The following is a 461,373-nucleotide window of genomic DNA, read 5'->3' on the forward strand; positions in this document are numbered from 1 at the left end:
CTCTGTGGATACTCGGCACGGCACTCGGCCTGGTCACCTACGTCGTGATGATGATTCGTCTCGTTCGAGATGCTGGGATGGCGACGGCAATGCCGTTCTGGCTGATGCCCGTCGTACCACCGATGGTCTCGGCCACCACCGGCGCAGCGGTCAGCACCCACATGCCCGAAGGCGCTCCGCGCATCGCGGTACTGATCTTCTGCTACATCCTGTTCGCTCTGGCACTGACCGCCGCTATCGGCATTCTGATAGCCGTCGCGAGGCAGTTCGCACGCAACCGCTCGGCCGGCGTCGACGTGATCCCGTTCAATGCCATTCCCTCGCTGTGGATTCCGTTGGGCGTGATCGGACAGTCGATCGCAGCATCCAACCTGTTGGCCGCCGCCTCACGGCATGCACTCAGTACCGAGCACGCCGACACCCTGCACGAATTCGGAATCGCATACGGAACCGTCGTCGGAATCATCGGCGTCATCGCATTTGTCACCGTCACCACCGTGACCATCCACGCACTGCGCCGCGGCTTGGACTTCTCGCTCGGTTGGTGGAGCTTCACCTTCCCCATCGGAGCATGTGCAGTCGGAGCGAATGCCTTCGGAGTCGCCACCGGTTCGACACTGATTCTGGGAATCGCACTTGCCCTGCTGACCGTGCTGATCCCCATCTGGGCAACCGTCGCGGTGCGTACCGTCCGATCGATCCGCAGTGGAGCTCTCCCGGCGGCTGCATGAATTCGCACCGATGAGTTTTGCCTCGCCGTACGGTCTGTACTCACGTAGACCATTGTCGAGAGCGGGAGTACACGGTGAGTCAGTTATTACGAGTACAGAATTTCAGCGTTTCCAGTGACGGAATAGCCTGCGGTCCGGACCAAAGCTTCGAGAGCCCGTTCGGCCTGGACCACGGTGAAATGTTTGCGTGGGCGGGAGCTACAGCGAGCTGGCCCAATCGCACCGATCCCGGCGGCAGCCGAGGCATCGACGACTATTTCACGCGGGACTTCTCCAACAACATCGGTGCCGAAATCATGGGCCGCAACAAATTCGCACCCTACCGCGGCCCTTGGGAGAATCTCGAGTGGCAGGGGTGGTGGGGCGACGAGCCACCGTTCCACACCCCGGTTTTTGTCTTGACCCACCACGTGCGGCCGTCGTTCACGCTATCGGACACGACATTCCACTTCGTCGACGCTGACCCGGCGACGGCCCTCGAGCAGGCACGTGAGGCCGCGCAGGGCAAGGACGTTCGACTCGGCGGCGGGGTCAGCACTATCCGTGAATTCCTCAACGCCGATCTGGTCGACACGATGCACATCGCTGTCTGCCCGATCGAATTCGGATCCGGTCTACGCCTGTGGGAGACACCTGATGAGTTGCGCGACCGCTTCAACCTCGAAATCGTGCCGAGCCCGAGCGGCGTGACGCATCACCTGTTCTGGCGAAAGTGACCGGTGGGGGCGGCTCCCGAAACGGGAACTGCCCCCATCAGTTGTGTCTTAGGCTCCGGTCTCGACCTGGCGCCCCGACTGGTACCACGCCATTGTTCCACCGGCCACCGAAACGGCATTGATGCCACGGGCCTGCAGATACTCCGCGGCCTGCAGGCTACGGCCACCGACGGCGCAGATGATGTACACCGTTTCCGCGTCCGGAATTTCACCGACGCGAGAGACGAATTCGCTGAGCGGAATGAGCGCCGCACCGGGAACTCGGACCTGAGCGAACTCGTCGGGCTCACGGACGTCGATCAGCGGCTCACCTGCCGCCAATGCCGTGTCCAGTGCATTCAAGTCGACTTCCAACATGTCTTCTGCGTCCTGCCTTCGTGTTCGCTGCTGTCCGAATAGACGGTACCGCGTGATTTCGTGTGGTTGCCTTTACGATCTGACAATGACCAATACTGTTCCCGAAAAGTCGGGTTTTTGGAGTCGACCCACTTTGTGGAAGTTGCTCCTTCTCATCGTTGCCTATTTGGTCTTCTACCTTGCCGCCGGGCAGGTGATCTCGCGTGTTTTCGCCGACCAGATCGACACGGACAACGTGGTCTCGAGTGCCTCGAGCATCATCTTCGGCGTCATGTTGCCCATCGCGATCGGTGCAGTTGCGTTGCTGATCTTCACGGTCAAGGTCGGCTGGCTCAGCAGTATCTTCGGTCCTCAACCGGTACGCGGACGCGGCTGGATGTGGATCGGGCCGATTATCGTCGTTGCCGCCATCGCTGCCCACCTGGCCGGAACCGACTGGAGCGCGTGGTCGGCCGGCGAAATCGTCTCGTTGATCGCCCTCGGTGTATGTGTCGGTCTCGCAGAGGAATTGGTCACCCGAGGTATTGCAGTGAAGATGCTTCGTGATGCCGGCCACCGAGAACGCTTCGTCGCTGTTGTGTCGTCCCTACTGTTCGCACTCATGCACACGGTGAACTTCATCGCGGGAATGGAACTGGCAACAGTCCTTGCCACCGTCGTCTACACCTTCGGATTCGGAATGTGCATGTACTTGACCATGCGCGTGACGGGCACGATCTGGGCCGCAATCGTGTTGCACGGCCTCACCGACCCCACCACCATTCTCTCGACCGGCGGGCTCGACACCTCGGTGACGACGGGTGCCAGCGGAGCCACCACGATCGCCACACTGCTCACTGTCGTGCTGGTCGCCTTCGGCGTAGTTGCCATCTTCTTCATCCGCGGCCGGGTCGGCGAAGAGCAGCCCGCGCGCGTCTCGGCCTGACTGATCGCATGGGTACAAGACATACTTGTACCCATGCCTTCTCGGACCACACATTCGATCGCCGTCGTGACCGCATCTTTTGTTCTGGCACTATCGGGTGCCGTCACACACGCCAGTGCGGGGGTTCCGGCCGCTCCCGAAGCCGCGACTACCGAATCCATCGCATCGGAGTCGATCAGCGATCTGTACGCAGCCCAGGGTGCGCACGAGGTGGCTGCCGATTCGGTTCCCGGATACCAATTGTTCTACCCAGCCGACTTGTCCGCTGATGGCAAGCGGCATCCCGTCATCACGTTCGGCAACGGCAGCTACGCGACGTTCGAAGAGTACGAGGCCCTCCTCCGACACTTTGCGTCGTGGGGTTTTGTTGTTGTGGTGGCCGACAGCAGTGTGACCGGCGACGGTACTGAAATCTTGGGTGCCGCTCAGTACCTCGTCGATCAGAACACCAACGCTGAGAGCATTTTTCACCAGAGGATCGATACCGACAACATCGCCTCGGTCGGGCACTCCCAGGGGGCAGGCGGCGCGATCAACGCTGCAACTCAGTCGGCGAATCTGATCACCGCCACTGCGGTGCTCGACCTGCCGGACCCGTGGTGGGCTTCGCGACCTGTCGATGTCGTCGACGTGGCGAAGTTGACCGGGCCGACGTTCTTCATGACCGGCGCCGACGATCCGGTCTCCACCGCCGATCCACAAGCTGAGTACTTCGACAAAACCGCAGCACCGGCGGTCCGGGGCAGACTACTTGGCGTCGGCCACAATTGGGCCGCCGACGGCGAAGGATTCCGGGGTTACCTGACCGCGTGGCTGAGGTTCGCCCTCAGCGGCGACCAGACTGCCGGACGTGCGTTTGTCGGCGACTCGGCGGAAATCCTCACCGATCCCCATTGGGACCGGCAAGCGATCAAGGGTTTGTGATGACGATCTTGCCGTAGGCCTGCCCGGATTTCTGCTGCTCGAACGCTTCGGCAAGATCGTCCAGACGGTACGACGAATCGATGACGGGACGAAGCGCGAGGCTCTCCAGCCCTGCAACCATCTCCTCCTGATGTGCACGACTGCCCACCAGAACACCTTCGATGGTGACCTGTTTGGTCAGTAGCGAAGTCAGGTCGATCGACGACGACGGGCCGTTCATGATGCCCAGCGCGCAGATCCGGCCACCTGGTCGGACTGCCGACAGAGATTGACCGAGGGTGGACGGCCCGCCCACGTCGAGCACAAGGTCGATCCCGCCGCTGAGCCGCATCGCTTCCGATCCCCAGTCCGGGCGCTCACGGTAGTTGACCACGTGATCGGCACCGAGCTCGGTCAATCGAGCCATCTTGTCGGGAGCCGACGAGGTTGCGATCACCTGAGCTCCAGCAGCTTTGGCAAGCTGGACGGCAAACAGCGCTACCGTGCTGGTCCCGGGAATCAACACCGACGAACCTGGGATGATCGGGACGCCGGCAAACAATGCACGCCACGCGGACAAGCCCGCAGTGGGCAAGGTAGCGGCTTCTTCGTACGTGTAGTTTCGCGGCATCGACGTCACTGCCGATACCGGCACGGTGACGGTGTCACGGGCGAACCCGTCGACGCCGTCACCGGGTGAATTTCCGAATCCGTCGAAATCCGGTGCACCGCTGCGCCAATGCGGCAGATAGGTGCTCATCACACGGTCCCCGACCCCGAACTGTGTGACGCCGTCGCCGACGGCAACTACCTCGCCCGCTGCGTCGGACAAGAGAATGCGAGGGCCGTCGGTCGGTATCTCGCCGGTCGCCACGAGGTAGTCGTGGTGGTTGAGCGAATTCGCGCGGATCGCGATCGTCACCTCACCCGCACCTGGCGCTGGCGTCTCGATCGTCCTCAAGTCGAGGTTGTTCAATCCTCCAGGCGGAAGTACGTATACAGCGCGGTTGGTCATGGTGTGGATCCTCGCACGATTGACGATTTCGGGTGACGTTCGGAAAGGTTCTGCTGCTCAAAGGAGAGAAGCCGTGAACCCTCCGTCGAGAACCAGGCTGCTGCCGTTGCACCACGACGACTGGTCGCTCGCAAAGAACACTGCGGCGGCGGCGACTTCCTCGGTCCGGCCGTAGCGGGTTTGCTTCGTGACCATCAGGTCGTCGAAGCCGCCGGACTCGAGGCCGAGTGCGTTCTCGAAATCCTGTTGGTGACTCTTGACCAGGTCTGTGTCGATGAATCCGGGTAGCAGGGCATTGGCTCGGATTCCGTGGAAGCGAAGTTCGGCTGACAGGGTTTCGGTGAGATTGCGAACTGCTGCTTTGGCGGCGGCATAGCTACCGATCAACGGCGACCCGGTGGTCGACGAGATCGACGAGATGTTCACGATCGAACCGCCTCCGGATGCGACGAGCGCGGGTAGCGAATGACGGACGGTCAAGAACACTCCATCGAGGTTGACCGACATGACTTTCCGCCAGTCCTCGAACGAGGTCTCGATCAGCGGAGTCGTGGTGGCGATGCCGGCGTTGGGTACTACGACGTTCAGTCCGCCGAACTCGTCGACCGCCCTGGCGACGAGATCCTTGACCTGCTGTTCGTCGGTGACATCAGTGGTGACAGCGATAGCTCCGTCGATCGAGTCCGCCACTGCCTGTGCTGCGTCACCGTTGATGTCGGAGACTACGACGCTCGCGCCCTCCGCCCCGAATGCCCGGGCAATGGCGGCGCCGATTCCGGCACCTGCGCCGGTGACAATTGCAACTTTGTTCGCGAGAAGATCGGACATGTCAGCGTTCCCCTTCAGTTCTCGGTCGGGACGTAGAAAAGCAATTCGGGTCCGGTGTCGCCGGTAGTCGCGATGGCCTCGGACATGTCGAGAGTCCCGTCGCCCAAAGCACTTCCCAACGCCTGCGCCGTGCCCGCGAGATCTTCCGTGTCGAGTTGATAGATGCTCAGGTAGCGGCGCGCGGGCAATGCATCCTCGGGCAGCAACTGCACATCCGCCAGGAAGAATCGGGAGGCGGAGACAACTCCAGGCACTCGTTCGACGACCTGCGGAATATGCACGTCGTCGTACCAGCGGTTGAACGCGTCCTCCGAAGACGGATCGGCAGGGTGTACGTGTGCGACGAGAATCGCTGTGCTCATGGAGTTCCTCTTCAACTCGAAGTGCTTTGGATTCAGCATGTTTGGAAGGCGACAATATTCACCAGCGAGGCCACTGGTCGTGGCCGTGCCAGGCGATTCGATGGCCGCTCAAGCGACAACCCTAGGCAGGGATTGTGACCCGCGCCATATGCTCGGAGGTCAGAGTTGAGCTCCACATTTGTCCTCTCGGCACAAAACTCCGAGCAGAATCGGGCATTAGCGAAAGTCTCGCGACTTGGCTGTGACTCGCAGATCCATCAGCTGCATCCGGTCTGCCACGACAGTGACAGCGCCTTCCGCATTTTGCACCTTTCCTCGAATAAGCAACGCCGGCGCCGTATTTGCCAGTTTTCGGTACTTTGCCCACAACCCCACCGAACACACGACATTGACCATGCCGGTTTCGTCTTCGAGGTTGATGAACGTGACGCCCGCAGCTGTGGCCGGACGCTGCCGGTGTGTGACCGCTCCCCCTACCAGCACACGGTCGCCGTCCGGGATGTCGAGCAGCCTCGAAGCCGGCACCACGCCGAGCGCGTCGAGCTGTGGGCGAAGAAACTGTGTCGGATACGTGTCGGGAGATACTCCTGTCGCCCAGACATCCGCTGCCGCCAATTCGACGTCGCTCATGCCGGGAAGGGTGGGAGCTGTGACCGACGCACCGATACCGGGCAAGCGGTCCGGACGCTCCCCTGCCGCAGCGCCCGCAGCCCACAGCGCTTCTCTACGCGAGATGCCGAAGCTGGCAAGCGCGCCGGCAGTCGCCAACGATTCAGCTTGCGCGGTAGTCAGTTCCACCCGACCGGTCAGATCGAGAAACGACGTGAACGGTCCACCGAGGTCGCGCTGTTCGACAATTTTCTCGGCGAGCGCATCGCCGATGTTGCGCACTTCCCCCAGTCCCAGCCGAACCTCGAATCCACCTGCCTCGACGGTGGCATGCGCGAGGCTGACATTGATGTCTGCACCGTGTACCTGCACTCCGTGCCGGCGCGCATCGGCGACCAGGGACTGTGGTGAGTAGAAACCCATCGGCTGCGCTCGCAGAAGCCCGGCACAGAACGCGGCGGGGTGATGAAGCTTGAACCACGAGGAGTAGAAGACCAGTGCGGCAAAACTCTGTGAATGACTTTCCGGAAACCCGAAATTAGCGAATGCGTACAGCTTTTCGTAGATTCGGTCGGCAACCTCGTCGCCGATGCCATGTAGGTCTCGCATGCCCTGGTACAGCCTCGCTCGCAGTTGCTCCATCTTCTCGGTGGAACGTTTCGATCCCATTGCCCGACGCAATTGATCGGCCTCGGACGGCGTGAAACCCGCAACGTCGACGGCCATCTGCATCAACTGTTCCTGAAACAACGGAACCCCCAATGTGCGTTCGAGTGCCTTCTCGAGCGACGGATGGTCATAGGACACAGGTTCGAGTTTGTTGCGCCGGCGGATGTACGGATGGACTGATCCGCCTTGAATCGGCCCGGGACGGATGAGCGCGACTTCGACCACCAGGTCGTAGAAATTTCGAGGCTTCAGACGCGGCAGTGTCGCCATCTGCGCACGTGATTCCACTTGGAACACCCCTACCGAATCTGCCCGCTGCAACATCTCGTACACCGCTGTTTCCGACAGATCGAGATGCGCCAAATCGACTGTGATGCCTTTGTGTTCGGCCACCAGATCCATCATGTAATGCAAAGCCGAGAGCATGCCGAGCCCGAGTAGATCGAACTTGACCAACCCAGCGGCAGCACAATCGTCCTTGTCCCACTGCAGGACACTGCGATTGGCCATCCGCGCCCACTCCACCGGGCAAACGTCGGCGATGGGACGATCACAGATGACCATTCCGCCGGAGTGGATACCGAGGTGCCGTGGATAGCCTTCGATCTGCGCCGCCAGTTCGAGTACCGGACGCGGAATATCGGTATCCGCATTCTTGTCGATACCACCCCACCGGCCGACCTGCTTACTCCACGCATCTTGCTGGCCCTGCGAAAAGCCAAGCGCGCGGGCCATGTCCCGCACCGACGACTTTCCTCGATAGGTGATGACATTGGCTACCTGCGCGGCATACGTACGCCCGTATTTCGCGTACACGTGCTGGATCGCCTCTTCCCGGCGATCCGACTCGATGTCCACGTCGATATCCGGTGGGCCGTCGCGCTCGGGCGCAAGAAACCGCTCGAACAGCAATTTGTTGCGAACCGGATCGACGTTGGTGATGCCGATCGCGTAACACACCGCAGAGTTCGCAGCGGAACCCCTTCCCTGACAGAGGATGTCGTTGTTCTTGCAGAACGACACGATGTCATGCACGACCAGGAAGTATCCGGGAAAGTTCAATCCCTCGATGATGGCAAGTTCATGTTCGAGCTGTTTGTATGCCTTCGGTGCACCTTCCGGGGGTCCGTAGCGTTCCAGCGCCCCGACCATGGTCAGCTCACGCAACCACGACGCCTCGGTATGCCCGGCAGGAACGTCGAACGGTGGCAATTTGGGCGCGATGAGCTTGAGATCGAAAGCGCACTCACGACCAAGATCGGCGGCACCACTGACAGCCTCGGGATAGAGCGAGAACAGCGTCGCCATCTCCGCGCCGGACCGCAGGTGTGCTCCGCCGGTCGGAGCCAACCATCCAGCTGCCTCATCCAAGCTTTGACGCGCCCGCACAGCTGCCATTGCCATGGCGAGGCGTCGACGCGGAGGAGCGGCGAAGTGTGCGGCGGTGGTCGCCACCGTACGTAGTCCACGTTCTCTCGCCAGTTCTGCAAGAACGGCATTGCGCTCGTCGTCCTCCGCCAACCCATGATGAGTGAGCTCCACCGACACTCGCTCCGCCCCGAAACGCTCGACCAGATCCTGCAAGGCCTCCGCCGCGGCTTCGCGACCACCCGACGTCAAGGCTTGCCGCACATGACCTTTGCGGCACCCGGTCAGGATCTGCCAGTGCCCACCGGCGGCTTCGGTCAGCGCGTCGTAGTTGTACTGCAGTTTGCCCTTCTCACCGCCCGCCAGATGTGCGGCGGCTATCTCCCGCGAAAGACGGCGATATCCTTCCTGCCCACGGGCAAGTACCAGAAGATGCGTTCCACCGGGATCTGCCGTCCCAGTTCTGGGTACCGAATCGAGCGACAACTCGGCCCCGAACACGGTCCGCATTCCCCATTCACGCGCAGCCTCCGCAAACCTCACCACGCCGTAGAACCCGTCGTGATCGGTGACGGCAATCGCCTCGAGCCCGAGACGCACAGCTTCCTCGACCAGCTCTTCCGGCGGTGATGCGCCGTCGAGGAAGCTGAAGGCCGAGTGAGCGTGCAGTTCTGCATAAGGAACCACGCCGGTGCCACGAGTGAGTTCGCCTGCGTGATACTCGCCGCGCTTTCGTGACCAGGCGGGACTGTCACTTCCGTCGCCCGGGAACAAATCCTCGTGTTCCACGCGGCCTGGCCGTCCGGACAGCACCCGTTCCATCTCGGACCACGTCGGCGGCCCATTTCCCCAACCCACACTGACCTCGCACCTGATCGAGCCGGCCGTCACGGGACGACCGACTGCTCGAGGATGCCGAAAGGGAAGACGCACCACATGCATCGAACTGATGTTCGATGCAGATTCAGTCTGACAGGTCACTCACCCGCAGTCAACAGAGCGAATCTCAACCCTCACCGTCTCGTCACATTCAGATGTACGCATGTCTGCACTCCGTTCACTTTGGCCCCAGATCATTAGCGGCGTTCATAATCTCCATCCATACTGTTTCCAGGAGTACTACTCGTATGTCGTTCTCGCGCAACACACGTAGGTTGACGGCCGTCGCCGGCGCCGTCGCCGTTCTGGCCGCCGCCGGCTGCAGCAGCAGTGCCGACGAGGCAACAGGCTCCAACGGCACGACCGTCGATCGCGCCGCGACCGGCGAACTGTCCTCGAACGGTGGTGCTCGCCGCATCGACGGTGATCAGTCGGCCGCAGTGCGTGACGCCGTCAACGCTTCCGGCGCGAAGAACGTCATCCTCCTGATCGGGGACGGCATGGGCGACTCGGAGATCACCGCCGCGCGCAACTACGCCGAGGGTGCTGCTGGCAGCTTCGCCGGCCTCGACGCCCTGCCGATCACCGGCCAGTACACGCACTACGCACTGACCAAGGACGGCAAGCCCGACTACGTCACCGACTCCGCTGCCAGTGGATCGGCATGGTCCACCGGCACCAAGACCTACAACGGCGCGATTTCCGTCGACATCAAGGGGCAGGCCCAGTCGACCGTCCTCGAGATCGCCAAGGCGAACGGCAAGGCCACCGGCAACGTCTCCACCGCCGAGGTGCAGGATGCCACCCCCGCAGTGCAGGTCGCGCACGTCAGCGGCCGCAAGTGCTACGGACCCGAGGCGACGTCCAAGTCCTGCCCGGAGAACGCCATCGAGAACGGCGGCAAGGGGTCGATCAGCGAACAGCTCCTCGACACCCGCGCCGACGTCACCTTTGCCGGCGGCGCCAAGTCCTTCGCTGAAACCGCGAAAGCCGGTGACTGGCAGGGCAAGACCCTCAACGAGCAAGCTGCCGCTCGTGGCTACCAGCTGGTGAAGAATGCCGCCGAGATGAACGAGGTCGGCAAGGCCGATCAGGACGCACCCGTGCTCGGGCTGTTCGCCGACGGCAACATGCCCGTCCGCTGGGAAGGCTCTGTCGCCACCCGCGACGGTTACCTGCAGCCCGCCGAAACCTGCGTCGACAACCCCAAGCGAACCTCCGACGTACCGAAGCTCGCGGACATGACGCAGAAGGCGATCGATCTACTGAAGGTCAACGACAACGGATTCTTCCTCCAGGTCGAAGGTGCCTCGATCGACAAGCAAGATCACGCAGCCAACGCGTGCGGTCAGATCGGTGAAACCGTCGACCTCGACGAAGCTGTGCAGAAGGCACTCGAATTTGCGAAGACCGACGGAGAAACCCTGGTCATCGTCACAGCCGACCACGCTCACACCAGCCAGATCGTCACCAACGTCAGCGCAGACGACATCGCCACCATCGCCAAGGACCAGAACATCCCGGTCGAGCGCGCCCAGGAAATCGTCTACCCCGGTCTGACCCGCAAGCTGACCACGAAGGACGGCTCGGAGATGACGATCAGCTACGGAACGTCCGAAGATCCGGCCGTCGAATCCGAAGGGCATACCGGAACTCAGTTGCGCGTAGCAGCTTTCGGCCCGCACGCGGCCAATGTCAGCGGCCTCACGGACCAGACCGACCTGTTCTTCACGATGACCGACGCGCTGGGACTCGACCGTTCCAAGGTCGCAGCTCACTGACCTGACAACACCCGACCCGGTAAAAGCCTGGGTCCAGTCACACCAGAGCAGCCAAGGCGCGCACCCGATCTTCGGGTGCGCGCTTCGGGCAACTGGTGCACTTACCTTCACCGGGCACCTCGTAAATCAGGCAGCACGACGCGCGCTGCGTGAATCTGCGTCGCCCGGATGCCACCGGTGTCAACGGATTAGAAACGCGCACAACACTTTCATTGCGGTCGACATCGACGAAACGCGGAACCGGAATGCCCGGGTTCTCACCGCGGAGAACATCGATCAGGCCGGCAGCAAATGCACTTCCGCGCTCCCTCGCGCTACCGGCGGCGTCGAGGCTGCGATTGGCGATGGAGTCCGTCGCGATCGCCCACAGCGCCTGCTGCCGAACGCCGGACACCTCGGCGAGTACCTCGATCACGGGACTGAGTGAGCGGAACATCGCGTGGCCCAACTCCGCCACACTCCGCGAGATCGGTATGACCGACCCGGCAGCAAACCCGCCCAGATAGCCGTTGTCACGCAAGAAGATCCGCCCACCGTCCAACGATGGATCGGCCGCGAACCCGGTCACCATTCCGGTTCCGATCGGAATGCCAGTCAGCGTGGAACTGGCCGAGTACCACCACAACGTGCCGTTCACTCGGCTGTCCGCACTCCCCCATCGCTCGGCCGTATCGGCGACACGTGCTGCCAACCAATGGGGGTCGGTCATCAACACCGCGGGCACCGTATCCGGATACGCGCTCAGGTTGTCGAAGAACGGCACCGCTAATGCCATACGGGCGTAGATCCCGGCTACCGATTCCGTCATGCCAGCCCCAATATCTCCATCCGCGGACGTACTCCGCGTTCGACTCGCGCCTTGATGCCGAAAACCTCGGCCAACAACGGCTCGTCCAACACCTCGACCGTAGACCCACACGCGCGGAGTTCACCTTCGGTGAGCACGGCAAGGTTGTCGCAATACTCGACTGCCAACCGTAGATCGTGCATCGTGACCACAACCGCGAGCCCCGCCGACGCAAGTTCGGCGAGCAATTCCATCACGATCAACTGGTGACGAAGATCGAGATGATTGGTCGGCTCGTCCAACAACAGAACCTTGGGCTCCTGAGCCAATGCGCGCGCTATCGAGACACGTTGCCGCTCACCACCCGACAGGGTGGACACGTCGCGTCCGGCAAGCTCGACCAAACCAACATGCTCGATGCACCGGTCCACGATGGCGGTATCTCGCTCAGTGCTTCGGTCCAACCAGCTACGGTGCGGAGTTCGTCCGAGCGCGATCGATTCACGAACTGAAAGTCCTGCCGAGACAGTAGGTTCCTGGACGCTCGCCGAGATGGTTTTGGCGATGTCCTTACGCGAGAGCGTCGTCGAGTCGACTTGATCGATCAGAACTGCGCCACCTGTCGGAGTCAAAGCGTTGTAGCAGCAGCGCAGCGCCGTCGTCTTGCCACTGCCGTTCGGTCCGACCAAGCCCAATATTTCACCGGACGTCACTGCGAAAGTGATGCCGCGCAAGACTTCGCGGTTGCCGAGCCTCGCCCGGGTCTCGACGAGTTCGAGCAGAGGCGCAGCTTCGCCGTCCTTCGGGCGTGTCACTGTTCTGGTCTGCGTCACTGTTCTGGTCTGCGTCACTGTTCGAGCCTCCGATACTGCCGGTAGAGCATCCAGACGAAGATCGGTGCACCCACGAGGGCGGTGATCACTCCGACCGGAACTTCGGTGGATTGTGCCACCGAGCGCGCAGCGGTATCCGCGGCAACCATCGCGACGGCGCCCAGAAGGGCTGCAGCAGGGAGCAGTCGAATTGCTCTGGTGCCGACGACGAAACCGGCCAGATGTGGGATCAGGAGGCCGATGAATCCGATTCCACCGGCAACGCTGACTGCCGCGCCCGCCAGTACGGAGACCGCAAGCAAGGACAACACTCGGAACCGTCGGACGTTCATACCGAGGGCAGCAGCCCCGTCGTCACCGGTCTGCAAGACGTCCATCCACCGCGAACTGAACAGAAGGGCCGTGCCGACGACGACCAGTGCGATCGTCGGGAAGATCAGCGTCGACCATCGCGCATCACCGAATCCGCCGGCAATCCAGTGCATCACCGACGTCACGTGCCGATCATCGGCCAACACCAGGATGCAAAAGGTGATGAGCGCCGAGAATATCTGGGCGAGCGCTACACCCACCAAAATGATCGCGGTCGGCTGCGGATACCGGCCGCCGATCAGCAGTGCGAGAAACAACGGGATCATCGCCCCGACGAATGCTGCGACCGGAATCGTGAAAACCCCGAGGAGGCCGGCGCCGAAACCCAGCACCGACACGAGCACCACCATGAATCCCGCACCCGACGAAACTCCGAGCAGATACGGGTCGGCAAGAGGATTCCGTGTGACAGCCTGAGCAACAGCACCCGACATCGCCAAGGAAGCACCCACGACCGCAGCCGTGAGTGCACGTGGCAGGCGGGAGTCGATCACGATCGACTCCCGCGCCGCGGTCCACCACGTTTCGAAAGTCCCTGGCGCCAAACGGGCTCCGACTATCGCCCAGACGTCACCGACGGGAATGCGAACCGATCCCAAGGAGACGGCCAACCCCAGGACGATCGCCAAGGCGACCGCCAAGCCGACAAGTAGGGCGCCGTACCCGTAACGCGTGCGGGTCACTTCGCCGCGTCAGCGCCCGGATGGAAGGCCGTCGCGATGGTCTGTGCCGAACGCACCAACCGTGAACTCTCGAACAGGTCCGCGAGAGGAACCACGACGAACCGGTTCTGCTGCACAGCAGGGGTGGTCGCCATCAACGGCTGGGCACGGAGGAAGTCGATCTTCTGCTCGGCCGTCTTGTCGCCGTAGTCGATGACCACGATCGCCTGGGGTGCACGCTCGGCAACAGCTTCCCACGATGCGTCGATGTAGGGCTTTGTCCCTTCGGCGAAGATGTTCGAGACACCGGAGTATTCCGCGACCAATTGACCGACGCCGACTCCGCCGATAGTCGTCGGAACCTGGTCACCACTGTCGTAGAAGAAGGTCGGTACCGGCGCCGCGTCCCCGACCGAAGCGCGGACGGTATCGAGACCATCGCTGATCTCCTCTGCGACCTCGCGGGCGGAATCTTCAACGCCCAGGACTCGACCGAGTTGCGTGTAGTCGTTCTCGAGCAATCCGATGTCGGGGAAACCGGTGCCACAGTATTCCGAGAAGAGGAAGGTGTTGATTCCGCGCTCGCCGAAAGCGTCTCGGGAACGGCCCTGCTTCTCGTTGAAGGCACTGGTCATTCCTCCGACCACGAAGTCCGGATCGACGTCGAGAACCTGCTCCATGCTGGGGAACGTATCGGAGAGGCTGGGAATCTTGTTGAATACATCGGCGGTCTCCGCAGTTGGCGGATTGTCGCTGTACGCCCGACCGACGATCCGGTCACCCGCACCGATTTCGATGAGCGCCTCGGTGACATGCCCGTTCAAAGACACGATGCGCTGCGGCGGCGAGTCGAAGGTCATCTCTCGATCGCAGTTGGTCACGGACACAGGCTGTGCGAAGGATTCCGCAGCAGACGCGGACTCTGATTCCTGGCCTTTGGAACAACCTGCCGAAACCAAGGCGACCGCGATGAGAACAGCGGCGGCGCGGGACGGGGAGAACTGAAGTGACACGGGGACCTCGTAAGGGCTCTGAGCCACGAATGAGAATCCGACAGACAACTCCGCCCGCACACTGATACTCGGCCAGAGCTCCTGCTGGACTTCCTTTTCGTAGACCACGACGAATGGATGTCGCACACCGCGCGGTGGGTAATCGGGCTTGCCGACGCTCGGTGACTACCGAGATTCGACCTACCGTTGCGGGTCAGCGCCGGATTCGGACCGGCTTCCCCCACACGCGTGGCTTGCAAGTGCTTCGAGCAGTATGCATGACGTTTCCGATTCAAGACCAAACGCCCACTACAGTCGATCTGGCCAGACGCCCCCACACACCGGAGTTGATACATGACACGCTGGGCCCAAACCGTCGTCGCCCGGAAATGGTGGGTACTGAGCCTCGCGGTTCTGATAGTTCTCATCAGTGGGGTGTGGGGACTCGGAGTGTTCGGCAAGCTCAGCCAGGGCGGCTTCATCGATCCGGGCAGCGACTCCGCGAAGGTTGCGGACATCATCGAAGACAATCTCGGGCCGCAGACCCCGGACATCATCGCGATCTACTCACCCACAGACGGTAAGACCCTCGACGACATCGGGCCGGCAGTAACGGCCGCCGTCGACCAGTTCAAAACGGAAGTGCCGACCGCGTCGGTGAAGTCGTATTGGGGAACGGATGCCGCGGCCAAGGCCAGCCTGCTCTCGAACGACGGATCCATGGCGGCCGTTGCGATCACGTTGGCACCGGACTCGGGCGTCACACCGGCAACTTTCGCCGATCTCTTGCCGAAGCTCGAAGTTGAAGGTGCCGAGGCACAATTCGCGGGCAATACCGTCGTCGGCGTTGCCTTCAACACCAAGCTCGAGAAGGACCTGGTGGTCGCCGAAGCCATCGCCATTCCGATCACTCTGGTGCTGTTGGTCTTCATCTTCGGCGGCATCGTCGCTGCGGCGGTTCCGGTATTCGTGGGTGTACTCAGTGTCTTGAGCGCCTTGGCGGTTCTGCGAATCCTCACGTTGATCACCGATGTGTCCTCGTTCTCGATCAACGTCGCTTCTCTTCTCGGGTTGGGACTTGCAATCGACTACGGACTGTTCGTGGTCGGTCGGTTCCGTGAAGAACTGAATTCGGGCTCGGACCCGGGAGCGGCTGCGCAGCGGACAGTTCTGACCGCGGGTCGCACCGTCATGTTCTCGGGTCTGCTGCTGATCTGCGCGTTCAGCGGCATGCTCGTTTTCCCGCAGGCCGTCATCCGGTCTTTGGGTTTCGGTGCGATCGCAGCAGTACTGAGCGCGGCAGTTCTGTCGCTGACCGCTGTGCCTGCGCTGCTTGCCATTCTGGGGCATCGCATCAACGCCCTGACGTGGCGCAAGGATGCGGCGCAACGCGGCGAGGAACGCTCGCGCAAGTTCTGGGGCCGCGTCGTCACGTGGGTGATGAAGCGTCCGGTCGCGGTCTCGGTGACGATCGTGGCCGTGCTGCTCGTGATGGCCTCGCCGCTGCTCGGTGCCCGTTTGGGAGAACTCTCGTACACCGCACTCCCGGACAACGACCCCGCTCGCGTCGCAATGGACACGTTGGTCAACGACTTCCCGCAGACCGGCAACGGCGCGACGATGATCCTTCAGGCCGAGGACGGGAACACTCTCACCCCGGCCGAAGGTGCAGCGATCGCCGAGTCCGCCGGTCAGGTCGAGGGCATCGGTCAGGCGACCGTCGTCGCGAGCACCAATCAACTCATCGCGGTTCAGGCTCTCTACAGCGAGGGCTCTACGCCCCAATCACAGAGCACCGCAGTGACAGATCTGCGTGCGATCTCCGCTCCTGACGGAACAGTGCTGCTTGTCGGTGGCGGTCAAGCCATGGTCGACGACGGCAACAACGCCGTCCTGCACTGGTTGCCGGTGATGATCCTCATCATGGTCGGATCGACCTTGATCCTGTTGTTCCTCGCGTTCGGTTCGGTGGTCCTGCCCATCAAGGCGGTACTGATGGCCGCGCTGAGCCTCGCGACCACCTTCGGTGTCCTCACCTTCGTCTTCCAGGACGGTCACGGCGCCGAACTCCTCGGGGTCAGTCAAACTCCGCTGGAGGCGACGTTCGTCGTGCTCATCCTGGCGGTGGTGTTCGGATTGTCCACGGACTACGAGGTTTTCCTGATGTCCCGGATGGTCGAGGCCAAGAACGCGGGAGCGACGACGGAGGAAGCAGTCAAGTTCGGAACCGAACGCACCGGCCGAATCGTGACGGCCGCCGCCCTACTCCTGATCGTGGTGACGGGGGCATTCGCGATGTCCGGGTTGTCGGTGATGAAGTTCCTGGGCGTCGGCATGATCGTCGCGCTGATCGTCGACGCGACCATCATCCGCATGTTGCTCGTGCCCTCGCTGGTGAAGTTGATGGGCGAAGCGAACTGGTGGGCTCCGGCCTGGATGAAAAAAGTTCACGCGAAGGTCGGCATCGGCCACTGATTTCGGGCCACTGATCACGCACTAGTGGATTTCCCTGATCGGGCAGTCGTCCTCGAGGATGACTGCCCGATCAGGGAAATCGCTCCGCAGGGCGATGTTCTCCGAAGCTGATTTCGTCAGACTTGGAGCATGACAATTTTCGAATGGATCCTTGCAATCCCCGCTCTTGCACTTGCCGTCGCGTTCCTGTTTTCCGGAATCATCGCTGCGGGCATCGACTTCGACACCGAGGATGGCGTCATGACGCACTGATGTCCGGTTCCCTCTAGCCGTCGATCTTACTTTGGAGTAAGTTACCGACCATGGCCACATACATCGTCACTGGCGGTACCGGGTTCCTCGGACGAGCTGTACTACCGCTCCTGCTCGAGCATGATGAAACTGCTCAGATCCACGTGCTGGTCAGAGCGGGTTCTGTCGCAAAACTCGAAGCACAGGTGTCGGCAATTCCCGGCGGCGATCGAGTGCATCCGCTCGTTGGCGATCTGACCGAGCCCGAGCTGGGCATCGACTCTCCCCCGCCGGCCGACCATGTCCTTCACCTCGGCGCGATCTACGACATCACGGCCGGAGACGAGCAGGCTTCGACGAATGTCGAGGGCACACGCTCCGTGGTCGAACTTGCTGCGAAACTGGGAGCCACCCTTCATCACGTGTCATCGGTCGCAGTCGCAGGCGACTATCCGGGCACGTTCAGCGAGACCGATTTCGATTGCGGCCAAGGCTTTCCGACGCCGTACCACCGAACCAAGTTCGAAGCCGAGAAGCTCGTCCGAGAACGAGAAGGCCTCACCTGGCGTGTTTATCGGCCGTCTGCCGTGGTCGGCAACTCCGTCACCGGAGAGATGGACAAGATCGACGGACCGTATTACTTGTTCCCAGGTCTGGCGCTACTCGCGAAACTACCTGCAGCACTACCTGTCCCGATCCCCAACCTCGGGGCAACCAACGTGGTGCCGGTCGATTATGTGGCCGCTGCCCTCGTCGAGTTGATGCATGTGCCCGGCCGTGACGGCGAAGCATTCCATCTCGTCAATCCGAAACCTCAACCGGTACGCGAAATCTATGCCGGCCTCGCCAAGGCCGCCGGAGCACCGCGGCCCGCGCTCAGCCTGCCGGGCGTGATCGCCAAACCCTTTGTCTCGCCATTGCCGATGGACTCGGCAGAATCGGCACGGAAAGTCTTCCTCGATCGCATCGGCATGCCTGCAGCGTTGCTCGACAACATGACGATGGCGCCGACCTTCACCTCCGAGAGAACCGTTGCCGCCCTCGCCGGATCAGGCCTGACGGTCCCCGAGTTCGGCTCCTACTCGACGGTCTTGTGGAAGTACTGGCGCGCAAACCTCGATCCCAATCGCGCACGTCGCAACCATCCCGAAGGACCACTTGTCGGGCGGATAGTCCTGATCACCGGTGGCTCGTCCGGAATCGGCAAGGCCTCTGCCATCGCCGCCGCCCAGAAAGGCGCCACAGTTCTCCTGATCGCACGCCGCACCGACGAACTCGATGCCGCGGTACAGGAGATTCGATCAAGCGGAGGCAAAGCGTTCGGTTATCCCTGCGACATCACCGACGACGAGTCGGTCCAGCACACGATCAAAAGCATTCTGACAGAACATGATCACGTGGACATGTTGGTCAACAACGCCGGCCGATCCATTCGGCGCGGCATTTACCATTCCACGGATCGTTTCCACGACTACGAACGAACAATGGCCGTGAACTACTTCGGCGCTGTGCGATTGGTGCTCGCATTGTTGCCCACCATGCGTTCTCGCCGCTTCGGTCACATCGTGAACATCAGCAGCGCGGGAGTCCAGGCGGCAACCCCTAGATTCTCGGCCTACGTGGCGAGCAAGGCCGCCCTCGACGGCTTCTCCGACGTAGCTGCCTCCGAAACCCTGGCGGACGGAATCACTTTCACGACCATCCACATGCCGCTGGTCGAAACGCCGATGATCGCTCCGACCGGCGAATACAACAACGGCCCGATCACCAGCCCGGAAAAGGCTGCGGCAATGGTGATCCGCGCGCTGATCGAACGCCCCAAGCGCATCGACGTGCCACTGGGCACTCTGGGTGATCTGGGAACCTTGTTCGCACCGCACACCAAGGACCGGATTCTCAACCAGATGTACCAGGCCTTCCCAGACTCCCCGGCGGCAAAGGGGCAGGTAGACAAAGAAACTCCGTCAGACGTTTCGGCAACACCGTCGCGTCAGCGCCATTCACGCTCGCGCATCCGCAAACTCGGCCGACGCGCCGCCCGACTCGTGCCCGGAACGCACTGGTGACCGGTGGTGTGACTTCGCCTCGGAGCGTGTTGGCCACCGCAAGGGATCTGCAGTGCTAGTCATCAGAATCTATCCTGACCATGGTCATCCCAGTTCGCTATGGCCTTCGAGTGAACTGGTAATCATTCGGGCGCATCAGCCCTTTGTTCTCCCGAGCCAAATGGGGATCGACGACGAACTTGGAGAGAAAATACTGGCGTGGACTGATCGCTTCCAAAAGTTCTTTGTGACCGAGATCGACGGCTTCGCGATGCGACCGAGGTGGCGTCCAGGGATCAACGTTTTCGACTGGTACGACGAGGGCTATCAGATCGTGGGCGAACTTCGGGCACAGTTTCCGGACGTGCACGTCAAGCCTGAATTTGCCCAGTACGTCTTTTCGGTCAACGAGCGTCGGGAAAGCATGGGGCTTGTGCCGGTCAGCCTTCCGAACGAACCCAAGGCCGGGCACATAAGCATCACTGAACTCCTGCACCCCAAGTGAGTTTCAGAGCCATGGCGATGAATGCGATCGATACTGCGGCAGTGATCGAGTTTTCCCATCCGAGGGCGAAGTAAACTGCGGAAGAATCGAAATCCACTGCCTTGCAAGAGGCTACGGGAAACGGGATCCAGGCCCATCGTGTTTCTTCGAGTAATCCGATTCCATACGAACTTGATCTACAAAGCTCCGATGCGGACGCTGGGAACCCCCAACGTGAGGTCACTCCGAAACTCACGATCAATCCAAGAACACCGACGACCAGCATGAGTGCGCAAATATTGAGAGTACGTGACTTGTCTCGGGGTGAAGTCATTGGCACACAGTACTTCGGCTTTCCGTCAGTTCGCTGACACTGCACATTGTTCCGAATACGAGATCAATTAGCTGACGACCCTGCGGATCTCGCTCTCGGAGGCATTGGCGCCCGTGCAGACAACAGCAACGCGCTTGTCCGCGAAGGTGTTCGGATGTGCGTAGACCGCAGCAAGTGCGGCCGCACCGGCGCCCTCACTCAAAGTGTGTGCGTCGAAAAGGAGAGCCCGCTGCGCGAGGGTGATGTCATCGTCCGTGACGAGCAAGAAACCACCTAGCCGTTCTCGCATGACACGTTGTGTCAATGAGAATCCGGCCCCGGTCGCGAGCCCTTCGACACGAGTGGCGTTCGGGCGCTCGACACAAGTGCCGGAAGTCCACGAGTCGTGCGCCGCTCGTGCGGCCTCCGACTGCACCGCGAACACCTCCAGGTGCGGTGCAAGCGCACTGGCGACGAGGCAAGCGGCCGCCGCACCACTGCCACCACCGACGGGGACCACCACGGCGTCCAGATCTGACTGCTGCTCGACGAGTTCGACGTACGCCGTGGCAACACCGGCGAGGATTGCCGGCTCATTGGCGGCGCTGACGAGACGCAGGCCGTCACGTTCGCTGATGAACTCTGCGTGAGCGCGTGCCTCGTCGAAGTTTGCGCCATGCTCGATGAGGTCGGCCCCAAGCATGCGGACAGCGTGAGCCTTGACCGGATTCGCCCCAGCCGGCATCACAATTACGCACCGCACGCCCGTATCCGCTGCGGCATACGCCAGGGACTGAGCATGATTTCCCGTCGAGTAGCCGATGATGCCTCGGGCCCGCGTCGGCTCATCGAGTCCAGCCACCAGGTTCAGTCCACCACGAACCTTGAACGCACCTGTGGGTTGCACGTTCTCATGTTTGACAAACAACTGGCTGCACGAGCCCGCTCCCAAGGTCGGGTGCGATATCAGGGGCGTGACCGGTAGATGGCGTCGGACAACCTGACTTGCACGCTGAATGTCCGCCCATGTGGGTGGTTGTAGCCCGGTTGTTGCCGCAAGATCAGGTGCCTGTGCCATGTAGATCACCCTGTCAAACACCGATTCATAGGTCCAATACATGTTTTCGTCGAAAGCATCGAAATCCTCTATGATTTTAACATGCTCGATCTAATTAGGCTGAGGGTCTTGGTCGCTGTCGCGCAGGAAGGATCGGTGACAGCCGCCGCCGATTCTCTCGGTTACGCGCAGCCCTCCATCAGCCACCACCTTCGACAGCTCGAATCGGAAGTCGGAGTTCCGCTGTTCCAGCGAGCCGGTCGTGGGCTACGTCTGACGGATGCCGGTGCGGTACTGGTTCGGCGCGCCACGGAAATTCTCGGTCACGTCGACGCTGCCGTAGCCGAAGTCGAAACGTACGCGGGACTGAGGGCGGGGCGGGTACGACTTGCCGCATTCCCGTCAGCCCTGGCGAGTTTGATTCCGCAGGCGATGGCAGCGTTCACGTCCCAGTACCCCGACGTGTCCATCAGCCTCGTTGATGCAGAACCACCCAAAGCACTTGCAATGCTTCGTAACAACGACGTCGACGTAGCTGTCGTTTTCGCACACGCGGATACCCCGGATGTGGGGCTGAAGCACGTCACCCTAACGACGTTGCTGGACGATCCGTTGTACCTGATCACCTCTGCGCGGAATGCAGATGCCGCCAACGAGATCACGGACTACGCCGGTGAGACCTGGATTGCAGGCTGTCCGAGCTGCCGCGCCCACCTTCTCACCGCCTGCAATCGAGCTGGGTTCGTTCCACGGATCGAGTTCGAGACCGACGACTACGTCGCGGTCCAAGCGCTGGTCGCCTCCGGAAGCGGAGTCAGCACCCTTCCCGCCCTCGCTCTCCATGCACATCAGAACCCGGGTATCCGCGCACACCGCATTCGCGGCGAGCGACGCACTGTCTCCGTCGCAACCTTCGGGAAACCTCCGCTCGCTCCTGCCATTGACGCGTTCGTCAGCACCCTCGCAGCGATATCCGACTCCGTGCGTGAGCGGTTCGAACTGGATGGGCACCTGTAGGCGATGAGATCACGGCTGCACCGCACTACCCAGTCAGCGATGGCCTGCCGACAACCGCGACGATCAGCGCGGCAAGTTCACCTTTGGCGTCCTCGGGCGAGAGCACTCCGACTACCGCCGCGTGCGAGAGGGCCTCTGCAGCACCGAATATCGCAGTCATCGATGATTGTCCAAGCCCGTCGGCGCTGAAAGGAGCCAGCACCTCGCGACAACGCTCTGAATAGGCGCGTTCCGACTCGCGCTTGACCTGCTCCAGCTCGGGCGAGCCCTCCAGCGCTGCAAGCACTCCCGTCAGTTCACGCCCCTGTGCCAGTGAACACCCGACATAGGAGTCGGCGATGGCATTCGCCCGCCCGTTCACAGACTCCTCCGCAGCTTCGAGGTATTCCCCGAGCATCACCGTCTGACGATCGTCGAATTCCTTGAAGAGGGCCGCCAACAGCGCAGCGCGGGAGGCGAAATGGCTGTAGACGACCGGCTTTGCAACGCCGGCACGTTCAGCCAACCGGCCGAGGGTCAGCGCATCCGCGCCCTCCTCTCGCACCAGTGCCCACGACACCTCCACGAGTTGTTCGTACCTGTCGGCTCGCGACAGTCTCGTTCGTGCCATCGGACACCTCCTTGCGCTATATACCAATAGTAACCTACTCTTAGTACATAAGCGCACCATCTACCGAAGGAACGCTCATGACCACACTCGTCGTAGTCTCCCACTCCGATCCACAGTCACTTACCCAGCATGTCGCCCGTTCTACCGCCGACGCGATCCGCGACCTGGGTGGCGATGTCGACATCGCGGACCTACATGCCGAGAATTTCGATCCCCGATTCTCCAAAGCCGATGTGAACCTGTTCCGCGGCAAGGGGACTCCCCCGGCCGACGTTGTAGCCGAGCAGGACCGAATCGATCGAGCAGACGATCTGATTCTCGTGTTTCCGATGTACTGGTGGTCGATGCCCGCACTACTCAAAGGTTGGATCGATCGAGTCTTCGTCAGCGGATGGGCGTACGAGATCACCCCGGGAAGCGAATTCGTGAAGAAACTGGACCGACTCACGGTCCACCTGATCCCGGTCGCGGGTGACGACGCGGAGAGTTTCGAACGCCACGGTGTGTACGAGGCCTTCCAGACACAGATCGAGCGCGGCATCATCGAATACTGCGGTGCCACACTGGGATCGACAACATTCGTTCACGAGTCGGACACGAAGCGCCGCGATACCCTCGCCGCAGAAATCCAAGACCTCAGCGAAAGCATCGCTGCCCGTGTCGCCTACCCTGCGACCGTGGCTTCCCGTTGACGGTCGGACATCGGTCAACTGACGCTTGACCGGCCCGTGACTGCCCAGTAGCGAAGCGTATCCCCCGTGTGACCGAGGTTGCGCGACAACTGATCAGCTGGGCGCACGCTGTCGAGTAGACCACCACACCCTTCGATTGCCTTACGTGAACCCGCGTTCGTTTCGTCGCAGGTAATCAGGACGCGACTGAGCCCCACCGGGTCGCCTGCATACGTGAGCACCTCCCGCAGAGCAGCCGACGCTAAACCTTTCCGGCGTTCCGACGGCCTGACCCCATAGCCGATGTGACCACCGACATCGGCCAAGAACTCATTCAAGCTGTGCCGCAACTGGATAGCGCCGAGATACCTGCCGTCTCGAACGATCCACCAGTTGGTTGCCGGGACAATGTCGGGCCCCGGCACTGCCTCTGGCTGCGCCAACAACTCCTGCACCCACTGCCCGAATCCATCCCGGGAGGCAAGATCGAGATCTAGACGTTGCGCAACTCCCAATGCCGAACCGGGCTGGTCCACCTGCGGTCCGCCCCACTCGTCACGCGACTCCAACCAGGACGCCCACAAGGCCTCGTCAGGTGCAACCAGATCGACAGTCATAGCTGCGATGCTACTTCGCACCTGCAACGGTGCCGCTATTCCCCCGAACCGCCGCTGCCTAAGTCCCGAATCCGCTTGTCACGCCAGCAGACTGTGGATCTGATGGAGTCCGTATCCTCTGCGCCACCTGCCGGCCCATGTGATCGCATTCATCGAGACTGATCGTATGGAACCGACGAGGGAATCACAGTTCTCGAATCGACGTGACGACAACTGGCCTGACCGGTTTGGGCGCCGCGCCGCAACTCGGTGGACGCGGCGCGAGTTCGGAGACCGCCGTCTCGACCATCCACCGCCGTCCGTCCACCTGTGCGACGACGCATGTCCCGTCACTGGCCTGCTCGATGACAGCCAAATCGTCGATTCCGCAGCTGATTTGTTGTCGTACGGCAATTTCCGAAGCCTGCCCCGCAGGAGACCAGCAACTCCGTCCACGCAGGCCTGGCAAATGGACCTGATCTCGGGAAGCCACCTCCACGGCCGTGACACTCTCACCAGCGGACAGACGGCCGTACGTATTGCCGCTCGGCAGCAGGATCATCGACGGCGCAAATCGGTGCCCGCCAGTATGCGAACACTCCCACACCTGGGGTCCGAAGGACGACATCAGCGCTGCGGCAATCGGCCTGCCGAACACAGCGCAGCATTGGTCACGCTTACCGTGCGCACAAACCAAGACGACTGGCTCGTCCACCGAGTCGCCCAATCCTGGTGGAGGGCCGTCGAGTAGCGCGAAATCGATGTCGAGCAGATCAGCCGGTGAATCGATGCGCAACCGTTCGCACCACGAGTCGCTCGGATCGGAGCGCGCGAGCAAGACCGTGTGCCCATCAGTCAGCGGATCGGTGCGGCCTGGTCGCCGAATGAACATGATTCGTACGTCGGCAGCATCAGCTCGCCGACTCAGCTCGGCGGCAAGCTCCTCCCCCAAGGCCGTACCGTCCAGCACGTCACGGCCCCAAGCGGCATTGAATTCGAGGCATACCCAACCCCGCACGACGGCAGCGCTGCCTGCCAACGGTTCGTCAACAGCAGACAGCGCGGAACAGGTCTCGGCTTCGATCACGAGCCCTATTGTGTCAGCCACGTTGAAAGTCGATCAGCCATCCCAGTCAGCTCAGTAGAACTTCTTGCCCTCCGCGAGTTGGTTCACGAACTTCTCGATCCGCCTGGCGCGTGTCTCCGGACGCTTTGCCTCCTGCAGTCGGTACGCGATGGTGAATCGATTCGTGGAATTGAGCGTCGCGTAGAACTCGCGAGCCTTCGGGTTTTCCGCAAGCGCATCGAGAAAGTCCTTCGGGACCTCGGCCTTGGCTGCTCCCTCGTACGCGCGATCCCAGCGACCGTCGGCCTTGGCCTTCTCTATCTCAGCGATGCCGGATGGCTCGAGAAGTCCCGCAGCGTCAAGGCGGGCGACTATCTCGACGTTGCGTTTGGACCACGGACTCCGCGCAGTGCGACGCGAAAACTTCTGCACGAAAAAATCGTCGTCGATTCGCCGGGAGAGGCTGTCGATCCAGCCGAAGCACAGGGCAACGTCCAACGCTTGGTCGTAGTCGATCGAACTGTGTGACGAGGTCTTCTTGGCCATTTTCAGCCAAAGCCCGGGGACCGCCTCGTGGTTCTCGCACAGCCATCGACGGAACTCTTCTCCGTCAGCGAAGTATTCGGTACCGAGTTCGACTGCCATCAGTGCTCCTCATTTTCGCGATACCCATACTCTGACAAAACCCTGCGACAAATATCCGAAAGTTCCGAGTGCGAGTACCCATTTGGCAATACTGACCGTCGAGGCGGCGCGAACCCTCGAGTCGGTGATGCTGTCGCGATGATCGAGGAAATGGAGGCCGATCACGTTCTCGACATAATCGCCCGCCGCCGACAGCACCGGCGCTACGGCAAGCGCGCGCCGAGTTGCGACCGAAAGGGGAACCCGCTCTCCGAGCCGCTTGCCTGCGGACCGCAAAGCCATCGCGTAGATCGCGGGATGTACGAAGTCCGGGTAGTAGTGACTACGAAATCGCGCCCTGGCCTCCGCTTCCATGGAGTCCAAGATCTCGAGGTACCGACGAGCGGAAAACGCCGTCTGCACTTCCAATACTTTAGGAGCCACCGGCCCGAGTAAACGCGCAATGTTTGCTTGTGAGACAACAAAAGCGGTGGTCCACAGTGCCATCGTGTTCGCAGAGCCGGTTAGTGCCATGCCACGATCGTGCCATCTTCGAACAACAGAACGGGATGACCCGACGGAAAAGCTCAACAAAATATGCGTGAGGTTGTAAAAAGCGGGCATCCCGTATCGATCATCGGTCCGATAGCGGGGAGCGCGCATGTCGCCCAAGTCCAACCCGACTGTTCTGTTCATCCACGGACTCTGGATGCACCCGACCACGTGGGATCCCTGGGCGCAGGTTTTCAACGCGCAGGGGTACGCCACGATGGCACCCGGATGGCCAGGGGATGCGTCCACGGTGGGTGAGACGCGCGAACACCCGGAGGACATCGCGGGACACGGCATCGACGACGTGACGGACCACTACGCCAAGGTGATCGCTGATCTCGACGAACCACCGATCGTGGTCGGGCATTCGTTCGGAGGTTTGATCGCGCAGAAACTGCTGGGCCAGAAGTTGGCGACCGCGGCAATTGCCATCGACCCCGCTCAGCCCAAAGGTGTGTTGAAACTTCCTCTCGTTCAGCTTGGAAGCGTGTTCCCTGTCCTGTCCAACCCCGGCAACTACCGGAAGGCCTACTCACACAACAGAAAATCGTTCCACAAGTCCTTCGCCAGCGCCGTGTCCCAGGACGAGTCCGACGCCCTGTTCGAGCAGTATGCAATTCCCGCCCCCGGACGGCCGTTGTTCGAGGCAGCACTCGCCAACTTCGCGCCCCACAGCCCCGCTGCAGTGGATTTCAACGCCCGCCGCGGCCCCCTCCTGATGATCGGCGGCGGTAAGGATCGCACAGTACCGAAGGCCAGTTCGGACAGCTCGTTCAAGAAGTACGCCAAGGCCCCGACGATCAACGAATACAAGGTATTCGGCGACCGAGGTCACTCGCTGACCATCGACCACGGTTGGCGTGAGATCGCCGATTACAGCCTTGCCTGGCTCGACAAGCAGGGCATGAGCCCGCCACAAGGCAAGCACGAAAGTCAGTCCTAGCCGAACGCTTGAAACCGACGACGGTACACCTGGGGCGAGATTCCGAGATGAGTCGAAAATGCTCGTCGTAGGGATTCCGAACTGCCGAATCCCGCCAACTGCGCGGCTTCGGTCACCGAGTGGCCGGCATCGAGGAGCGCCTTCGCAGAGTCGAAACGGATCAACTCGACGTATTTGGCCGGCGTCGTCCCTAATTCTTCGCGAAAGAGCCTCGTCAGATGACGCGGGCTCAGGTGCGCCAGGGCAGCCAGTTGCTCGACCGAATACTCCCCCGCCGGATCGGCCGCGACGGCGTCGACCACTTCTCGGAGCGCAGGGACCCGAGGCCGCGGCCCACTGAGCGAGGGCGAAAACTGTGACTGTCCGCCTGGACGCTGGAGAAATACCACCAGAAGTTGTGCGACGCGTCGAGCCATTTCTGCACCATGATCACGCTCGAGCAATGCGAGCGCGAGGTCGATGCCGGCGGTCACACCCGCAGACGAGAACACCGCGCCATCCTGAATGAAGATGGCGTCAGGAACCACCGTGATCTGTGGATAGGCGCGCGCCAGCGTTGCCGTGTGTTGCCAATGTGTCGTAGCGCGGCGTCCGTCGAGCAATCCACTCGCCGCAAGAATGAATGTCCCGGTACAGATCGAGGCAACCCGGCCCGAACGCCCCGCCAGATCGCTCGCTGCCTCGCGCAGTTCCGGACTCACCGGCGTCGACGGGAACACGTCTCCACCCATGACCAGCAATGTGTCGAAAGAACCGGAATCTACAACGTCACGGTCGACCGGAATACGCATCCCGGTCGACGAGTCGACATCGTGTCCACCTACCGAGCAGATCACCAACTCGTAGTTCGCCCCGCCGCGATTGGCTTCCGCGAACACCTCACTCGGACCTGCGACGTCGAGCAGTTTGACGCCGTCGAACACCAGGACGGCAACTCGATGCACTGCGGTCACGATGCGCTCTCCTTCGTCCTGATCTGTGGACAGTATGGCCGAGATCAGGGTGCGCCCGCGGGCGTGCTCGACCGACACTGGGATAGACCGAGAAATTCGCAGCAACGACGAGCAGAGCAGGTACCGATGACCACGATCATTGCCGGTGTGAAAATCCCCGATTCGAAGATGGCTGCCGACGCCACCGAGCTGGTACGAGATACGGCGTCCGAGTTACTGTTTCACCACTCGCGACGTGTCTTCCTCTTCGGATCGCTTCAAGGAGCGCGTCTGGGTCTGCAGGCCGACCCCGAATTGCTCTACGTCGGCGCCATGTTCCACGACCTGGGGCTCACCGCGAAATTCCGGGACAGTACGTCACGTTTCGAATTGGACAGCGCCGACGAAGCGCGGCGATTCCTCACCGGCTACGGAGTCGACGAAACCGACATCCGCACAGTGTGGGAAGGCATCGCTCTGCACACGACGCCCGAGATCCCCTCCCGATTGGAACCCGAAATCGCCTTGGTGACAGCGGGTGTGGAGACCGATGTACTCGGAATCGGATACAGCGAACTCGACCAGGCCGACATTGACGCCGTCACCGCCGCTCACCCGCGCCCGGATTTCAAGAATCAGATCTTGAAGGCTTTCACCGAAGGCTTCAAGCACCGTCCCGAAAGTACATTCGGGACGGTCAACGCTGACGTACTCGAACATTTTGTGCCGGGATTTCGGCACATCGATTTTGTCGAGGTCATCCAGAACTCGGCTTGGCCCCAATAGAATTCGCTGTCATTTGGCCGCCTCACTCATCGCAGCGGCATCTTCCGCCCCGAACTTTTCCTCGAGGGTCTCCGGCGAATAGTCGAGGTCGATCTCGGCGACGTCGCGCCCGCGCGCGGACTCGATCGCCGAAAGTCGGCGCTGCGCACGGTCTGCGGCGTACTCGAGGAACTCCTGATTGTCCAAACCGAACGGCTGCACCTCGAATTGATCGTTGACCCAGTTGATCATTCCGAGTGCCATGGGCATGAGTTCACCCATCCGCTGCTGGACGACGTCCCAGTTGTGATCGTCGGCAGCTACGTGCCTTCGGCAGGTGAACGTCCCCCAAGCCATGTGCCGTCGCTCGTCGTCACCGATCTTTCGCACCAATTGCTGCATGCCAGGCAGGATTCCGCGCGTCGCACAGACTTTCTGCCAGGCGTAGTAGCCCGTCAACGCCAAACTGCCCTCGATGACGTGGTTGTACGTGACGCTGGCACGCACCTGGTTGACCGGACTCGGATCCGTCTCGAGAATGCGTAGCGACGAAGGCAACTCCTCGTAGAACAGTTGCCGGTAGTACGGATTGTCAGCGACGTAGGAATGCAGATCGCTGGTCAATCCCACTTCGTCCATCCACAGCCGAAAGACCTGGGTGTGCTTGGCTTCCTCGAAACAGAACTGCGTCAAGTACATCTCGTCGCCGAATCGCCCCTCGGTCGACATCGCTTTCATGAACGGTTGAATGTCTTCGGTGACGGCTTCTTCACCGGCAATGAACTGCGCGCACAGGAAGGTGGCGCTGCGCTGCTGCTCGCTGGTCAGCTCCTGCCAGTCACGAGCGTCCTGGGAAAAATCGAGGTCGGTTGGGTTCCAGAATTTGGCATTTCCCTTGGTGAACAATCGGAGTGGGAACGAATCCCAGTTCAACCCTCCCGACCGAAGAGTACTGAAACCTTCTCGCCCCGGCGAGGTGACAGTCATGACATTCCTTCTTCCCGAACCGAAGACAGATGCCCCATCAGCATGCCCGCAGAACTGAAACGTGAATCAGTTTTGGCGAAATTCGATCTATTCCTTCAGAGAAACGCCCTTGGTCTCCATCACTGCGAAGAGCTTGGCGTTCATCTGAGCCGCCAGATCCGGCCGATACGAGCCGATATTGAGCGGATTGGCTAGATTGTTCAGTTCCAAGGGGTCGGCTTGTAAGTCGTAGAGTTCGTATTGCGGCGCAGCAACTCCCGCAGGATCGAAGTACATCGTGTACTTCCACCGGCTCTCCCGGATGCAGCGGATGTGATTGGGCTGCGTGACGATGTTCTGACCGTCGGGCGTCGCACAATTCTGATCGTCGTAGGTGAACAGAATCGTGTCCTGAACCTGCGCGCTGGGACCGTGGGGGTAGGCGGCAGCGTCGATGATGACCGGTGTCAGATCGGTACCCGAGAAGTTCCACGATTCACGCGCTGGCGCTTGGGCGAGAGTGGCGAGAGTGGGCATCACGTCGATCAACGACGCCAAGGCGTCTGTGCGAACGGGTTCGGGAAACAGCAGGGGGTTGCTGATGACCAGTGGAACGCGCAGCGTTTCCTCGTAGGCGTTGAACACCTTCTGCCGCAAACCTCCGTGGCTCATCCCCATCTCTCCGTGATCGGACATCCGTACGATCACGGTGTCGTCGAGCATCTGCGGGGTGGCTTCGATCGCGTCGAGCACGCTGCCGATGTGTTCGTCGACCACCTTGTGCATGTAGGCGTAGAAGTTGATGTAGTTGCGTGCCTGATCAGGCCCGAGCAGCGGCCCGAGCCCGGCTGCGAGTAGCAATTCCGACTGAACCTGCGCTGTCGGTTTGTGATTGAGTGCCAGGATCTCGTCGAAAGTGGGCGGCAAGTCGATCCCCTGCTCGAAGGCGCCTGGCGCGTCCGATCCATAGTTGTCGCACGTTCCGTTCATCGCATTCCAGGTCTGGGGGTACGCGAGGACGTCGTGTGGGTTCACGAACGAGACGATGAGCGCCCAAGGCTGCCCGGATGCGACCGCAGATCCGGAGAGGAAATCGACTGCCTCCTCGGCAACACGGCGATCATGGTCGGCGCACCCGCCACCGAAGTGGTCCGGATTGGTGTCCTGACCCGCGTCGGGGGGAATCCACCCTTCGAAGCCGAATCCCGCTACATCGTCACTTGTCGGATCACCACCCTCGACGCCTTTGCTCAGATGCCACTTCCCCCGGTACTGAACGTTGTAGCCGGCCGACGCCAGCAGCTTTGCCATGTTCTGCTCGGAGACTTGTAACTGTGGCTCGGTGGGTGAGACAGTGCCGCCTTCGGTGAGGGTTCTGGTGACCCCGTGCTGCGCGGGAAAGAGGCCGGTGAAGAACGTACTACGACTGGGCGAGCACATCGCGGTATTGCACACTGCCTGGTCGAACGTCAGCCCGTGATCGGCAATCCTCTTGCGGTTGGGCAGATTCTGATCAGCCCAGCCCTGCGGCCAATACATCGGCCGGCGCTCCTGATCGGTGATGATGACAACGATGTTGGGTTTCTGCGGAAACCGATCGGCGGGCGATGCTTTCGCCGGCGCCGCGCTCGCCGCGCCGGTTGCCACGTCTGCCACTCCGGCGAGGACAAGAGCACCGACGCCACCGAGGAACGTCCGGCGCGGCAATGAATGACAGTGCGATGCAGGAACGTTCTCTGGGTTCACGGGCGTCGTCCTCTCGGAGGCGTTGTGGCCCCAGAGTTGACCGAATCAGTGTTCGCTACACATGCGCGAGCAAACTGCCTCGGCGCTGATCAGTTCGATGACTCGATCCGCGCAGCGCAGCGGATCCGGTGTCCGGCCGATACCGAGAGGGTCGACAATCGAAATCGTCCTTCGCACGTCAGCCTCCTCGACACCCCACGACCAACCGAAGTCGTGATTCCAGAGCAGAACCGCATTCTTCCCCGGATGGTTTCGGGCATGAACTGGCAGAACGATCACCGCATCCATACTCGGTCCCTGCGGCCATCGGACGGTCTCACCGTGAACGGATCGTGCTACCGCGTCGACGTATTCGTGTGCGGACCAGTCGTTGCCGTTGGTATGCATGGAAGTACATTCGGTGCCGCACGCGTAGCGGATGGGTTCTTGCCGGAACTGATCGAGTATTGCGCTTTCAGGAAATGAACGGCAACACAACGGATTCGAATTGGCGATGGCCGTCGCGATGGACACTGTGGCCGGTACGGAACGAGACCAATTCGCAGCGCGCGACGGTGGCTGCAACAGCGTCGAGGCGATCGGGATCCACCATCCCGCCCAGACCTCCACGCAGGAACAACATGTCAGCTTCGATGAGCGGCAACCGATCCCACCACTGCGGATCCGGTCGGCGGAACTGCTCGAGCGCGGACCGCGTCATCGAGCGATCGAACGTGAGCGCAGCTCGCGGGTGCCGCACCAGACTTGTTGTTGCATGCCACAGTTCTGGCACACTCGGCAATTTCCTCGCGAATACCTGTTCTGCGTCACCTGTGCGTAGCGGCAACGGCGCTTCCTCGATGACCAACTTCCGCACCACGGTGGGTCGTTTCTGCGCGATCAACGACGCCGCGTGCCCGCCGAGCGAATGGCCGACGAGATCCACCTGATCGAGTTCGAGATGATCACACACGTCCATGACGTCGTCGGCGAACTCGTCGAACAGATACGACGACGCCCGAGCGCTCCGGCCGTGGCCGCGAAGATCGACCGAGACAACTCGCCGGTTGCGTGATCGCAAGGTCCGCGCGAACTTGTCCCAGGTACCGCTGTCGCCACCCATTCCGTGCACGAGGACTACCGGAGGCAGATCGGCAACACTGGGATGCGAGCCGGAATCGCGGTAGCTGATCTGGACCCCGCCGGCACTTCGTACGTTAGCGACACTCACGAGTTCCCAGGATAGACCTGTCCTCGTGGATTGCTGAAGCTGTCAGCCGAGGCGGCAACTGCCCTGGCCGCGTGACCTCGTCGTAGCGACCGAGCCCGATCCTCGCGATGTTGCGCAGCGACTCGCTTGCATCGGCGAAGTATCCACAATGCCCTCGAATGGCACCGGTGTCGAAAACAACAGCTCCGTGCTGCGCCCGAACTGGAGACGGGCCGTGCCCGAGGCGACCGATCTTCACGCGTGGGAAATACCGAATCCAGTCCGACGGCCCCAGCGCGGCCCAGAGATTTCCGGCAAAGCACAGGTCCTCGCGAGAACTGGTCCCCATCCCCGGGCTACCGAGCACCACACAATCGTCTACTCGCGCCGACGGGAGGGCGAGTCCGCACACCACGGCCCCGTAGCTGTGTCCGACGAGCGTCACATGCGCCGAATGCGGCAGGATGCGTGTCAATCGCGCCAGATCGATCGCACCGCGTTCTGCGAGTGTCCGCGAGAACGACTCGAGAAATCCCCACGGCGTCCGATAGCCGACCCACACGATCACCGCGACGTGGTCGTTCCGTCCGAGCGTTCGGAGCATTCTTCCCAGTGTCCATCCGCTCGCTCGTGGTCCTGTCGGACGGTTCTCGTCGAAGTAGTTTCCCAATCCGTTGTCGTTGCCCGGCACGAAGATGACGATGTGCTCGGCTGTGGCGACATCGCCGAACACCTCCACGATCCGGCCTTCGCCAGACTCGTCGTACGCCAGAAGTTGTGCGTCGTGCAGCTCCGTCTGCTCGTAGTGAAGTCGATCGGTTCCGGAAACTTCAGGTCGACCCGCCGTTGCCATGACACTCCTCGTAAAGAGTTGCAACGGTGAGAATCATTGCAACGGTTACTTTTTGAATGTCATCAACGCTAGGAGCCGAGCGACGGCATGACGATGGTGCCAACGCCCCTACTGTTCGTACAGTCGACTCGACCAGGCGGGTACAGCTGGCTATACCTGCGAGCTCATTCGTACACACCCTCCACCGACCATCCACCGCCTTCACAGATCATCAGCAGCGCACGCGATTCCTCCAACAGAACCTGAGCCCGCGCCGCCGTGCGTGCCGAGGCAGCGTCCCACCATCGCTCGTCAACCGGCCAGGGCCCGGCCCACCCCTGCACTGCCCATTCCTTGCTCCCCCACTTCAGCCTTCCCGGCTGCGAACTGAAGACACCGCGCTCAGTGACGTACACGGCGTTGCCGGCCACATCCCCCAGCCACACCTTGGGATTGTCGACGAAGATCGACCCCGGAGACGGCTGTGGCAGACGGCCCGGCCACGGGGCTGTCGGATCATGGGTAGCTACCCGCTCGTCACCCAAGGGCAACAAGGTAATTCGCTCCAAGGGCCCTCGACCTCCGCTCAGGACACCGACCTGAACCGATTCGCCACCCAGAAGACCCTGCACGCGCACCAATGCTCGCCTGGCTCGCTCCTCCTCGTCGCCGACACCGCCCCACAGCCCCAACTGCAAAGCGCCGGCACTGACCACCTCCACCGGTTCCAGACGCAACACGGCTATGCCTGCGGTTGGCCGGGTCTCACTGCGCCCGGTGAGCCAGCCATCCAGTTGCCATCGCACTCGATCGGCCGTCCCCTCCGGCGTCAGAGGTTCGGCGCAACGCCAAGTCCGAGAAAGATTTTCACCGTTACCCGTGCTGGCCGAAATCGACAGACGGGTGCACGCCACCGCGGCAGCAGACAACTTGTCGTGCAGGAGACTCGCCAAGGCGCGCCCGGCAAACGCTGCGGCATCCACCCGCTCGATCGACGGATCGTAATGCTGCTCCACCTCCAGGTCCGGCGGAAGTGTCCGCGCCGACGGTGGCCGTTCGGGTTCACCGCGCGCCGCACGATGCGCGAGCACCGCATCGGCACCGAAACGCGAAGCGACGTCCACTGCCGGCAGATCCGCAAAAGCACCGATGGTTCTGATCCCGAGCCTGCGCAGCAGATCCACCAACTCCCCGCGATGCGGTGCAGACAGGCTGGGCTCGGCAGCCAACTCCGGCATGGGTAGCGGCGCCAGAAACCGTGCTCCCTCCCCCGGCGGCACCAGCGCTGCCCGGCGCGCGGCAATGACCGCCGTGGACAGCTGATCTGCCACCCCCACCTGACTCTCGACACCCGCAGCAGATGCCTGATCCACCAATCGTTCCGCCGCAGCTTCCTCAGAACCGAAGTACCGACTGACACCACGCGCGCTGAGCACCAACAAACCAGGACGGAGTACCTCGACGCCCGGTGCCACCGCGTCGATGGCCGCGGCCACCGGCTCGAACAATCTTGCATCGCGTTCCGGATCTGCCATCGCCACATACAGTTCCGGGCAGCGAGCCTGCGACTCGCGTCGGCGCAGGCCTCGTCGCACTCCCTCCGCACGAGCCGTCGCCGAACATGCGATCACCCGATTACCCGAGGTGACCGCGACGGGATGTGTGGCCGGAAGATCGGCAAGCGCTGCCGCTGCCACCGCCGGCCAGTCCGGGCACCACAACGCCAGAACTCTGCTCACAGTGACACCACCTGCGACGACACCACCTGCTCCGGCATCACCTGCTCCGACACCACCTGCGACGACACATCCTCAACCGGCCGAGAAGGTACCCACTCGACCCGCCCGGCTGCACTGCAGATGTCCAGACGCGTGGTCCGGGGCTGGAACGAGCGCCCCCGAGCACGAACCGCGAGGCTCAGGGAACTGAGCCGTCCACGCCCCAACTCCCGACCCTGACCGAACCCACCATAGCCATGAACCCGAGCGTCCAACCGAACCTCGGCTCCGTCCCAGTGACCTTCGGTGACAACAAGAGTCGAGCCCTTGCTCCGAGCACGTGCGACCACCGCCCGAGCACGCGACGGGGATACCGACGCACCCGCCAATCCCAGAATCACCAGATCCATACCGTCGAGCAGCACGGCGGCGATCTCGACCGGATCCGGCCCAGGCGCCGGAATGAGTGCCAGACGTTCCAGTTGCGCACCCATCTCGTACGCCGCCAGCAATCCCAGTCGAGGCTGCCCGATGACTGCAACATGCCCTCCGGACGCCGTCACCGACGCGACCAATCCCAAAAGCAAGGACGCTGCACCCTCGACGGACACCACGGTTCCCCGCACCAAACCGCCCTGCGGTAACAATGCGGCGATACCCTCCGGCACCGGGAGGACACCGGCTTTGTGCGCACGGTCCACGACCGGCCTGTCCCGGTCGGCAACACTCTCGGAGGCCGCTGCACTTGTCCCGGAAACACCAGCCACAGGAACACCGGCCACAGAAACACCGGGCCCGGAAACACTCGGTCCCGAAAACGACGTATCGCCTCGCGAGGGAATGGACGCGATCTGTCGGCGGAGCTGTGCCAGCCGATCCTGACGGGACAACCCCGCCGCATCTGCCGACAGCTCTACCAACTCGGTCACCTCGGTCATCCCCATCCTCCGGAACACCGGAAAAACTCACTCGGCAGCAATCCATAACCAGCCGGCAAACCGCGGGGAAGTCGGGTCTGACATGCATCCAACGAACAGCAATTTCGAACATATTTTCGAACTGTTTTCAGTAAACCGTGTCACCCCCGACACGTCAAGCAGAGCCAAAAACCCAGTTCACAGGAGCCTCGAGCGTCACAGTGGCATCAATCCATTAACCTTGAGATGTGACAGCTCAAGAGCAGACCGGGAGGGGCATCGGGCCCGAATACCTGCTGGCGGGGCGGTACCGACTCCGCTCCAAGATCGGCGACGGAGGGATGGGCGCCGTCTGGCTGGCCCGCGACACCCTCCTCAGCCGCGATGTCGCGGTGAAACAGGTCACAAGTACGGAAGGCCTCGACACCGAAACGGCCGAAGAGGTCCGCGAACGTACATTGCGCGAGGGCAGGAACGCCGCAAAGCTCACCCATCCCCACTCCATCGCCATGTACGACGTCGCGATCGAGTCCGGCGAACCCTGGCTGGTCATGGAGTACTTCCCGGCCCGCAGCCTCGCCCAGGCCATGAACCTGGCGGACACGTTGCCACCACTCGAAGTCGCGCAGATCGGCGCACAGATCGCTGCGGCACTCACCGAAGCGCACGCCGCCGGCATCGTCCACCGCGACATCAAACCCGGCAACATCCTGATCGCCGACCGAGGCAAGTCCCTCGGCACCGTCAAGATCAGCGACTTCGGCATCGCCCGCGCAAAGAGCGACGTGTCCGACACCCAGGACGAGGTCATCACCGGCACTCCCGCGTACTTCGCACCCGAAGTTGCCCGCGGCGACGACCCCACCGAGGCCAGCGACGTCTTCTCACTCGGGTCGACGCTCTACACGGTGATCGAGGGCCAACCGCCCTTCGGCATCGACTCGGACGCCATCGCCCTACTGCATCGTGTCGCCAAGGCCGAGATCTACCGACCCACCAAGTCTGGACCGCTCACCGATGTTCTCCTTCAGCTCCTCGAGCCGGACCCGACCCGTCGGCCGACGATGGCTCAGGCACGCGACGCGCTCGCCGCAGCCGCGACCGGCGGCGGCACGATCGATCAGTTGATCGACGCTCCCGTCTACTCGTCCGAAGGCGCCGTGCCGGCGTGGGCTCACCGCACCACACAACTCGCCGACCCACACCGCCGCAATCGCCTGACCGGCTCCACGGTCACCGGACTTCCTGCAGTGCAACAGAACACGCCACTGCGAAACGTTCCCAGTCCGATGGACATGTTCTCCTGGCCGCCGCGGATGCCGACCGGACCCGCCGATGCCAGCACCCGCGACAAGGTAGTCGCGTGGGCTCCCCTCGCCATGACCGGCATGGTCGCCGTCATCGTCTTGGCCGCACTGATCGTCGTCATCCTGGTGTTCACCGCCTGACTGGTGTTCACGGTCTGAGCACAAGCTTCACGCAGGCAGAATGTTTGCATTGAGGTGAAACACGTTGTCCGGGTCGTACTTCGCCTTGACTGCGGACAACCGCGCGTACTTCCCCGCGCCGTAGGAAGCTCGCACTCGGTCCTCGTCGACGTCGGTCATGAAGTTGACGTACCCGCCTTGGTTGGACGAGAACGGACGCAAGGCTTCCCAGGTCTCACGCACCCACGATCGATCCAATTCCAGCGTCCCGGCATCGGTGGCCGTCGCCGTCATATTGCACACGTAATGCGGTGTGCGAGAACCACCGAACGCTGTGTCGTCCTCGCCGACGGAAGTGAAAGCTCCCTGCAGCGGAAAGATCGGCATGAAGGACATCGGCGACGATTTCTTGCCCGCTTGTTCGGTCAGAACATCGATCACGTCGTCGGAGAAATCCACCAGGTCCAAAGCCTTCTCATAGGCGTACGCACCCCACGGTTCCGATTCGTCGAGCATCGACTGCAAGCCGACGTACGGGATCGGAGTGACGAACTCGAAAAGCGTCGGCAAGCCCTCTCGAATCGGCGCAATCGCGTTCGAGTGTTCTACTTCCGATCCGAAACCGGCTACCAGCAACGCGTATCCGGGCAGTAGGTGAAATTGATCCGGGACAAACGGCGCCGGCGGCGCGGACAAACTGACGGCAACCATCGCACCCGCATTTCTCGGCAGGGCAGGCACTACCTCGCGGCACAGACGAAGCGCTGCGGGTCCGTCCTCCATCCCCCAGAAGAACAGTCCCAGATGCACTTCCGGACCGATCTCGCTCAGACGGTACTCGAACTCGGTGACCACTCCGAAATTTCCGCCGCCACCGCGCAGTGCCCAGAACAAGTCGCTGTGATCGTTCTCGGAGGCTCGAACGATCGAACCGTCGGCGAGCACCACCTCTGCCGACACCAGATTGTCGATCGCCAGGCCGAGCGTGCGGGTCAACCACCCCATGCCACCACCGAGTGTCAGGCCACCGACGCCGGTATCACTGATCACTCCGCCGGTCACCGCCAACCCGTGTTCCTGCGTCGCCTTGTCGAGGTCGGCGATCGTCGCACCACCACCGACCCTGGCTCGCTTCGCTGACGGGGCGACGCTGACTACGTTGATCGCACTGAGATCGATCATCACTCCGCCTTCACACACCGATGTGCCTCGGTAGGAATGCCCGCCACCTCTGACCGAAACCTCCAACGAATGGGCTCTGGCAAATGCAAGTGCCACAGCCACATCCGACGCCGACCGGCACCTGGCGATCACCGCCGGACGATGATCGATCTGCCCGTTCCAGATCGATCTGGCGTCGTCGTACTCCGGATCTCGGGGGCCGAACACAGAACCTGTGATCGCCGATTTCAGTGGCGCGAACTCGACCGTCGTCATCACGCACCTCCCCTATCGGGTGTCACGGTGACCAGCAGGTACTCCCACTCCATCGTGAACGGTTCGCTTCCGCTGCCGTACCTTTCCGCCAACTCGAGCAGAGCGCGGTCCAGCGCCTGCGTTCGGTCGGGATCTCCGGCGATGTTCCGGTACACCGCGATGGTCGGCCCGTAATTCTTCTTGAAGAAATCACGGAACTCTTCCGGCCCGCTGAATGTGTCCACACGAAGTACGTCTTTCCTCGTGGCAACATCGCCGAGCAGATCACGAACATGGTTCTCATCGCCCCACAAAGGCGCCGGCTGCGAACCAGGAGGCGGCGGCGGTGCGTACGGCTTCATCGTTTTGAACATCTCGCCGATGAATCCCGTCGGAGTCCAACTCAGCACTCCGATCATTCCGCCGGGTCGGCATACTCGCACAAGTTCGTCCGCGGCGCGCTGATGATGCGGTGCGAACATCACACCGACGCACGAGAGCACCACGTCGAACTCGTTGTCGCCGAAAGGAAGAGCCTCGGCATCGGCCTCCTGCCAGTCCAATTCGACTCCGGCGAGGGAAGCGGCCTCCTTACCCGCTACGAACAATTCGGGAGCCAGGTCAGTGGCAATCACCTGCGCACCCAGCGCGGCCGCCGGAATGGCGGCATTGCCGGACCCCGCCGCGACGTCCAGCACGCGGTCACCCTTCTGCACACCGCACTCGCCGACCAGTACCGGCCCGAGTTCCGCAATGACCTGCGTGGCCACCGCCGGATAGTTACCGAGACCCCACATGGCCCGATGCTTGGCCTTCAGCTCACGATCCAGCCCGAGCGTTTCCGTCGATTCACTCATTACCGTTCTCCTTCAATATTTTTGGTACTCGGAGCCCAACAACCTCGGAGCCCGACAACATTCATGCCGTTACTTCGACGCTACGACGACGGTTCACTCCGCTCCAGTACGAAATCTGTACCGGAGCACTCCAGAGGCCTACGATCGAATGATGGGGTCCTCGTACCACCAGTTCTGCCCCGTCGCCAAGGCGATGGAGCTACTCGACGAGCGGTGGACGCTGCTTCTCCTCCGCGAACTGATGATGGGAAGCGACCATTTCAACGATCTCCGACGCGGACTTCCGCGAATGTCACCGACTCTGCTCTCCACGCGGCTGCACCAACTCGCGATCGCAGGCATAGTGGAGCGAGAAGAAACCGACTGCGTCGTCAGTTACCGATTGACCGACGCGGGCCGAGAACTGCGCCCTGTGGTCGAAGCTCTCGGAATCTGGGGTACCAGGTGGATCGGCGAGCTGGGCGATGAAGACCTGGATCCGAAACTGCTGCTGTGGGACATGCATCGACGCGTGGATCACTCCGTGGTTCCCGACGGAAAGACCGTGGTGCACTTCGTTTTCTCCGGAGTGCGTGAACATTCGCGAAACTGGTGGCTCGTCATCAATTCCGGGGAGGTGGACATGTGCGATATCGATCCGGGTTTCGACGTTGCGGTGTCGGTCTCTGCGGGCTTGCGACCGATGACCGAGATCTGGCGCGGTAACCTGACCTGGTCGGACGCCATACGGTCAGGTGACGTCACCATTTCGGGGCCTACGGCGTTGCGTCGTAGCTTGCCTTCGTGGTTCGAACTGTCGACTTTCGCATCGATCCCGCGCCCCGCGTAAAGCGCGCTCACCAGCCCCGTTCCGTCCTGTTACAGAGCTGTTTCAGACCGTGACACCGTCGACGAACGGCGACCACCTGACGGTGACACTGACCGAGCAGTCTCTGTTGTATGCCCAGCCACCGCGGAATAATCCGCCTCGCCGCACTCGGTGCAGTCGTACTCGGTGCGCTCACGCTCAGCGCATGCTCGTACACAGAAGAAGCAAAGCCCAAGAGTGGTAATTACCTTGCCACTCAGCCTGATACAGGACCTGCAGGCGGCGAGATCGAGGACGGCATCAGCGTGCAGGATACCCATGTACCTGCACTCGCCCGTCTCGATTCCGCACTGCTCGCGGCGCTGCAGTCGGCAGCGGCCGACGCACAGGCCTCCGGAGTGAACATGCACGTCACCTCGGGTTGGCGGTCCGCCGCATACCAACAGCGACTGTTCGACGAAGCCGTCGTCAAGTACGGCAGCATGAACGAAGCGTCCAAATGGGTGCACTCCCCGAGTCTGTCGAAGCATGTCAGCGGACAAGCCGTCGACATCGGACCGACCGATGCCGACGACTGGCTCATCCAGCACGGCAATGATTACGGCCTCTGTCAGACCTATGCCAACGAGATGTGGCATTTCGAATTGGCAACCACTCCCGGCGGGGAATGCCCGCCCCAACTGAGCAACCCTTCGGACGAGAGAGCGGAAGGCTGATCATGACTCGAGTCAAACCCGCGAGACTGATTGCCGCACTGGCACTCCTGATCCTCGGAGTCGTCGAATTCGAACTGGCAGTCAACACGACTGGTGGTCAGATCGTCGACCAACAACTCATGGTGGGCGCGGCCACCTCCGAAGGACTCAGTGTGTTCTCCACCGAGTTCATCGGCCTCGTCACTCCGATACTGATAGTGGGAGGAGTGCTCGTGGCACTCATGATCACATTGCGCAACAACCCGATTGCGCTGGCCCTACGCGTCGTCGTCGTGACCCTCGGTCCCATCACGACGGCCTGGGTTCTCAAACAATCGTTGGATCGACCGGACCTGAACGGCCTGGTGATGCACAATTCCTTCCCCAGCGGCACGCTGACGGCCATCGCTGCTCTGGTCTGCGCGATCGTGCTCGTCACACCCTCGAGGTGGCGGGCAGTCGTTGCAGTCAACGGCGCGCTGATCACCATCGGGACCGCGATCTCGGTAGTCGTGTTGCAATGGCACCGGCCGAGTGACGTGATCGGTGCGCTACTGCTCGTCGGCTGCTACACCCTCGCCGTGTCGGCATTTCCGTTGAACACCAGCGTCGCACGGCACGCAGTACTGGCGGACTCAGGCAACGAACGGCTCTCGAAAGTGTGACCCCTGTACCCTTGGCTGACCGAGATTCCTCCGACCGCAGAAGGCCCCTGATCATGGCGAGTCCAAGGTGAGCTCATGGTGAGCATTCTTTTCATAGAAGACGATCCAGCGGTGGCCGAGGCAATCACGTTGGGACTGAACCGACTCGGGCACAACGTCAGCCATCGCCCCAACGGTAACGGCGATTTCGACGACGTCCTCGGCTCCACCGACCTCGTCCTCCTCGACCTCGGACTGCCAGGAGCCGACGGTTACGAGATCTGTCGACGCATCCGTACGCGCAGTTCGATCCCGATCATCATCTTGACCGCCAGATCCGACGACATCGACACTGTTGCCGGCCTCGAGGCCGGTGCCGACGACTACGTCGTCAAACCGGCCAGTCCGCGTGTCCTCGATGCTCGGATCAAAGCCGTCGTGCGGCGCTCGGCCCCCGCAACATCGCGTTCAGATGTGGCGCCGGGCGCAGAGAAGTTCGGCGACCTGGAATTGGATCGGTCGTCATTGCAGGTACGCAAGGCCGGGACGCTGCTGACCCTGACTCCGACCGAACTCCGACTGATACTGGCGCTGACCGAAAACCCCGGACAGGTTCTCAGCCGCAGGCAGTTGTTGTCCGCAGCCTGGGACCAGGAATACCTGGGCGACTCACGAATCGTCGATGCAGCAGTGCAGCGGCTGCGCGGAAAGATCGAGGACGACCCAGCCACACCGACCGTGATCGAAACGGTGCGCGGGTTCGGGTATCGCTTCAACACCAGCCCGGCCCGATGAGACCGACCTGGCTTCGGGTCGACGGTCTTCGGACCAGGCTCGTGCTCGTGTTCATCGCAATCGTCGTGATCATCGCCGGAGCAACCGCAGGTGTCGTCTCGTTCATGGCGCGGTCGTGGATCTATTCCAACGCTCAGGACGTGGCAACGGCACAATTTCGCGACGAACTGCAGTACAGCAACGGACCGCCGGTAGACGGGTTGACACCTGACACCCTCGACCAGATCTTCCAGTCCGACATGACTCTGATCGTCGACGGCGAAGTCATCCGTCAAGGATCAGTGGATGCGGCAACAATCCCACCCAGCTTCGAAGAGGGTTTGGACAGTCCCAAACTGATCCGCTTCGAGAGACTCGACTCCCAGCGCATCATGTTGGGAATGTCGGTCAATGTCGTGGACATGACTGCAGACGACGGCTACGACAACGAGACACTGGTCAAAGCCGTCACCATCCGGCCGCTGGTAGGGGTGCAGGACAAGTTCGACGACCTGCTTCGAGCTGTCGGTCTCACCCTCGCGGCGGGTGTGCTGGTGAGCGGTCTGCTCGGACTCTGGATCGCGTCGACGCTGGTCCGTCCGCTCAAACGCCTGGACGAGGCCGCCGCCCGCGCCGCCGACGGCGACCTGAGCGTCCGGCTCCCCGAGGATGGAGTAGCCGAACTTGCCCAGGTCACAACAACATTCAACAACATGGTCGCTCGCAACGAAGCGGTCATCCGAGGTCTGGAAGAATCGGAAGAGCAGTCGAGAAGATTTGTCGCCGACGTCTCCCACGAGCTTCGAACGCCGCTGGCGGCATTGGTTCCGGTCAGCGAAATCCTCCGCGAAGAGATCCCCAATCTTCCGCCAGACGCCGCCGCTGCAGCGCGCATCGTGAGCAGTGAGATCGGCAAGCTCACTCGACTTGTCGAAGATCTGATCGAAATGTCGCGCCACGACTCACAACAGGCGCGTCTCGTCCTCGACGACGTCGACCTCGTCGAATTGACCGAGCGCACACTCGAGAGCCGAGGTTGGACAGAAACCGTCGAACTCCGTGCACCCGAAAACGTCAGCACCAGAGTGGATTCGCGTCGAATCGACATAGTCGTCGCCAACCTCGTCGGCAACGCACTGCGCCACGGAGCGCCTCCGGTTCGCGTCGAGTTGAGCGCAGAACCCGGTTTCTCCGTCATCACCGTCGTCGACCACGGCCCCGGCATCTCACCCGAAGACCGGCAGGCGATTTTTCGGCGGTTCTACAAGGTCGACACCGCGCGCGGACGCAGCGAAGGCAGCGGACTCGGGCTCTCCCTCGCCGTCGAAAACGTGCACTTGCACGGCGGCACCATCGGCGTCGACCAGGTGGACGGGCGCACGATCTTCACGGTTCGCCTGCCCCATCGCTGACCCCTTCCCGAGCGAACGTACCTTTCGGCGCACCCAAGGCGATCGTCGTACCGTTCGCTCGAAAAGGGGTGGGCACTTCTCACCCTAGGCCCCCCACGTTTGACCAAATAATGGGATTCTGGTTTCAACATGTGAAACTACGCGAGTAGCGTCGGCATCGTCGAACAGCGTAGAAATCGGAGGGCACCATGACGCAGGCGTCGCGGTTGGAAAAGACGGCCGTCTCCCCGAAGGCGTGGACGATGCTCGGAATCGGCGTCGCAGCCCAGGCCGCAGGCACCGTCTTCGTCAGCACCCCCGCCTTTTTGATCCCGCTGCTGCATTCCGAGCACGGTCTCTCGTTGACTCAAGCCGGAACCCTGGCCGCTGCACCCACTTTCGGCATGGTTCTCACCTTGGTGGCGTGGGGAGCGATGGCCGACAGATTCGGTGAGAAATGGGTCATCTCCATCGGGCTCGCGCTGACGGCGATCGCCGCGCTCGCCGCGACCACCACCGACAACTACGCCCTCCTCGGGATCGCATTTCTACTGGGCGGAATGGCTGCGGCGAGCACCAACGCCGCCAGTGGGCGTGTTGTGGTCGGCTGGTTTCCCAAGGATCGGCGCGGCCTTGCGATGGGCATCAGGCAGATGTCACAGCCACTGGGCGTGACCATTGCGTCGTTGACCATCCCGACTCTCGCCGCGAACGTAGGAATCGGCTCGGCCGTCGGACTGTCGGTGGCGCTCAACGGCGTCCTCGCCCTGATCTGTGCCGTCGCATTGGTCAATCCCCCGCGCCCGGCGGCACGGCCCACAGATATCCCGGTCGAGACGATCAACCCTTATCGCTCGAACTGGTTCCTCTGGCGCATTCACGTCGTCTCGGCACTGCTGGTGTTTCCGCAGTTCACCCTCTCGACGTTCGGTCTGGTCTGGCTGATCAGCGAGCAAGGCTGGGACGCGGCGCCCGCTGGACTCCTGATCGGGATCTCCCAGTTCGTGGGTGCGCTCGGCCGCATCGTCGTCGGCATCTGGAGTGATCGCGCCGGAAGCAGAGTAGGCCCGCTGAGGTTGGTTGCCGTCTCCGCATCCGCGATCATGTTGGCAATGGCAGCAGCCGACGCAGCGCCTTGGGGCGTTCCGGCCCTGATCCTGCTGCTGGCAACAACCGTCAGCGTCGCCGACAACGGTTTGGCGTTCACATCCGTCGCCGAAGCTGCCGGGCCGAAATGGCAAGGAAAGGCGTTGGGCGCACAGAACACCGGCCAGTTCATTGCCGCGTCAGCAGTGGGCCCGGTGGTCGGTGCGCTGATCGGCGCGGTCGGCTACCCGCTCGCTTTCGCGATAGTCGCGGCATTTCCAGCCGCGGCAATCCCCTTGGTGCCCAGCCGAGATCGCGACATCAGCGTCTAGTCCCTCATCGGATTCGGTTGCACTGCAGGTCCCGTCAGATCACAATGCGGCTTGCACGCAACCGAATCCGCTTCCTGAACAGGCTCAACTGCCGGAGTACGAATCAGCGTCGCGGCGATCGCCGCACCGATCAACAGCAGCGCCACACAGATGTACATCGCGTACCGGAAACCGTCGGAGAAACTCGACGGATCGACCAGGCTCTCGGCATCGATACCCACGAGAGCGGGCAAGGCCGCAACCGCAAGAAGCTGGCTCGTGCGAGCAACGGCATTGTTCACACCCGACGCGATTCCGGACTGCTCCACCGGCACCGAGCCGAGCACCGCGGCGGTCAACGGCGCCACCATCACCGCCAGGCCGAGGCCGAAGACCAGAACTCCCGGCAGCACGACGGTCAGGTACGACGCATCCGGGCCGATCCGCGTCATCAACACCAACCCCACCGCGGCCACCGCGGGTCCGACCGTCATCGGCAATCGCGGTCCGTGCGTCTGCGCGTAACTGCCCGCGCGCGAAGACAACAGCAACAATGCCAAGGTGATCGGTACCGTTGCGACGCCGGCAGCCACCGGCGAGTACCCCGCGACCAACTGCAATTGCAGTACGAGCAGGAAGAACACACCGCCAAGCGCCGCATAGACCGCGAGAGTCACCAGATTGGCCGCGACGAACATCCGCGAACGAAACAGGGACGGCGGCACCAACGAACTCGGCGATCGACGTTCCACCACAACGAACAGGCACAGCGCGAGCACCCCGACCAGCCCGACTATCGGGTTGACTTCGATCAGCCCGTACGTCAGCGCCCCGAGACCGACTACTGCGCAGGCAGATCCGACCACGTCCAGGTGCTCGGGCGGATGCGGATCGCGGCTCTCGGGCACGTGGCGCACCGCTGCCCACACCACGACGATCGCCAACGGAATGTTGAGCAGGAACACCGATCGCCATCCCGCCACTTCCACCAGCCAACCACCGAACAGCGGACCGATAGCGCCGGCGACACCACCCAAGCCCGACCACAAGCCGATCGCCGCACCGCGGTCCTCCTCGCGAAGTGACGCGGAAATGATGGCAAGGCTGCCAGGCGTCAAGAGCGCAGCTCCCACTCCCTGCAGGATCCGCGCAATCACCAGAAACGTGATGTCAGGTGCAATTCCGCACAGCAACGACGCGACCGCGAACCAGACCGTCCCCCACACGAATACCCGCCGCCGACCCCAACGATCGCCGAGGGCTCCCCCGAGCAGTATCAGCGACGCCAATGCCAAGGTGTATCCACTCAGAGTCCACTGCAGCCCGGCGACACCGGAATTCAAGTCCTCGCCGATTTGCGGCAGAGCAATGTTGACGACGGTGCCGTCGAGGAGAGCCATGCTCGAGCCGAGAACGGTGGCGGCGACAACCCAACGCCCACGTCTCGACGCGAGCGCCAGTGGTTCCGTCATCGGTCCATGGTGCGCCTTCACTCGCAATCGCGAAAGGGTGCGCGGAAATTCAGTCGATCTGTCGGCGATGTGCCCAACGTGTCAGCGCATTGCGATTGGACTGCTGAGTCTTTCGCAGAACGTTCGATGCGTGAGTCTCGACGGTCTTCACGGAAATCACCAGGTCCTCGGCAATTTCACGGTAGGTGTACCCACGTGCCAGCAATCTGAGCACTTCGAGTTCTCGCGGAGTGAGCGAGTCGAGTTCCGGATCGAGTTGTGGCTCGGGTGCATTGGAGCGTCCGGTGAAGGAGTCCAACACGAAACCTGCCAGGCGCGGCCCGAACACCGCGTCACCACCGGCAACGCGTCGTACGCCCTCGGCAAGTTCGGATCCCGAGATCGTCTTGGTCACATACCCGCGCGCACCGCCGCGGATCACCGCGATCACGTCTTCGGCGGCATCGGAAACGCTGAGCGCCAGGCACACCGGGCCCGAATCGATTCCACGCAGAACTGCCACTCCACCACCGTCGGGCATGTGGACATCGAGCAGAACGACATGCGGCTTCGTCGAGTTGATACCGGCGATTGCCTCCGCGACGCCGCCGGCCTCACCGACGACATCCATATCCGTCTCGCGCGAGAGCTCGGCCCTCACCCCGGAGCGGAACACTGCATGATCGTCGACAAGAAATACGCGGTACGGGGGCGGCGCAAGCGAAGTCACTGGGGCTGTTCCTCGGGGTTGTCGACACGGTCAGCAGTCTGGTCCCACTTTAGAGCAGAGTCACCGAGCGGCATGTGCACGCGGATCTCGGTGCCCTTTCCGATGTCGGATCGAACCACGACGCGGCCACCGCGCCGCTCGATTCGACCACGAATCGACTTGGCCAGCCCCTGGCGATCCTCCGGCACCGCGTCGACGTCGAATCCGACGCCGCGATCACGAACGAACACACTGACCTGATCACCCTCGACCTCGGCGAACAGATTGATTTCCTTCTCCCCCGAGTGCTTTGCCGAGTTCACGAGAGCTTCACGCGTCGCACCGAGGAGCGCGGTGAACGCTTCCTTGGGCAGGCCGTTCTCGACGCCTTCGCCTTCGAGTTGTACGTCGCCGACAGTGACGGGACGGACCGTGACACCGTGCTGGTCTTCCACTTCACCGGCGATGATCTTCAGGCCTTCCGTCAGGCTCGTGTGGTCGATGTCGCCGCCGCTGAACAACCACTTGCGCAGCTCGCGTTCCTGACCGCGGGCCAGGCGCGCCACCTCTTGTGGGTTGTCGGACTGCTTCTGAATCAGAGCCAACGTCTGAAGGACGGAGTCGTGTAGATGCGACGCAATCTCTTCACGTTCGTCGTTGCGAATTCGGGCCGCACGCTCGGCGCCGAGAGCACGCCACATCCGCAGCCACAGCGGCACCGTCAACAAACCGACACCGATCAGCGTCACGACCACCGCCAAGAGAGACGAGCGCAGTGCTTCGAGGTCGACCTGAGCAAGGACGACAACGCCAAGACCCAAGATGATCAAGGTGGCTCCCCCGACCACCCGCGCCCACGTCAGAACGGTAGGCCGCTGCGGCAAGCCGATGACAGTACGGGGACCGTCGGAGTCGAACTCGCGCCACACCAAGGCTGCACCGATCGCGACGACGAAGAACGGCGCGAGCACCGAACCCGCCGTGCCGCTGAACAACCAGGACAACGCGGCTGCGCCGCCCAATCCGAGTGCGATCAAGCCGTACGCCCGCTGCCGCTCGGCCGCGGACGGCTTCTGCGTGTCCGTGCCGGCGGAGGTGAAGATCCACAGGGCGCCGTAAATGACGATGCCGGATCCGGCCATCGCCGCAAGAATCGTGAAGGCGACGCGCACTTTCAGGACGTCGATACCGAGATGATCGGCGATACCGCCCGCAACTCCGGCGACGATGCGACCGCCGGAGCGCCGCTCCAGCTTTCGCAGTGGCACGGCACCCGGAATGGGCACGCCCTTCTTCATGGGTACGGGATGCACCGGTACCCCGTTGACGGGCGGGCCTCCCGCAAACCCGGGAGCGGGACCGCTCACGAACGGCGGATCTGACAGATATTGCACATAGTCGATACTGGCACGAACCACGCGGACACACATCAGGGTCCAACCCTGAATCAGTCCGCCACCCTCACCCGCGATCACCACAAAGATCAGGGTTGGCCCTGATGCGCGGAGGCTGCCTCGGAAGCCAGGATTGATTCATGAACAATCCGACTTTCCAAGAACAGATCCAGGATCTGTGGCGGACCCGCCCCGTGCGTCTGCCGGCACAAGGTCACGTGGCTGGGGTATGCGCCGGAATCGGATACCGGTACGGCATCGACCCCGTTCTCGTACGCGTGGCGTTTGTCGCGTCCACCATTTTCGGTGGCTCAGGCATCCTTCTCTACCTCGCCGGCTGGTTGGTACTTGCTCGTGCCGGTGACGGATCGTCCCCCGCGCAGTCGTTGATGGGCCGCGGACACAGTTCCGATTCCAGTACCAAGACCATCGTCTTGCTGGTGGCCCTCGCCATCGCGGCTACGACTGTCGGCCCCGTCGGCGTCGGTCTGGGTGGTTCCGGACTGATCGGGCTGATCCTGATGGTCGGTGGCCTGTGGCTGCTCTACCAACGAGCGCCCATCCCGCCAGCACCGCCGCAGAACACGTCGCCTTATGTCGGCGCAGGTACCGCGTATCCAGGCACCGGATTCACGCCTGGGCCGTTCACCCCCGGATACTTCGCGCCCAATCAGCCTCCCGTGTACACGCCGTACACCAAACTCCCCGACAGCTATGTGCCCGAGGAACGACCGGCCGACCAGCCGCAGCAGTCACCACAATCTCAGGCCGCTCATCCGACGATCAACCTGTCGAAGGACCCGAGCGCTTCGGTCAGCACCAATCCGACCGAGGTGATCGGTGAGGCCGCCATCACGCCGCCGTCCTGGGATCCGCTCGGTGTCGCTCCGTTCGCCTGGGATCTTCCGGATCCGGCAGCCAAGGCCACACCGCTGCTCCCGTTGCCGCCACGTAAGCGTCGCTCGCGTTGGACGCTGACGGTCCTCGGACTCGCAATCATCGTCGCCGCCGTCACCGGGGCAGCGGGCGCCGCAACCGGCAACGAGTGGTTCACTCCCGGCCGAGTCGGTGCAGTCGGACTCGCCGTCATCGCACTCGGCCTGATCCTCGGGGCATTCTTCCGCAAGGGGTACGGCCTGCTGGTCGTCACCGGACCACTCGTGGGTTTCGTGCTTCTCGCCTCGCTGGTCTACCCGATCGAGTTCGACGCCTCGGGTGAGCAAAGATGGACTCCGGCAACAGCTTCCGAGCTGGAGCCGTCGTATTCAGGAGCCTTCGGAAGCTTCACTCTCGACCTCAACGGGGTCAAGTTCACCGAGGACAAGACCATCGACGTCGCGGCGTCGTTCGGCGAGTTCACCGTCATGGTGCCACCAACCGTCAACGTCAAGAACAGCTGCACCGTCGTCATGGGTGACGGATCAGGTTGCCTCGACGGCGGAATACACCCGGGCCGTGATGTGACACCGGACTCTCCCACCCTGACCATCAACGCCAAAGCCACGTTCGGCAGCCTGAAGGTGACGCAATCATGAGCGAGTACGACGAGACTACAGACCAGGACGAGACCCGAGAATCCAAGCGCCCCTCGGCACTTCTGCTGATCGCAGGACTGGCCGCACTACTGGTCAGCGTGTGGGCGTTGGTCGGGCCGTTCTCTCTGGCGCCGGCAGCGAACATTCAATTCCGTTGGCTGTTCGTCGGTGCCGCCGTCGTGGCAGGACTACTGCTGGTGATTCTGCCGAATCGGCGCAACCGCAAGTAAAACTGCTGTGCGCCTTTATTAACCGCGGGGGGTTAATAATGGCGCACAGTTGTTTTTACTCCCACTCAATAGTTCCCGGCGGCTTGCTCGTCACGTCGAGGACTACGCGGTTCACGTCCGCAACCTCGTTGGTGATTCGAGTCGAGATGCGCTCGAGGGTCTCGTACGGCAGACGCGTCCAGTCTGCGGTCATCGCGTCTTCACTCGAGACCGGACGCAGCACGATCGGATGACCGTACGTCCGGCCGTCACCCTGCACGCCCACGCTGCGGACGTCGGCGAGGAGAACCACCGGGCACTGCCAAATCGTTCCGTCCAAGCCTGCAGACGTAAGCTCTTCGCGCGCAATGGAATCTGCATGACGCAGGATCTCGAGGCGATCGCGGGTGACCTCACCGATGATGCGGATACCGAGTCCGGGACCGGGGAACGGCTGGCGTCCGACGATCTCTTCCGGCAGACCGAGTTCGCGGCCCACTGCACGGACCTCGTCCTTGAACAGCAGACGCAGCGGTTCGACCAACTTGAACTGCAGATCTTCCGGCAGCCCGCCGACATTGTGATGGCTCTTGATGTTTGCAGTTCCCGTGCCGCCGCCGGACTCCACGACATCCGGGTACAGGGTGCCCTGCACGAGGAAGTCGACGGTTGCACCGTGAGATGCGTTCTCGCCCAGAACATCACTGACTGCGCCTTCGAAGCTGCGGATGAACTCACGGCCGATGATCTTGCGCTTGGTCTCGGGATCGGTGACCCCAGCCAGCTCACCGATGAAGGTGTCCGCAGCATCCACGGTGATCAGACGCGCACCGGTTGCCGCGACGAAGTCCTGCTCGACCTGCGTGCGCTCACCGGCTCGCATCAAACCGTGATCGACGAAGACACACGTCAACCGGTCGCCGATTGCCCGCTGAACCAAAGCCGCAGCGACAGCCGAGTCGACACCACCGGAAAGACCGCAGATGGCGTGTCCGTCGCCGACCTGCTCGCGAACCTGCTCGATCAGCGCATCGGCGATGTTGGACGCCGTCCACGCTGCCGGAATACCGGCGATCTCGTGCAGGAAGCGGCTCAGGACCTGCTGACCGTGTGGGGAATGCAGAACCTCGGGGTGGTACTGCACGCCGGCGAGCTTGCGAGCGCGGTCCTCGAACGCTGCGACGGGAGCGCCATCGCTGGTCGCGGTCACCTCGAAGCCGGAAGGCGCTTCGGTGACGGCGTCACCGTGGCTCATCCACACCGGCTGCGTCGCGGGAAGTCCGTCGTGCAGCAACCCACCGGATACCGCGATGTCGGTACGACCGTATTCGCGGGTGCCGGTCTCGGCAACGGTGCCGCCGAGGGCGCCTGCCATTGCCTGGAATCCGTAGCAGATTCCGAAAACCGGGATGTCGTGATCAAAAAGTGCGGGATCGAGCTTGGGAGCACCGTCTGCGTAGACACTCGAGGGCCCACCCGAGAGCACAACAGCCAAGGGGTTCTTGGCCACGATCTCCTCGACGGTCGTGGTGTGCGGAATCACCTCCGAGTAGACCTTGGCTTCGCGAACTCGCCGTGCGATCAACTGCGCGTACTGCGCTCCGAAGTCGACGACAAGAACTGGTCTCTGCTGCTCGATATCTGCCACAGGTGCAGTCTAATCGCCGCAGCCAGCGCTTCTGCGCATGCATGGACTCAGCCCGCTCCTCGGCCGAGTGAGCGCGAGGTACGTCACTACAAAGGCCGACCCTCCGGACTGCGCGGCGACCTCGGGGCGACCTAGACCACCGTCCAGGTCAACGATGCCCCAATCACCCGCACCTTAGCTTCGGCAATCAAATTAGCGACATCATCGCAGGCCAGAGCCCGAAATGGACGGAGGGTGAATTTTCTGGACGTTTGACCGATTCGCCTGAACCAAACGTCCAGTAAAGGTAATCTCGCCCGTCAAGTGATCAGGATCACGATCGCAAACGGCCGGCGCCGCCGAACGGCGCTCACCTCGAGGAGGACCTGTGCGTCGATTCATACGACGACTCGCCATACCTGTCGCGGCTGTGACGGCTGCCGCCGGACTTCTAGTCCTCGGCACGCCGGCCACTGCTGACGAAGCCCCGCCGACCACCTTCACCGGCACGACCGACAATCTGATCTTCACGAAGAGTGTCATCGGGAACGCGGCAGTTCACCCAGGCGACACCGTCACGTACAAGACCGAGATCAAGCACAACGAAAGCGGCATCGAACGGTCGATCGCAAAGATCCGTGACATCCCGCCCGCAGGATTCGTCCTCGTGCCGGGCAGCGCCAAGGCCACCTACCTGGGTGTGACCAACCGGGCGACGATCAGCAACGAATCAGATGGCGGAGTCTCAGCGAAGTGCTCGAGCGGCTGCACCTTCCTCGTCGGTGGATTCGTCGTCAAGAAGAACCAACCCGTCACGCTCGAAGCGACCTACACGGTCCCTGTCGGCACAGCGTTCGGGACGTACGACAGCGGCATGCTCTTCGACGTCAACGCCTTCAGCACGCAGCAGGGCCTCAACCCGATCAACGTCAACGTCCAGGTCGTCGACCCGTCTGTCGCCACCGGTACCACTCTGGTTGCACCGGCAACGGCGAAGGTCGGCACGCCGGTCGACCTGACCGCGACGGTTGCGCCGTCCGACGCGAGCGGCACCGTCCAGTTCAAGGACGGCGGCAACGACATCGGCGCACCCGTCCCGGTCTCGGGCGGTAGCGCCACCCTCTCCCACACCTTCGACAGCGTCGGCGCCCACGACATCACCGCCGCGTACAACGCCGGTCCGGGATTCCACAGCTCGACCTCCGGAGTCCAGACCGTCGACGTCTCCGCGGACACCACCACCACGATCTCGGCTCCGAACGCAGCATTGGTCGGTGACAGCATCACCGTGAGCGCCGTCGTCACTCCGGCCAACGCCGTGGGCACGGTGCAGTTCAAGGACGGCGACACCAACCTCGGCGCACCGGTGGCCGTGGTCGACGGAACGGCTTCCCTGACCCGCAGCTACGACGCCTCCGGCACGCACAGCTTCACCGCAGTGTTCACCGGCGAGGCCGGCTACGGCGATTCAGTGTCCACCGCAACCCAACTCGACGTCAGCGATCCCGACTGGGGAACCACCACCACCGTTGTCGAACCGCTCACAGCAGTCGTCGGTGAACCGACCAACCTCTCGGCCACCGTCTCCCCCATCCCGAGCAGCGGAACCGTGACGTTCAAGGTCGACGGCGCCGAGGTCGGTACCGCACCCGTCGGCACGGGTGACGGCGTCGCGATCCTCCCGCACACCTTCGCATCAGCCGGTGCCGCAGCCGTAGTTGCCGAGTTCTCCGGCGGAACCGGATTCATCGGCTCCACGTCCACATCGTTCACGGTGAACGTGACCGATCCCGAGCCCGCCCGCGCGGACACCACGACAGTTCTGACTGTCAGCGGCTCCGCTCAGGTCGGAAAGGCATTGCAACTCAAGGCCACCGTTGCACCCGGAACAGCAAACGGAATGGTCCAGTTCAAGTCCGGCACGACGCCCATCGGCGCACCCGTTGCCGTCGTCAACGGCGTCGCGACGCTCACGCACACCTTCGACGACGAGGGAACGTTCGGCCTCACTGGCAACTTCGTCGGCGACGCCGGCTGGAAGAACTCCGTCTCCGGCCCGACGGTCGTGCAGGTCGGCACCGTACCGACAGACGGCGGCGGCACCGGAAGCGTGGACACCGGTTCACTCAGCGGCCTCATCCCGCTCTTCGGAAGCTAGTCCCCCACATCAGCTTTGGACACCACTCCCGTACCCAGCTCAGGAGAATCCATGTTCGTGTACTCCAGACGTCGCATCGCGGCGCCGATCGCCGCCACGGCACTCGCCAGTGGCGTCATCCTCGCGGGAATCCCCGCATCAGCGGCCCCGGTGACAACAACTTTCGGAACGAGTTGCCTCGCAACCCCGTCCGCCGTCGCCGGTCCGACCACGCAGTCCCAGTCCGGTTCGGTCATCGTCGACGCACCGGAGAGCGTCGGAGCGGGTGAGACCTTCGAGGTCACCATCCAACCCGGTCCCATCGCCTTCCCCGGATCGGCTTCGGGGGCGACCGTCCAGAACGTCTCCCGCATCAAGGTCGACGTCGACGTTCCCGCGAACGCCACCCTGGTGGAAGCCACCATCGTTCCCGGAACTTCGGCAGGGCTCAGCGGTGTCGCGCCGAACATCCTGCGCGTCAACGAGAACGGCAACGTCGATCCCAACGGAACGATTCTGCGCCTCTCCGGAAACAACCAGGTCATCGGAAACAGCCCCAGCTCGAGCATCAACTCCGAGGGCGGCATCGTCGTCAAGGCGACCGGCAAGAACGTCGACGGTTCCAACAATGCCGACGGCTACACCCAGTTCCAACTCCCCCAGGTCAAGGCAGTTCTCAAGGCCGGCGATTCAGGGGACGTCGCGATGAAGGTACGCACCGGCGGCAGCGCGGGAGCGTGGAACAACGATCGCAACTTCCTCACGTTCCTCCCCAAGGCCACCCTGGTCATCACCGCCTGGGCACCCACACGATGCACCCCGCGTGACGCCGAGAACGGTCCGCTCAACAGCGGCGCAGGCCCCCTCGCCACGACACGGATCATCGAGGCGGACAAGGCAACCACCACCACTGTCGTCGGACCGGCCAACGCCAAGAACGGAACTCCTGTCACTCTGTCGGCCAACGTGAGCGGCGGCGCAAACGGTGGAACCGTCCAGTTCTTCGACGGCGACAACCCCCTCGGCGACGCGGTGCCGGTCACCGGAGGGTCGGCAAGCATCTCCCCGACCTTCACCGAGGACGGACCGCACTCCATCACCGCGAGCTACAGCGGTGCACCCGGATTCCTGGCGTCGACGTCGGCGTCGGCCAAGATCGTGACCGTCACGACCGATGCGCCGCCTGACTCCGTGACCACTACCGCAACGGTTTCGCCGTCTACCGCGAAGGTCGGTCAGGACGTCAACCTCACCGCCAAGGTCGATCCGCAGGGCACCGGCGGCACCGTCGACTTCATCGTCGACGGCACCGAAACGCTGACTGCCACGGTCGGAACAGACGGAGTTGCCATCGCTCCGTACACCTTCACCTCGACAGGAACGCACAAGGTTGTCGCGAAGTTCACGGGTTCACCAGGATTCGCGCCGTCCGCTGCCCCGGCATTCCCGGTCAGTGTCACGACTCCGGCTCCCGCTGACGTCGAGACGTCCACGGTTCTCGACGCGGTCGGAACTGTCCAGAAGAACACCCCGGTGACACTCAAGGCAACGGTCGATCCGGCCGGGGCCACGGGCAAGGTCCAGTTCAAGGTCGGTGACACCCTCATCGGTGGACCGGTCGACGTGGTCAACGGTGTCGCAACGGTACCGGCCACCTTCTACAACTCCGGGACCTACAGTGTCACCGCCGAATTCGTGGGTGGTTCGGGCTACACGTCCTCGGCCTCCGCGCCGCAGACCCTGACCGTCCCCGGTGATACCGACGGCGGACCCGGTGGCGGAACCGGCAGCCTCGACCTCGGCACCCTCTTCGGGTCGCTGGGCGGCTGACAAGGTGGGCTGACGATCTGAAACTGCAAAAGGGGCGTGCCGTCGAATCCTCGACGACACGCCCCTTTTCGGTTCGCGGTGAACTATCCGGCAGCAGGCTCCGCCGGAACAGCCGTAGCCGTCTTGCCGCCGGTGATCTTCACGATCGGCAGAACCAGCGCTGCCGGAGCCGACGCCGGCACCACGGGCGACTTGGGTGCAATCGGAGCCAAACGCTCGTAGCCGCTGCCCTGGGCGGGACGCAGGTCCGTCTCCCCCTTGTTCGGCCACAGCGAGGCCGAGCGCTCGGCCTGAGCGGCGATGGTCAGCGACGGATTCACGCCGAGATTGGCCGAGACCGCTGCACCGTCGACGACGCTGAGCGTCGGGTAGCCGTACACGCGGTGGTACGGATCGATAACGCCGTGATCGGAATCCGACGCGATAGCGCAACCGCCCAGGAAGTGCGCGGTCAAAGGAACGTTGAAGATCTCGCCCCACGTGCCGCCTGCGACGCCGTCGATCTTCGCGGCAACTCGACGCGTCGCCTCGTTGCCCTCGGGAATCCACGTCGGGTTCGGCTGACCGTGGCCCTGCTTGCTGGTGACCTTGCGTCGACCGAACAGGCCCTTCTTCGTGTACGTGGTGATCGAGTTGTCGAGGTTCTGCATGACCAACGCAATGATCGTGCGCTCGCTCCAGTCCTTGACGGTCAGCATCCTCAGCATCTGGTACGGGTTCTTCGCGACCACACCGAGGAACTTGATCCACCGCGGTGTCGAGCCACCGCCGTCCGTCATCAAGGTCTGCAGCAGTCCCATCGCGTTGGAACCCTTGCCGTAGCGGACCGGCTCGATGTGGGTGTCACTACTCGGGTGGAACGACGACGTGATCGCCACTCCGCGGGTCAGGTCGAGTGCAGGATCGACCTTGTACTTGCCTGCGCCGACGATGGATTCGGAGTTCGTTCGAGTCAGCTCGCCGAGCTTGTCGGAGAGCTTGGGCAGAGCGCCGGTGTCCTTCATGTCGAAGAGCAGATGCTGAGTGCCCCACGTTCCGGCCGCGAGAATCACGTTCGCAGCCGTGTAGGTGCGGCGGTTCTTTCGCCCGAATGCACCGGTTCGCTCGGTGAACACATCCCACGAACCGTCGCGAGCCTCACGAAGTCCGGACACAGTGGTCATCGGAATGATCTCGGCGCCGGCTGTCTCGGCAAGGCCCAGGTAGTTCTTGAGGAGAGTGTTCTTCGCTCCGTGACGGCAACCCGTCATGCACTCGCCACACTCGATGCAACCGGTGCGCTCGGGTCCGACGCCGCCGAAGTACGGGTCCTTCGCCTTCTTGCCCGGCTCACCGAAGTAGACGCCGACAGGGGTCTGGATGAACGTGTCGCCGACGCCCATGTCGTCGGCGACCGACTTCATGATCTCGTCAGCGGGCGTCATGTGCGGATTCTGCACGACACCGAGCATCTTCTGAGCCTGCTCGTAGTACGGGGTGAGCTCACTTCGCCAGTCGGTGATGTGCGCCCACTGCTTGTCCTGGAAGAACGGCTCCGGTGGCTGGTACAGCGTGTTGGCGTAGTTCAACGACCCGCCGCCGACGCCTGCGCCCGCGAGGATGAGGCAGTCGCGCAGCAGATGCACGCGCTGAATGCCGAAGCAACCCAGCTTCGGAGCCCAGAGGAACTTCTTGAGATCCCAGCTGGTCTTCGCGAAATCTTCGTCGGCATACCGTCGGCCGGCTTCGATGACGCCGACCTTGTAGCCCTTCTCCACGAGACGAAGCGCGCTCACGCTTCCGCCGAACCCGGATCCGACGATCAGTACGTCGTAGTCCGTTGCCCGTTGCTTGCCCATCAGGACACCTCCACCGTGAACCGTAGTTACCCGCCAGTATGCACCTATCCCTTGTGACTACCACCACAAGGGGCCCCATAAGCGTAACCGCAAGTATCAGGAACGGAAGAAAGTCCTGCACAACGAACTGTGGCCCCGGTTCACGAAGAACCGGGGCCACAGAAAGGTACAAACTACGCGCGGACCGTCAGTCCGACCTTCTGGAACTCCTTGAGGTCGGAGTACCCGGCCTTGGCCATCGACCGACGAAGACCGCCGACGAAGTTCAGAGAACCGTACGGATCATCCGAAGGACCGCTCAGGACCTGATCCAGGCTCGGACGCTCGCCGTAGGAAACCGGAAGAAGCGCTCCACGAGGAACCGAAGGATGAGCCGCAGCGGACGGCCAGTACCAGCCGCCACCCGGCGCCTCGGCGGACACGGCCAGCGGCGCGCCCAGAACGGCAGCGTCGGCACCGCAGGCGATGGCCTTCGCCAGATCACCCGAAGTTGCGATGTCACCGTCGGCGATGACGTGGACGTAGCGTCCACCCGTCTCGTCGAGGTAGTCGCGCCTGGCTGCTGCAGCGTCGGCAATGGCCGTGGCCATCGGAACGCCGATACCCAGGACCTCACCGGTGGTGGTTGCACCCTCGGTGGAGCCGTACCCGACGATGACACCGGCAGCGCCGGTACGCATCAGGTGCAGCGCGGTGCGGTGGTCACTGACCCCACCAGCGACAACCGGAACGTCGAGTTCCGAGATGAACGTCTTGAGGTTCAGCGGTTCCTGCTCGGTGTGCACGACGTGCTCGGCCGAGATGATGGTGCCGTGGACGACCAGCAGGTCGATTCCGGCCTTGATCAGCTCGGGCGTCAGTGCGCGCGCATTCTGCGGACTGACCCGAACGGCAGTGGTGACCCCCGAATCACGGACCTGCGCCACCGCAGCAGCCAGAAGACCCGCCTGCAGCGGTGCCGCGTGCAGCTCCTGCAAGTAGCGGATGGCTGCGTCGACGCCACCGTCCTTCTCGGCGATCTCGACGAGACGCCGGAGCTTCTCCTCGACATCGGGGTGACGGCCCCACAGGCCTTCACCGTTGATGACACCGAGGCCGCCGCGCTTACCCAGCTCGATCGCGAAGGTCGGCGAGACCAACGCGTCGGTGGGATGTGCGAGGACTGGGATGTCGAACCTGTAAGCGTCGAGCTGCCAAGCAGTCGACACCTCCTTCGACGAACGGGTTCGCCGGGAGGGAACGATGTTCACATCGTCCAACTCGTAGGTACGTCGGGCCGTTCGACCCATGCCGATCTCAACGAGGTCGCGCACGCGCGCCCCTTTCTCGTGTACTGGTTGCTAACGAGCGGTGTAGTTGGGTGCTTCGACAGTCATCGTGATGTCGTGCGGATGGCTTTCCTTCAAACCGGCCGCCGTGATCTGGACGAACTGAGCGTTCTGCAGGTGCTCGATCGTCGCCGACCCCGTGTAACCCATGGCAGCGCGCAGACCACCGGTGAGCTGGTGCGTCACCTGGGAAAGCGGGCCACGGAACGGAACACGTCCTTCGATGCCTTCCGGAACCAACTTGTCCTCGGAAAGTACGTCGTCCTGGAAGTACCGGTCCTTGGAGTACGACTTGGCCTCGCCACGCGATTGCATCGCGCCGAGCGAACCCATTCCGCGGTAGCTCTTGAACTGCTTGCCGCCGACCAGGATCAGTTCGCCGGGCGATTCAGCGGTACCGGCCAGGAGCGAACCCAGCATGGCCGTCGACGCACCCGCGGCGAGAGCCTTCGCGATGTCACCGGAGAACTGGAGTCCACCGTCAGCGATGACGGGCACACCGAGAGGCTTGCACGCGGCAACCGCTTCCAGGATGGCCGTGACCTGAGGGGCACCGACGCCGGCGATGACGCGGGTGGTGCAGATGGAACCAGGGCCGACTCCGACCTTGACGGCATCGACACCGGCTTCGACCAGTGCCAGAGCACCCGCGCGCGTAGCGACGTTGCCACCGATGATCTGAACCCGCTCACCCAGTTCACGCTTGAGCTTGGCGATCATGTCGAGAACGTTGGACGAATGACCGTGCGCACTGTCAACCACAAGTACGTCCACACCGGCATCGGTGAGCGCCATCGCACGCTGGAAGGCGTCGTCGCCTGCACCGACTGCAGCGCCGACGAGCAGTCGACCGTCACGGTCCTTGGTGGCGTCCGGATGCTGCTCGGTCTTGACGAAGTCCTTGACCGTGATCAGGCCGGTGAGCTTGCCGTTGCCGTCGACGATCGGCAGCTTCTCGATCTTGTGCCGACGAAGAAGGCCCAGTGCCACGTCTGCGGTGACGCCTTCCTGAGCGGTGATCAGCGGCATCTTGGTCATGATCTCGACGACCGGACGATTCTGGTCGACCTCGAAACGCATGTCACGGTTCGTGACGATGCCGACCAACTGGCCGGCGTCGTCGGTGACCGGCAGACCCGAGATGCGGAAGCGAGCGCACTTCGCGTCGACCTCACCCATGGTGTCGGTCGGCTTACACGTGACGGGATCGGTCACCATGCCGGCCTCGGAGCGCTTGACGGTCTCGACCTGTCCTGCCTGAACCTCGACGGACGAGTTGCGGTGCAGAACACCCATGCCGCCGGCGCGTGCCATCGCAATTGCCATGCGCGACTCGGTGACGGTGTCCATCGCAGAACTGACCAACGGAATCCGCAGACGGATGTCGCGGGTCAGTTGACTGGACGTGTCGACCTGGCTCGGGATGACGTCGGACGCAGCAGGCAACAGCAGCACGTCGTCGTAAGTCAGTCCCAGCATCGCGACCTTGTTGGGGTCGTCTCCTCCGGTGTGTACATGTCCTGCAGAACTACTCATGCGGTCAGGACCCTCCATGGACCTAGATTCGCCCAGGGCGACCGCTGTAGCAGCCGCCTCGAAACGGATTACGAAAGCTGGATATCGGATAGAAGGCGCCTGCACGGAAAGAAATTCCTGGCACCTTTTCCCGGCGTTGCACACCATGGTATCGGCTCACTCAAAGGTCCGAACCATCCCACCCACGCTGCGGGTACGCGTAACAAGTGGCGCTGACCCCCCTGACCTGCGTACCGTGGTGCTGTGCGTGATCAACTGCCCCCCGGTCTGCCGCCAGATCCCTTCGCCGGCGACCCAGCTGACCCCTCCGCGGCTCTCGATGCCATCGAGCCGGGCCAACCACTCGACCCCCACGAACGCCAAGCGGTCGAGGAGGATCTCGCTGACCTCGCCGTCTACGAGGCGCTCCTCGCCCACCGCGGCATCCGCGGTCTCGTAGTGTGCTGCGAGGACTGCCAACAAGATCACTACCACGACTGGGACATGCTGCGCGCAAACCTGCTACAGCTCCTCGTGGACGGAACCGTCCGCCCCCACGAGCCTGCCTACGACCCGATGCCTGAGGCATATGTCACGTGGGACTACTGCCGTGGATACGCCGACGCGTCGATGAACGAGGCGATGCACGGCGACGGTTTCGACAGCTGAGCGAAACCCCACCAGGTTCATACGAAAGTGGCCGACAAGCAATTGCTTGTCGGCCACTTTCGTATGAACCTGGACCGCAACGATGCGATCAGAGCGGGAACCTCAGGGTGGGGGTGAAGAAGAATCACCCGACGGCGACGAGGCCGGGGCCAGTGACGTCGTTGTCGTGGTGGTCGTCGTGGTCGTGGTAGTCGTCGTGGGCGACGATGACGGTGTAGACGACGCCGCGCTTGGACCAGGCGCTTGCATGATTCCAGGGTCGGGCGTTGTCGTTGTGGTCACGCCGCCAGACAACTGAGGGTTGGCCGGATTGACTGAAGTCCCCGGAATCGCCGTGGGAGAGGTGGCAAGCGAGGATTGCTGATCGGACGTCAACGGCGGTACTGCGGGTGACGTGGTCTCCTGGACCTGCGTCATCAACTTGCCCCAACGCTCGACGAGATCCGTCTTGTCCTGCGAGTCCTTGACCGCATCGGCACGGTGAGCTGCGTTGTCCAGCACCATCTTTGCCGCGGGAATGTCCCCGGCGGCCAACAGACGCTCGGCCTTTTCCAGCTCGGATGTCGTGTCGATCTTCGCGACCGTCGAGTTGGCCTCGTCGGCGAAGACGACCTGCTTGACGCCCCAGAGGGCATCGCCGGGCTGGGCGTCGTACGCCATCGCTGTGGCGCCACCGAAGACCACTGCTGCAACAGCTGCTGCGGCGGCGATCGGGCGGACCACACGCAATCGGGAACGGGAACGTGAACGCTGACGATCGGAGAAGCCGGACGGCGTCGCTGTGATTGCAGCGATGACATCGTCCAACAACGGACCCTCGGGCATCGGAGTCGCAACGACATCGTCACGCCATTGCGAGAGAATCAACGCAAGTTCGTACTGTTCGGTGCTATCGGTTGCTACCGGCCCGCCACTCGAAATGGACTCGATCAGCGCATCGTCACGCCGAACCGCAGCCAAGTCCACTGGCGTACCGTCGTCGGCGAGATCACCGAGATTCGAAGCGTCACGCCCCTCGTCTCTAGCCAAAGCTCTCACCTGCTTTCGTTACTTCTTTTTTCAGTTTCGCGATCGCCCTGTGCTGAGCGACTCGTACAGCTCCGGCGGTACTACCGACGGCGACGGCCGTTTCCTCGGCCGACATCCCGACCACCAGGCGAAGTATCAAGATTTCTCGATGCTTCTCCGGAAGTGTGCCGAGAAGTTCATGCATCTGTCTGCTGGACTCCGAATCGAGCGCTCGCTGTTCGGGACCATCATCCAGTGCTATTACATCCGGTACTTCGGAAACGGGCTCCGACTTGTTACGGGCGGAACTTCTATGTGCGTCCGCAACCTTGTGCGCGGCAATTCCGTACACAAAGGCCATGAACGGGCGTCCCTGGTCTTGATAACGCGGCAGCGCGGTCATCACGGCCAGACACACTTCCTGCGCGACGTCGTCAGCGGACAGGTGTCCCCGCTCGGCCGCACCCACTCGACCGCGGCAGTAGCGCACCACCATCGGTCGGATGTTCTCCAGAACCAAAGCTAGAGCTGTACGGTCGCCCTGCGCAGCAGCGGCGACCGCGGTGTCCAACTCATCGCTCGTATTTGTCATCGTCAGCGAAAATCCTGGCGTTACAGTGGCACCTCCCGAGCGGGTGTGCTCCCGCTCTCAGCGGAACCCTCTAAGAGTAACCATCCGGACCGGCTGGTCTCCGCATGCCCGCCCAGCAGTCGCGATATCGAAACAGCCCTGTGGGAATCGTTCGCGAGAGACTTCGGGTGGATCGATTACGACAAAGGTAGGAGTGATCCACCGCGCATCGCAATCAGATCGCCGATCTCACGGGCACTCGGCGAGGTCCTCCCGCCGCTCACGCCCTCGATCAGCAGCGACGACGCCCAGGCCAGGGGCAGCAGGCCGTATTGCTGACACCGCGCCAGCACTTCCGCTGCCGACTCCACCGCCGAGCTCGGGTCTGTTCCGGTCAGCGCGGCGCTGCGCAGTAGATCCGACTTCACGCGGTGCCGGACGGACTCCGATTTCCCCGACAATTCGACGGCGCGTTCTGCGTGTCTGCGGGCGCGCGCGAAGTCACCTCCTGCCAGAGCCAGTTCCGCCGAGACCCATTCGATCCGAATTTCCTGCCGCCACAGCCCGCCCTCGCCGCCCAGACGGGTCCGACATTCCGCCAGCAGGCGCCAGCCGAGCGGAAGCCGGCCACAGCCGAGGGCGTCCGCGGCCAGACCGGTCAGAGCGTCACAGGCAGCCTCTGGATCGACTGGCAGACCGCCGACGATCGCCAGTGCGCGCCCGTCCCACGTCGACGCGAGTGCATGACGTCCACTCTGGCGAAGAAACGACGCCCTCGTACTGGCAGACAGGGAGGCAAGAACTCGATCCGCGTGCGTCGAGGACCCCGTCGTGAGCCGATCGAGGACATCCAATGCTGCCCGCGCCCTGGCGTAGTGCCCCTGACCACCCAGAATTACTGCCGTTGTCCACCAATCCCGGGTAGAGCACGGCGCCGGGAGACGGTCAAGGTCCGGATCCGCACCGAATGCAGCGGATTCGAGAGTCCCGGGAAGGCCAGGTGACTCAGTGAACGAAGGCGATTCAGGGGGCTCAGGTGTCGACACAGGTAGATCATCGCAGCAGCGCCAACAGACAAGCGCCTGACCGATGCCGTTTGCCGCACGGGAAGACGAAAAGGCAAGTTTGTCGGAGTTAATCAGATATTCAACTGAGATTTGCCGAATGTACTCGTAATGATATTTAACGGGCATATATCCGTGACGTTAACTGCGCATTACTTATTGGACAAATGTCCTAGTTGAAACTTGGGCACTAAGTCCCGAAATGGAGTACGACCCTGCCCGCGCAATATCGGACAAATGACGCAAACCGAGCCGAACGACTGAGTGTTTTCGCCGGGCGATCAGCACCAAACATATCCCTGATCTGTGGGTTTCGCATCTCGAGCAGCCAGGCTTGCCTGCCACCACCTCGATCGACCCGATTTCAACATCGGCGCAGCACAACGCATGAGAGACCCGAAATGTAAATATATACTTCGTTAACTCTCGCATTTCGATATATGCCGATCGCCACTGAACGAGCCTATTGACGCGATTTACTCAGCACCCTTACGGTTAGCAAGCGTGAACGATTCAGAAGGCCCGGATAACCTCCGGGCAACTTGGTCCGCTCGTTGATCAACGCGAGCTTGCAGTAAGGAGTCAACATGCCTGCACCGAATCACCTTCCAGGCCCCAACGCAGACATCTGGGACTGGCAGATGCACGGTCTGTGCCGCGGAGTCGACTCCTCCATGTTCTTCCATCCCGATGGCGAACGCGGTAGAGCACGTGCCCAGCGCGAAACCCGCGCAAAAGAGATGTGCCGTCAGTGCCCGGTACTGATGCAGTGCCGCAGCCACGCGCTGACCGTCGCCGAGCCGTACGGCATCTGGGGAGGAATGTCGGAAACCGAACGTGAACTACATGCGCGCCACCGTCGCACCACCCGCATAGCTTCCTGATACACGTAGGTCGAGTGCACAAGGCCCCCGAGAGTTTTCGGGGGCTTTTGCTTGTTTACATCAGCTCCTGAAAAGAATTTCCGACTCCGACCCATCCTGTCGACAACCGACTCCGAATGCCTTCTGACAGTGCACCTCAGCACATCCCTTCAGGAAGGCAGACCCATGAACACCTCTACTCGAGTTCTGGCAGTCACCGCAGCAGCCTCTTTCGCCGTCTTCGGCGTCGTCGGTTGCTCCTCCGACGACAACGATTCGTCGACCGACACGTCCAGCGCCGCCATGACGTCTTCTGCCATGGGATCGAGCATGTCTCCCAGCAGCGCGATGGCGGAGCCTGCTTCTGATCTGGTCGGTGCCGGTTGTGCCGACTATGCAGCCGCAGTGCCGAGCGGCGCCGGATCGGTCAGCGGAATGGCCCAGGATCCGGTTGCCACAGCGGCATCCAACAATCCGTTGCTCACCACCTTGACCGCGGCAGTCTCCGGACAGCTCAACCCGGACGTCAACCTGGTCGACACTCTCAACGGCGGCGAGTTCACCGTCTTCGCGCCGATCGACTCGGCATTCGCCAAGATCGACCCCGCGACGATCGACAGCCTCAAGACGGACAGCGCCACGCTCACCAAGATCCTCACCTACCACGTGGTTCCCGGCCAGATCGCTCCTGACGCGATCGACGGAACGCACCCCACCGCCGAGGGCGGAACGGTCACCGTCACCGGATCCGGTGACAACATCAAGGTCAACGACGCAACTGTCGTCTGCGGTGGAGTCAAGACCGCAAACGCCACCGTCTACCTCATCGATTCGGTGCTGATGCCGCAGTAGTCCCCACCTGCTGTGCGCCTTTATTAACCCCCCGCGGTTAATAAAGGCGCACAGCGGCCAACGGCGGGCCGAGAGAAAAGAACCGGACATGCACGCTACGGTTGTACGCGATGAAGCGAGACAACTCTTCGTGAGCGAGCCAGACCATGCGTCGGATGCGGCCGACGCATGCCCGACGGACAATTCTGCGGCCCGCACCGCGCGAATCGTGGAATCACGCGAGCTGGCAGTGATCCTCGCGAACGTGGCCGGTGGCGACCAGAGCGCCTTTGCCGAGTTCTACGACCGAACCAGCTCCCGTGTCTACGGCATGGTTCTCCGTGTACTCCGTGATCCAGGCTTCTCCGAGGAAGCGGTCCAAGAGGTCTACCTCCAAGCCTGGAAATCGGCCGACAGCTTCGATCCTGCCAAGGGGTCCGCACTCTCCTGGCTTCTGACATTTGCCCACCGCCGCGCGGTGGATCGCGTGCGCTCCGAACAGTCGAGTTCGGATCGACAGGCTCTCTACGACACCACCAATGCCACTCCCGAGTTCGACGTCGTCAGCGACGAAGTGACACGAAGAGACGAGCATCGTGCTGTCACCGACTGTCTCGAAACGCTGACGGACACTCAGCGCCAATCGGTGACTCTCGCCTATTACGGCGGCCGAACGTACCGCGAGGTGGCCGAAGATCTCGGCGTGGCGATTCCCACGATCAAGTCGCGAATTCGCGACGGACTACTGCGCCTACGTGGATGTTTGGGGGTGATGTGAGATGGACGAAGAGCTGATCGACTACGCGTACGCCTACGCGATCGATGCGTTGGACCTCGACGAGCGCCGTGAGGTCGACAGACGACTTGCCGCTTCGGACTCCGCGACCCGCGCCGAATTCGACGCCCAGGTCCGACTCACCTCCGAAACCATGGCCGCGATGACCGTCGTCGACGCCGTCGAGCCCCCGCCGTCACTGCGCAGCAGCGTCCTCGCCTCGATCGCAGAACAGACCGCGGCTCCCAACGCCCCGGTTTCGCTGGCCGAGCGTCGTAACCGTCGACGCCCGTGGACCATGGCTCTTGCGGCGGCCGCCGCAGTCGCAATCCTGGTCGGCGGCATCGGAATCGGACGCACGCTGTCCGACAACACGCCGCCGCAGAACCCCGCATCCGAAATCATGGCAGCACCCGACGTTCATGCCACGACGCGTGACATCCCGGGCGGCGGTAGTGCCACGACGCTGTTCTCGCCCTCCGAAGACGCCGCAGTCCTCGTGATGAACGATGTGACTCCCCCGAGTCCGGATACCGTCTACCAGATGTGGCTGGTGCCGGGCGACACCGACGACACCACGATGATCCCGATGGGGACGATGGCTCCGAGCGACGTCAAACCCACTACCCAGGTGGTGCTCGACGGCATCGGCCCGAACACGAAGTTGGCGTTCACGGTCGAACCGCCCGGCGGATCGCAGCAGCCCACCAGCGAGCCGTTCGCAACGATCCCGCTCATCTGATCGCCAGACGAAAGAAGAGATCCCCCACCGGAATCCGGTGGGGGATCTCTTCTTTGTCGAAACTACGAGCAGCGAGCTAGTGGCTGTGACCGTGTCCGGTGTCGGCAACTGCCTCGGTCGGCTTCTCGACGACAGCGCTCTCGGTCGTGAGGATCATGCGCGCGACGGAAGCGGCGTTGACCACTGCCGAGCGAGTGACCTTGACCGGGTCGACGACGCCGTCGGCAAGCAGGTTGCCGTAGGTGAGGGTGGCAGCGTTGAAGCCTTCGCCCTTGGTCATCTCGGCGACCTTGCTGACAACGACGGATCCGTCGATGCCTGCGTTGCTGGAGATCCAGAACAACGGAGCGTTGAGGGCTTCACGGACCACGGCAACGCCGGTGGCCTCGTCACCCGACAGGCCGAGGTTCCCGATCAGAGCCGTACCGGCCTGAACAAGAGCCGATCCGCCACCGGGGACGATGCCCTCGGCAACTGCTGCCTTGGCTGCGTTGACCGCATCCTCGACGCGGAACTTGCGTTCCTTGAGATCGGTTTCGGTGGCTGCGCCGACCTTGATGACGGCCACGCCGCCGGACAGCTTCGCCAGACGCTCTTCGAGCTTCTCGCGGTCCCAATCCGAATCGGTGTTCTCGATCTCGCGACGCAACTGCGCGACGCGGGTCGCGATGTCGTCAGCGGTGCCGGCACCGTCGACGATGACCGTCTCGTCCTTGGTGACGACAACGCGGCGAGCGCTGCCGAGCAGGTCGAGGCCGGCTTCCTTCAGGGAGAGGCCGACGTCGGTGTTGATGACGGTGCCTGCCGTGACGACTGCGAGGTCGTCGAGGAATGCCTTGCGACGATCACCGAAGAACGGCGCCTTGACGGCGACGGCCTTGATGGTCTTGCGAATGGAGTTGACCACCAGGGTGGAGAGAACTTCACCCTCGACGTCCTCGGCGATGATCAAGAGCGGCTTGCCGGATTCGGCAACCTTCTCGAGCAGCGGCAAGAAGTCGGGAAGTGAGCTGATCTTCTCGCGGAAGAGCAGGATCAACGCGTCTTCGTAGACGGCCTTCTGCGCATCGATGTCGGTGACGAAGTAGGGCGAGAGGTAGCCCTTGTCGAACTGAACGCCTTCGGTGACAACGAGTTCGGTTGCAACGGTGGAGGATTCCTCGACCGTCACGACGCCGTCGGTTCCGACACGGGTGAGTGCCTCGCCGACGAGCTTGCCGATCTCTTCGTCACGCGAGGAGACGGTGGCGACCTGGGCGATCGACTTCTCGCCCTCGACCGGGGTGGCCGCGGCGAGCAGTTCCTCGACGACCTTGTCGGCTGCGGCGTTGATGCCGACGCCGAGCGCCATCGGGTTCGCGCCCGCTGCGATGTTCTTGAGTCCGCCGCGGACGATGGCCTGGGCCAGAACGGTCGCGGTCGTGGTGCCGTCGCCGGCAACATCGTTGGTCTTGGTGGCGACGCTCTTGACGAGCTGCGCGCCGAGGTTCTCGAAGGGATCTTCGAGCTCGATCTCACGGGCGATGCTCACACCGTCGTTGGTGACGGTGGGGCCGCCGAATGCCTTGGCGAGCACGACGTGGCGTCCACGCGGGCCCAAGGTCACCTTGACGGCGTCGGCAAGCTTGTCGACTCCGGCTTCGAGAGCGCGGCGTGCGGTCTCGTTGAACGCAATTTGCTTGGACATCTGTTCTGTCAGCTCCTGAATCTTCGGGGCGCGAACGCATTCCGCCCCGGGATCCTGTGTGGACTCCGGGGCGGATCACGTGTGTCTTACTTGGAGACGACAGCCAGCACGTCGCGTGCCGACAGGATCAGGTATTCCTGGCCGGCGTACTTGATCTCGGTTCCGCCGTACTTGGAGTAGATGACCGTGTCACCCTCCTTGACGTCGACCGGGATGCGGTTGCCCTGCTCGTTGACGCGGCCTTCGCCGACTGCAACGACGGTGCCCTCCTGGGGCTTTTCCTTGGCTGTGTCAGGAATGACCAGGCCGGAAGCCGTCGTCGTTTCAGCCTCGTTGGCCTGGACGAGGATCTTGTCCTCGAGCGGCTTGATGTTGACGCTCGCCACGATGAGCCCTCCACTTTGGGGTATGTGCGTCCGAGGCGATCCTCGGACAGCTGTTTGGGTATGCCGTTTACGGCGCGTCACTGCAGTCCCGTCGTCGCGGGTGCCGGAACTCGATCAGCGCCAATTGGCACTCTATACGTGAGAGTGCCAACCCTCAAGGACTGGGCGCATTTTTTCTCTTCGTCCAGAGCGAAACAGGACAGCCGTCCACCACGTTCACCTATTGTTCACTTCGTGACGAACATCAATCGCCGTAGTTTTCTGACCTTCGCCGGACTCGGCGCCGTCGGCGCGGTCAGCCTTGGCAAGCCGTGGGGCCTGCAATACGCAGGCGCGTCGACCATTCCGACGTCAGGTCCCGGCACCACTCTCGAGTCCGTGTCCACGCCCGTCAGCAGCAGCGGCTACACCAGGCTCACTGCCGGTCCCGGTTGGGCGAACATCGTGCGCAGCGAGTTGGCCGAGCCGAAGTCAGGACGCGAGGACCGACGCACCGCGCTCGCCTCACTCGTGCAGTTGACCGACGTCCACATCGTCGACGCCCAGTCCCCCATGCGCTTCGAATACGTCCATCAGATCACCGGCTCGGCGTTCCGCCCCCAGGAGACCTTGACGGCGCACGGGTTGATTTCGCTTGTCCGACGCGTCAATTCGATCGGGAGCGGCCCGCACACCTCGCGCCCCTTCGATGCCGTGGTCACCACCGGCGACAACACGGACAACAAGGAATTCGCCGAACTCGACTGGTTCCTCACCTCACTCAACGGCGGAACCGTCGTCGCCAACACCGGCGCCAAGGACCGCTACGAGGGTGTGCAGAACTCGGGCGCCGATCTCTACTGGAACCCTGAATCGCCGATGCTCGACATGTACAAGAAGGCCGGCTTCCCGGAGATCCCGGACTTCTTCGGGGCCGCTTTCACTCCCGTGTCGAGCCCCGGCCTGAACACCCCTTGGTACTGCGTGTTCGGCAACCACGACGATTCGGTGTCCGGCACGGTGCCAAGCGGCATCCCACCGCTCGAAGCGATGTACACGGGATCTCTCAAATTCGAGGTGCCCGGTTCACCGGAGCAGGCCAAGCAGATCGACATCGCCACCAAGTTCGATCCCAGCGCGATTCCCGGAATCCTGTCCGCCTTCACGACGCCGCCGCGCCAGGTCACCCCCGACCCGTCGCGCGCACCGTTCACACCCCGGCAGTTCATCGCCGCACACCTTGATCCCGCGCACACCGGCCCCGGCCCTGTCGGGCACGGTTTCGCCCCCGACGCCGGCGAAACCGGTATCGGCTACTACTCGTTCCAGATCGCACCGGGCGTCGTCGGCATCAGCATGGACTCCACCAACCGCGCAGGCCTTGTCGACGGTTCGCTGGGCGCCGCTCAGTTCCAGTGGATCGAGAACACCCTGCGCGCCGGCAGCAGCACCTACTACGACGCCGCGGGCTCTCGCGTCACCGAGTCGCGCAGTGACACCTATTTCGTGCTGTTCAGTCACCACACGAGCGACACGATGGACAATCTCATTCCCGACCCCGAGAACGTCCTCGAGCCGCGCCTGCGCGGTTCACAGCTTCTGGACTTGCTGCATCGATTCCCGAACGTACTTGCCTGGGTCAACGGACACACCCACGAGAACAAGATCACCCCGTGGCCCGGCGCGACCCCCGAGCAGGGCTTCTGGGAGATCAACACCGCCTCTCACATCGACTACCCACAGCTCGGGCGCATCATCGAGATCGCGGACAATCACGACGGAACGGTGTCGTTGCTTGCGACGCTCTTCGAAGCGGAAAGTCCCAATTCAGTCGAGTACAGCGACAAGTCGGCAGCCGGGCTCGCCTCGCTGTACCGCGAACTGTCGTTCAACGACATCCACCGCGACCCGAAGTTGACGGGTACCGGCGTCGACCAGAACGTCGAATTGTTGGTCCACACCGGACGATGACTCCGATTGCCGCAGTGTCCTAGGTGATTTCAGGTCCGCTCGAAGGCGAGCGGTGCGCTTTCGCCCACGACACTGCGGCAACCACAAATCGAACGCCGAATCCGATCAACACCAGATTGCAGACGATCTGAAGGCTCACGAGTCCCCTGGCAAGGTCCGTCTGTGCAGCGATGTCGCCGAAGCCGACGGTCGAGAACACCGACAGCGAAAAGTACAGGGCCGCCATACGCGACAGCGGTTCGGTGAAACTGCCGGCACTCGCATGCTCGACCGAAAAATAGGTGATGGACACCAACAGCAAGTAGGTCGGCATCACGACCGCCACTGCTTCGACCGCTTGCAGAGAAGGCACATCGGAACGCAGAATTCGACGCACCTGCCAGGTCGTCACGGCAAGCACCGCTGCCCCTCCACCGATCAAGAGGAAAATCGCACCCACTGTGTGGACATCGATCCACGGCAGGAAGAAGTACGCACATCCGAAGGCGATCATCGTCAGCGTGGGTCGAAGCACCGCACCCCGGATCAGCGCGCGTCGTCGATCCCGGTCGATGTGGCGAGAATCGCCTTTTTTCCGCATGAATCAATGATCGACAATTTCGCAGGTAAAACCACCCTTTCGGTCCGAAAAGGGTGTCATGGAGACAAAAAGCACTGAGCAATCCTCACGAACCTTCTGTAACGTTCATATAACGGCGGTCGATTGAACATTGACCGGTATTGACTGTGAGGAGGTGCGCGATGAGTTGTTCACTGGGAATTTCCACTGGATCTTCCGGTGTCTATTCAGCACTCGTCGACACCGATACCAGCACAAACGCGCCAGGAGCGGTACCTGCCGAGACTCGCTTCGTCTCGGCGGATCAGGCCAATTCCAACGTCGGTGACCTCGTCCGGGCGTCCATCAAGCTGATGACGACGCAGGTAACGGACGGATCTGAAGCGCCGCGCTCGATCGGTGTCAGCTATCGCACGGACGACCAGCTCGCGAGCATCAGGTCATCTCTCTCGCGCTCGCCGAAGCAGGTCCGTGCCATCCCCGAACCTGCCGCAGTACACGCGTATCTCGCCGAGACCGGGAAAACCGAGCGGTACGACACGACAGCTCAGGTGGACGTCGGCGATCAGGGTCTGACGGTGTCCGTCGTCGATCACACCGGTGAAGTTCTGCATTCCGACCGTATCGACGCCCTCGCGGGGGCCGGAATCGACCGGGCATTGGTCGACTTCGTGACGGAGAAGGCGCCAGGGCACCTGCGCCGGTACACCGACGCGGAGCTTCTTGCTGCCCGGTGCCACGTCGCGAAAGAGCAACTGTCCACTGCCGCCAAGGTGACCATCGACCTTCCCGTCGACGCAATGGCGATCACGCGCGACGAGTTCGAAGCCATCATCGCCCCGGATATCGAGCGCGCCGTCACCTTCATCCGTGAAGTCGTGAACGGCTCACCGCGGCCGGTCGGTGCCGTTGTGCTCATCGGCGGTGGCGCACACATTCCGGCCGTGCGGTCCGCCGTCGCCGCTGCCGTCGACCTCCCCTTGGTCGAGATCGTCGAGCCCGAGACTGCGGCAACCAAAGGTGCTGCACTCCTGGCAGATTCGATCACCGCAATTCGTTTCCCCTTGCTGGGCTCCGGAAGTGACCAGCGCTCGGGATCCACCGCCAAGGTCTCGGGAGCTTTGATCGGTGCGCTCGTGGTCGGCGGACTGGTACTCGGCTACGGCGCAAAGGAATTGGTGCCGACCGACGACACCGCGGTCTCGCCTGTCGGAACCGGTTCGACCACGACGACGGTGAGCCCCGAAGCGACGCCGAGCACCGGATCGACGATCATCCCCTCGCACGATCCTCTGCCTTCGGTAGTGGGCAGCACCTTCCCGCAGTACGGCTATCCCACAACGCCGTTCGACTCACAGCCGTTCGACACGCACTCGTACACAACGCATCAGTACACGCTTCCGCCGGCGCCGATACCGGACACGTCGACGACAACCACACCGCCGACGACGACAACGACCACTCCGAACTGGCCGACCATCCCCGGAATCACGCTGCCCGATCCACCGGCGTGGTGGCCGACGCTGCCGGACACCGAGGCGACTCCCCCGGTCGATCCGACCGAGGCAAACCCCGGCGGCGGTCTCGGCCCGGGTGAGAGCGGCGGCGAAAACCCGACGACGCCGGAAAATCCTGGATCCGGTTCCACCGAAACCGAACTCACCACCCCCGGTGGTGATCCGACAACAAGACCCGGTGAACCGAATACCTCGACGCCCGAACCCGGCCCCGCGACCACACCGGATCGGGAACCGGTCCCAGTCGGTTGATTCTCAGTCGGTTTGTTCTCAGCGCATCAACTGGCTGACCGAGACCGACAGCCCCGGGTCCGTGGCAACACTCAATTCCGAAGGGCCTGCACCATTTCCGATCAGGTGGGCAGCCAACGAAGCGATCATCACGCCGTTGTCCGTGCACAGTCGAGGTTTCGGAATGCGCAACGTGATGCCGGCTTCGGCGCAGCGCTGCTCGGCGAGTGAACGGATACGTGAATTGGCCGTGGCGCCGCCGCCGAGAACCAACGTGTCGACCCCGACGTCCTTGGCTGCACGCACTGCCTTCATCGTCAGGACGTCGGCAACCGCTTCCTGGAACGAGGCAGCGATGTCCGGGATCGAAAAGGCCTCGCCGGCGCGCTCTTTCGATTCGACATAGCGGGCGACGGACGTCTTGAGTCCCGAGAACGAGAAGTCGTGCCGCGAATCGCGCGGGCCGGTCATCCCGCGGGGGAAGGCTATTGCGTTCCGATCTCCCTCTTGCGCAGCAGCATCGAGTGCCGGTCCGCCGGGAAAGCCGAGCCCGAGCAGTCTGGCCACCTTGTCGAAGGCCTCACCGGCGGCATCGTCGACAGTCGTGCCCAGTTCGACAATGGGCTTGCCCAGATCTTCGACGTGAAGCAGGTGCGTGTGACCACCGGAGACCAGCAGTGCAACGCACGAGGGCAACGGACCGTGCTCGAGAGTGTCAACCGAGACGTGACCGCCGAGATGATTGACCGCATAGAACGGGATGTTCCACGCTGCGGCATAGGCTTTCGCGGCGGCGACACCGACCAGCAGCGCGCCGGCCAGGCCGGGTCCGATGGTGACGGCAAGTGCGTCGGGCTTCTCGATACCGGCGGCAGCAAGGGCACGGCGCATCGTCGGCACTATCGCCTCGAGGTGAGCCCGCGAGGCTACTTCGGGAACCACTCCCCCGTACCTGGCGTGCTGATCCACGCTCGATGCCACCTCGTCGGCCAACAGGTCGCAGGTTCCGTCACCGTTCCAGCGAACGATACCGACACCTGTTTCGTCGCAAGAGCTTTCGACACCCATGACGATCATGCTTGCTGCTCCTCAATTTCGCGGACACCGAGCACGGCGGGCCGTCTCATCGTGTACGCATCTGCCCCACTGGGCTGGTAGTACTTCTTTCGTGTTCCGACGATCTCGAATCCTTCGCGCCGGTACAGCGCGATGGCAGGGTCGTTGTCGGTGCGCACTTCCAGGAACACCGGACACTGCCGTGAATCCGCCAGGGTCAGAAGCGCATCGAGCAACGCGCCGCCGATTCCCAGTCGCTGAGCCGAGGGATCGGTACCGATGGTGTGAACCTCGGCCTCCATGTTCGGCGACGCGCCCAACAACGCGACTCCGGCGTAGCCGAGGACGTGACCGTCGGGTTCCCTGGCAACGAAGTAATGATTATGCGCGCCCGCAAGTTCCGAGACGAACGCTTGCGCGCTCCAGGGTCCGTCGCCCGCGAACAACACGCGCTCCAACTCCCCGCACCGTTCGGCGTCATCGACGTTCATCGGCTCGATGCTGTACTTCATCTGCTCGGTCTCACTTGCCACGTTCTGCGAGGGTCTTCGCATCCGGGCGTCGGAGGTACAGCGGCTCGAGCGGGGCCGGAACCGATCCGGCCAGAATCTCGCGAGCAGCGACTGTGACCAAGCCGGCCGGTGAGGGTGTCTCCGCCGGGTCGACGGGCAGATCGAAGAAGTCCACGTGCGAAGCAGATCCGGCAATCAGCGTCGAAGGCGAAGGATCAACGTCGCCGGCGGAATTCACAGCCGGTCCTTCGACGCGCACTCCGCCGGCATAGCGCGCCCAGTAGATCTCGCGACGCCTCGCATCAGTCACGACGAGCAGGCTCTGTGTGGTCGGTACCGCAGCCGCGATGGCGTCGAGGCTGCACACGCCGTACACGGGAACACCGAGTGCGTCACCGAAGGCAGCGCCTGTCGCCATGCCGACACGCAGTCCGGTGTACGGCCCCGGCCCGACACCCACGACGACGGCGTTCAACTCTGCCGGCGTGAGCCCGGCCTCGGCGAGGCATTCGAGGACGTGAGGGGTCAAGACCTCGGCGTGCGCACGAGGATTGACCGTGACACGCACGGCAAGCGTCTCCACTGTGCCCGGCGACTCGGTGCCCGGTGACTCTGCGTCCGGTGACGGAGCAGACAGGGAGACGACTCCGGCAGTGACTGCCGGAGTGGAGGTGTCAATTGCGAGAACAAGCACGATTTCTCAGGGTACCCGCACGTGAAGAACTACTTCCGGCCCGGGAGGGTCACGACGTCCATAACACCAAACGCCGTTTCACGACGTCTGCGACACAAAACGCCGTTTCACGACGTCTGCGACACAAAACGCCGTTTCACGACGTCCAGGACCAACTCGCAGTCCGCACATCCGATTCAGGTTCCCGATGAAGCTGCACTCGCAAGTGTCGTTCGACGAGCCTTTCCACGACGTCACCACCCCATTCGACCACCACCACAGCATCGGTGAGGTCGGTGTCGAGGTCGAGGGCATCGAGTTCGTCGAGCGCATGCGGTCCGCTGTCTCCCAGCCGGTATGCGTCGACGTGGATCATGCCGACGGGAACTCCGCCGCCGGGGCGGGTGCCCGGACGATGCTCACGAGCGATGACAAACGTCGGGGACGTCACCCGGCCCTGCACTCCGAGCCCGGCGCCGATTCCGCGCGTCAACGCGGTCTTGCCCGCCCCGAGTGGCCCGTCCAGCACCACCAGGTCGCCGGCAACAAGTCCCGCCGCCAAGCGTCGGCCGAAAGCCTCGGTGTCCTCGGCCGTTTCCAACGTGATCTGGCCGGATTCGGGGATTCCGGTGGCGTTCTCAGCCGACATCGGACCGCTCTTCTACCTGTGCACGCTGCACCAGCTTGTCGATTGCGTCCGTCACGATCGCCGGGAACTCGAGCTGCACCAGATGGCCGGCCCCGTGAACTCTCACGAGTTCCGACTCGGGGAGATCGGCAGCGAGACGCTTGGAGCTGATGAACGGAATCATCATGTCTTGATCGCCGCAGATCACGACTGCCGGTGTGTGCGCGAGCACCTCGAGGGACGCGGACTCGTCGTGCAGTTCCAACGTCCGCAAGAAATTGACGATGGTCACGACCGAGGTCCGGTCGAGCATGCCGTCCGACAGCTCATGCAGTCGTGGGCTGACATCGGTGCCGTACGACGCTGCACGCAGGATCGGCGTGATCAGTACTCGCGCAGCGCCCCGGGCGTGCTGAACCACTCCTGGCGAGGTGCGCACTGCCAACCGGAACCCGTCGATGATCGGATTCTGCAGATTGCGGGTCAGACCGGTCTCGGCCAGCCCTGCCGCCGTCGTCGCGACCAGCCCGACGCCGATGACTCGGCCCTCGAACCATTCGGGTCGCTGACCGGCAAGCGCGAGCACCGTCATGCCGCCCATCGAGTGGCCGACGAGAACTATCGGTCCCTTGGGCACTTTGGCCTCGACGACAGTCGCGAGGTCGCGGCCCAGCTGCGAGACCGTGCAACTCTTCGAACGCGGCATACCTGAATCTCCGTGTCCGCGCTGGTCGTAGAACACCATGCGAACCTTGTTGCCCCATCGCTCTTCGAGCTGGCGGCGCTGGAAATGCCAGGACAGCGCACTCAGGCAGTACCCGTGCACGAAAACGACTGTCAGCGGAGCGTCATCCGGTCCCACTTCGCGAACTGCCAGCTCGACGCCGTCCTCGGTGCGCACCGTGCTCTTGCGGTCGCGCGTCATGAGGTCGAAGTCCTCGTCCGCGTAGATTTCCCGGCCCGGACGCGTCGCGGTCTTGAATGCATTCACGCCGGCCATCGAGCCGAGCGCCACAGCACTGAGCAGGCCACCGAGAATGCTCATCTTTCCTGCAGTCTTCATGACGTCTCTCCCCCGATGTACGTACGCACAGTGCGTCCACGTATTCCGGTCACGACCTCGTAGTGAATGGTGTCGAGTACGTCGGCCCAGGCCTGCGCGTTGGGTTCGCCGTGATCGCCGTTGCCGAAGAAGATCGCGGTGTCGCCTTCGCGAACTCCGTCGCCGTCCGGCCCCAGGTCCACCAACACCTGGTCCATGCAGATCCGCCCGACGGCCTGGCGACGCTTGCCGCCCAACTGCACTTCGAACTTGCCGCTCAGTGAACGAGTCAGACCGTCGGCGTAGCCGACGGGAAGCAGCGCAAGAGTGGTGTCGTGCGGTGCGACCCACTGATGCCCGTAGGAGACGCCCTCTCCGGCGGCCACCTTCTTCACCAGAATCACCTTCGCTCGCAGCGTCATCGCCGGTCGTAAACCGAAATCTCCGAGTTCGGGCACCGGAGACAATCCATATATCGCGATTCCGGGTCGAACCATGTCAAATTGCAGGTCAGGACGGGTGACTGTAGCGGCGGAGTTGGAAAGATGAACGACTTCGGGGTCGAATCCGCGAGCGCGGACGTCGGCAACCGCTTCGATCAAACGCTGCTTCTGCATGTCGATGACGTCGTGATGCGGTTCGTCCGAGTGCGCAAGATGGGAAAACACTCCGCGCAGCCTGATCGTGCCCTCGTCCCGGGCAGTAGCGAGGTCGTCGAGCATCTGCGGCCACTCGGTTCTCGAGACGCCGTTGCGATTGAGACCGGTGTCCACCTTGAGCGTCACGGTCGCCTGTTGTCCCAGAACCCGTGCCGCGTCGACGACAGCAGCCAGGTGCCGCGGCGAGGACACGCCGATCTCGACGTCGGACCGGATCGCCGAGGAGAAATCGGCGTCGAGGCCGTGCAGCCAGGCCAGAACGGGAGCGGTGATGCCTGCCTCGCGAAGGACCAGTGCCTCCGCGATGGTGGTGACGCCGAGTTCCCGGGCTCCGGCCGACAGTGCCGTCCGCGCAACCGCAACTGCGCCGTGGTTGTATCCGTCCGCCTTGATGACCGCCATCAACGCTGCATCACCGGCAAATTCACGCAGGACACGCACGTTGTGCGCGATCGCGTCCAGATCGACGACTGCCTCCGTCTGCGGCCCTACTGCGTCGTCGAGTCGGCTCGCCTTCCCCTCCGCAGGCTCCTTCGGTGCTCTTCCCTGGGCAAGCGTCATGGCGACAATCCTGCCACCCGCGCAGAATCGGACACGTGTTCGGGTTTGAACACCCTCAATCAAGGGCAAAAGAGCGAAGCACACGCACCGACTCGCGCAGACCTCCCAGCAGCGGCGAAGCCGAAATCGGTGCTCCGGCGACATCGCTCTGACCGCCGGCAGCGGCGATGTTCGCAGCCAACGCGTGAGCCCGCGCCCCGACGGCCCCGGCTTCGAGAGGGCTCAGACCCGCCGCCAGCAACGCGCCGATCACACCGGAGAGGATGTCACCCGAGCCTGCGGTCGACGCCCAGGAGCCGCCGGCGTCGTTGGCCAGGACCTCACCGCCGGGATCCGAGATCACCGTCGTATGGCCTTTCAGCAGAATCGTGACTCCGAGGCGTTCGGCGAGAGCACGCGTGGCCGCGATTCTGTCGTCGCCGAGTGGTGTGAATCGTGCGAACTCGCCGGCGTGGGGCGTCAGAAGAGTCGGCGCGGTCCGGGCTGCGACAAGTTCGGGACGTTGAGCGAGGAGGGTAAGTCCGTCCGCATCGACGACAACGGGTACATCGGTAGCCAGTACCGACGCCAGAAGCCGCGCGGCGTCGTCGTCGGTACCCATACCGGGTCCGACCACCCAGGCCTGAACCCGCCCGGCGGCTTGGAACGTCTCACTCGCAATCACCTCCGGGAACCGGGCGAGCACCTCGGCGGCGCCGTGCCCGGCGTAGCGAACCAGTCCGGAGGTCGCGGTCACCGCGGCGCCGGTGCAGAGCACTCCCGCGCCGGGATACTGCTCACTTCCCGCAACGATGCCCACCACACCCTGCGAGTACTTGTCGTCCTCCGCGCCTGGCACCGGCCACAGCGCACCGACCTCGGCCGGATCGAGCGAACCGAACGCCGGTTCGCCGACGCTCAATCCGATATCCACGAGTTCGACACGACCACACAGCGGAGCCGCGAGTACGTGCACCGGCTTGAGCGCACCGAATGTGACCGTCACATCAGCGGTCACCGACGGGCCGTCCACTGCGCCGGTGTTCGCGTCGACGCCGCTCGGAAGATCGACCGCCACGATCGGTGCCTCCACCTGGCCGACGAGCTCGGCTGCGTCAGGCCTCAGACCGCCGTGCCCGGAAATCCCGACGATGCCGTCGATCACCAGATCCGGCGACCCGACTTCGGCAGCGACTCGGCCACCGGCCTTCAGGAGAGCGTCGAGGCCCGACCGATGAGCGCGCGCCGGATCGAGCAACACGGCCCGAACACTCACACCTCGTTTGCGGAGCAACGCACCCGCCCACAGGGCATCACCGCCGTTGTCGCCGGTACCGACCAGAAGCGTCACCGACCGATGCGCGACCGATCCTGTACGGGAACGTAATTCGTCCGCGACGACTCGCGCGAGACCGTACGCCGCTCGACGCATCAGCACTCCGTCGGGCAGCTTGTCGAGCAGCGGCGCCTCCGCTGCTCGCACCTGATCGGCTGTGTAGTACCCACGCATGTCGGAACCCTTCAGTTGCCGTCGCTACCCTCGAAACCATGAAATCACGTCTTCGCCCGGCAATCGCGGGACTCGTCCTCGCTCTCGGCCTGGTCGGGTGCAGTTCCGGCACCGACTCCACACCATCTGCGGCCGAAACGACGGCGAGCGGACCCGTGGTGACCATCTCCGGGATGGCGTACTCCCCCGCTTCCATCACCGTGAACGTCGGCGACACCGTCACGTGGGTATTCGACGACAACGGAATGGCCCACGACGTCAACGGCCTCGGAGACGCCAAGGGCAAACTCCGCAGCCCACTCAAGAAATCGGGAACTTACACCTACACGTTCACCGAACCCGGAACCTACGACTACACCTGTACACCGCATCCCGAGATGCGCGGAACCGTCGTCGTCGAGACGCCGTAACGCACTCGGGCCCCACAGTCTTTCGACTGCGGGGCCCGAAATTCCCTACGAAAACTATTCGACCGTAACCGATTTCGCCAGGTTACGCGGCTTGTCGACGTCGTATCCGCGTGCCGCGGCAACCTCGGCCGCAAAGATCTGCAACGGAACCGTGGACAGCAACGGCTGCAGCAGAGTCGGTGACGCGGGAATCTCGATCAGGTGATCCGCGTGCGCCGCGGCGACGGTATCGCCTTCCTCCGCGATGACGATAGTCGTTGCCCCGCGCGCCTTGATCTCCTGAATGTTGGACACCAACTTCGAGTGCAGGACAGCGCGACCCTGCGGCGACGGCATGACGATGATGACCGGAAGGTCCTCCTCGATCAGCGCGATCGGGCCGTGCTTGAGCTCACCGGCGGCAAAGCCCTCGGCGTGCATGTACGCAAGCTCCTTGAGCTTGAGCGCACCCTCGAGCGCCACCGGGTAGCCGACGTGGCGCCCCAGGAACAGCACGGTCGACGCGTGCGCGAACTGGCGTGCCAACGCGCGCACCGGTTCTGCCGTCTCGAGCACCTTGCTGACCAATGCGGGCATAGCTTCGAGGTCGGCGTACTCGCGCGCAACCTCGTCCGGATACTTGGTGCCGCGAGCCTGCGCCAAAGCCAAACCGACGAGGTAGTTCGCGGTCACCTGCGCCAGGAAGGCCTTGGTCGACGCAACCGCGATTTCCGGTCCTGCCCGCGTGTAGAGAACGGCGTCGGCTTCGCGCGGGATCTGTGCACCGTTGGTGTTGCAGATCGCCAGGACGCGTGCCTTCTGGTCCTTGGCGTGCTTGACCGCTTCGAGTGTGTCCGCCGTCTCCCCCGACTGGGAGATCGCGACAACAAGCGTCGAGCGATCCAGAACCGGGTCGCGGTAACGGAATTCGCTGGCGAGTTCGACCTCGACAGGTAGACGCGTCCAATGCTCGATCGCGTACTTCGCCAACAGTCCGGAGTGGTAGGCACTACCGCAGGCGACGACAAACACCTTGTCGACGTCGCGCAGTTCCTGATCGGACAACCGCTGCTCGTCGAGGACGATCTTCCCGTTCTCGAAGTGGCCGAGGAGCGTGTCGGCGACAGCGGTCGGCTGCTCTTCGATCTCCTTGAGCATGAAGTAGTCGTGACCACCCTTTTCGGCGGCCGCGAGATCCCAGTCGATGCGGAACGGGCGCCCCTCTGCCTCGTTGCCCGCGAAGTCTGAGATCCGATAGCTGTCGGCAGTGATCACCACTGCCTGATCCTGTCCGAGTTCAACCGCATCGCGTGTGTGCTCGATGAACGCAGCGACGTCGGAGCCGAGGAACATCTCGCCCTCACCGACACCGACGACGAGCGGCGTCGAGCGGCGGGCGGCGACAATCGTGTCCGCGTGGTCGGCGTGCGTGAAGACGAGCGTGAACGCACCTTCCAACCGACGAACCACCGACAGCGCACTCTCGATGAAATCACCTGCCGTCGGTCCGTGGGAGTACGCCCGGGCTACCAGGTGAACTGCCACCTCGGAATCCGTGTCGCTCTGAAGCTCGACGCCTGCAGCCTCGAGCTCCGCACGCAGCGGGGCGAAATTCTCGATGATTCCGTTGTGAACGACAGCCAGCTTGCCCGACGCATCACGATGCGGATGCGCATTACGGTCGGTCGGTCGCCCATGCGTCGCCCACCGGGTATGACCCATACCCGACGTACCGACAAAGTGATCCGCGCCGTACTCGCCGAGCTCCGCCTCGAGGTTGGCCAACTTACCGGCCTTACGCTCGATCTCGACCCCACCGGTTCCGTCGAGAATCGCGATTCCCGACGAGTCGTACCCGCGATACTCCATTCGCCGTAAAGCCTCCACCACAACGCCCAAAGCTGGGCGGTGGCCGACGTATCCCACGATTCCGCACATGGTGACTCAGGGTACTTGGACATCGGCGGTGGGCGCATTTTGCGGTTCCCCAGACATCCCCCAGCCGGTTGCAGCGTCGGCTCCGCATACACGAGGCGCTCATCGGATAACGTCTTCAACCGTGGCACCGAAACTGAAGACACTGACCCGTGAGCTGTCCAAGCGCGGCCCGCACCGAGTTCTCCGCGGCAACCTCGCCCTGGCCGGACAGCCGGGTGTCGTGTACACGCCGGAAACCGGTTTCAATCTCCCCGCCGTTGCCTTCGCGCACGGGTGGATGGTCGGGTCCCACAAGTACGAGCAGACACTCCAGCACCTCGCTTCCTGGGGAATTGTCGCAGCGGCGCCCGACAGCGAACGCGGTCCGGTCCCGTCCCATCTCGGCTTGGCTGCAGATCTTCGAGCGACGCTCGACATCTGCGTCGGCGTACGACTCGGCCCCGGCCAGATCAGCGTCCACCCCGATCGAGTCGCCTTTGCCGGTCACGGCATGGGCGCGGGCGCGGCGGTACTGGCCGCAGCGCAGCGCGGGGATGTCGGTGCGGTAGCCGCGCTGTTCCCGGCCCCGACAGCACCCAAGGCGGAGAACTACGCGTCGAAGATCACAGCGCCCGGATTGATCCTTGCCGGCCAAGACGACGTCGATTCCTTGACCAGCAATGCGCGCCCGCTGAGCGTGGAGTGGGGCGGTCCCGTCGTCGCACGCACCGTGAACGACGGCCAAGACGCCGGACTGATCGAAGGCCGCCGACTCCTCGGAGCCCTGGGCCTCGGTGGATCCGAGCGCAAGACACAGTCCGCCACACGGTGCCTGCTCACGGGCTTCCTGTTGTTCCATCTGACCGGCGACAAGAAGTACCAGGACTTTGCTGATCCTGATGTCGAGATTCCACACACGGCGCCGTTGCTCCCGGTTGAACCTCACTCCGACGCGCGGGCCAGCCAGCTGTTGCGTAAGTAGGAGTCCGTGCCCGCCCCCGACTCCGGCGGCGAGCACGGCTTCGTCGGCGTCGTCGTCGGCTCTGACGCGGATCGCAGATACGGGCCGGATCTGACCGACCCTTCCGTGTCGTTATCGGCAGACGTCGTTTCGGACGGCGGCTCCTGGCGCGATTCCTCGCTCGCCACTGCCGCTCTGCGCTCACGGAAGTCGTCGAGTTGAGAATCGAGAGTTCGACGGATCTCTTCGAAGGGCGCGTGAACGGACTTCACAGCGGACCAGCTCCGGCCAGCTCAGCGCCCGTCTCTCCGTCGGGGCCGGCGATCGACTCGTCCGGGACTGTGACAGGCGGCTCCGGGTCCGGCGCGGGCGAGACTTCGGCGGTGGTTTCAACCGGTATCTCGGGCTGGGGAATATCGGGCTGGGGAATTTCGGGTTGGGGAATTTCGGGTTGAAGTGTCGCGGGCTGGGACGCTTCTTGCGGGTATGTCTCCTGCATGACCGCCTCCTGACCGGCATCAAAAACTATTCTCGGGCAACCGTTTTCGTCCAACTCCACGGCGACCGACACAGAGTTCCCGTCAGCACCGGCGACATCGAGACTCACCCCACGACCGTCGGGCGCAATCGAGAAGCCCCATGTGTTGCCGCCGATCGAGAAAGAGATCGGCGCAGCCGCGGCACCGGATTCGATCGTCTCGGCGACCGGCAAGGTCGACGGGAAGGCGTCTGTCACCCACTGAGTCGCGGCATCAAAAGCATCGCCTACCGCGCTCGCACACTGCGCGCACGCCCTGTCGAATTCGTCGCGGGCATCCAGATACGCCGAGCGAAAAACGGTGTCCAGCCATGGCGCCGCGCCACGACCGCTGGAAGCGACGTGAGCCAGCTGATCGATCTCCCCCGCACCCAGACCGCCGATGGTCGCCCGGTCGAGGCTGGCCACCTTGAAAGCTTTGTCTGCCAAAGCCGTTCGAACAGTCCGCGCAAGTTCGTCGGCTAGCGTGATCAACAGTGGCGCCGAATCCGCATCGGACCGAGCTTCGCGCCGCGCGGCGAAGACCTGATCGACGACCGCATCCACGCCGGAAACATTCCACACTGCGGGAAGATTCTCGGCCAGGACCGTCAGCATCGCGATCTCCGCGACCGAACCGTCCACCGCCGCAGCCATGTCCGACATGTCTCGCGTCAGTGCCGCGATATCGATGCCCGCCTCTGCGCGATATGCATCCTCATAGGAGGTAAGCATCCGTTCTTCGAAACCCAACCGAGTGGCCAGGTCGTGAAATCGGCCGAAGAACTGCAGTCCGCTAGCGCCCGCTTCCAGAATTTCGTCGGGATGAGCATGTGAATCACGCAGTGCAAGAATATCTTCGAAAGAACACGGGCCGTTCGGTACTGCCTGGGCTGTAAGGCTGTTCGGTATCACGAGGCCGACCCGCCGGAGTCCCGCACCCGCCGCGCACCCTCGCGATCCGCCTCAGTGATTGCCTCAGCCGAAGAGGAAAGCCGGCGCGCCAACGTATCGAGAAGATCCGCACGGCCAGTCAAGCGAGAATTCAGGACCGCCAATGCCGACGCCAACGCGGCTCCGTGCTCGGCGTAGTCACGGCCCGAAGCGGCACCGCCCCATCGCAAACGCTTGATCGGCTCGGCAGAATCGCGCAGACCCTGGGCCACCGACACCGCATGACGTGCCAATTCATCTGTTCCAGCGCGGTCGACATCCACGAGCGCCCCCAAGTTTCAACGGAACCACTCGCACGTCGAGCGGCCTTTGACTCCTTGGACGCAGCGGGGCGCAATTGCGTTCCCTCTAAACGCGAACGCGTAATGAGGGGGCTACACCGAACCGACGATCTCGGCCAACTCGTCAGCCAGCTTCTGCGCGAGCGGAAGTTCAGTGGCCTCGACCATGACGCGGACCAGTTGCTCTGTCCCGGACGGGCGCAGGAGCACTCGACCACCGTCACCGAGAACGCGCTCGGCGTCCGCGACTGCTGCAAGTACCGACGGCGACGCTGCGACTGCCGCCTTGTCCCCGACCTTCACGTTGATCAGCACTTGCGGGAGGGTGGTCATCGTTGCAGCCAATGCCGATGCCGACTTACGCGTACGAGCCATGCGTCCGAGCAGCCGGAGACCGGTGAGAATTCCGTCGCCCGTGGTGCCGAACGCCGGCAACACAACATGACCTGACTGCTCGCCACCGAGGCTGTACCCGCCCGCGCGCAGTTCTTCCAAGACGTAGCGGTCGCCTACGGCAGCAGTCACGATGTTGATGCCTGCCTCGCGCATCGCGATGTGCAAACCGAGATTGCTCATGACAGTCGCGACGAGAGTGTTCTCGACCAACTCCCCGGCCTCGTTCATCGCGATCGCCAGAACAGCCATGATCGCGTCACCGTCGACCACCGCGCCGGTCTCGTCGACGGCCAAGCAACGGTCGGCGTCGCCGTCGTGCGCGAGGCCTAGGTCCGCCCCGTGATCGACTACGGCTTTCTGAAGATTCTCCAGGTGCGTCGATCCGCAGCCGTCGTTGATGTTGAGGCCGTCGGGATCTGCGCTGATCGCGATGACGCGAGCGCCCGCTGCTGCGTAGGCAACCGGTGCGAGCGCGGACGCAGCGCCGTTGGCGCAGTCGACGACAACGGTAAGCCCAGCGAGCGGCTCGCTCGCCGCGCTCGCCAGATGTCCAAGGTACAGCTGCGCGGCGTCGTCGACCGCACGGACTCGGCCTATCCCGGCACCTGTCGGAAGGACCGGCGGCGCAGTGCCGTCGAGTGCGTCCTCGATCGCCACCTCGACAGCGTCATCCAACTTGTGCCCACCGGCCGCGAAAATCTTGATTCCGTTGTCCGGCATGGGATTATGCGATGCAGAAATCATGACACCGAGACTGGCTTCGAGCTTTGCCGTCAAGTATGCAACTGCCGGAGTCGGAAGGATACCCACGTCGAGCACGTCGACGCCTGCGGAACTCAACCCGGCCGTCACCGCGGCTTGAAGCATCTCACCGCTGGCGCGAGGATCGCGGCCGATCACGGCGGTCGGACGGGCATCCGAAGTGCCGGCTGTCAGTACGCTCGCCGCGGCAACTGCCAATCTCAATGCAAGATCTGCAGTCAGATCCGAATTGGCAAGTCCACGAACACCGTCAGTACCGAACAACCGACCCATAGAACGACTCCTGAATCCTGTGAACCTCGAGAATGAAACTCGAGAATGGAATTTCTCCGAGAAACACAAGAGCGAGCGTCCGGTAACGATGGACGCCCGCTCTTGTGGTGAACAGGTGCCGAAGCAGACCCGTCGGGTCAACCTCGGCAAAGCATCAGCGCTTGGAGTACTGCGATGCCTTACGTGCCTTCTTCAGGCCGTACTTCTTACGCTCGACCGCGCGGGCGTCACGCGTCAGGAAGCCTGCACGCTTGAGGGCCGGACGATCATCAGGGGTTACCTCGATGAGTGCGCGCGCGATAGCCAGACGCAGTGCGCCTGCCTGACCGGACGGGCCGCCACCGTGCAGCAGTGCAATGATGTCGAAAGACTCGGGACGCTCGACGAGCACCAGCGGAGCCTTGATCAGCTGCTGGTGAACCTTGTTGGGGAAGTAATCCTCCAACGTACGGCCGTTGAGCTTGAACTGACCGGTACCGGGAGTCATCCGAACGCGAACGACAGCCTCCTTGCGGCGACCGACGGTCTGGACCGGGCGATCGAGGACGATCGGTGCGAGCGTAGCTGCAGCAACCTCTTCGACGACCTCGACTGCGTCAGCGGCGACAAGCTCTTCCACTGCTTCGATGTTCTCTTCGGACACGTTCTGCTCTTCCGGCGATGTCACTGTGCGACCTGCTTGATCTCGAACGGCACCGGCTGCTGCGCGGTGTGGGGGTGATTCGGGCCCGCGTAGACCTTGAGCTTGCTGCTCATTGCGCGGCCGAGCTTCGTCTTGGGGAGCATGCCGACAATGGCCTTCTCGACGAGACGATCGGGAGTCCTGTCGAGGACCTCACCGACAGTGCGGGACTTCAGGCCACCCGGGAATCCGGAGTGGTGGTAAACGTTCTTGCCCTGCAGTTTGTTGCCGCTGATGGCAACCTTCTCAGCGTTGATGATGACAACGAAGTCACCACCGTCGATGTGCGGCGCGTAGGTGGGCTTGTGCTTGCCACGCAGCAAGTTCGCTGCCTGAACGGCAAGACGGCCGAGCACCACGTCAGTGGCGTCGATGACGTGCCACGAGTGGGTCACATCTCCGGCCTTCGGGGTGTACGTAGACACAGATCTTCCTCGTCTTAATTCATTCCACTGCTGACCATGTGCGTATCGCGTAAACGATCCTCGGCGGCCAGTTGAGACCCGAGAACCGCCGGTCTCCACGCATTTCTGCCGGAGCCCTACGGCACGCCACCGATAGACGATACCGGTCTACCCGCTGCCAGGTCAAAGCGCAGCCATCTCCGCCGACAATGCCCTCGTCCGGAACCAGCAGGTAAGCGATCGACATGCGACTGCCCCGGCAACCTGACGGTACCGGGGCAGTCGGGGTGTCGTCACGACATGAATGTTGTCAGCGACCGAACCCGTTTGCGGCGATCCGGTCAGCTTCCTGCATCTTCTCCGAGCCGCTCGCCGTCGCTCCGGCGATCTGCGCGAGAACCATGTTCAGTTCTTCGGACGCCTGGGCCCAGCGGCGCTGTGCGTCGTTCCAGGCTTCGGAACCTGCCCCTTCCCAGCCTGCTTGCAGCTTGTCTACGACAACCTTGATGTCGCCCTGCTTGTCGTTGATCGCTTTGGCCTGCTGTTTCATCTGATCGGACAGCATTGCGAGGCCGCCGAAGTCGTACTTGATCCTGTCGGACATAACTGCTCCCGGTTCGGTGTGACTGGAGAGAACTTTGTGAGAACTACTGGCTGAGGACTGCTTGATCGAACGGCGAAGAGCTGACGGTCAGGACATGTTCACCGTCGCGCCGCGAAGCGAGCTGACGTTGTCGTCTTCGGTCGAGTCGAAGGTTCCCGCAGCCTGTTTGATCTGCTCGCAGATGTCGGTCAGAGCAGTGTCCAGCTTCAGGGCCGCGCTGTTGTATCGCTCCATGATTCCTGCGTATTCGACCTGCGCCGCACCGTTCCACGAATTGTGCGAAGCGTCGGCCTCCGACCGAACAGCGTTGACCAGTCCCCTGATGTCACCGAGATGTCCGTCGATGGTCCCCGCCGAATCGATCAATTCAGCGGTAGTTGCGGTAAAGCCCATGTCGTCCCCCTGGATTCGGTGAGTACCGTTCGGTATCGGCGACCACCCACGACGGCTTGTCCGTCAGATGTGCACCGGGGTCGAGCGGAACTCCCTGATGTGCGCTACACATACTTTGACGCGACCTCCGTGCCAACGGTTCCGGCCCGATCGAAGAATGTTTGCAGAACCGACCGATCCGGTCAGGGCGTGAATTCGAGTGACTGCCACATCCGCAGGCAGTCCGCTTCGAGACTGTCCCACTCACCGACCAGATACTGGCAGCCGATACTCACTTGCCGACCGTTGTCGACGTACACGCGCCAACGCACCTCGGAGAAATCGTCCGGAAACTCGACGTACACCACTGCCTGTTTTCCTGCGGCATCGTCGATCACAGAAAACTCTCCGAACCGCAATGGGTCCTCGAACGCCGAAAACTGCTGACGCAAAGCGGCTTCGACGGAATCGAATCCAGCACCTTCCGCAAGACGTTTCTCGATGACCACGATCTTGCGATCAGCGCCGGAACTGGGTATCAAATCGGTGCGCCCGCTCGAGGTCCCTCGTGACAGAAGCTTCCAATCGGAAGGCAGCTCTGCTGCAACGCTCCCCACCTCCACACGCGTGAGTTCCGGCGTGACACCGGACTCGATCGACGGAATCGAAGTCTTCGGCGCAGGCTTTTCCTGCTCTTTCGACGCCTCCACGATCTCGACTTTGTCTTCCGCCGCAGCTGCGACCGAGTCCGCCAACCTAGAATCGCCTCGGTCGCGAGTCGACACCACGACCGTTGCCGCGACAGCAGCGACGACGGCGAGCACCGCAAGCGCCGCCGCGAACCGTCGACGGCCTCCGTGCCACCCGCCGACTCGACGGGGCGAGGTGGCAGTCGAGTCCACGGAAGGAATCGACATCGCGCCATCCGGATCGCCTACCCACCCGGCGCCAAAAGCTGAATTGTCGACGATTCGACCGGAACTGTCCCGCGCAGTTGTCTGGCGAACGAGCGTCCGAGGATCCACCAGAGACGACGCCACCCGACTCTCGTCCAGAATTCGAATGCTCGCATGGCCGTGGACATTCGTCGACCCACGTTCGAGCGAAGCCGCAACGGCATGGGAGCGCGGCCCGACCAACACCACAGCGTCCCGAACCGACAAGTCCCCGATTCCGGAAAACAACCCCGCAACGTCTGCGATCGCCGAGCTTTGTGCCCCGTCGATTCGGAGTTCACCGTCGACCTCAACGACAACAGAAGCGACCACCATTCCGCCACGCAGTTCGAGGACGACACACCGTGATCGCCAGGCTGTACGAGCCGACCTCGCCGCCGCGACCGACGTCGGAACGAGGACGACGTCGTGCGCCACTCGCCGTGCGGCATCGAGCAATCGCCGCCTGCGTGGGGCACCCCAGTCCGAGGGATGACTGAGATAGAGGATGTCTGCATCGACGATTCCGCACCCGTCCATCGCACTGGAGATCAGCCTGGCCAGCTCCAGGACGGTGGGGACAATCCGACCATCTACGTCGACATAATCGTCGTCGACGTAATCGATCGCATTTTCTCCGGTCGTACCGGGACCCGACGCCGGTTCGCGTCTGAGGTCTGCACTGCAACAGAATTCGCGTTGACCCGAGACGACCCAGATATTGGATGCACCCCAATGTAGCGAGACCGACACCAAGGACGGAACGGTCACAGCGGTGGCATCCACGGAACTTGGACAAGTTGGGTTTGCGACCGAGAAACGTAGACCCCACGACCTTCCGGCAATGCCGACGCGCGGACGGTGCCGACGAGATTTCCCTCGTCGCGACTTCCGCTCATGATCAATCCGGCCGGTGCCATGTCGCGAATTCTCGCAATGACCGGCTCGTAGAGTGCTCTGGCCGCGCCACCGGAACGGCGGGCAATCACCAGGTGCAAACCGATGTCCTTGGAATGCGGAATGTACTCGAGCAACGGCGCCACCGGATTACCACTCGGTGTGGCCACAAGGTCGTAGTCGTCGATCAGTACATAAATCTCCGGCCCACTCCACCACGACCTTTCCCGCAATTGCTGCTGTGTTGTTTCGGCGTTCGGCATTCTGGCGGCGACGATCCGAGCCAAGTCGACCATCAACTCACCGAAGGTCGTCGACGACGCCGAGTAACCGCCGAGGTGATTCCCTTCGACCACTCCCAGCAGGGAATGCCGATAGTCACCGATAATCAGCTTGGCCTGCGCCGGTGTGTTCGACGCGATGATCCCTTCCGCTATTCCGCGCAAAAGAGATGTCTTGCCACACGCGGTGTCGCCGAATATCAAGAAGTGTGGGTGTTCCCGGAAGTCCATGTACACCGGGGCGAGGTCGGTCTCACCGAGCCCGATCGGCACGGTGAGGCACCGACCGTCGGCCGCACTCGGTGAGGGCCACCGGGTTCCGACAGCTTCGAGAAGTTCTGCCCGCGAGTACGAATCCGGAAGCATCCGCACGGTGGGCGCCGGGCGCGAATTCGACATGGCTGCAATATGTTCGACCGTCGACGCCACAGACCCACCGGAATTCTCACTACCGGGCGAACCGCCGATTCGAGGTAGTCCGGTGAGAAGGTGAAGCCCGTCGCGCGTGATGCCACGACCCGGTCGACCTTCCGGCACCAGGCTGGCTTTCTGGCGACCCGCATCCGAATCTCCCGGATCACCCAATCGAAGTTCGATGCGAGTACCCAGTTGATCCTTGAGTGCCGGCCGGATCTCGGCCCACCTCGACGTCGTGACGATCACGTGCACACCGAAGGACAAACCTTGACCGGCGAGCATGTTGATCTGAGGCTCGAGTGATTCGAAATCCGAACGAACGCTGGGCCAACCATCGACGACGAGGAAGACGTCACCGTACGGGTCATCTCGGAGTCCCGCCGCCACACCTTCCCCGGCAGGATCAGCTGTTCGCAATCCTCGGAAATCAGCCATGGAGTCGATGCCGAGGTCACGAAACAGTCGCTCTCGTTTCGCGACCACACCGAGTACCTCGGCAACCGTGCGGCGGACGCGGTCGGAATCCAAGCGGTTTGCCACCGATCCGACGTGCGGCAGATCTTTCAATCCGAGGAGCGTTCCACCGCCGAAGTCGAGGCAGTAGAACTGAATCTGTTCCGGCGTGTGCGTCATGCTCAGAGACAAGATCAACGTGCGCAAGGCCGTCGACTTTCCCGACTGCGGGCCGCCGACGATCGCGAGGTTGCCCGTTGATCCGTTCAGATCGGCGACGAGAAGATCGCGGCGCTGATCGAACGGCCTGTCGACTACGCCGAAGGGTGCGCTCAGATTTCCGCGAGGTTGATCACCGGCCGCCCACCGCGGCAACAACTGGTCAAGCGTCGGGGATGCCTCGAGCGGCGGTAGCCACACCTCGTGCGCGCGTGGGCCGTGAGAGCGCATTCGGTCGACGAGGACTCCCATGAGAGTACGTGCATCGTCACCGATTTCACCCATGTCGATGACATCGGGCTCGACGGGAACGACAACAGCCTCTGGCCCGACCACGGGCGTCGCGGTAAACGGCAGCGGCGCGAGTTCGACGGGGGAATCTACCGAGAATCGAGTGGGCACTATCCGCTCACCCTCGTACGGGCCTGACACGTATGCACCTTGGAAGCGAACGATCTCAGCAGAATCGGACTTCAGGTATCCCGCACCGGGTGTGCCCGGCAGGTGATAAGCATCGGGAACGCCGAGAACGGAACGAGACTCGTTCGCCGAGAACGTTTTCAAACCGACACGATACGAAAGATGGCTGTCGAGACCCCGAAGCTTTCCTTCGTCGAGCCGCTGACTGGCCAGCAGCAGGTGAATATGAAGTGACCTGCCCAATCGCCCGATGGCCACGAACAATTCGGCAAATTCCGGCTGTTGACTGAGCAGTTCGGAAAACTCGTCGACAACCACGAAGAGTGCAGGCAACGGATCGAGTGCAGCGCCGGCCAGCCTCGCCTTCTCGTAGTCAGACACGTTTGCGAAGTTTCCTGCCGCACGCAGCAGTTCCTGTCGACGATTCATTTCGCCGGCGAGTGCGTCCTTCATACGATCGACCATCGCCAATTCCTCGGCAAGGTTGGTGATGATCGCAGCAACGTGCGGCGCCTCCTCCAGGCCGAGAAAGGTTGCACCACCTTTGAAGTCGATCAGGACGAGGTTCAGTGCGTTGGGTGAGTGCGTCGCGATCAGGCCGAGTACCAAGGTTCGCAGGAACTCCGACTTACCAGAACCGGTGGCTCCGATACACAGCCCGTGCGGACCCATACCGTTCTCGGCCGACTCCTTCAGATCCAGTTCGACAGGGTTTCCATCTTGTCCGACACCGATCGGCACGCGGAGTCGGTCGCGCCCCTGACGTGGCAGCCAGCCATGCTCAGGATTGAACCTCGCAACATTTCCTATCCCCAACATCTGGCTCCAGGTCCGAAGGGATCGGTCGTCGTCAGTTGCGTCCACGCCGTTCTGCGATGCCGCACGGAACGGTGCGATGCGACGTCCGAACGACTGCGCCAGGCTCGTCGTCGCGGCGTCAGGCGTCGCAAAGTTCTCGACTCCTGCGCTGCTCACCGCGCCGATCTGATCGCTACCGACGACCAGTCGCAAACCACGCGCCGCCGCCAGCCGCGGGCAGAACCCGCACAGGTCGAGGACGGTCACCGAGTCGAGCCCGGATTCGGACAACAGGCCGGTGTCACCTTCGAGCAAGCCACCGTCCACGACCAACACGAGATGCGGAACGCCCGCACTCGCTGGAGTGTTGCGAGCAAATCGAGCACGCATCGAAAGCGTTTCCCCGAGGGAACTTTCGAACTCGAGATACGAACCGAACACCATGCGTGAAGTGCCGGCGCCGTCCTGAGACTCCGGGTGTTGTACGTGTGGGAGCCACTTGACCCACTCCCACTCGGCTTCGGTATCGGGACCGCACACCACTGCAACTTGGACGATGTCCGGACCGTGAAAAGTGCACAGCTGCATCAACATCGAGCGGACGAGCGCTCGAGCGGAATCCCTCTGCCCCTCAATGGACATCGCAGCAAATCCGCGAAGCGAGACGGCGGTCGGCAGGTCTTTTACAACCGAATGCGCACGGACGAATCGCCGAAGTGAGACAGCAGCGACGGGTTCGAGATCCTCGACCGGCCCCGTCTCCGGAGATACAAGCCTGGTGGCCAATCGCTGTGTACCCAGACCGACCCGAACGTGGCAGTAGTCCGAGTCGGTGATCTGACGTTCCCACATCCGCACAGTCCCGGCCAGTGTCCAAAGCTGCGACGGCTCGGGATTGCTCCACTCGAGAGCAGCACGCTGCGCACCAGACGTTGCAGCAACATCGCTGCGCATCTGATCGAGGTACCGCAGGTAGTCCTTGCGGTCCTCGTTCGCTTCGGACGCTCGTGCCCCACCGCTACGACCGCCCCCGGCGAGCATCCCGAGCATCGACACCATCATCATGACCGGAAACAGCAGAGACATCGGATTGCGCGCCATGCCGGAAGAGAACATCAGCGCCACCATGCCGATCATGGCAACCACCATGATCACCGGAAGTAGTTTGGTCAGTAGGTTTCCCGGCGTGACGCGAGGAATCTCCGGTGGGGCCTGAAGCGTCACCTCGCCGCCCGGTGTACGCGGCGATTCACGGCGCGCTCGACGCGCAAATCTGACAGTGCTCAATTCACCCACCCCCATCGGTGCTGCAGCTGTTGCCGCCACGCGCCTCGTCCGACTACCGCCGGCCCGCCCCCCAAGGCGTAGTCACGCAATTGCAAGAGAGTAGATCACAACACCGACACTCGGGTCGGTGCCACCTGTTGTCTGCGCTGTCGCCGACACAGGCGCACAGTTCATGTCGTATTGTTCGGGTGAACTGGGGTGACGTGACAGGGGAATCGCGTCATGGGAGGGGACAGATCTTGACCAGCACCACTGAAACCAGCGCTGCGCACACCGCAAACGGACGACGCGCGACCCATTCTGCCGAACTGTGCAGGTTGACGGTACTTTCAGCCCATTCGCAGGTGGATCTTGCGGTGCCGCTTCGTGTTCCACTCGCGGTGGTCATTCCGGGCATTGTGGACACAATTGTCAACCACAGCAATTTCAACGAGTTCGACCACAGCGCCGAACAATTCGAGCCCGTCGACTGGACTCTGTCGAAAGTCGGCAGGGCACCGCTGGCACCGACGCTGTCGCTGCACGAGCATGGAATCCGCGATGGGGAATTGCTCGTACTCGCGGCCGCGGACACCGCTGCCCCGCCCCCACTCTTCGACGACATCATGTACACCGTCGCGGCGACGGATGCAGACATCTACCGACGCTGGACTCCGATCACCGCGCGCATTGTCGGCTCGTCCGCTGCCCTCGTCGCTGCGCTCGTCGCGGCCCTCGCCCTGGTCCTCGGCGATACAGGTCTGATCGGCGCTGTCTGCGGTGGAGTGACGTCTTTGGTGCTCACCGTCGCCGCCGTCGTGGCAGCGCGGGTGTACGGAGACACTGCAAGCTCCATCACGCTCGGATGCACAGCGGTGCCACTGGCGTTCGTCTCCGGCGCCCTCTGCGTACCCGGCACTGTTCTTTCTGCTCATCTCCTTCTCGGTTCGGCAGTCGCAGCCGCGGTGACTCTGATCTGCCTCCGCTTGTGCGGTGCCGGATTAGCCGTCTTCACCGCACTTCTCGTCGTCCTCCTTGCTGCGGTGGGCACCTTCGCCGTCGCGACGACGCTTCCCGAGGCGCGCACCGCAACCGTCAGCAGCGCGGTGATTGCCGCAGCATTGATCGTTCTCACGTTCACCGCTCGACTGTCGATGCTGTTCGCGCGATTACCGCTTCCCCCGGTTCCGACGCCGAGTAATCCCCTCGACGACGATCGCGACGGACTGCCCGAGCCCGAACTGCCCGGGCTGACCGAGTTGACTGAAAGGGCAGGGCGGGCTCGTAGCTACCTGACCGGACTGATCGTGGCCACGTCAGTGGTCGCGCTCACTGCCGCAGTCGCGCTCGCGTGGTCCTGGCCCCGTCAGGGAATCGTCTGGCCGAACCTTGCTCTCGCATTCGCGACGGCCGTCGTGCTGATGTTTCGCGGGCGCACCTACGCGGGCGCACATCAGGCGGTCCCACTCATCTCGGCAGGCATCTCGGTGGTTCTCGCTCTCCTGGGCGGCATGGCATGGACCCATCGCGACCATGCATTGGTCGTCTTCGCCATCACGATGACTGTTCTCCTCCTGTCACTGATTCTGGGAATCCTCGCCCCCCAGAACACATTCAGCCCCGTGATGCGACGCGCGGCCGAACTGTTGGACCTCGCTGCGATTGCAGCAATCGTTCCGCTGATCTGCTGGGTCAGTGGGCTCTTCGCGCTCATGCGCGGTCTCTGAGCGATCGGATCTCGATGGTGATTCGACGCGCGACGAACATCTGTGCCGCACTCGTGATCGTTGTCTTAACAGTCCTCGCCGGGGCGGGTGGCGCATCGAGTGCGGTTCCTTCCCCCATCGATCCTGCAATGCTGCCGGAGGACGGTCCACCCGCGCCTCCCCAACCCACCGAACAACGAACCCTGTGCGTCCCCGCCGTAGCGGGTGGTGACGGCGCGGATATTCCACGTTCTCAACAGGATCTCGGATTCGATTCGGTGTGGTCGATCACCCGAGGGGCGGGGCAGCGAATTGCTGTCATCGACACCGGCGTCAGCAGACATCCGCGGCTACCGGCCCTCGAAGGCGGCGGTGACTATGTCGGGACCTCCGACGGCACCGACGATTGTGACTCACACGGAACAGTCGTCGCCGGTCTCATCGCCGCCGAGCAGGTCGACGGTTCCGGATTTTCCGGAGCTGCGCCGGACGCACAGATCATCTCGATCAGGCAGTCCAGTGCCGCTTTCTCGGTGGCCGGCCAACGCGAAGACCCTGCCGTAGCCGAGAATTCGTCTGGCTACGGAAACGTCGACACCATGGCACTGGCCGTACGTCACGCTGCTGACTTGGGTGCAAGCGTTATCAACATCTCCGAGGTCGCTTGCAAGCCTGCCGGGGACGGGATCAACGACCAACGACTGGGCGCTGCAATCGAATACGCCACGATCGCGAAGAACGCCGTAGTCGTCGCTGCTGCAGGGAACGTCGGATCCGGAGGTTGCAAGAACCAGAATCCACCGCCGGATCCCCTCGATCCACAAGCCGATCCATGGAACTCGGTTACGACGATTGCCAGTCCTGCCTGGTACGACGACTATGTCCTCACCGTCGGGTCGGTCGACCCCAATGGCACCGCCAGCTCCTTCAGCCTCGGCGGTCCATGGGTCGACGTTGCGGCGCCCGGCACCGGAATCATCTCACTTCACCCGACGTCGCCTGGTCTGACCAACGGAGTCTACGGCTCCGACGGCGCCGTACAGTCGTTCAACGGGACCAGTTTCGCTGCGCCCTATGTCGCGGCAACCGCCGCGCTGGTCCGGTCGGTTCACCCGGAACTGACTGCACTTCAGGTCATGCAACGTATCGAAGCCACCGCCCACGCTCCGGCGCAGGGTTGGAATCCCTACGTCGGTCACGGCGTCATCGATCCACTCGCCGCGGTAACGGGCGAATTGGCACCGGGGGAACGCGTCAAGGTCAATCATCAGTCGGTAACGATCGATCCCCTACCCACGCCGCCCCCCGACAACCGATCTCGCGACGCGGCACTCGTCGGAGCCGGAACGGTCGGCACCCTAGCCCTACTGACGCTGTTGGCGTCGATGCCCATTCGTCGAGTAATTCGTCGGAGACTTCCCGAACGACGGGACGTCGATCTCTGAACCGTCAACGGTGTTCAGTTCACTGGAGCGGCCGGCGTTGAATCGGGGGCGACTCCGTCGTGAGCTATCAGTGCATTGCTCTTCTCGAGCGCCGGACCTGATGCAAGTAGATCGAGTATCTGCCAAGGCGCGCGATCGGGCGTTCGCGTCAATCCGAGCGCGCGAGCGGAGGTTTCGTCCGGTACTCCGTATTTCACACCGGTATCCGCTACGTAGAACACTCCGTCGTGCCTGGTGCTGTTCGTCTCGATTCCGGTCGCTTGAACAAACCCACCGAAGCCCTGTTCGACGTGGACGCTGTCGAGATTGTCGCCCGATCCGTCCGCCTGCGCCAAGGACACCAACTTGCCACCCTCCGGGATCGGAACCTGCAATCCAGCGACGAGTTTCAATGTTGCAGAACTACTTTCGCCGCCGTCGACTGCAGGTGAGGGAGCCCATTCCAGACAGCCGACAGGTGCGCCATGATCATCGACGATCTCCGGAACCACCTGCGGCAACGAGTCGACGGCCAGTTCCCTCACCGAGGGAATACGACTGATGGCATCAGGGGTGACGCTCGCGATCCCGGTGGCGCCCTGCGAATCCGAGAAGTAGATCAGTTGGGCGAGCGCCGCACCGACCTTCTGGATACCGTTCTCGAGCACCACGTAGTACTGCAGGTCCGCGCCCACCGAAACCTGAACGACGGAGCCGACAGTCTTGTTCTGTAGCGGGAACCGGGGCGCTGATCCCAGTTCGCGGATTCGCGGAGCCTCGATGCGCGGAACTTCGGGGATCGAATTGAGAAATCCGGCACTGATCGGTCGCGCCTGTGCTCCTTCCAGCCCCAAAGCCCGCATGATCGCCGGATTGTCCACATCGATTTCCGCTCGCTTCCCGTCGTATACGAGAAAGTGATCGGAACCCGACTTCACCAGGAATGCACGGTCCCTCGTCAGATATGTCGTGTTTTCACCGACATTGGACGAGCCGACCAGGACCGAAGTCGTCAACGATTTTCTCCCGTCGGATCCGACGGAATCGCATACCGTCCACAAGGCGTTGCTCGGGTCGGCTGATTCCGGCAGCGCGGACGGTGCGCCGGGAATGCCGACGAGCGCGCCCCTCGGTTTCGCCTCGACCTCAGACGCCTTGACTATTGCCGGTTTTACTGGCGAACCCAGAATCAGTCGGGCGGAGGCCAAGTTCAGCACAGGGCGAAAAGTACCCTCCATGGCGACGAACATTGCGCCAGATTCCTTTGCAACAACGATTTCTGCATCGCCGATCTTGTCCTGTGGCCGAAACAGAGCAAGTACCGCGCAACCCGCCAATCCCAGTGCAGCGAGGACTATTCCGACGGTGAAGGCGCGGGACTGTGACCGCATCGGATCGTGAAGCATCCGCACGTCTCGTCTGACCAGCGCATGTTCCATCCGCCTGACCAAGAATCGGTACCCATTGACCTGCCAGCGCGTGGTAGGTGTTGCAGCCATCGTTCCCCCCCGTGCCTTACATCCCCTTGCGAAGACACAGTACAGTTTGGCTGGGGCGGAAATTTTCGGGTAGTTCGCAGGTCAGGTATCGGGGAGGAACCGTGGACCGATCGCGGTTGAAGCATTGGCCGTCGTCACACAGGATTTCGACGCACGAATTCGTGTCGGCACAGATTCTCGGAATCAGTGCAGGCGGAATCGCGATGGCCAGTGGGCTGGATTGGCTCTGGGCGCTGGCAATCGGTTGTGTGGTTGCCGGATCAATGCTCCTCCATGTGGGCGGTTGGTCGGTAATGTCCTGGATTGTCAAGTACTTTCGCTATTTGCGCCGCAAGGACGCCGACGGCAGCACGATCGTCAGTTTTCACACTCCCTCCGAACAGTCGATCGGGCTCCGAGTGGACGGATCTTCACTCGTCGCTGTCGTCGAGATCGCTCCCCCACGCGACTACCTGACCAGGATCGGGCGCCATTCATTCGACGCTTCCCACCTTCTGCCCACGGCAGCCCTGGTCAATTGTCTGTATCAGCACGACATCTCACTCACCGGCATCGACATTGTCAGTCATGGATACCGCGCCGCATCAGGAACGCCGGCCACCGAAGTCTACGAACGTCTCATCGGGCCACTACCAGCCACCGCCACCAGAAGTGTTTGGCTTGCACTACGTTTCGACGCTTTGGAGGGTCGTGCAGCAGTCGAACGCCGAGGCGGGGGCGAACAGGGCGCGGGCCGCGCGATCGCTGTTGCCGCCAATCGTGTCATCCGGGTGCTCGATTCAGCGGGATGCAAGGCGCGGATCCTGACCGCACCGGAGATCGCGTCGTCCACTGCCCAGGTCGCAAGAGGAGTCGCCAGCCACGAGGTCACCGAAACGTGGCGAAGTACCCCCTTGCCTGGTGTGTTCAACGTCGGATACGGAATCGAACCCCGTTTCATCACCACCTCGACCCTGACCCGAGTATGGGCAGTGGCAACGGTCGGGACGTCCGTGACAATTCGGTTGCGCCCCACGGGCGAACGCGGAGAGGCGAAGGTCAGTGCGACATGTCGCTTCACCACGCGCAATCCACCCGAGAACGCACCGCTGGCCGGTTTGGTCTCGCTTCGTGGGCGCCAGCGCGACGGATTGCTGACCAACCTGCCAACCGCATTGGCCGCGCTGGACCGCATCACGCCGCACATTCGCATGGACGGGGGCACACTCGACTCACTCGCTCTACCTCTTGCCGGGTGCGGCCAGCTCATCGGCTCGGACCGAAACGGGCACGGTGTCGCGGCCAGAATTTCGGGGCCGGGCGTCAACACCGTTTTTGTCGCCGGCGAACTCTATCTGGCTCAGCAATTGATCTTTCGAGCCATCGCGACCGGCGCACTGGTACTCATCCACACCGATCGACCGGAAGCATGGACCGCGCTCACCGACTCCATGGGAGTGCCTGACCGACTCCGCGTGTCCGGGCAGGGTGGTGGGCTCGAGGGCGCTTTCAACACTGTCGTGTTCGACGGAGTCGAGGGGTTACCGCCGCGTGCCGGCGTGACCGCGATCTACGTGTACGGACATCCACGCCAATGGCCTCGGATCGACCCTGAAATCTCGATAGTCCAGCCATTCGCACTCGGTGACAAGATCACAGTCGAAACCGGCCGCACGCGCGTCGAACTGACTCTGGTAACCATTGCTTCCGAGACCTCGTTCATCGGCCGTCCTCGAGCCGGCGACGCTCACCAGATGGCGTGATCGCGTATGTCCAAGATCAGCCAGGATAGGGATCACTCGCACGCTGCATCCGCAATCCACTCCCCCACCAATGCAATTCACGAATCATCTTCTCGCTGGCATCGATCGCGATCGAATCGACGCCGTACGGCTCGTGTCCGAATTGCTTGCGTACCCGGTGAATGGTCACGCTTTGACGCACCGAGACCATGTGCAGCTCCGCCACTACCTGCCTCAGTTGTTCGACGGCCCGAACACCACCTGAAATCCCGCCGTAGGACACGAATCCGATCGGCTTGGCACGCCACTCGTGTTTCACGGAATCGAATGCGGTCTTGAGGGCAGCCGGGTACCCGTGGTTGTATTCGGAGGTCACAGCAACAACAGCGTCGGCTCGTCCGATTCGCTGGCGGAAAACCTCCGTGGCAGGTGAATCCGAGAAATCCTGGGGCAACGACAGCTCTCTGAGGTCAATCACCGATACGTTCCACGACGGGTTCGCGGTTGCGCGCTCGACAAACCAATCCGCCACTGCTCGTCCTATTCGCCCCTCGCGGACCGAACCTACGATGACTTCGACCTTCAAAGGTGCCATGAACGTCGATGCTAGCGACTCGTCACGCAGTGATCCCGTCCGTGATGAGTGCGGCCAGTTCCCGATACGCGCTGGCATCGTCCAACCCGGTAGCCCGATAGACCGCACGTTGCTGGATCCGAACCATTGTCGCTGCGGCCGCATCAGCGACAAATGACGCGTGTACCCGCCGGAATGCGCCCGAATCCACTCCCTCGACGATGAGCGCTCGCACACGATCCGCGGCGATCGACGTGTTCTTCTCGTAAACCTGACTCGCCGACACCGATTCAGCCAGGTCTTCCATGAATTGACGGGACGCCGCGGTCAGTTGATCACCGACTGCTTCGAGATACACCGCGACTCGACGAGTCGGTGCCGCTTCGGCAGCGACGGCACTCTCCACCGCATCGGTCGCCGCACGGAAGAAGTGCACCGTCACAGCCCGCACCAGATCCTCTTTGCCGGCCGCCACGGTGTACAAGGTGCTCTTGGAGCAGTGCAGACGAGCTGAGATCTCGTCGAGCGTGAGGTGGGCGAAACCCTCGCTCAAGAACAGTTCGACCAATTGATCGAACAACTCTGCCCTGCGCGCAGTCGTCTTGTGAACCAGCCTTGCCATACGCAAGACAGTACTGCAGTATCGTTCTCAGTACTACTACCTAGCTAGGAGCCGACCGTGCCCGTCGAACGCCTGATGCCCAGCCAAGAAGCTCGCGATCTCATCGAACTGACGCGTGATGTCGCGGACAAGGTACTCGCGCCCAAGGTCAACGAATACGAGAAGGCCGAGAAGTATCCCGAAGGCGTGTTCCCCGCACTCGGACAGGCAGGCCTGCTGAGCCTTCCGTATCCCGAGGAATTCGGTGGCGGCGATCAGCCGTACGAGGTGTACCTCCAAGTCCTCGAAGAGATCGCCTCGCGCTGGGCAGCGGTTGCAGTGGCGGTGAGCGTGCACAGCCTCTCTTGCTTCCCACTGTTCACCTTCGGCACCGACGAACAGAAGGCCCGCTGGCTGCCGGACATGCTGGGCGGCAACACCATCGGCGCATACAGCCTTTCCGAAGCGCAGGCCGGATCCGACGCCGCCGCATTGTCGTGCAAGGCGACGGCCACCGACGGTGGCTACCGCATCAACGGCTCGAAGGCCTGGATCACCAACGGCGGCAAGGCAGACTTCTACAACCTCTTCGCCCGCACCAGTGACGACGGCTCTCGCGGCATCTCCTGCCTCCTGGTGGACAAGGACACCGAAGGCCTCAGCTTCGGCAAGCCCGAGGAGAAGATGGGACTGCGCGCGGTCCCCACTGCATCCGCGAATTACGACGACGCCTTCGTCCCTGACGAGCGGTTGATCGGTCAGCGCGGCCAGGGATTGCCGATCGCCTTCAGCGCGCTCGACTCCGGCCGACTCGGAATCGCTGCTGTTGCCGTCGGAATCGCTCAGGGCGCACTCGACGACGCGGTCGCTTACGCGAAGGAGCGCAAGGCATTCGGCAAGCGGATCATCGATCACCAGGGACTCGGATTCGTGCTCGCGGACATGGCGGCCGCAGTTGACTCCGCTCGAGCCACTTACCTCGATGCAGCCCGCCGCCGCGACGCCGGAGTTCCGTATTCGCGCAACGCCAGCGTCGCCAAGCTCGTTGCCACCGACGCAGCAATGAAGGTCACCACCGACGCCGTTCAAGTATTCGGTGGGTATGGCTACACCCAGGACTTCCCCGTCGAGCGCTACATGCGCGAGGCCAAGATCACGCAGATCTTCGAGGGCACCAATCAGATTCAGCGTCTGGTCATCGCGCGCCAATTGGCGGGATAGTCGTCGACATGAAATGCCCTCCCACGCAGAGTGGGAGGGCATTTTCTATCAAGGCGGTCAGTCGCCGCAGCACCCGCCCGAAGACGGAATCTCGCGGGTTTCACGGGTAATCGCGTTGCGGGCAGCCAGTTCCGAGTAGTCGGGGTAGTCCACGCGAACCAACGAAAGTCCGTGCGCCGGCGCAACGAGGATCGAACTCGACCGCGACGTTTCGTCGAGCAAACCTGCCACCCAGTCGGCGGTGCGGCGTCCCTCACCGACCGAGAGGACTGCCCCGACAAGACTCCGGACCATCGACCAGCAGAACGCATCGGCATTCACGTACGCCGTGAACACCGTGCCCTCCTGCGCCCAGTCGAAGCGTTGCAGCTCCCGCACCGTCGTAGCGCCTTCTCGACGCTTGCAGAATGCCGCGAAGTTGTGCAGGCCCAGAAGCCGATTCGACGCTTCTTGCATCGCTGTGAGATCGAGTGGTTTGGGGTACGACACCGTATCGCGCGCGCGTAGGGGTTCCACTCCGAATGCCGCGTTGGTCACCCGGTACTCGTAGTAGCGTCGCATCGCCGAGAAGCGCGCATCGAAGTCACCCGGAACCACCGAGATCTGTTTGACCCGAACGTCCTTGGGCAGGAAGCGTGCAAGTCTGCGCACGAGTCGCGACGGATCGTCGGGGAGCAACTCGCTCGGGACGTCGACGTGCGCTACCTGCCCCGTGGCGTGAACGCCGGCGTCCGTGCGACCGGCAACAGTCAGCTGAACCGGTTGCCGTAGTACCGTTCCCAACTTGTCTTCGATCTCACCGCACACGGTGCGCAGATCGGTTTGACGGGCCCAGCCCGAGAAGTCGGTGCCGTCGTAGGAGATGTCCAGCCGCAATCGAACGAGCCCGCCGTCCCCGATGGGGGCGGCGGGCTCGTTCGATTCAGCGTGTGCCGAAACCAAGGGAGACTAGTCCTTCTTGGCCTCTTCGGCCTCGGGAGCGTCGGCCGCAGTTGCGGTCTCGTCCTCGATGGCCTCGACGACTGCGTCAGCGTTCTCGACCTCAGCCTCGGTCGCGTCGGCCTCTACGGCCTCGACGACGTTCTCTGCGGCGGGAGCTTCCTGCGAGGACTTGACGCGACGAGCGCGGTCAGCCTCGGAGGTGACGGTCTTTTCCTTGACGAGCTCGATGATTGCCATCGGAGCGTTGTCGCCCTTGCGGGGGATCGTCTTGATGATGCGGGTGTATCCACCGTTACGGTCCGCGTAGAACGGGCCGATCTCGGCGAACAGGGTGTGAACGACATCCTTGTTGCGGATGACCTTCAGCACCTCACGACGGTGAGCCAGCGTGCCGGCCTTTGCGTGCGTGACGAGCTTCTCGGCGTAGGGGCGCAGTGCCTTGGCCTTGGACTCGGTGGTGGTGATGCGACCGTGCTCGAAGAGCGCGGTAGCCAGATTGGCGAAAATCGCCTTCTGGTGGGAAGCCGACCCGCCGAAGCGGGCACCCTTCTTGGGCTTGGGCATGATGATCTCCTAGTAAAGGACCTGAGCTGCTACAGCTGTTCGGTCTCGGCGTAGTCCTCGGTACCTTCGGCATCGCCGAAGGAACCGGCATCAGTGTCACTCCACGTTCCGGTGGCGGCGTCGTAGCCGGCAACGGTGGTGGGATCGAAGGATGCGGGGCTGTCCTTGAGGGACAGGCCGAGCGAATGCAGCTTGACCTTGACCTCGTCGATGGACTTCTGTCCGAAGTTGCGGATGTCGAGCAGATCGGACTCGGTACGGCCGACAAGCTCACCGACGGTGTGAACACCTTCGCGCTTGAGGCAGTTGTAGGAGCGGACCGTGAGGTCCAGATCCTCGATGGGGAGTCCGAAGGAAGCGATGTGATCGGCCTCGGCGGGCGAGGGTCCGATCTCGATTCCTTCTGCTTCGACGTTCAGCTCACGGGCCAGGCCGAAGAGCTCAACCAGGGTCTTGCCCGCCGAAGCGAGCGCGTCCCGTGCGGTGATGGAGTTCTTCGTTTCCACGTCGAGAACGAGCCGATCGAAGTCGGTGCGCTGTTCGACGCGAGTGGCCTCCACCTTGTAGGTGACCTTGAGCACCGGCGAGTAGATCGAGTCGACCGGGATACGGCCGATCTCTGCGCCGGACGCCTTGTTCTGGACGGCGGGGACGTAGCCACGACCGCGCTCGACAACGAGCTCGATCTCCAGCTTTCCCTTGTCGTTCAGAGTGGCGATGTGCAGGTCAGGGTTGTTCACGGTGACGCCTGCCGGGGGCACGATGTCGCCTGCAGTAACAGCGCCGGGGCCCTGCTTGCGGACGTACATGGTGACCGGCTCGTCCTCTTCGGAGTTCACGACGAGGCCCTTGAGGTTCAGGATGATGTCGGTGACATCTTCCTTCACTCCCGGGACGGTGGTGAACTCGTGGAGAACGCCGTCGATACGGATGCTGGTGACAGCAGCGCCGGGGATCGACGAGAGCAGCGTGCGGCGCAGCGAATTGCCGAGCGTGTACCCGAAACCTGGCTCCAGGGGCTCGATGACGAACTTCGAGCGGTTATCAGCGATGACCTCTTCGGTCAGCGTGGGTCGCTGAGAAATGAGCATTGGTATTTCCTCCTGTACGGACGTCCACTATTTGACGCCCACGATGGGAAAGGGCCTGCGGCCCTGTGAGTGGTTGAGGAGTCCGGAGACTCCTCAACCACTCACGGGGTGCGAAGCGCCTTACTTCGAGTAGTACTCGACGATGAGCTGTTCCTGCAGAGCGATGTCGATCTGCGCGCGCTCGGGAAGCTGGTGAACCAGGATCCGCAGACGCGAGCCGACAACCTGCAGCCACCCGGGAACCGGGCGATCGCCGACGGTCTCACGCGCAACCTGGAACGGAAGCGTGGAGAGCGACTTCTCCTTGACATCGATGATGTCGTACTGCGAGACGCGGTAGCTCGGGATGTCGACCTTCTTGTTGTTCACGAGAAGGTGACCGTGCGTGACCAGCTGACGCGCCTGACGGCGCGTGCGAGCGAGGCCTGCGCGGTACACGACGTTGTCGAGACGCGACTCGAGGATGCGAAGCAGGTTCTCGCCGGTCTTGCCGGGGCGGTTGTTCGCCTCCTTGTAGTACAGGCGGAACTGCTTCTCCATGACGCCGTAGGTGAAGCGAGCCTTCTGCTTCTCCTGCAGCTGGAGCAGGTACTCGCTCTCCTTGATACGCGCGCGGCCGTGCTGTCCGGGCGGGTACGGGCGACGCTCGAATGCCTGGTCGCCTCCAACGAGGTCGACGCGCAGACGACGCGACTTGCGGGTGATGGGTCCGGTATAACGTGCCATTTTCTTCTACCTATCCTTCCCGCTATACCCGACGCCGCTTGGGCGGACGGCAGCCGTTGTGCGGCTGGGGGGTTACATCGGAAATGGTGCCGACCTCGAGGCCAGCAGCCTGGAGGGAACGGATTGCGGTCTCGCGACCGGATCCCGGTCCCTTGACGAAGACGTCAACCTTCTTGACACCGTGCTCCTGCGCCTTACGGGCAGCGCTCTCAGCAGCAAGCTGAGCGGCGAAGGGAGTCGACTTACGCGAACCCTTGAAGCCGACGTGTCCCGAAGACGCCCAGGAAATGACATTTCCGGCGGGGTCCGTGATGGACACGATGGTGTTGTTGAAGGTGCTCTTGATGTGAGCGGCGCCGTGCGGGATGTTCTTCTTATCCCTGCGACGCGTCTTCTGGGTCTTCTTCGGACCGGTGCTACGTGACTTCGGGGGCATTACTTCGCCTTCTTCTTGCCGGCAATGGTGCGCTTCGGACCCTTACGGGTACGGGCGTTGGTCTTGGTGCGCTGACCACGCACGGGCAGACCACGACGGTGGCGCAGGCCCTGGTAGCAGCCGATCTCGATCTTGCGACGGATGTCGGCCTGAACCTCGCGGCGAAGGTCACCCTCGACCTTGAGCGACTCCTCGATGTACTCGCGGAGCTTTGCCAGGTCCTCGTCCGAGAGGTCCTTGCTCCGGAGATCCGGGCTGACGCCGGTGGCGTCAAGGATCTCCTTGGAGCGGGTACGGCCGATGCCGTAGATGTATGTCAGTGCGATCTCCATACGCTTTTCGCGAGGAAGATCAACACCAGAGAGACGTGCCATGGTGGCATTTCCTTATCGGTGTGCGGAGGTCTGCTCCCAGCCCTTCCCCTGTGCCTCTTGCCGAGTACCGACGCCCGAAGGCGCAGATGATCTCATCAACTAACTCAGTGGGGCCCCGGCCTCCGTGCCGGGGGTGAACCATTGTCCGACCTTGGCGATCGGTGAACGATCGCGTGGGGTCTCGTCAACAATGGCTGGTACTGGGAGGTCTTCTTTGCTTGTTGCCAAGCAGATCTTCGAAAAGCTAGATCTAGCCCTGACGCTGCTTGTGACGCAGGTTCTCGCAGATCACCATGACTCGACCGTTACGGCGAATCACTTTGCACTTCTCGCAGATCTTCTTGACGCTCGGCTGAACCTTCACGTCTTCTGATCTCCTGTTTTGTCGCAGCCCGCCGCGATGAACCGCGGCAGACATACTTCTCCCTGACCCAGGTCAGGTCCGGGAAGTTCGTTACTTGTAGCGGTAAACGATGCGTCCGCGCGACAAATCGTAGGGCGAGAGCTCCACGACAACGCGATCTTCCGGGAGGATGCGAATGTAGTGCTGACGCATCTTTCCGCTGATGTGGGCGAGGACCTTGTGGCCATTCTCGAGCTCAATGCGGAACATCGCATTGGGCAGCGGCTCGACTACTCGTCCTTCGACCTCGATGGCCCCGTCTTTCTTAGCCATATCCTCCGCGATCCGTTTGGTTTGGCATGCTTCGTGCATCGGCTTCCGTTACATTGGCACGCAATGGAAAGATCGTCGGCACTTCGGGGGCCCGATCCCGGAGCGATCCGGGCGTAGGCACACGAACTATCGACGCGCATAGCGCACCGCCTAGCCATGTTACGCGATGTAAACGACCAGGCCAAATGCGCCTCCGGTCAGGGTCACGACGCACACCGCTCCCCCATCGAAAAAGTCCCAGCCTCGACATGAGGCTGGGACTTCTCGAACGTGAATCATGCTCGCTGCCAACACTTGTCAGCGACGGCGTCAACTACTCCGGCCGGAGTGTCAGAATCCGCGGACCGTCCTCGGTCACAGCGACAGTGTGTTCCCAGTGCGCCGCCCGGGACCCGTCGGTCGTCACAACGGTCCAGTCATCGTCGAGAATCACCGTGTCGGTGGTGCCGAGCGTGAGCATCGGCTCGATCGCGAGGCACGATCCGACAACCAGTTCAGGACCCTTACCCGGGGCACCTTCATTGGCGAGGAACGGATCCATGTGCATTTCCCGACCGATTCCGTGTCCACCGTATCCGTCGACGATGCCGTAGGAACGACCGTGCAACTTCTCGGCGGCATGAGTACCGACCTCGATCGCGTGCGAAACATCCGTCAGACGGTTACCGGCGATCATCGCCGCGATCCCGGCTTCCATCGAAAGCCGAGTGGCTTCGCTGAGTTCCTGATCGGCGACGCTGATCTCACCGACTCCGAACGTCCAGGCAGAGTCACCGTGCCAACCGTCGAGGATCGCGCCACAGTCGATGGAAACGAGGTCGCCTTCAGCCAGGATGTCCTGAGCTGAAGGGATCCCGTGAACGACGCGATCGTTGACCGAAGAGCAGATCGAACCGGTGAAGCCGTGGTACCCGAGGAACGAGGGCACGGCGCCGGCGTCACGAATGACCGATTCTGCGACCGCGTTCAATTCCAAAGTGCTGACACCGGGCTTTGCCGCAGCGCGCACCGCCACCAGGGCCGAACCCACGATCGCGCCGGCAGCAGCCATCGCGTCGAGTTCGCCCGCGGAGCGGAACGGAACAACCTTGCGTTTACGCCCGAAGACCATTACTTACCCAACGCTGCCAGTGCGCGTGCGTTGACCTCTTCGACCTCGCCGATCGCGTCGACGGAGACGATGCTGTCCTTGTAGTAATCGAACAGCGGTGACGTCTCGTCGCGGTAGACCCGGAGTCGGTTGCGAATGACGTCCTCGGTGTCGTCTGCACGACCGCGGGCGAGCATGCGCTCGACCACGATGTCCTCGTCGACAACAAAAGAGAGAACACCGTCGAGCTTGGTGTCGAGATCCTTCAAGATTCCCTCGAGTGCCTGAGCCTGTTCGACCGAGCGCGGAAATCCGTCGAGAAGGAAACCGTTTGCTGCGTCCGGTTCTGCGACGCGAGCCTTCACCATGTCGTTGGTGATCGAACTCGGTACGAGTTCGCCGGCGTCGATGTACTTCTTTGCTTCCACACCGAGAGCGGTGGCCTGACCGATGTTCGCGCGGAAGAGATCACCCGTGGAGATATGGGGAACGCCAAACTTCTCGGACAAGATAGCGGCCTGGGTGCCCTTGCCGGCACCGGGAGGACCAAGGAGGACAAGTCTCACTTGAGGAACCCTTCATAGTTACGCTGCATTAGCTGACTCTCGATCTGCTTCACGGTGTCCAGGCCGACGCTGACCATGATCAGCACCGCGGTGCCACCGAACGGCAGGTTCTGCGCGCCGCCGCCATTCCCGATGTCGAGGAACAGGTTGGGCAGAACAGCAATGGTGCCGAGGTAAATCGCACCCGGAAGGGTGATGCGACTCAGCACGTAGTTGAGGTAGTCCGCGGTCGGCTGACCTGGTCGGATACCGGGGATGAAGCCGCCGAACTTCTTCATCTCGTCGGCGCGCTCTTCGGGATTGAAGGTGATGGCGACGTAGAAGTACGTGAAGAAGACGATCAGGCCGAAGTAGATCGCGATGTACACCGGGTTGGCCGGGTTCACCAGGTAGGTGTTGATGAGGCGCTGCCACCAACTGGGGTCGACCGCTGTACTGGCCGAAGTCAGCTGTGCGATCAAGTTCGGGAGGTACAGCAGTGAAGACGCGAAGATCACCGGGATGACGCCGGCCTGGTTCACCTTCAGAGGCAGGTACGTCGAGGATCCGCCGTACATCTTGCGTCCGACCATCCGCTTTGCGTACTGAACCGGGATCCGGCGCTGACCCTGCTCGACGAAGACGACACCGGCGATGATCAACAGCGCTGCGAGGCAGACGAAGGCGAAGACCAGCGGACCGCGACTGTCGAGAATCGACTTGCCCTCGCTCGGGATACGCGATGCGATACCGGCGAAGATGAGGAGCGACATACCGTTGCCGACGCCGCGTTCGGTGATGACCTCGCCGAACCACATCACCATGGCAGCACCGGCAGTCATGACCAGCACGATGATGGCAAGACCGAAGATCGACTTGTCGGCGATGATGTCGTCACAGCCCTGGAGCAACTGTCCGCGTGCCGCAAGAGCGACGATGCCGGTCGACTGCAGGATTGCCAGAGCGATGGACAGGTAACGCGTGTACTGCGTCATCTTGGCCTGACCGGACTGGCCTTCTTTTCGAAGTTCCTCGAACTTCGGGATCACCACGGTCAGCAGCTGCACGATGATGCTTGCCGTGATGTACGGCATGATGCCGATCGCAAAGATCGACATCTGCAGCAGAGCGCCACCGGAGAACAGGTTGATCAGCGAGTAGATACCTGCTGAGTCACCGGAGTTGGCGATATCGATGCACTGACGCACGCGGCCGTAGTCGACACCTGGGGACGGAATGAGAGCGCCGACCCGATACAGAGCCACCAAGCCGAGGGTGAAGAGGATCTTCCGCCTCAGGTCTGGGGTCCTGAGGGCCGAGACGAAGGCGGAAAGCAAAGATCCTCCTGGCACGACGGTAGGGAGACAGATCGTTTGACCTGTCGAACTTTTGAACTCTAACAGTGAGCATTTGGGAACTAAGCGGGCAGACCACGAAAACCGGGTAAGCCGAAGATACATTTGCCACTCGGTGACCAGAATACTGGCCCATCCGAGGCATGCACGACCAATCTGTGACAAGACCTGGTAGACGCCGATGGCCGCAGCGCAGCAAACGCTGCGCTGCGGCCATCGGACTAGCTACGCGTGATTACTCACAGCTCGGTGGCGGAACCACCGGCAGCAGCAATCTTTTCCTTGGCGGAACCGGTGAACTTGTCGACGGTCACCTGAACGGCAACTGTCAGTTCGCCGTCGCCCAGAACCTTGACGAGCTGGTTCTTGCGGACTGCGCCCTTGGCAACGAGATCCTCGACCGTGATTGCTCCACCTTCGGGGAACAGACGGGCGATGTCGCCGACATTGACGACCTGGTACTCGGTGCGGAACGGGTTCGTGAAGCCCTTGAGCTTGGGCAGACGCATGTGAAGCGGCATCTGTCCACCCTCGAAGCCCACGCGCACGGTGTTACGTGCCTTGGTGCCCTTGGTACCGCGACCTGCGGTCTTACCACGCTTGCCGCCCTCACCGCGTCCAACACGAATCTTGTTGGACTTGGATCCCGGAGCGGGGCGCAGGTGGTGCAGTTTGATGGTCATGGTTAGACCTCCTCAACTGTTACGAGGTGGCGCACCACGTTGATCAGACCGCGGTTCTGTGCGTTGTCCTCACGAACAACGGTCTGACGGATGCCCTTGAGACCGAGCGTGCGCAGAGAATCCTTCTGGTTCTGCTTGGTCCCGATGATGCTCTTGATCTGAGTGACCTTGAGATCTGCCATTACTTCACACTCCCAGCAGCCTGTGCGCGAGCGCGAAGCATGCCGGCGGGTGCAACCTCTTCGAGGGTGAGGCCGCGGCGAGCCGCAACTTCCTCGGGACGCTGCAGACCCTTGAGCGCAGCAACGGTCGCATGCACGACGTTGATGGCGTTGTCGCTACCGAGCGACTTCGACAGGATGTCCGCGATACCAGCGCACTCCAGCACGGCGCGCACAGCGCCACCGGCGATAACACCGGTACCGGGGCTTGCCGGGCGAAGCATGACGATGCCGGCAGCAGCCTCACCCTGAACGGGGTGAGTGATGGTGTTGGCGATCATCGGGACGCGGAAGAAGCTCTTGCGAGCCTCCTCGACACCCTTCTGGATGGCCGCGGGAACTTCCTTGGCCTTTCCGTAGCCGACGCCGACCAGTCCGTTGCCGTCTCCGACGATCACCAGAGCGGTGAAGCTGAAGCGACGACCACCCTTGACGACCTTGGAAACGCGGTTGATCGTGACAACGCGCTCGATGAACTGTGACTTCTCCGCAGCGTTTCCGCCACGGCCACCGTCGCGACGGTCACGGCCGCCACCACGGTTGTCCCCACGAGCGTTGCTGTTGTCACCGCTGTTGGGGCCATTCTGTCCGGCGGGTCCGCTTCCGCCGTCACGCCTTTGACGTCCCGGCATCAGGCTGTCCTTCCGTTGAAAATGTTGGTCATCAGAACTTCAACCCGCCTTCGCGAGCCGCGTCTGCCAGGGCCGCGATGCGACCGTGGTAGCCGTGTCCGCCGTGGTCGAAGACAACTGCTTCCACGCCGGCAGCCTTGGCGCGCTCGGCGATCAGCTGACCGACCTTCGCGCTCGCAGCCTTCTTGTCGCCTTCTGCCACGCGCACGTCTGCTTCGATGGTCGACGCGGAGGCCAGGGTGTGGCCGGCCAGGTCGTCCACGAGCTGGACGTGGATGTGGCGCGAGGACCGGTTGACGACCAAGCGGGGACGCTCGGGCGTGCCGGAGACCTTCTTGCGGAGACGGAAGTGACGACGCGTCTTCGAGAGACGACGCTTGGTGGACGCATCCTTGCCCAGCGGAATCCGCTTGGCTTTCTGGTTTGCAGTCTGGCTCATATCACTTACCCGTCTTTCCGACCTTGCGGCGGATCTGCTCACCCTCGTAACGCACGCCCTTACCCTTGTACGGGTCCGGACGACGGAGACGACGGATGTTGGCCGAGATCTGCCCGACCTTCTGCTTGTCGATGCCGGACACCGAGAACCGGGTGGGCGACTCGACGACGAAGGTGATGCCTTCAGGAGCCTCGATCGGCACCGGGTGGCTGAAGCCGAGCGCGAACTCGAGGTCCTTGCCCTTCAGTGCCACACGGTAACCAACACCGTGGATCTCCATCTTCTTCGTGTAACCCTCGGTGACACCGGTGATGATGTTCGCAACCAGGGTCCGCGACAGACCGTGCAGCGCGCGGCTACGACGCTCGTCGTCGGGGCGCGTGACGCTCAGCGAGCCGTCCTCTGCCTTTTCGATTGCGATGGGCTCGGAGATGGTCAGCGCGAGGGTGCCCTTGGGACCCTTGACGGTGACATCCTGGCCGCTGATCGTGACGTCAACGCCCGCGGGGACGGTGACCGGAATCTTTCCAATACGCGACATTGTGGTGGCCTCCCTTACCAGACGTAGGCGAGGACTTCCCCGCCTACTCCTTGATTGGCCGCCTGGCGATCGGTGAGCAGACCGGACGACGTGGAGATGATGGCCACGCCGAGGCCTCCGAGGACCTTGGGCAGGTTGGTGGACTTCGCGTAAACCCGGAGACCGGGCTTGGAAACGCGACGCACGCCGGCGAGGCTACGCTCGCGGCTGGGACCGTACTTCAGATCGACGATGAGGGTCTTGCCGACCTCTGCGTCTTCGGTACGGAAATCGGAGATGTAGCCCTCGCGCTTGAGGATCTCGGCGATGTTCGCCTTGATCTTCGAGTGGGGAAGCTGCACCTCATCGTGGTACGCCGTGTTGGCGTTGCGCAGACGCGTCAAGAAGTCTGCGATGGGGTCAGTCATGGTCATAGGTCGACCTCGACACCTTTCTCGCTGTGGTTCCCATGCAACACCGGACGAATCCGATCGTGGGCCTCCAGCAATTCGGCTGGGCCGTCCGACTTGTGTCAGACGGCGTAAGTTACCGCACCGAGCTGAACGCATGCGTCAGCCACGGCAACCGCTCTAGTGTAGGGAACTTTGGCGCAAGTGTCCACCGGGATGCCACGTCGGCTCCCCCACCGCCACCCGAAGGTCGCTGATCGGGAAGGTATCGACGCACCCCGAAATCTGAACTGCTCGTTCGGCACCGAAGAACGACATCGACGAACGATGATCGCTTTCAACCAGAGTCGCAGCGGGACAGTTCTTTTCAGGATCGGCGCGATACACAACTCGATGGAAACCACGAATGGACGTGGGTTCCAAAGGAACCCACGTCCATTCACATGCGTGGTGTGACGAAGCCCGAGGGCCTCAGATCACCAAGAGCTCTTGCGAACTCCGGGAAGCTCGCCGGCGTGAGCCATCTCGCGAACGCAGATACGGCACAAGCCGAACTTGCGGAACACCGAGTGCGGGCGACCGCACCGCTGGCAGCGGGTGTAGGCGCGAACCGCGAACTTGGGCTTCTTGTTGGCCTTGTTGACCAATGCCTTCTTAGCCATGCGCTCAGTTCTCCTTGAACGGGAAGCCGAGGTGCTTGAGCAGTGCACGGCCTTCTTCGTTGTTGGTTGCGGTGGTCACGACGGTGATGTCCATACCGCGGGGGCGATCGATCTTGTCCACGTCGATCTCGTGGAACATCGACTGCTCGTTGAGGCCGAACGTGTAGTTGCCGTTGCCGTCGAACTGGTTGCCCGAGAGACCGCGGAAGTCGCGGATACGGGGCAGAGCGACAGACACGAGGCGGTCCAGGAACTCCCACATGCGGTCGCCACGGAGGGTGACGCGTGCGCCGATGGGCATACCTTCGCGGAGCTTGAACTGCGCGATGGACTTACGTGCCTTGCGGATCTCGGGCTTCTGGCCCGTGATCAGCGACAGGTCATGGACAGCGCCGTTGATCAGCTTGGCGTCACGGGCAGCGTCGCCGACGCCCATGTTGACGACAACCTTGACCACGCCGGGGATCTGCATGACGTTCGAGTAGTCGAACTCGCTGTTGAGCGCGTCCTTGATCTCAGCGCGGTAGCGTGCCTTGAGGCGCGGCTGGACCTTGTTTTCGGTGGAGGTCATGTCAGATGTCCTTCCCGTTCTTCCGGGAAATCCGAACGCGCTTGCCGGACTCTTCGTCGGTGCGGTAGCCCACGCGGGTGGGGTTTCCGTCCGAGTCGACGACTGCAACGTTGGAAACGTGGATCGGGGCTTCCTGCGTGACGATGCCGCCGGAGGATGCTCCGCGCTCGTTCGCGGAAACCGCGGTGTGCTTCTTGATTCGGTTCACGCCTTCGACGAGGACCTTGTCGGTCGCGGGGTAGGCCTGAATGACCTTGCCCTTCGCGCCCTTGTCCTTGCCGGCGATGACCAGAACGGTGTCACCCTTGTGCACCTTCATCACAGCACCTCCGGGGCAAGCGAAACGATCTTCATGAACTTCTTCTCGCGCAGCTCACGGCCGACGGGTCCGAAGATGCGGGTTCCACGGGGATCACTGTCAGCCTTGATGAGCACTGCAGCGTTCTCGTCGAACTTGATGTAGGAACCGTCCGGACGACGGCGCTCCTTGGTCGTGCGAACGATGACGGCCTTGACGACCTCACCCTTCTTGATGTTTCCACCGGGGATTGCGTCCTTGACGGTGGCGACGATGACGTCACCGATCCCGGCGTAGCGACGTGACGAACCGCCGAGAACGCGGATGCAAAGGATTTCCTTGGCACCCGTGTTATCAGCGACGCGAACTCGCGACTCCTGCTGAATCACTTGATCTCCCTAGACCTGGAATTTCGTGCGCAACGGATTACCGACCCGGTGCGCGCGGTCATTGTTGCCACCTGCGTCGTGTCTGAGCTGCAGTCCCACCGACTGACGTCGGGAGACGATCACTGCAAGCACCGTTCGAGCTGCGCACGTGAAGACACACCTCTGCCACAGGCAACCGTTCTATTGTAGGGAAGGGTTCACCGAATACCAAATCAGCCGTACTCGACGCAACTCGAACCCTTCGCCCGGAAAGCCCCGAAAGCCCCCGGAAAGCCCCCGGAAAGCCGAATGGCCCACTCCCCCAAGGGGAAGCGGGCCATTCGGTGATACTCGATCAGCTCGAGGATTCGATCAGGCTTACTTGGCCTTTTCGAGGACCTCGACCAGACGCCAGTGCTTCGTCGCGGACAGCGGACGGGTTTCCATCAGCTGAACGCGGTCGCCGACGCCGGCAACGCCGTTCTCGTCGTGCGCCTTCACCTTGGTCGTACGGCGGATGATCTTGCCGTAGAGCTTGTGCTTGACGCGGTCTTCGAGCTCGACCACGATCGTCTTTTCCATCTTGTCGGACACGACGTATCCGACACGGACCTTACGGCTCGCGCGCTCTTCTGTGCTCACTGCTTTTTCCTCACTCATGCCGCGTCACCTGCATCCGGACCCACAGCGAGTCCGAGCTCACGCTCACGCAGGACGGTGTAGATGCGCGCGATCTCGTGACGAACGGTGCGCAGTCGTCGGTTGTTGTCCATCTGGCCGGTAGCCATCTGGAAACGAAGGTTGAAAAGCTCTTCCTTCGACTCACGGAGCCGGGTGACCAGCTCGTCTTCACTGAGCTCGCGGAGCTCTGCTGCTGGGGTTCCAGTAGCCATCAGAACTGCTCCTCTCTGGTCACGATCCGGCACTTGCACGGGAGCTTGTGCATCGCGCGGCGCAGGGCCTCACGAGCAATCTCCTCGTTGGGGTATGTCATCTCGAACAGAACGCGTCCGGGCTTGACGTTGGCAATCCACCACTCGGGCGAACCCTTACCGGAACCCATTCGGGTTTCGGCCGGCTTCTTCGTGAGGGGGCGATCCGGGAAGATGTTGATCCAGATCTTGCCGCCACGCTTGATGTGCCGAGTCATGGCGATACGAGCGGACTCGATCTGCCGGTTGGTGATGTAGGCAGGCTCGAGAGCCTGGATGCCGTAGTCACCGAAGGTCACCTGGGTACCGCCCTTGGCGGCACCCGAACGGCTCGGGTGGTGCTGCTTGCGGTGCTTGACCCGCCGTGGGATCAACATGCGTCAGCCCTCCTGATTCTGTTCAGTTGCGGGAGCATCGGCGGTTGCGGTCGCTGCGCGGCCGGCCTCGGTGCTGGTCGCAGTGGTACCGGTGGCACCGGAACGACGCGGACGGCTCGGACGCTCACGACGCGGGCGATCCCCGGCCGGTGCGGCCGTGTTGGCGGCGAGCTCACGCTTGCCACCGACGATGTCGCCCTTGTAGATCCAGACCTTGACGCCGATGCGACCGAAGGTGGTCTTGGCCTCGTAGAGGCCGTAGTCGATGTCCGCACGAAGCGTGTGCAGCGGCACACGGCCTTCGCGGTAGAACTCCGACCGGGACATCTCGGCGCCGCCGAGACGACCGGAGCACTGAACGCGGATTCCCTTGACGTTGGGCTGACGCATGGCCGACTGGATGGCCTTGCGCATTGCACGACGGAAGGCAACGCGGTTCGAGAGCTGCTCGGCCACACCCTGTGCGACGAGCTGTGCTTCAGCTTCTGCGTTCTTGACCTCGAGGATGTTCAGCTGAACCTGCTTGCCGGTCAGCTTCTCGAGCTCGGAGCGGATGCGATCGGCTTCGGCGCCGCGGCGGCCGATGACGATGCCCGGACGTGCAGTGTGGATGTCCACGCGAACACGGTCACGGGTGCGCTCGATTTCGACCTTCGCGATTCCTGCGCGCTCCATGCCGGTGGCGAGGAGCTTACGGATCGCGACGTCTTCCTTGACGTACTCCGCGTACTGCTTGTCTGCGTACCAGCGAGACTTCCAGTCGGTGGTGATGCCGAGACGGAAGCCGTGCGGGTTGATTTTCTGGCCCACTACTGAGCACTTCCCTTCCGGCGATTACGGGTCGATGTTCCGGTCTTCGGCAGGCTCTCCACGATCACGGTGATGTGACTGGTGCGCTTGCGAATACGGAACGCACGTCCCTGTGCACGCGGCTGGAACCGCTTGAGGGTCGCGCCCTCGTCCACGAACGCCGTAGCAACGACAAGCGTGCTGGGGTCGAGGTCGAGGTTGTTCTCGGCGTTGGCTGCTGCGGAGGCGATCACCTTGGCGACCGGCTCGCTCGCTGCCTGCGGCGCGAACTTCAGGATGTTCAGGGCGTCTTCAACCGAGCGCCCGCGGACCAGGTCCACAACTCGACGTGCCTTCATCGGCGTAACGCGAACGTGCTTCGCTACAGCCTTGGCAGTCGGGTTGGCGGTTTCGGTGTTGCTCATCGCCTCTTCGCCTTCCGATCATCCTTGATGTGACCCTTGAACGTGCGGGTCGGTGCAAACTCTCCGAGCTTGTGTCCGACCATGGAGTCGGAAACGAACACGGGGACGTGCTTGCGGCCGTCGTGAACTGCAAACGTGTGGCCGATGAAGTCCGGGATGATTGTCGAACGACGGGACCAGGTCTTGATGACCTGCTTGGTTCCCTTTTCGTTCTGTACATCCACCTTCGCGAGGAGGTGGTCATCGACGAACGGGCCCTTCTTAAGGCTGCGTGGCATCCTTCACTCCCTCCTAGCGCTTGTTCTTGCCGGTGCGGCGGCGACGGACGATCATCTTGTCGCTTGCCTTGTTCTTGCGGGTACGGCCTTCAGGCTTACCCCACGGGCTGACCGGGTGGCGTCCACCTGAGGTCTTGCCCTCGCCGCCACCGTGCGGGTGGTCGACCGGGTTCATCACGACACCACGAACGGTCGGGCGCTTGCCCTTCCAACGCATACGGCCGGCCTTGCCCCAGTTGATGTTCGACTGCTCGGCGTTGCCGACCTCGCCGACGGATGCGCGGCAGCGCACGTCGACGCGACGGATTTCACCGGAAGGCATACGCAGCGTGGCGTAGCTGCCTTCCTTACCGAGGAGCTGGATGCTGGCGCCTGCGGAACGAGCCATCTTGGCTCCGCCGCCGGGACGCAGTTCCACACCGTGGATGGTGGTACCAGTCGGGATGTTGCGCAGCGGCAGGTTGTTGCCCGGCTTGATGTCGGCGCCTGCACCGGACTCGACCGGTGAACCCTGCACCAGGCCCTTGGGGGCGATGATGTAGCGCTTCTCACCGTCTGCGTAATGCAGGAGTGCGATGTTTGCTGTGCGGTTGGGGTCGTACTCGATGTGAGCGACCTTTGCCGGGATGCCGTCCTTGTCGTTGCGACGGAAATCGATCAGTCGGTATGCACGCTTGTGTCCGCCACCCTTGTGACGGGTGGTGATACGACCGTGTGCGTTACGTCCACCGCGACCGTGCAGCGGGCGAACCAGCGACTTCTCGGGGGTTGACCGAGTGATCTCGGCGAAGTCCGAGACGCTCGAGCCACGACGGCCCGGTGTTGTCGGCTTGTACTTACGGATTGCCATGAGTCTTCTCGTCCTCTATGTCTCGTCAAGTCCCGGCGCTTACGCGACCGGTCCTCCGAAGATCTCGATGGGCTTGCTGTCAGCGGACAGGGTCACGAGCGCGCGCTTGGTGTCCTTGCGCTTGCCGTAACCGAATCGGGTCCGCTTACGCTTGCCCTGACGGTTGGCGGTGTTGACGCTGGTCACCTTGACGCCGAAGACCTTCTCGACGGCAATCTTGATCTGCGTCTTGTTCGAGTCCGGGTGCACCAGGAAGGTGTAGGTGCCTTCCTCGATCAGTCCGTAGGACTTCTCGGAGATGACCGGAGCGAGCAGGATGTCGCGGGGGTCAGCGATGGTGCTCACTTGGCGTCCTCCTTGTTCTGAGCGCTCTCTGCGGGCCCGTGGATGAACGCGTTGAGTGCCTCGACGCTGAACACGACATCGTCTGCATTGAGCACGTCGTAGGTGTTGAGCTGGTCGGGTGCAATGGGATGCACGCCTTCCAGGTTCTGCACGCTCTTCCAAGCGGCTACATCCTGGCGACCCACGACGAGCAGCAGCTTCTTGCGATCCGAAATCTCGCCGAGGAACGCGATTGCACCCTTGGTCGAAGGCGTCTGCCCTGCAACCAGTTCGGTGATGACGTGGATGCGCTCGTTGCGTGCGCGGTCAGAGAGGGCTCCGCGAAGAGCGGCTGCCTTCATCTTCTTGGGGGTGCGCTGGCTGTAGTCACGCGGCTGCGGGCCGTGAACGGTTCCGCCGCCGACGAACTGCGGTGCGCGAGTCGAGCCCTGGCGTGCGCGGCCGGTGCCCTTCTGGCGGTACGGCTTCTTGCCACCGCCGCGGACGTCGCCGCGGGTCTTGGTGGAGTGGGTTCCCTGACGAGCAGCTGCGAGCTGCGCGACGACAACCTGATGGAGAAGCGCGATGTTGGCCGGAGCGTCGAAGATCTCAGCGGGGAGATCGACGGTGCCGTTGGTCTTGCCGCCGGCGACCTTGACGTCCAGGGTCAACTTGGTCTCGGTGCTGGTCATGCCCGTGCACCACCCTTCACTGCACTCTTGACGATCACGAGGCCGCCCTTGCGGCCGGGGATCGCACCCTTGATCAGCAGCAGGCCGTTCTCGGCATCCACCTTGTGGACCGAGAGGTTCTGCGTCGTGATGCGGTCGCTACCCATGCGTCCGGACATGCGCATGCCCTTGAACACGCGGCCGGGAGTTGCACAGCCACCGATGGAGCCCGGGCGGCGGTGAACAGCCTGGGTACCGTGCGACGCGCCCTGTCCCTTGAAGCCGTGACGCTTCATGGTTCCGGCGAAGCCCTTGCCCTTGCTGGTTCCGGTGACGTCGACGTATGCGCCGTCCTCGAAGACCTCGGCGGTGAGCTCCTGGCCGACCTCGTAGTCGGAGGTGTCCGCAACGCGGAGCTCCACTACGTGGCGACGCGGGGTCACACCAGCCTTGGTGAACTGGCCGGAAGTCGGCTTGTTCACCTTGCGCGGGTCGATGGCGCCGAACGCGAGCTGAACGGCGCTGTAGCCGTCACGCTCTTCGGTACGGATCTGGGTTACGACGTTCGGCCCAGCCTTCACGACGGTGACCGGGACAACCCGGTTGTTCTCGTCGAAGACCTGGGTCATGCCGAGCTTGGTGCCCAGGATTCCCTTGATCTTGGTATCAGTCATTGTTTTTGTCTCCGCCGTCACTGAATGTTCACGTCGACACTGGCCGGAAGGTCGATGCGCATGAGCGCGTCAACCGTCTTCGGCGTCGGGTCGAGAATGTCGATCAGCCGCTTGTGAGTACGCATCTCGAAGTGCTCGCGCGAGTCCTTGTACTTGTGCGGCGAGCGGATGACGCAATATACGTTCTTCTCGGTCGGCAACGGCACAGGTCCAACGACGCGGGCACCCGTACGGGTTACCGTCTCGACGATCTTGCGCGCTGACGCGTCGATCGCCTCGTGGTCGTAGGCCTTGAGCCTGATGCGGATCTTTTGTCCCGCCACGCTTAGTGTCCTTTTCTTGCCGCGTTTCGTAGCCCGCCTGGTCAGGCTCGAGCTACCTCGTCTGCACAGTCCTTGCCTGGACGATGACACGACGAACACTGAAGCGATCGGGACCAAGTCCGAAAGTTCGGAAGACCGTGTTAGCGGTAAACCGAGCATCGGATCAGATCAGGATCTGCTGCCGCTGTTCGTTTGTCATTGTTCTCCGGTACACGCGGTCGGGCGTGTCGCCTTCTCACTCATCCTGCGCCGGACAATCTTTCGATCATCTGGCGCGTGATGCGTACCGGACGTGTTCGATGTCGAACACAAAGTAGGTACTGCTTCCGTCCTGCATTACTTCTCGTCTTGCATGTCTTGCATGGTCACAGTCGTTGACCCGATTACCCTGACGGGATCTGCGATCGATCGTCTGTGACGTCTCACCCTTACCCGATCACGGCCGCAAACGACCGCGTCCCGGACAAGGCAACCCGACCAGTATGCCGTACCTGGCCCGATTCCTCAACTCCCCCGAACCAGCCTTTCCGAGTGAGCTGCGCGACAACAACCTTACTCAGAAGTAAGATAGTCCGATGACTACTTCCAGCCCCACCTATCGCGGATGGCAGAAATTGCCGGACAACGCCCTCGGACATGCAGTTTTCTCGGCGGCGATGTCCATTCGCGTGCCCTACTTCGCCTCCGTTCTCCCCCGGGTGACCAAGTTGGAACCGGGCCTGTGCGAGGTCCGCTCCCCCAAATGGTGGGGCGTCCACAACCATCTCGGCACTTTTCACGCGATCGCAGCATGCAATCTCGCGGAGGTCGCAATGGGCATGCTGAGCGAAGCGACGGTTCCGAACTCGCACCGCTGGATCCCCAAGTCCATGAAGGTCGACTACCTCGCCAAGGCCGAGACCGGCCTGCGGGCGGTCGCCCGACTCGAGACTTTGCCGGACTTCGCGGCGATCGAGAGTGGCACGGAACTTCTCGTTCCCATCTCGATCTTCGACCGGGGCGGCAAGGAAGTAGTCCACGCCGAAATCACCACCTGGGTCTCCCCCAAGTAGGCACTCACGAACCCGCCTGCATCGCAACCTGATTCGCCCGCCAAACAGGTTTCGCAGAATTAGCCACCACCGCAGGTTTCGGCGAATGACGATCGTGGAACACCTCCCCGAACGGCGATGGTCGGTCGGGGTGCCGGTGTCCGGAGGTGGGTTGCGTTCCGGGCACCACATTGTCGACCTCGCGTCACGCCGAGCACCGGGAGGCCTCGTGGAAGAGTTCTTGACCACAACGAGTTCCGAAGCAGGCACGCAGACCTCGTCGCATCCGGACGAGGCCGAGGGATTGGACAGCTTCCGGCGCGACCTCGACGCCATCGACGCTCTACTTCTCGAGACGGTGCGGCAGCGGCTGGAACTCTGCCTACGCATCGGCGAGTGGAAGCGCTCCCGCGAGGTTCCGATGATGCAACCCGGCCGCGTCCGCCTCGTGCAGGAGCGGGCGCGTGAATTCGCCCGTAGACACGACCTCTCCCCCGACTTCTTCAACGCCCTGTACGAGCTGATGATTGCCGAGACCTGTCGACTCGAAGACCTGGTGATCAACGCACCTGTTGAGGAGGAGGACACTGTTCGGGAATCCGTCGGACCGAGATCAGGATCATCGACATGAGTTCCCGCACCCTTCTGGTGGACAATTACGACTCGTTCACCTACAACCTGTTCACCCTGTTGACCGAGGTCAACGGGGTTGTGCCGACCGTGGTCCGCAACGACGCGGATTGGGATTCCATCGATCTCGCGTCATACGACAACGTGGTCATCTCCCCAGGTCCCGGCCGGCCGGATCGCGACCGTGATTTCGGAATCAGCCGCCGTTTCATCGAAGAAGCGCCTCTCCCACTTCTCGGTGTCTGTCTCGGCCACCAGGGCCTGTGCGAGTTGTTCGGCGCGGACGTGGTGGTTGCGCCCGTACCGATGCACGGCCGAATTTCGCTGATCGATCACGACGGCTCGGGCATCTTTGCCGGACTTCCGTCGCCGTTCCGAGCTGTTCGCTACCACTCGTTGACCGTCGAGAATCTGCCGAACGCCTTCGTTCGTACCGCGTGGACGTCCGACGGACTGCTCATGGGTGTCCGGCACCGGACCAAGCCGATGTGGGGCGTTCAGTTCCATCCGGAGTCCATCAGTACCGAGTTCGGCATAGATTTGCTCGCGAACTTCCGCGATCTGTCCGTCGGACGCACTCTGGACTCGGTGATCCGACCCGAACCGACTTCGCAAACACCCGACCTGCGGCCGGCGATCAACTACGACGTCGACGACGTGACTCTCGATTTTGCAGTGGACCCGTCGGCTGCCTATGCAGCACTGTTCGCCGACGGTCCGAACGCGTTCTGGCTGGACCGCGCGGCAACCGCAGAGCCGAGTGCGCGCTTTTCGATTCTCGGCGATTCGTCGGGGCCGCTGGCCGAGTTCATCACGTACGACGTGCAAGCCGAGGTACTGACTGTCAGCCGAAAAGGCTTGTCCGACGAGCACATTCGAGTCCCGTTCTTCGATTACTTGGACGCACAGCTCGCGACGCGCTTCGTGCCCTCACATCCGGAACTCGACTTCAACCTCGGCTACGTGGGCTACCTCGGCTACGAACTGAAAGCACAGACCGGAGGAAGGGCAGTCCATCCGGCACCCACTCCTGATGCCGCTCTGGTGTTTGCCGACCGCGCCGTCGTCATCGATCACACCGCGGGCCGCACTCACGTTTTGAGGTTGCGCGAGAAAGTCCGGGACGCCGGCTATGACGATTGGCTCGAATCGACCGTCGACACCTTGGCGCGGATCGGCGCGGACCTTCCGGAACGCACCCCGGTTCCGCTGATCAGTGACACCGTCTGGACGCAGGCTCGCCTGCGGCATGATCGCGATCAGTACCTGTCGTTGATCGGAACGGCCCTCTCGGAGATCCGGGCAGGTGAGTCCTACGAGGTGTGTCTGACCAACATGGCGAGCGTCGACGAGACGATCGATGCACAGCAGGCGTTCGAGTATCTGCGCTCGATCAATCCGACGCCGTACAGCGCACTTCTCGACTTCACCGGCATCTCGGTCGTCTCGGCCTCGCCTGAGCGGTTCCTTCGTGTCGACTCGGACGGCAACGTCGAGTCCAAGCCGATCAAAGGGACCCGTCCGCGCGGCGTCACCCGAGCGCGTGATGCTGCGCTACGGCAGGACCTGCTCGACAGCGAGAAGGACCGCGCCGAGAACCTGATGATCGTGGACCTCACTCGCAACGACCTCGCCAAGGTCTGCGTTCCGGGAAGTGTCCACGTTCCGAGGCTGTTCGCGATCGAGTCGTACTCGTCCGTTCACCAAATGGTGTCGACGGTGCGTGGACAACTGAGCCCGGGGTCGTCGGCGGTGGACTGTGTCCGCGCCGCGTTCCCCGGCGGATCGATGACCGGCGCCCCGAAGGTACGGACGATGGAGATCATCGACCGTCTCGAATCCGGCCCTCGTGGGGTCTACTCGGGATCGATCGGGTACTTCGCGCTCGGTGGCGCCGCGGACCTCTCGATCGTGATCCGGTCGCTGGTCTGTACCGAGAGCGGCGTGACCTTCGGAATCGGCGGTGCCATCACAGCGTTGTCCGACCCGGAAGAAGAATTCGACGAGACCACGGTCAAGGCGTCCACGCTGCTCCGTGCGCTCGATGCGGTTTCCTCGCGGGTCCTCGAGTACGGCGGGTAGATCCAGCCATGACGGCGGCATCAGGCACCGCGACGGTTGTCGGCGGCCTGGGTGCCGTCGGATCCATGTTCGTCGAACTGCTTCGCGCCGGGGGGTCGACGGTCACCGTCGTCGACCCAGCAGGCAGCGATCCTGACGGAGATGTAGTCGTCGGAGACATCACGAAACCCAGTGACCGGGTCCTCGCACACGTGGAGTCCTCGAGCGTCATCGTGCTCGCGGTTCCCGAACAGGTCGCTCTAGCCGCACTACCGAGCCTTCGAACATCCGGCGCTCTCGTTGTGGACACGCTGTCGGTCAAATCGCGGATGGACGCAGCAATCGCCGACGCCGGCCGAGAAGGGGAGTTCCTCGGACTCAACCCGATGTTCCGTCCGTCGCTCGGACCGCGCGGTCGGGCCGTCATCGCAGTGCCGTACGTCGGCGGTCCGCAGTCCGACAGATTCCTCGACATCGTGCGCTCGTGGGGAGCGTCGGTCGCGGTGATGGACGCCGATCGTCACGACCGGTTGGCTGCGGCCACCCAGGTTCTGACACACGCGTCGGTGCTGGCTTTCGGCGTTGCCCTGGCCGAACTCGGAGTTTCCGCGGACGATCTCCTCGCGGTAGCCCCTCCCCCACATCGGACCTTGCTCGCGCTCCTGGCGCGGATAGCCGGCGGCGAACCGGAGGTGTACTGGGACGTACAAGCGGGCAATCCGCATGCAGGTGCGACACGAAAAGCACTGTTTGATGCCACCTCACAGGTGGACACGGCGGCCGAGACGCTCGGCGACTTCACGACGCTGATGAAAACCGCCGAGGCAGCGCTCGACGATCACTCCGGCGAATTGAACGCGGAGTGCCAGAGCTTGTTCGATCGCATTGCCGAAGGGCACAGAGAGTAGGGAACGATGAGACCTGGAGTGAGTCCGCCCAGCCTCCCGGAGTACGACGCCTCGGATCCGGTCGAGAGTGCAATCGTCAGTCGGCTTGCGAGCAATTGGGCGCGCCGGGCAACCGTGAAGAAGGCGGAGCCGGAACTGGACGATCTCTTCGATTCGTCGTTGTCCGACTACCCCGAAGCACTTCTCCCGTTCGCGGAGCATCCGGCCTACCTGGCATTGAGTCCCGAGCAGAAGCAACGCCTGCAAGCCTGGGCATGGATCGCGTTCAACAAGAACGTCATGGACATCGAGAAGTACGTCGTCAATCCCGGCTTCGACGTTCTCGCCGAAGACCGACTCGGCGTCGGACTCGGAGATTGGGCTGCAGTGGCCGTCAATCAGGCGATGGTCGACGAGCAATATCACACGCTCATGCACTTCAATGCCAGTTCAGCGACCCGTCGAGGCAGGGGCTGGGCGCTTCCGTCGAAGGCACTGCCAGACGTCCTGACGGTCCGCACGCGGGCGCAAGCCCTCGACGCAGCCGAGGGGCCTCGCAAGATCGCCCTGACACAGTTGGCGTTCATGACCGTCGCCGAGGTGTCGATCACCGCATACCTCGACCTGATCTCGGATGACCCGGGCGTGCAGTCGATCAACCGCGCGACGATCCGGTTGCACGCTCGCGACGAGTACTGCCATGCCTCGATTGCCGGGGAACTAGCCGTGTTGGTCTGGGATTCCCTGGATCGTGGAGATCGCAGCTATTTATTGGAAGGTTTCGAGGACGCGATGCGTGCGTTCAGCGGGACCGACTTCGGCGCGTGGCGAGCAATCATGGAAATTGAAGCCATACCTGGAGGACGGAAGATGCTCGATGATGTCGCATTGGAACCGCGCAACGAACTGTTCGTGCAGGACTACAGTGGAATAACGTCCCTGGTCCAAAAGCTACAAGTTGCACCGGAAGTAACAATCGCAGCGGAAAAATATTCCGCCAGTTAATCCCGTGCAATAAAAGAAATAGTTCGCAACGAACCCGAACCAGTAATTGTCCGCAATTATCGGGCACTCCCGATTATTCAGCTAAACACGAGCATTCTCGAATAAATACCGGACGGATTTATCAAGAAAAGACGGGAAGATCCCGCGCCCGCTGCCTCCGACCCAAGACCCGAGAAGAGAGTTGTCCGGAATTCTTGTCATACATTCGATAAAGAGGCCACAAGATTGCATGCAGAATACTGTCCGCTGCGATCAAGAATGTTAACTTCCAATTCGATACACCATGATGCTCGAGGGTTTTCTTCGATGCTCGATTATATCGTGCATACACGCGCGGCGAACTAACTCCACGCCTACCCGAAACCTTTGCGGCCATGCTCGAGATCTGCCCCACTGCGCAACGAACATGCGCCATGCAGAGGGATAGATCGATATCCTCGTGAATGTCGGTTCGATCGCTGACCGCATCCCTAACGGCCAACCAAGCCGACCGACGCATCGCCATGTTACTGCCTGGAACTGCAACAACGGGCCGAACCGCCCCCTGGGCCCCGCGACCGAGTCGCCAATTCGTCCATCGGCGCTGAAGGCCGGCGATCGGAGATTCATAAAGGTAAGTCAGGCCAGTTACGCCCGAGAAATCGTCGCGACGCTCGAAGAATTCGTGAACCGCAACGGCCCAGTTTTCCCCCACGATCGTATCCGCGTCGATACGTCCGATAATTTCTCCACTAGCCGCGTCAAACCCTTTGTTTCTCGCATGCACCACCCCGGGTCGGGATTCTTTGAGAAGCCGAACCTTGGGACAACTACTTTGATACTTCTTGATCAACTCGGAAGTGTTGTCCGAGGAATTATTGTCAACGACGATGATTTCGTCGACATATTCACCTTGAGCAATGAGCGCTTCGATGCACGTTTCGATGTATTCAGATTCATTAAAAGCCGGAACAACCACCGACAACGTCGCGTTCGCCATTTCCCAACGGTATCGCGAATCTCCCCACAAGACATTGAGCAGCGGGCCCAGAGGACCAACCGGAAGGAATCGGGGGACTTTCGTCACCGGTCAAATCAAAGACCTCCGGTCCGCGCAACCGAATACCCACCTGCGCAGATGCGTTGAAAATCCATTTGGTCATTCGTTCAATTAGAGGAGATCTTTACGTTACAAAGAATATTTGTGATTCTTGCCACAAGGTGAAATCGAAGGTGAGAGTTGCTGGCAGGAGCCAAATACCCCCTCTCACGCGTCCGATTGCCCGAGTGTCGGTTTGACCCTCCGGTAACATCTGAGCGGAGATCACGGATAGAAGACAGAAGGCATCTGTGCGCCCGTCGGGAGCGCGTGCCCGTTCCGACAATGCAGACAGCGGAGTGTTGATGCCCTTTTCCACGGACGCAGCGGTACTAGTGGAGGACGTACACAAGTCCTTCAAGAACGTGCACGCGCTGCGAGGGATCAACTTCACCGCCCCACGTGGGACAGTGCTCGGCATCTTAGGTCCCAACGGCGCAGGCAAGACAACGACGGTGAAGGTCCTCTCCACGCTCATTCGTCCCACCAGTGGACGCGCGATGGTGGCCGGCTATGACGTCGTGCGCAACGCTCCAGAGGTTCGACGCTCCATCATGATGACCGGGCAGTTCGCCGCCCTGGACGATTCTCTCACCGGCCGCGAGAACATCGAACTGTTCGGCCGCTTGATGGGACTCGACAGGATGTCGGCCAAGGTACGCGCCGCCGATTTACTCTCGCAGTTCGACCTCGTCGAGGCAGGATCTCGCGTTGTCCGGAACTATTCGGGAGGTATGCGTCGACGGATCGACATCGCCTGTGGGCTCGTCGTTCGCCCCGAGGTGGTTTTCCTCGATGAACCGACGACCGGCCTCGATCCGCGAAGCCGTCAGAGTGTCTGGTCACTGGTTCAATCTTTGAAGGAGCAGGGCATCACGGTGCTCCTGACCACCCAGTATCTCGAGGAAGCGGATCTCCTGAGCGACAACATCATCGTCATCGACAAAGGCGCGGTTATCGCTGAGGGGACTGCTGATCAACTGAAGGCTCGGACTGGCGCGAGCTTTTGCGAGATCGTGCCTTCAGACCTCAAGCAGTTGGCCCACGCGGTCCACGCTCTAGGAAATCTGGTGCCCCGAGACTTCCGCTTCGACCTGGCACAAGAGAGCGGCCGAATCGCTATCCCCGCGCCCGTCGGCGCCGGAACGCTCTCTGAAGCACTGCGCCGTCTCGATCATGCTCGGATACCGCTTGCCGACATCGCACTTCGCCGCCCGTCACTCGATGATGTCTTCCTCGCACTCACTGGCGAGCAGCATGTAAGTGGGACAAAGTGACGACAACAACCAAATTCGGGGTCGATCAGGTGGCTGTCCGTGGAGACACGCGCAGCAAGATTGCAGTCCCTGACGCCTTGAGCGTTGGCAAGCACCGCCGACCACATCCGTCAGCGATCAATCAGTGGTGGGTGTTGACGGCACGCACCGTCAAATCGATGGTGAAGCGCTATGAACTGCTCGTTGCAGTCATCGCACCGCTGATTTTCACGATCGGGTTCTACCTTCCTCTGAAGTTCGTCATGCAACTTCAAGGGATCAACTACGCGCAGTTCTTGATGCCGATCATCGTGCTGCAAGCCATGGCATTCACATCGATCTCGGCTGCTCAGATGTCGTCAACCGAATCAATCACCGGATTCAGCAACCGGATGAAAACCATGCCCGTCGTCGGCCCGATTCCGCTGCTGTCCCGTCAATCCAGTGGGTTCGTCAGATCAACAGTCTCGCTTGCTGCCGCATTGGCGTTCGGCCACTTGATCGGTTTTCGATTCTCAGCAGGAATCGGACAGGCCATCCTGTTTTGCGCGGTCGCCTTGGCGTTCAGCACCTGCTTGTCCTTCGCCGGTGATGCGATCGGCTCACTGTCGAAGAGCCCGCAGGCCACCAGTCAAGCGCTGACATTGCCACAGTTGATTCTGGGGATGTTGTCCTGCGGTTTTGCGCCCGAGACTGGCTTTCCCGAATGGATTCGGCCGTTTGTACGCAATCAACCGGTATCGCAGTTTTCATTCGCCATGCGTGATCTTGCGCAAGGCGGGGTCACCTGGAGCGTCCTCTTTCCCGTCGTTGCCTGGACTATCGGATTGATCGTCGTGTTCGCGCCACTCGCGTTCTGGGCAAGTATGAGGCGGTCATGAGCGAGCCGACAGATCGATTCATGGCTGTAGTCCGCCCGGTCGAGGGGTTCAACTTCCCTTACCCAGACAATGCGCTCCCCGAGAACTCGTTCAAGGCGCTGGTCGTTCACAGTGGAATTCAGGCCAAACGCCTGTTGCTCACCTGGCTGCGCGATCCATCGACCGCTATTCAGGCCCTCATTTACCCAGCATTCATGCTGCTGATGTTCCGGGTCGTATTGGGCAATTCGATTACGGCAGCAACCGGCCAGTCGAGTATTTTCGGGACCGTTCCACTGATCATCCTCGTCGGCGCAATGTTCGGGTCGATTGCAAGTGCGGTCGGTCTCAAAGGTGAACGCGCGTCCGGACTACTGAGTCGATTCTGGACGTTGCCTGCGCACCGCGCCTCTGGCCTCGTCGGACGCATGATCGCAGAAGCAGTCCGAGTTCTCCTCACGTCAATCGTGATTCTCGGCGTCGGCTACCTGTTGGGGTTCCGATTCAATCAGGGCCCGCTCGCGGCCTTTGCGATCTTGGCATTGCCCGTCATTTTCGGCGTCGGTTTTGCCATGATGGTGACGGCCCTGGCCACGGTTTCCGACAACTTGCCGCTCGTCGAAATCGTATCCATCTCGTGCACACTGTTGATGTTCTTCAATTCCGGCTTCGTCCCTGTGATGGCCTACCCGAAGTGGCTTCAACCGGTGGTGGCAGAGCAACCGATGTCCGTCGCGATCGACACGATGAGAGGGCTGTCGCTAGGGGGTCCTGTGGCGGAACCCCTCGTCAAGACGCTGCTCTGGTCCTTCGGCATGATTCTCGTCTTCGTCTACCCAGCGATTCGGGGATACCGACGCGCCGCGGCGATGTCGTAACGAATACAGACCGCAAACCGACTTCACAATTCGAGAAACAAGTGGCACCAGGGATGAGCATCGATGTACCCGTGCCACGCAACGAGAGGTATCTAACTTGACGCGTACAAGGCAGTCCATGTGGAGGCGCGCTACCGGTGTCGCCGCGGTGACGATGGTGTGCGCTCTGGTTCCGGCCGGTATCGCAACTGCGTCACCTGTCGCTCACCAGGGCGGCGGAGATTCGATGGAGTCCGTCACGAGTGGTTCTTACGTCGTCTCAGTCGAGCAAGTGAACGATCGCCAAAAGATCGTGAATGTATACGCGGCGTCGATGGACCGCGTTGTTCCAATTCAGGTCATCACTCCTGCCGATGACTCCGCACCCCGTCCCATCCTGTACCTGCTCAACGGCGCCGGTGGTGGACAAGATTCGGCTACTTGGGAGTACCAGACCGACGTCGTCGACTTCTTCCAGGACAAGAACGTCAACGTCGCGACGCCAGTTGGTGGCCGCCTGTCGTACTACACCGACTGGGAGAAGGAAGACCCGAAACTTGGTAAGAACATGTGGAGCACTTTTCTGGGTAAGGAACTCCCTCCGTTGCTGAACAAGCAACTTGGCAGCAATGGCGAACAGTCCATTGCCGCAATCTCGATGTCGGGCACTTCTGTGCTCAACCTGGCGATCGAGTACCCAGGCTTTTACAACTCCGTTGCCGCATTCAGCGGATGTGCCCAGACCAGCGATCCGCTTGGCCAGCAGTTCGTCAAGACCACCACGGAGTGGATCGGCGGCGTTGACGACGTACAGAACATGTGGGGTCCGTTCGACGGCCCCGGTTGGCGGGAACACGACCCGCTTGTGAACGCTGAGAAGCTGCGTGGCACACAGATTTACATGAGCACCGGCAGCGGGCTCCCCGGTTTCCCCAATGACACCCCTGCAAATCCGCGCATCCAGGACGGTCGCGCTGCGATGTTCGACCAGATCGTTGTCGGCAGCCCGATCGAGCTTGCAACCAATCTGTGTACCTCCAACATGGCGAAGCGGCTCTTCGAACTGAATATTCCGGCAGTAGTGGATTTCCGTCCAACAGGTACCCATTCATGGGGCTACTGGCAGGACGATCTACACAAGTCCTGGCCATTCATCGCACAGTCTCTGGGCGTCTGATTCAAGTGCCTCGTGCTGGCTTCAACTCCAGCGCGAGGCACCGTTTAGCATCATGGGAGGAATGTAGCGGTGCGGTTCATTCGGATCATGCTGGTCGTACTGGGAACTTGCTTCCTGCTGTCAGGCACCTCCGTCAGCGCCCTAGCGGATGATCATGAGCCCAGCCCCGGTTTCGCCACTATGGGTCCATCGCCGGCCGGTTCGAACAACTGGAATTGCGTTCCGAGCGCCGAGCATCCTCGTCCGGTAGTTCTCATCCACGGAACAACCGCGAACATGGTTGATACATGGGCTGAACTTTCCCCGCAACTTGCTGATCTCGGCTATTGCGTATTTGCACTCAATTATGGAGGCGCACGGGAAATCTTCAATCCCAATGCTCTCCAATGGGGTATCAGGGACATTGCGACTTCAGCGAAAGAGCTTGCAACCTTCGTTGATTCAGTTCGCCGTTCTACGGGTGCAAGCCAGGTGGATCTCGTAGGCCACTCCCAAGGGGGAGTCGTCGCTCGCCAGTACCTGAAGTTCGACGGTGGTTCGACTCCGGAAGATCCGTCGAAAAACGCCGTCCATTCTCTGGTCACCCTCGGCGCTACCAACCACGGCACGACCTTCGGCGGCTTGCAAGCGAACGCTAAACAACTGTCAGATATGGGACTTCCCGGAGACCTCTTGGTTCAGGCGATCTGGGGACCAGCCGGTGTTCAACAACTTCAAGGGACACCACTGTTGGCTGAGCTCAATGCGGGCTCGGAAACCCAACCGGGAGTTACGTATACCGTGATCGCGACCGCTCACGACCAGATTTCAACCCCTCCGGAAGCTTCGTTCCTTACCGCAGGCCCCAATTCTGTTGTCAACAACATCTGGGTCCAGGATGGCTGCCCAGGCAACACTGCCTCGCATGCGGGTCTGGTCCGTGATGCGCATTCGTTGGACCTCGTAAAATCCGCGCTCGATCCGGAATTCACGCCGATCCCCTGCGCATAGCTGACTCAGACGTCGCGAAGGTCGCCGCAGAAGTTGAAATCGCACACTCGACAACCTCCGATCGACAAGCGTGTGCTGTCACGGGCGAACATGACCTCCTACACGGCCAGTCGGGAAGAGCGAAACATACGAGCCTGGCCATCGCCCGACCAGGCTCGTATGCGCCGGCTGATCAATCAGCGGCGCCACCGCGCAACACACGCTCAATAATCAGCCCGATAGCGCGAACGCCTTCAGGAGACATCATTTCCAGGTGGTGAACGTCGACCAATTCATCCGTCAGTCCTCCGTGCGCGTACGGACCCCAAACCTTGTCGGCTTGCTTTGCGCCCGAACGATCCAACGAACTCACGAAAGTGATCGGCCCCCCGAACGACTGCGGCCGATGGGCGTTGATCAGCTTCGCCGAAATCGCAATGCTTGTGAGCAACCGTTTGATCGCAGACGCATCGAGTCCGATTCTCTCTCCGTCGACAGCCGCCAAGATCTCTGCTGACCTCTCGACCGACAATTCATCGAGACTTTCGTTCTCGCCGAAGACAATCCCTATTGCAGCCAACTCAGCGCGCACCTGGACAGCATGCTCTGATTCGTCGCGTGTCTCCGGCGAACCGTCCAGCAAGATCAACGCCTCAACGATCTCGCCTCGCTCCTCCATCTTCGCCGCAACCGCTTGAGCGATGATCGCGCCGAGCGACCAACCGAGAATTCGGTACGGGCCTGACTGCTGAACCCGGGTGATCTCGTCCACGTAGCGATCTGCGTAATCGTCAAGGGATCGTCCCTGGAATGCCTCATCAGTCAGAACTGGGCTCTGCAACCCATAGAGCGGAATCGAACGGTCCACAACTGCCGCCAACGGTGCAAAAGGCCACGCCAGTCCAACGAGTGGATGAACACAGAACAACGGCACATCGCTCCCTGTCGTTCTCAGCGGCAGAAGCGTTCGTAGTGCATCATCGGTTTTCGCATCGAAGCCCACCCGAATTCCGAGCGCAATCCGTTCTGCAAGTTCGCTGACCGTCGAAGTCGCGAAGATGAGTCGCAGTGGGACCTCCACGGAAACTGCTGCGCTCAGCCGAGCTGCAACCCTCGCTGCGACCAATGAGTTGCCACCCAACTCGAAGAAGCTATCGTCCGCCCCGATTTCCTCGACACCGAGAATCTCCGAAAAGACGCTTGCGACAAGTAGTTCAGCTTCGGTAGAGGGAGCTCGGAACACCGCAACCTCGAACACCGGCTCCGGCAACAACTTCCGATCCAACTTCCCCGAAGCATTCAACGGCAACGCATCCAACACCACAAACTGCGACGGCACCATATACGACGCCAACCGCTCCCCCACACCCACCTTCACCACATCAACATCAACCGAAGACCCCACCGCAGCAGTGACATACGCAACCAACTGATCACGCCACACCACCACCACCACAGAACCCACACCCACCTGATCCCGAACCGCAGACTCGATCTCCCCCAACTCGATCCGCTGACCACGCAACTTCACCTGAAAATCACTACGACCGACATACTCGAGCTCACCCGACACACCGATCCACCGCACCACATCCCCCGTGCGATACATCCGCGAACCCGACACGCCGAACGGATTCGCCACAAACCGCTCCGCCGACAAATCCACCCGCCCGAAATACCCACGAGCGACCTGCACACCCGACAAATACAACTCACCCGCAACACCCACCGGCACCGGACGCAACCGCGAATCCAACACCAACACCGACGAATTCCACACCGGAGCACCCATCGGCACCACCACACCCACACCATCGAGCGGACCCGCCGCCGTCGCATGCACCGTGAACTCCGTCGGACCATACAAATTATGAACCTCAACCGACGGCAACACCGACAACACCCGACCCACCACCGACGCCGGCAACGCCTCACCCGCCGCGAAAATCACCCGCAACGAACCCAACCCACCACCACCGAGACGCGAAATCGTCGCCTCCGACGTGTCGACAACCTGATCGACGAACACCTCCAACATCGACGGCACAAACGACACCATCGACACCGACTCCGCCGCCACCACCGACGCCAAATACCCCGGATCCCGATGACCGTCATGAGTAGCCACCACCAACCGAGCACCCACCGCCAACGGAACAAACAACTCCCACACCGACACATCGAACGTCACCGGAGTCTTGAACAACACCACATCAGAACCCGACACCGCATAACGCTCCGCCAACCACGACACCTGATTGACCACACTGCGATGACTGACCGCCACCCCCTTCGGCCGACCCGTCGACCCCGACGTGAAAATCACATACGCCGTATTCCCCGACCGCAACGGCGCAACCCGATCCACATCAGAGACAGGCGCACCCGAAAAACCAGACACATCAACAACATCAACCTCGACCACCGGCACAACACCAGCATCGAAACCAACATCAGACGTACTGACCACACACACCGGCGACGCCGACTCCAACACATACCCATTACGCTCCGCAGGCTGATCCGGATCCACCGGAACATACCCACCACCAGCCCTGAGCACACCGTAAACCGCAACCAACAAATCAACCGACCGACGAACCGCAACACCCACCAACGACTCCGGCCCCACACCCACCGAAACCAAATACCTGGCAAAACGATTCACCCGAGCATCGAACTCCGCATACGACAGAGACTGCCCCTCGAACGAGACCGCTACCGCACCCGGTGTCGCCGCCACCTGCGCATCGAACCCATCCAACACCGACACACCCGCAACCTCACGAGCCGTGTCATTCCACCCCTCGAGCACCAACGAACGCTCAACAGAATCCAAAATATCAACGTCACCCAAAATGGTTGACCGATCAGCAACGACGGCAGCCAGGATGCGTTCGAATCGGGTTGCCATCGAGGCCACCGTCGACTCGTCGAACAGATCCGTCGCGTACGTGAACGTCGCCGCCATCCCGGCCGGGGCACCGGAGTCGTCGAACTGCTCGACCATGGTCAACTGCAGATCGAACTTCGCCGCCACCGCGCCGGTATCGATTCCCGCAACCGTCAGATCGCCCAACTGCAACGCGGTCTGGCGTGCGCTCTGGAACGACAGCATCACCTGGAACAACGGATTACGAGCCTGCGACCGCGCCGGATTAAGCACCTCCACCAACCGCTCGAACGGCACATCCGCATGCGCAAACGCACCCAGATCACCCTCACGAACCCGACCCAACAACCCCGAGAACGACTCCGAAGAATCCACCTCCGTCCGCAACACCAACGTATTGACGAACATCCCGATCAAATCATCGAGAACCTGCTCACCACGACCCGCCACCGGAGTACCGATCGCAATATCGGACGTCCCCGACAACCGCGACAACAACGCCGCCAACGCCGCATGCACCACCATGAACAACGACGAATTCGACTCACGCGCAGCGTCACTCAACGACACATGCACATCACGATCAATCACGAACGAATACGCAGCACCACGATTGGACGCCACCGCAGGCCGCGGACGATCAGCCGGCAAATCCAACTGATCCGGCAACCCCGCCAACGCCGACTCCCAGAACCCGATCTGACGCGAAATCAACGACCCCGCATCATCTTCCGAACCAAGAGTCTCCCGCTGCCACAACGCGTAATCCGCATACTGCACCGCCAACGGCGCCCACCCCGGAACCTCACCCCGAGAACGAGCCTCGTACGCCACCATCACATCACGCGTCAACGGCCCCATCGACACACCATCACCACTGATGTGATGAACCACCAACGCCAACACGAACTCCGACTCCGACACCGCGAACAACCGCGCCCGAACCGGAACCTCCACCGCCACATCGAAACCGGTCGACAAGAACTCCGTCACCGCACCAACGACATCGGACTCCGACACCGCCACCGGCGACAAATCCAACCGCACCCGATCCGCAGACAACACCTCCTGGAAGCCGACACCGTCGACCTCCGGATACACCGTCCGCAAAATCTCATGCCGCGCAACAACATCCGACACAGCAGCCTGCAGAGCCGCCACATCCAACAACCCCGACAACCGAATCGCCACCGGAATATTGTCAACATTGGATCCTGGGTCGAATCGGTTCAAGAACCACATCCGCTGCTGCGCCAACGACAACGGCACCCGCTCCGGACGCACCCGAGCAGTCAACGCCGCCCGCGCACCCGAACCAACCTCCGACTCCACCCGAGCAGCCAACAACTCCACCGACGACGCCTCGAACAACACCCGCACCGGAACCTGCGCATCCAACGCCTGCCCCAACCGCGCCGCCACCCGAGTAGCAATCAAAGAATTACCACCCAAAGCAAAGAAATCGTCATCCAACCCGACACGCTCGACCCCGAGAACATCCCCGAACACCGACGCGACGATCTCCTCCACCGCCGTCACCGGAGCCCTGAACACCGCGGCCTCGAACACCGGCTCCGGCAACAACTTCCGATCCAACTTCCCCGACGCATTCAGCGGCAACGCATCCAACACCATGATCAACGACGGAACCATGTACGACGGCAACACCGCACGCAGCGAATCCGTAAGCGCCACAACATCAACCACCGCACCCGACGCCGGCACCACATACCCAACCAAGCTGTCACCCGACTTGGCCGAAACAACAGTCACTGCAGATGCGGATACCGATGCATCAGCCACCAAAGCCGACTCGATCTCCCCCAACTCGATCCGCTGACCACGCAACTTCACCTGGAAATCGCTACGACCGATGTACTCCAACTCCCCCGACGCATCCCACCGCACCAAATCGCCCGTGCGATACATCCGACCGCCCCCACTGCCATCGGCAAACGGGTTCGCAACAAACCGATCCGACGACATTGCGGCCCGCCCGATATACCCGCGCGCCAACTGAATGCCCGATAGATAAAGCTCGCCGACAACACCCCTTGAAACCGGGTGCAGCCTGGAATCCAGGACTAACAGCCCTGTATTCCACACAGCAGAACCAATCGGGATCGACACGGTCTCGTCCGATGTGACTGCATGGAAGGTCACATCAATTGCAGCCTCGGCAGGACCGTACAAATTCTCCAAGCATGCTGATGGCATCACTCCGAAAACTTCCGCGGCAGTGCCAACTTTCAAGGCCTCGCCACCGGAAAACACCAGCCTCAAGGAAGGAATATTGCTGGCACATTCGGCTGAAATGAATAGGGCCATCATTGCAGGCACGAAGTGCGCGACCGTGACCGCATGCTCCCGGATCAACTTCGCTATGTACTGAGGGTCACGATGGCCATCCGGTTCGGCGATCACCATGCGCGCGCCTACTTGGCACGGCCAGAACAACTCCCAAAGTGAAACGTCAAATGTGGACGGAGTCTTGACCAGCACCACGTCCGACGGGTCCAAATTGTATCGATCCTGGCGCCAAAGCATCTGGTTTACTACGGCGATATGCGATACCAGGACGCCTTTCGGCGTCCCGGTAGAACCGGAAGTGAAAATCACGTACGCAGGGTGACCTCCCCGAAGAGCAGACAGTCGCTCTGAATCGGTGATCGGATCAGTCGAATACGTATGCAGGTCAAGACTGTCAACATCAACCCAGGAAGTCGGCAACTTCGCGTCGAGTCGACCATCAACCGTAAAGTCACGCGAGTACAAGACAACGGCCGGCGCCGCCGTTCGCAAAACATAAGAGACGCGTTCAGTCGGATGCGATGGGTCCAGGGGTACATATCCGCCACCTGCACGAATCACCGCATGGGCTGCGATCACCCAAGATATAGACCGCTCCATGAGCACGCCGACCAGAACCTCAGGTCCAACACCTTGCGAAATCAGATGTCGGGCCAATCGATTGACGCGCGAATCGAATTCGCCATAGGTCAAGCTTTCGTCACCGTAAATCAGCGCAACATCCATCGCGCGCTGAGCCGTACCGACGACATCCACCAATCGCGTCGCGGGCAGTTCCCGACGATTGGCGCGCGATCTGTTGTAGATCTCAATTCGTTCAACACCATCAAGAAGATCGACTTCTCCCACCAGCGCCGATGAATCGTCGAGAACTGTGCGCAGGATGCGTTCGAATCGGGTTGCCATCGAGGCCACCGTCGACTCGTCGAACAGATCCGTCGCGTACGTGAACGTCGCCGCCATCCCGGCCGGGGCACCGGACTCGTCGAACTGCTCGACCATGGTCAACTGCAGATCGAACTTCGCCGCCACCGCGCCGGTATCGATTCCCCCAACCGTCAGATCACCAAGTCGAAGCACCGACTGCTCCATGTTCTGGAACGACAGCATCACCTGGAACAACGGATTACGAGCCTGCGACCGCGCCGGATTAAGCACCTCCACCAACCGCTCGAACGGCACATCCGCATGCGCAAACGCACCCAGATCACCCTCACGAACCCGACCCAACAACCCCGAGAACGACTCCGAAGAATCCACCTCCGTCCGCAACACCAACGTATTGACGAACATCCCGATCAAATCATCGAGAACCTGCTCACCACGACCCGCCACCGGAGTACCGATCGCAATATCGGACGTCCCCGACAACCGCGACAACAACACCGCCAACGCCGCATGCACCACCATGAACAACGACGAATTCGACTCACGCGCAGCGTCACTCAACGACACATGCACATCACGATCAATCACGAACGAATACGCAGCACCACGATTGGACGCCACCGCAGGCCGCGGACGATCAGCCGGCAAATCCAACTGATCCGGCAACCCCGCCAACGCCGACTCCCAGAACCCGATCTGACGCGAAATCAACGACCCCGCATCATCTTCCGAACCAAGAGTCTCCCGCTGCCACAACGCGTAATCCGCATACTGCACCGCCAACGGCGCCCACCCCGGAACCTCACCCCGAGAACGAGCCTCGTACGCCACCATCACATCACGCGTCAACGGCCCCATCGACACACCATCACCACTGATGTGATGAACCACCAACGCCAACACGAACTCCGACTCCGACACCGCGAACAACCGCGCCCGAACCGGAACCTCCACCGCCACATCGAAACCGGTCGACAAGAACTCCGTCACCGCACCAACGACATCGGACTCCGACACCGCCACCGGCGACAAATCCAACCGCACCCGATCCGCAGACAACACCTCCTGGAAGCCGACACCGTCGACCTCCGGATACACCGTCCGCAAAATCTCATGCCGCGCAACAACATCCGACACAGCAGCCTGCAGAGCCGCCACATCCAACAACCCCGACAACCGAATCGCCACCGGAATATTGTTCGCCGACGACAACGTATCGAAACGGTTCAAGAACCACATCCGCTGCTGCGCCAACGACAACGGCACCCGCTCCGGACGCACCCGAGCAGTCAACGCCGCCCGCGCACCCGAACCGACCTCCGACTCCACCCGAGCAGCCAACAACTCCACCGACGACGCCTCGAACAACACCCGCACCGGAACCTGCGCATCCAACGCCTGCCCCAACCGCGCCGCCACCCGAGTAGCAATCAAAGAATTACCACCCAAAGCAAAGAAATCGTCATCCAACCCGACACGCTCGACCCCGAGAACATCCCCGAACACCGACGCGACGATCTCCTCCACCGCCGTCACCGGAGCCCTGAACACCGCGGCCTCGAACACCGGCTCCGGCAACAACTTCCGATCCAACTTCCCCGACGCATTGAGCGGAAACGCATCCAACACCATGATCAACGACGGAACCATGTACGACGGCAACACCGTACGCAGCGAATCCGTAAGCGCCACAACATCAACCACCGCACCCGACGCCGGCACCACATACCCAACCAAGCTGTCACCCGACTTGGAGTCAGAGTGCATCACGACGACGGCGTCGTTGACGTTCTCATGTGTGAGCAGGGCTGATTCGATCTCACCCAGTTCGATCCGCTGACCACGCAACTTCACCTGGAAATCGCTACGGCCGATGTACTCCAGCTCCCCCGATTTGGTCCGTCGAACCAAATCTCCGGTGCGGTACAACCTGGCGCCGGCTGATCCGAATGGATCGGCGACAAATCGCAGCGCCGTCATAGCAGGCTCACCGTGATATGCACGAGCCACCTGCGGTCCACCTAAATACAGTTCACCGGCCACACCCACCGGCACTGGCGCCAACCGGCCGTCAAGCACAACAGTGGACGTGTTAGCGACGGGCGAACCGATCGGGACGACCACCGCCTCAGGAGTCGCCTCCCAAGCTGTTACCACCTCGACCTCGGCAGGCCCGTACCAGTTGTGCAGGCTCGCCGACGCGTACCCGCTGAATCGGCGTACGGTGTCGGCGCTCAACGCCTCTCCTGCGACAAAGACGCGACGCACCGACTCCGGCAGCGGCGCGGGCACCGCGGACATGAATGCGTTCAACATCGACGGAACGAAATGCACCGTCGTGACCCGCTCTTGCGCAATGGTTTTCGCAAGATAATCTGCGTCCCGGTGTCCGTCGGGAACCGCGATGACCAGTTTCGCTCCAGTTTGGAGAGTCCAGAACAATTCCCAGACCGAAATGTCGAAGGTGATCGGCGTTTTGTGCAGTACCACATCCGAGCGATCAAGCCTGTAGGTCGCCTGAGCCCACACCAACTGGTTCACCGTTGCGCTGTGTGTAATCGCAACGCCCTTGGGGCGACCTGTCGAACCTGAAGTGAAGATCAGATACGCCGTGTTTTCCGATCGCAAAGGCGAATTGCGTTCAGAGTCGGCTATCCGGCGAGATGGGAACCCGTCCAAGTTCAGAGCCTCGACAGTCACCATCCGTCGACCCGTCGACGCGAACTGATCGCGAGCGGTAGTCAGAATCAGTACCGGATCCGCCGCCTCGACGACGTACTCGGTGCGTTCTGCTGGATGATCTGGATCGATAGGAACGTAGGCGCCCCCAGCCTTCAGAACGGCGTAGATCGCAACCACGAGTTCAATGCTCCGACGCATCGCCACACCGACCAACTGCTCAGGTCCGACTCCTTCGGAAATGAGGTGACGCGCGAGTTGATTGACCTTGGCATCGAACTCCGCATACGTAAGTTCAATTCCGTCCATGGCCAACGCGACAGAGTTAGGCGTCCGCGCAACCTGCTCGTCGAACAACGAGACCAGCGTTGCATTGTCCGAGCACAAAGAACCGGCCGAAACAGCTTGTGCCAGTACCTGTTCACTCTCGCTCTGTGAGAGTACGGGAATATCACCCACCAGTACGTCCGGAGTTGCGGACACTGTGTTCAGAATTCGCAACAGACGATCGACGAATTCCAACACCGTTGATTCGTCGAACAGGTCGGTTGCGTAGTTGAACGACCCGTGCATCCCCGAGGGTTCTCCCGACTCGCTGATGACCTCGGACAGAGTGATCTGAAGGTCGTATTTCGCCGTTCCCGAGTCCGCTTCGATCCCGGAAATCGTGAGTTCTGGCAACACGAACTGCGTTTGCGCAAAGTTCTGGAACACCAACAAAACCTGGAACAGCGGTGAATGCGCAGTAGAACGCACGGGGTCGATCTCATCCACCAACCACTCGAACGGCACATCCGCATTGGCAAACGCCGATAGATCGATTTCACGCACCTGCTCCAGGAACGAACCGAATCCTTCCGACGCTTCGACGTTCGTGCGTAAGACCAGCGTGTTGACGAACATACCAATCAGATCGTCGAGTTCGGCCTCGCCGCGTCCTGCGACAGGAGTACCAAGGACCACGTCCGGAGAACTGCTCAGTCTGGACATCAAAACAGCCACCGCCGCGTGAATGACCATGAAGACAGTCACGTTGTGGCCCTCTGCGAGCCTCGACAAGCCTGAATGAAGGCGTGCATCGACCGTGAAATCGACTGTCGCTCCGCGCAATGACTGAATCGCCGGCCTGGCACGATCCAAGGGGAGATTAAGGACGGGGGGAACGTCAGCCAACTGCGCTTGCCAGTACGCAATCTGCTTCGACGCGATCGAATCCGGGTCGCCGTCCGAGCCCAACATCTCGCGTTGCCACAACGCATAGTCCGCATACTGCACTCCGAGAGGCGCCCACCCCGGAACTACGCCCCGAGATCGGGCCTCATACGCGACCATGACATCGCGCCCGAGTGGACCGACCGAGGAACCGTCTCCGGCAACGTGGTGGATCACGACAACCAACACGTAGTTGTCAGAGCCAAGGCTGAACAGTTTCGCTCGAACGGGGACCTCAGCACCGACGTCGAATCCCTGTCCGACAACCTCTGATAGGCGCAGCATTACAGACTCGGCGTCGACCTCGACTGGACTCAAGTCCAGCACGACATCTTCGGGTGGAACAATTACCTGCATTGGTCCATCTGTATCGCTTGGGTACAACGTTCTGAGCGACTCGTGCCGTGCCAGGACATCGGAAACAGCAGCTTTCAGCCCCGCCACGTCCAGCTTCCCTGAAAGCCGGATCGCGAGAGGAACATTGTAGACCGGCGACTCTGGGTCGAGTTGGTTCAGAAACCACATCCGTTGCTGTGCAAGGGACAACGGCACCCGCTCCGGGCGCACCCGAGCAGTCAACGCCGCCCGAGCACCCGAACCGATCTTGGTCTGAACCCGGGCAGCCACGCCCTCGACCGAGGACACCTCGAACAGCACCCGTACCGGAACCTGCGTATCGAGCGCCTGCCCAAGGCGGGCAACCATCCGAGTTGCAATCAGCGAATTGCCACCCAAAGCAAAGAAATCATCATCAAGCCCGACCCGATCCACACCCAACACCTCGGCGAAAACCGAGGCAACCGACTCCTCCACCGGAGTCACCGGAGCCCGGAACGCCGCAGCCTCGAACACCGGCTTCGGCAACAGCTTCCGATCCAACTTCCCCGAAGCATTCAGCGGGAACGCATCCAACACCATGATCTGCGACGGCACCATATACGACGGCAACACCGACCCCAACGAATCCACAAGCGCCGCAACATCAACCACCGCTCCCGACGTCGGCACCACATACCCCACCAACTGATCACCGGTCTTGGTCGACACCACCGCCACCGACGACACCGACACCGACACATCGGCCACCAGGGCCGACTCGATCTCCCCCAACTCGATCCGCTGACCCCGGAACTTCACCTGGAAATCGGTGCGCCCGATGTACTCGAGCTCCCCCGACCAGCCCCACCGCACCAAGTCCCCCGTGCGGTACATCCGATCGCCGACACTGCCATGAGTGAACGGGTTCGCCACGAAGCGATCCGCCGACAAATCCGGACGAGAAACATACCCACGAGCCAACTGATCACCCGCAAGATACAACTCACCCGCAACACCCGCCGGCACCGGACGCAATCGCGAATCCAAGACGAAAACCTGCGAATTCCACTGCGGCACACCAATAGAAGCCACACCACCGTGGACAGCATCCGTCACATCCGCGAACGTGATCGACACCGCGGCCTCGGTCGGACCATACAAGTTGTGAACCCGCGCGCTTGAAACAACACCGAAATCGCGCACCGTCTGCGCCGGCAACGCCTCGCCGATGACGAACACATCACGCAGCGAATCCAACTGGCTGGCAGAGACTTCCCCCGCGAACACCGACAGCATCGTCGGCACGAAGTCCGTCACCGTCACACGCTGATCAGCGATCACCGACGCCAAATACCCCGGATCCCGATGACCGTCATGAGTGGCCACCACCAACCGAGCACCCACCGCCAACGGCAGGAAGAACCCCCACAAAGACACATCGAACGTCGTCGCAGTCTTCTGCAGATACACATCCGACCCGGTCAGAACATACTGCCCCTGCATCCACGCCATCTGATTGACGATCGCCGCATGCGAAACCGCCACACCCTTCGGCTTCCCCGTCGACCCCGACGTGAAAATCACATACGCAGCATTCGAAACACGCAACGGCGCAACACGATCCACATCAGAAACAGGCGCATCCGAGAATCCGGACACATCCAGCTCGTCGATCAAGACCACATCGAATTCACCCGGCAACACCACACCGTCACCAGCAGTGGACAACACACAGACCGGTGCCGCGGTCTCGATAATATGACCATTGCGCTCGACCGGATGATCCGGATCCAACGGCACATACGCCCCACCCGCAGCAACCACTGCATACATACCAACCACAAGGTCAACCGACCGGCGCATCGCCAACGCCACCAACGACTCCGGCCCCACACCCACCGAAATCAGATACCGTGCAAGACGGTTCACCCGAGACCCGAACTCCGCATACGACAGAGACTGTCCCTGGAACATCACCGCCACCGCACCCGGCGTCGCCGCCACCTGCGCAACAAACCCGTCGAGCAACAAAGCGTCGTCAGTCAACTCGTGAACAGTGTCATTGACCGTCACCAACACCTGCGAACGCTCGTCCTCACCGAGCAACTCCACATCCCCGACAACCGAATCAGGCTCCGCCACCATCGCTTCCAGAACACGCACCAACCGCTCCGCAAACGAAACAACTGTCGACGCGTCGAACAGATCCGTCGCATACGTCAACGACATCGGCATCCCCACACCGACGCCGTCCTCCTCCAACGGCGTCACCGTCAACTGCAGATCAAACTTCGCGATCTCGACACCGGCGTCGAAACCGGCAATCGACAGTCCCGGCAACTCCACGACATCCTGCGCCATGTTCTGAAAGAACAACGCAACCTGGAACAACGGATGATGGGCCTGCGACCGCGCCGGATCAAGCACTTCCACCAAACGCTCGAACGGCACGTCCTCGTTGCCGAACGCCCCGAGATCGACCTCACGAACCCGACCCAACAACGCCGAGAAAGACTCCGAAGAATCCACCTCGGTCCGCAACACCAACGTATTGACGAACATACCGATCAGATCGTCCAGCTCCGGCTCACCCCGCCCTGCGATCGGAGAGCCCACCACAACGTCGTCACTACCGCTCAGCCGCGCCAACAACACCGCCAACGCCGCATGCACCACCATGAACAACGACACATTACGATCAAGCGCCAACTGCTCGAGCGCTCGATGTAACCGCGCGTCTATCGAAAACTGGTAACTCGCCCCCTGATTGGATGCCACCAACGGCCGCGGGCGATCCGCCGGCAGCTCGATCCGCTCCGGCAACCCCGCCAACACCGACGTCCAATACCCCAACTGCTCGGACATCAACGACGACGGATCCCCCTCGGACCCCAACACCTCACGCTGCCACAACGCGAAGTCCGCGTACTGCACCGCCAGCGGCGCCCACTGCGGAACCTGACCACCCGCACGCGCCACGTACGCGACCGACACATCACGCACCAATGGCCCCAACGACACGCCATCAGCAGCAATATGGTGAATCACCAACGCCAATACAAACTCCGACGAGCCCGTCTGGAACAAACGAACCCGCAATGGCACCTCGACCGTGACATCGAACCCCTCTGCCACCACTGGCGTCAGCACACCGAGCAAGTCGGCCGCGTCGACAGTTTCGGGCAATACAGTTCCCACGAATTCGCCCACCGGAAGTACTTGTTGGAACCCGATGCCCTCGAATTCCGGGTAGACGGTCCGCAACACCTCGTGCCGCGCAACAACATCCGACAGCGCTGCGGACAGTGCCGAAACATCGACGGCACCGGACAACCGCAACACGATCGGAATGTTGTTCACACCAGACACAGAGTCGAATCTCGACAAGAACCACATCCGCGACTGTGCAAGGGAAAGAGGTATCCGCTCCGGACGAGAGCGAGGGGCCAAGGCAATTCGCACATGCCCCGCTGAATCTGACAGAACAGATGCAAGTCCGGAGACTGTCGAGTACTCGAACAGCGTTTTGACCTGAACCCGCACATCGAAAGCCGCACTGAGACGCCCGGCCAATTTCGCAGCAATCAACGAGTTGCCGCCGAGTTCGAAGAAGTCGTCGTCAGCGCCGACTCGGTCCACCCCCAAGAGTTCTTCGAATACGCGCGCGACCAGGACCTCACCAGCGGAGGATGGCGCTACAAACTCTCGAGCCTCGAATACGGGATCAGGAAGTGCTGCCGAATCCAGCTTTCCTACCGGCGTCAAGGGGATCTCGTCGATGACAACGACAGCCGCCGGAATCATGTGACGGGGAAGATCCGTCTTGACCACTGCCAGGACGTCATCCCCGGACAACACGGCTCCAACTGCAGGAAGCACATAAGAGATTAGAGCCGTTTCACCGCTGGGCAACACTCGCCCGAGAGTTGTCACAAACTCGACCCGTTCGTCGAGTGCGATGACCGCGTCAATTTCAGTCAACTCGATGCGGAAGCCACGGATCTTGACCTGGGAATCGGACCGTCCGACGTATTCGACGCTACGATCGCCGGCAGCACTTTCCGTCCACCGCACCACGTCCCCCGTGCGGTACATTCGTTCACCCTGGGCCCCAAAGGGATTCGCGATGAATCGATCGGCCGTCATTCCTGCCAAATTGTGGTATCCGCGCGCAACCTGCGGCCCTGCAAGATAGAGCTCACCCGTAGTCCCCGTCGGTACAGGCTGCAAGCGAGCATCCAATACCAAAGACGCTGCACCACGAATCGGACCACCGATCGTGACGGGATCACCCGCGCCGAGTTCCGTCATGTTCGTGACGATCGTCATCTCGGTCGGGCCGTACGCGTTGAAAAAGTGGCGTCCGGGCGCCCACTTCGCGACCAACTCTGGCGGACACGCCTCACCCGCGACCACGACGACAGCAACATCGTCGAGTCCAGATGGATCCACCGATGCGAGCACCGAAGGAGTAGCGCCGACATGCGTCACTCGCTCTGTCTTGATCAGCTCGGCTAGCTCGGGCCCACCGTAGATGCTCGATGGGGCAATCACCATGACGGCGCCTGCTCCGATCGTCTCGAGTAGTTCGAAGATCGATACGTCGAAGCTTGGAGTCGTGAAGTGCAAAACCCGTGAATTGCCGTCGAGCGACAGCATGCGAATTTGCTCTCGCTGCAGGACGGCTAGCCCCGAATGCGAAACAACAACACCCTTGGGTCGCCCTGTGGAGCCGGATGTGTAGATGACGTACGCGGCGTGCTGCTCACGCAGTGTTCTTACCCGCTCGTCATACGTCACTGGCGCGCCGGAGACAGCGGCCAACGACTCGACAGTGTCCGAAGCATCGATCGAGATCCACCCGACCGAGTCAGTTAACCCGGCGCGTGCACCCTCAGTGGTCAACCCGACCGAAACTCCAGAATCGCTGATCATGTAGGCCACGCGATCGGCAGGATAGTTCGGATCAACCGGGACGAAGGCGGCGCCGGACTTGGCGACTGCCCACAGTGCCAGAACGGACTCGATGGACCGCGGTATCGAAATTGCAACCCGATCCTCTGGCCCCATGCCGCCGGCGATCAACAATCTCGCCAAACGAGACGATTGCTCGTCCAACTCTGCGTATGACAGCGAACGTCCTTCGAACCGCAACGCCTCCCGCTCGGGCCCCAGCTCGACGGCCGCCGCCAGCAGTTGCGGAAGCAACGATGTGCTGGCACGACGGCCGCGTGCCGGACGCTCTCGACGTGCCTTGCGAGCTACCGACGTCCCTGGCGTCACACCATCGGAGCTCATGCGGTCACGACCTGCACTCGAACGGCATGCTGGAGGAACACGTGCTGCGTCAAGACAATTTCACCTTCGCTTTGGTACTGCAGTTCGATCAGTATTCGCAGGAATCCGATCACTTCCGAGGTTCTACCCTTGACCTGGGCAAATCGCGTTCGACGTCCCGGTAAAGCCCCAATAGTTGATCGGACACACCGAACCATTGTTACAGCTGTCGCGGAGTGGACATCATCGGACTGTTCGGGATATGGGAGTCCATCGACTTCCTGAACGGCGGCGTCAGCTCAGAGTCCACGTCGCGGGATCACAGGCCAGGCGTAGATCAGGCAGACCTCCTTCGACGACATCTGTGAAGACGTCTGTCGGACCAACCGCGTGCGAAACCCACTCCTCTTCAAGGAGCTCGTGTACCTCTGCGTCCTTCGCCTCTTCCGAGGAAAGAAGTACGACGCCACCGACCGCCCCACCAAGCAGAATCGTCAGAACCGATGTTTCATCGTCGTCGGGACCGAAGTACATCAAACGCGATTCGTAGTCGACGTCGTGCTTTTGCGACATAGCATCCAACTTCGCTGCGAGCTCTCCATGGGTGATCTGGTCAGAGTGTGATCCGGTAACCACGACCGCGACGTCGTCCCCACTCAGCGGACGAAGCCGATCCGTGTAGTTCACGGAACGACTCGAATACGACGCCACCAATTCGACAACCCCGGACTCGTTCAGGTCGAGGATCGTATCCAGCGCGACATCAGAATCTGCACTGCCCGAAGTCAGCGTCAAGGCCACACTCGGGTTTGTTCCTCTTCCAGGCGTACGCGCTGCTCCTGTTGTAGTTCCCACGAGTACTGCCGCGCCTGCTTTGGACAGCGCCCAGATCGCCACTACCAGTTCGATGCCACGCAGCCCTGTCATCGCAACTGCGTCACCCGGGCCGATCCCAAGACTGATGAGGTGGCGCGCAAGGCGAGATGATCGTGCATCGACCTCGTGGTATGTCACTTCCTCTTCGTCGCACACGACTGCTACGGCGTCAGGATCAGCCTCAACGGAGTTCGCCAATCGCTGTGGCACGAGTCGGCCCGTCGAAGCGCCAACGGCCGGGGGTGGCGTTGTGTCCACGGAGCCGAGGACTTCTGCTCGTTCGGAGTCGGTGAGCAGTTCGATGTCACCGATCGGACGTGAAGGATCCGAGGACACCCGATCGAGAACGCGTACGAATCGCTCGACATGTGCGTCGGCGGTCGCTTGGTCGAAAAGATCGGCGGCGAAAACCAAATGGCCAATCAGTCCTCCTGTGATCGGATCAGAACTGAGATTGAGTTGGAGGTCGAACTTCGCAGTCGCCTCCACACCCTCGACTGCCGAGATCTTCAGATCCGGCAGACTGAACTCGGCTCCTGCCATCGGTTCGACCGACAGTGCAACCTGGAAAAGCTCGTTCGCTGACGCCGACAACGCGCCGGTAACTTCCTCGAACGGTATGTCGCCGTTCGCAAATGCCTCGAGATCGACATTTCGAACCAGCGAGACCAATTCGCCGAATCCTGCTCCGAGGTCCGGAGCGGTCCTGAGTGCGAGCGTGTTGACGAACATTCCGACTATGTCGTCCAGTTGCTGCTCACCTCGCCCGGCTACAACTGTTCCGATCGCGAAATCTCGGCTTCCGCTCAACCGTGAGATGAGAACTGCAAGCGCGGCATGCACAACCATGAACAATGTGGCGTTGTGTTCGCGCGCAATCTCGTTGAGCCGCGTCGCCGTGTCCGCACTGACGGAGAACTCCGAGACACCGGCCTTTGCAGACATCTGCGCGGGTCGCTGACGGTCGGAAGGCAATCCGGGCGTCGACGACACACCGTTCAACGTCCGGCGCCAGAAGTCGAGTTGCTGTGCAGCCTGCGAGCCGATCTCGTCGACGCTACCGAGCACTTCGCGCTGCCAGATCGCGAAGTCCGCGTACTGAACAGTCAACGGCGTCCACGACGGCGCGGTACCGCGCATGCGGGCCTCATAGGCGACCATCATGTCTCGGGCCAGAGGTCCCATCGATTCACCGTCAGCGGCGATGTGATGAGCGACCAAGACGAATATGAAGTCTGCCGGCCCCAACTCGAGCAACCCAGTGCGTACAGGTACTTCCTGAGCGACGTCGAATCCGGTCGTCACCAACTCCACGACGCGATTGAACGCCGCGGCCTCGTCGTCCACCTGAATCGTTTCGAGAGGCGAAAGGAGTTCGTCGATCGCGACGATCTTCTGAACCGGCCCTTCGATGTCACTCGGGTAGCTGGTCCGGAGCGACTCATGTCGAACCAAAACGTCGTGAAGAGCCTGGCGCAAAGCCGCGACATCCAAGTTCCCTGTCAATCGCAGAGCCAACGGAATGTTGTATGCCGCAGAACCGGGATCCATCTGGTTTACCAACCACATTCGCTGCTGGGCCAAGGACAGAGGAAGACGTTCTGGACGTTCCCGCGCCTCCAACTCCATCCTCGCACCGGAACCTGCGGTCTTTTGCGCTACTGCAGCCAAACCTTCCACTGTCGAGTTCTCGAACAGCACGCGCACCGGGACCTGCGCATCGAGCGCCTGTCCCAATCTTGCTGCCAACCTGGTAGCGATCAACGAATTACCACCCAGCGCAAAGAAATCGTCATCCAGACCGACCCGCTCCGCGCCCAACACATCTCCGAACACCGACGCAACAATTTCCTGCACCGCTGTGACCGGCGCCCGAAACTCTGCTGCCTCGAATACCGGTGACGGGAGAGCCTTTCGATCCAATTTGCCCGAAGCATTGAGAGGAAGCTCGTCGAGGACAAGAACCTTCGAGGGCACCATGTACGTCGGAAGCACGGCCCGGGCAGACTCCAGAACTTCGGACGCATCTACTGCAGTTCCCACGACATACCCGACCAGGCTGTCGCCGAACGTCGCATCGCTGTGCAGGACGACCACCGCATCTGAAACCGCCTCGTGCGAGATCAGAGCAGATTCGATCTCGCCGAGTTCGATACGCTGCCCCCGCAGTTTGACCTGGAAATCCGATCGGCCGATGTACTCGAGCTCGCCCCGACCGTTCCACCTGACGAGGTCGCCGGTTCGATACAACCTGCTGCCGCCATCTGAGGCGCCCCTTTCCCCGCCCGCAAAGGGGTTGGCGACGAAACGCTCCGCCGTCAACGCTGCTCGGTTTCCGTATCCGCGACCGACACCGACACCACCGACATACAACTCGCCGATCACGCCCGGCGGCACCATACCCAACGACCGATCCAGAACGAACAGATCCATGTTCGGCACCGGTGCACCGATCGGAACGCTGACGGTGTCATGCGCAGTCACTGCGTGGAACGAGACCACGTCCGACGCTTCCGTCGGGCCGTAACTGTTCACCAGGCGTACGCCGCCTGACAACAAACTGCCAAGACGATTGAGCCGGATCGACTCGCCTCCAAGGAACACAACATCGAGAACGCTCAGAGCAGACTCCTCATCGGAATCCACCACGGCTTCGAATGCGCTCGGCGACATGTTCGCCACTGCGACGTCACCGTGCCCGACGCGAGCGACGATCGCATCCGGATCGAAACCGTCTGAGGCAAGCACTGCGGTCCGACCGCTGCTCAGCGCTGCCCAGACGTTCTTCTGCGTCAGGTCGAAACTGGGTGAAGACGCGATCAAAAGAGCACCAGTTTCGGGCAACTCGCTGCGATACCAGGCCACCGTATTCTCGATGCCCGCCATCGGCACCAACGTCGGCTTCGGACGACCAGTCGAACCGGATGTCGAAATGACATACCCCAAGCGGTCCCCCGCACCGAGCTCACGCCATCGATCCGTCGGCCCCTCCACAATCGGCGAATCGCGAATGATGCTGTCGAGGACGATGACGTCCACCGCCAGATCGAGAGTCGTCGTACTCACCGCACATCGGGCGCCAGTGTCGGCAATTATCGCTTCGATCCGATCCTGTGGGTACGACGGATCGATCGGCCCGTACGCAGCACCCGCCTTCCACGCCGCCAACATACCTACGACCCACTCGACCGACCTCGGCACGATCAACGCGACGACGTCATCCGGACCGACGCCGGCCGCCGTCAATCGCTCGGCCACCACGTTTGCGTAGGCGTCGAGTTGCCCGTAGGTCAGCGCCTCGCCATCGCACTCGACGGCAAGAGAATCAGGGGTCTGCCCAACCTGTTCGTCGAACATCGCAGTCAGGGAGGCCCCTGCCAACGCTGTGCGCCCACCAGTGGACCAGCTGAGAAGGTTGCTGCGCTCAGCAGCAGTAAGTACGTCGATATCACCCAACCGAACTGACGGATCGACGGTGATCGCAGCAAGGATGCGCCCGAACCTGTCGGCAAAGCCAGCCACAGTCGACTCGTCGAACAGATCCGTCGCATACGTGAATTGCGCCGCCATCCCCGCCGGCGCACCGGACTCGTCGAACTGCTCGACCATGGTCAACTGCAGATCGAACTTCGCCGCCACGGTGTTGGCGTCGACGCCCGCAACTGTCAGATCACCAAGTCGAAGCACCGACTGCTCCATGTTCTGGAACGACAGCATCACCTGGAACAACGGATTGCGCGCCTGCGACCGCGCCGGATTGAGCACCTCCACCAAACGCTCGAATGGGAGATCTACATGCGCAAACGCACCCAGATCACCCTCACGAACCCGGCCCAACAACTCCGAGAACGACTCCGAAGAATCCACCTCCGTTCGCAACACCAACGTATTGACGAACATCCCGATCAAATCATCGAGAACCTGCTCACCACGACCCGCCACCGGAGTACCGATCGCAATATCGGACGTACTCGACAACCGCGCCAACAACACCGCCAACGCCGCATGCACCACCATGAACAACGACGAATTCGACTCACGCGCTATCTTTTTCAGAGACGAATGCTCAATTTCTCCGATGACGAACGCATGCTTGGCCCCACGATTGGACGCCACCGCAGGCCGCGGACGATCAGCCGGCAAATCCAACTGATCCGGCAACCCCGCCAACGCCGACTCCCAGAACCCGATCTGACGCGAAATCAACGACCCCGCATCATCTTCCGAACCAAGAGTCTCCCGCTGCCACAACGCGTAATCCGCATACTGCACCGCCAACGGCGCCCACCCCGGAACCTCACCCCGAGAACGAGCCTCGTACGCCACCATCACATCACGCGTCAACGGCCCCATCGACACACCATCACCACTGATGTGATGAACCACCAACGCCAACACGAACTCCGACTCCGACACCGCGAACAACCGCGCCCGAACCGGAACCTCCACCGCCACATCGAAACCGGTCGACAAAAACTCCGTCACCGCACCAACGACATCGGACTCCGACACCACAACCGGCGACAAATCCAACCGCACCCGATCCGCCGACAACACCTCCTGGAAGCCGACACCGTCGACCTCCGGATACACCGTCCGCAAAATCTCATGCCGCGCAACAACATCCGACACAGCAGCATCCAACGCCGCCACATCCAACAACCCCGACAACCGAATCGCCACCGGAATATTGTTCGCCGACGACGTCGTATCGAAACGGTTCAAGAACCACATCCGCTGCTGCGCCAACGACAACGGCACCCGCTCCGGACGCACCCGAGCCGTCAACGCCGCCCGCGCACCCGAACCGATCTCCGACTCCATCCGTGCGGCCAACAACTCCACCGACGACGCCTCGAACAACACCCGCACCGGAACCTGCGCATCGAGCGCCTGCCCCAACCGAGCTGCCATTCGAGTAGCGATCAAAGAGTTTCCGCCGAGTGCGAAGAAGTCGTCATCGAGACCCACTCGCTCGACCCCGAGTACCGCCGAGAAAACAGAAGCGACAATTTGCTCTACCGGCGTGACCGGGGCCCGGAAGACCGCAGCCTCGAATACCGGCTCCGGCAACAACTTCCGATCCAACTTCCCAGAGGAGTTCAGAGGAAACTCGTCCAAGATCATGATCACGTTCGGAATCATGTAGACAGGTAGCGATTCAGGAAGCGCATTCCTCAGGGCTTCTACGTCGACCACAGAATCCGGGACAGCGATCACATACGCGACCAACTGATCGCCCATATCGGTGGATGCCACAGTGACCACACACTGAGCTACCGTCGAGTGCGCCAGAAGAGCTGACTCAATCTCACCCAGTTCGATCCTCTGACCACGGAACTTGACCTGAAAATCGGTACGCCCGACATACTCGAGCTCGCCTGCGGTGTTCCACCACACCAGGTCCCCGGTGCGATACATCCGACTGCCACCGGCATTTACTTCACCGTTCGTGTCGCTCGCCTCCACAAATGGGTTCGCGACAAAGCGATCACTGGTGAGATCGGGTCGCGCGACATAACCGCGCGCAAGTTGATCACCGGCCAGATACAGCTCACCTGCAACGCCTACCGGCACCGGATGCAACCGACTATCCAACACGTAGACCTGCGAGTTCCACTCTGGCACACCGATCGGAGTACCTGTCGACTCCGATCCGTCGACCTCGTAGTAGGTGATCGAGACCGCAGCCTCGGTAGGGCCGTACACATTGTGCAAACCTGCAGAGGACACCCGAGCGAATGCACGCACCGTCTCGAGCGGCAATGCCTCACCGATCACGAATACGTCCCTCAGCGACACCAATGCGTGTTCCGGAACCGACGTCGCGAAGACGGTCAACATCGACGGAACGAAGTCCGTCAACGTCACCCGATGATCTTCGATCAGACCAGCCAGATACGCGGGATCTCGATGTCCGTCGTGAGATGCCAGCACCACTCTCGTACCGGACAGAAGCGCGGTGAAGTATCCCCACAACGAGACGTCGAATGTCGTTGCAGTCTTTTGCAGATAGACATCTTCTGTGCCGATGGCGTACTGATCCTGCATCCACAGGACCTGGTTCACGATGGCGTGATGCGAGACCGCAACGCCCTTGGGCTTGCCCGTGGAACCCGAGGTGAAGATCACGTAGGCGGCATTCACATCACGCAGTCGACCACGACGATCAGCATCGGAAACGACGGAAGGCGAATAGCTCGAGAGGTCAGCAGCATCGATCAACAGCACGTCGGCGCCGTTCGGCGCTACGAAAGCGTCCCTCGTCGTCGACAGCACACAGACTGGATCGGCCGTCGTGAGGATGTGCCCGATCCGCTCGGCGGGGTGATCGGGATCCAATGGCACGTAGGCTCCGCCCGCGGCGATCACCGCGTACATACCCACTACGAGATCGAGCGACCGACGCATCGCCAAGGCCACCAACGACTCGGGCCCAACACCATCGTCGATCAGCTTGCGTGCCAATTTGTTCACACGATCGGACACCTCGCCATAGGTCAGCGACTGGCCGTCGAACACCACGGCAACAGCATCGGGCGCCAACGCAACGCGAGTGTCGAACAGCGAAGCCAATGTCTCACTGTTCCCGACGTCACGTGCGGTGGAGTTGCGCGCAGTCAACAGCGACTCGCGCTCGGTCTCCTCCAACAGATCGATGTCACCCACAGTGATCGACGGATCCACGACCACCTGCTCGAGGATCCTGGTGAACCGATCGGCGAATCCACGAATCGTCGACTCGTCGAACAGATCTGTGGCGTATGCGAACTCGGCGAACATGCCGTCTTCGAGCGCATCTTCGACACGGGGAGCGAGAGTAAGTTGAAGATCGAATTTCGCGATACCGGCATCGAACTCGAGGCCCGACACCTCCAACCCCGAAAGCTCCAACGCATCCTGGGACATGTTCTGAAAGAACAGCGCGACCTGGAACAGCGGGTGATGTGCCTGCGATCGGGTGGGGTCCAGTACCTCGACCAATCGCTCGAACGGAACATCGCCGTTGCCGAGCGCCTGAAGGTCCGTCCTCCGCGTTGCCGAGACGAGTGCACTGAACGGACTGGCGAGGTCGACAGGAGTCCGCAGGACCAGCGTATTCACGAACATACCGATCACATCGTCGAGCGCCTTTTCGCCTCGCCCGGCAACCGGAGTACCGATCACGATGTCACTGGTACCGGACAACCTTGCGAGAAGCACGGCGAGGGCCGAATGCATCACCATGAACAGCGACGCGTTCCGCTCGCGTGCGAGTGAGTCCAAGCTCGACCGAAGCTCTTCGCTGACGGAGAAGCGGTACGTAGCGCCACGATTCGAGGCGACGACCGGGCGGGGGCGGTCAGCTGGTAACGCAAGCACTTCCGGAGAATCACGGAGGACGGAGCGCCAGTGGTCCAGCTGAGCCGAGATCAACGAATTCGGGTCGTCCTCGTCGCCGAGGACCTCCCGCTGCCAGAGGGCATAATCGGCGTACTGCACCTCGAGCGGAGTCCAATTCGGAACGCCGTTCGAAACCCGAGCGGCGTAGGCAAACATGACATCCCGAGTCAGCGGACGCATCGAGAACCCGTCCGCTGCGATGTGATGCACAACGAAGGCCAGAACGTACGAATTCTCAGCAAGTTCGAACAACCCGACGCGAACCGGAACGGTTGACGTCACGTCGAAACCCTGGAGCGCGAAACTCAGAAGTTCGTTGTGAACGCGTGAGGCGTCGATGACCTTCGGTGTCAGTTCAACCGGCACCTCGGACGACGGGAGGACTACCTGCTGCCCTTGCCCACCTTGCTCCGGGTAGACGGTCCGGAGCGATTCGTGGCGTTCGATTACATCCGAAATCGCATGACTCAGCGCCGAAACATTCAGGGCGCCTTTGATATTCAAGGCGATCGGAATGTTATTGACGGCAGAATCAGGATCGAAGCGGCTGAGGAACCACATTCGCTGCTGAGCTAGTGAGAGTGGGATCAACGCCGGCCGTGGGCGGGCCACGAGCGCGGCCCTCCCTCCTGCCCCTGCGATCAACTCAACCTGCGCTGCCAAACCTTCGACGGTCGAAGCCTCGAACAACACTCTCACCGGAACCTGAGTGTCGAGCGCTTGACCTACGCGAGCCACCAACTGCGTTGCGACCAAAGAGTTTCCGCCGAGCTCGAAGAAGTCGTCATCCAGACCGACCTGTTCCAACCGGAGAACATCTCCGAAGACGCCGGCCACAGCGATTTCGGCGACACTCGACGGTGCCCGAAACTCGCGCGCCACGAACACCGGATCCGGAAGAAGTTTCCGATCCAACTTCCCCGACACACCCAACGGCAACTCATCCAGCACCATCACCACCGCCGGCACCATGTAACCCGGCAGCCGACCCGCAACAACTCTCTTCAACTCGTCAACGTCCACCACACCACCAGCGGCCGTAACGTACGCAACCAACACATCCTCACGCACAACCACAACTACCGACGACACCGACTCGTGCTCACGAATCACCGACTCGATCTCACCGAGCTCGATCCGCAAACCGTGCAACTTCACCTGAAAGTCACTACGACCGATGTACTCCAACTCGCCCGACGCAGTCCACCGCACCACATCACCCGAGCGATACATCCGCCCACCATCACCCGAGAACGGATTCGCCACAAATCGATCCGACGACAAATCCGGCCGACCCACATATCCACGAGCCAGCTGAACACCCGCCAGATACAGCTCACCCGCAACACCTACCGGCACCGGACTCAATCGAGAGTCCAGAACAAACACCTGCGTATTCCATACCGGAGCACCGATCGGCACCCCCAGAACATCCGCCGGCACCACCTCGTGGAACGTCACATCCACCGCAGCCTCGGTCGGACCATACAAATTGTGCACCCCGACACCCGGCAACACAGCCCACACGTCGGCAACAACACTCGCCGGCAACGCCTCACCTGACGCGAACACCCGAGTCAACGAAACACACCCAGCCACAGACGAATCCGTCACGAAAACCTCGAGCATCGACGGCACGAAATGCACCGTCGTCACACCCTCCCCCACAATGACCGACGTCAAATACCGCGGATCACGATGCCCATCCGGCACGGCCACCACCAACCGAGCACCAACCTGCAACGGCCAGAACAACTCCCACACCGACACATCGAACGTGAACGGCGTCTTCTGCAACACCACATCCGACGAATCCAACCCGTACTCGTCCTGCATCCACGCCAACCGATTCACAATCGCCGCATGCGAAACCGACACGCCCTTCGGACGCCCCGTCGACCCCGACGTGAAAATCACATACGCCGCATTCCCCGACAGCAAAGGCGAGACCCGATCAATATCCGAGACAGGGTTATCCGAAAAACCAGACACATCAACAACATCAACCTCGACCACCGGCACCACACCGGCATCGAATCCAACGTCAGAGGTACTGATCACGCATACCGGCGACGCCGACTCCAACACGTACGCATTGCGCTCCGCAGGCTGATCCGGATCTACCGGAACATACCCACCGCCAGCCTTGAGCACGCCGTAAACCGCAACCAACAAATCAACCGACCGACGTACCGCAACACCCACCAACGACTCCGGCCCCACACCCACCGAAACCAGGTACCGGGCAAGACGATTCACCCGCGAATCGAACTCCGCATATGACAGCGAAACACCCTCGAACGACACAGCTACCGCATCCGGCGACGCCTCCACCTGAGCATCGAACACGTCCACCAACGACACATCCGCAACCTCATGCGCAGTGCCATTCCACGACTCGAGCACCAAAGATCGCTCACCCGAATCGAACATATCCACATCGCCAACCCGCACCGAGGGATCGGCAACCATTGCTTCGAGAACTGAAATCAACCGCTTTCCGATTGATTTGGCAGACGACTCGTCGAACAGGTCGGTCGCATAGACCAGTGCGACGGTCAAACCACCGACCTTGTCCGCGGTGTCCGATTCCCACACAGTGAATTGGAGGTCGAACTTCGCGGCCGACGACTCTACGTCCAGTCCGGAAATGCGCAGTCCCGGAACCTCCAGACTTTGCTGCATGCTCTGTCCCAAGTTCTGCAGCGAGAGCATCACCTGGAACAACGGGTTCCGTGCCTGAGACCGGGCGGGGTTGAGTACCTCCACCAGTCGTTCGAATGGCACATCGGCGTGCCCGAAGCCGCTGAGGTCGGATTCGCGCGCCCGCGAAATCATGTCCCGTGCCGAAGCTTCGAGATCAACCTCCGTGCGGAGGACGAGTGTGTTGACGAACATTCCGATCAGGTCGTCGAGAGCTTGATCGCCTCGACCGGCGACCGGTGTGCCGATCACGATGTCCGAAGTCCCGGACAACCGCGCCAGCAGAATCGCCACGGCACTGTGCAACACCATGAACAGGGATGCGTTGTTGTCCAGCGCAATTCGATTGAGAGCCTGGTGAAGGTCAGGCTCGATCGTGAATGTGTGCCCGGCTCCCCGGTTCGACGCGACGCGCGGGCGCGGGCGGTCCGACGGAAGATCGAGCTGATCGGGGATACCGGCCAACGCGTGGCGCCAGTAGTCGACCTGGCGAGTGATCAGAGAATCCGGGTCGTCCTCACTGCCGAGAACTTCGCGCTGCCACAGTGCAAAGTCGGCGAACTGTACGGGCAGCGGAGCCAGATCATGCGCAATTCCCTGTGTCCGAGACACATAGGACGAAACGATGTCCTTGGTCAACGGTCCCATGGAGAACCCGTCACCGCTGATGTGATGGACGACGAACACGAGGACAAATTCGTCGGCGGTGGGTTGGAAGAGTGCCGCCCGAATCGGAACCTCGGTGGTCACGTCGAACCCCGGGGTAACGAAGTCGGTCACGCGCTCGACGATCGCCGACTCGTCTACCCGTATGGGAGTCAGGTTCGGTACCACGGCTGCAAGGTCGACCAAGCGCTGATATCCGACGCCGTCGACCTCCGGGTACACGGTTCGAAGGATCTCGTGCCGCTCGATCAAATCTTCGAGCGCGCCCTGCAAGGCATCGACATCGAGCGCTCCGCTGAGACGCAGCGCGACCGGAATGTGGTCGACTGCCGATTCTGGTTCGAATCGGTTGAGGAACCACATGCGCTGCTGCGCCAAAGACAGCGGAACCAACTCGGGGCGCTCGCGAGGGATCAGGGGAACGTGAGCCTTGCGGTCTTCTGAGATTTTCGCTTCGTCGATGAAGACGGCAAGTTCTGCGGCGGTGGGTGCGTCGAAGAAGTTGCGCATGTCGATGGAGATGCCGTGTTCGGCATTGATCCGCGCAACCACGCGAGTGGCGAGCAACGAGTTGCCGCCCAGCTCGAAGAAGCCGTCGTCTGCCCCTACCCGATCCTGCCCGAGTAGATCGGCAAAGATCGCGACCACGCCGGCTTCGGTGGGTGTCGCAGGCTCGCGGTACTCGACCGTCTTCGACACGAATTCGGGTGCGGGCAAGGCTTTTCGATCCAGCTTGCCGCTGGCATTGAGCGGAAACTCGTCCAGTTCGACGAACATGGCAGGGACCATGTAGTCGGGTAGCCGTTCACCCAGCGACGACGTCAGAATCTCTGAATCGATGCCCTCGCCGACGATGTACGCGACCAAGTTGTCACCGATCGTTTCGTCCGAATGGACGATCACCACGGCTTGGGAAACACCTTCACAATCGAGCAGTGCCGCCTCGATCTCACCGAGTTCGATGCGCAGACCGCGGAGCTTGACCTGAAAGTCAGTGCGACCGATGTATTCGAGCTGGCGGTTCGCTCCGACGCCGCGCCAACGCACCAGGTCTCCGGTTCGATACATCCGCGATCCGTCGGTAGTGCCCGGCCGAGCCACGAAACGGTCTGCCGTGAGATCGGGACGCGACACGTATCCCCTGGCCAGCTGAATCCCGGCAAGATAGAGCTCTCCTGCCACTCCTGAAGGCGACGGCCGGAGCGCGTCGTCGAGCACCAGGAGTTCGGTGTCTGCCACGGCCGCGCCGATCGGCACGGACACCTGATCTCGCTCACCGGTTTCGTAATAAGTCACGTCGACGGCAGCCTCGGTCGGGCCGTACAGATTGTGGAGTCCAGCACTGCTGACCTCGCGCAGACGTGCCGCGGTTCGAGCCGGCAACGCCTCACCGGAAGCGAACACGTAGCGAAGGGTTTTGACCTGCGCAACAAGGGGTTCGGCGACGAACACGGCGAGCATCGACGGCACGAAGTGCACCGCCGTCACTCCGCGCTCGATCATCGTGCGAGCCACGTACACCGGATCACGATGTCCGTCGGGTTCCGCGATCACCAGCGATGCACCGACCTGCAGCGGCCAGAAGAACTCCCACACGGACACATCGAAAGTGAAGGGCGTCTTCTGCAAGATCACGTCGTCCGCAGTGAATCCGTACTCGGTCTGACGCCATTGCAGGTTCGCGACGATGGCACGGTGAGAGACTGCAACGCCTTTGGGGCGTCCGGTCGATCCGGACGTGAAGATGACATACGCAGTGTTGTCCGCGCGCAGCGGCGCCAACCGGTCGGCGTCGGTGACAGTTGTCTCGGCACGACCCGACAAGTCGAGGGTGTCGACGTCGAGCGTGGGCGTACCGTGCGGCAGCACCACGGCATCGGACGTACGTGTGAGCACAGCCGTGGGCTTCGCGATCTCGAGTACGTAAGCGAGACGGTCGGCAGGATGATCCGGGTCGAGTGGAACGTACGCGCCGCCGGCCTTGACGATCGCGTACATCGAGACGAGGAGATCGATCGATCGACGCATCGCGAGACCGACGAGGCTGTCCGGTCCGACACCTGCCGCGACGAGTTCACGGGCCAGGCGGTTCGCTCGCGCGTCGAACTGCGCGTAAGTGAGCTGCGTTCCGGCGTAATCCAGCGCGAGCGCATCCGGCGTCCGCTCGACCTGCTCGTCGAAGAGTCCGGCTAGGGTCACGTGTGCGTCGGCCTCGGACGCGACCTCGACGATCGAAGTGCCGTCGGCGATGAGCCGGTCGACCACCGCGCCGAGACCGTCGGCCTCGCTGGCGATCAGCTCCGGCAGCACCGTGGAAACGACAACAGGAACCAGGGCATCCGCCCCCAATGCCCCACCCATCGCGGTGTCGAGAGTGACCAACTCGTCATTGAGTCGTCCGTAGCTGATTTCGGTTCCACCGTGGCTCAGGGCCACACGATCAGGATCTACCGCCGCAACTGCAGCTACCAACTTCGGCAGATCTTCGATCGTCAGCGACTGCGGTCCCGGAATACCGACGGACATCTACACTTCCTCCAACTGACTTTCGTGAAGTGCGCCCCGGCCGAGCACAGCGTTCTGCTCGGCCGGAGGCGTTCACTGGGCAAATACTGAATGTTACCCGGCCGTACCCCCACGGCCCGCTGACACCGACTGTGCGTCAGCTATCACCGAGCTCACAAGTGTGGCGAGACCGTCGACGCCAAGTGCCGGCAGGATGCCCGGAACAAGGCCGGCGAGCGACACCGAAACCAGTGCATCGGGAGCCAGAGCAGCGCCCATGGCGGTACGCATGGCAACGAGTTTGGTCGACAACTCACCGAAGGTGACCGCCTGATCACCGTGGGTGAACGCAATTGCCTCAGGATCGGCGGCCGCCGCCGCGGCTGCCAGTTCGGGCAGATCTGCCGCGGACTTCGGCTCGGCAGCGCTCGCTTCCTCGCGTTCCTGATCGGTCACGATGTCGATCGTACGAATCACGACCCCGGGATCGGTCACCAGTTCTTCGAGCACCCGCCCGAATCGCGCCGCGAAAAGAGCGATGGTCGATTCGTCGAACAGGTCGGTCGCATAGGTGAAACGCATCCTCAGCCCGGACAGCACCCCGGCATCGTCGAATTGCTCGATACCGGTGAGCTGCAGATCGAACATCGCCTGATCGAAACCGCTGTCGACCGCAGAGAGTTCCAGGCCTGGGAGTTGGAACGTACCAAGAGCCATGTTCTGGAATGTGAGCATGACCTGGAAGAGCGGCGAGTATGCGTGAGAGCGCTCTCGCCCCAATTCGTCGACCAACCGCTCGAACGGTACGTCGGCATTGGCGAATGCCGACAAGTCCTTGTCCTTCACGTGCCCCAGAAGGTCGACGAAAGTCGAAGCAGGAGCGATCTCCGTTCGCAGGACCAAGGTGTTGACGAACATCCCGACAAGATCGTCGAGAGCCCGCTCACCTCGACCCGCGATCGGCGTACCGATTGCGATGTCGTTCGATCCACTCATCTTCGCCAGCAGCACGGACAGGGCAGTGTGAACCACCATGAAGACTGTCGAGTTCTGCTCCCGTGCGATCGTCGCGAGCCGGTCCGTGGTCTCGGAATCGACGGCAAACTCGAATTCCGCACCGCGCATGCTCGCGCGAGCCGGCCGCGGCCGGTCGGTCGGCAGTTCCAGAAGCTCCGGAGTGCCCTTGAGCTCGTTCACCCAGTACGCGAGTTGACGGCCCAGCTGACTGTCCGCGTCCTCCGGCGATCCGAGGACATCACGCTGCCACAGCGTGTAGTCGGCGTACTGCACCTCGAGCGGAGCCCACTCCGGCGTCTCCCCGCCGGTACGTGCGGTGTACGCAACCATGGTGTCTCTGATCAACGGAGCCATCGAGAAGCCGTCACCGCTGATGTGGTGAATGACAACGACGAGGACCCGCTCGGATTCGTCGACCTCGAAGAGACGGATTCGCAACGGAACGGCTGTCGTGACATCGAAGCCCTCGCGAACTGTGTCAGCCACCTGCTCGGCGACCGACGCTTCGTCGGTTGCGATCACTTCCAGTCCCACCGTCGCTGCGGAGCGAGGCAGGATCATCTGAACCGGTCCGTTGCCCTGGTCCGGGTATACCGTCCGGAGCACTTCGTGACGCTCGATCAGATCCGACACCGCGGAGTGAAGTGCGTCGACATCGAGAGCGCCGGACAACCGGATCGCGACCGGGATGTTGTACGCACCCGAGGTCTTGTCGAACTGATTGAGCACCCACATACGTTGCTGCGCCAACGACAGCGGGATCTCGTGCGGACGCACCTGGGCCACCAACGGTGGGCGGCCACCCGATCCCGCGTGTTCGAGAACCCTCGACGCCAATGCCCCGACAGTCGAGGCCTCGAAGATCACACGGACCGGAATCTGCGCGTCCAACGCCTCACCCAGCCTCGACACGACCTGCGTCGCGACGAGAGAGTTTCCGCCGAGCTCGAAGAAGTCGTCGTCGAGGCCGACCCTCGCCACACCGAGTACGTCAGCGAACACACCCGCCACGATCTCTTCGACGGGGTTGGTCGGCGCACGGAATTCGGTCGCCTCGAATTCGGGGTCGGGCAGGGCTTTGCGATCGACCTTGCCGTTGATGTTGAGCGGTAGTTCGTCCAAGACCATCAATGCCGCCGGCACCATGTAACTCGGCAACTCAGCCACAAGAGTCCGCTTCAAGGTTTCGACATCGATGCTTTCCCCGCTTTGAGGAACGACGTAGCCGACAAGTCGATCACCGGTACGCGCATCCGACTTGGCCACCACCACAGCGGAGTCCACGCTGGCCTGCTTGCGAAGAAGCGCTTCGATCTCACCGAGTTCGATGCGGTAGCCACGGATCTTGACCTGGAAGTCGGCGCGCTCCACGTAGTCGAGTTCGCCGTTCTGCGTCCACCGGACGAGGTCGCCCGTGCGGTACAACCGCGAACCCGCGTCACCGAAGACATTGGCCACAAATCGTTCCGACGTCAGATCCGCGCGCCCGTGATAGCCGCGAGCAAGCTGGGCACCGGCGAGGTAAAGCTCCCCGGTGACTCCGACGGGGACCGGATGCAAACGCGTGTCGAGCACGAACACCTGCGTGTTCCATTCGGGGGCACCGATCGGCACCGACGTCGTATCGTCCGAACCGACGACGTGCGCTGTCACTGAGACCGCGGCCTCGGTCGGACCGTACAGATTCACCAACTGCGCGTCGCTGAGTTCTGCAAACTCGGTGGCCGTCGCGGCCGGCAACGCTTCACCGATCGCGAGCACCTGACGAAGCGATTCCGGAAGACCATTTTCCGACGCCGACTGCAACATCGCGAGCATCGACGGCACCACGTGGAGCGTCGTGACCTTCTCCCGCGTCATCAGGTCGAGCAGGTAGCTCGGGTCCTTGTGACCTTCAGGTTCGGCGATCACCAGTCGTGCACCGGAAGTCAGTGCCGACCAGAACTCCCAGACCGAGAGGTCGAAGGTTGCCGCCGTCTTGAGCACCATCGCATCGGATCGGTCCAGGCCGTACTGATCGCGCTTCCAGAGAATCTGGTTGACCACCGCCCGATGCGAGATCGCGACGCCCTTCGGCCGCCCCGTCGATCCCGACGTGAAGATCACATAGGCGGTGTTGTCCGCTCGCAGTGGAGCACTGCGATCCCCATCGGTAACCATCGCGTCCGCGTAGGACGCGAGATCGATCGTGTCCATCTCGATCACAGAATCACCGAACGCCGGATTCTTCGCAGTGGTCGAGGTAGTGAGGACGCAGACCGGATCTGCCATGGTCAACACGTACTCGATGCGATCGGCCGGGTGGTTCGGATCGATCGGTACGTATCCACCACCTGCCTTCACCACCGCGTACATGGCGACCAACAGTTCGACCGATCGCTCGATTGCCAACGCGACCAACGACTCAGGACCGACACCGGTTGCAATCAGATGGCGTGCGAGACGGTTGACACGTGCATCGAACTCGGCGTAGGTCAGCGACGTGTTCCCGGCGACCAATGCCACCGCACCTGGGTTCGAACCGACCTGCTCGTCGAACAGTTCGACCAGAGTGGCTCCCGGGACGGGGTGATCGGTGTCGTTCCAGCGGTTCAGGATCCGGTCGCTCTCGGACGAATCCATCAGCGCGAAGTCGCCGACGGTCAACGACGGATCGGACGCGATCTCCGCGAGCAATCGCACGAATCGATCGGCGAAGTCCTGCACGGTCGACTCGTCGAACAGATCATGCGCGTAGCTGAACATCGACGTGATGCCGGCTGCAGATCCGTTCGCGTCGTACCGATCACTGACGATCAACTGAAGATCGAACTGCGCGACCCCGTTGTCGATATCGACGCCCTTGACGGTGAGCCCCGGAAGCTCGAGCCCTCCGGTTTCCATGTTCTGGAAGAGGAAGCCGACCTGATAGAGCGGATGACGAGCGGTCGAACGTGGTGGGTTGAGCACCTCCACGAGTCGCTCGAAAGGAACGTCCGAATGTGCAAATGCTTGAAGGTCGGTCTCCCTGACACGTCCGAGCAGGTCGAGGAACGGCGCGCCGCTGTCGATCTGCGTACGGAACACCAAGGTGTTCACGAACATGCCGATGAGATCGTCGAGTGCCCGCTCACCACGTCCTGCAATGGGTGTACCCACCGCGATGTCCTCGGTTCCGGACAGTCGAGCCAACAACATCGCGAACGCAGTGTGCGTGAGCATGAACAGCGTCGAATTGTTTGCCCTGGCAAGACCGCTCAACCGAGCATGCAACTCTGCATCGATATCGAAGTGCAGGTAACCGCCGCGGAAGGACTGCGTCGCGGGGCGCGGCCGGTCGGCGGGAAGTGCAAGCTGATCAGGCAGCCCGGCAAGAGCATTGCTCCAGTACGCAATCTGCTGCGAAGCAATAGATCCCGCGTCTTCCTCACTGCCCAGCACCTCTCGCTGCCACAGGCTGTAGTCGGCGTACTGAACGTCGAGAGGAGCCCAGGACGGTGTGTACCCGGCAACCCGCGAGGCGTATGCGGTCACGACATCCCGAGCGAACGGTGCCATCGAGGAACCGTCGGCGGAAATATGATGAATCGCGACACCGAGTACGTATTCGTCGGAAGCCAACTGGAACAACCGGATACGAATCGGAATCTCGCGTGTGACGTCGAAGCGCGTCGACGCCAGCGCGACCAACTCACCTTCGAGTTCGTCCACGCCAGTCGGTTCTGCGACGATTTCGTCCGACCAACTCGACACGGGCTTGACGACCTGCACCGGACCGTCTCCGATTTCCGGGTAGACGGTTCGAAGTGATTCGTGCCGCCCGATCACATCAGAAATCGCCGCGCTCAGCGCCGAGACGTCAAGATCGCCCTGAAGGCGCAGCGCCATCGGGATGTTGTATGCCGCTGCACTCCCGTCGAATCGGTTGAGGAACCACATACGCTGCTGCGCCAACGAAAGCGGGATCCGCTCTGGCCGCTCGACCGCGGTCAGCGCGACTCGCCCACCCGACCCGGTCCGGCTTTCGGCGTGCGCTGCGAGATCCTGCACCGTGGACGCCTCGAACAGAACTCGAACCGAAAGTTCGGTGTCGAGAGCATCGGCGATTCGTTTGATCGTGCGAGTGGCATTGAGGGAGTTGCCGCCGAGCTCGAAGAAATCGTCATCGAGACCCACACGATCAACACCCAACACCTCGGCAAACACCGACGCGACGATCTCCTCCATCGCCGTCACCGGAGCCCTGAACACCGCAACCTCGAACACCGGCTCCGGCAACAACTTCCGATCCAACTTCCCCGAAGCATTGAGCGGAAACGCATCCAACACCACAAACTGCGACGGCACCATATACGACGCCAACCGCTCCCCCACACCCACCTTCACCACATCAACATCAACCGAAGACCCCACCGCAGCAGTGACATACGCAACCAACTGATCACGCCACACCACCACCACCACAGAACCCACACCCACCTGATCCCGAACCGCAGACTCGATCTCCCCCAACTCGATCCGCTGACCACGCAACTTCACCTGAAAATCACTACGACCGACATACTCGAGCTCACCCGACACACCGATCCACCGCACCACATCCCCCGTGCGATACATCCGCGAACCCACCCCACCGAACGGATTCGCCACAAACCGCTCCGCCGACAAATCCACCCGCCCGAAATACCCACGAGCGACCTGCACACCCGACAAATACAACTCACCCGCAACACCCACCGGCACCGGACGCAACCGCGAATCCAACACCAACACCGACGAATTCCACACCGGAGCACCCATCGGCACCACCACACCCACACCATCGAGCGGACCCGCCGCCGTCGCATGCACCGTGAACTCCGTCGGACCATACAAATTATGAACCTCAACCGACGGCAACACCGACAACACCCGACCCACCACCGACGCCGGCAACGCCTCACCCGCCGCGAAAATCACCCGCAACGAACCCAACCCAGCACCACCGAGACGCGAAATCGTCGCCTCCGACGTGTCGACAACCTGATCGACGAACACCTCCAACATCGACGGCACAAACGACACCATCGACACCGACTCCGCCGCCACCACCGACGCCAAATACCCCGGATCCCGATGACCGTCATGAGTAGCCACCACCAACCGAGCACCCACCGCCAACGGAACAAACAACTCCCACACCGACACATCGAACGTCACCGGAGTCTTGAACAACACCACATCAGAACCCGACACCGCATAACGCTCCGCCAACCACGACACCTGATTGACCACACTGCGATGACTGACCGCCACACCCTTCGGCCGACCCGTCGACCCCGACGTGAAAATCACATACGCCGTATTCCCCGACCGCAACGGCGCAACCCGATCCACATCAGAGACAGGCGCACCCGAAAAACCAGACACATCAACAACATCAACCTCGACCACCGGCACAACACCAGCATCGAAACCAACATCAGACGTACTGACCACACACACCGGCGACGCCGACTCCAACACATACCCATTACGCTCCGCAGGCTGATCCGGATCCACCGGAACATACCCACCACCAGCCCTGAGCACACCGTAAACCGCAACCAACAAATCAACCGACCGACGAACCGCAACACCCACCAACGACTCCGGCCCCACACCCACCGAAACCAAATACCGCGCAAAACGATTCACCCGAGCATCGAACTCCGCATACGACAGAGACTGCCCCTCGAACGAGAGCGCCACCGCACCCGGAGACGCCGCCACCTGCGCATCGAACCCATCCAACACCGACACACCCGACACAACCCGAGCCGTGTCATTCCACCCCTCGAGCACCAACGAACGCTCAACAGAATCCAAAATATCAACGTCACCAACACGCACCGAAGGATCGGTGGCTACGGAGGAGAGCAGTCGAAGAACTCTGTCCAGCAACGCAGTTGCGTAGTCGGCATCGAAGAAGTCCGGTAGGTACCGCAGCGTCAAGTGCAACTGCTCGTCGAGTGCGATCAGCAGGGTCAACGGGTAGTTCGTGGAATCGTCCGAGGCGATGTCGTCGATCATCATTCCGTCGAGAACATCCGCCTGTGCGGCGAGGCCCTCACGGTCGACCGGGTACGACTCGAATACAACCAACGTGTCGAACAGTGTTCCGACGTCCGCTGCTTTCTGGACATCGGTCAAACCGAGATAGTGATGATCAAGCATTCTCGCCTGCTCGATCTGGACCCTGGCAACCAATTCTTCGACGGACTCCGCGGCGTCGAGGCGCACCCGCACGGGGAGGGTGTTGATGAACAACCCGACCATCGATTCGACGCCGGTGAGCGCCGGTGGCCGGCCGGACACTGTTGCACCGAAGACAACGTCGTCGGTTCCGGTCAACGCACCGAGCAGGACCGCCCACGCGCTCTGCACGATCGTGTTGGCGGTGACCCCGAGTCGTGCGGCCAGAGCGGTGAGCGCCGCGGTTGTCTCCGACGACATCGACACGTTCAGCTTCTGTGACAGCGCGGTGAATTCCTGTCCGCCTGTGACCTGAGCAAGCAGCGTCGGCTCTTCGACGCCGGAAAGCGCATCCGCCCAGGCCGTGAGTGATCGATCACGATCCTGATCGACAAGCCACGCCAGGTAATTGCGATAGCTACGCACACGCGGAAGAATCGAGTCGTCACCACGCGTCGCGTACAGCGCCAACAGGTTCTGCAAGAGCAGTGGCACCGACCAACCGTCGAGAATAATGTGGTGATTCGCCACCACCAAGCGATAGTCCCCCTCCGCCATGGTGACGAAGGTGAACCGAATCAACGGCGGTGATGCCATGTCGAAGTGTGTCGCCTGGTCAGCTGTCAAAACTTCGTCCAGGGCTGCCTCACGGTCGACCGCCGCGATATCGCTGAGATCGATGTTCCGCCACGGGACGGCAACATCTTCGAGGACTATCTGGACCGGCGTTCCGTCGTCGTCGGCCGTGAATGCCGTTCGCAGGTTCGCATAACGGTCGATGATTCCCTGTGCTGCAGTGCGCAATCGGTCGGCATCCACCTTCCCGGACAGAGTGAGAATCATCTGCACCGAGTAGAGGTCGACGCTGGATTCCGCCAACATCGCGTGGAAGAGCAAACCGGACTGCAGCGGTGCCAGGGGCCAGATGTCGGTCACCGTACCGAATCGATTCTCGAACCCGTCGATATCTCGTTGGCTCACGGAGACAAGCGGCACGTCGGACGGTGTGAGTCCACCGGCTCCGACGGAGCGAGAATGCTCCGCCAGGGCAGTCAGTGCTTCGACCCAAATCTGTGCAAATGTCTCGACACTCTCGCCGTCGATGGCACCGACGGGGTATGCGAAAGAGGCCTCCAGAACAGCACCGTCTGCGCCGCCGTTGACGATCGCATTGATGTCGACGACCTTGTTTGCGGGCATGTCGACGTCTTCGGGTGCCGACACCTTGGCGAAATCGCCGGCCGGCAGCCACCCGAGTCCCTCGACGCCTGCCGGAAGATCCTCGGCGACAACTCGTCCCAGGTAGTTGAAGCTGACCTGTCCCCCGGCGAAGCGAGAAAGCACTGCGCGCGTGTCTTCGTTCAGGTAGCGCAGCAGTCCGTACCCGACGCCCTTGTCCGGGATCGCCAGCAGCTGTTCCTTCACTGCTTTGATCGCGCGTCCCGCCGAATCACCTCCGGCGAAAGCGTCACCCAGATCTACCTCGGAAAGATCGAGACTGATCGGGAAGGCAGCGGTGAACCAGCCAACGGTCCTTGACAGATCCGCGCCAGGAATCACGGCTTCTTCGCGACCGTGGCCCTCGAGTTGCAGCAAGGCAGACGTCGAGTCGATTCCGGCTCGGCGACGCCACTCGATCAGCGCGAGTGCCAGTCCAGCGAGCAGGCCGTCGTTGGCGCCGCCGTTGAAAACCTCCGGCAGCGTGGTCAACAGAGTCTCCGTCACCTGAGTGGGGACCGTCACGCTTATCCGCTGAACCGTTGCCGCAACGTCGACGGCAGAGTCGTACGCCCTCTTACCCAGCACCGGGTCCGGTGTCTGCAACACCTTCCGCCACGTATCCAGCTCGGCCACACGCGAATCCCGATGGGCCTCTTCGGACAAAGCATGAGCCCAGCGTCGCATCGACGTACCCGTAGGTTCGAGAGCCACATCCCCCGTCGCTCCGCTCGCCCCGGCCATCTGAGCCGCAGCCGACACCAGATCCGGAACAATGATTCGCCAGGAAACCCCGTCGACGATCAAGTGATGCGCAGCAATGATCAAGCGCCCGGTGCGAGTGGGACCGAAGTCGACCCACACGAACTGAACCATCACGCCGCCTGCCGGATTCAACCGGCCGAGAGCCTCGTCGAGGCCCTTGGAAGCCGTGAGAACAATTGTCGACTCGTCCGAGGACGCATCAACATCCACCCGGCTGAGTAGATCCTCGACGTCCACGGTTCCCGGCTCGGAGACCGACATTCCCCAGCCGCGACCGTCGGAGATCAACCGCGATCGGAACATGTCATGGTGGTCGACGACGGCGGCGAGGGTTCGCACGATGTCGGTTCGCTGCGCTCCGAGTGGAAGCTCGAGAGTCATCGTCTGTGTGAATCGGTTGTAGCTGCCACCGCGCTCGACCATGAATCGTTCGATCGGCGTCAACGGCATCCAGCCGACTCCACCGCCCAGCAACTCCTCGAGCACCACCGCGGCCTCGACGTCGGCGGCATACTTCGCCACTTCGGCCAATGCCGCGACAGTCTTGCTCTCGAAGACGTCACTGGGTGCGAATACGACCCCACGTGCCTTCGCCCGCGAGACGAGCTGGATCGACATGATCGAGTCGCCGCCCTGCGCGAAGAACGAGTCGTCCGTTCCGATTCGATCCAGACCGAGAACGTCCGCGAAGATCTCGCTCAGGACTTGTTCCATCTCGGTAACCGGAGCGCGGAATTCCTTGGTCTCGAAGACCGGCGCTGGGAGCGCTTTTCGGTCCAGCTTGCCGGCCGGGCTCAGTGGCATGTCCGAGGAGACCATTATCGAAGCCGGAACCATGTGAGCCGGAAGGGTTCTGGAGACGAATTCGATCAATTCCGCCGAAGTGACCGAAGCGTTCTTTCCGGTGAACACGTACGACACCAGTGCCGGAGCACCCGACGGCAGGGTCGTACCCATCGTCGCAGCGAACTCGACCTCGGGGTGTGCGGTCAATGACGCATCGATCTCACCGAGTTCGATACGGAAACCGCGAATCTTGACCTGGAAATCGTTGCGGCCCACGTATTCCACGGCGTAGGTGGAGGGTGCGGTTCCAGCGACCCAGCGCACCACGTCACCGGTTCGGTACATTCGCTCGCCCGGATTACCGTGCGGGTTTGCCACGAATCGATCGGCGCTCAAGCCCGGGCGACGATGATAGCCGCGGGTCACCTGAGGACCGGACAGATACAGCTCGCCCGAGACTCCGAGTGGAACTGGATTGAGTCGTGTGTCCAGAACGAAAGCGGCCATGTCACCGATCGTGGCGCCGATGTCCATTCGGTCACCCGGCAGAAGCGGAACGCTGACGTTCGTCACGATCGTCGTCTCGGTCGGGCCGTAGACATTCAAGAACGTCCTGGGAGCCGAAGCCGATGCGGTCGAGCCGTCACCTGTCGTCCACTTGCTGATCAGTTCCGGCGAATACGCTTCGCCACCCACGCCTACGACCGTCAGGTCGTCCAGGCCGCTCGGGTCCATCGACGCCAGAGCCGCCGGCGTGATGAACGCATGGGTGACTCGTTCGCTACGGAACACCTCAGCCAGCTCGTCGCCGCCGTACACGCCAGGTGGGACGATGACCATCGTCGCGCCGGTGGCCACCGCGAGGAACAACTCGAGCATCGACGCGTCGAAACTCGGTGACGCGAAGTGCAATGTCCGCGAGGTGGGCTTCACGAGGTAATGCGCGGCCTGCGTGACACTGAAGCTCGCCAGACCTGCGTTGGTGGCGACAACGCCCTTGGGTAGACCGGTCGTGCCGGAGGTGTAGATGACCCAGGCCGGATGAGCAGTCGTCAGTGGACGGACACGTTCCTCGGCATCGATTGGCGCTGCGGACACTCCGGCGGTCATCTGTTCGCCACGTGGTCCGTCCACGACCAACCACTCGACGTCGTCGGTGAGGTTCGGACGTTCGACGTCGAGGGTCAGGCCTACCTTTGCACCAGAGTCGCTGAGCATGTGCGCGATACGGTCTGCCGGATAGTGCGGATCGATCGGAACGACCGCTGCCCCGGTCTTCGACACTGCCCAGACCGCGAGTACCGATTCGACGGATCTCGGAATCGACACCGCCACAAGATCTTCAGCCCCGAGACCACGGTTGATCAAAACGCGGGCCAGCTTCGACGACCACTCGTCGACCTCGCGATACGTCATGGACCTACCGGCAGCGGCCTGCGCCGTGCCGGGGTAGCGCAATGCGACGTTGTCCGGGTAACGCGCAGCAGCGTCGGCAAGAATCTCGGCCAACGGCGCCTGCGCTACTCCTGACGAAGCCCTTTGACTCGTCAGAACCTCACGCTCGGACGAGTCGAGGATTTCGATGTCACCCACTGAAGTTGCGGGGTCCGTCGCAATTCCGTTCAGGATGCGCATCAATCGTGCGGCGAATCCGCGGACGGTCGATTCGTCGAACAGATCCGTCGCGTACGTGAACGTCGCCGACAGCCCTTCTGATACCTCACTGATCGTGAGCTGCAGGTCGAACTTGGCCACAGTCTCGTCGATTGCGAACTCGGCGGCCGTCAGACCCGGCAGAGCCAACGAATTCTGCCCCAGGTTCTGGAACGCCAATGCCACCTGGAACAGCGGGTGGTGTGCCCTCGACCGAACGGGATCCAGCACTTCCACGAGCCGCTCGAAGGGAAGGTCCGAGTGCGCGAACGCCTGAAGATCGGTCTCTCGAGCCGACGACAGAAGTGTGGTAAACGGGGCCGAAGGATCAACCTCGGTACGTAGCACCAATGTGTTGACGAACATTCCGATCAGATCGTCGAGTTCGGATTCACCTCGTCCTGCCATCGGCGCGCCGATGGTGATGTCCGTTGTTCCCGACAGACGTGCGAGAAGTGATGCCAGCGCCGAATGGACCACCATGAACATCGACGCATTGTGCTCACGACCGACACCGATCAGCCGCTCATGCAGTTCCTGACCGATCGAGAATTCGAATGTTGCTCCCTGACCGGAGAATACCGCCGGCCTGGCCCGATCCCCGGGAAGATTCAACTGTTCGGGCACGCCGTCCAATGCTTGCGCCCAGTAAGTGATCTGCTGCGCGATGATTGACCGCGGATCGTCCTCGGACCCGAGAACCTCACGCTGCCACAGTGCGTAGTCGGCATACTGCACCGGCAACGGCGTCCAGGTCGGAGCCTGGCCGTTGGTTCTGGCGTAGTAGGCGGTCATGATGTCGCGGGTCAGCGGGCCCATCGAGAAACCGTCGGTCGAGATGTGATGCACCACGAATACGAGAACGTGCTCGTCGGCCTTGGTCTGGAAAAGCCTGGCGCGCAACGGAACCTCGGTTGTCACGTCGAAACCCGTCGCCACGAAGTTCGTTACCTCGGAAACAATCTCTGAATCCGAGACCAAGGTTGCAGCGAGGTTCACGCCGACATCAGCCGGTGCAACGATCTTCTGGTAGCCGATTCCGTCGACCTCGGGGTAGACCGTGCGCAGAACCTCATGGCGGCCGACAACGTCCGAGACAGCCTGTTCCAGCCCCGACACGTCCAGTTTTCCGGTGAGCGTGATCGCAACCGGAACATTGTTCCCTGCCGAGTTCGTATCCAACTGGTTGAGGAACCACATGCGCTGCTGCGCCAACGACAACGGAACCTGCGCCGGACGCACCTGCGCAGTCAACGCCGCACGCGAACCACCACCAACATGAGAACCGAGTCGGGCAGCAAGCCCTTCAACGGTCGACGCCTCGAACAACTCCCGCACCGAAACCGAAGCATCCAACGCCTGACCCAACCGAGACGTCACCTGCGTCGCAATCAGCGAATTACCACCGAGCGCGAAGAAATCATCATCCAAACCAACACGCTCAACGCCCAGAACATCCGCAAACGTCTGCGCCACAACCTCTTCCACCACCGACGTCGGAGCACGGAACACCGCAACCTGCAACGACGGAACCGGCAACGCCCGACGATCCAACTTCCCGTTCACCGTCAACGGAATCGAATCCAACACCACAAACGCCGACGGCACCATGTACTCCGGCAACAACGAACCCACCGACACCCGAAGATCGTCGACCGAAACGCTCACACCCGCAGCCGAAACCACATACGCCACCAACCGCTGATCACCCGGAGAATCCTCACGAACAACCACCGCCGTCTGCGCCACCGACACATCCGCCAACACCGCAGACTCGATCTCACCGATCTCGATCCGGAAACCACGGATCTTCACCTGATCATCCGCGCGACCCAGATACTCCAAATCACCAGCACTGTTCCACGACGCCACGTCACCCGTGCGATACAACACCTCACCAGCAGTAAAAGGACTCGCCACAAACCGCGTCGACGTCAACCCCGCCTGACCCAGATAACCCCGAGCCAACTGCACACCCGAGACATACATCTCACCCGCGACACCAACAGGCACCGGAGCCAAACGCGTATCGAGCACGAACACCTGCAGACCCGAAATAGCCTGACCCACAACACTCGCCGACGCATCCGCCGCCAACGCAGCATCCAACACACGATGGCTCACATGCACCGTCGTCTCCGTGATGCCGTACATGTTCACCAACGTCGGCGCGAAGTCACCGCGGCGGCCGTACCAATCCGACAAGCGACGCAGCTCGAGCGCCTCGCCGCCGAAAACAACCCACCGCAACGACAACTCGGCGGCCTGACCGGATTCCGACGCCAACCGATCAGCCTCGGCCAACTGATAGAACGCCGACGGCGTCTGATTGAGCACCGTCACCCGCTCAGCAGCAAGCAACTCCAAGAACTGCTCCGGCGACCGCGACGTCACATAATCCACGACGACCAACGTGCCGCCGTACAACAGCGGACCCCACAACTCCCACACCGAGAAGTCGAACGCATAACTGTGGAACATCGTCCACACATCGGATTCGTCGAACCCGTACACACTCTCGGTATTCGCAAACAACTTCGCCACCGTGAAGTGCGGAACCTGCACACCCTTCGGGCGACCCGTCGACCCCGACGTGTAAATCACATACGCAACATTCGACGACCGCAACGGCGCAACACGATCCGCATCCGAAACCACCGAACCATCGAACTCCGACACATCCACCGCGTCGATATCAACCACCGGCAAACCAGCGGGCAACACCAACTCACGCCCGGACCACGAAATCGCAGCCACCGGAGCAGCATCAGCCAACATGAACTCGACACGATCAGCCGGATACGACGGATCCACCGGCAAATACCCCGCACCGGACTTCACCACCGCCAACAACGCCACCACAAGATCCGCCGACCGCGGCAACGCCACCGCCACCAACGACTCCGGACCACAACCCTGAGCAATCAACCTGCGCGCCAACCGATTCGCCCGAACCGACAACTCACCATAAGACAACGACTCGCCACCGAACCGCACCGCAACCCGATCACCAAACCGCGCAGCAGCATCATCGAACCACGCCGACAACGTCGAATCCACACCACGATCGACACCCGTGTCGCTCCATGACAGAACGCGATCCAACTCACCGGCGGTCAGAACATCCACGTCGCCAACGGCAGCAGTCGGATTCGCGACAACGCCACGGAGGACGGACACGAAGCGATCAGCGAACTCGGCCGCTGTCGACGCGTCGAACAGATCCGTCGCGTAGGTCAGAGTGCCGGACATACCGGCGTCAGCGGCGTCTTCAAGAGTGAATTGCAGATCGAACTTGGCCAGTGCTGCGTCGAATTCCACAGCAGCGGCGGTGAGTCCGGGCAGTTCGAGAGCACTCTGGCCAAGGTTCTGGAAGGTCAATGCCACCTGGAACAGCGGGTGGTGTGCCTGCGAACGCACCGGATCGAGCGCTTCGACGATCCGCTCGAACGGAACGTCAGCGTGGGCAAACGCCTGCAGATCCACTTCACGCGCAGAAGCCAACAGATCCGTGAACGACATCGACGGATCAACCTCGGTGCGCAGCACCAAAGTGTTGACGAACATGCCGATCAGATCGTCGAGCTGCGCTTCACCGCGACCGGCGACAGGAGCGCCGATTGCGATGTCGGTTGTCGCGGACAACCGTGCCAGCAGCACGGCCAGCGCAGAGTGGACGACCATGAACGGGGTTGCGCCCGTCGCCTGACCTGTTGCTTCCACGTCGGCCCACAGTTGCGCGTCGATGGTGAAGGTGTGGTTCGCTCCTTGTCCCGTTGCGATCTCGGGGCGGGTGCGATCACTGGGAAGGTCCAGCTGCTCGGGAAGGTCGGCCAGGGCATCGGACCAGTAGTTGATCTGCTGCGCGATGATTGACTGCGGATCGTCCTCGAACCCGAGAACCTCACGCTGCCACAGTGCGTAGTCGGCATACTGCACCGGCAACGGCGTCCACACCGGGGCTTGACCCTGTGAGCGGGCGAAGTACGCGGTCATCACGTCCCGGGTCAACGGGCTCATCGAGAAGCCGTCGGTCGAGATGTGATGCACCACGAACGACAACACGAAGTCATCATCGGCGACCTGGAACATCTTGGCGCGCATCGGAACCTCGACGGTGACATCGAAGCCCTGGGCGAAGAACGAATACAGCTCCGCCTGGATTCGGTCGTCGGTGACGCGTTCTGCACCGAGATCGATCGAGACATCTCCAGCCGAGAGGATCTTCTGGTAGCCGATTCCGTCGACCTCGGGGTAGACCGTGCGCAGAACCTCGTGGCGACCGATAACATCGTGAACTGCCGAATTCAGGGCGGCCAGATCGAGCGCACCCGTGAGCCGAACGGCAACAGGGACATTGTTGACAGCCGATGCCGTGTCGAATCGGTTGAGGAACCACATACGCTGCTGCGCCAACGACAACGGAACCTGCGCCGGACGCACCTGCGCAGTCAACGCCGCACGCGAACCACCACCAACACGAGAACCGAGTCGGGCAGCAAGCCCTTCAACGGTCGACGCCTCGAACAACTCCCGCACCGACACCGAAGCATCCAACGCCTGACCCAACCGAGACGTCACCTGCGTCGCAATCAGCGAATTACCACCGAGCGCGAAGAAATCATCATCCAAACCAACACGCTCGACGCCCAGAACATCCGCAAACGTCTGCGCCACAACCTCTTCCACCACCGACGTCGGAGCACGGAACACCGCAACCTGCAACGACGGAACCGGCAACGCCCGACGATCCAACTTCCCGTTCACCGTCAACGGAATCGAATCCAACACCACAAACGCCGACGGCACCATGTACTCCGGCAACAACGAACCCACCGACACCCGAAGATCGTCGACCGAAACGCTCACACCCGCAGCCGGAACCACATACGCCACCAACCGCTGATCACCCGGAGAATCCTCACGGACAACCACCGCCGTCTGCGCCACCGACACATCCGCCAACACCGCAGACTCGATCTCACCGATCTCGATCCGGAAACCACGGATCTTCACCTGATCATCCGCGCGACCCAGATACTCCAAATCACCAGCACTGTTCCACGACGCCACGTCACCCGTGCGATACAACACCTCGCCGGCATTGAACGGATTCGCCACAAACCGCGTCGACGTCAACCCCGCCTGACCCAGATAACCCCGAGCCAACTGAACACCAGAGACATACATCTCACCCGCGACACCAACCGGCACCGGAGCCAAACGTGTATCGAGCACGAACACCTGCAAACCCGAAATAGCCTGACCCACAACACTCGCCGACGCATCCGCCGCCATCGCAGCATCCAACACACGATGGCTCACATGCACCGTCGTCTCCGTGATGCCGTACATGTTCACCAACGTCGGCGCGAAGTCACCGCGGCGGCCGTACCAATCCGACAAGCGCCGAAGCTCGAGCGCCTCGCCACCGAAAACAACCCACCGCAACGACAACTCGGCGGCCTGACCGGATTCCGACGCCAACCGATCAGCCTCGGCCAACTGATAGAACGCCGACGGCGTCTGATTGAGCACCGTCACCCGCTCAGCAGCAAGCAACTCCAAGAACTGCTCCGGCGACCGCGACGTCACATAATCCACGACGACCAACGTGCCGCCGTACAACAGCGGACCCCACAACTCCCACACCGAGAAGTCGAACGCATAACTGTGGAACATCGTCCACACATCCGACTCGTCGAACCCGTACACACCCTCGGTATTCGCAAACAACTTCGCCACCGTGAAGTGCGGAACCTGCACACCCTTCGGGCGACCCGTCGAACCCGACGTGTAAATCACATACGCAACATTCGACGACCGCAACGGCGCAACACGATCCGCATCCGAAACCACCGAACCATCGAACTCCGACACATCCACCGCGTCGATATCAACCACAGGCAAACCAGCGGGCAACACCAACTCACGCCCGGACCACGAAATCGCAGCCACCGGAGCAGCATCAGCCAACATGAACTCGACACGATCAGCCGGATACGACGGATCCACCGGCAAATACCCCGCACCGGACTTCACCACCGCCAACAACGCCACCACAAGATCCGCCGACCGCGGCAACGCCACCGCCACCAACGACTCCGGACCACAACCCTGAGCAATCAACCTGCGCGCCAAACGATTAGCCCGCACCGACAACTCCGCATAAGACAACGACTCGCCACCGAACCGCACCGCAACCCGATCACCAAACCGCGCAGCAGCATCATCGAACCACGCCGACAACGTCGAATCCACACCACGATCGATCTGGCCGGCACTGAAGCGGGACAGCAGGTTTCGTTCTCCATCGACCAAGATGTCAACGTCACCCACCGCTACGGTGGGATCAGCAGTCACCGCACGGAAGGTCCTTACCAGCCGATCACCGAATTCCACAACGGTCGACTCGTCGAACAGATCCGTCGCATACGTCAAAGAGGCGGACATTCCGGCGGGTGCGCCGGCCTCGTCGGTTCGTTCGGTCAGGGTCAACTGGAGGTCGAATTTCGCCAGCGCAAGATCGGCACTTTCGATCGACACTTCGAGGTCGCCCAGTTCGAGCGTTGCCTGTTCGTGGTTCTGGAACGTCAATGCCACCTGGAACAACGGATGACGAGCCTGCGAACGAACCGGATCGAGAACCTCCACCACACGCTCGAACGGAACATCCGCATGCGCGAACGCCTGCAAATCCACCTCACGCGCCGACGCCAACAGATCCGTGAACGACATCGACGGATCAACCTCGGTACGCAACACCAAAGTGTTGACGAACATACCGATCAGATCGTCGAGCTGCGCCTCACCGCGACCCGCGATCGGTGTACCGATCGCGATGTCGGTCGTTGCGGACAAACGAGAAAGTACGACGGCGAGCGCTGCGTGAACAACCATGAATGGTGTCGAGTTACTGCTGTGCGCAATCGAATTGACAGCTTCGTGCAGGGTGGCGTCGATATCGAACTCGACCTCGGCTCCGCGCCCTGAAGCGACCTCGGGACGAGGACGATCGGCAGGCAGATCCAACTGCTCCGGAAGATCAGCCAACGCATCCGACCAGAACGCAATCTGCTTCGCGATCACGGACCGCGGATCGTCCTCGGACCCGAGAACCTCACGCTGCCACAACGAGTAATCGGCGTACTGCACCGGCAACGGCGTCCAAGCCGGCACCGACGCTCGTGTACGTGCTTCGTAGGCAACCATCACGTCACGGGTCAACGGACCCATCGAGAAACCGTCGGTCGAGATGTGATGCACGACGAACACCAGAACGTATTCGCTGTCGCCGACTTTGAAGAGCTTGGCGCGCAACGGGACTTCGGACGTCACGTCGAAGCCGACTGTCGCCAGCTCGGCGACGCCCGCAGCCAGGCGATCTTCCGTGATCGACACGGGGCTGAGGTCGACGACAACGTCTTGGACGTCGAGGACGTCCTGATATCCGACGCCGTCGACGTCTGGATACACAGTTCGCAGTGATTCGTGTCGGCCCACGACATCGATCACGGCGGCGTCAAGAGCTGCCACATCGAGGGCGCCCGAAATCCTGATCGCCGCCGGGACGTTGTTCACTGCCGACGCGGGTTCGAACCTGTTCAGGAACCACATGCGCTGCTGCGCCAACGAAAGTGGGATCCGAGCTGGCCGGGGCTGCTGCACCAGTGGGGCGGTGGCGCCCGAACCGGCGTGCAGCTCGAGCCGGACGGCGAGTGACTGCACGGTCGACGCTTCGAAGAGCGCACGAACCGGAACGCTTGTGTCGAGCGCCTCTCCCAGCCGAGCGGCGACACGGGTCGCGATCAACGAGTTGCCGCCGAGTTCGAAGAAATCGTCGTCGCGGCCAACCTGTGCGACTCCGAGAACTTCGGAGAACACCTGCGCGACAGTCTCTTCGACGGTCGTGATCGGCGCCTGGTACACCTTGGACTCGAACACGGGCGAGGGCAGAGCCTTGATGTCCGTCTTGCCCGCGGTGGTCAACGGAATCGAATCGAGTACCAGTACCGAGTCGGGGACCATGTAGCCGGTCAGGAACGTCGACACCGACTCGATGACCTGTGCGGGATCCACCTCGGCGCCGGCCTGCGGCACGACGTATGCAACGAGACGATCTCCGAAGTGATCGTCGGAACGAACGAGAGCAACAGCTTGCGCAACGCCCGCGCAACGGGTCAGCGCGGCCTCGATCTCGCCGAGTTCGATACGGAACCCACGGATCTTGACCTGGAAGTCACTGCGGCCCACGTACTCCACTGCGCCACCGTCGATCCACCGGACCACGTCACCCGTGCGGTACAACCGCTCTCCCGGCGCCCCGAACGGGTCTGCGACAAAACGACCCGCTGTCAATGCCGGCTGTCCCAGGTATCCACGAGCGACCTGAACACCCGACACGTACAACTCACCTGCGACACCAACCGGAACGGGCTGCAAGCGGCCGTCCAAGATCCGCGCGGCCATTCCCCGAATCGGGCCGCCGATGTTCATACGATCAAACGCGGTCAGCGTATCGCTGATGTTCGAGGCGACTGTCGACTCCGTCGGACCGTACGCATTGAAGAATCCACGCACACCGCCATCCGGAAGCGGCACCGCCCACTTGGCAACGAGAGACCGCGAACTGGCTTCGCCACCGACGACAACCACCCGCAACGCGTCGAGCCCGCTCGGATCCACTGATGCCAGCGCAGCGGGCGTCACGAACGCATGCGTCACGCCCTCCGAGCGCAAGATCTCGGCCAATTCCGCGCCGCCGTACACCGTCGTCGGCGCAATCACCATCGTCGATGCTGCTCCGAATGCCATCAGCAACTCGAGAACAGAAGCATCGAAACTCGGCGAGGCGAAATGCAGCGTCCGAGCATCCGCGGTCAGCGCATAGCGCTCGACCTGCTCGGCGCAGAAGTTCGCCACACCCGCATTGGTGACCACAACGCCCTTGGGCAGACCCGTGGTGCCCGAGGTGTAAATGACGTAAGCAGGCTGCCGCTCGTCGATCGCACTGCGTCGATCCGAATCACTTACCGGCGCGCAAGATTCTGCCGCGCACGCCGCCACTGTCCTCTCGTCGTCGAGAACAACCCACGTCAACGCCGACGGCAATCCTGCCTCGACGTCACTGAGCGCAAGACCCAGCACCGCACCGGAATCGGAGATCATGTGGGCGATACGGTCAACCGGATACGTCGGGTCGACGGGCACGAATGCAGCACCCGTTTTCACCACTGCCCACAGAGCGAGAACCGAATCGGCCGAACGCGGAATCGCGATCGCGACCCGATCCTCCGGCCCGACGCCCTTCGCAATCAGAACACGAGCGAGTCGCGACGACCGCTCGTCGAGTTCGCGGTAGCTGATCGACTGACCGTCGAAGCGAATCGCATCCGCCGACGGATCCAAAGCGGCCGCCGCTGTGAGGATCTCGACCAGGGTTCCCGAGACCGACTGACCTCCATGAACATCGGCCAGCACACCCCGCTCGGCCGCATCGAGAATATCGATGTCACCGACGACAATCGAAGGAACCGACACGACAGTCTCGAGGATACGAACCAGACGCCGAGCAAACCCCTCGACCGTCGAAACGTCGAACAGATCTGCAGCAAACGTGAATTCGGCCGAGAGCCCTTGCTGGATCCCGTCTTCGCCGATCGACTCTGTCACTGCGAGTTCGAGGTCGAACTTGGCAGTGGTCGTGTCGATTTCGGCGGCCTTGATCGCCAGTCCCGGCAGTTCCAATGCCGTTTGCGCGAGATTCTGCAAGGACAGCACGACCTGGAACAGCGGATGTCTGGCCTGCGACCGGGCGGGAGCCAAGACGTCCACCAACCGCTCGAAGGGCACGTCCGAGTGAGCGAACGCTCCGAGCGCAGAATCACTCGCCGCAGCCAGCAGATCCGTGAATGCCTGGGCCGGGTCGACCTCGGTCCGCAGAACAAGCGTGTTGACGAACATGCCGACGAGATCGTCGAGCGCCTCGTCGCCACGACCGGCAACGGGAGTGCCCACGGCGATGTCCGAGGTTCCGCTCAGTCGGGCCATCAGAACGGCAAGCGCCGAGTGCAACGCCATGAAGAGCGTCGCGTTGTTCTCCCGTGCCAGCGCGTCCAATCGACGGTGCACATCCCCGGAGATCTCGAACGCGAATCGCTCGCCGCGCATCGACGCCACATCAGGCCGAGACCGGTCCGACGGAAGCTCGATCACATCCGGTAGGTCTGCCAGAGTCTCGGTCCAGTACGAGATCTGCTGCGAGATCAGTGATTCCGAGTCGTCTTCCGACCCCAGAACCTCACGCTGCCACAACGAATAGTCGGCGTACTGCACAGTCAACGGCTGCCACGCCGGCGCGGTCCCATCCTTGCGTGCCGAGTAGGCAATCATGACATCGCGAGCCAGGGGCGCCATCGACCAACCGTCAGCGGCGATGTGATGAACCACGATCGCGAGGGTGTGCTCGGTGTCGCTGACCGTCAACAGGCGGACACGGATCGGCACGTCGACAGTGACGTCGATCGCTGAGGATCCGATTGCAGCGACTCGACTTTCGAGCTCGTCCGGATCCGAAACCGACTCCACGGTCAGTCCACCGAACGCCTCCGAAAGCGACAGAATCGACTGCTTCGGTCCGGAAGCCCCGTCCGGATATACCGTTCGGAGCACTTCATGCCGGGCCAGTACGTCCTCGAGCGCAGTTTCCATCGCGGCAGTATCGAGATGACCAGTCAGGTGCAGAGCAAAAGTGATGTTGTAAGCAGCCGAGTCGGTGTCGAAGCGGTTCAGGAACCACATGCGCTGCTGCGCCAGCGACAACGGAATTTCCGCGGGACGCACCTGTGCGACGAGCGCCTTCTGCCCGCCGCTACCTACGTGCGACTCGATGTGTGCGGCGAGCGCCTCGACGGTGGAAACGTCGAATAGCGTTCGCACCGGCACAGTAGTGTCGAGCGCCCGCCCCAATCGGGAGGTGACCTGAGTAGCCACCAGGGAGTTGCCACCGAGTTCAAAGAAGTCGTCGTCGAGGCCGACTCGTTCCACTCCGAGAACATCCGCAATCACCTGCGCGACAATCTCTTCCACCGGCGTAGTGGGTGCACGAAACTCGCGGACCTCGAAAACAGGCTCCGGCAAAGCCCGGCGATCCAATTTGCCCACCGGGGTCAACGGAACCTCAGCGAGTTCCATGATGACGGACGGAACCATGTAGCTCGGCAGAGATTCTGCCACGAACGAGGCGAGCACGTCCCGATCGAAACTCGACCCGTCAGCCAGTTCGACGTAGGAAACGAGGGTTGTGACACCCGCCGCGCCTTCGCTTCCGACCGTCACCGCGAAGCGCACAGACTCGTGCGAGGACAGAACTGCGTCGATCTCACCGAGTTCGATACGGAATCCGCGAACCTTGACCTGGAAGTCACTGCGGCCGACGTATTCGAGAACCCCCGCGTCACCGCGCGCGTCTCCGCCGGTCCAGCGCACGACATCGCCGGTCCGGTACATTCGCTCGCCGTCCGGCGAATACGGGTTTGCAACAAACCGTTCCGCAGAAAGACCTCGCCGCTCGTGGTAGCCGCGAGCCAATGCAGCGCCTGCAAAGTAGAGCTCTCCCCTGGTACCGACTGGAACAGGATGCAGACGCTCGTCGAGTACCAGTGCCGACATGCCCTCGACGGGACGCCCGATGTCGATCGATCGGCCGATCGCGAGGTCGCCGAACGACGAGATGATAGTGGTCTCGGTCGGACCGTACCCATTGAAGTAGGCGCGCCCTGGGGCCCATTTCGCCAGCAACTCGGGAGTGGTCACGTCACCGCCGACGGAGACGACTCGCAATTCAGGCAGCTCTGCCGGCTCCATGGTCCCGAGTACTGCGGGAGTGATGATCGCGTGTGTGACCTTCTCGGAATGAAGAAGATCCGACAACTCGTGTCCACCGATAATTGTCGACGGAACGATCACCAAAGTTGCACCCGCAGAGAAGGCGACCATCCATTCGAGTACCGACGGGTCGAAGCTCGGCGAACAGATATGGAGGAAGCGTGAGGACTGTTCTACCTCGTAGCGACGCTGTGCTGCGTCTCTGACCCCACGGAGACCACCGTGAGTGACGCTGACACCCTTCGGTTTTCCCGTGGAACCGGATGTGTAAATGACATATGCAACGTGAGAACTGTGAATCGGAGCGATTCGGTCCTCGTCCGTGACCGGCGCTGAAGATTGCGTCGACAGTTCTCCGTTCAGCGCCTGGCCGTCAAGGACCAACCATTCTGTGACCGCAGGAAGCTTATCTACGAACTGTCCCGACGTGAGTCCGATCGCGGCCGAAGAATCGGCCAGCATGTGCCGGACACGATCTTCCGGATAGCTCGGGTCGACTGGGACGTATGCCGCCCCTGACTTCGCCACCGCCCATACTGCACAGACCATCTCGTACGAGCGAGGAAAGGCGAGAGCAACAATGGTCTCGGGGCCGGCGCCACGTCCGATCAGAACCCGTGCGAGCTTCGACGACTGCTCATCGAGCTCGCGGTAGGTGATCGATCGACCCTCGAAGCGCACAGCAACCGAATCCGCCTCAGCCGTGCCGGACAGGAAGATGTCGACGAGACTCTGCCGGGGCATCGTGTAATCCGCGGCTACGACCGTCAGATCGGTGCGCTCGGAGCGTGAGAGCAGGTCGATATCGCCGACGATCGTTTCAGGTCGGGTAGCCACGGCATCGAGAATGCGCACGAACCGAGTAGCGAAAGTGTTCACCGTGGCCGGATCGAACAAGTCCGTGGCGTAGGTGAAGGTGGCACTCAAGACATCCGCGTCTTCGGTCCCTTCGGGATTCTCGGACACCATGAGTTCGAGATCGAATTTGGCGACCGGTACGTCCAATTCAGCTGCAACTGCTTTGACACCTGAGAATTCCAGTTCGCGTCGTCCACTGATCTCCGCAGTGAGCGCAACCTGGAACAGCGGGTGACGAGCCTGCGAACGCGCCGGGCTCAGAACTTCGACCAACCGCTCGAACGGCACATCGGCATGCCCGTAGGCAGACAAGCCCGATTCCCTTACCCGAGCGAGCAACTCTTCGAATCGTTCGTTCGGGTCGACCTCGGTGCGAAGCACCAGGGTGTTCACGAACATGCCGATCACGTCGTTGAGCGCTTGATCGCCTCGCCCGCCGATCGGGGCACCGATCGCGATGTCGGAGGTACCACTGAGCCGGCTCAACAGCGTTGCATATGCCGCCTGCAACACCATGAACAGCGAGACGCTCCTCGAGCGCGCCAACTCGTTCAACTTGCGCGTCGTGCGTTCGCTGATCTGAAAATGGTGCTTGGCACCGTGATTGGACGCGATGGCAGGACGAGGTCGGTCGGTCGGCAGATCCAACTGATCCGGCAAATCGGCAAGTGCCCGGCGCCAGAAGTTGATCTGGCGAGACGACTCCGAGCGCGGGTCTTCGTCGGATCCCAGTGCTTCGCGCTGCCACAGGGCGTAGTCGGCGTACTGAATCGGCAGCGGCGTCCACGCCGGCGCAGACTTCTCACTTCGCGCCGAGTATGCGACGAGAAGGTCACGTGCGAGCGGACGGAACGACAGTCCGTCTGCAGCGATGTGATGGAGAACCATCACCAGGACGTAGTCCGTCGGAGACACCTCGAAGAGGGCAACCCGTACCGGGATTTCGAGCGTCACGTCGAAGCCGCGAGACGCCACGTCGAACAGGGCCGCGTCGAGATGCGAATTCCGAATCTTGACCGGATTCAACTCCACTGCAGCCCGATCGACCGGCAGTACAAGCTGTTGCGCGGTTCCGTCGACATCAGGGTAGATCGTCCGCAACGACTCGTGTCGCTCGAGAAGATCCATCACCGCGGCATGCAGGGCGGACGGGTCCACCGAACCGGTGAGCCGGACCGTGAACGGAAGGTTGTACGCGGGCGTCGACGGATCGAGACGGTTGATGAACCACATGCGCTGCTGTGCAAGCGAGAGCGGGACAACCTGGGGACGAAGCTTGGCGATCAGCGGGGTGAGCTGCCTGGCGTTACCCGCCACAGACTCGGCGCGGGCCGCCAAGGTAGCGACCGTGGTGGACTCGAAAAGCTCTCGAACGCCGAGTTGCACTCCCAAGGCGGAACCCACGCGGGTCACCAACTGTGTTGCAACCAGCGAGTTTCCACCGAGTTCGAAGAAGTCGTCGTCGATACCGACGCGCTCGACACCGAGAACGTCGGCAAAGACGTCAGCGACAACCCGCTCGATTTCGGTGCGGGGCTCGCGGTACTGCTTCGCACTCGCGAACACCGGCTCGGGCAACCCGGCACGATCCAATTTGCCACTCGTGTTGAGCGGCAACGCATCGAGCACCATCAACGCGGCCGGAACCATGTACGAAGGGAGGCTTCGACCGGCGAACTCACTGAGCACCGCAGCATCGATGTTTCGGCCCGGGCCCGGCACGACGTAGCCGACCAATTGATCACCGGTCGGGGTGACGGTCACCAAGACAACAGCCTGGGAAACGTCGGGGTGTGCCAGAAGGACGGTCTCGATTTCGCCGAGCTCGATGCGCTGCCCACGGAACTTCACTTGGAAGTCGGTACGCCCGATGTAGTCGAGGTTTCCGTCCTCACTGCGACGGACGAGGTCGCCGGTCCGGTACATACGCTCACCGGCCGTGCCGTACGGATTGGCTACGAACCGATCCGAGCTCAGGTCCGGTCGACCAACGTATCCGCGCGCGAGTTGAACGCCGGCGAGATAGAGCTCACCCGGCTGCCCGATGGGGGTCGGGCGAAGTTGTCCGTCCAGTACGTGCGCCTGAGTGTTCCACTGCGGCATACCGATCGGCACGGAAGTAGTATCCGTGGCCACGGCCTCGTAGTACGTGACCGATACCGCGGCTTCGGTCGGACCGTACAGGTTGTGCAGTCCGGCTCCACAGAGTTCGCGGAAGGCGGAAGACGTCTCGGGCGGGAGCGCCTCGCCGATGACGAACACGTGGCGCAACGAATCACAAGATCCGGCAGGTGCATTCGCAGTGAACAGCGTGAGCATGGATGGCACGAAGTCGGTGATCGTGACGCCGAGCTCCGCGATCTTGTTCGCCACGTAGATCGGGTCTCGATGACCGTCCGGAGTCGCGACGACGAGCGTGGCGCCGACCTGCAACGGCATGAAGAATCCCCACAGGGACACGTCGAATGTCGTAGCGGTCTTCTGCAGGTAGATGTCCGACGCCGAAAGCCCGTACTCGGCGTTCATCCACTGAAGCTGATTGTTGATCGCTGCGTGAGTGACCGCGACACCCTTGGGTCGCCCGGTCGAGCCGGAGGTGTAGATCACGTACGCGGTGTTCGAGAAATGCAAGGGAGACAGGCGATCTGCGTTGGCGATCGGCCTGCTGTCGAGCTGCCCATAGTCCAGTGTGTCGATCTCGATGACCCGTGTGCCCGAGGGCAGATCCACGTCGTCCCGCGCAGTGGTCACAACACACGTGGGCTGCGCCGACTCGAGAATGTAGGCGGTGCGTTCCACTGGGTGGTCGGGATCCACCGGCACCCAGGCTCCGCCGGCCTTGGCAATCGCGTACAGACCGACCATCAAGTCCAAAGACCTGCGGATCGACAGTCCTACAAGCGATTCGGGCCCAACACCCATGGCGATGAGTTGACGAGCCAAACCATTTGCGCGAGAGTCGAATTCGGCGTATGTGAGGCTGGCGCCTTCGAAAACGACAGCGGTGGCATCGGGAGTTCTCTCGACCTGACGCTCGAATGCTTCGGTGATGGTCTGCGAGGCAACGTGGAAGCCGGTGCGGTTCCACAAGGCAACCTTGTTTCGCTCCTCGTCGGTTGCGACAGGAAGATCCCAGACCTTGCGGCTCGTTTCGGCCGAGACGAACTTCTCGAGAAACTCCACGAACCGCGAGTGATTTCGCTGGGCGTCCGCGGGCGCGTACAGATTGGGATTCGACTCGAAATCGATGTGCGTACGGGTGTCGCCGACGCTCTGGTACAGGTTGACACCGAGGTCTTCGATCAAACCCGTGGACAGGATGTGAAGCTCGCCGACGAGGGGCCCGAACGCCAACTCGGTGGAAAACATCATGATGTTGATCCACGGGCCGAAGAATCCGCCCCGGCCCGGCCCGTCACCGCCGCGAACCATGTCCTCGTGTCGGTATCGCTGGTGGCGCAGTGCGCCGGACATTTCGTTCCTGACGTCGTCCAGAAGCTCCTGGACGGTGGTGTCCGCAGTGACGGTCAGTCGCAGCGGCACGACGTTGGAGACCATGCCTCCGGATCGACGCAGCACGGCTGTCGTTCGACCGGAGACGGGCAGGCTCAACGACACGTCCTCTCGTCCGGTCATCTGAGCGAGGTATGCCGCAAACGCCGCGACTACGGTTCCGGCAACAGTGGTCTTCTCCACGCGCTCGAGGAAGCGCCCGAGCAGCGCCTCGACGTGGTTGGACAGCGCTGCACTGTCGATCCGACTGACTGGAGCAGGCGCGGCACTTCGACCCGCGAGGCTCGAGATCTCGTCGAGATTCTCGATCTTGTCTGCCCAGTACTTGCGATCGGTTTCGAAACGACTCGACTGGCGGTACTTGTTGTCCACCTCGTAGACGTTCCGGAGATCGGAGGCCTCACTCGGCTCCGGATCCCGGCCCTCCACGCGCGCCGAGTACAGCTCCGCCACACGAGTGACGAACGTCGACGCACCGAAGCCGTCGAGAATTGTGTGGTGGACCCGCGTGTACCAGTAGTAGCGGTTCTCGCCGAGGCGCAGGATCGTGGCAGAGATCAGTCGGTCCGTAAGCATGTCGATCGGCCGGCTGCGATCTGCTCGCATCCACCGCATGGCGGCGTCGTGCGAGTCGTCTTCACTACGAAGGTCGACGTAGCCGACTGAATCATCGAGTGTGGGGTCGATGATCTGGTACGGCTGGGCATCGATCTCGAAGATCCGCACGAAGGCCGACCCGATTTCGCGACCGGCGTCTGCACAGGCCTGGCGAAGGGCGTCAAGCTCCAGAGCACCACGGAGTTCGACGTACTGGGCGATGTTGACCGGTACTGCGGGATCAAGGTGCTGCGCGAACCACATACCGAGTTGGGCCGCCGAAAGTGGGAATGCGTCTGATCGCTGAACGTCTTCCGGCGAGCTGCCGACCTCCGGCTTGCCGCTCCCCAGTTCTCCGTTACCCAGCGAATTCACGCCCACAGCCTCTCTTCCACACCATTGCGCACCCGTGCGAGCCGAACGTCCGATTCGCAGCAGCTACCGACCTCATCCAACCTCGACGAGCCAGAACCACCCATTGTCTCCGATACATAGGTGACAAGAGAAATCCATACCCCGGTGTATCGACGGTTTTGCTGCAATTCGTTACAAATCGCCCAGCTCATCTACCCCCCGATCGCATTGCCGAAACGCACGGTTCAGACGCTGTGCGCGACATCTCCACCCCTGGAACAATCAATTTGCAGCCGACGATCTGCACCCCCATCCACTTCAGTCACCTCGGACAATTTACAGGCCCCTCAGCTACTTGGTGCCCGAGCTCGAACGAGATTCGACAGTCGCTGATCGAGACTATCGGTACACGCCGACAGACCGACGAAAGAACGCGCCGACCAGCGGTCGGCGCGTTCTTTCGATTGAAGGTACGAAGCTTCAGGAAAAACCCACACCAGTCACACTCTGCAGGTGTTCGCAACTGACACCCGGAGCCAACTCCACAAGCTCCAGACCCTCTGCGGTGACGTCCAGCACCGCGAGGTCGGTGATGATCCGGTTGACGACGCCCTGCCCGGTAAGCGGCAGGGTGCATGCCTCGACGATCTTGGGGTTTCCGTCGCGATCGGTGTGCTCCATCACGACGATGACGCGGCGGGCACCGTGGACCAGGTCCATCGCCCCGCCCATGCCCTTGACCATCTTGCCGGGGACCATCCAGTTGGCGAGGTCACCCGTCTTCGACACCTGCATCCCGCCGAGCACCGCGGTGTCGATGTGGCCGCCGCGGATCATCCCGAACGAGAGGGCCGAGTCGAAGAACGCGGCACCAGGATTGACGGTGACGGTTTCTTTACCTGCATTGATGAGGTCGGCATCGACCTGATCATCGGTCGGATACGGTCCGGTACCGAGGATGCCGTTCTCGCTGTGCAGGACTACCTTGACACCCTCGGGCAAGTAACTGGGGATCAGCGTCGGCAGGCCGATGCCGAGGTTGACGTACTCACCCGGCCGCATCTCGGCAGCAGCGCGAGCGGCCATCTCGTGGCGAGTCCAACCGATACGGGTTTCCTCTGCACTGGTCACTTGGTGCCTCCTGAGACGGTCCGCTTCTCGATCCGCTTCTCCTGTGGGCCTGTGTGTACGACGCGCGCGACGAACACTCCAGGTAGGTGCACGTGCGCGGGGTCGATGTCGCCCGGCTCGACGAGGTTCTCCACCTGCGCGATGGTGATCCGGCCGGCCATGGCAGCAAGCGGGTTGAAGTTCATCGCCGTCTTGTTGAAGACGAGGTTTCCTTCGGTGTCACCGTAGTCCGCATGCACGAGCGCGAAGTCAGCCGTGATCGCCTCTTCCAATACATACGTGCGGCCACCGAACACTGCCGTCGCCTTCGGTGGCGACGCCACGGCGATCGAACCGTCCGGGTTGTATCGCCACGGCAAGCCGCCCTCGGCGATCGGTGTGCCGACGCCGGCCGGAGTGTAGAACGCCGGAATGCCGGTACCGCCTGCACGCAGCCGCTCGGCCAGCGTCCCCTGCGGCGTCAACTCCACTTCGAGCTCACCGGCGAGATACTGGCGCGCGAACTCCTTGTTCTCCCCCACGTACGACGCCGTCACCCTGGCGATCCGGTGCGCGCCGAGCAGAATGCCGAGACCGTAGTCGTCGACACCGCAGTTGTTGGAGAACACCTCGAGATCGGTGGCGTCGCCGTCGGCGATCGCCGCGATCAGTGCGTCGGGAATACCGCACAGCCCGAAGCCGCCCACTGCGAGCCTGGATCCGCTCGCGATGTCGGCAACTGCCTCAGCTGCCGTATTCACGACTTTGCTCATCCGTTAGTTCTCCTTCTGCTGAAAGATTCCGGCTCGGTGAAGAAGCTTCTCGGCGTGACGAAGTACGGGAGCGTCGACCATCTTGCCCTCGAACGCGAACACACCACGTTCAGTAGACACCGCGGCAAGCACTCGTGTGGCCCAGTCGATCTCTTTTTCCGAAGGTGCGAAGGCACCACGGATGACCTCGACCTGACTCGGGTGGATCGCAACCTTCACGTCGAAGCCGACTGCGACAGCATCAGCGGACTCGACGCCCAGGCCTACGAGGTCCTTGATGTCGAGATAAACAGAATCGACAGCCAACCGGCCGTAGCTCTTCGCAGCCAGGAGAGACGTCGATCGGACGTGCTTGGCAACGTCGCGGTACGAACCGTTCGGGTGCCTGCTCGAATTACCGCCGAGACCGGCCACAAGATCCTCGGCTCCCCACATGACACCGATGGCGTTCGCAGCAAGCGCGATGTCGGCCACGGCGAGGGCTCCTCGCGGGGACTCGACGAGTGCAACCACGTCCGCCGGTGCGAGCGAGAGGACGTCCTCGGCCGATTCGCACTTGGACAGCATGAGACGCGAATAGTGTGTGCCGTCCAGCGCGATCAGATCGAGTTCGTGATCAGGTGTACCGACCGGATTGACGCGCACGACCGTCCGCTCCGGATCGAGAGGCGTGTCGATCAGGGCTGCACGTGCGGCTTCCTTGTCGGCCGGAGCCACACCGTCTTCGAGATCGAGGATCACGACGTCGGCAACAGCCGCGGCCTTCGCATAGCGCTCGGGACGATCCGCCGGGCAGAACAACCACGCCGGCCCCGGAGGTGTCCACGTCATGAGGACACCTCTGCCGGACGCAGTTGCACCAGTGTCTTGCGCGTGGCCAGTGCGACGACGTCACCGTGCTGGTTACGCCCGGTGTGCACGAGCGTCACGATGCCTTCACCTGGACGACTCTTCGACTCGCGCTTGTCCGCGATGAGCGTCTCGGCATACAGGGTGTCCCCGTGAAAGAGCGGCTTCGGGAAGCTGATCTCGGAGAAACCGAGGTTCGCGACGATGGTGCCCTGCGTCAACTGCGCGACCGAGAGGCCGACGATGGTCGACAGGGTGAACATCGAATTGACCAGCCGCACACCGAATTGAGTGCCTTCGCTGTACGCAGCATCAAGATGCAGCGCCTGCGTGTTCATCGTCAGAGTCGTGAACAGTACGTTGTCAGCCTCGGTCACCGTTCGGCCTGGGCGATGCTCGTAGATCGCGCCGACCTCGAACTCCTCGAACCAGAGTCCGCGCTGAGTGATCTTCTTGGGGTTCGTCACAACCCTGCCTCACGGGCGATGAGCATCAACTGCACCTCGGTGGTTCCCTCACCGATTTCGAGGATCTTGCTGTCACGGTAGTGTCGCGCGACGGCGTACTCGTTCATGAAGCCGTATCCGCCGTGGATCTGGGTGGCGTCGCGGGCGTTGTCCATGGCAGCTTCGGAGGAGATGAGCTTGGCGATGGACGCCTGCTTCTTGAACGGCTTGCCCGACAACATGAGTGCGGCCGCGTCGTAGTACGCGGTACGTGCGACGTGGGCACGAGCCTCCATACGCGCGATCTTGAACGCGATGGCCTGGTTGTGTCCGATGGGGCGACCGAACGCCTCGCGTTCCTTGGCGTACTTGATCGACTCGTCGACGCAGCCCTGGGCGGCACCGACGCTCAACGCGGAAATAGCGATGCGGCCTTCGTCGAGGATGCGCAGGAAGTTCGCGTAGCCGCGGCCGCGCTCACCGAGCAGATTCTCTTCGGGGACACGAACATCGGCGAACGTGAGCGGATGGGTGTCGGATGCGTTCCAACCGACTTTGTTGTACGCCGGTTCGGCCGTGAAGCCGGGCGTCGTGGTCGGCACGAGGATCGTCGAGATCTCCTTCTTGCCGCCGTCCTTGACACCCGTGACCGCGGTGACCGTCACGAGCTTGGTGATGTCGGTGCCCGAGTTGGTGATGAACTGCTTGTTGCCGTTGATGATCCACTCACCGCTGTCGAACTTCGCGGTGGTCTTGGTGCCGCCGGCGTCGCTACCCGCACCGGGTTCGGTCAGGCCGAAGGCAGCCAACGACTTGCCGCTGGTGAGCTGCGGAAGCCACTCCTGCTTCTGTGCCTCGTTACCGAAACGGTAGATCGGCATGGCACCAAGGGACACACCAGCTTCGAGAGTGATCGCGACGCTCTGGTCGACCTTGCCCAGCTCTTCGAGCGCCAGGCAGAGTGCGAAGTAGTCGCCGCCCATTCCGCCGTACTCCTCGGGAAACGGCAGGCCGAACAGTCCCATGTCGGCCATCCCGGCCACTACCTCGTACGGGAAGGTGTGGTTGGCGTCGTGCTCGGCAGCAACCGGTGCCACTACGGTCTTCGCGAAATCCGCAACCGTCTTGGCGAGCTGCTGGTATTCGTCCGGAAGCGCTCCGGTGGCAAGGTAATCGGACATCAGGCGTCTTCCTTCTGCGTCGTGTTCTCGGTCTTTACTTCTGCAGTCTCTTCGTCCGTGACAGGTACCACGCGGGCCAGAACCTGATCCACCATCACCTGATCGCCCTGACGGACAAGCACTTCCACGATCCCGTCGATCGGGGACGTCAAGGAGTGCTCCATCTTCATGGCCTCGACCACGACGAGTGGTTGTCCCGCGCTCACTGCCGCGCCGTTCTCGACGTTGACTGCGATGACGGCACCGGGCATGGGGCTGGCGATTTCGGCGTCACCGGCGTGCTTGTCCTCACCGCGAACGCTGACTTCGGCAACCTCGCGCACGTGCCAGGTTCCGCCGCCTGCCAGCCACAGACCACCATCGGTCTCGGCGACGACAAACGTGCGTCGACGTCCGTCGATCACCACCGCCAGTTCGGATCCCGTCAGGGTCGCGCTGAATGCGCGAGGCTGTGAACCTTCGACCTCGACCTTTGCATCCGCGGGAACGCCGACGATCGCAACGTGCGCCGTTCGGGTGCCGGCGGAGAGCCTGATGCTGGTCGGAGCGGGAGTTCCGACGCGCCACCCACTCGGGACATCCCAGGGATCAACGCATTCCGAGGTTGTCCACCGCGAGAGCCAGCGATACGCCGCGGCAGCAATGAGCACCTCGTCGGAGGCGTCGGCTGCGACAAAGTCTTCGACGCGACGATCGAGCAGACCGGTGTCGAGGTTGCCCGCGATCACATCCGGATCAGCGAGGAGGAACCGTGCGAATTCGATGTTGGTCACGACTCCGAGCACTGCGGTGTCACCGAGTGCGCGATCGAGCTTGCGCAGTGCGCCCGCGCGGTCGGGAGCGTGGGCGATGACCTTGCTGAGCATCGGGTCGTAGTCACTGCCGACGACGGTGCCCGCGAGCAGTCCGGAATCGACGCGCACGCCGGAACCTGACGGCTCGACCAGATCGACGACGCGGCCGCCCGTCGGCAGGAATCCACGGCCCGGATCCTCCGCGTACACACGAGCTTCGATGGCGTGCCCGGTCAGCGTGATGTCACTCTGGGAGAAGGCCAACTTCTCTCCCGCTGCCACACGGACCTGCCATTCGACCAGATCCAGTCCGGTCACCATTTCGGTGACGGGATGCTCGACCTGCAGTCGGGTATTCATCTCCATGAAGAAGAACTCGTCCGGCTTGTCGGCGGAGACGATGAACTCCACGGTGCCGGCGCCGGTGTAATCGACGCTTCGAGCGGTGTTGCAGGCTGCCGCGCCGATCCGGTCACGGGTCACCTGATCGAGCAGCGGCGACGGAGCCTCTTCGATGACCTTCTGGTGACGCCGCTGCAGGCTGCATTCGCGCTCACCGAGGTGGACGACGTTGCCGTGCTGGTCGGCGAGAACCTGGACCTCGATGTGCCGGGGCCGCAGGACGAATCGTTCGAGGAACAGGGTGTCGTCGCCGAACGACGACGCGGCCTCACGACGGGCACTGCGAAGAGCCTCGGCCAGGTTGGCCGGGTCCTCGACCAGACGCATTCCCTTGCCGCCTCCGCCGGCCGAAGGCTTGACCAACACCGGGTAGCCGATGTCCTCGGCCGCTGCGATCAGTTCTTCGTCGGTCAGATTCGGGCGAGCGATACCCGGGACCACCGGCACGTCGAACGCGGCAACCGCATTCTTCGCGGTGATCTTGTCACCCATCACCTCGATGGCGTGCTCGGAGGGGCCGAGGAAGGCGATTCCGGCAGCCGCACAGGCAGCCGAGAACGCCGAGTTCTCCGACAGGAAGCCGTAACCGGGGTGAATACCCTGAGCACCGGTGGACTTGGCAGCGTCGATGACCTTGTCGATGACGAGGTAGCTTTCACGCGCCGCGGCCGGTCCGATGTTGACGGCAGTGTCGGCCTCGCGGACGTGGCGAGCATTCGCGTCGGCGTCGCTGTAGACGGCGACGCTGCGAATTCCCAACTCACGCAGCGTGCGGATCACGCGGACCGCGATCTCACCGCGGTTGGCCACGAGAACAGTATCGATAGTGCGCAACTCAGTCATTTCGCTCACATCCGGAAGACGCCGTAGGAGACCGGCTCGATCGGCGCGTTTGCGCACACCGAAAGGGCCAGGCCGAGAACAGTTCTGGTATCTGCGGGATCGATGACACCGTCATCCCACAGCCGCGCAGTGGAGTAGTACGGATTACCCTGAGCCTCGTACTGCTCGCGGATCGGCGCCTTGAAGGATTCTTCGTCCTCGGCCGACCACGGATTACCCGCGCTGTCGAGCTGCTCGCTACGAACCGTCGAGAGCACCGAAGCTGCCTGCTCGCCGCCCATGACCGAGATGCGCGCGTTCGGCCACATCCACAGGAAGCGAGGTGAATACGCGCGTCCACACATGGAGTAGTTGCCGGCGCCGTACGAGCCGCCGATGACGACTGTCAGCTTGGGGACCCGTGCACACGCGACTGCCGTGACCATCTTGGCGCCGTGCTTGGCGATGCCGCCGGCCTCGTAGTCGCGTCCCACCATGAAGCCTGCGATGTTCTGCAGGAACAGCAGCGGCACACTGCGCTTGTCGCACAGTTCGATGAAATGTGCTCCCTTCATGGCGGATTCGCCGAAGAGCACGCCGTTGTTGGCGATGATGCCGACCGGGTGGCCCTCGATGTGGGCGAAACCGGTGACGAGCGTCTTGCCGTATTCAGCCTTGAACTCCTGGAACGCGCCACCGTCAACGAGCTTGGTGATGACCTCGTGCACGTCGTACGGAGTACGGGGATCAGTCGGAACGACGTCGTACAGCTCGCTCTGATCGGCGACGGGCGGAACCGTGGAGATGACGTCCCACGGGCGCTCGGAGCGGGGGCCGAGCGTGGCAATGATGTTGCGCACGATCCGAAGTGCGTCGCGGTCGTCCTCGGCCAGGTGGTCGGTGACGCCGGAAACCTTGGAGTGCAGGTCGCCGCCGCCGAGCTCTTCCGCCGTCACGATCTCACCGGTGGCAGCCTTCACGAGCGGCGGTCCGCCGAGGAAGATGGTGCCCTGGTTGCGGACGATCACTGCTTCGTCGCTCATCGCGGGCACGTAGGCGCCTCCCGCGGTGCACGAACCGAGAACTGCGGCGATCTGGGGAATCCCCTTGGCGCTCATGGTCGCCTGGTTGTAGAAGATCCGGCCGAAGTGCTCACGGTCCGGGAAGACCTCGTCCTGGCGCGGCAGGAAGGCGCCGCCGGAGTCGACGAGGTAGATGCAGGGAAGGTTGTTCTGCAGCGCAACTTCCTGCGCGCGCAGGTGCTTCTTCACCGTCATCGGGTAGTAGGTGCCGCCCTTGACCGTCGCGTCGTTGGCAACGATGACGCACTCGCGACCCGACACACGGCCGATACCGGTGATGACGCCGGCGCCCGGGCACTCGTCGTCGTACAGGCCATTGGCCGCCAGTGGGGACAGCTCGAGGAACGGGCTGCCCTGGTCGAGCAGCGAGTCGACGCGATCTCGCGGCAGCAACTTCCCTCTGCTCACGTGACGCTCGCGAGAGCGCTCGTTGCCACCCAGCGCTGCTTGCGCCAGTTTCTTCTTCAGTTCGTCCACCAGAACGGTGTGATCGGACCGGTAGCCCGTTCCTTGCGTGATTCCACTGGGAGTCATCCCGCCGCCTTCGCCATGAGTTAATGCTCGATAACTGAAACTAGATTAACTATGATTAACTGAGTTGTCCAGAACACAAGCGAAGAAAGATCGAGAGAATGACCTCTGAGCAGGTAGCAGCTCCGACGCGACGCGATCAGATGAAGGCCGACCGTCGACGTCAACTCTTGGACGCCGCCGCCCGGTTGATCGCCGAGCGCGGATTCGTGAGTGTGCGACTCGAAGACCTCGGCGCCGCCGTCGGCATCAGCGGCCCGGCCGTGTACCGGCATTTCCCCAACAAGGATGCCGTCCTCGTGGAACTTCTCGTCGGCATCAGCACGCGCCTGCACGAAGGCGGCTCTGCGGCAGCGGAGGCAGCGGACTCACCGAGCGCCGCACTCGACGCACTGGTGGAGTTCCACCTCGACTTCGCGCTCGGCGAGCCGGACCTGATCCGCATCCAGGACCGCGACCTCGAAAGCCTGCCGGCCGACGCGCGTCGACAGGTACGCCAGACGCAGCGCAAGTACGTCGAGGTGTGGGTCGGGGTGCTCGAGCAACTCGATCCCCAACTCGATCAGGCGGACGCACGAATCAAAGCGCATGCCACCTTCGGTCTGATCAACTCGACCCCTCACAGCGCCAACCCCGCTTCGCCGGCACGCGCGCGTCGCGTCCTGCGGGATATGACGCTCGCCGCACTGCGCACCCACTGAAACCGGACACGGCACAATCGGTGGCAGACTGGTTACACCAGCTAACAGATGAGGGTGCCGAACGTGGAAGACAGCAGTGGGGTCAGCAGAGCCGATTTCGCCGATCTGCGGACCGAGTTCTCCCGCTTCATGATGTTGTACCAATTCGGAATCTCCGAACTGATGACCAAGGTGAACATTCTCAAGGACGAGTTCACTCACATCAATCAGTACAGCCCCATCGAACACGTGACGTCACGGGTCAAGTCGCCGGACAGCATCCTGCGTAAGGCTCAACGCCTGAACATTCCGCTCACGATCGACGACATCTCGAAGAACATCTTCGACATCGCCGGCGTGCGCATCACCTGCAGCTTCATTTCCGACACGTACCGAATCGCCGAGATGCTCACCAGCCAGACGGACCTTCGGGTGATCGAGCGAGAGGACTACATCGCCGATCCGAAACCCAACGGCTACAAGAGCTTGCACCTGATCGTCGAGGTCCCGGTTTTCATGAGCGACCGAGTCCGGCACGTACCGATCGAACTCCAGATCCGCACCATCGCGATGGATTTCTGGGCGAGCCTCGAGCACAAGATCTATTACAAGTACAACCGCGAGGTTCCTGTCGAGCTCCTCGACGAACTCACCGAGGCTGCTGCCGCGGCACACCGCCTCGACGTCAAGATGGAACGCCTCAACGACGAGTTCGCGAAAATCAAAGCGCTACCGCATCCCGATGACGAAATCCTCGAGCAGGATCTGCCGGCGCAGTTCCTCGAGGCGCTGCATCTTCAGCGACGGGCGCTCTGAATTTACGGCGACCCTCCCCTGAGCGAACGCGCCTTTCGGCGCATCTGAGGCGACGAAAGTGCCGTTCGCTCACAACTGGGGTCGGACAACTAGGGCAAGCCAAAAGTGCGCCCTCCCGAACTTCGGGAGGGCGCACTTCGCGAATTGCGTTGGCTTGCTATTTCTTGCCAGTGACGGCGCTGTAGCCGATCGAGAGCACGGCCGCCGCGGCGATGCTGATGATCCAGCGGATCCAGTCGATTCCACCGGTGTCGCCCTTGTCCGAGATCGCTCCCCAGACCCAGTACCCGATAAGCGCTCCGGCGATACCCAGCACGACGGTCACGATCATGCCGTACTGCTGCTTACCTGGCAGCACGAGACGAGCCAGGATTCCGATGACTGCGCCGAAAATGATGGTTCCGATAATTTGCCCCATGACAGCCCCTCTCACACGTCGTGCATGCACGCGGACGGAAGATCACCGCTCAGGGAAACAATAACCACAGTCACACACAACTGTCGCTTGTTGACCGAATTATTGTCCGAGATGCAACCTCGACGCGTTACATCCACGACATTCGCGAGTTATTTTTTCGCAATCAAGCAGACCTACCGTTCTGATCCATGCCAACTTCCGTAAGACTGCCGAACAGCGAGCTCGCGCGACTCGCCAACAAGCCGCCCTGGTACCGATCACTGTTCGTGCAATTGATCGCCGCTATCGTCATCGGGGTTCTCATCGGCTGGTTGTGGCCGGAATTCGGCGCGAATCTCAAGCCCCTCGCCGACGGCTTCATCAAGCTGATCAAAATGCTGATCGCGCCGATCATCTTCTGCACCGTCGTGATCGGGATTGCTCACGTCGGGGACCTGAAGGCCGTGGGGCGTATCGGCGTCAAAGCACTCATCTACTTCGAGGTCGTGACCACCTTCGCCCTGTTGTTCGGGCTGCTCATCGGAAATCTGATGAAGCCGGGTGCGGGATTCAACATCGATCCGGAGACGCTGGCGAACGGTGCGGACGCCGTGGCCGCCAAGACCGGAAGTGGCGAACTTCCCCACACCGTGGAATTCCTGCTCAATATCATTCCGGTGTCGATAGTTTCGGCCTTCGCCGAGAACGCACTCCTCCAAGTCCTCTTCTTCGCCGTACTGTTCGGGCTCGCCTTGGCCAAGGCAGGTGAGAGTGGACCACCAATCGTGTTCGAACTCGTCGATCGTCTGAGCCATCTGTTCTTCACGATCATCGGCTGGATCATGAGACTGGCGCCGTTGGGCGCTTTGGGCGCGATGGCGTACATCGTCGGCCAGTACGGGATCGCTTCGCTCGGAAGTTACGGAAAGCTGATCGCCGCATGCTATCTTGCGGCCGTCCTGTTCATCCTCATCCTGGCGGCGATAGTCAGGTACTTCACGGGCGTGAATTTGTGGAAGTTCGTCAAGTACATCAAGGACGAACTCTTCCTCGCGTTGGGAACGGCGTCGACCGAAGTAGTTCTGCCCCGAATCATGGTCAAGCTCACCAACGCCGGATGCTCGCGCACTACAACAGGATTGGTGGTGCCTACCGGCTACTCGTTCAATCTCGACGGCGCCACGCTGTACCTGTCGATCTGCATGCTGTTTCTGGCTCAGGCGCTCGGCGTGGACCTGACACTCGGTGAACAGATCACTGCCGTCCTGGTACTGATGCTCACGTCCAAGGGAATGGCCGGCGTGCCGGGATCGTCATTCCTGGCACTGTCCGCCACCGTGGCCGCAATCGGTCACGGCGCAATTCCGGTTGCCGCAGTCGCCCTCCTACTGGGCGCCGATCGAATCATGGATTCGATGCGGGTGTCGGTGAACCTGCTCGGGAACTGTGTCGCAACCTTCGTGGTCGCCAATTGGGAGGGGCAGCTCGACAAGGAGCGCATGCGCCGAGTGCTCGACGGAGAAGACGTTCCACCGCTCGAGGAAGTCGATCCGATCACCGGGAAAACTGTTCCGGCACCGGAGGCCGAAGCACTCAAGACAGTTTCAACGCCGTGATGCGGTCTTCACTGGAACGCAACAGCACCTTGTCCCCCACCCACAGCTCCCGCGGCATCGCCCAGGGGGTGAACTTGTCGTCCCCGTCCTGATCCACCCGAACCTCCCAACTACGTTGGCCTGTACGGACATCCGTTCCGTAGACGTTTCCCTCGTCGATAACGACATCGCCGTGCCAGACAACCGCCCCGGCGCGCTCGGCGTTTGATCGCCACAAGACCTCACCGGTGAAGAGGTCCACGAACTGGACCTCGGGCTCGGAACCGGAACGGGTCACGGCAACCACGTTGCCGATCACCGCCAACGACTGTGCGGTGTCGAAGAGTTCACTGTTGGACCACAATTTCTCGCCGGAAGTCCGGTCGAAACCGCTGTGTCCCAGAATGATCGGAGTCGATCCTCCTGCGGGATTATCTCGGCTGTATCGCCCGCCGTAGTACGAGGACTCCGAGGGCAGTTCGTCCGTCCTGGCGAACTCGCGCCCGTTCTGATCGAGCGCGTACTCACTTGTCGGACGGCCATCGCCTTCGCAACCGCCATCCGACACCAATGTCACCCCATCGGACGATGTATGCGCGGTCGAACAGGTGGAGTAACCGTGTACCCACCGCTGTTCGCCCGTCTTCAGATCGAATCCCAGAGACTCGTCGAGAGCGATCACACCCAGATCGCCGTGCACCGACATCACCGGATCGACGTATCCGGCTTCCCACGATCCACCGACGTCGAACGCTTTGGACCAGTTCGCTTCCGGATCGTCGACGGTTCCGCTGTGCACGCGAACGTCGTTGCTCTCGATATCACCCTCGAGCGCGAGGACCGTGTCACCCGAGACAACCGCGATGATCGGTGCCCACGGCGTCTTGATGTCTCGACGCTCTCCTGTCTCGATATCGAAAAGTGAGTACGAACCACCGGATACGTACGGCCCGGAGAAACACAGCACCGAACTGCCGAGCAGAGTCTCGGAGCAACCACCGATGTCGACCGCCGACGTGCGCCAACGAACTGTGCCATCTTCGGCGTCCAATCCGACCAATTCTGCGTCGTCCAACGAATACGCCTGACGATCCGGCATACCGATCATCGTGACCACGAGTGATCCGGCGTCGATGAATCCGCCCATGTCCATGTTGAATTCGGTGCCAACAAGTGGGCTCCGAAATATCGCGAACTCGCGCCCGAGAATCTCGGAGGCCTCGACGCTCCATAGCGGCGACGAGATCGCTGTCGGTTCGGAACTCGTCGACGTGACCACCGTGGCGATGGCGGCAGTGACGGTGACTACGGCTGCGGCGGCCGCGATCCGAAGGCGCGATTTCGGGGAGAATCTGGTGGTCATCGAATCTCCAAGCCTTCGGTCGTCGCGAGAAACTCCAACTGCTCGAACGTCATCGGCACGTTCGGGATCGCAGCCGACGACGAAACCGAGACTTGGGTCCCATTCGGACGGGTGACGACCACCGACCTGCTCGTTTCCTGCGTCGATTCTGCTTTCGAGCCGTCATTTGTCATGGGTACGGTCGAGTAATCCCGTTCGTCTCGCTCGATCACGGATCCATCCGGTCGCGTCACGAACTCCAAGGGGTGCCCGTAGTAGGAGGGGTCGTATTTGTTGAGCTCCGCGGGGAGTGGTTGTCCGCCGGTAATTGTCATGTTGAGCGTCGACTCGTTCTCTCCCGTCCGAGTGAGAAATCTCTGACATGCGGTGGACCTGTCATTCTCCGCGACCGTCAGAGCGCCCGGTCCGGCATCAAGAATCGGAAAACCCGGAGGTACAGCACGCCATCTGATCTCGAGTACGGCGTTGAGACGTTCGATCGTCGCGCGATCGAGTTCGGCCACGTCGCTAGAGTCTCGAGGGATCCCGTGGCACCCGGGCGAAAGCGGTGCCGTACCCGGGGGAACTGGCGTGGTGATTCGCAGCTGTGGCATTTCGACAAGGGTTACAAGTTCGTCGAGCGTCAGTGGCACCACGCCGGAACTCTCGGCGTCCGGACCTCCGTCGTTGTTCGTGTCGTTGAGATACGCCTGAATACGGGTCCCGTCGGCGCCGTACAACATCGCCGACCGACTAAGGGTGCGTACACCATTGGTTTCGCTCCACGTATCCTGCAGATCCATCACAGACTGGTCGGCCAGCACCCGACGTTCGACGAGCGACCCCGCAACACACGATGGGATCGGATCAGAACTCGAGTGCAGCATCAGGCTGAGCGCGCCGATCTTCCCGTCCCGAATCAGCGTCCCGGACGCAGTGGTGGACGCCAACTCCTCGAGCGAGAATCCCTCGGGCAGCCCATCTGTGTTCGAAGGTGCAGAGATCGGCCCGAACTGCAGCGAATTACCCGGACTGGCGAACTTCAGCTCGACATCTTTCGGGAGCGCCTGTTTGACCGCGTCGGACATCGCGGCTGCCTTGGCGCTCGAGAACCACGGAAAACGCGGATCGTCGTACGTGTCAGAACCGTCCAGAATGTAGGAGAAGAACGTCTCCTCCTCTGGCGCTTCGACACTCGCACAACCCGGAATCATTGTCGGGTACACCGCGCTCGGCGTGACGTACGAGAATTCAGGCACGTCCTCCGCCGGAATCTCGTCCGGTGTAGACGTCATGGTGATCGAAGATGACGCAGCTACAGAGATGTCATCGGACGGCGAGCTGCTCCACCGATCCACCAGCCCGGCAACCACTGTCCCACCGGCGATCAGGGAGACGACCGTCAGCGCGAAGGTCCACTTCTCGGCCCGCTTCGAATCGGTTTGCTCCTTCGACACGTACCCTCGCAGTCACTGTCACGGCTCGCTCCCGATGCACGTCGCCTCTGGAAGTCCTGTCGCGATCACAGCGATTTCTGTTACCAACCGGATGGTTTCCTATCGCGCGGGCGCCGCATGAAGACAGAAGAACGGGGTGCCAGTTGCTGTGCAACCGGCACCCCGTCCTGACGACCTGAGTGCTTAAACCCTCACAGGCACCTGATTCGGGTCTGGATCGGAATCCGGATCCTGCTCGATCGGAATCCGCCGAATCGCTTCACCCTCGATGTCGACGTTCGGCAGGATCTTGTCGAGCCACGCGGGCAACTTCCACGCCGAATCACCGAGGATCGACATGACCGCAGGGATCACGATCATGCGGATGATGAAGGCGTCGAAGAAGACTGCCGCCGCGAGACCGAAGCCCATCATCTTGCTTGTCGTCTCCGAGGACAGCATGAATGCGCCGAACACGGAGATCATGATGATGGCCGCCGACGCGACCACGCGAGCACCATGGGTGTAGCCGGAGATGATGGCGTCCTTGGCCGACAATCCGTGCACGTATTCCTCGCGCATTCGCGTCACGAGGAACACTTGATAGTCCATCGCCAACCCGAAGACCACACCGATCATGAAGATCGGCAGGAACGAGATGATGGGTTGTGTGTGCTCGATCAGCCCGAAGTCGCCCAACTGGAAAATGGCCACCGTGGCGCCGAAGGTCGCACAGACGGAAAACAGGAATCCGAGAGTTGCGGTCAGCGGCACCAAGATCGAGCGGAAGACGACCATCATGATGATGAACGCCAGCCCCACAACCACGATGAGATACGGGATGAGCGCGGAACTGAGCTTCGACGACATGTCTGCAACGATCGCGGTTTGACCCGCTACACCGAGTTCTGCGCCTTCCGACTTCACCGTCGATCCGTAGTCCCGGATCTGATTCATCAGCTCGTGGGTTTCGGGGCCGCTCGGAGACATCTGCGGGGTGACCGCGATGAGCGCAGAGTTTGCGCCCGCCATCGGGTTTGCCGCGTCCGGTCCGTTTCCGACCCACATCAACTGATCCGGCGTTGCGACGTTGTCGAGGCCCTTGATGTGCGCGACAGTGCCTTCGGCAATCGCGGTGATGTCGGTGCCGTCGGGCGCGTCGAGCACGACGAACAATTCGCCGTTGACGCCTTCACCGAATCCTCGTTGCAGGAGGGCCAGTGCCGGTCGCTCTTCGTCTTGAGTGAACGAGAGTCCGAGTTCGAGCTTCGTCATCGGAATAGCCGCGATCACCAGGAGGACCAGAGCAGCACCCGCGATCGGCCACGGGTACTTGGTGACTATCTTGGCCCAGCGATGTCCGTTGGATTCCATCGTCTCGGGCTCGTCACCGTGGCGAAGCCCGGGAATACGAGGCGAGAACGCGAACCGACCGAAGATGCCCAGAACTGCCGGGATCAACGTGATTGCGCCGAGCACGGCGATGATGACGGCAACCGCCGCCGAGATTCCCATCTGCGTGATCATCGGGACCCCGACCACCGCCAGGGCTGCCAGCGCGACCACCACTGTCAGGCCCGCGAATACGACCGACGAACCTGCTGTACCTACTGCGCGTCCGGCAGCAGCTTCCCTGGTTCCGCCCAGATTGAGCTCACTGCGGTAGCGCGAGACGATGAACAACGCATAGTCGATCGAGACTGCGATGCCGATCATCGTGACGATTCCCGTGACACCTTCGTTGATGTCGAAGAAGCCCGAGCCGAGTGTGACCGTCAGAGTGGCCAGCGCAATTCCAAGAATTGCAGTGAACAACGGGATGAACGCCGCGATGAGTGCGCCGAACGCCACGATCATCACGATGAACGCCACCGCGAAGCCGAGCATCTCCGACAGACCGCCCGCGGCCTGCACCTGCATCATCGAACCGGTGCCTTCGACTTGCAGGCCACCGGTGCGGAATTTTGCCATCAAATCGAGGAACGCCGTCTTGTTCGCCTGCGTCTGATCCTCGATGCGAATCGACTGATTGAGCTGGATCAGCCCGACCTTGCCGTTGTCGCCGAGAACGGCGGACGCCACCGCCGGATTGGCCTCCGCGAGAGTGACCGGATTGACGATCTTCTCGGGATCGACGATGTCCGGCAACGTCTTCGCCTGTGCGATCAACTGGTCGATCTGATCGCTGTGCGCGGCAAGCCCGTCGTCTGCCGCGATGAGAATGCTGGTCGACGCCTGAGTTTGCTGCTCCGCTGCCGCTGCAAAGTTCTCGTTCATCAACTCGGTCGCACGCTGTGAATCGGTGCCCGGAAGATTGAATTCTTTGGAGAACGTCGGATTTGTGGCGCTGATAGCGCCCCCCACCACCGCGATCACGATAATCCACGCGGCCACCACAAGATACTTGTGGCGGAAAGCGAACTTCCCCAACCTGTAAAGATACGTAGCCAACGTAGGCCTCTCTCGCCGTGGACTGGTCTGTCCGAAGAACACGGAGTCTTTCGGTGCCAAGGTCATACGGTACGGACCGATCGGCCCATTGGCACCCGGTATATCTGCGAAAACGGCATATCCGGCGCGCTCTCCGTCTCCTTTTCAGACCGCTCGGTACCGTGGACACGACACGGGCAGGCGCCTCACCAGAGCAGACGTCGCGTAGTACGAAAGGCAATCCCATGAATCACGGCCAGGCCGTCGATCGCGATCTCCTCCTTGCCGGCCAACAGCGACTCGACGCGCTGGGGCCACGATTGACAGGATCACCTTCACACCACGCTGTGGTGGAAGAAGTCGCGAACGAACTGACCGAACTGGGCCTCGAAGTCCGGCGTGATTCACACACTTTCGAACGCTGGGATCTACCGGACACATCTGAGGGGCTTCGCATCGGATTGCCGACGGGACCGATCAATGTTTCGTCCGCATTCCCCTACTCGGGATTGACCGGGCCTCAGGGAATCTCCGCTCCCCTGGTCTACGTCAGCGCGCGACGCCCCAAGTGGTCCTTGGCCAAGGGCGCGATCGCGGTGATCGAGGTCCCGCACGTCGATCTTCCCCGCAAGCTACTGGTCAGCGAGTGGGGTCCGATCGCCACCGACGAGACTCTTCGAAATCCGGTTCTCTCCGCAACCCTTCTTGGCCCGAAACTCGACAAGGCCCGCAAGGCCGGAGTGCTCGGCGTGATCGCGGTGTGGCGTGACATCGCTCCGGACAACGCACTGGGACAATATCTTCCGTTCACGCAGCCGTACCACGACATCCCCGCCGTCTGGGTGGCCGGCGACGAGGGCAGGAAGGTTGTCGCTGCAGCTCGTTCCGGTCAGCGGGCGACTCTGGTTCTGGATGCAACTCTGCATCCGGACACCCGGACCGACACGGTGTGGGCGGTATCCCCGGGGACATCACCGGAAGAGACGATTCTGCTCATCACTCACAGCGACGGAACCAACGGCGTCGAGGAGAACGGGCATCTGGGAATGTTGGCCTTGGCGCGGCACGCCGTCGCGCAGCCGCATCGACGGTCGTACGTTTTTGTGCTGACGACTGGCCACCTGCGAATTCCAGCGGTGTCCAAGCACGGACAGGCAACCTCCACCTGGCTCGAAGCGCACCCCGAGATGTGGAAGGGCGAAGCCGGTCAGGCGCGCGCAGTAGCCGGGATCGCGATCGAACACCTCGGCGCGCTGGGTGATACCGAGGACACCTCGACCGGCAGCTATGCGTTGGTGACCACTCCGGAACCGGAACTGCTCTACGCGACGAGCCGAGAAGTACACGACATCGTTGCACCGCTGTGGCGCGACATCGGGGCAGGCGATCGCCGAATCGTGGCGCCAGGACCGGTCATTCATTTCGGCGAGGGTGAACCACTGTTCGAGCGGAAGATCCCGGCAGTCGCCTTGGTGACGGCGCCGCAGTACCTACTAGCTCTGCGTGATGCCGACGCCGCCACGCACGTCGATCTCGACGCGATGGTCAAACAGGTCGAAAGCTTCCGCGATCTGCTCGACGCGTTCGATGCAACCGACACCGCGGCTTTCGGTCCGGTGGTCTCGCGCTCGGTATTCGCGAAGTTCTCGGCACTACTTCAGTTGATGCAGATTTTGTCGAAAGCCAAGAAATAGTGCTGTGCGCCTTTATTAACCGCCCGCGGTTAATAAAGGCGCACAGCAGTTGTCCTACTTGTCGTGAATGATCACGCCACGGATATTCTTGCCATCACGCAGATCCTGGTAGCCCTGGTTGACGTCTTCGAGGCTGTAGGTTTTGGTGATCAGTTCGTCGAGCTTGAGCTGACCCGCATCGTAGAGACGAAGCAAACGCACGATGTCGTACTGCGGGTTCATTGATCCGAACAATGTGCCCTTGATCGTCTTCTGGTTCAGCGTCAGATCGGTTCCCGACACGTGCACGGTCAGCTTGGCCGGATCGGCGAGACCCGTGATCACCACGGTGCCGCCCTTGCCGATCACTGCTGTCGCTGCACTGACCACGTCCTCGTCGACGGTGCCGACAAGGATGAGCGCCGCGTCGGCGCCCTGTCCCCAGGTCAGCTCGTTGACCTTGGCAGCAGCGCTCTCGGCGTCTGCAAAGGCATGGGTTGCACCGAACTTCAGTGCGGTCTCACGCTTGAGAGCAACCGGGTCGACCACCACGACATACTTGCAGCCGGCCGAAACGGCGCCCTGGACGGCGTTGATGCCGAGGCCACCGATGCCGTAGATCACCGCGGTGTCGCCGGCGCGAAGGTTACCGGCATTTACTGCCGTTCCCCAACCCGAAGGTACGCCGCAGCCGACGACCACCGCTGTCTCCAAGGGAAGCCAATCGTCGATCTTGACCACCGAGTGCTGAGAAATGGTGGCGCGCTCGGAGAATGTTCCGAGCATGCACATTCCGCCGAAATCCATTCCGTTGCCGTGGAAACGGAAGGAACCGTCCGTCATCGAACCTTCGAGGATGGTGGCACCCATGTCACAAAGGTTCTGGCGACCGGTCGAGCAGTAGCGACAGGTGCCGCAGTTGGGGATGAAGCTACACACGACGTGGTCGCCCGGCTTGACCTTCGTGACGCCGGGTCCGACCTCTTCGATGATGCCCGAGCCTTCGTGTCCGCCGACAATCGGGTAACGCGGCGGGAGATCACCGTCGGTCAGGTGCAGATCCGAATGGCACAGTCCGGCAGCGGTGTACTTGATCAGTACCTCACCCACCCCCGGGCCGTCGAGGTCGAGTTCCATGATCTCGAAAGGCTTTCCGGGCTCGAGCAGTACGGCAGCTTTGGTCTTCACTGGTGATCTCCTTGATTGTCGGACGAGAGAATGAGCGATGGGGGTCGGTCAGAGGGCGATGTTGACGGCCTTGGTCTGGGTGTAGAGATCGATAGCCGAAGCGCCGAGCTCGCGGCCCCAACCGGACTGCTTGTATCCGCCGAAAGGCATTGCGGTGTCGAAGCCGTTGTACTGGTTGATCCACACCGAGCCAGCCTTGAGACGCTTGGCCGTGCGGTGGGCCTTGGAAATGTCACGGGTCCAGATGCCGGCGGCAAGTCCGTAGATGGAATCGTTTGCGGCAGTGATGGGTCCGTCGTCCGCGTTGAACGGCAGCGCTGCCACGACGGGTCCGAAGATCTCCTCCTGAACGATGGAGAATTCGGGCTTGACGTCGACGAAGACAGTCGGCTCGACGAAGTAGCCCTGATCGCCCCAGCGGTTACCGCCGGTGAGTGCACGTGCGCCGTCGGCGATTCCCTCACGGAGGTAACCGGTGACCTTGTCGAACTGCTCCTGCGAGACCAGCGGTCCGAGCTGGGTGGTGGGATCGAGGCCGGGTCCGATCTTGACCTGGCTCGCTGCGTGCGCGACGGCCTCGGTGAACTTCTCGAAGATGGTGTCCTCGACGTACAGACGGGTACCCGCAACGCAGCACTGACCGTGGTTGAACAGCCAGGCGTTGAGTGAACCCTCCACCGCGGAATCGAAATCCGCGTCGGCGAATACGATGTTGGGGCTCTTGCCACCGAGCTCGAGCGTAACCTTCTTCAGGTTGCCCTTGGCGGCGTCGACGATCTTCTTACCCACCTCGGTGGAACCGGTGAACGCGACCTTGTCCACGTCGTCGTGGCCGGACAGTGCAGCACCTGCATCGCCGAAGCCGGGAACGATGTTGACGACGCCGGGCGGGAAGCCTGCTTCTTCGAAGACCTCCGCGAGAAGCAGTGCGGTGAGCGGGGTCTGCTCAGCGGGCTTGAGGATCACCGTGTTGCCGGCGGCGAGCGCGGGGGCGAGCTTCCACGACGACATCAGCAGCGGGAAGTTCCACGGCACGATCAGTCCACAGACGCCGATTGCCTCACGCAGGGTGTAGGCGTGGAACTCGCCGCCCGGAGAGAAGGGCATCGACACGTTGACGGTGCTGCCTTCGATCTTGGTGGCCCAACCCGCGTAGTAGCGGAAAACGTCTGCGGCCCAAGCCACGTCGACGGCGGTGGCGATGGCAACGGACTTGCCGTTGTCGAGAGCTTCGAGCTGACCGAATTCCTCGGCACGAGCACTGAGAATGTCGCCGACGCGCCAGATCATCCGCTCGCGCTCGTTTGCCTTCATCCGAGACCAGGGGCCGTCCTCGAAAGCCGTTCGGGCGGCGCGTACCGCGCGGTCGATGTCTTCGGCCTGGCCGTGTGCCACGTCTGCGAGCTTCTGTCCGTCAGCCGGGTTGTACGTCGCGAAGGTCTGACCCGAAGCGGCGTCGACGAATTCGCCGCCGATGTAGAGCTTCTTCGGTCCGTTCAGGAAACCCTGTACCGCGGAACTGATGGTGTGTTCGGCTACTGCCGTCATCGGAAACTCCCCTGAAGTAGTGAGGTGCGAATGTGATGCACGCCATACTTCCGCGCTTCCGGGGGTGCTAACTGTCCGAACTTTGTACAACTCAATTCGGACAGCAACCTACACAGTGATGTCGAGCGCCCGCATCCGTGTGTAGAGAGTGCTTCGGCTGATTCCGAGTTGCGCCGACGCGTGAACCTTGTTGCCGCCGCAGTCTTTCAACGCTCCGATGATCGCCTGGCGCTCGGCCTTCTCCCGCCCTGCCAACCGCGACACCTTGGCCGTGGTGCGATAGTCCTCGGGCAGATCGACGACGTCGATGCGATTACTCGAGCGTTCACCTGAGGCCCGATTCAACACGACGCGCAATTCGGCCAGGTTGCCCGGCCAACTGGCCGCAGCGAGCGCTTCGGCAGCGCTGGCGGTCAACCTCAACTCGGGCGAGATCCCCTCCAACATCACCTGAGCCAACTCGGCGATCTCAGCCTGTCGCTCGCGCAGAGGGGTGATGACAACCCTGGAGGCGCATCGTGAAAGCAGCGCCGCGATGGTCGGCGGAAGATCAACTGCCGCCCCGCTGGTCAGTACGATCTTCGGCCCCTCGGCGCTGGCATCGATCAGGTCTGCGACCAGCGGCAACACCGAATCGGGAAGGAGCTGCACCTGTTCGATCACGACCACGCCCGAACGCTTACGGGCTGCTCGCACAAGATCGGTGATCCACTGCTCACGGCCGTCGAACGCGATCCGCGTGGCATCGTGCCAACTGGCGTCGACGCTCCCGACCACGTCCGATGCTGCCGAAGTTCGACCGGAACCCGCTTCACCAGAGATGGCAACTGCGGACGACGAGGCCCGCGCTCGCATGAGGTCTCGGCGCAGTCGTTCCCCCGGAGATGGTGCCCGCTCGTGGGTTCTGCGGATGGGCGCCCGTTCCCGTTGGAGTGGTTCGACCAGGAAGAGTGCACCGCCGTCGGCCCCGGAAATCCGGTCGGCTTGAACTCGCGCCAGCGCACCGGACGCCAATTCGACTGTCACGAGCCTCGATTGATCAGGATTGAGATCGGCGATCAAGGACCGGAGTGATACGTGGTCGGCGGTGTCGAGCAGATCCAAGGCCGTTCGGTTGCTCAGCAGGATGTCGTCGCCGATGGCCGCGACGGCAATGTGGCGCTGATGTGACACTCGCTGGAATGCGTCGACCAGCCGCTGCTCCGACGCCTTGGAGCCTTCGAGCAGTCGTTTCTCGATATCCGCTGCAGCACGCGCAAGGAAGGGCGCGAACAGCGGGTTGGCCTGCGAGACAACGCCGGTCATGTCGAGAATACCCTCCACGCGACGTGTGACGGGATGCAAGATCGGCTGGCCGTAGCAGCTCAATCCCTTGAGGCTGTCGAGGAAATGCTCGTCCCCGTGGATCACCACACTTCGACCTACCTCGAGCGGAGTACCGAGTGCATTGGTACCGGCGTGCTCTTCACCGAAGCGTGAACCGTTGACGACGCCCAACCGCTCGATTGTCCGCTCGACGCGGCTGTCGGAGTACACCGAAGCGACCACGCGGCATTCTCGATCAGCAAGCAGCACACAGAAACCGGTGCCCGCGATCTGTTGCGACACCTCGTCGAGCACGGGCGCGGCCGCCCGGAGCAGACGAGATTCGCCGTCCTGCTCCTCGGTGTCCACGGCGATTGCCGACGACGGATCGAGGCCACTCAGTCGAGAACGCTTCCAGGAGAGCGCGATCTCGGGGCGTACCGGCTCACGCTCCCCTGGGTTCGCAGACATATGCTCAGGCCTGACCGATCAATTCGATCGCCTGTTCTCGCATCGCGATCTTGCGGACCTTGCCCGTGACTGTCATCGGGAACTCGTCCACGACATGGACGTACCGCGGAATCTTGTAGTGCGCGAGCTTGCCGGTGCAGAAGGCACGGACCGAATCGGCGTCCAGATCGTCTGCACCTTCGCGCATCTGGACCCACACCATCAATTCCTCGCCGTACTTGGCGTCCGGTACACCGATGACCTGCGCGTCGAGAATGTCGGGATGGGTGTAAAGGAACTCCTCGATCTCACGCGGATATACGTTCTCACCACCGCGGATGACCATGTCCTTGATGCGTCCCGTGATAGCGACGTATCCGGCCTCGTCCATGACTCCGATGTCTCCGGTGTGCATCCACCGGGCAGCGTCGATCGCCTCGGCGGTCTTCTCCGGGTTCTCCCAGTAGCCGAGCATGACCGAGTAACCACGCGTGCACAGTTCGCCCGGCTCGCCGCGCGGCACCGTCAGTCCGGTTGCCGGATCGACGATCTTGATCTCGAGGTGCGGCCCCACCCGACCGACGGTTTCGGTGCGCTGTTCGATCGAATCGTCCGAGCGGGTCTGCAGCGACACCGGCGACGTCTCGGTCATGCCATAGCAGATGGACACCTCTGCCATACCCATGCGATCGATGACCTGCTTCATCACTTCGACCGGGCAGGGCGAACCCGCCATGATGCCGGTGCGAAGGGACGACAGATCGAAGCTGTCGAAGTCCGGCAGCGCCAATTCTGCAATGAACATCGTCGGAACGCCGTAGAGGGACGTGCACTTTTCGGCCTGGACGGCTTCGAGCGAAGCGCGCGGATCGAATGCGGGGCCCGGAATGATCATGGCAGCACCATGACTGGTGCACGCAAGGTTGCCCATCACCATGCCGAAGCAGTGATAGAACGGCACCGGGATGCACACCCGATCGACCTCGCTGTAGTGGCACAACTCGCCGACGAAGTAGCCGTTGTTGAGAATGTTGTGGTGGCTGAGCGTCGCGCCCTTCGGGAAACCGGTAGTGCCCGAGGTGTATTGGATGTTGATCGCGTCGTCGGCCGACAGCGCGGCTTGGGCAGCTGCGAGCGGAGCCGGATCGTTGGCCTGGGCCGCCAACCCGTCGGCAAGCACCGCGTCCCACTCGGGTGAACCGAGCAGGAGCACCGACGTCAGATCCGGGCACTGCGGCCGCACCGTCTCGATCATCGACGCGTAGTCCGAGGTCTTGAAGCTGGCCGCAGACACCAGCGTCGAGATCCCGGCCTGCTCGAGCACGTACTGCAACTCGTGCGAGCGGTACGCCGGATTGATGTTGACCAGGATCGCGCCGATCTTTGCCGTCGCGTATTGCGTGAACGTCCATTCCGGACAGTTGGGAGCCCAGATTCCCACTCGGTCGCCCTTCCCCACACCACGGGAAAGTAGTCCGGCAGCGAGCCCGTTCACCTGCTCGGCGAACTCCCGGTACGTCCATCGTCGACCGCTGGCGTGGTCGATCAACGCATCGCGGTCGCCGTGTGCGGCAACCGTGCGATCGAGGTTGTCTCCGATGGTGTCGCCCAGCATCGGACCGTCCCATACTCCGGACGTATAGCTGGGCAGCGGCGTACTCATGTGTTCTGTCCTCTCCGGTTACCTGTTCAGGCACCTATGAGAGGGGCCGCCGCAGCGGACCCTCTCATCTACGAATTTACTCGATTCGGTGTGATGCACGACATACTTCCCGGTGCGGGGTGCCCGTAACTGTTCGAAGTCCGGACACCCCACCCGCCTGCTGTGCGCCTTTATTAACCGCCGGCGGTTAATAAAGGCGCACAGTGTTTACAGGGCGTGGTCCTTGGTCTCGACGAGCGCCCAGGTGCAGACCAGACTCACCACACCGAGGATTGCCAACATGATTCCGATGGCCATACTCCCGTAGGCCGAGGCCAGCGGTGCGGCGATCAGCGGCGGCACTGCGCCGCCGAGCACTCCGGCGAGGTTGTAGCCGAGGCCGGCACCGGTGTAGCGGTAGCGGGTCTGGAACATTTCCGGAAGCAGCGCACCACAGGGGCCGTACGCGATTCCGAAGATCATCAGCGTGCCGAACATTCCGAGGATGAACGCGATCGGTGTTCCGGTGTCCAGAAGCGGGAACAGAATGAGCGCCCACACCACAGCCAGACCACAAGAGATCATGATGACCTTGCGACGCCCGATGCGGTCCGAGTACAAGGCGGAGACGATGATCGCCGCACCGAAGACGAAGGCGGAAGCGATACCGACCGACAGGACGAACGGGCGGGAGAAGCCGAGGGTCTTGGTTCCGTAGCTCGTGAGGAACGCCGTGCCCATGTAGAAGAACGCGAACAGGCAAGCGAGGGCGCCGGCCGAGAGCAGGATTTCCTTGGTCTGGAACCGCCAGGCATCCAGGAACGGAAGGGTGCGAGGTGCTTCGTTCTTCTGCTCTGCGACGCGCTCTGCCTGCTCCGCCTTGAAGACCGGGGTCTCCTCGATGGCGAGTCGCATGTAGAGGCCGATGCCGACCAACACGATGGAGAACAAGAACGGGATACGCCAGCCGTAGTCGAGGAAGGCTTGGTTGGTATCGCCGAGAACAGCGCCGGTGATGAGGAAGGTACTGCTCGAGAGCACGAAGGCGATTGCGGGGCCGAGCTGCGGGAACATCGCATACAGACCACGTTTGCCCGGTGGGGCGTATTCCGCGGTGAGCAGAGTTGCGCCTGCCCATTCACCACCGACCGCGAAGCCTTGGCCGAATCGCAAGAGCACCAGGATGATCGGAGCCGCAACACCGATGGTTGCCGCACCGGGTAGCAAGCCGATCAGGAGCGTCGAGATACCCATGAGCAGGAGCGTCGAGATCAGAGTCTTCTTGCGACCGATGCGATCACCGAAGTGTCCGAACAGCATTGCGCCGACGGGCCGGGCGATGAATGCGACTGCGAAGGTCGCAAACGACGCGACGGTTCCCGCGGTGGCACCGAGCGCGGGGAAGAATACCGTCGGAAAGACAAGTGCCGCAGCAGTTCCGTAGATGAAGAAGTCGTAGAACTCGATGGTCGTGCCGATGCAGCTCGCGATCGCGACGCGCCGCACACTGGTGGTCTGCGGGGGTTGTGTCGCGCCTGCGGCACTCGCACCCCCGGCGCCGGCGGCGCTGTTGCCGCCTGTGGGAGAGACTGTGGTCACTCGATTCCTCCGTGGTCCCGTGGTGTCGCCCTGTGGGCATCACCGTCGATAGGAGGAAAGGTAGTGATGTGGCTCACCCCCGCACTACCCCCGAAAGGGGGTAGGAGTGATCTCAGTCACGACTTGTATGCAATGGTAACGAGTTTCACGGCTCTTCACATGCCGTGGGCCGTCCGATTTGTTCACACGAATCGGACGGCCCACGCTGAACTGCGTCAGGTCCAGCGCTACGAATCAAGCCTTTCCGGCAGCCCCGAAAAGCTCCTGACGGATCTCTCCCCACACCGTGGCGTAGGAGTCGATGATCGGTTCTGAAATCCACTTGGACTCCCCCGCTTGAACTTTCGCGAGAGCATCCGAGAAGAGATCCTGGTAGCGGGACAACCGCGGAACGAATGCCGACAAATCGTCGAACAGGTTTGCAGCCCGGCGGTCCAGCTCGGCAAGGGAATTCGCGTCTGCGTCGTCGATAAATGCAACGAACTCCTCGTCCAGCGGAACGAAAGCCTCGTACACCTCGCCGATGGAGTCCTCGTCGATCGAGACCCGCTCAGCGTCCAACTGATCTTCGAGTTCCGCGAGGCCTTTCTCGGTCAGGCTGATGACACCTTCTGCTTCGGCCGCTTTACCCTGCGCGACAAGTGCGTCGTACGCAGCTTGACCGGACGCTGCGCTGACGCCCAAGTGCTCGGCCAGGACGACCGCTCCGACCCGCTCTTTGAGACGTACTGCTTGGAGCAGTGCCAACTCGTCCACATTGCCAGCGAAGGCCATCGATTTCTCCTACTCACGTGCCGCCTCTGCGGCTCCAGCATCACAGCGGACACCCGTGGGTTTCCGCAGCCCGACAAAGGGCTCGAAAGAATCAGATCACACGCCGATCGATCGTTGTGAAGTCACCGCACCAAGCCGACTGTCACGCGACGGAATCCACCTGATCGGGGATCACGCTGCCGTCCGCACGAGTCACGGCGCCTTTCTCCCCGGCCGCGTCGGTGTATGCATCGGTCGAGCAGTGATAGGGAGCATCCGCCTGTGCTTTCGGTTCGATGAACATGGGGTTGACCAGCCATTTTCCGTCACTGTTGTCGTAGGCATTGCACATCAGTTCGGGATTGTTGCGGTTGATCACCAGGCGCGCACCGGTCGCATCTCCGAGGAACGTCACGTCGGTGACAGAATCACCGGCAGCAAACACCTGACGCCGATCGGCAGGCAACTGCTCGAACGCCGTAGGCCCTTGGACCCCGTAGACAACCTCGTTGACCTGGCACCGCTTCCCGTCGATGTACGGAATGACCGAGTCGTCACCGTCCGCAACCCCACCACATCCCCGCAGGCGCCCCGTCAGAACGCCGCCCTCGACGATCGGCCGAACTCCCATCACGTGATCGGCATCCAATCCCAGCTGCTCCGACCAGACTCGAACGACCGGTTCGGCCGACGCGGAGATGATCCGCACGTCGAATCCATGAGCGCCGAGGGTTTTCACCAAATCTTCGACTTGCGCGTAGTAACGCACCGAGCCCTCGACTTCCGTGGTACCGACGGTCTGATCGGATCCTTCTGCAGCAGCGAGATTCTCAGCACGCGCTGCGCGGGCGTACTCGGTGATCTCGTCCTCGGTGTGCCCTGCCATCAACTGCACCGCCCACGCGTATGCGGCCTTGGTCCGGCGGTGATCGTAGCCGTCGAATGCAACCTGTCCGTCGCGAGTCTTCTCCTCGAGTACCGCAACGATCTCGTCAGCGCAGTCCAAGTCGGTACTGGTTACCAAGGGTTGACCCGGGGCGGTCTCCGAGCCACACGCGACGGAAAGTGCGGCAGCGCCGGCTGGAGTCATGAAGCGACTGGTGGTTGCCCAGTCCGCTCCGGCGGGCTGTAACACCTTGTTGTTCTTGATCATCCAGAATGCAGTGGCGCTTCCGATGTCGTTCTTGACAACTGTGTTGTCCCAGTCGAAGAGCGCCAACGGTGCGCCGTCATCGACATCACCTGCAGCTCCACACGTTCCGAACTCCGTCATCATGGCATCCAACCTCACACGGTTGTCGCCGTACCACGCCAGACTGGGATCCAACGCCGCGCAGGATGAACTACCCTGCGCCGCATCCTCTTTCGTGGTACTCTCGGCCGAACTACATGCAGTTGCACTCAACAGGACACTACCTACGGCCAACGCACACAGGGCGCGGGCATGCAGCGAACGGAACATCGATTCCCTCATTTTCGTCGTGATTCGGGTACGACGGCATACCCAAGTGTCGATCGACCCGGGTATGCCGTGCAGCTGTCAACTAGTCGAGCGTCAGCACTTCTCCCGACGCAACGGCGTCGGCGCGAGAGGTGTCCTTGAGGTCGACGCCGGAGCGGCCCAATTGGCGCGCTCCCGTCACCAACCCCAGGACGACACGAGCAGCCTGCTCGTATCCGAGGCCCTCGGGTGGGTGGACATTGGAAATGCAGTTTCGATCCGCGTCGGTACGACCGACGCGCGGAAGGTGAGTCAGATAGATCCCGACGCTGTCCGCAACGGAGAGCCCTGGACGTTCGCCGATCAGGACGATCGCCGTCTGCACTCCCATCGCGGCGGCGATGTGATCACCCAGTGCCACACGGGCATTCGTGGCGATCACCGGCGGCGCAATCGAGTACCGCTCCCCCAACACCGTGACCAACGCGGACAGTAGTTGCTCGCCGTGGTCCATCAGTGCTCGCGGGGAGAGTCCGTCGGCGAGGATGAACCCGATTTCCTTGTCGGAGCTCTTGATCGCGCTCAGGTCAGCAGGCTGGCGCCCCAGGTCGGGTCTCCGGAGATATTCGCTGCGAGTGGAGACGCTGCTCGCGACCACCACCGGTGCCCCGATACCCACCCCGTCGACCCGACTGGCGAGAGTCTCGGAATCGAGTGGCTCGTGCACTGCGTCGCGGGCTGCGGCGTGTGCTGCCTTGAATTCGAGAACCCGCTTGGTGGGCAACGAATCTCCGGCACGCCCCAGCCCGATACGCGATTGTGTGGTCTTGCGCAGTGGACCCCAGAAATCGAGGATCGGCGCCTGATCTTCGGTCATGAGTTCACCGTCAAAGCCCGCAGCGGCGACATTTCGGCGTCGATCGGAAGAACCCGACCGTTTGCGTCGGTCATCCCCAAATTGTGGAGCCAGGTCTCGAACTCCGGGGCGGGCTGCAAACCGAGGACCTTACGCACATACAGCGCGTCGTGGAACGCCAGACTTTGATAGCCGAGCATCACGTCGTCGGCGCCGGGCACCGCGATCACGAACGCCGCGCCGGCGACGCCCAGCAAGGTGAGGAGGTTGTCCATGTCGTCTTGATCGGCTTCGGCGTGGTTGGTGTAGCAGACGTCCACTCCCATCGGCAGCCCGAGGAGTTTTCCGCAGAAGTGATCCTCCAAGCCCGCGCGAATGATCTGCTTGCCGTCGTAGAGGTACTCGGGACCGATGAAACCGACCACCGTGTTGACCAGCAGCGGCTCGAGATCTCGGGCCACGGCGTATGCCCTGGTCTCGAGTGTCTGCTGATCGACCGGGACTCCACCGGTGCCGTAGTGGGCACCTGAACTGAGGGCGGACCCCTGCCCTGTCTCGAGGTACATGACGTTGTTGCCGACCGTTCCGCGGTTCAAGGAGCGTCCGGCCTCGTTACCCTCGCGCAGTAGCGGAATGTTCACTCCGAAACCGGAATTGGCGCCTTCGGTACCGGCAATCGATTGGAAGACAAGATCGACCGGCACCCCCGATTCGATCAGTCCGATCGTGGTGGTCACGTGAGAGAGCACGCACGACTGAGTCGGGATCTCGAATCGCTGACGGATGTCGTCGAGCAGGTGGAGCAGATCCGAGGTGGCCTGGGGTGAATCCGTCGCGGGGTTGATGCCGATGACGGCGTCGCCACATCCCATCAGGAGACCGTCCAATGTGGCCGCCGCAATGCCGCGTGGATCGTCCGTCGGATGGTTTGGCTGGAGTCGGGTGCTCAGCCGTCCAGGCAGTCCGATGGTGGTGCGAAACCCCGCGGTGACCGTGATGGCCTTGGCGACGGCGATCAGGTCCTGATTGCGCATGATCTTGCTGACCGCGGCAACCATCTCGGGGGTCAGACCGGGACTCACGGCAGACAAGCGTGCTGAAGCTTCCGGCGCCGACGCAGTCTCGAGCAGCCAGTCCCGTAATCCGCCAACAGTCAGGTGGGCCACTGGCGCAAATGCGAGGCGATCGTGGCTGTCGATGATGAGCCGGGTCACCTCGTCGTCCTCGTACGGAACCAACAGGTCTTCGAGGAACACCGTCAACGGAAGATCAGCCAGAACCCATTGGGCAGCAGCGCGTTCGGCATCGGAGCTTGCCGCGCAACCGGCGAGTTCGTCACCCGACCGCAGTGGTGTCGCTTTTGCCATCAGATCGACGAGACCGTCGAACGAGTAGTTGGTTCCGGATACCTGCTGGTGATACTTGGCCATCCCGCGACTCATCCCAATTCTTCTTCCGCCTGTGCAAGTACAGCAAACTCCTCGTCCGGCGAGTTGGCAACAAGGTGGTGGCGACTGTAGAGACCGAAGTACGCCATCAGAACGCCGAAGGCGACCAAGGTGAGCAGTGCCGCAACGGGATCGACCAGGAAGGTGGCCACCACCGACACTGCCGCGATCACGAGCGCAAACGAGGTGGTGGCGATACCGCCGGGCGTGCGGTACGGGCGCGGCATGTTCGGCTCACGCTTACGAAGAACGATGTGACTCACCATCATCAGGACGTAGCTGACTGCCGCGCCGAACACCGCCATGTTGAGCAACATGGCACCTTCACCGGTGAGTGAGAGCGCGAAGCCGATGATTCCAGGGACGACGAGCGCGAGAGTGGGGGCCTTGCGCTTGTTGGTCACCGACAGGTTCTTCGGCAGGTAGCCGGCGCGGGAGAGCGCAAACGTCTGGCGTGAGTACGCGTACATGATCGAGAAGAAGCTCGCGACCAGACCGGCAAGTCCGATGTAGTTGACGGCCTTTGCCGCTCCGCTGTCCCCCAGCGCCTCGACGAGCGGATTTCCGGAGGTGGACAGGGCGTCGGCGCCGAGCGCACCGGTGGCGAGGAAGAGAACCGTTGCGCCTGTGACGATCAGGATCAACATGCTGATGATGATGCCGCGGGGGACGTTCTTCTCCGGTTCACGTGCTTCCTCGGCGGCCAGCGGTACACCTTCGACGGCAAGGAAGAACCAGATCGCGAAGGGCACGGCGGCCCAGATTCCGAGCAGACCGAATGGCAGGAACGACGACGATCCGACTGCGCTGGTGTCGACGGCGATATCGGTGAGGTTGGACGAATCGAAAAGGCCGACAGCCGAAACCGCGAACACGACCAGGCCGACGAGTGCAATGGCGGTGATGATGAACATCGCCTTGAGTGCCTCACCGGCGCCGGTGAGGTGAATGCCGATGAAGATCGCGTACACCGCTAGGTACACCCACCAGCCGTCGGTGATCCCGAACAGGTTCAGGGACTCGACGTACGCACCGATGAAGGTCGCGATCGCTGCGGGTGCTATCGAGTACTCGATGAGAATTGCTGTGCCGGTGGCAAATCCGCCCCAGGGCCCCATGGCCCGTCTCGCAAACGTGTATCCACCACCAGCGGCAGGAAGTGCCGACGACATCTCGGCCATACCGAGCACCATCGCCAGGTACATACCCGCGATGACGACGGCCGCGATGAGAAGGCCACCGAAACCACCTTCGGCCAGACCGTTGTTCCAGCCGGCATAGTCACCGGAAATCACATAGCTGACACCCAACCCCGCAAGCAGCACCCACCCTGCTGTTCCCTTTCGGAGTGTTCGTTTCTCCAGATACGAATTGTCTTCCGCATGGAAGTCTGCGCCGTCGTGGTGTGCACCCGCGGCACCGGCGTTTTTGCCGGTTGCGTGGTCGGAAAGAGACATGTCCATCCTCTGAATCGGTCAAGAATGAGACGACGCACGGTGGATGCGTCGCGTGAAATGAACGGTATGTGGGCGATGTACGGAGAAGGTCGCCTGGAGATGACCGTGCTGTTAACTGGCTGTCATGTGAGCGGCCCCGAGTCTGTTCAGATCTTCTTCAGGCGGCCGTTCTCACGATCGGGCGGCCGCGCCCGGCACCGGGCAGGCATCGACGGCCTCGGCGACGACCTGGGGAACCGTCGGGGGCGAAGGACGCACGCCCGCTTCCCAATCAGCGCCTACGAGAATGCTCGAAGCGCCGAGTGCTTCGTTTTCGTCCGGTGTGAATGCCCTTGCTCGACTGAGGAATCTGAATCCTTCAGGAGACTCCAGGCTGAATCCGCTGCCGCGGCCGGGCACGACGTCCAGCACCAACTGGGTGTGCTTCCAGGCTTCGAACTGTGATCCGGAAATCCAGACCTGTACAGCGTCGGTTCCGGTGGGAAGGTCTTCGGGAATCTCTCCGACAGCAAGTCGGAGATCGACGATTCCGAGTAGTACGTCACGGTCCCCGATGATGAATTCGCCTGAGGGATAACACATCGGGGCCGAGCCGTCGCAGCATCCGCCGGATTGATGCATCATCAGTTCGCCGTGAGTCCCGCTGAGGCGGCGTAGCAGGTCAGCCGCCCCAGCGGTGGTCACCAACCGGGGTGGAACGGCGCCGGTATCGGGTGTGTCCGTGGCGCTCATTCCAACCTCCGTGTGTTTGTGCAGGTTTCGCGTGTGCAGTCTTGCGCACCGGCACCCGCAGCGAGGGGCTCACGGGTGCCGGTGGGTCGATCAGAAGAAGCCCTGAGCCTTCTGGGCGTAGCTGACCAGGAGGTTCTTGGTCTGCTGGTAGTGCGAGAGCATCATCAGGTGGTTCTCGCGGCCGATGCCGGACTGCTTGTATCCACCGAAAGCGGCGTGTGCCGGGTACTGGTGGTACGTGTTGGTCCAGACGCGACCGGCCTGGATGTCGCGGCCTGCGCGGTACGCGACTCCGCCGTCGCGGGACCAGACACCGGCGCCCAAACCGTAGAGCGTGTCGTTGGCGATTTCGATGGCCTCGTCGTAGTCCTTGAACGAGGTGACCGAGACGACGGGTCCGAAGATCTCTTCCTGGAAGATGCGCATCTTGTTGTTGCCGGTGAACACCGTCGGCTGGACGTAGTAGCCGCCGGACAGGTCTCCGCCGAGTTCGGCACGCTCACCACCGGTGATGACCTTGGCGCCTTCGGCCTTGCCGATCTCGATGTACGAGAGGATCTTCTCGAGCTGATCGTTGCTGGCCTGGGCACCGATCATGGTGTCGGTGTCGAGCGGATCCCCTTGGCGCACAGCCTTGGTGCGAATGGCGGCCATCGCGAGGAACTCGTCGAAGATGTCTTCCTGGATCAGCGAACGTGACGGGCAGGTGCAGACCTCGCCCTGGTTGAGGGCGAACATCGTGAAGCCCTCGAGTGCCTTGTCCTGGTAGTCGTCGTTGGAGGCGAGGACGTCGGAGAAGAAGATGTTGGGGCTCTTGCCACCGAGTTCGAGGGTCACGGGGATGAGGTTCTGCGACGCGTACTGCATGATCAGGCGACCTGTGGTGGTTTCACCGGTGAACGCGATCTTCTTGATACGCGGGCTCGACGCGAGCGGCTTTCCGGCCTCGACGCCGAAGCCGTTGACGATGTTGAGCACACCGGCAGGCAGCAGGTCACCGATGATGCCGATGAGGTGCAGGATCGAGACGGGTGTCTGCTCGGCAGGCTTGAGCACGATGGCATTGCCGGCAGCAAGGGCGGGAGCGAGCTTCCACACGGCCATGAGGATCGGGAAGTTCCACGGAATGATCTGGCCGACTACGCCGAGCGGCTCGTGGAAGTGGTACGCCACGGTGTCGGAGTTGATCTCCGAAAGCGAACCTTCCTGTGCGCGAATAGCTCCCGCGAAGTAGCGGAAGTGATCGATGGCGAGCGGAATGTCGGCGTTGAGGGTCTCGCGGATCGGCTTGCCGTTGTCCCACGACTCGGCGAGTGCGATGGATTCGAGGTTCTCCTCCATACGATCAGCGATCTTGTTCAAGATGATCGCGCGCTCGGCGACCGAGGTCTTGCCCCAGGCCGGAGCTGCTGCGTGCGCTGCGTCGAGAGCGAGCTCGATGTCTTCTGCGGTGGAACGAGCCACATCACAGAAATTCTGTCCGGTCACCGGTGTCGGGTTCTCGAAGTACTGACCCTTGACCGGAGCAACCCATTCGTTGCCGATCCAGTTGTCGTATCGAGACTGGAAGGACATGATCGCGTCGGCGGTACCTGGACGGGCGTACACGGTCATTGCAAGCTCCTATGTAAACGTGATCTTCCTGGGCGCACCCACCAAATCGGTGACTGCAATCCCACCCCCCGGTGGGGTGTGATTCACAACACTAGGAGTTGCAACGTTGCAAGTACGTTGCGTGCGAGAAACGCAGATGATTCTCAGATGCCCAATTGGCGGTCGAGGAGATCAATTCTTGCCTGGACCTGCGAATACAGCGGAGATTGAGGATCCAACGTGGACAGGTAGGCCTCCCACACGACGGAGTCTTCGCGCCCATGTACGGACGTGGTCCACCGGGCCAGAAGGTTGGCGTCACCTCCACGCAGCAGAGCCGCCTGAACCCTGGTGCGTAGTTCTTCCCGCACCTCTTCGATTCCCGGGGAGGCCGAGCCTGCCAGTACCGGGCCCGAATACAGTTTCATCGCCGTCGCCGCGTCTCCGCGATCCAACGCTGCCCGCACGTCGCCGACGTCTGTCGTGAACTCCGCGATGATCCGATAAGGACGCGAAGCCAGCCGGTCGGCGCCGAAAACCTTACGAAGCCGCGACATTTCCGCGCGGATGGTCACTGCGTCGAGCTCCCCCTCGTCGAGCAGGACCGCAAGGTGGTCGGAGCTCAGACCCTCCGGATGTTCGGAGAGCAGAAGGAGAATCTCGGCGTGACGCTGCGAAATCGGGATGCGGTCACCGCCGCGAACCAGCGTCGGCCGGCCGGCACCGAATGTTTCGAGGCGCGGAGCCGTGGCGCTGAGCGGGATAGGCGAGTTCAAGAGGTGGAATCGCAATTCCGATTCGGCGGCCGCAACAGTTGCACGGATCAGCGACAGCACTTCGGGAACCGCGACCCTGGGACCACCGGTGATGTCGATGGCACCAAGGATTTGCCCAGTGGTGGGATCGTGGACGGGTGCGGCCGAACAACTCCAGTCGTGCACGGTTCGGTTGAAATGCTCGGATCCGAAAATCTGTACGGAGTGATCGAGAGCAAGCGCCGTTCCCGGCGCATTGGTGCCGACACGATCTTCGCTCCAGTCGGCGCCTTCGACGAAGTTCATGGACAACGCTTTGTCCTTGGCCGAATTGTCACCCTCCACCCAGAGCAGTCGACCGTGTGCGTCGCTGATCGCGATCAGCAATCCGGTCTCGGCAGCATCTTCCACCAGGAGTTTCCGAATCACCGGACGGATCAGTGACATGGGATGCGCGGACCGATATTTTTCGAGTTCCAACCCCTCGAGCATCTCAGGATTGCCGACAACGTCAGGATTTACTCCCTTGTTGCGGCTCCGCATCCAGGACTCGAGCACGACCGAACGGACATGGGAGTCGTCGGTCAGCCCTTGGCCGGGCACGCCGCGGGCATCGATGAACGACTGATGGGCAGACGAAAGTCGCCGCGCGAGTAACGCGACGTCATCCCCTGGCCTGACCGCCACCCACGGGTTGCCGGACACAGCCTGTTCACGTGCCATATTTTGCGTTCCTCCGCTCCGTGGACCACTGTAACGCCGATCACAGCCCATAGGCGAGAACGACCATTCGGTATGACTGTCGACCTAGCCTGCTGCCCCTCGCGGCCACTCGTCACGGAGCAGGATGGCGCTTGCTCGTTCCGCGACCATCACCGCGGTCGCGTGTGGGCCGCGGGTCGGAATCGTCGGCAGGATTGACGTGTCAACAATACTGAGTCCTGCCGCGCCGATCACACGGCACCGATCATCGACGACTGCGAACAGGTCCGATTCGGCACCCATCACGCAGCTACCGGACATGTGCAAGGACGTACCGAGGCGAGATTCGATCCACTCGTCGGTGTACTCCACGACGGGGCGATCGATCAACCCGGTCTCGGCGATCGACTCGAGAAGGTTCTCGGCGATCTGCATTCCTTCCCGAATGGCTGCTCGATCGTGCGTCGACGCGACGTAGTTGTATCGAATACGCGGTGCCCCAGCGGGATCCCCCGATGCCAGTTCGATGCTCCCACGACTGCGCGGCGCCATGAGGACCACCCCGACGCCGCGATCCATGCGAGGCACACCGGGAACCAAGTCTGTGAAAGATGCGGTGTACGGGCGGATTTCAAGCTCGGCGAGATTGAGTGCAGTCTCCAGCACCGGTGTCTGCGAGCGAATCGCACGAGGCGTCGAAAAATGGTACGGCAGCAGCACTTCCGGATGGTCGACGAAGTTCTGGCCGACGCCAGGTCGATCGAGAATGACGGAAACTCCTTGCTCTGCAAGTTGTTCCGCCGGACCAACACCGGAATTCAAGAGAATGTGCGGCGTCGCCACCGCACCCGAACACACGATCACGTGGTCGGCATGAATGCGTCGGACGTTGCCGTCGTCGAGAACGTCGACGCCGACCGCACGGGTTCCCGAGAATACGATGCGAATGACGTTCACTCCGGATTCCACCCGCAAATTCGGGTGGTGCAACGCCGGCATCAGATACCCGATCGCAGTACTGATCCGACGATGATCCGCCACGTTCAGTGGCACTCGGCCGACGCCGAACGAGTCCGGCGCATTCTTGTCGACGTCGTCGGGAAAACCTGCTCCGAGCGCTGCCGCATGAAACTCACCGCTCAGTGGATGCAGTTGGTCCCACGCTCGACGCTCGACCGGGATCGGACCGGCGGTCCCGTGGAACTCGCTCTCGAAATCACGATCCGTCTCAGACTTCTTGAAGTACGGCAAGACGTCGTCGTATCGCCAAGCACTCGGCCAGTTCTCGAAATCTGCGCGGGTCGCGCGCATGAAGTATGCACCGTTGACGGCCCCGGACCCACCGAGTGTCCGCCCGCGCGCAATCGTGGACGCCCGACGCGGTGTCAGTTCGACCGGATACGTCCACGTGTATTCGCTCGCAGGTCCGACCGGCAGTCGGTACGGATCACCCAGGACGTCCGGAAGTTCGAGCGCCGAACGATATCCGCTTCCCGATTCGAGGAGCATCACCGTGGCGGATGGATCTTCACTGAGCCTGGCTGCGACGACGCAGCCACACGTGCCACCACCGACAACCAGGAAGTCTGCGTAGTCGGCTTCTGTCACTTGGTGATTCGAGGTTTCAGCGCCGCCCAGTCACGGGCGTCGAACGCGCCCCGCCAGAGTCCGGCCCCATACGCGATGTCGTCTGCTCGTTTGAAGAAGACGTACCGAACCGGACCCAGCCCGCCTGGCTCACGGTGGCGATACCAGTCCACCAAACCTTCGGTGACTGCCGCAGCGACGGCCAGTCGCCGAATTCGACGGGAGGCGATCACCGCCAGAAGAGTCACCGGCCAGTAGTGACGACACATCGCCGAGGCGAGTTGCCAGAATCCTCCGACAAACCCCTGCGCAGTGAGGATCGCTGCGATCCGGGTGGGCTGACTCAGCCCGTTGAACATCTTTCGCAGGCGATACACCGTGAAGAGCAGAGCGCCCAGCGCACTCGCAAGACCGGAACGGGTCAGTGTTGCGGCGGCGATGCACGCGAAGAGCGTCGAGAACGACATCGCCATCGGCGGAACCGAACCCTCGTGTCTTGCAGCCAACGGCGCCGCGCCCGTGCCGTAGAACGCTCTCCTGGCGAACCACTTGTCGAACTGAACTCGATGATCGTGGGCGACATGCGCAACCGGTTCGTACCTCAGTCGCCAACCCGCAGCCTGCAGTCGCCAGCAGAAATCGACGTCCTCAGCCACTTCGAGACTCTCGTCGAAACCGTTGCATTCGAGTGCCACGTCGCGCCGGACGATCACGGCCGCGCTGGGAACATAGGCGACCGGACTTCCCGACTTCACCGCAGCTTCTTTGCGTCCGAGGTCGAGAGACGATCGCATGTTCTCGTACCGCGCCAGCGCCGTCCCGTACGGATCGAGGGCGACGATGCGGGGCGCAACAAGGGCAACCCCTGGATCGCTGAAGTGGCCCAACATCAACTCGAGCCAACCGGCACGCGGTATGACGTCGGAGTCGAGGAAAGCTACGAAACGTGTTTGGGCCGAACGCAATCCCGAGTTTCTCGCTGCCGAGGGTCCGCGGGCGCTCTCGTGCCGCACCACTGTGATGGTTCCGGTGCCCGGGCAGGCGCGACGGGGCTCCACCGGCACTTCCGAACCGTCGTCGACAACGATGACGGTCAGATCCTTGAGGACGGGCAGTAGGCGTTCGACGCCGGCCTGGTTGTCCTTGACCGGAATCACGACGGTGACATCTGCCGCAGACGGTGTCGACATCGGACGAGGATTCGCGACGCCTGAATCGAGAAGGTGACGAGCAACCGCAGCGCTCTGCTGGTCGACCACCTCGAGGAAGCCGTCACCGATCATCGCCGCAGCCGTCGGAGCCAGCTTGAGCATCCGTGTCGGAGAGCCGCCGATGAGCACCCGGCCGCCCGAGTACGTGCGCACCTTGGGGTCCAACCGAATGCCGAAGCCGTCGGGGAGTCTTGCTGGTCGCATCAAATGATCGTAAGGGACGTAGCCCGTCGTGCTGCAACTCGTCGCAGCCTCGAAAGCCGTCGCAGGTGGACCGTCCGCCCCCACTCGGTCGTGGTCGTCACCGAAGCCTCCCATCTGGACCAGGCTCCCACCGGGCCAGTCCATCCGTCACGCGTCCTACCAACTCACCGAAGATGTATGCGCCGTCTTCGGCGGTAGCCCCGACTGGATTGCCGAGAACGCCGTTTTGCGACACAGCGACCATACCGCCCGAACGCATTCCTGGCATCAGGTCCGCGATAGGAGACAAATTTCCTGTCTCAGCAAGGCTCATGTGCACCAAATCGGGCGAAAGGTGCAGCAATAGGCTCGTTTCAGTGTGTCCCGCGTGCGCATCGGCACCCGCAACAGCGCACGGCACCCAAGCGGCGTCACGTCCCTCGTATCGAAGAAGTGCCACAGCTTTGGCCAGCGCGGGACCATTTCCGCCGTGGCCGTTGACGAACAGCACCCGCTTCGTCCATCTGAACGCCGACCTTCCGTATTCGACGACGAGGGTTTCCATAGCCTCGGCACCGATCGAAATCGTGCCGGCAAACCCTTCGTGTTCGCCGCTCGCCCCGTATTCGATGGCCGGGGCCACGACGACGTCGGGCAGGGCCTGTGCGACTGCTCTCGCGATCCGAGTGTCGGTATCGAGAGGCAGGTGCGGTCCGTGTTGTTCGAAAGAACCGACCGGGACCACGACGGTGAGCGCAGTGCCCTCGAGCGCCGGACTCGGGATGGCAGCAAGGTCACGCGGAGAACTCATCCCCCGATCGTATTGGTGCCGGCCCCTCCCACCGCAACACAGCATGCGGATACACCGGGGCATGGTTGTGCCCCGGTGTATGAGTTTTCAGTTGTCGCGGTTCACGCCGCTGTCGGTGGACTGTTCCCGCCGATCGGATGCTGATACGGATCGATCGACATCGGCGGATAGAACATCGTCTTCCGATCCGGGCCGATCTCCACTCGCCACTCGGTGTGGTGCATCGTCCAGTGGTGATGCCCGCACAACAAGATCAGATTGTCGAGATCCGTTGGGCCACCATCATTCCAGTGAACAATATGGTGAGCATCGCCCCCCCCCCCCCCCGACGGCGTCCCGCACCCCGGAAATGCGCACCCACCATCCCGAACCGCAAGAGCACTTCGCTGCGGAACTGTCGCCGTTCTTACTTCCTTGCCGCAATCGAGCGGAACACCATTCTCATCCAACAAAATTCGCGTCACGGTGCAGTCGCAGGCCAACATCCGGGCGGTATCGAGACTGATCGGCCCCACCCAATCCGTCCACGCGAACCCGAGTTCCTCCGTCGACGGCAGGAGGTCTTTCAACGCTTGCAGGTCCGTCATGTCTTTCGCCGATACTGTGACCGTGATGTGCGGTTTCACGCCGCCTTCGATCTGACCCAACCCCGCCCGCTCGTACCGGCGCAACAACTCGCAAAACCCGTCCGCACGCCGTAATGCCGGAGTACGCGTGTCTTTCACGCCGTCGTTCTCCGGTGTCGGAGCGGACAGGCTAGACAACAACGTGATCAGACGGGCCCCGTTCACAGCATCTAGGTCGCCCTTCACAGTTACTCTGCCGTACAGGCCTTTCGAGGCGTAGAACTCGTTGCGCTCAGAGTCTTCCCCGACCGGAACACCGTCCTCGCGCTTGCCAAATTGCTTCTCGATCCGGCGAATCGCTGCCCGCACCGCATCACAATCCGCGATGTTCTTCGACGCCAACCCCAACAGAATCCTGCGGGCCTTGTCCACATCCGCCGGGGTCATGTTCTTCGGTGGATGCTGGCAAAACGACGCCACCTGCCGGGCTTTCAACGCATCCACGTCACCCCGATGAAACGCATCCGCCACAACAGGTTCGAGCATCAACAACCGCGCCAACCCCACCAGCAGACTGCACTCACCGATCTCCAAATTCGTCGAACCATGCAACCACTGTGCGATCGCCCGGAAACCCTCCCGCCGAGAACCTCACGGGAAAACATCTCCACGATCAGCAACACCATCCGCGACTGCAACTCGTGCCGGGCGTGCACCAGATCGAGAACCTCACCCTTGAGGTCCTCACCATCCAGCTGCCACGCTTCCCGACTGTTCATACCGAAAGTTTAATCGAACATACTTTCGAGAACCAGAGACAAAACGGACGACTTAAATCGCCAACGCAGCCCGATGCCCCTCGATGACCGCTGCGTGCGAACGTCTCGGAGACAAGGCGTCACCGATGCGAAATATCTCGAAAGAACTTCCCTGCAAGGTGTTCCACAACTCGTCTACAGGTTCCTGCTGTGTCGCGAAGACCACCCAGTCGACCGCAACTTCCTCGACCACACCCGTCGGAAGGTGAACCAAGCTCACGAGCGGCGAGGCTCCAGTGCTCACCGAAGTCACCATCAGATCCGTCCGTTGCACGATCGACTTCTCGAACGCCCGGCGGTTCCACCCCTCGAAATCCAGGGTGACGCTCAGATCTTGGGCAACCACCATGCCGTTGGTCGCGATCGTGACAGCGCAACCTCGATCAGCCAGGAATTCAGCCACCGACGTACCTTGATGGAATCCCAACTCGTCGTATACGAGCACCGTTCCGCTCGGCAGAACCCTGCCGTCGAGAACGTCTCGAACACTTACGACACGCTCTGATCCACCCGCCCACGTTGGGCGCACGGGCCGCGCGCCGGTTGCGATCACTACCACGTCGGGCGCCCTTTCCTCCACAATCGCAAGGTCAGCTCCAACACCCAGCTCGATCGTCACACCGCTTCGGCGACACTCCGATTCGAGATTTCGCGCGAGGTCGGCGAGCTCACGGCGAACCGATACCACCGAGGCGGTAAGAATCTGTCCGCCAAGTCTTCGTTCACGCTCGAACAGCGTCACCGCATGACCTCGCTGGGCCGCGGTGGCCGCAGCTTGCAGGCCGGCCGGGCCGCCGCCAACTACCATCACCGTGCGGCCCCGTCGCCGCGGCATCGGCAGTGGGACCGATTCCCGACCGGCGCGCGGATTTTCGGTGCACCCCAACCAACGCCCCAGACCCATCCGCCCGACGCATTCCTGGTTGCAGGACAGGCAGGTTCGCACCTGTGACGATTGACCGGCACGCGCCTTGTTCACGAAATCCGGATCGGCGATCTGCCCGCGAACTACGCCCACCAGATCGCATACACCGTCCTCGAGTGCAGCTTCGGCTTGCTCCGGCGTCTTGAAACGGCCGACTCCGACGACTGGAAGATCGATGACCTCCCTGATCGCAGACGGGACGAAGTTGGCGTAGCCGGTGGGTACAGCCATCGATGCTTCGACCAGATGCAGTGTTTCCGTGGCCATTCCGACGGTGGTGTTGATGTAGTCGACGTGACCGTCAGCTTCGATCAGTTGGGCGGTGGTTACCGCGTCGGACAGTTCGATGCCACCCCGCGTTCCTTCGTATCCACTCAGGCGCACACCGAGCACACGATCCGGGCCGATGGCCTTACGCAGTACCCCGAGCACTTCGAGAAGGAAACGAGCACGATTTGCCACGCCCCCGCCGTAGCGATCGGTGCGCAGGTTGGTCGAGGGTGCCAGAAACGCGCGCACGACGGACGACTGCGACGCCTGCAATTCCACCCCGTCGAAGCCACCGGCAACGCAGTTGCGCGCAACAAGGGCGAACCCTGCGAGAATCTCGGCAATGTCCGCGTCGTCGACAGCCTTGGGCACCTCGCGGAACAACGGATCCGCAACGGCGCTCGGCGCCAACAGCGGCGATCGCGAATAGGTTCCAGCGCCCTGACCCCCGTTGTGGTTGATCTGCGCGAGAATCGACGAACCATGCGCATGAACGGCGTCGGTGATCCGCCGGTATCCCTCGATCGCTTCCGGCCGATAGCCCGCAATCATCTTCTCGTACGGTCGATCCGAAGGATGCGTCGAGTGTTCCTCGGTGATGATCAGACCCGCACCGCCGCGTGCCCGCGCCTCGTAGTAGCTCGCGTGCTGCTCCGTCGGCAACCCGTTCTCCGCGTAATTGGTCAGGTGTGCGGAGAACACGACCCGATTGCGGAGTGTCAGGTTGCCCAGGCGCAGTGGCGCGAAGAGGCGCGGGTACGGCGTCATCAGACCTTGGAGTTTCCTTGATCGAGAGCGATATGACTTGCCGTGACGGTGCGTGAACCGTCACCCGCGAGCCACAGAACGGTATCGGCGATCTCGTCGGGTTCGGCGAACGCGATGTCCGAGAGGATCGGAGTGAAGTTGGGAAGGTACTGCGGAAACTTTGCAAACACCTCGAGCGCACCCTGGTCGACCCCCATCGGCGTATTTACTCCGTAAGGGTGGATCGAGTTTACCCTGATCTTGTACTCCCCCAGTTCCTTTGCCGCGGCCTGCGTCAGACCGACGAGACCGAACTTGGCGCTCGCGTAGTGCGCCTGTCCGGGCAGCGCCTTGAGTCCGGCCACCGAACTGACCACGATGATCGATCCACCGCGCCCACCTTCGATGATCGCCGGCACCGATGCCTTGAGGGTTTTCCAGACTCCGGTCAGGTTGATGTCGATCAGGGTTTCCCACTGCTCGTCCGACATTTCCCAGAATCGATTCCAGTTACAGACCCCGGCATTGGCGACCACGATGTCGAGGCGTCCGAACTGCTCGACACCGTCCTTGACCACCGCGGTGAGCGCTGCGCCGTCACGGACATCTACCTCGCGGGCGAGGATCTTCCCACCCTCCGCTTCGACCAGACGTATCGTCTCGGCAAAGTCCTCGGAAGTTGCTGCGTCGTAAGAATTGTCCGACGCCACCGACGCGCACACGTCGACTGCGATGATCGCTGCTCCCTCGCGCGCCATCTTGACCGCGTGTGCACGTCCTTGACCGCGCGCTGCGCCGGTGATGAAAGCAACGCGACCTTCGAGCGAACGAACTGAACCCTGTGTCATGAGATAGCCCTCTCTGCAGAATTGAAACTCGTTCTAGTAGTAAACCCTGCAAAGCGCCCTTCGCGGATGGATTCGAGAACAGTTCTCGGGGCAACCGAGTCACCCACCTGGATGTCGGCCGCTTCCTTCAGCGTTTCGTTCGGCAGACGAGGCGAGCAGTCGATCACCACTTCACACTCGAGCTGTGACCGCTCGCCGGTATGAACGTGCTCGACGCAGACGGCCCCTGAGGCGATTTCGATGACACGGGACGCGAGCACCCTGGTGACCCCGGCCTGCTGGATGCGCGTGTTGGCGCCGACCAGATCCCCACTCGCACCGAGCCTCGAACCGACGATGCTGTCCGGGGTCACAATCGAGACGGAGACGCCCTGGACCGCGAGTGCTTCGGCGAGCGCCACCGCGATCGGTCCACCGAGCGGATCGATCAGCGCGACCGGACCCGGCCCCACGGTGGTCAACTTCCCGAAGGCTTCCGACGCATCCAACCACCGAACCGAATCGTCGACCGGATACGTCGGCGGCCGCGCAGCGCTACCGGTGGCAAAAACAATCAGCTCGCCCCGACTACGTGCCTCACTCAGGTCCTGCGCCTCGACCGCCGCCCCGGTCCGCATCGTCACGCCGCTACGACGGCATTCGTCCTCGAGCCACTGTGCGAGGAGTGTGAACCGGCTGCGGCCGTTACCTCGCGCAAAAGTTCGGATCATGCCGCCGAACTGCGATGAACTCTCGACGAGTGTGACCGAGTGCCCCGCCACCGCCGAGATCCGCGCGGCTTCCATCCCGGCGGGGCCACCCCCCACGACCAGCACGGCTCCCGGTGTCGAAATCTGCTCTCGCTCATCGGGGTCCACCGTCTCGAAACCCGCGCTCGGATTCCCCACGCACGTCACGACCGGGTTGCGAGGATCACGCACGAGGCACGTCTGATTGCAGAGCACACACGGCCGTGGACGATCACCGCGCGCGGCTTTCACGACCAGGTCCGGGTCCGCGATCTGGGCCCTGGTCATCTCGACGAACTCGGCTACTTCCAGCGCTGCATGAGCGTCGGCGATGTCCACGACGCTCCCCTGCACGACAACCGGAATTGAGACCGCGGCCTTGATCTCACGGCACAGATCGAGGTTGAAGTTCGGCGGGCAGTGAAAGTCGGGTCGGTACCCCTCCGACGAATAGAGTCCGCCACGAACGACGACAAGGAGATCGAGTAGTGGCGACAGATCGCGTGCAAAACCGGCGGCGAGATCGGGTGTCAGTCCCGCCCATGACGCTTCCTCGTCGCAGGACAACCGCAGGGAGACAACGTGATCCGATCCGACTACCTCGCACACTGCCGAGATGATCTCGCGAACAAGGGCAACGCGATCAGTGCCGTATCGGTCTTGCCGAGTGTTGGTCAGACCCGAAAGGAATTGTCGCAGAATGCTTCGAGGACCGGCATCGAGTTCCACTCCGTCCATTCCCGAAGCGATGGCCATTGCCGACGCTTCACGAAAGCCGGCTATCAGCTGGTCGATTTCCGGCTGCCCCATTGCCATCGGCAACTCACGCGTCACCGGGTCGGCCACTCTTGACGGTCCCCACAGCACCGATTGGGAGTAGGCGCTCGATCCCTGCATCCCGGTATGACCGAGCCCGGCAAGAACCAGCGTTCCGTACGGAGCACATGCAGCCGCGATCGATTGCCACCCCGGTCCGCACTCCGACGCCAGCGGTGCCCGCTCGTACGGCCAGTCGTTCTCCAATACCGAGGCCACTTCGGTGACGACGATCCCGGCTCCGCCCTCGGCGCGGCGCTGGTAGTACGCACGGTGCCGATCGGAAAGCGATCTCCCCACAGCAAGATTGGTCTCATGCGGACCGAAAACAACCCTGGACCGGACGAAGCGTCCGGCCAGGGTTGTGTGTTCGTCGAGTGTCAACTCACAGCTCTATCGGAACCGCAATCTCAGCTGGCGCCCAGTGAGCGCGTGAAGCCTTCCGGGACCACCAGGTCTGCCGGGCTCAGTTCGGTGATGGACGAGTGGCCAAGGCCCATCAGCCCCGAGTCGATGCCCATCCGCATCAGGTCGAGCACGTTCTCGACACCGGCCTGGCCGTTTGCCGAGAGACCCCACAGGTAGGCGCGCCCGAGCATGACGGCCTTGGCTCCGAGTGCGAGCGCCTTGACGACGTCGCCGCCGCGTCGAATGCCGCCGTCGAGAACAACTTCCACCTGATCGCCCACGGCCTCGGCAATGCCCGGGAGCACGCGGATCGGTGCCGGGGTGCCGTCGAGGTTGTTACCACCGTGGTTGGAGACCGAGATAGCGGAGACACCGGCGTCGACAGCTCGCTTGGCGTCGTCGATGCGCATGATGCCCTTGAGCATGAACGGTCCACCCCACTGCTCACGAAGCCAGGCGATGTCTTCCCAAGTCGGAAGCGGGGTCTGCATCCACTCGCCGTACGCGCCGAAGAACGTCGGTGCCGGCTGGCCGGGAGCCGCGAGGTTGGGTGTTGTCAGGTCGGGGATCTTGCCGGTCTTGGCGAACTCCAGCAACCACTTCGGGCGCATGATGCCCTCGGGAGCGAACTGGAACATCGCCTTGAGGTCCATCTTTTCGGGGATGGACGGGCTGCCCCAGTCGCGACCGTACGAGAAGGACCAGTCGGTGGTGATGATCAGGCCCTTGGCACCGGCAGCGCGAGCGCGCTCCATACGCTGCAGGAGCACGTCGCGGCTGCCGACCCAATACATCTGGAAGAAGACCTGCGGGTTGGCCGCGGCAACTTCTTCGATGGACTTGCTGGCGAAAGAACTCAGTCCGATGGCTGTTCCCCGTGCTGCAGCCGCACGAGCTACCGCTACCTCACCGTCGGGGTGCACTGCCTGCACACCGGTCGGTGAAATCATGACGGGCAACGAAATGTCCTGGCCCATAATGGTGGTGGACATCTCGCGCTTGTCCGACAGTCCCGCAGCATGAGGAGCGAAGCCCAGTTCGCTGAATGCCGCGACGTTGTCGTCGACCGTCAGCCCTTTCTCGGATCCCGCCACCAACGCCGCGTACACGGACTTGGGCAACCTCTTCTTCGCACGGCGCTGTGCTTCTGCCACCGTCTCGAAGAAAGCATTCTTAGCCATTGAACTGACCTCTCTGGGGTGCAGCTTTCGCCGCACTGTCGGTATCGCGCAGTAGTTACTGCATTCCCGCAAGCGGGTTTTCGTCACAAATCTTGGCGGGCGGACGCATCATCAGTGTCAGTGGCACCGATGCACGTGGGGTCTTACGTTGACCGGAACGGGAGTGGTCGACGCTGGACTTCGGGACCTCTCCCGCCGACGCCAATGCCATTTCACCGTTACCGATGACGCATTCGGGGTCAGGTCCGTCCATCGGCAGTCCGGTGAAGAACTTGGCTGCCATGCAGCCACCCCGGCAGGAGTCGTAGTGATTGCACTTGCTGCAGGCGCCACCGGTCTGCGGCGAGCGCAGCTCCTCGAACAGGTCCGAGTGCTGCCAGACTTCCTGGAATCCACCGTCTTTCACGATGTTTCCGGCGAGGAACTGCTCGTGAATCGCGAACGGGCATGCGTACACGTCACCGACCGGGTCGATCAGGCACACGACGCGGCCCGCGCCACAGAGATTGAGACCGGGCAGTGCATCGCCGAACGCGGAGAGGTGGAAGAACGAGTCGCCCGTCAGGACGCCTTCGCCGTTGGCCACCAACCAGTTGTAGAGCTCACGCTGCTGCTCGGGGCGTGGGTGCAGGTCGTCCCACACGTCGGCGCCGCGGCCCGAAGGGCGCAGTCGAGTGATGCGCAGGGTCGCGTCGTACTTGTCCGCGAGAGCCTTGAACTCGTCGAGCTGACTGACGTTGTGCCGCGTGACGACCACCGAAATCTTGGCGTCCTTGAAGCCGGCTTCCTTCAGGTTCGCGAGAGCCCGCTCGGCCATTGCGAACGAACCAGGCCCGCGCACAGCGTCATTGACCTCAGCGGTGGCACCGTCGATGGAAATCTGCACGTCGACGTAGTCACTGGCCGCAAGCCGTGCCGCGACCTTCTTGTCGATCTTCACGCCGTTGGTGGAGAACTTCACGCCAACCTGGTGGTCCGTTGCGTAATCGACGAGCTCCCAGAAGTCGGAGCGTACCGTCGGCTCGCCGCCACCGATGTTGACGTAGAAGACCTGCATACGTTGCAGCTCGTCGATGATGGACTTGCACTGTTCGGTGCTCAGCTCGTTGGGGTCACGGCGACCCGACGACGAAAGGCAGTGCACGCAGGACAGGTTGCAGGCGTAGGTGAGTTCCCACGTCAGGCAGATGGGGGCGTCGAGTCCGAGTTCGAACTGATCGACGAGGCGACCCACCTTGGCGGGCGGAGAGGGCTGTTCAAGAACTGAGGTCATGGCTGTGTCCTCGCGAAGAAATGAAGCGGGCGAACGTGCAGAAGGGCTGTTCCGCACGTGGGGGCGAGCGTCTGGCTCAGACAGGCACGATCATGTGCGAATCGGCGAGAGTGCTCAGCGCGCGGGCATATTGGGGAGCCGCGTCATCTTCGATGCCTTGCGCACGTAGTGCGGACCTGACATCAGGATGGTCTGGCAACGCCTTGACCACCGCAACGATGGTCGTGTTCTTCAGGAACGACAGCTTGCGCGTTCCGAAGTGGTAGAGCAACGCCCCGAAAGGTTCGGGGCGAAGCGCTACCTGCGGGTGGAGTTTCCACCCCGCATCGAGATCCAAAGCAGACACGGTCAGTACACGCCGCACATGCCGTCGATGGAAACTTCCTCAACGAGGGACTCCTCGACGAGGTCGTTCTCGAGCGCCTTGTTGTCACGATCTGACATGGATTCCTCCTGCGGTCGCACTCCGTCTGGAAGTCTGTAGATCAGACTTCCAACCTGGGAGTTGGTGGTCACTAGTGGGACTTCACTGTGACTCGGTTCACCACTGTAATGGCATCGAGTGCAGAATGACACACATGGAGCGAAAAAAGTATGCGTAGCCGCAAGAAACCGTCCGCTCGGATAGGTCGTCGCCCCTCCACAACGAGGGAGGGAATCAGCACGATCGGCATCGAACTGTTCTCCACCGTCGGCTTCAACGAGGTGAGCGTCGACCAGATAGCCGACGCCGCCGGCATCGCGCGTCGGACTTTCTTTCGCTACTTTCCGTCCAAGAACGCCGTCCCCTGGGGCGACTTCGACGGACATCTCGACGAGATGCGCGAGCACCTGGATTCACTGCCCGCTGACATACCGTTGGTCGACGCACTCGAATCCGCATTGTTGACGTTCAACACCTTCCCGCCGGAAGAGACTGCGGTACATCGCAAACGGATGGAATTGATCCTCGAAGTTCCGACGCTTCAGGCATACTCTGTGGTGATGTACGAAGGTTGGCGGCAGGTGGTCGCCGACTACGTCGCACGCCGAATGAATCTCGAGCCGACCGATCACGGCCCACGCACGGTCGGCTATCTTCTGCTCGGGGTCGCCATGTCGGCGTACGAACAGTGGCTCACCGACGATTCACTCGAGCTACCGGAACTCTTGAAAACAGGCACGCAGTCCTTGCGGACCGGCATCACCACCTGAGAAGCATCACCACCTGAGAAAGGCGATCATGTCCACCATCACGAACGAACCGGTCCTGGATTCACTGGCACCGTCGACGCCGGGCTTGTGGTCGTTCGGGCATGTCACCGTCGAGCGTGTCGATTCCGGTCCGATCTCGCTCGATCGTCGAGGCGGCCGACTCCACGTCAGGCACTCCCTCACTCCCGCCGATCTGAGCGAGCGACTCGTGGCCGGAGTCACCTCATCGATCCAGGACGCGGAGTTCGGTCAGGACGAATTCGAGTTGACGATGGTCGGACTGGTTAGGTCCACCGTGGACGGCGCTCTCGAATCCTGGACCACCTACTACCGGAACTCCCTTGCCGAACTACTGGACGGCACTGCAGATTTCGCGCCGATTCACGACAAAGCCGAAGAACTGGTTCGCGGTTCCGTACTCGATCTGGGTTCCTGCTTCGGTTTCCTGCCCCTGCGGCTCGCGCGCGCCGGAATGGACGTGACCGCCACGGACATCCTGCCCGGAACGATGATCCTGCTCGACGCGGTAGCCCCCGAACTCGGCATCACGATCGACACGGTGATCTGCGACGCGGGTGAAGTACCGGCACCGGACAACAGCGCCGACACCGTCACCGCAATTCATCTCCTCGAGCACGTCGACGACTCGGTCGGCGAAGCCGTGATCGCGCAGGCACTCCGAATCGCACGTCAACGGGTCGTCATAGCCGTCCCCTTCGAAGACGAAGCCACCGCGTGCCACGGCCACATCCGTACGTTCGATCTCGAGTCACTGTGTGCGGTCGGCCGGCAGACCGGTGTGCCGTTCGAGGTATTCGAGCATCACGGCGGCTGGTTGGTGCTGGACGCATCGGCCGCCTGAAAAGAACTAGCCTTCTTTCAGCGTATGGGCGACAAGTGCATTCGCGTGCCCATGCCCCATCCCGTGCTCCGACTTCAACCAATTCACCAATTCCATGTGCTTGGTGAGGTCTGAGCTTCTGATCAGCTCTTGCCACTCACCGATCGGCCGACCGTATTTCTTCTCGATCGACGGAAAATACGACGCCGGGCCTTTCACGGGTTCAGTCATGACCGGAATCTACCTCCACCGCCCGACAATATTCGCGCACCTGCGGTGCCCGCATGTCCGCACCTGCGGAATCGCTGGGTAGATACGCGACCATCGGATTATGGTCGAAGTACACCCACCCCAGAGCACAGGAGTTTCAGAGATGCGACTGTCCACACGAAATCAACTCACCGGCACCATCACCGAGGTCAACCTCGGCACCGTCATGGCAACGGTCAAGGTGAAGTTGGACGGCGGCAACCAGATCGTGACTTCGTCGATCACCCGCGATGCCGCACTGGATCTCGACCTCGAACCAGGCCAAGCTGCAACGGTATTCGTGAAGTCCACCGAGGTGACGATCGGCGTCGAATAACTGGTGATCGCTGCGATCAGGGCCGGGTGAGATGCGTGGTCATCGTGTAGTTCTTGCTCGGCCCCGTCACGGTCCAGACGACCGCCCAAGCCGATCCATCTACTGCAGTGACGTCGATTCGCCCGCGGTAGGTGTCCGCACCGCACAGGTGCTCGACTTCCTCCCCCGGCGCCCAGTCGTGGAACTCTCTGCCGTCTTCGAATGTCACGGCCCATTCGAGGCCGCGCTTTGCAATGAACAGAGTGCGGAACACTGGCAATTCCAGATCGCCGTCACGCAGAGTGCCACTCTCGTACCAGCGCATCCGACCGTCACCGGCGTCGGAGATAGTGGTCTCGCCGAAGACATGCTTGGTGGAACCGGAAAGGCGGTCGACGATGTCGCGCTCTAAGTGCCACGTTCCTGCCAGCGCCCTCGGCTCGATCTTCGCGTCGTCAACCATGTGACGATTCTAGTGACCCTGGACAAGGACTTGCGAAGGAGCCGAACGCACTGCGTGGAGTATGTTTCGAGTACACCCGGAACACGCAGGAGATTCACACAGACATGAATGATTCGGCCGCCCTTCACCAACGCACAGTGTTCGCCGAAGATCTCGAGATCGGCCAAGTGATCCCATTGGGCTCGTATTCGGTGACCGAAGAGGAGATCGTCGAGTTCGCAACCCAGTGGGATCCCCAGTGGTTTCACATCGACAAGGAAGCCGCCGGGTCCGGGGTCTTCGGCGGGTTGATCGCCAGCGGGCTGCACACCCTGTCGATCTGCCAGAAGTTGGTGGTCGACAGTCTCTACGACCAGTGGAACGTGATCGCCGGAAAGTCCATGCGCGACGTGAGCTTCCTACGTCCACTTCGCCCCGGTGACACCCTGAGCGGAAAGGTCACCGTCGACAACGTCGTGTTCGACAATCGCGCGCGGGGATTGGTCACCATCACAGCGAAATTGGTCGATGCAGACGGCAATCGCGTTCTCGACGTAGTCACTGACGCCTACCTGCACTGTCGCCCGACTCGCGGACAGTGAATTATCGGTAAATTCCGCACCGCATTGTCTGAATTGCCGTACTTTCAGTGACGTTGCGACGCAACAGCACCCATCCCCGCAAACAGGAGTTCCTCACACATGAGCAGCCTCGGCGAGATCAATCCTCTCGGCATTCTTCAGATCCTCATCTACATGCTCTTCGGTGGGTCGTCCAGCACTCCCGAGTGACCCTAGCTTGCCATAGCCATAGTCAGCACCTAGGGTGCTGACTATGGCAATTAATAGTCAGGCGTCCGCGACGGTAGCGCCGTCGACCGACGCAGCGTGTCATCACACCGAATTCGACTCCAGCTGGCGGAGTTTCGACGGCATTCAGGGCGGACTCGCCGTTGCACGGATGCTGCGAGTGGCTGCCGACGCGTCCGGAGCCGAACCTCTGGCAGTCACGGCGCACCTGGACCGCCCCGTCCCTCCGGGGCCGGCCGAGCTGACTGTCGACGATATGCGGGGCGGGCGGACCGTCAGTTGCCACGTCACGCTGACCGGTTCGGGATCCGCTCTCGTTCGGCTAGCCCGCGACACAGGAGGCACAACGATGTCCGCCCCTGTCGCCGAACCGACTCCGGCCGACCCGTCAACCCTGCCGCCGCTGGAGATCCCGGTGGATTTTGTGCCGTTCTCCCAGCACCTCGACATCCGGCCGATCAATTCCGCGAGGCCGTTCGCCGGTGGCGACTCCCCGGAATTCGACGTCTGGATCCGATTGCTCACAGACCTCGATTTCACGGCCCAAGAGCGCGCCGCGGTCCTTCTTGACGCGCTTCCGCCCGGATTGTTCGCGACACTGACGATGCCCGTGGCTATACCCACTATCGAGTTCACCGCGCATTTCACACCGGAGCACCTCACGGCAGATCCCCAATCACTGTCACCGTGGTATCGCCTACGCCACGGGACCGCCTGGGCGACAGACACTCTCTGTGTTGACGAATCCGAACTATTCGACTCGACCGGACGGCTCGCTGCTCGAGCTCGCCAGCTTCGTCGAATTCTGAGTTGAACTCCCAATTGAGTTCAGCCCTACTACACCTGGAGGTCGCGACGACGGAACGCAACAAGCGATGCTGTCGAAAGCACTACTGCCACAACGATCATTGCCAGCAGCGGTAGAACTGTCACTGGCTCGGCGGGGGCACCCGGCACGTGGGTGAACGGTGACAGATCCAGCACTACCTGCGGCAGCTTCAGCAATGTTCCGAGTTGCCCGAGCACGATGCACGCCGCCAAGATTCCCCAGGAGAGCGCCGACGTGTAGGTCGGAAACAGTCCGAAAGCCAACGACACCAACCCCACGACTACGAGCACCGCAGGCAGATAGGCCAAGGCAGCGCCGGTCATGCGAAGTGTGTTGCCGCCGATGTCGTCCGTGACGAGCCCGAAGGCAAATCCGGTGAAGGCACCCATCAAGACGTGCGCGAGGATCACACCGCCCACAACCACACCCAGGTGGGAAAGCATCCACCTCCACCGCGACAAAGAGGTTGCCAGCAACGGTTCGAGCCGTCCCGATGTTTCCTCGCCCCGCATCCGGAGAAGACTCTGGACCGAATATGCCGCGATCACTATCGAGGTGAGACCGAGAGCAGTGGCCAAGTACGAATCCACCAGATCCGTACCGCCGCCACCGAGTTTCTCGAACATCTCCGCGGTTTGCTGCGACGATCCCACCATCGCGTCGATCTCGTTGCCCACAGCGCCGTAGGCGAACCCGAGAATGACAACGGCAAAGATCCACCAGAACATCGTCATTCGCTGCATGCGCCACGCCAGGCCCCAAGCCGACGGCAACCACGATGCTGCGGTCGGTGGGCCGGGCCGGGGCTGCACGAGCCCCGCTCCCTGATCACGATGGCTGATGAGAACAAACGCCACCATCACGTGCACAACCGCAAATCCGACCAGTAACAACAGGATCCACCAGGCGTCGTCGTCGAAAGGTCTGATCTGTTGCGCCCATCCGATCGGCGAAAGCCACGACAACCAACCGCTCACCACGCGAGTTCCGTCGTCGACGACCGTACTGTTCACGTCGCCGATCGCGCGCAGCATGAAGGCCACACCGATCGCGGCACCCGCCAGACCGTTGGCCGTACGAGCACCGTCGGTGATCTGCGCAGTCACCGCCGCCACGCCGGCAAACGCGATTCCGGCCCCACCTATCGAGGCACCCAACGCGAGCGAACCAAACACCGGCAAACCGACGGCGATCGATCCCAGCGCAATTCCCAATGTCAGAACCAGGTTTGCACCGACCGTGACAATCAGTGCGGACGTCAGAAGCGCTCGCCGACCCACCACCGCAGCACCGATCATCTCGGCACGGCCGGTCTCCTCGTTCTGTCGTGTATGACGAACCACCGCAAGGGTGCTCATCAATGCCGCCACCAACGCGAACACGAGCACCGACTGACTGGCGACTATCGCGCCCTGCGAATCGCCGGACACGATTCCGTTGGTCGCCAGCGCCACCGGCGATACCGCGGAACTGACTGCGATGTTTCGTAACTCCTCGGGGGTCGAGTACAGCCCGGTCACACTGGCGACAACCAGCAGCATGAACAAGACGATCGAGATGACCCACACGGAAAGCTGAATTCGGTCCCGTCGCAAAGCCAACCGGACCAGTCGGCGCGTGCCGGTGAATTGACTTGCCGAGGCCGGTACCGGTGGAGCGGCCTCGACAACAACGGTCATGGCCGTACACCGGTCTCGGCTCGCAGGTGGACCGAAGTCTCCCTGGCGCGCTCGTCACCGTAATGACGCAAGAAGAGTTCTTCGAGTGTCGGCGGAGTGGAAGTGAGCGCCACGATTCCGAATCCGACCAAGTACGTCATGAGTGGTCCGAGTTGCGCGCTGTCGACTTCGCAGGTGACGTGGTTACCGTCGATCACCGCGTCGTGGACACCGCCGAGCCCGTCGAGTCCGCCGATCTGGCGCTGTGTCTCCGCCGAGATGGACGTGCGCGTGAGATGCCTGAGTTCGGACAGCGTTCCCTCTTCCACCGTCCGCCCGTCGCGGATGATGCTCACGCGATCGCACAGCGCTTCGACCTCGGCGAGGATATGGCTCGACAGCAGGACCGTCTTTCCGGCGTGAGCCACCTCCTCGACGCAGTCCTGAAACACCGCTTCCATCAACGGGTCGAGCCCCGATGTCGGTTCGTCGAGTACGTAAAGGTCGACGTCGGACGAAAACGCCGCCACGAGTGCAACCTTCTGCCGATTACCTTTCGAGTACGTCCGCGCCTTCTTGGTCGGGTCAAGTTCGAAGCGATCGAGCAACTCGCTGCGGCGTTTTCGGTCCAAGCCACCGCGCAGACCCGCCAACAGATCGATAGCCTCCCCGCCGGTGAGGTTGGGCCACAGATTCACGTCGCCAGGCACGTAAGCGAGACGTCGATGCAAGGTAACAGCGTCTCGCCACGGATCGCCGCCGAGAACAGTTGCGTCTCCGGAGTCCGAGCGGAGAAGCCCGAGGAGCACCCGAATAGTGGTCGACTTTCCAGAGCCGTTCGGTCCCAGGAATCCGTGCACTTCACCTGCTGAGACTTCGAGGTCGAGGCCGTCCAGCGCGCGGGTGGTACCGAAGGTCTTGACGAGGCTTTTCACTGAAATTGCCGCACCCATGAATTTGACCGTACGCCGATTTCACAAATGTGTGAAGATAGAAAAGAAGAAAAGATCGAAGGGTTCCGATGACCGACACCAGCCACACCGTTGCACCGGACGAGAGCCGACATTATGTCGAGCGACTCTCACTCGTTCTGAGCGACATGGGTTTTCCGCCGATGCCTGCACGCGTCTGGGCCGCGTTGATGACCAGCGAGACACCCTCGTCCACGCCAGGAGATCTCGGATCCCGATTGGGAGTGAGCCCCGCCGCCATTTCCGGAGCAGTCAGATACCTCCAGCAAGTCGGATTGATCGAGCGAGTGGCCGTCCCCGGATCGAGGCGTCAGCACTACTGCGTCAGCGTCGAGATGTGGGCCGACGCGTTTGTCACGAAACAATCGTCCCTCTACCAGGTCTCGGCAGTTGCGGACGAGGGCATTCGGGTCCTCGGTGAAGGCACTACGGCCGGCGATCGTATGGAAGATCTGCGCGACTTCTTCGACTTCATGGCCGCGGAAATGCCGCGCATGCTCGCGGACTGGCGCTCCCAGCGAAAAGACCGGACACCTGGAAGGTAACTTCAGGTTTACCCGCATTTTCGGTGGGGTACCTCAATTCTCGTTCCAGCATGATGAGGTGCGCTGTACCCGAGGAGTTATTGATGAAGCTGTCGATCAGGGGCGCGAAGACTTCACCGACGCCACCCTCCGCACGAACCGCTTCACCCGAAACCTGTGAACAATCGATTTCCTTGAACCGCAACGCCGCCGGGGCATTCGCCGGCGATCATCACGCACTGTCGAAACTCCTGGCCCGATTGCACCCTCGCGTCGTTCTCTACTATCGCGCCAGGCTTCTCGGGACGCCTGTCGCAACATTCGCCGACGATCTCGCCCATCAATGCACCCTGGACGTCGTCACACGAATGTCCGAAACGATCTCGGCCGACACACGCATCGAGAACTTCGCCTACGAGTTGGCCTCGCAACGGATTGCGTCAATTCCCCAGTCACGCAACATCGACGGACAATTCAAACGCCCACGTCGCCTCACCGACGACCAACGTGAGGTCCTGGTATTGCGAATCGCAGTGGGTCTGACTGCCGAGATGACCGCGTCGACTCTGCGCACAACTCGATCGAGCGTGCTCCTCGTACAGCATCAGGCGCTGCGCGCCTGGGCGGTCTCCGAGCGGAGCTAGATCAGACCTTGCTTACTCGCGGCGTAGACGGCCTCTGCTCGCCGACTCACCTCGAGTTTGCGCATGATGTTGCTGACGTGGAACTTGACCGTGGTCGGCGAGATGAACAGTCGCTCACCGATCTTGATGTTGGACAAGCCGTTTGCGAGCAGTCTCAGTACTTCGAGTTCACGATCGGTCAATCGTTCTTTGGATGACGACTGCCCGTTGAGCGATCGGACGACAGCCGATGCGCTGCGAGAATCGAACGCACTCTCACCCCGCGAGACAGCCCTGATCGCACGTACCAATTCGGTGGTGTCGACGTCTTTGACGACATAGCCGCGAGCGCCCGCGTGTACCGCTCGCACCACCAGTTGATCGTCGAGAAAGGTGGTGAGAACCAACAGTCCGAGCCCGGGATGCGCCGAAGACAACTGGCCACAAAGGGTCAGTCCCTCGTAGTCGGAACTGGCGGATAGTTTCAGATCCATCAAGACGATGTCCGGGCCCACCTTGTCGACCACGGCAAGCGCCTCGGCGAGAGACGAAGCCTCCCCCACGATCTCGAGGTCGCTTTCGCGCTCGAGAACCGAGCGGAGCCCTTGCCGCAAAATTGCATGGTCGTCGACCAGAACGATTCGAACCAATCCCTGAACCGGCGATGCTCCGCGGGTGATGACGGGACGCGCAGTGGTCATGATTCCTCGCTCTCGATTTCAGTGGTGGAGCAAAGATTGTCGACATCCGCCTGGAGCGGAAGTGCCTGTGGCAGTGGTAGTGGCAGTCGCACGAGAATCTGAATTCCACCGATCCGCGCGCGCCGTACTTCGAGCGCACCACCCAACTCGAGAGTTCGTGTCTGCATGTTCGCCAGTCCGCGATGACGGCCGTCGACGTCGTTGGTGGCTGCGAGTTTGAGGATCAGACGCATCCGCGCAGGGTCGCCGTCACCGTCGTCGGAAACCGACAGCAGCACCGTATCCGCTCGATAGGTCAACCGCAGGACCGCTCGACTCGCATGGGCATGCACCGCAACATTGAACAGCGCCTCCCCCGCGATCCGCAGAAGAGCGTGTTCGGCATCGCCTGGAAGCTCGGTCGGGGTGCCGCCGACGCGAACGCTGACCGCCAACTCGTCCGGCATGTGAACCACGCCGAGCTGCTCGAGCATCTCGGGCAGCGACGTCCGGTCCGCGTCCGAGGAATGATTGAGCGCGTAGATCGCCGAGCGAAGCTGCTCGACCGCCCGCCTGGTCAAATCCTTTGCCAAGTCCAGTCTTTCACTGCGTTCCGCCTCCGGGATGTCGCTCCGGCAGACCTCGATCTGCATGCCGGCCGACAACACAGCCTGTGTCACGCTGTCGTGAAGTTCGCGGGCGATCCGGTGCCGTTCGTCGTCGACCACCTGGTGCCGGTGAGCCACTCCGAGTTGACGCTGCGTGGACTCCAATTCGCTGTTGCGCACCGCGAGGTCGGCTGCAGTGCGATTGGCCTCCGCATATGCGTCTTCGGCTCGTTCGAGCAGTAGTTGTCCGCGCTGGTAGAGCGCCGAGTTCTGCAGGGCCACAGCAGTCTGGCTGGCCAGAATGCTGAGCACGGCTCCGTCCGTCGTATCGAGTGTCCGGTTAGCCGGCGTCCAGGCAGCAAAGGCGCCGACCACACCGCCGCCGAGTACGATCGGCACAAACGCATAGTGAGCGTCGATCACCGAGTTGGATTCGATTCTTCCGCACCGGATGTCGTCGAGGCATTCGACGACGTCCTCCGGAAGCGGTGGCCCCTCCACGTTGTCGACCAGAAAAGGGGTGGCGTCCGGGCCGAGAACCAATCGCCGTGGTCCGGCGTCGGGCAATGTTCCGTCGGCCAAGGCGAAGACTATCCAGTTGGCACTCAGATGAGCACGGGCAGCTTCCGCCACCGCACAGACGAGGGTTTCCGGCCCCTCGACGGTTCGCACCAAAGCCCGCGAGATCAATTCCAACGCATGTACGACGCGTTCGAGGCGCTCGGCAGCGCCGCGGTACTGCGGATAAAACGAACTCTTACCCGAACGTAAACCGGTGAGTCGCGACAGGTCCGCGGTCATCGTCTGCACCGCATCACCCTGCACCGCATCACACTGTCCCTCTTCACAAGGCACCTCGGAACAACGCCACCATCTGCTCCTGCGTCGCTTCCCTGGGATTGGTGGACATGCAGGCGTCGAGCAACGCGAAGCTGGCAAGTCGACTGAGGTCTTCCTCGCGAACACCCAACTCCCCCAGCCCCTTCGGGACCCCAACCTCCCGGGCGAGACGTTCGACCCGGTCGGCCACCGCCAGCGCTGCTTCCTCCGGGGTGCCGTGCTGTTCAGGAAGGCTCAGTGCCGCAGCGATGGCAACAAAGGGGGCAGCATCCGTCGTGGAATTGAATCGGATGACGTGGGGCAACAGAATTCCGTTGATGACGCCATGTGGCAGATCAAGCATGCCGCCCACCTGATGGCTCATGGCGTGCGCGGCTCCGAGTATCGCGTTGGTGAACGCCAACCCGGCCTCGAGACTCGCCTGCGCCATCACCGATCGAGCTTCCATCTCCATCGGGTCCTGGATCGTGTTCACCAGATTCTCCGTTACGAGGCCGACCGCGCGGAGCGCGTGATGATCGGTCAACGGATTGTGCGCCAGTGAGACGAAGGCTTCGATTCCGTGCGTCAGTGCGTCCAATCCCGTTGCTGCATTGAGCCACTCGGGCATCGTCGTGAGCAACCGCGGATCGATGACCGTCACATCTGGCACGAGGGCACGGCCGATGATGGTGATCTTGGTGCCGCGGGTCGTGTCCGTGACGATGCAGAACTGCGACACGTCAGCGCCGGTGCCGGACGTGGTGGGAACCATCACCAACGGCGGGATCGGTTTTGTCGCCTGATCGACACCCTCGTAGTCGAGTATGTTGCCGCCGTTGGCAGCGAGGACGGCTACACCTTTTGCCGCGTCGATGACGGAACCGCCACCGAGCGCGATGATGACGTCGCACTCGCCTTCCTGGTACACCTCGAATCCGGCCGCGATCTCGAAGTCCTTGGGGTTGGGCGTCAGCCCTGACCACACTGTCGCGGTCAAGCCCTGCTCCGTGAGATGGTCCTCGAGTTCGCTGACCCACCCCGCGTCGATCAAGCCGGGATCGGTGACCAGAAACGGGCGGAACCCGCCGAACCGCAGAGTCGCGTGTGCTGCCTCGACCAGGGAACCGATACCGAAGACGATCTCGGGGGCGTGAAATTTGACCAGTCGAGCAGCAGTGCCGCGGCGATGAACACCGTGGTTCACAGCATCCGGATATGCCACGGACACGACCCCACTCTCCTCTCGCGCGGCACCGAGATCACCGCTTCGCGAATTCCCAGCTCGCTCGCCCGAGCACCAACTGGTGTGATCCACCTTACAAGTGCTGGCCCCGAGCCTACGCGGACAGCAGTCGGGGCACACCCACCGAAGGAGAGGCGCTTACCTACCCGTTCGGGCAGGTAGACGTGGCCGGAAAATAGATGGCGCGGCAATCAGGTCCCGTTGTACTTTCGGTTCTGGCCAGAGCGGCCCGTAGTACCGATCCAGAAGGTGTTTATGACCCAGCCCGCGCCGAGCGCGCCTCTCGCCCCTGCACTGCCGGCAACTTCGAGGGTCACTTGCTGATCCCCGAAACGACGGACTGACAGCCGCGAGGCCACTCGGCCTGCTCCTACCTGCTTTGTTCACTCAGCTAGGAGTTCTCCAGTGCCTCAATCACACAATTCCATCTCGAAAACCGACACCTTCTCGTGCATTCAGTGCGGACTCACCGTCATGACGTACGGCCCCGATGGTGATCGCCGAAACCACTGCCCCAGTTGCCTGCATTCCCGACACCTGTTCGACCAGGTGGAAGGTGGACCGTCGGACTGCGGAATGCGGATGGCCCCCATTTCGATCGCGGTGCTGCGAAGCGGCGATTGGATGATCATCCACCGCTGCGCACAGTGCCTCGAACTCACCTCCAACCCCGTCAGCCGTGACGACAACCAGTTGTTGTTGATGAGGATGGCGGTGCGGCCGCTCGCACAACCACCCTTCCCGCTCGAAGCCTTCGGCGACTTGTGAGGGGTGAGAAAGCAGATGCCACGTAGGAATCCCAGCACCCGCGCGCGGCGGGCACCGCAACGGACCAAGCACGTATTGCACGGAATCGGCGGCGAACAAGGATCGAGCTTCCGTTGTCTCACATGCCGTTTGGACCTTTCCACTGCGGCCCCGGGTACCGCACATCGGAACCATTGCCCGAACTGTCTGGCCAGCCGCCACGTGGATGGTCGTGTTCCGGGTGACCGGGCACAACAGTGCAGAGGTGCCATGGCGGCGCTGTGCCTGTCGGTCCGGCAAGACGGTGAGTGGATGCTCGTTCACCAGTGCGTCGAGTGCAATACGTTGAAAGTCAACAGGATCGCCGGCGACGACAACGCCCTGGTCTTGCTGCGGTTGGCGCTACGCCCGTTGGCGGATCCTCGACTGGGCTCGCGCGCGTTGCTAGCGCTCTGATCGATCGTCCGGCGTAATCGCGCGGTCCTGCGCGCGATTGCGCCGGACGAACACCACGAACACGATCCCGGCAAGCAAGCCGACCGCCGTCGGTCCGAGGACCAGTCCCGAATACAGCCACGGGGCAGGTTCTGCCGGAAAGAGGTCCATGAATATGGGTCCGGTGTATGTCGGCTCGGCAAACGGCTCCCGATAGGATCCGCCGGTGAGAATGTGAGGTGATGCCAACGAGTTCCACCACCACTGAAACACGCCGAGCGCCACCAGCCCACACACGGCGCCGAGCACTGTCAGCGCCGCGATCGGTCGCCAGATCGATCCCCTGATTTCGGACATGAGATCAAACTAGTTCACGACGGATCGCGCAGTGACATCGGTGAAGTGCAGTGACATCAGCGAAGTGCGTGCCCCAGTTCAGCGGCCTTTGCCATCAGTTGCGCGGCATCTCGGGCAACAACAACCTCGTCGCAGATCTCCGAATACTCCGGCATCGCGCACGACGCCTGGTTCCAGTAGCGCTGAGGTTCAGGCGTGATCCAGGCCAGACGGTGAACCTTGCGTCGTAACTCTTCCAGCTTGTCCACCTGTGGGGGCAACCCGTTGCACCGACCGTCGCCCACGATGATGACGGACGTCCGTGAGTTCAAGGTGTTTCCGTGCTCGTCCAACAATTCTGTGAGCACTCGACCGTAATCGCTGCTGGCTTCCAGATCCAGACCCGGGTGCGCAAGTACCGCAGCCAGTGCGCCGTCACCGCTACTGGCGAGAAGGGTGTCGGTCACGTCGACCGGACGATCGACGAATGCGAGGACTTCACAACGATCTGCCCGGCGATGCATTGCCTGAGCCAACCGCAGAGTGAACGCGGTGATCGGGCGCACGGACAGCGACACGTCTGCGATGAGAAGTAGTCGAACACGATCGGGGCGAGGAGCTTTCACGACCAGGTGGAAGGGAATTCCGTCGGTGCGCAGACTCGAACGCACCGTGCGTCGCATGTCGAGATGTCCACGAGAGCGCTCCCGGGGCCGTGGTCTGGACGGTCCTCTCATCCGCCGAAGCACCTCGTGGCACGCGAGTTCGATGTCGTTGTGCGTTGCGCCCGCAGCAGATTCGCTGTCGGGCGCATCGGGAGCGCTTTCGGCGAGTGCAGCGGCCGAGAGTGCTTGCACGAACGCTTCGACCGCCTCGACGAGCCGGTTCAGTTGCGCCTGCGTCAGCGGCCCGTCGTCGGAGACGTCCGCATACGCTTTGCTCGGGTCGTATGCATCCAGCCAGGCGAGGATCGACGTCGGATCGTCCCAGGACAACGAACCGACGACTGCTGCAGCAACACTGGTGCTCAGGTCACCGACCACTGCCGACGCGGCACGATCCACGTCGACGGTGTAGCTGACTCCCCGTCGACCGGTCTCCGAACCGGTATCCACCGACAGTTCCGCATCGCTGGACGTCATCGACACATCGTCGTCGTCCTTGTGCGGGTTGAACCCCTTCTCCGCTTCCGGAGTCTCGAAGTAGTCGCCGATCTCGGCTGCACGCTCGTTGTACTCGGCATACCGGCCTACTTCTTGATCCTCGTCGATCCCCAGCGCGGTGGGCAGACCGTCCGCCACCTCGGCGCGCGAAGCCACCCGCTCGGCGTGCGCTTTGCCTGCGGCCGGCCGGAACAGCGCGTCGAATGCCCGATCGAAACCGGCCTGTTCGTGAGAATACTTGGCGCACACAGCCCGAAGACATGCTCGCAACGTCTCACGATCCGAAGCTCCGACCATCGCGAGTACACGCCGAACCTCGATGACCTCGGCCGGTGACGCGGAAACTCCGGCCGCCCTCAGCAATCGGCCGAAACTCGCGGACACCACGTCGAGAACAAACGACGGTTGCCACACGGCGAGGCCACCGAGCGTCGTCATCGCGTCGAACGGATTCCGCTGCCGCCGCGGATTCCCTGTTGATGAGGGTCACGTCCACCCGTGCCCCGGAACACGGCCGTCGTCGTGTTGGCGGGTTTGCTTGCCACCGTGGATCGCTCGATCGGCTCGCCACCGTCACGCGACGGTGATTCGAGACGCTTTCCGTCGAATCGTTCTTTGGCCAGCGTCACATCTGACGAGTACTTGAGCAACGCCGTGAGCAGGATGTCGCGCACCTTGGCGTCGGAAGCGGTGTCGAATCCGCTGGCGGCGAGCACTGTCGCCGCTCTGGCCGCGTCGATGACCTCCGAGATGGACGGGCTCTTGCGCAGCGGGAGATCACGCAAGATGCGAGCCAATTCGACAACTTCGGTGGCCGTAGCCTCATCCACCTCCGGCGCTCGGGCCGTGACGATCTCGCGTTCACGCTCGGACGTCGGATAGCCGAGATGGTAATGCAGACAACGACGCTTGAGCGCGGGTGAGAGCTCGCGGGTGTCGTTGGACGTCAGGATGACCCAGGGCTGCGAGCGGGCAACGAACGTACCGACCTCGGGAATGGTGATCTGCTGTTCGGCGAGAATCTCGAGGAGCAGTGCTTCCATCGATTCCTCGGTGCGGTCCACCTCGTCGACCAGAAGCACTACCGGATCGGGTGAGAGGATCGCTTCGAGCAGCGGCCGCACGGACAGGAAGTTCTCGGAGTACAACCCGAAATCCTGATCGGCCAGAAACTTGGATGCTTCGGCGACGCTGTCGAATTCGGAAACCTGATCACTGATCCGGTCGCGAAGCATCTGCACGTGCAGGAGTTGCTTCGCGTAGTCCCATTCGTACAGGGCCCGATTGTCGTCCAGCCCTTCGTAGCACTGCAATCGCACCAGTTTGCGGCCCCCGATCGCAGCCAGAGACTTCGCCAGTTCCGTCTTGCCGACACCAGCCGGCCCTTCGAGCAGGAGCGGACGCCCCAGCGCCGTCGCCAGATGAACGACTACCGCGAACTCGTCATCGGCAATGTAGTCCTGCTCTCGCAGAGCATCTTTCACTTCGATTCCGCTGGAGAAACTGCGACCGGACATGGAATACCTTTCGATAGGGGCACAGCCCCTGTGCGCGCTCGAGGAGTCTCTGGACTCCTTAAGCGCGCACGGGGCCGAAGGCCCTGCTAGAAGTACGACTTGTTGATCGCGTGATCGACAACCGGGATCATCGACTCCACAGTGACCTCACGAGGGTTACCCGGGGTGCACCAGTCGTCCTGAATGTGCTCGGAGATGGCGCGCACAGTCTTCTCGTCACCCTTGATGACATCACCACGACCCTCGTACTTCTTGGTGTTCATCTGGTTCTTCGCGTACGAGTCTGTGCGAACCTGACCGAAGTTGTCGGGGATACCGACGTCCTTGGCCAGACGGATGGCAGCCTCGACGGCAGCGTCCGCGGCCTGAACCGTGGTGAGGTTGCGAGTGTCGACACCGAGTGCGCCGGCCAACTGGGCGTAGCGCTCGTAGCGCGAAGGCAGGTTGTACTCCCACACACGCGGCAACGCGATGGCGTTGTTCAAACCGTGGTGGCTGTCGAAAAATGCACTGACCGCGTGCGAGATCGAGTGAACGATGCCGAGGCCACCGGAGTTGAAGGCCTGTCCGGCAATGTACTGCGCGTTCATCATTCCCTCGCGGGCCTTGAGGTTGCGCGGCTCGAAGACGGCCTCGCGCAGGTTCTTCGCGACCAACTCGACCGAGTAGATCGCGTTACCGAGCGAAGGCGCGAAATCGAGACGAGACACGAAAGGCTCACTGCCGTGCGCGAGTACGTCGAAGCCGCAATACGCGGTGAAATGCTGAGGGCAGGTGTAGTAGAGCAGCGGATCGTCGATCGCCAACGTGACGATGGTCGCCTCGTCGAAGCCCACCCACTTGTGCGGGTTGTTCATGTCCGAGGTGTCAGTGATGACGTATGCCCACGACGTCTCGGACCCCGTTCCAGCCGTGGTGGATACGGCGATGTGCGGCGGGTTCTCCTTGTTGGTGGACTTGGCGAAGCCCTCGAACTCGTTGATGTTGCGACCGTCGTGTGCGATCACGACGCGAGCACCCTTGGCGGCGTCGTGGCTCGAACCACCGCCGATCGAGATGATCGAGTCGCACTTCTCCTTCTGATAGAGAGCCGCGGCCTCCATGACGTTGTAGTCCTTGGGATTCGACTCGACCTTGTCGTAGAGCACGACCTCGACACCCTGGTACTCGATCTTGCCGACGAGTTCCTCGATGATGCCCGAACCGCGCAGACCGGTCGTCATCAGAAGGGTGCGCTTGAAGCCGAGATTCTTGGCCTCCACACCGATGATGTCGTGAGCGCCCACACCCATCAGGGCGCGCGGGAAGGGGTGGAACTCCTTGATCGGAAAGTCCCAGATCTGGTTGAGCTCGATAGCCATCGGTATCTCCTCATGGATGTGCACGAATGTGACTGCGGGAGGGATTCGAGCCGATTCTTTGTGACCGGCGTCTCACCTGGTTCCCACTGTGTACCGACAAACAGCCCGTGCACAGACTTCGGCAGCTCAACCGCCCGGACGCCGCCCGCGAACCGCCCGTTCGGGCAGGTCGTCGCCACCCCGGACCGCCAGGAAGGCCGGATCAGACTGCCGTGGTTCCCGCTGATCGGGAACGTGTTGCTCGGCGACTACGATCCCCAGTAGCTTTTCATCACTGCTAACATTGAACTAGAACACGTTCTAGATGTTGCACTTCACTGACCTGCGCTTTACCCAGCTTCACGAGAGGACTAGCTTCGCGATGACGACAGTCGAGGTACCGCACAGCTCGCGATCGGCGGTACTCACCGTGTCCGGAGTCATCGAAGAGACTTCCGACGCCCGGTCGCTGGTGTTCGAAATTCCCGCAGAACTGAAGGACAAGTTCGACTACAAGCCAGGTCAATTCCTGACCCTGCGCATCCCGAGTGATCAGACCGGCTCGGTCGCACGCTGCTACTCCCTGGCCAGTTCACCCTTCACCGACGACGCCCCCAAGGTGACCGTCAAGCGAACTGTCGACGGCTACGGCTCCAACTGGCTGTGCGACAAGCTCCAGGTCGGCGACACCATCGAAGTGCTGCCGCCGTCAGGTGTCTTCACGCCCAAGTCGCTCGATCACGACTTCCTGCTCTTCGGTGCAGGCAGCGGAATCACTCCGGTGATCTCGATCCTCAAGTCCGCCCTCACGCAGGGCAGCGGCAACGTCGTGCTGATCTACGCGAATCGCGACGAGAAGTCCGTCATCTTCGGCGCCGAACTTCGCGAGCTGGCAGCGCAACACCCCGGCCGCCTCACCGTGGTCCACTGGATCGAAACCGTGCAGGGACTCCCCGCCGTCTCACAGTTGGCGACACTGGCCAAGCCATTTGTCGCGTACGAGGCCTTCATGTGCGGTCCAGGCCCTTTCATGGACGCCGTCCACAAGGCACTGGCAGAAGCGGGCATGCACCGCACGCAAGTTCACGCCGAGGTCTTCAATTCACTCGCCGGCGACCCGTTCCGTGACGTCGAGGTAGCCGAGGTCTCCGACGAGGAAGCTGCCGACGCCGCAACCGTCGAGGTCGAACTGGACGGTGAAACCCACACCCTCGTCTGGCCGCGCAAGCAGACGCTCGTCGACATCATGCTCGCCAAGGGTCTCGACGTTCCGTACTCCTGCCAGGAAGGTGAATGCGGGTCGTGTGCCTGCACCGTCACCGAAGGCGAAGTCCAGATGGACAACTCCGAGATCCTCGACGCCGAGGACGTGGCGAACGGCTACATCCTCGGTTGCCAGGCGAAGCCGATCACCGATCGCCTGAAGATCGAGTTCTGAACCCTGCTTCGATGCATGACGGCCCCTGATTCCCTGCGGAATCGGGGGCTTTGTCATCTTCTGAGCCATCATCCGCGCCATCTTCCGAGTCCCGCCCCGTAACCCACTCCGGCGCCGTTGTGGGCAACCGCCACAACGCAAGAATCAGCACCAGGGTCACGATCAGGAAGCCCTCACGAAGGACCAACCCCAGCGGCAGCAGGAGCGGCGACGTCTCGATGAACTGCTGCCCCATGCTCGGCCCGCAATAGACGACGGCCAACCCCACAGCGGCCGCACCGAACTGCAGCGGCGATCGAAGCCGAAAGAGAACCGTGACGGCAGCAGGCACGAGATACACCCAGTGATGAATCCAGCTGATCGGCGAAAGGATCGGCGCACTCAAACCGATCACCAACGCCGCATCGACCCCACGACCGACGCGATGTACATCTCGGGCGACCCAGAGCGCTACCGCCGCGCACAGCACGGTCAACGGCATCGCCAGAGACGCCGTCCATGTGCCCAGTGCCGCAAGTCCGCCCTGCAGTGAACTGTTACCGGCACTCGCGATCGCCTGCCCGCTCAAGTCCACCCGGTCACTGAGGTTCCAGACGACGTCCGACCAGAAGGTCCAGCTGACGGCCGGGTCCACCATTGCCGCGACGGCGGTCGCCGCGGCAAATCCGATCGAACTCCAGATCGCGAGTCGCCACTGCTTCGTGACGACGAAGTAGACGATGAACAGCGCCGGCGTCAGCTTGATCGCGGCTGCGACGCCGATCAAAAGTCCTCGTGGAAACCACCGGCCGAATCTCGAATCGCCTCTGCGGGTCACGTCGAGCAGTACGAGCACCATCAGCACCAGGTTCACCTGGCCGAAGGAGATGTGCGCGCTGACGATGGGTGTCACCGACACGGCCAGGACCAATGCCGCCATGACGAGCGGCCGCTTGGGGACGCGAGCGGGAGTGAACTTGGCAACTGTCCACACCACCGCCGCGATGCACAACGCCGACCACAGCAGATAGGCCGTCCACCAGTCGAAGAGAACAGTCGGCCAGAGGAAGATCACCGCGAACGGGGTGTAGGTGAACGGCATGCCCTCGTCGACGATCGACGGGCCGACAAGGTTGCTCTCGTAGATGTTCGAGCCTGCGGCAAATGCCTGGGCAGCGTAGCGGTAGACGAGAAAATCAACGGGTTCGACGGCCCGAACGGAGTACACGAGATAACACAGAGCTGCGACGCCGGCAGCGATCAGTGAACCGATCGTCACAATTCGAGACGCCTCGACACGGGTGGCGGGCATACCGAGAATCGTCCCACAACCTACCGAGCGGTACTTCGCTAGCGGGCCGCCCGGAAGTGCGCTCGCTCGTCTGCGGTCAGGTGTTCGCACGCGTAGCTCAGCGCCGTGCGTCCCATGTCTGCTGCATTCTCAGTAAGGAAGCCGGTCAACAAATCCCGATCCACCCGCTTGCCCACCTCGCGGAGCATCCAGCCCATCGCTTTCTGGGTCAGGTCTCGTCGATCACCCAGCACCTGCGCGGCAAGCTCGAGCGTGGTCGACGCATCGCCGCGAGTGATGAATCCGTACGTCGTCAGCAGCGCCACCCGTCGTCGCCACAGGTCACCCGAATCGGAAAGCTCGAAGATCAGCCGGCGATCTCGGTCGTACAGCCAGCCGCCGAGGATCTGTCCGGCGGACGAATCCACCAGATCCCAATTGTTGACCCGCCCGTCCTCGACAGCGGTCAGATAGAAGCCTGCGATGCGAGCGCGGCCCTCGCCGTCGAAAAATTTTGGGCGACTGACTTTTTCGAATTGAGCGACCAGGATCAGCAGCCCGGCCAATCGGTGCTCGTGAACGTCACTGGCGAGAAGGAGACGTATCTGAGGCAACGCGAGTCCGACGTGCTTCTTCACCACCGATCGCGTCTTCGGTACTCGCACGCCGATGAATACGTCACCCTCGCCGTACTCCCCCGGCGCTGTCTTGAAGAACCGCTGCAAGTGGACGGCATCCGCGGGATCCGCGAGGTCGGCCAACTGCTCGATCACGTCCGGGGCACTCGATTGCGTCACCCCAGAACCTTCTCACGGGTCGTCTGTGCGGACTCTTCGATTCTCTCAGCGTCCTCACACCGTGTGCCCTGCTCGGCCACAGGTCGGCAGACGACACTCGAGGACAGTCAGTGAAAGGACCACCCATGATCACCGCCGCTATCGCATTCACCACCCTCACCCTCATGGCACTCTCGGGACATATCGCGGCAAGCGCGCCGCGCGGGCTCGTGGCCATCCGGACGAATGGTCACAAATCTTGATATTCGAGCCTCCGCATCGCCTCTAACTGCAACGCGAATGCAATTGGCGGAGAGTTGATCTCGATCTTCCGCGGGCGTGTACTACAGGTGGACACACTCTCGTCTTTGGAGGTCTCGTCATGAAGTCGTGGAATCGAATGCAAGATGCCGTCGCGGTGGTTCTCGGCGTCTTTGCGGCTCTCTCGCCGATGTGGCTCGACACCACCGATCGGGCAATGTGGTCACTCGTCGTCCTGGGTGTCCTGGTTGCACTGTCGGGTCTGGCGCACATGGCACGTCCGGACATGGCCATGGCGGATTACGCGATGGGTGTTTTCGGCGTCTTGATGTTCATTTCACCCTGGGTGATGAACTTCGACGCTCTGCGCGGTGCGTCGTGGACGGCCTGGGTGGTCGGGGTTCTGACCGTTGTGGTCGCGGTGAGTGCGATGCCGGTGATGAGTGCGCGGATGCATCACGGGGGTCACGGCGGCGTAGCTGCCCATTGATGAATGGCTGAATACAGGCTGGATCAGGCTTTGATCGCGCCCAACAACCGCCCGGCGTCGAAGGCTTCGGCGCTGGGCGGTAGTGCGCCCGGACGACCGCTCACGAACACCTCGACGGTTCCCGATCCTTCGCCCGCGGCACCGAGCCCGTCGATCCGCCGCAGAGTCTGTCGTGCAACGGCTTCGGCGCTGTCGAAGAGTGTGACGCCGGCGGGTAGCCGTGCTGCGATCTCGTCGGCGAGCAGTGGGTAGTGGGTGCACCCGAGGACAACGCCGCTGACGTCGTCCGGCGTCCGGGCAACCGCGGAATCGATGGCAGCAAGTGCGGCTGCGCGATCACCGAGATCTATCGAATCGGCCAGGCCGTGGCACGGCACTCCGACGACCTTGGCGCCGTTGCCGAACTGCTCGATCAGATCAGCTTGGTACCGGCTGGCCGTCGTCGCGGCTGTAGCCCAGATCGCCACTGAATCGCACGCGGCAGCGGCGGGTTTGATCGCGGGCACCGTTCCGATGACCGGTACTTCCGGCCCGACCAGTTCACGGACGTGTGGCAGCGCGGTGACGCTGGCGGTATTGCATGGAAGAACGATGACCTGAGCCCCACGATCGAGGCTCCGCCGCACGGCACCGAGTACCCGGTCGACGACCCACGGCTCAGGCTTGGGGCCCCAGGGGGCGCCGTCCGGATCCAGGGAGAGCACCAGATCGAGATCCGGGCGCAGGCGTCTGAGCCACGCAGAGGTAGGGAGCAGGCCCAGTCCCGAGTCGATGAGTGCAACGATCACCGCACAAATCTATCGCCTCGGAACCGGTCCTGCCTCATCCGTTCAGGCCGGTGTGGACTCCAACACGTCAGAGATGGGCGTGCCGGCTGCGATCTTGGCGCGCATCTTCATCACCGCTCCCGCGCTACCTCCGCCGACGACAGCTGCCAGCACACCGTCGCGCTCGTAGTAGGCGACGAACTTTCGGCCGTCGTCCTTGACGATGTGAACGGTGTCCGTGGGTGCGACGGTCCCCAACGCCTGGATCTTGACGTCGTACTGATCGCTCCAGAAGTAGGGAACCTGCGCCGGCGCATCGGGATCACCCGTTCCGGTGAGCGCTCCCGCCAGGATCTTGGCCTGGTCGCCCGCATTGGTCCAGTGTTCGACGCGCTTGCGTCGATCACCGATCTGCCAGGACGCGACGTCGCCGACGGCCCAGACGTGGTCGGTACTGGTGCGGCCGACGCCGTCGCAGAGCACTCCGTTGTCGAGTTCGATTCCCGAACCGTCGAGCCATCCCGTGACCGGCACCGAACCGACTCCGATCGCCACCACGTCGACGGGGATCTCCGAACCGTCGCTCAAGGTCGCAGTGGCAACCGCTCCGTCGCCGGACAACGAGGTCAAGCCGGTGCCGACGCGGACATCGACGCCCTCGTTCCGATGCAGACGTTCGACGAGGGCGCCAACGGTGGGGCCGAGCACCGACGCCAGCGGTGTCGGCTGGGGTTCGAGCAACACGACGTCGACGCCGTGAGACTTCATGCTGGCGGCCAGTTCGCAGCCGATGAAGCCGGCCCCGACGATCAGCGCACGCTTGCCGGGAGCCAGCTCGGCGCGAAGGGCCAACGCCTCCTCGATGGAGCGCAGAACGTGCACTCCGGACAGCTCCGGAAGGCCGGCAATGCGACGCGGAGTCAGTCCCGTCGCGATGACCAACTCGTCGTAGTCGAGGGTGGATCCGTCCGCGAACGCCACCGACTTTGCGGCAGTGTCCACCGAGGTCGCGGGCGAACCGAGCTTGAGATCCACCTTGTTCTCGACGTAGAACTCTGCCGGACGCAGCGTCGTCTCGTCCTTGTCGCCGCGGATCACTTCCTTCGACAGCGGCGGCCGGTCGTAGGGCAGATGTGTTTCCCCACCGGCGAGCGTCAATTCACCCTCGAAGCCTGCTCGTCGCAGTTCCTCGACGGTCCGCAGCCCCGACAACCCCGCACCCACGATCACTATCCGTGCCACCACTACCACCCTGTCCGACCCACGTCACTAGCAGCGCTCACTATGAACGCCGTCACTATTTGACCCCGACTCTGCCATACCAAATGCCGGAGTAGGTGTGGTGCATCCCGCATGGCCACCTACCAGTCACTACAGTTGGAGGTACTTCAGACGCACGCACTGACACATGAGCAGGGAGCCCCCATGACCAGCGATTCCAGTGAAAAGAACAGCGTCCGATTCGGCGCCGACGGTGGCGCGGAACTAGTCAGCACCCAGGGCAAGACGATCATCGCCGACGCCGTGGTCGCCAAGATCGCCGGTATCGCGACCCGCGAGATCAACGGCGTGTACGACGTCGGTGGGGGCACCGCGCGCGCGGTGGGGGCACTTCGCGACCGCATTCCGGGCGCCCGCGTCAACCATGCCCAGGGCGTGGCGGTGGAAGTGGGCGAGAAACAAGCCGCCATCGACATCGGCATTGTCGCCGAATACGGCGTCGCACTCCACGAATTGGCGGTAGGTATCCGCCGAAACGTCATTGCCGCAGTCGAAAGCATGACGGGTCTCGAGGTCACCGAGGTCAACATCACCGTCTTCGACGTCATGCTCTTCGAGGATGCAGAGAGCGGCGGCAGTACCGATCCGGAAGCCAAGCCGAGGGTTCAGTGAGTACCGCCGACGCCGGCCGCGAGATCGACGCGGCCGAGGTCGTCGCCGACGCAGTTCTTGCGATTCCGGAAGTGGCAGATCTGCACGGCGGGCAATTCGGCGAGGTGGGAACCTACCTCCCCGGACGCCGAGTCACCGGCGTCGTCGTCGACGAAACCTCTTGTGCGGTACACATTTCCGTTCACTATCCGGCCGATGTTCGCGGCGTCGCCGAACGCGTCCGAGCGGTGGTGGCACGGTTGGTCGACGTACCGGTGAACGTGACCGTCGGAGACTTGTCGACAGCGGGATATCCACCCGAAAATTCCGAAGATGCAGTCACCGAGCTTTCCACCGTCACCGAGATCGCACCGAACATTCGAGAAGGGAACTGACATGAACAGCACTACCGTCGGACTGCTGGTCGGTCTGCTCCTCGCGCTCGCCGGAATCATGGGCGGATTCAGCGGATTCGTCTTCGCCGTCCTGCTCGGCGCCGCCGGTATGGCGATCGGAGCACACCGCGACGGACATCTCGATCTCGGCGCGATCCTCCGAAGCCGTGGCCGTGGCTGAGCCGACCACTCCGAACGCGGCAGACGATCCCGGCCTACGAGGTTCACTGGTCATCAAGGACCGGGCGATGGCCAAGATAGCCACTGCCGCAGCGGTGAACGTCCCGGGGGTGGTCCGCCAGTCCGGTGGCTTGACCCGCCTGACCGGGCGCGACCTTCCGCGAGCCGACATCTCGATGGGCAGCGACGCCGTGGCCATCAATCTGTTCCTCGCTGTGTCCTGGCCATGTTCGGTCACCGAACTGACCGGTCGCGTGCGGGCAGAAGTCGGACGCAGCGTCGAGTCGCTGACCGGCCTGCCCCTCCACGACATGAACGTCATGATCGCGGCAACCGAGGGTTCTGACGAATCCTGTGTTTCCGGCGTCGAAATCGCGGAAGGCCCCGCACAGGAGGCACTCTCGGATCCGATTCCACCCCGAGTTCCCTCCGCGAACCCCGCCGCCGCGGTGTCAGCCGTCGTCATCGCGTGCGGTCTACTCGCACTCGCTTTCGTGGTCTCGCGCGAATGGTTCATCAACCGCGGAACCTTCGATTCGGCGCCCTGGATCCGAAACTCCGTGGAGTGGACGTCGCGTCTGCACTGGCAACCGTGGCTGCTGCCGGTCGCGATCGCTGCCGTCGTCGCGGGCGTTGTCCTGATCATGTCCGCCCTCAAACGCCGGGCGAAAACCCATGTGCCGTTGGGTAACCCGAGCGCATCGACGGTCTGGATGCGGCCGACGGACATTGCACGTCTGTGCAGTAGCCACGCAGCGGTCGTTCCCGGCGTCGACTCGGCCCACACCAGCGTCGACCGCAAACACATCAAGGTCCACATCGAATCCACCGGCGACGATCGAACCGAACTTGCCGCGGCCGTCGACGCGGCAGTTCGGCCTCATCTCGCGATACTCCAGCAGCCACTGCAGCTTTCGGTAGTCGTGAGAGAAACGCCAGTACGACGAAAGGACGCCTCGTGAACCGCTGGATCTCCGCGGTCGATCGGACCATCGTCCTCATCGTCGGAATCGCACTCCTCGCGGCGGGCGCATACGCCATCGCGTGGGACGCGGGTGCCTCACTGATCAGGACCTGGGTGTCACGACTCGATCGTGAGGTCCTCTTCGGTCTTCCGGAGGAGCCTTGGTGGCACTGGGTGCTGTCGGGCACCTTCATCCTCTGCGTCTTCGCCGGTTTCGGGCTGTTGTACCTGAACCTTCGTCGACGCCGAACGAGCGCAGTCACATTGCGGCACAACGAGTCCGGTACCGACGTCAGTGTGGATCTGGGACCGGTCGCCGACGGCGTAGCGGCAGAACTCGCCCAGCTGAGCGGCGTGCGCAGCACCAGAAGCAAAGCGACGATCGATCGCGGACTGCCAACGCTGTCGATTGTCGTCACCGCAGACCCGGCGATCGATGTCGTCGGCTTCACCACTTCGGCCGAACACATCGCCCGTGCAACCAGGCGAAGCCTCGACGGCTCACCTGTCGCGGTACAGGTTCTGTTGCATCTCGACCGGGTAGAAGCCTCCAAGTAGAAGCACCCCGAACAACCGATCGCAGACCACCTGGCCATAGACACAGAAAAGGCGCTCACTCCCCGAAGGGAATGAGCGCCTTTCCTAGTGCTGTGAATCAGCTAGCGAGACAAGAGTCTCACTTGATGATCTTGGCAACCTTGCCGGCGCCGACCGTACGGCCGCCTTCGCGAATTGCGAAGCGCAGGCCCTCGTCCATGGCGACAGGCTGGATGAGCTTGACGGACATCTCGGTGTTGTCACCGGGCATGACCATCTCGGTGCCCTCAGGCAGCGTCACGACGCCCGTAACGTCCGTGGTACGGAAGTAGAACTGCGGGCGGTAGTTGTTGAAGAACGGGGTGTGGCGGCCGCCCTCGTCCTTCGACAGGATGTATGCCTGGCCCTCGAACTCCGTGTGGGGAGTCGTGGTGCCCGGCTTGACGACAACCTGTCCACGCTCGACATCTTCGCGCTTGATGCCACGAACGAGCAGTCCGACGTTGTCGCCGGCCTGGCCCGAGTCGAGCAGCTTGCGGAACATCTCGATACCCGTGACGGTGGTCTTGGTGGAGGTCTCCTTGATGCCGACGATCTCCACCTCCTCGTTCACGTTGACCGAGCCACGCTCGATACGACCGGTGACAACCGTGCCACGGCCGGTGATCGTGAAGACATCCTCGACGGGCATGAGGAAGGGCTTGTCCGTCTCGCGGACCGGGTCCGGGATGGACTCGTCGACTGCAGCCATCAGGTCGAGGATGGACTGCGTCCACTTCGGGTCACCCTCGAGTGCCTTGAGTGCCGAGATCGGAATGACGGGGGCTTCCTCGTCGAATTCCTGAGCGGCCAGCAGTTCGCGGACCTCCATCTCGACGAGCTCGAGGATCTCGTCATCGTCAACCATGTCGGCCTTGTTCAGGGCGACGAGGATGTAAGGAACGCCAACCTGGCGAGCGAGCAGGACATGCTCGCGCGTCTGGGGCATCGGGCCGTCGGTAGCTGCGACGACGAGGATAGCGCCGTCCATCTGAGCTGCGCCGGTGATCATGTTCTTGATGTAGTCGGCGTGACCCGGTGCATCGACGTGCGCGTAGTGGCGCTTTTCCGTCTGGTACTCAACATGCGAGATGTTGATCGTGATGCCACGAGCCTTTTCCTCGGGAGCCTTGTCGATCTGATCGAAGGCCGAAGCCTCGTTCAGGTCGGGGAATGCATCCGCGAGAACCTTGGTGATGGCCGCCGTCGTCGTGGTCTTGCCGTGGTCGACGTGACCAATGGTGCCGATGTTCACGTGCGGCTTCGTCCGCTCGAACTTCGCCTTCGCCACTTTGTGTCCTCCTGGACTGTTGTTGCTTGCCGTATGCAGCAGTGCGGTTGGTTGTTACTTGGTCGTGCTTCGTGCCGGAAGCAACCGAGGTCACTTGCCGGCGCGGGCTGGGGAGCTCGCTGTGCTTACTCGCCCGTCGCCTTGGCGATGATTTCCTTCGAGACGTTCGCGGGAACCTCTGCGTAGGAATCGAACACCATGGAGAAGTTCGCACGGCCCTGGGTCTTCGACCGCAGGTCACCGATGTAACCGAACATCTCCGAGAGCGGAACCAGCGCCTTCACGACACGGGCACCACTGCGTTCCTCCATGGCCTGGATCTGGCCACGGCGGGAGTTGAGGTCGCCGATCACGTCGCCCATGTACTCCTCGGGCGTTGTGACCTCGACAGCCATGAGCGGCTCGAGAATGACGGGGCCGGCCTTGCGGGCGGCTTCCTTCAGTGCCTGCGAACCGGCAACCTTGAACGCCATTTCCGAGGAGTCGACGTCGTGGTAAGCACCATCGAGCAGCGACAGCTTCAGGTTCACGAGCGGGTAGCCGGCGAGAACACCGTACTGCATCGCGTCCTGCGCACCAGCATCCACGGAGGGGATGTACTCGCGCGGGATACGTCCGCCGGAGACCTTGTTCTCGAACTCGTAGGTAGCACCGTCTTCGCCCACGAAAGGCTCCAGAGCGATGATGACCTTTGCGAACTGGCCCGAGCCACCCGTCTGCTTCTTGTGGGTGTAGTCGTGCTTCTCGACCTTCTTGGTGATGGTCTCGCGGTACGCAACCTGCGGCTTACCGACGTTCGCCTCGACCTTGAACTCGCGACGCATGCGGTCGACGAGGATGTCGAGGTGGAGCTCGCCCATACCGCCGATGACGGTCTGACCGGTCTCTTCGTCGAGTTCGACCGAGAAGGTCGGATCCTCTTCGGCCAGCTTCTGGATCGCGACGCCCAGCTTTTCCTGGTCGGACTTGGTCTTGGGCTCGATGGAGACCTGGATGACCGGCGCGGGGAACGACATCGACTCGAGGACGATGGGGCTCGCCTGATCGCACAAGGTGTCACCGGTGGTGGTGTCCTTGAGGCCGATCATTGCGTAGATGTGGCCGGCTACGGCCTCGTCTACCGGGTTCTCCTTGTTGGCGTGCATCTGGAAGAGCTTTCCGATGCGCTCCTTCTTGCCCTTGGTTGCGTTGAGCACCTGAGCGCCCGGATCGATACGACCCGAGTACACGCGGACGAAGGTCAGCTTGCCGAAGAACGGGTGAGCAGCGATCTTGAAGGCGAGAGCCGAGAACGGCTCTTCCTTGCTCGGCTTGCGAGTGATCTCTACTTCTTCGTCACCGAGCTTGTGGCCGACGACCTCGCCGATGTCCAGCGGGTTCGGCAGGTAATCGATGACTGCGTCGAGCATGGGCTGAACGCCCTTGTTCTTGAACGCGGAGCCACAGATGACCGGGTACAGCTCGGAAGCGACCGTCATCTTGCGGATGGCGCCCTTGATTTCCTCGACCGTGAGCTCTTCGCCGCCGAAGTACTTCTCCATGAGAGCTTCGTCGGACTCGGCAACGGTTTCGAGCAGCTTCTCGCGGTACTCTGCAGCCTTCTCGACGAGGTCCGCGGGGATCTCTTCGATGGTCGGCAGTGCACCGGTCGGAACTACGCCGCGCCAGGTGATGGCACGCATCTCGACCAGGTCGACGACGCCGTCGAAGTCGTCCTCAGCGCCGATGGGCAGCTGGAGAACGAGCGGCTTCGCGCCGAGACGGTCGATGATGGTCTGGACTGTGAAGTAGAAGTCCGCGCCCATCTTGTCCATCTTGTTGACGAAGCAGATGCGCGGAACGTCGTACTTGGCAGCCTGACGCCAAACCTGCTCGGACTGCGGCTCGACACCTTCCTTACCGTCGAAGACAGCAACTGCGCCGTCGAGCACGCGCAGCGACCGCTCCACCTCGACCGTGAAGTCGACGTGGCCGGGGGTGTCGATGATGTTGATCTGGTTGTTGTTCCAGAAGCAAGTCACGGCGGCAGACGTGATCGTGATGCCGCGTTCCTTCTCCTGCTCCATCCAGTCCGTCGTCGACGCACCGTCGTGCGTCTCACCGATCTTGTAATTGACACCGGTGTAGAACAGGATGCGCTCGGTGGTGGTGGTCTTGCCGGCATCGATGTGCGCCATGATGCCGATGTTGCGGACCTTGTTCAGGTCAGTCAGCACTTCCTGTGCCACAGGTTTCTTCCCCGCTCGTTGCTTGGTTTTCGGGTGTCGGCCGTATCCGGTGTGTTCCACCGTCAAGGCCATGGTCTTTCAATTATGTCTCTGCCGAGGCGAACCTGGCCACCTGCGTCCGGAAACCGGCGAGATGATCAGGTCGCCAACGGCGACAAGCGTCGGAGCCCCACCCGATGGCAGTTGCTCCGACGCTTTACATCACCAGCGGTAGTGGGCGAATGCCTTGTTGGCTTCGGCCATCTTGTGAGTGTCTTCGCGACGCTTCACAGCTGCACCGAGGCCATTGCTGGCATCGAGGAGCTCGTTGGCGAGACGCTCGACCATGGTCTTCTCACGACGTGCACGCGAGAAGGTGACCAGCCAGCGCAGTGCCAGCGTGGTGGAACGACCGGGACGAACCTCGACCGGCACCTGGTAGGTAGCGCCACCGACGCGGCGGCTACGAACCTCGAGTGCAGGCTTGACGTTGTCCAGGGCGCGCTTGAGAGTGACGACCGGATCGGTGCCGGTCTTCTCGCGTGCCTGCTCGAGAGCCTGGTACACGATTCGCTCTGCGGTGGACTTCTTGCCGTCCAGCAGGATCTTGTTGACGAGCTGCGTCACCAACGGGGAACCGTAAACCGGGTCGTTGATGAGCGGGCGCTTCGGAGCGGGGCCCTTACGTGGCATTAGCTCTTCTCCTTCTTGGCGCCGTAGCGGCTGCGTGCCTGCTTGCGACCCTTGACACCCTGGGTGTCCAGGGAGCCGCGGATGATCTTGTAACGGACACCCGGGAGGTCCTTCACACGACCGCCACGGACGAGCACCATGGAGTGCTCCTGAAGGTTGTGACCTTCACCGGGGATGTACGCGGTGACCTCGACCGAAGTCGTGAGGCGAACACGTGCGACCTTACGGAGCGCGGAGTTCGGCTTCTTGGGGGTGGTGGTGTACACGCGAGTGCACACGCCACGACGCTGCGGGCTGCCCTTGAGGGCTGCCGTCTTGACCTTGGCGGTCTTGTCGCGGCGACCCTTGCGGACCAGCTGGTTGATGGTTGGCATTTACCGGCTTTCTTGTGACGAACAGACTGCTCGAGCGAACTCGGGCCGTTCGAAAACGTGGCTGTTCTGAAATTAGGGATCTAGCAGTTGGAGCAAGAGAGCTGCTGCTCCTCACCCACCTCAGAGTCTGTACTCAGCACTTTCATGCCGCGCACTGCCCCCGAGGTCGGGCGTGTCGCATACCCCCACACAGGCAGCCGGATGCTCGTTCATCAGCAGTTTCTGCTCGAACGCGCGCACGGCAATACCTAGCTAGGCACACAGATCGGCCCGGGCATGCCGGACACGACCCATAACGATACCTGTCGGCGCGCCACGAGGTCAAAGCGAGGCCACGGTGATAGTGACCTCACGCTCTGACCAGACACTCTGGCTGCAAACTCAGACCACGCAGCCGGACCGGTCACGATCAGATGCTGCGGTTCAACGTCAACGCGCCGAGCTTTGCCGCAGCCTCGCACGGATCCGCGCCGCCCTGCGGCTCGGTGACCCACCAACCGAACACTCCCCCGGCCGGTGCGCTCGCGCTCACGCCGCAGCTCTGCGGATCGGCCGGCTGGCGAACCTCGTAACCGCCACTGCCATTGATGTCGATTTTCGCCACCACGTAACCCAGATGTTCGAATGCAGCGCGCTCGTGATCGAGGGTGCCCGTCTCGAACCAGTTGAAGGTGATCTTGATCGGACCCGCGGCCCCGATGCCGTCCCAACGGCAGATGGCGCCGAAGAACCCACGCCCGACGGCGTCGGCACCCACCGCGCCGGCGATCTGCTCGTCGGTGACGGCCTCGCATTCTTGGAGGACGTTGGCGAATTCCTGGCTGTCACTACCGCCGTAGCTGCCCTCCGCACGGGGAGCCCCGGTAACCACCGAGCCGCAGCCTGTCAGCAGAACCAGCGATCCAGCCAGGGCGAGCCCGATCCGTACGCGCTTCACGGCGCCCTCGAACTTCACTGTGCCCTCGAAACTGTTTTTTCCATCAGATCCCGCGCCACCGTGCATGGATCCGCGGTCGGTGGCAGCAAACCGTAGGTGATCGACCAGTGCACGAAGTCTCCGCCGAACGCGATACCCAACTCGCACAACGAACCTGCCGTGGACGCGATGAAGCCTTGATGACCGCCGATCGTGATGTCGGCGGCGGGACGTCCGAGCAGGTCGGACCCGGCCCGTTCGCGGCCGATCGGGCTACCGCGGTACCAGGAGAAACTGACGCTCGGACCGCTCGAACCAGCGACCTCCCACTGGCAACCGACGCCGTTGCGCGTCGTCGTCGCAAAAGCGCCGAGGTTGAAGGCATTGACAACTTCTTCGTCGGTCACCGAGCCGCATTCGGCGAACATCGGACCGGGATCGGTGGGTGCGAGCGCCGGCGAACTGGCGTCGTCCCCCGGCCGATCGGCGGACCCGTCGTCGGAGCTGCAGCCGACCACCGCCGAAAGCACGGCAGCCGAGACCAATACCGAAGTCCCGATCGAAGTGAGGGTGCGTGCGGCCATGGAGCCGACTGTACTTCTCGGTGGCCCCCGACACACGCCACGTGCGCACCTCGCTCATCGGTCGCCGCCACGCCGCTACCGATTCAGGGAGTTGGGACCGGTACCCGAACCAGCGTGGAATCCAATTGCGCCGCCCATTGTTTGACCACCTCGGTGCGTCGACGCGAGTCGTCGGTCAAGACGTCTGCCAGCCCCAGCCCGCGGGCCAGGTCCAGGGTCGCCTGTACCAAACGGTGCGTCACCGGATCGGAGTCGTCGACACCGAGACTCTCGACGGCCATGCGGTGCGCGATGCGCCCGAACCGTTCCTCGAGGGGTAACACGCGGGCCCGCAGGTCGGGGTCGGAGGCAGCGGCCGTCCACACCTGCAGTGCTGCTTTGAACAGAGTCCCGGTGTAGTACTCGACCAACCGCGAAATGACCGCCTCGGTTCGTCCGGCACCCACCGGAAGGTCGGTCGATTCCTTTCGTGCCTGATCCATCCTGGCGTCGAACATCACCTCGAGCGCCGCGGTGATGAGGTCCTCGCGGGTCGGGAAGTGATGCTGCATCGCACCGCGGGACACCCCGGCACGCTGGGCGACGACGCTCATCGTCGTTGCGCTCCATCCGAGTTCGGCGAGACACTCCACAGTCACTTCGAGCAGGTGGGAGCGCGTGACTCGACTTCGGTCCTGCTTGGGTTCTCGAGTCATCGCGCCGCCATCCTTTCTACCGCTGTGTTCCAGTGCGCAGTTCTACTGCGCCCAAGCTGCTGGACGCTTCTGCAAGAAAGACATCATGCCCTCACGAGCCTCGTCAGAGGAAAACAGCCGGGCGGACTGCGCGATCATCTCCTCGCCGTCACGGTCGAATCCGGCCAGGACCGAACGCGTCGTGATCCACTTCGATTCGGCAAGTCCCTGCGGTGAACATTGGCGCAAGGTGCCGAGCAGTTCGGTGATCGACTCCCCCGTGTCCTGCGACGCGGCGGTGACGAGTCCGATGGATTCGGCCTCGTGCTGGCCGAACTTCTCTCCGGTGAGCAGGTATCGGCTCGCAGATCGCTGGTCGAGCCTCGGTAGGACCGCGAGCGAAATGATGGACGCTGCCAAACCCAACCGTGATTCCGTCACCGCGAAGGTGCTCGCCGGTCCGGCGACGACGATGTCGCACGCCCCGACAAGACCCATACCCCCGGCCCGGACGTGACCGTCGATGCGCCCGATCACCGGCTTGGGAAGCTCGAGAATGCTGCGCAAGAGCGTCAGCATTCCCCGCCCTCGTTCTTTGACGGCCTCTTCCGGTGACGCGGACGATCCGGAAGCCTCGCTGAGATCGGCTCCCGCACAGAATGTTCCACCGGTGTGGGTGAGCACCACCGCTCGAACTGCCGGATCGGCGGCCGCCGACGTCAACCCCGCCTGTAATTCCGTGACCAACCGCGTCGAAATCGCGTTGCGGTTGTGGGGTGAGTCGAGAGTGATCGTGGCAGCACCGCCCGACACTTCGCACCGTACGTATGGCTTGTCCTGATCCGTCATGAGTCTCCTCTTCAGTAGGACCGTTTAGTACGACCGCGGCAGACCGAGAGAGTGCTGCGAGACGAAGTTGAGGATCATCTCGCGGCTCACCGGCGCGACGCGGGCGATACGGGCCGCGCCGAGCATGGCGGCCAACCCGTATTCCTTCGTCAGGCCTGCGCCGCCGTGCGTCTGGATCGCCTGATCGAGCGCCTTGATGCTGGCTTCGGCGGCGGCGTACTTTGCCATGTTCGCGGCTTCGGCAGCACCGAAATCGTCGCCGCTGTCGTAGAGCACCGCGGCCTTCTGCATCATCAGCTTGGCGAGCTCGAGTTCGATCTTCACCTGCGCGAGTGGATGCGAAATACCTTGGTGCGCACCGATCGGCGTCTTCCACACCGTGCGCTCGTTGGCGAACTTCACCGCAGCGTTCAGGGCGTAACGGCCCATGCCGATGGCCATCGACGCACCCAGGATGCGCTCGGGGTTGAGGCCGGCGAACAACTGCATCAGGGCGGCATCGGCTTCGCCGACCAGAGCGTCGGCCGGCAGCCGTACATCGTCGAGGAACAAGATGAACTGGTGGTCCGGTTCGATGATGTCCATCTCCATCTGCGTCTTCACGAATCCGGGAGAATCCGTGGGGACGATGAACAGAGCGGGCTTGAGCTTGCCGGTCTTGGAGTCCTCGGTGCGCGCGACGATGAGGACCGCGTCAGCCTGATCGACACCCGAGATGTAGATCTTGTTGCCGCTCAGGATCCAGTCGTCGCCATCCCTGCGTGCCGTCGTGGTGATCTGATGAGAGTTGGAACCAGCGTCGGCCTCGGTGATTCCGAACGCCATGATCTTGGAACCGTCGGCGAGGCTGGGTAGCCACTGCTGCTTCTGCTCCGCCGTGCCGTACTTGCCGATGATGGTGCCGCAGATGGCCGGGGATACGACAACCAGGAGCAGACCGGCACCCTGTGCCGCCAATTCCTCCTGCACCAGCGCGAGTTCGTAGATACCGGCACCGCCGCCGCCGTATTCCTCCGGCAGGTTGACGCCCAGGAATCCGAGTTTGCCCGCCTCGTTCCACAATTCGGTGAGCGGCTCACCCTTGCGCGCCTTGGGCAGCACGTAGTCGACGTAGTTGAAGCGCTCACCCAGTTTGGAAACGGATGCCCGCAGTTCCTTCTGCTCTTCGGTTTCGATGAAACTCATCATGCTTCCTCTTCTGTAGCGGGTTCTTCCACACGTGCGAGTACCGATCCGACTTCGATCTGCTGGCCGACGGCGACCGGAAGTTCTACCAGAACACCGGCAGTCGGCGCGGTGACGGTGTGTTCCATCTTCATGGCCTCTAGCCACAGAATCGGCTGGCCGGCAGTGACGGTGTCACCGAGTGCGGCACCGAGGCGGATAACCGATCCCGGCATCGGAGCGAGCAACGAACCGGCGGCGACTTCCGCCGACGGATCCACGAAGCGCGGTGCTGCCGTCAACGCGACCGGCCCCAGCGAGGAGTCGACAAAAATCTCACTCCCGTATGCCGCCACGTCAAACGAACGCTGTACTCCGCTCTGCTCGAGCACTACCCGGGCAGCAGTTGCCGATACCAGGCTCACGTCGTCGAAGCCTTCTGCGTTCAACACGCCGCTTCGGCTCAGGGAGTAGCGGACGTCGTAGTCGCCCGACGCAGTGGAGTAGCTCTTGCTCTGCGGCTGCGACGGGAGGTTGCGCCACCCGCTGGGCAAGCGGCCGATGACGCGCGCCGACGCCCGGTTGTGCGCGGCATCGACAAGTGCCGCCGCTAGCGCCGAAAGCCTTTCGGCGTCGGTGTCGGCCAGAGGCGTTGACAACTTCTCGAGGTCATGGGTCTCGAAGAACGCCGTATCGGTGTCCCCGGCAATGAAGGCCGGGTGAGCCAGGACATTGACGAGCAGGTCACGGTTGGTGCGCAGGCCGTGAATCCTGGTGCGCGCCAGCGTCGACGCGAGCAGCCGAGCAGCTGCGGTCCGCGTCGGCGCGTACGAGATGATCTTGGCCAACATCGGGTCGTAGTGGACGCCGACAACACTGCCGTCGACGACGCCGGAGTCGAGGCGAACGCCCTGCTCACGCAGAACACTGAATTCTTGTGGGTCACCGGGCAACTCGATGTGGTGAACGGTTCCGCTCTGCGGTTGCCAGTTCTTGGCGGGGTCCTCGGCGTACAGGCGCACCTCGATGGAATGTCCGCGAATCTCCGGCTGCTCGTCCGGAAGCACTTCACCTGAAGCGACCTGCAATTGCAGTTCCACCAGATCGAGTCCGGTGGTGCACTCGGTGACGGGATGCTCCACCTGCAGGCGAGTGTTCATCTCCAGAAAAAAGAAGTCACCCTTTTCGTCTGCCAGGAATTCAACGGTTCCTGCTCCTTCGTAGCCGATGGCGTTGGCTGCGAGCCGCGAGGCGTCGAAGAGCTTGTCGCGCATGGCGGGGATGCGCTGCACGAGCGGCGACGGTGCCTCTTCGACCACCTTCTGATGCCGACGCTGGATCGAGCACTCGCGCTCCCCCACCGCCCACACCCCACCGTGGCGGTCGGCCATGACCTGGACCTCGATGTGCCGACCGGTCTCGAGGTAGCGCTCGCAGAAGACAGTCGGGTCGCCGAAGGCGGACTGCGCCTCACGCCGCGCCGCTTCCAGTTCGCCTTCCAGCGCCGACAATTCACGAACGACACGCATTCCGCGTCCGCCGCCGCCCGCCGACGCCTTGATCAGCACTGGCAAATGAGCGTCGGTCACCGCAGCGGGATCGAGTTCGGACAGCACCGGAACTCCGGCCGCGTCCATGATCTTCTTGGACTCGACCTTCGATCCCATGAGCTCGATGGATTCGACGGGCGGACCGATCCATGTCAGTCCGGCATCGATGACGCTGCGCGCGAACTCCGCGTTCTCGGAGAGGAATCCGTATCCGGGGTGAATCGCGTCGGCGCCCGAAGCCTTGGCGGCGGCGATGATGAGCTCACCCCGCAGGTAGGTCTCGGCAGGCGTGTTACCCGGCAGGCGAACCGAAGCATCGGCTTCGGCGACGTGAGGGCTGTCGGCATCCGCGTCGGAAAAAACCGCAACCGTGCCGATTCCGTTCTTGCGGCAGGTTGCAAAGACACGGCGGGCGATTTCGCCACGATTGGCGACCAGTACTGAAGTGATTGTCACGGCGTGCCTCACATACGGAAGACGCCGAAGTTCTCGGTGCCTTCGATCGGGGCGGTGGCAATGGCCGACAGGCACATTCCCACCACGGTGCGGGTGTCTCGGGGATCGATGACGCCGTCGTCGTACAGACGCCCGGACAGGAACATCGGAAGTGACTCGGCCTCGATCTGGTTCTCGATCATCGCGCGCATGCCGGCATCAGCCTGCTCGTCGAAAACCTGGCCGCGGGCCTCGGCAGCAGCGCGTCCCACGATGGAGATGACGCCGGCGAGCTGCGCACCGCCCATGACGGCGGACTTGGAACTGGGCCAGGCAAAGAGGAATCTCGGATCGAATGCCCGTCCGCACATGCCGTAGTGACCGGCGCCGTACGACGCTCCGAGCAGGATCGAGATGTGCGGAACCTTGGAGTTGGCAACCGCATTGATCATCATCGATCCGTGCTTGATCATGCCGCCCTCCTCGTACTCCTTACCCACCATGTAGCCGGTGGTGTTGTGCAGGAACAGCAACGGCGTGTTGGAGCGGTTGGCAAGCTGGATGAACTGCGTTGCCTTCTGGGACTCTTCGCTGAAGAGAACTCCACGTGCGTTGGCCAGGATGCCGATCGGGTAACCGTTGAGTTCGGCCCAGCCGGTCACGAGGGAGGAACCGTAGAGCGGCTTGAACTCGTCGAAGTCGGAACCGTCGACGATACGGGCGATGACCTCACGCGGATCGAACGGAATCTTCAGGTCGGCCGGAACGATGCCGAGCAACTCTTCCGGATCCTCGAGCGGTTCGATGATCTCCGCGCGAGGCGCCGGCCCCTTCTTGGTCCAGTTGAGTCGCTTGACGATCGAGCGACCGATGCGGATCGCGTCCTGCTCGTCGGCTGCGAAGTAGTCAGCCAACCCGGACTTGCGAGCGTGCATTTCGGCGCCGCCGAGTGCCTCGTCATCTGATTCCTCACCGGTGGCCATCTTGACCAGCGGCGGGCCTGCGAGGAACACCTTGGAACGTTCCTTGATCATCACGACGTGGTCGGACATGCCCGGGATGTACGCGCCGCCGGCAGTCGAGTTACCGAAGACCAGTGCAATGGTGGGGATACCGGCTGCGGAAAGCTGTGTGAGGTCACGGAACATACGCCCGCCCGGGATGAACACCTCCTTCTGCGTCGGCAGGTCTGCACCGCCGGACTCGACCAGCGAGATGACGGGAAGGCGGTTCTGCATGGCGATGTCGTTGGCGCGGAAACCCTTACGCAGCGTCCACGGATTGCTGGTGCCGCCGCGCACGGTGGGATCGTTGGCGACGATCAGGCATTCGACACCTTCGACGACGCCGATACCGACCACGGTGCTGGCTCCGACCGGGAAGTCACTCCCCCACGCAGCGAGGGGACACAGTTCGAGGAACGGTGAATCCTGATCGAGCAGGAGTTCGATCCGCTCGCGTGCCAGGAGCTTTCCCCGCTTGTGGTGCCGCTCGGTGTACTTCTCGCCGCCACCCGCCAACGCCTTGGCGTGCTCGACCTCGATCTCGGCGAGCTTGGTGTTCATGGTCGATGTTGCGGTCTTGTACACCTCGGAATTGGTGTCCAGTGTTGACCGGATGACACTCATGACTGATACCCCAATCGCTTGGCCGCGAGGCCGGTGAGGATTTCGGTGGTTCCGCCACCGATTCCCAGAATTCGCATGTCCCGGTACTGCCTCTCCACTTCGCTTTCCTGCATGTATCCGAGGCCGCCGAACAGCTGAACGGCTTGGTTCGCAACCCATTCGCCCGTCTCGACTGCCGTGTTCTTCGCAAAGCACACCTCGGCGATCAGGTCGCCGTCACCAGCCATGTACCGCTCGATCACCGAGTGGGTGTACACCTTGGCGACGTCGATCTTGCGGGCCATCTCGGTGACGGTGTTCTGCACGGCCTGCCGACTGATGAGGGGCCGACCGAAAGTTTCGCGGGCGCGGCACCATTCGAGGGTCAGCTCCAGGCAACGTTCTGCACTGGCATACGCCTGCGCGGCGAGGGCGACCCGCTCGGAGACAAATGCCTGGGCGATCTGCGCGAAGCCGCTGTTCTCTGCGCCGACCAGATTCTCCACCGGAACCCTCGCATCGACAAAGGACAGTTCCGCGGTATCGGATGCGCGCCAGCCCATCTTCTCGAGTTTGCGCGAGACGGTGAATCCCGGTGTGCCCTTCTCGATCACGAGCAGTGAGACACCACCCGCGCCGGGGCCACCGGTGCGCACTGCGGTAACGACGAAGTCGGCTCGAACGCCGGAGGTGATGAACGTCTTGGCGCCGTTCACGACGTAATGATCGCCGTCGCGCTTGGCTGTGGTTGTCAGGTGCCCGACGTCGCTGCCTCCGCCGGGCTCGGTGATGGCGAGCGAGCCGATCTTGTCGCCGCGCAGGGTCGGCTTGACCCACTTCTCGATCTGCGCCTCGTCGCCGGCCGCAATCAGGTGCGGCACCGCGATGCCGCAGGTGAAGAGCGAAGCGAACAGCCCGCCCGACGCACCTGCCTGATGCATCTCCTCACAGATCACGATGGAGTCGACGGCGTCGCCGCCCTCACCGCCCGCCGATTCGGGAGCACTGGCGCCGAGCAGCCCGAGAGCGCCTGCCTTGCGGTGCAATTCGCGCGGAATCTCGCCGTCGCGCTCCCACTGCGTCAGATGCGGCAGAATCTCCTGGTTCACGAATCCGCGTACGGTCTCGCGAAGCGCAAGCCTTTCCGGTGTGGTCCACACGGTCACCGTGAATCCTCTTTCTCGTCAGTTACGGGGAGTAGCGAAATCGGGATGTCGATGTGGCGCGAACGCAGCCATTCACCAATCCCCTTGGCCTGCGGATCGAACCGGGCCTGCGAGGCAACACCCTGACCGAGGATTCCCTCGATCACGAAGTTGACGGCACGAAGGTGCGGAAGCTGGTAGCGAGTGACGTTCAGGTCTGCTGCTTCCGGTAGCAGTTCCTTGAGCATTTCGACGGTCAGAGTGTGCGCCAACCACTTCCACTGATCGTCCGTGCGAACCCAGACGCCGACGTTGGCATTTCCACCCTTGTCGCCACTACGGGCACCGGCAATCGTGCCGAGTGGCACCGAAAGCGAAGACTGTGGCGGCAACGGCTCCGGACGCTCAGGTTCGTCGACGGCTTCGAGGTCCTGCGTCAGCGTCGACGGAGCGATGTCCACGCGAGTGCCGTCGGGCAGTACGGCCACGTGCGGCACCGATCCCGCGTCGACGTAGCCGGGGGTGAACACTCCGTACGGTTGTCCGTTGCTCGGCGGCGCGGTCAGCGAGAAGCCTGGGTAACTGGCGAGTGCCATTTCCACCGCAACCGCAGAGAAGGGACGACCGATCACCTTGGGATCGGAATCGCGAACCACGCAGCGCAGCAACGCACTCGCGGTTTCCTCGGTGTCGGAATCCGGGTGATCCGTGCGAGCGAGAGTCCAGACCAGTTCGGCGGGCTTCTTCGTCAGCCAGGATTCGAGTTGAGTCTTCGCCAGATCCGCTTTGGCCTCGATGTCGAGACCCGTGAGGATGAACGTGGCCTCGTTGCGGAACCCGGCCAGCGTGTTGAGTGAGACCTTGTACTGCGGCGGCGGAGCCTCGCCCGTGACTCCGCTGATCAGCACCCGATCCGGGCCTTCCTGGGTGAGCACCGCGTTGTCGATGCGGGTGGTCACGTCCGGGCCTGCGTAGCGTCCACCCGTGATCTCGTACAGCAGCTGCGCCGTCACGGTGCCGACGCTCACCTCGCCGTCCGTACCGGCATGCTTGGTGATGACCGAAGATCCGTCCGCGTTGATCTCGGCGATCGGGAAGCCAGGACGGCCCAGATTCGGAATCTCGGTGAAGAACGCGTAGTTGCCGCCGGTGGCCTGGGTTCCGCACTCGATGACGTGGCCCGCCGCGACAGCACCGGCCAGCTGATCGAAATCATCTCGCTTCCAACCGAAATGGTGAGCGGCGGGACCGACGATCACCGAAGCGTCGGTGACACGTCCGGTGACCACGACATCGGCGTCGGCCGACAATGCTTCGACGATGCCCCAGGCGCCGAGGTACGCGTTGGCCGTCAGCGGGGAGCCGAGTCCGAGTTCGTCTGCCCGAGAGACCAGATCGTCGCCCTCGACGTGGGCGATCTTCGCGTTCAACCCCAGCCTGGTGTTGACCTCGCGCAGCGCGTCGGCCAGTCCAGCCGGGTTGAGACCGCCGGCATTCGCGACGATCTTCACGCCCTTGTCGAGCGCAAGTCCGAGGGTGTCTTCCACCTGTCGCAGGAACGTCTTCGCGTAGCCGAGTGACGGGTCCTTCATCCGGTCCCGTCCGAGGATCAACATCGTCAGTTCGGCAAGGTAGTCGCCGGTCAGGTAGTCGAGTTCGCCGCCCTCGAGCATCTCGCGCATCGCCGAGACGCGGTCGCCGTAGAAACCGGAGCAGTTACCGATCCGTACCGAACTCATTTATCCACCTTCGCTTCTCGTGCGGCTCGTCCCTCGCCGCTGGGTCCGGCAAATGCCTGCGCGAACCCGAGCCACTCGTCCGCGTCGGCACCAACGGCAACCAGATCGAGATCGGCGCGATTGGCACGCTGAGTGACCAGCAAACAGAAGTCCAATGCGGGCCCGGTCACCTTCTGCGGTGCATCTTCCGGCCCCCAGGTCCAGAGCGAACCGTCCGGCGCCGTCAACTCAACCCGGAAATCGTCGGCGGGCGGCGTCTTCTCGTTGACCGAGTACGCAAAGTTCCGCGTACGGACACCCAGATGAGCGATGTTCTTGATGCGCGCCGTCGGGGCTCGCTCGACGCCGAGCGCGTCGGCAACGTCCTGCCCGTGCGCCCACGTCTCCATCAATCGCGCAGTTGCCATGGACACTCCGCCCATAGGCGGGCCGTACCAAGGAAACTTGGTACCGGACGGGGCGGCGGTGAGAGCCTCGACGAGAGCGGTGCGCCCCGCTCGCCAATCGGCGAGCAACTCCGCCGGCGGGCGGGCCGCCTGCTCGGCAGCACCGTCGTCGACAAATCCCGCCGGATTCACGAACGCCGCCTTCAACTGCTCCGCAAACCCGTCCGGGTCGGTGATCGCCAGGATCGCAGCACTGTCCGTCCAGTGCAGGTGCCCGATCTGATGCGCGACGCTCCACCCTTCCGCCGGCGTCATGGTCGCCCACTTCTCCTCGGGCAGATCCGCAACCAGGGCGTCGAGGCTCTCGCCTTCGGCCCGCAAGTCATCGATGAACGTCTGAAGTTCGGCCATGCGACCAGCATCACACCCGGGTCCATAAAAATCAAGCACGAATGATTGTTATTGAGAAATCTTGTGGTGAGAGACTGAGCTCAACTGCCATCGACTACCAGGAGCACCCATGAGCGACGCCGTACTGATCTCGCGAACCGGCGATGTGGTCACGTGGACCCTCAATCGCCCGGACACCCGCAACGCGATCTCCGAGATCGACATGATCGAGGCCCTCGAAGACGCGGTCACCGCAGTCAACCGAGATCAGAGTGTGCGAGCGGTCATCCTCACGGGGGCCGGGTCGGCTTTCTCCTCCGGCGGCAACGTCAAACACATGCGAGACAAGGAAGGCATGTTCGGTGGTGCTCCCGGCGAGATCCGCCAGGGCTACCGGCACGGCATCCAGCGCATTCCGCTCGCGCTGTACACATGTGAGGTGCCGACCATCGCAGCCGTCAACGGCCCGGCCATCGGAGCGGGCTGCGACCTCTCCCTCATGTGTGACCTCCGCATCGCCTCGACCGCCGCAGTCTTCGCCGAGAGCTTCGTCAAGGTGGGACTCATCCCCGGCGACGGCGGAGCCTGGCTGCTCCCCCGCGCGATCGGCAACGCCCGCGCCGCCGAGATGGCGTTCACCGGCGAACCCATCGATGCTGCGAAGGCACTCGACTGGGGTCTGGTCTCGCAGATCACCGAACCCGAGGAATTGCTTTCCGCAGCGCACGCTTTGGCAGCTCGAGTAGCCGCCAATCCCCCGCAGGTACTCCGCATGACCAAGAAACTCCTCCGCGAAGGCCAGCACCAGAGCCTCGAGAGCCTGCTCGAACTCTCGGCCGCCATGCAGTCGATCGCCCACCACACCCGAGATCACCACGAAGCCGTCGCCGCGATGCTCGAGCGTCGAAGTCCCGAGTTCACCGGAGAATGAAGGCGGGCAGTCAGCTACTGCCGGTCGGCGCGGTCCTCACCTCGATACTGTCGCTCCAGTTCGGAGCGGCATTCGCGACGACATTGTTCTCGCAGATCGGGCCCGCCGGAGCCACGACGCTTCGGCTGACGATCGCTGCGATCATCCTCGGCGTCATCGTCCGTCCGCGATGGAGCAGGTGGTCGAACCGGCAACGCAAAGGCATCTTCGCGCTGGGCATCGCCCTCGCCGTGATGAACGGCGCCTTCTACCTCGCCCTCGACACGGTGCCCATCGGCACCGCCGTCACCATCGAGTTCCTCGGACCGCTCACCCTGGCCGCAGTTCTGTCTCGTCGGTGGGCCGACGGAGCGTGGGTACTGCTCGCCTTCGGCGGAGTGTTGCTGCTCGGGTTAGGCGATCACGGCGAATCCGGATTGGACCCGATCGGGGTGATGTTCGCGTTGATCGCCGCGACTGCGTGGGCCGGCTACATCGTGGCCGGTTCCCACCTGGCCGCGACGCTCCCGAGCGCCGACGGGTTGGCAGGCGCAAGCATCGTCGCAGCCGTATTGACGCTCCCCTTCGGCGTTGTCTCGGGCGGAAGCGAACTGCTGGATCCGAAGATGCTCGCCGCAGGCGCCGCCGTCGCCATCCTCTCGTCCGTCATCCCGTACAGCTTGGAAATGTGGGCGCTGCGCTCCTTGGCCAAGAAGGTCTTCGCGGTCCTCATCGCCCTCGAACCGGCAGCGGCCGCACTGGCCGGAGTCCTCGTGATCGGGCAAACGCTCGACGCTTTCACACTCGTCGCCATCGGACTGGTGGTGACCGCGGGTGTCGGGACGGTAGTCATGAATCGAAAGTCCACACCGAAATAGTCCAGGTACCGTCAGAGCACGTCATTCCAACGCACAGGAGAACCATGACCAACCCGATCATCGCCACCGTTCTCGGTAACACCCCGCAGATCGACGAAAGTGCATTCATCGCACCCAACGCCACCGTTGTCGGCGCTGTGACCATCGCTGCGGGAGCCAGCATCTGGTACGGCGCGGTTATCCGCGGCGACGCCGAATCGATCTCCATCGGCGCTGACACCAACATTCAGGACAACTGCACCGTGCACGCCGACCCGACGTTCCCCGCAGTGCTGGGCGAGCGAATCTCGGTCGGCCACAACGCAGTGCTGCACGGGTGCACCGTCGAAGACGACGTTCTCGTCGGTATGGGTGCCGTGGTGCTCAACGGCGCACACATCGGTTCGGGATCACTGATTGCAGCCGGTGCGGTCGTGTCTCAGGGGATGCAAATCCCGCCTGGATCACTGGTCGCCGGCGTGCCCGCCAAGGTCAAACGTGAACTCTCCGAAGGCGAAAAGGCCGGTATCACCGCCAACGGCGCCGGCTACATCATGCTCGCGAAGGCTCACCAGGACATCGAACAGGCCTGATCGAGACGATGCTCGCGGCTGGCAGCAGCAACAGCAGCGACTAGCCTCGGGGCCGCAACGTACTGTTCGGCAACTCGGGTGCCGGGAGCGCCGGGCCGTCGTATCCCGGCACGACGCCGAAACGCTGGTCCGGGACGCTGCCGTCGAATCCGGAGGCCAGCTCGGCCTGCCACTTGCGTCGATACTCGACGATCTCTTCGTGGGTACGACCCATGAAGTTCCACCACATGATGACCTGCTCGCCCAACGGTTTCCCGCCGAGCAGTAGCAGTCGAGCCGGTTCGGATCCCGGATTGCGCAAAGTCAGTTTTCCGAAACCTGGTGCTTGATAACCCAACTCGGCCCAGCCGACGGTGGTACCACGCAGAACAACCGATCCTTGATCGACGATCACGCCGTGCTCATGTGAACGATCGACATCGAGGGCGATCTCGGCCCCAGGATCGAGAATCACCTCGGCACCGAGTAATTCGGTGAAGGTAGACACCGGAGACGTTTCACCGGCGAGCGAGCCGAGGAACACACTGAGCGTGACACCATCGGTGGTCACCGGCTCCGGTCGATAGTGAACGAACGCGGGTGCGGTATCGCGCGCCGCATCCGGCAGCGCCACCCACAACTGCATCCCGTGCAGAACCTTCGTATTCGGCGTCGACACCTCGGAGTGCGCGATCCCACTCCCGGCCGTCATCAAATTCAGTTCACCCGGCCGCACCATCGCATGGGAACCGATGCTGTCACGGTGCTCGATCTCTCCGGTGAACAGCCAACTCACCGTTTGCAATCCGGTATGCGGATGCGGCGGCACATGCATGCCCGGTCCTGAGCCGACGTCATCCGGACCGTAATGATCGGCAAAACACCATGCCCCGATCAGCGAACGCTCGCGTTGCGGAAGGGTGCGACGCACTCGCATCGCCCGCGGGCCACCGAGCGGTACGTCGCGCGGGGTGAGAATCTGAATCTCGCTCTCCACCGGATGGCCTTCGCATTCCTGCTCGACGGGCTGCGCTTCGAGGTTGCTCATATCGTCCATCCTGCCTCTAGTCATGACTGCGCGAGACGCAGACGCGTGCACAATTCGGCCAACATTCGAAGTTCATCCGCGTCCAGGGCCGGTCCGACGTGGCGACGAATGCTCGCCGCATGACGGCGACCCACTGATTTCTGCAGCGCTGCACCCGCTTCGGTGAGCTGCACGATCGTTCCGCGGCGATCCTGTGGATCAACACTTCTCGATACCAGACCTTCGCCCTCCAACCGTTCTACCAGGCGGCTGAGCGACGGCTGGCTCAACAGGATCTCGCGATTCAGATCATGCAGGCGAAGTGAACTACTCGGTGTGAGGCTCAATGTGAACAGCACGTCGTACTCGCGCATCGACACCTGATCCCAGACGTCGTCGGCAGAGAGCCGCCGCAGTACCGACACCTGGGCGCGAAACAAGGCTTCCCAGGCGTCGGTGGCGAGTTCGGTGGTGCTGACCGGAACCTCAGGCGGTTGCTCGTCAGGCAGTGACACTGCTTGCCTCACGAGCCGCCTTCATCGACGCGTGAGTGGGCGGGTTGTCCGGCACATGTGCGGGCCGCCTGGCCGCGAACTCACGGCGCAGAACCGGAACAACTTCCTCACCGAGCAGATCGAGCTGCTCGAGCACCGTCTTGAGCGGCAGCCCGGCGTGATCCATCAGGAACAGCTGGCGCTGGTAGTCACCGAAGAAATCGGCAAACGCCAACGTCTTTTCGATGACCTGCTCAGGGGAACCGACGGTCAGCGGCGTCTGTTCGGTGAACTCTTCGAGTGAGGGCCCGTGGCCGTACACCGGAGCATTGTCGAAATACGGACGGAATTCCTTGACCGCGTCCTGACTGTTCTTGCGCATGAAGACCTGACCACCGAGACCGACAATCGCCTGATCCGCGGAGCCGTGGCCGTAATGCTCGTAACGCTGGCGGTAGAGATTGATCAGCTCGATGTAGTGCTCTTTCGGCCAGAAGATGTTGTTCGCGAAGAATCCGTCGCCGTGATACGCCGCGATCTCCGCGATCTCGGGGCTGCGGATCGAACCGTGCCACACGAACGGCGCGACGCCGTCCAGCGGGCGCGGGGTGGACGTGAATCCCTGCAGCGGTGTGCGGTACTCCCCTTGCCAGTTCACGACCTCCTCGTCCCAGAGCCGGCGAAGAAGTTGATAGTTCTCGAGCGCCAACGGGATACCGGCGCGAATGTCCTTGCCGAACCACGGGTACACCGGCGCGGTGTTTCCGCGTCCCATCATCAGATCGACACGCCCCTCAGCGAGGTGTTGAAGCATCGCGTAGTCCTCGGCGATCTTCACCGGGTCGTTGGTGGTGATCAGCGTCGTGGACGTGGAGAGCGTGATCTTCTCGGTCTGGGCCGCGATGTATCCGAGCATCGTGGTCGGAGATGACGGCACGAACGGCTTGTTGTGGTGCTCGCCGGTCGCGAAGACGTCGAGACCGACTTCCTCGGCGTGCTTGGCGATGGTCGTCATGGCCTTGATGCGCTCGTGCTCTGTCGGGGTCTTACCCGTCGTGGGATCAGTGGTGACGTCACCGACCGTGAAGATTCCGAACTGCATGGTTGCTCCTCCGCGAACTAGATCCATGCGTTTGCATGTAACTGATCAAACATTCAACCATCCAGCTGTATTCCACGGCAAAAAGATGAGGGCGGCACACAAGATGTGTGCCGCCCTCATCTGGACGAACGATCTACCGAAAAGCGGTCAGTGCATAACGATCGGCGTTGCCGTCTCGCCCTCGGCCACCGGCCTGGTGGTCTTGCTCCGCGGCAGGAAGAACGCCGGGATGAGGGTCAGGACGATCAGCACAGTGGCAACGAGGAAGGTGTTGCCGAAGGCATCCGACGCCGCACTGAGAATCGAATTCGCAGCAGACTCCTGCGGACTTCCCGGCTCGGTCGGAATGTGCGACGCCGCACCGACCATCGTCGTATCGAGGCCACGATCGAGAAGCTGGTTGGTCAAGACCACCGACATCACGGCGGTACCGATCGAACCTGCAGTCTGCTGAACGATGTTCATCAGAGTGGAACCGCGAGCGATCTGCTCGTTGGAGAGCGTCACGATAGCTGCGGTCATCAGCGGCATCATGGTGCAACCCATACCGAGGCCCATGACGAACAAGGCGCCCATCAGCAGCCACGTCGGGGAATCCGAGGCAACCTGTGTGAACACACCCAAACCGATGAGAATCAGCGGCAAACCGGTCAGGACGATCTTGCCCGGGCCGATCTTGTCGACCAGTCGACCAGCGATCGGCATGGTGACCATAGCGCCCAGACCCTGTGGAGCCATCAACAATCCGGCCGCGAGCGTGGTGTGCCCGCCGACCTGAATGAAGTAGCTCGGGAACAGCAACCCGGCGCCCATGAACGCGACGATGAACAGCGACGTCGTGATGACGGCGGTGGTCAACTGACGGTTCTTGAACAGGTGCAGGTCGATCAGCGGGTGATCCTTGTTGAGCGCGTGGAACACGAAGGCGATGATCAGTGCCAGACCGATACCGGCCGACACCAGAACTCGAGCCGACGCAACGGTTCCCACCTCAGGGATGGACGACACACCGAACAGGAACAGCGCCAGACCGGGCGACAGCAGGATCATGCCGAGGAAGTCGAAGGACTCCGAAGGCTTCGCCTTGTCGGACGGCAGAATGATGAACGCAGCAGCCAGAGCGATGATGCCGATCGGCAAGTTGATCAGGAAGATCCAGTGCCAGCTCGCGGCCTCGATCAGCCAACCACCGAGAATCGGGCCGCCGATAGGACCGAGCAGCATCGGGATACCGAGAACTGCCATGACACGACCGACACGGTCCGGACCGGCGGCCCGGGTCATGATCGTCATACCGAGCGGCATCAACATGCCGCCGCCGAGACCCTGGAGCACGCGGAAGCCGATGAGCGAGGTGATGTCCCACGCCATCGCACAAGCGACCGAACCGAGCACGAACAGCACCAGGGCCGTCATGTACAGGCGCTTGGTGCCGAAACGGTCGGCAGCCCAACCGGTAACCGGAATGACCGTCGCCAAGGCGAGCGTGTAGGCCGTCATCGTCCACGCGACGGTGGCGTACGAAGTTTCGAAGTCCTCGGCAAAAGTGGTGAGCGCGACGCTCACCACGGTTACGTCGAGAATCGACATGATGGCGCCGAGCACCACCACGGAAGCGATCTTGAGGACCGCCCCGTCAAGTTTGTCGGACGCCGGTGCCGGCGCGTTCGGCGATGTCATCGCGAAGTCTCCTGGTTAAGTGCTCGCAGATAGTCACCCGCGAGAATGGGCTTGAGAGCCTCGAACAAACGAATCCGCTCTGGCTCAGGAACACGCGACGCGAATTCGCGAAGCTGGCCGCGCTTGCACTCGATGTGGTTGGTCGTCACCTTACGACCGGCCTCCGACAAGGAAACCCGCTTGACGCGTCGGTCCCGCTCGTCTTCACGGCGATCGACCAGACCCATGTTCACGAGCTGATCGATGTTCCGCCCCGTAGCTGCCACCGAGAGCCGAAGCTCGTCGGCAACCTCGTTGATCGGGATCGCCGCATCACGTTGTGCAAGTACGAACAGCACACGCACCTGAGAGAACGAGAGATCCAGTTCGATCAACGCATCGATCGACTCCGAATCACCGGCGCTCATCAGGCGAGTGAACAACTCGTCGAGTGCTCCATACAGGTCATCAGAATCGGAAGCGATCACCTGGCAAATGGTAGTGCGGTTGCAACTATTGCCCAAATGAAAACATGTTGCAACTTATTATTTGGTGAGCACCATCACGTTGCGAAGAATCATTCCTGCAGCAAGATGGCCTTTCCGAGAACTTTGCCGCTTTCGAGATCAGCCAGGGCAACTGCTGCGTCGGCAAGCGGATACCGTGCCTTGACCAGCGGACGCAAGCCGTTCCGGACGTGTTCTACCAGCGATGCATGCACCTCGGCTACCGCTTCGGGATTGGTGCGCGTGAACTCGCCCCACGCCGCGCCGACAATGCTGATGTTGCGGAACAGCACCCGGTTCACCTTGACCTGAGGAATGCCGCCGCCGGCAAAACCGATAACCACAAGACGCCCCTCCGGCGCCAGAACCCGGACCGCGTCGTCGAACGCATCCCCGCCTACCGGATCTACCACGATCTGAGCGCCGATGCCGTCGGTCAGTTCCCGAATCCGCTCTCCCCATCCCGGAGCCAGCGCGACAACCTCGTCGGCACCGAGTTCACGCAAGAAGTCCTCGACGCCTTCGCGTCGTACCACGGCGATCACCCGGGCACCGTGCGCCTTGGCCAGCTGGATGGTTGCCGTTCCGACTCCGCCCGCAGCGCCGAGCACGACGACCGTCTCCCCCGCGACGATCTTCGCGCGACGAGCCAGCGCGAACTCCATCGTCTGATAGTTGATGATCAGAGAGGCCGCCTCGTCGAAGGCGAGTCCGTCCGGAATTCGGAGTACCTGCGCCGGGTTGACGGCAATCCGCTCTGCATAGCCGCCCAGATACGCGGCCGCGAGAACACGATCGCCCGGAGCGAAACCCGACCCTTCCGGCGCGGAGACCACGACGCCCGAGATCTCTGCGCCGGGAATGAACGGCGGTTCCGGGCGGATCTGATACTTGCCGTAGGTGATGAGTAGGTCCGGAAAGCAGACGCCACTGGCCTTCACATCGATGAGAACAAGACCTTCGGCTGCGGGCTCGGGAACCTCCTGCGCGACAATTCCTTCAGGACCGGACAGTTCCGTAACCACCATGGCGCGCACAGAAAGCTCCTCTTCGGGACATCTGAAGTCTGGACCGGTAACCCGGTTTTCTCGACTTTAACCCGGTACTCACGTCAGATCATCGTTCGCTCCCGATGTGCAGACGTTCGAGTCCGTCGAGAATCAGATCAAGACCGAAAGCGAATTCGGCGGCGTAGCTGTATCCCGGAGCTAGGACGTGCTCGGTGGTCAGCTCGGCCAGGTGCGGATACTGACCGCTCTCGAACGAGCCCATGATCGCCTTCGCCAGTTCCGTCGTTTCCTGCGCTGTTTCGAACGGCAAGCTCACCTCTTGCAGCACGAAGCCGTAGATGTACGCATCCATGATCGAAAAGGCATGCGCAGCAAGGGCGACCGGAAAGTCGGCAGCGCGTAGTGTTCCGATGACGGCGTCGTGGTGGCGCAGGGTCGCGGGGCCAGGCGTCGTTCGGGACTCCATCAACGGAGTTGCCCACGGGTGCCTCCCCAGCACCTCCCGAGTCGATACCGCTCGCGCGTGAACTTCCGTTCGCCACGGCAGTCCCGGCGTCGGAAGATCGATCTCCGCAAAGACCGCGTCGACCATTCCGTCGAGCAGATCCCCCTTGTCCGAAACATGGTTGTACAGAGACATCGCCTCGACTCCCAGTTCGGTCCCCAGCTTCCGCATGGTCATCGAGTCGATTCCGACGGAATCTGCAAGCGCCACGGCAGCGCGTACGACGTGATCTCGGGTCAATCTTGTGCGCTTCTCCACATTGACAGAACTTACACCGTAAGTGCAATACTTACGGTGTAAGCATTCGACGAACGGAGACTCGCATGCCGCAGGAACTGATGACCGCCGTCGTACAGGATCGCTACGGCGAAGCCGACGTTCTCTACCTCGACCACATTCCGCGCCCCACTGTCGCCGACAACGAAGTGCTGATTCGCGTCGAGGCCGCGTCCATCGACCGCGGGGCATGGCATCTCATGGCCGGACTGCCATATCCGTTGCGCCTCGCGGGTTTCGGACTGCGCAGACCTGAGAACCGGGTCCGCGGACTGGACGTTTCCGGCCGAGTCGAGGCCGTCGGCAGTTCGGTGACCCGCGTGGCAGTCGGCCAGGAGGTATACGGGATCGCGGTCGGTTCGTTTGCGGAGTACGCGTGCGCACTCGAGACGAAGATTGCTGCAAAACCTGCCCGGTTGTCGTTCGCACAAGCAGCAGCGGTGCCGGTCTCCGGCCTCACAGCGCTGCAAGCCGTGCGCGACCACGGCCGCGTGCAGGCCGGGCAATCCGTCCTCGTTCTCGGTGCATCCGGTGGCGTCGGGATCTACGCGGTGCAGGTGGCGAAAGCCATGGGCGCGCTCGTCACCGGCGTATGCAGCACCTCGAAAACCGATACCGTCCACTCCCTCGGTGCCGACGAGGTTCTCGACTACCGCGTCGACGACGCCACCGACGGATCGCATCGGTACGACGTCATCATCGACACCGGCGGCAACCGCCGACTGCGAGATCTTCGACGGGCGCTCACACGCACCGGAAGGCTCGTGATCGTGGGCGGCGAGAACGGCGGACGGTGGCTCGGCGGAATCGATCGCCAAATCCGCGCACTGTGCTTGTCTCCGTTCGTATCTCAGAAGCTCGGGTCTTTGATGGCTTCGGAGAACGCCGAGGATCTGGAGGTGCTGACGGCAATGATCGACGCAGGTGTCATCACCCCGGTGATCGACTCCGTTCATCCCCTTGCCGACACCGCCGTCGCCGTGGCACGAATGGTCGACGGTTCCGGCTGCGGAAAGCAGATAATCGCCACTCGCTGAAAAGCCTGACAGAATCGGCTCACTCCAGCGAACAGGAATCTCACGTGAACCCAGATCTCACGCTCGCGCCGCAGCCAGACAGAGGACCGATCTTCGTCAAGTCCCGCCCGGTCCGCACCGGCGACATCGACGTCGCCAAGCAGGTCAGGCTCGACGCCGTCGCCCGTTATCTGCAGGACATCGGCAACGACAACATCGAAGCCGCCGGCGCCATCGACACTCATCCGCTCTGGATAGTGCGTCGTACGGTCGTCGATGTCGTACGCCCGGCGATCTGGCCGGAAGAGTTGACGATGACTCGCTGGTGCTCCGGCTTCTCCACGAGATGGGCGAACATGCGCGTGCGCTTCGACGGCAGCAACGGCGCGCTGATGGAAACCGAAGGCTTCTGGATCAACATCAGCGCCGAGTCAGGCATGCCCACCAGGATGAGCGACGACTTCATGCGGCCGTTGGAAGAATCCACCGACGAGCATCGCCTGAAGTGGAAGCGTGTCCTCGCCGAGAACGCACCGGAGGCAGACGACGCGGGTGTTCTGGACACGCCGTTCGCTCTGCGCGCCACGGATATCGACCCGTTCGACCACGTCAACAACGCCGTCTACTGGCAGGCAGTCGAAGAGGTCCTCAGCGCGCGCACCGAACTGCGTACAGTTCCGCATCGAGCACTGATCGAGTACCTCTCCCCCATCGTCTCCAGCGACGACGTCGTCCTGCGCAGCCGCGTCGACGACAAGACCGTCACGGTCTGGTTCCTGGTCGGCGAAGCGCTCCGCGCAGTTGCGCAGGTGAGCGCCCTCTAACGCAGTTTCTGGGTCGCGACAGCCGCGACACCGAACACCAACGCAAGAAGAATCGCGGCCCAGAAACCGAAGAGCCACCACACCACGCCGAACACGACCACTGCCGGGGCAACGGTGATGAAAGCGATGGTGGGGCTTTCGCGTACCACCTCGAGTGCAGTTCGGGCATTAGTTCGATCGAGCTTCTTACCGGCCATCGAAAACCTCCTTCAAGGTCCTGACCATCCAGAGTAACCGGACTGACGGGCACAAAGCGGATACCGTGAACGCATGGCCGACCACCGCACCCTCGTCCTCATGCGACACGGCAAGTCCAGCTACCCCGAGGGCATCCGTGATCACGAGCGTCCGCTCGCCGAACGGGGCCTGCGCGAGGCCCGCATCGGCGGCGAATGGATCCGCGAAAACGTCCCGCCCGTAGACGCCGTTCTGTGCTCCACCTCCCGGCGCACCGTCGAAACCCTTGCCTCGACGGGAATCGAAGCTCCCGCCGGATTCGAGAAGTCCATCTACGGCGGCTCACCCGCAGACGTCATTGCAGCTGCGCGAACCACGTCCGACCACGTCAAGACGCTCCTGATCGTCGGACACGAACCCGGAATTCCCTGGACTGCACTCGATCTCGCATCGAACGAAAACTCCGAAGCGGCCCAACGTATCCGCGACAAGTTCCCGACTTCGGCGATCGCCGTCCTCTCCGTACCGGTGCCGTGGACCGAACTCGACGACTCCGTCGCCACTCTGCTCGAGTTTCACGTGCCTCGTTAGATCAACCACACCGCTAAAGCACCTCACGTAGCAGTCGGTCCGAAAGTGCAAGCGCGTCAAGGTCGTACGTCGACGTCGACGCCAGCACTTCGTCGGCACCGGTCCGCTCGGCGAGATCGTGAAGCTGTTGTTTCACCTCGACAGGTGTGCCGTGCAGCGCCGACGCCATGAACGACTCGATACGCCTGGCATTTCGATCACTGCGCGGGGCGCACCTGATCTCGTCCAGCGACGCGAGCGGCGGAAACTCCCCCGTCCGTGACGATTCTGCGAGCGCGTATGCCTCCGGGATCAGCAACTCACGCGCCTCGTCGGTGGTATCGGCAACCGCCACTTCGAGAGAAACCACCACATAGGGTTCGGGATGAGCGTCGGTGGCCCGGAAAGCTCGGCGGTACTCGTCCAATGCATCCACCCGGTCGGTGCTCCCGGTTCCGAGTATCGGCCCACCCACGACCACCGGAAGCCCCAGTTGCGCTGCCACTTTCAAACCTGTACGCGTCGCGAGTACGAAGATCGGCACCCCGGTCTCCGACGCCGGCCGTGCCGTCACTGCCGCGGATCCGTCCAGATAGCGCCTCACCTCATCGATATCTGACGCAAACGTGTCCGGAGCATCCTTGCTGCGTCGTAGTGCCTGACGAACAGGCTCCGTGAATCCCAGCGATCGGCCGAGGCCGAGATCGATTCGCCCCGGGTACAGAGCCTCCAGCATCAAGAACTGCTCGGCGACGATCAGCGGTTGGTGATTCGGCAGCATGACCCCACCGCTCCCGAGTCTGATATCGCGCGTATGCGCGCCGATCGCGGCAAGCAGTACTGCCGGCGACCCGCTCCCGATCCCGGGCACCGCGTGATGCTCGGCCACCCAGAACCGGTGGTAGCCGAGAGCGTCGGCGTGCGCGGCGCGTTCGACGGAATGCGTCAGAGCTGCGGAGTCGGGGTATCCGCTCCTGGTTCGGGATCGGTCGAGCAGTGAGAGAAGCACTCTCGGAGCAACAAGAAATTCGGAAAGTTTCATCCGGACGCCTAATGAGGACCGTTTCTGACCGCAATACCCGCAACACTGGACCTGTCGCCGGAATCCACCATCACATGAAGGGCACGTCATGGACATCAAGCTCGAACTGGTCGCCATTCCCGTCACCGACATCGACCGCGCCAAGGACTTCTACGTCCGCCTCGGCTTCAACGCCGACCACGATCACACGGTCAGCGAGGACCTGCGCTTCGTCCAGCTGACCCCACCCGGTTCGGCCTGCTCGATCTGCATCGGCAAGGGAATCACCGACGCCGAGCCCGGTTCCGTCGTCGGCATGCAGGTAGTGGTCAAGGACATCGAAGAGGCTGAGCGCGAGTTCAAGAGCCGCGGCATCGACATCAGCCCGATCGACGACCAGGCTTGGGGCAGATTCATCTACTTCGCCGACCCCGACGGCAACAAGTGGGCTGTCCAGGAGATCGTCATCCCGGACCTCAGCGGCAGCAACTCCTGAAGCGAGCGAGATGAAAAATCCCCCCACTTCTTTCGAGGTGGGGGGATTTTCTACGAACTAACGCTTAGCGGTAGTCGTTGCTGAAGCCGTAGTCGTCCAGCGGAACTGCAGCACCGGTGTTCTGGCCGAAGCCGTCCGGGCTGTAGTACTGGTCGTCGTACGACGGCACTGCGTAAGCAGCGGCGCGTGCCTCTTCGGTGGGCTGAACCTGGATGTTGCGGTAACGGTTGATACCGGTACCGGCAGGGATCAGCTTACCGATGATGACATTTTCCTTCAGACCGATCAGCTTGTCCGAGCGGCAGTTGATAGCCGCGTCGGTCAAGACACGAGTGGTCTCCTGGAACGATGCCGCGGACAGCCACGAATCCGTCGCGAGCGACGCCTTCGTGATACCCATAAGCACCGGACGGCCGGCTGCGGGCTCGCCACCCTCGGCGACAACGCGGCGGTTTGCCGACTCGAACTCGGCGCGCTCGGTGAGCGAACCGGGCAGGAACTCGGTGGCACCGGAATCGATGATCGTCACGCGACGAAGCATCTGGCGCACGATGACCTCGATGTGCTTGTCGTGGATCGACACACCCTGGCTCCGGTACACCTCCTGGACCTCGTTGACCAAGTGGATCTGAACCTGACGCGGACCCATGACTCGCAGGACCTCGTGGGGATCGGCAGCACCTTCCATGAGCTGCTGTCCGACCTCGACGTGGTCACCGTCAGCCAAGAGGCTTTCGCGACCGTCGGCATGCTTGAAGACGCGCAGACGCTGACGCTTGCTGAGCTTGTCGTAGACAACCTCTTCGCCGCCGTCGTCCGGAACGATGGTGATCTTGTAGAAACGATCGCCGTCTTCGAGCTGTACCCGACCGGTGACGTCCGCGATGGGAGCCTTGCCCTTGGGCACACGTGCCTCGAACAGCTCCTGGACACGCGGCAGACCGCCGGTGATGTCATCTCCTGCGACACCACCCTGGTGGAAGGTACGCATGGTCAGCTGGGTACCGGGCTCACCGATCGACTGTGCGGCGACGATACCGACAGCCTCACCGATGTCGACCAGCTTGCCGGTGGCCATCGAACGGCCGTAGCAAGTGGCGCAAACGCCGGTGCCGGTGGTGCAGGTCAGGACCGAGCGGACCTTGACCGTCGTGATGCCGGCTTCGAGCAGAGCATCGATCGCGGGGTCACCGAGATCGTGGCCACGCTCGACGATGACGGTGCCGTTCGCGTCGACTGCATCGGCCGCCAAGGTACGGGCGTACGTGCTGGTCTCCACGTGAGCATCGCGGATCATCGTGCCGTCGGCCTGCTTCTCGGCGATCGTGGTGACGATGCCGCGCTCTGTTCCACAGTCGACCTCGCGGACGATGACGTCCTGCGAAACGTCCACCAGACGACGGGTCAGGTAACCCGAGTCGGCGGTGCGGAGTGCGGTATCGGCCAGACCCTTACGAGCACCGTGCGTGTTGATGAAGTACTCGAGAACGGTCAGGCCTTCCTTGAAGGAAGACTTGATCGGACGCGGGATGAACTCACCCTTCGGGTTTGTCACCAGACCCTTCATACCGGCGAGCGAGCGAACCTGAGTCATGTTGCCGGCTGCGCCGGACTTCACGATCATCGGGATCGGGTTGCTGTCGGGGAAGTGAGCCTCCATGGCCTTGCCGACCTTGTCGGTCGCTTCCTGCCAAATGGTGACCAGAGCGCTGTTGCGCTCCTTCTTGTCCAGAGCACCACGCTGGTACTGCTTCTCGATCTTGTCGGCCTGAGCCTCGAAGTCCTCGATGATGGCAGGCTTCTCCGGCGGCACGAGCACGTCGGAAATCGAGACCGTGACACCCGAACGGGTGGCCCAGTAGAACCCGACGTCCTTGAGCTTGTCGACGGTCTGAGCAACCACGATCATCGGGTACCGCTCGGCGAGATCGTTGATGATCGTCGCCTGGCGCTTCTTCGGCATCTGCTCGTTGACGAACGGGTAGTCCGCCGGAAGCAGCTCGTTGAAGAGCACACGGCCGAGTGTCGTGGTGGCGGTCCAGCCGTCACCGTATTTCCAGCCCTCGGGGAACAGTTCGTTCTCGAGGTCGCGCGGCGGACGCTGCTGCGTCAGACGCACCTTGATCTGAGCCTGAACCGAGAGCGCGCCGCGATCGACTGCCATCTGAGCCTCGGCGGGCGAGGAGTACACGCCCTGCTCTGCCTCGTCGTTGGTCGGAGCAACGAGCTCACCGGTGACACCCTCGTCGAGACGGGTCAGGTGGAACAGACCCGTGACCATGTCCAGACGCGGCATGGCGAGCGGGCGACCCGAAGCAGGCGAGAGGATGTTGTTCGAGGACAGCATCAGGATGCGGGCCTCGGCCTGAGCCTCTGCCGACAGCGGGAGGTGAACAGCCATCTGGTCACCGTCGAAGTCGGCGTTGAAGGCCTCACACACCAGCGGGTGGAGCTGAATGGCCTTGCCCTCGACGAGCTGCGGCTCGAATGCCTGGATACCCAGACGGTGCAGCGTAGGTGCACGGTTGAGCAGCACGGGGTGCTCGGCGATGACCTCTTCGAGGACGTCCCACACCTGGACGCGCTTGCGCTCGACCATGCGCTTGGCCGACTTGATGTTCTGCGCGTGGTTGAGATCGACCAGACGCTTCATCACGAACGGCTTGAACAGCTCGAGAGCCATCAGCTTGGGCAGACCACACTGGTGCAGCTTGAGCTGAGGACCGACGACGATCACGGAACGACCCGAGTAGTCGACGCGCTTACCGAGCAGGTTCTGACGGAAACGACCCTGCTTGCCCTTGAGCAGATCGCTCAGGGACTTCAGCGGGCGGTTACCCGGTCCGGTGACCGGACGTCCACGACGACCGTTGTCGAACAGGGCGTCGACCGACTCCTGCAGCATCCGCTTCTCGTTGTTGACGATGATCTCGGGAGCACCGAGGTCGATCAGTCGCTTGAGGCGGTTGTTGCGGTTGATGACGCGGCGGTACAGGTCGTTGAGGTCGGACGTCGCGAAACGTCCACCGTCGAGCTGAACCATCGGGCGAAGCTCCGGCGGGATCACCGGAACAGCGTTGAGGACCATGCCCATCGGCGAGTTGCCGTTGGTCTGGAATGCCGCAACCACCTTGAGGCGCTTGAGTGCACGCAGCTTCTTCTGGCCCTTGCCGCTGCGGATGGTCTCGCGGAGAGACTCTGCCTCGGCGTCGAGGTCGAAGTTCTGCATCAGGATCTGGATGGACTCTGCGCCCATCGCACCCGTGAAGTACTCGCCGTAACGGTCGACCAGCTCGCGGTACAGGAGCTCGTCGATGATGAGCTGCTTGACGCTCAGCTTGGTGAAGGTGGTCCAGATCTCGTCGAGACGATCCAGCTCACGCTGCGCGCGGTCACGGAGCTGACGCATTTCGCGCTCGCCGCCGTCCTTGACCTTGCGGCGGACATCGGACTTCGCGCCCTCTGCCTCGAGCTCGGCGATGTCGGCTTCGAGCTTCTGCGCACGTGCCTCGAGATCGGCATCGCGCTGATCTGCGACGGTCTTCTTCTCGACCTGCATCTCGGCTTCGAGGGTGGACAGCTCGTTGTGACGGAGCTCCTCGTCGACGCCGACGATGACGTAGGCAGCGAAGTAGATGATCTTTTCGAGATCCTTCGGAGCCAGGTCGAGCAGGTAACCGAGACGGCTCGGAACACCCTTGAAGTACCAGATGTGCGTGACCGGTGCGGCCAGTTCGATGTGACCCATACGCTCACGACGAACCTTGGCGCGAGTGACCTCGACGCCACAGCGCTCACAGATGATGCCCTTGAAGCGGACACGCTTGTACTTACCGCAGTAGCACTCCCAGTCCCGGGTGGGGCCGAAGATCTTCTCGCAGAAGAGGCCGTCCTTCTCGGGCTTGAGCGTGCGGTAGTTGATGGTCTCCGGCTTCTTGACCTCGCCGTAGGACCAATTGCGGATGTCCTCTGCACTGGCCAAGCCAATGCGGAGTTCATCGAAGAAGTTGACGTCGAGCACGTAACTTCCTTTCCCCGTTGGGGTTACGGTTGCCGGTCACCCGGCAACCTGACTGCCAATTCAAATGTGAACTACGCCCCCGGGCCGCTCTTTCAAGAGCAACCCGGGGACCGAAACCTAGTTCGCGAGGTCGTCGACCGTCGCAGCTTCGTTCCTGGACAGGTTGATGCCCAGGTTCGCTGCGGCCCGCTCCAAGTCCTCGTCGTCGCCGTCCGCCATCGTGATGGCCGCGCCGTCCGAGGACAGCACCTCCACGTTGAGGCAGAGCGACTGGAGCTCCTTGAGGAGCACCTTGAACGACTCGGGGATGCCGGGTTCGGGGATGTTCTCGCCCTTGACGATGGCTTCGTACACCTTGACTCGACCGACCACGTCGTCCGACTTGATGGTCAGCAGTTCCTGCAGCGTGTAAGCCGCGCCGTAGGCCTGCATCGCCCAGCACTCCATCTCACCGAAGCGCTGGCCACCGAACTGGGCCTTACCACCGAGAGGCTGCTGCGTGATCATCGAGTACGGACCGGTCGAACGAGCGTGGATCTTGTCGTCGACCAAGTGGTGCAGCTTGATGATGTACATGTAACCGACCGAGACCGGGTACGGGAACGGCTCGCCGGAGCGGCCGTCGAACAAGGTGGCCTTTCCGTCGGGTCCGACCATCTGCTCGCCGTCACGGTTCGGCAGCGTCGCGCCGAGGAGACCGGTGAGCTCGTCTTCCTTCGCACCGTCGAACACCGGGGTGGCGATGTTCGAGTCGGCCGGAGCGGACAGCATCTCTTCCGGCAGGGTCGCAGCCCAGTCGGGACGAGTGCCGTCGGACGCGATCTGAATGTTCCAGCCGGTCTTGCCGATCCACCCGAGGTGGGTCTCCAAGACCTGACCGATGTTCATACGACGCGGGACACCGTGCGTGTTCAAGATGATGTCGACAGGCGTGCCGTCCGAGAGGAACGGCATGTCTTCCTGCGGCAGGATCTTGCCGATGACGCCCTTGTTACCGTGGCGGCCGGCGAGCTTGTCGCCGTCCTGGATCTTGCGCTTCTGTGCCACGTAGACGCGGACCAACTCGTTGACACCGGGAGGCAGATCGTCGTCTTCGTCACGTGAGAACACGCGGATTCCGATGACCTTGCCGGTCTCACCGTGAGGAACCTTGAGGGACGTGTCACGAACCTCGCGAGCCTTCTCACCGAAGATGGCGCGAAGGAGGCGCTCTTCGGGGGTCAGCTCGGTCTCGCCCTTCGGCGTGACCTTTCCGACCAGCACGTCGCCGTCACGAACCTCGGCACCGATACGGATGATGCCGCGCTCGTCGAGGTCGGCGAGGACCTCGTCGGAGACGTTCGGGATGTCGCGAGTGATTTCCTCGGCACCGAGCTTGGTGTCGCGGGCATCGATCTCGTGCTCCTCGATGTGAATCGAGGTCAGGACGTCCTCTTCCACGAGACGCTGCGACAGAATGATCGCGTCCTCGTAGTTGTGGCCTTCCCACGGCATGATCGCGACGAGCAAGTTCTTGCCCAGCGCCATCTCACCGTTCTCGGTGCAAGGACCGTCGGCCAGAACCTGGCCGGCCTCGACACGCTGTCCCTCGTCCACGATCGGACGCTGGTTGGCGCACGTGCCCTGGTTGGAACGCGCGAACTTGCGCATCCGGTACGTCTTGCGGCTTCCGTCGTCAGCCATCACCGTGACGTAGTCCGCGGAGATCTCCTCCACGACACCGGTCTTCTCGGTGATGATGACGTCGCCGGCATCCACAGCTGCACGCAGCTCCATGCCGGTTCCGACGAGAGGTGCCTCGCTGCGAACCAGCGGGACAGCCTGACGCTGCATGTTCGCGCCCATCAGGGCACGGTTTGCATCGTCGTGCTCGAGGAACGGAATCATCGCGGTTGCGACGGACACCATCTGACGCGGCGAAACGTCCATGTAGTCGATGTCGGAGGACGCGACGAACTCGACCTCGCCACCCTTACGGCGGACGAGAATCTTCGAGTCGGTGAAGCGACCCTCGCGGTCGATGGCCGAGTTGGCCTGCGCGACTACGTGGCGGTCTTCTTCGTCAGCGGTCAGGTAGTCGACCTCGTCGGTCACCTGTCCGTCGACGACGCGACGGTACGGGGTCTCGATGAAACCGAACGGGTTGACGCGGGCGTAGACCGACAGCGAACCGATCAGGCCGATGTTCGGGCCTTCCGGGGTCTCGATCGGGCACATGCGGCCGTAGTGCGACGGGTGAACGTCGCGAACCTCGAGGCCGGCGCGCTCACGGGACAGACCACCCGGGCCGAGGGCGGACAGACGACGCTTGTGCGTCAGCCCCGACAGCGGGTTGTTCTGGTCCATGAACTGCGACAGCTGGGAGGTTCCGAAGAACTCCCTGATCGCAGCGACGACGGGCCGGATGTTGATCAGCGTCTGAGGCGTGATTGCCTCGACGTCCTGCGTGGTCATGCGCTCACGAACCACACGCTCCATGCGGGACAGGCCCACGCGGATCTGGTTCTGAATGAGCTCGCCGACGGTACGCAGACGACGGTTGCCGAAGTGGTCGATGTCGTCGACCTCGACGGGAACCTCGACGCCGCCCGGAGCCGTCATCGAGGTGTCACCTGCGTGCAGACGCACGAGGTACTCGACGGTGGCGACGATGTCTTCTTCGGTGAGAGTGGATGCAACGATCGGCTGACCCGCGTTCAGGCCGAGCTTCTTGTTGATCTTGTAACGACCCACGCGAGCGAGGTCGTAGCGCTTGTCCTTGAAGAACAGGTTCTCCAGCAGGGTCTGCGCGCTCTCCTTGGTGGGGGGCTCGCCCGGACGCAGCTTGCGGTAGATGTCGAGCAACGCCTCATCGGTGCCGGCGGTGTTGTCCTTCTCCAGCGTGGCCATGAGGATCTCGGAGAAGCCGAAGCGCTCCGTGATCTGCTCGGTGGTCCAGCCGAGTGCCTTGAGCAGGACGGTGACAGGCTGACGACGCTTGCGGTCGATACGGACACCAACGGTGTCGCGCTTGTCGACGTCGAACTCGAGCCATGCGCCGCGACCCGGGATCACCTTGACGCTGTGCAGATCCTTCTCGGTGCTCTTGTCGACGCTCATGTCGAAGTACACACCGGGGGAACGCACGAGCTGCGAGACGACCACACGCTCGGTGCCGTTGATGATGAAGGTGCCCTTGTCGGTCATCATCGGGAAATCTCCCATGAAGACCGTCTGGCTCTTGATCTCACCAGTGTTGTTGTTGATGAACTCCGCGGTGACGAACAACGGCGCCGCGTAGGTCATGTCCTTGTCTTTGCACTCGTCCGTCGAGGCCTTGACCTCGTCGAATCGAGGGTCGGAGAAGGACAGCGACATAGTGCCGTTGAAATCCTCGATCGGAGAAAGCTCCGCGAGGATGTCCTCGAGACCACCGGACACTGCATTGTCGCCGAGTGCCGCTGCTCGTTCACGCCAACTCTGCGCGCCGATCAGCCACTCGAACGAATCTGTCTGTACGTCAAGAAGCCCGGGAACTTCGAGGGGTTCGCGAACTTTCGCGAACGAAACCCTCTTCGGGGCTCCGGGGATTCCGGAAACTGCCTTGGTCTGGCTAGAGACTGCCAAGATGCGTCCTTCCAGCACCTCACGCGGGCCGCTCCGTGCTGTTGCGACCGCCGCTGTATCTGCTTCGAATTTCGCTGGTTACAACCCGAACGAAACCCGTCGCAGAAAGCAAGAAGTACTTGACTTCGCAGCGGTTGAGACGAGGGGTGGACAGGAGGCAGCCAGCGCAACGTCCAAAAGTACACCCTTACTCTGGAAATGTCGAGTCGGGTGTAACTGAGGGTCGAATTCAGATACTGACGTGAGACTGCCGATCACTCGTCCGTGCATGTTCACCGATCAGAGTGGACCTTGCGGACCGCTCCGTCAAGGGCGAGAGCGCGTGTCGCAGCATTCGAACATTCGTGACGAGCATTCGAACACTGCCACCGGAAGTGTAGCCAGCAACGGCGTCACATACGAAAAATCTGGACCGACATCGTGCGTCGGTCCAGATCTTCGCGCTGGTACGCAGGTGCTACTGGTCGCGAATCTCCGAGCTACTGGTCGCGAATCTCCGAGATCAGCCAGTTTCCGTCCTGCTTCTCCAGACTCACGATGACCATTCCGGAGCGAGAGTCTGCCGCCACGCCGTTCTGCGTCGAGCTGACGTTCAGTTGGGCGAGCAACTGTGCCCGGTCCTTCTCGAGTCGTGTGATCCCGATCAGCGGGACATCAGCGGTCGTTGCCGTCTGAGTTTGTTCGACGCCGGCCTTCTGCGTGTCCTTGTACTGGGTCAGCTGATCGCGCATCGACTGGTTCAGGCCCTGGACACCCTTGTCGAAATCGGCGTCGAACGTGTCGGGAGAGAACGTGAAGACTGCAGCCAACGCCGACGGCGTCACACGAAGAACCTCAGCCGTGGCGCCTTCGTCCACCCAGGCGATGTCGTCCGTCTTCGCGCCGACTTTGAAGAAGGCGATGCCGGCGAGGATCGCGACGATGACCGCTGCGGCCCCCAGGATCGCGACCAGGCGCCAACCGGCCTTGGATTGTGTAGGTGTTGTCGCCGACTCCCCCGCGCCCGTCTCCGGGGTAGCAGGGGCCTTGGGCTCGTCTGCGACGGTTTTCGCCGGTTTGGTCAGATCGGGGCCTGGTGTGGATTCCGGAGCGTCGGTTTCCGTCTTCGGCGGCTCGATGTCTCCGGACTCGGCCTTCGTGAGCGTCGGCTTCGCAACCTTCGGCTTCGCAACCTCTGGCTTCACAGCCTCCGGCTTCACAGCCTCCTGTGTCTCTTCTTCCGGCTGTTCGATCGTGGGCTCGACCGGGTCCGAGTCGGACGTCCCCGCGGGGACGTTGAGCGAACGAGCGCTTCCAGCGATCTTCGGCCGACGGTTCTGAGGGGAGGACGGTCCGCCGGTACGACGTTTGGGTGGCATTACGCGCTTCTCCTTCGAGGGATGTCGGTGTGCAGGTTCGACGAACTACTGGCCACCGGAATCACCACCCGCGGTTGTCGGTGCAGGAGCACCGGATGCAGGTGCTTCGGTCCCCGAACCGGGTGCGGGCGTTGCGTCAGGAGCAGGCGTGGAGCCGTCGGCAGCCGGCAGAGTGCCCGAGCCGAGATCGAGCCGCGATCCGATCGGATCAGCGGACTGCGCCTTCCAGACCCCGTCGACCTCGACCATGCCCAGCCGCATGCCGAGCTGATTCTTGACGAACTGGTTGCCCTGGGTCGTGGTGACTCGAACGACGACCAGCGCCGTGGCGGTCCGGTCATCGGTATTGAGCTCGGTCAGCGCGGACTGCACAACTTCGGTGTCAGCCTTCGAACCCGAGTTACGCAACTCGTCGGTGATGGAATCCTGAACGGTCTGCAGATACGTCGTCATCTCGTCACCGGTCACCGAAGAACGCATGTTCTCGATCGACTGGTCGAGATTGGCCGAATCCGCATTGTTGAGGTTGATCGCGACTTGCTGCGCACCGATCAGCGCGTCGTCACGCATCTCGGCTGTGGTGCGGTCGGTGGTGAGCGCCCGAACGTACGGGACGCCGAACACACCGAGCGCAACCACTGCCGCCAGAAGCAAGACACCGACCGCAATCAGAGACGCTGTCAGCCCCTTCGGTCTACCGGTTGTCGGCGCTCCCGATTCGACTTGCTCGGGCCCGCCGGACTGCGGGGAACTGTTTCTCTGAATCACACTCACTACCCTACTTACCTGTTTTGCCCAGCCTCTGGCCGCGAATCGTCAACTGCCACAACTCAGTAGCCTGAACTGCACAAACTCGACCACATTCGGATCGGTCTACTTCGGTGTCACTCCGAGCAACGGCGCCAACTGCGTCGCGATCGGGTTGAGGTTCAACTTGTCCGGATCGACCTTCGGCTTGAAGTCCCAAGGCTGGATCGTGTCGGGATCGGCGTACACCACGCGGTTGGCACTGCGGACGCCCGTCTCGCTGCCCAGCGGCGCCTCACACGACGCCGCGGTGTTGAGCGGGAAATCCTGCTGGGTGTCGTCGAAGTTGGGATTCTGACGTTTCATCTCGTCCAGGATCGCCATGGTGCCTTCGTAACCCACCGTGCACGAGAGCGGATTGTTGGTCTCGAGCACCAAGCCCTGATGGACCGTTCCGTCGCCGGGAGCAACCGTCGGTGCGGCAGCGGCCAGGCCGGGAAGGAAGATCAGGAACGGCTGCAGCGCGATCGTTCGGGGTGCAAGCGTCTTGGTGGTCGCGGCAAGATTGGTCAGGTCAGTCGTCAGGCTCGGGCCCGCCTCGTTGATGAGGGCACCGATCTGATCGCTGGCCGGGATGCCGTTGTCGATCAAGCGACGGATGTCCGGATCGCTGGTCCTCAACTGCGCCGTGACAGCATCGAGATCGGTACTGAACTGCTTGATCGCGGAGGACTGATCCGACTGCGTCGTCAGTACCGTCTCACTGTTCCGAATCAGCGCGAGCGTCTGAGGCAGAGTGTCGAGCCCGGACTGCGAGAGACCGGACAGCGAATCGGCCAGGACCTGAATGTCCTCGCCCTTGCCGTTGAATGCGGCACCGAGTTCGACGGCGACGGTGTGGAGCGCGTCGACAGGCACGGACTTGACCAAGCCGTTGGCGCTGGTCAGCACATCTTCGATCGGGATCGGAGTTGTGGTGTCCCCCACCGCGATCACCGAGCCGTCCGCGAGGAACGGTCCCTGATCGGTATCGGGCTGAAGGTCGACGTACTGCTCACCGATGGCGGAGCGGTTGGCCACGACTGCACGGGCCGACGCGGGAATCTCCGGAGCACTGTTGTCGATCTTCAGGTCGACCTGAATTCCGTCCTCGGTCAACGACATGTCGCCCACTCGACCGACCGGCACACCGCGATACGTCACTTCGGCGTTGGTGAAAATTCCACCGGACGTGGCCAATTCGGTCTTGACCGTGTACTGACCGAACCCCATGAGGTTGTCCAGACGCACGTACTTGGCGCCGACGTAGATGAGACCCAGAAGCGCGACCACCACGAAGCCGACGAGCTGCCATCTGACCAGAGCTGATCTCACTGTCCATCACCACCGATTCCGAACTGTTCCAGCATTCCCTGGATGGGGTTGAGTGGGTCCGCTGCCGGAGCCGGTGTTGCCGGGTCACCGGCCGTGGTGGCGGGTAGACCGGCGACGACGGGGATCTGCGGCAGGATCGGAGCGATCGGCAGCAGCGACACCGTCGGCCAACCCGGCCGCGGTCCGTTTCCGTTGTAGTACGGGTTGGACGGATCTACCACCGGCTTGGGATTGCCGAACTTCGGCTGACGGTATTCCGGTTCACCCTGTCCGACACCGAGACCCGAGAGAGTGTTGCCGATCTGCAAGTCGACGCTCAGGAAGAGGTTCACGGAACCACCCTGCGCAATCTTCTCGACACCGTCCGGGAACGGGAACGTCGGAAGGAAAGGAAGTGCCCCGACGAAGTCGTCACCGGAGTCTGCGAGCGCCTGCAGCGTTGGACGCAGAGCCTGAAGATCAGCGATCAGATCGTCCTTGGACTGCGTGAGGACGTCGGTTCCCACTGTTCCGAGTCGATCCACCTGAGCAAGCATCTGCGTCAGCTGCGGGCGCTGCTCGTTGAGAACCTGTGTCGCAACGGGGAGTTCCTCGAGAATCTTCCCGATCTTCTCGTTCTGATCGTTGACGCGGGTCGAGAGCACATCCAGGCCGTCGAGCGCGCGGGTGATGTCGTCACGCTGTTCGTTGAGTCCACCGATGAGTGTGTTCGCCTGCTCCAGAAGACTTCTCGTCTTGCCCTCGCGACCGTCGAATGCGGCCCCGAGTTCTTCGACGATGGGTTGCAACTGGCCCACACCGCCGCCGTTGAGCAGCAGCGACAATGCGCCGAGAACCTGCTCGATCTCCGTGGCGTGGCGAGTGCGATCGAGCGGAATCAGGTCTCCGTCGGCCAGCTTCGCAGAGTCCGGTCCGGACGGCGGGGCCGACAACTGGATGAACTTCTCGCCGAGCAGGTTGGTCTGCTCGACCGCGGCAATTGCGTTGGCGGGTAGATCAACCGACGAGTCGAGGATGATTCCGACGTCCGCGGTCCATCCGTCCGGGCCGACCGACACGTCGTCGACTCGACCGACCGGAACACCGTCGACCTTCACAGCGGACTGCGGAACAAGGTCCAAGACATCGTCGAACTGAATGGTCAAGTGCATCGGATCGGAACCCACATCGGGACCGCCGGGAAGCGGAACCGCGTAGATTCCCTCGGACGAGCAGGCTGTTGCCGAGATCAGGACGGCGCACAGTCCGGCGCCGACTATCAATGAACGCTTCACTCGCCCTCCCCGTTTCCACTGGTCAGTCGCGGTGACACGACGCCGGGCACAGTGCCCGGAACTACCTGCATCTGTCGTTCGGAACCGGCAAGGATGCCGAAGGGAAGGTTCAGGCCTGCAGCCTGATTGGCTGCGTCGGTCATCGCCGCGACGTTTGCGCACTGGTCGATAGCCGGTTGCATCTGCCTTCCCAATGCCTCGAACCGAGGATCACCGGGCAACAGCTTGCCGAGGTCCATCAACTTGCAGAGCACGCCGGCCGGGTTCTGAAGATCAGGGAACGCCAGACGTGAAGCCAGCACACCTGATTCGGCGTCGTACGAGTTGACCAGGTTGGAGATCGCCAACGGAAGCATGGTGAGCGTGTTGGCCAGGGCTTCCTTGTTGTTCGCCAATGTCTGTGTCGGTTCGACGAGACCCTCGGTTGTCTGGACCAGTTGATCACGGTTGTCTGCCACGAACTTCGCGACGTCGCCGAGAGCAATCGAGAGCTGGTTCAGAGCGGCACCGAGATCGTCGCGCTCACCTGCCAAGAATCCGGTCAGGTCCGACAACTGAGTGTTGAACTGGCGCACCTGCTGATCATTGGCCGCGAGAGCGCCCACGAAAGTATCCAGGTTCTTGATGGTGAGCGAGATGTTGTCACGCGAATCGTTGAGCGTCCGTGCGGCATCCGAGAGGTTGGTGATGCTGTCTCCCAACGCTTCACCGTTGCCCTCGAGGTTGGCCGCACCTGTCTCGACGAAATCGGACAGCGCGCCGTTCTTGTTGGCACCTTCAGGACCGAGCGCCGACGCGAGTTCGTCGATGCTGGAGTACAACTGGTCGACCTCGACGGGCGTCGCCGTCTTCTCGATCGGAATGACTGCACCGCTGGCCATCTTGTCGCCGCCGGTGAAGACCGGTGTCAGCTGGACGTAGCGGTCGGCAACCACCGAAGGCGTGATCTGAGCGGCGCTGGCGCCGGCGGGGATGTCGATCCCACGATCGACGCGCAACTCGACCTTGACCTGATCTCCCTGAGGTTCGACGGATTCGACGGTGCCGACCTTGACACCGAGAACACGAACGTCGGAACCGTCGTAGATACCCACCGACTTGTCGAAGTAGGCGGTGATCTTGGTGGTACCGGCGCGAGTGAACACCCACCACAGCGCGCCACCGAGTACGAGTAACCCGATCAGAACAGCGGCGATGATCGCGACCGAGCGCTTCTTGGAGCCGCTTCCGGCTTCGGCAGTATCAGCCATCAGTTGCCTCCCAACGTACGAACGGGGTCACGGTAGCCCGGAATATCCGGCAGACCCGGCGGAAGGAGGTTCACGACGACCTGGTCGAACCAACGGCCGTTGCCGACCACGTTGGCGTACAAGCGAATGAAGGGTTCGTAGAGCTTCAGTGCCTTGTCCAAGTTCTCGTTGTTGGCCTTCAAGATGTCGATGACGCCGTTGAGCTGCGTCAGCGCCGGCCCGATTGCCGCCTCGTTGTCACGAACGAGACCGGTGAGCTGCTGAGAGACGCGCTGAGTTCCGGTGAGCAGCTGCGAAATCGCTTGCTGGCGATTGTTGAGCTCCTGCACCAGAAGTCCGCCGTCACGGATCAGCTGGGTGAACTCCTTGTTGCGATCCGCAAGAATCTGCGACGTCTTCCCGGTGGCGGCGAAGAGCTTCTGCAAGTCCTGATCGCGGCTCGCGATCGTCTGCGACAGCCGACTGACACCGTCGAGCGAAGCGCGGACATCGCCAGGTGTCTCGGAGAATGCCTGGGACAACGTCTCCATGCTCTTCGCCAACTGGTCGGTGTCGATGTCGCCGACGGTGTCCGCCGCGGCCGAGAAGGCCTGAACGACGTCGTACGGAGAGGTGGTGCGCTCGAGCGGAATCCGGTCCTTGGGATCGAGGTTGTCGGTTCCGCGCGGATCGAGTGCGAGGTACTTCTGTCCCAGAATCGTCTTGATCTGAATGGACGCAGAGGTTTGATCTCCCACCCACGCGTCACTGACCTTGAAGTCGACGAGAACACGGTCACCGTCGAGATCGACGGAAGTGACCTTGCCGACCTTCACGCCGGCGATACGAACCTCGTTACCAGGCTTGAGACCCGCAGCTTCGGAGAACTCGGCGGAGTAGGACGAGCCTGCTCCCACGAACGGAAGCGAATCGAGGAAGAACGCGGACAAAGTGGCCAACAGCACCACGAAGATACCGATGGCTCCGGCCATTGCCGGACTGCGACGTTTACTCATCGACCTTGCAACTCCCTCATACCGTCTTGAGTGCATCGCGTGGCCGCGTTGGTGTAAATCGGCTGATTGACCGTCGGCAGGCCGGTGGGCAGATTCAGCGACGCAGACTGTCCGGGACCGGCAACGATGTCGATTCCGCACAGGTAGAACTGGAACCAGGAACCGTAACTCGCTACGCGAGCGAGCTTGTCGAGCTTGACCGGCAAGGTCTCGAGCACCGCGTTCACATCGTCACTACGACGGTTGAGTGTGGTCGCCAGCGTGTTGAGCGCCGTGATCGAGCCCTGAATCGACGGCCGCGTCGGCTCGAGCAGATCTGCCGTGGCATCGGTCAACCCGGCGAGTGAGGTGACGGCCGAACCGACGACACCGCGCTCGTTGGCCAACCCAGTGACGAGTTGCTGGGTGTTGACGATCAGCGAATCGAGGTTCTTGTCGTTCGCATTGACTGTGTCGAGAACGTCGTTGAGGTTCTTGATCACCGCCCCGATGACGGCGTCCTTGTCCGCGACGGTGTTGGTCAAACTCGCCGTGTTGCGGACGAGTTCGCTGATGGTGCCGGACTCCCCCTGGAAGACCTGGATGATCTGGTAGGACAGCTTGTTGACGTCGTCAGCGCTCAGGGTGGTGAACAGCGGCTTGAAGCCGTTGAACAGCGTCGTGAGATTGACTGCCGGGCGAGTCTGCGCCAACGGCAGGGTGTCGCCGCCGGTGATCTTCTGCCCCTGGCTGCCTTCACCTTGCGAGAGCGAAATGTATCGCTGCCCGACCAGGTTGCGGAACCGGATCGTGGCGATGGAACTGGCAGGCAACCAATCACGGTCGGACACCGAGAACTGCACCTCGGCCTGGTTGTCGTTGACGATCGCGATCTTCTCGACCTGTCCGACACGAACACCGGCGATGCGCACCTCGTCACCCTCGTTCAACGAGGTGACGTCGGAGAACACTGCGTTGAACTTGGTGCCTCCGCCGCCGCCGAGGTTGGCGATGCTGGCGGCCAGCAATCCTGTCGCCAGGACGGTGACCACCACGAAGATGATGAGCTTTGTCAGTGGAGCTGCGAGTCCTCTCATTGGACGCTCACCTCCGCACCGGAAAATGCCGGAGCACTGACCATCGTGGTCCACGCCGGAACATCGTCCGGCGCAACACCGTTGGCCTGTCCGTAGATCACCTTCAACGTATCCTCTTCGAGTTTCGAGCCCGCGTAGCCGGCCTGCTGAGCAGGACCGCTGTTGTTGGTCGAGAACAACTGAGGTCCGGAGCCCTCGGGTGCAGGCAGGAATTCCATGGTGGCGGGACCGGGATTGCGGGAAGGAACCTGGTAGGAACCGTCACCGTACGAACCACCGGGGTACTGCGGGAACGGACGACCTGGCTCGGTGACGTTGTCGTAGCAAACCGGGCCGCGGTTGTCGACGAGCCGTGGCTCGTCCTGGTTGGGCAGGTAGCGACCCTTGGGGTTCACGATCTGAATACTCGCACGCACACCAGGATTGGGCGCGTCGGTGGACAGGATCTTGGCAGCTTCCGGGGCGGTGTCCGAGAAGCCCTTGAACGTGCACCCGAACGTCGGTGAGTACTGAGCCAGAAGCTGGAGAGCTTCCTTCGAATCCGCAGCGAGCGTGATGATCGAGGACGAGTTCGCTTCGAGGAAGGCTGCGGTGTCCGACGATGTCACGGTGAGCGACGCCAGCAGAGTCCGCAACTGGTCCTGCTTCTGAACCACCGTGTTACCCGTGGTCCGCAGATTGTCGAGAGCGTTGATCAGATCGGGCGCAGCGTCCGAGTATGTCTGGGAGAAGTCCGCGAACTTGCGCAGATCCTCTTGAACCGCGGGCAGTTCGGTATTGACGCCGCGGAAGATCTCCTCGAGACGATCGACCGTCAGACCGAGCTCAGCGCCGCGCCCCGTCAGACCCTGCGCGAGAGAACCGAGAGTGTTCGCCAGATCCTGCGGCGGAATCGCCTGCAGAAGTGGGAGAAGTCCGTCCAGAACGTCGCCGACCTCGACAGCGTTTCCGCTCTTGTCCTGCTGGATCACCGTTCCCGCGGAAATCGGAGCAGCGGTGGTTCCCTCCGGAATGATCAGGGAGACGTATCGCTCACCGAAAAGCGTCTTCGGGAGCAGACGTGCCGTCACGTTCGACGGAATCAGATCAGCCTTGTCCGGTTCGATCGCGAGGACCGAGGTGACCTGGCCGTCTTTTGTCGACGCGGATCGCACCTCGCCGACCAGCAGACCACGAACCTTGACGTCCGCGTTGGGTGGCAATGCATTTCCGACGGTGTCGGTGACGAGGTCGATCTTCACGACGTCCTTGAACGTCTTGTTGAAGGTTCCGATGGTGAAGGCCAGGAACAGTGCCAACACCACGAAGAACACGAGTCCGAGCACACGGCGGCGCAGGACTGACGGAGCCTCGATCATCCGGCCACCCTCACTGTCGTCGTGGTGCCCCAGATTGCGAGGCTGAGGAAGAAGTCGAGAACGGCGATCGTGACGATTGCGGCACGAACAGCGCGGCCGACGGCCACACCGACGCCTGCGGGACCACCCGAGGCATGGAACCCGTAGTAGCAGTGGATCAGAATCAGCACGAAGGCGAAGACCAGGACTTTCGCAAACGAATACAGCACGTCCTGCGGTGGCAGGAACAGATTGAAGTAGTGGTCGTACGAGCCCGTCGACTGCCCGTTGAACACGGTACTGATCACTCGCGACGCGAGGTACGCCGCAAGCAGACCCACGATGTACAGCGGGATGACGGCGACGAAGCCGGCGATCATGCGGGTCGTGACCAGGAACGGCACTGACGGAACTGCCATGACCTCCAGTGCATCGATCTCTTCGGAGATTCGCATAGCGCCGAGTTGAGCGGTGAAACCACAACCCACCGTGGCCGAGAGCGCAAGAGCCGCAACGATCGGAGCGATCTCACGGGTGTTGACGTATGCGGACAGGAAGCCGGTCAGGACCGAGCTACCCAACTGCTCCAGAGCGGCGAAGCCCTGCAGACCGACGACGACACCGGTGAATCCCGACATCATCGCGATGACACCGATCGTTCCGCCGATGACTGCGAGCGCACCGCTACCGAAGGTCACTTCGGCGAGCAGCCGAAGCGTCTCCTTCCGGTACCGATGCAGGGTGCGCGGGGTCCATGCGATGGCGCGCGCGTAGAACGACATCTGCTCGCCCGCGCGGTCCAACGCGTTCACTGGAATTCTGGCAACTTTGCGGCTCTTCAGCAGGAACTGATCGCCGCGGCCTCGTGCGATGGTCATTTAGGTCAAGATCCCTTCGCCGGCACGATCTGGAGGTACACCATCGTCAGAATCAGATTGGCGAAGAACAACAGCAGGAACGTGATGACGACGGCCTGGTTCACCGCCTCACCGACGCCCTTCGGGCCACCGGATGGGTGGAGTCCCTTGTACGCGGAGATCACACCGGCGATGACACCGAACACCGCGGCTTTGATCTCACCGCTCCAAATGTCCGGTAGCTGCGCAAAAGCTGAGAACGACGAGATGTAGGCACCGGGGTTACCGCCCTGCAGGATCACGTTGAAGAAGTAACCACCCGCGATACCGACTACGGACACCAGTCCGTTGAGCAGCACAGCGATCAGCACCATCGCGAGTACACGCGGAACCACCAGGCGCTGAATCGGATTGATTCCGAGGACTTCCATCGCGTCGATCTCTTCGCGAATGGTTCGAGAACCGAGGTCGGCCGTCACGGCCGATCCGGCCGCACCGGCGACCAACAATGCTGTCACCAGAGGGCTACCCTGCTGGATCACCGCCAGGACGCTGGCAGCGCCGGTGAACGATTCTGCACCCAACTGCTTGATCAGCGAACCGGTCTGCAGTGAGACGACGGCGCCGAAAGGAATGGCTACCAATGCCGTCGGCAAAATTGTCACGCTGGCGATGAACCAGGCCTGCTCGATGAACTCACGGAACTGAAATGGACGCCGGAACGTATTCCTGACGACGTCGACAAACAGTTCGACGATGTTTCCGGCCTGAGTTAATGCTCCGTTGACCGGACTCAGAACCGAGTTGCGGGTAACCCCCATCCGATATGCCTACCCTTGCCCGTGTGTCGTGTTTCCGTAGGGATCGCCCTCGTATGCAGGAATGACCTGCGTGTCTTGCGAGTTGTCGTTCCACTCCCCCTGATAGCCGCTCGCGTCGGCGTACTGGGGAGCGTACTGCCCAGTTCCGTCAACCTCGTCGAGGCTGTCCTGAATTGCCGCCTGAGCGTTAGCTGGGAGGGTGTGCATGATCTGGCGGACGCGCTCCTGGCGACGACGAACAGCCTGACGCTCCGGGTTTCCGGGGGTGGCCTTCATCTGCGGCACGATGCCCTCGACGTCGTCGACACCACCGGCGTGGTGACCGGCGTCGACGAGCGCCTGCTCGTGCGCCATCTGAGCCTCGTCCTTTTCCTCCGACATACCGATCGGACCGATCATCGTTCCGTTGAGGAACTGCTTGACGACGGGCTCGTCAGAGGTGAGCAGCACCTCACGAGGACCGAACATCACCAACTGACGACGGAAGAGCATGCCGATGTTGTCCGGCACCGTGCGTGCGAGGTTGATGTTGTGCGAGACGATCAGAATCGTCGCGTCCGACTGGGCGTTGATGTCGATCAGCGTCTGGCTGATGTACGTCGTACGCACCGGATCCAGACCGGAGTCAGGCTCGTCGACGAGGATGATCTCGGGATCGAGAACGAGTGCACGCGCAAGACCGGCACGCTTGCGCATACCGCCGGAGATCTCACCGGGAAGCTTGTCCTCGGCGCCGACCAGACCCGTGAGATCGAGCTTCTCCATCACGATCTTGCGGATATCGGATTCCGACTTCTTGGTGTGCTCACGAAGCGGGAATGCGATGTTGTCGTACAAGTTCATCGAGCCGAACAGTGCGCCGTCCTGGAACAGAACGCCGAACAGCTTGCGGATCTCGTAGAGCTCCTTGGAGGAGCACTGCAGGATGTCCGTGCCGTCGATGACAATGGAGCCTTGTTCAGGGCGGAGCAGTCCGATCAGGGACTTCAGGAACACCGACTTACCGGTACCCGAAGGCCCGAGCAGTGCGCTGACCTCACCCGCGGGAAGTGTCAACGACACGTCCTGCCAAATCCTCTGCGACCCGAAAGACTTTGTCAGTCCTTGTACCGCTACCTCGACTCCCACCATTACCTCCGCGACGTCCGTTGCATGCATGCACCCGTGTGGGTTGGGTCACTCTATCGCATGGGAGTGGTACCCGTGACTGCGAATACTACTAACGAGTAGGGAAGAAGCATAATTCAGGTCACAGCCTAGTTCGGGCACCCCTCCCACCTGCATGGATTCCGACATATCACCCGCGAAAAAAGTTCAAAAAAAGAGGGCCACTCCCCGTGGGGAGTGGCCCTCTTCGTTACTACTCGCGAAGAGCAGCGGGAAAACCGTCTTACTTGATGACGATCTTTGCGCCGGCAGCTTCGAGCTTTTCCTTGGCAGCCTCTGCGGCGTCCTTGGCAACCTTCTCGAGGATGGCCTTCGGAGCGCTCTCGACGAGGTCCTTGGCTTCCTTCAGGCCGAGGCCGGAAACGACCTCACGGACGACCTTGATGACCTGGATCTTCTTGTCGCCAGCCGACTCGAGGACGACGTCGAACTCGTCCTGCTCTTCAGCAGCTTCTGCGCCGGCAGCCGGTGCGCCTGCAGCGGCGACGGCGACGGGAGCAGCAGCGGTGACCTCGAAGGTCTCCTCGAATGCCTTAACGAACTCCGAGAGCTCGAGGAGGGTGAGCTCCTTGAACTGGTCCAACAACTCTTCGGTGCTGAGCTTCGCCATTGTGGCGGTCCTTCCTGTAAGTCCCATGTCGCTGATCCGCGACCGGGCGGGGTTATAGCAGTGATGCGCGGGTGCGGATCAGCTTTCGGCTTCGGCCTCGGCCGGAGCCTCGGTGGCAGCCTCTGCGGGGGCCTCTGCGGCTCCGCCTTCTGCGGCCTTCTTCTCCTGCAGGGCAGCGGCCAAACGGGCCATCTGCGAAGCGGGAGCATTGAACAGGCCTGCGGCCTTTGCCAAGTTGCCCTTCATCGCGCCGGCAAGCTTTGCCAACAGGATTTCGCGGGATTCGAGATCCGCGATCTTGTTGACCTCTTCCACGGACAGCGCAGCGCCGTCCATGTAGCCGCCCTTGATGATGAGCGCCTTGTTGTCCTTAGCGAAGTTCTTCAGAGCCTTCGCAGCGTCGACCGGTTCGCCCTTGATGAATGCAATGGCGGTCGGACCAACGAACAGGTCATCAAGGCCCTCGATGCCAGCCTCTGCGGCGGCACGCTTGACCAGGGTGTTCTTGGCGACGGAGTAGGTGGCACCTTCTCCGAGAGCGCGTCGCAGTGTCGTGATGTTGCCAACCGAAAGGCCACGGTATTCCGTGACCACAGCGGCGGTCGAACCCTTGAACTGCTCGGTGATTTCCGCAACTGCGGAAACCTTCTCAGGCTTTGCCATACTTCGCCTCCTCTCGTGACAGTCGTTGTCCCACTCAGGAACCGCTGCACCTCATCGGGGTGAACCCGAGAAGACACAGTCCGCGACATGCAAAACGCCCCGGCGCAAGCGCACGGGGCGTACAGAGGAAACATGAAGAAGAGGCTTACGAATCAGCGTAACGATGCAACGCAAAGCAGTGCATAACCAGGCAAACTGTAGAACCACTACATCAAGCTATCCCCCTACCTCGTTCACCTACGTGGGCCGCCGGGCACTCCCGGACTTTCAACCACACTCATTACTGAGTGCAATCACCAACGGTCTTGGGTAGAACATGATTTTGGGGTGAAGTTCATATCCAGCACTGAACTCCGCGTCGAAGACTACCTGACTACTCGCTGCATAACCAAATCGGCCTCGTCACGCAGCTGGTTTCTTCAAGCACCCGGTTTCTTCAAGCACCCGGTTTCTTCAAGCACCGATGGCCCTGGCGATCTTGTGTTCGATCTCTGCCCGAGCTCGGTCCGGCAGCACCAGCAGCCCGTCGAGTTCCTTGTGAGCCTTCCGATACGCACTCTGACGTTCCTGTGGCGTCGCGCCATCGTCCATGGCCAGGCGCAGCAGACGTTGCGCCCTTACCAGGCGCTCTTGTTCGTCGAGGGTGAATCCGCTCCGTCGGCGACGCTTCGCCTCCGCTTCCGCGATCTCGAAGGCGATCGAGTAAGTGTGCACCGCCTCGCGGTACTCGGTTTGCGCCTGCTGGTTACCGATCATCGTCTCCGGATTGCCTGGACGGAGCAGATCGGCACGATATTTGGCTCGATGAAAATCGGCCGTCAAAGGCTCACGCATGTCCGTCATCATCGGAGTGTCGAGCAGTGTGACCGGATCGAGCTCGTACGAGAACCATCGGGCGTCGACCACATCGTGCTGCTCGATGGCCTTGGCCAGCTCTCGGCGTTGTGTTTCTTCGTCGGCGTGATGTTGTGCGTTGGCCTGCGCGATGGCGACCTTGGTCTCCTGCTTGAGCCGGAAGCGCTCTTGCCGGCGCTCGATCCGCCTTTCGTTGGCAACCGCGACACCTTTCAGCGCCCCACCGATGGTGCCGCCGAAAACGAAGATCAGCCACCAAAAGTTTCCGAGGAACTGGAACGCTTCGTGCATACCCCGATGATGCCACCGTTAGATCGATACCACCGTTGGACCGATACCACCGTTGGACCGATACCACCGGCAGGGATCACCCTCTCCCGAAACAGACAAGAAGGCCGGCAGGGAGTGATCCCTGCCGGCCTTCTTGTTCGTATGCGGACTGCTTACGCGTCTGCAGCATCCTCGAGGAGGTTGCGAGTACGGTTCGGATCCACCGGGATGCCCGGACCGGTGGTGGTCGAGACCGTGATCTTCTTCACGTAGCGACCCTTGGCCGACGAGGGCTTCGCACGCAGGATCTCGTCCAGGGCTGCGCCGTAGTTCTCCACCAGCTTCTCATCGTCGAACGATGCCTTGCCGATGACGAAGTGCAGGTTGGCCTGCTTGTCGACGCGGAAGTTGATCTTTCCGCCCTTGATGTCGTTGACAGCCTTGGTGACATCCGCCGTGACGGTGCCCGTCTTCGGGTTCGGCATCAGGCCACGCGGTCCGAGGACACGGGCGATGCGGCCGACCTTGGCCATCTGATCAGGAGTCGCGATTGCGGCGTCGAAATCGACCCATCCACCCTGGATGCGCTCGATCAGGTCTTCTGCACCGACTACGTCAGCGCCTGCAGCCTCGGCTTCTGCTGCCTTCTCGCCAACAGCGAACACGATGACGCGAGCGGTCTTACCGGTGCCGTGGGGCAGGTTGACCGTTCCGCGGACCATCTGGTCAGCCTTACGGGGGTCGACGCCCAGACGAACTGCAACCTCAACGGTTGCATCCATCTTGGTGGACGACGTCTCCTTGGCGAGCTTTGCAGCCTGAAGCGGGCTGTAGAGCTTGTCTGCGTCGATCTTCTCAGCGGCGGCGAGGTACGCCTTGCTGCGCTTTGCCATTTGTTCTGTCCTTACTTATCACTGCAGCGAATTACCTGTGCAGTGGTGAATGGTTCAGTTGTGGTCGGGGCCTGGCCGGCCCTCCCACGTAGTGCTGTGGAGCGGACTATTAGCCCTGGACCGTGATGCCCATGGAACGAGCGGTGCCGGCGATGATCTTCGCGGCCTGCTCGATGTCATTGGCATTGAGGTCTTCAGCCTTGGTCTTCGCGATTTCGCGCACCTGATCCATGGTCACCGAGGCAACCTTGGTCTTGTGCGGTTCGCCGGAGCCCTTGGCGACGCCGGCTGCCTTGAGGAGCAGCTTGGCGGCGGGAGGGGTCTTCAGCTTGAAATCGAAGGTCCGGTCTTCGTAGACCGAGATCTCGACCGGCACAACGTTGCCGCGCTGGGACTCAGTCGCCGCGTTGTAGGCCTTGCAGAACTCCATGATGTTCACGCCGTGCTGACCGAGCGCGGGACCCACGGGAGGTGCAGGGTTAGCCTGACCTGCCTGGATCTGCAGCTTGATGAGCCCGGCGAGCTTCTTCTTCTTTGGGGGCATCTCTAGTTCCTAGTTTCTAGCTTGGGTGTGTGTCTTGCGTCGAACAAATTGCAAGTTTTGGGGTGGTCAGATCTTCGCGACCTGGTTGAAGTTGAGCTCAACCGGGGTTTCACGACCGAAGATCGACACGAGAACCTTGAGCTTCTGCTGCTCGCCGTTGACCTCGCTGATGCTGGCCGGAAGGGTTGCGAACGGGCCGTCCATGACGGTGACCGACTCGCCGACCTCGAAGTCGACCTCGATGAGGGGCTTGCCGAAGGACTCGGACGGTGCCTCGCCTGCTGCGACGGCGGCCGCTGCAGCCTGCTGCTTCTTCTGCTCCTGCTGCGGGAGCAGGAACTTGACGACCTCGTTGAGGGTCAGCGGCGAGGGACGCGACGTGGCACCGACAAAACCGGTGACGCCAGGCGTGTTGCGCACTGCGCCCCACGACTCGTCGTTGAGCTCCATGCGAACGAGGATGTATCCGGGCAGAACCTTGCGATTGACCTGCTTGCGCTGGCCGTTCTTGATCTCGGTGACCTCTTCGGTGGGAACTTCCACCTGGAAGATGTAGTCACCGACGTCGAGGTTCTGAACGCGAGTCTCGAGGTTGGTCTTGACCTTGTTCTCGTAACCGGCGTACGAGTGGATGACGTACCAGTCACCCGGGGCGCGACGCAGCGCAGCCTTGAGTTCGGCAACGGGATCCTCGACCTCGAGCTCGGCGGCGGGAGCGGCCTCGTCGGAGTTCTCGGCATCGTCGGAGATGACGTCCTCGGTCGCTGCAGCGTCTGCATCAGTGCCTTCGGCAACGTCTGCATCGGTGCCTTCGGCAACCACGACGTCTACTTCGGCTGCCGCCTCGGCAGAAACACGCTCTTCGGCCAAAGCCTCATTCGTGTCGTTCTCGGGGGTGCTCACTGGGGCACTCGCTTCCTCTCGTTACTCGGACCCGGGTCGGGTCTTGTCGCGCTCGCAGGCAAAGACGCCCGACTGCTACGGCGATCAGCCGAACAGCCAGGTGACACCCTTGATCACAGCGATATCGACGCCGCTGATGAAAGCGACCATGAAGACCACGAACGTCAGCACGACGCTGGTGTAGGTGATCATCTGCTTGCGGTTCGGCCAGATGACCTTACGGAGTTCTGCGATGACCTCGCGGAAGAATTTGCGCAGGCGCTTGAAGATGTTGTCCTTCTTCGCCTTGGGCTTCTTGCCGGGGTTCGTTGCAGTCGGCTTGGCCGAAGATGTCCGGGATGCCGTCCGGGCCGGAGTCTTCACGGTGGACGCGCTGACCGAGGCGCCGCGTGCAGCGCGCTTGCCGGTCGGCTTGTTGGAAACCCCACTGGATGCGGAGGGAGCCTTCTCGGCACCGTCCTTGTCCAACGACAGATCGGAACGCGTAGTCGCGTCAGCTGCAGTGTCGTCGACACCGGTCGAATCGGCAGACGTTGAAGTCTCCGCATCCGAAGTGTCGGCGTCGCGCTTGGCGCGCTCCTCGCTCACGTCGTTCCTCTCAGTCGCTGGCATCCGGGGGCAGGGGCGACAGGACTTGAACCTGCAACCTGCGGTTTTGGAGACCGCTGCTCTGCCAGTTGAGCTACGCCCCTTTGGTTGACATCGACAGGTGGACCCTGCCTGAATCAACCGTTCTGCGATCACACAACATACGCGCTACCCGAGGTGAATGTCTTGCAACATTCAGGGCAGCGCGCAGCGCTGAGGAATCCCAGAAATCTCAGTGTACTTCAAAGCCCCGGAACAAACACAATCCGCCCTGCGATCAGGCTAGACGGACCGTGGCGGTGGCACGACCGAAGATCTTCTTACCTTCGGACTTGGCCACGATTGCCAGTACTGCGGTCTTGCTTTCTTCGTCGATCGACTTCACCTTGGCGGTGAACTCGATCTCGGCAGCCTTGTCGGCTGCCACGATCACCGGGCTCGTGAACCGTACGTTGTACTCGGTCACTGCGCCCGGATCCCCCAGCCATTCGGTGACGTAGCCGGCACCGATGCCCATGGAGAGCATGCCGTGCGCGACGACGTCCGGCAAGCCGGCAAGTCGTGCGACCTCGTCACTGAAGTGAATCGGATTGGGATCTCCCGAAACACCCGCGTAGTTGGCGAGGTTTCCACGCGTCAGGGTGACGGACTTCTCGGGGAGAAGTTCGCCGACACTCACGTCGGAAAATTTACGAAGCGACATGCATCATCACGTCCTTGACTGCGTGGGCGATGTTCTCGTCCACTTCCCCACCCGTTCGAGCAACAAGCGTTGTCCACGTGGTGACAACTGCTTCGTCGTTCTGATCGGTGATGATGTTCTTGGTCACGATGATGTCGCTACCTGCGGCCTGCCTGAACGAATCCAGGAAAACATCGCAGAAGAGTCGGTCACCGACCTGCATGGGCTTGTGCAGCACCAGTCGCTGATCGGTCTGAAGAATCTGACTCAAGTCGTAGCCTGTGACGATCTCTTCGAACAGACGTCGCTGAGCAATGGCACCCACGATGGCGACGAACGTAATGGGAGCAATCAGGCCGTCGTATCCGAGACCTTTGGCTGCCGATTCGTCGTAGTGCGCAGGATGCGCGTCCTGGACGGCGCGAGCGAACTCGCGCACCTTCTCGCGTCCGACCTCGTAGAAGTCTTCGACACGATAGTGGTGACCGACCATCTGGACGGCATGAGCGGCCGGGTCCGTAGGGACCTCGGCCGCTGCCTGGTTCTCTTGCAAATCTGTCACGCGGTGAGACTCTCTTCTAGCTAGGACCCGAAGACGCAGGCCCCGAGAGGGTCTTCCGCGAAAATCGTCGTCCTGTTAAGGACTTACTACTTCGACTCGCGATGCGACTGGTGGGTTCCGCAGTTGGGGCAGAACTTCTTGAGCTCCAGGCGATCGGGGTCGTTGCGCCGATTCTTCTTGGTGATGTAGTTGCGGTGCTTGCATACCTCGCAGGCCAAGGTGATCTTGGGCCGAACGTCGGTCGAGGAGGCCACGGGATGCCTTCTTTCGGGTGTATCTGATTACGAGCAATCAGGGTGGATCATGCATATTGTGTAGCGGTGACCGGACTTGAACCGGCGACGCAACGATTATGAGTCGTTTGCTCTACCAACTGAGCTACACCGCCTCGGTGTCGAGTGTCGCGCGGAAAGCACGGCACCACAATCCAGCGAGCCCCCTAACGGAATCGAACCGTTGACCTTTTCCTTACCATGGAAACGCTCTACCGACTGAGCTAAGGGGGCGTGGCTCAGGAGTGCGTTGCCGCTCTCTTGAAGCCTCCGAAAGATTACACACGAACGAGCGCCAGCACCAAATCCGCTGGTCATCGGGGCAAAAATGGTGCCGGAGCCCATTGTTGCACCGATCGGGGCCGCTGGCGAGGGCTTTGCGGGAACCAACTTGACCCCGCACTCCCCCGAAGCCATCCCCAGAAGCACTCCCGAGGCTCCTGAGCCGCAGCCGACGCCGGCGTCACCAACGCGCACCCGACCTCGGAACAAGCACAAAAAAAGTCAGCCCCGACTCTCGTAAAGAGAATCGGGGCTGACTTGGTGTGGCAGATGTAGGATTCGAACCTACGTAGGCATAAGCCGACGGATTTACAGTCCGCTCCCATTGGCCGCTCGGGCAATCTGCCGTGCTTGCACCAGGCTTCGATCCGGCGCATTCGCAAGTATATCGCGACGTGCGGCGGCCGAAAACGGCTTCCTCGGTGCGGTGAGAAGAATACAACGAACACACCCCCATTTTGCAAACCGGGTGGTAACGGGCGGTGCCGACCCGATAACGTCGAGGTGTCCACCGGTATGGAAGGTGGGCAGAACTCGATGTTCGTGAACTACCGGAAAGCGGGAGTGTGAAGTGGCTGATTCGTCCTTCGACGTGGTGAGCAAGGTTGACCGTCAAGAGGTGGACAACGCCCTGCATCAGGCTGCCAAGGAGTTGACCACGCGTTTCGACTTCCGAAACACGGGAGCGTCGATCGAGTGGTCTGGTGAAGAGACGATCACGTTGAACGCCGACACCGAGGAGCGACTGCTGGCCGCCCTCGACGTGTTCAAGGAGAAGTTGATCCGTCGTGACATCTCGCTGAAGGCATTCGATGCCGGCGAGCCGGCGCAGTCCGGAAAGATCTACAAGCTGTCCGGAACCTTGGTCCAGGGCATCAGCAGCGAGAACGCGAAGAAGATCACCAAGAAGATTCGCGACGAGGGCCCCAAGGGCGTCAAGGCGCAGATCCAGGGCGAAGAGCTTCGTGTGAGCAGCAAGAAGCGCGACGACCTCCAGGGCGTCATCTCCCTGCTCAAGGGTGAGGACTTCGGGATCGCCCTGCAGTTCGTGAACTACCGGTAGTAGGGGCTGCGCCCCTGTGCGCGGTTAAGCAGTCCTGGGACTACCTAACCGCGCACAGGGGCCGAAGGCCCTACATCCCGGCCATCTTCTCCAAACGCTCGATACGATCCGCCATGGGCGGATGCGTCGAGAACAGCTTGCTCACCTTGTCCCCCGCTCTGAAGGGGTTGGCAATCATCAGGTGGGACTGCGCCGCGAGCTTGGGCTCAGGCGGCAACGGCGCGGCTGCCACGCCCGACTCGAGCTTGCGCAGCGCCGACGCCAACGCCAATGGGTCACCGGTGAGCTCGGCTCCCGATTGATCAGCCTGATACTCGCGAGAGCGCGAGACGGCCAGCTTGACCACGGTTGCCGCGATCGGTCCCAGTAGGGAGACGAGCAGCAAGGCGATCGGATTACTTCCCTGCCCGTTCCCTCGGCCACCGAAGATGCTCGCGTACATCGCGAAGTTGGCCAGGCCCGAGATGACGCTGGCCATCGCGCCGGCCACGGACGAGATCAAAATGTCCCGGTTGTAGACGTGAGAGAGTTCGTGCCCGAGTACGGCGCGCAGTTCGCGTTCGTTCAGGATCTGCATGATGCCGCTGGTCACGCACACCGCGGCGTGCCGAGGGCTACGACCGGTGGCAAACGCGTTCGGGGCGTTCGTGGGGCTGATGTACAGCCTGGGCATCGGTTGGTGCGCCGTCGTGGCGAGTTCGCGCACGATCCGGTAGATCGCCGGTGCCTCGACCTCGGTGATGGGCTGGGCGCGCATCGATCGAAGCGCCAGCTTGTCGCTGTTGAAGTAGACGTAGGCGTTCATGCCGACGGCAAACAGAACGGATCCCCACAGAAGGAACGGGCTGTTGAACAGCGAACCGATGAAGACGATCAGCGCCGACATCCCCACCAACAACCCGAATGTCTTCGCACCGTTCGCGTAGCCGTGCAAACTGCTCACCTCTTGCCTCGCTGGAGCCGAAGGCTCACCCGAACTCCCGGCGTATGCACCGGTTCTGTTCAGTCAACGAAGGACAGGGTCATCAGGGTTCCCACCCAGGGTCGTCAGGGTTTCACCCCAGGTGTGTCAGCCGACTCGTTCTATCGTGTAGTCCACGAGGCGCACGAGCGCTTCGTTCGCCGGTCCCTGCGGGAGCTCGGCCAACTGGGCCTTTGCCGAGACTGCGTACTCGCCCAGCTTTGCCTTCGCCTTGACCATGCCCGGCGAACGCTCGAGCAGTTCGAGAGCTTCTTCTACCAAAGCGTCTTCGGTGACCGGGCCCGCGAGCAGCTCCCGCAGGCGATCTGCGTCGGCTCCTTCTTCGCGGAACGCGTACAGGACGGGCAGGGTGTGGACACCCTCGCGCAGGTCGGTGCCCGGAGTCTTGCCGGACTGCGCAGATACGGAGGAGATGTCGATGATGTCGTCGGAGATCTGGAACGCGGTGCCGACGGCGTCACCCAGGCGCTCGAGGCGCTCGATGTGAGCTGCGTCGGCGCCGGAGAAGGTGCCGCCGAATCGTCCGGATGCAGCGATGAGCGAACCGGTCTTCTCCCACACGACCTTGAGGTAATGCTCGACCGGATCCTGTTCCTTCTTGACGCCGATCGTCTCGCGCATCTGGCCGGTGACCAGTTCTGCGAAGGTTTCGGCGATGATCCGAACGGCTTCAGGTCCGAGCGTCGATACCAGGCGTGATGCGTGCGCGAACAGATAGTCGCCGGCCAGGATCGCCACGCTGTTTCCCCAGCGGGCGTTGGCGCTGGGTGCTCCGCGCCGCATGGACGCCTCGTCCATGACGTCGTCGTGATAGAGCGTCGCCAGGTGAACGAGTTCGGTGACAGTCGCTGCGGTGATGATCGACGGATCGTTCGGCACCGGTCCGAGTTGCGCGGTCAGGATCGTGAACAACGGACGGAAGCGCTTTCCACCGGCTCGCGCGAGATGCAGCGCGGCCTCGGTGAGGAAGTCTTCGCCGTCGGACAGCTCGCTGACCAACAACTCCTCGACATCGGAGAGTCCACCACGCACTACTGCGGCGAGCTGTTCGTCGCCCAGGTCGACGCCTGCAACGACGGTGCTCGATGCGGTTGCGTCGGCAGCAGTCTTTTCGGTGCTCACGATGTCAGTACCCATTCCTGTCGTCAGTGACGGCTCGGTTCCCACGGTAGTGAACCTAGCGGTTCGCACTCGGGACGGCCTCGCCACGGTGGCGATCGCGAGCCTGGGAAGATGTGAGTGTGTCCGTAGAAGAGCAGTCCCCCGTCGTCGATTCGCTTCCGACCGAAACCGACATTGTGGTCATCGGCGCAGGTCCCGCGGGTTCTTCGGCCGCGGCTTGGGCCGCCCGCAGCGGCCGAGACGTCGTGCTGGTGGACGCTGCCGTGTTCCCGCGAGACAAGACTTGTGGTGATGGACTCACTCCGCGCGCCGTAGCCGAACTGGATCTCCTCGGCCTCGGCGAGTGGGTTCGGTCACACACGACGAACAAGGGACTACGGTTGTCCGGCTTCGGACAAGAACTCGAACTCGAGTGGCCGGGGACGTCGTTCCCGCCGATCGGCAGTGCGATCCCCCGGACCGAACTCGACGACGCCATTCGCCGGTGCGCCGTCGAATCGGGCGCGGTCATGGTCGAGGGCACCAAGGCCGTCGACGTCGAACTCGACGGTGATCGAGTAGCCGCCGTCGTACTCGCCGGCCCCTCGGGACGCAGCACTCTTCGTTGCCGGACGCTGATCATCGCCGACGGCGTTCGCTCGACGCTCGGCAAGAAGCTGGGACGGCAGTGGCACCGGGACACCGCGTACGGTGTCGCGGCACGCGCTTACGTCGCGACGCCGCGCAGCGCCGACCCGTGGATCACCTCGCATCTGGAACTGCGGGACGCCGAGGGCACGTTGCAGGCGGGGTACGGCTGGATCTTCCCGCTCGGCACCGGCGAGGTGAACATCGGCGTCGGGACACTGGCGACATCCAAGCGCCCGGCGCCGGGTGCCCTGCGTCCCTTGCTCGACTTGTACACCGACCAGCGCCGAAGCGAGTGGCAGTGGAGCAGCGAAATTCATTCCGTCGCTTCGGCTTTGCTACCCATGGGCGGCGCCGTCTCCAACATCGCCGGACGCAACTGGGCCGTGATCGGCGACGCCGCAGCGTGCGTGAACCCGCTCAACGGTGAGGGCATCGACTACGGCCTCGAAGGCGGACGTCTGGTGGTCGAACAGCTCGGCGCCGACGACCTCACGGAGCTGTGGCCGACCGTGCTTCGGGAGCATTACGGGCAGGCATTCTCGGTCGCGCGCCGGCTCGCAGGCCTGCTGACGGTTCCGCAATTCCTGCCCGCCTCGGGCCCGATCGCGATGCGCTCACGGGCACTGATGACGGTCGCCGTTCGGGTGATGGGAAACCTCGTCACCGACGCCGACGCCGATCTGACGGCGAAGGCATGGCGTGCATCGGGGGCCGCGTCGAGAAAGATCGACTCCCGACCGTTGTTCGGTTGAGCAAGTGCTGTGCGCCTTTATTAACCGCCGGGGGTTAATAAAGGCGCACAGCAGTTCAGGCAGTGGCGTAATGCAGCGCCACGATGCCGCCGGTGAGGTTGCGCCACTTGACGTTCTTCCACCCGGCAGCCTCGATCTTGCGAGCCAGCTCTTCCTGGGTCGGCCAGGCACGGATCGATTCGGCGAGGTAGACGTAGGCGTCGGGGTTGCTGCTGACGGTGCGTGCGACCTGCGGGAGCGCCTTCATGAGGTACTCCATGTAGACCGTGCGGAAGGGCCCGAAGACGGGCGTCGAGAACTCACTGACGACGAGGCGGCCGCCCGGCTTGGTAACGCGGGCGATCTCGCGCAGTCCGGCTTCGAAGTCGGAGACGTTGCGCAGGCCGAAGGAAATCGTCGCGGCATCGAACACGTTGTCGGCATAGGGCAGGTACATCGCGTCACCTGCGACCATCGGAACTTTGCGCGATATTCCGGCCTTGAGCATTCCCTTGGAGAAGTCGGTGGCGACGCACCAGGCACCGGAGCGCCCCAGTTCGACGGTCGAGACTCCGGTTCCGGCGGCGAGGTCGAGTACCTTCTCGCCCGGCTTGAGGTCGAGGGCTTCGCGGGTGGCCTTGCGCCAACCCTTGTCCTGGCCGAAGGACAGCACGGTGTTGGTGAGGTCGTATCGCTCCGCGACGTCGTCGAACATCGACGCGACTTCGTGCGGTTGCTTCTCGAGAGTTGCTCGGGTTCCGTGTGTAGTGGCCACACCCGAAACGCTACCAACCCTCGGGCAGCGAGGGCGTTCAGGCTGCTCTGGCACCCGTTCGCCGCCCGAGGCCCTGCACGTCCTCGTAGTGACGGAGCAACTCTTCGCAGATTGCCGGCCAGGTCCGGTGCAGCACCGAGCGCCTCGCTGCGGAGCCGAACTGCACCCGCAGATCACGCTGACGAAGTGCGTCGACGGCGCTTGGCAGGAGTTCGGTGAACCTGTCCGTCGGCAGGAGGTAGCCGTTGCGGCAATGCGAGATCAGGTCACGTGGTCCACCGGCGTCCGGTCCGACGACAGGTACACCGCTCGCGAGGGCTTCCTGAACCGCCTGGCAGAAAGTTTCGTGCTCGCCGGGGTGAACGAATACGTCCAGGCTCGCATAGGCGTCGGCCAGCGCGGTACCGCCGAGTTGTCCGGTGAAGATCGCATCCGGCATCAGTCGTCGTAGGTTCTCGCGATCCGGGCCGTCTCCGACGATCACGATCTGCACGCTGGGATCGGCCGCCAGCACGGCCAGTCGCTCGACATGCTTTTCGGGCGCGAGGCGACCGACGAAGCCGACCACCAACCTGTCGCTGTCGCCGATCCAGGACTGCCGCAACGCCGAGCTACGACGCGAAGGCGCGAATCGTTGTGCGTCGACGCCGCGGGCCCACCGGTGCACGCGCGGAATGCCGTGCTCTTCGAGGGCGTCGACTGCCGACGTGGATGGCGCAAGGGTCCTGTTGCAGCTCTTGTGGATTCGACGGGTCCACGCCCACGCGGCGCGACTGGTGACGCCGAGACCGTAGCTTTCGGCAAATCCGGCGACGTCGGTCTGGTAAACCGCGACGGTGGGTATCGCGAGCCGCTTGGCGACGGCCACTCCCCCGGCGCCGAGCAGGAACGGCGACGCCAGATGGACGACGTCGGGCGCGAAGGTCCGCACGGCCGTCGTCAGACGCGGTTGTGGCAGGCCGACGGGGAGTGAACTGACTTTGGGCACCATGACGGCGGGCACCCGAACCACCTGAACACCTTCGTGTTCGGTGGCGGCAGAGGTGTCGGATCCGACAGTGTCCGGCGCAATGACCATGGCGTCGTGGCCAGTGCGATCGAGGTGTTCGAGCACGCGTAGTACCGAGTTGGTGACGCCGTTCATGTTGGGCAGGAATGACTCCGCAACGATGGCTACTCTCACACCGAGAACGGTGACAGGGCCAGGAAAAGTCCACGTCATGTTCGTGTGAAGTTCCGGCGAAGCGCGAACTAACTCGAAGCGACCGGTGCCGATCCCGGAGCTCCCGCTTCCCGCTTGCGCAGGTACCAGATCGACGGTCCAGCCAGGAGCCACGTCACGACGATCACCGATCCCGCCGGGATCAGCGCCACCGTCGCGTTGCGTCCCGCTACCCGGACCAAATCAGGGTCGGCTTTGGAGTACTCCACCTCGATGCGTTGTCCCACAGTCAGATTGGTGGGGTAGAGCACGCCGAGTTCAGGGTTGTGATTCGCGCCGTCTGGTGTCACGAAGCTGATCGCCGAACGTAGCGAGCCTGCCGAGAGCACCTCGGCGGTTGCGGTCCCCATGTTCGATTCGATGGTCCGATCGTTGCGCCAGGCACCGAGAACCAGGATCACCGCGAGCACCGAAATGCCGACCGCAACCACGAGTACGCCGATGCGGAAGCGCCGCAGAACCGTTTGCGTCACAGCTGTGCTCGCACGGAAGCGTGGAGTTCGCGCAGTCCACTGCGATCTGTCGCGACTTCGAGCACACGAATGCCGTTTGCGGGTTGCGCCAGCGTCGTTGCCAGGGCGTCGACGGTGACGGCTGCGTGCGGCACGCGGTAGGCCGCGCACAGCGCAGCGAGGTCCATGCCGTGCGGTGTTCCGAACACTCGCTCGAAGACGCCGGCGTACTGCGGGTCGCCTTGTTCGAGGAGCTCGAAGATGCCGCCGCCGTCGTCGTTGGCCACGACGATGGTGAGGTCGCTCGGCCTCGGCTCACCGGTCCCGATCAGCAGCCCGGACGCGTCGTGCAGGAAGGTCAGGTCGCCCATGAGAGCGACGGTCCGGCCGCCCTCGTATGCCAGTGCGGCACCGACCGCCGCCGAGACGGTGCCGTCGATACCTGCGACCCCGCGATTGGACAGCACCCGCACGGCGGGCTTGGGATAGCTCACGAGGGCCGCGTCGCGAACGGGGTTGGACGCGCCCAGCAGAAGCTGGTCGCCGTCCGCGAGTGCATCCACCACGGCAGCTGCCACGTGCAGACCAGTGGCTTTGGGGTGGGCGTCGAGTTGCTTGCGGACGGCAGTTTCGGCGTGTTCGGTCAGCGCGGCGCATCGAGCAATCCAGGCGGGATCGGGCGTCCCGGTGACCACTGCCCTGGTTCCCGTGGCGAGCACGTTGCCGGATACGTCGGGCCAGCGCGGCCCGGTGGTCAGCGCGTAGACGTCGACGCTCGGATCGGCCAAAACCTTCGAGACCTGACGATGCAACGTCGGGCGGCCGGTGATGATCGCCTGCTTGGGCTTGAGTTGCGAGAGCGCGAGTGGATGCAGTGCGATCCCGTGCATCGGAGCCGTCGGCTCGGCCACCGTCGGCAGGCCGGCCAGCTCAGGCCGAAGTGCGCTGCCGTGTCCGGAAATGACCACCGTATCTGCGGTGAGGTCCAGATCGACCGGAACATCGAGCGTCGCGTTCTGCGTGGTGGTCCAGGCTGCACCGCCTGGACGGCCCTCCGGAACCGGGCCATGGACGTGCACGTCCGGCACCAGCGGCTCACGGAGCGGGATGTCGAAATGCACCGGACCCGCGTTTCCGGATCTGGTTCCGCGGGCAGCGGCGAGGACCCGGCAGACCGCCGAGCGCCACTGGCTGTTCTGCGTCGAATCGTCTTCGGCCAAGCCCAGGCTGATGGTTGCGCGAACCTGACTGCCGAAGAGCCCGAGCTGCTCGACGGTCTGGTTGGCGCCGGTGCCGAGCATCTCGTAAGGCCGGTTGGCGCTCAGGACCACCAGCGGCACTCGCGCGTAGTTGGCCTCGAGGACAGCAGGTCCGAGGTTTGCGACGGCGGTCCCGGAGGTCATCACGATGGGGACCGGTCGTTTCCCTGCGATTGCCAGTCCGAGTGCCAGAAAGCCTGCTGTCCGCTCGTCGATCCGCATGTGCAGACGCAACCGGCCGTCGAGATCGGCGGCCTGGAGGGCAAATGCGAGGGGCGCGTTGCGAGAGCCTGGACACAGCACGACTTCACGCACGCCACCACGAACCAGTTCGTCGACGACGGCTGTGGCTTGTGCAGTGGACGGATTCACGCCTTCAAGAGTGTCAGATGTACGGGTGCAAGCATGCCCAGGGGCGGGGACAGCGGCATTATGTGTGGGTGCGCACACTCTTCGATCCAGCCGAGCTCGAACCCCGCCGGTTCTATCAGTTACTCACCGCTTCGGTGGTCCCCCGGCCGATTGCCTGGGTGTCCACCCTGTCGGCGGACGGCGTCGGCAATCTGGCTCCGTACAGCTTTTTCACCGTGGCAAGTTCGGCGCCGCCGATCGTGCAGTTCACGTCGGTCGGACGCAAGGACAGTCTGCGCAACATCGAAGCGACCGGCGAATTCGTGATCAACCTGGCGACCGCCACGCTCGCAGACGTGGTGAACAAGAGTTCGGCCTTCTACGACGCCGAGGCCGACGAATTTCTCGAGTTGAACATCCGTAGCGAGCCGAGCGAGCGGGTTCGCCCTGTCCGGGTCGCCGACTCCCCGATCGCCATCGAATGCACGCTTCACCAGGTCATCGAGGTCGGTAATTCATTTGTCGTGATGGGAAATGTGGTCGCGGTCGCAGTACGTCCCGAGGCTGTCGCCGACGACGGCCTGCCGGACTTCGCGGCAATCGCACCGATGAGCCGACTTGGCCGAGCGCAGTGGGGTCTTCCTCCCGAAGTCGTAGAAAAGGACAGACCCACCACTCCACACCGGCCGTAAATCAGGTTAGGGTTACCTGATTAGGTACGAGTAACAGCTAATCAGGGAGCAACCAGTCATGGCCAAGCGCGCCAAGTTCGTGAAACCGGCCTCACGCAGCATCGTGTCGGCGCAGGTCGTGGCGAACAAACGAATCAGCCCGAGCTTCATCCGAGTGACCATTGCCGGCGAAGAGCTGTCCACCATCGCACCGATGGGTGCCGATCAGTGGTTCCGCATGTTCATCCCGCAGGTCGGCCAGAGCGAACTCCGGTTGCCGAGCGCGGCAAGCAATCTCTGGTACGCGCAGTACCTGTTGATGTCCAAGGACACGCGACCGGTCGTGCGCAACTACACGATTCGCGCCTACCGTGCTGCCGGAACCGGTCTCTTCGGCGAGACCACGGAAATCGACATCGACTTCGCCTATCACGGCGACATCGGCCCGGCATCCGCGTGGGCGGACACCGCGTCGGCCGGCGACAATGTCGCCCTCCTCGACGAAGGCTGCATCTACAACCCCACGCCCGAGGCCAAGTGGCAACTGCTCGTCGGCGACGAGAGTGCACTTCCGGCGATCATCGGCATTCTGGAAACCGCGCCGGCAGACCTGCGTGCCGAGGTCTTCGTCGAGATTCCGAACATCGAAGACAAGCAAGACATTCCGGAGTTGGCGAACGTCAACGTGCATTGGCTCGTTCGCGAGGACGAACACGCAACGCCGGGTGTTCTGACCCTCGAGACCGTCCGCGCCGCCGAACTGCCCGAGGGGCCGTCCTACACGTTTGTCGCCGGCGAACAGGCACTCACCACCGGGCTGCGTCGGCATCTCGTGAACGACCGAAAGTTCGCCAAGACGGACATCACCTTCACCGGCTTCTGGCGCCACGGACATTCGGCTCACTGACAAACGAATGCAAAAAAACGAGCGGCCCGGGAGAAACTCCCGGGCCGCTCGTTGTCTACGTTCGCTTATGCAGCGTGCTTCTGGATCACATCGCCCAGACGCGGCAGAGCTGCAGTCACATGCTTCTTGGCCGAACCGCGCAGCTTCGAGTACATCGACTTGACGACGGCCTTGTCGCTACCTTCGATACGCTCGTCCGTCACCTCGAGGAGGGAATCGGCAACCGCGTCACCGCGGGCGCTGATGAAATCGGCGAAGCTGCCTTCACCGGAAGCCGAGAATTCCTGCCAGTACGGCTCGAGCTTTGCCACGAAAGCCGGCAGAAGCGCGGTGACGGCGTCCGGCACGATGGACGGGCTCACCTTCTTGACCGCGCCGTAGCCACCCTTGAGAGCCAGCCCTGAGGCCCCCGACTTATCCGAAACCTCTGCGTCGATCAAGGTCTGCACGTCCGCGACGACCGCGGGAACCCGTGATTCCTCGAGCAGGGTTTCGTTCAGAGCTGCAACCACTTTCGATCCCTTCATTCTTCACTGATGTTCATCAGGTCGCGCCCGAGACTATACGAAATTCGGCAGGTCTCTACTGCCGAGTATCCGATGGCAGCGCCTGGCCCTCTCCAACCACCAGTCGCGCCGGTCCGCGGGCGCGGCCAGCGTCTCGAGCAGAACCGGATCAGGCTCGACGGCACCAACGGACAAAGCGCCGTCGACGGCTGCTCCGGTGACCGCGATATCCCGGACGAACAAGCCGCCCGTGCCGAGGCCGCAGGCAAACGGAAGCCTGGGCAAGGCTGCCGCGGCCGCCAGTCCCGCGGACATCCCCACAGCCGTGTCCAGCGCACTCGAGACCACCACCGGCACCCCGTAGTCCGCCAGCTGCGCCGACAGCGCCACCACAGCACGCATTCCGCCCAGCGGGGGCACCTTCACGACGGCTACGTCCGCTCCCCCGGCTCGTACGACGCGCAACGGGTCCTCCGCACGGCGAATGCTCTCGTCGGCAGCGATCCGCACACCGGTCCCCGCGGCGCGGACGCTGACCAGTTCCTCGACGCTTGCACACGGCTGCTCCGCATATTCGAGTTCACCGTCTTCGGTGATCGCTCGCAAAGCCGTGATCGCCTCGTCCACACTCCACCCGCCGTTGGCGTCGACGCGCACGTTCGGGATGTGCCGACGCACCTCGTTCACCCGGGCGACGTCCTGCGCCAACGACTGCCCCTTCTCGGCGACCTTGACCTTGGCGGTCCGGGCCCCGGGGAAGCGCTCCAACAATTGCGGAACGGCAGAGGCGTCGATCGCCGGCACGGTGGCGTTGACGGGAACGGCGTGACGAAGCGCAGGCGGCGGACCCAGCCACGCCGCCTCGATCCCGGCGAGGAGCCACTGCGACGCCTCGTCGTCGTCGTACTCGACGAAGGGTGCGAATTCTCCCCACCCGGCCGGGCCACGAACGAGCAGAGCCTCACGAGTCGTGATGCCGCGAAAGCGAACTCGCATCGGCAGCGCGAGCACCACGGCGTCCGAGATCAGATCGTCGAACGAGGGGAACATGTCAGGGCTGTCCTGGAAGCAGTTCGATCATGAGCGCCTCACCGTCGGCGAGGAGCTTGCCGTCGAGGTCGGTCAGGCGTGCGCTGACAAAGGTCTTGCGACCCTCGACCCGATCCACCTTCCCTTCGATCACCAGTTGCGTGTTGAGCGGAGTGATCGCACGGTAGTTGATGTGGAGGTAGCCGGTCCGGGAAATCGGACGGCCACCCGCGTGGACCGTCATCCCGAAGACGTCGTCGAACAGCAAGGGCAGGACGCCGCCGTGAGCGGCACCGTTGCCGCCCAGGTGGTAGCGGCGGAAGACGCCGGTACTGCGGACTCCTTCGGTGTCGAACTTCTCGACCATCCACGGGAGCATGAGGAGGCTGCCGCGTCCGGGCAGTTGGATGTTCGAGCCCGCGGGCGACTTGCCCTCCGGCACCTCGTACGGAGTCAACCGATCGGCAAGCTCCTCGGCCTGCGTAGCGATGTCTGCGAGTACGTCGTCGGGAACATTGGTCGAGACGGCAAGGTCCTGCAACCTGCGCATCGCTTCGACGAAGCGGCCGAAGTCCGGACCTGCGGGAGTGTGCCGGAACCGTGGAAATCCGCCCCGCTTCTCACCGTCTGTGACGATCTCCGTGCCGTCTGCGGTTTGTTCGCTCATGACCTGCACGTTAGCGCGCCCGGGAACGTGTTCTACCTCAGGCATCCGTTAGACACGCGAGGCGTGCCTCTATCGTGACTGAGGTGACCTTCAACCCGCATCTCTGGCGCCCTGTTCCCGGATTCGAGAACCTCACCGACATCACGTACCACCGGCACGTCAGTCAAGGCACCGTTCGCGTCGCCTTCGACCGACCGGAAGTACGTAATGCGTTCCGCCCGCACACCGTCGACGAGTTGTACCGCGCGCTCGATCACGCCCGTATGACCTCCGACGTGGGAGCGGTCCTGCTCACCGGCAACGGACCGAGCGAGAAGGACGGCGGCTGGGCGTTCTGCTCGGGCGGAGACCAGCGCATCCGTGGCCGCAGCGGCTACCAGTACGCCGAAGGTGAAACGGCGGACACCGTCGACAAAGCACGCGCCGGACGCCTTCACATCCTCGAGGTCCAGCGCCTGATCCGCTTCATGCCGAAAGTCGTGATCTGCCTGGTCAACGGTTGGGCTGCGGGCGGCGGTCACAGCCTGCACGTGGTGTGCGACCTGACGCTCGCCAGCCGCGAGCACGCACGGTTCAAGCAGACCGACGCCGACGTCGGAAGCTTCGACGGCGGCTACGGCAGCGCCTATCTGGCAAAGATGGTGGGCCAGAAGTTCGCTCGCGAGATCTTCTTCCTGGGTGAGACGTACACCGCCGAGGAAATGCATCAGATGGGCGCGGTCAACAAGGTTGTCGACCACGCGGAACTCGAAAACGTCGCGATCGACTGGGCAGGCAAGATCAACGGCAAGTCGCCGCAGGCACAGCGGATGCTCAAGTACGCGTTCAACCTGCAGGACGACGGGTTGGTCGGCCAGCAGCTGTTCGCCGGTGAGGCAACACGTTTGGCGTACATGACCGACGAGGCCGTCGAGGGTCGCGACTCGTTCCTCGAAAAGCGTGATCCCGATTGGTCACCATATCCCTGGTACTTCTGAGACAGTAGGTGCGAGAGGGAGGTCGGACGTGGAGATTCTGAGTAGCCGTACGATATTGCGCCCGAGCGAGTACGAACGAACGCTGAGCTTCTACCGAGACACCCTCGGTCTGGCGATCGCTCGTGAATATCCCGGCGGCACAGTCTTCTTCGCCGGCCAAGGGCTGATCGAAGTCGCAGCGCACGGCGGCACCGGCGAAGGTGGCTTTCGCGGCGCGATCTGGCTGCAGGTCCGTGACCTCACTGCCGCTCAGACCGAACTGGTTCTCGCCGGAGTCAAGATCGCCCGCGAGGCCAGGCAAGAACCGTGGGGTCTGCACGAGATGTGGATCGCCGACCCCGACGGGACACCGATCGTGATGGTGCAGATCCCGGAGGACCATCCGATCCGACGCGATTCCCGGCCACCGTCCGCGTAGTCGAGACACAGCTGTAGCCGAGCAGTGACAGATGCCCGCCACGACTTTCGTGGCGGGCATCTGTCGGTTCTTCGCAGAGATCAGTTGCGCGTGCTCAGCGCCTGAGAGATCTGATCTGTCTGGGCCTGACCCTCGAGCAGTTGGCGAACCAACCACAGCCGCAGCACCTTTGCCACCGATGCGGCCAGGAAGAGTGCGGCACCGACCACTGTCAGGGCGAGGAAAACCACGGTGAGGATCTGGTACGACACCAGATCCCGCAGGTCCGAGAGCGTCAGCGAAGAGATGTAGACGACGAAGGCGCCGACGACTCCGACGACCATGAGCACCAGGCCCGCGATGCGCGTCGCCGCGTCGCCGCCTGCCTGCTTCTTGTCCAGCTTCAACTCTGCGATGTTCTTCTTGAATTCCTCACGGCGATCTTCGGCGAGAGTAGTCATCGTCATCCTCCTAGATAACTGGTAGAAAGTTCGTTTTCGATGTCGAGGGGATCGCCGGTCTTCACGACGCGTCCCTGCAACATCAGTGCGGCCGAGGTCGCGATGGGCAGCACCGCTCGTGCGAACTGCTCGGCAACGAGAATGGAAATGCCTTCGGCTGCAAGCGAGCCGACGACGTCGTACATCTGCGAGACGATTCGCGGTGCGAGACCCATCGACAGCTCGTCGAGCAGGAGCACCGTCGGGTGAGTGCCGAGCGCCCGTGACAGCGCCAGCATCTGCTGCTCGCCGCCGGACATCGATCCGGCCAACTGCCCGCGCCGCTCCCCCAGGATCGGGAACCTGCTGTACGCAACCTCTTCGAGTTCGGCCAACCCGACGCCCGTTCCCGTGGCGATCCACAGATTTTCGCGCACGGTCAGGTTTGCGAAGATCCCGCGTCCCTCGGGGATGGAGCAGACGCCCAGCCTCGCCAACTCCGAAGGCTCGACGCCGTTCACGACCTGGCCCGCGAGCCGGAACTCGCCGCGGGTGACCGGCAGGACGCCTGAGCAGATCTTGAGCGTCGACGTCTTGCCACCACCGTTGGGTCCGAGCAGCGCCACCACTGCGCCCGGTTCGAGTACCAGATCCACCCCGTGCAGAACCTCGATGGATCCGTAACCGGCACGGACACCGGACAGTTCGAGCAACGGTTCGGCGCGGTCGGGGCTGCGTATGCCCTCGTCGATTTTCGCCTCGCCAATTTTCGCTGAAGTCATACCGCCTCCTCCTCGGTCCCGATGTAGGCCGCGATCACTTCCGGATCCGTCCGGATCTTCTCCGGATCGCCCGATGCGAGGACTGCGCCGTAGTCGAGCACGTGAATGGTCGAGCACACCTTCATCACCAGCGGAATGTCGTGCTCCACCAGACAGATTCCGAGTCCACCCGCCGCCAGCTCGGTGAGCATCTCGGCAAAGGCCTCGGTTTCCTGCTCGGTCTGGCCCGAGGCCGGTTCGTCGAGCAGCAGCACTCGCGGGTCGGTCATGAGGGCTCGCGCAACTTCGACGACGCGGGCGCGTCCGGTGGGGATGTCCGCGACGTCCTTGTCCGCGACATCCGTCAGCCCGGTCAGCTCCAGCAGACGATCCGTCTCGCTGTCCACGTCGATCTTGTTGCGGCCGTTCGCCTTGTGGATGTCTCCGGCGACGCGCAGGTTGTCACGCACCGACAGCGAGACGAACAGTTCGAGCCGCTGGAAGGTACGTGCAAGCCCGCGACCTGCCCGCTTGTGCGGCGGTAGCTTCGTCACGTCGACGCCGCCGAGGAACACCTGACCGGACGTGGGTTTCTGCAGCCCGGTGATGGTGTTGAAGAGCGTCGTCTTGCCCGCACCATTCGGTCCGATGAGTCCCGTCACGGTTCCGGGTTGCACGGTGAGCGAAACGTCCTTGACCGCGACGTGCCCACCGAAACGAACGCTCACACCGCGTGTTTCGAGAAGAGGTGTGTCAGACATGGGCGGTCAACTCCTTCGGCGAGCCGCCCTGGTACTGAGGAATCCCCAGTTCGCGGTCGATCTCGTCACGGATCTCGGGGCTGTACGGGACGTCGATCCCGACGTCTTCGGGAACGACTGTCGCCTTGGCGGCCAGTTCTTCCGGAGTGAGAACCGCACGGGGCATGACCATCTCGCCGATCACGGGCAGCATGAACACCACCGCGATCGTGATGGATGCGAACCACCAGTTGCCGAGTACGCCGGTCAGGGCAAGGACGTAGGTCAGTAGAACGACTGCGGCGCCGCCGATCAGAACCGGCCTGGCATCGGTGAGCCGACGGTAGCCCTCGATCACGCTGTGCACGGTGCCACTGGGGTTCGCGCCGACACCGATGCCGATCAGGGCCGGGCTGACGGCCGCGATGTTGCCCAGCAGCAGCCACATTCCCTCCAACTCCGGTTGCGCCGAAGCCAGATTGGTGAACGAGACCATGATGACGGCAAAGCCGATTCCGGCCATGAGCCCACCGAACAGCGCGCCGGTGACGTATCCGATGCCCGCGACGACGGTCAGCATGAGCAGCGAGAGGCTGACCATGATGGCAAAGCTCTCGCCCGAGACGGAACCCATCGCGCTCGACATCAGAATGCCGCCGAGACCGGCGATCCCCGAAGAGATCATGAAGACGCTCAGCTTGAGCCGAACCAGGCTCTGGCCGAGCATGGCCGAACCGGCCGGGCTGTCCTTCATCGCAGCGAGACGGCGCCCGTAGCCGCTGTTACGCAACGCGATGACGCCGACGCCGAGTACCGAGAACAGCGCGGTCACGGTCATCAGGAACACCGTTTCGTCGCTCAGATCGAGCGGGCCGATCTTCAGCGGCGGGAGGGCGATGTTGCCGTCTTTGAACAGCGAATACTTCATGCCGAACATCTCGTGTTCGGTGGTGTCGCGAAGGACCATGTTGGAGAGGAACACTCCGAATGCCATGGTCGCAAGCGCGAGATACAGCCCTCTGAGCCGCAGCGCCGGCAGGGCGACGAGGCCACCGATCACTGCGGTGACGAGGACTCCGACGACGATGCCCCACAGGTTGAGGTGCGCAGCCAACCCGGAACCTGAGATCCCGAAGTGGAAGGCCACGATGGTCGCGATAGCGCCGAAAGATACCGGCGCCAAGTTCAATTCACCCGCGTAGCCGGTGAGGAGTGTGAGCGAGAGTGCGATGATCGCGAAAGTCATTCCGATGGTCAGTGTCGTGACCGCCGACGTCACCATCAGCAGACGGATCAGGTACACGATGACGATCAGTGCCACGCCCCAGACGACGGCCTTGCGTACGCTCGGAACGTGGTACCGCTCGCGAGTGCGAGTGACCGCGCCGCGCAGGCGGTCCTGAGGTAGGACGATGAGTACGACGAACAGCGCGATCATCGGCAGGGAGACACGGAAATTCGACGTCCAACTCCAACTGGTCGGGAAGTACGCCAATACGTACGTACCGGCAAGCCCGAGAACCACGGCGCCGACGAACGTGCGTGGGATGCTGCGCAACCGGCCGAACATGGCCGCGGCAAACGCGTCGATCACCAAGAGCGTCAACATGTTCGCCTCGAGTGTGCCGCCACTGATCGGGGTGATCAGGATGCCGGCCAGGACTGCGAGCGTCGAACCCATCGCCCAGGACAGTGCCGCGAGACGCTCCGGATTGTGGCCGTTGAGGCGCAGTAGTTCCGGATCGTCGACGACGCCGCGCATCGCAACACCGGCACGGGTGCGCGTGAATAGAATACGCAGACCGACGGCGATAGCGATCGCAACGAGGATGCAGATCAGCTCGTGGTAGCGGATGCTCGCGCCGAACACCGTGATCTTGGACTGGTCACCGAAGAACATCTGCATCGTTCGGGCGGTCTCGGGATGCCAGAACCAGTGCGAGATCGAGAGCATTCCGAGCAGGATCGATACCGTCACAACGATTTTGGTGACCTCGGCGGTATCGCGTAGCCCCTTCATGATCAGGACGTAGAGGCCGAGACCCATCAGCGGACCGACCAGGACCAACGAGATCAGCAAGGCGACAACCGTGGGAAGTTCCCAGCCGTAGCGCAACTGCCAGTAGATGAACGCACCGAGCATTGCCTGTGCACCGTGCGCGAAGTTGAAGATGCCTGACGTGTTGTACGTGAGCACCAGCCCGGAGGCGGCGATCGCGTACACCGACCCCAGGACCAGGCCCAGGATCGTGAAAGTGACAAAAGTGTTCATGGCTGAACCCTCGTTAGGGACTCGGGCGGCGGTTGGCGCTCGCCGCCCGAGTCGGAAGAATCAGGACTGCGGCTTGATGACGTTGGCGTTCTGGTACTTCGTCGAGACGCGGTCAGCGCCGAGCTCGGTTCCCCAGGTGCTCTTGTCGGTCGCGACGAGGTACTTGGGGTCGCACTTGAATTCGCCCGCGGTGGACGGGAACGCCTGCGAGTAGGTACTGCCCTTCAGCGAGGTCATGAGTCCGCAGGTGGCCGGCATGTTCTTGCCGGGATCGGTGGCGGCATGCAATCCGCCGCCGTCCCACTCGTGAATGTTCGAGAGTTCGTCGACCATGCACTGACGCGTCAGATCGCTGCCGCACTCGTCCGCGGCGGCCGCCCACAGCAGGAACGACGACGCCGCCTGCATACCGAGAAGCGCAGTCTTGCCACCCTGCTCGGAAACCAGATCCACGTACTTCTTCACTGCAGGCACCTTGTCCGCGTTCTCGAGCATCTGGAAGGTCATGCCCGCGTTGAGGTTGTCGAGCAGTCCGGTGTCCTTGTTCCAATCGGAGACGGTCGCGCCGTACCAGGTGGCTTCACCGAAGAAGATGGGATCGATCCCGACCTGGTCGAGGGCCTTCACGAAGTTCAGCTCCGACGGGCTTGCCGATCGTGACGTCCAGATTCCCTTCGCACCGCACTCCTTGTACTTCTCGGCAAACGGCACGTAGCTCGATTCGCCCTCGTAGTTGAGTGTGACGCCGCAATCCTTGAGCTTGAAGCCCGCTGCCTCGGCGATCGAACGAATCTTCGTGGTGGAGCTGATGATCGTGGGCATCGTGCTGTTGACGACGTCGAAGTCGTTCACCAGATCGGGATGCATCTCGGCCATCTGGAACCACTGCGAACCGTTCGCGTAGTCGACGGGGAACGGAACTCCCTGGAACGTCATGGGTCCGTTCGCGGCGTCCGGCGAGACGGTGAAGCCTGGCACTGACACCAGGTTGCACGCGACACGCGTCTGCTCGGCGGTCTGATCCATCGCGAAGCCGTAGCCGACCATCATGAACTGACTCGCGCACGCTTCCTGCATGACCGAGTTGGCCTGCGTCATCGCGGCGTCGTAGTCGGTACCGACAACCTTGCGGCCGTTGATACCGCCTTGATCGTTGCACCACGAGATGAGCGCGTTCACCGCATCGCTCATTTCCTTGTTCAACCCGGGAGATTTCACGTACCCGCGGTCGTCACCGAACCCGATCTTGATCTCGGTGTCGCTGACGCCTTGATCGGTTGCGCCGGTGGCATCGCCTTCGCCGCACGGCGAATCGAGGGTGCCGAACTTCGCGTCGGATGTGCTCGACGCAAGATCGGCGCTGGCGCCTGATCCGCCGACAGCGACGGCGTAGGGATCGTCACCACGATTCGATGCGCAGGCTGATGCCAGAACGGCGGTCGCTGCGAGTGCCACGATCAGCTTCGTGGACTTGTTGGGCTTCACGGTCGGAGCTCTCCTTCTCACTGACAGACACCGAGATACAGAGGTGAAACCCCTGTTCCGGTGCGCTCGGTGCCCGTAGGTAATCAGCGTTTAAAACGGTCCGAATGTGCCTTCCCGGTGAGTGAGACCAAAAAGTGAGGTCCCACACAGGGTTCGGATTTCGTGGCGCTGAACACATCGCGAACGGCAGCGCCGCAGCCCACGCGCGGGGGCGTACTCCACGGAGGCCCTGTTCGCATCCCGTTCGCTGTACTTTTACGCGTTCGATACGCACAATTCACGTTGTGACCGCAGAGCTCGTAATCCTCCTGGTGGTAGTTGTCACCGCCCTCGCGTTCGATTTCACGAATGGTTTTCACGACACGGGTAACGCAATGGCCACCTCCATCGCGACCGGTGCACTCAAGCCCAAAGTTGCGGTCACACTTTCCGCGATCCTGAACCTGGTCGGTGCGTTCCTGTCCGTCGAGGTCGCCGCGACGGTAGCCAAAGGTGTCGTCAACCTCGGCGCGGTCAGTGGGCAGGATCTGCTGCTGATCGTGTTCGCCGGTCTTGTCGGCGGAATCATCTGGAACCTGGCGACCTGGCTTCTCGGATTGCCGTCGAGCTCCTCGCACGCGCTGTTCGGCGGATTGATCGGCGCCGCGATCGCCTCCATCGGTATGGGCGGAGTCGAGTGGGGCGGAGTGCTGACCAAGGTCGTCGTCCCCGCAATCCTCGCGCCGGTCGTCGCTGCTCTGGTCGCGGGCGTCGGCACCAAGCTCGTGTACCGCATCACCGCATCCGTCAAGGAAGACGAGCGCGAGCGCGGTTTCCGTTTCGGCCAGATCGGCACCGCCTCCCTGATCTCACTTGCACACGGCACCAATGACGCCCAGAAGACGATGGGCGTCATCTTTTTGGCCCTGGTCGCTCACGGCACCATCACCGCCGAGACCGAGATGCCGTTCTGGGTGAAGTTCACCTGTGCCGTCGCGATCGCCCTCGGCACCTACCTCGGTGGTTGGCGCATCATCCGCACCCTGGGCAAGGGTCTTGTCGAGATTGCCGCGCCGCAGGGTCTGGCAGCCGAAGCGTCGTCCGCCGCCATCATCCTCACGTCGAGCCACCTCGGACTCCCCCTCTCGACCACCCACGTCGCCACCGGCTCGATCCTCGGTACGGGTATCGGTCGCAAGGGCGCCGAGGTCCGTTGGGGTGTCGCCGGCCGGATGGCCGCAGCCTGGCTGATCACATTGCCGTCGGCTGCCGTCGTCGGAGCTATCTGCTGGGCTCTTGCACATCTGGTCGGCGGACTCGCCGGCGTGCTCGTCGTCTTCGCCGCGCTCATCGCCTTCGCGATCTTCATGTACATACGCTCGCGTAAGGAACCCGTAGACGCGGCGAACGTCACCGCCGAATGGGACGAGAATTCAGATGCGGCAATTGCCGAGATCCCGGCAGCCGAACCCACTCCGTCCACCGAAGCCACCCGCAACTCCTGAAAGGGGCGCAAGAGAATGCATCTACTCACCGATACCCTCGATTCGCTCTGGCAGGTAGTGGCAGTAGGACTGCTCTTCGGAGCGGGACTGCCGGCGATCTTCGCATTCGGCCTCAAGTCGCTGAGCCTGCCGAATCCTGACGGCACCGAAGGACCGACCACCCTGGGTAAAATGGGTGCGTACCTCTGTTTTGCGATCGTGCTCGTCACGATCTTCGCCGGAATTCTGTTGTTGATGAAGAACTTCTTGGCCAGCACGTTCGGAATCCACGTCTTCTGAGTGGTCGTCGCGGCACACCACTGAAACCACCGAAACGAAAATGAGGCCGAGGATTTGAGCAAGTATTCATTGCGCAGCGTGCTCGACTGGCTACGCGCCGGGTACCCCGAGGGCATCCCGGACAAGGATCATTTCGCCCTGCTCGCGGTTCTCCGTCGACGTCTGACCGACGAGGAGATCGAGCAGGTCGTTTCGATGTCCATCGAGTCCGCGCACGAGGTACCGGACCGCCACGTCGACTACGACACGATTCGCGCCATCATCGAGGGGATCCTCAACGAGGAGCCGTCCGAGGACGACGTCGATCGTGTCACCGAAAGACTGCGCGCAGGTGGGTGGCCGGTTATCGAAGACGTGGACGCCGACAACGAAGTTCGAGATGTGAGCTGACGTCATGGCTCTTCCGCCCTTCCTCACGTCGATAGTCGGCTGGTTGCGGGCCGGCTATCCCAATGGCGTCCCCGAACAGGACTACATCCCGCTCTTCGCACTCCTCACTCGCAGACTCTCCGAGGCCGAGGTCGACGCCGTCGCCGACGCGTTGATCGAGGACGGCGATCTGCCCATCGAGAAGACCGACATCCAGGTCCTCATCACGAAGATCACCAACGAGATGCCTCTCGAAACCGATGTCGACCGCGTGCGAAGCCATCTGGCTGACGGCGGTTGGCCCCTTGCCGGGCCGGACATCCGGTGAACGTTCTTCGCACACTCGCGGTTCCGCAGGGCGAGGCGGCTTTCGAGGTATTGCCTGCCGTCGCGCAGATCCTGGGCGGCGAGCACGACGCCGTGCTCCCCGTCCCGGCTGCCGACGCACGCGAGACGGCCCGACTGAGCGACGCTCTGCACCCCGATCAGCCCATCGACGACGGCGTCTCGCTGGTAGTCGCCACGTCGGGAACCACGGGAACGCCGAAGGGCGCGATGCTCGGTGCTGATGCACTGAGGGCCAGCGGCGACGCGACCCACGAACGCCTCGGCGGCACAGGATCCTGGTTGCTCGTTCTCCCTCCGCACCACATCGCCGGCATGCAGGTTCTGCTCCGCAGTGTTCTCGCCGGAACGCAACCGGTGATCGTCGACGTCAGTGCGGGTTTCGACCCGGCAGCGCTTCCGGGCGCCGTCGCCGCGATGAGCGGACCGCGCCGCTACACCTCCTTGGTGCCGACGCAGTTGGTCAAGGCGCTCGGTGATCGCGCCGCGGTCGAGGCGCTGGCGTCACTCGACGCGGTTCTGCTCGGCGGCGCTGCGACTCCCGCGCCGGTACTCGCGCAGGCAACCGAAGCGGGCATCACCGTCGTCCGCACCTACGGGATGAGTGAAACCTCCGGCGGTTGCGTCTACGACGGAATCCCGTTGTCCGGAGCGCAGATTCGTATCGACGACGGGCGAGTGCTGCTGGGTGGGCCGATGCTCGCGTCCGGGTACCGCGGGCTTCCCGACCACCCCGCTTTCGCCGAGCCCGGTTGGTTCCGGACCGACGACGCCGGAGCTGTGGTCGACGGAGTCCTGCGCATCAGCGGCCGGTTGGACGAGGCAATCTCCACCGGCGGGCTGACCGTCGTACCGCAGGTGGTCGAGGCCGCGTTGGCCGATCACCCCGCCGTTCGCGAGTGCGCGGTGATCGGCGTCGAGGACCAGCGGCTGGGGCAGCGGGTGGTGGCCGTGGTCGTACCCGAGGGCGAAGCTCCCACGCTCGATGAACTACGCACACATGCTCAGCGGACACTCGACGTGACCGCGGCGCCGCGCGAGCTGTTCGTCGTGGACGCACTGCCGCTCCGGGGGCCGGGCAAGCTCGACCGCGCCGCTCTGGTGGCTCGGTTCAGCTAGCAGCCGCAGCCCGATTGTTCAGCCGCAGGCCTGATCAGCGCCGCGGCTGCACAATCAGCGCGCGGCTGCGCGGAGGCAAGCCCGCTCGAACCTTTCGCGGACGCGTTCGAAGTCGCGAAGATCCGCCCAAACCCATCGGAACACCTCGAACCCCGCGTCCCGGATCGCGTCCTCCCGCAGTTTCTCGCGCTCTACCGCCCTACCCGGATTGTCGCCGCGGTACTTGACCATCCCGTCGAACTCGCCCACCACACCGTGCTCTTTCCAGAAGAAGTCGACCCTAGCGATGAACCGTCCGCTGTGACGGATCTCGTGCTGCAGCGTCGGCATCGGCCAACCGTCGTCGCGCATGCGTACCCGGCTGATGGACTCCCCCGGACTCTCGGCACCTGGTTCGATGAACGTCGCCGCCACTCGAGCGCGACTCATCCCCAGCCGTCCGCGCGCATGATCGAGCGAAGCGTCGACGTTCTCACGCCTCATCCCACGTCGCAGGGCGCAATCACCGATCACCACGGCGGTCTCGAACGGCGTCGTCCGTGCGAGGTCGACGAACGTTCGCGCAAGCGACGTGGTTGCGACGCCGTCGACCAGCACGACCTCCTCGGCCGGGACCACTGCCGGATGAAGATGCAAGGTCTGGCTCTTCCGCCCACCCGAGCACCGGTTACGCGTCATGTGCACGGTGTCCAATCGCAATCCGCCGCAATCCAATCCGTGCATGACCGCTGCCGAAGCGTGGCTCACGATTGCGCCTGGTCCACAGCTTTCGGCGGCTGCCATGACAGCGCAGCGGTGGCGTGCTCTCGCATCGAGTTCGCGGAAGTGATCGGCGCGCATGTAGATCCCCGCTGCGATTCGGTGCAGCTCGCCGCGCCTGACCGCTCGCTGCAACTGCGCGTCGCTGGTGCCGTCCCGGTGAGCCTGCGCCCGCGTGAGAATTTCCATGCAGCGAGCGTGACGCCATCGCGCCCGCACACCGGCAAGCAAGTTCCGTCTGGGGATTGTTTGCCGGTTGTGGAGCACCGACCTCGCGCGCTGTGCAAGTAACCGCAAGTTCCACGCAAGGTCCATGCAAGATCGATCTGCCAAGCTTCATCCCATGAACCACACAGCTTCGCCTCTTGCCATCGAGGCCGACGGACTCGTCAAGAAGTTCGGCGAGCACCGCGCGGTCGACGGCGTCAGCCTCACCGTCCCCACCGGCTCGGTGTTCGGCGTCCTCGGGCCGAACGGCGCCGGCAAGACCACCACTGTCCGCATGCTCGCCACCCTCCTTCGCCCCGACGGCGGTGAGGCGCGCATCTTCGGTCACGACGTCAGCCGTGAACCCACCGCGGTCCGCTCCCTGATCGGCGTCACCGGGCAGTACGCCTCCGTCGACGAGGATCTGACCGCGACCGAGAACCTCGTGATCTTCTCCCGGTTGCTCGGCCTGAGCCGCCGCGATGCGCGCACCAAGTCCCTCGAACTCCTCGAGGAGTTCGACCTGGTCGAGGCCGCGACCAAACCGCTGAAGAACTTCTCCGGTGGTATGCGTCGGCGCCTGGATCTGGCGGCCAGCCTGATCGCTCGCCCGCCGCTCCTGTTCCTCGACGAGCCCACCACCGGACTGGATCCGCGCACCCGCGCCCAGATGTGGGTGACCATCCGGCGACTCGTCGCCGAGGGCTCGACAGTGTTGCTCACCACGCAGTACCTCGACGAGGCCGATCAGTTGGCCGATCGCATCGCGGTGATCGACCGCGGTCGCGTGATCGCCAACGGCACCGCCGACGAACTCAAGGCTTCGGTCGGGATCTCCTCCCTCCAGCTCAAGTTGGTCGACCGTGACCGAACCGAGGAAGCTCGCTCGCTCATCGCGGCTGCGCTGAGCGTCGAGGTGGGTGTCACCCCCGAAGTCGGGCGGATCACCGCACCACTGAGCGACCCGTCGATCACTGCGGACCTGTTGATCCGTCTGCGTGAGCAAGGAATTGCCGTCGACGAGATCAACGTACAGAAACCCAGCCTGGACGAAGTGTTCCTGACCATTACCGGGCACCAGCCCGAAGACGGTGGACGCAACGACGCCCAGTCCGACAACGACTCCGATCGGAGCGTCGCATGACAACCACCCTCACCAAACCCCGGTCGCCGATAGCCCAGCCGGATGCCGCACCGCGCCGCATCAGCCTGCAGCAGAGCTTCGCGAACACGTTCACGATGGCGTACCGCGGAATTCTCAAGATCAAGCACAACCCCGAGCAACTGTTCGACGTCGTCATCCAGCCGATCATCTTCACGTTGATGTTCACGTACATCTTCGGCGGCGCGATCGCCGGTGACGTGACGGCATATCTGCCGACGATCATCCCCGGCATCCTCGTCCAGACCGTTATCACCGGTTCCATCGTCACGGGCACTCAGCTTCGTGAGGACATGGACAAGGGCGTGTTCGACCGCTTCAAGTCCCTTCCCATCGCTCGTATCGCCCCGCTGTCCGGCGCATTGCTCGCCGACGTCGTGCGCTACGGCATCGCAACGACCATCACGTTCATCGTCGGTTTCGCGATGGGATACCGCCCCGCAGGCGGCGTGGTCGGCATTCTGTCTGCCGCGATCCTGGTCATGGTGTGCGCGTTCTCCATCAGCTGGATCTTCGCTCTCATGGGCGTGCTGATGAACAAAGCGTCCACGGTGCAGGGTGTTTCGATGCTCGTGCTGTTCCCGCTGACGTTCCTGTCGAATGCGTTCGTCGATCCTGCCACCATGCCGAGTTGGCTTCAGAAGTTCGTGAACGTCAATCCGGTCTCACACTTGGTGACCGCGGTTCGCGAGCTGGCCAACGACGGTCACTTCGGTATCCACGTCGTGTGGTCGTTGGTCGGCGCCGCGGTGATCGTTGCCGTCATGGCGCCCCTGACCGTCCGGATGTACATGCGCAAGACATAAGTCCCGCAACATCGTCCAGCTCTAATCCAGCACCGGTCCGCGAAGCGCAGCCAACACTGCTTCGCGGACCGCTCTGCGTGAGTAGCCCGACACCTTCTCGGTTTCCACAGACCACCTGTCGACTCCCACCACACCGACAGCGAAGTCGGAGAGACGCGCATGGTGGAGCGAGACGAAGTCCTGTCTCCCCGGCATTTTCAACGACAGAGCCATCAGTTCGACCCCTCGATCGATGTTGCCCGTGACAAGATCGAACGACCCGATCGCCGACGCCAAGGAACCCGCGAGCGGCAGGTCCGCATAACCCTTGGGATCGAACTTGAGAGCACTCGAATCCTTCATCTGCAGAACACGACTTGCCACGAGTTCATGTCGGCCGTGAACGACGTGAGCACACACGGCCGCAGCACCGAGCAGAACGACGAAGGGATCACCGAAGATGTTCTCGATCGCAGAGCCCAACAACTCCAGTGCTTCTCGATACCTGGCCAAGCCTTCTTCGACTCTGCCGTCCGCGAGATCCGCCTCGGCGATGCTCGCCATCAGCGCCGCGCGCCGTTGATCGGTTTCGATGGCACCGGTCCCACCCGAGTGCGCCAAGGCCGGACGTGCCCGATCGAGAAGTGTTCGCCCGCCGGCGGTGTCACCGGATGCGATCATTGCTCCGGCTTGAAAGCAGATGAGCTGCATCGCCTCGTCACGTGCACCGAGGCGTTCCATCGACGCCGCCGCAATCGCGTAGAACTCGATGGCCTCGCCGTATCGCGCGGATTGGCTGTGGACCGACCCGACATGCTGGGCCGCCATCGCAAGGCCCCACTCGTCACCGGCATTGGTCGCGTAGTCGAACAACGCTTCCCCGTCCAGCAAAGCGCCCCGCAGATCCCCGATGTTCTCGCGCATATTCGAACGCGCGGACAGCGCAGCCATTCGGGTCTCGGGGTCGGAACTGCGAACGCCTTCCGCAACCAAACGCGCAAGTCTGTGGTTGGCGATCCCACTCGTGGTCAGCTTGATCAGAAATGCGAACAACGGACCGAGATCATCGCGCTCACGCAACAGCTTTCGAAGACGAACCCGCGCGCGGGCATGGTTTCGATCGGTCTCCGCGAAAAACAGATGCATCGCCACCAGGATGAACGTCGCGCCCACCAATTCTGCATTTACATCGCGTAGATCGTTGTCCGCGGTCGCCCCGACGATCTTCGACGCCCAGTTCGAGACTTCCGAATTCGATCCTCGTACGGCCCACAGAATCGCGAGGACGGGAAAGACATTGGCTACGGTGACCGCGTCGCCGCGCTCCACGGCCCAGCGAAGAACCGCGAGAAGGTTGTCGTGCTCGGCGTCGAGGTCGGCAATCAGGCGCAGCTGATCCGTGCGTGCACGCACGACGGCGTCCTCGGCGATCGCGATTGCCCAGTCATCCAGGCGCCGGATGACTTCCGGCCCCTCTCCGGACGCGGCGAGTCGCTCCTCGCCGTATTCACGGACCGTCTCGAGCATGTAGTACCGAAGCTCACCCTGCCCGTCGCTGACGGAAAGAAGTGACTGATTGACCAGCGCTTCGACAGCGCCGGCCACATCGTTCAACTCTCCCCACCCGGCAACGGCCTGCGCCGAGGAAAGCGTGAAACCTGCCGGGAATCGGCACAATCGACGCAGCGCAATCTGATCACCGCTGCCCAACAGATTCCAGCTCCAGTCGATCACCGCGTGCAGCGTGCGATGCCGATCCGGAGACGTCGGATCATCGGAGCGCAACAATGCGAACCGATCTCGCAGCCTCGAACCGATTTCGTCGACGCTCATCGTGCGGACCCGGGCAGCTGCGAGTTCGATCGCCAACGGGAGTCCGTCGAGCGTCGTACTCAGCTTGACGACCGCATCGACGTCCAGATGAACGGACGGCCGCACCGCACGGGCTCTCGCCGAGAAGAGTTCGACTGCCGAGCCGGTTCCGTCGTCGATCGCCAACGGCGGCAACGGGTACACCGCCTCGGCACTGATCATGAGCGGCGAACGACTGGTGGTCAGTACCGTCAGCTGACGACCGGCCGCGATCATCTCGGCCACGATCTCCGAACACGCGCCGATCACGTGCTCGCAATTGTCGAGGATGAGCAACATCGGACCGGCGGACAACGCCTCTTTGAGTCGCTCTCGCGCCGAATGCGTCCGGCCGACGGTCAATTTGCCTGGCGCCAGATCGGATTCGCTGATTCCGAGGGTGCCGCCGATGGCCGCGATGACATCTTCACTGCTGCGCAACGACGCCAACTCCACGAGTACCACCGCGACGCCAGGCTGGTTCACGGATCCGCGTAGGCCCAATTCGTGTGCGAGACGGGTCTTTCCGGCGCCACCAGGTCCGAGAATGGTGACCACACGTGAGCGAGCCAGCAAGGATTCGATCTGGTCGATGTCGCTGTCGCGACCGAGCAAGGTGTTGGGGGCAGCGCGTAGACCGATCGCCCGCGCAGCTCGCGGTGTTGCCGCAGGTGCCCCGAGAAGTTCCGCGTTCAGAGCCACCAGTGCGGGTGACGGATCAGCGCCCAGGCGATTGGCGAGGTGATTGCGGAACTCCGCGAACACTTCGAGTGCCTCGTTGACTCGGCCGGCTCCGGCGAGCGCACGCATCAACGCTTCGGCCGCGGTGTCGTCGAACGGGCTCGACAGATGGCGTCCGCGCACCAGTGGAATGGCGGCCGCGTACTCCCCCAACGTGAGCAACGCGTCGATCTGCACGGACTCCAGTTCGTCGTACACGCGGCCCGCGTCGAGCGCCAGACGATCTGCGACGTCGCCGACCACGTCGCTCCCGGGGGTACCGCGCCACAGGCGCAGCGCCGCGGTCGTGACGGCGAGTACCTCGGACGCGTCGTCGCCGCCGGCGCGCAGACGACGGACGGCGTCCGCTGCCCGGGCCAGGTCGACACGCTCCCGAGCGAGAGTGAGCCGGTATCCGGCCGCCGTGACTTCGAGCGCCCCGTCCGGAAGTGCAGATCGCAGGCGCGAGACCTGAGTGTGGAGGGCGTTCATCGGTGAGCGCGGCGGCTCCAGCCCCCAGACGTCGTCGATCAGGCTCTGCGCAGTACGGGGCTCACCCGGATTGCGAGCCAGCGCAACCAGCAGAGTTCGAGCTCGCGGACCCGGCAACGGAACCAGACGATCGCCCACTTTGGTCGAAATGGGTCCGAGCAAGGCAATGTCTGCCGGGTCTTCGCCCGACTGCGCGTACCTGGCGCGCTCACTCACGTCTCGAGTCATGTGCTGATCCACCGCGTTCGATCGTATTGCACAGTGCAAAGATCGTTGTATGGCAACAGCTGCTCAATGGATCGAAGGCGCGAGGCCGCGCACACTCCCGAACGCGATTGCGCCCGTGCTGGTCGGCACCGGAGCCGCGGCGTCCCTGGACCTCGCAGTGTGGTGGAAGGCGCTCCTGGCACTGATCGTCTCCTTGGCCTTGATCGTCGGGGTGAATTTCGCGAACGACTACTCCGACGGAATCCGCGGAACGGACGACGACCGCGTCGGGCCACTGCGCTTGGTCGGATCGAAGTTGGTCAGTCCCGGAGCTGTGAAGGCCGCAGCGATCAGCTGCTTCACCGTTGCCGCGGTAGCCGGGTTCGTTCTGGCGGCGACCACAGCCTGGTGGCTGGTTGCGGTCGGCGTGTTCTGCATCATCGGTGCCTGGTTCTACACCGGCGGCAAGAAACCGTACGGATACAGCGGGTTCGGCGAGATCGCCGTGTTCATCTTCTTCGGGCTGATCGCAGTGCTGGGAACTCAATTCGTACAGGCCGAACGGGTGGATCTGGCCGGGCTGGCCGGCGCGATCGCCATCGGTTCATTCTCGAGCGCGGTGCTCGTTGCCAACAATCTTCGAGACATCCCGACCGACACCGAGTCCGGAAAGATCACTCTCGCAGTCCGGCTCGGCGACGCGAAGACCCGCACGCTGCACGTGATCCTGCTGGCCGTCCCGTTCGTCGCGACCTTGCTGCTGATCCTGCGTACTCCGTGGGCCCTGCTCGGATTGCTGGCGTTGCCACTGGCAATCCGAGCCAACGCCCCACTGCGTTCCGGCGGTCAGGGTATGGCCCTGATCCCCGCGTTGCGCGACACCGGACTCGCCATGCTCGTCTGGGGTGCCGCGACCGCAGTTGCGCTCAGTCTCGCCTGAAAGTCGACGGACTCAACGGTTGTCGGGGACGAACGCGCTGAGCAGAAAGTTCACGATCGAGATGATCAGCGCGCCCCAGACTGCCGTCCAGAAGCCGTCGACCGTCAAGCCGTAGGACGTACCGGACGAGATCCACGCCGTCAGCATCAGCATCAGGGCGTTGATCACCAGCGTGAACAGTCCGAGGGTCAGGATGAGCAGCGGTAGTGAGAGAAGCTGCACTACCGGCTTGATGAAGGCGTTGACCACCGTGAAGATCAAAGCGATCACCGCGATCACGAGAACCGTGCCCCAGGTGCCGTTGTCGTGGTTGGCGATCGTGATGCCGGTGACCCACGCCGACGCCAGCCAGATGGCTATGCCGTTGATGATGAGACGTGCCAGAAATGTCATGTCTGAATGCTGGCACATCCCGCCCCGTGCATGCGGAGCCGTGCCGAATCTAGGCGGCGCGATTCATCTTCGCTTCCAACCGCTCACGGATCACCGATATCGTGACCTGCGTTTCGAGGGCCTGACGGGTAGGCCCGTCGGCGACACGCAGGATGCCGAGAAGGATGTGTTCGGCACCGATTCGATTGTCCTTGTGCGCGAGCGCTTCACGAAGCGAGAGTTCCAACACCTTCTTGGAGTCCTTCTCGAATCGTGAACGAGGAAACCCGAATCGGCCTTTCCGCGAAGTATCGACACCGTCCGGCACGGGCGTCTCGTCCAGCACACCTTCGCCGAAGGACTGCTCGAGACTCTCCCGAACCGCATCGAGATCGATGCCGATCGACTTGAGTATCTCGGCGTCGTCGTCGAAATTGTTCGAGCTACCTTCGTTCGATCCGGCGCCGGCGTGGTGGATCACGTCGAGGGAGACACCGGACTCGGTGAGCACCTCGGTGGCGATGCCCCGATCAGAGGTGAGCAGCGCGGTCAGAAGTTCCATCGGCGTGACCGGACCGGATCCGGCGACAGCATCGACAACGACGCCACGAGCCTGTGCGGAGAACCTTTCGAACATGGCAATTACCTGCCCTTCTCGCGCAGTGAACGCAGCATCGATTCCGACTGCGCGGACGCGTATTTCTTGTGGACGGCTTGACGGCTGACCTCGAGAGCTTCCGCGATCGCCTGCCAGGACCATCCGTGACGGCGCGCGTTGGCGACCTGAATGGCCTCGAGTTTTTCGAGTAGACGACGCAGCGCTCGAACAGCACGCAATCCCTCGGTGGGATCCGGGCTACCGGCGGCAGCAGCGAGAGAGGTTGCTTCGGTCATGATGTCAATTTAGGTTGACAACTGGAATCTGTCAACCAAAATTGACAGGCGCCTAGTATCCGGCGACGGCCCCGTTCACTGCCACCTGCAAGTCGGCCTGCACAGTTCGGGCGATATCCATCGGCTTGTCCGGAAGTTCGGTCACCGGCATTCCGACAAAGACACTCGCAGCCTTGACGTCGCCGGCCACCGGGCCGTAATTGATGCCGATCGACACCAGGGCCGGTGAGCATCCCAACTTCTCGGCGCGCGCGACGATGTGGCCGATTCCGCTGTTGACGTGCTGCAGCCGCGTCGGATCTTCGGTGTTGCACGTCCCTTCCGGGAAAATCGCCAGACAGTCCCCGTTGCCCAGCCGCTCGGCCGCGACGTCCATCATCACTCGGCCGGCATCCGAAACAGCCCGGAGGCCGTAGTTCTTGCTGCGAAAAACCGGGATGCTGCCCATCATGTCGACCTTCTTGCGCTGTGAAGGATCAACGAAGAGTTCGTCTTTGGCGAGGACCCGGGTCCGTCCGATCACTCGACGCAACGGAGTACGCCACGCGGTCGCCGCGAGCGTGAACTGGTCGCTCTCGGTCAGATGATTGACTGCCACGACCAACTGCGTCTTTCGTTCCAGCAGAGTCTTCAGCGCCGCTTCCGCACCCGGCGCGTACCTCACTCGCGGGCGGTACTTCAGCGCCAATGCGGCATAAGCGAGCTTCGCCACAAATCGGTTCTGCTGATGACTGCGGTAGTACTCGTACACAGCCTCGTAATTGTCGAGTGAAACTTCAGGATTGCCCATGATCCGCCCTCGCTGGAGAAGTGCCCCTTGACCAAACGATACACAACCTACGGTTGCGTAGGTTTGCGTTACAGAAGGCGTAGCGCTGGGAGAAACTCCACTCTCGAGGTAAAACGGTTTCTGTGATCCGCTCGGCCATATCCACCGACCTACCCGCACTGCAACAGATCGAGATCGCCGCGGGCGAACCGTTCCGAGACATCGGGATGGACGCCATCGCAGACGATCCACCGCCGACGCTCGACGAGTTGAACGATTTTCTCGCAGCCGAGCACATCTGGGTTCAGACCGACGCAAACGACGTACCCGTTGCGTATGCGCTCGTCGAGATCGTGGACGGCGGTGCACATATCGAACAGGTTTCCGTTCACCCCGATCATGCCCGCAAAGGCCTCGGAGCTCAGCTGATCGACGCCGTCACCGAATGGGCGGCGGACCATCACCACGATCTCGTGACTCTGACGACGTTCGTCGACGTTCCGTGGAACGCGCCGTACTACGAGCGACTCGGGTTCGTGCGTCTGGCCGAGAACACGCTCTCTCCCGGCCTGATACGCATCAGAACGGACGAGCAGTCGTCCGGGCTGGACGCCTGGCCGCGGGTGACGATGAGCCGCCCGTCACACGGTCCGGCGCCGGCGATTCAGGAACTGGCCGTCCACGCACCCGAACGGACGAACTCGTCCAACACTGCCGTCGGACCGAGCAGGTCGATCCCTTCCGACGCCACCCATTCGTCGTTGTAGTACGTGCCCGAGTAACGCTCTCCGCCGTCGCACAGCAGCGTGACGACGCTGCCGCTGCGCCCGGCTGCCATCATCTCGGCAATCAACGCAAAAGCTCCCCACAGGTTCGTCCCTGTCGAGCCACCCACTTTGCGCCCCAGGGCTGTGCTGGCGTGCCGTGCGGCCGCGATCGAGCCTGCGTCCGGCACCTTGATCATTCGGTCGACCACCTGACCGACAAACGACGGTTCGACGCGCGGACGGCCGATGCCCTCGATCCGAGAGCCCCGTGTACCGACGATCGACGGATCGCTCGCTCGCCACGCGTCGAAGAACACGGAGTGCTCCGGATCTACCACGCACAGCCCCGTGTCGAATTTCCGATAGCGAAGAAAGCGGCCGATCGTGGCGCCGGTTCCGCCCGTCCCGGCTCCGACGACCACCCAGTCGGGAATCGGATGTTCCTCGTGCTCGAGCTGAGTGAAGATCGATTCGGCGATGTTGTTGTTTCCACGCCAGTCCGTCGCGCGCTCGGCGTGGGTGAACTGGTCCATGTAGTGACCGTTCAACTCACTCGCGAGCCGATGCGATTCCGAGTAGATCGAGGACGGATCGCTCACGAAATGACAACGTCCACCCTGCGCCTCGATCAGTGCGATCTTGGCGGGACTCGTGCTCGCGGGCATCACCGCGACAAAATCCAGGCCGAGCAACTTCGCGAAATACGCCTCGCTGACAGCCGTCGAACCGGACGACGCTTCGATGACAGTGGTCTCTTCGGTAACCCAGCCGTTGCAGATCGCGTAGAGGAAAAGCGACCGTGCGAGTCGATGCTTGAGACTTCCCGTGATGTGGGTCGACTCGTCCTTCAGATAGAGCTGGACGGTCCAGTTACTCGGCAGCGGATAGCGCAGTAGGTGAGTGTCCGCGCTGCGTTGCGCGTCGGCTTCGATCAGCCGCACCGCGTTGTCGACCCACTGGCGCGAGGTCCGACGGTCGACGTCGAGCGACTCCGTGGTCACCGCCCGTCTCCGCGCAGCTTGGAGCGAAGATCGTCACGATCGGACCGACGCTGGGCGTCGACCGCCGCAATGCCCGCATTGACACGCTTGCGCAGTTTCGCGAAGAGCAGCAGCGACAGCGGCAGCGCGATCAGAACTGCGAACAGTGCCGCGACGATCAAGGGAACGTCGGTGCCGGCGAGCTTTCCGCCACCGATGATGACGGCACCGATCACGACGACAAGCAGCAGCCGAGCGACCGAGTACAGCACCACGTCGCGGGCCAGTTGACCCTTGGTCACCGGCCCGGCAGCCGACTTTGCTTGCCCAGAGTTTGCGGAGGGTTTACTGGCCTTGACCGGCTCAGAAGGAACATTTTCGGGGTTTTCAGACAACTGACTCACCCTCTCAGGTTACCCATTCCGAATACGGGTGGGACTGAGCCCGCTATATCCATTTTGTCCTTTACTTAAACATTACCTTATCTTGAAAGATCGACTACCCGGCTATATCTGTGCAAACATTGCGCTACCACTCAGAAAACGGTCGAATGTGAGCGAAGGACTTCGAAACAAACTCGACGCAGGTTTTTGGCAACTGGTCGACACAACGGTTCGGAACCAAAGTTCGGAATCACTGCTCGGTTCGGAATCACTGTTCGTCAAACGTTCGACATCAACATGGAGGACCTCACAATGAGCGCACCAACCTTCAATACCGCCGCAGACGCACTCATGACGCCCGGACAGGTAGCGGCATTGTTTCATGTCGATCCCAAGACCGTGACCCGCTGGGCACACGCAGGACGACTGGGCTCGCTTCGCACACCAGGAGGACATCGTCGATTCCGTGAGACCGAGGTCATGCAGCTTCTGCGCTCGCTGACCACCGAAGCGGACAACAACTGAGCAACTTTCGCTCACGTCGAAGTACTTGTAGTACCCGACAGATCTTGCAGTACCCGACAGATACAGCACTAGCGCACTGAGCCGAAACGCTTGTCCGCACCACTTCTGGTGAAGCGGGCCGGAGACTGAGTAGGCTCGACTTCAGTTCCCTGAGGAGGTGCGCCGTGTTGTATCTGTTGGCGTTGGTGGGTTTGGTGACATTGATCGTTCTGATGTGGAAGGCGTTCGGGCCCGATCCGTCGACGCGTACCCCGGTGAGCGGCGTACGCGGGCCGGACGACGATCCCGAATTCCTGTGGAATGTGAACCAGCAAACACGACGCAAGCGCACGGAGGGGCCGGACGTACCGCCGACTGACACGTCGACGTAGCGTCCGGGCTCACCCGGCTATCCGATTACCGCCCCGGCAACGCGAACGGGGAGGCCGGAAAGTCCTGCGCAACCACCGCAGCCAACTCCAGCACCGCTTCCCGAGTACCTGGACGCAGCCGGTCCAGATCGATTTCGGCGCCCTCTTCCAAATGCGGATCGAACGGAATCAGTCTCACCGCTCGACAGCGCTGCTCGAAATGCTCGACGACCCGGGGCAGATCAACCTTGCCCGAGCGAGGCCGTACCGCGTTGATGACGGCTACGGACGTGGCGACCAGCCTGCTGTAACCGTGAGCGTCGAGCCAATCAAGTGTCGCGGAGGCGCTACGTGCACCGTCGACGGATCCGGAACTGACGACGATCAACGAATCTGCACCTTCGAGAATGGCCTGCATCGCCGAGTGCATCAATCCGGTGCCGCAGTCGGTCAGAACTATGCTGTAGAACTTCTCGAGCATGTCGACCGTGCGCGTGTAGTCCCCGCCGCTGAAGGCCTCTGAAACTGCTGGATCGCAGTCGGAGGCAAGCACTTCGAGACGATGGCGATTCTGCGATGTGTAGCCACGGACGTCGCTGTACTTCTCGATGCTGTTCTCGTCGCGCAGCAGGTTTCGCACTGTTGCCGGAGTCTCGAGCGGGATCTTCTGGCTCAGCGTTCCCCGGTCGGGGTTTGCATCGACAGCGACGACGCGATCGCCGCGGATCGAGCCGAACATCGACCCCAGTGTCGCAGTGGTCGTGGTTTTTCCGACGCCACCTTTGAGACTGAGCACCGCAACCTTGTAGCAGCCCTGCAGCGGCTGGTTGATCTGGCGCGTCAACTCGACGAGGTGCTGCTCCTTTGCACCGTTTCCGAGGTTCACCGATCGGCCGGACAACGTGTACAGCGCCTTGCGCCAGCCACCCACCGGGGCAGGCCGGACAGGCCGCTTGACGAGGAGCGCAGCCGAGAGATCTTGCGCAGTCATCGGGAGAGCTGACTCGAAGCGACTGTCCGGAGCCGAGTTGAATCCGGTCTGCGGCATCGGAGCGCGAGTAGGTGGCGCTGTCGGCGGGGCCATCGGCATGGCCAACCCATTCGGCACGGCCTGACCATTTTGCAGGGCGTGGCCGTTCTGCACCGGCGCAGCGCCGGGGTGCCCGAACTGCCGAATCACGGGATTTGGCGGATGCACGCCGGGCGCAAAAGGCGCCTGCGGGTGCTGGAGCGGTCTCGCGGATCCATGCGCGGTCGGACTGGGCTGCGAATTCTGGACAGGCAGCGAATTCTGGACAGGCAGCGAATTCTGGACAGGCTGCGAATTCTGGACAGGCTGCGAATTCTGGACAGGCTGCGGAGGGCCAGTTCGCGAATCCGGCACCGACCCTGCACGATTCGTAGGTTCGTAGGTCTGCATCGGCATCGCGGGCGAGGTCGAGAACTGGCCGTTGATCGGGCCCGGCTGTGCTGCCGGATACTGGATGACCGGAGTCTTGGGACCTGGTACCGGCGCCGCCGGAGTCGCTGGGGTCGTCGTCGGCGGCGGAGCGGCAGGTGCACTGGGCGCCTGGCCGGCGACTTGCTGGAGCGGGCCGGAGTCGACCGGGGCCACGAAGAGACTGCGAACATCACTGGGAACCGAGTCGGATGACGGCTCGGGCGCGGATGTGCGCAGCTCGCGCCGCGTCGGCTCGGCAGGACGCACCGGCTCCCACAATCCTGCTCCGGCGTCTTCGATCTTGTCGGCCATCTCGCAGTTCCCCCTCGTCGATCCCGCAGCTACCAGACAGCTAGTAATTCACCAAGCTGCATCGTAGCTGGCGCCGCCCCTGACTTACCCACCGGTGATACCTACAGACCGGTCGGCAGCCACCCACGGTACCTCGAGAGGATCAGTTGAGTCCCGCGTAGGAGTGCAAGCCGGACACGACCATGTTGATGATGAAGAGATTGAACAGCATCGCAACGAATCCGGCGATGTTGATCCAGGCAGCCTTCGTCTCCCGCCAACCAGACGTTGCCCTCGCGTGCAGGTAGGCCGCGTAGATCACCCAGGCGATGAAGGACATCGTCTCTTTGGGGTCCCAACCCCAGAAGCGTCCCCATGCAGCTTCCGCCCAGATCGCACCGAGGATCACACCTGCGCCGAACAGCGGAAATGCGATGATCGTGCTCTTGTATGCCAAGCGGTCGAGCGTCTGGGCGTCCGGCAGTCGCTCCGCGATCCGGCCGCCGATGCTCGTGCCTTCGTCACCGGGCGGGAACTTCAGTCGCAACAGGAACAGGAGGCTGGCGATACCGCCGATCATGAAGATGCCGGAGCCGACGCTGACGATCGTCACGTGAATCGGCAGCCAGTACGAGCGCAGCGCCGGAACCACGGGAGCCGCGTCGGCGTAGAGAACCGTGCCGGCGAGGAACATCAAGATCAGAACCGGTACCAGCAGGAAGACCCACATCGGACGGTACGCCGGCTTGATCAGCAGGACGTGCCCGACCAGCAACGACGCCGCACACGCCATCGCCACGAATTCGTACATGTTGCCGAGTGGGAATCGTTCCGTCGCAAATCCGCGGAGCACGATCGACGCGAAGATCAGTACCGTTCCGACAACCAAGACAGCTCGGCCCATTCCGCCGAATCGCTCCGAGAGCGACTTGGTCGGAGTCTCCGCGACCCTGCCAGGCACGGACGCATCGACTCCGCCGGCGGTGACCAGTTCCTTGTCCTGAACCGCCTTTGCTCTGGCCGACGCGTACTGCACGATGAGCAGCACAAACGCCAGCACAAGCACGGTGAAGGCGGACTTGAAGGCCCAGTCGCTGTACTGCGCGAGTGTCTCGTTGGTTGTCATCGGGCGTTCTCCTGCGCGTGCGGTTGGTTCACCGCGGTGGTCGGATTGCTTTTCAGCAAGCGGTCGGCGAGGCGGTCGAACTCGTCGCCCCAGCCTGCGTGGTCGGTGCGGGCAAGCCCACCAAGTTCTACTACAGTACGTCGTTCGTCATCTGGATAGATACGTGCCCAGACGCGGCGACGCTTGATCACGAGCGAGACGAGCAACCCCGCCATCATCGTCAACGCTGAAACCAGTACCCACACCTGAGCGGGATCGTGGGAGACCTGCAGGTTGACGAAGTCGACGGCACCATCGAATCGCACCTGAGTTCCGTCGGCAAGCGTCGCGCTCTCACCCGGGAACAGATTGACCCGATCCTGCTTGACCAGTCGGCCCTGATTGATCAGTTCGGTGTTGAGTTCGAACAGCGATTGCGGGTTACCGGTATCGAGTCCGGTATCACCCTTGTAGATGTCGATGGCGACTGCCGGATCGTTCATCGCCGGGTAACTCGACGACAGCAGGTTGCCGTGGAACAGCGCTGTGGGCGCGAACAATCCTTCGATGGCAATCTGGTTCTTCCGGCGCTCGTCCGTATCGGGATACATGCCGCCCGGCGGGTCGAAACGCATCGCGCCACTACTCAGGAACGTCGTGGCGTCGTCCGGACGCCACTGGAGCGTCTCGGTGCGGGTCTCACCGTTCGGGAACGTGACGGTGAATGTCGGCGCGTATCCGTGTCCCTGCAGGTACACACGATCGCCGGCGATCCGCAGCGGGTGGTTCACCTGGATGGTCGTGTCCCGCCAGGTATCGGACTCGAGGTCGTCGCCTGCCTGGTACGAGATGTCCGAGGTGAACATCTCGGCCTGACCGGTCTCGAGGTAGTCGGCCTGGAAATTCTTCACACGGACACACAGCGGGGTCATGCCGGTGCCGTCGAGGCTCAGGCCCGCGACGAACGAGTCGAACACTGCCGGCGAAGTCGTGCAGAATCCGGGGCCGTCGTTGGCGATGACGATGCGATTGCCCTCGTAGCCGAACAACTTGCCCGCGGCAATCGCGATCAACAATCCGACCAGGGACAGGTGGAACACGAGGTTGCCGAATTCGCGGAGGTATCCCTTCTCCGCCGAGATGGTGATCTCGCCTTCGCGTCGTGATTTCGTATCGCCGCGACGCGTTTCGACGCGCCACCCACGCAGTTCTTTCGACACCCGGGCAGCAAGTTCGTCGGGAGTCTCGCCGTCGACGACGCTCTTGGTGTGGTGCGGCAGGCGAGCAAGATTGCGCGGCGCATTCACCGGACGGGTGCGCAGCGCCTTCGCGTGCTCCACGCAACGCGGCAGGATGCAGCCGACCAGCGAGATGAAGAGCAAAGCGTAGATCGCGGTGAACCAGAAGCTGCTGAACACGTCGAACAGTTCGAGGCGGTCCATCCACGGACCGAGCGTCGGACGCGCGGCGATGTAGTCGGCGACCTTGCCCTCGTTGAGGGTTCGCTGTGGCAGCAGGGCACCGGGGATCGCAGCGAGTGCGAGGAGGAACAGCAGAACCAGTGCGGTCCGCATCGAGGTGAGCCCGCGCCAGGTGTTGCGCCCGAGTGCAACGACTCGACCGATCACCGACTGCTTCGGCAGCACGGGTGTCGGGTTGTCGTTATTGTCGTCAGCTGTCATATCGGCAGCGTCACCTCCGAGATAAATGCGTCGCGAACCCAGCCGACGAACTGGTCCCACGCGCCTGTGACGAGGGCGATTCCCACTGCCACCAACATGATTCCGCCGAAAATTTGAATGGTGCGTGCATTACGACGCAACCAGCCGACGCCGGTCAGCGCACGCGCCGATCCCAGCGCCAAGATGATGAACGGCAGGCCGAGTCCGATGCAGTACGCGACGATCAAGGTGACACCGCGCGCGGCGGTCATCCCGTCGGTTCCCGCGGCTACGGACATCACGCCTGCCAATGTCGGCCCGAGGCATGGCGTCCACCCCAGCGCGAACACTCCCCCGAGCAGCGGCGCCCCCACCAGCGACGACACACGACGCGGTTCGAAACGGACGTCTTTCTGCAGCGCCGGGATGAGTCCGATGAACACCAGGCCCATCGCGATCGTGACCACACCGCCCACGCGCATCAGGACCTCGCGGTTGACGAGCAGAGTCGAGATCACGCCGAACACCGACGCGGTCGCGAGAACGAAGACGACGGTGAAGCCGGCGACGAACAGTCCGGCCGCACCGGCGACCCTCAGGCGGCTGCTCCGGGTGATCGTCCGGGTCCTCGCCTCGTCGGCGGTGATCGCGGGGGCGTCGGCGCCGACGACGCCGGCCAGGTAGGACAGGTAGCCGGGGACGAGCGGCACGACGCACGGTGAAGCGAACGACACCAGACCGGCGAGCACACAGGCGCCGAGGGCCAGCAGAAGCGGACCGGACGACGCCGCGTTCTGAAACGCTTCGCCCACACCGGCACTCAGTGTGTCGCTGCCTGCCAGCAGCGTGGTGGTCGTGGTTGTCATCTTTACTGCGCGTCTTCCTGAGCTACTCGCTGGACGACGGGCAGCAAATCCTCGGCGAGAAGTTCTTGGAGGAACACCGCGGCAACGCGATGCTGGCGGTCCAGGACGATCGTCGTCGGAATGACCGACGTGGGGTAGCCGTCACCGAGGGCGATCAGCGAACGCATCGACGGGTCGTAGATCGACGGGTACGAGACCTTGTTGTCGACCACGAAGTCTTGCGCTTTGTTCTTGGTGTCGTCGCGGACGTTGATGCCGAGGAACTGCACGCCCGAATCCTTGGTCTGCTCGTAGACCTGTTCCAGGTCGTCGGCTTCGGCGCGGCACGGCCCGCACCACTGACCCCAGACGTTGAGGACGACGACCTTGCCCTCGAAGTCGTCGACGCCGACCTTCTGACCTTCGTTCATCAGATCGGGCCCGGAGAGCTTGCCGATGGTGCCTCGGTCGGACGGTGGATCGTAGAAGATCTTGGTCTGCCCGCCCGGTGAGACGAAGTCGAAAGTTCCGCCCTGTGCGACGGCGTCGTCGCCGGTCGCGCAGGACGAGAGAAGAAGCATCGCCGACGCAGCGGCTGCGAATGCTGCGGCGATGCGGCGCGAAATCATGCTCCTGTCACTCTCGGGTCGGAGGCACCGGCAGGTTCGGAGTAGACGATGTCGACCAGGGTGTCGCCTTCGTAGACCAGTGAGGTCAACGAGGCCAGTCCACACTGACGGTGACGGGGATCGTGCCAGAGACGCTCGCCCTGCAGGAATCGACGCAGTGTCCAGACCGGAAGCTGATGGCTGACGACGACGGCTTCGTGTCCGACTGCCGCGACGCGTGCGGCGTTGACGGCTGCGAGCATGCGATGAGCGATCTGCAGGTAGGGCTCGCCCCAGGACGGGGTGAACGGGTCACGCAATTTCCACCAGTGACGCGGACGTGAGAGCGCACCGTCCCCGACGGCAACCTTGAGACCCTCGAACTCGTTGCCTGCCTCGATGAGGTTTTCGTCGGTGACGATGTCGAGCTTGTGTGCCTCGGCGATCGGCGTCGCGGTCTCTTGTGCGCGCTGCAGCGGCGACGCGACCACGTGGGTGATGTCGTGATCGGCGAGCACCGACGCGACCGCACGAGCCTGGGCTTCGCCCGCCACCGACAACCGGAAGCCCGGGAGCCGTCCGTAGAGGATCCCGCGCGGGTTGTGAACTTCGCCGTGGCGAAGGACGTGGACGATGGTGCGGGTGGACGTGTGGTCGGGGTGATCGGCGTCGGTCACAGTCGAGGGTCCTCGCTGAAGAAGATGGATGTCGGAAGCGTGCGGTTGTTGCTCGAGCTTGAACGTGTCAGGGCTTGACGGCAGCAGCTGCGGCCTTGGCGGCGTGCGGCATGGCGTCGGCGATGATCGAGAATGCTCGATCGTCGAGTGCAGCGGAGACGAACCACGCTTCGAACGCGCTCGGCGGCGGGTACACGCCGCGGGAGAGCAACGCGTGGAAGAAGGCGGGGAATCGCCAGGTCTGCGCGGCTTTGGCTTCGTCGTAGTTGGTCACCGTGTTCTCGGTGAAGAACACGCTCACCAAGGTTCCGGCGTACTGCACACGGTGTTCGACGCCTTCGGCGGTGAGGGCTTGGGTCATGAGGTCGCCGAGGGCGGTCGCGTTCCGGCCGAGCTTGGCGTACACCTCGGCGTCGGCGGCGCGCAGACTCGCGAGTCCGGCGGCGACGGCCACGGGGTTACCCGAGAGGGTGCCGGCCTGGTACACGGGACCGTCCGGCGCGAGGTGACCCATGATGTCGGCGCGGCCGCCGAAGGCTGCGGCAGGCAGGCCGCCGCTCATGACCTTGCCGAAGGTGTAGAGGTCGCCGGCGACGTTGTCGATGCCGTACCAACCCGAGGCGCTGACGCGGAATCCCGTCATCACCTCGTCCATGATCAGGAGTGCGCCGTGCTCACGGGTGAGACGACGCAGACCCTCGTTGAAACCGGGAAGCGGTGCGACGGCGCCCATGTTTCCGGCGGCAGCTTCGGTGATGACGCACGCGATGGCGCCGGGGTTAGCGGCGAACGCCGCGGCGACTGCATCGAGATCGTTGTAGCGGACGACGATGGTGTCTTCGGCTTGAGCGCCGGTCACGCCGGGTGAGGTCGGCAGCCCGAACGTCGCGAGGCCCGATCCGGCGTCGGCGAGAAGGGCGTCGACGTGGCCGTGGTAGCAACCGGAGAACTTGATGATCTTGGTGCGTCCGGTGAATCCGCGGGCGAGGCGGACTGCGCTCATCGTGGCTTCGGTTCCGGAGTTGACCAGGCGAACCTTTTCCACGGGCGCGACGCGGGCGACGATTTCCTCGGCGAGGGCAACTTCGCCTTCGGTCGGCGCACCGAAGGAGAGACCGCCGAGCGCTGCTTCACGAACGGCTTCGACGACTGCCGGGTGAGCGTGCCCGAGAATCATCGGACCCCAGGACGACACCAGGTCGACGTAATTGTTCCCGTCGACGTCGGTGAGGGTGTAGCCGGATGCTTCGCGAATGAATCGCGGTGTTCCACCGACCGAACCGAACGCGCGGACGGGCGAGTTGACGCCACCCGGAATCACGTTGCCGGCACGTTCGAAGAGCCGAGCGGAGTTCGTTGCATGCACGTCGGGATCACCGGAAGACACAGTCACGGCTTCCAGTGTCCCAGTTCTGTCGAATCTGACAACGACAGGGTGTAGGACTTCGGTGCTCGAGGCGAGTTTTCCGGTCGAACCGGGCCCCGCGTGAGACGATTCCGAGCATGAAGCGACTGTTGACGACGCTGATGGTCTCGGCTGCGATTCTTCTCACATCGTGTGGTTCGGACGCTTCGAACGACGACAAGGCGACAGTTTCGTCGCCGCCGAGCGCCACAGACTCGGCTCGAACCACCGCGACAACGAGCACCGACCCGGCGTTTCTCGGCGGGTGTTCGGCAGTGTCCGTCTACGTTCAGCAGCGTGTTCAGAGCGGCGACACGTCGACACAGACGGCGGGCGCCGACTTCCTGAAGATCGTCGAGAACGACCCTTCGTACCAGGCTATGTCCGAGAGCGAGAAGGAACTCTTCCGCCAAGGAATCGAAGCGGGTGCCGCGGGCTCCTGCTGAATGTGAGGTTGGGATCGAACCGGGTTGCCCGCGGTGCGCTACGCGCTATCGTCGGTTCCATGGCCACCACAGCGGACCACCTCAGGACAACACTCGACGGACGCTGGCGGGAGGTGCGTGAGCGCGTTCGCGGCGAATTGAACGACGAACGTTTTGCTCCGCACTACACACCCAACACCGCCATTGCGCGCTCCAAGGCTCTCGAACAGATGCGGGTCCTCGCCGATCTCGGCTACGCCGCAAACGGTTTCGCGGTCTCTCACGGCGGAACGGGCGACGCGGGTGGCGCCGTCACCAGCATCGAGATGCTCGCGATGTCCGACCTCTCCCTGATGGTCAAGGCCGGCGTGCAGTGGGGACTGTTCGGCGGCGCCATCGAAAACCTCGGCACCGAGCGTCACCACCAGGCGTACGTCAAGCCGCTGATCGACCTGGACCTGCTCGGTTGCTTTGCGATGACCGAGACCGGTCACGGCAGCGACGTCCAGGAACTCGAAACCACGGCAACCTACGACGTCGAGACGGGCGAGTTCGTCGTCAACTCCCCCACTCCGTCTTCTCGCAAGGACTACATCGGCGGCGCTGCCCAGCACGCCACTGTCGCGGCAGTGTTCGCACAGCTGATCACCGGAGGCGAAAGCCAGGGCGTCCACTGCTTTGTCGTGCCGATTCGTGACGACGCCGGCAACGACCTCCCCGGAGTGACGACGTCCGACTGCGGGCTCAAGGGTGGACTGCCCGGAGTCGACAACGGCCGCATCGTCTTCGACCAGGTCCGCATCCCGCGGGAGAACCTGCTCAACCGTTACGCCGACGTCGCCGAGGACGGCACGTACACTTCGGCGATCGAGAACCCGAACCGTCGGTTCTTCACGATGGTCGGCACATTGGTTCGTGGACGTGTCACCGTCGGTGGTTCGGCGGCAGCGGCCGCCCGCGTGGGATTGGCCATTGCCGGTCGATATGCCCTGCAGCGCAGGCAGTTCAGTGCTCCGAAGAGTGACGACGAGGTCCTGATCATGGACTACCTCGTCCATCAGAAGCGTCTGCTGCCGTTGATCGCCCGCTCGTACGCTCTGCAGTTCGCACAGAACGAACTGGTCGCCGCGATGCACGACATTCAGAGCAGCGACGACCCGGACCCGCAGGAGCAGCGCGAACTCGAGGGTCGTGCCGCCGGACTCAAGGCCGCCAACACGTGGCATGCCACTCGGGCAATCCAGGAAGCACGCGAAGCCTGTGGTGGCGCAGGCTATCTCGCCGAGAACCGCCTCACCGCGCTCAAGGCTGACACCGACGTCTTCACCACGTTCGAGGGTGACAACCACGTTCTGACGCAGTTAGTCGCAAAAGAACTCCTCACCTCGTACGCCGACGAAGTCCGCGGCATGAGCCCGGTCGACTGGATGCGTTTCGCGGCGACGACGGTCTCCGACGTGGTCAAGAAGCGCACGGCAGCGCAGCAGATCCTGCAGACGATCGTCGACACTCGCCAGGACAACGAAGAGGACGGCAGCCTCTTCAACCGCGGCACCCAGATGAAAATGTTCGAAGACCGCGAGGAGTACCTACTCGCCACTGCGGCAAGGCGATTGCAGGCAGCGCAGAAACGCGAGGAGAACCCGTTCGACGCGTTCAACTTCGTGCAGGACCACGTGCTCAAAGCCGCTCAGGCGCACATCGAGCGCGTCATCCTGGAAGCATTCGTCGCCGGCATCGACTCGTGTGAGGACGAGACCGCAAAGGAACTCTTCGGCGAGGTGTGCGACCTCTACGCACTGTCCGTGATCGAGGAGGACAAGGCCTGGTTCATGGAGCACCGGCATCTGTCGGTGGAGCGTTCGAAGGCCGTGACGCGCGGGATCAACGAGCGTTGCCGCACCCTGCGCCCCCACGTCGAGACACTGATCGACGGGTTCGGCATTCCGGACATCCTGCTGGGGTCCGCGATGCTCGACGGACCGGGCACGGACGCCGTACGGCTGAAGTAAAGGGTTCGGGTGGGGTCGGCAGTCGCCGGCCCCACCACATTTATTGCGCTGCCGTCTTTTTCGACTGCCGAGAGGCAAGCAGTCCGGTCAGGCCGAGTGCCGCGACCAGCCAGATCCCCAGAACGAGCAGGTGCGGTCCGGCGCCGTTCCCATCGAAGTAGATGACGGAGCGGATGGGCTCCATGGCCGCTGATCCGAGCCAGAACGAATGGATGTGCTGCCAGAATCCGGGCAGGAACGACACCGGGATCGCACCACCCGAACTCGGGAAGTTGATGAAAACGAGCACCGTCAGCACCGCGAAGATCGCGGCTTGGCCGAGCAGTCGATTGAGCAGGATGCTCACCGCACCGACGGTGAACGTGTAGAGCATCGAGATCCCCAGCAATTGCAGGATCTGACCGACCGACGCCCCGAAGGCGTGCATGAAGATGCTGGTGATGCCGAAGGCTATGAGCGGGGTGAGTATCGCCGCACCGGCCAGGATCGAATACTGCTCTCGCAGCCGCATTCTCGGCGCAACCTGACTGAGCACCGTGATGGTCAGGTAGCCACCGAGGGTGCAGACGATCAGGAAGTAGAAGAGCCCGACGGTCGAGGAGTCGCGCGCCGTGACGGGCGCCGAGTCGATCACCGTGACCTGCTGCCCCGTCTGCTCCGCGACGGAATGCGCCAAGCTGCTCACCACGGAAACCGTCGAGGCACCCGCACCGGTGGCGATATGTGCGGTCACGGTGTCACCGATCTCGACGGCGCCGATAGCGTCACGGTTGTCGATGCGCGAGATCGCGTCAGCCGAGTTCTCTGTGGCGACGAGGTCGAATTTGTCGCCAGACGTGGCTTCGATTCCCTCGATCAACGACGCCGTCACAGATGCTGGACCAACCACCACGATCGGTGCCTGGTTCGGCATCGGCGAGTGGAACGCGCTGACGTAACACAGGCAGAACATGATGACGAAGAACAGCGGAAACGCGAGTCCACTGCCCACCATCTTCCAGTTGGTCGGCGGATCGACAACCTCTTCACTGGGAACGCGGACATCGGTATCTGTCATATTTCACACTCTCTTCACTAACCGCATCTAGCTGTCAACACCGTTGACAGACTCAACAGTCAACACTGTTGACACGTTAGAGTCAACGCCGTTGACAACGAGGTCGGCGAGCGAGCACAGAGGTCGATGTCGTGACATCCACGAAGCACACACCAGAGCGGGAACAGCCCTCGACGTCCGAGGCGATTCGCGCCGCAGCGTTCCAACTATTCGGTGAGCACGGGTTCGGTGGCACGTCAGTTCGCGCCATCGCCAAAGTTGCCGGAATCGATCCGGCCCTGGTCATCCGGCATTTCGGATCGAAGGAAGCGTTGTTCCTGGAAACCACGCCGGTTGCGGACTACTTCGAAGGTCAGTTCGACGGCCCACTCGACACCCTCGGTGAGCGGATCGCAGCCTTCGTCCTGGGCAAGGCCGACGCCCGGATGCTGTCGGTGTACACAGCGCTCATGCGAGCGTCGGACAGTCCACGCATCCGGGAGCGACTGCGCGAGATGACAGGCACGTTTGCCACCAATCTCGCCGCTCGCCTCGACGGTGAAGACGCGTACACCCGCGCACTCCTGGTCTCCGCCCAGGTGTCCGGCCTGTTGAGCGTCCTCAGCGACGAGAGCATCCCCCAGTCCGCAGATCGCGACGAGTTGGCAAAACTCTACGGCCGGGCGATGCAGACGCTGATCGATCAGTACTGAGTGATGACCTCCTCGGCAAACCGTCGAATGGAGTCGAGTCGCCCCTGACGATCACCGGCGTCAACTCCGTAGCGATACCAGGGCAACACTCTGATTTCCGTGACTCCGAGAGTCTCGAGTTCGCGATATCCGTCCAGATCACGAACATCCGTCGGCGAGACGTTGACGCCGAAAGGAACATCGGCACGACCGTACTCGACCCGCAATTCCGTGAGGCGATCGATGGCGGAGGCCAATTCGGCATTGGTCGCGTTCACCGACATCCAACCGTCAGCCAGCCTGGCTGCACGACGCAACCCCGGTTCGCTGTGCCCACCGATGTAGATCGGAACCGGAATCTCCGGAGCCGGACTGATCATCAGAGCGTCGAAATCGTAGTGCTTGCCGTGGTATTCGACCCATTCCGGCCCACGTCCCGCACACACCGCCTTGATGATCTCGATGGCTTCGTCGGTACGCGCACCGCGGGTGCGCATCTCGGTACCGGTGAAGGTGAATTCCTCGGGAATCCAGGACAAACCGACGCCGAGGGCGACGCGGTTCCTCGACATCACGGCCATGGTCGCGACCTGCTTGGCTGTCAACAGCGGATCGCGCAGTGGAAGTTTGAACACGTTGGTGTAGAACTGAATTCGCGATGTGACGGCCGCCATCGCCGCCATGGCAATGAACGGATCAGGCATCGGCGTCTCGGGCGCCCACATCCGCTTCCCGTCAGCAGTGTACGGGTACGGCGCCGACACCTGCTCGGGATAGAACACGGAATCCGGCATCGCGATTCCGTCGAACCCCACCTCTTCGGCGACCTGCGCCAACTCGCACAGTTCCAGGGCGTCGATCATCGCACCCGCCAAGGACCACTTCATCGTTCCACCGTTTCGCCGTTGGGCGAGATCCAAGCGCCGCCCAAGAACATGATGTCGGTGATGTTGCGTACGACGCCGTGAACATTGCCGTCCCATGCGGTCAACACCGACGCCGGCCCCCAGATCACGTAAGGCACAGTCGCGTTGGCGTACTCCTGCACCTTGCTGATCGCCTCACGGACAGCATCGTCCGTCGATGCCGTCTGCACAGCTGTGATCATCGCGTCCATCTCCGGGTCCGCGAAGCCGGACGGGTTGTTCTTCGAATCACTGGCCATACTGTTGTACAAGTTGAGGTACGGCGCTTCTTCTCCGACCGGAGCGCCACCTCTGGTCATGTCGAAATCGTGGTCCTTGTATACCCGTCGAACCAGATCGGTCACATCGGTCGCGTAGTCGATGGTGACGTCGAAACCGATCGCGTTCAGCGACGCCTGAACCGTCAGTGCCGTCGCCTGTTGGCTGGGCTCCGGGGTGGTGAGGTAGCGGAGTTTCCCGTCGTACCCGTCGGACTTTGCTTGATCCAGCAGCGCCTTTGCCTTCACCTGATCGAACGGAATACCTGCTGTGTTGTTGAACCAACGTGACGTCTGCGGGACCAGATCGGAACTGGCGGTGCCCAATCCGTTGTTCGCACGAGTATTGACCGCCGCCGGATCCACCCCGTAGGCGATCGCCTGACGGACGCGTACATCGGCCCCGGGCTTGCCCTCGCGATTGTTGATCGTGCCGATCCCGTTCTGTCCGGTCGGACTGAGGTAACCCGAGTATCCGTCGTCGAGAGCTTGTTCGATCACGGCCTCGTCGCGGAGGATGTACGTCATGTCGATCTGGCCGCTCTTCAACGATTCGTACTGAGACTGCGCACCCGACGTGGGAACAAACCGCACTGTGTCCAGTGGAGGTTTACCGCCCTGATAATCCGTGCGTGCGGCGAGTACCAGTTCTTCGTGCGGGGCGAACTTGGCCAAGGTGAACGGACCCGCCCCGATCGGTGTGAACGCTCCCTCCCCGGTTCCTGAAACCGACCCTGCCCCTCCCCCTGAACTTCGCGCAACGATCATTCCGGGCCCGAGCGACAACAGCGCCGGGAATTGACGCCAGGGCCGCTCGAGCACGAATTCGACTGTGGTGGCGTCGAGCGTCTCGATCCGATCCACGATGTTGAGCCAGGTCTGCGATACATCACCCTTGCCTGCCACGAATCGATCGATACTCCACTTCACCGCTTCCGCGTCGAGCGGACTTCCGTCACTGAAGGTGAGGCCATCAGCCAAAGTGACGGTGTACGAAGTGAAGTCGCTGTTGTTCGACAGTGTCTTCGCGAGTTGTGGCACGAAGCTCCCGTTTGTGGAGTCGCTGCGTACCAGCGTGTCGTAAATCGCGGCCATTTCGGTTCCGCCGGTCGAACCGGCGGCTTGCGTTCTCATGGGGTCCAACGAGGAAGGGAACGAATAGGACCCGAAGGTGAGAACACCGCCGTCGATCCGCTCCCCCACATCTGGGGCGCCCACAAAACCAGCTGCGCCACTACTGCTCGGTGAAACCGATCCCGAGGTGCCCCCACTACTGGAGGCACACCCGGCCAACATCAATGCACCGGCGAGCCCGAGCGCGACAAAGCGAGGGCCGAACCTAATCTTCCTGGTGTACATACGTTCCCAATCTCCGTCGGCGTGTCAGATCTTGACTACCTTGGACGTCGGGATCGGGTGCGAGTCCGCCTTGATCCAGCGCAGCGCCCATGTGCCCTCGGCATGCGAATCGGTGTCGATCCAGTTGCCGTAACCCGGATCCTTCGCCGCTACGACGATTGTCATGGTGCCGTCGTCGTTGAGCTTCGCGGTGTGATTGTTGATGTAGATGTTCGTGCGGTTGTAGTCGAGAGACTCGACCCAGAAGTTCTGCAGCACGAAGTTGAAGTACTCGCAGTTCGGAACCTCGGTCTCGATGACCCACGCCTCGTCCTCGGCGAGCTTCCAGTAACCGTGGAAGTAGAAAATCGTCGGATCGCCGCCGGCGTCCTGGAAGTAGTCCTGTCCCCAGTCGAAGATCTCGTTGGTGTGCGGCTGGAATTTGCGCGACCACTCCAGGAAGGTCTCCGCCATCCCCTTCACGATCCCGACGGACTTGGTGAGACGCTCGCCGATCTCTTCCGGACTCAGCGGGACGAACTCGCCGTCCGGGTTCAGGCATTCGATGGTCAGATCACCGATGACCTCGTTGCGCCGATCCTGGTGAGTTTGCCGAACGGAGATGAGGTTGCTGTCGGGCGCCAAAGGCAGCCAAGCGCCCTCAGCGGGCTTGTCGACGCTCGCGATGAACTCGAAACGGCCGTTCTCGTCGACCTCGAGGTCGTGGATATGCAGATCTCCGGTCTGCAGCATGGTGCCGTCGATGTGGTACCGATTGACGCGCGAGCCGAAGGTGATCAGCGGGACGGTGCCTCGGGTGCCGATGATCCGGTAGTTGTACTTACCGGAAATGTTGGCGCGCATGTAGACGTTGTCCGGGTTGTCGGCACCGATCTTCGTCATCATGTTCGGGTTCGGAGCCGACGAGAACTGCGGCCACCGCGGATCGGTGTACTCGACACAGTTGATCGTGCCGTACCGAAGCAACCGACTCAGGTAGCGGACGCCCTCGGCTTGAGTCAGCGGATCCTGAGGGACGATCTCGTCTTCCAGGACCTTTCCGACCTCGAGCAGATCTGCGCAGAACTTTTCCCAAACAGCATTCATGTGAATCTCCTTGTTTCAGTTGGGGCTTCGCCCTGTGCGCCTTTTTGGTAGTCGGCACTACCAAAAAGGCGCACAGGGCCGGAGGGCTTCAGGGTGTGGTGGCGAACTTCGCTTCGACGTCGGCAGCGCTCACGCCGAAATCCGCGAGCGAATAGCGATGCGACGGACGACGGTGCTCGGCAAGGCTCGCCTGATGCGACGCCTCCACCGCTGCGCGAGCCTCGTCAGTGAATGGCAGGTCGAACTGCGCGTAGATCTTCTCGACGGTGCCGACCGCATCGGCGATGAAGTCCTTGTAGTCGACGTCGATGAACTGATCGGGGTTGTAACGGCTACGGGCATTGTTGAAGTTCGCATTCCCTCGCGCCCACAACTCCAGTTGCGTGCGCCCGATGGCCGGACGATCGAAGGCCCTCGACATGTCGTGTCCGCCCTGCTCGACGAGGCTGAAGGTGGACGCCATCGATGTCAACGGGTCCCGGAAGGTCCGAACGAACAGTGCATCCGGATAGACCGACATGATCTCGTCGATCGCGAAGACATGGCTCGGGCTTTTGAGCACCCACCGTCTGTCCTGGTCGTGCAGCCCGATCAACTGCAGGTTCTTCTTGTGCCGCGCATATGTTTCGGTCCAATCCTGCTCCGCCAGCCACTGCGTGTAACTCGGCACGTACGCAACAGTTTCGAACGCGGTGGAGAGCAGCGTCTGCTGCAGCAGACGCCAACATTCCTCGACCTCCTCCGCCCCCATGAAATGCACCTTCATCAGGTCCGCTTCGTTGCGCTGGCGAGCACGGTAGAAGGCATCGGAGCGAACGTAATCTTCGTTCTCCGACCACTTGTCGCGCTCGGGGCGCGGCTGCGGCGTCTCGGCGAGCCACATCTCGGCGCCCTGATGCGCCGGGTCGGCACCGAGCAAGCGGTGCAGCGCGGTGCTGCCGGTGCGGGTCAACCCGACCACGAAGATCGGGCGTTCGATCGGAACATCGACGTGCTCGGGGTATTTCGCGAATCCGGCCTCACTGGTCAGGCGACCCGCGAGCGCTCCGACGATCATCTTGCGAGCGATCACCTTGCCGTGAGGAGTGAGGTCGGCCTCGTTCTGGAACGACTCGAGGAGAACTCGAAGTCCTTCGAGATAGCTGTCGCTGCCGAAGTTTTCGTACCCGGCCGCCTCGCGCGCAGCGTGGTGCAGGTCATCGATGGAACCGATGCCGTCGTAATCCTGTGTCATGGCTAATCCTTGTATGAGTTGATCAGTGGTGCGTGTGACCGCAGTTGACGTCGAGACATTGCCCGGCGATGGCTCTGGCCGAATCGGACAAGAGGAAGACGACGGCATTGGCGATGTCGTCAGGTTCGGGTAGCCGGCGCAGATCGGCGCCCGCTGCAACCTCGTCGTAAATGACCTTGGGGTCGACCCCAGCTGCCGCCGCCTTTTTCTCGAACATGTTCTTGACCGAGTCCGCCCAGATATAGCCGGGAGCAACCGAATTGACTCGAACGCCCTTGGGACCGAGATCGATCGACAAACTGCGTGCCATTGCCAGGAGCCCGGATTTCATGATGCGGTAGGCCCCGAACCCGGGAAGCTGATTACGCAGCACCATGGACGTCACCATCACGACGGAGCCCTCCGCCTCGGTCAATGCCGGCACAAACGCGCGTGTCACGTTCAACGCCGCAAGCAGGTTGATGTCGATACCCGACTGGATGGACGCCATGTCGGCGTCCAGGAGCGGGACCTGCGCGGGTTGAACAAATGCGTTGTTCACCAAGCAATGCACCGCACCGAACTCAGCGACAGTTGTCTCCGCCAACGAAGCGATCGAATCGACGTCGGTGAGGTTCGTCGGGACGGCCAACGCGATTCCGCCGCGGTCTCGAATCTCCCTTGCCACCGATTCCAAGCGCTCGGGTGTGCGGGCAGCCAGAACAACCTTCGCTCCGGCCGCCGCACTCTGCATCGCAATCGAACGACCCAGCGCCGGGCCCACTCCCGAGACGACGACAACCTTGCCTGCCAGCAGGCCCTGATGGGTCAGCACAGCGCCTGCGGATCGAGAACAACACTCAGGGAGATGATCTTGCCGTTCTCGTCGAACTCGAACACGTCGGTGGCAGCGAAGTCAGGGATACCGGCGCGCTGCACCCGAAGCTGCATCGCTGCGTACTTTCCCGTCACCGAAATCGGACCGAGCAGGCTGACTGTGAAATCGACCTGCGCGTTCGCGGTATCGAATTCGCGAATCTCCTCGATTCCGCGGTAGGTCCGGCCCCCCAGCGGTTCGTGTTGAACTGCGTCGGGCGCAAACAGCGCAACCAGTCCGTCGACGTCGTGACTTCCGAGACACTTGACGTAATCCTCTACGGCAGAAACTATTTCAGCCCTGTCAGGCATAGATGCTCCTCGTGTTCAGGCGGATCAAGAAATGGTTCCGCGGGCGCGGAGATGGTCGACGATCGCGATCGCAGCGTCCTCGGTCGTCGTGACACTGGTGTCGATGTGAATGTCAGGGTTCTGCGGCGGTTCGTACGGCGAATCGATTCCGGTGAAGTTCACCAACTCGCCCCGTCGAGCCTTCTTGTACAGACCCTTGGGATCTCGCTCCTCTGCGACGGCAAGAGCGGTGTCGACGAAGATTTCGACGAACTGTTCGTCGCCGATCAATTCACGGGCGGCATGACGCTCCGCCTCGAACGGTGAAATGAAGGACGCGAGCACGATCAGACCGGCGTCCGCCATCAGTCGGGTGACCTCGGTGACGCGACGGATGTTCTCGACGCGGTCGGCTTCGGTGAATCCGAGGTCTCGATTCAGCCCGTGACGGACGTTGTCTCCGTCGAGGAGGTAGGTGTGCGCGCCGAGTGCGTGCAGTTGACGCTCGACATCGTTCGCGATGGTCGACTTTCCCGAACCGGAGAGACCGGTGAACCACAGAACTGCGGGTTGGTGTCCCTTGAGCCTGGTGTGCGCGGCCTCGTCGACGTCGACGGATTGCCAGTGAATGTTGTCCGATCGACGCAGCGAGTGCGTGATCATGCCCGCACCGACAGTGCCGTTGGTAAGGCGGTCGATGAGGATGAAGCTACCGGTGTCACGGTTGCCGACGTACGGGTCGAACGGGACCGGTCGATCGAAACTGAGGTTGCACACACCGATTTCGTTGAGCGCGAGAGTAGTCGTTGCGGTCTTCTCGAGAGTGTTGACGTTGATCTTGTGTTTCGGTTTGGTGATGCGCGCAGTGACTGTGACGGTACCGATCTGGCACAGGAACGGCCGTTCGGGCAGCATGGGAGCCTCACCCATCCAGACGATGCAGGCCTCGAACTGATCGGCTACGGCCGGCGGATTGTCGCCGATGGACAGCACATCACCGCGACTGATGTCGATCTGGTCGGCGAGCGTGATGGTGACCGAGCGGCCCGCACCGGCAACGTCGAGGTCGCCACCCATGGTCACGATGCGCTCGACTGTGGACGTCTTTCCACTGGGGAGCACGCGGATGGGATCTCCGGGAGATACGGTGCCTGAAACGATCTGGCCGGAGAATCCGCGGAAGTCGAGGTCCGGCCGGTTGACCCACTGCACCGGCATCCGGAACGGAGCCGCGGCGGCAGCATCGTCGATGTCCACGCTTTCGAGATGCTCGATCAGGCTTGGTCCGGAGTACCACGGGGTATTCGCACTGCGCTCGGTGAGATTGTCACCCATGTATGCCGACATCGGGATGGCGACGAACCCGTCCAGACCGATCTCGTGAGCGAACCCTGCGTAATCCGCGGTAATGGCATCGAAGACCTCTTGCGAGTAGTCGACGAGGTCGAGCTTGTTCACGGCAAGCACCACGTGCTTGATCCCCAGCAACGAGACCAGATACGAGTGCCGGCGGGTCTGAGTCAGTATCCCCTTGCGGGAATCGACAAGGATCACCGCAAGATCGGCGGTCGACGCGCCCGTCACCATGTTTCGGGTGTACTGCTCGTGCCCCGGAGTATCGGCGACGACGAACTTGCGTCGCTCGGTCGTGAAGTAGCGGTAGGCGACGTCGATCGTGATGCCCTGCTCACGTTCGGCGGCGAGACCGTCGACCAGGAGCGCGAAATCGAGCCCCTCCCCCTGGGTTCCGCTCTTGCGCGAATCGGCTTCGAGCGCCGTCAACTGGTCGTCGAAGACGAGTTTCGATTCGTAGAGCAGACGGCCGATCAAGGTGCTCTTGCCGTCGTCGACGCTGCCGCACGTGATGAATCGCAGCATGCTCTTGTTCGCATGACGTTCGAGGTACGCCTCGATGTCGTCAGCGATCAGATCCGAGGAAACAGTCATCAGAAGTACCCCTCTTGCTTCTTCTTTTCCATCGACGCACTGGAGTCGTGGTCGATGACCCGTCCCTGGCGTTCGGAAGTGGTGGTGAGCAACATTTCCGAGATGATCTCGGTCAGGCTCGTGGCGGTCGATTCGACGGCTCCGGTCAGCGGGTAGCAGCCGAGGGTGCGGAAACGAACGCTCTTGAGCTCCGGAGTCTCTCCCGGCAGCAACGGCATCCGGTCGTCGTCGACCATGATCAGCGCACCGTCCCGCTCGACGACGGGCCGCTTGTCGGCAAAATACAGCGGAACGATCGGAATCTCTTCCTGGCGTATGTATTCCCACACATCCAGCTCGGTCCAGTTCGAGAGAGGGAAGACGCGCAGGCTCTCGCCCGGCGCTTTGCGGACGTTGTACATCCGCCACAGTTCCGGTCGCTGCTGCTTGGGATCCCAACGGTGCGCAGCTGATCGGATCGAGAAGATGCGTTCCTTGGCGCGGGATTTTTCTTCGTCACGGCGGGCGCCGCCGAATGCAGCGTCGAACTTGTAGTGATCGAGGGCTTGTTTGAGGCCTTCGGTCTTCCACATGTCGGTATGGACAGCGCTGCCGTGAGTGAACGGGTTGATCCCCTGCTTCACGCAGTCCGGGTTGGTGTGGACGATCAGATCGAGATCGCCTGCAGCAGCGGTACTGTCACGAAGTTTGTACATTTCACGAAACTTCCACGTGGTATCGACGTGCAGAAGCGGAAACGGCAGCTTCGACGGATAGAAGGCCTTGCGCGCCAGATGCAGCATCACGGCGGAGTCCTTGCCCACCGAGTACAGCATCACCGGGTTCTCGCTCTGGGCAACAGCTTCACGCATGATGTGAATGCTCTCGGCTTCGAGTCGTTCGAGGTGCGTCAGTGTCGCGGTCATCGGCCCAGTTCCTCCAGTGCTTTCGGGGCGAGTTCGGGTCGGCAGATCAGCAGATCCGGCAACCACGGGTTTTCCTGGTTGTAGCGCAGTTCGCTGCCATCGATACGCGAAACATGCAGTCCCGCAGCACGTGCGACAGCAACCGGCGCCGCCGAATCCCACTCGTACTGTCCGCCCGCATGTGCATAGATGTCTGCCTCACCCGAGACGACCGCCATTGCTTTGGCTCCGGCGGATCCCATTTCGATCAACTTCGCGCCCATCGAGTCGGCCATGCGCATGACCGGTTCCGGACGCCGCGTCCGCGACACGACGACCCGCACCGGTGTCGAAGCGCCGCGCTCGGTTCGATCATCGCTGCTGGAATAGGTGACGCCGAGGGCAGGCATCGCGACCGCACCTGTTGTGAGGACACCGTTTTCGCTCAGTGCAACATGCACTGCCCAGTCCGATCGTCCGGCCTCGCCGTACTCACGGGTGCCGTCGAGAGGGTCGACGATCCACACCCGATCCGCAGCCAGCCTCGCGAGGTCGTCAGCCCCTTCCTCCGACAGCACTGCATCCGCAGGAAAGCGTCGGGCAAGTTCGGCGACGATGAATTCGTGACTGAGCCGATCGGCCGCGTTCTTGAAAGTCGCGACATCACCGTCGTTTTCGCCGAGGGATTTCCGATGGTCGAGCAGAAGTTCTCCCGCCGCAGCGGCGATGTCGATCGCCGCGCGTTCATCGTTAGTGCGTGTCATAGGTACTCCACAACTGTGTAGACCTCCCGATCGATACGGGAAGAAAGGTCAGGCCGACCGCAGAGTGTCCAGCGCTTTGCACTGGCCTCGATGTGGTCTGCGCCATACCGTAACACCAGAATGAACGATGTTCATTCTATTTCGAACAATGTTCATTCTATGATCTGAGTCACATTGGATTCTGGGTGGCGTTCAATAACGAACAGTGTTCGATGTGAATTGAGGATGCCGACCACCGCGACTACGGTGATCAAATGAGCAGTGCCAGCAGCAAGTCGATCTACGGTGACGCCGAAGTGCGTCGGCGCCGAACACTCGACGCGGCGATCTCGCTTCTGGACGAAGGAGGCTACTCCGCACTCACCATCCGCGCGGTCGCTAAACGAGCCGGCACCAGCACCGGACTGATCTACCAGTACTTCGTCGACAAGCAGGACATCTTCGCCGCCCTCCTCAGCGAAAGTCAGCTGGAAATGGCGGACTTCGTGAACTCGCTCCCCCGCAAGCAGGGACTGAGCGCCTTACTCGAGTCCATGATTTCCGAATTTGCTCGGCACTGGGAACGGGTGGGTCGACTCACCACCACCTGGCGCGACATCGAAGGCATGGCCGGGTCCGACCGAGAAAGCATGCGGGAACTTCACGCATCCGTAGCGGTCTACAACTCGGCATTGATTCGAGCGCTCACCGAATCTGCTGCAGCCGAAGGGAGCCGGTTGATCGACGACCCCGCGTTGATCCATCTCGTGCTCTCCGGACTCAAAGGCCTGTCGGACACCATCGTCATCAACATCGCCAAAGAAGTCACACCCGAGTACTTCGTGAGCTTCTCCGCCCGGGCGCTCGCGCGGTCCATCACGGAGTGACGGACCGGCACCTTACGAACGAACGAGGCGAGCGATGGCCGCCTGAGCTTCCTTGATCTTGACGTCTGCTTCCGGACCACCCTGCTTGGCAGCTTCGACGACGCAACCCGCAAGGTGCGCGTCGAGAAGCTTCAGGGATACGGACTGCAACGCGCTCGTCGCGGCGGACACCTGGGTGAGCACGTCGATGCAGTACCGGTCGTCTGCGACCATGCGTGAAATTCCGGCTACCTGACCTTCGATACGACGAAGGCGTTTGAGCAGATCGTCCTGCTCGGGGCTGTAACTACTCATACCGCAACTATACCCCCTACCCGTATGAGGGCTACCGCGATGCGACGAAGCCCACCCGGACGCGGCGCACGACATCGATGGCCATCAGCCCCGCAACCAGAATCGACAACCCGGCGCCCGAGATCCAGAGACCGTCGTAGTGCGTGCTCTCGAACGGCGGAGCGCCCTCCAATATCGGTCCGAAGTCGGACGTCGTCGTACCCGCTCGCCAGCACACGACCGCCAGAATCGTGGCGGCGACGATACCGAGTACACCGATCCACGTCTTCACGTCGACGAGCGGAGTTGGCTGCGCCTCAATCATCGGCAGACCCGTCCGGTTCCACACCGACCGTGACAACCTGGCTCAACGCCTCGCGAAGTGCCCGATCGTCTTTCGCCCACGCTCGCACCAATCCCCCGGTGGTCAGACGCAAGCCGATACCGTGCCGACGCCGGGGCACTCCGGACAGCTCACCCAGCGCGCGTGCCGTTTCCCACGGCTCCATTTCGTCTTCATAGGCGGCGTCGTCGGACTCCGGGAACACCTCGGCGATCTCGGTGATCGGCACCTCTTCGGTTCCCTGACGCAACGTGGTCGCGGTCAGAAGCACGCTCGCATGCCGGCGCGCGGCAATCACCTGCACGTACACCAAGCCGGTGAGGATCACGGCGAACATCGCCAGACCGAACCAATGCACCACCGGGCCGGTGAACAGCTCGATGACCAAGGCGATCAGGCAGAAGATCGGACCGAACGCAATGGCCCACCACCGAGATCCCGGTTCGTAGTACAGAACGTCCGGGCCGATTTCAGGAGCACGGTCAGCCACGGGCGAACCAACTTCGGGTGGTGTCGCGGTAGATCGCGACGCAGGCACAGATCAGCATGACGGGAACAACCAGCGCGAGCACGGTACTGATCCCAGCGACGACCAGCGCGATCTGCAGCACAGCGAACACCCCGGACACGATCACCAGGATCCGTCGGCAGAGAGGTTTTCCGGCGCGAGTGGGACCGGCGAGGCCGCCGATCGCAAGGCCGGTCAACAGCAGAACCAGCCCGGACACCCGCACGAAGGTGACGTAGATGTCGATGTTTCCGGCCGATACGCCTTGATCGGTGAATTGTTCACGCAGCGAATACGAGGCGCTGGTGACATTGATCAGGCCGAAGAGTATGAGTAGGAACGCGCTGGCGATCCACAGCCAGAATGCTGCCTCGACGGCCGTCGGGCGCCGGACCTTCGTAGAGATACTCACGGGTTCAAGTGTGCGCTATCCGCTGACGATGCCCGGAATCATGAGCACCAGGAGTGTCACCAGAACAGAGGCTCCAAGGATCGCGAACAAGATCACTTCGGTCCGTGAACCACGTTGGCGCAGTGGAGCGTCGTGGGTGCTTTCCGTGCGCAGGGCTTCCTGAGAACTCATTGTCTACGACCTCTCCCCTACTACTGCAGTGACCCGTTTCACAGTACCCCGAGCTACCTATCGGTTCCCCGCCGGGGGGAAACGAAGAAAGTACGGATTGGACTCTTTTCGGTGCATCATCACGATCGCCCCGACAGCAGCAACTGCCTGCAGGATTTCCGCTCCGCCGAACAGCAGAGTCGCCGCGCCGCCGTCGCCGCCGAGCCCGAAGATCACGGGGATCGCAGAGACCAACATGAAGACTCCACAGAACGTCAGCAACATTCGAGCCCAGTTCTTGCCACGACTCATCGAACGCACGAACAAAAGGAACACCGCGGTGACGATCACCACCAGGACAGCGGAGAACACGATGACCAGTGGGAACATGCCCTCCACGTCGGAGCGTGTCAGACCGGCATCGACAGCCGCCTGGTTCCTGAGCATCTCGTCAACGAACATCGACTTCTGCCCGAGCAGCATCCAGATCATCGCGCCGCCCTGGACCAATCCCAGCGCCGTCACAGCCCACCACAACTGAATCGCAGTCACGACGTCCGTCGGCGGCTCGGGTTTCGGCTGGGGGCCCGGGTATCCGTTGTAACCGGGGCCGTATCCCGGGATCTGACCCGTCGGCATCGGTCCGAGTTCGCGGTACGGCTGATTCTCGAACGGCTGGTTCTCGTAGGGAGGTTCCCGGCGGGGCGGTTCCTGGCGCGACGGCGGCCACTGCTCGGTCATGACACCAGCGTATCGGTCGATACCGGTGCAGCCACCATGCGCGACTCCGTCACAGCCATCCGGCAACTTCCGACGCCCAGTACGTGAGGACCACGTCGGCACCGGCGCGGCGAATGCTGGTGAGCGATTCGAGAATCGCCGCGTCCCGGTCGATCCACCCGTTCTGCGCGGCCGCGGTGATCATCGAGTACTCCCCCGAGATCTGGTACGCCGCGACCGGAACCGGAGACCGGTCGGCGGTCTCACGCAGAATGTCCAGGTAGGACATTGCAGGCTTGACCATCACCATGTCAGCGCCCTCCGCGACGTCGAGGTCTACCTCGCGCATCGACTCGCGGCGGTTGGCGCCGTCCTGCTGATAAGTACGACGGTCACCTTGCAGTGAGGATCCGACGGCTTCACGGAACGGCCCGTAGAACGCTGACGCATATTTCGCGGCATAGGCGAGCTGACCGACCTCGACATACCCGGATGCATCGAGCGCACCGCGGATCGCGGCCACCTGACCGTCCATCATGCCGCTGGGGCCGAGCAGGTGCGCACCCGATTCAGCTTGCGCGAGAGCCATTTCGACGTACCGGATCAAAGTTGCGTCGTTGTCGACGGCGCCGGCGGCGGTAAGCACGCCGCAGTGGCCGTGATCGGTGAACTCGTCGAGGCAGGTATCGGCCATGATGACCGTTGAATAGCCGAGTTCTTCTGCCAGAGCGCGCAATCCGACGTTGAGGATGCCGTCGGGATCGGAGGCACCGGAGCCCTGAGGGTCCTTGTCCTCCGCCTTGGGGACGCCGAAGAGCATCAGACCACCGACGCCGGCTTCCACTGCTTCCACCGCGGCGGACCGCAGCGAATCGAGCGTGTGCTGGAAAACGCCTGGCATGGAACTGATCTCACGCGGCGCATCGATGCCGTCTGCAACGAACATCGGCAACACGAGGTGCCGGGGTTCGAGCGAGGTCTCTGCCACGAGTCGCCGGAGCGCTGGGGTGCGCCGGAGCCGGCGAGGGCGATGAGTGGGAAACACGAGAAGTAGCCCTCCTTCGTCGGAACCTGTGAGTGGTTGAGGAGTCCACAGACTCCTCAACCGCTCACGGGTGCGCTAGCGCCTGCGGGACTTCTTACGCGGCGGCGGCAAAGCACCTTCGGCGCGCAGACGAGCTGCGTGCTCGGCGAGAGCCTCCACCAGCGGTCCCACCTGCGAGGTCTCGGGCTGCACGTCGACGCGCAGACCGAACTCGATAGCGGTTTCGGCCGTCTTCGGGCCGATGCACGCGACCAACGTGCGGGCGTGCGGCTTGCCGGCGATGCCGACGAGGTTGCGCACGGTCGAGGACGAGGTGAAGCAGACGGCGTCGAATCCACCGGTCTTGATCATCTCGCGGGTCTCGGCCGGCGGCGGCGCTGCCCGGACGGTGCGGTAGGCGGTGACGTCGTCGATCTCCCAACCGCGTTCGCGCAGGCCCTCGGCGAGGGTTTCGGTTGCAATGTCCGCGCGCGGCAACAGAACCCGGTTGACCGGATCGAAAACGTCGTCGTACGGGGCGAATTCGGCCAACAGGCCTTCGCTGGACTGCTCACCGGTCGGGATCAGCTCGGGGTTGATGCCGAACGAGCGCACCTTGGCTGCGGTTGCTTCACCGATGCAGGCGATCTTCACACCGGAGAAGGCGCGAGCGTCGAGGCCGAACTCTTCGAACTTCTCCCACACTGCGCGAACAGCATTGGTGGAAGTGAAGACGACCCACTGGTAACGACCGTCGACGAGGCCCTTGACCGAACGCTCCATCTGAGCGGGGCTGCGAGGCGGCTCGACGGCGATGGTCGGAACCTCGATCGGGATCGCTCCGTGAGTGACCAGACGGTCGCTCATCTCGCCGGCCTGATCCTTGGTGCGCGGCACGAGGACGGTCCAGCCGTACAGTGCGCGCGATTCCCACCACGACATCTTGTTGCGCTGCGCGACAACCTTGCCGACGGTGACGATGAGCGAACCCACCAGTTCCGATCCGGCTTCGTTGAGCGTCGCGAGAGTTGCCTCGACGGTTCGCTGCTGACGAGTGGTGCCGCGGACGGTGATGGCAGCAGGCGTCTGCGGAGCCAAGCCGTTCTCGACCAGCGCGCTGGCGGTCTCGGCGAGATGTCCCGACGTCGCGTGCAGGACAAGTGGTCCCGGTGCAGCGGCCAGAGCAGCCCAGTCGACTTCACCGCGAACGTCGGCCTCGGTGTGACCCGAGCCGAGAGCCATACCGGCGTAGCTCGGCACTGCCGAACCGGACGGAAGACCGGGGAGAACCTCGAACTGAACCTGGGTGCGGGCCACCGCGGTGACCTCTGCGATCACGGAATCCGTGGTCAGCGGGTCGCCGGAGACCAGACGCACGACGTCGTGACCGTTCTTGGCCTCGTGCACCAATGTCTTTGCAACCTCGGCAGGCTCACCGAGTGCCGGACGCACGTCCGCGATCAGCTCACCGGTCTCCTCGTCGCGGCCCATGTCGATTCCGACGAGTGCGACGACGCCCTTGTCGACATCCGGATCGGTGAATGCCATTGCGGCGCCGGTGAGGACGTCACGTGCGCGAACGGTGAGCAGGGCGGGGTCGCCCGGTCCCGATCCCACGAACAGGATCCGTCCGGGAGTGTTCTTTCGGACTCGGGTCATCGGTGATTCTCCAGTGCGCTGTATCGAAATGGGAACTTGGTGCAAGTGCAAAGTGGGGCGTCAAACATCGGCTGCCTCGCCTGTAGTCACGTTCATCAACTCGCGGGCGCCGAGTTCGAGTAACTCGCGCGCTACCGCTCGGCCGAGTTCCTCGGCCTTGTCCGGCGCACCCACTGCGCCGGTACGGATGACGTCCGAACCGTCGATGGCGGCTGCGCAGCCGCGTACCGACAGTTCGTCGAAGATTCTGCCGTCGTCGTCGAGGGATTCGACGATCTCCGCGATCGCTCCGACCGGAGCGGTGCAGCCCGCTTCCAGCTCGGCGAGAAGTGCACGCTCGGCAGTGACTGCCGCCCGTGTACCGGCGTCATCGTGCTCAGCCAGGATTGCCGCCAATTCCGCATTGGCAGAAAGGCATTCGACGGCCAGAGCGCCCTGCGCCGGAGCGGGGAGCATCTGCACGGGCTCGATGTTCTCGGTGATGAGATCGAGCAGACCGATACGGGACAAGCCGGCGCGAGCGAGGATCACGGCGTCGAGTTCACCGGATTCGACCTTGCCGAGACGGCGTTGCAGGTTGCCCCGCAACGGCACGATGTCGAGGCCGAGCCCGAGTGCCTTGAGCTGCGAAACGCGGCGCGGCGCGGAGGTTCCCACCTTGGAACCGGCCGGAAGCTCCCCGAGGACCAGACCGTCGCGGGCGACGAGCGCGTCACGCGGATCTTCGCGTGGCGGAATCGCCGCGATGACGAAACGCGGATCCTGCGCGGTCGGTAAGTCCTTGTAGGAATGCACAGCAACGTCGACGCGGTTGTCCAGCAAAGCTTCTCGAAGCTCTGCGGTGAACACTCCGACGCCGATCTTCTGGACGGGATCGGTGGACTGGTCGCCCTTGGTCTTGATGATGACCAACTCGGCGGGATGTCCCGCTGCAATGAGGGCATCGCGCACGGTACCGGCCTGCGTGGTCGCGAGAAGACTTCCGCGAGTGCCGATCCGCAGCGGGCTCCCCGATCGAGGGGTGGTGACGCTCATGCCTGCAGGTCCCTTCCAGTGCGGTCGCCGTCCACCAGGTCGGTGGGTGTGGCCACGGCCGCGGGAGATCCGGGGCTGAGTTCGAAGAGTTCGCGCAGCGCTGCTGCGTAGGAGTCGCCGCCGGGGGCCGACGCCAGTTGCTTGACGCGCACGGTCGGGGCGTGGAGAAGCTTGTCCACGACGCGTCGCACGGTGCGTGCAACCTCGTCGCGCTGCGGATCGTCCAGGCCGGGCAGACGCGAATCGAGCCGCATCAGTTCGGCTTCGACGACGTCGGCGGCGCGCTGACGCAAAGCCGTCACGGTCGGAGTGACCTCGGCGAGGCGCTGTCCGGCAAGGTAGGTCGCAAGTTCGCCGGCGACGATGGTGCGTGCGGCTTCTGCGTCGGAAGCGGCTGCGCCTGCCGCCGGATCACGCTGCAGCGTCTCCATGTCGAGAACGGTGACACCCGGCAGGCCGGCGACGGCGGGATCGATGTCGCGCGGCAGCCCGAGGTCGCAGATGACCAGATGCTTGGTGTTGTCGCGATCGGGCTCGGCGAGTGCGCGGTGCACATCCGCCAGGGTGACCACTGCCCCGACCGCGCCGGTACAGGTGACCATGACATCTGCCTGCGCCATCGCGGCCGAAAGCTGATCGAAGGCAACACCGTCGGCGTCGACGCCGTTGGAGCGTGCCGTCTCGGCGAGGTGCTCGGCGCGTTCCTGTGTCCGGTTGACGACGACGATGCGTTCGATTCCGGCGCGAGTGAGATGCGCAACCGACAGACCGCCCATCGAGCCTGCTCCGACAACCACGGCAGTGCGGCCGACGAGGCCGCCCTCACCGATGATGCCCGCTGCACGATCAAGAGCCACGGATACGACTGATGCTCCGGCTGAGTCGATTCCGGTTTCGGAATGCACTCGCTTGCCGACGCGCAGTGCCTGCTGAGCCAGTTCGTGGACGACGCGTCCGGCGGCCTGTTGCGCATCCGAAGATGCGTAGGCCGAACGGATCTGGCCGAGAATCTGCTGTTCGCCGATCACCATCGAATCGAGGCCGCTGGCCACCGCGAAGAGGTGCTCGACGGCTGCTTCGCTGTAGCGGACGTATGCGTGAGCGTGCAGCGCCGTCAGGTCGAGACCCGAATGGTCGGCGAGGATTTCACCGACCTCGGTGAGTGCACCGTGGAACGCGTCCACCACCGCGTAGACCTCCACCCGGTTACAGGTGGAGACGATCATCGCTTCGGAGATGTGCGAAGACGCCAGAAGCTTGTCGATCAGCTTCGGACGATCGGTGTCGGTGACAGCTACTCGCTCGAGCACCGGGACGGGCGCGGTTCGATGCGAGACCCCGACAAGCAGAACACTCACGGCGCGATCACTGATCCGTTTCTTGTCGAACCTGCTCCGACCGGAGCGGGTGAACTGGTGGATGGGACTGACGAAGCGGATGCGGCGTGAGCCACTCGTACTCGCGGCGCACTGGATGCCTGATCGGCGTTGCGCGCACTGTTGAAGGAGAGAACCTGCATCTCGACGGCTAGATCGACGCGTCGCAGTTCCACGTGGTCGGGAACGTCGAGGGCGATCGGCGAGAAACTCATGATGCAGCGCAACCCGGCGCTGACGAACTGGTCGCACACGCCCTGCGCGGCCTCGTCCGGTGTGGAGATGACGCCGATGGTCGCGTTCAATTCGCGGCAGGCGACGGTCAGTTCCTCGGTGCTGCGCACCACGAGGTCGCCGACTGTGCTTCCGATTCGATCTGCGTCACTGTCGAAGAGTCCGACCATCTCGAAACCGCGGCGGCTGAATCCGCCGTAGCCGACCAGCGCCTTGCCGAGGTTTCCGACTCCGACGAGAACGACCTTGTGCCCACGATCGAGTCCGAGTGCACGCTCGATGCGCATGCGGAGCCTGTTGACGTCGTACCCGACGCCGCGGACACCGTTGGGTCCGAGGAACGACAGATCCTTACGCAACTTCGCTGATCCGACACCTGACGCCTGCGCAAGTTCCTCGCTCGAGACGATGGAGGTACCCCGGTCGGACATCACTCCGAGGACCCGCAGGTATGCGGCCAAGCGCGTCACCGTAGCCTGGGGGATGACGCGATCCTGAGCGATCGAGTCGGTGACAGAGGAGCCCGCAGCGCCGGTGACGCGCTGAGCCACAGGCTCATGCGTCTGGTGCGGTTCGGTCACGTCGCTGGCTCCTCGTCCGGTCGACACGACTGTCGACCTCCACGATGCTCCGGGGGAATGTTCACACCACGGTAACCGCTTGTGAACCCATGCACAAAGTTGCTCGAGACGGGTTCGATGTGCCGTTCACCTGCAAAGCGGCTCCGCGGACAACTTTGAGGGTTGCCTTACTTGCGTAAATCGTCACGAAGGCGCTCTTCGTCAACTTCCCAGTAACCGTGCTCGCGTCCGTCGAGAAGAATGACCGGCAATCTGTCTCCGTACTCCGCTCTCAGCTCTGGATCCGTCGCGGCAGCTTCGTCTACGTCAATGCACGTCAATTCCAGCTCGAACTCGGAACAGACCCGTCGTAGTACCTCCGCCGCGCCGACACAGGACGCGCATCCTGCGCGTGTCAACAGGGTCACTTCATGCGTAGCTGCAGTCATCGACGCATACCTTTCTTCTACTGGGACGCCATCTACTTGATCGGTCGAGTGTGCCTCCGGAGCCCCACTCGATACCAAATCGGCGGAGAGGAACGTCACACACCACAGGGAAGGTCACCATCCAACCCATCGGGCCTCATCGCGGAGGATAGGCTGACTCGAAGAGTTCTCTGCTCGAGAATGCAACACGGGAGGTGCGGGTGCCTGCGCGATCACTACCGAACGGCTCCGGATTCGGATCAGGGCTTGCCGGGGTCATTCTCCCCGGACGTCGCCATGTAAAGAATCCGCTGGGCCCGAGTGAGTCGGAAGTTCGAGCCAATCTCGCCGGCGAGGCGAGCGCTGATGCAGCTCTGGCATTGCACGAAGCTGCCAACCCCACAGAACCGGAAACCGGCGAAGAGCCCCCGGCCGTTCCGCGCGACCTCACGGCCGCCGCATTCTTCGACGTCGACAACACCATGGTGCAGGGTGCATCGATCATCCACTTCGCCCGTGGTCTCGCTGCACGCAAGTATCTCAAGACCTCGGATCTGGTGGATTTCGCGTGGAAGCAGATCAAATTCCGAGTCACCGGCCGAGAAAGTAGTGACGACGTCGCCGAAGGCCGCGAGAAAGCACTGTCCTTCGTGGCCGGTCGATCTACCGCCGAACTCGCCCGCCTCGGCGAGGAGATCTACGACGAGGTCATCGCCGACAAGATCTGGCCAGGCACGAGGGCGTTGGCCCAGATGCACCTCGACGCCGGACAACAGGTGTGGTTGGTGACGGCAACTCCGGTCGAACTGGCCCAGGTCATCGCTGAGAAACTGGGATTGACCGGCGCCTTGGGCACTGTCGCCGAGAGTGAGGACGGAGTCTTCACCGGTCGACTCGTCGGCGACATCCTGCACGGAATGGGCAAGGCTCACGCCGTGCGGACGTTGGCGGTGCGTGAAGGCCTCAATCTCAAGCGCTGTTCCGCCTACTCGGACAGCCACAACGACGTACCGATGCTCTCGTTGGTGGGGACACCGGTGGCGATCAACCCCGACGCAGACCTTCGTGAACTCGCGAAGAACCGCGGTTGGGAAGTTCGTGATTTCCGCACCGGACGAAAGGCCGCCAAGATCGGCGTTCCCACAGCACTGGTGCTCGGAGCGGTCGGCGGTGCGCTCGCGGCGATTCTCGCCAGGCGCAAAGAACAGAACGCCTGACCGGGTTCGGTCCGGATCGAGCAGCGATCCGGACCGAACTCAGCCGAGAAAGATGTTGCGCCGCTTGGCCAACAACCGATAAAGCGTCTGCTGAATCGTTTCTCGGACGTGGTCCGTGACCTCGAACAGGACCATCGGATCGTCGGCTGCACCGCTCTCGAAGGTGTCGGTGACGATCGGCTTTCCGAACTCGATGTACCACTTCGACGGCAATGGAACCAGGCCGAGTGGCCCGAGGTGCGGAAACAAAGGCGTGACCGGGAAATACGGCAAACCGAGAACGCGTGCGAGTGTGGTGAGATCACCGATCTTCGGATAGATCTCCTCCGAGCCCACGATCGAGCACGGGATGATCGGAACACCGGTTCGCATTGCGGCCGACACGAAGCCACCGCGCCCGAACCGCTGCAACTTGTACCGCTCACTGAACGGTTTCCCGATGCCCTTGAATCCTTCCGGGAACACGGCCGCGACTTCACCTTCGTTGAGCAGACGCTCGGCGTCGGGGTTGCACGCCAACGTATGGCCGGCTTTGCGCGCCAGTCCGCCCACCACCGGCATTTCGAAAGCCATGTCCGCAGCCAACATTCGCAGTGGACGATGCGCCGGATGATGATCGTGCACGGCAACCGACGTCATCAGCCCGTCGAGTGGGATGACACCGGCGTGATTGGCAACCACCAACGCTCCCCCGGTGAGGGGAATGTTCTCGATCCCGCTGACCTCGACGCGGAACCATTTCTCGAACAACGGCCGCAGCACGGGCATGACGACGTTGTCCGCAAAATGCGGGTCGAATCCGAACTCGTCGACCTCGTAGTCTCCGGACACCCGACGTCGGAAAAATTCTGCTGCCGAGGCGACCTGGTCGACGATCGCCGACCTGGCCGCATCGACGAACGTGCTCTCACCACCATGGTCGGCCGCCGACGGCACTCCGGACGGATGCCGACGCTGACTTTGTTCACGGACGTCACGCTCCGCGCCGGTGACGGACTCACGCGAACGAGAAGCTTCCGACTTTCCGGTGTGAGTTGCGCTGGGCCGCAGGGGAATTACCTTCGCCACGTCAGTCACCCCTTCACCGCACTTCGTCCCGACAACGGCATATGCATCACGTCTGCACTTGCGCTCGCCTCGGCAGTGTCACCGCCGAGGATGGTGGTCAACGCATTCTCTGCCCGATCGATCCACTCGGACTTGATGATCCGGCGCGTCTGCATCGCACGCATGAAATCGTCGAGTGCCTGCATGGTGGTCCATCGCGGCTCGAACCCCAACTCGCTGCGCATGCGAGTGGTGTCGAGTCCGCAGCCGAACCGGAAATACTCGAGTTGCTCGTCGGTGTAGAGCCTCATGGAGGACCCCACCAACGCGCTGCCGACACTACGGAACAGAGCGAGCGGCATCGGAACTTCCACCCTGCCTGCCCGGCGGATCGCCTGCGACATCATGACCACCCCGTCGCCGGCGATGTTGTACGTACCCGAGGCGTGGCCGATGGTCGCCTTCTCCAGCGCCGCGAGCGCATCCTCGACGTGGAGCAATTGCAGACGCGCGTTGCGCCCGACGATGGTCGGCACGAGCGGGGCGGTGACGTAGTGCCCGACGGTTGCAGTCAGCTGAGGTCCGATCAACGGCGCCAACCGCAGAATCCCGACCGAGATGTCCGGGCGCCGACGCCCCATCCCGCGGAGGTATCCCTCGATCTCGAGGCTGTCGCGGGCATATCCGCCCGGCGGCCGGCGGCGCGCACTCATTTCTTCGGTGAACTGAGCGGGATCCTTGGCACTGCACCCGTAAACGACCGAAGCCGAGCGCAGGACCACCTTGCGAACCGTCGGAGCTTTCTGGCAGACCGCGAACAGTTGCATGGCGCCGATGACGTTCATGTCCTTCATCGCGGCGCGGCTGCCGGCTTTGGGGGCTTTCTGAAGCGTCGACGCGTGCACGACGGTGTCGACCTCGGCGTTTCGGATCACTTTGCCGATCAGCGGATTGCGGATGTCTGCTCGCACGAATTCCGCGCGGCCCATTCTGCGCATCATGTCCTTGCTCGGACTGACGGCGTCGACGGCGATGACACGCTCGATCGACGGATTCTGCGCAAGCCTGGTCACCAGGTAGCCGCCGAGAAATCTGCTCGCCCCGGTCACCAGTACGACGCGAGGCGTCGTGCCCCCTGAAGTGTTGTCACCTTCAACCACCAAGTACCCCCATATCCAGTAGAAACGCGCTCTGCCGAAGCGTCCCTCCCGCGATTTTCCCCCACTTTACGGGCAGAGGGGGTCCCGCGCTGACTACCCAAAATTCGGCCATCCAAGACAAACCGCCCAGACAATGAGACGGCCGACACATCTCTCCCCTGAGATACGTCGCCCCTCCCCTGAAATACATCGATGCCCGCCACCCCGGAAGGGGCGGCGGGCATCAACAGGTACTGCTTATTTACCGAGTTTCCTGCGCTGTACTCGGGTACGACGAAGCAGCTTGCGGTGCTTCTTCTTCGACATGCGCTTGCGACGCTTCTTGATCACTGAACCCATAGCGGGTGTCCCTCACGTTCTTCTCTAGCGTTCCTGCGCACGCCGGTCACGTACGCCTGCGCCAAGCAATTGGCGCCTGGCCCTCGTTTTAACTAGCTCAGCGCCTTACGACACCAGCTTGCTGGTACGACAGTGACTCATCGTACCGGTGTGGTCTCACTCGGCATAAACCGAGCCTCCGGCACAGCAACCGCTGTGCCCGCGACTCGGCTCACGCCGAGGTCATCCTCTTCGAACCGGCTGGTCAGCCGGCATCGAAGTACGAGGTTTCGAGGTAATCGTGTACCGCCTTCGCGTGTACACGGAACGAACGGCCCACTCGTACAGCGGGCAATTCGCCACTGTGTACCAACCGGTACACAGTCATTTTCGACACCCTCATCAAAGTTGCTACCTCAGCAACAGTGAGGAATTGCGTGCCGGCCACTGCCGGCTTTCCGTCGTGGGACGAACCCATGGACGGCTTGTTTGCAGACACCATTAATCCACATACCTCCAGCACGACTCGCGCCGCCGGCTTCCCCTCCGGCGGAACAGACACGTACGTACTAAGTCGAGCTTAGCTGTACTGGTGGGGTTAAAGCGACGGGTGTGGCTAAACGGACGACTATTCCGCAGCTGAACCCATCGCGGCCGAGCGCGACTTGGCGGCATCCAAGGCATCGAAGAACGCCGTCCGCAGGCCGCCCGCTTCGAGCTGACGCAGTGCCGCAGCCGTCGTTCCACCCGGTGACGTCACCGCGGCGCGAAGATCCGTCGCGCTGTCGCCGGTGCGATCGAGCATCGCTGCGGAGCCGACCATCGTCTGCACCACTAATTCGGTAGCGACCGGGCGCGTCAGGCCGAGACCGACTCCCGCATCGATCATCGCTTCGGCAACCAAGAAGAAGTAGGCCGGGCCGGAACCGGAGACAGCAGTGACCGCGTCGATCTGCGATTCGGGAACCGTGACCACCTTGCCGACGCTGCCGAGGATGCCGCGTACGAGCTCGAGATGCTCGGCCTTGACGTGCCGTCCGGGCGAGAGAACGCTCACGCCCTCCCCAACCAGCATGGGGGTGTTCGGCATGACGCGGATGACCGGGAACCCTGCGGGCAGACGCGTTTCGAAGAACCCGGTCGGGATACCCGCCGCAAGGGAAACGATCAATTGCTCGAGGTCGCCGTCCAGATCGACCTTCGTCAACGCGGTGAGCGCCGATTCGACGTCGCCGGGCTTGACCGCGATGACGATGACGTCTGCGCCCTCGGCGGCGTCGGCGATCGTGCTGACGCGGATGGAGTATTCGGCGATCAATTCGTCTGCGCGAGGTTGATACTGCTCGGCGACAACCAGATCCTTGATGGCGTGGCCGGCCTGCAACAGCCCGGAGATCAGCGCCTCGCCGATCTTGCCGCCACCGATAATCGCAATTCTTGTCATGGCGAACAGCCTGCCACGACCGCAGCGATCGACCCTAGCGGGGCATCATCGCCAATTGACGACTCTGTACGACGACTGCGCCCGTCGAATCGAGAACAGCATGATCCTCTTCGAACCACGTGCTGCCCAGAACATCCGAGCTTGCCCGCACGCGAAGCCATCCCGGCGTCGGCAGTCGGCGCAGGTACGTCGTCAACTGCACGGTCGGCGCCCACCCGAACAGGCCGCGGTTCATCGTCACGGGCGCGCTGATGTCGCCCGCCATGATCGCGAACAGCACAGCGGTGTCGATGTCGTTCTCGTCCTCGGGTCGAGGACGAACCCACATCCTGACCTCGGCCTCGCCTTGACTGCCGGTCAGGAAGTGCGCCGAGGTGGTGTCGATTCGCATGTCGCAGCCCTGCCCGACGTGCACGACCTGCGCCATCGGGTGATCGCCGATGACGGCCACCGCACTCTCCGGCGGTTCCGGTGACATGTCGTCGATCGACGAGGCAGTGACGAAGGTGGGGTCGCCGTCATCGGGGAATCCGAGCGTGACCGCCGCGCGAACAGCGCTGCGTCCCGCCTGGCTCAACTCGACGTCGAACAACGCGACCTGGCGTCCCTGCTTTCGGACGATCACCTCCAATTCGACTTCACCGGGGTCGGGGGCGGACAGATAGTTGGCGCTCACCGCGAGTGGCTGCATCTTCAGAAGCGAGTCGTTCTCACCTGCGCCGTCTCGCAGACATTGACGCGCGGCAGCGGCGCACACAGCCATCATGGAGCCGCCGTGCACTTTCGGCCCGATGGTCCAGATCGGATCGATCGTTGCGGTGTATCGCCCGTCGCCGAGCGAGGTGAGGCGATTGAGATCTTGAAAGGGACTGGTGCTCATCGATTTTCCTGTTCGGTGCTTTCTCGGTGTTGCGGGAAATGTCGTGCGGCCAAGTCTTGGTGCGCCAGGCGTCGCAATGCTGTCAGGACGGGTTCGTACATGGCGGTTCCGAGGACCGCATAGCGAATGCCGTCCTCGGTCGAACTGGTGGGCATCAGCTCGATTTCCACTTCGGCAATTCCTCGGATGTGGTCGCCGTATGCGCGCAATCGCTCGTCCGAGAGGCTCAGTCCGGCACCCTCGAGACCGATCAGTGCACGCTCGAGGTGAGCAACCGCCACGTACCTCGGCTCGTAGACCTGACCGAGAAACTCCAGAACCTTGCGAGCTCTGGGGAACTGTTGATCCGGCACCGGATCGACGTAGGGCGGTAGTTGCGCGATCGCGCGACCGAAAGTCTCGAATTCGGATCGCTCGTCACTGTCCACCAATTCGAGCACCGCACGAATCCGTGGAATCGCGAGTCCCGCCCCGGCCAGCGCCCTGATCAACGCGAGTCGCCGGACGTGCTGTTCGCCGTACCTCGCTCCCGTCGCGCTGGTCGGTTCACCAGGCATCAGCAGACCTTCACGGAGGTAGTACTTGATCGTGGCCAATGCAACGCCGGACTGTGCGGCCAATTCGGAAACCTTCACCGCTCCTCCGTCCAACTCGCTCGGGCCACCATTGGATAGTGATGCTATCCAATGGTGGCCGAGCATCGGCAGGCAGGACACGCCTTGCGCTAGGGTTGAACCTTCTCTGCGCACACCACCAGAAATTTCCGAACGGAGCGAACAGGCGGAATGACGGATTTGCAGTCGGGGGCTCAACCCGACGAACAGTGGCGCATCGTCGAACCACTGACGCTGACTCCTCTGCTCACCGCCGCACTCGAGGTCTTCCACGAACTCGGTTACCACGGAGCGTCGGTTCGTGACATTGCAAAACGCGCCGGCGTCACAGTGCCGACGCTGTACTACCACCACGGCAACAAACAAGGCATTCTCGTCGCGCTGATGGAACCGGGCATCGAGAACGTCACCGCACGCGCGAGCGCTGCGGTCGACGCTGCCGGACCGTCACCGACGGCACAGTTCGGCAATCTCGTCGAGGCGTGTGTTCTGCACATGACCAGTCGCTCCGATATCGCGTTCCTCGATTCCGAACTGCGGTACCTCGAGGACGCCGAACGAAAGAGCTACGCCGCCAAACGAAAGAAGCTCGAGAATCTACTCGTCGACGTTTTGACGGCAGGCGTCGACAGCGGTGAGTTCACGGTCCCGGACATCACCGGAACGGGCCGCGCACTGCTGGGCATGTGTCAGTCCGTCGTCCTCTGGTATCGACTCGACGGACCGCAGACTCCGCGCGAAGTCAGTGTTCTCTACCGCGAGATAGCTCTGAAAGCCGTCGGCGTCACTTCGTGAACGCTGGTCGAATTTCCAGGCATGTCCGATTAGCCCTTAACTGACGAACGTCACACCTGTCGGCTGACACCGAAACCGGGACGCGCCCACTGTCACGGGTCCACACTTAGAAGCAGAGATGCGCGGGGTGGATCCGCAGACCGAGGGAGTTCTTGACGTATGGCCAACAGCAATCCATTTGTTCCTCCGAGCGCGGTCGACGTCGACCTTTCCGCGGTTGCCTGGGGGGCAAACCGCACGATGTCCGACTTCGAGACGGGAATGTGGCGGATGGAAGAGGCGCAGCCGCAACTGCGCTCACCGATCGTTGCGGTAGAGGTTCTCGATCGAGCTCCGGACTGGGATCGACTTCTCGACGCAGTCGAGTGGGCATCGCACGTGGTTCCGCGTATTCGTATGCGCGCGGTGGAACCGGCGATGCAACTGGGCAATCCGGTGTGGTCGGTTGATCCCGAGTTCGACATCGGCTACCACCTACGACGCGTCCGCCTGCCTGCTCCGGCGGACTTCGATCACGCACTGCGCATGTGTCGTCACCTTGCGACCGAACCTTTCGACAAGGCTCGGCCGCCGTGGAGCGCGCTGCTCATCGAAGGTCTCGACGACGGTCGTGCCGTGTTCGTGGTCAAGACTCACCACTCCATCACCGACGGCATGGGCGGCATCCAGATGATGACGCTGCTGCACAGCAGGCGCCCGGATCCCACTCCGAACAAGCCCGACCGCACACCGCCGGCTCCGGAGCACCTGTCGTCGGTAGGCGCATTCGGCGAGGAGGTCGTCAGCGAGATCCGGCGTGCGCCATCCCGTATCGCCAAGCTGGTTCGCGGCGCCACCAATGTTGCGACCACGGCGATCTCGAGTCCGTTCAGCACGGCTTCCGAGGTCCTCGGGTACGCCAATTCACTCCGCAAGATCGTCACTCCCCCAGCTCGTTCCGGTTCCCCTCTGCTCCACGATCGTGGTCTCGGACGGTGGTTCGGAACTCTCGAAGTGGGTGTTCCCGAGCTCAAAGCCGGAGCAAAAGCTGCCGGCGGCTCACTCAACGACGCTTACGTCGCCGCTTTGCTCGGCGGCTTCCATCGCTACCACGAAGCCTTCGGACAATCCGTCGAGAGCATCCCGATGGGTATGCCGATCAGCATGCGCACGGGCGCGGATGCCAACGGCGGCAACCGGTTTGCAGCCGTTCGCTTCAACGGCCCGGTCGCCGAAACGGATCCGGCCAAACGCATCAGGCAGGTGCGAGAAATCGTTCTGGGTCTGCGTGAGGAACCCGCGTTGGACGCTCTCGACGTTGCCGCCCCGATCCTCGCTCGCCTGCCGAATTATCTACTCGCGAACTGGTATCTGTCCCAGTCGACAGGACTGGACCTGCAGGCTAGCAACGTCGCCGGCGTACCGGTTCCGGTCTATCTCGCCGGAGCGAAGATCGAGCGGATGTTCCCGTTCGGCCCGGCGCCCGGTTGCGCGGCGATGGCGACACTGGTCTCCCACGTCGGGGTGTGCTGTATCGGAATCAATCTCGACACCGCCGCGATCACGAAGCCCGCGCTGCTGATGCAGTGCTTGCAGGAGAGCCTGGACGAGATCGTGGCTCTCGGAGTCCCAACGGAAGGTGCGTGAGTCATGAGCGAGAACACGACCAACCCGCGCGTGTACCTCACCGAAACCATGACAGAGGCCGAAGCCGGCGTGCTGCGAAAGTGGCTTGCCGACAAGGCAACCTCATCCGAAGCTCGGCCGGTCACCGTGAACATCACCGACAAGACCCTGGCAGAACTGGCGGCTCGGACCGACGACCCGATGCTCGCACCGCTTCGAGTGGTGTGGATTCCGGACACCCATACCAAACACAATGTCGCGGTGCGACTGCGTGATGCGCTGGCACCGCGCGATCCCCTCCACCCCGGACGCGGTGCGCAACGCAGAACCCTGCGCACCGACCCTTCACGGTGCCAGGTCATCGAAGGTGAACCAGCACCACTGAGCGATCTCGAGCGTCGCCTCGAAAAGAGCGGTGGCGGTTCACTACCCGAGTTCATCCGGCGGCAGGCCGCCCTCGCACTCGAGCGCGCCGAATTGGGCCTTCTGGGTGGCCAGTACAAGGTGTCGCGGTTCGTCGTCGACGAGATCACCGACACCCGCCGGTTCACCACCGAGGTGATGGCTTTGGCCGACCGGTTGAACATCGCCGTCGCCGAAGTCGACCGCCGCGCCCGTGAAGCTCTCGAAGAAATGGTTGCCACCCAGAGTCGCCAGGCCATCGCGGTGTGGGATCGCCTGGGCCGCTACTTCGCTCGCGCCTACAAGCTGGACGTGGACACGAGCCGCTTCGAGGAACTCCGTGAGCTGAACAAGGAACACTCACTGGTCTTCCTCCCCAGTCACCGTTCGTACCTCGATCCCCTCGTCCTGCGTCCGGCATTGATCGCGAACGGCTTGCCGCTCAATCACGTCATGGGCGGCCTCAACATCAGCTTCTGGCCCATGGGCTCGATCCTCAAGCGCAGCGGCACCGTCTTCATTCGTCGAAGCATCGGCAACGACGAGGTCTACAAGTGGTCGATGCACGAGTACATGCGCTACCTGCTCACCAAACGCTTCAATCTGGAGTGGTACATCGAAGGTGGACGCGGGCGTACCGGGAAACTACGCCCACCGCGCTTCGGTCTCCTGACCTACCTGACCAAGGCCTTTCAGGTCAGCGGCGCATCCGACGTGTACCTCGTCCCCGTCGCGCTGAGCTACGACCAGCTCTACGAGGTCGGGGCAATGGCTGCCGAGGCACTCGGCGCCGAGAAGACACCGGAAGGCCTGCGCTGGATGGTGGGTTACGTACGCGCACAGGGAAAACGCAACGGCGTCGCGCACGTGACCATCGGACGGCCGCTCTCACTCGCGGATGCACTCAGCCAGGAAACCGATCAGCGCCTCGCCATTCAAAAGGCCGGCATCGAGGTGTGTCACCGCATCAACGAGGTCACACCGGTGACCGTGTCTTCACTGGCGATGTTGGCGTTCCTCGGAATCGAAGACCGGGCGTTGACAGTTCGTGAACTCACCGCGATTCTCACGCCGCTGTTCGGATACATCACCGCGCGAAATCTTCCGATCGCCGGCGACGTCGAACTGTCCGATCCGCGTGTCATCGAGAAGGCGCTGCAGACACACGTCGATTCCGGTGTGCTCGAGCGCTTCGATCGCGGCGGCGAGCAGGTCTTCTACCTCGGCAAGGACCAGCACCTTGTTGCTGCCTTCTACCGCAACAACACAATTCACTTTCTCGTCGTGCGTGCCATCACCGAACTCGTGCTCCAGGCAGCCGTCGAAGAGCGGTTCGAGGATCCCGTCGGAGACGGTTGGGCCGAGGCCAAGCGCATCCGCGACCTGATGAAGTTCGAGTTCTTCTTCAGCGACCGGGACACGTTCGAGCAGGAGATGCGAACCGAGCTGACCCTGATCGATCCCGAGTGGGAAACCGTCATGGCCGCCGACAAACGAACCGAGCACATGATCGAGACGGTGCGGCCGTACCTCGCGCACCGAGTGCTGCAACCGTTCCTCGAGGCGTACCAGGTTGTCGCCGATCAGCTTGTGCTCGCGCCGATTTCGACGTCGTTCGACGAAAAGTCCTTCATCAGCAACTGCATCGACGTCGCACATCAGCGTCGCCTGCGGCAGCAGATCGCCAGCAACGAATCGGTCTCCGGTGAGTTGTTCGCCACTGCACTGAATTTGGCGCGCAACCGTAACTTGATCGAAGTCGACGACGACGGAGTCCGGGCCAGGCGCCTGGCGTTTGCCGCGGAGATCAAGGTCCAGGTCGAACGTCTGCGCCATATCCGAGCACTCGCGCACGCACGGCTCGATCAGGTGGCAATGCCCGTGCCCGACGCCGCAGCAGTAGTGACCATTCCAGAAGCAAACCGAGCGCCCGCCGAGAACGAGGAAGTAGGACTGTGACCGGACTCGAGCGTCTGCACTCCGCCATCGAAGCCGCGCCTCCCGGGCCCGGAACGATCGCCGCCTTCGACCTCGACGGCACGTTGATCAGCGGGTACTCAGCCAGCGTTGTGTACCGAGACCGCCTGCGACGCTTGGATATCAGCGTCGGCGAATTGTTGCGCACCACCGGCGCCGCGATCGACACCCAGTTCCGTGGCGCTGATGTCGGAGCGCTGATGGACATCGGCGTTCGCGCCCTGGGCGGCCGTACCGTCGAGGAACTCAACGACTGGGGGCGGCGGCTGTTCAAGCAGGAGATCGCCGCGATGATCTACCCGGAAGCCCGTGGGCTACTGGCGGCGCACCGGCGAGCCGGCCACACGATCGTGATGGCCACGTCGGCGACTCCGTTCCAGGCCAAGTACGTCGCCGAAGATCTCGACATCGAAGACGTGCTGTGCACCGAACCCGAAGTCGTCGACGGCATGCTCACCGGCGAACTGTCCTCGCCCGCTCTGTGGGGGCCGGCCAAGGCCAATGCCCTTGCGGGCTATGCCGAGAAGATGGGCGCCGACTTGAAGAACGCGTTTGCGTACTCCAACGGTGTCGAAGACGTCTTCATGCTCGAGGCCGTCGGGCGACCTGTCGCGTTGAATCCCGATCGTGGTCTGGCCAGGATCGCGTTGCGCAATCACTGGCCTTCGGTCAGCCTGCGTAAACCGCAACGCGGCGCAACACCGATCTCGACGATCCGAACGGCAACCGCCATGGGTGCGCTTGCTGCCACCGCCGCCCTCGGCGCGTCGGCGGGCATCGTCACCGGCAACCGTCAACTGGGTGCGAACCTGGTCGGCACCTACGGCCCCGACATCTCGCTCTCACTGCTCGGCATCGACGTCGAGATCGACGGCGAGCACAACGTGTGGGACCACCGCCCGGCGGTGTTCATGTTCAACCATCAGAGTTCCCTGGACATGTTGGTCCTGGGAACTGTGATCAAGCGTGACGTGACCGGGGTCGCGAAGAAGGAAGCGGCAAGCGATCCGCGGTTCATGCCCGTCGGCGCACTGCTCGACGTCGCGTACATCGACCGCACCGACACCACAAAAGCGAAGGCTGCACTGCAACCGGCAGTCGACAAGCTCAAGAATGGTGTCTCGATAGTCATAGCTCCGGAGGGCACCCGTTCTCCGACGCCACGCCTGGGCCCTTTCAAGAAGGGCGGATTCCACTTGGCGATCCAAGCCGGTGTGCCGATCGTGCCCGTGGTGATTCACAACGCGGGTGAACGGATGTGGCGCAATTCGCTTGTCGCCCATCCAGGCCCGGTCTACGTCTCGGTGCTCGATCCCATCTCGACCGAAGGCTGGGAGACCAAAGACCTCGACGCACACGTCGAGAAGGTACGCGCGCAGTTCGAAGCTGCGCTACTTGCCGGCCACCGCTGAGCGTGCCAGGTGCTCGCGTGCAAACGCGAGCGCCTGCGCCAGCATCGACGACCGCTCCCGCCGGGTGCGCGCGTTCTGCGTGTTGATCTCGATGACAGCCTGGCCGCTGAATTCGCTCGCAGCCAATTGCTGACACAACTCCGCGCACGGCTGTGAGCCATGCCCCGGAATCAGGTGCTCGTCCATCGACGCCCCGCGACCGTCGGCCAGGTGCAGGTGCTCGAGCCCCTTGCCCATACGGGAGGCCAACTCCAAGGCATCCATGCCCGCCGTCGCGGTGTGCGACAGGTCGAGTGTGTAGTGAGCGTGATCGGAATCGGTCGGGTCGTACGACGGACTGAACGCGGACAACGCTGCCCCCGGACCACCACGTTTACGCAGACGCTCCGCGGACTTGTCCTTGCCGCCGAAGAAGCTGTCGGCGCGCATGGGGAACATGTTCTCCACCGCCACCACGACGCTGCTCTTCGATTCGAGATCGACAACCTGTTCCGCGAAGCCTTCGGCGTACTTGCGCTGCCACCGGAACGGCGGGTGGACGACCACCGTCGTCGCTCCCAAGGTTTCGGCAGTGCGTACCGAACGCTCGAGCTTCTCGACCGGATCGGAACCCCACACGCGCTGCGAAATCAGCAGACACGGCGCATGCACGGCCTGCACCGGAATCGCATACTTGCGAACGAGGGCAGCCACAGCACCGATGTCCTGACTCACGGATTCGGCCCACACCATCAGTTCGACACCGTCGTATCCGAGATCAGCGGCGTAGCGAAATGCTGCTTCCGTGTTCTCCGGATATACCGAAGCCGTCGACAAGCCGACAGCGATCGGCCGACGAACCATGCGCTGCGATCCCCCGATCATCGTCCGATCAACCCGAGGTCAACAAGAACGCCAGTGGACCGAGCGTCACGATCATGCCGACGACCACCGCGATCACGAAACTCGTGATGTCGTCCGTCTTGCGCAGAACCCGCACGACGGCCACCAAGCCGACGATCACGATCAGCGCGAGCACCAACGCCACCCACGGCAGCATGTCCCACAGCTTCTCGAAGCCCTTGAACATCGCGCCGCCGACGATCAGTGCAACAACCACCTGACCGGCAAGCACTGCCCATTCACGGATCGAGTTACGCTCGCCTGCCTCTTCCGCTGCCGGTTCGGCTTCGACATCGGACTCCGCGACGGCACTGGACTTTTTTGCACCGTCATCGACTGCCGGCGCCTTGACCAGATCGACCACGGCGGTCGATTCGGCCTCGCCGGCATCCGCGTCTGCGATCTTGTCGATCAGTTCGGTGCTCTCTTCCGGCGCGGCCGGAGCAGGAGCAGTCGGTGCAGGTGCCTTCACGACAGGAGTGGGGACACGCGGCGGCAGGATCGGCGGACGCAACGACGGCGACTGGGTTGCGGCGCGCTCCTGACGCATCAGATCGCCCGCCAGGGTCTGACCCGACAGCAGTGCTGGTTCCTGCGTTACCTGCGTCGGTGACGAGGAGTTGAGCGGCGCCCGGCTCACCCACTGTCCGGGCGAGGACTTCGAGGTCTGTCCCGGCGATGGCGTGGAAGTCGGCTTCGGAGTGGTCACCGGCGGTGTGGCAACCGGCTTCGATTCGGCCTTGGGTGCCTGCGGCTCGTCATCGTCATCGTCGTCGTCGAACGAGACGGCGAAGGCTGCGGTGCGGTCGGCGGGAACCTTCGGTGCCGGTTCGGCTGACTTGGCAGTTTCCGCGACAGCCTGGGCTGGTTCAGAAGATGCAGCGCTTTCTGGCGCAGCTGCTTCAGGCTGGGCTGCTGGTTCGTCCGACTCTGGCTCGGCGGCCGCGCGCGATCCCGACTGGCGAACGATCGGGATCTCACCCGTCAGTTCGGCGACGGAGATGCCACCGGCTACGCCGCGCCGGCGTCGTCCACCTCGGGATTCGACGCTCTGACCGTTCCGCTTGAGCAGTTCCGCTACGGAAATCTGCTGACTGTCCTCGGTCATCAAGCACTCACCACCAATTCACCGCCCATTTCTGTGTCGAGCTTTCGCAGAATCAGACCCTCACGCAGTGCCCAGGGACAAATTTCCAGTTCGTCCACTCCGAGCGCCCGCATGGTTGCCTCTGCGATGAGCGCGCCGGCCACAATCTGCTGTGACCGATCCGAGCTCACTCCTTCCAATTCTGCACGGTCCGCTGCCGTCATCCTGGATATGAAGGCTATGAGTTGCCTGAGTCCGCTGGAAGTCAGGGTCCGTTTTGCCCGGGGGCCTGCGGCAGAAGGGGCCGCGCCGGTGAGCCGAGCCAACGATCGGAAGGTCTTCGAGGTCCCGACCGTGCGGTCCCAGTCGCCGGCGGCGCGCAGTTCCTTGGCTGGTCCGACCAACTCCGCGTCCAGCCAGTCGCGCAATACAGCGACCCGGCGCTTGCCCGGCGGATCAGCCTGTAGCCAGTCGCGCGTCAACCGTCCCGCACCGAGTTGCAGTGAGAAGGCGACGTCCGGATCCTCGTCACCGCCTGCGGTGAGTTCGAGCGAGCCGCCGCCGATGTCCAGGTTCAGGATGCGTCCGGCGCTCCAGCCGTACCAGCGGCGCACGGCCAGAAAGGTCAGGCGGGCTTCGTCGACCCCGGAGAGAACCTCGAGATTTACTCCGGTCTCGGCGCGGACGCGGGCGAGCACAGCTTCGGAATTGTTGGCGTCACGGACGGCGGAAGTGGCAAAAGCCATCATTTCCTCGCATCCGGACGTCTTGGCGATACCGGCGAATTCGGAGACCGTCGACACCAAGCGATCGGCCCCTGACGTGGTGATATCGCCGCGGTCGTCAGTGTTTTCTGCCAGCCTCAACGTGGACTTGGTCGAGCTCATGGGTGTTGGGTGGCCGCCCCGATGGGCGTCCACAACCAATAGATGGACGGTATTGCTTCCGACGTCGAGTACCCCTAGTCGCACATCGCCACGTTACTGGGTCTACCGTCGGCCCTTGTGACAGCAGGTAACCCAGACCGGTCCCACAAGATGACTCCGAGCCCCGAGGTCGATCTCGATTTCCCGCGCGAATGGGTCGAATTTGTCGATCCGGACAACTCCGAGCACCTCATTTCCGCTGATATGACGTGGTTGCTCTCGCATTGGACCTGCGTGTTCGGCACGCCGGCGTGTCAGGGCATCATCGGCGACCGCCCGGACGACGGCTGCTGCTCGCACGGCGCTTTCCTCTCCGATCAGGAGGATCAGGACAAGCTCGATGCGTCAGTGAAAATGCTCACAGCCGAAGACTGGCAGTTCATGGAAAAGGGTCTCGGCAAGAAGGGCTACGTCGAAGAAGACGACCTCGAGGACGAGCCCGCGCTGCGCACCCGCCGCTACAAAGGTGCATGCATCTTCCTCAACCGGCCGGGTTTTGCCGGCGGCGAGGGCTGCGCACTGCATTCCATGGCGCTCAAGAAGGGCATCGAGCCGCTCGAGGTGAAGCCGGACGTGTGCTGGCAGCTACCCATCCGCCGCACCCAGGACTGGGTCGACCGGCCGGACGGCGTTCAGATCCTCAAGACCACGATCACCGAGTACGACCGCCGCGGCTGGGGTGAGGGCGGCGACGACCTCGCCTGGTACTGCTCCGGCTCCCCCGACGCTCATGTCGGGGAGCGGCAGGTCTGGCAGTCCTACGGGCCGGAACTGACAGAGCTTCTCGGAAAGCGTGCGTACGACGAGCTGGCTCGCCTCTGCAGGCGTCGCGCCGGCCTCGGCCTCATAGCAGTCCATCCGGCGACCACGATCGCTCAGAACAAAGCTCAGGGCTGACTCCACGTAAACAATAAGAATTCAGCCGCTCACACGATCGTGTGAGCGGCTGAATTCGTCTCGAGGTTCGATCACGCTTCGAGCTTGTAGCCCAATCCTCGGACCGTGACCAGGTGTTCGGGCTTGGCCGGATCCGATTCGATCTTCGAACGCAACCGCTTCACGTGTACGTCAAGGGTTTTGGTGTCACCGACGTAGTCGGCGCCCCAGACGCGGTCGATCAACTGTCCACGGGTCAACACCCGGCCGGAGTTGCGGAGCAGGTACTCGAGGAGGTCGAACTCCTTGAGCGGCAACGTCACCGGGTTACCGGCAACCTGTACGACGTGGCGCTCGACGTCCATCCGCACCGGTCCGGCCTCGAGCACCCCGTTGTCGGAGGCGAGATCCGCCTCGTTCTCCACCCCGCGGCGCAGCACCGCACGGATGCGGGCGATCAGCTCGCGCGCCGAATACGGTTTGGTCACATAGTCGTCCGCACCGAGTTCGAGGCCGACGACCTTGTCGATCTCACTGTCACGCGCCGTCACCATGATGACGGGAACGCCGGAGCGCGACCGCAGCGCCTTGCAGACGTCGGTGCCACTCATGCCGGGCAGCATGAGGTCGAGCAGGACGATGTCCGCTCCGGAGCGATCGAATTCCGCCAACGCCGACGGTCCGTCGTTGACGATGGTGGTCTCGAAGCCCTCCTTGCGGAGCAGGAACGCCAGCGGGTCCGCCAAGGACTCCTCGTCCTCCACGATCAGCACACTCGTCATCGTTTGGCCTCCATGCCGTTTTCTCTACTGCCTTGTTCTCGTCTGCCGATCCGCGTGGAACCGGCGGTTCCCGCGTCGTCAGAGTCGATGTCGTCGTCCGACTCCACGTGTGCCGGTATCTGCAACGTGAAGGTAGACCCTGTTCCCGGTTTGCTCCACAGTTCGATGGAGCCGTTGTGATTGGCCGCGACGTGTTTGACGATCGCCAGCCCCAGACCGGTTCCGCCGGTCTGCCGTGACCGCGCCTTGTCCACGCGGAAGAATCTCTCGAACACTCGCTCCTGGTCCGCTTTCGCGATGCCTTCTCCTCGGTCGGTGACTGCGATCGCGACGTTGTCGCCGCGTACCGACCGACTGACGGACACCGGAGAACCCTTGGGCGAGTAAGCAATAGCGTTCTCGATGAGGTTGGACAATGCTGTGACGAGGAGAGTCTGATCCCCGAGTACTTCCAGCCCACTCGGATGGTCGGTGGTGACGGTGATCCCGGCGGCCTCGGCCGACAGATTCGACCTCGACAGTGCCTCGGACACCACGGTGTCGACGTCGACCACGTCGAGATCCGGCAGCTTCTCGGCGCCCTGGAGGCGCGAGAGTGCGATCAACTCGGTGACCATCTTGCCCAGACGAATCGACTCGCCCAGCACCCGTTCGCCGAAGTGCCGCACCGATTCCGGGTCGTCAGCAGATTCGAGCAGTGCCTCCGCGAGCAAACTCATCGCGCCGACCGGCGTCTTGAGTTCGTGGCTGACGTTCGCGACGAAATCGCGTCGCGTCGCCTCCATGCGGACCTGCTCGGAATCGTCATCGGCGAACAGGACCACGAAATTGCGATCGTCCTTGCTGAGCAACCGGGCCGTGCCACGTACCGCGATCTTGTCGCGGCCGCGCTGAGCGGTCTGCGCCGTCAGATCGACCTCGACGGCTTGGCCCGTCCGCAGAACTTCCTGAGCAGCCCGCCAAGCTCGCTCGTCGACCAGACGATTCTTGACGAGGCCGAGTTCCTCGGCGCGAGGGTTGAAGAGCACGACGTCGTGGAAACCGTCGACGACGGCGATACCGCTTTCCGAAGCCAACACGATGAGGTCGAGAACCTGAGACATCGTGAGCCCGGTCTGTTCGTCCGAGCGCTGACTCTGGCGCGACGACAGCCTGGGTACCAGCACCCCGCCGACGAGGTAGCCGACCAAGCCGGCGACCACGACCAGCAGCACTGCAATCACGACACTCACGGCGCAATCGTACGTTCGCGCGAAGTGTCGGTTACGGCGGGTTCGGACGTTCCCGCCCGCGTAATCCGCCAGGTGGACGGCGTTGGTTCTTCGTTCATCTGTTGTTGGCCGAGGCCCCCCGAAAACACTGTTCGGGGGGCCTCGACGCACATCATCGGGTTGCTACTTTCCGCCCTGATTCGCCACCGCGGCGGCGCCGGCAGCTGCGGCCTCCGGATCCAGGTAGGTGCCGCCGGGATTGAGCGGCTTCAGGTTCTCGTCGAGGTCGTAACGCAGCGGGATTCCGGTCGGGATGTTCAGGCCCGCGATGTCCTCGTCCGAGATGCCGTCGAGGTGCTTGACCAATGCACGCAGCGAGTTGCCGTGTGCGGTGACCAGCACGTTCCGGCCGGCGAGCAGCTCCTGGGAGATGGTGTCCTCCCAGTACGGGATCAGACGCTTGACGACGTCGAGCAGGCACTCGGTCAAGGGAACCTCGTCGAGGTTCGCGTACCGAGGATCGGTGTCCTGGCTGTACTCGCTGCCGGCTTCGATGGCGGGCGGCGGGGTGTCGTAGCTACGACGCCAGAGCATGAACTGCTCGTTTCCGTACTCTTCCTTGGTCTGCGCCTTGTTCTTGCCCTGCAGAGCGCCGTAGTGGCGCTCGTTGAGACGCCAGTCGCGCACTACCGGGATCCAGTGGCGATCGGCGGCGTCGAGTGCGAGGTTGGCCGTGCTGATCGCGCGGCGCAGCAGAGACGTGTAGAGAACGTCGGGCAACAGGTTGTGCTCGGCGAGCAGTTCGCCGGCGCGCTTGCCCTCGGCCATGCCCTTGTCTGTCAGGTGTACGTCCACCCAGCCGGTGAACAGATTGAGTGCATTCCATTCGCTCTCGCCGTGGCGGAGCAGGACCAGGGTTCCGATACTCATGGCGTTCATCCTGGCACGAGTACCGGAACCCTTCTTGATCAACCCTGTCCGGAAATCAGCTCGGGGCTACTTCCGCAGTTCGCAGATCCTTGCGGAGGATCTTTCCGGCCGCGGATTTCGGCACGGTGCTGATGAACGAAACCTGGCGAACCTTCTTGTGCGGCGAGACTCGCTCGGCGACGAACGAGATCACATCGGCTTCGGTCAACTCGGCGCCGCCCTGGAGCACGACGAATGCCTTCGGGACCTCTTCGCCCTCGGCGTCGAGCACGCCGATCACGGCGGCGTCGGCGATCTGCGGGTGGGTCAGCAGCAAGGCCTCGAGTTCCGCCGGGGGAACCTGGTAGCCCTTGTACTTGATCAGTTCCTTGAGGCGGTCGACGATCTTGACGACGCCGTCGCCGTCGACGGTCGCAATGTCACCGGTGTGCAGGTAACCGTCGTCGTCGAGGGTGTCCTTGGTGGCCTGGTCGTTGCCGAGGTAGCCGAGCATGATGTTCGGGCCCTTGCACCACAGTTCGCCGGGCTCGCTGACGCCGTCCGAGCCGAGAGCCGGGTACGCGACCTCTTCGCCCGTTCCGGGGTCGACGAGCTTGCATTCCATGTTGGCGATGGTCGGACCGCACGTGTCGAGGGCGATGTCGTCACGATCGAAGGGGATCGCGTGCGAGACCGGGCTCATCTCGGACATGCCGTAGCCCTGGCGGACGTGGCAGTTCAACCGGTCGGCGACGGCCTTGCCGAGCGCCGCGTCGAGCGGGGCCGCACCGGAGAAGATGGTGTGCACGCTCGAGAGGTCGTACTGATCGACGAGCGGGTGCTTTGCCAGCGCGACGGCAACGGGCGGTGCGACGAAGATGTACGTCGACTTCTGCTCGGCGACGATCCGCAGGAACTCGACGAGATCGAACTTCGGCATCGTGATGAGGCTCGCGCGGCGGTAGAGCGCAGCGTTGAGCAGGACAGTCATGCCGTAGATGTGGAAGAACGGCAGGACCGCGAGAATCTTGTCGTCGGTCTCGATGCCCATCCGCGGAATGATCTGGCAGACGTTGGCCACGAGGTTCCGATGGGTGAGCATGACCCCCTTGGGTCGGCCGGTGGTGCCAGACGAGTACGGCAGCACCGCGAGCTGGGTGGCCGGATCGAAGGAGACCTCGGGCGCCGCTGCGCCCTCGCCGAGCAGATCTCGCAGCGACAGATGGCCTTCGGCACCGTCGAGCACGAAGACGTTCTCTGCCGGGATACCGACCAGGTCAGCAGCTGCCTTTGCCTGCGGCAGGAGCGGCGAGACGGTGAAGAGGAACTTGGCCTTGGAATCGGTGAGCTGCTTGGCGATGTCCTCGGCGGTGTAGAGCGCGTTGATCGTGGTCGCGACGCCACCGGCACGAAGGATGCCGTGGAAGACGGAACCGAAGGCCGGGACGTTGGGCGAATGCAGCCCGACCACGTCGCCGACGGCGAGTCCGCGCGCTGCGAGAGCGCCTGCAACGCCGTTGATCTGTGCGATCAGCGAAGCGTATGTGGTGACTGCGCCCGAACTGCCCTCGACGAATGCCGTCTTGTCGAGGTCTGCGGGGTCGGTATTTCCGAACAGGAAGTCGTAGACGCTGAGGTTGGGGATTTCAACGTCGGGGAACGGACTCTTGAAGCTCACTGTGCTCCTCGAAAAGTTGCGCGGCGGGGTGGTGTGACCAACTTACTGTGACTCACGGGAACAGTATTATTCCGTGACGACAGTCACAAGTAAAGGCCACTTTACGTGACACATCCGCGATGTGTCTCACCCCGCTCGATCAGCTCTGCGCGGGCTCTTCCTCGATGAGGTGCTTGAACGGTTCGAGATTCGCCAGCGACTCGCCTCGCGACACCCGCCACGCCCACTCACGCTTGATGGAAGAGGAAAAGCCGAGTTCGAGGATGACGTTGAAATCGCCGTCGGCGGCTTCGAGAACCTGACCGAGCACTCGGTCGAGTTCATCGCCGGTCACGGCATGCTCCGCGATCTTGCCGACCAGGTAGATGTCCCCGACCTTGTCGAGTGTGTACGCCACCCCGTACAGACGGCGGTTGCGCTTGAGCAGGAACTTGTAGACGCCTTCGAAGTTCTCGTCCACCTTGCGGCACACGAAGGCCTCGACCCGCACACCGTGATTGCCGACGGTGAGCAGAGTCGACGTCTTGAGTTTGTGTTCACCGGGAAGTTCGACGATGAAATGCGCGTCGTCTTTTCTGGTGAATTCGAGTTCGCGCTCGGTGAGGGCCTGCTCGATGGTGTCCGAAATGCTGCTCATGTACGCACTCCCCCGGTCCGGCGCAGACGCCACAGACCCCGCGCACGGCGGGGCGAGAAGTCGCTTGGACCGGTTCCGTTGTTGTAGTTGACTGCGGCTTTGCGATAGCTCTCGAGCAAACCGTCCGCGGTGTGTTCCCACGAGAAATTCTCGGCGTGACGCGGTGCCTGCGCGGCGAGTTCGGCCAAGCGCGTCGGCGCTGTCACCAAAGATTCGAGGGCGCCGGCCCAGTCTTCGGTGCGGTGTCCTTGAACCAGCAGGCCTGTCTCCCCGTTGCGTACGGCTACTCCCAGTCCGCCGACGTCGGCGGCGATCACGGGAGTTCCGCAGGCTTGAGCTTCGATGGCGACCAACCCGAAGGACTCCGAATAGCTCGGCACCGCAACCAGATCCGAGGCACGGTAGACATCGGCGAGACGCTCCGGTGCCTGCGGTGGCAAGAACGTCACCTGCGCGGTGATACCGAGTGATCGTGCAAGTTCGATCAGCACGTCCGGCCGCGCGAGACCAGTTCCGGACGGGCCACCGACGACGAGGATGCGCAGCGGCAACCCGGGCCTGCGGCTGATCACTTCGGCTGCAGCACGCAGCAGAACGTCCGGCGCTTTGAGCGGTTGGATGCGGCCGACGAAAGTCACGACGATCTCGCCCGGGTCCAACCCCAACGACGCGCGGGCTGAATCGCGATCGCCCGGTCGATAGCGGGTGAGATCGGCGCCGGGAGCCACGACGTCGATACGCGTGGGATCTGCGCCGTACAACTCGTGCAGCGCCTTGGCTTCGTCGGTGGTGTTGGCGACCAGGCGATCGGACTCGGCGACTACTTGCTGCTCGCCGATCTGACGTGCTGCCGGCTCCGGGGTGTCTCCCTCGGCAAGCGAAAGATTCTTCACCGCCGCGAGGGTGTGTGCAGTGTGTACGAGGGGAACGCCCCAACGGTCGCGAGCCAGCCAGCCGACCTGCCCGGACAACCAGTAGTGCGAGTGGATCAGGCTGTAGTACCCGGGCTCGTGTCGCGCTTCCTCCCGTAGAACGCCCGCGACGAAGGCACACAGTTGAGTCGGCAGATCCGCCTTGTCCAGCCCTTCGAAGGGACCAGCTGCAATGTTCCGAACCCGCACTCCGGGAGCGGCGTCCACCACGGGTGCGTCGGCCGAGGACGTCGCGCGGGTGAATATCTCCACCTCGACGCCACGTTTGGCGAGCTGAATCGCGGATTGCAGAACGTAGACGTTCATCCCACCCGCGTCACCGGTGCCGGGTTGCGCCAATGGCGAGGTGTGGACCGAGAGAACGGCCACCCGGCGAGGGCGCGAAATGTGCATGGGCGTCACGACTCCATACTGCCCCCTCACCGGGCGCGAACTCTAACCGAGGCTCGAGATGAAGGTTCGCACTTCGGACACGAATCGTGTCGGATCCTCCACGAACGGGCCGTGATTGCAGCCTTCCCAGTACGACGCCTGGGACTTGGGAATCAGTTCCTCGGCGTGCTTACCTGCACTCACGTCGACGACGGAGTCCTCGGTTCCGTGCAGAACGAGAACGGGGATATCCAGGTTGCGCAGCAAGTCGTCGTGACCGACAGCACGGTTGAACAATGCTGCTCGTACCCGCGGACGGGTCGAGAGGCTGTACCCGAACAAGGCCTGCGACGCTGCACCCTTGCCCTCGGGTGGGCCGGTGAGAGCGTTGCCGAAAGCGCCGAGTGCCCTGATCGCCTCGCGGGGATCTTCGGACATCGCGCCGGGAACCGCGCTACGCATCGCCGAGCCGACCTTGCCGCCCTTCTCACCGCGGCCGATGCTGGTGATCGCACCGACCAGAACCGCACCCGCCACCGCACCGGTTCCGTGCGCTGCCAGATAATCGCAGATCACCAGACCGCCGTACGACCAGCCGAGCAGTATCGCGTTCTCGGCGACGCCTTCTGCCGCGAGAACGGCCGCGACGTCGCCGGCCCAGTTCGCGGAGTCGTCGTATCCGGTTTCGGGAGCATCGGAGTATCCGTGGCCGCGCAGATCGACAGCGATCAGGCGGTAGTCCGCAGCCAGGTCCGCGAGGACCTGCTCGCCCCAGCACTGCGACGACTGAGCCCAGCCGTGCAGCAGCACCAGCGGGGTCCCCGCCGAATTTCCGGTTACTCGATAGACGATGGACGTGCCGTCGACGCTGACGGCTTCACGAATAGACATGCCGTCACGATAGAGGCTGCGACTGCAGCGCCGACCGCGAGCATGTACGCCGACGGGACGCCGTACCGGTCGATCAGTTGCCCGGCCAGCGCAGACCCGAGCGCCACGCCGACGCCGAGGCCGGTGACCGTCAGGGTCATTCCCTCCGTGAGCTTTTCCGGGGGGACGATCTGTTCGACCAGGGCTGTCGCGATGATGAGCGTCGGTGCGACGGTCGCGCCCGCCAACACGTATGCGCCCGCGAGTGCGGCCACGTTTCCGACCAGGAGTAGTGGGACGCTGAGAACGGCGACCGCGGAGGACGCGATCATCAACTGACCTCGCAGCGACCGCGCCGGGTGCATCGACCCGAAGATCAGTCCCGCGATTCCCGAGCCGCCGGCGAACAGCGCGAGGACCAGCGTCGCGGATCCCGGCGAATTCTGTTCCTCGGTGAACGCGATGGCGCCGACGTCGATGACGCCGAAGATCGTTCCGAGCATCACCATGATCACGATGACGATCCACATCACGTGATTACCGAGAACCGACCGTCCGCGGCCGGGTCGGCGCGGATGCACCTTCGGTTCGGTTCCTCGCTGTATGACCAGCAGCAGGGTTCCGGTGACCAGCAGAATCAGTCCCGCCAGCGGTCCGGCCTCGGGAAAGAGCCCGATACTCAGGCCGACCGAAATGACGGGGCCCGCCACGAAACAGAGTTCGTCCACCACGGATTCGAAGGCGAAGGCGGTGCGCAGCTGAGGTTTTCCGACATAGATCGCCACCCACCGGGCGCGGATCATCGCGCCGATCGTCGGGGTGGCGCCGCCGGGGACGACCAGAACGAAAAGCAGCCAATCGGGAGCTTCCATCCGCACTGCGAGCAAGAGCGCCCCGATCGCCGTGACGCTCACGGCTGCGGCAATCGGCAGGACCGCACGCTGGCCGAAGCGGTCGACCGCACGTGAGACCGCGGGCGCGATGATCGCCGACGAGAGCGCAAAAACCGCGGCGAGCGCGCCGGCGAGCGCGTAGTCACCACGAAGTTGCGAGATCATCGTCACGATTCCGATGCCGATCATGGCGATCGGCAGCCTTGCGACAAATCCGGCGGCCGAGAATGCGACCGAACCGGGGGCGGCAAAGATCTCGCGGTAGGCGCTCAGCAGGCCTTTGTTGGTGGATTCGCTCATGTCAGCTTCTCGTGCACTGAACAAGGTTCACAGAGCCGAGGCCGACTCGACAAATCGTTTTCACTGTGCGCTCGGGTTGACCTGTCGGTAACTTGCCTTACGATTGCGCGAATGAGTGTCCTGGTGTGTTTCCACGCCCATCCCGATGACGAAGTTTTCACTACGGGTGGCGTGATGAGAATGGCCGCCGACGCAGGTCACCGCGTCGTAGTCGTCACCGCTACCGACGGTGCTCTCGGTGAATTCCCCGACGGCCTGTTGGACGAATACGAGACGTTGGCTCAGCGCCGCAGCCGTGAACTCGAGGCGTCCACCGACGCGTTGGGCGCCAATCGCGTCGTGTCCCTGCATTACCCGGATTCGGGGATGGTGGGTACGCCCGAGAACGAGAATCCGGAAGCGTTCTGCAACGTCGACGTCGAGAAGGCCGCCGAGCGTCTTGCCGAGGTTCTTCGTGAAGAGAACGCCGATGTCCTGACCATCTACGACCCCAACGGCGGATACGGGCACCCGGATCACATCCAGGTCCACCATGTCGGCGTCCGGGCCGCAGAACTCGCAGGCACGCCGTTCGTCTACGAGGCGTCCACCAACCGCGATCACATGAAGATGCTGATGCAGGCCAACCCCGAGTGGACCGAAGAGGCGCAGCCGCCGGACATCGAATCGTTCGGGCTTCCGGCAGACCAACTCACCACCGCCGTCGATGTCAGTTCGGTGATCTCGTCCAAGCGCGCGGCCATGTACGCACACGCGACGCAGGTCGGCGATTTCGGCCCGTTCCTCGAAATGCCGACGGAGCAGCTCGCCGCGGCATTCGGCACCGAGTGGTTCCGTCGCCGCAACGCGCCGGAAGGTCTGTCCGAAACCGCCCTTCCCCTCTGAATTCACCGCCCTCGATAAACCGAAGTCCCGACGGAGGTTTCGGCGGCTCGTTACCATCGGTAGGCATGGACCTCGAACAACTTGTCGCGAGCATGCCTTTTGCAGTTCACACCGGAATTCAGTTGGACAGCGCGGCACCCGAACAGGTTGTCGGCCATCTGGATTGGGACAGCCACCGCACCACCGCCGGCAACGGAATGCACGGCGGCGCCTTGATGACGCTGGCAGACAGCGTCGGCGCCGTCTGTGCATTCCTCAATCTTCCGCCCGGTGCAAGCACTTCCACCACCAGTTCGTCGACCGTGTTCACTCGCGGGGTGCGCAAGGGCACGGTCACCGCAACCGCCCGGCCATTGCATGCGGGGCGCAGCACCGTCGCGGTCGTGACCGAGATTCGCGACGACGAAGGCCGCCTCGTCGCTCAGGTCACCGCATCACAGGCAGTATTGGGACCGTGAAGCGTCCCGCGTACCGCGCCTCGGGTGCCACCCTGCCGTACGGCAATCTGCTTGCCTCCCATAATGTTGCGATGGAGGGTTACTTCTGGCGATTCACGATGCCAGGCAGCGGACGGGTGGTGATCGCGCTCGCCGGAATCAACAAGTCCGACGGCGGCAACTGGTCGACGCTCGGTCTCGCGGCGCATCCAGGCGGATTCCTCCGTACCGCCGAACATCCGAGCGGATCGGCCGATCCACGGATCCTGGGGGCCTACGCCGACAACGCTTTCCGCGGCAATGCCGATCGACTGCAGGTCGATTTCGGCGACAGCCATCTCGACGTGCGGATCAGCAATCAGCGATTCTGGCCGCATCGACGCTTCGGGGGATCGAGCTACTTCCAATCAGTTCCCGCACTCAATCAATACTGGCATCCGTGGCTGCTCGGCGGCCGGGTCGAGGGAAGCGCCGTCATCGACGGGCAGAACTGGGATCTCACCGGGGCACAGGTGTACGGCGAGAAGAACTGGGGAAAGGGAGGATTCCCGGAATCCTGGTGGTGGGGACAGGCACAGGGGTTCACCGATCCTCGAGCCTGCGTGGCGTTTGCCGGCGGCCAGGTCAGCGCCGGACCTCTGCGCACCGAAGTCACCGCCGTCGTTGCCGCGCTACCGGACGGAACGGTATTGCGGCTGGGTAATCCGCTGACGTCACAGGTGGAGACGACGGTGTCCGACGATCGCTGGACTCTTCGCGGCTACAGCCGGAAGTGGAGCGTCGACATCGACGGGACCGCACCCATCGCCGACGCACATATTCTTCCTGTTCCGATACCTGCCGAGCGTCGAAACGTGCCAGGAGCGCTCGAGCATCTCGGTGGAACCATGTCGGTCATCGTCCGCCGGCGCGGCACCATAGTCTGGAAGGACAGGTCACGGTTGGCTGCTCTCGAGCACGGCGGATTGGATCGGGCGCAGGCCGAACTCACTCGGCGGGAACAGCTCTCGCAAGATCGATGAGAGCAGAGGCCGCCGGATTCTTGCCGCCCGACGAACGCCAGACCAATTCCAGCCGAGATCGTGCTTCCGGTTCGAGATCGATCCGATGCAACTCCCCCACTGTCGACTCCGGAAGCACGGCCATTCCCAGCCCCTGCGCTGCCAATGAAACGATGATGCCGAGGTTGCTTGCCTCGAGCGCAACCGTCGGCTTGGTGCCGGCGGCGGCGCACGCGAAGTCCAGACACGTTCTGATGCCGGTTCCCTCCGGCAGACAGATGACCGATTGCGTCGCGAGTTCGGCAAACGGCAGAGACGACACCTCGGCCAGCGGATGATCGGCCGCTACTCCGGCCACCAGTCGTTCGTCGGTGATCACCCTCGATTCGAGCTCTTCCGGCAGCTCGCCCGCCACCCCGATGACGGCTATGTCGAAGGTTCCGTCCAACACTCCGGCAAGCAAACTGCGCGAATCGTCCTCGGCCAGCGAAATGTCCAGTCCGGGGTGTTTGTTGTGCAACCGACTGAGCAGATCTGTGAGGTCGGCGGAAGCGCAGGCGGTAACCATCCCGACCGAAACGGAACCCCGAACCAGTCCGTTCAGTGCATCGACAGCGTCGCGGGTGCTCTGAACGGAAGCAAGTGCAGCGTAGGCGTGCGGGAGGACAGCTCGCCCGGCGTCGGTCAGACAAACGGTTCGACCACTACGATCGAGCAATTCCTGCCCCAACTCACGTTCCAGCCGTTTGACCTGGGCACTCACACCCGGTTGGGCTACGTGAAGCCGCTCGGCGGCGCGAGTGAAGTTGGCTTCCTCCACTACCGTGACAAAGTATTCGAGCTGCCGAAGTTCCATAACTGCTGATTCTAGCTGCGAGACAAACTAGATCTTGGACTTATCGCCGGTGCGGTAGAACGATGGAAGCATGACAACAACAGATGACGTTCAGAAGGCCGGAACCCCGGAAGACATCGCAAAGCTTTTTGTGCAGTTCGCCAACGCTGGTGACGCAGACGCCGTCGCCGCACTCTACGAGGAGGATGCGGTGATGGCCTTCCCGCCCGGATCCCTCACCGTGGGTCGCCAAGCCATCCGCGAGGTGATCTCTCAGATGCTGGCAGCTGCACCGAGATTCACCGTCGAGGAATCTCTACCGACGGTGATCAGCGGCGACCTCGCCATGACCTCGACCAAACCTTCCGACGGAACCGGCGGGCGCACGCAGGTCGCGCGCCGCCAGTCCGACGGATCATGGTTGCGAGTCTTGGATCGACCGGAACTCTGACTACCCTCTTCGCAGTCAGACGGCCGACGCGCGACGCATGGCCGCCGCGGGATCAGCAAACAGTGAACTCAGTGACACGACCGTGGAAGCGTATTCCTGGACCCGATTACCGAAACCGGTAATTCGAATGTCCTTACGCTCCAACGAGGATGCCGTCGAGAAAGCCTCGGCGACATGGGGCACTCCGGCGGGATAGTCGGTGAATGCCTGACCACCCAGAATCACACGATCCGGGTTGAACAGGTCACGCAGCATTGCCACCGTCCGGCCGAGGACGCGTGCTCGATCAACCAGAAGTTCGTGTGCCGGAATGGAACCCGACGACGCAGCCCGGTAGACGTCCGCGATCGTGACACGCTCACTGCCCTGGATCACGGCGCCCGAAGACAAAGCCTGCGCAACTACAGCGCGGTCACTGATCGTTGCTTCAAGGCAACCCACGGCGCCGCAGGTGCACCGTGCGGACGAACCCGTCGGAAGGTGCGCGATCGAACCGGGTCCGCTGGACGGCGTGTGTACTCGACCTTCGAAAGTGATTGCGATACCGGCAGTTTCACGGGCGTAGAAGTACAGCCCGGTAGTGCCCGGTGTCGGAGCCTCGGCACGGTCGGTGCTGAGCAGTAGTTCCGACGCAGCCATCGCCTCGACGTGGGCGGCGACTGATACAGGAAGGTCCAAGCCGGCTCCGATGATGGATCCGACTTTGGCGCCCTTCCACCCCAGGCGTGGGTGATCGACTACTCCGGTCGCCGAATCGACGCGACCGCCGATGGCCACGCCGACGGCGAGTGGACGACGCTTGTGCCACCGTGAGGCAAACGATTTGGCCGAGCGCGCAATGGTGGCAAGCGCGACAGCAGAATTGGTGGCGGGAGTCGGAATCTCGACGGCGCCGAGCACCTTGCCACGAATGTCGCTGGCGATGATGCTGGTGACGACGGCACCGATATGAATGCCCACGGTCAAGTACGGCTCGTGGTTGACCTCGAACGGAACCCGCGGACGCCCGATGGCGCCGGAGGCTGTCAAGTCTGCGCGTTCGCGCAGGATCCCGAGGTCCAGCAGGCTCGTGACCTGCCGGTTCACGGTGGCAATACTCAGTCCGGACGCTTTCGCCGCGGTATCGCGAGAGAGCGGTCCGCGGGATCGAGCAATCCGCAACACCGTCGCGGACGGTCCGTCGGCAATGCGCAGTTCGGGCACGACGATCTGGGTACGGGTCCGCGTTCCCGAGAGCGCGGTTCGCGATCGGATGTTCGGAATGGCGGAGATGGTGGGTGTCGACATGGCTGTCCCTTGCAGAAGGAGGAGAAGGCGCATATCTCTGTCGACCGCGAAATCAGCTTTTGCGCTGGTCAAGCGAAGAGAAAGACAGGAATGGCGCAGAAATTAGCTGCAGAAAGAACGGCGGCGACAACACAGCTCTCGCGCCAAGGGCAGACGCGAACCAAGCGCAGCGGTCACATAGGTGACCCGCAAAGCGGCAGGCTGGTCGGTCGACATGGCTCCAAAAGTAGCAGCTTCACCGAGATTCACAAATCAGGTGCGGTAACGATCACACTGACCACAACCCTGTCGAGGCGGATTTTCGCGTGTTTGGGTGGGTGCACTCCCCACGAAAGGTGCACCATGTCTACAGCTTTCGCCAAGCCGACCCTCACGGACGCGGCATCAACGAACGGGGCGGCTGCCGGCGCCGCTCGCGGCACTGTCACCCCCCTCGGCGCGCATATCGGCGCCCGAATCGACGGAATCACTCTCGGCGAGCACCTCGATCCGGCGACGATCTCACTCATCCGACAGGCGCTTCTCGAACACAAGGTGATCTTCTTCCGCGGACAGAACCACCTCGACAACGATTCGCAGTACGAGTTCGCCCAGCTGTTGGGCACCCCGACCACTGCCCACCCCACGGTGAAGTCGCACGGCGCAAAAGTTCTGCCCATCGATTCGGACCTGGGCAAGGCCAACAGTTGGCACACCGACGTCACCTTCGTCGATCGCATCCCCAAAGCTTCGATCCTGCGCGCGGTGCAGCTGCCCGAATACGGCGGTTCCACGACGTGGGCGTCAGGGGTAGCCGCGTACAACGGACTGCCGGATCCACTCAAGGCGCTCGCGGAGAACCTCTGGGCTCGCCACACGAACGTCTACGATTACGCGGCCACCAGCGCCGAGCGTCTCACCGAAGATCGCACGGCCGCCTACCGCGAGGAGTTCCAGTCCACGTACTTCGAGACGGAGCACCCTGTGGTGCGTGTCCACCCCGAAACCGGAGAACGCACGCTCGTCCTCGGACATTTTGTCAAGAACTTCGTCGGGTTGAGCACCGAACAGTCGAACGGTGTGTTCAAGCTCTTGCAGGATCACGCCATCAAGCTCGAGTACACGACGCGCTGGAACTGGGAAGCGGGTGACGTCGCGATCTGGGACAACCGCGCCACCCAGCATTACGCGATCGCAGACTACGACGACCAGTACCGGCGTCTGGAGCGCATCACACTTGCCGGCGACATCCCGGTCAACATCCATGGGGAACGAAGCCGCAGTATCGCCGGCGACGCTTCCGAGTATTCGGTTATCGAAGGTGCAGTTGCGGCAGAAGGTGCCTCGAACAACTCATGACTCACGCAGATTCCGGCCTTCCGCCGCACGCGCGCGGTTACGAAGGCTTCGAGGGTCGAATCGGCCGCACTGCAGCCGATTCGACCCCGGCGTGGCCCACAGCCACGACCCCGCCTCTCGGGTCACCCAACATCGTCGTGGTTCTGATCGACGACATGGGATACAGCGACATCGGACCGTTCGGCTCCGAGATCGAGACTCCCACCCTCGACCGCCTTGCCTCGCAGGGCATTCGAATGACCAACTATCACACGACGCCCCTCTGCTCGCCGTCGCGCGCCGCGCTTCTCACCGGCCTCAATCCGCACCGCGCCGGGTACGGATTTGTTGCCAACGCCGATCCGGGATACCCCGGACTGCGTCTGGAATTGGCCGACGACGTCCAGACACTCCCCGAAATCCTCCGCGGCGCAGGCTATGCGACCTATGCGGTGGGCAAGTGGCATCTCGTGCGCGACGCAAACCTCGCCCCGGGACGAAGTCGTGATTCCTGGCCGACACAGCGTGGATTCGATCGCTACTACGGCTCACTCGAAGGACTCAATTCCTTCTATTACCCCAATCAATTGATCTCCGACAATTCTGTGGTCGACGTCGACGAGTATCCCGAGGGCTACTACCTCACCGACGATCTGACCGACAAGGCCGTCGGGTACATCAAGGACCTTCGCGCCCACGATCAGGACAAGCCGTTCTTTCTCTACTTCGCACACGTCGCCATGCACGGACCCTTACAGGCCAAGCCCGCCGATCAGGCGAAATACCGCGGTCGCTACGACGAGGGCTGGGATCGAATCCGCGAGTCGCGGTTCGCCTCTCAGCTACTGCAGGGACTCTTTCCGGAGGGGACACGACAGGCGCCGCGTAACTCCGAACCCGGATTCGACGTGCCCGAATGGGATTCGCTCACGCCGGAGGTGCAGTCTCGGTTCGCCCGCTACATGGAGGTGTACGCGGCGATGGTCGACTCGATCGATCAGAGCGTCGGACGCATCGTCGACACCCTGGACGAGCTGGGCGAACTCGACAACACGATCATCGTCTTCACCTCGGACAACGGCGGCACCGCCGAGGGCGGTTCGGACGGGACTCGAAGCTACTTCGCGCAGTTCGCGCATATTCAGGATCCGGACTGGGTGGGCGATGTCCCACACGACGAATCCCTCATCGGCGGACCTGAGTTGGGCGTGCACTATCCACGTGGATGGGGGCAGACGTCCAACACCCCCTTCCGGTTCTACAAAGGGCAATCATTTGCCGGCGGGATCCGTGTTCCCTTCCTCCTGTCCTGGCCCGCGGGATTGAAACCCGAAGCGGGCGACAACGGGATCCGCGACCAGTTCGCGTATGTCACCGACCTGACGCCGACGCTTCTCGAACTGGCCGGAATCGAAACCCCCACCGTGCGAAACGGGCTGCCTGTCAAGGAGTTCGACGGCGCGTCGAGCGCGCCGGTTCTGCGTTCACCCACCGCTCCGAGTACCCACACCGAGCAGTACACCGAGGTGACCGGAATCCGCGGCTACTACAAGGACGGATGGAAACTGCTGGCGCTCGCTCCAGCTGACATCGACAAACCGCACTGGCAATTGTTCGACGTCCGAGCCGACCCGACCGAGCTCGACGACCTCGCATCACGGTTTCCCGATAAGGTTCGCGAACTCGCCGAGGCCTGGGACCACTCGGCGTGGGCGAACACCGTGTTTCCTCTACTGGGCAATACCGTCGGCGCGGTTCGCCGTCCGGAGGAGGAGGCACTCTCACGCCCGGTGCGACTACTTGCGGGAACGCCCCCACTGGAGCGCTACCGCTCATCCAAACTGATCGGGTTCCGTGACTTCGACATCACGATCGAACTCGACGGTTACCGCGAAGGCGACGCCGGCGTCCTTGTCGCCCATGGGGATCCACAAGGTGGATATCTTCTCTACGTCGAGGACGGCAACCTGCATCTCGGATACAACGCCTTCGGTTCCTACTCCGTGGTCGATGCGGGGCCATTGCCGGTCGGCACCAAGCGAATCGACGTGTCCGTGGCGGTGTTACCGCGGTTGCGTTGGGATCTCCACGTCAGCGTCGACGGCATTCACGCGGGCCAACTGCTCGGGCAAGTACAACTGGTCGGGATGGCGCCGTGGACCGGCATCTCGGTCGGGGTCGACGCCAGAGGACCTGTGTCGTGGGAAGTACGACGACGCCACGGACCATTCCGGTACAGCGGGGCGCTGCGCGCCGTCACCTACACCCCTGGCCCGGTCAAGGTACCGCGTCGTCACATCGAATCCATCGAACGGGAGGCAGAGTATGCCGCCGACTAGCCCTACGATTGCATCATGACCATTTCTTCCGATGCCCGCATCGCCGTAGTCACCGGAGCCAGCTCCGGAATCGGTGAGGCCACCGCCCGCACCCTGGCAGCTCAGGGATTCCACGTCGTGATCGGTGCTCGCCGCGTCGATCGTCTCGAGAAGATCGCCGAGGAAATCGGTGGTACCGCTCTCGAACTCGACGTCACCGACGAGGATTCCGTCGACGCGTTCGCGGCCGTGGTCCCCCGTGTCGACGTGTTGGTCAACAACGCGGGTGGTGCAAAGGGTCTGGCAACAGTCCTGGACGCCGATCTGGACGACTGGCGGTGGATGTGGGAGACCAATGTTCTGGGTACGTTGCGTGTGACGAAGGCACTGCTGCCCAAGCTGATCGATTCGGGTGACGGTCTGGTCGTGACCATCACCTCGGTGGCCGCGCTGGAGGCATACGACAACGGCTCAGGCTACACCACCGCCAAACACGCTCAAGCCGTCCTTCATCGGACATTGCGCGGTGAACTGTTGGGTAAGCCCGTTCGACTGACCGAAATCGCGCCGGGAGCCGTCGAGACGGAGTTCTCACTCGTCCGGTTCGAGGGCGATCAGGACAAGGCCGACAAGGTGTACGAGGGAATCACACCGTTGGTGGCGCAGGACATCGCCGAGATCATCGGTTTTGTCGCGTCGCGGCCGTCACACGTGAACCTCGATCAGATCATCGTCAAGCCGAGGGATCAGGCAAGCCCCGGTCGGTTCCATCGCACCACCAGCTAGTTCGAATCGCACCGAACAGCTAGAGCCTCGGGCGAATCGACTGACGGAGGACGGAGTCGAGATTGCGTGCAATCTCGGCCTCCGTCACTTCCGCGGAAGCGCCGCGGGCACTCACGGTTTCACCCGCGGTGATGATGTACCGACCGTCGCCGGCATAGTCGTACCAGTGGAATGTTATTCCGTCGTCTGTCGGCCTGCTGTCGACGGCTCCTCCCGGGTATGCGGTGACTTCACCGATCGAGGTCCGCTCTCGGCCGAAGAATCTGCTCACTTCCTCGCTCCCGCGCGCACCGGCTGCGCTGCTCAGAAAGCTCTGCCTCCCGGCAGTTTTCGGCCTTTCGATGTTCAGGCCACGCTCCGATCCAGCGGGGCAGGTCGGCAGGTGATCGACGAGCATCCGTGGAATTGCCGATGGGCGTGCGACGGTGAAAACCACGTCGGAGCCACAGTCGACAGTCCTGCCGGGCAGTTGAGTCAGGAGCACACCCAGGTCGCCGGCAACAACACCGTGCAATCGCGTCACCGTACTCATTTTCTGCCCGTGAAAACCGGAAACCTCCACACGAGCATCAGGATTCGCAAGAGCACCGAGAACGTGATGCAGCCGATCGTCGAGCACGGCAGACAGGTGCGCTCCCGCTCGACGTCGCTCCGCTGTCAGCTCGTTCATGGTGTCGGCCGCCGGACGAAACCGCAGCGGGTACGGGAGTCGGTCACGTCCGACCGCTTCCCAGAGAATCTGGAATTCGAGGCCGGTGAACTGCCATTGCATGGTGGTCATTCGCCCAGTACCGCCGGGGAGACCATGGGTAGGTCGCCGATCAGGGCGTTGCCGTTCTCGACGGTGACGAGGTAGCCGGGGGTGTCGTGAACGTTGTCTTCGTCTTGCCCTTGCCCTCGTCCCGGTGCCATGCCGCCGACGCCACCCATCGCGCCCCGACCGCTCTGCGCGCCCGTCGCCGAAGTACCGCCAGTTCCGTTGACTCCCCCACGTCCGCCACCGGCGAGGCCACCGCCGCCAGGTCCGCCAGGTCCGAGGGCTCCACCTCCGGTTCCGCCTGGCCCGAAGCCGCCGGTACCGATTCCACCGGCAGAACCTCCACCCGAACCGCTACCCACCAGGCCCGACGGCACGCCGGAACCGAGCTGAGCACCATTCGGAGTTGCACGGGCAAGGCCATCCGGCGCTGCACCGGCGGACAGTGGACCGGCATGTGCCGCGGTGGTCCCGGCCGGGCCGGAATCGTTTGCGGACCGGGCGGCGTCGGCACCGGAATTCCCTTGGGCGTCAACACCACTACGGTTGTCACCATTTCCGGAATTGGGGCCTAAAGGGTTCTGACCGGAACCGTCTCCGGCCGGATTTGCACCGCCGGAGTTTCCACCGTCCACTCCTCCACCAACTCCGCCACCCGACGCCGATGGCGCGCCGAGCCCGTTCCCCGTTCCCGAGGCCATACCTCCGCCGGAACCACCACCACCGAATGCGCCGCCACTTCCAGCCCCGCCACTGCCGGTGACCGGATTGAAAGCGGCCGGGAGGATCGGCACCTGGTCGTCCGCACGCTTCATGTACGGCAGATACACGTCCTTCATCACCTGGCGCGCTTGACGTTCGGCTTCTTCCGCTTCGTATTGGGCCTGCTTCCACGTAGCCCCGGGAACCAGGCTGAGAAACCTCTCGACCGTCGAGGCGCCGTCGGGTGCCGGAATCGAGCGTTTGGCCTCGTCGAGTGCGATCTTCGCCTCCTCGATCTTGTTCGAGATCAGATCGACCCGCACCTTCAGCTCACCCGCATCAGCCGAGTAGGCCAGCACTGCTTCCAACGCAGCCGAGCCGCCGCGCCCCTGCCAGCCTTCGGTGATTGCACCGTTCACATCGTTCTGGAACTTCCCGATGCCAGATTCCACCCGGCCGGCAATGGCCTTCCAGGCCTCACCGATTGCACTCAGGGTTGCCGGATTCATCTCGTTGACGTGGTCGAAGATTTCGGAGTGCGACATCGCATCGAAAGGATCGTCGTCCACGATTGCATGTTCGCTGTACTCGAGCGATGACGTCTGGGCGGTGAGGGCATCGCGCTCACCCCAGGCTCGTGCGCGCTCTGCATCGGCGTCGGCGGTCGCAACAGCCATCTCGTCGTCGAACGCGCCGCGGTCGTCGGTTACGGATTGCACCAGAGCAGACGTAGCGATTGCGCTCGCGATGGGAGCGCCGACAACTGGCAACGCCGCCACGCCGGACGGGGCGGCCTGCGTCGCTTCGGAGATCCTGCCAAGCACATCTTCCAGAAATGGAATGCCCACCGCTGCCCCCTGACGTCGAAATCCCCGTCGGACTCCCCCGAGCCGACAGCGCTTACCTGTATTGACGCAAGCAACGCCCGGATGGTTCCGCTCGTCGACGGATTTCTCGGTTCACAGCAGTAGAGACTTACGCCAGTGCAGACATCGACTTCCAGGTCGGCAAATCGATCGCCCAGTCGTAGATGTCGCCGTCCGCAGGCGACAGGTCGATCGACGTGCCGGTCACCTCGACGGGGTCACCGTAGAGGGCGGTTCCGAAGTATTCCTGCGCGTCGGATGTCGACAGGTTGATGCAACCGTTCGTGACGTTCGACGAGCCCTGCACCCCGGTGGTCTGAGGATTGGCGTGGATGAATTCGCCGTTGTTGGAGATGCGCACCGCCCAACGCTCACGCACGTTCTCGTAGAACGGCGGATTGGACATCATGAAGTCTTCGTACTTCTCCGTCACCATGTGAATGCCGCTGCGCGTGACGTTTCGAGGTTCGTTTCCCTCGCCGTAGCTGACGGGAATGTCCATGATCGTCTGACCGTCTCGCACCACCTGCATGCGGTGGCTCGGCGCGTTCGCCTTCACGATCTGGCTACGACCGATCGTGAAGTCGAGCGTGAGATCCTGGTCGCCGTAAGCGCCACCGCCGTAGTTCAAGCCGTAGAGCTTGGCGTCCAGATGGACAGTTGTGCCCGGCACCCAGTAATCGGCCGGTCGCCAATGGGCCCGTGATCCGCCGTTGTCGTCGGCCAGCCATGCCCACGATCCGGCGGTGGGCGGCACGGTGGTCACGACAAGCGCCTTCTCGACGGCCGCCTTGTCGACGACGGAGTTGTCGAACTGCAACGTGATCGGTGCCGCGATACCAACTTCCTGGCCGTCGGCGATGTTGAGGGTGGCGCCGGTGGTCGACTCCGGGGCGACCGTCGTAAAGCTCCCCTGCACTGGCACGGATTTGCCGTCGGTTCCGGTTGCCGAGCCCGACCACGAATACGTGGTGCCGTAGCCGAGTGCCTCACTGACGGTGAACGTCGTCTTGTCAGGCGAGAGTTGTCCGGCGACGGCCTTACCGGCCGCGTTGCTGAGATTGACGTCGGCCAGTGTTCCCTGGGTCACCGCAACCGAGACGGGCGCGACCGGGCTGACGTCTTTGGTACCGGGTGCCGGCGTCGACACCACGGTCGCAACAGGTGCTGGTTCGGCGGCCGCCGCACCGCCCTGTCCGTCCTTGCCACCGATCGTGCAGCCGACAGCGGCCACCATCACAGCGAGCAATACAGCTACCAACGCAACAAGACGCGAACGACTTCTCCGACCACCCAGCTCATGCACTTCAACAGGCTACCTGCGGGCTCCGTCAGGAATCAGATGGTGAAGCCCACAGTTACCGGTTCCGGTTCAAGGTGGACACCGAACGCGGCTTCGACGCCGTCGCGAACCGTCCGCGCGAGCGAGACCACATCCGCGCTCGTTGCCGACCCTCTGTTGGTCAACGCCAAGGTGTGTTTCGTCGACAGCCTGGCCGGTGCATCTTCACCGGGATAACCCTTCGAGAATCCGGCCCGTTCGATCAACCATCCGGCCGAGAGCTTGGTTCCACCACTGCCCGGGAACTGCGGCACGGTGACGTCTCCGAGCTGTTCGGTTATTGCTCCGAGCACAGCGGGCAGCTTGTCGTCCGGCACCACGGGGTTGGTGAAGAAGGAACCCGCGCTCCAAGTGTCGTGGTCGTACGGATCGAGCACCATCGCCTTGCCTGTCCGCAATCCCAGAACCGCCTCGCGGACCTGCGACGCAGGCAACCGCTCGCCTTCCTCGGCCCCGAGTGCGGTGAACAGTTCGCGGTACGCGAGCGGGGCGCTCAATCCGTCGGTCGACGCATCGAATTCGACGGCGAGAACCACTGCTGCATCGGAATGCTTGAGAACACTCGACCGGTAGCCCAACTCGAGTTTCGACGGTTCGACCCACGACACTTCGCCGCTGCGTCGGTCGAGCAATTGAACCTGCCGGAGCCGCGAGCCCACCTCGACGCCGTACGCGCCGACGTTCTGCACCGGCGTCGCACCGGTCGAGCCCGGAATCCCGGACAGGCATTCGAGGCCGCCCAGTTCCGCGGCGACGGATTGGCCGACTACTTCGTCCCACACTGCGCCCGCTTCGGCAATGACGCGGTCCGTGTCGAGGCTCACGGTGGTGTTGGCCACACGAACGACAACTCCGTCGAATCCCGCGTCCGAGATCACGAGATTCGATCCGCCGGCGAGAATCAGCGTCGGGATCTGCTCGCGATCGAGCAGCGTCACGACGTCGATCAACGACTGCGTCGTCGGGCATTCGGCGAGCAGCCGCGCCGGTCCCCCGATTCGGAGCGTCGTCAATCCCGACAAGTCAACGTTCTCGGACACGAAAGCGCCTGATTCCACGACGCGTCTGCCAATGGTTACGTCCCACACATCGATAAACGGTAGCCTCCACAATCGTGAGCCGTCGCATCGAGCATTCGTCGAAGTACACAGTCCCCGCCGAGAAGGTCCATGAGGCGGTGACCTCCGAGCAGTACTGGCGCGACCGAATCGTCGCTGTCGGTGGTCCCGGCGCGGCGATCGAAGAGCTGACCGTTCGCGACGAGACCGTCGCGGTCACGATGTCGCAGATCATTGCTGCCGAGCATCTCCCGAGCATGGTGTCGAAGGTCGTCAACGGCGACATCGTCATCAAGCGCAGTGAGACGATGGCTCCTTTCAAGGACGGCAAGGCCACGGGCACCTTCTCCGCCCACGTCGACGGTGTTCCCGCCCGTATCGAGGGCACGCAGGTCCTGACTGGTGACGAGAACTCCGCCACTCTCGAGATCGAGGGTGAGGTCGAGGTCAAGATCCCGTTCCTCGGCGGAAAGATCGAAAGCGCGATCGTCGACGAGGTTGTCCGGCTCATCCAGGCCGAACAGGACTTCACCCGGGAGTGGATCGCGAAGTAAAATCCTGCGGGCGGCGATAGTTGTGGATACGGCCAATTTGGCTTGTCACAGCGCGTAACAGGTATTCTTTCCGACCATGGCTCGCCGCATCGACTACTCCGCCCGCTATCAGCACTCCCCCGAGCAGGTCTACGCGGCACTGGCGGACCGCTCGTACTGGGAGGCCCGCGTCGAGGAGATGCGCAAGCATTCCGAGAACCATGTGGAACATTTCGAGGTCACCGATTCCGGAATCGATCTCGTGCTGCACCACATTCTCCCGCGCACCGATTTGCCGGACATTGCTCAGACGGTGATGAAGAAGGATCTGGTCATCACGCGCAAGGAGTCGTACGGCGCCTTCGGCGACACCGTGACCGGAACGTACGAAGCGTCCATCCCGGCCGGGCCGGGGAATCTGTCCGGCACCATGGAGTTGTTCGCGACCGATACCGGGTCCACGCTGCGAACCACGTCCGAGGCGAAGGTCTTCATACCGTTCATCGGCGCGAAGTTGGAACAGCTCATGCTCATCAACCTCGTCGATCTGTTCCGCACCGAAGCCCAGGTCACCGCGACCTGGCTCGCCGCACGCTGAAGCCGACGTGAAGAAGGCTCCACCCCCGAAGATCGAGGGGGTCATCACCCGTGGCACGACGGGGATCAACAGACTGCGACGAAGTGACCGGTGGATCGTCCACAACCGCACTATCGCTCGCGCCCTGAACAATGCGGCCGATCCGTTGATCGTCGACCTCGGGTACGGGGCGAGGCCGGACACCACCTTCGAGATGGCAAGCCGCCTCACCGCTGTCCGGCGGGATCGACGCGTCATCGGGCTCGAGATCGACCCCGCCCGCGTGGTCGAGAGTCGTGACGGTGTCAGCTTCGCCCGTGGCGGATTCGAACTGGCCGGTCTCACACCCGTTTTCGTACGCGCCTTCAACGTCCTCCGGCAATACCCGGAGGACGCTGTGGACTCTGCGTGGGCACACATTCAGTCCGGCCTCGCCCCGGGCGGACTGCTACTCGACGGAACCTGCGACGAGCTCGGAAGGCGTTGCGCCTGGGTGCTTCTCGACGCCGATCGTCCATTGACCCTGACACTGGCCTGGGACCCCTTCGACATCGAGCGTCCTTCCGACATCGCGGAACGTCTCCCGAAGGCTCTCATTCACCGCAACGTTCCAGGTGAGCCGATCCACGCGCTGCTCAGCGCGGCCGATCGAGCCTGGGCCACCGCTGCGCCACACGCCTCCTTCGGACCTCGACATCGCTGGGCTGCCGCATTGGAAATTCTTCGGGCGCAAGGAATTCCCGTGCAGCCCGCGCGACGACGTCTTCGCGACTGCATCCTGACGGTGCCATGGCATGTCGTAGCGCCGAACCCCTGACCTCGCAGACGGGAAACGCCTCGCCGCAGAAGTTGTCTCTGCGGCGAGGCGTCTGTGTGCAGGCGTCGGGCTAGGACCCGAAGATGTTTTCCAGGCTTCCCAGCGAACCTGTCGAACTGCCGCCGTTGCCGGGCTCTCCGCCGTCGGACTCTGCCGTGATCTTGACGGTGACTGCAGCCTGGGTCTCGGAACCGAGGTAGCCGTCAGTTCCGCTGAACACCGCGGTGATTCGGCGATCTCCGAGTTCGGTGAAGGTGTGCGAGAGCGTGGCCTTACCGTTCACCACCGCAACCGGTCCACCGATCGGGGTGGTTCCGTCCATGAACTGAACCGTTCCTGCGCTGAGCGTAGGTACCACTGCCGCAACGAGATCAACCTTCGCGCCCTTGACCGCTGACGCCGGAGCGCTCACGGTGATGGACGTTTCCTGATCCTCCGCGGCCGGAGCCGTGACCGAAACCGAGTGAGCGGCCGAGGTAGAGGTGAGGAATCCTGTTGCACCCGAGTAGACGGCCGTGATGTCGTGCGTACCGACGCTCGCGAACTCGTGCATGATCGACGCCTTGCCCTCGACGACCGGCACCGGCGAGCCGAGATTGCCCGAGCCGTCCTTGAACTGCACCGTGCCACCCACCGGCGACGGAGTGACCGCCACGGAGAGACCCACTGCCGTACCGGTTTTCGCATCCGCCGGAACGGTCAAGACCGTCTCGGTCTGCTGGTCGGTGGGAGCCGGCGCCTTGACGTTCACAGTCTGGGCGTTCGATGTCGAACCCAGGTAGTTGCCCGAACCCGAGAATACTGCGGTGATGCTGTACTCACCCGCCACGTTGAAGGTCGGCATGGTTGTCGCCTTACCCGTGGCGTCCACTGGAACCGAGGGGCCCAGATCCCTGCCACCTTCCTTGAACTGCACGGTGCCACCTGCAGCACCGGTCGAGACCGAGGCAGTGAACGACAATGCCTCTCCGGTCGAAGCGGTCGACGGGCCGACGAGGGTGGTCGTTGTGTTCTCCTCGACCACCACCGGAGCGACTGTCAACGCATGCGGCGCTGACGTCGAAGTCTGGTAGACACCGGAACCGGAGTACACCGCCACGATCGAATGTGCGCCTTCTGCATAGGAATTCGCCAGTGACGCCTTGCCGTTGGCGTCGACCGCAACAGCGCCGCCGAGGTCGGTTGCACCGTCTTTGAACTGCACCGTGCCACCCGCCGGAGTAGGCGACACCGTAGCCTCGACGGTCACGGACTCACCTGCGACCGCACTCGCGGGACCGGTAATCGTGGTTGCAGTGCTCTTGTCCGCTTCGGATACGACGACGTCGACAGCTGACGACGTTGAGGTCGCCACCTTTGCATTACCGAGGTACTTGGCCGTCACGCTGTGGGTTCGGACGTCAGCCGGTGTCCAGGCAAGTGTTGCAACACCATTGGCGAGCGCGCCCGCACCGATCTTGGTGCCACCGTCGAAGAACTCCACCGAATCACCGTCGGCACCACCGGTCACCGTCGCACTCAACGTCACCGGCTGCCCCACCTGAGCGCCACTGACCGGTGACACGGCCGTCGTCGAGACGTTCTTCTGAACATTGATCGACGGGCCACGACCATTCGTCGTGTCGTCAACGAACACCGTCCCGTCGAAATGCACCGTCGTCGACAAATTGGTACCACGAGCACAATCCGCGCCGACGCGATACTGGAATTCGAACGTCTTGACGTCACCGCCCCACATCGGCCACTCCGTAGCACCCGCACTCAACCGAACAGAATCAGTAGCCACCTCGTTGACACGGAACGCACTACCGTTCACCGTCGCCGAACCATCGACATACGTCATACACGCCGGATGAAAATCGCGCACCGCATACAGATTGTGAACCCCAGCAGTTCGCTTGAACACCGTCTTCGACGTGATCACATCACCCTCGGACGGCGTGCCGTTACTGATCGTCCGAGTCACCTTGTACCCATCGGAATTGAACTCCGCCGTCACCGGAGCCGCACCAGCAACCCCGACACCCGCAACCGCCGCGAAACCCGCAGCAACAGCAAACACACTCAAACCTGCAACTGCACGACGTGCAGAACCTACAGACATAGATTTTCCTTCTCGAGAAGTGAGGGATATGGGTGATGCCCCACCACCTGAAGCGGGCGGGGCATCACCGGGTATCGATTGCTAGGAGCCGAAGATGTTGCCGAGGCTGCCGAGCGAACCGGTGCCGTTGCCTGGTTCTTCACCGTCGACCGGTGCGGCGATCTGGACGGAGACCTGATCGGAGGATGCCGTCACTGTGCCGGCGCCCGAGTACTCCGCCGCGACAATTCGCTGACCCTGAGTTGCGGGCTTCCACGAAAGGCTGGCCTTTCCGGATGAATCGACCGTAGCCGTGCCGATGACGGTCTCGCCGTCCTTGAAGGTGACTGTGCCACCGGCATTTGCAGGACTGATCTGAGCGGAGATCGTCTGTGCAACGCCGACCTGCCCCGCTACTACGCTGAGATCTGTTGTGGAGCTTGTTGTTCCGGCGGACTGTTCGGCGACTGTCACATTCGCGGTGGTACTCGACCCGGTGACACCGGATCTGCCGGAGAATACAGCCTCGACGGTCTGCGCACCGGCACCCGTCGGAACCCAGGCGTAGGTCGCTTCACCGTTGCCTGCCACCGGCACCGAAGCGAGCACCGTTCCGCCGACCTTGAACGTGACCGTTCCACCGGTGCCCGACGCGGACACAGCCGCTTTGAGAGTGGTCGACTTGCCGACCTGCGCGCCCGAGATCGGCGCCAGCGTCGTACTGGACTGAGCATCGGCCTGCGAAACGTTCACGATCAGCGCTGCCGAAGCGGAACCGACGGCACGCGCCGTGTCGGCGAACTTCGCTGTGATCGAGTGATCTCCACGGGTGGTCGGTGTCCAGGCAAGTGTTGCAACACCATTGGCGAGCGCGCCCGCACCGATCTTGGAACCTGCGTCGAAGAACTCCACCGAATCACCGTCGGCACCACCGGTCACCGTCGCACTCAACGTCACCGGCTGCCCCACCTGAGCGCCACTGACCGGTGACACAGCCGTCGTCGAGACGTTCTTCTGAACATTGATCGACGGGCCACGACCATTCGTCGTGTCGTCAACGAACACCGTCCCGTCGAAATGCACCGTCGTCGACAAATTGGTACCACGAGCACAATCCGCGCCGACGCGATACTGGAATTCGAACGTCTTGACGTCACCGCCCCACATCGGCCACTCCGTAGCACCCGCACTCAACCGAACAGAATCAGTAGCCACCTCGTTGACACGGAACGCACTACCGTTCACCGTCGCCGAACCATCGACATACGTCATACACGCCGGATGAAAATCGCGCACCGCATACAGATTGTGAACCGCGGCAGTTCGCTTGAACACCGTCTTCGACGTGATCACATCACCCTCGGACGGCGTGCCGTTACTGATCGTCCGAGTCACCTTGTACCCATCGGAATTGAACTCCGCCGTCACCGGAGCCGCACCAGCAACCCCGACACCCGCAACCACGGCAAAACCCGCAGAAATAGCAAACACACTCAAACCACCGACAACACGACGAACACCACTCACGGACATCCACATCCCTCTCGCACACGGGAGCAGACAGCCGTCCAGGACAAGCGTCCGTCTGCTTTTGATGCCGTGACGTTATCCCATTGACTGTAAAGTAACTACGCTTTTCGCCGAATTAGTTCATCGCCGACATCACCAAGCTGCAGCGATCATGGGTCGAAAGTCCCGAAGTACTGGTGCAGATATCGCTCCACCTGGACTGAAGTCAGAATATTCGCCCCGAAGTAGCGAATTTCAAATCTCTGATATTGGTGTCATATTCGATTTCGAACGTGATGCCAGAAGGTCGCAGAAGCATAGAAAATCAATCTCGACTACAGGCTTGCGGCGAGCGCCAACTCCACTCGGACGGCAACGTCGATGCTCGCGTTTTCACACGAGAGATACAACTCGTGCGCGTCCAGTCGACCTATCGCTACCGCATCGGCGACTACTTCGTTGAGCAGAACTTGAGAAATTCCACCGGATGCGAGGTCGTGCACGGTACGCAGAGGCGTGGTGATGCGGATGGGTCCGATCTGTTCGCACTCGTCGTCCGCGAGCGGCAGTCGGTGCAGGGCGACTTGGCGGGTCGGCGCCGCGAGTGGGTGCGCTGTCGAGAGATGAATGAAGCGAGGTTGCAGGTGCCCGAGGCCATGTAGATCTGCGGCGCTGTAATGCGAGACGGTGGCGCTACCGGCGAACCACGTGCACCACTTCGCAAATTCGTCCAAGGCAGTATGTCTGACGCGTTCGAGGCGAAAGAGTCCGCGGCACTCACATGTCCATGTTCCGGATTCCGTCATCTCCTCCATCAACGCCAGACCGAAACCCAGTTCGGACGCTTGGAGAGCCGTGACAAATCCACACTGTCGCAGCGCCAGCAGCTCGAGTGATTCGTAGTCCGAAGCCATGACCACCTCCGGTGACCGTCGAAAACGCCGTTTCGAACAGACTACGGGCGACTGTGTCGCGCATCACAGGAATGAGGAAGTGCGTATTCACAGAGTTCGTTCAGACTCGTCGGGAAGAATCTGGCGAATGACTGTCGCAGCGAACAACCCTCGTCCGCGCAACCGAGTGCTCGTCATCCTTCTCGTGGTGATCGCCGTGCTCGTGGCGGCACTCGTCGGTGGAGAACTGTACGTACGCAACCAGGTGAAGACCTGCATGGCCGATCAGTTCCAGAGCGAACTGGGATCCCAGGTCGACGTCGGGTTGAGCTGGAAGCCCGTACTCCTGCAGGCAGTCGACAAGAAGGTGCCGTACATCAGCATCGACAGTGACGACTCTTCGTTCGGCCCCGCAACGGGCATGCAGGTTCACGCGAAGGTGAACGACATCAACTTGCAGCCCTCGGCGGGTAACAGCGGCACCATCGGCAGCTCCAGCGCCGACGTCACCTGGTCTACCGCAGGCATTCTCGCCACCTTGCAGGAGCAGACCTTCGGTGGCCTCGTCTCCGGCGTCACCGCCGACTCGAGCGCCGGAACACTCGCGTTCGACGTCGGACCGGTCGGGCTCGCGAAGCTCACGGTCAAGCCCACCGTCACCAACGGTGTGGTCGACGTTCAGACCGTCGGCGCCGAGATTCTCGGATTGGGTCTGCCGACAGACCTGGTCGACGGCATCGTCCAGACACTCACCGACAGCCTGCAGACGTACCCGCTGGACATGAAGCCCACCAAGCTGACCGTCACCGACGACGCAATCCAGATCTCACTGGAGGGCGGCGCTTACGCCATGCCCGTCGCCGACGCGAACAACCAGAACGCCTCGGCGGTGCCGGACAGCTGCGGCCTGCTGACCTAGTCGGTCAGACCGTCCAATACTGCTCGGGTTCCGGACAATCCGAGACGGGTCGCGCCGGCCGCGATCATGTCGAGTGCGGCCTGCGTCGTACGTATTCCGCCACTGGCCTTGACTCCCACGCCTGGGCCGACCGTCCGTGCCATCAGTTCGACGGCCTCGACCGTCGCCCCACCCGCGGGGTGGAAGCCTGTGGAGGTCTTGACGAAGTTCGCCCCGGCACGCACGGCCGCGCGGCAGCATTCGACGATGGCCTCGTCGGACAGAGCAGCGGTTTCGAGAATCACTTTGAGGATCGCACTCTCCCCCATCGCCTCACGGACGGTGAGGATGTCTGCGAGCACAGCGCTGTAGTCGCCGGCGACCGCCGCTCCTACGTCGATGACCATGTCGATCTCGGTAGCGCCCTGATCGACGGCCAGTCGCGCTTCGGCACCCTTGACCAGTGAATGATGCTTCCCCGACGGGAATCCGACGACGGCCGCCGTCACCAGTCCGTCGGCGCGAATCGGCAACATCGACGGCGAGACACAGACGGCCAGCACACCGAGGCTGCGTGCCTCGTCGATCAGGGCGGTCACATCGGCCGCGGTGGCTTCGGGTTTGAGGAGAGTGTGGTCCACCATCGCGGCAACCTGGGAACGAGTGAGTGCAGCTTCAGACATGATGGAAAGCTTGGCACACCACCACGCGACCGTCGCCGCAGCCGCACCTGAGAGACTAGGCCGCATGACCGCTGCACCTTCGATCGACGATCGTCGCTATGTTCTGTCCCTCGGCTGCCCCGACACCACGGGCATCGTCGCACGCATCTCGACCTTTCTCACCGACGTCGGTGGATGGATCGTGGAGGCCGCATACCACGCCGATGCCGACACCGGATGGTTCTTCACGCGTCAGGCGGTCCGCGCGTCGTCTGTGAGCATGAGCATCGACGAGCTTCGTGAACGGTTCAAAGCTGTTGCGGCCGAGATCGGTCCGGAAACCGAGTGGACTCTTCACGACTCCGGCGCACCCAAGAAGATCGTGCTGCTCGTGAGCAAGGAAGGTCACTGCTTGCATGACCTCCTGGGCCGCGCCGCGGGCGGAGAACTTCCGGCAGAGATCAGCGCCGTCATCGGAAATCACGAAGACCTGCGCAGTGTCACCGAGCGCCACGGGATCGACTTCCACCACGTTCCGTTCGCCAAGGACCCGGCCGAACGGGGACCGTCCTTCGAGAAGGTCCGCGCTCTGGTCGACGCCCACAACCCCGACGCCGTGGTTCTTGCACGCTTCATGCAGGTGCTTCCCGAATCACTGTGCGAGCACTGGGCCGGCCGCGCGATCAACATCCACCACAGCTTCTTGCCGTCGTTCATCGGTGCCCGCCCCTATCACCAGGCGTTCGCCCGCGGCGTGAAGTTGATCGGCGCCACCTGCCACTACGTGACCGCCGAACTCGATGCCGGTCCGATCATCGAGCAGGACGTGATCCGCGTCGACCACGCCGACGATGTCGCCGACATGGTCCGCCAGGGTCGAGACATCGAAAAGCTCGTGCTCTCACGCGGACTGCGCTGGCACCTCGAGGATCGGGTTCTGGTCCACGGGCGCAAGACGGTCGTCTTCAGCTAGAGCTGCGTTGCGCTAGAGATTGCGCAGTCGCACGATTTCCTTGTCGAACTCGTCGATGTTCTCGATCGACGACATGTGACCGACGCCCGGCAACACGATCAACCGTTCGAGGTTGCCGGCGTCGTCGAGGACCTGCGCAAGCTTGCGCGCATGGACCGGCGGAGTGAGCCGATCGAGCGAACCGACGAGCACGGTGGTCGGCACTTCGAGATTGTCGAGTCCCTCGTGAATGTCGAGGGTGCTCAGCGCTGCTCCCCAACCGCCACGAATACGCGGCTTGCACTCACGAACGATGTTCTCGCAGAACTGAATCTCGGCCTTGGTCGCGTTCGGTGACATCGAGACGTACTGGATCGCCTTCGTCATGGCGCCCGAGGAGACAAACGGAACGGGCGAACTGAGGATGGCGCGGCCCACGGGGACCGGCACCCGAGGAAAGCGATTGGGCAGTGGGATGACCGTGGTCTCGGCGATCAACCTTTCACTCGCGGTGCTCGCGAGCATGACCGCCGACGCGTACTTCTTGACCTCGTCGGGGTGACGACCAGCCCAGGCGATGATGCTCATCCCGCCCATGCTGTGACCGACGATGACCGCCTTCTTGTCCTCGCGAACCGTGGCTGCCAGCACGGCAGAAAGGTCGTCGGCGAGGACGTCCGGGCCGAGCGGAAGATTACCGACGGTGCTGCGTCCGTGACCGCGTTGATCGTAGGTGATTACGCGATATTCACCGGCAAGCGCATTGACCTGCGGGTACCAGAATTCGGTTGAGCACGTCCAGCCGTGACTGAGAACGATCGGATCGCCGTCGACGGGACCGTAAGCCCGGACATTGATGATCGCACCGTCGTCGGTGGTCAGTTCGCTGATATCAGCTTTGAGCGTCGGAGTCTTCAGGAGTGCGTTGGGCTCGACGTCGCTCGAAAGAGTCAACCCGCGCGTGGATCGCCGATGACGGATCCCAGCGACTGCCGCGACGAGTGCTCCCACTCCGACGGCGCCTGCCAGTACTCGAAGCTCTGTGGTTCGCGAACGACTGGACATGCATTTACCCCTGACTGCTGCTGACGACAGACGGATGCAATCTATGTGTGACTGCCGTTAACCGACACTATCACTCGAACAACGCGCGTTGTCAGCGTTGGAGCGAAGAGTGGGGCAACACACGGTGACCTGGAACCGCGTCACCGGATGAGCAGAAACCGCGGCCCACTACCAGCGGGAACCGCCATGCTGGATGTCGTCCACGCGCGGTCGAACGTCGACGAGATATACACACACTGCAACAACCGCGATGATGCCCAGGAGACCGACAGGGGATGTCGCCAGCAGGATCAACGCCGCAACGATCAGAATTCCGAGCCAGATCGGCTTCGTCAATTTGTTGACCGCGGTAAAGGCGTCCGGACGCTGCCTGACGGCATGAACGATCGCGTAGACAGCACCCACCAACGCGAGCACTTTGAGTGCGAGAAAGATCAGACCGACTAGCCCATCGACTTGAGTCACAACTACATCCTAAGTTCTCATCCGGTTCCCGACGAACACGAAGGCTCCCACACTCGGCTGAGCGCGGGAGCCTTCGTCAGGTGAAGCTGGGCAAAATCAGGCCTTCTTGGCCGGAGCAGCCTTCTTGGCCGGAGCCGGCGCGGTGGCCTTGGCCGGAGCAGCCTTGGCCGGTGCAGCCTTGGCCGGAGCAGCCTTCTTGGCGGCGGTGGTCGCGCGCTCCTGGACGTCGGAAGCAGCAGCGGTCACGCGAGCGGCAGCTTCCTTGGAAGCCTCGTCTGCCTGGTCACCGAGGTCGAGGACCTTCAGTGCAGCCTCGTCGCCTGCATCGGCGATCTTCTCGCCGGCGTCCGCGATCTTCTCGCCGACCTCTTCTGCGGTGTCGGAGATGCGTCCGGCAGCGCGGCCGGCCAGCTTGGCAGCCTGCTCGCCCACGGCGCGCGTCTGACGAGCAACGGTTCCGAGTGCGTCTTCGGTCAGCTCGACGGCGTCGCCGAGTGCCGACTCTGCAGCAGCGATGCCCTCTTCGACTGCGGGCTGCTTGCGGATCCGCTCGACTGCGTCTTCGCCACGCTCTGCGAGGGAGTTGTACAGATCGCCGGCAACCTTGAGGTATGCCTCGGCGACCTTGCGGAGTTCCTCGGGTGCGAACTTCTCTCGCAGCTCAGCGAGCTCTTCGGGCAGCTCGGACGGCAGGCCGGCGAGACGCTCGCGCAGTGCCTCGACGCTCTCGGCAACGTCACCCTGAACGGAAGCGAGCTTCTCGCGGGCACCGTCGACACGGCCGTTGACGTCACCCTGGGTGTTCTCGGCGCGCTCACGAACCTGAGCGACTACATCGGCCACGGCCTGGACAACCAGGTCGCCTGCGCCGACAGCGGCGTAGAGCGAGGTCTTGACGCTGTCGATGGCGTTCTTGTCAGTCATCTTGTTCTCCTAGTGAAGTCTCGGTGTCTGGAATTGCGGCCGATTCAGCGAAATCGGGCGCTGCGGCTGGTCTGGACGACTCGTTCTCGCGACAGAACGAGTCGTAGATTTCGAGCAGTACTTGCTTCTGCCGTTCGTTGATGGCCGTCTCGGCCAACACCGCGTCCCTGATGGGACTGTGCGGGCGTTGTTCGAGATATCCCGCTTGGACGTACAGGACTTCTGATGAGACTCGAAGACCCTTGGCGATTTGCGCCAGTACGTCTGCCGACGGTTTACGCAATCCGCGTTCGATCTGACTCAGATACGGATTGCTGACGCCGGCGAGTTGAGCAAGTTGGCGCATCGAAACTTGGGCGGCTTCCCGCTGTGCACGAATGAACCCCCCGATGTCGTGTGCCGCAGAGCTGACGACGCGAGCTGCCAAGTCGCTTGCTCCGGCTGCGGCACCGGATAATTCACGATCTCCGTCATCGGAGTTCGTCGACTTCGCTGGCATTGCGTCCTCCCTTTCCAGTGGACATTTCCCAGGATAGGAGAGGGTGCTAACTATTGCAAGCACTACTGCTAGCACTCGTGGTGGACGTCACATACCGGACAGCTCAGCCGAAGATGAGCGTCGAAATCGTGTAGATCAGCAGCCCGGCGATCGAGCCGACAACGGTGCCGTTGATACGGATGAACTGAAGATCTCGACCGACCTGCAGCTCGATCTTCTGGCTCGCTTCGTCGGCATCCCACCGCTCGACCGTGTCGCTGATGACTCCGGTGATCTCGTCGGTGTAGTTCTCCGCGATGTACTTGGTGCCCTGCACCAGCCAGCCGTCGACCTTCTCACGCATGGATTCGTCGTCTCGCAGCCTGATTCCGAAGCCGGCCACGTTCTCGGCGACCTTGGTCCGCAGGGTGCTGTTCGGATCGTCGACCGACTCCATGATGAGGCGCTTGGCGACCTGCCACGTCGAGGACGCCAGACCCGTCACTTCCTCGCGGCCCATGATCTCCGCCTTGATCCCTTCGGCCTTCTTGATGGTCTCCGGGTCGTTCTGCAGATCATCGGCGAAATCGATCAGGAAGCGGTTGGCGGCGAGACGTACCTCGTGTTCGGGATTGGAACGGACCTTCCAGGTGAACTCGACGAGTTCCTTGTAGATCTTCTCCCCCAGCATGGCGTCGACGAATTTCGGCGACCACGCCGGCGAATCGCGAACGATCACACGGTCGATCGTCTCCTGGCTGCCGAGTGCCCACTGATGCGCGCGCTCGGCAAGCAATTCGATGATCGGCAGTTGCTTGTTGTCCTTGAGCAACTCCCCGAGCACTCGGCCGATCGGCGGTCCCCACATGGGCTCGGCCAGCCGCTTCACGATCGTGTTGTCGATGATCTGGGCAATGTCCTCGTCGCGAAGAACCTCGACCATCCCGCGCAATACCGTCGACGTCTCGGCGGCGACGCGAGCGGCATTGGCAGGTTCAGCCATCCACGTACCGAGGCGGAGCGGAATCTGCGCCTGCTGCACCTTGGCCGACACAACCTCGGGAGCCAGGAAGTTCTGACCGACGAACGAGCTCAAACTGGCTCCGAGCTGGTCTTTCTTACGCTTGATGATGGCAGTGTGCGGGATGGGAAGCCCCATCGGATGACGGAAGAGCGCGGTGACGGCAAACCAGTCGGCAAGCGCGCCGACCATGCCCGCCTCGGACGCGGCCCGGACGTACCCGACCCACTCTCCGGCGCCGCGGGATTCCTGCCACCGGCAGAAGATGTAGACCACCGTCGCGAAGCCGAGGAGGCCAGTGGCGAAGACTTTCATCTTGCGAAGGTCCCGACGCTTGGCGGCGTCGTCGAAGGCGGAGAGGCTCAGTTGCTGCACCCTCGCCATTGTGCCGAAAGGTGTGACGCGGCGTAGCGCGAGCGACACGATGTCCGATTCGCTAGGACTTAATCCCCCGAACTGCGGATGTGAGTGCCCGAGATAAAGGCACGGACATTAAGCTGGACCGGAAAGTAGACCGATCGGACGTGGCTCGCACCACAGATATGAGATGACTCGTGGCCAAGAATGCCGTGCAGGACAACGAGCAGGTAGACGGCCCAGTCGTTGCTGATGCGAAGCCCGAGAAATCCGACGGTCGCAAGCGTCGGTGGCGCGAACACAAGATCGCTCGCCGCGAGGAACTCGTCGACGGCACCATCGCTGCTATCCGGGCACGCGGCCGTGAGATCGGCATGGACGAGATCGCGTCCGAGATCGGTGTGTCCAAGACCGTGCTCTACCGGTACTTCGCCGACAAGAGCGACCTCACCACCGCCACGATGATGCGGTACGTCGAGACCATCCTGTCGCCGCGTATCTACGAAGCGATCAGCGGTGATCTCGACGATTTCGAACTCACCCAGGCCAGCATCACCGCGTACGTCGAGACGGTGGCATCCGACCCCGACATCTACCTCTACGTCATGGCCAACGGCGCCGGCGCCAACCGCGACGTCGTTGCCGATTCCGAGCGCATGATCGCCGAATTGCTCTCCACGGTGTTGGGCAATCGTCTTCGCGAGATGGAGATGGATTCCGGCGGTTCCCTGCCGTGGGCGTTCGGGATCGTCGGCGGAATTCAGCTCGCGACGCACTGGTGGATCTCCAACAAGTCGATGTCCGCGGAATCGCTGATCGACTACCTCACCATGATGACGTGGGGCGGCATCACCGGCATTGCTGCGGTCAACGGATCACCGGCCAAGTTCAAGTCGGTTCCGCATCCCCTCGTCAAGCCTGCCGAGGACTGACTCGCCCGAGACCGAACTTTCGAGCCACAGGGGTCGATCCTGTGGCACTCTTTCGGCATGGCACAAGACTCGCTGTGGGAAACACCGGCCGCCAAGACACTGCGGGCGGAGCCCGGGTTCGAACTCGATCAACTCGATCGCAACAGCACTCCGGGATTCACCGGAAACAAAGCTGACGGCGAACGTCTGCTCGAGGAGCGCGGCGCGGTCCTGTCCGACCTGCAGGAGTTGCTCTACGCCAACGGCAGATCCGGGGACAGCCGTTCCATCCTGCTGGTCCTGCAAGGAATGGACACCGCAGGCAAGGGTGGCATGGTCCGACACGTGATCGGTCACGTGGATCCTTCGGGAGTTCAGCACGCGGCCTTCGGCGTCCCGACCGAAGAGGAAAAGCAACATCACTACCTCTGGCGGATCAAGAAGGAACTCCCCCGCGGCGGCTATCTCGGTGTGTTCGATCGCTCCCACTACGAGGACGTCCTGGTCGTGCGCGTCCACGATCTTGTCCCTGAGGATGTCTGGAGCGCGCGCTACGACGAGATCAACCAGTTCGAGAAGGAACTCGTCGACGCCGGAACCACCATCGTGAAGGTGGCGATGTTCGTCTCGCTCGACGAGCAGAAGAAGCGGCTCGAAGAGCGGCTCGACCGCCCGGACAAGTACTGGAAGTACAACCCGGGTGACGTGACCGAACGCGGTTTGTGGCCTGCATATCAACAGGCGTATCAGGCAATGCTCGACAAGACGTCGACCGAGCACGCGCCGTGGTACGTCGTGCCGTGTGATCGGAAGTGGTACAGCCGAATTGCGGTCACGGAGCTACTGATCGACGCTCTGGAAAAGCTCGATCTCGACTGGCCGCCTGCCAACTTCGACATCGAGGCGGAGAAGGCGCGACTGGCACAGTCCTGATCAGAAGCGGTCCTGATCAGAACAGGTGTGGGGATTCGCGGTGCACTTTGTGGTCGTGATGAACGGTGCTGGTGTACAGGGCAACCGCCAGTCCGATGGACGCGACGCCGGCGAGCCCGGCAATCAACGCCCAACCACCGTGCCCTGAACCGGCGGCCACGAGAAAGCTGCCGAGACAGACAACTGTGGCCAGCACCAGGAAATACGACGCCCACGCTGCAAAGAGATTGAGCTTCATCGTTCGCTCCTCCGGTCGGATCTCTTTCGTTTCGACCGTACGCCGGAGCATGACGGTCGACAAGACACTCCTGTCGTGAGGTTTCCCGACGTCTACGCCGGGTAGCCGAATTGCATGGACATCGGAACTCTTTACCGCGGAATCGAATCGGCGCGCGGACTGGACGGTCCGTCCACTGGCATCAGACGCAGAATCCTCCAGATCACCGAGCGATCCGACAGATCGCGTACTGTCGCCGCACTTCTGCGCGGCGCCCTCGTCGGGCATCCCATTCATCCCGCCCTCGTGACCATTCCCGCGGGCGCGTGGACGGCTTCGCTGATCTTCGACGTGTCAGGCGATCCGCAGACTGCACGACGGTTGATCGGGCTCGGGCTTGTCTCGACGCCGCCGGCTTTGCTGACAGGCTGGCTGGACTGGTCCGAACGTGGCGACGTCGCACGCCGTGTGGGGCTGGTACACGCCGCGTCGAATGCTGTGGGGATCTGGTCTTTTGCCGCGTCGTACAGGCTACGCGGCAAGGATTCACTCGCGCTGGCGCGAGTTCTGTCAGTGCTTGGGCTCACTGCGGTCGGTGTCGGTGGCGCGCTCGGCGGTCACATCGTTTTCAAACTCATGGACGATCCTGCCGTCGAGGCTGCAGCGACTCCGGTTCTCGATCCCATCCTGGACGTGGTCAACTGAGCTGATCGGACCTCAATACTATTCAGGCGTAAGCACTTCCGGAGTAGCTCCGTAGTTCTCGCGCGGTCTCGTCCGAATCCGCCAGTGGCCTGTTCATGACCCAGTGCGGGCTGCGCGTGCCCAGTGTCGCGGCAAAGTCGGCGACGGCGTCCGGGGTCGGCACTGCGTGTTCGCCCAGATATCCGAGAACGATGAGGTCCTCCCCTGAACGAGTCTCCACGGCCAGGGCCCAACCGCACGTCTCCTCCCACAGCAACGCCACCTCACGCCCAGGGAAACGCGGCACAGTTCGATCCAACGCGATGTAGGCCTCCAGAGGATGCTCGCGCCTGCAACACCATTGCTCTATGCCGGCCCCCACGCCGACCGCCACCCGTTGTACGTACCGCTCGAACCCGAGTCCGACCGTTGCGTCGACCAGCATTTGTTCTGTCATCGAACCTCACTCCTCGCCATCGTGTTTGGAATGTGCCCAGCGCTGACCGCGCCGAAACCCGGTTCAGATCACGGACTCCGGGTATCCCCAGACGAACCGATCAAGTGGAGAGGGGACCCGATGAAGTACTCGCCCGCTATGGCTCCCGGACGAATGCTGAAGATCTCCATGGTGTCGGTGAACGCCGATCCACTCGCACCGGTGGGCTGCTCGGCAGCCGGTGCACAGAACCTGCACGTCGACGAACTGTCCGCGGCCCTGGTTCGCGCCGGACACGATGTCACCGTCTTCACCAGGCGGGCACACGTCGGTGGACCGGACCGCGTTCGCGCCCGCGCCGGGTACTCCGTCGACTATCTCGAAGCCGGCCCGACACACGCTCTCCCGGACGCCGAAATACTCCCCCACCTGGGCACCTTTGCCAGCATTCTGCGCGCTCAGTGGAGTACCGACCGACCCGATGTGGTGCACTCGCACTTCTGGATGTCTGGTGTGGCAACGGAACTCGCGACCCGCTCACTCGGCATCCCCGTACTTCAGACATTCCATTCCCTGGGATCTGCGGCGCACCGACACCTCGGAGCAGCCGACGACAGCCCATCGGAGCGGACTCACCTGGAACCATTGATCGCCAGGGGCGCAACCCATGTCATCGCGACAAGTTCGGACGAAATCTTCGATCTGGTTCGGCAGGGATCACCACGATCACGGACCACGATGGTGCCCTCGGGCGTCGATACCGAAGCGTTCACCCCGGAGGGACCCGCCGCGAAGAAGACCGCGCCGCATCGATTGATCTGCGTCGGAAGGCTGGTGGAGCAGAAGGGCTTCGATGTTGCCGTCGCCGCGCTGGCTTCGCTGCCGGACACGGAGTTGGTGGTGATCGGCGGGCCACCCGTCGCGCAACTGAGCACCGACGAGGTTGCGATCCGCTTGGTCAAGCTCGCCGAGCGGCTCGGCGTCGCAGATCGAGTCCAATTGTTGGGACGCGTTCCGCACCGCCAACTACCGAAACTGATGCGGTCGGCCGACGCCCTCGTATGCACCCCCAGATACGAACCTTTCGGAATCGCGGCGCTGGAAGCGATGGCGTGCGGAGTTCCTGTAGTCGCGACTCCTGTTGGCGGACTGCGGGATACGGTGATCGACGGACTCACGGGGCGTCGGGTGCCGGTGAACAGCCCCGTGGAAACCGCGCGCGCGGTCCGGCATCTTCTGGACGACGAAGACGAGGGCGCGGCGTTTGCACGGCAGAGTCGGGCCCGAGCGTGCGAATCGTATTCATGGGATCACGTCGCCACCGAGGTGGTCCGAACCTACGGCCGCTGCGTCACAGCACCGCCGAGAGCCCGCCAACACAAGGGCACTCACCGAAGTGAAGTGCACTGACGCTGACGGGCTCTACGAAGCTGATTTCTCGAAACTGTAGATGACTCGAAACTATCGGCGAAAGGGCGGTATCAAGCCGGGAAACGTCGGGTCTCTTCGAGTCCGATTGCATGATCCAGCGACTCGTAGCAGGCAAACATCGACTCCTGACCAGCTGCTTTGAGTAGCCTCTGAACCGGGCGGGCGCAGACGAGCGCGAGTGTGCCGCCCACGTCGCGTGATCGCGTCGACAGGACCGACAGCACGGACAAGCCGCACGTCCCCATGAATTCGAGTTCGGAGAGATCGACAACCAGCGTCCGGTCCGCGGCAACGTGGTACGTCAAGAAGTCACGAAAAGCATTGGCGCTCATCAGGTCGATCTCGCCACGAACGTGGATCACAGCGGTATGTGCACTGATGCGGTGCGCGTGAAACGATGCGGTCGCTGTCCCGGTCGCGGGAGGTCCGTAATCTACCGATCCCTTCGCCGCGTTCGTAAAGCCTGAAATAGATGATCCTGGAACAACAGTCATGGTTCTCCCATCCCGCAACGGTTTACACTCTGCAAAAGAGAAGGGACCTCCGAAGGAGCCGCACGATGAACGGGTCTCCAGAATTACGGATAAATCCCTCATCGGCTGTGTGCTCAACCTCGGTTTGAAACAGTACGCCAGCATGACCGGCGTCACAAGTGCGTTGCGACCATTCGTTTCGGTGTTCCGAACAAAAATGTGGTTTGGTCTGCGGTTCCGCGAGGTAATCCGATGTTGCGATCGCCAACGGTCGTGAGCAGAATCGTGTCGTTTACCCCCGGCACCACCATCGACCAAATTTCGTGTTCGGGGGTCACTGTGAAGGTCGAGATGGGTATCGTTCTCGGCACCAGACTTCACCGCGACCCCTGGTACGACGATCCGGAGAACTTATGGCACACCTCAGCGCACTCGAGCCCGATCAGGATCAGACTCAGCCAGTTGTGGAGTTGAGGATTCAAGCGACTCTCGATCAGCTGTCGATTTTGCGTGCACTGGCCGCCACTGTTGCCATTCAGGAAAACTTCGACCTCGACGCCATCGCCGACATCAAATTGGCCATGGACGAAATCTGTACGCATCTGATTGTTCGTGCTGCGCCTGATTCGGTTCTGGTGTGTCGGTTCGTGTTCACTCCCCCGCAACTGCACGTATCCGTATCGACGACAACCACGGAGTACGAGGACAGCACTCAGCGATCGTTCGGGTGGCACATCCTCACCGAACTCACCGATTCGATTTCGCTCGACCAGGAAGAGAACCTGGGCGGCGTCGGCTACATCACGACCATGAAGTTCACCAAGGCCCTCAGCGGGCGCCTGTGACCGCTTCCGCAGACGGCCCGTCACGCCCGCGCCGGCGGTCCACCGACGAATATCGGGACGTCATACCCGTTTTCGAGGAAATGCGGACCCTCGAGCCCCACAGTCCGGAGTACGAACGAGTGCGCACCGCACTGATCACCAGGTGCCTACCGTTGGCCGAACACATCGCCAGACGATTCGACGGACGCGGCGAGGCACACGACGATCTGGTTCAGGTGGCGCGCCTCGGTCTGGTCAACGCCGTCGACCGTTTCGATTCCACGCGGGGATCCGATTTCGTCTCGTTCGCGGTTCCCACCGTGATGGGCGAAGTTCGACGACACTTCCGCGACACCGGTTGGGCATTGCGGGTTCCACGCCGGATGAAGGAGTTGCACTTCCAACTCGGGCAAGCCATCAGCGAGCTGTCACAACAACTCGGGCACGCGCCGACCGTCGACGAGTTGGCCGAGACGTTGGGGATCGAACGTGAAGAAGTTGCCCAGGCGTTGATCGCCGGCAACGCGTACCAGACCGTCTCGGTCGATGGTGCCGCGTCCAATCACACCGACGATCTTCCGCTCGTGGAAACACTCGGTGACTACGACGCCGCACTCGAGAACGTCGAGAATCACGAGGCACTACGTCCACTTCTCGACAAGCTTCCCGAGCGAGAGCGGACGGTGTTGATGCTCAGATTCTTCGGAAACCTGACGCAGACACAAATCGCCGAGAAGGTCGGTGTGTCCCAGATGCACGTGTCGAGGTTGCTCGCGAAGACACTGAGTAATCTTCGCGAGCAACTCGACTGAGCGGGACCGAGCGGGTCAGATTGTTGCGGTGTCGATCACGAATCGGTATCGAACGTCGCTCTTGATCACGCGCTCGTAAGCGTCGTTGATGTCGCTCGCCGGAATCAGTTCGATTTCTGCACCGATGCCGTGCTCGGCGCAGAAGTCGAGCATCTCCTGCGTCTGCGGGATACCGCCCACCATGGAGCCGGCGAGGCTACGACGGTTTGCGGCGAGCGAGAATGCTCGAACTTCGATCGGCTTCTCCGGCAGGCCCAGTTCGACGAGCGTGCCGTTGATGGCGAGCAAGGACATGTAGGCGTCGATATCGAGATTGACCGAGACCGTGTTGAGGATCAGGTCGAACTCGCCGCGAAGAGCCTTGAACGTCTCACGGTCATTGGTCGCGTAGTAGTGATCGGCGCCGAGACGAAGGCCGTCTTCCTTCTTGCCGAGCGTCTGGCTCAGGACGGTGACTTCCGCGCCGAGCGCCTTGGCGATCTTCACACCGACGTGACCGAGGCCGCCGAACCCGATGATGGCGACCTTCTTGCCGGGGCCGGCATTCCAGTGCCGCAGCGGTGAGTACAAGGTGATGCCGGCGCACAGCAGCGGCGCGGCAACGTCGAGTTCGATGCCCTCGGGGATCGAGAGAACAAAATGCTCGGTGACGACGATGTGCGTCGAGTAGCCACCCTGAGTGCGCTCGCCGTCGCGTCCGGTGGCGTTGTATGTACCGGTCACACCCTTGCGGCAGTACTGCTCTTCGCCGGCCAGGCAGGCGTCGCACTCTCCGCAGGAGTCGACGAAGCAGCCGACGCCCACGCGGTCGCCGACTTTGTGCTTGGTGACGTCCGAACCCACGGCGGCGACGACACCGGCGATTTCGTGTCCGGGGACGATCGGGTACTTGGCTCCGCCCCACTCGTTGCGAGCGGTGTGGATGTCGGAGTGGCAGATGCCGGCAAATTTGATGTCGATGAGAATGTCCAGTGGACCGAGCTCGCGGCGTTCGACGGTGGTCTTCTCGAGCGGACCGTCAGCGGACGTCGCGGCGTAAGCAGCAGCAGTAACCATGCACACATGCCTACCCGTGCATGGAGGGACCTGCAAATCGCAGGCCCCTCCATGACGTGTTCTTGACGTGACTTACCCGGCGTCGCGCTCCGCTTGTTCGGCGCGACGACGCAGGCGCCTCGCGGCCGCAACCATGTTCCGCAGCGAAGGCTCGAGCTGCCATGGATGGCGGGTCTTGAGGCCACCGTCCGGGTTGGCCCACAAACGATCGAGAGAGATCGATTCGCTTGCCTCGGTGAGCAATTCGTCGAGCTCGTCGATGTCGGGAATCCGAGCCGAACGAGATTCGTACACACCGGGGCCGACGCCGTGCGTGAGCGCGCCTTCCTTGAGTGCTTCGAGAACCCACGTGATGGAGCGGGTCGCGACGATAGCCGTCACATCGGCGTCCAACCGTTCGATGGCGTCGACCACCGACGACCGAGCGGAGTACGTCAGATGTGTGTGGATCTGTGTTTCCGGCTTCGCTCCACCTGTTGCCAGACGGAACGCGTCGACGGCCCACTCCAGGTAGGCCTCCCGGCCGTCCTCACGCAGTGGCAGCAGTTCACGAATTGCCGGCTCGTCCACCTGGATGATGGCGATTCCGGCAGCTTCGAGATCCGCGATTTCGTCTCGAATGACAAGTGCCAGTTGCTCTGCCGTTTCGTAGAGCGGCTGATCCTGACGAACGAACGAACGGGCGATCATGGTGACCGGACCCGTCAGCATGCCCTTGACCGGCTTGTCGGTCAGCGACTGCGCGTACGCAATCCATTCGACCGTCATCGGCTTCGGACGTGCAATGTCGCCGTAGAGAATCGGCGGACGCGTACAACGAGATCCGTAGGCCTGAACCCAACCGTTGTGCGTGAAGGCGTAGCCCTCGAGCAGTTCGGCGAAGTACTGGACCATGTCGTTGCGCTCGTGCTCGCCGTGCACGAAGACATCGAGACCGATGTCCTCTTGCAGACGGATTGTGCGCTCGATCTCTTCCTGGATGCGCTTGTAGTAGTCGTCCCACTCCAAACGCCCCTGGCCGAGTTCGTAACGAGCCTGGCGAATCGCGTCGGTCTGCGGGAACGAACCCAATGTCTGGGCCGGAACCAAGGGCAGGTTCAACCGTTCCTGCTGGGCTTTACGACGCTCCTCGTACGGTGCACGCACACGATCTTCGGGCTTGATCGCGTTGACCCGAGCACGGACAGCGTGCTTGAGCTTGAAGTGCACCTTCGTCGGACGCTTACGCCACTTGTCCGAAGGACCTTCGGTGAGTGCCTTCGCCAGGGAGACGACCTCGCCGACCTTCTGCTTCGCAAAAGCCAGACGGTCTGCGACGTCTCCCGGAATGTCGTACTCGGAGAGCACGTCGTACGGCACGTGCAGCAGCGACGACGACGTGGAGACGACGAGGTCGGGCACAACGTCCTTGAGTTCGTTCAGGTACGTCAAGGTGTTGAACCGGTCGACGCGCCAGACGTTGCGACCGTCGACGACGCCCGCGTAGATGCGCTTGCGCTTGATGTTCGGCACCGCGGCCAGTTCCTCGGCCGTGATCTTGCCGTGCACCAAGTCCAGACCGAAGGCTTCGATCTTGGTGGGCGCCAAGATGTTGAGGGCTTCGCCGAACTTGCCGTACGGACCCGTCACCAACAGGCGTGGGCGGAGCGGAGCCGTCGACAGCTTCTCGTACGCACGTCCCAGAGCGGCTAGCTCCTCGGGGGTGCGGTCCTCGGTCACCGAAGGCTCGTCCAACTGAACACAGGTGGCACCGGCCTTGGCGAGCTGCTCGAAGAGCTTCTCGTACTCGGGCAGGAGCGCGTCCAACAAGTCGAGCGGGGTGAAGTTCGGATCGGACTTCTCGGTGGCAGGTCCGACCTTCGAGAGCAGAAGCAGCGAGACGGGCCCCATGATGACGGGGCGCAATTCGATGCCGCGCGCCTTAGCGCGTTCGAACTCGTCGAGAAGTGCCTCCGAGTTGAGCGAGAACACCGTGTTCGCGTCGATCTCGGGCTGACGGTAGTAGTAGTTCGTGCCGAAGAAGCGCACCAGCTCGAGAGGCGGGAAGTCCGGGCGACCGCGGGCCATCGTGAAGTAGAAATCGAGCGGATCGAGGGCGCCCTCGAGCGGCTTGAACCGCTCCGGCACTGCGCCGAAGAGCAGCGCATTGTCGAGGACGTGATCGTAGAAGGAGAAGGTGTTGCCCGGAACCTGGCTCAGTCCCGTCGCAGCCAGTTCACTCCAGGTCGATTCCTGGAGTTCCTTGGCGACCGCGAGAAGTGCGTCCTTGCCCGAAGTGCCGTGCCAGTAGGACTCGAGGGCGCGCTTGAGCTCACGGCGCGGCCCGATGCGCGGATACCCCAGGACGCTGGAGCCGAATGCTGCAGTGCTGCTGGACATGCGGTCGACCTTTCTAACCGAGGGGCGCGAGCGCCCTGTGCGCGCTTATGGAGTCTCTACACTCCACAAACGCGCACAGGGGGCTGTGGGCCTTAGCTTGCCTGCTTGGTGGAGCGACCGTTGTCGGCGTATTCGTAGAAGCCCGCGCCGGACTTCTTGCCGGTCAATCCGGCTTCGACCATACGCAGGAGCAGCGGCGGAGCGGAGTACAGCGGCTCCTTGAACTCTTCGTACATTGAGTCGGCGATGGACTTGACGGTGTCGAGTCCGACCAGGTCGGTCAGAGCCAGCGGGCCCATGGGGTGCGCGAGGCCGAGAACGGTTGCCTTGTCGATGTCTTCCTTGGTCGCGAATCCCGACTCGACCATGCGGATCGCCGAGAGCAGGTACGGCACCAGGAGTGCATTGACGACGAAGCCGGAGCGGTCGGCACTGCGGACGACCTGCTTGCCGAGGATGTCGCTGGCGAAAGCCTCGGCGCGCTGCGAGACGGAGGCACTGGTCTTGAGCGTCGTCACCAATTCGACGAGCGGCAGAACCGGAACCGGGTTGAAGAAGTGCATACCGATGACTCGCTCGGGACGCTTGGTCGAGATGCCGAGCTTCATGATCGGGATCGACGACGTGTTGGACGCGAGAACCGCATCCGGGTCCGTCACGACCGCGTCGAGCTCGGCGAAGATTTCGCTCTTGATCTTCTCGTCTTCGACGACGGCCTCCACGACGAGCTGGCGGTCCGCGAAATCTCCCAGATCGGAGGTGAAACGCAGACGCCATGCGGCCTGCTCACGCTCACGTTCTGTGATCTTTCCGCTGCTCACACCGCGGTCGAGCGAACGCAGGATGCGTGAACGCCCGGCTGCTGCAAGCTCGCGAGTCTGCTCGAAGACCAGAACATCGACATGTGCGCGGGCGCACACCTCGGCGATTCCGGCACCCATGATTCCGGCGCCGATAACGCCGACGCGCTGAATTTTTTCGCTGGTCACGTCAGCTCCTTGTTTGTCTCGTGGAGTTTGTCTGGTGAAGGTGTTGTAAAAGAAGCACTTCGAACTGCGTCGACGCTGGTGGCCGACGCAATCGGAACTGCCTTGAAGACGAGAGAAAGTAGTGCGGTGATACAAGCAGGGGAGAGACCCGAAGCCGAGCCTCTCCCCCACCCGAAGTCAGTTCTTAGTGGAACTGGCCCTCTTCGGTGGAACCCTTGAGAGCTGCCGTCGAGGTGTTGGGGTCAACGGTGGTGGCGATGGTGTCGAAGTAGCCGGCGCCAACCTCACGCTGGTGCTTGATGGCGGTGAAGCCACGCTCTTCGGCAGCCTTGAACTCGCGCTCCTGCAGGTCGACGAATGCCGTCATGCCTTCGCGGGCGTAGCCGTAGGCCAGGTCGAACATGCCGTAGTTGAGCGAGTGGAAGCCGGCCAGCGTGATGAACTGGAACTTGAAGCCCATCGCGCCGAGCTCCTTCTGGAACTTCGCGATGGTCGCGTCGTCCAGGTGCGCCTTCCAGTTGAAGGAAGGGGAGCAGTTGTAGGCCAGGAGCTGGTCCGGGAATTCGCTGCGAACGGACTCGGCGAACTTCTTTGCAACCTCGAGATCCGGCACGCCGGTCTCCATCCAGATGAGGTCTGCGTACGGTGCGTAAGCCTTGGCGCGAGCGATGCAGGGCTCGATGCCGTTCTTGACGCCGTAGAAGCCTTCAGCCGTGCGGGTTCCGTCGAGGAACGGGCGGTCACGCTCGTCCACGTCGGAGGTGATGAGGGTTGCAGCCTCAGCGTCGGTGCGGGCGATGATGACGGACGGAACGTCCGCAACGTCGGAAGCCAGGCGAGCCGAGGTCAGGGTGCGGATGTGCTGCTGCGTGGGGATGAGCACCTTGCCGCCGAGGTGGCCGCACTTCTTCTCCGAAGCGAGCTGATCCTCCCAGTGGACACCGGCAGCGCCGGCGCCGATCATGGCCTTCTGCAGCTCGTAAGCGTTGAGAGCGCCACCGAAGCCGGCTTCGGCGTCGGCAACGATCGGAGCGAGCCAGTTGCTGACGGAGGTGTCACCCTCGGTCTTGGCGATCTCGTCGGCGCGCAGCAGTGCGTTGTTGATGCGGCGAACGACGGTCGGAACCGAGTTGGCCGGGTAGAGGCTCTGGTCCGGGTACGTGTGGCCCGAGAGGTTAGCGTCGCCGGCAACCTGCCAACCGGAGAGGTAGATGGCCTTCAGGCCGGCGCGAACCTGCTGCACAGCCATGTTGCCGGTAAGTGCACCGAGGGAGTTGATGTAGTCCTCGTTGTTCACGAGATCCCACAGGATCTCGGATCCGCGACGAGCGAGGGTCTGCTCCTCGACGACGGTGCCCTGGAGCTTGACGACCTGATCGGCCGTGTAGTTACGAGTAACGCCCTTCCAGCGAGGGTTGGTGTCCCAATCCTGCTGGAGCTCAGCTGCGGTCTTCGGGGTGCCGGTGGTCGACATCAAGACTCCATCTCTTTGATCTGCTGGTCCGGCCTGTTGTGAGCAGTACGTGCGTACTACTTCACATACTTGCCAGGCCCTTCTTGTGTACTTACCGAGAATGGCACATCGAAAAAGTGCCGTCTACCTGTTGCTAATGCCAATCTTCGCTACCTTTTCAACACACTTTGCTAAGTCTGTGAAGATTCCTACACGGCTGGTACTGCCCAATCGGTCAGGTTCCGTACTGGCGAGTAGCAAAGAAACCGCAGGCTGTGAACGAAATGCACTCAACTCCGCCACTTGCAAATTCCGGCAGTTCGCTCGGCACTCGGAACAGGCCCATCCGCTACTTCGGAGCCAACTTCACAACTCGCAAGTGACCGCAATCACTTCGTGGCAACAGGCTTCGCTCGGCCAATTCCAGGGATCTACCCGTCAGAAAGCCACAGACAACCCATTCGCCGGCCATATGCTGTCGAACCATGACTTGTCGTTCGACGCCCCCGACCGGGCGATAAAGCGGTGCCGGACAACTATCAGCGGCCACCGAACAACCAGGCATGGTCGCAATCCGGTCCACAGCCGCCGCAGTTGGGCTACCGGGCCGCGCCGCAGTCGTATCCCCCGCCCCAGGGATTCCCGCCTGCACCGCCACGTGGAAATCCGCCGCCGCGTCGGCCCGGCTGGGTGATTCCGGTATCCGTAATCGGAGTCATCACTGTGTTGGCTCTCTTCGGCGGGCTTGCCTGGGTCCTCTGGCCGAAGGACGTCCCAAACTCAGCCGCCGGTGGCGCGGCCCAGACCACCATCACCGCCGCGAACACACCCGGCACCACGACAACCGCTCCCAGCACGACATCCCCGACGACCACACGCGCCGCGAACTTCCCGGCCGGTGCGTCCGCCTGCCCCGGCGGGCAGCCGGCCGGAAGTTACAAGGAGTCCGCGACAAGTGGGGGCAAAACTTCGTGCGAGTTTGCCGAGGCAGTTCGGATCGCCTACGGAAACTCCGGTGCCACCGGTGCCTCCAGCACCGTGTCCGCACGTAGTCCGGTGACCGGCAAGGAGTACACGATGGCATGCAAGGTGACCTCCGGCATCGTCACCTGTACCGGCGGAGACAACGCGGTTGTGTACTTGCGCTGACGGGCGCAATTGCGGCATCGGCAACCCGGTGCGTGTCGTTCCAGTGTCGCACTTACGGATCCTCCGATAGCGTGACCGCATGCCTCTGTACGAGTTTCGCTGTACCGGCTGCGGCCCGCTCGAGCGGTCGTTCGCGATGGCCGAAGTGCCCCAGTCGATCCGTTGCCCCCAGTGCAGTCTCGAATCGAAGCGTGTTGTCTCGTCTCCCCGTTTGAGTCACAGCTCGTCAACCGCGATGGGTCTACTGGACAGCACTGCCCGATCAGCTCACGAGCCTGCCGTGGTCAGTGGGTCACTTCCGGGCCGTGGCAGACAATCTGCCCCGACGACGTCCAATCCGTTGCACCGCAAGCTACCTCGCCCCTGACCGTCCTCACCGCGCGTCCTGGCCGTGAGTCCCGATCCGACACGAAAGTCCTGCCGCCACGAGTTTTCCGTTTCTTCGAGAATGAGGAGTGCATATGCCTGAACTGCTGTTTCCACTCGATTCCGCCAAGAAATTCACCGACCAGGCAATCGTCGGCCACAATCGGTGGCACCCGGACATCCCGGCGGCGGTGACGGTGAAACCCGGTGATGCGTTTCGTGTCCATTGCCGCGAATGGTTCGACGGCGCAATCCACAACGACGACTCGGCCGACGACATTCTCAATGCACCACTGACCACGGTCCACACGCTGTCCGGCCCCTTTTCCGTCGAAGGCGCGAAGCCCGGCGACCTCTTGATCGTCGACATCTTGGATATCGGGCCTATCCCCCAAGAAGATTCGGGTCCGTTGGCCGGCCAAGGCTGGGGGTACACGGGCATCTTCCCGCGAAACAACGGCGGCGGCTTCCTCACCGAACAGTTCCCCGACGCGTACAAGGCCGTCTGGGATTTCTCCGGCCAAACGGCGACGTCGCGTCACATTCCGCACGTCTCGTTCACGGGCATCGTCCACCCGGGGCTGATGGGTACTGCTCCGTCGGCGGCGTTGCTCGCCAAGTGGAATGCCCGCGAGGGCGCCCTCATTGCCACCGATCCCAATCGGGTTCCCCCGCTTGCACTTCCGCCCGAGCCCCGCGATGCAGTACTGGGAACCTTGACCGGTGACGAGTACACCCGCGTGGCCGGCGAGGCAGCTCGCACCGCTCCCCCGCGTGAGAACGGCGGAAACCAGGACATCAAGAACCTCACCAAGGGCAGCCGAATCTTCTATCCGGTGTTCGTGGACGGTGCGAATCTGTCGGTCGGCGATCTTCACTTCTCCCAGGGCGACGGTGAGATCACTTTCTGCGGTGCCATCGAGATGGGCGGCTTCATCGATCTTCGTGTGGACATCATCAAGGGCGGAATGGATACCTACGGCGTTTCCGAGAACGCCATCTTCATGCCGGGCAACACGGATCCGCAGTACTCCGAGTGGCTTGCGTTCTCGGGCACTTCCGTCACGTTGGACGGCGAACAGAAGTACCTGGATTCACATCTGTCCTACCAGCGTGCGTGCCTGCATGCGATCGAGTACCTGACCAAGTTCGGGTACGCGCCAGAGCAGGCGTACCTGCTGCTGGGTGCGGCACCGATCGAGGGCCGCCTGTCTGGCGTCGTGGATATCCCCAACTCGTGTTCGACGGTGTATCTCCCGACTGCGATCTTCGACTTCCCCCTCGCACCCTCGTCGAGCGGACCGTTCCAGATCGATCCCGGAATCGGCGCTCCGCGTTCGGAGAACAGGGTCTAGGCCTCCGGCCCCGTGAGTGGTTGAGGAGTGTGAGGACTCCTTAACCACTCACAGGGGGTACCGGTGCGAATTCTGCAAACCCACCTTTGCGAAGCCGGACTGTCACTCGTATCCTGGGAAAATGTCGAAAACCTTTGTCGGTGTCCGGCTCCGCCAACTGCGGACCGAGCGCGGGTTGAGTCAGGCTTCGCTGGCCAAGACGCTGGAGATCTCGGCAAGCTATCTCAATCAGATCGAGCACGACGTCCGGCCACTCACAGTGCCGGTCCTCCTGCGAATCAGTGAAGTCTTCGGCGTCGACACCACCTTCTTCTCCCCACAGGACGACACGCGCCTGATCGCGGAAATGCGTGAAGTTGCCCTCGATCAGGAGATGGGCATCGACGCCGACGCCCACGAAATCGCGGAGATGGTCTCCACACACCCGGGCCTGGCAAAGGCGATGGTCAACATGCATCGCCGCTTCCGCAACACCACGGCGCAACTCGCCGCAGCGACGGAAGACCGCTTCTCGGACGGCAGCGGCAGCGGTTCGATCACCATGCCGCACGAGGAAGTGCGCGACTACTTCTATCAGCGGCAGAACTACATTCACGATCTCGACACCGCGGCCGAAGAACTGACTGCCCGGATGCGCTTTCATCGCGGCGACGTCGCCGGCGAGATCGCCAGGCGCCTGGAAACCGTCCACGGCGTGCAGATCGTTCGACGAGTCGACCTGGGCGAGAACATACTTCATCGTTACGACCCGGATACCAGGGTCCTGGAAATCTCCGCACGGCTCTCCGGCGGGCAACAGGTCTTCAAGTTCGCGACAGAACTCGCGTACCTCGAGCACGGCGATCTGCTCGACTCGTTGGTGGCCGAAGGCAACTTCACCAGCGAAGCGTCGGTCTCTTTGGCGCGACTTGGATTGGCCAACTACTTCGCGGCGGCCACCGTGCTCCCCTACAGCCAGTTCCACGACGTCGCCGAGGACTTCCGGTACGACATCGAGCGCATGTCCGCCTTCTATTCCGCGAGCTACGAGACGATCTGCCACCGACTCTCGACTCTGCAGCGCCCCAAACTTCGCGGGGTTCCGTTCATGTTCGTCCGTGTCGACCGTGCCGGAAACATGTCGAAGCGTCAGTCCGCCACCGGATTCCACTTCTCCACCAGCGGCGGTACGTGCCCGCTGTGGAACGTCTACGAGACGTTCTCGTATCCGGGCAAGATCATGCCCCAGATCGCACAGATGCCCGACGGCCGCCGATACCTCTGGGTTGCTCGCACGGTCGAACGTCGAGCGGCTCGATACGGACAGCCCGCAAAGATCTTCGCCATCGGATTGGGATGCGAGATTCGACACGCCCACCGACTCGTCTACAGCGACGGTCTGGATCTGGACGAGTCGAATCCGGGAACGCCGATCGGCTCGGGCTGCCGCGTCTGCGAACGCCTCAACTGTCCGCAGCGTGCCTTCCCGCCCTTGGGTAAAGACCTCGACATCAGCGAGCACCGAAGTTCGATTTCGCCTTACGTGATTCGCTGACCGCGCTAACGCACGTAGTTGCGCAGGAACGCGACTGTGCGATCGAATGCGATCATCCCGTCCACGGTATCGAGGTCGAACTGATATTCGTGGTCCAGCGCAGGCTCGTGATCGTCGGGGTAGAACAGTGCGTCTACTTCGACGCCCAGATCGGCGAGCCGTTCTGCCATGGGTTTCGACTGGCTGGCGGTCAGTGGGTCGACATTTCCGCCGGTGATGAACGTCGCTGGAAAGTCCGAGGTCACATGGCCCAGTGTCGACATCTGACCAACTGCAGTCGACCCGTCGAAGTCCCTCGTTCCGAGATACCCCCACAGCGACTGCTTGTCGACGCCCCAACCGAAGTACTTCCCCTGCGACAGCAGGGGTTTCAGATCGAAGACCCCACAGTCGAGGACAACTCCGCGTATCTGCTCGGGACGTAATGCCGGCTCCACACCCATTTCCGACGCGTAGTCAGGGCTGGTCATGACCGTCGCCAACTGACTGGACAACTGCGCGCCTGCCGAATCTCCCGCAAGAAAGAGATTGTTCGAATCGACATGCAACCTGTCCGCGTTGCTCACGATAAATCGATACGCGTCGTTCAGCTGATTCACTGCGGTGGGGTAATACGCATCTGGTCCCAGTGAGTAGTCCACCGAAATCACAGTGAAGCCTTGATTTGCCAACAGTTTGTAGTAACCGTCGGCATCAGTTCTCGATCCTGATATCCAGCCACCGCCGTGCACCCAGACCACCGTGGGTAGCGCCGAAGTGGACTCCGACGGGTAGTAAACGTCCAGTTGTGCATCGTCGTCGCCGTCGCGGTACGACTGATCGAGAATCGAGACGATTCCTGACGGTGCATGCCTGTCGAGTTGTGCGTGAGTCGCTTCGGAGCCACCCGCTGACATCCACCGTACGAGGAGAACTCCTGGCCACGGACTGACGAGTGCCGCGGTTACCCCGGACAGCAGAATGACGACGAATACGGCCGCGATTCCGACAATGCGCCTTCGCCGTCTGTCGGGGGAAGACGCGCGCACAACAACTCCTCGGGTCGGGTCGGATTCACCCAGGCTAGACCAAAAGGACTAGTCGAGAATTCCCCGGCAACACACCCGCGGCGCTTTGTCTGAAATGACCATTTCTTCAGCGTCTCAGCATCATCCGACAACTAGCGGGTGTGTGCGTCGAGAAACTGAACCGTGCGATCGAGGGCAGTGAGACCGTCGGCATTGTCCAGATCGAACTGATACTCGTGACCGAGCGCCGGAACGTGATCGGCCGGATAGAACAGTGTGTCGACCGCAACTCCCAACCCCGTCAATTTGTCAGCCAACGGTTTCGACTGAGAATCTGTCAAAGGATCCGCGTTGCCGCCGCTGATGTAGGCAGGCGGAAATTGAGCGCTGACGTAGTTCAAGGTCGACATCTGATCCGCTGCGTCGGTACTCATGAAGTCACGCACGCCGGTATACGCCCAGAGGGACCGATCAACCCCCCAACCGATGATGCCGGGTCCGCCGACCATGTTCCCGACGTCGTAGATTCCACAGTTCAGGATTACTCCACGTAACTGATCCGGCCGCAGCGACGGGACCACGCCCACACGGTTCGCATACGCGGGATCAGTGATGAGAGTGGCGAGCTGACTCGAGAGTTGCGCTCCCGCAGAATCACCGGCGAGAACGACCGTCGTCGGATCAACATGCAGCCGTTCCGCATTCGCGACGACGTACGCGTGAGCGTCGTTGAGCTGCCGCACCGCTGTCGGATAGTGGTGCTCAGGTCCGAGTGAGTAGTCCAGGGACACAACGGTGTAGCCACGAGAGGCCAGCAACTCGTAGTACGGCGCGTAGTTGGACTTGCTTCCCGAGATCCAGGCACCGCCATGAGTCCAGATCACCGTAGGCAATGCGGTCGTCGTCGCTGAGGGAAAGTAGACATCCAGGTATGCGTCGTCGTCTTCGGCGCGGTACTGCTGGTCCTTGATCGAGTCGACGCCTTCGGGCGCGTGCTTCTCGAGCGCCTCGGTGACTTTCACGGCATCACGATCGAAGACCCATCGCACGGTGAGTGCGCCAGGTCTCGGGCTCAGAACGAAGGCCAGAACCACGGCTCCGACCAGAACGAACACAATTGCCAGAGCCCACAGCAAGCGCCTGCGCCACCGATGCGGTGAAGG

Annotated in this window: 406 protein-coding genes, 4 tRNA genes, 1 pseudogene and 1 riboswitch (2 of these 412 only partly in view); of the genes and pseudogenes, 124 read left to right on the top strand and 287 right to left on the bottom strand. The window is 62.4% G+C overall.

The annotated features are described in order from the left end of the window. Window positions 1–731, top strand: partial view of a TDT family transporter gene (locus tag CPI83_RS19280; protein WP_044480105.1) — the 3' portion only. It extends 355 nt beyond the left edge of the window; the window shows 731 of its 1,086 coding nt (coding positions 356–1,086); its start codon lies beyond the left edge, outside the window; it ends in the stop codon at window positions 729–731. A gap of 74 nt (window positions 732–805) precedes the next feature. Next, window positions 806–1,447 (top strand): dihydrofolate reductase family protein, encoded by a 642-nt coding sequence (locus tag CPI83_RS19285; RefSeq protein ID WP_097387581.1) that lies wholly within the window; start codon window positions 806–808, stop codon window positions 1,445–1,447. A 48-nt stretch (window positions 1,448–1,495) separates the two neighbouring features. On the opposite strand, the gene CPI83_RS19290 is transcribed toward CPI83_RS19285, so the two are convergent. Next, a complete protein-coding gene (locus CPI83_RS19290; RefSeq protein ID WP_019747641.1) occupies window positions 1,496–1,804 on the bottom strand; it encodes a rhodanese-like domain-containing protein in 309 nt (102 codons plus the stop codon). 85 nt (window positions 1,805–1,889) lie between these two features. Between CPI83_RS19290 and CPI83_RS19295 the strand changes: the two genes are divergently transcribed. Together CPI83_RS19295 and CPI83_RS19300 are read left to right on the top strand one after the other, a co-directional pair. Then, window positions 1,890–2,729 carry a CPBP family intramembrane glutamic endopeptidase gene (locus CPI83_RS19295; protein ID WP_019747640.1) on the top strand — a complete coding sequence of 280 codons (840 nt, stop codon included), beginning with the start codon at window positions 1,890–1,892 and terminating at the stop codon, window positions 2,727–2,729. Window positions 2,730–2,762: 33 nt separating this feature from the next. Then, the gene (locus CPI83_RS19300; protein ID WP_019747639.1) at window positions 2,763–3,653 is read left to right on the top strand and encodes an alpha/beta hydrolase; all 891 of its coding nucleotides are present in this window, start codon (window positions 2,763–2,765) and stop codon (window positions 3,651–3,653) included. Here the strand turns inward: CPI83_RS19300 and CPI83_RS19305 are convergent. The 4 genes from CPI83_RS19305 to CPI83_RS19320 all read right to left on the bottom strand — a co-directional run bounded on the left by CPI83_RS19305 (window position 3,640) and on the right by CPI83_RS19320 (window position 9,341). Next, complete coding sequence (locus CPI83_RS19305; protein ID WP_019747638.1) at window positions 3,640–4,647, bottom strand: NAD(P)-dependent alcohol dehydrogenase; 1,008 nt, start codon at window positions 4,645–4,647, stop codon at window positions 3,640–3,642. The genes CPI83_RS19300 and CPI83_RS19305 overlap by 14 nt on opposite strands. A 57-nt stretch (window positions 4,648–4,704) precedes the next feature. Then, window positions 4,705–5,475 (bottom strand): glucose 1-dehydrogenase, encoded by a 771-nt coding sequence (locus tag CPI83_RS19310; RefSeq protein WP_019747637.1) that lies wholly within the window; start codon window positions 5,473–5,475, stop codon window positions 4,705–4,707. A 14-nt stretch (window positions 5,476–5,489) separates the two neighbouring features. Then, window positions 5,490–5,837 (bottom strand): hypothetical protein, encoded by a 348-nt coding sequence (locus tag CPI83_RS19315; protein ID WP_007727425.1) that lies wholly within the window; start codon window positions 5,835–5,837, stop codon window positions 5,490–5,492. 216 nt (window positions 5,838–6,053) lie between these two features. Then, a complete protein-coding gene (locus CPI83_RS19320; RefSeq protein ID WP_024487466.1) occupies window positions 6,054–9,341 on the bottom strand; it encodes an error-prone DNA polymerase in 3,288 nt (1,095 codons plus the stop codon). 269 nt (window positions 9,342–9,610) lie between these two features. Between CPI83_RS19320 and phoA the strand changes: the two genes are divergently transcribed. Further along, on the top strand, window positions 9,611–11,143 hold the full coding sequence (gene phoA, locus CPI83_RS19325; RefSeq protein ID WP_019747635.1) for an alkaline phosphatase: 1,533 nt from the start codon (window positions 9,611–9,613) through the stop codon (window positions 11,141–11,143). Window positions 11,144–11,180: 37 nt separating this feature from the next. Here the strand turns inward: phoA and CPI83_RS19330 are convergent, their stop codons facing one another. The 4 genes from CPI83_RS19330 to CPI83_RS19345 are packed head-to-tail and all read right to left on the bottom strand — an operon-like array spanning window position 11,181 to window position 14,810. Continuing rightward, window positions 11,181–11,951, bottom strand: a complete 771-nt coding sequence (locus CPI83_RS19330) for a (2Fe-2S)-binding protein (protein ID WP_097387582.1) — start codon at window positions 11,949–11,951, stop codon at window positions 11,181–11,183. Next, the gene (locus CPI83_RS19335; RefSeq protein WP_097387583.1) at window positions 11,948–12,781 is read right to left on the bottom strand and encodes an ABC transporter ATP-binding protein; all 834 of its coding nucleotides are present in this window, start codon (window positions 12,779–12,781) and stop codon (window positions 11,948–11,950) included. The genes CPI83_RS19330 and CPI83_RS19335 overlap by 4 nt, the downstream gene beginning before the upstream one ends. Continuing rightward, the gene (locus CPI83_RS19340) at window positions 12,778–13,818 is read right to left on the bottom strand and encodes an iron ABC transporter permease (protein ID WP_097387584.1); all 1,041 of its coding nucleotides are present in this window, start codon (window positions 13,816–13,818) and stop codon (window positions 12,778–12,780) included. Before CPI83_RS19340 ends, CPI83_RS19335 begins: the two co-directional genes overlap by 4 nt. Then, window positions 13,815–14,810, bottom strand: a complete 996-nt coding sequence (locus tag CPI83_RS19345; protein WP_097388214.1) for an ABC transporter substrate-binding protein — start codon at window positions 14,808–14,810, stop codon at window positions 13,815–13,817. The genes CPI83_RS19340 and CPI83_RS19345 overlap by 4 nt, the downstream gene beginning before the upstream one ends. Before the next feature lie 115 nt (window positions 14,811–14,925). Further along, window positions 14,926–15,072, bottom strand: a riboswitch (cobalamin riboswitch). Between the two features lie 71 nt (window positions 15,073–15,143). Between CPI83_RS19345 and CPI83_RS19350 the strand changes: the two genes are divergently transcribed. From CPI83_RS19350 to CPI83_RS19360, 4 genes are all read left to right on the top strand, one after another. Then, window positions 15,144–17,264 carry an MMPL family transporter gene (locus CPI83_RS19350; RefSeq protein WP_097387585.1) on the top strand — a complete coding sequence of 707 codons (2,121 nt, stop codon included), beginning with the start codon at window positions 15,144–15,146 and terminating at the stop codon, window positions 17,262–17,264. A 129-nt stretch (window positions 17,265–17,393) separates the two neighbouring features. Further along, window positions 17,394–17,516, top strand: a complete 123-nt coding sequence (locus CPI83_RS31340; RefSeq protein ID WP_256063593.1) for a hypothetical protein — start codon at window positions 17,394–17,396, stop codon at window positions 17,514–17,516. 50 nt (window positions 17,517–17,566) lie between these two features. Beyond that, window positions 17,567–19,561 (top strand): SDR family oxidoreductase, encoded by a 1,995-nt coding sequence (locus CPI83_RS19355; RefSeq protein ID WP_069145844.1) that lies wholly within the window; start codon window positions 17,567–17,569, stop codon window positions 19,559–19,561. Between the two features lie 160 nt (window positions 19,562–19,721). Beyond that, window positions 19,722–20,045 carry a hypothetical protein gene (locus CPI83_RS19360; protein ID WP_097387586.1) on the top strand — a complete coding sequence of 108 codons (324 nt, stop codon included), beginning with the start codon at window positions 19,722–19,724 and terminating at the stop codon, window positions 20,043–20,045. Window positions 20,046–20,425: 380 nt separating this feature from the next. Here the strand turns inward: CPI83_RS19360 and CPI83_RS19370 are convergent, their stop codons facing one another. Continuing rightward, the gene (locus CPI83_RS19370; RefSeq protein WP_306665569.1) at window positions 20,426–21,457 is read right to left on the bottom strand and encodes a pyridoxal-phosphate dependent enzyme; all 1,032 of its coding nucleotides are present in this window, start codon (window positions 21,455–21,457) and stop codon (window positions 20,426–20,428) included. Between the two features lie 39 nt (window positions 21,458–21,496). Here CPI83_RS19370 and CPI83_RS19375 point away from each other — a divergent pair, with 39 nt between their 5' ends. Continuing rightward, window positions 21,497–22,411: a LysR family transcriptional regulator gene (locus tag CPI83_RS19375; RefSeq protein WP_069145843.1), complete on the top strand. Its 915-nt coding sequence runs from the start codon at window positions 21,497–21,499 to the stop codon at window positions 22,409–22,411. Between the two features lie 25 nt (window positions 22,412–22,436). On the opposite strand, the gene CPI83_RS19380 is transcribed toward CPI83_RS19375, so the two are convergent. Further along, window positions 22,437–23,021, bottom strand: coding sequence for a TetR/AcrR family transcriptional regulator (locus tag CPI83_RS19380; RefSeq protein ID WP_020969094.1), 585 nt, complete (start codon window positions 23,019–23,021; stop codon window positions 22,437–22,439). Between the two features lie 77 nt (window positions 23,022–23,098). On the opposite strand from CPI83_RS19380, the gene CPI83_RS19385 reads away from it, so the two are divergent. Next, complete coding sequence (locus CPI83_RS19385) at window positions 23,099–23,713, top strand: NAD(P)H-dependent oxidoreductase (protein ID WP_097387588.1); 615 nt, start codon at window positions 23,099–23,101, stop codon at window positions 23,711–23,713. Between the two features lie 14 nt (window positions 23,714–23,727). Here the strand turns inward: CPI83_RS19385 and CPI83_RS19390 are convergent, their stop codons facing one another. The 4 genes from CPI83_RS19390 to CPI83_RS19405 form a co-directional block, all read right to left on the bottom strand. Then, window positions 23,728–24,309 carry a GNAT family N-acetyltransferase gene (locus tag CPI83_RS19390; protein WP_021332472.1) on the bottom strand — a complete coding sequence of 194 codons (582 nt, stop codon included), beginning with the start codon at window positions 24,307–24,309 and terminating at the stop codon, window positions 23,728–23,730. Between the two features lie 184 nt (window positions 24,310–24,493). Next, window positions 24,494–25,384 (bottom strand): sucrase ferredoxin, encoded by an 891-nt coding sequence (locus tag CPI83_RS19395; protein WP_097388216.1) that lies wholly within the window; start codon window positions 25,382–25,384, stop codon window positions 24,494–24,496. Between the two features lie 42 nt (window positions 25,385–25,426). After that, window positions 25,427–25,999 carry a YdeI/OmpD-associated family protein gene (locus tag CPI83_RS19400; protein ID WP_070796130.1) on the bottom strand — a complete coding sequence of 191 codons (573 nt, stop codon included), beginning with the start codon at window positions 25,997–25,999 and terminating at the stop codon, window positions 25,427–25,429. Window positions 26,000–26,008: 9 nt separating this feature from the next. Beyond that, a complete protein-coding gene (locus tag CPI83_RS19405; protein ID WP_097387589.1) occupies window positions 26,009–26,512 on the bottom strand; it encodes a hypothetical protein in 504 nt (167 codons plus the stop codon). Between the two features lie 127 nt (window positions 26,513–26,639). Between CPI83_RS19405 and CPI83_RS19410 the strand changes: the two genes are divergently transcribed. Beyond that, window positions 26,640–27,473 (top strand): alpha/beta fold hydrolase, encoded by an 834-nt coding sequence (locus tag CPI83_RS19410; RefSeq protein ID WP_097387590.1) that lies wholly within the window; start codon window positions 26,640–26,642, stop codon window positions 27,471–27,473. Here CPI83_RS19410 and CPI83_RS19415 read toward each other — a convergent pair. Further along, window positions 27,470–28,426, bottom strand: coding sequence for a GlxA family transcriptional regulator (locus CPI83_RS19415; RefSeq protein ID WP_024487375.1), 957 nt, complete (start codon window positions 28,424–28,426; stop codon window positions 27,470–27,472). The genes CPI83_RS19410 and CPI83_RS19415 overlap by 4 nt on opposite strands. A 126-nt stretch (window positions 28,427–28,552) precedes the next feature. On the opposite strand from CPI83_RS19415, the gene CPI83_RS19420 reads away from it, so the two are divergent. Next, window positions 28,553–29,191, top strand: a complete 639-nt coding sequence (locus CPI83_RS19420) for an HD domain-containing protein (RefSeq protein WP_019747615.1) — start codon at window positions 28,553–28,555, stop codon at window positions 29,189–29,191. A gap of 9 nt (window positions 29,192–29,200) precedes the next feature. On the opposite strand, the gene CPI83_RS19425 is transcribed toward CPI83_RS19420, so the two are convergent. The 7 genes from CPI83_RS19425 to CPI83_RS19455 all read right to left on the bottom strand — a co-directional run bounded on the left by CPI83_RS19425 (window position 29,201) and on the right by CPI83_RS19455 (window position 36,559). Then, window positions 29,201–30,157 carry a R2-like ligand-binding oxidase gene (locus tag CPI83_RS19425; RefSeq protein WP_019747614.1) on the bottom strand — a complete coding sequence of 319 codons (957 nt, stop codon included), beginning with the start codon at window positions 30,155–30,157 and terminating at the stop codon, window positions 29,201–29,203. A gap of 87 nt (window positions 30,158–30,244) precedes the next feature. Continuing rightward, window positions 30,245–31,882 (bottom strand): sulfatase-like hydrolase/transferase, encoded by a 1,638-nt coding sequence (locus CPI83_RS19430; protein ID WP_019747613.1) that lies wholly within the window; start codon window positions 31,880–31,882, stop codon window positions 30,245–30,247. A 45-nt stretch (window positions 31,883–31,927) separates the two neighbouring features. After that, complete coding sequence (locus CPI83_RS19435; protein WP_020906953.1) at window positions 31,928–32,269, bottom strand: DUF6292 family protein; 342 nt, start codon at window positions 32,267–32,269, stop codon at window positions 31,928–31,930. 67 nt (window positions 32,270–32,336) lie between these two features. Further along, complete coding sequence (locus tag CPI83_RS19440) at window positions 32,337–33,092, bottom strand: alpha/beta hydrolase (protein WP_020906952.1); 756 nt, start codon at window positions 33,090–33,092, stop codon at window positions 32,337–32,339. Next, window positions 33,079–33,924 (bottom strand): alpha/beta hydrolase, encoded by an 846-nt coding sequence (locus CPI83_RS19445; protein ID WP_097387591.1) that lies wholly within the window; start codon window positions 33,922–33,924, stop codon window positions 33,079–33,081. Before CPI83_RS19445 ends, CPI83_RS19440 begins: the two co-directional genes overlap by 14 nt. Before the next feature lie 164 nt (window positions 33,925–34,088). Beyond that, window positions 34,089–35,642, bottom strand: coding sequence for a DNA polymerase Y family protein (locus tag CPI83_RS19450; protein ID WP_029254945.1), 1,554 nt, complete (start codon window positions 35,640–35,642; stop codon window positions 34,089–34,091). Next, entirely contained in the window at window positions 35,639–36,559 is a 921-nt protein-coding gene (locus tag CPI83_RS19455; RefSeq protein ID WP_021343602.1) for a hypothetical protein, read from the bottom strand. Before CPI83_RS19455 ends, CPI83_RS19450 begins: the two co-directional genes overlap by 4 nt. 227 nt (window positions 36,560–36,786) lie before the next feature. On the opposite strand from CPI83_RS19455, the gene CPI83_RS19460 reads away from it, so the two are divergent. Next, a complete protein-coding gene (locus CPI83_RS19460) occupies window positions 36,787–37,986 on the top strand; it encodes a serine/threonine-protein kinase (protein WP_020906948.1) in 1,200 nt (399 codons plus the stop codon). A gap of 27 nt (window positions 37,987–38,013) precedes the next feature. Here the strand turns inward: CPI83_RS19460 and CPI83_RS19465 are convergent, their stop codons facing one another. Both CPI83_RS19465 and CPI83_RS19470 read right to left on the bottom strand, forming a co-directional pair. Then, window positions 38,014–39,405: an FAD-binding oxidoreductase gene (locus tag CPI83_RS19465; RefSeq protein WP_029537867.1), complete on the bottom strand. Its 1,392-nt coding sequence runs from the start codon at window positions 39,403–39,405 to the stop codon at window positions 38,014–38,016. Then, complete coding sequence (locus CPI83_RS19470) at window positions 39,402–40,238, bottom strand: class I SAM-dependent methyltransferase (RefSeq protein ID WP_097387592.1); 837 nt, start codon at window positions 40,236–40,238, stop codon at window positions 39,402–39,404. The genes CPI83_RS19465 and CPI83_RS19470 overlap by 4 nt, the downstream gene beginning before the upstream one ends. A 151-nt stretch (window positions 40,239–40,389) precedes the next feature. Here CPI83_RS19470 and CPI83_RS19475 point away from each other — a divergent pair, with 151 nt between their 5' ends. The 6 genes from CPI83_RS19475 (at window position 40,390) to CPI83_RS19500 (ending at window position 45,968) form a co-directional block, all read left to right on the top strand. Then, on the top strand, window positions 40,390–41,067 hold the full coding sequence (locus tag CPI83_RS19475) for a helix-turn-helix domain-containing protein (RefSeq protein WP_019747604.1): 678 nt from the start codon (window positions 40,390–40,392) through the stop codon (window positions 41,065–41,067). Window positions 41,068–41,177: 110 nt separating this feature from the next. Continuing rightward, complete coding sequence (locus CPI83_RS19480; protein ID WP_097387593.1) at window positions 41,178–41,762, top strand: M15 family metallopeptidase; 585 nt, start codon at window positions 41,178–41,180, stop codon at window positions 41,760–41,762. A 2-nt stretch (window positions 41,763–41,764) separates the two neighbouring features. Beyond that, complete coding sequence (locus CPI83_RS19485; RefSeq protein ID WP_019747602.1) at window positions 41,765–42,406, top strand: phosphatase PAP2 family protein; 642 nt, start codon at window positions 41,765–41,767, stop codon at window positions 42,404–42,406. A 75-nt stretch (window positions 42,407–42,481) separates the two neighbouring features. Continuing rightward, entirely contained in the window at window positions 42,482–43,180 is a 699-nt protein-coding gene (locus tag CPI83_RS19490) for a response regulator transcription factor (RefSeq protein WP_097387594.1), read from the top strand. Continuing rightward, entirely contained in the window at window positions 43,177–44,571 is a 1,395-nt protein-coding gene (locus tag CPI83_RS19495) for a HAMP domain-containing sensor histidine kinase (RefSeq protein ID WP_029254938.1), read from the top strand. The genes CPI83_RS19490 and CPI83_RS19495 overlap by 4 nt, the downstream gene beginning before the upstream one ends. 188 nt (window positions 44,572–44,759) lie before the next feature. Then, window positions 44,760–45,968 carry an MFS transporter gene (locus CPI83_RS19500; protein WP_097387595.1) on the top strand — a complete coding sequence of 403 codons (1,209 nt, stop codon included), beginning with the start codon at window positions 44,760–44,762 and terminating at the stop codon, window positions 45,966–45,968. Here the strand turns inward: CPI83_RS19500 and CPI83_RS19505 are convergent. The 3 genes from CPI83_RS19505 to CPI83_RS19515 are packed head-to-tail and all read right to left on the bottom strand — an operon-like array spanning window position 45,965 to window position 49,405. Beyond that, window positions 45,965–47,419, bottom strand: a complete 1,455-nt coding sequence (locus tag CPI83_RS19505) for an MFS transporter (protein WP_097388217.1) — start codon at window positions 47,417–47,419, stop codon at window positions 45,965–45,967. The genes CPI83_RS19500 and CPI83_RS19505 overlap by 4 nt on opposite strands. Window positions 47,420–47,468: 49 nt before the next feature. Then, a complete protein-coding gene (locus CPI83_RS19510) occupies window positions 47,469–48,128 on the bottom strand; it encodes a response regulator transcription factor (protein WP_020969075.1) in 660 nt (219 codons plus the stop codon). Further along, entirely contained in the window at window positions 48,125–49,405 is a 1,281-nt protein-coding gene (locus CPI83_RS19515; RefSeq protein ID WP_037134353.1) for an ATP-binding protein, read from the bottom strand. Before CPI83_RS19515 ends, CPI83_RS19510 begins: the two co-directional genes overlap by 4 nt. A gap of 236 nt (window positions 49,406–49,641) precedes the next feature. Between CPI83_RS19515 and CPI83_RS19520 the strand changes: the two genes are divergently transcribed. Beyond that, on the top strand, window positions 49,642–51,036 hold the full coding sequence (locus tag CPI83_RS19520; RefSeq protein ID WP_097387596.1) for a PspC domain-containing protein: 1,395 nt from the start codon (window positions 49,642–49,644) through the stop codon (window positions 51,034–51,036). Beyond that, window positions 51,033–51,266, top strand: coding sequence for a hypothetical protein (locus CPI83_RS19525; protein ID WP_020906937.1), 234 nt, complete (start codon window positions 51,033–51,035; stop codon window positions 51,264–51,266). Before CPI83_RS19520 ends, CPI83_RS19525 begins: the two co-directional genes overlap by 4 nt. Before the next feature lie 55 nt (window positions 51,267–51,321). On the opposite strand, the gene guaA is transcribed toward CPI83_RS19525, so the two are convergent. Beyond that, window positions 51,322–52,893, bottom strand: a complete 1,572-nt coding sequence (guaA, locus tag CPI83_RS19530; RefSeq protein ID WP_019747593.1) for a glutamine-hydrolyzing GMP synthase — start codon at window positions 52,891–52,893, stop codon at window positions 51,322–51,324. A gap of 367 nt (window positions 52,894–53,260) precedes the next feature. Between guaA and CPI83_RS19535 the strand changes: the two genes are divergently transcribed. Then, window positions 53,261–55,030: an Ig-like domain-containing protein gene (locus CPI83_RS19535; protein ID WP_097387597.1), complete on the top strand. Its 1,770-nt coding sequence runs from the start codon at window positions 53,261–53,263 to the stop codon at window positions 55,028–55,030. A gap of 51 nt (window positions 55,031–55,081) precedes the next feature. Continuing rightward, a complete protein-coding gene (locus CPI83_RS19540) occupies window positions 55,082–56,839 on the top strand; it encodes an Ig-like domain-containing protein (RefSeq protein ID WP_097387598.1) in 1,758 nt (585 codons plus the stop codon). Window positions 56,840–56,922: 83 nt separating this feature from the next. On the opposite strand, the gene CPI83_RS19545 is transcribed toward CPI83_RS19540, so the two are convergent. The 3 genes from CPI83_RS19545 to guaB all read right to left on the bottom strand — a co-directional run bounded on the left by CPI83_RS19545 (window position 56,923) and on the right by guaB (window position 61,541). Further along, the gene (locus CPI83_RS19545; protein WP_020906934.1) at window positions 56,923–58,677 is read right to left on the bottom strand and encodes a GMC family oxidoreductase; all 1,755 of its coding nucleotides are present in this window, start codon (window positions 58,675–58,677) and stop codon (window positions 56,923–56,925) included. A 173-nt stretch (window positions 58,678–58,850) separates the two neighbouring features. After that, window positions 58,851–59,990: a GuaB3 family IMP dehydrogenase-related protein gene (locus CPI83_RS19550; RefSeq protein ID WP_021332462.1), complete on the bottom strand. Its 1,140-nt coding sequence runs from the start codon at window positions 59,988–59,990 to the stop codon at window positions 58,851–58,853. A 27-nt stretch (window positions 59,991–60,017) separates the two neighbouring features. After that, window positions 60,018–61,541, bottom strand: a complete 1,524-nt coding sequence (gene guaB, locus CPI83_RS19555; RefSeq protein ID WP_020723641.1) for an IMP dehydrogenase — start codon at window positions 61,539–61,541, stop codon at window positions 60,018–60,020. A gap of 243 nt (window positions 61,542–61,784) precedes the next feature. On the opposite strand from guaB, the gene CPI83_RS19560 reads away from it, so the two are divergent. Continuing rightward, window positions 61,785–62,189, top strand: a complete 405-nt coding sequence (locus tag CPI83_RS19560; protein WP_003940777.1) for a DUF5319 domain-containing protein — start codon at window positions 61,785–61,787, stop codon at window positions 62,187–62,189. 102 nt (window positions 62,190–62,291) lie between these two features. On the opposite strand, the gene CPI83_RS19565 is transcribed toward CPI83_RS19560, so the two are convergent. The 3 genes from CPI83_RS19565 to CPI83_RS19575 all read right to left on the bottom strand — a co-directional run bounded on the left by CPI83_RS19565 (window position 62,292) and on the right by CPI83_RS19575 (window position 64,814). Continuing rightward, entirely contained in the window at window positions 62,292–63,218 is a 927-nt protein-coding gene (locus CPI83_RS19565) for an anti-sigma-D factor RsdA (RefSeq protein ID WP_020969067.1), read from the bottom strand. Beyond that, window positions 63,211–63,789 (bottom strand): sigma-70 family RNA polymerase sigma factor, encoded by a 579-nt coding sequence (locus CPI83_RS19570; RefSeq protein WP_003940953.1) that lies wholly within the window; start codon window positions 63,787–63,789, stop codon window positions 63,211–63,213. Before CPI83_RS19570 ends, CPI83_RS19565 begins: the two co-directional genes overlap by 8 nt. 176 nt (window positions 63,790–63,965) lie before the next feature. Then, window positions 63,966–64,814 carry a hypothetical protein gene (locus CPI83_RS19575; protein ID WP_232816774.1) on the bottom strand — a complete coding sequence of 283 codons (849 nt, stop codon included), beginning with the start codon at window positions 64,812–64,814 and terminating at the stop codon, window positions 63,966–63,968. Between the two features lie 605 nt (window positions 64,815–65,419). Here CPI83_RS19575 and CPI83_RS19580 point away from each other — a divergent pair. The 4 genes from CPI83_RS19580 (at window position 65,420) to CPI83_RS19595 (ending at window position 68,043) form a co-directional block, all read left to right on the top strand. Beyond that, window positions 65,420–65,716 (top strand): WhiB family transcriptional regulator, encoded by a 297-nt coding sequence (locus CPI83_RS19580; protein ID WP_003940939.1) that lies wholly within the window; start codon window positions 65,420–65,422, stop codon window positions 65,714–65,716. A 165-nt stretch (window positions 65,717–65,881) separates the two neighbouring features. Beyond that, a complete protein-coding gene (locus tag CPI83_RS19585; RefSeq protein WP_007728616.1) occupies window positions 65,882–66,547 on the top strand; it encodes a fasciclin domain-containing protein in 666 nt (221 codons plus the stop codon). Between the two features lie 88 nt (window positions 66,548–66,635). Continuing rightward, entirely contained in the window at window positions 66,636–67,304 is a 669-nt protein-coding gene (locus tag CPI83_RS19590) for a sigma-70 family RNA polymerase sigma factor (protein WP_021343586.1), read from the top strand. Between the two features lies 1 nt (window position 67,305). Continuing rightward, the gene (locus CPI83_RS19595) at window positions 67,306–68,043 is read left to right on the top strand and encodes an anti-sigma factor (protein WP_019747584.1); all 738 of its coding nucleotides are present in this window, start codon (window positions 67,306–67,308) and stop codon (window positions 68,041–68,043) included. Window positions 68,044–68,119: 76 nt separating this feature from the next. On the opposite strand, the gene groL is transcribed toward CPI83_RS19595, so the two are convergent. Then, on the bottom strand, window positions 68,120–69,730 hold the full coding sequence (gene groL, locus CPI83_RS19600; RefSeq protein WP_019747583.1) for a chaperonin GroEL: 1,611 nt from the start codon (window positions 69,728–69,730) through the stop codon (window positions 68,120–68,122). An 86-nt stretch (window positions 69,731–69,816) separates the two neighbouring features. After that, on the bottom strand, window positions 69,817–70,116 hold the full coding sequence (gene groES / locus CPI83_RS19605; RefSeq protein ID WP_003940763.1) for a co-chaperone GroES: 300 nt from the start codon (window positions 70,114–70,116) through the stop codon (window positions 69,817–69,819). Between the two features lie 234 nt (window positions 70,117–70,350). Between groES and CPI83_RS19610 the strand changes: the two genes are divergently transcribed. Continuing rightward, window positions 70,351–72,066: a TIGR03767 family metallophosphoesterase gene (locus CPI83_RS19610; protein ID WP_019747582.1), complete on the top strand. Its 1,716-nt coding sequence runs from the start codon at window positions 70,351–70,353 to the stop codon at window positions 72,064–72,066. Window positions 72,067–72,085: 19 nt separating this feature from the next. Here the strand turns inward: CPI83_RS19610 and CPI83_RS19615 are convergent, their stop codons facing one another. Next, window positions 72,086–72,646, bottom strand: a complete 561-nt coding sequence (locus CPI83_RS19615; RefSeq protein ID WP_097387599.1) for a potassium channel family protein — start codon at window positions 72,644–72,646, stop codon at window positions 72,086–72,088. Window positions 72,647–72,807: 161 nt separating this feature from the next. Between CPI83_RS19615 and CPI83_RS19620 the strand changes: the two genes are divergently transcribed. Further along, the gene (locus tag CPI83_RS19620; protein WP_097387600.1) at window positions 72,808–74,394 is read left to right on the top strand and encodes an Hsp70 family protein; all 1,587 of its coding nucleotides are present in this window, start codon (window positions 72,808–72,810) and stop codon (window positions 74,392–74,394) included. 18 nt (window positions 74,395–74,412) lie between these two features. Here CPI83_RS19620 and tsaD read toward each other — a convergent pair whose 3' ends face one another. The 7 genes from tsaD to CPI83_RS19655 all read right to left on the bottom strand — a co-directional run bounded on the left by tsaD (window position 74,413) and on the right by CPI83_RS19655 (window position 80,993). Continuing rightward, window positions 74,413–75,450: a tRNA (adenosine(37)-N6)-threonylcarbamoyltransferase complex transferase subunit TsaD gene (gene tsaD / locus CPI83_RS19625; RefSeq protein WP_029254929.1), complete on the bottom strand. Its 1,038-nt coding sequence runs from the start codon at window positions 75,448–75,450 to the stop codon at window positions 74,413–74,415. Next, the gene (gene rimI / locus CPI83_RS19630; protein WP_047888624.1) at window positions 75,447–75,941 is read right to left on the bottom strand and encodes a ribosomal protein S18-alanine N-acetyltransferase; all 495 of its coding nucleotides are present in this window, start codon (window positions 75,939–75,941) and stop codon (window positions 75,447–75,449) included. The genes tsaD and rimI overlap by 4 nt, the downstream gene beginning before the upstream one ends. Before the next feature lie 10 nt (window positions 75,942–75,951). Next, window positions 75,952–76,635: a tRNA (adenosine(37)-N6)-threonylcarbamoyltransferase complex dimerization subunit type 1 TsaB gene (tsaB, locus tag CPI83_RS19635; RefSeq protein WP_097387601.1), complete on the bottom strand. Its 684-nt coding sequence runs from the start codon at window positions 76,633–76,635 to the stop codon at window positions 75,952–75,954. Between the two features lie 136 nt (window positions 76,636–76,771). Beyond that, the gene (gene tsaE, locus CPI83_RS19640) at window positions 76,772–77,263 is read right to left on the bottom strand and encodes a tRNA (adenosine(37)-N6)-threonylcarbamoyltransferase complex ATPase subunit type 1 TsaE (protein WP_020969060.1); all 492 of its coding nucleotides are present in this window, start codon (window positions 77,261–77,263) and stop codon (window positions 76,772–76,774) included. Continuing rightward, complete coding sequence (locus CPI83_RS19645) at window positions 77,253–78,305, bottom strand: alpha/beta hydrolase (RefSeq protein WP_003940782.1); 1,053 nt, start codon at window positions 78,303–78,305, stop codon at window positions 77,253–77,255. Before CPI83_RS19645 ends, tsaE begins: the two co-directional genes overlap by 11 nt. Then, window positions 78,302–79,504: an alanine racemase gene (alr, locus tag CPI83_RS19650; RefSeq protein WP_097387602.1), complete on the bottom strand. Its 1,203-nt coding sequence runs from the start codon at window positions 79,502–79,504 to the stop codon at window positions 78,302–78,304. Before alr ends, CPI83_RS19645 begins: the two co-directional genes overlap by 4 nt. 55 nt (window positions 79,505–79,559) lie before the next feature. Next, window positions 79,560–80,993: an NAD(P)H-hydrate dehydratase gene (locus CPI83_RS19655; RefSeq protein ID WP_097387603.1), complete on the bottom strand. Its 1,434-nt coding sequence runs from the start codon at window positions 80,991–80,993 to the stop codon at window positions 79,560–79,562. Between the two features lie 38 nt (window positions 80,994–81,031). Here CPI83_RS19655 and CPI83_RS19660 point away from each other — a divergent pair, with 38 nt between their 5' ends. Next, window positions 81,032–81,403 carry a cupredoxin family copper-binding protein gene (locus CPI83_RS19660; protein WP_019747573.1) on the top strand — a complete coding sequence of 124 codons (372 nt, stop codon included), beginning with the start codon at window positions 81,032–81,034 and terminating at the stop codon, window positions 81,401–81,403. 54 nt (window positions 81,404–81,457) lie between these two features. Here CPI83_RS19660 and glmS read toward each other — a convergent pair whose 3' ends face one another. Then, complete coding sequence (glmS, locus tag CPI83_RS19665) at window positions 81,458–83,320, bottom strand: glutamine--fructose-6-phosphate transaminase (isomerizing) (protein ID WP_020906923.1); 1,863 nt, start codon at window positions 83,318–83,320, stop codon at window positions 81,458–81,460. A 121-nt stretch (window positions 83,321–83,441) separates the two neighbouring features. On the opposite strand from glmS, the gene CPI83_RS19670 reads away from it, so the two are divergent. Further along, the gene (locus CPI83_RS19670; RefSeq protein WP_020969056.1) at window positions 83,442–84,281 is read left to right on the top strand and encodes a dienelactone hydrolase family protein; all 840 of its coding nucleotides are present in this window, start codon (window positions 83,442–83,444) and stop codon (window positions 84,279–84,281) included. A 6-nt stretch (window positions 84,282–84,287) separates the two neighbouring features. Next, window positions 84,288–84,482, top strand: a complete 195-nt coding sequence (locus tag CPI83_RS30740) for a hypothetical protein (protein ID WP_154606640.1) — start codon at window positions 84,288–84,290, stop codon at window positions 84,480–84,482. 46 nt (window positions 84,483–84,528) lie between these two features. On the opposite strand, the gene CPI83_RS19680 is transcribed toward CPI83_RS30740, so the two are convergent. The 9 genes from CPI83_RS19680 to eccCa form a co-directional block, all read right to left on the bottom strand. After that, the gene (locus CPI83_RS19680; RefSeq protein ID WP_232816775.1) at window positions 84,529–85,512 is read right to left on the bottom strand and encodes a hypothetical protein; all 984 of its coding nucleotides are present in this window, start codon (window positions 85,510–85,512) and stop codon (window positions 84,529–84,531) included. 176 nt (window positions 85,513–85,688) lie between these two features. Continuing rightward, complete coding sequence (locus CPI83_RS19685; protein ID WP_019747569.1) at window positions 85,689–85,994, bottom strand: hypothetical protein; 306 nt, start codon at window positions 85,992–85,994, stop codon at window positions 85,689–85,691. Between the two features lie 111 nt (window positions 85,995–86,105). Continuing rightward, window positions 86,106–87,443 (bottom strand): phosphoglucosamine mutase, encoded by a 1,338-nt coding sequence (gene glmM / locus CPI83_RS19690; protein WP_097387606.1) that lies wholly within the window; start codon window positions 87,441–87,443, stop codon window positions 86,106–86,108. A 154-nt stretch (window positions 87,444–87,597) separates the two neighbouring features. Beyond that, window positions 87,598–88,110, bottom strand: coding sequence for a 30S ribosomal protein S9 (gene rpsI, locus CPI83_RS19695; protein ID WP_019747567.1), 513 nt, complete (start codon window positions 88,108–88,110; stop codon window positions 87,598–87,600). Further along, window positions 88,107–88,550: a 50S ribosomal protein L13 gene (gene rplM / locus CPI83_RS19700; RefSeq protein ID WP_019747566.1), complete on the bottom strand. Its 444-nt coding sequence runs from the start codon at window positions 88,548–88,550 to the stop codon at window positions 88,107–88,109. The genes rpsI and rplM overlap by 4 nt, the downstream gene beginning before the upstream one ends. Before the next feature lie 289 nt (window positions 88,551–88,839). After that, on the bottom strand, window positions 88,840–89,133 hold the full coding sequence (locus CPI83_RS19705; protein WP_003940975.1) for a WXG100 family type VII secretion target: 294 nt from the start codon (window positions 89,131–89,133) through the stop codon (window positions 88,840–88,842). Window positions 89,134–89,220: 87 nt separating this feature from the next. Then, window positions 89,221–89,526, bottom strand: coding sequence for a WXG100 family type VII secretion target (locus CPI83_RS19710; protein WP_003940986.1), 306 nt, complete (start codon window positions 89,524–89,526; stop codon window positions 89,221–89,223). Window positions 89,527–89,708: 182 nt separating this feature from the next. Continuing rightward, window positions 89,709–91,211: a type VII secretion-associated protein gene (locus CPI83_RS19715; RefSeq protein ID WP_070796259.1), complete on the bottom strand. Its 1,503-nt coding sequence runs from the start codon at window positions 91,209–91,211 to the stop codon at window positions 89,709–89,711. After that, the gene (gene eccCa, locus CPI83_RS19720; RefSeq protein ID WP_232816937.1) at window positions 91,208–95,227 is read right to left on the bottom strand and encodes a type VII secretion protein EccCa; all 4,020 of its coding nucleotides are present in this window, start codon (window positions 95,225–95,227) and stop codon (window positions 91,208–91,210) included. The genes CPI83_RS19715 and eccCa overlap by 4 nt, the downstream gene beginning before the upstream one ends. A 224-nt stretch (window positions 95,228–95,451) precedes the next feature. Here eccCa and eccD point away from each other — a divergent pair, with 224 nt between their 5' ends. Both eccD and mycP read left to right on the top strand, forming a co-directional pair. After that, window positions 95,452–96,918, top strand: a complete 1,467-nt coding sequence (eccD, locus tag CPI83_RS19725) for a type VII secretion integral membrane protein EccD (protein WP_097388220.1) — start codon at window positions 95,452–95,454, stop codon at window positions 96,916–96,918. Between the two features lie 14 nt (window positions 96,919–96,932). Then, complete coding sequence (gene mycP / locus CPI83_RS19730) at window positions 96,933–98,342, top strand: type VII secretion-associated serine protease mycosin (RefSeq protein WP_097387607.1); 1,410 nt, start codon at window positions 96,933–96,935, stop codon at window positions 98,340–98,342. Window positions 98,343–98,356: 14 nt separating this feature from the next. Here mycP and eccB read toward each other — a convergent pair whose 3' ends face one another. Next, window positions 98,357–99,820, bottom strand: coding sequence for a type VII secretion protein EccB (eccB, locus tag CPI83_RS19735; protein ID WP_097387608.1), 1,464 nt, complete (start codon window positions 99,818–99,820; stop codon window positions 98,357–98,359). Window positions 99,821–99,921: 101 nt separating this feature from the next. Here eccB and eccE point away from each other — a divergent pair, with 101 nt between their 5' ends. Next, entirely contained in the window at window positions 99,922–101,562 is a 1,641-nt protein-coding gene (eccE, locus tag CPI83_RS19740) for a type VII secretion protein EccE (RefSeq protein ID WP_097387609.1), read from the top strand. 16 nt (window positions 101,563–101,578) lie between these two features. Here the strand turns inward: eccE and CPI83_RS19745 are convergent, their stop codons facing one another. Together CPI83_RS19745 and CPI83_RS19750 are read right to left on the bottom strand one after the other, a co-directional pair. Then, complete coding sequence (locus CPI83_RS19745; protein ID WP_020906901.1) at window positions 101,579–102,136, bottom strand: NAD(P)H-dependent oxidoreductase; 558 nt, start codon at window positions 102,134–102,136, stop codon at window positions 101,579–101,581. A gap of 22 nt (window positions 102,137–102,158) precedes the next feature. Continuing rightward, window positions 102,159–102,737, bottom strand: a complete 579-nt coding sequence (locus CPI83_RS19750) for a TetR/AcrR family transcriptional regulator (RefSeq protein WP_021343562.1) — start codon at window positions 102,735–102,737, stop codon at window positions 102,159–102,161. Window positions 102,738–102,794: 57 nt separating this feature from the next. Between CPI83_RS19750 and CPI83_RS19755 the strand changes: the two genes are divergently transcribed. After that, window positions 102,795–103,937: an acyl-CoA dehydrogenase family protein gene (locus CPI83_RS19755; protein ID WP_020906899.1), complete on the top strand. Its 1,143-nt coding sequence runs from the start codon at window positions 102,795–102,797 to the stop codon at window positions 103,935–103,937. A 57-nt stretch (window positions 103,938–103,994) separates the two neighbouring features. On the opposite strand, the gene truA is transcribed toward CPI83_RS19755, so the two are convergent. The 32 genes from truA to rpsJ form a co-directional block, all read right to left on the bottom strand. Then, window positions 103,995–104,879, bottom strand: coding sequence for a tRNA pseudouridine(38-40) synthase TruA (gene truA / locus CPI83_RS19760; protein WP_020969044.1), 885 nt, complete (start codon window positions 104,877–104,879; stop codon window positions 103,995–103,997). A 6-nt stretch (window positions 104,880–104,885) separates the two neighbouring features. Beyond that, window positions 104,886–105,443, bottom strand: a complete 558-nt coding sequence (gene rplQ, locus CPI83_RS19765) for a 50S ribosomal protein L17 (RefSeq protein WP_020906897.1) — start codon at window positions 105,441–105,443, stop codon at window positions 104,886–104,888. A 29-nt stretch (window positions 105,444–105,472) separates the two neighbouring features. Next, complete coding sequence (locus tag CPI83_RS19770; protein ID WP_003941016.1) at window positions 105,473–106,534, bottom strand: DNA-directed RNA polymerase subunit alpha; 1,062 nt, start codon at window positions 106,532–106,534, stop codon at window positions 105,473–105,475. 120 nt (window positions 106,535–106,654) lie between these two features. Next, entirely contained in the window at window positions 106,655–107,260 is a 606-nt protein-coding gene (gene rpsD / locus CPI83_RS19775) for a 30S ribosomal protein S4 (protein ID WP_003940769.1), read from the bottom strand. 22 nt (window positions 107,261–107,282) lie between these two features. After that, a complete protein-coding gene (gene rpsK / locus CPI83_RS19780) occupies window positions 107,283–107,696 on the bottom strand; it encodes a 30S ribosomal protein S11 (RefSeq protein ID WP_003940683.1) in 414 nt (137 codons plus the stop codon). Then, window positions 107,696–108,070, bottom strand: a complete 375-nt coding sequence (gene rpsM, locus CPI83_RS19785) for a 30S ribosomal protein S13 (RefSeq protein ID WP_003940834.1) — start codon at window positions 108,068–108,070, stop codon at window positions 107,696–107,698. The genes rpsK and rpsM overlap by 1 nt, the downstream gene beginning before the upstream one ends. Before the next feature lie 250 nt (window positions 108,071–108,320). Continuing rightward, on the bottom strand, window positions 108,321–108,434 hold the full coding sequence (gene rpmJ, locus CPI83_RS19790) for a 50S ribosomal protein L36 (protein WP_003938068.1): 114 nt from the start codon (window positions 108,432–108,434) through the stop codon (window positions 108,321–108,323). Window positions 108,435–108,524: 90 nt separating this feature from the next. Continuing rightward, window positions 108,525–108,746, bottom strand: coding sequence for a translation initiation factor IF-1 (gene infA, locus CPI83_RS19795; RefSeq protein WP_003418601.1), 222 nt, complete (start codon window positions 108,744–108,746; stop codon window positions 108,525–108,527). Between the two features lie 313 nt (window positions 108,747–109,059). Beyond that, window positions 109,060–109,857 (bottom strand): type I methionyl aminopeptidase, encoded by a 798-nt coding sequence (map, locus tag CPI83_RS19800; RefSeq protein ID WP_003940806.1) that lies wholly within the window; start codon window positions 109,855–109,857, stop codon window positions 109,060–109,062. Beyond that, window positions 109,857–110,402: an adenylate kinase gene (locus CPI83_RS19805; RefSeq protein WP_003940868.1), complete on the bottom strand. Its 546-nt coding sequence runs from the start codon at window positions 110,400–110,402 to the stop codon at window positions 109,857–109,859. Before CPI83_RS19805 ends, map begins: the two co-directional genes overlap by 1 nt. Continuing rightward, a complete protein-coding gene (secY, locus tag CPI83_RS19810) occupies window positions 110,399–111,718 on the bottom strand; it encodes a preprotein translocase subunit SecY (protein ID WP_020906895.1) in 1,320 nt (439 codons plus the stop codon). The genes CPI83_RS19805 and secY overlap by 4 nt, the downstream gene beginning before the upstream one ends. 257 nt (window positions 111,719–111,975) lie before the next feature. Continuing rightward, entirely contained in the window at window positions 111,976–112,419 is a 444-nt protein-coding gene (rplO, locus tag CPI83_RS19815; protein ID WP_019747555.1) for a 50S ribosomal protein L15, read from the bottom strand. Window positions 112,420–112,421: 2 nt separating this feature from the next. Beyond that, window positions 112,422–112,601 carry a 50S ribosomal protein L30 gene (rpmD, locus tag CPI83_RS19820; RefSeq protein ID WP_003940751.1) on the bottom strand — a complete coding sequence of 60 codons (180 nt, stop codon included), beginning with the start codon at window positions 112,599–112,601 and terminating at the stop codon, window positions 112,422–112,424. Further along, window positions 112,601–113,272, bottom strand: coding sequence for a 30S ribosomal protein S5 (gene rpsE, locus CPI83_RS19825; RefSeq protein ID WP_003940718.1), 672 nt, complete (start codon window positions 113,270–113,272; stop codon window positions 112,601–112,603). The genes rpmD and rpsE overlap by 1 nt, the downstream gene beginning before the upstream one ends. 31 nt (window positions 113,273–113,303) lie before the next feature. Beyond that, a complete protein-coding gene (gene rplR / locus CPI83_RS19830; RefSeq protein ID WP_003940996.1) occupies window positions 113,304–113,711 on the bottom strand; it encodes a 50S ribosomal protein L18 in 408 nt (135 codons plus the stop codon). Between the two features lies 1 nt (window position 113,712). After that, window positions 113,713–114,252 carry a 50S ribosomal protein L6 gene (rplF, locus tag CPI83_RS19835; protein ID WP_003940970.1) on the bottom strand — a complete coding sequence of 180 codons (540 nt, stop codon included), beginning with the start codon at window positions 114,250–114,252 and terminating at the stop codon, window positions 113,713–113,715. A gap of 14 nt (window positions 114,253–114,266) precedes the next feature. Further along, a complete protein-coding gene (rpsH, locus tag CPI83_RS19840; RefSeq protein ID WP_092763849.1) occupies window positions 114,267–114,665 on the bottom strand; it encodes a 30S ribosomal protein S8 in 399 nt (132 codons plus the stop codon). A gap of 452 nt (window positions 114,666–115,117) precedes the next feature. Beyond that, entirely contained in the window at window positions 115,118–115,303 is a 186-nt protein-coding gene (locus CPI83_RS19850) for a type Z 30S ribosomal protein S14 (RefSeq protein WP_003940698.1), read from the bottom strand. 4 nt (window positions 115,304–115,307) lie between these two features. Then, complete coding sequence (gene rplE / locus CPI83_RS19855) at window positions 115,308–115,874, bottom strand: 50S ribosomal protein L5 (protein ID WP_003940924.1); 567 nt, start codon at window positions 115,872–115,874, stop codon at window positions 115,308–115,310. 1 nt (window position 115,875) lies between these two features. Next, on the bottom strand, window positions 115,876–116,193 hold the full coding sequence (rplX, locus tag CPI83_RS19860) for a 50S ribosomal protein L24 (RefSeq protein WP_003941019.1): 318 nt from the start codon (window positions 116,191–116,193) through the stop codon (window positions 115,876–115,878). Next, on the bottom strand, window positions 116,193–116,561 hold the full coding sequence (gene rplN, locus CPI83_RS19865) for a 50S ribosomal protein L14 (protein WP_003940951.1): 369 nt from the start codon (window positions 116,559–116,561) through the stop codon (window positions 116,193–116,195). Before rplN ends, rplX begins: the two co-directional genes overlap by 1 nt. 357 nt (window positions 116,562–116,918) lie before the next feature. Further along, window positions 116,919–117,200 carry a 30S ribosomal protein S17 gene (gene rpsQ, locus CPI83_RS19870; RefSeq protein WP_003941020.1) on the bottom strand — a complete coding sequence of 94 codons (282 nt, stop codon included), beginning with the start codon at window positions 117,198–117,200 and terminating at the stop codon, window positions 116,919–116,921. Further along, entirely contained in the window at window positions 117,197–117,433 is a 237-nt protein-coding gene (gene rpmC / locus CPI83_RS19875; protein ID WP_003940734.1) for a 50S ribosomal protein L29, read from the bottom strand. The genes rpsQ and rpmC overlap by 4 nt, the downstream gene beginning before the upstream one ends. Then, window positions 117,433–117,849: a 50S ribosomal protein L16 gene (gene rplP, locus CPI83_RS19880; RefSeq protein WP_003940899.1), complete on the bottom strand. Its 417-nt coding sequence runs from the start codon at window positions 117,847–117,849 to the stop codon at window positions 117,433–117,435. Before rplP ends, rpmC begins: the two co-directional genes overlap by 1 nt. Before the next feature lie 3 nt (window positions 117,850–117,852). Next, window positions 117,853–118,659, bottom strand: coding sequence for a 30S ribosomal protein S3 (rpsC, locus tag CPI83_RS19885; protein ID WP_003941003.1), 807 nt, complete (start codon window positions 118,657–118,659; stop codon window positions 117,853–117,855). Continuing rightward, entirely contained in the window at window positions 118,659–119,063 is a 405-nt protein-coding gene (rplV, locus tag CPI83_RS19890) for a 50S ribosomal protein L22 (RefSeq protein WP_003940717.1), read from the bottom strand. The genes rpsC and rplV overlap by 1 nt, the downstream gene beginning before the upstream one ends. Next, window positions 119,060–119,341: a 30S ribosomal protein S19 gene (gene rpsS / locus CPI83_RS19895; protein WP_003940820.1), complete on the bottom strand. Its 282-nt coding sequence runs from the start codon at window positions 119,339–119,341 to the stop codon at window positions 119,060–119,062. The genes rplV and rpsS overlap by 4 nt, the downstream gene beginning before the upstream one ends. A gap of 13 nt (window positions 119,342–119,354) precedes the next feature. Beyond that, window positions 119,355–120,191: a 50S ribosomal protein L2 gene (gene rplB, locus CPI83_RS19900; RefSeq protein WP_003940895.1), complete on the bottom strand. Its 837-nt coding sequence runs from the start codon at window positions 120,189–120,191 to the stop codon at window positions 119,355–119,357. 39 nt (window positions 120,192–120,230) lie between these two features. After that, a complete protein-coding gene (gene rplW / locus CPI83_RS19905) occupies window positions 120,231–120,536 on the bottom strand; it encodes a 50S ribosomal protein L23 (protein WP_003940990.1) in 306 nt (101 codons plus the stop codon). Further along, on the bottom strand, window positions 120,533–121,207 hold the full coding sequence (gene rplD, locus CPI83_RS19910; RefSeq protein ID WP_003940723.1) for a 50S ribosomal protein L4: 675 nt from the start codon (window positions 121,205–121,207) through the stop codon (window positions 120,533–120,535). Before rplD ends, rplW begins: the two co-directional genes overlap by 4 nt. Further along, complete coding sequence (gene rplC, locus CPI83_RS19915) at window positions 121,204–121,860, bottom strand: 50S ribosomal protein L3 (RefSeq protein ID WP_003940826.1); 657 nt, start codon at window positions 121,858–121,860, stop codon at window positions 121,204–121,206. The genes rplD and rplC overlap by 4 nt, the downstream gene beginning before the upstream one ends. Window positions 121,861–121,877: 17 nt before the next feature. Further along, a complete protein-coding gene (rpsJ, locus tag CPI83_RS19920) occupies window positions 121,878–122,183 on the bottom strand; it encodes a 30S ribosomal protein S10 (protein WP_003938093.1) in 306 nt (101 codons plus the stop codon). A gap of 575 nt (window positions 122,184–122,758) precedes the next feature. On the opposite strand from rpsJ, the gene CPI83_RS19925 reads away from it, so the two are divergent. The 5 genes from CPI83_RS19925 to CPI83_RS19945 all read left to right on the top strand — a co-directional run bounded on the left by CPI83_RS19925 (window position 122,759) and on the right by CPI83_RS19945 (window position 127,797). Next, the gene (locus CPI83_RS19925; RefSeq protein ID WP_003940943.1) at window positions 122,759–123,235 is read left to right on the top strand and encodes a hotdog fold domain-containing protein; all 477 of its coding nucleotides are present in this window, start codon (window positions 122,759–122,761) and stop codon (window positions 123,233–123,235) included. A gap of 85 nt (window positions 123,236–123,320) precedes the next feature. Beyond that, on the top strand, window positions 123,321–123,845 hold the full coding sequence (locus CPI83_RS19930; protein ID WP_097387610.1) for a chorismate mutase family protein: 525 nt from the start codon (window positions 123,321–123,323) through the stop codon (window positions 123,843–123,845). Next, window positions 123,842–125,926: an aminodeoxychorismate synthase component I gene (gene pabB, locus CPI83_RS19935; RefSeq protein ID WP_097387611.1), complete on the top strand. Its 2,085-nt coding sequence runs from the start codon at window positions 123,842–123,844 to the stop codon at window positions 125,924–125,926. Before CPI83_RS19930 ends, pabB begins: the two co-directional genes overlap by 4 nt. An 8-nt stretch (window positions 125,927–125,934) precedes the next feature. Then, entirely contained in the window at window positions 125,935–126,813 is an 879-nt protein-coding gene (locus tag CPI83_RS19940; protein WP_097387612.1) for a prephenate dehydrogenase dimerization domain-containing protein, read from the top strand. Between the two features lie 6 nt (window positions 126,814–126,819). Continuing rightward, on the top strand, window positions 126,820–127,797 hold the full coding sequence (locus CPI83_RS19945; RefSeq protein ID WP_097387613.1) for a diiron oxygenase: 978 nt from the start codon (window positions 126,820–126,822) through the stop codon (window positions 127,795–127,797). Window positions 127,798–127,918: 121 nt separating this feature from the next. Here CPI83_RS19945 and CPI83_RS19950 read toward each other — a convergent pair whose 3' ends face one another. Continuing rightward, the gene (locus CPI83_RS19950; protein WP_020906890.1) at window positions 127,919–128,776 is read right to left on the bottom strand and encodes a glycosyltransferase family 2 protein; all 858 of its coding nucleotides are present in this window, start codon (window positions 128,774–128,776) and stop codon (window positions 127,919–127,921) included. A gap of 404 nt (window positions 128,777–129,180) precedes the next feature. Between CPI83_RS19950 and CPI83_RS19955 the strand changes: the two genes are divergently transcribed. The 5 genes from CPI83_RS19955 to CPI83_RS19975 all read left to right on the top strand — a co-directional run bounded on the left by CPI83_RS19955 (window position 129,181) and on the right by CPI83_RS19975 (window position 134,015). Beyond that, the gene (locus tag CPI83_RS19955; RefSeq protein ID WP_029254910.1) at window positions 129,181–130,152 is read left to right on the top strand and encodes an ATP-binding cassette domain-containing protein; all 972 of its coding nucleotides are present in this window, start codon (window positions 129,181–129,183) and stop codon (window positions 130,150–130,152) included. Then, a complete protein-coding gene (locus tag CPI83_RS19960; RefSeq protein WP_020906888.1) occupies window positions 130,149–131,012 on the top strand; it encodes an ABC transporter permease in 864 nt (287 codons plus the stop codon). The genes CPI83_RS19955 and CPI83_RS19960 overlap by 4 nt, the downstream gene beginning before the upstream one ends. Next, the gene (locus CPI83_RS19965; RefSeq protein WP_029254908.1) at window positions 131,009–131,869 is read left to right on the top strand and encodes an ABC transporter permease; all 861 of its coding nucleotides are present in this window, start codon (window positions 131,009–131,011) and stop codon (window positions 131,867–131,869) included. Before CPI83_RS19960 ends, CPI83_RS19965 begins: the two co-directional genes overlap by 4 nt. A gap of 118 nt (window positions 131,870–131,987) precedes the next feature. Then, window positions 131,988–133,025 (top strand): alpha/beta hydrolase family protein, encoded by a 1,038-nt coding sequence (locus CPI83_RS19970; RefSeq protein ID WP_232816777.1) that lies wholly within the window; start codon window positions 131,988–131,990, stop codon window positions 133,023–133,025. Window positions 133,026–133,112: 87 nt separating this feature from the next. Beyond that, window positions 133,113–134,015, top strand: coding sequence for an alpha/beta fold hydrolase (locus CPI83_RS19975; protein ID WP_046378249.1), 903 nt, complete (start codon window positions 133,113–133,115; stop codon window positions 134,013–134,015). 172 nt (window positions 134,016–134,187) lie between these two features. Here the strand turns inward: CPI83_RS19975 and CPI83_RS19980 are convergent, their stop codons facing one another. The 10 genes from CPI83_RS19980 to CPI83_RS20025 form a co-directional block, all read right to left on the bottom strand. Further along, window positions 134,188–149,592, bottom strand: a complete 15,405-nt coding sequence (locus CPI83_RS19980) for a non-ribosomal peptide synthetase (protein WP_097387614.1) — start codon at window positions 149,590–149,592, stop codon at window positions 134,188–134,190. A gap of 273 nt (window positions 149,593–149,865) precedes the next feature. After that, window positions 149,866–163,725, bottom strand: coding sequence for a non-ribosomal peptide synthetase (locus CPI83_RS19985; protein ID WP_097387615.1), 13,860 nt, complete (start codon window positions 163,723–163,725; stop codon window positions 149,866–149,868). A 93-nt stretch (window positions 163,726–163,818) separates the two neighbouring features. Next, window positions 163,819–192,564: a non-ribosomal peptide synthase/polyketide synthase gene (locus CPI83_RS19990; protein WP_157920618.1), complete on the bottom strand. Its 28,746-nt coding sequence runs from the start codon at window positions 192,562–192,564 to the stop codon at window positions 163,819–163,821. Window positions 192,565–193,023: 459 nt separating this feature from the next. Next, window positions 193,024–193,629, bottom strand: coding sequence for a 3-oxoacid CoA-transferase subunit B (locus CPI83_RS19995; protein ID WP_176450604.1), 606 nt, complete (start codon window positions 193,627–193,629; stop codon window positions 193,024–193,026). A 41-nt stretch (window positions 193,630–193,670) separates the two neighbouring features. Beyond that, window positions 193,671–194,426, bottom strand: coding sequence for a CoA transferase subunit A (locus tag CPI83_RS20000; protein WP_007730192.1), 756 nt, complete (start codon window positions 194,424–194,426; stop codon window positions 193,671–193,673). 3 nt (window positions 194,427–194,429) lie between these two features. Beyond that, the gene (locus tag CPI83_RS20005; RefSeq protein ID WP_003942031.1) at window positions 194,430–195,257 is read right to left on the bottom strand and encodes a CoA ester lyase; all 828 of its coding nucleotides are present in this window, start codon (window positions 195,255–195,257) and stop codon (window positions 194,430–194,432) included. Further along, complete coding sequence (locus tag CPI83_RS20010; protein WP_020969025.1) at window positions 195,254–195,742, bottom strand: MaoC family dehydratase; 489 nt, start codon at window positions 195,740–195,742, stop codon at window positions 195,254–195,256. Before CPI83_RS20010 ends, CPI83_RS20005 begins: the two co-directional genes overlap by 4 nt. Continuing rightward, on the bottom strand, window positions 195,739–196,902 hold the full coding sequence (locus tag CPI83_RS20015; protein WP_007730190.1) for an acyl-CoA dehydrogenase family protein: 1,164 nt from the start codon (window positions 196,900–196,902) through the stop codon (window positions 195,739–195,741). Before CPI83_RS20015 ends, CPI83_RS20010 begins: the two co-directional genes overlap by 4 nt. Next, a complete protein-coding gene (locus tag CPI83_RS20020) occupies window positions 196,902–198,941 on the bottom strand; it encodes an acetyl/propionyl/methylcrotonyl-CoA carboxylase subunit alpha (protein ID WP_007730189.1) in 2,040 nt (679 codons plus the stop codon). Before CPI83_RS20020 ends, CPI83_RS20015 begins: the two co-directional genes overlap by 1 nt. Window positions 198,942–198,946: 5 nt before the next feature. Beyond that, window positions 198,947–200,536, bottom strand: coding sequence for a carboxyl transferase domain-containing protein (locus CPI83_RS20025; protein WP_003941927.1), 1,590 nt, complete (start codon window positions 200,534–200,536; stop codon window positions 198,947–198,949). 98 nt (window positions 200,537–200,634) lie between these two features. Here CPI83_RS20025 and CPI83_RS20030 point away from each other — a divergent pair, with 98 nt between their 5' ends. Continuing rightward, a complete protein-coding gene (locus CPI83_RS20030; protein WP_003941968.1) occupies window positions 200,635–201,234 on the top strand; it encodes a TetR/AcrR family transcriptional regulator in 600 nt (199 codons plus the stop codon). Between the two features lie 48 nt (window positions 201,235–201,282). Next, window positions 201,283–202,029, top strand: coding sequence for a GTP pyrophosphokinase family protein (locus tag CPI83_RS20035; protein ID WP_020906876.1), 747 nt, complete (start codon window positions 201,283–201,285; stop codon window positions 202,027–202,029). Window positions 202,030–202,186: 157 nt separating this feature from the next. On the opposite strand, the gene CPI83_RS20040 is transcribed toward CPI83_RS20035, so the two are convergent. Next, window positions 202,187–202,447 carry a GlsB/YeaQ/YmgE family stress response membrane protein gene (locus tag CPI83_RS20040; protein WP_003942027.1) on the bottom strand — a complete coding sequence of 87 codons (261 nt, stop codon included), beginning with the start codon at window positions 202,445–202,447 and terminating at the stop codon, window positions 202,187–202,189. A 188-nt stretch (window positions 202,448–202,635) separates the two neighbouring features. On the opposite strand from CPI83_RS20040, the gene dctA reads away from it, so the two are divergent. Beyond that, window positions 202,636–204,042 (top strand): C4-dicarboxylate transporter DctA, encoded by a 1,407-nt coding sequence (gene dctA / locus CPI83_RS20045; RefSeq protein ID WP_080909946.1) that lies wholly within the window; start codon window positions 202,636–202,638, stop codon window positions 204,040–204,042. Here dctA and CPI83_RS20050 read toward each other — a convergent pair. The 3 genes from CPI83_RS20050 to CPI83_RS20060 form a co-directional block, all read right to left on the bottom strand. Beyond that, entirely contained in the window at window positions 204,020–205,384 is a 1,365-nt protein-coding gene (locus CPI83_RS20050; RefSeq protein WP_080909947.1) for a PQQ-binding-like beta-propeller repeat protein, read from the bottom strand. The genes dctA and CPI83_RS20050 overlap by 23 nt on opposite strands. After that, a complete protein-coding gene (locus CPI83_RS20055; RefSeq protein ID WP_097387617.1) occupies window positions 205,381–206,820 on the bottom strand; it encodes a hypothetical protein in 1,440 nt (479 codons plus the stop codon). The genes CPI83_RS20050 and CPI83_RS20055 overlap by 4 nt, the downstream gene beginning before the upstream one ends. Before the next feature lie 183 nt (window positions 206,821–207,003). Next, the gene (locus CPI83_RS20060) at window positions 207,004–209,250 is read right to left on the bottom strand and encodes an MMPL family transporter (protein WP_070387076.1); all 2,247 of its coding nucleotides are present in this window, start codon (window positions 209,248–209,250) and stop codon (window positions 207,004–207,006) included. A 224-nt stretch (window positions 209,251–209,474) separates the two neighbouring features. Here CPI83_RS20060 and CPI83_RS20065 point away from each other — a divergent pair, with 224 nt between their 5' ends. After that, a complete protein-coding gene (locus CPI83_RS20065) occupies window positions 209,475–210,923 on the top strand; it encodes a hypothetical protein (protein ID WP_097387618.1) in 1,449 nt (482 codons plus the stop codon). A gap of 54 nt (window positions 210,924–210,977) precedes the next feature. Here CPI83_RS20065 and CPI83_RS20070 read toward each other — a convergent pair whose 3' ends face one another. The 24 genes and pseudogenes from CPI83_RS20070 to mftA form a co-directional block, all read right to left on the bottom strand. Next, the gene (locus CPI83_RS20070; protein WP_097387619.1) at window positions 210,978–212,090 is read right to left on the bottom strand and encodes an NDMA-dependent alcohol dehydrogenase; all 1,113 of its coding nucleotides are present in this window, start codon (window positions 212,088–212,090) and stop codon (window positions 210,978–210,980) included. Window positions 212,091–212,138: 48 nt separating this feature from the next. Next, window positions 212,139–213,638, bottom strand: coding sequence for an aldehyde dehydrogenase family protein (locus CPI83_RS20075; protein WP_019744236.1), 1,500 nt, complete (start codon window positions 213,636–213,638; stop codon window positions 212,139–212,141). A 108-nt stretch (window positions 213,639–213,746) separates the two neighbouring features. After that, complete coding sequence (locus tag CPI83_RS20080; protein ID WP_020969015.1) at window positions 213,747–215,414, bottom strand: helix-turn-helix domain-containing protein; 1,668 nt, start codon at window positions 215,412–215,414, stop codon at window positions 213,747–213,749. Window positions 215,415–215,418: 4 nt separating this feature from the next. Beyond that, entirely contained in the window at window positions 215,419–217,056 is a 1,638-nt protein-coding gene (locus tag CPI83_RS20085; RefSeq protein WP_097387620.1) for an AMP-binding protein, read from the bottom strand. Between the two features lie 207 nt (window positions 217,057–217,263). Continuing rightward, window positions 217,264–218,541 (bottom strand): MFS transporter, encoded by a 1,278-nt coding sequence (locus CPI83_RS20090; RefSeq protein WP_020906868.1) that lies wholly within the window; start codon window positions 218,539–218,541, stop codon window positions 217,264–217,266. Window positions 218,542–218,868: 327 nt separating this feature from the next. Continuing rightward, window positions 218,869–219,408 (bottom strand): hypothetical protein, encoded by a 540-nt coding sequence (locus CPI83_RS20095; RefSeq protein ID WP_097387621.1) that lies wholly within the window; start codon window positions 219,406–219,408, stop codon window positions 218,869–218,871. A 142-nt stretch (window positions 219,409–219,550) separates the two neighbouring features. Then, complete coding sequence (locus tag CPI83_RS20100) at window positions 219,551–220,714, bottom strand: haloacid dehalogenase-like hydrolase (RefSeq protein WP_343229947.1); 1,164 nt, start codon at window positions 220,712–220,714, stop codon at window positions 219,551–219,553. Window positions 220,715–220,931: 217 nt separating this feature from the next. Next, the gene (eutC, locus tag CPI83_RS20105; RefSeq protein WP_019744242.1) at window positions 220,932–221,705 is read right to left on the bottom strand and encodes an ethanolamine ammonia-lyase subunit EutC; all 774 of its coding nucleotides are present in this window, start codon (window positions 221,703–221,705) and stop codon (window positions 220,932–220,934) included. Further along, window positions 221,702–223,126, bottom strand: coding sequence for an ethanolamine ammonia-lyase subunit EutB (locus CPI83_RS20110; protein WP_097387623.1), 1,425 nt, complete (start codon window positions 223,124–223,126; stop codon window positions 221,702–221,704). Before CPI83_RS20110 ends, eutC begins: the two co-directional genes overlap by 4 nt. Further along, on the bottom strand, window positions 223,123–224,595 hold the full coding sequence (eat, locus tag CPI83_RS20115; protein ID WP_003941913.1) for an ethanolamine permease: 1,473 nt from the start codon (window positions 224,593–224,595) through the stop codon (window positions 223,123–223,125). Before eat ends, CPI83_RS20110 begins: the two co-directional genes overlap by 4 nt. Before the next feature lie 165 nt (window positions 224,596–224,760). Then, the gene (locus tag CPI83_RS20120; protein ID WP_030535452.1) at window positions 224,761–225,321 is read right to left on the bottom strand and encodes a DUF779 domain-containing protein; all 561 of its coding nucleotides are present in this window, start codon (window positions 225,319–225,321) and stop codon (window positions 224,761–224,763) included. Between the two features lie 90 nt (window positions 225,322–225,411). Continuing rightward, entirely contained in the window at window positions 225,412–226,935 is a 1,524-nt protein-coding gene (gene adh / locus CPI83_RS20125) for an aldehyde dehydrogenase (protein WP_007730158.1), read from the bottom strand. Window positions 226,936–227,078: 143 nt separating this feature from the next. Further along, complete coding sequence (locus CPI83_RS20130) at window positions 227,079–228,392, bottom strand: helix-turn-helix domain-containing protein (RefSeq protein ID WP_020969008.1); 1,314 nt, start codon at window positions 228,390–228,392, stop codon at window positions 227,079–227,081. An 84-nt stretch (window positions 228,393–228,476) separates the two neighbouring features. Next, complete coding sequence (mftG, locus tag CPI83_RS20135; RefSeq protein WP_097387624.1) at window positions 228,477–229,979, bottom strand: mycofactocin system GMC family oxidoreductase MftG; 1,503 nt, start codon at window positions 229,977–229,979, stop codon at window positions 228,477–228,479. Further along, entirely contained in the window at window positions 229,976–231,373 is a 1,398-nt protein-coding gene (mftF, locus tag CPI83_RS20140; protein WP_020906864.1) for a mycofactocin biosynthesis glycosyltransferase MftF, read from the bottom strand. Before mftF ends, mftG begins: the two co-directional genes overlap by 4 nt. A gap of 97 nt (window positions 231,374–231,470) precedes the next feature. Further along, on the bottom strand, window positions 231,471–232,163 hold the full coding sequence (gene mftE, locus CPI83_RS20145; RefSeq protein WP_019744248.1) for a mycofactocin biosynthesis peptidyl-dipeptidase MftE: 693 nt from the start codon (window positions 232,161–232,163) through the stop codon (window positions 231,471–231,473). A gap of 101 nt (window positions 232,164–232,264) precedes the next feature. Continuing rightward, window positions 232,265–233,508 (bottom strand): annotated as a pseudogene (locus CPI83_RS20150) (DUF222 domain-containing protein). 52 nt (window positions 233,509–233,560) lie between these two features. Next, on the bottom strand, window positions 233,561–235,510 hold the full coding sequence (locus CPI83_RS20155; protein ID WP_097387625.1) for a mycofactocin system FadH/OYE family oxidoreductase 2: 1,950 nt from the start codon (window positions 235,508–235,510) through the stop codon (window positions 233,561–233,563). Next, window positions 235,510–236,337: a mycofactocin-coupled SDR family oxidoreductase gene (locus tag CPI83_RS20160; RefSeq protein WP_003941966.1), complete on the bottom strand. Its 828-nt coding sequence runs from the start codon at window positions 236,335–236,337 to the stop codon at window positions 235,510–235,512. Before CPI83_RS20160 ends, CPI83_RS20155 begins: the two co-directional genes overlap by 1 nt. Continuing rightward, window positions 236,334–238,265 (bottom strand): mycofactocin system FadH/OYE family oxidoreductase 1, encoded by a 1,932-nt coding sequence (locus CPI83_RS20165; protein WP_097387626.1) that lies wholly within the window; start codon window positions 238,263–238,265, stop codon window positions 236,334–236,336. The genes CPI83_RS20160 and CPI83_RS20165 overlap by 4 nt, the downstream gene beginning before the upstream one ends. A 26-nt stretch (window positions 238,266–238,291) precedes the next feature. Continuing rightward, complete coding sequence (gene mftD / locus CPI83_RS20170) at window positions 238,292–239,470, bottom strand: pre-mycofactocin synthase MftD (protein WP_097387627.1); 1,179 nt, start codon at window positions 239,468–239,470, stop codon at window positions 238,292–238,294. Window positions 239,471–239,525: 55 nt separating this feature from the next. Continuing rightward, entirely contained in the window at window positions 239,526–240,743 is a 1,218-nt protein-coding gene (gene mftC, locus CPI83_RS20175; RefSeq protein ID WP_003942089.1) for a mycofactocin radical SAM maturase, read from the bottom strand. A 76-nt stretch (window positions 240,744–240,819) separates the two neighbouring features. Next, window positions 240,820–241,107 (bottom strand): mycofactocin biosynthesis chaperone MftB, encoded by a 288-nt coding sequence (mftB, locus tag CPI83_RS20180; protein WP_007728309.1) that lies wholly within the window; start codon window positions 241,105–241,107, stop codon window positions 240,820–240,822. Beyond that, a complete protein-coding gene (mftA, locus tag CPI83_RS20185; RefSeq protein ID WP_063836238.1) occupies window positions 241,092–241,187 on the bottom strand; it encodes a mycofactocin precursor MftA in 96 nt (31 codons plus the stop codon). Before mftA ends, mftB begins: the two co-directional genes overlap by 16 nt. 150 nt (window positions 241,188–241,337) lie before the next feature. On the opposite strand from mftA, the gene mftR reads away from it, so the two are divergent. Next, window positions 241,338–241,937 (top strand): mycofactocin system transcriptional regulator, encoded by a 600-nt coding sequence (gene mftR, locus CPI83_RS20190; protein WP_019744253.1) that lies wholly within the window; start codon window positions 241,338–241,340, stop codon window positions 241,935–241,937. Between the two features lie 28 nt (window positions 241,938–241,965). Beyond that, the gene (gene mftM, locus CPI83_RS20195) at window positions 241,966–242,799 is read left to right on the top strand and encodes a mycofactocin oligosaccharide methyltransferase MftM (protein ID WP_029254884.1); all 834 of its coding nucleotides are present in this window, start codon (window positions 241,966–241,968) and stop codon (window positions 242,797–242,799) included. Window positions 242,800–242,805: 6 nt separating this feature from the next. Here the strand turns inward: mftM and CPI83_RS20200 are convergent, their stop codons facing one another. Next, a complete protein-coding gene (locus CPI83_RS20200; protein WP_007728313.1) occupies window positions 242,806–243,009 on the bottom strand; it encodes a DUF4287 domain-containing protein in 204 nt (67 codons plus the stop codon). Between the two features lie 142 nt (window positions 243,010–243,151). Here CPI83_RS20200 and CPI83_RS20205 point away from each other — a divergent pair, with 142 nt between their 5' ends. After that, a complete protein-coding gene (locus CPI83_RS20205) occupies window positions 243,152–243,364 on the top strand; it encodes a TOBE domain-containing protein (protein ID WP_003942061.1) in 213 nt (70 codons plus the stop codon). A gap of 16 nt (window positions 243,365–243,380) precedes the next feature. On the opposite strand, the gene CPI83_RS20210 is transcribed toward CPI83_RS20205, so the two are convergent. After that, on the bottom strand, window positions 243,381–243,806 hold the full coding sequence (locus CPI83_RS20210) for a DUF6314 family protein (RefSeq protein ID WP_097387628.1): 426 nt from the start codon (window positions 243,804–243,806) through the stop codon (window positions 243,381–243,383). Between the two features lie 104 nt (window positions 243,807–243,910). Here CPI83_RS20210 and CPI83_RS20215 point away from each other — a divergent pair, with 104 nt between their 5' ends. Both CPI83_RS20215 and CPI83_RS20220 read left to right on the top strand, forming a co-directional pair. Next, window positions 243,911–244,387 carry a MaoC/PaaZ C-terminal domain-containing protein gene (locus tag CPI83_RS20215; RefSeq protein ID WP_019744257.1) on the top strand — a complete coding sequence of 159 codons (477 nt, stop codon included), beginning with the start codon at window positions 243,911–243,913 and terminating at the stop codon, window positions 244,385–244,387. 232 nt (window positions 244,388–244,619) lie between these two features. Next, window positions 244,620–245,408: a thioesterase family protein gene (locus CPI83_RS20220; protein WP_070384953.1), complete on the top strand. Its 789-nt coding sequence runs from the start codon at window positions 244,620–244,622 to the stop codon at window positions 245,406–245,408. 23 nt (window positions 245,409–245,431) lie between these two features. Here CPI83_RS20220 and CPI83_RS20225 read toward each other — a convergent pair whose 3' ends face one another. Both CPI83_RS20225 and CPI83_RS20230 read right to left on the bottom strand, forming a co-directional pair. Continuing rightward, window positions 245,432–247,102 carry an anibiotic ABC transporter gene (locus CPI83_RS20225; RefSeq protein ID WP_097387629.1) on the bottom strand — a complete coding sequence of 557 codons (1,671 nt, stop codon included), beginning with the start codon at window positions 247,100–247,102 and terminating at the stop codon, window positions 245,432–245,434. Beyond that, the gene (locus CPI83_RS20230) at window positions 247,099–248,034 is read right to left on the bottom strand and encodes an ABC transporter ATP-binding protein (protein WP_020968998.1); all 936 of its coding nucleotides are present in this window, start codon (window positions 248,032–248,034) and stop codon (window positions 247,099–247,101) included. Before CPI83_RS20230 ends, CPI83_RS20225 begins: the two co-directional genes overlap by 4 nt. A gap of 68 nt (window positions 248,035–248,102) precedes the next feature. Here CPI83_RS20230 and CPI83_RS20235 point away from each other — a divergent pair, with 68 nt between their 5' ends. Then, on the top strand, window positions 248,103–248,597 hold the full coding sequence (locus tag CPI83_RS20235; protein ID WP_097387630.1) for a helix-turn-helix domain-containing protein: 495 nt from the start codon (window positions 248,103–248,105) through the stop codon (window positions 248,595–248,597). Window positions 248,598–248,680: 83 nt separating this feature from the next. Next, window positions 248,681–249,220: an RNA polymerase subunit sigma gene (locus CPI83_RS20240; RefSeq protein ID WP_041815731.1), complete on the top strand. Its 540-nt coding sequence runs from the start codon at window positions 248,681–248,683 to the stop codon at window positions 249,218–249,220. Here the strand turns inward: CPI83_RS20240 and CPI83_RS20245 are convergent. Genes CPI83_RS20245 through CPI83_RS20255 form a run of 3 tightly spaced genes read right to left on the bottom strand, consistent with a single transcriptional unit; the run spans window position 249,217 to window position 252,537 of the window. Then, window positions 249,217–249,900, bottom strand: a complete 684-nt coding sequence (locus CPI83_RS20245; RefSeq protein ID WP_003942005.1) for a response regulator transcription factor — start codon at window positions 249,898–249,900, stop codon at window positions 249,217–249,219. The two genes, CPI83_RS20240 and CPI83_RS20245, sit on opposite strands and share 4 nt — an antisense overlap. Then, window positions 249,897–251,288, bottom strand: coding sequence for a GAF domain-containing sensor histidine kinase (locus CPI83_RS20250; RefSeq protein ID WP_024487311.1), 1,392 nt, complete (start codon window positions 251,286–251,288; stop codon window positions 249,897–249,899). The genes CPI83_RS20245 and CPI83_RS20250 overlap by 4 nt, the downstream gene beginning before the upstream one ends. Before the next feature lie 43 nt (window positions 251,289–251,331). Further along, the gene (locus CPI83_RS20255) at window positions 251,332–252,537 is read right to left on the bottom strand and encodes an iron-containing alcohol dehydrogenase (RefSeq protein WP_080910022.1); all 1,206 of its coding nucleotides are present in this window, start codon (window positions 252,535–252,537) and stop codon (window positions 251,332–251,334) included. A 420-nt stretch (window positions 252,538–252,957) separates the two neighbouring features. On the opposite strand from CPI83_RS20255, the gene CPI83_RS20260 reads away from it, so the two are divergent. Next, entirely contained in the window at window positions 252,958–253,320 is a 363-nt protein-coding gene (locus CPI83_RS20260) for an RNHCP domain-containing protein (RefSeq protein WP_003941922.1), read from the top strand. Window positions 253,321–253,335: 15 nt separating this feature from the next. Next, window positions 253,336–253,755: an RNHCP domain-containing protein gene (locus tag CPI83_RS20265; RefSeq protein ID WP_097388223.1), complete on the top strand. Its 420-nt coding sequence runs from the start codon at window positions 253,336–253,338 to the stop codon at window positions 253,753–253,755. On the opposite strand, the gene CPI83_RS20270 is transcribed toward CPI83_RS20265, so the two are convergent. The 4 genes from CPI83_RS20270 to mdo form a co-directional block, all read right to left on the bottom strand. Then, window positions 253,744–254,091, bottom strand: a complete 348-nt coding sequence (locus CPI83_RS20270) for a hypothetical protein (protein WP_020968992.1) — start codon at window positions 254,089–254,091, stop codon at window positions 253,744–253,746. The two genes, CPI83_RS20265 and CPI83_RS20270, sit on opposite strands and share 12 nt — an antisense overlap. A 56-nt stretch (window positions 254,092–254,147) precedes the next feature. Next, window positions 254,148–255,671, bottom strand: coding sequence for a VWA domain-containing protein (locus tag CPI83_RS20275; protein ID WP_097387631.1), 1,524 nt, complete (start codon window positions 255,669–255,671; stop codon window positions 254,148–254,150). Continuing rightward, window positions 255,668–256,750 carry a MoxR family ATPase gene (locus CPI83_RS20280; protein WP_070384956.1) on the bottom strand — a complete coding sequence of 361 codons (1,083 nt, stop codon included), beginning with the start codon at window positions 256,748–256,750 and terminating at the stop codon, window positions 255,668–255,670. The genes CPI83_RS20275 and CPI83_RS20280 overlap by 4 nt, the downstream gene beginning before the upstream one ends. 86 nt (window positions 256,751–256,836) lie before the next feature. Further along, the gene (gene mdo / locus CPI83_RS20285; RefSeq protein ID WP_003942095.1) at window positions 256,837–258,111 is read right to left on the bottom strand and encodes an NDMA-dependent methanol dehydrogenase; all 1,275 of its coding nucleotides are present in this window, start codon (window positions 258,109–258,111) and stop codon (window positions 256,837–256,839) included. 361 nt (window positions 258,112–258,472) lie between these two features. On the opposite strand from mdo, the gene CPI83_RS20295 reads away from it, so the two are divergent. After that, window positions 258,473–259,528, top strand: coding sequence for a ferredoxin--NADP reductase (locus CPI83_RS20295; RefSeq protein ID WP_097387633.1), 1,056 nt, complete (start codon window positions 258,473–258,475; stop codon window positions 259,526–259,528). Here the strand turns inward: CPI83_RS20295 and CPI83_RS20300 are convergent. Both CPI83_RS20300 and CPI83_RS20305 read right to left on the bottom strand, forming a co-directional pair. Continuing rightward, the gene (locus tag CPI83_RS20300) at window positions 259,500–260,819 is read right to left on the bottom strand and encodes a glycosyltransferase 87 family protein (protein WP_097387634.1); all 1,320 of its coding nucleotides are present in this window, start codon (window positions 260,817–260,819) and stop codon (window positions 259,500–259,502) included. The two genes, CPI83_RS20295 and CPI83_RS20300, sit on opposite strands and share 29 nt — an antisense overlap. Window positions 260,820–260,857: 38 nt before the next feature. Then, entirely contained in the window at window positions 260,858–261,595 is a 738-nt protein-coding gene (locus CPI83_RS20305) for a DNA alkylation repair protein (protein ID WP_097387635.1), read from the bottom strand. A 361-nt stretch (window positions 261,596–261,956) separates the two neighbouring features. Here CPI83_RS20305 and CPI83_RS20310 point away from each other — a divergent pair, with 361 nt between their 5' ends. Continuing rightward, window positions 261,957–262,325, top strand: coding sequence for an SPW repeat protein (locus tag CPI83_RS20310; RefSeq protein ID WP_019744276.1), 369 nt, complete (start codon window positions 261,957–261,959; stop codon window positions 262,323–262,325). Between the two features lie 23 nt (window positions 262,326–262,348). Here CPI83_RS20310 and CPI83_RS20315 read toward each other — a convergent pair whose 3' ends face one another. Both CPI83_RS20315 and CPI83_RS20320 read right to left on the bottom strand, forming a co-directional pair. Next, window positions 262,349–263,113, bottom strand: coding sequence for an aspartate/glutamate racemase family protein (locus CPI83_RS20315; protein ID WP_019744277.1), 765 nt, complete (start codon window positions 263,111–263,113; stop codon window positions 262,349–262,351). Window positions 263,114–263,155: 42 nt separating this feature from the next. Next, on the bottom strand, window positions 263,156–264,334 hold the full coding sequence (locus CPI83_RS20320; protein ID WP_223257985.1) for an FAD/NAD(P)-binding oxidoreductase: 1,179 nt from the start codon (window positions 264,332–264,334) through the stop codon (window positions 263,156–263,158). A 183-nt stretch (window positions 264,335–264,517) separates the two neighbouring features. On the opposite strand from CPI83_RS20320, the gene CPI83_RS20325 reads away from it, so the two are divergent. The 5 genes from CPI83_RS20325 to CPI83_RS20345 are packed head-to-tail and all read left to right on the top strand — an operon-like array spanning window position 264,518 to window position 267,061. Next, the gene (locus tag CPI83_RS20325) at window positions 264,518–264,985 is read left to right on the top strand and encodes an Asp23/Gls24 family envelope stress response protein (RefSeq protein WP_003941912.1); all 468 of its coding nucleotides are present in this window, start codon (window positions 264,518–264,520) and stop codon (window positions 264,983–264,985) included. Next, on the top strand, window positions 264,982–265,359 hold the full coding sequence (locus CPI83_RS20330) for a hypothetical protein (RefSeq protein ID WP_019744280.1): 378 nt from the start codon (window positions 264,982–264,984) through the stop codon (window positions 265,357–265,359). Before CPI83_RS20325 ends, CPI83_RS20330 begins: the two co-directional genes overlap by 4 nt. A 1-nt stretch (window position 265,360) precedes the next feature. Beyond that, a complete protein-coding gene (locus tag CPI83_RS20335; protein ID WP_003942043.1) occupies window positions 265,361–265,540 on the top strand; it encodes a hypothetical protein in 180 nt (59 codons plus the stop codon). Beyond that, window positions 265,533–266,501 (top strand): DUF6286 domain-containing Asp23/Gls24 family envelope stress response protein, encoded by a 969-nt coding sequence (locus CPI83_RS20340; RefSeq protein WP_232816778.1) that lies wholly within the window; start codon window positions 265,533–265,535, stop codon window positions 266,499–266,501. The genes CPI83_RS20335 and CPI83_RS20340 overlap by 8 nt, the downstream gene beginning before the upstream one ends. Continuing rightward, complete coding sequence (locus CPI83_RS20345; RefSeq protein ID WP_019744282.1) at window positions 266,498–267,061, top strand: hypothetical protein; 564 nt, start codon at window positions 266,498–266,500, stop codon at window positions 267,059–267,061. Before CPI83_RS20340 ends, CPI83_RS20345 begins: the two co-directional genes overlap by 4 nt. Window positions 267,062–267,179: 118 nt before the next feature. On the opposite strand, the gene tuf is transcribed toward CPI83_RS20345, so the two are convergent. The 14 genes from tuf to CPI83_RS20415 all read right to left on the bottom strand — a co-directional run bounded on the left by tuf (window position 267,180) and on the right by CPI83_RS20415 (window position 283,104). Then, window positions 267,180–268,370, bottom strand: coding sequence for an elongation factor Tu (tuf, locus tag CPI83_RS20350; protein ID WP_019744283.1), 1,191 nt, complete (start codon window positions 268,368–268,370; stop codon window positions 267,180–267,182). 125 nt (window positions 268,371–268,495) lie between these two features. After that, window positions 268,496–270,598, bottom strand: a complete 2,103-nt coding sequence (gene fusA / locus CPI83_RS20355; protein WP_003942073.1) for an elongation factor G — start codon at window positions 270,596–270,598, stop codon at window positions 268,496–268,498. A gap of 201 nt (window positions 270,599–270,799) precedes the next feature. After that, entirely contained in the window at window positions 270,800–271,270 is a 471-nt protein-coding gene (gene rpsG, locus CPI83_RS20360) for a 30S ribosomal protein S7 (RefSeq protein ID WP_003941856.1), read from the bottom strand. Further along, on the bottom strand, window positions 271,270–271,644 hold the full coding sequence (rpsL, locus tag CPI83_RS20365; protein WP_003941908.1) for a 30S ribosomal protein S12: 375 nt from the start codon (window positions 271,642–271,644) through the stop codon (window positions 271,270–271,272). Before rpsL ends, rpsG begins: the two co-directional genes overlap by 1 nt. A gap of 409 nt (window positions 271,645–272,053) precedes the next feature. Further along, complete coding sequence (locus tag CPI83_RS20370; RefSeq protein ID WP_029254869.1) at window positions 272,054–272,599, bottom strand: DUF3558 domain-containing protein; 546 nt, start codon at window positions 272,597–272,599, stop codon at window positions 272,054–272,056. Beyond that, entirely contained in the window at window positions 272,596–273,144 is a 549-nt protein-coding gene (locus CPI83_RS20375; RefSeq protein WP_029254868.1) for a DUF3558 domain-containing protein, read from the bottom strand. Before CPI83_RS20375 ends, CPI83_RS20370 begins: the two co-directional genes overlap by 4 nt. 83 nt (window positions 273,145–273,227) lie before the next feature. Continuing rightward, window positions 273,228–273,839 (bottom strand): TetR/AcrR family transcriptional regulator, encoded by a 612-nt coding sequence (locus tag CPI83_RS20380; protein WP_019744287.1) that lies wholly within the window; start codon window positions 273,837–273,839, stop codon window positions 273,228–273,230. Window positions 273,840–273,881: 42 nt separating this feature from the next. After that, window positions 273,882–274,667: an enoyl-CoA hydratase family protein gene (locus CPI83_RS20385; RefSeq protein ID WP_097387637.1), complete on the bottom strand. Its 786-nt coding sequence runs from the start codon at window positions 274,665–274,667 to the stop codon at window positions 273,882–273,884. Window positions 274,668–274,691: 24 nt separating this feature from the next. Next, window positions 274,692–275,852 (bottom strand): acyl-CoA dehydrogenase family protein, encoded by a 1,161-nt coding sequence (locus CPI83_RS20390; protein WP_029536739.1) that lies wholly within the window; start codon window positions 275,850–275,852, stop codon window positions 274,692–274,694. Next, window positions 275,852–277,837 carry a biotin carboxylase N-terminal domain-containing protein gene (locus CPI83_RS20395; protein ID WP_097388224.1) on the bottom strand — a complete coding sequence of 662 codons (1,986 nt, stop codon included), beginning with the start codon at window positions 277,835–277,837 and terminating at the stop codon, window positions 275,852–275,854. The genes CPI83_RS20390 and CPI83_RS20395 overlap by 1 nt, the downstream gene beginning before the upstream one ends. 8 nt (window positions 277,838–277,845) lie before the next feature. Then, on the bottom strand, window positions 277,846–279,444 hold the full coding sequence (locus tag CPI83_RS20400; RefSeq protein WP_003941989.1) for a carboxyl transferase domain-containing protein: 1,599 nt from the start codon (window positions 279,442–279,444) through the stop codon (window positions 277,846–277,848). Next, window positions 279,441–280,589 (bottom strand): acyl-CoA dehydrogenase family protein, encoded by a 1,149-nt coding sequence (locus CPI83_RS20405; protein WP_007728404.1) that lies wholly within the window; start codon window positions 280,587–280,589, stop codon window positions 279,441–279,443. Before CPI83_RS20405 ends, CPI83_RS20400 begins: the two co-directional genes overlap by 4 nt. Next, window positions 280,586–282,307, bottom strand: coding sequence for an acyclic terpene utilization AtuA family protein (locus CPI83_RS20410; RefSeq protein WP_020968977.1), 1,722 nt, complete (start codon window positions 282,305–282,307; stop codon window positions 280,586–280,588). Before CPI83_RS20410 ends, CPI83_RS20405 begins: the two co-directional genes overlap by 4 nt. Then, window positions 282,304–283,104: a TIGR03084 family metal-binding protein gene (locus tag CPI83_RS20415; RefSeq protein ID WP_020968976.1), complete on the bottom strand. Its 801-nt coding sequence runs from the start codon at window positions 283,102–283,104 to the stop codon at window positions 282,304–282,306. Before CPI83_RS20415 ends, CPI83_RS20410 begins: the two co-directional genes overlap by 4 nt. 109 nt (window positions 283,105–283,213) lie before the next feature. Between CPI83_RS20415 and CPI83_RS20420 the strand changes: the two genes are divergently transcribed. From CPI83_RS20420 to CPI83_RS20430, 3 genes are read left to right on the top strand one after another with little or no spacing between them, the layout of a single operon-like run. Beyond that, complete coding sequence (locus CPI83_RS20420; protein ID WP_020906831.1) at window positions 283,214–284,014, top strand: crotonase/enoyl-CoA hydratase family protein; 801 nt, start codon at window positions 283,214–283,216, stop codon at window positions 284,012–284,014. Next, window positions 284,011–284,871, top strand: a complete 861-nt coding sequence (locus CPI83_RS20425; RefSeq protein WP_020906830.1) for an EamA family transporter — start codon at window positions 284,011–284,013, stop codon at window positions 284,869–284,871. The genes CPI83_RS20420 and CPI83_RS20425 overlap by 4 nt, the downstream gene beginning before the upstream one ends. A 44-nt stretch (window positions 284,872–284,915) precedes the next feature. Beyond that, window positions 284,916–285,443, top strand: a complete 528-nt coding sequence (locus CPI83_RS20430; RefSeq protein ID WP_003941993.1) for a gamma carbonic anhydrase family protein — start codon at window positions 284,916–284,918, stop codon at window positions 285,441–285,443. Between the two features lie 40 nt (window positions 285,444–285,483). Here CPI83_RS20430 and CPI83_RS20435 read toward each other — a convergent pair whose 3' ends face one another. The 7 genes from CPI83_RS20435 to CPI83_RS20465 form a co-directional block, all read right to left on the bottom strand. Next, on the bottom strand, window positions 285,484–286,470 hold the full coding sequence (locus tag CPI83_RS20435; RefSeq protein WP_020968973.1) for a pirin family protein: 987 nt from the start codon (window positions 286,468–286,470) through the stop codon (window positions 285,484–285,486). A 20-nt stretch (window positions 286,471–286,490) separates the two neighbouring features. Then, a complete protein-coding gene (locus CPI83_RS20440) occupies window positions 286,491–286,964 on the bottom strand; it encodes a MarR family transcriptional regulator (RefSeq protein WP_020906828.1) in 474 nt (157 codons plus the stop codon). Beyond that, window positions 286,951–288,045 carry an LLM class flavin-dependent oxidoreductase gene (locus CPI83_RS20445; protein WP_020906827.1) on the bottom strand — a complete coding sequence of 365 codons (1,095 nt, stop codon included), beginning with the start codon at window positions 288,043–288,045 and terminating at the stop codon, window positions 286,951–286,953. Before CPI83_RS20445 ends, CPI83_RS20440 begins: the two co-directional genes overlap by 14 nt. A gap of 147 nt (window positions 288,046–288,192) precedes the next feature. Continuing rightward, window positions 288,193–289,725: a DHA2 family efflux MFS transporter permease subunit gene (locus CPI83_RS20450; protein WP_003942006.1), complete on the bottom strand. Its 1,533-nt coding sequence runs from the start codon at window positions 289,723–289,725 to the stop codon at window positions 288,193–288,195. Further along, entirely contained in the window at window positions 289,722–290,192 is a 471-nt protein-coding gene (locus tag CPI83_RS20455; protein ID WP_003941890.1) for a MarR family winged helix-turn-helix transcriptional regulator, read from the bottom strand. Before CPI83_RS20455 ends, CPI83_RS20450 begins: the two co-directional genes overlap by 4 nt. Before the next feature lie 89 nt (window positions 290,193–290,281). Further along, window positions 290,282–291,247: an NADPH:quinone oxidoreductase family protein gene (locus tag CPI83_RS20460; RefSeq protein ID WP_097387638.1), complete on the bottom strand. Its 966-nt coding sequence runs from the start codon at window positions 291,245–291,247 to the stop codon at window positions 290,282–290,284. 79 nt (window positions 291,248–291,326) lie between these two features. Further along, window positions 291,327–291,983: a TetR/AcrR family transcriptional regulator gene (locus CPI83_RS20465; RefSeq protein ID WP_019744300.1), complete on the bottom strand. Its 657-nt coding sequence runs from the start codon at window positions 291,981–291,983 to the stop codon at window positions 291,327–291,329. 65 nt (window positions 291,984–292,048) lie between these two features. On the opposite strand from CPI83_RS20465, the gene CPI83_RS20470 reads away from it, so the two are divergent. Continuing rightward, window positions 292,049–293,038: an NAD(P)-dependent alcohol dehydrogenase gene (locus tag CPI83_RS20470; protein WP_097387639.1), complete on the top strand. Its 990-nt coding sequence runs from the start codon at window positions 292,049–292,051 to the stop codon at window positions 293,036–293,038. Window positions 293,039–293,082: 44 nt separating this feature from the next. Then, entirely contained in the window at window positions 293,083–293,841 is a 759-nt protein-coding gene (locus tag CPI83_RS20475) for an acyl-ACP thioesterase domain-containing protein (RefSeq protein ID WP_020906825.1), read from the top strand. Here CPI83_RS20475 and CPI83_RS20480 read toward each other — a convergent pair. Next, entirely contained in the window at window positions 293,838–294,038 is a 201-nt protein-coding gene (locus CPI83_RS20480; protein ID WP_003941897.1) for a hypothetical protein, read from the bottom strand. The genes CPI83_RS20475 and CPI83_RS20480 overlap by 4 nt on opposite strands. A gap of 73 nt (window positions 294,039–294,111) precedes the next feature. On the opposite strand from CPI83_RS20480, the gene CPI83_RS20485 reads away from it, so the two are divergent. Next, complete coding sequence (locus tag CPI83_RS20485; RefSeq protein WP_007728426.1) at window positions 294,112–294,609, top strand: histidine phosphatase family protein; 498 nt, start codon at window positions 294,112–294,114, stop codon at window positions 294,607–294,609. Window positions 294,610–294,622: 13 nt separating this feature from the next. Here CPI83_RS20485 and CPI83_RS20490 read toward each other — a convergent pair whose 3' ends face one another. After that, window positions 294,623–295,630 (bottom strand): LLM class flavin-dependent oxidoreductase, encoded by a 1,008-nt coding sequence (locus CPI83_RS20490; RefSeq protein ID WP_097387640.1) that lies wholly within the window; start codon window positions 295,628–295,630, stop codon window positions 294,623–294,625. Between the two features lie 88 nt (window positions 295,631–295,718). On the opposite strand from CPI83_RS20490, the gene CPI83_RS20495 reads away from it, so the two are divergent. After that, a complete protein-coding gene (locus CPI83_RS20495) occupies window positions 295,719–296,105 on the top strand; it encodes a glyoxalase superfamily protein (protein ID WP_003942070.1) in 387 nt (128 codons plus the stop codon). Between the two features lie 64 nt (window positions 296,106–296,169). Here CPI83_RS20495 and CPI83_RS20500 read toward each other — a convergent pair whose 3' ends face one another. From CPI83_RS20500 to CPI83_RS20630, 27 genes are all read right to left on the bottom strand, one after another. Further along, window positions 296,170–300,126, bottom strand: coding sequence for a DNA-directed RNA polymerase subunit beta' (locus CPI83_RS20500; protein WP_019744304.1), 3,957 nt, complete (start codon window positions 300,124–300,126; stop codon window positions 296,170–296,172). Window positions 300,127–300,243: 117 nt separating this feature from the next. Beyond that, window positions 300,244–303,750, bottom strand: a complete 3,507-nt coding sequence (gene rpoB / locus CPI83_RS20505; RefSeq protein WP_019744305.1) for a DNA-directed RNA polymerase subunit beta — start codon at window positions 303,748–303,750, stop codon at window positions 300,244–300,246. A 461-nt stretch (window positions 303,751–304,211) separates the two neighbouring features. Next, window positions 304,212–305,090: a hypothetical protein gene (locus CPI83_RS20510; protein ID WP_097387641.1), complete on the bottom strand. Its 879-nt coding sequence runs from the start codon at window positions 305,088–305,090 to the stop codon at window positions 304,212–304,214. A 45-nt stretch (window positions 305,091–305,135) separates the two neighbouring features. Next, complete coding sequence (locus CPI83_RS20515; RefSeq protein WP_232816779.1) at window positions 305,136–305,858, bottom strand: hypothetical protein; 723 nt, start codon at window positions 305,856–305,858, stop codon at window positions 305,136–305,138. 105 nt (window positions 305,859–305,963) lie between these two features. Further along, entirely contained in the window at window positions 305,964–307,211 is a 1,248-nt protein-coding gene (locus tag CPI83_RS20520; RefSeq protein WP_097387643.1) for an MCE family protein, read from the bottom strand. Beyond that, window positions 307,208–308,485 carry an MCE family protein gene (locus CPI83_RS20525; RefSeq protein ID WP_020906821.1) on the bottom strand — a complete coding sequence of 426 codons (1,278 nt, stop codon included), beginning with the start codon at window positions 308,483–308,485 and terminating at the stop codon, window positions 307,208–307,210. Before CPI83_RS20525 ends, CPI83_RS20520 begins: the two co-directional genes overlap by 4 nt. Beyond that, window positions 308,482–309,735 carry an MCE family protein gene (locus CPI83_RS20530; protein WP_097387644.1) on the bottom strand — a complete coding sequence of 418 codons (1,254 nt, stop codon included), beginning with the start codon at window positions 309,733–309,735 and terminating at the stop codon, window positions 308,482–308,484. Before CPI83_RS20530 ends, CPI83_RS20525 begins: the two co-directional genes overlap by 4 nt. Continuing rightward, window positions 309,735–310,730: an MCE family protein gene (locus tag CPI83_RS20535; protein WP_003942053.1), complete on the bottom strand. Its 996-nt coding sequence runs from the start codon at window positions 310,728–310,730 to the stop codon at window positions 309,735–309,737. Before CPI83_RS20535 ends, CPI83_RS20530 begins: the two co-directional genes overlap by 1 nt. Further along, window positions 310,727–311,806, bottom strand: coding sequence for an MlaD family protein (locus CPI83_RS20540; protein WP_019744310.1), 1,080 nt, complete (start codon window positions 311,804–311,806; stop codon window positions 310,727–310,729). The genes CPI83_RS20535 and CPI83_RS20540 overlap by 4 nt, the downstream gene beginning before the upstream one ends. Then, window positions 311,803–313,164 (bottom strand): MCE family protein, encoded by a 1,362-nt coding sequence (locus tag CPI83_RS20545; RefSeq protein WP_019744311.1) that lies wholly within the window; start codon window positions 313,162–313,164, stop codon window positions 311,803–311,805. Before CPI83_RS20545 ends, CPI83_RS20540 begins: the two co-directional genes overlap by 4 nt. Then, window positions 313,161–314,021, bottom strand: coding sequence for an ABC transporter permease (locus CPI83_RS20550; protein ID WP_003941894.1), 861 nt, complete (start codon window positions 314,019–314,021; stop codon window positions 313,161–313,163). Before CPI83_RS20550 ends, CPI83_RS20545 begins: the two co-directional genes overlap by 4 nt. A 5-nt stretch (window positions 314,022–314,026) precedes the next feature. After that, on the bottom strand, window positions 314,027–314,821 hold the full coding sequence (locus CPI83_RS20555; RefSeq protein ID WP_003942038.1) for an ABC transporter permease: 795 nt from the start codon (window positions 314,819–314,821) through the stop codon (window positions 314,027–314,029). A gap of 9 nt (window positions 314,822–314,830) precedes the next feature. Next, on the bottom strand, window positions 314,831–315,952 hold the full coding sequence (locus tag CPI83_RS20560; protein WP_024487305.1) for an ABC transporter ATP-binding protein: 1,122 nt from the start codon (window positions 315,950–315,952) through the stop codon (window positions 314,831–314,833). 259 nt (window positions 315,953–316,211) lie between these two features. Further along, window positions 316,212–316,598 carry a 50S ribosomal protein L7/L12 gene (rplL, locus tag CPI83_RS20565; RefSeq protein ID WP_003941857.1) on the bottom strand — a complete coding sequence of 129 codons (387 nt, stop codon included), beginning with the start codon at window positions 316,596–316,598 and terminating at the stop codon, window positions 316,212–316,214. A 78-nt stretch (window positions 316,599–316,676) separates the two neighbouring features. Next, window positions 316,677–317,261, bottom strand: a complete 585-nt coding sequence (gene rplJ, locus CPI83_RS20570) for a 50S ribosomal protein L10 (RefSeq protein ID WP_003942074.1) — start codon at window positions 317,259–317,261, stop codon at window positions 316,677–316,679. A gap of 453 nt (window positions 317,262–317,714) precedes the next feature. Beyond that, window positions 317,715–318,407 carry a hypothetical protein gene (locus tag CPI83_RS20575; RefSeq protein WP_097387645.1) on the bottom strand — a complete coding sequence of 231 codons (693 nt, stop codon included), beginning with the start codon at window positions 318,405–318,407 and terminating at the stop codon, window positions 317,715–317,717. A 152-nt stretch (window positions 318,408–318,559) separates the two neighbouring features. Next, entirely contained in the window at window positions 318,560–319,279 is a 720-nt protein-coding gene (gene rplA / locus CPI83_RS20580; protein WP_003941982.1) for a 50S ribosomal protein L1, read from the bottom strand. Between the two features lie 109 nt (window positions 319,280–319,388). Beyond that, entirely contained in the window at window positions 319,389–319,823 is a 435-nt protein-coding gene (gene rplK / locus CPI83_RS20585; protein ID WP_003941896.1) for a 50S ribosomal protein L11, read from the bottom strand. A gap of 66 nt (window positions 319,824–319,889) precedes the next feature. Then, entirely contained in the window at window positions 319,890–320,726 is an 837-nt protein-coding gene (nusG, locus tag CPI83_RS20590) for a transcription termination/antitermination protein NusG (RefSeq protein ID WP_003942049.1), read from the bottom strand. An 84-nt stretch (window positions 320,727–320,810) separates the two neighbouring features. Next, on the bottom strand, window positions 320,811–321,314 hold the full coding sequence (secE, locus tag CPI83_RS20595; protein WP_020968963.1) for a preprotein translocase subunit SecE: 504 nt from the start codon (window positions 321,312–321,314) through the stop codon (window positions 320,811–320,813). Between the two features lie 31 nt (window positions 321,315–321,345). Beyond that, window positions 321,346–321,418 (bottom strand) — tRNA-Trp (locus CPI83_RS20600). Between the two features lie 173 nt (window positions 321,419–321,591). After that, the gene (gene hadB / locus CPI83_RS20605) at window positions 321,592–322,017 is read right to left on the bottom strand and encodes a (3R)-hydroxyacyl-ACP dehydratase subunit HadB (RefSeq protein WP_003941909.1); all 426 of its coding nucleotides are present in this window, start codon (window positions 322,015–322,017) and stop codon (window positions 321,592–321,594) included. Further along, the gene (gene hadA / locus CPI83_RS20610; protein ID WP_019744315.1) at window positions 322,004–322,558 is read right to left on the bottom strand and encodes a (3R)-hydroxyacyl-ACP dehydratase subunit HadA; all 555 of its coding nucleotides are present in this window, start codon (window positions 322,556–322,558) and stop codon (window positions 322,004–322,006) included. Before hadA ends, hadB begins: the two co-directional genes overlap by 14 nt. 86 nt (window positions 322,559–322,644) lie before the next feature. Further along, a complete protein-coding gene (gene rpmG / locus CPI83_RS20615) occupies window positions 322,645–322,812 on the bottom strand; it encodes a 50S ribosomal protein L33 (protein ID WP_003941903.1) in 168 nt (55 codons plus the stop codon). 61 nt (window positions 322,813–322,873) lie between these two features. After that, window positions 322,874–322,946, bottom strand: a tRNA-Met gene (locus CPI83_RS20620). Between the two features lie 45 nt (window positions 322,947–322,991). Beyond that, a tRNA-Thr gene (locus CPI83_RS20625) sits at window positions 322,992–323,064 on the bottom strand. Window positions 323,065–323,376: 312 nt separating this feature from the next. Further along, window positions 323,377–323,459: transfer RNA gene (locus CPI83_RS20630), tRNA-Tyr, on the bottom strand. Window positions 323,460–323,683: 224 nt separating this feature from the next. Here CPI83_RS20630 and CPI83_RS20635 point away from each other — a divergent pair. Next, a complete protein-coding gene (locus CPI83_RS20635) occupies window positions 323,684–324,175 on the top strand; it encodes a YajQ family cyclic di-GMP-binding protein (RefSeq protein ID WP_003941854.1) in 492 nt (163 codons plus the stop codon). A gap of 70 nt (window positions 324,176–324,245) precedes the next feature. Here the strand turns inward: CPI83_RS20635 and htpX are convergent, their stop codons facing one another. Beyond that, window positions 324,246–325,109, bottom strand: a complete 864-nt coding sequence (htpX, locus tag CPI83_RS20640; protein ID WP_029254860.1) for a zinc metalloprotease HtpX — start codon at window positions 325,107–325,109, stop codon at window positions 324,246–324,248. A 135-nt stretch (window positions 325,110–325,244) separates the two neighbouring features. Next, the gene (locus CPI83_RS20645; RefSeq protein ID WP_097388225.1) at window positions 325,245–326,294 is read right to left on the bottom strand and encodes a polyprenyl synthetase family protein; all 1,050 of its coding nucleotides are present in this window, start codon (window positions 326,292–326,294) and stop codon (window positions 325,245–325,247) included. A 98-nt stretch (window positions 326,295–326,392) separates the two neighbouring features. Here CPI83_RS20645 and CPI83_RS20650 point away from each other — a divergent pair, with 98 nt between their 5' ends. Then, window positions 326,393–327,661: a geranylgeranyl reductase family protein gene (locus CPI83_RS20650; protein ID WP_029254859.1), complete on the top strand. Its 1,269-nt coding sequence runs from the start codon at window positions 326,393–326,395 to the stop codon at window positions 327,659–327,661. A gap of 55 nt (window positions 327,662–327,716) precedes the next feature. Here the strand turns inward: CPI83_RS20650 and CPI83_RS20655 are convergent, their stop codons facing one another. The 4 genes from CPI83_RS20655 to menD form a co-directional block, all read right to left on the bottom strand. Continuing rightward, complete coding sequence (locus tag CPI83_RS20655; RefSeq protein WP_003941879.1) at window positions 327,717–328,415, bottom strand: demethylmenaquinone methyltransferase; 699 nt, start codon at window positions 328,413–328,415, stop codon at window positions 327,717–327,719. Window positions 328,416–328,452: 37 nt separating this feature from the next. Further along, a complete protein-coding gene (locus CPI83_RS20660; protein ID WP_029536746.1) occupies window positions 328,453–329,598 on the bottom strand; it encodes a glycosyltransferase family 1 protein in 1,146 nt (381 codons plus the stop codon). Window positions 329,599–329,666: 68 nt separating this feature from the next. Next, on the bottom strand, window positions 329,667–330,110 hold the full coding sequence (locus tag CPI83_RS20665; protein ID WP_020968960.1) for a DUF3592 domain-containing protein: 444 nt from the start codon (window positions 330,108–330,110) through the stop codon (window positions 329,667–329,669). Then, window positions 330,107–331,720, bottom strand: coding sequence for a 2-succinyl-5-enolpyruvyl-6-hydroxy-3-cyclohexene-1-carboxylic-acid synthase (gene menD / locus CPI83_RS20670; protein ID WP_097387646.1), 1,614 nt, complete (start codon window positions 331,718–331,720; stop codon window positions 330,107–330,109). Before menD ends, CPI83_RS20665 begins: the two co-directional genes overlap by 4 nt. Before the next feature lie 68 nt (window positions 331,721–331,788). Between menD and CPI83_RS20675 the strand changes: the two genes are divergently transcribed. Together CPI83_RS20675 and CPI83_RS20680 are read left to right on the top strand one after the other, a co-directional pair. Then, window positions 331,789–332,391 carry a flavin reductase family protein gene (locus CPI83_RS20675; protein ID WP_021343457.1) on the top strand — a complete coding sequence of 201 codons (603 nt, stop codon included), beginning with the start codon at window positions 331,789–331,791 and terminating at the stop codon, window positions 332,389–332,391. Window positions 332,392–332,449: 58 nt separating this feature from the next. Next, window positions 332,450–333,277, top strand: coding sequence for a siderophore-interacting protein (locus tag CPI83_RS20680; RefSeq protein WP_097387647.1), 828 nt, complete (start codon window positions 332,450–332,452; stop codon window positions 333,275–333,277). Window positions 333,278–333,342: 65 nt separating this feature from the next. On the opposite strand, the gene CPI83_RS20685 is transcribed toward CPI83_RS20680, so the two are convergent. The 3 genes from CPI83_RS20685 to CPI83_RS20695 are packed head-to-tail and all read right to left on the bottom strand — an operon-like array spanning window position 333,343 to window position 335,479. Beyond that, window positions 333,343–333,789 (bottom strand): hypothetical protein, encoded by a 447-nt coding sequence (locus CPI83_RS20685; RefSeq protein WP_003941973.1) that lies wholly within the window; start codon window positions 333,787–333,789, stop codon window positions 333,343–333,345. Window positions 333,790–333,837: 48 nt separating this feature from the next. Then, window positions 333,838–334,833 (bottom strand): o-succinylbenzoate synthase, encoded by a 996-nt coding sequence (locus CPI83_RS20690; RefSeq protein WP_029254857.1) that lies wholly within the window; start codon window positions 334,831–334,833, stop codon window positions 333,838–333,840. A 1-nt stretch (window position 334,834) separates the two neighbouring features. Then, window positions 334,835–335,479: a PaaI family thioesterase gene (locus tag CPI83_RS20695; protein ID WP_024487302.1), complete on the bottom strand. Its 645-nt coding sequence runs from the start codon at window positions 335,477–335,479 to the stop codon at window positions 334,835–334,837. Between the two features lie 83 nt (window positions 335,480–335,562). Here CPI83_RS20695 and CPI83_RS20700 point away from each other — a divergent pair, with 83 nt between their 5' ends. Together CPI83_RS20700 and CPI83_RS20705 are read left to right on the top strand one after the other, a co-directional pair. Further along, complete coding sequence (locus CPI83_RS20700; RefSeq protein ID WP_029536747.1) at window positions 335,563–336,456, top strand: 1,4-dihydroxy-2-naphthoyl-CoA synthase; 894 nt, start codon at window positions 335,563–335,565, stop codon at window positions 336,454–336,456. A gap of 28 nt (window positions 336,457–336,484) precedes the next feature. Then, entirely contained in the window at window positions 336,485–336,874 is a 390-nt protein-coding gene (locus CPI83_RS20705; RefSeq protein WP_019744328.1) for a VOC family protein, read from the top strand. An 80-nt stretch (window positions 336,875–336,954) separates the two neighbouring features. On the opposite strand, the gene CPI83_RS20710 is transcribed toward CPI83_RS20705, so the two are convergent. The 5 genes from CPI83_RS20710 to CPI83_RS20730 are packed head-to-tail and all read right to left on the bottom strand — an operon-like array spanning window position 336,955 to window position 342,551. Beyond that, window positions 336,955–337,314 carry a hypothetical protein gene (locus tag CPI83_RS20710; protein WP_003942018.1) on the bottom strand — a complete coding sequence of 120 codons (360 nt, stop codon included), beginning with the start codon at window positions 337,312–337,314 and terminating at the stop codon, window positions 336,955–336,957. Between the two features lie 2 nt (window positions 337,315–337,316). Further along, entirely contained in the window at window positions 337,317–338,075 is a 759-nt protein-coding gene (locus tag CPI83_RS20715) for an ABC transporter ATP-binding protein (protein ID WP_019744330.1), read from the bottom strand. Beyond that, entirely contained in the window at window positions 338,072–338,815 is a 744-nt protein-coding gene (locus CPI83_RS20720; RefSeq protein WP_097387648.1) for an ABC transporter ATP-binding protein, read from the bottom strand. The genes CPI83_RS20715 and CPI83_RS20720 overlap by 4 nt, the downstream gene beginning before the upstream one ends. Next, window positions 338,808–341,066 carry an ABC transporter permease gene (locus tag CPI83_RS20725; RefSeq protein WP_046378220.1) on the bottom strand — a complete coding sequence of 753 codons (2,259 nt, stop codon included), beginning with the start codon at window positions 341,064–341,066 and terminating at the stop codon, window positions 338,808–338,810. Before CPI83_RS20725 ends, CPI83_RS20720 begins: the two co-directional genes overlap by 8 nt. Window positions 341,067–341,126: 60 nt before the next feature. Beyond that, on the bottom strand, window positions 341,127–342,551 hold the full coding sequence (locus tag CPI83_RS20730; RefSeq protein WP_060939062.1) for an ABC transporter substrate-binding protein: 1,425 nt from the start codon (window positions 342,549–342,551) through the stop codon (window positions 341,127–341,129). A gap of 284 nt (window positions 342,552–342,835) precedes the next feature. Between CPI83_RS20730 and CPI83_RS20735 the strand changes: the two genes are divergently transcribed. The 5 genes from CPI83_RS20735 to menE are packed head-to-tail and all read left to right on the top strand — an operon-like array spanning window position 342,836 to window position 346,147. Beyond that, on the top strand, window positions 342,836–344,035 hold the full coding sequence (locus tag CPI83_RS20735; protein ID WP_019744333.1) for an inorganic phosphate transporter: 1,200 nt from the start codon (window positions 342,836–342,838) through the stop codon (window positions 344,033–344,035). A gap of 15 nt (window positions 344,036–344,050) precedes the next feature. Further along, window positions 344,051–344,314: a membrane protein gene (locus tag CPI83_RS20740; protein ID WP_019744334.1), complete on the top strand. Its 264-nt coding sequence runs from the start codon at window positions 344,051–344,053 to the stop codon at window positions 344,312–344,314. Between the two features lie 54 nt (window positions 344,315–344,368). After that, window positions 344,369–344,704 carry a DUF3349 domain-containing protein gene (locus CPI83_RS20745; protein WP_019744335.1) on the top strand — a complete coding sequence of 112 codons (336 nt, stop codon included), beginning with the start codon at window positions 344,369–344,371 and terminating at the stop codon, window positions 344,702–344,704. A gap of 4 nt (window positions 344,705–344,708) precedes the next feature. Next, window positions 344,709–345,011: a DUF3349 domain-containing protein gene (locus CPI83_RS20750; protein ID WP_019744336.1), complete on the top strand. Its 303-nt coding sequence runs from the start codon at window positions 344,709–344,711 to the stop codon at window positions 345,009–345,011. Further along, window positions 345,008–346,147, top strand: coding sequence for an o-succinylbenzoate--CoA ligase (gene menE, locus CPI83_RS20755; RefSeq protein ID WP_041814793.1), 1,140 nt, complete (start codon window positions 345,008–345,010; stop codon window positions 346,145–346,147). Before CPI83_RS20750 ends, menE begins: the two co-directional genes overlap by 4 nt. Before the next feature lie 54 nt (window positions 346,148–346,201). Here the strand turns inward: menE and CPI83_RS20760 are convergent, their stop codons facing one another. Further along, entirely contained in the window at window positions 346,202–347,095 is an 894-nt protein-coding gene (locus CPI83_RS20760; protein WP_097387649.1) for a type IV toxin-antitoxin system AbiEi family antitoxin domain-containing protein, read from the bottom strand. A gap of 154 nt (window positions 347,096–347,249) precedes the next feature. On the opposite strand from CPI83_RS20760, the gene CPI83_RS20765 reads away from it, so the two are divergent. Together CPI83_RS20765 and CPI83_RS20770 are read left to right on the top strand one after the other, a co-directional pair. Next, window positions 347,250–348,257, top strand: a complete 1,008-nt coding sequence (locus CPI83_RS20765) for a daunorubicin resistance protein DrrA family ABC transporter ATP-binding protein (protein ID WP_003941960.1) — start codon at window positions 347,250–347,252, stop codon at window positions 348,255–348,257. Then, a complete protein-coding gene (locus CPI83_RS20770) occupies window positions 348,254–349,081 on the top strand; it encodes an ABC transporter permease (RefSeq protein WP_003941848.1) in 828 nt (275 codons plus the stop codon). Before CPI83_RS20765 ends, CPI83_RS20770 begins: the two co-directional genes overlap by 4 nt. Before the next feature lie 21 nt (window positions 349,082–349,102). On the opposite strand, the gene CPI83_RS20775 is transcribed toward CPI83_RS20770, so the two are convergent. Next, window positions 349,103–352,351: a BTAD domain-containing putative transcriptional regulator gene (locus CPI83_RS20775; protein WP_097388226.1), complete on the bottom strand. Its 3,249-nt coding sequence runs from the start codon at window positions 352,349–352,351 to the stop codon at window positions 349,103–349,105. Between the two features lie 49 nt (window positions 352,352–352,400). Here CPI83_RS20775 and CPI83_RS20780 point away from each other — a divergent pair, with 49 nt between their 5' ends. Further along, window positions 352,401–353,270, top strand: a complete 870-nt coding sequence (locus tag CPI83_RS20780) for a 1,4-dihydroxy-2-naphthoate polyprenyltransferase (RefSeq protein WP_019744341.1) — start codon at window positions 352,401–352,403, stop codon at window positions 353,268–353,270. A gap of 12 nt (window positions 353,271–353,282) precedes the next feature. Here the strand turns inward: CPI83_RS20780 and CPI83_RS20785 are convergent, their stop codons facing one another. From CPI83_RS20785 to CPI83_RS20800, 4 genes are read right to left on the bottom strand one after another with little or no spacing between them, the layout of a single operon-like run. Next, window positions 353,283–353,663: a phage holin family protein gene (locus CPI83_RS20785; RefSeq protein ID WP_003941998.1), complete on the bottom strand. Its 381-nt coding sequence runs from the start codon at window positions 353,661–353,663 to the stop codon at window positions 353,283–353,285. A gap of 49 nt (window positions 353,664–353,712) precedes the next feature. Further along, window positions 353,713–354,279, bottom strand: a complete 567-nt coding sequence (locus CPI83_RS20790) for a Clp protease N-terminal domain-containing protein (RefSeq protein WP_097387650.1) — start codon at window positions 354,277–354,279, stop codon at window positions 353,713–353,715. A gap of 5 nt (window positions 354,280–354,284) precedes the next feature. After that, window positions 354,285–354,536, bottom strand: a complete 252-nt coding sequence (locus CPI83_RS20795) for an HTH domain-containing protein (RefSeq protein WP_003941869.1) — start codon at window positions 354,534–354,536, stop codon at window positions 354,285–354,287. 52 nt (window positions 354,537–354,588) lie between these two features. After that, window positions 354,589–355,326, bottom strand: a complete 738-nt coding sequence (locus CPI83_RS20800) for a 1-acyl-sn-glycerol-3-phosphate acyltransferase (protein ID WP_003941959.1) — start codon at window positions 355,324–355,326, stop codon at window positions 354,589–354,591. A gap of 122 nt (window positions 355,327–355,448) precedes the next feature. Here CPI83_RS20800 and CPI83_RS20805 point away from each other — a divergent pair, with 122 nt between their 5' ends. Beyond that, on the top strand, window positions 355,449–356,072 hold the full coding sequence (locus CPI83_RS20805; protein ID WP_020968948.1) for a GNAT family N-acetyltransferase: 624 nt from the start codon (window positions 355,449–355,451) through the stop codon (window positions 356,070–356,072). Here the strand turns inward: CPI83_RS20805 and CPI83_RS20810 are convergent. Then, window positions 355,970–357,073 carry a PLP-dependent cysteine synthase family protein gene (locus CPI83_RS20810; protein WP_019744346.1) on the bottom strand — a complete coding sequence of 368 codons (1,104 nt, stop codon included), beginning with the start codon at window positions 357,071–357,073 and terminating at the stop codon, window positions 355,970–355,972. The genes CPI83_RS20805 and CPI83_RS20810 overlap by 103 nt on opposite strands. Beyond that, window positions 357,070–357,354 carry a DUF4229 domain-containing protein gene (locus CPI83_RS20815; RefSeq protein ID WP_007728513.1) on the bottom strand — a complete coding sequence of 95 codons (285 nt, stop codon included), beginning with the start codon at window positions 357,352–357,354 and terminating at the stop codon, window positions 357,070–357,072. The genes CPI83_RS20810 and CPI83_RS20815 overlap by 4 nt, the downstream gene beginning before the upstream one ends. A 393-nt stretch (window positions 357,355–357,747) precedes the next feature. Between CPI83_RS20815 and CPI83_RS20820 the strand changes: the two genes are divergently transcribed. After that, entirely contained in the window at window positions 357,748–357,960 is a 213-nt protein-coding gene (locus CPI83_RS20820) for a BldC family transcriptional regulator (RefSeq protein WP_003942029.1), read from the top strand. A gap of 164 nt (window positions 357,961–358,124) precedes the next feature. Further along, the gene (locus tag CPI83_RS20825) at window positions 358,125–358,331 is read left to right on the top strand and encodes a hypothetical protein (RefSeq protein ID WP_019744349.1); all 207 of its coding nucleotides are present in this window, start codon (window positions 358,125–358,127) and stop codon (window positions 358,329–358,331) included. A 25-nt stretch (window positions 358,332–358,356) separates the two neighbouring features. Here CPI83_RS20825 and CPI83_RS20830 read toward each other — a convergent pair whose 3' ends face one another. The 7 genes from CPI83_RS20830 to hemL form a co-directional block, all read right to left on the bottom strand. Then, complete coding sequence (locus tag CPI83_RS20830) at window positions 358,357–360,063, bottom strand: MinD/ParA family protein (RefSeq protein WP_097387651.1); 1,707 nt, start codon at window positions 360,061–360,063, stop codon at window positions 358,357–358,359. Between the two features lie 142 nt (window positions 360,064–360,205). Next, window positions 360,206–361,168 (bottom strand): c-type cytochrome biogenesis protein CcsB, encoded by a 963-nt coding sequence (gene ccsB / locus CPI83_RS20835; RefSeq protein WP_047889757.1) that lies wholly within the window; start codon window positions 361,166–361,168, stop codon window positions 360,206–360,208. Then, window positions 361,165–362,829 carry a cytochrome c biogenesis protein ResB gene (locus CPI83_RS20840; RefSeq protein ID WP_021333939.1) on the bottom strand — a complete coding sequence of 555 codons (1,665 nt, stop codon included), beginning with the start codon at window positions 362,827–362,829 and terminating at the stop codon, window positions 361,165–361,167. Before CPI83_RS20840 ends, ccsB begins: the two co-directional genes overlap by 4 nt. Beyond that, complete coding sequence (locus tag CPI83_RS20845) at window positions 362,826–363,674, bottom strand: cytochrome c biogenesis CcdA family protein (RefSeq protein ID WP_003941906.1); 849 nt, start codon at window positions 363,672–363,674, stop codon at window positions 362,826–362,828. Before CPI83_RS20845 ends, CPI83_RS20840 begins: the two co-directional genes overlap by 4 nt. Window positions 363,675–363,676: 2 nt before the next feature. Beyond that, window positions 363,677–364,282: a TlpA disulfide reductase family protein gene (locus CPI83_RS20850; RefSeq protein ID WP_003942071.1), complete on the bottom strand. Its 606-nt coding sequence runs from the start codon at window positions 364,280–364,282 to the stop codon at window positions 363,677–363,679. Beyond that, a complete protein-coding gene (locus CPI83_RS20855) occupies window positions 364,279–364,938 on the bottom strand; it encodes a histidine phosphatase family protein (RefSeq protein ID WP_003941868.1) in 660 nt (219 codons plus the stop codon). The genes CPI83_RS20850 and CPI83_RS20855 overlap by 4 nt, the downstream gene beginning before the upstream one ends. Window positions 364,939–365,005: 67 nt before the next feature. Continuing rightward, on the bottom strand, window positions 365,006–366,331 hold the full coding sequence (gene hemL, locus CPI83_RS20860) for a glutamate-1-semialdehyde 2,1-aminomutase (RefSeq protein WP_019744354.1): 1,326 nt from the start codon (window positions 366,329–366,331) through the stop codon (window positions 365,006–365,008). 110 nt (window positions 366,332–366,441) lie between these two features. Between hemL and CPI83_RS20865 the strand changes: the two genes are divergently transcribed. After that, on the top strand, window positions 366,442–366,789 hold the full coding sequence (locus CPI83_RS20865; protein ID WP_029254849.1) for a hypothetical protein: 348 nt from the start codon (window positions 366,442–366,444) through the stop codon (window positions 366,787–366,789). A gap of 59 nt (window positions 366,790–366,848) precedes the next feature. Next, window positions 366,849–368,780, top strand: coding sequence for an acyl-CoA dehydrogenase (locus tag CPI83_RS20870; protein ID WP_046379830.1), 1,932 nt, complete (start codon window positions 366,849–366,851; stop codon window positions 368,778–368,780). A 40-nt stretch (window positions 368,781–368,820) separates the two neighbouring features. On the opposite strand, the gene CPI83_RS20875 is transcribed toward CPI83_RS20870, so the two are convergent. Next, on the bottom strand, window positions 368,821–369,837 hold the full coding sequence (locus tag CPI83_RS20875) for an ABC transporter permease (RefSeq protein WP_060939067.1): 1,017 nt from the start codon (window positions 369,835–369,837) through the stop codon (window positions 368,821–368,823). Between the two features lie 131 nt (window positions 369,838–369,968). Between CPI83_RS20875 and CPI83_RS20880 the strand changes: the two genes are divergently transcribed. Further along, the gene (locus CPI83_RS20880; protein ID WP_060939068.1) at window positions 369,969–370,529 is read left to right on the top strand and encodes a TetR family transcriptional regulator; all 561 of its coding nucleotides are present in this window, start codon (window positions 369,969–369,971) and stop codon (window positions 370,527–370,529) included. Here CPI83_RS20880 and CPI83_RS20885 read toward each other — a convergent pair. From CPI83_RS20885 to CPI83_RS20925, 9 genes are all read right to left on the bottom strand, one after another. Then, window positions 370,520–371,395, bottom strand: coding sequence for a TIGR03619 family F420-dependent LLM class oxidoreductase (locus tag CPI83_RS20885; RefSeq protein WP_019744358.1), 876 nt, complete (start codon window positions 371,393–371,395; stop codon window positions 370,520–370,522). The genes CPI83_RS20880 and CPI83_RS20885 overlap by 10 nt on opposite strands. Continuing rightward, complete coding sequence (locus CPI83_RS20890) at window positions 371,392–373,050, bottom strand: ABC transporter substrate-binding protein (RefSeq protein WP_019744359.1); 1,659 nt, start codon at window positions 373,048–373,050, stop codon at window positions 371,392–371,394. The genes CPI83_RS20885 and CPI83_RS20890 overlap by 4 nt, the downstream gene beginning before the upstream one ends. Before the next feature lie 24 nt (window positions 373,051–373,074). After that, a complete protein-coding gene (locus tag CPI83_RS20895) occupies window positions 373,075–374,136 on the bottom strand; it encodes a DUF1214 domain-containing protein (RefSeq protein WP_019744360.1) in 1,062 nt (353 codons plus the stop codon). A gap of 88 nt (window positions 374,137–374,224) precedes the next feature. After that, entirely contained in the window at window positions 374,225–375,370 is a 1,146-nt protein-coding gene (locus tag CPI83_RS20900) for a sulfotransferase (RefSeq protein ID WP_097387652.1), read from the bottom strand. A 22-nt stretch (window positions 375,371–375,392) separates the two neighbouring features. Beyond that, a complete protein-coding gene (locus CPI83_RS20905; protein ID WP_019744362.1) occupies window positions 375,393–376,184 on the bottom strand; it encodes an SDR family oxidoreductase in 792 nt (263 codons plus the stop codon). Next, window positions 376,178–376,537 carry a nuclear transport factor 2 family protein gene (locus CPI83_RS20910; protein ID WP_019744363.1) on the bottom strand — a complete coding sequence of 120 codons (360 nt, stop codon included), beginning with the start codon at window positions 376,535–376,537 and terminating at the stop codon, window positions 376,178–376,180. The genes CPI83_RS20905 and CPI83_RS20910 overlap by 7 nt, the downstream gene beginning before the upstream one ends. 24 nt (window positions 376,538–376,561) lie before the next feature. Continuing rightward, window positions 376,562–378,463: a sulfate adenylyltransferase subunit CysN gene (gene cysN / locus CPI83_RS20915; protein ID WP_097387653.1), complete on the bottom strand. Its 1,902-nt coding sequence runs from the start codon at window positions 378,461–378,463 to the stop codon at window positions 376,562–376,564. Beyond that, window positions 378,463–379,368, bottom strand: a complete 906-nt coding sequence (cysD, locus tag CPI83_RS20920) for a sulfate adenylyltransferase subunit CysD (protein WP_019744365.1) — start codon at window positions 379,366–379,368, stop codon at window positions 378,463–378,465. Before cysD ends, cysN begins: the two co-directional genes overlap by 1 nt. Next, window positions 379,365–380,111 (bottom strand): 3'(2'),5'-bisphosphate nucleotidase CysQ, encoded by a 747-nt coding sequence (locus tag CPI83_RS20925; RefSeq protein ID WP_019744366.1) that lies wholly within the window; start codon window positions 380,109–380,111, stop codon window positions 379,365–379,367. The genes cysD and CPI83_RS20925 overlap by 4 nt, the downstream gene beginning before the upstream one ends. Before the next feature lie 254 nt (window positions 380,112–380,365). Between CPI83_RS20925 and CPI83_RS20930 the strand changes: the two genes are divergently transcribed. Further along, window positions 380,366–380,977 (top strand): TetR/AcrR family transcriptional regulator, encoded by a 612-nt coding sequence (locus tag CPI83_RS20930; protein ID WP_019744367.1) that lies wholly within the window; start codon window positions 380,366–380,368, stop codon window positions 380,975–380,977. A gap of 12 nt (window positions 380,978–380,989) precedes the next feature. On the opposite strand, the gene CPI83_RS20935 is transcribed toward CPI83_RS20930, so the two are convergent. From CPI83_RS20935 to CPI83_RS20985, 12 genes are all read right to left on the bottom strand, one after another. Beyond that, window positions 380,990–381,271 carry a metal-sensitive transcriptional regulator gene (locus CPI83_RS20935; RefSeq protein WP_003942012.1) on the bottom strand — a complete coding sequence of 94 codons (282 nt, stop codon included), beginning with the start codon at window positions 381,269–381,271 and terminating at the stop codon, window positions 380,990–380,992. Between the two features lie 31 nt (window positions 381,272–381,302). Further along, window positions 381,303–381,575 (bottom strand): hypothetical protein, encoded by a 273-nt coding sequence (locus CPI83_RS20940; RefSeq protein ID WP_019744368.1) that lies wholly within the window; start codon window positions 381,573–381,575, stop codon window positions 381,303–381,305. Further along, window positions 381,568–382,083, bottom strand: a complete 516-nt coding sequence (locus CPI83_RS20945; RefSeq protein WP_019744369.1) for a hypothetical protein — start codon at window positions 382,081–382,083, stop codon at window positions 381,568–381,570. Before CPI83_RS20945 ends, CPI83_RS20940 begins: the two co-directional genes overlap by 8 nt. Continuing rightward, the gene (locus CPI83_RS20950; RefSeq protein ID WP_019744370.1) at window positions 382,076–382,513 is read right to left on the bottom strand and encodes a hypothetical protein; all 438 of its coding nucleotides are present in this window, start codon (window positions 382,511–382,513) and stop codon (window positions 382,076–382,078) included. The genes CPI83_RS20945 and CPI83_RS20950 overlap by 8 nt, the downstream gene beginning before the upstream one ends. 15 nt (window positions 382,514–382,528) lie before the next feature. Beyond that, entirely contained in the window at window positions 382,529–382,684 is a 156-nt protein-coding gene (locus tag CPI83_RS31015) for a hypothetical protein (RefSeq protein ID WP_019744371.1), read from the bottom strand. Window positions 382,685–382,741: 57 nt separating this feature from the next. Beyond that, window positions 382,742–383,404, bottom strand: coding sequence for a hypothetical protein (locus tag CPI83_RS20955; RefSeq protein WP_019744372.1), 663 nt, complete (start codon window positions 383,402–383,404; stop codon window positions 382,742–382,744). Window positions 383,405–383,453: 49 nt separating this feature from the next. Beyond that, on the bottom strand, window positions 383,454–384,428 hold the full coding sequence (hemB, locus tag CPI83_RS20960; RefSeq protein WP_097387654.1) for a porphobilinogen synthase: 975 nt from the start codon (window positions 384,426–384,428) through the stop codon (window positions 383,454–383,456). 75 nt (window positions 384,429–384,503) lie between these two features. Further along, window positions 384,504–386,066, bottom strand: coding sequence for a bifunctional uroporphyrinogen-III C-methyltransferase/uroporphyrinogen-III synthase (locus CPI83_RS20965; protein ID WP_003941969.1), 1,563 nt, complete (start codon window positions 386,064–386,066; stop codon window positions 384,504–384,506). 60 nt (window positions 386,067–386,126) lie between these two features. Beyond that, window positions 386,127–387,101 (bottom strand): hydroxymethylbilane synthase, encoded by a 975-nt coding sequence (gene hemC / locus CPI83_RS20970; protein WP_019744374.1) that lies wholly within the window; start codon window positions 387,099–387,101, stop codon window positions 386,127–386,129. Continuing rightward, complete coding sequence (locus CPI83_RS20975) at window positions 387,098–388,459, bottom strand: glutamyl-tRNA reductase (RefSeq protein WP_020968933.1); 1,362 nt, start codon at window positions 388,457–388,459, stop codon at window positions 387,098–387,100. The genes hemC and CPI83_RS20975 overlap by 4 nt, the downstream gene beginning before the upstream one ends. Further along, window positions 388,456–389,319 (bottom strand): redox-sensing transcriptional repressor Rex, encoded by an 864-nt coding sequence (locus CPI83_RS20980; RefSeq protein ID WP_097387655.1) that lies wholly within the window; start codon window positions 389,317–389,319, stop codon window positions 388,456–388,458. Before CPI83_RS20980 ends, CPI83_RS20975 begins: the two co-directional genes overlap by 4 nt. Window positions 389,320–389,459: 140 nt before the next feature. Continuing rightward, entirely contained in the window at window positions 389,460–389,720 is a 261-nt protein-coding gene (locus tag CPI83_RS20985; RefSeq protein ID WP_003941953.1) for a glutaredoxin family protein, read from the bottom strand. 200 nt (window positions 389,721–389,920) lie between these two features. Between CPI83_RS20985 and CPI83_RS20990 the strand changes: the two genes are divergently transcribed. After that, window positions 389,921–390,916: an HAD-IB family hydrolase gene (locus CPI83_RS20990; RefSeq protein ID WP_020968932.1), complete on the top strand. Its 996-nt coding sequence runs from the start codon at window positions 389,921–389,923 to the stop codon at window positions 390,914–390,916. Between the two features lie 39 nt (window positions 390,917–390,955). Here the strand turns inward: CPI83_RS20990 and CPI83_RS20995 are convergent, their stop codons facing one another. The 7 genes from CPI83_RS20995 to CPI83_RS21025 form a co-directional block, all read right to left on the bottom strand. Then, window positions 390,956–391,993: a lysophospholipid acyltransferase family protein gene (locus tag CPI83_RS20995; protein ID WP_097387656.1), complete on the bottom strand. Its 1,038-nt coding sequence runs from the start codon at window positions 391,991–391,993 to the stop codon at window positions 390,956–390,958. Next, on the bottom strand, window positions 391,990–393,123 hold the full coding sequence (locus CPI83_RS21000) for an NAD-dependent epimerase/dehydratase family protein (RefSeq protein ID WP_084325119.1): 1,134 nt from the start codon (window positions 393,121–393,123) through the stop codon (window positions 391,990–391,992). The genes CPI83_RS20995 and CPI83_RS21000 overlap by 4 nt, the downstream gene beginning before the upstream one ends. Window positions 393,124–393,360: 237 nt before the next feature. Then, a complete protein-coding gene (locus CPI83_RS21005) occupies window positions 393,361–393,462 on the bottom strand; it encodes an AURKAIP1/COX24 domain-containing protein (protein ID WP_003402602.1) in 102 nt (33 codons plus the stop codon). Between the two features lie 244 nt (window positions 393,463–393,706). Further along, a complete protein-coding gene (locus tag CPI83_RS21010) occupies window positions 393,707–393,919 on the bottom strand; it encodes a helix-turn-helix domain-containing protein (RefSeq protein ID WP_263284141.1) in 213 nt (70 codons plus the stop codon). Window positions 393,920–394,069: 150 nt separating this feature from the next. Beyond that, complete coding sequence (gene proC, locus CPI83_RS21015; RefSeq protein ID WP_019744381.1) at window positions 394,070–394,885, bottom strand: pyrroline-5-carboxylate reductase; 816 nt, start codon at window positions 394,883–394,885, stop codon at window positions 394,070–394,072. Window positions 394,886–394,919: 34 nt separating this feature from the next. After that, window positions 394,920–395,765: a thioesterase family protein gene (locus CPI83_RS21020; protein ID WP_020906772.1), complete on the bottom strand. Its 846-nt coding sequence runs from the start codon at window positions 395,763–395,765 to the stop codon at window positions 394,920–394,922. Then, window positions 395,762–396,400 (bottom strand): MerR family transcriptional regulator, encoded by a 639-nt coding sequence (locus CPI83_RS21025; RefSeq protein ID WP_097387657.1) that lies wholly within the window; start codon window positions 396,398–396,400, stop codon window positions 395,762–395,764. The genes CPI83_RS21020 and CPI83_RS21025 overlap by 4 nt, the downstream gene beginning before the upstream one ends. 150 nt (window positions 396,401–396,550) lie before the next feature. Between CPI83_RS21025 and CPI83_RS21030 the strand changes: the two genes are divergently transcribed. The 4 genes from CPI83_RS21030 to CPI83_RS21045 all read left to right on the top strand — a co-directional run bounded on the left by CPI83_RS21030 (window position 396,551) and on the right by CPI83_RS21045 (window position 402,570). Then, window positions 396,551–397,174, top strand: coding sequence for a TetR/AcrR family transcriptional regulator (locus CPI83_RS21030; protein WP_019744384.1), 624 nt, complete (start codon window positions 396,551–396,553; stop codon window positions 397,172–397,174). Between the two features lie 159 nt (window positions 397,175–397,333). After that, window positions 397,334–398,800, top strand: a complete 1,467-nt coding sequence (locus tag CPI83_RS21035) for a wax ester/triacylglycerol synthase domain-containing protein (protein WP_041814780.1) — start codon at window positions 397,334–397,336, stop codon at window positions 398,798–398,800. A 3-nt stretch (window positions 398,801–398,803) separates the two neighbouring features. Then, window positions 398,804–401,140 carry a glycerol-3-phosphate 1-O-acyltransferase gene (locus CPI83_RS21040; RefSeq protein WP_020906768.1) on the top strand — a complete coding sequence of 779 codons (2,337 nt, stop codon included), beginning with the start codon at window positions 398,804–398,806 and terminating at the stop codon, window positions 401,138–401,140. Then, entirely contained in the window at window positions 401,137–402,570 is a 1,434-nt protein-coding gene (locus CPI83_RS21045; RefSeq protein WP_019744387.1) for an HAD-IB family hydrolase, read from the top strand. The genes CPI83_RS21040 and CPI83_RS21045 overlap by 4 nt, the downstream gene beginning before the upstream one ends. On the opposite strand, the gene CPI83_RS21050 is transcribed toward CPI83_RS21045, so the two are convergent. From CPI83_RS21050 to CPI83_RS21060, 3 genes are read right to left on the bottom strand one after another with little or no spacing between them, the layout of a single operon-like run. After that, the gene (locus tag CPI83_RS21050; protein WP_019744388.1) at window positions 402,550–403,434 is read right to left on the bottom strand and encodes a sugar phosphate isomerase/epimerase; all 885 of its coding nucleotides are present in this window, start codon (window positions 403,432–403,434) and stop codon (window positions 402,550–402,552) included. The two genes, CPI83_RS21045 and CPI83_RS21050, sit on opposite strands and share 21 nt — an antisense overlap. A 7-nt stretch (window positions 403,435–403,441) precedes the next feature. Next, window positions 403,442–404,560 (bottom strand): hypothetical protein, encoded by a 1,119-nt coding sequence (locus tag CPI83_RS21055; RefSeq protein ID WP_097387658.1) that lies wholly within the window; start codon window positions 404,558–404,560, stop codon window positions 403,442–403,444. Next, entirely contained in the window at window positions 404,560–405,510 is a 951-nt protein-coding gene (locus CPI83_RS21060) for a Ppx/GppA phosphatase family protein (protein ID WP_003941975.1), read from the bottom strand. Before CPI83_RS21060 ends, CPI83_RS21055 begins: the two co-directional genes overlap by 1 nt. Window positions 405,511–405,576: 66 nt before the next feature. Between CPI83_RS21060 and CPI83_RS21065 the strand changes: the two genes are divergently transcribed. Then, window positions 405,577–406,362, top strand: a complete 786-nt coding sequence (locus CPI83_RS21065; RefSeq protein ID WP_003941928.1) for a hypothetical protein — start codon at window positions 405,577–405,579, stop codon at window positions 406,360–406,362. Window positions 406,363–406,433: 71 nt separating this feature from the next. Here CPI83_RS21065 and CPI83_RS21070 read toward each other — a convergent pair whose 3' ends face one another. The 8 genes from CPI83_RS21070 to CPI83_RS21105 all read right to left on the bottom strand — a co-directional run bounded on the left by CPI83_RS21070 (window position 406,434) and on the right by CPI83_RS21105 (window position 414,925). Beyond that, window positions 406,434–407,123: a response regulator transcription factor gene (locus CPI83_RS21070; RefSeq protein ID WP_003942020.1), complete on the bottom strand. Its 690-nt coding sequence runs from the start codon at window positions 407,121–407,123 to the stop codon at window positions 406,434–406,436. Continuing rightward, window positions 407,120–408,355 carry an ATP-binding protein gene (locus tag CPI83_RS21075; protein WP_019744391.1) on the bottom strand — a complete coding sequence of 412 codons (1,236 nt, stop codon included), beginning with the start codon at window positions 408,353–408,355 and terminating at the stop codon, window positions 407,120–407,122. Before CPI83_RS21075 ends, CPI83_RS21070 begins: the two co-directional genes overlap by 4 nt. Window positions 408,356–408,517: 162 nt before the next feature. Beyond that, window positions 408,518–409,273, bottom strand: a complete 756-nt coding sequence (locus tag CPI83_RS21080) for a phosphoglyceromutase (RefSeq protein WP_003941992.1) — start codon at window positions 409,271–409,273, stop codon at window positions 408,518–408,520. A 46-nt stretch (window positions 409,274–409,319) separates the two neighbouring features. Continuing rightward, window positions 409,320–410,921 (bottom strand): AMP-binding protein, encoded by a 1,602-nt coding sequence (locus CPI83_RS21085; RefSeq protein WP_019744393.1) that lies wholly within the window; start codon window positions 410,919–410,921, stop codon window positions 409,320–409,322. 139 nt (window positions 410,922–411,060) lie between these two features. After that, window positions 411,061–411,558, bottom strand: coding sequence for a YbjN domain-containing protein (locus CPI83_RS21090; protein ID WP_003941943.1), 498 nt, complete (start codon window positions 411,556–411,558; stop codon window positions 411,061–411,063). Beyond that, on the bottom strand, window positions 411,555–412,883 hold the full coding sequence (mshA, locus tag CPI83_RS21095; RefSeq protein WP_019744394.1) for a D-inositol-3-phosphate glycosyltransferase: 1,329 nt from the start codon (window positions 412,881–412,883) through the stop codon (window positions 411,555–411,557). Before mshA ends, CPI83_RS21090 begins: the two co-directional genes overlap by 4 nt. Before the next feature lie 42 nt (window positions 412,884–412,925). Further along, complete coding sequence (locus CPI83_RS21100) at window positions 412,926–413,753, bottom strand: alpha/beta hydrolase (protein WP_029536763.1); 828 nt, start codon at window positions 413,751–413,753, stop codon at window positions 412,926–412,928. After that, a complete protein-coding gene (locus CPI83_RS21105; RefSeq protein WP_069146217.1) occupies window positions 413,699–414,925 on the bottom strand; it encodes an MFS transporter in 1,227 nt (408 codons plus the stop codon). The genes CPI83_RS21100 and CPI83_RS21105 overlap by 55 nt, the downstream gene beginning before the upstream one ends. Before the next feature lie 111 nt (window positions 414,926–415,036). Between CPI83_RS21105 and CPI83_RS21110 the strand changes: the two genes are divergently transcribed. The 3 genes from CPI83_RS21110 (at window position 415,037) to CPI83_RS21120 (ending at window position 417,269) form a co-directional block, all read left to right on the top strand. After that, entirely contained in the window at window positions 415,037–415,810 is a 774-nt protein-coding gene (locus CPI83_RS21110) for a PIG-L family deacetylase (protein ID WP_019744397.1), read from the top strand. 65 nt (window positions 415,811–415,875) lie between these two features. Further along, window positions 415,876–416,268: a PaaI family thioesterase gene (locus tag CPI83_RS21115; RefSeq protein WP_003942017.1), complete on the top strand. Its 393-nt coding sequence runs from the start codon at window positions 415,876–415,878 to the stop codon at window positions 416,266–416,268. After that, window positions 416,265–417,269: a tocopherol cyclase family protein gene (locus CPI83_RS21120; protein ID WP_097387659.1), complete on the top strand. Its 1,005-nt coding sequence runs from the start codon at window positions 416,265–416,267 to the stop codon at window positions 417,267–417,269. The genes CPI83_RS21115 and CPI83_RS21120 overlap by 4 nt, the downstream gene beginning before the upstream one ends. Here CPI83_RS21120 and CPI83_RS21125 read toward each other — a convergent pair. Next, window positions 417,235–418,104 carry a LysR family transcriptional regulator gene (locus CPI83_RS21125; RefSeq protein ID WP_097387660.1) on the bottom strand — a complete coding sequence of 290 codons (870 nt, stop codon included), beginning with the start codon at window positions 418,102–418,104 and terminating at the stop codon, window positions 417,235–417,237. The two genes, CPI83_RS21120 and CPI83_RS21125, sit on opposite strands and share 35 nt — an antisense overlap. Before the next feature lie 70 nt (window positions 418,105–418,174). Here CPI83_RS21125 and CPI83_RS21130 point away from each other — a divergent pair, with 70 nt between their 5' ends. Further along, a complete protein-coding gene (locus tag CPI83_RS21130; RefSeq protein ID WP_019744400.1) occupies window positions 418,175–418,534 on the top strand; it encodes a nuclear transport factor 2 family protein in 360 nt (119 codons plus the stop codon). A gap of 15 nt (window positions 418,535–418,549) precedes the next feature. Here the strand turns inward: CPI83_RS21130 and CPI83_RS21135 are convergent, their stop codons facing one another. Beyond that, window positions 418,550–419,821 carry an ROK family protein gene (locus tag CPI83_RS21135; RefSeq protein WP_020906761.1) on the bottom strand — a complete coding sequence of 424 codons (1,272 nt, stop codon included), beginning with the start codon at window positions 419,819–419,821 and terminating at the stop codon, window positions 418,550–418,552. A gap of 342 nt (window positions 419,822–420,163) precedes the next feature. Between CPI83_RS21135 and CPI83_RS21140 the strand changes: the two genes are divergently transcribed. From CPI83_RS21140 to CPI83_RS21150, 3 genes are read left to right on the top strand one after another with little or no spacing between them, the layout of a single operon-like run. Beyond that, complete coding sequence (locus tag CPI83_RS21140) at window positions 420,164–421,159, top strand: TauD/TfdA family dioxygenase (RefSeq protein WP_020968920.1); 996 nt, start codon at window positions 420,164–420,166, stop codon at window positions 421,157–421,159. Next, window positions 421,156–423,477 carry an arylsulfatase gene (locus CPI83_RS21145; protein WP_097387661.1) on the top strand — a complete coding sequence of 774 codons (2,322 nt, stop codon included), beginning with the start codon at window positions 421,156–421,158 and terminating at the stop codon, window positions 423,475–423,477. The genes CPI83_RS21140 and CPI83_RS21145 overlap by 4 nt, the downstream gene beginning before the upstream one ends. Before the next feature lie 15 nt (window positions 423,478–423,492). Beyond that, window positions 423,493–424,242 carry an SDR family oxidoreductase gene (locus tag CPI83_RS21150; RefSeq protein WP_003942076.1) on the top strand — a complete coding sequence of 250 codons (750 nt, stop codon included), beginning with the start codon at window positions 423,493–423,495 and terminating at the stop codon, window positions 424,240–424,242. 19 nt (window positions 424,243–424,261) lie between these two features. On the opposite strand, the gene CPI83_RS21155 is transcribed toward CPI83_RS21150, so the two are convergent. From CPI83_RS21155 to CPI83_RS21170, 4 genes are all read right to left on the bottom strand, one after another. Beyond that, entirely contained in the window at window positions 424,262–425,023 is a 762-nt protein-coding gene (locus CPI83_RS21155; protein WP_097387662.1) for an ESX secretion-associated protein EspG, read from the bottom strand. Beyond that, on the bottom strand, window positions 425,020–426,549 hold the full coding sequence (locus CPI83_RS21160) for a hypothetical protein (RefSeq protein ID WP_097387663.1): 1,530 nt from the start codon (window positions 426,547–426,549) through the stop codon (window positions 425,020–425,022). The genes CPI83_RS21155 and CPI83_RS21160 overlap by 4 nt, the downstream gene beginning before the upstream one ends. Before the next feature lie 127 nt (window positions 426,550–426,676). Beyond that, a complete protein-coding gene (locus CPI83_RS21165; RefSeq protein ID WP_031333043.1) occupies window positions 426,677–427,873 on the bottom strand; it encodes an Ig-like domain-containing protein in 1,197 nt (398 codons plus the stop codon). 32 nt (window positions 427,874–427,905) lie between these two features. Then, complete coding sequence (locus CPI83_RS21170; protein WP_020906754.1) at window positions 427,906–428,949, bottom strand: UDP-N-acetylmuramate dehydrogenase; 1,044 nt, start codon at window positions 428,947–428,949, stop codon at window positions 427,906–427,908. A gap of 74 nt (window positions 428,950–429,023) precedes the next feature. Between CPI83_RS21170 and CPI83_RS21175 the strand changes: the two genes are divergently transcribed. The 3 genes from CPI83_RS21175 to CPI83_RS21185 all read left to right on the top strand — a co-directional run bounded on the left by CPI83_RS21175 (window position 429,024) and on the right by CPI83_RS21185 (window position 430,894). Continuing rightward, the gene (locus CPI83_RS21175) at window positions 429,024–429,521 is read left to right on the top strand and encodes a DUF2505 domain-containing protein (RefSeq protein ID WP_019744408.1); all 498 of its coding nucleotides are present in this window, start codon (window positions 429,024–429,026) and stop codon (window positions 429,519–429,521) included. Between the two features lie 76 nt (window positions 429,522–429,597). Beyond that, complete coding sequence (locus CPI83_RS21180; RefSeq protein ID WP_019744409.1) at window positions 429,598–430,098, top strand: DUF2505 domain-containing protein; 501 nt, start codon at window positions 429,598–429,600, stop codon at window positions 430,096–430,098. 7 nt (window positions 430,099–430,105) lie between these two features. Continuing rightward, window positions 430,106–430,894, top strand: coding sequence for a hypothetical protein (locus CPI83_RS21185; protein WP_019744410.1), 789 nt, complete (start codon window positions 430,106–430,108; stop codon window positions 430,892–430,894). Between the two features lie 70 nt (window positions 430,895–430,964). Here CPI83_RS21185 and CPI83_RS21190 read toward each other — a convergent pair whose 3' ends face one another. The 3 genes from CPI83_RS21190 to CPI83_RS21200 all read right to left on the bottom strand — a co-directional run bounded on the left by CPI83_RS21190 (window position 430,965) and on the right by CPI83_RS21200 (window position 435,400). Further along, on the bottom strand, window positions 430,965–432,998 hold the full coding sequence (locus CPI83_RS21190; protein ID WP_097387664.1) for an Ig-like domain-containing protein: 2,034 nt from the start codon (window positions 432,996–432,998) through the stop codon (window positions 430,965–430,967). Between the two features lie 81 nt (window positions 432,999–433,079). Beyond that, window positions 433,080–434,510, bottom strand: coding sequence for an Ig-like domain-containing protein (locus CPI83_RS21195; RefSeq protein ID WP_232816780.1), 1,431 nt, complete (start codon window positions 434,508–434,510; stop codon window positions 433,080–433,082). Window positions 434,511–434,821: 311 nt separating this feature from the next. Then, window positions 434,822–435,400, bottom strand: coding sequence for a hypothetical protein (locus tag CPI83_RS21200; protein ID WP_097387666.1), 579 nt, complete (start codon window positions 435,398–435,400; stop codon window positions 434,822–434,824). A 127-nt stretch (window positions 435,401–435,527) separates the two neighbouring features. Here CPI83_RS21200 and CPI83_RS21205 point away from each other — a divergent pair, with 127 nt between their 5' ends. Beyond that, the gene (locus CPI83_RS21205; RefSeq protein ID WP_029254824.1) at window positions 435,528–436,298 is read left to right on the top strand and encodes a DUF2993 domain-containing protein; all 771 of its coding nucleotides are present in this window, start codon (window positions 435,528–435,530) and stop codon (window positions 436,296–436,298) included. Here CPI83_RS21205 and deoC read toward each other — a convergent pair. Continuing rightward, entirely contained in the window at window positions 436,295–436,960 is a 666-nt protein-coding gene (gene deoC, locus CPI83_RS21210; RefSeq protein ID WP_020906748.1) for a deoxyribose-phosphate aldolase, read from the bottom strand. The two genes, CPI83_RS21205 and deoC, sit on opposite strands and share 4 nt — an antisense overlap. Window positions 436,961–437,024: 64 nt before the next feature. Here deoC and purU point away from each other — a divergent pair, with 64 nt between their 5' ends. Then, a complete protein-coding gene (purU, locus tag CPI83_RS21215) occupies window positions 437,025–437,912 on the top strand; it encodes a formyltetrahydrofolate deformylase (RefSeq protein ID WP_003941509.1) in 888 nt (295 codons plus the stop codon). Window positions 437,913–437,924: 12 nt separating this feature from the next. Here purU and CPI83_RS21220 read toward each other — a convergent pair whose 3' ends face one another. The 5 genes from CPI83_RS21220 to CPI83_RS21240 form a co-directional block, all read right to left on the bottom strand. Next, complete coding sequence (locus tag CPI83_RS21220; protein ID WP_021333908.1) at window positions 437,925–438,956, bottom strand: alpha/beta hydrolase; 1,032 nt, start codon at window positions 438,954–438,956, stop codon at window positions 437,925–437,927. Between the two features lie 168 nt (window positions 438,957–439,124). Then, the gene (locus CPI83_RS21225) at window positions 439,125–439,421 is read right to left on the bottom strand and encodes a DUF2516 family protein (RefSeq protein WP_003941505.1); all 297 of its coding nucleotides are present in this window, start codon (window positions 439,419–439,421) and stop codon (window positions 439,125–439,127) included. A gap of 96 nt (window positions 439,422–439,517) precedes the next feature. Continuing rightward, window positions 439,518–440,345 (bottom strand): heparin-binding hemagglutinin, encoded by an 828-nt coding sequence (locus CPI83_RS21230; RefSeq protein WP_019744417.1) that lies wholly within the window; start codon window positions 440,343–440,345, stop codon window positions 439,518–439,520. Continuing rightward, window positions 440,338–440,844: a helix-turn-helix transcriptional regulator gene (locus tag CPI83_RS21235; protein ID WP_019744418.1), complete on the bottom strand. Its 507-nt coding sequence runs from the start codon at window positions 440,842–440,844 to the stop codon at window positions 440,338–440,340. The genes CPI83_RS21230 and CPI83_RS21235 overlap by 8 nt, the downstream gene beginning before the upstream one ends. Before the next feature lie 103 nt (window positions 440,845–440,947). After that, window positions 440,948–442,228 (bottom strand): DUF445 domain-containing protein, encoded by a 1,281-nt coding sequence (locus CPI83_RS21240; RefSeq protein ID WP_046378191.1) that lies wholly within the window; start codon window positions 442,226–442,228, stop codon window positions 440,948–440,950. Between the two features lie 185 nt (window positions 442,229–442,413). On the opposite strand from CPI83_RS21240, the gene CPI83_RS21245 reads away from it, so the two are divergent. Next, entirely contained in the window at window positions 442,414–443,133 is a 720-nt protein-coding gene (locus CPI83_RS21245) for a TetR/AcrR family transcriptional regulator (RefSeq protein ID WP_020906745.1), read from the top strand. A 57-nt stretch (window positions 443,134–443,190) separates the two neighbouring features. Continuing rightward, on the top strand, window positions 443,191–444,045 hold the full coding sequence (locus tag CPI83_RS21250) for a polyphosphate kinase 2 family protein (protein ID WP_019744420.1): 855 nt from the start codon (window positions 443,191–443,193) through the stop codon (window positions 444,043–444,045). Between the two features lie 16 nt (window positions 444,046–444,061). On the opposite strand, the gene CPI83_RS21255 is transcribed toward CPI83_RS21250, so the two are convergent. Then, window positions 444,062–444,283, bottom strand: coding sequence for a hypothetical protein (locus CPI83_RS21255; protein WP_020968904.1), 222 nt, complete (start codon window positions 444,281–444,283; stop codon window positions 444,062–444,064). A 114-nt stretch (window positions 444,284–444,397) separates the two neighbouring features. On the opposite strand from CPI83_RS21255, the gene CPI83_RS21260 reads away from it, so the two are divergent. Beyond that, window positions 444,398–444,967 (top strand): DUF2231 domain-containing protein, encoded by a 570-nt coding sequence (locus CPI83_RS21260; protein WP_020906743.1) that lies wholly within the window; start codon window positions 444,398–444,400, stop codon window positions 444,965–444,967. Between the two features lie 22 nt (window positions 444,968–444,989). Here the strand turns inward: CPI83_RS21260 and CPI83_RS21265 are convergent, their stop codons facing one another. Further along, on the bottom strand, window positions 444,990–445,403 hold the full coding sequence (locus tag CPI83_RS21265) for a DUF6292 family protein (protein ID WP_003941464.1): 414 nt from the start codon (window positions 445,401–445,403) through the stop codon (window positions 444,990–444,992). A 120-nt stretch (window positions 445,404–445,523) separates the two neighbouring features. Between CPI83_RS21265 and CPI83_RS21270 the strand changes: the two genes are divergently transcribed. Further along, the gene (locus CPI83_RS21270) at window positions 445,524–446,792 is read left to right on the top strand and encodes a glycosyltransferase (protein WP_020906742.1); all 1,269 of its coding nucleotides are present in this window, start codon (window positions 445,524–445,526) and stop codon (window positions 446,790–446,792) included. Between the two features lie 71 nt (window positions 446,793–446,863). Here CPI83_RS21270 and CPI83_RS21275 read toward each other — a convergent pair whose 3' ends face one another. Continuing rightward, entirely contained in the window at window positions 446,864–447,307 is a 444-nt protein-coding gene (locus CPI83_RS21275) for an STAS domain-containing protein (protein WP_020968900.1), read from the bottom strand. Between the two features lie 392 nt (window positions 447,308–447,699). On the opposite strand from CPI83_RS21275, the gene CPI83_RS21285 reads away from it, so the two are divergent. Beyond that, entirely contained in the window at window positions 447,700–448,131 is a 432-nt protein-coding gene (locus CPI83_RS21285) for an anti-sigma factor (protein ID WP_020968899.1), read from the top strand. Further along, the gene (locus CPI83_RS21290) at window positions 448,128–448,922 is read left to right on the top strand and encodes an RNA polymerase sigma factor SigF (protein WP_020906739.1); all 795 of its coding nucleotides are present in this window, start codon (window positions 448,128–448,130) and stop codon (window positions 448,920–448,922) included. Before CPI83_RS21285 ends, CPI83_RS21290 begins: the two co-directional genes overlap by 4 nt. Before the next feature lie 15 nt (window positions 448,923–448,937). Here the strand turns inward: CPI83_RS21290 and CPI83_RS21295 are convergent, their stop codons facing one another. The 4 genes from CPI83_RS21295 to aceA all read right to left on the bottom strand — a co-directional run bounded on the left by CPI83_RS21295 (window position 448,938) and on the right by aceA (window position 454,820). Further along, complete coding sequence (locus tag CPI83_RS21295) at window positions 448,938–449,978, bottom strand: NAD(P)-dependent alcohol dehydrogenase (RefSeq protein ID WP_019744429.1); 1,041 nt, start codon at window positions 449,976–449,978, stop codon at window positions 448,938–448,940. A gap of 72 nt (window positions 449,979–450,050) precedes the next feature. Beyond that, a complete protein-coding gene (gene metE / locus CPI83_RS21300) occupies window positions 450,051–452,357 on the bottom strand; it encodes a 5-methyltetrahydropteroyltriglutamate--homocysteine S-methyltransferase (RefSeq protein ID WP_097387667.1) in 2,307 nt (768 codons plus the stop codon). A gap of 92 nt (window positions 452,358–452,449) precedes the next feature. Then, window positions 452,450–453,346 (bottom strand): 3-hydroxybutyryl-CoA dehydrogenase, encoded by an 897-nt coding sequence (locus CPI83_RS21305; RefSeq protein ID WP_003941541.1) that lies wholly within the window; start codon window positions 453,344–453,346, stop codon window positions 452,450–452,452. Between the two features lie 184 nt (window positions 453,347–453,530). Then, entirely contained in the window at window positions 453,531–454,820 is a 1,290-nt protein-coding gene (aceA, locus tag CPI83_RS21310; RefSeq protein ID WP_003941533.1) for an isocitrate lyase, read from the bottom strand. A gap of 504 nt (window positions 454,821–455,324) precedes the next feature. Here aceA and CPI83_RS21315 point away from each other — a divergent pair. The 4 genes from CPI83_RS21315 to ramB all read left to right on the top strand — a co-directional run bounded on the left by CPI83_RS21315 (window position 455,325) and on the right by ramB (window position 459,203). After that, window positions 455,325–455,948: a hypothetical protein gene (locus CPI83_RS21315; RefSeq protein ID WP_020906738.1), complete on the top strand. Its 624-nt coding sequence runs from the start codon at window positions 455,325–455,327 to the stop codon at window positions 455,946–455,948. Between the two features lie 79 nt (window positions 455,949–456,027). After that, complete coding sequence (locus tag CPI83_RS21320) at window positions 456,028–456,315, top strand: FmdB family zinc ribbon protein (RefSeq protein WP_020906737.1); 288 nt, start codon at window positions 456,028–456,030, stop codon at window positions 456,313–456,315. Window positions 456,316–456,409: 94 nt separating this feature from the next. Continuing rightward, window positions 456,410–457,669 carry a formamidase gene (fmdA, locus tag CPI83_RS21325; RefSeq protein ID WP_019744435.1) on the top strand — a complete coding sequence of 420 codons (1,260 nt, stop codon included), beginning with the start codon at window positions 456,410–456,412 and terminating at the stop codon, window positions 457,667–457,669. A gap of 121 nt (window positions 457,670–457,790) precedes the next feature. Next, a complete protein-coding gene (gene ramB / locus CPI83_RS21330; RefSeq protein WP_019744436.1) occupies window positions 457,791–459,203 on the top strand; it encodes an acetate metabolism transcriptional regulator RamB in 1,413 nt (470 codons plus the stop codon). Between the two features lie 5 nt (window positions 459,204–459,208). On the opposite strand, the gene CPI83_RS21335 is transcribed toward ramB, so the two are convergent. Together CPI83_RS21335 and CPI83_RS21340 are read right to left on the bottom strand one after the other, a co-directional pair. Continuing rightward, window positions 459,209–460,231, bottom strand: coding sequence for an alpha/beta hydrolase (locus CPI83_RS21335; protein ID WP_097387668.1), 1,023 nt, complete (start codon window positions 460,229–460,231; stop codon window positions 459,209–459,211). A gap of 131 nt (window positions 460,232–460,362) precedes the next feature. Then, window positions 460,363–461,373, bottom strand: the 3' portion of a protein-coding gene (locus tag CPI83_RS21340) for an alpha/beta hydrolase (protein ID WP_097387669.1). It continues 9 nt past the right edge of the window; only the last 1,011 of its 1,020 coding nucleotides appear in the window; its start codon lies beyond the right edge, outside the window; its stop codon occupies window positions 460,363–460,365.

The sequence above is a fragment of the Rhodococcus sp. H-CA8f genome (assembly GCF_002501585.1).
In the GTDB taxonomy this organism is placed as follows: Bacteria; Actinomycetota; Actinomycetes; order Mycobacteriales; family Mycobacteriaceae; genus Rhodococcus_F; species Rhodococcus_F erythropolis.

Excerpts from the sequence above, each read along its gene's own strand:
- CPI83_RS20435 (WP_020968973.1), bottom strand. The coding sequence starts at position 286,470 with ATGAGCAACCTCGAAGCGCAGCCCGTCGAGCAGGAATGCGAAGGCCAT.
- CPI83_RS20485 (WP_007728426.1), top strand. The coding sequence starts at position 294,112 with ATGGCCGACCACCGCACCCTCGTCCTCATGCGACACGGCAAGTCCAGC.
- CPI83_RS21100 (WP_029536763.1), bottom strand. The coding sequence starts at position 413,753 with ATGTCTATTCGTGAAGCCGTCAGCGTCGACGGCACGTCCATCGTCTAT.
- CPI83_RS21155 (WP_097387662.1), bottom strand. The coding sequence starts at position 425,023 with ATGACCACCATGCAATGGCAGTTCACCGGCCTCGAATTCCAGATTCTC.
- CPI83_RS20050 (WP_080909947.1), bottom strand. The coding sequence starts at position 205,384 with ATGACCACCAGATTCTCCCCGAAATCGCGCCTTCGGATCGCGGCCGCC.
- CPI83_RS19490 (WP_097387594.1), top strand. The coding sequence starts at position 42,482 with ATGGTGAGCATTCTTTTCATAGAAGACGATCCAGCGGTGGCCGAGGCA.
- CPI83_RS20820 (WP_003942029.1), top strand. The coding sequence starts at position 357,748 with ATGAGCGCACCAACCTTCAATACCGCCGCAGACGCACTCATGACGCCC.
- CPI83_RS20530 (WP_097387644.1), bottom strand. The coding sequence starts at position 309,735 with ATGGCTGATACTGCCGAAGCCGGAAGCGGCTCCAAGAAGCGCTCGGTC.
- CPI83_RS21270 (WP_020906742.1), top strand. The coding sequence starts at position 445,524 with ATGAAGTACTCGCCCGCTATGGCTCCCGGACGAATGCTGAAGATCTCC.
- CPI83_RS20760 (WP_097387649.1), bottom strand. The coding sequence starts at position 347,095 with ATGGAAATTCTCACGCGGGCGCAGGCTCACCGGGACGGCACCAGCGAC.
- CPI83_RS20445 (WP_020906827.1), bottom strand. The coding sequence starts at position 288,045 with ATGCAGTTCGGAATCTTCACGGTCGGTGACGTCACCACTGATCCCACG.
- tsaD (WP_029254929.1), bottom strand. The coding sequence starts at position 75,450 with ATGATCGTCATGGGTGTCGAAAGCTCTTGCGACGAAACAGGTGTCGGT.
- CPI83_RS21220 (WP_021333908.1), bottom strand. The coding sequence starts at position 438,956 with ATGTCCAGTCGTTCGCGAACCACAGAGCTTCGAGTACTGGCAGGCGCC.
- rplD (WP_003940723.1), bottom strand. The coding sequence starts at position 121,207 with ATGACCAGCACCGAGACCAAGTTGACCCTGGACGTCAAGGTCGCCGGC.
- CPI83_RS21150 (WP_003942076.1), top strand. The coding sequence starts at position 423,493 with ATGACCATTTCTTCCGATGCCCGCATCGCCGTAGTCACCGGAGCCAGC.
- adh (WP_007730158.1), bottom strand. The coding sequence starts at position 226,935 with ATGACCGTGTACGCCCGTCCAGGTACCGCCGACGCGATCATGTCCTTC.
- CPI83_RS20000 (WP_007730192.1), bottom strand. The coding sequence starts at position 194,426 with ATGAGCAAAGTCGTGAATACGGCAGCTGAGGCAGTTGCCGACATCGCG.
- CPI83_RS20265 (WP_097388223.1), top strand. The coding sequence starts at position 253,336 with ATGCCACGTAGGAATCCCAGCACCCGCGCGCGGCGGGCACCGCAACGG.
- glmM (WP_097387606.1), bottom strand. The coding sequence starts at position 87,443 with ATGGGTCGGTTGTTCGGTACTGACGGTGTTCGTGGACTTGCCAATTCG.
- CPI83_RS20695 (WP_024487302.1), bottom strand. The coding sequence starts at position 335,479 with ATGAGCGAACAAACCGCAGACGGCACGGAGATCGTCACAGACGGTGAG.
- CPI83_RS19295 (WP_019747640.1), top strand. The coding sequence starts at position 1,890 with ATGACCAATACTGTTCCCGAAAAGTCGGGTTTTTGGAGTCGACCCACT.
- CPI83_RS19330 (WP_097387582.1), bottom strand. The coding sequence starts at position 11,951 with ATGACGGAATCGGTAGCCGGGATCTACGCCCGTATGGCATTAGCGGTG.
- CPI83_RS20875 (WP_060939067.1), bottom strand. The coding sequence starts at position 369,837 with ATGACAGATACCGATGTCCGCGTTCCCAGTGAAGAGGTTGTCGATCCG.
- rpsH (WP_092763849.1), bottom strand. The coding sequence starts at position 114,665 with ATGACCATGACTGACCCCATCGCAGACTTCTTGACGCGTCTGCGCAAC.
- CPI83_RS19540 (WP_097387598.1), top strand. The coding sequence starts at position 55,082 with ATGTTCGTGTACTCCAGACGTCGCATCGCGGCGCCGATCGCCGCCACG.
- rpsS (WP_003940820.1), bottom strand. The coding sequence starts at position 119,341 with ATGCCACGCAGCCTTAAGAAGGGCCCGTTCGTCGATGACCACCTCCTC.
- mftF (WP_020906864.1), bottom strand. The coding sequence starts at position 231,373 with ATGCGACCAGCAAGACTCCCCGACGGCTTCGGCATTCGGTTGGACCCC.
- CPI83_RS21035 (WP_041814780.1), top strand. The coding sequence starts at position 397,334 with ATGGCCAACAGCAATCCATTTGTTCCTCCGAGCGCGGTCGACGTCGAC.
- rplR (WP_003940996.1), bottom strand. The coding sequence starts at position 113,711 with ATGAGCCAGACTGCAAACCAGAAAGCCAAGCGGATTCCGCTGGGCAAG.
- CPI83_RS21190 (WP_097387664.1), bottom strand. The coding sequence starts at position 432,998 with ATGTCTGTAGGTTCTGCACGTCGTGCAGTTGCAGGTTTGAGTGTGTTT.
- CPI83_RS20850 (WP_003942071.1), bottom strand. The coding sequence starts at position 364,282 with ATGATTTCGCGCCGCATCGCCGCAGCATTCGCAGCCGCTGCGTCGGCG.
- CPI83_RS20895 (WP_019744360.1), bottom strand. The coding sequence starts at position 374,136 with ATGAATGCTGTTTGGGAAAAGTTCTGCGCAGATCTGCTCGAGGTCGGA.
- CPI83_RS20795 (WP_003941869.1), bottom strand. The coding sequence starts at position 354,536 with ATGACCGAAGCAACCTCTCTCGCTGCTGCCGCCGGTAGCCCGGATCCC.
- rplO (WP_019747555.1), bottom strand. The coding sequence starts at position 112,419 with ATGACCATCAAACTGCACCACCTGCGCCCCGCTCCGGGATCCAAGTCC.
- CPI83_RS20900 (WP_097387652.1), bottom strand. The coding sequence starts at position 375,370 with ATGACACAGGATTACGACGGCATCGGTTCCATCGATGACCTGCACCAC.
- rpsQ (WP_003941020.1), bottom strand. The coding sequence starts at position 117,200 with ATGAGTGAGGAAAAAGCAGTGAGCACAGAAGAGCGCGCGAGCCGTAAG.
- CPI83_RS20230 (WP_020968998.1), bottom strand. The coding sequence starts at position 248,034 with ATGGGTGCGGCAATTTCAGTGAAAAGCCTCGTCAAGACCTTCGGTACC.
- CPI83_RS21020 (WP_020906772.1), bottom strand. The coding sequence starts at position 395,765 with ATGAGCACCAGTCCCTTTCAAGATCTCAATCGCCTCACCTCGCTCGGC.
- rpmC (WP_003940734.1), bottom strand. The coding sequence starts at position 117,433 with ATGGCTACTGGAACCCCAGCAGCAGAGCTCCGCGAGCTCAGTGAAGAC.
- guaB (WP_020723641.1), bottom strand. The coding sequence starts at position 61,541 with ATGAGTAGTTCTGCAGGACATGTACACACCGGAGGAGACGACCCCAAC.
- CPI83_RS20275 (WP_097387631.1), bottom strand. The coding sequence starts at position 255,671 with ATGACGACGCTCGGTGGCCTCGCCGTGTGGCAACCGTCGTTTGTTCTC.
- CPI83_RS19375 (WP_069145843.1), top strand. The coding sequence starts at position 21,497 with ATGCTCGATCTAATTAGGCTGAGGGTCTTGGTCGCTGTCGCGCAGGAA.
- CPI83_RS21055 (WP_097387658.1), bottom strand. The coding sequence starts at position 404,560 with ATGACCGAGGACAGTCAGCAGATTTCCGTAGCGGAACTGCTCAAGCGG.
- eat (WP_003941913.1), bottom strand. The coding sequence starts at position 224,595 with ATGGACATGTCTCTTTCCGACCACGCAACCGGCAAAAACGCCGGTGCC.
- CPI83_RS19570 (WP_003940953.1), bottom strand. The coding sequence starts at position 63,789 with ATGACAAATACGAGCGATGAGTTGGACACCGCGGTCGCCGCTGCTGCG.
- CPI83_RS19615 (WP_097387599.1), bottom strand. The coding sequence starts at position 72,646 with ATGCGGAAAAAAGGCGATTCTCGCCACATCGACCGGGATCGACGACGC.
- eutC (WP_019744242.1), bottom strand. The coding sequence starts at position 221,705 with ATGACCGAAGATCAGGCGCCGATCCTCGATTTCTGGGGTCCACTGCGC.
- CPI83_RS19495 (WP_029254938.1), top strand. The coding sequence starts at position 43,177 with ATGAGACCGACCTGGCTTCGGGTCGACGGTCTTCGGACCAGGCTCGTG.
- CPI83_RS20550 (WP_003941894.1), bottom strand. The coding sequence starts at position 314,021 with ATGACCATCGCACGAGGCCGCGGCGATCAGTTCCTGCTGAAGAGCCGC.
- CPI83_RS20215 (WP_019744257.1), top strand. The coding sequence starts at position 243,911 with ATGAATGATTCGGCCGCCCTTCACCAACGCACAGTGTTCGCCGAAGAT.
- CPI83_RS20510 (WP_097387641.1), bottom strand. The coding sequence starts at position 305,090 with ATGCCACCCAAACGTCGTACCGGCGGACCGTCCTCCCCTCAGAACCGT.
- CPI83_RS20235 (WP_097387630.1), top strand. The coding sequence starts at position 248,103 with ATGACCGACACCAGCCACACCGTTGCACCGGACGAGAGCCGACATTAT.
- CPI83_RS20220 (WP_070384953.1), top strand. The coding sequence starts at position 244,620 with ATGGCAATTAATAGTCAGGCGTCCGCGACGGTAGCGCCGTCGACCGAC.
- CPI83_RS21250 (WP_019744420.1), top strand. The coding sequence starts at position 443,191 with ATGGCACAAGACTCGCTGTGGGAAACACCGGCCGCCAAGACACTGCGG.
- CPI83_RS20725 (WP_046378220.1), bottom strand. The coding sequence starts at position 341,066 with ATGAACACTTTTGTCACTTTCACGATCCTGGGCCTGGTCCTGGGGTCG.
- rpsM (WP_003940834.1), bottom strand. The coding sequence starts at position 108,070 with ATGGCACGTCTCTCTGGTGTTGATCTTCCTCGCGAAAAGCGTATGGAG.
- CPI83_RS21010 (WP_263284141.1), bottom strand. The coding sequence starts at position 393,919 with ATGGGTTCGTCCCACGACGGAAAGCCGGCAGTGGCCGGCACGCAATTC.
- hemC (WP_019744374.1), bottom strand. The coding sequence starts at position 387,101 with ATGAGCGTCACCACCCCTCGATCGGGGAGCCCGCTGCGGATCGGCACT.
- CPI83_RS20740 (WP_019744334.1), top strand. The coding sequence starts at position 344,051 with ATGCATCTACTCACCGATACCCTCGATTCGCTCTGGCAGGTAGTGGCA.
- CPI83_RS20390 (WP_029536739.1), bottom strand. The coding sequence starts at position 275,852 with ATGAGTTTCATCGAAACCGAAGAGCAGAAGGAACTGCGGGCATCCGTT.
- CPI83_RS19645 (WP_003940782.1), bottom strand. The coding sequence starts at position 78,305 with ATGAAGACTGCAGGAAAGATGAGCATTCTCGGTGGCCTGCTCAGTGCT.
- CPI83_RS20535 (WP_003942053.1), bottom strand. The coding sequence starts at position 310,730 with ATGAGTAAACGTCGCAGTCCGGCAATGGCCGGAGCCATCGGTATCTTC.
- fmdA (WP_019744435.1), top strand. The coding sequence starts at position 456,410 with ATGCCTGAACTGCTGTTTCCACTCGATTCCGCCAAGAAATTCACCGAC.
- CPI83_RS19620 (WP_097387600.1), top strand. The coding sequence starts at position 72,808 with ATGAGTTGTTCACTGGGAATTTCCACTGGATCTTCCGGTGTCTATTCA.
- CPI83_RS21180 (WP_019744409.1), top strand. The coding sequence starts at position 429,598 with ATGGCTCGCCGCATCGACTACTCCGCCCGCTATCAGCACTCCCCCGAG.
- CPI83_RS20375 (WP_029254868.1), bottom strand. The coding sequence starts at position 273,144 with ATGGCCGCACGCACCCTCACTTCGATCGGGACTTCGGTATTGGTCTCG.
- CPI83_RS21265 (WP_003941464.1), bottom strand. The coding sequence starts at position 445,403 with ATGACAGAACAAATGCTGGTCGACGCAACGGTCGGACTCGGGTTCGAG.
- rplF (WP_003940970.1), bottom strand. The coding sequence starts at position 114,252 with ATGTCGCGTATTGGAAAGATTCCGGTCACCGTCCCCGCGGGCGTTGAC.
- rimI (WP_047888624.1), bottom strand. The coding sequence starts at position 75,941 with ATGAAGTACAGCATCGAGCCGATGAACGTCGATGACGCCGAACGGTGC.
- CPI83_RS19930 (WP_097387610.1), top strand. The coding sequence starts at position 123,321 with ATGACGATCGTGGAACACCTCCCCGAACGGCGATGGTCGGTCGGGGTG.
- CPI83_RS20295 (WP_097387633.1), top strand. The coding sequence starts at position 258,473 with ATGACGACAGTCGAGGTACCGCACAGCTCGCGATCGGCGGTACTCACC.
- CPI83_RS20450 (WP_003942006.1), bottom strand. The coding sequence starts at position 289,725 with ATGACATCGCCGAACGCGCCGGCACCGGCGTCCGACAAACTTGACGGG.
- map (WP_003940806.1), bottom strand. The coding sequence starts at position 109,857 with ATGGTCTTCGGGCGTAAACGCAAGGTTGTTCCGTTCCGCTCCGCGGGC.
- CPI83_RS20030 (WP_003941968.1), top strand. The coding sequence starts at position 200,635 with ATGACCTCTGAGCAGGTAGCAGCTCCGACGCGACGCGATCAGATGAAG.
- CPI83_RS19585 (WP_007728616.1), top strand. The coding sequence starts at position 65,882 with ATGAACACCTCTACTCGAGTTCTGGCAGTCACCGCAGCAGCCTCTTTC.
- CPI83_RS20770 (WP_003941848.1), top strand. The coding sequence starts at position 348,254 with ATGACAACCACCCTCACCAAACCCCGGTCGCCGATAGCCCAGCCGGAT.
- mshA (WP_019744394.1), bottom strand. The coding sequence starts at position 412,883 with ATGCACATTTCGCGCCCTCGCCGGGTGGCCGTTCTCTCGGTCCACACC.
- CPI83_RS20210 (WP_097387628.1), bottom strand. The coding sequence starts at position 243,806 with ATGGTTGACGACGCGAAGATCGAGCCGAGGGCGCTGGCAGGAACGTGG.
- CPI83_RS20005 (WP_003942031.1), bottom strand. The coding sequence starts at position 195,257 with ATGACGTGGACACCTCCGGGGCCGGCGTGGTTGTTCTGCCCGGCGGAT.
- CPI83_RS20790 (WP_097387650.1), bottom strand. The coding sequence starts at position 354,279 with ATGTTCGAAAGGTTCTCCGCACAGGCTCGTGGCGTCGTTGTCGATGCT.
- CPI83_RS20935 (WP_003942012.1), bottom strand. The coding sequence starts at position 381,271 with ATGAGTAGTTACAGCCCCGAGCAGGACGATCTGCTCAAACGCCTTCGT.
- CPI83_RS21125 (WP_097387660.1), bottom strand. The coding sequence starts at position 418,104 with ATGGAACTTCGGCAGCTCGAATACTTTGTCACGGTAGTGGAGGAAGCC.
- CPI83_RS19315 (WP_007727425.1), bottom strand. The coding sequence starts at position 5,837 with ATGAGCACAGCGATTCTCGTCGCACACGTACACCCTGCCGATCCGTCT.
- CPI83_RS21130 (WP_019744400.1), top strand. The coding sequence starts at position 418,175 with ATGACAACAACAGATGACGTTCAGAAGGCCGGAACCCCGGAAGACATC.
- rpsE (WP_003940718.1), bottom strand. The coding sequence starts at position 113,272 with ATGCCGGGACGTCAAAGGCGTGACGGCGGAAGCGGACCCGCCGGACAG.
- CPI83_RS19655 (WP_097387603.1), bottom strand. The coding sequence starts at position 80,993 with ATGCGTGGGTACTACACAGCCGATCAGGTGCGAGCAGCGGAGGCGCCG.
- CPI83_RS20715 (WP_019744330.1), bottom strand. The coding sequence starts at position 338,075 with ATGACTTCAGCGAAAATTGGCGAGGCGAAAATCGACGAGGGCATACGC.
- CPI83_RS19470 (WP_097387592.1), bottom strand. The coding sequence starts at position 40,238 with ATGAGTGAATCGACGGAAACGCTCGGGCTGGATCGTGAGCTGAAGGCC.
- mycP (WP_097387607.1), top strand. The coding sequence starts at position 96,933 with ATGGTGATTCGACGCGCGACGAACATCTGTGCCGCACTCGTGATCGTT.
- CPI83_RS20840 (WP_021333939.1), bottom strand. The coding sequence starts at position 362,829 with ATGACAGCTGACGACAATAACGACAACCCGACACCCGTGCTGCCGAAG.
- infA (WP_003418601.1), bottom strand. The coding sequence starts at position 108,746 with ATGGCTAAGAAAGACGGGGCCATCGAGGTCGAAGGACGAGTAGTCGAG.
- CPI83_RS19475 (WP_019747604.1), top strand. The coding sequence starts at position 40,390 with ATGGGGTCCTCGTACCACCAGTTCTGCCCCGTCGCCAAGGCGATGGAG.
- CPI83_RS19745 (WP_020906901.1), bottom strand. The coding sequence starts at position 102,136 with ATGGCACCTTTGAAGGTCGAAGTCATCGTAGGTTCGGTCCGCGAGGGG.
- CPI83_RS19945 (WP_097387613.1), top strand. The coding sequence starts at position 126,820 with ATGAGACCTGGAGTGAGTCCGCCCAGCCTCCCGGAGTACGACGCCTCG.
- CPI83_RS21090 (WP_003941943.1), bottom strand. The coding sequence starts at position 411,558 with ATGAGCAGCATTTCGGACACCATCGAGCAGGCCCTCACCGAGCGCGAA.
- aceA (WP_003941533.1), bottom strand. The coding sequence starts at position 454,820 with ATGTCGACCACCGGCACCCCGAAGACCGCAGCTGAGCTCCAGCAGGAT.
- rplE (WP_003940924.1), bottom strand. The coding sequence starts at position 115,874 with ATGACCTCCACCGAAAACAAGGTCCAGCCGCGCCTCAAGGCACGCTAC.
- CPI83_RS19425 (WP_019747614.1), bottom strand. The coding sequence starts at position 30,157 with ATGACTGTCACCTCGCCGGGGCGAGAAGGTTTCAGTACTCTTCGGTCG.
- CPI83_RS19370 (WP_306665569.1), bottom strand. The coding sequence starts at position 21,457 with ATGTATTGGACCTATGAATCGGTGTTTGACAGGGTGATCTACATGGCA.
- CPI83_RS19385 (WP_097387588.1), top strand. The coding sequence starts at position 23,099 with ATGACCACACTCGTCGTAGTCTCCCACTCCGATCCACAGTCACTTACC.
- CPI83_RS20800 (WP_003941959.1), bottom strand. The coding sequence starts at position 355,326 with ATGGGCAATCCTGAAGTTTCACTCGACAATTACGAGGCTGTGTACGAG.
- eccCa (WP_232816937.1), bottom strand. The coding sequence starts at position 95,227 with ATGGGGGTGGGTGAATTGAGCACTGTCAGATTTGCGCGTCGAGCGCGC.
- CPI83_RS20555 (WP_003942038.1), bottom strand. The coding sequence starts at position 314,821 with ATGGGGGTTACCCGCAACTCGGTTCTGAGTCCGGTCAACGGAGCATTA.
- CPI83_RS20040 (WP_003942027.1), bottom strand. The coding sequence starts at position 202,447 with ATGGGGCAAATTATCGGAACCATCATTTTCGGCGCAGTCATCGGAATC.
- CPI83_RS20110 (WP_097387623.1), bottom strand. The coding sequence starts at position 223,126 with ATGAGTCGCGGGATGGCCAAGTATCACCAGCAGGTATCCGGAACCAAC.
- rplA (WP_003941982.1), bottom strand. The coding sequence starts at position 319,279 with ATGGCAAAGCGCAGCAAGGCGTACCTCGCCGCCGCTGAGAAGATCGAC.
- rplL (WP_003941857.1), bottom strand. The coding sequence starts at position 316,598 with ATGGCGAAGCTCAGCACCGAAGAGTTGTTGGACCAGTTCAAGGAGCTC.
- CPI83_RS19355 (WP_069145844.1), top strand. The coding sequence starts at position 17,567 with ATGGCCACATACATCGTCACTGGCGGTACCGGGTTCCTCGGACGAGCT.
- CPI83_RS19940 (WP_097387612.1), top strand. The coding sequence starts at position 125,935 with ATGACGGCGGCATCAGGCACCGCGACGGTTGTCGGCGGCCTGGGTGCC.
- mftC (WP_003942089.1), bottom strand. The coding sequence starts at position 240,743 with ATGACCTCAGTTCTTGAACAGCCCTCTCCGCCCGCCAAGGTGGGTCGC.
- CPI83_RS20540 (WP_019744310.1), bottom strand. The coding sequence starts at position 311,806 with ATGAGAGGACTCGCAGCTCCACTGACAAAGCTCATCATCTTCGTGGTG.
- CPI83_RS19500 (WP_097387595.1), top strand. The coding sequence starts at position 44,760 with ATGACGCAGGCGTCGCGGTTGGAAAAGACGGCCGTCTCCCCGAAGGCG.
- CPI83_RS20865 (WP_029254849.1), top strand. The coding sequence starts at position 366,442 with ATGAAGCGACTGTTGACGACGCTGATGGTCTCGGCTGCGATTCTTCTC.
- CPI83_RS21255 (WP_020968904.1), bottom strand. The coding sequence starts at position 444,283 with ATGAAGCTCAATCTCTTTGCAGCGTGGGCGTCGTATTTCCTGGTGCTG.
- CPI83_RS20425 (WP_020906830.1), top strand. The coding sequence starts at position 284,011 with ATGAAGGCGGGCAGTCAGCTACTGCCGGTCGGCGCGGTCCTCACCTCG.
- rplV (WP_003940717.1), bottom strand. The coding sequence starts at position 119,063 with ATGAGCAACACCGAAACCGCCAACCCGACTGCCAAGGCTGTAGCGAAG.
- CPI83_RS19485 (WP_019747602.1), top strand. The coding sequence starts at position 41,765 with ATGACTCGAGTCAAACCCGCGAGACTGATTGCCGCACTGGCACTCCTG.
- CPI83_RS21240 (WP_046378191.1), bottom strand. The coding sequence starts at position 442,228 with ATGGCGAGGGTGCAGCAACTGAGCCTCTCCGCCTTCGACGACGCCGCC.
- CPI83_RS20690 (WP_029254857.1), bottom strand. The coding sequence starts at position 334,833 with ATGTTCCCCTCGTTCGACGATCTGATCTCGGACGCCGTGGTGCTCGCG.
- CPI83_RS20780 (WP_019744341.1), top strand. The coding sequence starts at position 352,401 with ATGGCAACAGCTGCTCAATGGATCGAAGGCGCGAGGCCGCGCACACTC.
- CPI83_RS19965 (WP_029254908.1), top strand. The coding sequence starts at position 131,009 with ATGAGCGAGCCGACAGATCGATTCATGGCTGTAGTCCGCCCGGTCGAG.
- CPI83_RS20410 (WP_020968977.1), bottom strand. The coding sequence starts at position 282,307 with ATGAGTTCGGTACGGATCGGTAACTGCTCCGGTTTCTACGGCGACCGC.
- purU (WP_003941509.1), top strand. The coding sequence starts at position 437,025 with ATGACCGCTGCACCTTCGATCGACGATCGTCGCTATGTTCTGTCCCTC.
- CPI83_RS20250 (WP_024487311.1), bottom strand. The coding sequence starts at position 251,288 with ATGACCGCGGACCTGTCGCGACTCACCGGTTTACGTTCGGGTAAGAGT.
- CPI83_RS20955 (WP_019744372.1), bottom strand. The coding sequence starts at position 383,404 with ATGACCGAGCAGTGGCCGCCGTCGCGCCAGGAACCGCCCCGCCGGGAA.
- CPI83_RS20280 (WP_070384956.1), bottom strand. The coding sequence starts at position 256,750 with ATGTCCGGTCGCAGTTTCTCCAGCGGAATCGAAGTGAAAGATGCTCTG.
- eccB (WP_097387608.1), bottom strand. The coding sequence starts at position 99,820 with ATGGCTGCAACACCTACCACGCGCTGGCAGGTCAATGGGTACCGATTC.
- CPI83_RS19435 (WP_020906953.1), bottom strand. The coding sequence starts at position 32,269 with ATGCATACCAACGGCAACGACTGGTCCGCACACGAATACGTCGACGCG.
- rpsK (WP_003940683.1), bottom strand. The coding sequence starts at position 107,696 with ATGCCCCCGAAGTCACGTAGCACCGGTCCGAAGAAGACCCAGAAGACG.
- rplK (WP_003941896.1), bottom strand. The coding sequence starts at position 319,823 with ATGCCCCCAAAGAAGAAGAAGCTCGCCGGGCTCATCAAGCTGCAGATC.
- ramB (WP_019744436.1), top strand. The coding sequence starts at position 457,791 with ATGTCGAAAACCTTTGTCGGTGTCCGGCTCCGCCAACTGCGGACCGAG.
- CPI83_RS20205 (WP_003942061.1), top strand. The coding sequence starts at position 243,152 with ATGCGACTGTCCACACGAAATCAACTCACCGGCACCATCACCGAGGTC.
- CPI83_RS20245 (WP_003942005.1), bottom strand. The coding sequence starts at position 249,900 with ATGACCACTGCGCGTCCCGTCATCACCCGCGGAGCATCGCCGGTTCAG.
- CPI83_RS19925 (WP_003940943.1), top strand. The coding sequence starts at position 122,759 with ATGACTACTTCCAGCCCCACCTATCGCGGATGGCAGAAATTGCCGGAC.
- CPI83_RS20870 (WP_046379830.1), top strand. The coding sequence starts at position 366,849 with ATGGCCACCACAGCGGACCACCTCAGGACAACACTCGACGGACGCTGG.
- CPI83_RS19410 (WP_097387590.1), top strand. The coding sequence starts at position 26,640 with ATGTCGCCCAAGTCCAACCCGACTGTTCTGTTCATCCACGGACTCTGG.
- CPI83_RS20415 (WP_020968976.1), bottom strand. The coding sequence starts at position 283,104 with ATGGCCGAACTTCAGACGTTCATCGATGACTTGCGGGCCGAAGGCGAG.
- CPI83_RS21235 (WP_019744418.1), bottom strand. The coding sequence starts at position 440,844 with ATGCCAGCGAAGTCGACGAACTCCGATGACGGAGATCGTGAATTATCC.
- CPI83_RS21110 (WP_019744397.1), top strand. The coding sequence starts at position 415,037 with ATGAGTGTCCTGGTGTGTTTCCACGCCCATCCCGATGACGAAGTTTTC.
- cysD (WP_019744365.1), bottom strand. The coding sequence starts at position 379,368 with ATGACCGCGACACTGACGCACCTCGAACGACTCGAAGCCGAGAGCATT.
- CPI83_RS19360 (WP_097387586.1), top strand. The coding sequence starts at position 19,722 with ATGGGGATCGACGACGAACTTGGAGAGAAAATACTGGCGTGGACTGAT.
- rpsD (WP_003940769.1), bottom strand. The coding sequence starts at position 107,260 with ATGGCACGTTATACCGGACCCATCACCCGCAAGTCGCGTCGTCTGCGC.
- CPI83_RS19445 (WP_097387591.1), bottom strand. The coding sequence starts at position 33,924 with ATGGCAACGGCGGGTCGACCTGAAGTTTCCGGAACCGATCGACTTCAC.
- dctA (WP_080909946.1), top strand. The coding sequence starts at position 202,636 with ATGCCAACTTCCGTAAGACTGCCGAACAGCGAGCTCGCGCGACTCGCC.
- CPI83_RS20560 (WP_024487305.1), bottom strand. The coding sequence starts at position 315,952 with ATGGTGGGAGTCGAGGTAGCGGTACAAGGACTGACAAAGTCTTTCGGG.
- CPI83_RS20830 (WP_097387651.1), bottom strand. The coding sequence starts at position 360,063 with ATGGCCGACAAGATCGAAGACGCCGGAGCAGGATTGTGGGAGCCGGTG.
- CPI83_RS20420 (WP_020906831.1), top strand. The coding sequence starts at position 283,214 with ATGAGCGACGCCGTACTGATCTCGCGAACCGGCGATGTGGTCACGTGG.
- CPI83_RS19310 (WP_019747637.1), bottom strand. The coding sequence starts at position 5,475 with ATGTCCGATCTTCTCGCGAACAAAGTTGCAATTGTCACCGGCGCAGGT.
- CPI83_RS20065 (WP_097387618.1), top strand. The coding sequence starts at position 209,475 with ATGAATCACGGCCAGGCCGTCGATCGCGATCTCCTCCTTGCCGGCCAA.
- CPI83_RS19505 (WP_097388217.1), bottom strand. The coding sequence starts at position 47,419 with ATGACGGAACCACTGGCGCTCGCGTCGAGACGTGGGCGTTGGGTTGTC.
- CPI83_RS21140 (WP_020968920.1), top strand. The coding sequence starts at position 420,164 with ATGTCTACAGCTTTCGCCAAGCCGACCCTCACGGACGCGGCATCAACG.
- CPI83_RS19950 (WP_020906890.1), bottom strand. The coding sequence starts at position 128,776 with ATGGCGAACGCGACGTTGTCGGTGGTTGTTCCGGCTTTTAATGAATCT.
- CPI83_RS20270 (WP_020968992.1), bottom strand. The coding sequence starts at position 254,091 with ATGTCCGAAATCAGGGGATCGATCTGGCGACCGATCGCGGCGCTGACA.
- pabB (WP_097387611.1), top strand. The coding sequence starts at position 123,842 with ATGAGTTCCCGCACCCTTCTGGTGGACAATTACGACTCGTTCACCTAC.
- CPI83_RS20965 (WP_003941969.1), bottom strand. The coding sequence starts at position 386,066 with ATGACCCGAGTCCGAAAGAACACTCCCGGACGGATCCTGTTCGTGGGA.
- CPI83_RS21040 (WP_020906768.1), top strand. The coding sequence starts at position 398,804 with ATGAGCGAGAACACGACCAACCCGCGCGTGTACCTCACCGAAACCATG.
- CPI83_RS19380 (WP_020969094.1), bottom strand. The coding sequence starts at position 23,021 with ATGGCACGAACGAGACTGTCGCGAGCCGACAGGTACGAACAACTCGTG.
- CPI83_RS20930 (WP_019744367.1), top strand. The coding sequence starts at position 380,366 with ATGAGCAGTGCCAGCAGCAAGTCGATCTACGGTGACGCCGAAGTGCGT.
- CPI83_RS20085 (WP_097387620.1), bottom strand. The coding sequence starts at position 217,056 with ATGAGTACGCCGCTGCCCAGCTATACGTCCGGAGTATGGGACGGTCCG.
- CPI83_RS20225 (WP_097387629.1), bottom strand. The coding sequence starts at position 247,102 with ATGACCGTTGTTGTCGAGGCCGCTCCACCGGTACCGGCCTCGGCAAGT.
- CPI83_RS20645 (WP_097388225.1), bottom strand. The coding sequence starts at position 326,294 with ATGGGTACTGACATCGTGAGCACCGAAAAGACTGCTGCCGACGCAACC.
- CPI83_RS20985 (WP_003941953.1), bottom strand. The coding sequence starts at position 389,720 with ATGACTGCAGCTACGCATGAAGTGACCCTGTTGACACGCGCAGGATGC.
- tsaE (WP_020969060.1), bottom strand. The coding sequence starts at position 77,263 with ATGTCGGCTGAGAACGCCACCGGAATCCCCGAATCCGGCCAGATCACG.
- CPI83_RS20785 (WP_003941998.1), bottom strand. The coding sequence starts at position 353,663 with ATGACATTTCTGGCACGTCTCATCATCAACGGCATAGCCATCTGGCTG.
- CPI83_RS20160 (WP_003941966.1), bottom strand. The coding sequence starts at position 236,337 with ATGACACAGGGTTCAGTTCGTTCGCTCGAAGGTCGCGTTGCTTTCATC.
- CPI83_RS20155 (WP_097387625.1), bottom strand. The coding sequence starts at position 235,510 with ATGACGCCGTACCCGCGCCTCTTCGCGCCACTGCGCCTGGGCAACCTG.
- CPI83_RS20885 (WP_019744358.1), bottom strand. The coding sequence starts at position 371,395 with ATGAAGTGGTCCTTGGCGGGTGCGATGATCGACGCCCTGGAACTGTGC.
- CPI83_RS21030 (WP_019744384.1), top strand. The coding sequence starts at position 396,551 with ATGACGGATTTGCAGTCGGGGGCTCAACCCGACGAACAGTGGCGCATC.
- CPI83_RS20130 (WP_020969008.1), bottom strand. The coding sequence starts at position 228,392 with ATGGCACGTGAACAGGCTGTGTCCGGCAACCCGTGGGTGGCGGTCAGG.
- CPI83_RS20720 (WP_097387648.1), bottom strand. The coding sequence starts at position 338,815 with ATGTCTGACACACCTCTTCTCGAAACACGCGGTGTGAGCGTTCGTTTC.
- phoA (WP_019747635.1), top strand. The coding sequence starts at position 9,611 with ATGTCGTTCTCGCGCAACACACGTAGGTTGACGGCCGTCGCCGGCGCC.
- rplP (WP_003940899.1), bottom strand. The coding sequence starts at position 117,849 with ATGTTGATCCCACGGCGGGTCAAGCACCGCAAGCAGCACCACCCGAGC.
- CPI83_RS21295 (WP_019744429.1), bottom strand. The coding sequence starts at position 449,978 with ATGGTTACTGCTGCTGCTTACGCCGCGACGTCCGCTGACGGTCCGCTC.
- CPI83_RS20775 (WP_097388226.1), bottom strand. The coding sequence starts at position 352,351 with ATGACTCGAGACGTGAGTGAGCGCGCCAGGTACGCGCAGTCGGGCGAA.
- CPI83_RS20575 (WP_097387645.1), bottom strand. The coding sequence starts at position 318,407 with ATGCACGAAGCGTTCCAGTTCCTCGGAAACTTTTGGTGGCTGATCTTC.
- CPI83_RS21195 (WP_232816780.1), bottom strand. The coding sequence starts at position 434,510 with ATGTCCGTGAGTGGTGTTCGTCGTGTTGTCGGTGGTTTGAGTGTGTTT.
- mftA (WP_063836238.1), bottom strand. The coding sequence starts at position 241,187 with ATGTCAGATCGTGACAACAAGGCGCTCGAGAACGACCTCGTCGAGGAG.
- CPI83_RS19705 (WP_003940975.1), bottom strand. The coding sequence starts at position 89,133 with ATGTCCGACAGGATCAAGTACGACTTCGGCGGCCTCGCAATGCTGTCC.
- CPI83_RS19975 (WP_046378249.1), top strand. The coding sequence starts at position 133,113 with ATGCTGGTCGTACTGGGAACTTGCTTCCTGCTGTCAGGCACCTCCGTC.
- CPI83_RS20325 (WP_003941912.1), top strand. The coding sequence starts at position 264,518 with ATGACCAGCGATTCCAGTGAAAAGAACAGCGTCCGATTCGGCGCCGAC.
- CPI83_RS19770 (WP_003941016.1), bottom strand. The coding sequence starts at position 106,534 with ATGCTCATTTCTCAGCGACCCACGCTGACCGAAGAGGTCATCGCTGAT.
- CPI83_RS19995 (WP_176450604.1), bottom strand. The coding sequence starts at position 193,629 with ATGGCCGCTCGCGCTGCTGCCGAGATGCGGCCGGGTGAGTACGTCAAC.
- CPI83_RS19980 (WP_097387614.1), bottom strand. The coding sequence starts at position 149,592 with ATGAGCTCCGATGGTGTGACGCCAGGGACGTCGGTAGCTCGCAAGGCA.
- CPI83_RS19405 (WP_097387589.1), bottom strand. The coding sequence starts at position 26,512 with ATGGCACTAACCGGCTCTGCGAACACGATGGCACTGTGGACCACCGCT.
- CPI83_RS20300 (WP_097387634.1), bottom strand. The coding sequence starts at position 260,819 with ATGCCCGCCACCCGTGTCGAGGCGTCTCGAATTGTGACGATCGGTTCA.
- CPI83_RS19420 (WP_019747615.1), top strand. The coding sequence starts at position 28,553 with ATGACCACGATCATTGCCGGTGTGAAAATCCCCGATTCGAAGATGGCT.
- CPI83_RS20495 (WP_003942070.1), top strand. The coding sequence starts at position 295,719 with ATGGACATCAAGCTCGAACTGGTCGCCATTCCCGTCACCGACATCGAC.
- rplQ (WP_020906897.1), bottom strand. The coding sequence starts at position 105,443 with ATGCCCAAGCCCAAGAAGGGTGCCCGCTTCGGCGGGTCGGCTTCCCAC.
- CPI83_RS21205 (WP_029254824.1), top strand. The coding sequence starts at position 435,528 with ATGACTGTCGCAGCGAACAACCCTCGTCCGCGCAACCGAGTGCTCGTC.
- rpsG (WP_003941856.1), bottom strand. The coding sequence starts at position 271,270 with ATGCCACGTAAGGGCCCCGCTCCGAAGCGCCCGCTCATCAACGACCCG.
- mdo (WP_003942095.1), bottom strand. The coding sequence starts at position 258,111 with ATGGCTATCGAGCTCAACCAGATCTGGGACTTTCCGATCAAGGAGTTC.
- deoC (WP_020906748.1), bottom strand. The coding sequence starts at position 436,960 with ATGTCTGAAGCTGCACTCACTCGTTCCCAGGTTGCCGCGATGGTGGAC.
- CPI83_RS20545 (WP_019744311.1), bottom strand. The coding sequence starts at position 313,164 with ATGATCGAGGCTCCGTCAGTCCTGCGCCGCCGTGTGCTCGGACTCGTG.
- alr (WP_097387602.1), bottom strand. The coding sequence starts at position 79,504 with ATGACGCTTGCCCAGGGAAGAGCACCGAAGGAGCCTGCGGAGGGGAAG.
- CPI83_RS20200 (WP_007728313.1), bottom strand. The coding sequence starts at position 243,009 with ATGACTGAACCCGTGAAAGGCCCGGCGTCGTATTTTCCGTCGATCGAG.
- CPI83_RS20890 (WP_019744359.1), bottom strand. The coding sequence starts at position 373,050 with ATGTACACCAGGAAGATTAGGTTCGGCCCTCGCTTTGTCGCGCTCGGG.
- CPI83_RS21080 (WP_003941992.1), bottom strand. The coding sequence starts at position 409,273 with ATGAACGCCATGAGTATCGGAACCCTGGTCCTGCTCCGCCACGGCGAG.
- metE (WP_097387667.1), bottom strand. The coding sequence starts at position 452,357 with ATGTCCAGCAGCACTGCAGCATTCGGCTCCAGCGTCCTGGGGTATCCG.
- CPI83_RS19590 (WP_021343586.1), top strand. The coding sequence starts at position 66,636 with ATGCACGCTACGGTTGTACGCGATGAAGCGAGACAACTCTTCGTGAGC.
- rplB (WP_003940895.1), bottom strand. The coding sequence starts at position 120,191 with ATGGCAATCCGTAAGTACAAGCCGACAACACCGGGCCGTCGTGGCTCG.
- CPI83_RS19970 (WP_232816777.1), top strand. The coding sequence starts at position 131,988 with ATGTGGAGGCGCGCTACCGGTGTCGCCGCGGTGACGATGGTGTGCGCT.
- CPI83_RS20310 (WP_019744276.1), top strand. The coding sequence starts at position 261,957 with ATGAAGTCGTGGAATCGAATGCAAGATGCCGTCGCGGTGGTTCTCGGC.
- CPI83_RS19390 (WP_021332472.1), bottom strand. The coding sequence starts at position 24,309 with ATGACTGTCGATCTGGTTGCACCTGACGAGGCCTTGTGGGCGTCCTGG.
- CPI83_RS19545 (WP_020906934.1), bottom strand. The coding sequence starts at position 58,677 with ATGGGCAAGCAACGGGCAACGGACTACGACGTACTGATCGTCGGATCC.
- CPI83_RS19660 (WP_019747573.1), top strand. The coding sequence starts at position 81,032 with ATGAAATCACGTCTTCGCCCGGCAATCGCGGGACTCGTCCTCGCTCTC.
- CPI83_RS21105 (WP_069146217.1), bottom strand. The coding sequence starts at position 414,925 with ATGAGCGAATCCACCAACAAAGGCCTGCTGAGCGCCTACCGCGAGATC.
- CPI83_RS19455 (WP_021343602.1), bottom strand. The coding sequence starts at position 36,559 with ATGACCGAGGTGACCGAGTTGGTAGAGCTGTCGGCAGATGCGGCGGGG.
- CPI83_RS21115 (WP_003942017.1), top strand. The coding sequence starts at position 415,876 with ATGGACCTCGAACAACTTGTCGCGAGCATGCCTTTTGCAGTTCACACC.
- CPI83_RS19595 (WP_019747584.1), top strand. The coding sequence starts at position 67,306 with ATGGACGAAGAGCTGATCGACTACGCGTACGCCTACGCGATCGATGCG.
- ccsB (WP_047889757.1), bottom strand. The coding sequence starts at position 361,168 with ATGACAACCAACGAGACACTCGCGCAGTACAGCGACTGGGCCTTCAAG.
- CPI83_RS21320 (WP_020906737.1), top strand. The coding sequence starts at position 456,028 with ATGCCTCTGTACGAGTTTCGCTGTACCGGCTGCGGCCCGCTCGAGCGG.
- rplC (WP_003940826.1), bottom strand. The coding sequence starts at position 121,860 with ATGACTGATACCAAGATCAAGGGAATCCTGGGCACCAAGCTCGGCATG.
- CPI83_RS20765 (WP_003941960.1), top strand. The coding sequence starts at position 347,250 with ATGAACCACACAGCTTCGCCTCTTGCCATCGAGGCCGACGGACTCGTC.
- CPI83_RS21200 (WP_097387666.1), bottom strand. The coding sequence starts at position 435,400 with ATGGCTTCGGACTACGAATCACTCGAGCTGCTGGCGCTGCGACAGTGT.
- CPI83_RS19400 (WP_070796130.1), bottom strand. The coding sequence starts at position 25,999 with ATGGCAGTCGAACTCGGTACCGAATACTTCGCTGACGGAGAAGAGTTC.
- proC (WP_019744381.1), bottom strand. The coding sequence starts at position 394,885 with ATGACAAGAATTGCGATTATCGGTGGCGGCAAGATCGGCGAGGCGCTG.
- mftR (WP_019744253.1), top strand. The coding sequence starts at position 241,338 with ATGCGTAGCCGCAAGAAACCGTCCGCTCGGATAGGTCGTCGCCCCTCC.
- groL (WP_019747583.1), bottom strand. The coding sequence starts at position 69,730 with ATGTCCAAGCAAATTGCGTTCAACGAGACCGCACGCCGCGCTCTCGAA.
- CPI83_RS19525 (WP_020906937.1), top strand. The coding sequence starts at position 51,033 with ATGAGCGAGTACGACGAGACTACAGACCAGGACGAGACCCGAGAATCC.
- CPI83_RS19480 (WP_097387593.1), top strand. The coding sequence starts at position 41,178 with ATGCCCAGCCACCGCGGAATAATCCGCCTCGCCGCACTCGGTGCAGTC.
- CPI83_RS20470 (WP_097387639.1), top strand. The coding sequence starts at position 292,049 with ATGCCGCAGGAACTGATGACCGCCGTCGTACAGGATCGCTACGGCGAA.
- CPI83_RS21005 (WP_003402602.1), bottom strand. The coding sequence starts at position 393,462 with ATGGGTTCAGTGATCAAGAAGCGTCGCAAGCGCATGTCGAAGAAGAAG.
- CPI83_RS20680 (WP_097387647.1), top strand. The coding sequence starts at position 332,450 with ATGGCCAAGCGCGCCAAGTTCGTGAAACCGGCCTCACGCAGCATCGTG.
- CPI83_RS19300 (WP_019747639.1), top strand. The coding sequence starts at position 2,763 with ATGCCTTCTCGGACCACACATTCGATCGCCGTCGTGACCGCATCTTTT.
- CPI83_RS20020 (WP_007730189.1), bottom strand. The coding sequence starts at position 198,941 with ATGACTGAGTTGCGCACTATCGATACTGTTCTCGTGGCCAACCGCGGT.
- CPI83_RS20925 (WP_019744366.1), bottom strand. The coding sequence starts at position 380,111 with ATGACACGCACTAACGATGAACGCGCGGCGATCGACATCGCCGCTGCG.
- cysN (WP_097387653.1), bottom strand. The coding sequence starts at position 378,463 with ATGACTGTTTCCTCGGATCTGATCGCTGACGACATCGAGGCGTACCTC.
- mftE (WP_019744248.1), bottom strand. The coding sequence starts at position 232,163 with ATGAGTTCTCCGCGTGACCTTGCTGCCATCCCGAGTCCGGCGCTCGAG.
- CPI83_RS20710 (WP_003942018.1), bottom strand. The coding sequence starts at position 337,314 with ATGACTACTCTCGCCGAAGATCGCCGTGAGGAATTCAAGAAGAACATC.
- CPI83_RS31340 (WP_256063593.1), top strand. The coding sequence starts at position 17,394 with ATGACAATTTTCGAATGGATCCTTGCAATCCCCGCTCTTGCACTTGCC.
- CPI83_RS20940 (WP_019744368.1), bottom strand. The coding sequence starts at position 381,575 with ATGATTGAGGCGCAGCCAACTCCGCTCGTCGACGTGAAGACGTGGATC.
- rplX (WP_003941019.1), bottom strand. The coding sequence starts at position 116,193 with ATGAAGGTGCACAAGGGTGACACCGTTCTGGTCATCGCCGGCAAGGAC.
- CPI83_RS21260 (WP_020906743.1), top strand. The coding sequence starts at position 444,398 with ATGGACATCGGAACTCTTTACCGCGGAATCGAATCGGCGCGCGGACTG.
- CPI83_RS20335 (WP_003942043.1), top strand. The coding sequence starts at position 265,361 with ATGAACAGCACTACCGTCGGACTGCTGGTCGGTCTGCTCCTCGCGCTC.
- CPI83_RS20910 (WP_019744363.1), bottom strand. The coding sequence starts at position 376,537 with ATGCCTGACAGGGCTGAAATAGTTTCTGCCGTAGAGGATTACGTCAAG.
- rplJ (WP_003942074.1), bottom strand. The coding sequence starts at position 317,261 with ATGGCAAAGCCTGAGAAGGTTTCCGCAGTTGCGGAAATCACCGAGCAG.
- CPI83_RS19985 (WP_097387615.1), bottom strand. The coding sequence starts at position 163,725 with ATGTCCGTCGGTATTCCGGGACCGCAGTCGCTGACGATCGAAGATCTG.
- CPI83_RS19710 (WP_003940986.1), bottom strand. The coding sequence starts at position 89,526 with ATGGGCTTTACCGCAACTACCGCTGAATTGATCGATTCGGCGGGGACC.
- CPI83_RS21145 (WP_097387661.1), top strand. The coding sequence starts at position 421,156 with ATGACTCACGCAGATTCCGGCCTTCCGCCGCACGCGCGCGGTTACGAA.
- CPI83_RS20490 (WP_097387640.1), bottom strand. The coding sequence starts at position 295,630 with ATGAAACTTTCCGAATTTCTTGTTGCTCCGAGAGTGCTTCTCTCACTG.
- CPI83_RS20430 (WP_003941993.1), top strand. The coding sequence starts at position 284,916 with ATGACCAACCCGATCATCGCCACCGTTCTCGGTAACACCCCGCAGATC.
- CPI83_RS20015 (WP_007730190.1), bottom strand. The coding sequence starts at position 196,902 with ATGTCCGATTACCTTGCCACCGGAGCGCTTCCGGACGAATACCAGCAG.
- CPI83_RS19520 (WP_097387596.1), top strand. The coding sequence starts at position 49,642 with ATGAACAATCCGACTTTCCAAGAACAGATCCAGGATCTGTGGCGGACC.
- CPI83_RS19955 (WP_029254910.1), top strand. The coding sequence starts at position 129,181 with ATGCCCTTTTCCACGGACGCAGCGGTACTAGTGGAGGACGTACACAAG.
- CPI83_RS20025 (WP_003941927.1), bottom strand. The coding sequence starts at position 200,536 with ATGACTCCCAGTGGAATCACGCAAGGAACGGGCTACCGGTCCGATCAC.
- CPI83_RS20400 (WP_003941989.1), bottom strand. The coding sequence starts at position 279,444 with ATGAGTGTCATCCGGTCAACACTGGACACCAATTCCGAGGTGTACAAG.
- mftD (WP_097387627.1), bottom strand. The coding sequence starts at position 239,470 with ATGGCTAAGAATGCTTTCTTCGAGACGGTGGCAGAAGCACAGCGCCGT.
- CPI83_RS21230 (WP_019744417.1), bottom strand. The coding sequence starts at position 440,345 with ATGACTGACAAGAACGCCATCGACAGCGTCAAGACCTCGCTCTACGCC.
- CPI83_RS20750 (WP_019744336.1), top strand. The coding sequence starts at position 344,709 with ATGGCTCTTCCGCCCTTCCTCACGTCGATAGTCGGCTGGTTGCGGGCC.
- CPI83_RS20385 (WP_097387637.1), bottom strand. The coding sequence starts at position 274,667 with ATGACGGATCAGGACAAGCCATACGTACGGTGCGAAGTGTCGGGCGGT.
- CPI83_RS19750 (WP_021343562.1), bottom strand. The coding sequence starts at position 102,737 with ATGGCAAGGCTGGTTCACAAGACGACTGCGCGCAGGGCAGAGTTGTTC.
- CPI83_RS21065 (WP_003941928.1), top strand. The coding sequence starts at position 405,577 with ATGACTCCGAGCCCCGAGGTCGATCTCGATTTCCCGCGCGAATGGGTC.
- CPI83_RS19580 (WP_003940939.1), top strand. The coding sequence starts at position 65,420 with ATGCCTGCACCGAATCACCTTCCAGGCCCCAACGCAGACATCTGGGAC.
- mftM (WP_029254884.1), top strand. The coding sequence starts at position 241,966 with ATGTCCACCATCACGAACGAACCGGTCCTGGATTCACTGGCACCGTCG.
- CPI83_RS20845 (WP_003941906.1), bottom strand. The coding sequence starts at position 363,674 with ATGACAACCACGACCACCACGCTGCTGGCAGGCAGCGACACACTGAGT.
- CPI83_RS21285 (WP_020968899.1), top strand. The coding sequence starts at position 447,700 with ATGGCACACCTCAGCGCACTCGAGCCCGATCAGGATCAGACTCAGCCA.
- CPI83_RS21050 (WP_019744388.1), bottom strand. The coding sequence starts at position 403,434 with ATGATCGGGGGATCGCAGCGCATGGTTCGTCGGCCGATCGCTGTCGGC.
- CPI83_RS19515 (WP_037134353.1), bottom strand. The coding sequence starts at position 49,405 with ATGAAGAAGGGCGTGCCCATTCCGGGTGCCGTGCCACTGCGAAAGCTG.
- CPI83_RS20480 (WP_003941897.1), bottom strand. The coding sequence starts at position 294,038 with ATGGCCGGTAAGAAGCTCGATCGAACTAATGCCCGAACTGCACTCGAG.
- CPI83_RS21070 (WP_003942020.1), bottom strand. The coding sequence starts at position 407,123 with ATGACGAGTGTGCTGATCGTGGAGGACGAGGAGTCCTTGGCGGACCCG.
- CPI83_RS31015 (WP_019744371.1), bottom strand. The coding sequence starts at position 382,684 with ATGAGTTCTCAGGAAGCCCTGCGCACGGAAAGCACCCACGACGCTCCA.
- rpmD (WP_003940751.1), bottom strand. The coding sequence starts at position 112,601 with ATGGCAGATCTCAAGGTCACTCAGATCAAGAGCATCATCGGGACCAAG.
- CPI83_RS19680 (WP_232816775.1), bottom strand. The coding sequence starts at position 85,512 with ATGCTTACCTCCTATGAGGATGCATATCGCGCAGAGGCGGGCATCGAT.
- CPI83_RS19305 (WP_019747638.1), bottom strand. The coding sequence starts at position 4,647 with ATGACCAACCGCGCTGTATACGTACTTCCGCCTGGAGGATTGAACAAC.
- CPI83_RS20240 (WP_041815731.1), top strand. The coding sequence starts at position 248,681 with ATGAAGCTGTCGATCAGGGGCGCGAAGACTTCACCGACGCCACCCTCC.
- hadB (WP_003941909.1), bottom strand. The coding sequence starts at position 322,017 with ATGTCGCTTCGTAAATTTTCCGACGTGAGTGTCGGCGAACTTCTCCCC.
- CPI83_RS19850 (WP_003940698.1), bottom strand. The coding sequence starts at position 115,303 with ATGGCTAAGAAGGCATTGGTCAACAAGGCCAACAAGAAGCCCAAGTTC.
- CPI83_RS20380 (WP_019744287.1), bottom strand. The coding sequence starts at position 273,839 with ATGACTCGAGAACCCAAGCAGGACCGAAGTCGAGTCACGCGCTCCCAC.
- CPI83_RS21135 (WP_020906761.1), bottom strand. The coding sequence starts at position 419,821 with ATGTCGACACCCACCATCTCCGCCATTCCGAACATCCGATCGCGAACC.
- CPI83_RS20075 (WP_019744236.1), bottom strand. The coding sequence starts at position 213,638 with ATGACGGCAGTAGCCGAACACACCATCAGTTCCGCGGTACAGGGTTTC.
- rpsL (WP_003941908.1), bottom strand. The coding sequence starts at position 271,644 with ATGCCAACCATCAACCAGCTGGTCCGCAAGGGTCGCCGCGACAAGACC.
- CPI83_RS19350 (WP_097387585.1), top strand. The coding sequence starts at position 15,144 with ATGACACGCTGGGCCCAAACCGTCGTCGCCCGGAAATGGTGGGTACTG.
- CPI83_RS20095 (WP_097387621.1), bottom strand. The coding sequence starts at position 219,408 with ATGGCCTTCGCTGGCAATGTGGACGAGTTGGCACTGCTCCAAGCAGTA.
- CPI83_RS20120 (WP_030535452.1), bottom strand. The coding sequence starts at position 225,321 with ATGAGCGCCACGGACACACCCGATACCGGCGCCGTTCCACCCCGGTTG.
- CPI83_RS20035 (WP_020906876.1), top strand. The coding sequence starts at position 201,283 with ATGAGGGTGCCGAACGTGGAAGACAGCAGTGGGGTCAGCAGAGCCGAT.
- CPI83_RS20080 (WP_020969015.1), bottom strand. The coding sequence starts at position 215,414 with ATGTCTGCGAACCCAGGGGAGCGTGAGCCGGTACGCCCCGAGATCGCG.
- CPI83_RS19290 (WP_019747641.1), bottom strand. The coding sequence starts at position 1,804 with ATGTTGGAAGTCGACTTGAATGCACTGGACACGGCATTGGCGGCAGGT.
- CPI83_RS21275 (WP_020968900.1), bottom strand. The coding sequence starts at position 447,307 with ATGACTGTTGTTCCAGGATCATCTATTTCAGGCTTTACGAACGCGGCG.
- glmS (WP_020906923.1), bottom strand. The coding sequence starts at position 83,320 with ATGTGCGGAATCGTGGGATACGTCGGCCACCGCCCAGCTTTGGGCGTT.